Raw genomic sequence first — 461,373 nt, 5'->3', positions numbered from 1 at the left:
TCATCACCAAAAAATTGGTGAATGCGGTTATCGGGTCGGTTAGGCAGAATGTCATATTCCAACAGCTGTAAAACCCATTCAGGACTTTGTCCGCAGGCTTCAGCAAAATGCTTTAAATCAAAGCTATGTTGTTCATCAACAATTTCAGCGTGTCGACATCCGTCTAAAATAATTTCACGATATTGAATAGTCGTCATAATTTTCTCCTTAAGACTGACGCGGCTTAAAGTGAGGGAAGGTTTCAGCAAAGGCTTGGTAGGCTTGCTGTTCTTGCTCACTCTGCGCAGGAGGTTGAACAATGTTTAAAATTAAATATAAATGTCCTGCCGTTTTGGCTGGAATCCCCTGATCTTTTAAACGGAGTTGTTGCCCCGTTTTGGCATTTTTCGGAATTTGAATTTGTAATGTCCGACCATTGGGTAGTGTGGCGGTGATACTTTGCCCCAAAGCGGCTTCCCAAGGACTAATATTCAGTTGGTGATAGACATCAACTCCTTCAACGCGTGTGGTCTCCGTATCTTTGTAATAAATTTCGATATACAGGTCGCCATTTTCACCACCTTGAATACCAGACTGTCCTTGACCACTTAAGCGAATTTGTTGCCCTTCTTTCATGCCTTTGGGAATTTTAACTTCCAGCGTTTTGCGCTGAATCTCCGCTTCACCATAGGCATTTAAAGTGGGAATCTGTAAGGTAATGGTTTGGGTAGTACCGTGGAATCCAACCTCAAGATCGACCTCTAAACGTGCATGCTGGTCCTCGCCTTTATGGCGTGTGCTATTTTGGCGTTGATATTGATAGTTTGATCCTCCAAAACCTGAACCAAAACGGCCAAATAAGTCTTCAAATCCTGAAAAATCATGTATCTGTTGCCCGCCTTGGGTATTCCGAAATACTTCATCAAATCCACCAAAGCCTGCATTGGGGTTGAATTGGTGCGAGCCTTGTGGGTGATTGAGTTCAAAGTCATATTCAGCTTTTTTCGTTTCATCACTTAAGGTGTCATAGGCGACATTCAATTCTTGCATCCGCGCTTCAGCATCAGGCTCCTTACTGACATCGGGATGATACTTTCGTGCCAATTTTCGATAGGCTTTTTTAATTTGTTCGGCTGTCGCATCTCGCGTTAAACCGAGTATTTCATAATGGTTCTTCGGCATAAATAAGATTAAAAAAATTGATTAAGTTTTAATCATTATTCAGCCTTTCTGCAGATTTCAACAGTAAAGATATGTTCCTTATTGTTTCAAAACATGACAAGAAAAAGGCCCCAATGCAAGGGGCCTTGATAGATGAGGAATACTTAATATTTGACCCATGTGATGTTGCGTCCACCGCCATTTTCGATCGACGTTCCTCGAATTCGTAAGTGCTTACCATTGTTGCTGAGTCGTGCATATGCGTCATAACGTAGCCCTGAGAAAGGGTCGAGTAACTGACCATGGCTATAGGTTAAATCTTTGGGATCGTCTAATTGCAAATGGCTGAGCGTTGTCATGCCGATGATGGGCTGATTTTTATTGACACCATCACACTTGTTACAGATTTCTATTTTTACTGCACCTGGAATTTCACGTGTACTTACGATGACTGCTTTATAGCTATTCTTTTTGTCTTTTTCAATCATAACGTCACTGAGAGAGTATCCTGTTTTATCATCGATGGTTTTCCATTTACCGACCAAGGGATCGGTGGCTGCAAAACTGGAGAAGGCACATAAACTGCTGAGTACGAAAAGGCTGCAAGAAAACTTCATGATGATAAAACCCCAATGGAAGAAAAAATAAAGACATAAAAAAATTATGGGTTTATTTATAACGAAATTTAAGCAGTGTGACCAGTGAAATATCTATGAATAAAAGTGATGAATCATTTGAATTATCTTATTTTTATGAGAACGAAGGCGTAAAAAAGAGCAGCTATGCTGCTCTTTTTTATTGCTCATGCTGTGTTTAGCTTAAGTGTTCACCAAACAAACCTAAGGCTTCTTCTGCACTAAAGCTGTATTGCGTGTTACAGAACTGGCAGTCCATGGTAATCGGGTTTTGATGTTCTAGCGTTTCACGAACGGCTTCGGCACCAATTTGTTCAAGCGCTTGAGCACAACGTTCTTTCGAACAAGTACAGCCAAATTTCAGTACTTCAACTTCAGGTAAGCGTACTTCTTCTTCGTTGTATAAACGGTAAAGAATTTCACTCGCTTCTAAGTCGGTTAACTCTTCAGTTTTGAGTGTCTCAGTCAACATAGTCAAACGTGGCCAGAGGTCTTGATCGACACGTTCTTGTTCCTCTTCACTGTTACGTGGTAACAACTGAATGAGTAAACCACCAGCACGTTGGGCTGAGCTGGCCAAAATAATACGCGTTGGAATTTGGGCAGACAGGTCATAGTACTGCATTAAACAACCTGCAAGATTTGGCTTGTCTAAAGCCACAATCCCTTGATAACGCTCACCAAATTCGGGCTCAATATTAATAAATAGTACAGGGCTGATGAGGGTGCTCAATATAGTACTGCTGCTGTCAGCAGCATTAAAGCGTGGATCCGTTTCATAATCCGCCAAGGCACGCACTTCACCAAGGTGATTACATTCAGCCATGGCCCATTTAAAACTACCTGAAGCCTGAATTTGTAAACTAATACGGCCTTTAATTTTTAAAGTACTGGCAAGTAATGCCGTGGCACTGAGCATTTCACCTAACAGTACTTGGACTGCAGGTGCATAATCACGCTGCGCCAAGATGGTTTGTAGGGTTTCTTCTAGATGAACCACTTCACCACGAACAGGACTATCTTCAATATAAAAGCGTTGACGCAAATCAGACATAAATTTCTCCAATATCCTGTCTTAATGGTGACGATATTGTAAAACACAAGTCATTTTACTTCATCCCGTGTGACATCTATTCGGTCATGTTGTAACTCGCGTTGTAGGTCAACGCCGACAGGACTTTGACGGAGCTGCGTATCACTTTCAAATAAGTGTTCTAATTCGGCCAGAGCATTACGATGTGTTTCATATACTTTCTGTTCATCGTTATAAATACTTTGCTGCTGTGCGAGCAGTTTTTCATCATAATCTCGAAATAATTCGATACTCTTATAAGCATCGGCTTCTGCAATTCCGAGATTGCGTAGCGCAAAATAGGCCATCCCTAAAGATGATAAATAGGTTTCACGCCAAATATGTTCTACCCCCAAGTCACGCAGCAAATGTACATGATGTCGATCGCGGGCACGGACCAGCAAGTTTAAATCTGGATAATTGAGCCGAATATGGCGTGCCACATTCATTGAGTCTTCAATATCATCAATGGCTAACACAAAAACTTTGGCATGTTCGATCCCTGCGGCACGCAGGATATCGGGTTGAGTGGCATCACCATAGTAGAGTTTGCCACCATAGTTTCTGACAAAGTCAACCTTGTCGATATTGCTGTCAATTGCCGTGAAGGTTTGGTGCTGTAAGTGAACCAGTCGCGCTACAATTTGTCCGACACGCCCGAAACCCGCAATAATCATTGGGTTGTGTTGATCGGGAATGTCGTCATAGATAGGGGCGGTTTCTTTTTCAAATAGCGGTACCACCCACGAACTCATCAGCCAGTATAGAATAGGCGTTAAAATCATCGACAAGGTCACGATCAAATTGATTGGCTCTAAAATGGCCTGTGTAATTACATGTTCACTCATGGCAACATTGAGCACTACAAAAGCAAATTCACCACCTTGTGCCAAACAGGTTGCCAGCATCAAACTATTGCGCCATGAAAACTCGAAGTAGCGAGCTATGGCCGTTAATGCCAGCAGTTTGACCAACATCAGCAATAACGCACCGCCAATAATCAGACTTGGGGTTTCCCACAGGAGCGAAACTTGGGTACTCATCCCGACAGTCATGAAAAACAGACCGAGAAGTAGACCTTTAAATGGTGCAATACTGGCTTCCAGTTCATGACGGAATTCAGAGTCAGCAAGTAACACGCCAGTTAAAAATGCGCCCAAGGTGGTACTGATACCTAAGATATCCATCAGCACGACCACGCCTAAGACAATAAATAAGCCGACTGCGGTAATCAGTTCATGCGCGCCACTTTTAGCCACAAAGCGAAAAAATGGACGCATGAGATAGCGACTAAATAAGAATAAGCCTGTAAAGGTGGCCACAATTGCTGCAAAGTAGGCCACACCATGATGGGTTGAGCTTGTTCCCGCAAGAAGGGGAATAACTGCAATCAGCGGAATTGCAGCAATATCTTGAAAGAGTAAAATGGAAAAGGACTGTTGACCAAACGTGGTGTTGAGTTGTTGCTTTTCACTGAGCAGTTGCAACACAAATGCCGTAGAGGAGAGAGCAAGGGCAAAACCAATCACGACACTGGCTGCAACCTGTTGTTGCAGGGCAAAAAAGACAATGCACGCCAGTAGCACGCCACAGAGCATCACTTGTAAACTGCCCATCACAAAAATGGATTTACGCATTTCCCATAAACGTTGTGGGCGGAGTTCTAGTCCAATAATGAACATCAAGAAAATCACACCGTATTCAGCGAGTTTATGAATATCCTCAGGGTCATGGACGACATTTAATACACTGGGGCCGAGTAAGATGCCTGTAAATAAATAACCGAGTACCGTGGCAATCCCCAGCCGTTTGGCCAACGGAACGATCATCAGTGCCGCAGCCAAAAAGAGGGTGATTTGAAGCAGTAGAGACATTACCCTGTCCTAAATTTTTTTCTTTATGTTGGAAGTTTAAGGGAGAACGCGACTCAGGTCTAAACCTTATTCACGTCAAGTCTTAACTTAACTCTTGTGGATCAATATCAAGGCTTAATTTCATACCATGCGGTTTGTTATGCCAGACATTTTGCCACCACTGACGAATGTAAAAATGCATCCGTGCACGGTCTTTGGACAGTAGTACCATATGTGCTTGATAGCGACCTGCTTTACGCTCCATCGGCGCCGGAATTGGCCCCCAAATATCAATACTGTTTTCTGAGGCTTGGCGCAGTGCTTGCGCATGCTCTTGTAAAAAGTTTTGGTTCAGTTCTTGATCTTTGGATTCACAACGCAATAAAGCCGCATAGCGATAAGGTGGCATCCATGCAGCTTTACGCTCTTTCAGTGTTTGCTTGGCAAAGCTACGATAGCCCGACTCCAGCAGGGTATTCAGCAAAGGATGGTCTGGACGTAAAGTTTGTAAATAGACTTCGCCTTTTTTCTCACCGCGTCCAGCACGTCCAGCGACTTGGATGATGAGCTGTGCTGTACGTTCTGTGGCACGAAAGTCAACACTGAGTAAGCCTGAGTCAATGTCTAAAATTGCCACTAAAGTCACATAAGGAAAGTGATGTCCTTTGGCCAGCATTTGGGTGCCGAGCAAAATGATGGGTTCACTTTTCTGAATCTTGTTATAGATTTTTTGCCAGCTACCGACCCGACTGGTGGAGTCGCGATCAACCCGAATGACGTCAAAATTTGGGAACAGTGTTTGTAGGTTTTCTTCAACTTTTGCGGTGCCTAAACCAATGGGTTTCAGTTCATTATGTTGACATTGCGGGCAGTGTTCAGGCATACGGTGGATGGTGCCACAGTGGTGACAGTGTAAATGCTGGTAGGGCTGTCGATGTACGGTAAAATTGGCATCGCAATGAGGGCATTTTGATTGCCAGCCACAACTCTCGCAGATTAACACGGGCGCATAGCCTCGACGGTTTAAAAAAACCAAGACCTGTTCTTTTTTGTCTAAGCGCTTCTGTATTTCATGAATCAGCTGTTGGCTGATACCATTTTGTTTTTGTGCCACTTTCAGATCAATCACATGCATTTTCGGCATCACGGCCACACCTGCACGTTGGTCTAACTCCAAACGGGTCATTTTACCTTGTTCAACCAGTGCATAACTGTCGATACTGGGCGTTGCAGAACCAAGGATAATTGGACAGTTTTCTAAGTGTGCACGGTATAAGGCCACATCACGAGCATGGTAGCGGAAGCCCTCTTGTTGCTTAAAAGATAAATCATGCTCTTCATCTAAGACAATCAAACCCAGATGTGGAAGGGGGGTATAGATGGCAGAACGTGTGCCAATCACAATCGAGGCTTTACCTGTTTGCGCACTTTGCCATGCTTGCAGGCGCTTAGAATCATTTAAACCTGAATGTAATAGCGCAATATGACAGTGAAAACGAGATTGAAAACGACTCACTGTTTGAGGAGTGAGGCCAATTTCAGGCACTAATACCAAAACCTGTTTGCCTTGTTTTAAAACCTCTTGCATGACTTGCAAATAGACTTCAGTTTTACCACTACCGGTTAAACCATCGAGTAAAAAAGCATGGTAGCTATCCCGTGCTTTTAAAATACGCTGAATGGCTCTCTTTTGTTCATCATTGGGCGTGAGTGGCATTTGCGCCAGCGTCATGGCTTGCGGTTTAAAGTCTTGGGCTTCGAGTAGGCATTGGGTGATTTGCTTTTTTTCTAAGGCTTTTAAGGTCGCAGTTTCAATACCAGCCAAATTTAAAATGTTTTCGGAAGTTCCTGTAGGATGCAGCTTTAAAATTTTATATGCATCTTGTTGTTTTTCAGAACGCTTTAATTTGTCTTCGGCATGGTCATCAATCAGCTTCCACATCCGTGCCAATAGGTTATAAGGCTTACCTTGGCGTAAAAAGCTAGGTAACGCGGCATGCATCACTTCACCAATCGGAAATTGATAATATTGTGCTGCCCATGTCAATAAACTTAAAACTTTAGTATCTAGAATAGCGCTGTCATCGAGCAACTCAGTTATAGCTTTGAGTTTAAAGCCTAAATCGAGTGGTTTTTCATCAGTGAGTTTCTCAACAATGACACCGACCACATTTTGGCGACCAAATGAGACAGCCACACGTGCACCCACTTCAGCTTGGTGGTATTGTTCAGCCGTTAAACTATAGTCAAAACAGTCATATAGATAAACGGGAACAGCCACACGAATACGGTAGCTCGGTGTGGTGGAAAGTGTGTTCTCTGGCATAAAAAGCTCAAAATGTCCTGATGAAATTGTCGTTGTGCGATGAATGAGTTGTGTTAGAGTGATGACATAATTTATAACTTAGAATATGAATGATTTTGGTGCCGACATGCAACAGCGCCAAATGACTAAATGGACAATTAGAAAGCGTAAACATGCCAGCATATCAATTTACCGCACTCGATGCCGCAGGAAAGCAGCAAAAAGGCGTGCTTGAAGGGGATTCAGCACGTCAAATTCGGCAACAACTTCGTGATAAAGCGCTGATTCCTGTCTCGGTTGATCCTGTTGAACAAAAAGATAAGCACAGCAGTAAAACATGGTTTCAAAAACAAATTACCGCCTATGATTTGGCTTTATTGACACGTCAACTTTCTGTTCTTGTGGCGGCGGCCATTCCTTTGGAAGAAGCCATTCGTGCGGTCGGAAAGCAGTCAGAAAAAGCACATGTACAAAATCTATTGATGTCAGTGCGTTCTAAAGTATTGGAAGGTCACTCTTTGGCGCAAGGCTTACAGCAATCTGGACGCTTTCCAGAGCTGTACATTGCCACGATTGCCGCTGGTGAACGTTCAGGACATTTGGACTTAATTTTAGATCAGCTGGCAGACTACACCGAAAATCGCTTTGCAATGCAAAAGAAAATCCAAGGCGCGATGATTTATCCGATTATTTTAATGCTGATGTCTTTTGCAATCGTGATGGGACTCATGACGTATGTGGTGCCTGACATTGTCAAAACCTTTGACCAAAGTAAAGATGCCTTGCCATGGATTACTGTGGCTTTGATGAAAGCTAGTGATTTTATTCGAGTGACATGGCCATTTTTATTGGTGGGTAGTGTACTCGGCATTGGCTTATTACTGCGATTTTTAAAAACGACAGCAGGGCATTATGCCTTTGATCGTTTAACGCTCAAACTGCCATTATTCGGTAAACTTTCGCGTGGTATAAATGCCGCACGCTTTGCCAGCACCTTGTCGATTTTGACCCAGTCAGGTGTGCCCTTGGTGGATGCGCTAAAAATTGGCGCCGCGGTGAGTAATAACTGGGTGATTCGCGATGCGGTCAATCATGCCGCAGAAAAAGTGACCGAAGGTGGAAACCTGGCGACCCAGTTGGAGCGCAGTGGTTATTTCCCACCGATGATGGTACAAATGATTAAAAGTGGTGAAACGTCGGGTGAATTGGATCGGATGTTAGAGCGCGCATCGACCATGCAAGACCGGGAAGTGACAACGCTCATATCGACCTTGCTGGCTTTACTTGAGCCGCTGATGTTGGTTCTGATGGCAAGCATTGTCTTGGTGATTGTGATCGCCGTGATGCTACCGATCGTCAACATGAATAACATGATTTAATTTTAAAAATATAAGATGGATGAGAAAATTTACATGCAATCAAAAATTTATAGACGCCAAGCTTCAGGCTTTACCTTAATTGAAGTCATGGTGGTGATTGTTATTTTAGGTGTGTTGGCAGCCTTAATTGTTCCCAATGTAATGGGACGCGGTGAAAAAGCAAAAGTGGATACCACTGTTATTACGCTTAAAGGGGTTGCCGCAGCATTGGATCAATATAAATTGGACAATGGTAAATACCCTTCGATGCAAGAGGGTGGACTCGATGCTTTGGTGAATAAGCCTGAGTCTGCAAAAAATTGGTTGCCGGGCGGCTATGTGAAAGGTGGATATCCGAAGGACAGTTGGGATAATGACATTCAATATGTTGCACCTGGGACTGATGGCCGACCATTTGATTTATATTCTTTTGGTGCGGATGGACAGCAAGGTGGTGAAGAAACTGATGCTGATATTCAGTATCAACCTTAATTGAGAATTATTATATATTGGGTTTAATTGAATATATCATTGCAGTACATAGGTTATCTCAATGTGGACTGTAATGATAATACATCTTAATTTAGAATTAATATCTAAAATTATGATTTTAAAGTATTAAATATAATAAACATCTGCTGAGATTTATAATAAGAATTATTTCCATATTTATTGATTACAAATAATGTAAATTATGGATAAAAATAGGCTTTTTATTTATTTAAATCCTTGCATAATGTTCTCAATGGCAACTGATTTGCCTGAGGAGAATAGAATGAAAGCATTAACCTTGTTGGATGAAATGAGCCAATTTCATTGGTCGATGCTCAAATCTGTTCTTTTGATTCTGAGTATGCTTCCTGTTGCTCAAGGTATTTTAAGTGTGTGGCAGTCGACTGAAGGCAGCAGCCAAATTATGGTGGGTTTCTTTGCAATCAGTCTGTTCAGCACATGGGCGGTTTTGAGCTTTTGGTCTGCGTTAAAAGCAACCGTACTCACACTCGATCAAGTACAGATTACAGCATTAGAACAAAAAGTGGTCATGGTTTACCGTTATACGCCAATGCTCTTTTTAGCCGGTATGGTGTCCTATTTGGTCAGTCAGATTTAATTCTGACATGCATCGTTGTAATAAAAAACCGAGCACATACGCTCGGTTTTTTTATTGCGTCATGAAGAATGGCGGAAAGATAAGATCGCTTGTCTGTTTCGTTGTATATGATCCTAGTGTTCGCTCTCTATACTGTAGAAAATATAAATATAGAGCGAAATATGGAACAGATCGATTGGGCAGATTTTTTAAAAGTAGAGCTCCGAGTCGGGCGTATTCTTCAAGCCGAAGTCTTTGAACAAGCACGTAAGCCCGCTTATATTTTACATGTCGACTTTGGCCATGAAATTGGCATTAAGAAATCGAGTGCGCAGATTACGGAGCGTTATCAACCTGAACTGTTGTTGGGTAAATTGGTGGTGGCAGTGGTGAACTTTCCGAAGAAACAAATTGGTCCCATCCAGTCTGAGTGTTTAGTGACAGGCTTTCATGATTCAGACACAGGCGTGGTGCTGTGTGTGCCTGATACAGATGTTCCCGTAGGTACCAAACTACTATAATTGAAAAAGAAAAACCCAAGCACAGCTTGGGTTTTTTTGGAAAAGTCTGATTTAACAATAGCAACTATCGACGTGACTTAAACGATACATCGACTTTACGTGGACGATAGATCCAACCCAAGATCAGTAAAAAGACCGAAAAACCTAAAATTGGCCAGTCACTTAAACGGGTATATAGTGTTTGACCTTGCATAGCAGGTAGTTCGCCGCGAAGCACGGTTGCCACATCTTGCGGGGCACGTTTTACGATATGTCCTTGATGGTCAATAAACGCGGTCACGCCTGTATTGGTGGCACGAATAAACCAGCGTCCATTTTCTTTGGCACGCATTTGAACCATCTGTAAATGCTGTAACGGGCCTGCAGTTCCTGTGAACCATGCATCGTTGGAAACTGTCACCAAGAAATCGCTTTGGCTGGCATTACGACGCGTCAAGTTCGGATAAGCCACTTCATAGCAAATCGCAGCACCTAAATGTTGTTGATGAATAGACAGCGGTTTTTGCTGTTGCTCGCCACGTGAGAAACCACTCATCGACGGATCATTCTGCATGGCTGGCAAGACCCATTTCAGTAAACCAGATAGCGGAATATATTCACCAAAAGGCACCAAACGTTGCTTTTTATAGAGGCCTTCAGCTTCAGCACCATTGGCTATAATGCTGTTGTAGTATAGGGGGCGACCTGCCGCTTCAGAGCCTGAAAAATCCCAATACGGAATACCCGTGACCCACGCCGTGTTGCTTTTTTTGGCTTGTGCAGTCATCGCACCTAAAAAGGGTTCGATATCACTTTGGAACATCGGAATAGAGGATTCAGGCCAAACAATGAGGTCACGTCCCCATTCTGTTTTAGTCAAATCGGCATAGATTTCGAGTGTTTTCAATTGATATTCAGTGAGCCATTTTAAATCTTGCGGGATATTGCCCTGAATTAAAGAAACCGATAGTGGTGGCGTATTTTTTGCGGAGACGAACTCAATTTTTGACGCACCCCATGCACCAAGTACCAATAAGGCAGAAGGAATAGCCCAAAAGATGCGACGGTTTAAAATTTCGACCAGTGCGCAGGCCAAGACTAAAACGACAAACGACACTCCAAAGATACCAAATAATGGTGCATAGCCATCCAGTAAACGTTCGGTAAAGGCATAGCCTGCGAACAGCCATGGGAAGCCTGTGAAGACCCACGTTTTTGCCCATTCAAAAAGTACCCAAAGCGGAGCGAAGGTCAGTGGCGTTTCAGGGAAAATGCGGCGGTAAATAAAGCTTTGCACTGCCGTGAATAAGCCCATGACCAAGGCCATAATCCCGATCATGCCTACACTTAAGGCACTATTGGTATCGCCATAGACATGAATGGAAGTATAGAGCCAAAAAGCGCCCACGAACCATAGGCCAAAACCATAGGCCCAACCAATGCCAAAGGCCTGCTTTGCACTGCGTTTGCGTAAAGTGGCATAGAGCAGTGCAGGGGATAGAATTGCCAACCACCAATAATGATAAGGGGCGAGTGCAAAACTAAAGACAGCCCCTGAAAATAAGGCAATTAAAAGCGGATAAATTAAAGGTAACTGTTTTTGTTGTGAAGTAGGGGTTAACAGTTTGTCAAAGTAAGCTCTCATTTACGAACGGCTCGAATCAGATGAATAGAACGTGCATCTGCTTCTACAATGGTAAATTCCCAATTTCCAAGATCAATCACCTGACCTTGTAAATCACTCACTAAACCAATTTCTTGAAGCAATAAACCGCCCACAGTTTCAACCTCATCATCAGAAAAGTCTGCATCTAAAAGATTGTTAAAGTGTTCGATTGGTGTAAGTGCCTGAACCAGCCACGTATTTGCTGTGGTTGGGTCATTGTCAGGAATAATATATTCCGCTTCTTCATCAATTTTGTCGTGCTCATCTTCAATTTCACCGACAATTTCTTCCAAAATGTCTTCTAGCGTTACCAAACCTGAAGTTGTACCGTATTCGTCAATCACCACTGCAATGTGTGTTTGGGTATTTTTCAACATGCGAAGCACTTGGTCTGAACGTGCACTTTCAGGCACAAATAAAGGCTGGCGCATTAGCGCACGGATATCCACTTTATTGTTTGGTTCAGTCAAGAAAGGCAATAAATCTTTCGCCAACAAAATGCCAACGACATTGTCAGGTTGGTCGGATGAAAAGACAGGAAAACGCGAATGTGCTGACTCAACCAGAGTATGCAAAATGTCGAGTAACTCATCATCTTCTTGTAGGCTGATCATGGATGTACGTGGTGTCATGACCTCACGGACTTTGGTTGCTGGAAGGTCTAATACGCCTTCTAACATCGCAACAGTGTCGGGTTCTAAAAAACGACGTGAATCTTGAACTAACTTTAACAGTTCATCGCGAGTTTCTGGCGCGGTACCTAACCATTTGCGTAAGCCACGCATTCCCCACGACGGGCCTGATTCCTCGTGCATGATCTTTCCTAAAGACGCTTAATATCTAAAAAACTTAATTTTATCATACCGTAGAAAACACAGTTGTCTATTGTAATTAAGCAAGGATTGCATGAATGATTAGATCAATACTTTTAAATACGAGGTTCATCTGCCATCAAGCTATGCAAACAGATATGCGAAATGGACAGTTGTGTTAAAATTGGCAAGTTTTTAAATTTTTGAGTTTGTATATGTCTGATTTGGAAGTGAACCCAAGCATCCAATTAAACACCCGTGGTTTACGCTGTCCTGAGCCTGTGATGATGTTGCATCAAGCCATTCGAAAGTCTAAATCTGGAGATGTAGTTGAGGTGTTTGCAACGGACAATTCAACTTCATGGGATATTCCTAAATTTTGTATGCATCTGGGGCATGAACTTTTGTTGCAAGAAGAGCGCTTAGATGAAAATGGCAACAAAGAATTTCATTATTTAGTTAAAAAGGGTTAGGACATTTGTTTTAGCCTTCTAAAATGAACTTGCCTAGAGAAAAAGAAATAACGTTCATCCAAGGAAATCAGAATGAAAAAAATAAATGTGTTCTTATGGACTCATCTTTTTGCATTATTTTGTTCAATTTCTTGGGCAAAATCTTGTGAAGTTCCTGTAGACACGATGAATGTTGCGGGCTTAAAAATTGGACAGCATATTCGTGAATTTCAACAACATCATCCCACGGCAAAAACGGTAATTTTAGGGAGCGATAATTATCAGTTTGAATTTGCACAAGGTGTAGATACACAAATTAAAAAAGCAGGTGTGAGTTGGGTTCAGCATATTCGTTACGATCCGCATTCTAAAATGATTATTTCATACAGTTTAAGTTTTCTAGATGGGCCACTTGCGACATATGAAACTGATTTAGATGTTTTTAAAAGTCGAGTATTAAAACGCTTTCAGGTGGCGCAAAATGGCTGGAAACAAGCTGAAAATAAATATGTCTATCAGTGCGATGATTATCGGATTGAAATCTATCAAGATCATGGGGTTGGGCATACTGCGATAGGGCCAACAGTGATGGTCTTTAGCAAAAAGTCAGATGCCTATTAATTAAAAAAATCCCTTCAGTAGTGAAGGGATTTTTTTTAATCTTAAAGATCACATGTTCGGAAATGCGCCTCAGCGCAAGCCCATTTTAACATTACATATTCGGGTAATTCGGACCACCACCACCCTCAGGAGTCACCCAAGTAATGTTCTGAGACGGATCTTTAATATCACACGTTTTACAGTGCACACAGTTGGCCGCGTTAATTTGGAAACGCTTCGAACCATCATTCTCTTCCATAATTTCATAAACACCAGCAGGGCAGTAGCGCTGAGCGGGCTCGTCCCATTTTGGTAAGTTTACATTTACAGGAATAGACGCATCAGTTAGTTTCAAGTGTGCTGGCTGATTTTCTTCATGTACGGTATTCGATACAAATACTGAAGATAAACGGTCAAAAGTCAGCTTACCATCTGGTTTTGGATAGTTCGGCTTAAATGTTGCCGCATCTACAGTTTTCAGTGTACTGAAGTCAGGCACTAAGTCATGCAATGTAAACGGGACTTTAAACACATTTTGGTCGATGAAGTTAAATGCACCACCACCGAACGTGCCAAATTTGTGCATTGCTGGGCCAAAGTTACGAGAACGATATAACTCTTCTTTTAACCAGCTGTTGTTGAACTTGTCTGTATAAGCGGTTAACTCTTTTGCAAAGAAGTCTTCACCTTCAAGCACGCGTGCAATGGCAAGATCACCACCTTTTTCAACGCCTGCTTGAATCGCTTCGAATACTGCTTCGCCACACAACATGCCCGATTTCATAGCCGTGTGAGAGCCTTTAATTTTAGCGAAGTTTAGGAAGCCTGCATCATCGCCAATTAAAGAACCACCTGGGAAGGTAAACTTCGGCAGTGAGTTGAAACCGCCTTTCACTACAGCACGTGCGCCATAAGAAATACGCTTACCACCTTCAAGATATTGCTTAATCAGTGGATGCGTTTTCCAACGTTGCATTTCTGCAAAAGGATACATGTGTGGGTTTTCGTAAGATAAATCCACGATCATACCCAAAGTGACTTGGTTATTTTCAGCGTGATATAACCACCAACCACCAGAAGAACCGGTTTCAGCTAGAGGCCAACCTGCTCCGTGCATTACCAAACCTGGTTTGTGTTTTGCAGGATCAATTTCCCATAGTTCTTTGATGCCGATACCATAGTGTTGAGGATCTGCATCTTTATCAAGATCGAACTTGGCAATCAGGCGTTTACCTAAATGACCACGACAGCCTTCTGCAAAAATTGTGTATTTGGCATGTAGTTCATAGCCTGGAGTAAAGTTATGTGTTGGTTCACCATCTTTACCAATTCCCATATCACCGGTTTGGATACCTTTAACCGTACCATCAGCATGATAAAGAATTTCAGATGCAGCAAAACCTGGGAAAATAGAAACTTCTAATTCTTCAGCTTTTTGGCCTAACCAACGCACTACGTTACCAAGTGAAATCACATAGTTGCCATCATTGTGCATGGTTTTAGGAACCATCCAGTGTGGCGCTTCTTGTGACTTTTCAGCAGACATTAAGAAGTACGTTTTATCTTCAGTTACTGGAACATTTAAAGGCGCGCCTTCTTCTTTCCAGTTTGGGAACAACTCATTGATCGCACGCGGTTCGAGCACAGCACCTGAAAGGATATGCGCACCAACTTCAGAGCCTTTTTCTACGACACAAACGGACAGATCATTAAGGTTGTTTTCAATTGCAAGTTGACGAATTTTAATCGCAGCAGAAAGGCCAGCAGGGCCTGCGCCAACGATGACTACGTCAAACTCCATCGATTCACGTTCGATGTGTTCCATGTAGGACTCCTCATATGGTTAAAGGTGGCAACCGTTTTGACTCAGAGAACGGTGCTGCCATGAGTGTTCTTAGTTCCCAGACACAAAATTTATCATCGTGTCTTTTATATTGTGAGCTAGTATAGGTTTAAACCGAGTTCTAGCCAATTGGCTGAATCATATTATTTTTCCGTCAGACAGGCATGAATTTTATGGATAAGCAGCACAACTCAGAAAATCCGACGAAAAAAGTAGCTATTGCTGATAATAAAAACTTAACCGATATTGCACAATACATAAAAGATGGACAGTCCGGTCACAAAAGGTCAATCCCCCCTTTAGATCAATGGCATCCAAAGCATTGTGGCACAATGGATTTGAAGGTTTTGGCCAATGGAGAATGGTGGCACGAAGGTCAATTGATCAAACGCCAAGCCATGATTGAGCTGTTTGCAACGGTACTTTGGAAAGAAGCAGATAAGTTTTATCTCAAAACCCCTGTCGAGCAGATTGAAATCGAGGTTGAGGATGAGCCTTTATTTGTCAATCAGGTCGATCAAGTCGAAATTGCAGGAAAAATCTACCTACAACTGACCACGACCACGCATGATGTGGTGATTGTTGATGAAGACCATCCCATTTTTATGCGTGCCTTCCAAGGGGAGCTACGTCCTTATGTGCATGTTCGCTTTGGGATTAATGCACTGATTCAGCGTGCTGCTTTCTTTCATTTGGTGGAAATGGGTAAGTTAAGCGACGATGCGGAGGGTCAGGTCAAACTGTGCTTACAAAGTGGTGATTTGCTATTGCAATTAGGCACCTGAGGTTTAAGCTTGATTGATCTTTTAACTTTATACTGCAACGAGTCCTCATGAGTGCCATTCAGCCCTTATTTCCTCTGATCAACCCCATGCCAAAAGCGACAGCCGATGCGCCAATCGGGATATTTGATTCGGGAATAGGTGGCTTATCCATCGCTCAAGAAATTGCCAAGCATTTACCGCATGAACGATTTATTTATTTTGCCGATACCGCACATGTGCCTTACGGGCCGCGCGATGATCAGAATATTCGAGAATTAACTGCACAAGCGATTGAGTGGCTTTACCGCAAAGGCTGTAAAGTTGCAGTTGTGGCGTGTAATACCGCTTCTGCATTTAGTTTGGATTATTTACGCGAGCACTATGGTGACAATTTCCCGATTATCGGCCTTGTTCCTGCACTAAAACCTGCGGTATTGCAAAGTAAATCCAAAACGGTCGCTGTTTTAGCGACGCCTGCGACCTTTCGCGGGCAGCTGATTAAAGACGTGGTTGAAAAGTTTGCACAGCCTTCTGGAGTCACGGTGATCCCAGTGACTTGCTTAGATTTAGTGCCTTTTGTTGAGAGCGGTGCACAGATGAGTGCGGCATGTTTAGCCACTTTAAAAGATATTTTACAACCTGTTGTCGATCAGGGTGCAGATTATTTAGTTTTAGGCTGTACCCATTACCCTTTTTTGAAAATAGCGATACAATCTATTTTTGGTCAGAAACTGACATTAATTGACTCTGGACTGGCAGTTGCACGACAAACAGCCCGTATTTTAATCAAAAATGAGTTATTATTTGAACAAAATCATAATAGTGATGTTCGAATTGAATGTTATGTCAGTGGAAATAATGCAGAAAGTTTGAGACCTATCTTACAACTTTTGCTTGAACCAGAACTAAATTGGACTATTTCAAATATATCTGATTAATTTTTAAACGAATAAGTCGAGTATTTTGATATATAGTCAAAATTGAAACCTAATATGCTTGAGTTAGTCGCAGTGTCTATCTAATGAATTTGGGGGATGGGATACTGCGAAGAATAATGAGGATAACCGATGCTCGATAAGCGTTATCAAGTGTTTATAACCACCTCTGGAAGCGAGATGCAACCAGAGCGGATCATTTTGGCCCAAACTTTAGTGGGCATGGGATTTTTTTCTTGGGGATTAGAACAACGGACACCACTTTCAACGGCTTTTGCACGTCGTCAGATTGATGACTGTGACTATGTCATATTGTTGCTGGGCAGCAAATATGGCGAACAGTCTGTGTCGGGGGTCGGGTATATGCACCTTGAATACATTTATGCGGTTACCAAGCAAAAACCGATTATTGTATTTATGCATGATGATCCCGATACACGTGAGTTATGTTTACATGACGACAAACCTGAGTTACGTGAAAAATTCAAAGATTTTAGAAAACTACTGCAACAGGAAGTTGATCAGGTTTTTACTTATCGAACCATGCGTGACTTGGAAATGGCTGTTCGTTTGAATATGACGCAAATGCTAGAGCGCTACCCTGTCTCGGGTTGGGTACGTCCGCAGAACACCCAAGTGTTGCATGACGAAATTGATAAACTTAAAGCCAAACTGGTACAACTGGAAACTGAAGCGGGTAAACGTGAAGTCGATCCATTTTTGTCTTTACCCAAAGTGGCTATGCATGAATTTTTTGCTTTTGATTATCGGATGCATGCCTATCAAGATGGCAATTTTAAAGAGCTGAAAATTCAAAAGCAGATGACTTGGGCACAATTACTGTCAGTTTTGGGGACAACCTTTATTCACCCCACTCCTGAAGAATATTTTTCTAAACGCATAAATGAGTATTTAAACGAAACTGGTTTAAATGATGCACGTCTAGAAATGCCTCGTGCTCATGCTGTTGCGCGCTCGCAAATTAATATTCGTGCTTTACACAGTATCAAAATGCAAATGCGTCAAAATGATTGGATTGTTCAGTCGGGTCGAGATGATCGTCAGCGCATGCTCTGGCAGTTGACTCCGAAGGCGACGAAACTTTTAGAGAGTAATTTATTGGAAAAAGATCGGCCTTTTCAATTTCAATCTTCGTAGTTATCCATTTAGAGAATGAACTGAAAACTGTTACAGTAAGACATTCGAAAACGAGCCACGAGGGCTGAATGTCTACTGCAACAAAAGCAAAAGTTACTGTTATTTTGGCAAATTTGGGAACGCCTGATGCACCGACAGCTTCAGCAGTGCGTTGCTTTTTGGATCAGTTTTTGTCAGATCAGCGAGTGATTGAAATTCCAAAACCGTTTTGGCAGATTATTCTCCGTTTATTTATTTTGCCATTTCGCCCGAAACGTGTCGCCCATGCTTATGAAATGGTGTGGGGTAATGACTCGCCAATGCGAGAGATTTTGTTAACCCAAGTTACTGCATTAGAACAGCAACTTCTTGTGGATAATCCTGAATTTGAATTGAATATCGTCCCTGCAATGACCTATGGCAATCCAGGCATTCAGTCTTTGCTTGCTGAGTTGAGTCAAAACCCGCAAGATCATATTGTCCTTTTTCCTTTGTTTCCGCAGTATTCAGCAACATCTAGCGCGCCTTTATATGATGCTTTCGCGAAGTGGATTCCCAAGCAGCGCAATTTGCCGGGGCTGAGCATTATTCGCGATTATTATCAGCACCCTTTATACATTCAGGCTTTGGCGCAAAGTGTGTGCGATTTCCGTGCTGAACATGGAGTGACTGAAAAGCTGTTAATGTCTTTTCATGGTATTCCACAGCCTTATGCTGATAAAGGTGATCCCTATGCCGACCGTTGCCGTATCACGGGGCAGTTGGTGGCGGCAGAGTTAGGCCTAGCGGAAGATGAATGGGCCATCAGTTTCCAATCCCGCTTTGGTAAGCAAGAATGGGTGAAACCATATACCGATGCCTTATTGACCGAATGGGCAGAGCAAGGAGTGAAGTCGGTGCAAATTATGAGCCCTGCGTTTTCAGCGGATTGCTTAGAAACTTTAGAGGAACTGGCGATTCAGAATGCGGAATTGTTTTTGTCTCAAGGTGGTGAGCGGTATCAATATATTCCAGCCTTGAACAGCCGCGGAGATCATTTGCAATTGCTCAATACACTGGTTCAGGCTAATCTTGATGCCTTAAAACAGACTTTAGCCAGCAAAAAGAATTGAGGTTGACACGCTATGTTGCAAGTTAAAATTGTGCCTGTAACGGCATTTCAGCAGAACTGTTCTATTGTTTGGGACAGTGACAGTAAAGAAGCAATTTTAATTGATGCAGGTGGAGAGCCTGAGAAACTTAAAGCTGAAATTGAAGCATTGGGTTTGACGGTAAAAGCCTTGTGGTTGACGCACGGGCATTTAGATCATGCGGGAGCCGTGGGAGCATTAAAAAAACTGTGGGATGTCCCTGTGATTGGCCCGCATAAAGAAGATGCTTTTTGGTTGGATATGATCCAAGAAGTTTCGCAACGTTATGGTTTTCCTATTCCAGAAAAGGTAGATGTCACGACATGGCTTGAAGGCGGAGAAGTTCTTAAACTGGGAAATGAAGCGTTTGAAGTGCGTTTTGCCCCTGGGCATACCCCGGGTCATGTGATGTTTTATAACAAAAACTATGGATTACTGTGGACAGGCGATGTGTTGTTTAAAGGCTCAATAGGTCGTACCGACTTTCCGCGTGGCAATCATCAGCAGTTGATTGATTCTATTCAACGTGAATGCTTTAGCTTACCTGATGAGACGCAGTTTATTTCAGGACATGGCCCAATCAGTACCATCGGCTTTGAAAAACAACATAACCCTTTTGTGGCAGGAAAAGCAGGCTAAGTGTTTCGCTGTCTAGTTGAAAATAAAAAAGTCAGCTGGTGCTGACTTTTTTATTTTCAAAATGGATTATTCAAAATGTGTTGAGTTTCGAGAGCAAACACGATGGAGAATAAGGCGAATAAGAGCCCAACCGAAAGGATCAACAGATCTTGTATATAGATGCCAAACATCAAGCTACTGACTGAAAGTAAAGACGCAATAATCACAATAATTTTACTGAGTAGATTCATCTTTTCCTCCCTCCTATAAGGTTTATTTTTATGATTTATTCAAATGTGAGTGAGTAAAAACCTAAGGAGGATTATAGATGAAGAATACTATTTTTGAATAAATATCGATCAATTACAAATGAACAATTCTCATCAAAATATGAAAAATATCATGAAATAAGTCCGATTATTCTTCAGAATTATCGGCCTGTGGAGCATCTTGCGTTGGGAGGCGATATTCATCATTGGCCCATGCACCTAAGTCGATCAGTTTGCAGCGTTCAGAGCAGAATGGGCGAAAGGCGTTGTCTTCCCATTGGCTCATTTCACCACAGCGTGGGCAAGGAAACGTATGTGGCATGATGTGCTCCAGATAAAATTTTCGGATTGAAATAGGCAAAAACGCCGGCAGTTGTTAGACTGATGCGGTTTTTTCTTAGTTTGATCTGATTATGCCGATTCGTCAATTTCAAGCCCAGCGTATGCATGCGCCTCGTGATTTTCAAATGATCAGTCCTGATCCACTATGTGTGGAAATTGGGGCGGGCAAGGGTAAACATGCCTTATTGTTTACGGCCAATCACCCTGAGAAAAAGCTGATTGCGGTTGAGCGAACCCGTGAAAAGTTTGTGGCGATGCAGAAACAACATGGCTTGGAAGGTCAGCAGAATTTACAACTGGTACATGCCGATGCTCTGCCGTGGGTGGTGCATGCTTTGCAGCCACAGCAAGTTGAGCAGTTCTTTATTCTTTATCCGAATCCTGAACCGCATAATCCTGCGCAGCGCTGGCTGAATATGCCATTTTTTGAATTTCTGATTTCACGTTTACAAGTGGGTGGACAAATCACTCTAGCCAGCAATATTCCAGAATATATCGAAGAAGCACAGCAACAGTTGATTGAGGTATGGAAATTACCGTTTGTGAAAGAGCGCATTGCGGATCATTCTGCACGTACGCATTTTGAAATTAAATATTTAGAACGGGGCGAGCTCTGCCAACAGTTGATCATCACCAAACCTGAAGGTTATTGCACACGTTTTGATGCGTTTCAGGCTTTGCAAGGTCAGAACCCACAGGTGCAATCTTCAGATCAAGCTGAGTAAACCATGCCAAAGCGTATTGCAATTATTGGGGCGGGCCCAGCAGGTTTGATGGCGGCAGAAGTCTTGAGCCAATATGAGGTTCAGGTCGATGTATTTGAACAAAAACCATCAGCCGCACGTAAGTTCCTGATGGCGGGTAAAACAGGACTGAATATCTCTCATGCAGAACATGTGGAGCAGTTTATCGGTCGTTATGATCAAGCCGAATGGTTGGCACCTTGGATTCGTGAGTGGGATGCCGCATGGATTCAAGCATGGATGAAAGGTTTAGGCATTGAATCCTATGTCGGAACGTCTGGGCGTATTTTCCCGATTGAAATGAAAGCCGCGCCTTTATTACGTGCATGGTTGAAACGCTTGGTTGGATCAGGCGTCAAGTTTTATTATCGTCATCAATGTCTCAGCCTCAAAGAGCATACGCTTGAGATCAAATCTTTGGTCAGTGATCAAGAACACAGCCAAAGCTATGATGCCATTGTCTTGGCCTGTGGAGCAGTGTCATGGTCTCAGCTCGGTAGTGATGGTGCATGGCAAGGTTGGTTGGAAGGCGATGAAATTGAACCTTTTCAAGCCAGTAATGCTGGGGTAGAACATGAATGGTCAAGCTACATGCAACCCGTCTTTGGTCAACCCCTGAAACGTATCGTAGCATGGGTGGGTGATACAGAAAAAAGTATGGGCGATATCGTGATCACCCATTATGGTCTAGAAAGTGGTTTGGTTTATAAGCAAGGACGAGCGCTTCGCGCACAGCAGAAGCAACAACAGTCTTTAATTTTGAAGCTCGATTTACTGCCTGATGTCACGGTTCACGAATTGGCTGTACGGTTGAAACCCACGAAAAAACAGTCGTTAAGTAATGTTTGGCGTAAAGCTGGTTTAGATGCAGCCAAGGCAAATTTAGTACGAGAGTTGGTTGCAAAAGAACACTGGAATCACCCTGAACAACTGGCTCAGCAGATTAAGCAACTCCAGATTCCTTTAACTGGTTTTCGTCCGATTGAAGAAGCGATTAGTTGTGCAGGTGGTGTGCGCCGTGAAGTGCTGAGTTCGCAGTTGCAATTAAAATCTAATCCCGCCGTTTTTTTATGTGGGGAAATGTTGGACTGGGATGCGCCGACAGGAGGCTACTTACTCACTGCATGTTTTGCGACTGGACGTGCCGCAGGTGAGGGTGTTATGCAGTATTTGAATGTGGCAAAAAATTTGCCATAAGCGATGCAACTGAAAATCAGCTGTGCTAATTTGAATAAAAAATTCAAGGAGCATCATGATGTCGGATCTTCAGCAGTATGTGGGTAGCTGCCTATGTGGGGCAGTGACTTATCAAATTGATGGGCCAATTGGCGATATTGTTCAATGCCATTGTCAAAAATGTCGCAAAGCCAATGGAACAGCCTATGCAACCAATGCACCGATTGCTAAGGCGGATTTCAAACTGACATCTGGTCAGGATGTTGTAAAAAAATATGCATCAAGTGCAGGCACAGAACGTTGTTTCTGTGGCAACTGTGGTTCACCGCTGATTAGCATTAAAGCTGAAACACCTGAGTTTTACCGTTTGCGTATTGGAACTTTAGATACTCCATTACAGCAAAAACCGACGCAGCATATTTTTGTGGCATCTCAAGCCGAGTGGGACAATATTTGTGATGCATTACCACAGTATGCTGAACGCCCATAATTAGAATCGATTTAAGTGAAAGGGATCATCTGATCCCTTTTCTTTGTCACCCAGTGAATTAGTAGCCTGTAGCTGTTGTATCTTTTTGCTTAGAGTATTGCGACTGCCAGTGTTCAAGCTGTTCTTGAGCATGAATGAGCTCACCGAGACCTTTCACGTTCTGCTCTGGCGCAGCATTTTTATTCTGGATAATTTTGGCTTGGTTGTCCCAATATTGGTACATCAAAGTTTGAATGTAGCGTCCTTGTTCTGTTTTCAAATCCAGCTCTTTCAGCATATTCAGCGCAGACTGAATGTTGTCTTGTTTACGTGTTTTTGCAAACTCATCTGTCAGGGTTCCTGCCTCACGCATTTTGATGAGCTCATCTTCCATTTCGTCACTCATGCTGCTAAAGCGTTGATCATAGTCGACCAAGAGCGTAATATCGTGTGGATCATCTGCTGTTTGAGCAAAGTTTTTAACGGGTTCGGTGCTGAGCTCTTGTAGAATCTTATCATCGCTCGAAAGGGTGTCTTGTTCAGCACGTTCATCGGCTTTGTTACAGCCTGTCAGGATTAAACTGCCACCTAAAACAAGCGGCAGTAGAACCTGTTTCAATGCAAGAGTATGTGGGTTCATGTCGGTGTCCTATTATTCTGCTATTTTTTGAAAGTGATAGGCATAAGTGATGTAAGGAAAACTTATTTCGTCCTGTGGCTGTTTGCCCGTGTACTGCAGCACAATTTGTTCAAACTGATGTTTTAAATCCTGTTGTTGCTCCGTAGGCATGGCGGCAATAAAACTGGTCGAAAGGAGACGTTTTGACACGACTTGCTCCACTGTACCTATTTGCTGCTGTGCAAACTGATGCAAGCTTTTAAGCTGAAATAAGGGTTGATGTTCAAAAACTTTTTGCCATAGCCTGCTATGATAACGTGGAGTATTTCCTTCTAAAGGAGCGAGCCGTTCTGCCAGAGCATTGACCCAGTCGACTTGAGTATCGCGTTGGTTCCAGACCAAACCCAAATGCCCTTGCGGTTTTAGGACACGATGGATTTCGTTTAAACTGTCCATGTTGGCAAACCAGTGGAAGGCCTGCGCAGATAAAACTGCATTAATGCTTAGCGAAGGCAGGGGAATATGGTCACTAAAAGCTTGTAAAGTCTCTACCTGTGGATAAGCCAGTTTGAGCTGAGCTAACATTTCGGCGACAGGTTCGATGGCAGTGAGTTGTCCACTATGTGGAATCAGATAAGGCAGAAACTTACCTGTACCCGATGCAAGATCAATCACATGTGAATCTGTGTTTAAATGCAGTTGCTCGGTGAGCCACGCATGGATCTCTTGTGGATAACTTGGACGCACTTGTTGATAAAGTTCAGCAGCTGCGCTAAACCCGTGTTGTGCCGCAGGATGGAGTAATTGTGTCATATTTTGCGCTTTTTTATCTGCTCTGCATCTATAAAATAACACATTTGGTTCGATGAAATCGCTTATGCTGTATGGAACGAACATGACCTCACTTTATAGGAATGAAATCTCTCAGCATGGACATGGCGAAACAAATTATTTTTGAAGACGAACAGATTCGTGTCATTTTTTTACAGGGTTCATCGGACGAACTTATTTTCTCTTTTGGCGACCTGATTACCCGTGCCAAGGGAACGTCGATCAATGCAGAAAAGTCATTGGCGAAGTTTGGCTTTAATGTGGTTGGCATTATGCCGAAACAAAAGTCATGGTTTCCAGAGTCTTCGATGTTGGCCATGTTGGACGCGATTCGCGCTTGGATTGCACCCTTTCAAACCCGTATTGCCTATGCAGGGTCAATGGGGGGCTATGCCGCGATTAAATACTCAAAGCTACTTGGATTTAAGCGCGTGGTGGCCTTGGTGCCACAGTATTCGATCGACCCTGAACAGGTGACGGATAACCGCTATAACATGTTCTATCAGCTTGAGCTGAACCATGACATGCAGGTACAGCCGAAGGATGTCTCGGCAGAGTGTGAATACATCGTTATTTATGACCCTTACTGCCCTGACGACCGTGCGCACTATGAAAAATTACAAACGGTCGTGCCGAACCTGAAAACCCTGAACTTACCTTTTACAGGGCATGATGCGATTGCCGTTTTAGCCAGTTCAGATTTGCTACATGACTTTCTACGTCATGAGTTTGATGCGCCGTATTTTTATAAAAAAATTCGTGCAGTGAAAAAGAACAGTAAGTTTTACTATCGTAAAGTGATCGAAAACTTGTTACCGCGTCATCGCTTTTCTTTGGGACGAATTCTGAAAAATAATGACCTTGAGTTAGATGGTCAATTTTTTGATGCCAAGCTAAAACAAAGCATTATCCGTGAATTACTCAGCAATCGACAAGTGAGCCAGACCGATCTGCTGAAACTGGGTATTCAGGTCAACTTACCGCAAGAAAACAGCTGTCAGTTGATGGATAGTTTTGGACATGGTTTGGTGTTTAATATGATCAGTCAGAAGATTGAAAGCTATGCACCAGACGCGATTGCACTGAATCATAAGTTTCTGCTGCCGATTTTTGCCAAGGGAAATGGACTAGTACATATTTACTATAACGATATGCGCTATACCATCGTCATGAATGATAGACAGATCATGAAGTTGGTGCATGAACAAGCCGAATTGGGCGCTGGAATGCATCCATTGTTAATGAAAAAATACAGTGATTATTATCTAATTAGCTATAAGCAGTTTAACTTTAGCTGTGATGAATATGGCGGCTTTGATTTGGTCGAAGATATTCCAGAAACAGCGCAGTTTTTGGTGTCAAGCGATGCTGAGTCAGATGTGTTCATGTGATTTATTCATATAGGGTTTTGGTCTAAAGTCAAGCTCTTGTTTTCCGTCCTATTTGGTTTAATATGAAAGTGTTGTTTATATTTTAAACAATACGAATGAAGATCAAATAGGGTAGAAGCAATGCAAAGACATTGGTCGGCTGTATTTATAACGTTACTGTTTATTTCAACATCGCAAAGCGTACTGGCGCAAAGTTTAGACCCCGCCTATCTCACATTTGGTGGAGGTCTGATTCTCCTGCTGATCCTGACGTTTTATGTGATTAAACAGATCAGTATTTCTATTCGTATTCATCGTAATAAGCCCGTTAAATAGCGGGCTTTTTTCTGTGTATGGTGGCTGTTTTCAGGTGGTTAGGACAGCGTTTAAATTGAAAAGTGGGGCCGAGTTGGTTTAAATAAGCGTTCTATCATTATGCAGAACAACAGGACGTGAGCAATGAAAGCCGTATTTTTAGATTATGCATCCTTAGATAAAAATGATTTGGACTTTCAAGCACTGCATGCTGTTTTTGATGAACTGATCCTCTACCCAAGTACCGATGGTGAGACGCTTGTTGCGCGTGTGCAAGATGCAGATGTGATTATTAGCAATAAAGTAATGGTGGATGCCGATACCCTAAAACAATGTCTTCAGTTAAAGTTGATTTTAATCTCTGCCACTGGCACCAATAACATCGATTTGCAGCAAGCCAAAGCACAAGGTGTTGTGGTGTGTAATTGTCAGGGTTATGGTACGGCAGCGGTGGCACAGCACACTTTAATGTTGATGCTCAACCTTGCAACCTCATGCTTGCAATACGACCGCGCGGTGCAACAGGGCGCATGGAATAAAGCTTCGCAGTTTTGCCTACTGGACTATCCAATTATCGAGCTTTCGGGTAAGACTTTGGGCATTTTAGGGTATGGGGAATTGGGGCAGGCGGTGGCTAAACTTGCTGAAGCCTTTGGCATGCGGGTTTTGGTGGGCAATTTGCCAAACCGTCCACATGCTGACTCAACACGAGTGGGCTTTGATGACTTGTTAGCGCAATCGGATTTTGTCAGTCTGCATTGTCCATTAACCGATGACACGCGTGACCTGATCGATGCTCAAGCTTTCGCAAAAATGAAAAAAAGTGCCTTTTTAATTAATTGTGCACGTGGCGGAATTGTCAATGAAGCAGCCTTGGCAGACGCGTTAAAACAGGGTGAAATTGCAGGTGCTGCAACTGATGTATTGACCGTTGAGCCACCGAAAGAGGGCAATGTTTTATTGGATGCTCGTTTGCCGAATTTAATCATTACGCCACACAGTGCGTGGGGCAGTGTTGATGCGCGCCAGCGCATGGTGCAGCAGTTGGTGGAAAATGCTCAAGCTTTTCAAGCCGGACAGCCAATCCGTCGGGTGAATTAAAGTAAATGATGACAATGAAGAAGCCTGCCGAATGATGGGCTTCTTCGTTGTAGTTCTTTTTAAGTTTAGCTTTAATCCTATTTTTTAAATATTAGAAATTTAACAATTTTTAATAAATTTAGGATCAAAATATTGTTGCAGGCGAGTCAAAGTACGCTGTGTATCGCTATTTTCAGGATTCATGAGCATAAAATAACTTTGTTGGCGTGCAAACGCTTGAGCCTTTCCCTCTTCAGCATAAAATCCCCCATTGGGATAGGTCCAATGTGTTTCAAATGCTCGTAGAATTTTATTTTGATGAAAGTAAAAACTGCGTTGGCTTTGGAATGATTCACCATAAATTTCGAGTGTCAGCTTACACTGATCTTTAAGTTGATACAGTGAGGCTTCATTCCCTTCAGTTGATTTATATTCTTCATCCTCAATCATTTCAATAGATTGAAGCTTACGTCCCTCAGCCTCATGACTGTACTGTGGCAATATTAGATGCTGTTGTAAAAGATTCAACGTTGCAGCGTGTTGTGGCGTAGGAATTTTAGAATAAGTAAATAACGCTATAAGTACTAAAAATATTCCAATAATGATGCCAATGATTATTTTCATGAAAATTTTTATGATTATGTGGCTTTTATAGGTCGATGCTAGAGCCTAAGCTCAATAACTTCAAAAGTTTTTTTGTTTTTTTAGTCAAAAGCCCATCAACTGATGGGCTTTTTTTTCATTAAAGCTTAGTCACTTTAATTTCTTCTTCTGCTTGAGCAGGTGTAAAGGAAGATGGTGCTTGGGTAATCGTAGGTTCATTCATTGTTTGAGGTGCGACAGGCTGTGGAGATGAGACTGAAGGCGCTTGAACCGCAGAAGCATCTACGGGTGCAGATGAGGGTTGACTCAAGCTACCTTGGTAAATGGGAGCGGGTTGATCCGTTTGACCAGTAATCACTTGCTTGGTTTCATGCAACTTTTTATTCACATTTTGGGTGACTTGCTGTCCTGTTTCTTTGGCTTGTTCTGCGGTGTTGTTGGTGATGGTTTTTGCGCTGTCTAAGGCTTCGTGTGCAGAAGGGCGAATTTTTTGGATGCCTTTTTCTGTTGCAGTCCCGACTTTTTCTGCCGTGTTAATCACGCCTTCTTGAGTTTTATAAGCCCAAACGTGAAAGATGTTGGGATTTTTACCATAAGGCGTAATAGGCTTTTGCACTTGCTGAGTAGTGGTTTCTGTTTGTGCCCATACACCTGCTGTTGTCATTAAAAGAGTGCAGAAGAGTGTTGTTTTCATCATGTTCATAGAGCAGTGTACCTCTTGGGCTATCGTGCATAAATCAGCGTTTTAGCATAAAGCCTCTTTGTGTGAATTTCATGTGCTTGGTTGTAAATAAGCGTAGTGTGCAAACGTATATAGCTAAAAAAAGAGCCCAGCATGTGGGCTCTCTCAACTCTGGAGGAGTTTAACTTTTACTGCGCGCCAACGGCAGCATCCGCAGATGAACCGACTTTGGCTTTAGCAACAGGTGTATCTAATTCCACTTGAGCTTGCCCATTTAAGTCAGCACGTTTGGGTTGACCACTGACAGCCTGCTTGGTTTCCTGCCATTTTTGTTTGGTCGCTTGTTGGCCTTGTTTCGCTTTATCCGCTATATAGTGACCACTTTTTTTGGTGTTATGCACAACAGAGTGTTTAACGTCACCGGCCTTATCTTTTACGACAGCAGATTTTTCAGCTGAAAAGTCTTTGGTGTCTTGCCATTTTTCTTTACTAAATGCTTTGGTTTTGTCGACACCATGCTCAACCGTTTCACCTGTCGCATGCGCGGCATGTTTGACATCATGTTTTAAGTTTTGCAATACGCTTGGCTGTGTGGTTTGAACTTGAACATTGGCCGATGTATTGGCTGTGGTATTTGCAAATAGGGAAGTGGAGGCTAAAAGTGCGGTGGTTAAAGCCGAAGCGGTGAGTGTTTTTGTTAAAACTTTCATCTTTGATTTTCTACCTCTTATGACAGAACCCGATGAGGAGTTCAGAACAGCAGTCATCATAGATAGAAATGAGCTCAAAAATAGCGTTTGATATGAAAGTCGCACAATGTGGCAACAGCGCATGAACAATAGGCTGGAAATTGTGTCGTTCAGTTAATTCATTAAAATTATGTAAGTTTATGCGTGGTCGTTGTTTTAAATGTAAAGAGTATAGAGACTGGTATTGAAGTAAATGACACGAAGCAAAAGGTATTTGAGAGAAAGTCATCACTGATATTGCACCAGTGATGACGATTTGCTTAGTTACATTGCGCTAAGGCTTCTTTTGCAAAGTGATTACGTAGTGCGAGGAAGTTTTTCTGTACTTCTGCATCGTGTAATTCAAATTTGGTTGCTGTGCTGGTGCCATCGAGTGCAAAGGTTGCTGAGCCACCTGTGATGAGCGTGTAGTCACGGAACGCCCACTGTTCTACGACTTTGCCTGCTTTGAGGTTGCCAGTAAATTCGATGACGCATTTGTCTTCAAATTTGGTCAGTTTTGCTTTGTTATTGGTTGTGTCTGGATAGACTTCAATGTTTTGGACTTCTTGCAATACACCCGCTGTCAACTGTGGAATCGTTGGTTGAGATGTACATGCTGTAATAGAAAGGGCAGCAAAAGTAGCGAAAAGTACAGTTTTTAATTTCATAAGGTTCGTTCTTGTTGCGAGTTGTTAGCTTGAGTATAGGGAATTGATGTTATGTTGCAAATACTCATCTCAAAGTATCGTGAAATTAATGCTACATAATAAGTAATAATTTAAAGAAAGAGTTTTTAGGTGTTTTAATTTTTAATAGGTAGAGTTTAGGATGGGTTGTAGTTTAAGTGAAAATTAGACTTAATTTTATATGGGTTAATAATGAAGACAATTTACCTAGAAACGAATTACTTAACACTTTCTAAGTTAAATGAATTTAATAATATTCTTAATACAAATTTGTATGAAGAAAAAATATGTATTGATTTAAATGGTATCGGCTTTTGTGATCCACAGACCATTTTGTGCTTAGCTGTAATGTTGCGTGATTTTGATATGAAACGAGGTCAGCTATACACAGATATTTCGATTCGACCAAATAATAATGTTATCGGCTATTTAGCGCATATCGGGTTCTTTGATTTTATTGGTGCAAATTTTGGAAATAAAATTGGAGAAGTTTCTGTGGGTGAGAGCTATATTCCGATCAGAGCAATTAATAAAACTGAATTATTACGTGAAAGTTATGAAACAGGAAAATCTTTACAAGATTTAGTTCAAGAGGAAGCTTCTTATTTAGCAAGAGTTCTAGTTGGAAGCAATTGGAATGAGCAGATATATCTTACGATTGCATATTCTGTCCGAGAAGCAATTAGAAATGCTTTAGAGCATTCAGAAGAGGATATTTGCTTTGTATGTGGTCAGAGGTGGACGAACAATCGTGCTCAAATAGCTGTGATTGATGAAGGTATTGGCATATACCAATCATTGGTAAATGCAGAAATAAATGTATCAGATGAAAATTTTTTACAAGTCGCCCTTCAAGCAGGGTTATCCAGAACTCTTAATATAGAAGAAAGCTTAAATATTCATGGTAATTCAGGCTTTGGATTATATGTTTTATATCATTTAGCTAAAAACTATGGAAGGATGACTATTTCAAGTTCGGGAAAAACACTGATTGCAAAAAGAGCAAAAAATGGCATTGAAGAAAGAGATTCAAGCTTCATTGGGACTTGTATTTCCATAGAGTTCTCAATGTATCCTAATGATGTAGCAGATGTCATTAGCATGATTGCAGATTCTGGAGAAGAAGAAGCAAAAGAAGCAGGCAGGCAAGTTAAGGCATCTAGTCGTAGTCGTTCAGTAAAGATATAAAAAAACCCGCTTTAAAGCGGGTTTTTTATTTCAACTATTCAGCTTAATGCTGCAACACTGAAATATCCGCAACACTGGTAAACAAGCCACGTAACTGCGCCAGTAAACGTAAACGGTTTGCTTTCAATTCAGCATCATCCGCCATCACCATTACGCCATCAAAGAAAGCATCAATTGGTGCACGAAGGGCAGCGAGTTTAGAAAGTGCTTCAGTGTAGTCTTTTGCAGCCAATAATGGCTCAACCACTGGGCTAATGGCTTGAAGTTCTGCGAATAATGCTTTTTCAGCATCTTCAACCAATTTCGCTTCAACTACCGCACCTTCTGGTGTCGCTTCTTTGGCAAGAATGTTAGCAACACGTTTGTTTGCCGCAGCTAAAGCAGCCGCTTCAGCCAAGTTACGGAAGTGATTTACCGCATTGACACGCTTGTCAAAATCAAGCGGTGATTTTGGTGATAAGGCTTGAACTGCTTGAATGACATCAACCGCAACACCTTGGTCTTCGTATTTCGCACGGTAACGACCTTCCAAGAATGCTACTGCATCTGTCAAAGTCTTGTCGTGATCTTTTACCACATCGCCATACGCTGCTAAAGCCAACTTAATCAATTCTTCAATGGAAACATCTAAGTTGTTTTCAGTCACTAAACGCAAAATACCAATTGCAGAACGACGTAAAGCAAATGGGTCTTTCGAACCCGTCGGTGCTTGACCAATACCAAAAATACCTGTGAGCGTGTCTAAACGGTCTGCAAGGGCAATGGTTGTACCTGTCTTGGTTTGCGGTAATACATCACCCGCAAATTTAGGAAGATACTGCTCGCCTAAGGCTTCAGCCACTTCGTTATTTTCGCCTTCAAGACGTGCGTAGTAAGTGCCCGCAATACCTTGAAGTTCTGGGAATTCACCCACAAGCTCAGACGTTAAGTCGCATTTAGCAAGCAGTGCTGCTTTTTCAGCATCAGCCACATTGGCACCTGTAATTGGTGCAAGGGCAACAGCCAATTTGGCAATACGGGTTGATTTGTCCCAAAGCGTACCCAACTGTGCTTGGAACACCATGTTCGCCAGTTTTTCTTTACGCGATGCAAGCGGTTGCTTTTGGTCTTGCAAGAAGAAGAATTCAGCATCTGACAAACGTGGACGAACTACTTTCTCGTTCCCTTCAATAATTTGCGTTGGATCTTTCGACTCAATATTGGAAACGGTAATGAAGTAAGGCTGTAATTTATTATCCGCATTCACCAAACAGAAATACTTTTGGTTGTCCTGCATGGTGGTAATTAACGCTTCTTGAGGAACCGCAAGGAAGCGTTCTTCAAAGTTCGCACGTAATGCTACAGGCCATTCCACCAAAGCAGTTACTTCATCACGAAGATCCGCAGGCACAATTGCAATCGCATTGACTTCATCTGCCAAAGCTTTAACTTGCTGGTCGATGATGGCTTGACGCTCTTCAAAATTCGCCACAACTTTCGCTGCACGAAGCGCATCTAAATAAGCATCTGCATTAGCTAAAGTAATTGCTTCAGGCGCATGGAAACGGTGACCATACGTCACGTTACTCGCTTTGTGATCTTGAATTGTTGCATCAACTACATCGTTGTCTTTCAACAACACAACCCATTTAACTGGACGTACGAATTCGGTACGGCTTGCCGCAGAACGCATACGTTTTGCAATTGGTAAGTTGTCCAACGCTGTTTGTAAAATTTGTGGCAAGAGTGCGTCAAGGCTTTGACCTTTTACATCTTTCAAGAAGCAGACTTTTTCAACTTTACCCGCTTGGAAAGTTGATACTTGATCTGCAGTGATGCCTTGACCACGCATAAAGCCTTCTAAGGCTTTAGTCGGTTTGCCTTCAGCATCATAAGCTGCTTGAACAGCAGGACCATCAAAACGTTTTTGTGTGTCCGCTTGTGCAGCATCAACATTCACAATTTTGAGGGCCAAACGACGTGGTGCTGCATAGGCTTCAATGGCATCGAACGCCAAGCCTGCATCTTTTAAGCCTTTTTCAGTTTCAGCTTTTAAAGCATCACGTAAAGTTTTTAGGCTTTTTGGTGGAAGTTCTTCACAGCCAAGTTCAAATAAAACAGTATGTTTAGACATTATTTGTTCTCCGCTGCTTTTTCTGCTTGAGCAGCTTCTGCTTCAACCTGAGCTTTTAATTGCGCTAAAACTTCATCACGTAAGTGTGGCTCTGCCATTGGGAAGCCCAATTCCGCACGCGCCTGTACATAGCTTTGTGCAATCGCACGTGCCAGCGTACGCACACGTAAAATATAACGTTGACGCTCAGTTACAGAAATCGCGCCACGTGCATCGAGTAAGTTAAAGGTATGTGATGCTTTAACCACTTGCTCATATGCAGGAAGAGATAATTTCGCTTCGATTAAACGGTTGGCTTCGCCTTCGTAGAAATCGAACAATTCAAACAGTTTGTCGACAGGAGCGTATTCAAAGTTATAAGTCGATTGTTCAACTTCATTTTGATGGAACACATCGCCATAAGTTACTGTACCGAATTGACCTTTGGTCCAAACCAAGTCGTAAACCGAGTCCACACCTTGTAGGTACATGGCTAAACGCTCAAGACCGTAAGTGATTTCACCCGTTACTGGGTAGCATTCAACACCACCCACTTGCTGGAAGTAAGTGAACTGAGTCACTTCCATACCGTTTAACCAAACTTCCCAACCCAAGCCCCAAGCACCCAGTGTTGGAGATTCCCAGTTGTCTTCTACAAAACGAATGTCGTGAACCAGTGGGTCAATGCCAATCGCTTTTAACGAGTCGAGATAAAGCTGTTGGATGTTGTCTGGGTTTGGCTTTAGCACCACTTGGAATTGGTAGTAGTGCTGTAAACGGTTTGGGTTTTCGCCATAACGCCCATCTTTAGGGCGGCGTGAGGGTTGAACGTATGCTGCGTTCCACGTTTCAGGCCCAAGTGCGCGTAAGAATGTTGCAGTGTGGAATGTCCCTGCACCCATTTCCATATCGTAAGGTTGTAAAATCACACAACCTTGTTCAGCCCAGTAGTTTTGTAAGGCAAGAATTAAGCCTTGGAATGTATCAATATGCGATATGGCGCGACTCATGGTGCATCCATTAAAAATTAGAGAAAAAATTGGTTCTAAGTATAAGGATTTTAGGTGGGAGTGGCAAAGTTTCTGTGCAAAATACAGAATAGTAATTTTAGTGATTACCTTTAGGTTTGTGGCGGAGCTTACTTTTTTCCTCCATGATTTGTTTATGGCTTTTTAAGCTGAGGAAAACAAAAAAACAGCTGTGGGTAAAATGAAAAATAAGACTAACACTGTTAGGGTAAATACATCTAAAAAATGATGGGGATAAGAAATGTAATAAAAGCTGAGGAAGCCGAATAGCGTTGCCAACCCTATATTGAAGAGATTGAATTTATGAAAATGCTGTAATACTAAAAAGAGCAGAAGATAGGGGATATAGAAAAAACACAAATAGAATAAAAAAGCAGGAAGAATCATCATAAACAGATACAGCAAAATCTTGGCGTTGGTCACCTGACCACTCATGATTGCGATAATCAAGGTAGCCATACAAGTAGCTGGTAGTCCACCAATGGGGGCGAGGAATAAATTTGCTGTTATTCCCTTTTTCGTTTGTTGTAGTGGTTGAAAGAGCTTCTTAGTAATGGCTTTCATGTTGGCCTGATATGATTTTATAGTTAGATTGGCACTTAAAGTAGCAAACTATTACGTTATGAAATAGCGCATGAGGGTGTGTTATTGCAATGCTTGATAGTAGTCTAAATAAGGCATCAATATACAAAAAGAGAAACAATGAGAATATACATGATATTGAGGACAAAGCTGACTTTCATTATTTCAATCTAATGGTATTTATCGGTGTTGTTATAATGAAGTGATGCTGATCAGGTTGTTCAATTACAGCAATACGTTCACTAAAGAATTCAGTAGAATGACTCATAAAAATAAGATGTAAAATAGATGCATCTTATTGCTGAGACCACGTATAATTTTGCACTGGTAAAGTGCGAAAAAGTAGAAGGGCGGCTGTGTTTCATATGCAACTTGAATGGTTAAATACCTTAAAACCAAATTTTAAAGTGTTACCGCTAAAGGAAAGAATGCTCTGTGGTTTGGGGGCATTATTGGGATTAGCACTGTCTTCACTCATCAGTTGGTGGCTTTTGGGTGGGATCAATGCATGGTATATCGCCCCGATGGGGGCATCCTCGGTATTGCTTTTTGCCGTACCAGCCAGTCCTTTGGCTCAACCATGGAATATTGTGATTGGGAATACCATTGCAGCCGTAATTGGGGTGACCTGCGCACTCTATATTTCCAACTTAACAGAAGCATTTAGTGTTGCTGTGGCTTTGTCGATTATTTTGATGATGACGACAGACTCTTTGCATCCACCGAGTGGTGCTGTGGCAATTACAGCGGTGCTGGGAGGAGATACGGTACGCGAGCTAGGGTATCAGTTTGTGTTTTATCCTGTTCTACTCAACTCGATCTTACTCCTTCTGATTGCGATTGTGTTCAACCGATTGCTCGGGAAGCAATACCCAACTGTGGCACAAGTCAATACGCGTAGCACCGACCCGACCCCCACCCAGAAGGTCACGATTCAACCTGAAGATATTCATCAAGTTTTAGCCCAAGAAACACAGTTGCTCGACATCAGTGAATATGATTTACAAAAATTGATTTTAAAAGCTCAAGCACAGGCCGATACTCGCTTTCATATAGACTTACGTTGTCAGGACATTATGAGTAAAGATGTCCTTTGTTTATATGAAGATGAAGACATTCAAGTCGCTGTGGAAAAATTTAAACAGGTCAATTTGATGAGTTTACCTGTGTTAAATCGAGCTGAACAAGTATGCGGCACCTTGGCTTTATATGAGGTGGTGGAGTGGTTCCAAAAGGCGACGGATTTACGTACTTCTTGGCAAGATCAAGTTAAGCACATTATGAAGCGTCAGGTGGTCACGGTACAGCCAGATCAAGAGCTGCAAGATTTGATCCCGTACTTTGTTGAACGTTCTTTTAACTATATCCCTGTGGTTGAAGACAAGGCTTTGGTCGGTATCATTAGCCGTGCCGATATGATTGCAGCGCTGTATCGCTTGTTACAACATCGCTAAGTTATGTGAGTATCGTAGGCAAAAAAAACTACGACACTTTGGGGGAAGTTGTCGTAGCATAAAAAGAAACTTTTTTGAGACGAAAGATGTGCGCTTATGGGTTGCGATGATCTGGATTAACGGTACGCATCGTGTTGTTATAACCAGATCGGGCTTGTGGAGAATGCTCGATTTGATCTTTTTGTTTAGGCATTACCAGCCACAGAATCAGATAAACCAAAATTCCAGGGAATGCTGCACTTAACAGTGAAATGGTGATGAAAACAATACGAAGTAAATTTGCGTTCCAACCAAAACGTTCAGCAATACCACCCATTACACCAGCAATCATGTTTGAGCGGTTTGAGCGATATAAACCAACATTGGCCATCTAGGTCTCCTTAAAATGAAAATCTGAGTGGCTTTATGCACTCATAATTTAAAAATGGAGATGGAATTAAGTTTTTAAAGGTGATGGAGTCAATTAAAAAGTAAAGTTATGTAAAGAGATAAAGCTGTGGTTTTGATCGGGATTAAAATGTGCTCTATTTGATATTGAGCCAGTTGCTTAAAATCAGAAGTCATTTGAATCTGAAAAAACACAAAAGGTCAGGATGGAAATTCGTGATGGTTATGGACATTAATCACGTGCAGGAAGTGAGTGTGGAATGAAGTTGAAACGAAAGCATCAGGGTTTGATTGGCGCATTACTGCAAGGGGCAGTGTGGCTAATTGGTGTATCGTTAGCTGGCTGTGATGGTGGGCTTTCGGAGGCATCACAACAACATGAAAATAGCACGGTAGAGGACGCGGATGTTTCGTCTGAGTCGGGGAAGAAACTGACTGAGGTGGCAGGGCGGGCAACCATGCAAGATGATTCAGAGTATGCACCTCGTACGCTGGATATTCGTGAACAGCAGTTCATCGGGCGCTATCGTACACAAATTCAATGTGATGGTTATTTTTTCCCTTGTGATACAGGGAAAGCTGATTTTATTCTCAATTTTTTACCCGATGGTACGGTGCATCGCAGCATTGTGCGCTTAGGTAAGGTATTTTCGGAAAAACAGCGTCCTGGACTGTCAAACTTAAGTTATCGCCGAGATACATGGACCATGAATAAAGAGCGAACAGAACTGATCGTACATCGTAAAGAGGGGATTAATTTTTATTATCGCGTAGTAGATTCGCAAACGCTGCAAATGGATTTGGATAAAAGTAATAATCTAGATGTCACAAACCAAAAATTGTATGCGCGAGGTTTTCCGAAATTAGAGCGTGCATATACCTTAAAGCGTGAGCCTAATTCGTAGTTTATATGGAACTAGACAAAGCCACAGAATAAGACTAAAGAATAAAAATAGTGAAGAAATGAACAGCGTGCGAATTTCATGACTTAAAGAGCGTGTTGCTAAATAAATGTCATATCAATGCAATTAAAGAGGATTTAAATAAATGGTGGGTCGTCCGCGATTCGAACGCGGGACCAACGGATTAAAAGTCCGCTGCTCTACCAGCTGAGCTAACGACCCTGAGCGAGGTGTGTGAAAGAGTATTCACTGAAAGTTTAAAAAAGAATTTTTTAAAGCATTCGAACCTGAACAGGTTTGTAAAATTGGATTTTACAAGAAAGATGGTGGGTCGTCCGCGATTCGAACGCGGGACCAACGGATTAAAAGTCCGCTGCTCTACCAGCTGAGCTAACGACCCATCAAGGGCATCAAAGGAATGGTGGGTCGTCCGCGATTCGAACGCGGGACCAACGGATTAAAAGTCCGCTGCTCTACCAGCTGAGCTAACGACCCATATCATTTGATGGAGCGTATTGTAGCAAGATATGCATCGAGCGCAAGTAAAAAATCGCAAACTTGTTAATGTTTGATTATAAATACAACAAATTTGCGATTGGGTAGCTAAAAAACAAGCAATTCGAGTTTAGAAGCGATATTGATAGGCTTGAATGTTATCAAAGACTTGTTGCGTTAAATCTACATAGGCACTGCTGTTGGGTAACAGAACCAGCAAACGTTCATCCGTTTTTCTCGGGTCAAAGGCTTGTTCTTTGAGCTTATTCTTTTGGTATTTAAACGTTCCTGTAGTTTCAACTTGCTTTTGTACGCGTAAGAAGACGGGTACTGCATAGGCAGGCAGGCATTTTTTAAAGCTCACGAGCATTTGGGCTAAATCCTGTTCATTCAGTTCAGCACCGTCTGCCAGTGTAATCGCAGCCATCCCCGCACGACCGTTGGTGTTCGGTATTTCAACACCATATACCACAGCTTCGGTGATTTTTTCATATTCACTGACCATATTTTCAACTTCAGTCGTGGATACATTTTCGCCTTTCCAGCGGAAGGTATCGCCTAAGCGATCGACGAATTGGGCATGACGGAAACCAATATCGCGGACTAAGTCGCCTGTGTTGAAGTAAGCATCACCAGATTTGAATACATCTTTAAGAATCACCGATTTATTTTTTTCAGGGTCTGTATAGCCATCAAAAGGGGAACGACGAGTAATTTTACCAATCAATAAACCAACTTCGCCCTTTTTGACCTTTATGCAGCCACCTTTGGCATCATAAACAGGCGCATTTTTTTCTTTATCAAACTGGATAATGGCATAAGGTGTAGGTGAAAAGCCGACGGTATTGTCAAAGTTGAATACATTGCTAAAACCGACATTGCCCTCACTCGACGCATAAAGCTCTAAAATTTCTTCAATAGCGAACCGCTGTTTGAATTTGTCCCAAATATTTGGACGCATGCCATTGCCGATCATTTTGGTGACACGGTGACCTTTTTCTAACGCTGAAGGTGGTGCATCCATAAGGTAGCGACATAACTCACCAACATAGCCAATGGCAGAGGCATCAAACTTTTGTACATCTTTCCAAAAAGCAGAAGTGGAGTATTTACGGCGCAAAGCCAAAGTACCTGCACCTGCAATCACACCACACCAACACACTACAATGCCTGTTGCATGGTACAGCGGTAGGGTGACATACATCACATCATCTTTGCCGAGGTTGAGCACGTGCCCGTAGGTTCCATAAGCCAAGGTCCAACGGCTATGTGTGAAAATAACAGCTTTGGGTAGACCCGTTGTGCCTGAGGTATAAATATAAAACAAGCCATCTTTACCAAGCACACTGTGTGTGGTTGGGGTATTAAACTTGGCAAAGGCATCAATTTTTTCAGCAAGATTACTGAAACCTTTTGGCGCAAGGCCTACATCTTTTTGGGTTTCTTGGTCGGCAAACCAATAGAAACGATCCGTAGAGAGATTTAAATCATGACGGATTTCATCAACTGCGGCACGGCATTCTTCACCCACGATTACTGCAATGGGTTTGACCAGATTAATACTATGTGCTAGCACTTTACCGACTTGAGAGGTGTTGACTAAAGCCGCAGTAACGCCAATTTTGGCAAGTGCAATCACGGTTGCAACCAATTCAGGACGGTTTTCAATCATCACGGTGATGACATCACCCTTTTTTGCCCCGATGGATAACAAATAGTGCCCGATTTGGTTTGCCCATTCATTGAGGGCTTGGTAGCTAAATTTTTGATCTTCAAATAGCAGGGCCATACCATGAGGGTTGCGCTTCACTGCTTTTTCAAAAGCAATCCCGAGACCTGCGGGGGTATTTGGTGTACGTAAATATGCTTGTTTTAATCCACTGAGTAAGTTGGGTACTTTACTGATGAATTGAGGAAGTTTTGCTGCAACGTCGGTAATACCAATGAGGTCATGTGATGGGTGTTGGCTCATATGAATCCTAATTATTTTATGCAATCCAATGCGTTTGAATAGTGCTCAGTTTCTACACTTGTTCTTTTAATCGTTTCGGTCTAGTGCAATCAACCTAATCTGACGAAAATAACAAAAAAACCTAGCCACCGAAATGACTAGGTTTTTAAAATTTACAACTCTAGGGCGAATTACGACTCAGTCGGGCTCGCTTTTTTCGGTGGACGACCACGTGGGCGACGTGGGCGAACGGGCTTGTCCGAGTCTGATTTATCTGACTCGTCCGTAGCTGTTTCTGCTACAGTTTCAGTCGCTTCTGCTTTTTCAGTTTGCTTTGACGCTCTAGGCGCTTTGGCTTGAACTGGTGCAACGACGACTTCCTTTTCTTCAACCGCAGCTACATCTGTCGAGCTTTTCACTTCACTGCTTTCAACTGCAACAGGTGCTTCGCTTTCTGTTTCAACAACAGGTTTGCTTTCCTGTGAAGTTACAGCAGGTGTTACTTCAGCAGCAGGCGTTTCTGCAACAACCGCTGTTTCAGGCGCTGATGATTCAGCAACAGGTGCTGTTTCACGTGCTTGTTTGGCTTGTTCAGCAGCAAGTTTAGCTAGACGACGACGCTCACGCGGGTCATTTGCAACACGTTGTTCAGACACAGGTGCAGGCGGTGTCAGGTCCAATACTGGAACTGGCTCTGCTTCAGGCTGTGCTTTTGTGATTGCAACATCACGGGTGACAGGTTTTTTCTCTACCTCAACAGCAGGCGTTGTCACAGTTTTGCTTAACGTTGCCGCATACTCTTCAGTAAATTTCTGAAGGGCACGGTTGAAGGTTGGAATTAAACCAAACTGCTCAATTAGTACGGAACAGTCTTCACCATAGACATGGCGAATCAAGCTACTGATGGTGTACTGACCTAAAGTTGGCACCTGTGAAGGTGTGAGTTTAGGTGTTTCAGTTTGCTGTGTGTGCGCAGCGCGTTGTTGGCGACGGCGTTGACGTGGGTCATTGCTGGCACGTTTTACGCTTTCACGTGGTTTTTGCTCTGTGTGTTGTTCAGTAGGTGCTGCTACAACTTCGGTTGCTTTCTGCTGTACCACTTTCTCAGCTTTTACTTCAACTTCTGCTTTCGCAATAGCCGCTTGCTGAGGCTTGGTTTCGGTTGCAGCGTGTGCAGGTGGAGTTAATGCCACGATTTCACTTTGCGCTTGATCGACATTGACTACATGAGCCGTTGTGATCATTTCTTGACGCGGTGCTTCAATCAGCTCAACTTTAACTTGAGGTTCTTGAACCACAGCTGGCGCTGCTTCAGTCGTTTGCTCATTTAGTACACTTGGGTCGCGGTGGCGATTAGGGCGTTCTGGACGAGGCTGGTTACGGCGGTCACGACGTGGCATTGCATTTTGTTGTTCGTTTTGAACATCATTGTTTTGTTGCTGCTCGCCGTGTTGGCGACGTGATGAACGCTTGTTTTCACGCGGTTCTTGACGTTGCTGCTCATTACGCTCTGGACGTTGTTGTTCACTACGCTCAGAACGTTGTTCATGACGGTCTTGGCGTTGTTGTTCATTCCGTTCAGAACGTTGTTCATAACGGTCTTGGCGCTGTTGATCTTGACGAGAGACCTGCACAATTTCTTCATGAACTTGGTTGTCATGTTGCGCATTTTGCTCACGCGACTCTTTGTGCTTATTAGGGCGCTTTTTGTTGTGACGTGTGCCACGTTCTTCTTTCTCTACATGCTTATCTTCACGGTGTTCAGATTTTGCATGAATAGGTGCAGAGCTCATGTAGACATTGTTACTTGGCGCAACAGATGCCGCAACAGGTGTGCTAACTTGACCAAACTGACCACGGCTCACTGCACCACCATTCACCATTTGCTCAATGGCAGCAGCAGCATTATTTGCAGAACGTGATTGATCAACAGTCGCAGCTTGTTTTTGCACAAACAAGTTCTCTAACCATGCACATGGGCTGCTTGAAGGTGCAGCCTGAGCAGGGGTTTGTTGAGCGACTTGTTGTTGTGGTGCGTTGTTACGTGGTTTTTTATTGCCTTTTTCTTGTTGTGTTGGCGCAGGAGTGGCATGTTGATGCACATGATCTGCACCATCTAAATGCCATTCTGATGACTCGTAACCCAACTCTTTTTCGCTTGAACGTGTTGCTTCTGTGCGTTCATAGCTGGTTGGTGCAAAGCCTTCAGGGTTATACGAAATTTCGTAATGCGGGGTTTCTAAGTGTGGGTGTGGAAGCACAGTCACACGAACACCTGAGGTTTGTTCGAGGTAAACCAACGTGTGACGCTTTTCATTCAATAAGAATGCTGCAATTTCAACAGGAACCTGTACTTGAACTTCACCATGACGTTCACGCAGCGCAATTTCTTCGACTTTACGCATAATTGAAAGCGATAAAGAGCGTAAGTCACGAACCATACCTGTGCCATGACAGCGTGGGCAGACATAACCTGTTGCTTCTTCAAGCGAAGGGCGTAGACGTTGACGGCTCATTTCCATCAAGCCAAAACGAGACAATTGACCGAATTGGATACGGGCACGGTCGCTTTGTGTTGCTTCGCGGAGTTTCGCCTCAACCATACGTTGGTTGCGGTCTTTGGTCATGTCGATAAAATCGATCACGACCAAACCACCAATGTCACGTAAACGCAGTTGACGTGCAATTTCTTCTGCTGCTTCAAGGTTGGTGTTGAGCGCTGTATCTTCAACGTCACTACCACGAGTTGATTTTGCAGAGTTAATGTCGATAGACACTAAGGCTTCGGTTTGATCAATAACGATTGAACCGCCTGAAGGTAATTTCACTTCACGTTCATAAGCTGTTTGAATTTGGCTTTCGATCCCAAAATGAGCAAATAATGGTTCATTTAGCGTATAGGTTTTTAGCTTATCGATTTGACGAGGCATGACTGCTTTTACGAAGTTATAGGCTTCGTTATAGGCTTGCTCTGAATCAATTAAGATTTCAGCAACATCATCACGTAAATAATCACGAATCGCACGCGTCACCACGCCTGCTTCTTGGTGAACCAACATGGGTGATGGACCAGAACTTGCTGTGTTTTGGATTTGAGCCCAAAGATCAAGTAAGTGCTGTAGGTCCAGTTGTAATTCTTCTTGAGAACGGCCAATACCCGCAGTACGTACAATCACGCTCATGCCACGAGGTACATTTAACGACGCCAACATTTCTTTCAATTCTTCACGCACAGAACCTGAAATTTGACGGCTAATACCACCACCTTTCGGGTTATTTGGCATAAGTACCAAATAGCGACCAGCTAAAGAAATGAAGGTAGAAAGAGCAGCGCCTTTGTTACCACGTTCTTCTTTTTCAACTTGCACCAAAAGCTCTGTGCCTTCAGTAATCAATTCGCGAATGTTTGAAGTTTGGCGTGGGTCTGCTTGGTAATATGAATTTGCGATTTCGCGCATAGACAAGAAGCCTTGACGTCCCGCACCATATTCAACAAAGACGGCTTCTAAAGAAGGCTCAACGCGAGTCACGTGACCTTTATAGATATTGGATTTTTTTTGTTCACGGGTACGATTCTCTAAGTCAAAATCGTAAAGACGCTGCCCAGTGACAAGTGCAACGCGAATCTCTTCTGCATGTGTTGCATTAATCAACATACGTTTCATGGGTGTAACACCTAATAGTGATACACAGCAAACTATCGCTAAACACGTAGCGAACATCAAACATCACGGACCAATTTTGCTCAGATCTCAAATAAACCGATTGTGGTCTGAGTTTTATTACCTGCCTTTTTGATCGGCTTCGGTTTTGATTCACATATTGATGATGGCAATACGGCTTCAATCTTTAAACGATTAAAGTCTCCTGCGCGTTTCACTGGCGGACAAGCGGTGCATTGGATGTAAGTAACTTTCACTGTCACATTTGCTCGAAGAGCAACCCTTCTTTTTGGATAGGGTGTCTTGATACGGAATTATCATCGTACCTTTACAACTGAACAGATCCATATGCATCAACGCTGTGGCCTGAATACGACATCAGGGAGCGACTAATCTGATGTATATCAGTTTACGTTTAAAAACCAACCTTCGTTGGTCACATATTTTTTTGGGGCAAACTGATTTATGTGCAGATGCACAATTAAACCTAACAGTTTGCTGTTTTGCCGATATAATAAGCCTTCGGCGTCGGCATAATTCTTTTGGGACCGTTCCAAGCTGAGTTGAGTTATTTTCTTAACTATTCAATTTAAAATTGAAATGATTAAGCTTTTGACTCACTTATGGTGGTATCCGTGCGCTGACTATATCAAACCTTGTACCATCTGCCTATGGGCTAAGCTAGTCTTTCTTGTGTAAAGCATAGCCTAAATGGTCATTTTTTATTCAAATTCCGTATTTTTTAGGTCGCAGTAACTGTATGAATTCTACCCAACAATGGCAAAACGTGACGTGGTTTGAAGTGGACGAGCATCAAGCAGGGCAACGGATTGATAACTTTTTATTTAGCCGTTTAAAAGGTGTGCCTAAAAGTCGTATTTATCGCCTGATTCGTGAAGGTCAGGTTCGCGTGAATAAAAAGCGTATAAAAGCAGAAACTAAGCTGTCTATTGGTGACCAGATTCGTGTGGCCCCGATTCGCTATGAACAAAAAGATGAAAATGCGGCACCTGTTTCTGACAAAGTCGCACAGGGTTTACTCAGCCGTGTGGTGTATGAAGATGAGGGCTTGATGGTCGTCAACAAGCCATCAGGCATTGCTGTACATGGTGGCAGTGGTGTGGCTTATGGTCTGATTGAAGGCTTACGTGCGGCAACAGGTAAAAAATATTTAGAACTGATTCATCGTATTGACCGTGATACCTCCGGTTTGGTGATGATTTCTAAAAAGCGTAGTGTATTAAAAAGCTTACAGGACATGCTACGTGAACACAAAATTAAGAAAACTTACGCCGCTGTCGTCAAAGGTGTGGTGAGTTTAGACAAGCAGTTAATTGATGCGCCTTTGCACCGTTATGAACTGGCCAATGGTGAGCGTCGTGTGCGTGTGTCGAGTGAAGGTAAAGAGTCTAAAACGCAGTGGAATGTGGCTGAGCGCTTTATGCATGCAACCTTAGTCTATGCATCGCCACTTTCAGGGCGTACCCATCAAATTCGTGTGCATGGTTTAAGCATCGGTCATCCATTGGTTGGGGATGATAAGTATGGTCATGAAACAGAATATAAGGGACCGAAGCCGCGTCGTTTATGTCTGCATGCAATGCGTTTAGACATCCCTGGTTACGCGCCGATTGAAGCACCTTTGCCTGAAGATATGCAGAGTATTGTGGCGCAGTTAAGAGCGCAGAAGAAGGATTAAACCTCTTCCCATTCATTTTAGGGGCGGTGATGAATACATGGCTTTTGCTGGTTGTGATTAATTTAAAATGATGTTGTATTGGTCATCGTTACTTTTCAAAAATGAAGGGTAGCGAAAATCTTTTGTTGAGCTGATGGAACAGCCTGAACGTAGTTGAAGCATTGCTTTAAAGCGAAGTGAAAGTCAGCTCAACGGCGACATCCTTGCCGCCATCGTGTCGCAAATGCATTGTGTAAATTGTTTGTATAAAAGTAAATATTGGAACCCCAGCATGAACAAACCTGTAGAACTGATTATCTTTGATTGGGATGGGACTTTATTTGATTCAGTGGGGCAAATTGTGGCGAGTTTACTGTTTGCCGCGCAGCAATTTGCACAACCTTTAACTGCTGATGCAGCAAAAAGTATTATTGGTTTAGGTTTGCCAGAAGTCGCGCAGCGATTATTTCCTCAAGTGCCTGAGCTACATACTGAGATTTTGCAATGCTATGCCGAGCATTATGTGGCGAACTCGAAAGGTGATGTCTGGTTCGACGGCGTGGCCGATATGTTGAATGAATTACGTGAAGCGGGTTTGCAGTTGGCTGTGGCGACAGGTAAAAGTCGTAAAGGGTTAGATCGAGTATTAGCACAAACACAGAGCCAAGCACTATTTGTGACAACGCGTGCTGCCAGTGAAACTAAATCTAAACCGCATCCTTTGATGTTGGAAGAAATTTTAGCTGAAACGGGTGTGTCTGCGGAACGCGCGATTATGGTCGGTGATACCAGTTATGACCTAGAAATGGCACGTAATATTGCCATGCCAAGAATCGGGGTAAGTTATGGGGTGCATACTCCTGAAACGCTCAGACAATATCAACCTTTAGCCATCGCGGATGATGTGCCGAGCTTGCAGCAGCAGTTATTGCAATATGTTGACCTTAAACAAGTGATTTAACTTGAGTCGTCTAAATATATAGCCTGTGGAAGGTGGCTAGAGTGAGCCTGACTGTTGTGGGCGATCATCTTCAACGCTTTTGTCTTCAGTATGTTTTAAGGCTGATGAACGGTTGATTTAATTGTTGGGTTTATGATTTGGAAAAGCTCTTTCATTGGGAGCTTTTTTTGTCGAAAGGACTTCAGTCATCGTTTTTATATTGAATGGTTGTCATTTGAGAGGATGACCAAGAAATGAAAAAAATAAGACGTTTAAAGCGTGATAAAACCCGCCGCGACATTGATGCTAATGGCGAGAATAGAGGTGTTAAAACCATAAGCTAAAATAATGTGCAGAATATTGAGAATACGCATCGAACGCGAGGTAATGGAAACATCCGCGGTTTGTGCGGAAGTGCCAATCACATAACTAAAATATAAAAAGTCGGGATAGGTTGGTTGAGCCGTTTTGGGAAAGTCTAAGCCTGCATCTTGTTGGTCTGCGAGGGCCAGATAATAATCATGCGCATAATGAATGGCAAACACGGTATGCATAAAGAACCATGCACTAATAATGGTGAGTAAGGACAGAGCCAAATGCCCATATTTGATGGTTGGGTCATCTGGGAGGTGAGTCAATTCCAATACAATCGCAATTAAGCACATGAGCAAAGTCAGGATGACCAACAGTAGAATGATCCATTTACTGGCATCTTGCTGTTGTGCATGTTGCAGAATGTGCTGATGGTCAACAGACCACAGGGTGGTCATGGTTTTAACTAAATAACTTGAGACAGCAATGTTCCAACTGATCAATAAATTAGTCGACCAAGACCAGTCGGTAAATGTATTCAGCAGCGTATAAAAAACAGCAGTCAGCAAAAAACTAATGAAAAAGAAGGGGCGAAATTTCATTGCTGTTTTTAAACGCTGCAAAGTGGGTATCGGCATAATTTTCTCCTTCTCTATTTTATTATTTTTTCGTGCAGCTAAAGTCACAAGATCTACTTCAGTACCAGTCTGTGTTCTGACTTCAGTTGTGGGGAACCTGACAAGAGCTAGTTTTTATTAGCCTATCCTAGCTTAAACAGAATGCAAAATGAAAAAGCGAGATGTCATCGACATCGCTAAAAAAAGGGTGGAAATCTACTTTTTATGCAGAGGAATGGTTTATGATCAAGGCGCGTGGCTATTTATTCAGAAAATAGTAGCGCGCCGAATGGGATACATCATTGGGACTCACTGCGGATTTATTCGCGGTTAATATCCAAATAAAATACCCGAGTCAGTAATTCTAAAAATCTAGTCACAGCCAGTGAACTGTTATTTTTACGGTAGTTCGCATATAGATCCAAATACGGCAGCTCAACCTCAAGTGGACGAATTACCGTGTTATTCATGCTAAGTGGTGCAATGTAACTAGGTAAAATTGTACAGCCAAGCCCCAAGCCAATCGAGTTGATATTGAATAGGATGTTGTCTGCTTTTTGCACAATGTTAAGTTCAATATTGTGAGCTTTGGCAAATTCCAAAATGGTCTGGTGCAAAGTCTGTGACTGCTCAGTTGCGGGAATAATAAAATCAATGCCATTTAACGCTTTAACAGGAATTCGCTCATATTTGGCCAAAGGATGATCTTGTGGCAACAGGAAAATGAGTGGTTCACGCAGTACAAACTGGCTTTCGATTTCATCACTATGGACATTATTTCGTGTAAAGCTAATGTCCAATTCACCTTTTTTCAGCAAACGCAGTTGCTCAGTATTGTTCATACTGAACAACTCAATTTTTAACTCTGGGTTTTGTACTCTTAAATTGGGCAGCACATAAGGAAAGATTTTCATTTCCGCAACAGGAACAAAACCAATGCGGAGCATCTGCTGTTTGGCTTGTGACACTTGGCGTGCCATAGCGACTGCTTTGTCTGCCTGAGCTAGAGTGAGACGTGCTTGTTCAAGGAAAACAGCGCCTTCTTCCGTGAGTTCAACTTTTCGCTTGGTTCGATACAATAACTGCACACCGACATCCTCTTCAAGGTCTTTGATTTGCTGACTTAATGAGGGTTGAGCGGTATAAAGTTTCAGTGCTGCTTTACTAAAGTTCAGTTCTTCAGCAACAGTAATGAAATAGCGAAGGTGTCTAAGTTCCATATAAATAACCCACTGACTAATCCAAAAAATGTCTTACCATGACTGCCATAAAGTATAATCGATAAACAATGATACCGTGAAGATGATTCAATTATTTAGAAAATAAATGATCTTGGATTGAGTCTTAAGGCTTTTTTAATACGAAATAGCTTTTTTAATAATTGCTAAAAGGTATTAATTTAATACTAAAAATAGTTCATACCAATCCCCTGAAAATCAGGGGAGATGCACTACATAAAAATACAATTGCGTTTTGCTAAAATTGGATATGATAAAAACATAAATATAATTTAATTGAACATATGGGCTAAAAATCGATATGGCAGATCCAAATAAACTGGTGGTCTATGCCGCGCTGTTGGGTAATTTAGCCATTGCGCTGGTAAAGTTTATTGCGGCTTATCTGACCAACAGCTCTGCCATGTTGAGTGAGGCGATTCACTCTGTTGTGGATACCTTAAACGAAATTCTACTGTTATATGGACTGAAGAAGTCAAATAAACCTGCCAACTTTAACCATCCTTTTGGCTACGGGCGAGAACTGTATTTTTGGGCCTTCATTGTATCTCTCATGGTTTTTGCTTTAGGGGCATTGGTGTCTATGTACAATGGGATCATGCACATTTTGCATCCTGAACCTATTCTAAACCCGACCATCAATTATGTTGTGCTCGGCTTTGCATTTGTAAGTGAAGGTATTTCATGGTGTGTTGCTCTGAAAGTGTTTCGTAAGGCGAAAGGTCAGCAAGGTTATTTTGAGGCCTTTCGTCGCAGTAAAGACCCCACCACGTTTACCGTTCTGTTTGAAGACTCTGCTGCATTGATTGGTCTGCTGATTGCCTTTTTGGGTATTTATTTGGCACATCGTTTAAATATGCCTGCACTGGATGGCGTGGCGTCTATTCTGATTGGGCTGGTTCTGGCGGTGTCCGCTTTTCTGCTGGCACGAGAAACCAAAGGTTTGCTGCTCGGTGAGACCGCAGACTTGCATGTACGGCAAAATATTTTAAAAATTGCCCAAGACGATGAAGGCGTACTATCGGCCAATGGCTTACTGACTGAGCAAATGGGTGCCAAACAGGTTTTGGCTTCATTGAGCGTGGAGTTTGAAGATCACCTCACTACCGATGAGATAGAAGCCTGTGTCAATCGAATTGAAGCAAAAATTAAACAAAATCATCCTGAAATTGTGGCACTCTTTGTTAAGCCACAATCAAAAAAAGTGTGGTTAGAGCGAATGCAAGGACGCTTGGAATAGGTTAAGGTAGAGGTCAGTTTTCAAAACTGGTCCTGTTACTGGTGTATTGCAATAAAGATAACGACGTTAAATGAAGCCAAAATCAACTGAACTCCATTACCAAATTCCGACTGAAAATACCATGTCCCATACATGGCGACAGCCCGAATTTCAGTTCCTACACTCCGACCATTATAACGGGACTCGCTTTGTCAATTTGGTTCGTCGACCTGAGGGCCGTAGCCGAGGCGACTTACTGAAATGGTTGATTAAGCGTAAATCATCGACATGGAATGTGGACTTAGAACAAGAATATGCACACTTTCATGCCGATAAAAAAAGCTTGCCGCAAGATCGGCCCCATGCCGATTTAAAGGATTGGCAGGTGTGGTTTGTGGGGCATGCCACAGTATTACTTCAAATTGGGCCCTATAATTTATTGACCGATCCTGTGTGGGCTGAACATGTCAGTCCGAAGCAAGGGCGGGGACCTCGCCGTGTTATGCCTGCTGGCATTGCCTTGGAAGATTTACCGACCATCCATGCGGTGCTGCTGAGCCACAACCACTATGACCATATGGATATTGCCAGTCTGAACTGGTTGTATGAACGTTTCGCCATGCCCATTTATACGGGTTTGGGCAATGGATGGTATTTACCCAAGCATTTACAAGTGTTGGAAATGGATTGGTGGCAGTCAGCACGCTTGCATGATTTGAAACTGGTCTATACCCCAGCACAGCATGGTTCTGGACGTGGACTACGCGACCAAAACCGTGCGTTATGGGGCGGGTTTAGTATTCACTGTGGTGCTGACTATGCTTATTTTGCTGGGGATACGGGTTATTCACCGCACTTTAAAGAGCTGCATCAACGTTTTGGCGCACCGCGAATTGCGTTACTGCCGATAGGGGCGTATGAACCGCGTGAGCTCATGCGCTATATGCATATGAATCCGCAAGATGCCTTTCAAGCACATAAAGACCTGCATGCCAAATGCTCGATGGCCATTCACTATCGCACCTTTCAGCTGACTGATGAAAGCCGTGAGCAACCTGAGATGGATTTGAAAGTGGCGATGAAAAATAGTTCGAAGCTGATGAATCCGTTTGTCTGCTTAAGAGAAGGTCGACGTTTAAGCGTGTAATGGGCGCTTTATGTGTAAGATCAGGTGATGGCTGGGGCAAAAACAGTCATCACCGAGATCATAATGACATTACTAAAATATCTTTCAAAAAAAATCTAAAAACCGAAAGTATGCCTTTTTTCTTGTTTGATTTTCACTCAATCTGAGCCACACTGATTGCTGGTAGGAATCGTCTAAGTTTTAAACGATAAACTCAATTGAAAATGTCCATTAACCTCGCATAAAAAGCTTTTCCTGCTATTGTTTTTTCGTCGGATCTTATCTTGTTGAAAAGCTAAAATTCTTTCTTTCTTAAATGTTTAAATAGAGGAATCCGATTGTTTTTATTCGTAAAACTCGCTTTAGATTGTCATCAAAAGGGGCTATGTTAGAACAGTAATAATTACTTTAAACGGTTCATGATAATCATAATTTGATGATCAAATTTGGAGCTCGATATGACACAGAATATGCAAGCATCAGGTTGTCCATTTCACCAGAAAGACGGTGGACAAACGAGTTTAGCCAGCACCAATAATTCTGATTGGTGGCCCAATGCGCTCAATCTAGACATCCTGTCGCAACACGATAAAAAAACCAACCCGATGGATCCTGATTTTGACTATGCAGCTGCATTCAAATCATTAGATCTAGAAGCGGTGAAACAAGACCTACGTGAACTCATCAACAGCAGCCAAGAATGGTGGCCATCTGACTATGGTAGCTACATTGGGATGTTTGTACGTACCGCATGGCACTTGGCGGGTTCTTACCGTAAACAAGATGGACGTGGCGGTGCCAACACTGGTAACCAACGTTTTGCCCCCCTCAACAGTTGGCCTGATAACGTCAACACCGATAAAGGCCGTCGCTTACTCTGGCCAGTCAAACGTAAATATGGCAATAAAATTTCATGGGGCGATTTAATCGTTCTCGCAGGGACCGTAGCTTATGAAGAGGCAGGTCTAAAAACCTTTGGTTTTGGTGGTGGTCGTCTAGATATTTGGGCACCCGAAAAAGACATTTACTGGGGTGAAGAGCGCCAATGGCTGGCACCAACAGCAAATCGTTATGCCAATGACCAAGACCGTAAATCGCTTGAAAATCCATTAGCTGCGGTACAAATGGGCTTAATCTACGTCAATCCAGAAGGGGTTGATGGTGTTCAAGATCCATTACGGACTGCACAAGACATGCGTGTCACTTTTGACCGTATGGGAATGGATGATGAAGAAACCGTGGCATTGACTGCGGGTGGTCATACCGTAGGGAAAGCCCACGGGAATGGTAAAGCTGAAAACTTAGGGGCAGATGTCGAAAGCGCTGACGTGGAGTTTCAAGGTCTTGGTTGGCATAACTCCGAAGGCACAGGCAATGGTGCGAACACCATGGTCAGTGGTTTAGAAGGGGCTTGGACGACTCACCCAACCAAATGGGATAACGAATTTTTCTATCTGCTGTTTACGTATGAATGGGAAAAAACCACCAGTCCTGCGGGTGCGAAACAATGGGAGCCGATTAACATCAAAGAAGAAGACAAACCTGTTGATGCGCATAACCCAAATGTACGCCGTAACCCAATGATGACTGATGCTGATATGGCATTAAAAATAGACCCTGAATACCGCAAAATCTCAGAGCGGTTCTATAAAGACCCAGCTTATTTGGCAGAAGTGTTTGCGCGTGCTTGGTATAAGCTGACGCACCGTGATATGGGACCAAAATCCCGCTACTTAGGTGCAGATGTTCCGAGTGAAGACCTGATTTGGCAAGACCCAATTCCATCGGTCGATTATGTTTTGTCTGAAGCTGAAATAGAAGAGTCAAAAGCGAAACTGCTGAATAGTGGTTTAACTTCGGTTGAATTGATCAATACTGCTTGGGACAGTGCGCGTACTTTCCGTGGTTCAGACTACCGTGGTGGCGCCAATGGGGCGCGTATCCGTCTTGCGCCACAAAAAGACTGGGTGGGTAATGAGCCAGAGCGTTTAGCCAAAGTTTTGGCGAAACTTGAAGAAATTCAGGCAGGTCTTGCGAAAAAAGTCAGTATTGCGGACTTGATTGTACTAGGTGGAACGGCAGCTGTTGAAAAAGCGGCGCATGCTGCGGGTGTGAATATCAAAGTTCCGTTCCTCGCAGGACGAGGCGATGCGACTCAAGAGCAAACAGATGTGTATTCTTTTGAAGACTTATTGCCTAAGCATGATGGTTTCCGTAACTGGGTCAAAGAAGATTACAGCGTACAACCTGAAGAAATGTTGTTAGACCGTGCACAATTACTCGGTTTGACTGCGCCAGAAATGACGGTTCTAGTCGGTGGTATGCGTGTACTCGGCACAAACTATGCAGGTACACCAGAAGGTGTGTTGACAGATCGCGTAGGGGTACTGAGTAATGATTTCTTTGTGAACTTAACCGACATGAAATACAACTGGAAACCTGTGGATAAAAACCGTTATGAAATCGTGGAGCGTGCGACAGGGGCAACCAAATGGACGGCAACACGTGTAGACTTGGTCTTTGGTTCGAACTCGATTTTACGTTCATATGCGGAAGTTTATGCGCAAGATGATAATAAAGAGAAGTTTGTAAAAGACTTTGTTGCCGCTTGGGTGAAAGTAATGAATGCAGACCGTTTTGATGTGAAGTAGGTTGATTGAAATAAAAAACTGCCCATAAGGGCGGTTTTTTATTATACTAAAAGTGTTAATTAAAAATTTTATTGAAAATCATGTGTATAATTTTTCTATTAACGCTTTTAGTTAAGGTTTTGGAATGTATGTATTAAGATGAAGACTTATTTTAGGCTCTATAATTCGGAGGATAAAACTAAAATAGAATCATCATTGTTTGATCTAATTTCTGGTGATAAAGAAACTAAACAAACAAAAGGTTTGGCATATGTACTAGCAAAAAATCAATATTTTTTAAATAAACTTACTCTGTACACGACAAATTTCACAGAACCCTTATCCTATCAGGATTCTGCTTTCTTAAAATTGCCAAAATTTCCTTAAACTCTTCTTTTTTCCCAAAACCAATTAAACGCTGAATCGCCATTTGAACATAGTCTAAACCATAGCGAAATAAACTCATTGAGAGTCGTCCATGCTTCTTTATTTTTATCGCTTTTTTTTGATTATGTTGCCATTCACCCGTTAAGTAACACCAACAGAAGCTTATAGCTAACACCGCAATCAATTTTTTCACTCGTCTAGGGTCTGTCAAGCGCGTATTTTCAAGATTAAACCCGCGTCCTTTGAGACAACTGAATAAGGTTTCAATTTCCCAGCGTAATGCATAATCCTGAATAGCATTGGCATTAAACTGAGGAGAAACGACGAGTAAAAGCTCTCCATTTTCTAACTGTAGTGCACTTATATATAGTTTCACCCGACCAACCAAAATCCGTCGTTTACGACATTCAATTTGACCAACTTTAAGATGGCGAAATAAATCACTAATTTTATGATTCTTTCCTAAATGATTGGTGACAATGAAGTTTTTTTAACACGAATGCAGAAGTTGATGTCTTGTTCAATTAACCATGTAAACCACTGCTCACCGATAAACTCTCTGTCTGCGAACACATTCACAATACGGTCTTTACCAAAAATGGCTATAAAGCGTTGAATCAAAGCAATACGCTCTTTCGTATCTGAATTTCCACGTTTATTAAGCAATGTCCAAAGGATAGGTATCGCTATTCCACGATAAACGATTGCGAGCATCAGGATATTAATATTTCGTTTTCCCCATTTCCAATTGGTTCTATCTAAAGTCAGTTGCACTTGGTCGAATGAAAACATATTGAAAATCAACTGAGAAATTTGACGATAATCAAAATACTGACCTGCAAAGAAGCGCTGCATACGTCGATAAAATGATTGTGGTAAACACTTGATGGGCAAGGCTTTAGATGCAGAAGAAAGATTACATGTTTGCTTTAAAATAATCACAAGCATGATGAGCGCAAAGCACTTTAAATGTGACTTGTTCCATTTTAGAGATTTGTTTAAGATAAGATATAACTCATTGAGATGTGTCATAGTATTCGTCGTTAGAAAACAATTATTGTGACATTATTTCAATGAGTTATCTATTTTTGTCGTGTACAGAGATAAACTTATTAAGTATGTTGTGAAAAGAAGTGTGCCAGAATTGATTTCCAAAATAAATAAAGCCTCATCTATTATAGTAGAAGCAGAAAGAATTTTAACAGATGGTAAAAGAGCAGATGTATTAATTCGGATTAAGGTTGAAGATAAACCATTTCTTGCTATTTTAATAGAAGCTAAAAGTATTTCAGCTAACCATAATGCAAGGGCTATAGATGCTCAGATTATTCACTATTTGAAGAATGAAAAAGATAATATTTTAAAAGGTTATCAATGTGTAGGTGTTTTACTTACAAAATATATAAAATTAAGTCGTGATAAAAATATTTTAAATATCTCATGGAACCAAATAATTAACTTGTGTTTAGAAGATAAAAAACTATTTAATAAAGATATAGTTTTAAAACAATATATAGATTTTTTAATAAACGGGGAGAAAAGTATGAAATTTTATGAAGAGGAAGTATTATCAATTCCCGCAGGAAAAACTATAGATTTAATAAAAAAACATCATATTTATGTATGCCCTAATAGTAATGACTATTCTTATAAAGATGCATTATTTATGGCATTCCGTGCATCTGGTGGTGGTCAGATGGAGAAATTATATAAAGTTGATGAAACCATAATCCTAAATCTTAGTGATACATTGCAAGAATTAGAAAATTTTGATTTAGATGTAGCTATTATTGAGCGTATTCGTTGCTATGTTAATGATCATTTTGTCATACATGAAAAAGATGGACGCATAAAAGTAGATGAGATGCGAGTATATATTCTGTCTCAACATGAAACTATTGATTTACCATTAAATCCACGTCCTGAAAAATCCAATTCTAAGCATACTTACTATACCCTCAAAGAAATGCTTACAATGGAAATTTTGCCCGCAAAAAGTCTATTGAAAAAGAAAGTATAGATAAAAAATTTTAAAGTAATATGGAATTAAAATAAAATTAGCTTGGAGTTAGCTCATTAAGAAAAAAATAATCTCTTTATTTAAATCCTCCCACTCCCCAAATTCAGGCTCGACCAGTAAAGTCTGCGACACAAAGCCATAACATATCCGCTGTACATTTAAACTCAATTGCTGGAGTTGCTTTGCATCATCAACATAAGGCTCAAGGATACTGCGCCACATTTGCACCATCATTTCATAACTCTTTCGATAGCTTTCAATATTCGACACCTGTCGTTCCAGCAAAAAAGTCTGCGCCCAGAGAAACTGTCGAGTCTGAATCTGTTTGAGCTGAAAGTGAATAATTTGTTGTAAATAGTCTTCAAAAGTTAATTTTGTGGATAACTTCATCAGGCTTTGTGCATAACTTTTTAGTTGCTCTGCATTAGTTTTCACATGCTGGTGAATGGTCAATGCAACCAAATCTTCCTTCTTGGAAAAGTACTCATAAAAGGTACCTAAACCAACACCGGCCACGTCGGTAATTTCCCGAATGGTGATTTCGTGCGCATGACGCTCATGCAAAAGCCGAACAAAACTTTCTTGCAAAGCTTCTTGGGTGAGTTTAGCTCGCGACTGGCGCGGTCTACGACGGACTTGGATCTCAGGATTCTTCATAGCACAAAGCTGAACATGTCAGACTCAATTTTTCTCTATACTGAAATGAAAAGCACAGCATAACAAGAGCAAAGTGATATGAATACGGCATGGATGACCCATCAAATCAGCAATCAGTTTGATGAACTGGAAAATTACAATCTGTTTGAAACTGATATCGTTTTAAAAGAAATTCTCACTCGTTATGGCAGTCAGGATCAGGCAAAACTTACAGAGTTGGGCAAAGTCGTTGGTTCAGCAGAATATTATAACTATGCCGATCTGGCCAATAGGCATACACCTATTTTACACGCCTTCGATGCTCGGGGACGCCGTAAAGACTGTATCGAGTTTCACCCTGCATGGCATAAATGGATGGGGTTAAATCGTCAGTTCGATACCCATGCGCATCCGTTTAATCACCCCAATTCATCCTCAAAATGGATCGAGTGGGCCGCGCGTTTTTATTTGGCAGGGCAGGTGGAATGCGGAAACTTGTGCCCAAACTCGATGACCTTAGGCAGTATTCCACTGATTCAACGTGAGCCTGAACTGTGGGCCAAAATCGGCGATAAGTTACTTTCGACCGAATACGATGAACGTGATATACCCATCAGCCAAAAAAAATCAATTTGGTTGGGCATGGGCATGACAGAGAAACAAGGCGGTTCGGATGTACGTGCCAATGAAACCATTGCAGTACCTGTCGCAGAGTCGGGGCGCGGTCAAGCCTACTTGCTCACAGGGCATAAATGGTTTTTTTCTGCACCGATGTGTGATGCGCATTTGGTGGTGGCAAAGACGGAACAAGATGGTTTGGCCTGTTTCTTTGTGCCACGTTGGCTAGAGGATGGCAGCAAGAATCCAATTCATGTGCAACGCTTAAAAGACAAAGTGGGCAACCGTAGCAACTCCAGTTCCGAAGTTGAATTTAAAGATGCGTGGGGCATTATGATTGGGGAAGCGGGACGTGGTATTCCCACCATTATTGAAATGGCGAATTACACCCGTCTGACCTGTTCTGTGGGCAGTACTGCCATGCTTAGGCAAGCCTTGGTGCAATGTATTGCTTATACCCGTCAGCGCAAAGCTTTTGGCAAACACTTAGCACAGCAGCCTTTGATGCAAGCCGTATTGGTAGATTTAGCTTTAGAAACGGAAGCGGCGATGCAACTCAGTTTCCATCTTGCACATTGCTATGAAACGGATGATGCACTGTCTGTGGCATGGAAACGCATTATGACCCCAGCGTCGAAGTTCTGGATATGTAAACGTGCGGTTGAGCTGACAGGGGAAATGATGGAGGTTTTTGGCGGCAATGGCTATGTCGACAACGGCATCATGGCACGTATTTTTAAAGAAGCGCCAGTCAATACCATTTGGGAAGGTTCAGGTAATGTCATGTGCTTGGATGTATTACGGGCCATCAGCCGTGATGTAGAGTCAATTGAAATCCTGTTTCAAGATTTGGCTGCCACGGCTATGCAAGATGAACATTTAAAGCAAGAGCTACAAAATCTACTTCACTTGTTTCAGCAGACACCAGAAGAGCTGCAATTTATGGGGCGCAGTTTGGTCAGCCGTTTAGTGATTTTGGCTCAAGCAGTCCTACTGAAACGACATGCACCAGACTATGTGGCTGATGGCTTTATTCAAAGCCGTTATAGTCCATTTCATGGTCGGGTTGTTGGTATGCTTGAGATGAAACAACCCGACGTAGAACGACTACTGCATAGAGCATTTGCGGTTTAAGGCCTGTTATTGTACTGAAAGCTTTTGCGCCTCACCTTGTTCGAGTTTGACATTGGGGCTGTCTTCAGCCTGAATAATATCAATGGGAATAAAGCGGACTTGGACGATACTTGGGTTATCGTTCATGTCTGGTAACAGCTTCTGATTGAGTGCTGCAATTTGTATTGGGCTAGGCGGGATATCGCCACGAAGCGAGACGCGAATGAGTGTAAAGCTTTCTCGCGGGTCAAACTGAACAGTATCAATAATATTATTGTTATGGTTAAACTCCTCTGCAATTTTCGCTTCAGTACTGCTTTGGTATAGACGCGAATTCAGCATGCCATAGAAGTTAAATGATAAATAAATTCCCAAAAGAGCAAGTACAATTAAACTGACAAAGTTTCTTTTAAGAAATTCTTTGACATTACTTTGAACTTCTTGCGTTGATCCTCGTCTAAAACCTGCAATCCAAAGCACTAAAGATGAACTGATTTGGATGGCGATAATATTGGTTAGGGCAAGTAAAAAAGCATTGGCTGAATTTTTCCACTCCATATGGGCAAATAAAATACCACTTGCAACCAATGGCGGAACCAAGGCAGTCGCAACGGCCACACCCACTACTGCTACGGAAAGTCTAGGAGATACAGAGGCAAATGCACCTGCTGCACCACCAGCTAAAGCAATCATCAAATCTAAAATGGTTGGTTTGGTTCGAGCTAAGATTTCATTGGTCATCGGTAAGTCATAGTTGAGTAAGCCTAAAATGACCCCGATGCTATAAATCATAATTACGCCAAGCACTAAAGTGGATAGTGCTGTTTTAAACAATAACCAACGATTGTCAATTAAAGCGAGGGCAATACCTGCAATGGGTCCGAGCATCATTGCAACTAGCATGGCGCCAATCACCACTGCAGCGGAGTTGGAGAGTAAGCCATAGCCTGCAATAACGGCAGCCAGTGCATTCATAATAAAAAAGGTTTTACTTGGCAGAGCGTCGGCTTGGATATTCAGTCGAACTTTTTGATGGTCAATTTTTTTTGAGTTCTCTCGCATGGCCTGTTTGTAGCGAATTTTTTCTTTTAGAAACTCATACTTTTCTTGATCTGGTGTATCTTTGACCACAATGGTTGCGTCTTTGTCTTTTTCTAGTGGCATGGTGATGCTCTTATTTTGTATGTGATTAAGACTTAATTTAGCGCTTTTATAGGGGGAAGCAAACAAATAAATGGTGAGAAATAATATGATTTACATTTAAATTCAAAACAGGTTCTAGTCACGTTCTTTTTATTGAGACGCTGCTTATCGATCTTACAGAACATTATGGAGTAACAAAGATTTTTAGTTCACCGCAGTACAGATCTGCTTGAAATTTCGCTGTCATCTATAAAAAGACAGATCGATTGCAGATGTTTAGCTAATTTTAGAGCGTGTTGTTTTAGAACAAGACGCTACGATTGGAAATAATGTTTTTCATTACCATGGTAGAGATGAGGCGCTGTACATTCGGCAGTGCTGACAAGTGCTCATCATAGAGTTTTTGATAACTTTCCAAGTCATAGGTCACGACATGTAGCAAGTAGTCAGGGTCACCAAAAAGTCGCTGCGCTTTCACAATTTGAGGCACCTTAAGAATCGCTTCTTCAAGACTCTGCACCGAATCTTTATCGCCATTTTTGAGCGTCACAAAAACAATGGTGGAGAAATTCAAGCCGAGCTGGGAAATATCTAACTGTGCGCGATAGCCTTTGATAATACCTGCATCTTCTAAAGCTTTAACTCTGCGATGACAAGGGGAAAGGCTAAGTCCCACCTTATGGGCCAGTTCTGTAACAGATAAACGACCATCGGCTTGCAGTTCAGCAAGAATCTTCTTATCAATTTTATCCATGTGGAAGAATCTCCCCTTTTTAGGCGTTATTAAACAAATATTTGAAAGCACATTTTAGAGCCTAAAGGATATCCTTTCGAAATTATTTAATACAGATCATTTCTTGATTGGGTTAAACCTCAAAAACGAGGATAGATAAGAGAGGAAAGGGATGTCGCTGAATATTTTGATTGCATTTTGGGGTGTTTCGATCCTGTTTGTGATGACCCCAGGCATAGATTGGGCCTATGCTATTTCATCGGGGATACAGGGTAAAAGAGTCTTGCCAGCAGTAACTGGTTTATTAACTGGGCATTTGATGGCGGCATTGATTGTTGCGGCAGGTGTAGGCACATTGGTGACCAGTCAGCCCGTATTGCTTCAAGTGCTTACGGGTGTTGGGGCTGTTTATTTACTGTGGATGGGGTTGAACCTTTCGATGCATCCTGCGCGTATTAGCAGTGATCAGGTTACTATTACATCTTCAAAGTCATGGTACATTCGAGGGGTTTACTTGAGTGGCTTAAACCCGAAAGTCTTGCTGTTATTTTTGGCTTTATTGCCGCCCTTTATCGACCCGCAAGCGACTTTGTCTCCCACGTCTCAAATTGTTTTATTGGCGGGGATTCACCTTATGAGTTGTGCGGCTGTTTATTTTTTGGTGGGATTTAGTGCGCAAAAAGTTTTGGGCACACGTCCGCAGGCAGCTAGGGTGGTCAGTCGAGTGTCAGGGATATTGATGATATTGATTGCGATGATTTTATTGTTAGAACAGTTTTATGTCTAAACGATATTTTAAGTATATGGAGCGAAGTTAATACAAAATAGAGCATGCTTTGACCTGTAATTGAATTGAAAAATAGCAAATGGGCTGGGTACACGCCTAGCTAAAACCGCTTGTAATCTGATCTAAAAGGCGTAAAATTTCTACCACATCATCAGCGAGATGATCGAATCCACAAGGTGAAAAAATGGCAAAGAAGAAAGCTGAGCCAAAAGTTGTGATTCACAACTTCGTGGCTAAACACATGCATGAAGTCAACCAAAGTCAAGTCTTTGTAGACCGAAAGAAAAATGCAAAACGAGGCTATGATAAGCATAAAAAAGGGAGATATTCAGATGATTATCTCCCTTTTTTAATGCGCCTTCTTTGGGTTTAAAGGCCTCTAAGCTGTCACGATACGTGTTGCTGATTTGACCATGTCGGCCAAACCATGGGTTTTAAAATAATATTCCATCTGACTTTTCACAATGAGTGGGTTGCTCATTTTTAAGGCACGCTCTAACAATTCGACCGCATCTGGCATTGGGACATGACAAATGGCTTTGCGTACACGCAGAATGTTGCTTGAACTCATTGATAGGGTATTGAAGCCCATTGCCATCAATAAGATCGCAGACAAAGGATCGCCCGCCATTTCCCCACAAATACTGACTGGTTTGTTGTACTTATGACATTCTTTGACTAAGCGGGTGAGCGCACGTAAAACCGCGGGGTGAAAATGTGAATAGACATTGGCAACACGTGGATTATTACGGTCAACGGCCAGTAAGTATTGTGTCAAGTCGTTTGAGCCCACCGAGAAAAAGTCAACCAACTCTGCAAACTCTTCAATCTGTAATAAGACACTTGGTACTTCGACCATGATCCCGATTTTTGGTTTGGTGATTTTGACCTGTTCTTCTTCTTGTACTGCGACCCAATCACGCTCCAGTAAGTACAGCGCTTCTTCTACTTCACTGACACTAGTCACCATCGGTAGTAAAATGTGTAGGTTGTTGAGACCAATACTGGCTTTGAGCATGGCACGAATTTGTGAAGAAAAAATTTCAGGGTGGTCGAGCGTAAAGCGAATGCCGCGCCAGCCCAGTGCGGAGTTTTCTTCCTCAATGGAGAAATAAGGTAAGTCTTTATCGGCGCCAATATCGAGTGTACGCATCACCACGGGTTTGTTGGCGAAGTGGCTCAACTGCTGACGATAGATCGCACGCTGTTCTTCTTCACCTGGGAAGCGGTCACGGAGCATAAATGGAATTTCGGAGCGATATAGACCAACACCTTTGGCTCCGCGTTGTACACCACGCACCACATCAATCATTAGACCAGTATTGACAAACAGTTTGACTGCGACACCATCAGGAGTGATGGCGTCTTTGGTTTCATACTGTTTTAAATCTTTGGCTATTTGTTCTTCTTCTTTTTGAATTTCTTTATAGCGACTACGTAAACGACGAGGTGGATTAATAAACACACGTCCTTGGTGCGCATCGACGATCATTTCCACATCATCAAGGGTATTAATCGGTAGTTCGGTCACACCGACCACGGTTGGAATACCGAGTGCGCGCGCCACAATCACCATATGTGAGTTCATGGCGCCTTCGGTGGTTACGATGGCTGCAATTTTGTCGACTGGCAGTTCAACCAAAGCTGCGGTTGAAATTTCTTCCCCAATCAGAATACTTTCATCGGTAAGTTCACGGTGACTCGAATCCGCTTCTTGCAAATAGGCCAAAATACGTCGACCTAAATCTTTTAAATCTGCCGCACGTTCACGTAAGTAGTCATCTTCCATTTGTTCAAACAGATCAATATGGTTATCAATGACGATACGTACTGCACCTTGTGCCCAGTTACCTTCGCGAATTTGCTCTTTAATTTCCGCTGGTAGTGCATTTTCATCCAACATGCGTAAGAACACGCTAAACAGGGCACGTTCTTCAGCCATAAGGGCGTCTTGCATCTTGTCATCAAGTGATTTGATTTCATCACGCACTGAGGTCAGGGCACGATCCAGTAGGGCTAATTCTTCACTGATATCATCGGCTTCACGGTCAGGGACAGCGGCCAAATCTGCAGGGGGATAGAGAATAACGGCACGACCCAATGCAATCCCGCCTGAACCAGGGACCCCTTGGAAGGTTTTGTAGGCAGGTAAATTGCTGGGTTTACGAAATACATCGATATTGCCCACCGCATGCGCATGTGCAATGACCCCAGAAAGCTGAGCACAGAGCGTGACGAGGAAGGATTCCGCAGCTTCACTAAAGTCTTGCGACTCTTTGTTTTGTACCACGAGCACGCCCATGACTTTCCGACGGTACATAACAGGTACACCAAGGAACGAGTTATAAATTTCCTCACCGGTTTCAGGTAAGTACATAAAACGTTCATGTTTCGGTGCATTGTCAAGGTTGACGATTTCTTCACGTTGCCCCACCAGTCCGACCAAGCCTTCACTGGTATGCAGTGAAACATGGCCGACTGAATCAGGATTCAAACCTTTCGATGCCATCAACAAATAGCGTTGATTGCGTTCGTCGAGTAAATAGATGGAGCACACGTCAACATGCATGGCTTCTGCCACATGGTTGACCATAATGTCGAGCGATTCATGCAAACTGGTAGACGCATTGATTTCTTGTACAATACGTCGAAGGGTATCCAGTTGCATATTCGACATCGCGTCTACTCCAAAAATAATGTGCGTCCAACTTATTTATAACAAGAGATCCTTAAAAAATCTGTAGGACGTCTAGATTTTTTAAGGCTTTTTTTGAGGGAGCTGATTGCACAGCTCCACCATCGCTTTGCGGTATACATCGCGTTTAAAATTTACAACTTGCCCCAGCGGGTACCAATAACTGACCCACTGCCATTGGTCAAACTCAGGCGGATCAGACAAATTCAAACGAATGTTCTGAGCGGGAGCAGTGAGTTTGAGTAAAAACCACTTTTGTTTTTGTCCAATACATACGGGATCAGAATCTGTACGAATGTATCGGTGCGGCAAACGATAACGCAGCCAACCTTTAGTTTGCGCTACAATTTGGACGTGTTCGGGCAGTAAGCCAACTTCTTCTCTCAGCTCACGATAAAGTGCCTGTTCAGGGGTTTCTCCATATTGGATACCTCCTTGTGGAAATTGCCAAGCATTGTGTCCAATGCGTTTTGCCCATAAAACTTGTCCAAACTCGTTTGCCAAAATGATCCCGACATTGGGTCGGAAACCTTCCGAATCGATCATTTGGCTACCTAAATATTGTGTAATTTATGACTTTGCGATCGGGGATTTTTATTTCTATATCCAACTCGAAAAAAGCAAAGTTTAAAAATGTTAAAATTGCTATGATCTTAACGAATTTCTATCGACTAGCGGAGATAGATTTACAATTTTTTTCTTAAATTTCAGTTTTTACGAGTATTTTCATGAAATTGGCGCTATTTGATCTCGATCACACCTTGTTAAACACCGATTCAGATCATTCTTGGGGAGAGTTTTTGGTGAATGAAGGCTTGGTCGACCCAGTTCGCCATCGCGCCATGAACGATAAATTTTATGAAGACTACAAAGCAGGGCAGCTCGACCCGATTGCCTATAATGAATTTGTGTTTGAATTTTTAACTCAACATGACAATGCTTATCTCACTGAACTACATGAACTGTTCATGCACAAAGTGATTCGCCCGCAAATGCGCCCCGAAGGTTTTGCAGCCATTGAAAAGCACCGCGATGCTGGACATGCCTTGGTCGGCATTACAGCGACTTCGGATTTTATTACGGCTCCGATTTTTCGTGAATTTGGGATTACGGAAATTATTGCCACCAATGCAGAAGTGGTCGATGGTAAATACACGGGTAAAGTGATCAACATTCCATGCTATCAAAAAGGCAAATTGGCGCGTTTAGACTTATGGTTGGATGGACGTGATGTCAGCGAGTCTTGGGCGTATTCAGATTCCATCAATGATCGCTTTTTACTTGAATATGCTGACCATGCCATTGCAGTCAATCCAGATGATCGCTTGGAAGTCTTAGCAAAAGAACAGGGTTGGGATATTCAAGACTGGTCCATTTAATTATTTATCTTTTGATATTGAAAAGGCTACTTTCGGGTAGTCTTTTTTATTGCAAAGACATTGAGTCGGTCAATTTTTTTGAAAGTAAACCTATTGATAAAATATTGCGGTAATGGGACGACAAATCATAGAAAACTAACTAAATATGCTATGTTAGAACTTGGCTAAAGCTATTTTGACTATGTAAAAAATTAGAACAGTATCGTGGAGAATAACATGAGTGTACGACCAAGAATGACCCATTTGTTTGAGCAACTCGGTTTAGATGCGAGTGAAGAGGCCATCGCTTTATTCATTGTAACGCATCAGCTCAACGCACAAACCACGATTGTTGACGCAGAGTATTGGACTGAAGCGCAACGTCAGTTTTTGGCAGAAAAAATTAAATCGGATGGTGAGTGGGCCATTATTGTAGATCAGTTGAACGAATCCCTGCATGAAGATTCACTGATTCAAAAATAAACTGAGTTTAAAGAGGCTGAGTGTCGAAGCTTTGCCTCTCTTTATAAAAATAAGATAAAAGTAGAAGTTTATGTCTCTCGATCATCAAGCTTTTCCTGACTCTATGTATTTAGACTCTGTGGCTTCAGTTAATCAACTAGAACAAGATCGTACCCTGTTTGTCGGTGCGAAATATGAGTCTTATTATCAAGCTCAATTTGAAAAAATCATACCCAAGAAACAATATGCAGGCTTGAATATTGCCACCTTTTTCTTAGGTGTGGTCTGGTTGTTTTTTCGAAAAATGTACAGTTATGGCTTTATGGTCATTGGGTTGATTGTGGCGATAGGGGTGGTTGAAATACTTTTAGGGATTGAAAGTTCTAGTTCAAATATCGGTTTGGCCGTAGCCTTTGGAATGTTTGGGAATACCTTGTACAAGCATCATGTTGATAAGCAGATTGCTCAAATTCGCCAATTGGGAAATAGCAACGTCAATACGGAATTAGAAAATCGCGGTGGTACAAATCGCATAGCAGGTTTGATCTTCTTGGTGATTTGGCTTGGGCTGATTGCACTGGCTATTAGTGCTTCTTAATTCGTTCGTGCAAAATTAAAAAACCATCCTTGTGGATGGTTTTTTAAGGCTTGTAAAGCTTAATTCATCATTGCAATCAGCTCTTGTACCGCACGAGATTGGGTTCTGCCTGGATGCCAAACCATACCGAGTTGACGGTTCATTTCGAACTTCACATTCAATTGCTGTAGGTCTTGGTTAATCATCGTTTTTGGAAGTACTGACCAGCCCAGTCCAATCGATGCTAGCATACGAATTGATTCGAGGGGATTATTGCTCATGGTGATTTTTGGTTTGAGGTTTTGTTTCTCAAACTCTGCCAGTGTGATTTGACTGGTATAGGTTTGCGATGCAGGTAATAAACTTGGGTATTGAATCAGGTCTTCGAGTTGTAGGTTTTGCATTTGTGCCAGCGGATGAAACGGTGCTGCTACAAAAACTAAAGGATCTTCCCAAATGGTCACGTACTGCAAACGTTCATCGAGTTTGGGTGGTAGGGTTAAAAATGCCAGCTCCAAATCACCCGCCAGTACTTTTTCATGTGCTTGCTCAGAATCGACAAAGTGCACATCTAAAGTGACATTTGGAAAGCTTTGCACATAGCTACGCAAATGGCTCGGTAAGTGATGCAAACCAATGTGGTGACTGGTGCCAATTTTGAGTTTGCCTTGGACTATGCCTTGTTCATGACTCAAGGTATGGTGAATGTCACCCAGTTCATTAAGCCAGTTTTTGACTTTAGGCAGCAGTGAATGCGCGGCATGTGTGGCTTGTACACCACGACCAGCAGACTCAAACAGTTTCACACCAAAATATTCTTCTAAACTATGAATACGTTTGGTTACAGCAGGTTGCGTAATGAAGAGTTGATCTGCGGCTAAAGAAATAGAGCCGGTTTCCATGACTTTTACAAAAGCTTCGAAGGCTGCAAGATTCATAAGGATAATCTAGTTATGAAAGTATAATTTAATTATAAAATAATTTTATATGAATTGCGATCTTTAAAATGAAGGGGAGCTTATTGGATCTGGACTGAAATAAAAAAAGATCACTTGATGTGATCTTTTGGGGGAGTTGAGAGGGTGCTTGATATAAAGGTTTAAGCAGGAATATTTTCTTCGGATGTACGGCTCTTTTTCTCCCAAATACGTTCATGGAAAAAGAAGGCGAAGGCTTGCACGGTTGGTTCTAATAAGCTAAGGGTGATCGCCATCCATAAGTTACCTGTAACAAAGTAAGCCACAATCATGGCCACAGTAATGTGCATGATGTAATAGCTTAGGGTTTTTTTAAATATGCGCTGATTGTTCGCGACAAATTTCTGAATGTTCGCCATGATAAATACCCTCTCAATAATGCTTTTCATTTGTAAATAGTAATTATTATCATTAATAAAGTCAAAATGAAATTTTAATTGCTCGTGATTGGGTTTTTGAATGCAAGGTGACGTAGTCGATTACTTGAGAAAACAAGCTTCTGTAGATTTCACTGTTTAGTCTATGCATAGGTCGCTGTCTTTCTATTCACATCAACGAAGCTAGCCTTAAAAGTATTGGCCTAAATAGGGGAGATAAACCTTGCATCGCTGAGCAAGGAAATATACTGCGAGGCCTACAACAGGTTGATAAATAGGCGTATAGGGCTTGAATTAAAACCAGCGGTGAGGGCTTGTAATCTAAGGGATTGAAACGAAGAGGTATAAATTTAAAATAATTCCAAAAAGTTTTTAAATTAATAAAAATGATAAATTAGATTTATGTGAAATCGTCGTTATAATCGATTCTAATGAAAGAATTACCCAGTCCAGTGGAGTCAATCGACATGGCAGGCGAAAACCAACAAGCAAAAACATTGTATGACAAATTGTGGGATGATCACTTAGTAAAACAACGCGACGATGGCTCGGCTTTACTCTATATTGACCGTCATTTATTACATGAAGTAACTTCTCCGCAAGCCTTTGAAGGTTTACAACTTGCGGGTCGTAAACCATGGCGTTTAAGTGCGAACGTGGCAACCCCCGATCATAACGTTCCAACATCGACCAAAGAGCGTTCAGAGGGAATTGCAGGTATTGAAGATGATACGTCACGTATTCAAGTTCAAACCTTAGATGACAATTGTAAAACCTTTAATGTGGTACAGTTTGACATTAATGATGTCCGTCAAGGCATTGCACACGTGGTCGGGCCTGAACAAGGTTTGACTTTACCGGGTATGACGGTGGTCTGTGGAGACTCTCATACAGCAACACATGGCGCATTTGGCTGTTTGGCGCACGGAATTGGTACATCTGAAGTGGAGCATGTATTGGCGACCCAATGCTTGGTTCAAAAGAAGATGAAAAACATGTTGGTACGTGTTGATGGTCAATTGGGTCAGGGCGTAACACCGAAAGACGTAGTTTTAGCCATCATTGGTAAAATTGGTACTGCAGGCGGGACAGGTCACGCCATCGAGTTTGGTGGTCAAGTTTTCCGTGATATGTCGATCGAAGGTCGTATGACGGTGTGTAATATGGCGATTGAAGGCGGTGCACGTGTGGGTATGGTGGCTGTTGATGACAAAACTATCGCCTATGTTAAAGACCGTCCATATGCACCACAAGGCGCACAGTGGGATGCAGCGGTTGCGTATTGGAATACCTTACATTCGGATGCAGATGCGCATTTTGACACAGTGGTTGTATTGCAAGGTGAAGAGATTGAGCCACAAGTGTCTTGGGGCACATCGCCTGAAATGGTGATTCCAGTGACTCAAGCTGTACCAACTTTAGAACAAGCCAAAGATGAAGTGCAACGCAATGATTGGACGCGTGCTTATAACTATATGGGTTTAACCGCAGGTCAGGCGTTGGCAGATATTCAGTTAGACCGAGTCTTTATTGGTTCATGTACCAACTCTCGCATTGAAGATATTCGTGCAGCAGCGGAAGTGGCCAAAGGCAAAAAAGTGGCAAGTACCATTAAACAGGCGATGGTGGTTCCAGGTTCTGGTTTAGTGAAAGCTCAAGCTGAAGCGGAAGGCTTAGATAAAGTTTTGATTGAAGCAGGTTTTGAATGGCGTGAGCCAGGTTGTTCAATGTGTTTAGCAATGAATGCAGACAAATTACAACCTGGTGAGCACTGCGCATCGACCTCCAACCGTAACTTCGAAGGTCGTCAGGGCAATGGTGGTCGTACGCATTTGGTGAGTCCAGCAATGGCAGCAGCAGCAGCGATTGCGGGTCACTTTGTCGATGTGCGCCGTTTCTAAAATCCCCCTCAGCCCCCTTTTGTAAAAGGGGGGAAGGGGAGATTTAAAGTAATGAAATTCTTTAGGGAAAAACATGAAAAAATATACCGTTGAACAGGGTATCGTTGCACCTTTAGACCGTGCCAATGTAGATACAGACTTGATCATTCCAAAACAGTTTTTGAAATCCATTAAGCGCACGGGTTTTGGTGAAAACTTATTTGATGAGTTGCGTTATTTAGATGAAGGTTTTTTGGGACAAGACAATTCTAAGCGTCCTAAAAACCCTGATTTTGCATTGAATCAGCCACGTTACCAAGGTGCAAGCATCTTAATTTCTCGTGCGAACTTTGGTTGTGGTTCAAGCCGTGAACATGCGCCGTGGGCATTGGAAGAATATGGTTTCCGTACTGTGATTGCACCTAGCTATGCAGACATTTTCTTTAATAACAGTTTTAAAAATGGCATGTTGCCTGTGATTTTATCTGAAGAGATTGTTGATCAACTTTTCAAAGAATGTGCAGCGACAGAAGGTTACCAACTGACGATTGATTTGGATGCGCAAGAAGTGCGTACACCATCGGGTGAAGCCTTCACATTTGAAGTTGATCCGTTTCGTAAGCACTGTTTGTTAAATGGTTTGGATGATATTGGTTTAACCTTACAAGCAGCCGATGAAATTCGTGCTTATGAAGAAAAGACCAAAGCATCACGTCCGTGGGTGTTTGCTGAAATTCATGCTTAATTGAAAATTCGATTCATCTAGTGCTTGGGGCCATCTCTTGTTAATATCGAGCAAAAGAATTTTAAACGTTTTGCTACTGGTAAAGGTTGGGCTTGAACAATGGTGACGAGTTACAGTCGTATCGCTCTACTGGCATTGGTGGGAACATTAACTGCCTGCCAAAGTATGAATACGGCAAGCATAAAGCGTATTCAGGATACCCCAGCGAGTAAAAATAATGCGCAGCTTTACTGTGCTGGTACAGTGAACTGCGAGTTTGAACGATGGAATCAGATCAAAATTGTGAATGCAGACAATCATCGTGTCAGCCGTGAGGCCATTCGAGAGAAGGTCGTGCGTCTAAAACGAGATGATTTGAATGAAGCGAATGCCTTGTTTCTGTCTGTGCCAGCGGGGCAACATGAATTGGTGATTCGCTTCTATCCTGTTTCTGTCGATCGCGCTGAAACGTTGCATGTGATTCATCGTTTTAAGCCTGCGGAACGCTACACCTTTAGAATGTTCCGTGCGCGCAGTCGACATCAGGGAAGCTTGTTGAATATGTCTGCACCTGATCCTTTGTGTGTCGATTTAAAGCAAAGCCAAAGAACAATTCGTCGTTTTTGCAAACCTTACAATGTCTTAAATGGCTTGGGCGAGTTTGTAGAACAAAAACTTTAATCGTGTGAGTCAGAACTCACCAATAATGGAATATTTCATGTCTAAACATATTTTGATTTTGGCTGGTGACGGCATTGGTCCTGAAATTGTAAAAGCTGCAGAGCAGGTACTTACACGAGTCAATGATCAATTCAATTTAGGTTTAACGTGGGAACAGGGTCTACTCGGTGGGGCTGCCATTGATGCACACGGTTCGCCTTATCCAGATGTAACCGCAGCACAAGCCAAAAATGCAGATGCGATTTTACTCGGTGCGGTGGGTGGTCCTAAGTGGGACAACATTGAGCGTTCGATTCGTCCAGAGCGTGGTTTGTTAAAAATCCGTAGTGAACTCAATTTGTTCGCGAACTTACGTCCAGCGATTTTGTATCCGCAATTGGCAGACGCATCAAGCTTAAAGCCTGAAATTGTAGCGGGTCTTGATATTCTCATCGTTCGTGAATTAACGGGCGGGATTTACTTCGGTCAGCCGCGGGGGATTCGTGAACTTGAGAATGGTGAAAAACAAGGTTTTAACACCGACGTTTATGCTGAGTCTGAAATTAAGCGTATTGCGAAAGTGGCTTTTGAAATGGCGGGTTTACGTGGTGGCAAAGTCTGTTCTGTTGATAAAGCCAATGTCCTTGAAGTGACTGAGCTTTGGAAGCAAACCGTAACAGCCATGAAAGAAGCTGACTATCCAAATATTAACTTGTCGCATATGTATGTCGACAATGCTGCAATGCAATTGGTACGTGCACCTAAACAGTTTGACGTGATTGTGACAGGTAACTTATTTGGTGACATCTTGTCTGATGAAGCCGCAATGTTGACAGGCTCAATTGGGATGTTGCCATCAGCATCCTTAGATGAAAATGCGAAAGGAATGTATGAGCCATGTCATGGTTCGGCACCTGATATCGCAGGGCAGAATATTGCCAATCCATTAGCCACTATTCTTTCGGTGGCGATGATGTTGCGTTATACCTTCCGTGAAGAAGCTGCTGCTCAAGCGATTGAAGATGCAGTAGGCAATGTCCTAGATCAAGGTTTGCGTACCGCTGATATCATGTCTGAAGGTATGAGCAAAGTGGGTACTGCGGAAATGGGGCAGGCAGTTGTGGCTGCACTGAACTAAGCCAAAATAATTTGAAAACGCAGCCATCCGCTGCGTTTTTTTATGCCCAAGATTTAATAACCTTTGCAGGCTTTACCTCGATATTGAATTGATTGCGCAATATTATCTTTTAATAAGAAATGGACTTGGCACTCTAACTGCACATCATAAAAAGGTGTATGTGTGGGAATAGGAATCGCTCCGATACTGCTGTCGCTACGCATAGAGGGCATAGGGGTTGGAATTTGAATCCGTCGGACAATGGTGTAACTCAGTTGGTTTGGTGTTTGAATTGGTGCACCTAAGGTTTCATAACCGAGTTGATGTAAGTTGAGCTGACGCCGAATGCTCGATACATCTTGGCCGATATATTGTTCTAAATAGTCGGGGAGTGCAATTTTAACGGGTGAAACGACGGTCTGGTGTTTCGCAGGAGAGCTGCTACAAGCTTGAAGGAGTAGAAAGCAGATGGAACTAAAGAAACTGATAAGAAAGGGCTTCATGATCATCCCCTAAGCAGAGAGAGACCCTTTTAGTATTGTATATCTGAACGTTCGTTTGAGTATGTTTCGAGTAATTTGAGATAAACGGTATGTAGGCGACTCAACATAACGCAGCCGTTAACACGCTTGGTTGACGTAGTGAATAGATTCCACAAGATCATCATGCAGCCTGAACCCACTTTTACATTTCATTTCAATATTCAAGCTACCGCTGGAAGGCATCGGAATGGGCGCGCCCATACTGACACTGGTTCCAAGATTGGGGGGCCATCGGAATAGGCATATTAGTTAATAGAGTGTAGGTCAGTTCCTCAGGAGGTATGTACAGGAGCACCGAGTACTTTATAGCCCAGGCTATTGAGGTTGAGTTGACTTTGAACTTGATCTGACGATTGTTCGATATGGTTTAGTTGAACTGAGTTTGGCTTGTTGTGGCACAAGCAACACATAGCATTGGGAACAGTGAAATAGCGAGCTTCATTGAAGTCGTCATTATTATTGTTTTGGTACCTTCAGTTTTTTTGTTTTTAGTTATAGTTTTATTTTACTTGAAATGTAGTTGATTCATAATGTTTTAGTCTAAGCACAGACATTAAAAAAGCCACTTAAAAAAAGTGGCTTTTTCGCTTCGCTAAAACTTAGCGCGCACGATAAGTGATACGACCCTTAGATAAATCATAAGGTGTCATTTCTACTTTAACACTGTCCCCAGTCAAAATACGAATATAGTGTTTACGCATTTTACCAGAGATGTGTGCAATCACTTCATGACCGTTTTCTAAACGTACACGAAACATAGTATTAGGAAGCGTCTCGGTGACAACGCCTTCGAACTCGATGAGTTCCTCTTTATTGGCCATAGCCTACCTGAATGAATAAATTGGAAAGGCGCAAATTATAGTCAATTTTTTTGCATAAAACAAGGCGGAATGGGCGGTTGCCTGATCATCTGTCAGTAAAATAAGCGAACGAGAGGAATAAATATTTTCAACAAAAAAACTATATAAGTTGTTGTCAGTTCGGTCAATCGCAGTTAATCTAATTTTAATGTTTTATGTATAAATGAAGAACATACAAGGAAGGTTCTAGCGTGGGTCAGCTAACGGATGCATCGGTTGTATTGCGATTAGGCTACCAAGCGATTCGTCGTTCAGGGTTGCCAACAGAAGAAATTTTAACAAAGGCTGGTGTTGCACTAAATCAGATGGAAACCAATGAGCGTACGCCTTTGAGCGCACAATACGCTTTTTGGGTGGCGGCAGAAGAGGTCAGTCGCGATCCAGACATCGGTCTACATTTGGGTGAAAATTTGCCTTTATACCGTGGTCAAGTAATTGAGCATTTGTTTATTTCATCTGAAAACTTTGGTGAGGGTTTGAAGCGTGCTTTGGCGTATCAGCGATTGATCAGTGATGCCTTTCATGCCAAGTTGGTGGTTGAAGATGATCGTTGTTATTTGACCAATGGGGAACAACCTTGGGCTGAAAATTTGGTCAATCGACATTTTTCTGAATGTGCGATGTCCGGTATTTTACGGTTCTTTAAATTTATTACTGAAGGGCGCTTTGAACCGATCTATATTGATTTTAACTTCAGTAAAGGCGCGTTTGATGATGAGTATTTCCGCGTATATGAATGCCCTGTCAGTCTAGGGCAAAAAGAAACCCGCTTATATTTTGACCCAAGTATTTTGGCTTATCCGTTATGGCAGGCAGAACCTGAGTTATTGCAATTGCATGAGCAGTTAGCGATTGAAAAACTTCAAGAATTAGCCCGTTATGATTTGGTGGGTGAAGTGCGTCGTGCCATTGGCTCTACCTTAGAAAGTGGTGAAACCACACTTGAAACGGTGGCTTCACAGCTCAGTATTACCCCAAGGCGTTTACGTACACAGCTGAGTGAGGCGAATACTAGCTTCCAGCAAATTTTGTCTGATTATCGCTGCCGTTTGGCGAAAAAACTTTTGGCCAATACGGCTGAAAGTGTAGAGCGTATCGTGTATTTGACTGGCTTTTCTGAGCCAAGTACTTTTTATCGTGCGTTTAAACGCTGGACCAATGAAACCCCTGTGGAATATCGAAAGCGTAAGCAGCGTTAAGAAATCCTTCCTAAGCCCCTTTAAAAAAGTAGGCTAGGGAGAGGATTCAAAAAGAAATTATTCAGGCATATTTAGCCAGTGTGGCCCAAGCGGCTGCTTAGGTAGCTTAAACTGCGCTGGATAGTCGACATGAATGAAATACAGCCCATCAGGAGGGGCTGTAATACCTGCGGCTTTGCGGTCTTCTGCTGCGAAAATCGCCTCAATATGTTCGACTTCATACATACCTTGACCAATTTCCAGTAAGCAACCCATGATATTGCGGACCATATGGTGCAAGAAGCCATCGGCCTGAATGTCGAGTACCAAATAAGGACCATGTTGAATCAAGCGACAATGGCTGACATGGCGCACAGGTTGATTGGATTGACATGCGGCTGCACGGAAGCTTTCAAAGTTATGAGTGCCTTCAAACTTTTGCGCGGCTTGCATCATCTTTGCCACATCTAGCGCATAATAGGCATGTGTGACTTGTTTATGCATAAGAGCAGGGCGTTGCGGGTGGTTATAAACAACATAACGATAACGACGTGCCTGCGCTTTGAAGCGTGCATGAAAGTCTTGATCCATTGCTTTGATCCACTGGATCGAGATATCTTTTGGCAGTTGGCTGTTACTCCCCATTAACCAACCGCGCTCTGAACGAAGTGCCGAGCTATCAAAGTGTGCCACCATATTGGTGGCATGGACGCCCGCATCGGTACGGCCTGCACCATGTAAGCTAATCGGTTCATTGGCAATTTTAGAGAGTACTTTTTCAATCGTCTCTTGTACGCTGATCACACCTGTTTGTTGGGTTTGCCAACCACGATAGTGTGTTCCACAAAACTCAATGCCGATCGCAAAACGTTGCATATGTACCTCAAATTAACCCAAATCATGCCAATGGCTGAAGCGTGCTTCCGCGCTGGGGTATTGTAAATACATTTTGAGGGCTTTGGCATACAGATCTGCATGCCCGAGGCAATCACTGACAATTATTTTGGCTTGGGTTGTCCAAGCGGCGACTGCATAGCGCTGATCAATATGCCCGAAAGGGACTTGGGTGCTTAAGATAACAACACAGCCTTGTGTGTAAAATTCATCGAAAAGTGCTATCAACTCAGCATTCACAGCTAAATTACCCGTTCCAAAACCTTGCAAAATGAGGAAATGTGGTGGCGCAGAGAGCAAATTTCGCAAGTTTTGAACTTGTTGCACTAAAGCAACGGGTTGCATCATCAGATTGAGGCAATTGAACTGTTGGGATTGTTCTACATCATCTGTTTGTACAATATGTGTTTTTAAGCCTTGTGGAATCGGCTGTTCAGCCATGATGCCTGTAAAAGCATCTAGTTCTGTGGTATGGCGTTTTAACGCGGTTTGCGCATGTAATATCTGTTGATGAAAAGCCAGATACACTCCGACAGGATGTTTCATCACCGCATCTAAGGCAAAATTCAAATTACTAATCGCATCGCTAAATTCACGGGTGTCAGTTCCGTGTACATTGAGTAATGGATATTGGCTACCTGTGAAAACCACACGTGCAGAGTCTGCAATAAAGTGTGCAGCGACGGCACTGGCATAGCTTAAGGTATCGGTGCCATGAATCACGACAAAATGCTGGAATTGTTGCAGTTGTAAGTGTTGAATCTGCTGAGTTAGCAATAACCAGTCTTCAGCCGTACAGGCGCTACTGTCTTTAATAACAGGTGCAATGAAACATTCAATGTCGAGATGAATTGGCAAGACATGTGTGAGCTTGGGAATAAACTCTTCGGCAGGCATTGGTTGTAAGGGTTCGCTAATACAGCCAAAGGTTCCACCCATATAGATAAGCGCAATTTTTTTCATTATAAAAAAGCAGTCGGTGATGACTGCTTTAGTTTAAAACGAAATGGCTTAGGATGCTATGCGACTCAGTAACTGTTCGACTTGCTGACGTTGTTCCGTAGAGTAATTTGGTTCTTGTTCAACCAAAATTTCACGTGCAGCTTCGAAAGCGCCGAGTTGAATGTATTGCTCAGCCAATTCAAGGTTTAAGAGTATTTCATTGACTTCGCTCAATTGAGGGAAAGACTGCACCAGAGGATCGCTTTGGTCCACTGTATAGGTAGGTGCAGTAGACTCTAGGCTCAAGTTGAGGCTTGGCGTAACAACGGCTGGTGTTTCTTCTGCTATCGTTTCACCTGAACTAATCGTATCGAAAGAAAAAGCAGGGATGTCTTTTGCAGCTTCCGTCTTGGATTTGCTTGAAAAATCAAATGTAAATTCAGGACGGTCATCTGCAGGATGCAGTGAAGTTTCTGCATCTGGCGTTGTTGTCGGCGCTGTGTCGAGATTGAACGAAAAATCTAAAGGTTGGATGTCAGCTGCAGCGGTTTCTGCTGGTTGTGCAGGCTTGCTTTCTAAAGAGAGTGAACCGAAATCGAGCGGTTTAAGTTCTTCAGCAGGTTTGGCTGGTTCTGCTGTTGGTGTATTTAAACTAGAGATATCAAAATCTAAGTCTTGAACTTCGATGCTCGGTTCAGGTTGAGCTGTTGTTGCGGTGGTAAATGCTGAGGTATCAAAATCAAGCGGTTTAATGTCTTGAATAGGTTCAACAACAGGAGCCTGCACAGCATTATTTGATGACATCAGGGCATCAAAGTCAGCGGTATTGGTTGCTTCTACAGGTTTTGGTGTAGATGGTGCAATTTCAGTTGGTTTAAACTCAATCGTGTCACGGCTATTTTGATGTAATTGATCGTAATCCGATTTTTTGGCTTCTGCTTGCACCAAAATATCATCCAGTTCTAAAGAACGTAAATGATTCAGTAGTTGGCTGATAGCAAACTCATCTTTTTGGAGCAAGTGAATATCGAGCAGCAGTAAATATAATTCGTGTTGTGAGTTGTCTTTATTTAGGGCTTGGTTGATTTGCGCTTCAGCTGAGAAGAAATTGCGGTCGCGAATTTGACCTTCAATTTTATTACGTAGATCTGTAGCGAGTGGTGTCGTAGCTTTTTTAGCGACAACATCTTCAACGACTTGAGTTTGTTGCGGGGATTTTTTAGACGAACTGGTTTTTTTGGCTTTGTTTTTTGCAGCAACCGCTTTTTGAGTTTTTGGTTCTGCTTCTTTGCTCGCCTCACGCTTTTTTAAGACTATGGCAACAACCAATAGTAAGATAAATGGAATCACATAAATAAGCATGTTTTACCCCTTTTGAACTTGTCTTTGTGCAAGTTCATCCAAAATCAAATAATCAAAATAACACTTTAGTGTGTTGGCTTTTTCTCAGTTTGTTGTGCTTTCAATTGTTGTTGCAATTGTGCAAGACGAGCGTTTAGTAATTGAATTCTCTGATCTTTCTGATTAAGTGCCACTTCTAATTGTGTTACGTTTCTCTGTAATTTAACGGTTTTTTCACGGGATGTCATAACTTTTAATGACAACTCGTTTGATGTTTGATTCTTTTCTGTCGACTTCTTGGCAGAACCGTGGCTTGAATCTTGCTCTTTCTCTGCAACCAAACTCATCTCGGCTTGATTGAGGCGGTATTTCGCCTTGCCAGATTGCTGTGAGCTTTGTTTTGGAAGGGATGAAACGGAGACTTTTTGTTCTGATTTTGCTGTTTGTAGGCCCGTTAAATTAAGGTTGGCACCACGTCGTAAGCGGTTTACGTCCCCTTGAATAAAGGCATGTTCATTCTTGGCTTTAATTTGTTGCATGACTTCACCGACAGGACGGTTTTCTTCAGCAGCAATACGTGATGCAATGCCCCAGAGAGATTCATTCGACTGGACAACATGGGCACTTTGCGGTGTGGCTTGGCGTGCAGTAGTTGTAGGGGCAGCAGGTGTTTTTTTTGCTGTCGATGGACTAATTTGTGGGCTGGCCTGTGCTGAAATTGGTGCATCTGATTTTTGAACTGAATCTGCATATTTTTGCACCAATGGATCTGCCGATTTTTTCGCTTGTGTAATAGGTTCAACACGTGGAGCTGATGTTTGAGCAGTTGCTGCAATTTGCGTAGAGGCTACTGAAATAACTTGCGTTGGCACTGCAATAGCGGTCGCACTCATGCTCGGTGGAGTATGGTTATTGAGTTTGAGGGGTGTCGTGTTTGTCGTTGGCGTAGCTGTTGTTTTTAAGCTATTGAATTGTGTGCTGACAGGTAAGTTCAGTGCAATATCTTTTTCGTTGACAATCACCACTGGCTTTAAGGCTTTTTCATTATTATTCGCGCGTGCTTGAAGTGCTGCCGATCGTTTATTGGCTGTTTTAATATGTTGTAGCCTTGCCGCATTGCCTTCTTTGATTTTGACGACAATGTTGAGTTCCGCTTCAGTTAAAGGACGTGAAGAGGTAATCGTAATCACACCTGTACTGGCGCTGGTACGACGGGTAAAAAAGTTCAGATTACTGGGCGGCTGATGCATGACGCCTAGAGACATCAAATCTTCTGCGCTGGCTAGACTGGCTTGAATGGGAGCATTCGGATCGGCATCGTGAAAGTTCAATTCTGCATACAACAGTTCCCCTGGTGCAGATTGAATTTGAATAGGATCAACAGTGATCGCATTCACATTTTGCGAAGCAATAATGGCTAAAATGGCTATCTTTAATTTGTTATTTACGGTCATCTTAATCTTTAGCTCGGTCACAGATCGCAAAGCGAAAATTATAGATTAGCGAGTTGTGTGTTATTTGTAAAACGTTAACATCAGGGTTACAAAAAAAAGCCGATCAAGTGTGATCGGCTTAATACTTTAGCGGGTAAATGCTTAAGTATTTTTGTAGTCAATCAGGATACGGAGCATGCGACGTAAGGGTTCTGCAGCACCCCAAAGCAATTGATCACCGACAGTGAAAGCACCTAAGTACTCTTTGCCCATATTCAATTTACGTAAACGACCAACAGGGACTGTTAATGTGCCTGTTACAGCTACAGGTGTTAAATCCGTCATAGACGCTTCACGGGTATTTGGAACCACTTTTGCCCATTGGTTCGCGCTACGTAACATATCTTCGATTTCATCGAGTGGCACGTCTTTCTTCAGCTTCAAAGTTAAAGCTTGAGAGTGACAACGCATTGCACCAATACGCACACAATGACCGTCAATCGGAACGATTTGCTGGTTGCCCAAGATCTTGTTGGTTTCAACTTGACCTTTCCACTCTTCTTTCGATTGACCGCTTTCTAATTGCTTGTCAATGTACGGAATGAGCGAGCCTGCTAAAGGCACACCAAAGTTTGCAGAAGGGAAGCCCTCACCACGTTGTAACGCTGCAATTTTACTATCGATGTCTAAAATTGCTGATTTCGGGTCATCTAGTAAATCTTTAGTGTTGTTGTACAAATAACCCATACCCGTGATGAGTTCACGCATATTTTGCGCACCAGCACCAGAAGCTGCTTGATACGTCATTGACGTTGCCCATTCCACCAAATTGTTTTGGAATAGACCGCCTAAGCCCATTAACATTAGTGAAACAGTACAGTTACCGCCCACGAATGTTTTGGTGCCTTTCACTAAGCCATCTTTAATGACATTCATGTTGACAGGGTCAAGTACGATGATCGCTTCATCATCCATACGTAAGGTAGAAGCAGCATCAATCCAATAGCCTGTCCAGTTTTCCGCTTTAAGCTTCGGGAAAACTTCTGAGGTATAGTCGCCACCTTGACAGGTAATAATGACATCCATTTGCTTCAGACTCTTAATGTCTGATGCATCCATAAGTGCTGGGGCAGTCTTACCACCAAATGCAGGGGCTTCACCACCTGCATTACTGGTAGAAAAATAGAATGGCTCAAAGTGAGCAAAGTCATTCTCTTCAACCATACGTTGCATAAGGACGGAACCAACCATCCCGCGCCAACCGACCAGACCTACTTTCATGTCATTTTGCCTCGGTGCGTTAAAAAATTAAAAGGGGTTTGAGTGTATCAAAAGCGACCACAACTGCAAGCACTACACAATGAAAACAGCAATTATATTGTGCAATATATCTTGTTTATGTTACATGCAAAATTGATATTAATTTATGAATCTACAAAAAATTAAGAATATAAGAGTTATTGCTTATGATCTGGGTTGAGTTGCTGGCATGTATTGTGATTTGGTTAAGCTTTTGGTCACTGATTCCACGTGATGAATGGTGGTTTCGTGGTGCAGATTTTCCACGGCTCCAGATTTTGGCATTGGGGCTGATTGCATTTATCTTGATGTTGTTTTGGGATGCACCTTGGGATTGGGTACGTGAAGTCATTTTGCTGGGATTAATTGCGGCAGTGGCGTATCAACTCAAAATGGTGTTGCCTTATACCTTTGTATGGAAAAAGCAGGTCAAAACGGTTGCCAAAACAGAGTTACAGCCAGAACGTCAGATTTCTTTAATTGTATCGAATGTACTGACGCCCAATACTCAATACCATTTATTACTGCAGCAGATTCATCAGCATCAACCTGACTTGATTTTGACTTTAGAGTCAGATGGACATTGGGAACAAGCCTTGGGTGAACTTGCAGATGACTATCCCTATCGGGTTGCAGTACCTTTGGATAATCTGTATGGCATGCATTTGTACAGTCGTTTAGCGCTTAAAAATACTGAAGTTAAGTTTATATTGAGCGATGAAATTCCTTCAATTCATGCCACAGTCATCCTAAGGTCAGGACAACCAGTGCAACTGTACTGCTTACACCCGAAACCACCAAGTCCGACCGAAGCCAAAGACTCTACTTTACGTGATGCTGAACTATTGATAGTCGGGGATCAGATCAAAGATTTGGATGAGAGTTGTATTGTGATGGGGGATTTAAATGACGTGGCGTGGTCGCGCACGACACGACTTTTTCAACGGATTAGCGGGTTGCTAGACCCCCGAGTTGGACGACATTTTGTTAACACTTTTCATGCCGACTATCCCTTACTGCGCTGGTCACTGGATCATGTCTTTCACAGTACGGATTTTGCCTTAGTGCAGATGCAGCGTTTACCTCATATTGGTTCAGATCATTTCCCAGTATATGTGGTGCTACAAACAGGTCGGGTGTTTAAGCAGATACAAGAAGAGCTAGAACAAACCGAAGCCGATGAGCAAGAGGCGCAGGAGGCAATTGAAGATGGAATTGAGAAAGCGGAACGAGAAGGTAAGCAGGTTACAGATAAAATTGCCAAAGATTACCAGTAAATATACGGGTGCTCGGATTTCATCAGTGTAGGATATGGCTTACAGGGATTTGGGAATCTGACGAATGGTTAGTCATTTGGTATCCCCGTATTCTAGTCTCATCAGCAGATGGAGCGGGAATGGATTATCCCAGTATGGAAGTTGAAGCTGATGGAAATCATCATGGATATGATGCAGGTATGGAATGCCACCAAATAAAACAAGAATAACGTTGAAAGCACAACCTCATGTACCCGAGTTCTGCAGGACGCAGAACTCGGGTTCTACTTTATTAATCAGACTTTTTTATTAAGAGTAAATCTTGTTATAGCCTGCAGGGCGAGTTTTAAAGCGACGGTGGAACCACATATATTGAGTCGGAGCAATACGGAGTTGATTTTCAATAATTTGATTCACTCGTGTCGCATCATCGACTTCATCTTCGCTAGGTAAGTTTTCCACTGCAGGTTCAATCAACACTTTGTATTGTGGGTTTTTAATATCCCCATCACGATAAAAATACAGAGGAATGGCTGCAGCCTTGGTCATTTTCAATAAGCGACGGTGTGCTGTAACTGTCGCTGCAGGGACGCCAAAAAATGGTGCCATCACGCCTTGTTTTAAGCCAAAGTCTTGATCTGGACTATACCAAATGGCATGGCCATTTTTTAAGTTACGGACCAAACCACGCATGTCGTCATGATCGATTTGATGTGCATAAATGGTGGCGCGACAACGGTAGATAAGCATATCCAACAGTGGATTATTTTGTGGGCGATACACCACATCTGGTTCAAAATACTGTGCGCATAGATAACCACCCGCATCGAGCAAAGTTGAGTGGGTTCCTAAAAGCAGTGCACCTTTACCTTCTGCTTGTGCTTTTTGAATATGTTCTAAACCTTCAATACTGACTCGGCCGGTAAACCACTTTGGGCTGTACCATGCATTCAGTGTTTCAAAGACCCCCAACATTTGATCGACAAAAACCAGGCGCGCATTTTCAATAACTTCTTGGGTCGACCACTCTGGGAAACACACTTCCAGATTACGAACGGTGGTTTTACGTCGCGACTTCAAATATTTAAAGCAAAGGTTACCTAAGAGGGTTGCCAGTCGGTGTTGAATTGCCCATGGGAGAATCGCCAATATCATGAGAAAGATGATACCAATCCAAACACCCCAATATTTGGGATGGAGAAAAGACCACTGAAATTCACCGGGTTGATAGTCTGGCTTTGAACTCATAAATTGCGATAAAGACTGGAAAAAGAATATTTCGAGTTTAGCATGAAGCAAGAATGAAGATGCAATCTTCACCATCAACCTGTTGTACAGGACCTTTTAATCTCAAGTTGTGATGGTTTTTATGAGGTGGGTGAAATTGTATTCATGCTCAGTGGAGAACATGGTCTAAACATCTCGCAACATTTGTTTTGTTTTAATTTGGGTGAAATTCACAATACTAAGAAGAAAGATAAGAATAGGGAGATAAAAATGCTAAAAAACATTATCAGTTGCGGTGTGCTATTCATTGCTTTAACGGGCTGTGTCTATAGTCCATACGATGATTATAATCATTATTATCATGGGTTTGGTTGGACAGGGTATGAACCATTTCCACTAGAAGACCATCGGCCGCCGCCACCTAATGGTCATGGCGGTGGGCATCCAGGGGGACAACATCCTGATCATATCCATCCAGGAGGAGGGCAGCCTGGTGGAGGTGGGTTGCATCCAGGAGGTAGTCATTCAGGTGGTGGTGGGATTCATCCTGGCGGACATCCAGGTGGCGGTGCTGGTATACATCCTGGCGGTGGGCATCGTCAGCCACGTTAAATAAAAAACTCCGCATTGTGCGGAGTTTTTTTATGGAGCTTACGAAAAATTATTTAGTTAAATTTTCCAGTTCTTCCCAACGTTCTAGTTTTTCCAGCAATAGCTCATCAATTTCAGTCAAACGATTCGACAACGTCATCGCCTTGTCTGCATCTGAAATAAAGAGTGAACCATCTGCAAGTGATGCATTGATTTCCGCTTGCTCTTTTTCCAGTGCTTCCATTTCGGCAGGCAGTTGCTCAAGCGCACGTTGATCTTTATAGCTGAGTTTGACTTTTTTAGTAGGTACTGCGTTCGCTTCAGCTTTCGCCGCTGCTTTTTTCACAGCACTTTTTTGATCAACCGCAGTTTGGTCTGGTCGCTGTTGTAAGTAATCTTGGTAACCACCGATGTATTCATCGATATTGCCTTTACCATCGAACACCCAAGTTGAGGTGACCACGTTATCCATAAAGGCACGATCATGCGAAATAAGCAATAAGGTACCTTTGTAGTCGGACAACATTTCTTCTAGTAGCTCTAATGTCACCATATCCAAGTCATTGGTGGGTTCGTCCATCACGATTAAGTTGGAAGGCTTAAGTAGTAACTTGGCTAAAAGAATACGGTTACGCTCACCACCTGAAAGGGCTTTGACTGGTGTACGCGCACGTTCTGGTGAGAACAGGAAATCTTGCAAATAGCTATAAATGTGACGACGGTTACCATTCACATCTACATGGTCAGAACCTTCTGACACGTTATCTTTGACTGATTTTTCAAGGTCGAGAGCATTACGTAATTGGTCGAAGTAAGCCACTTCCAATTGCGTACCAGTTTTCACCGTACCCGTATGTTCTTGTTCGCCTAAAATGGCTTTAATGAGGGTAGTTTTACCCACACCGTTGTCACCGACAAGACCAATACGGTCACCACGTAGCACCAATGCTGAGAAGTCTTTGATGATAGGCGCAGCCTGACCAAAGCGAACACTTAAGTTTTCAATTTCAAAGACCACTTTTCCTGAACGGCTAGCATCTTGCGTCGCCATGCTGACTTTGCCTTGCTGAGAACGGCGCGCTTTTGATTGTTCACGTAATTCTTTTAATGCACGTACACGACCTTCGTTACGTGTACGACGGGCTTTAATGCCTTGGCGAATCCACACTTCTTCTTCAGCTAAGCGCTTGTCAAACAGTGCATTCTGCTTTTCTTCTGCTTCCATTTGCTGTGCTTTCAGCTCAAGGTAACGTGAGTAGTTGCCTTCATAGCTACGCAGGGTGCCGCGGTCGAGTTCAACAATTCGAGTTGCAATACTGTCCACAAATGAACGGTCATGCGAGATGAACAATAAAGTTAAATTATTTTGATCAAGTAAAAACTTTTCCAGCCATTCAATACTTTCAACGTCCAAATGGTTGGTTGGTTCGTCTAGTAATAGTACATCGGGTTGGGTAAGGAGCGCGCGAGCAAGCAGCACACGACGCTTACGGCCACCTGATAAATCGGCCAAATCGGCGTCTGGGTCTAGGCCCATTTTACTTAAAATAGAATTGACTTTGGTTTCTAAAGCCCAGCCATCCAACTGATCTAGTTTGTGTTGTAGGTTACCCATGCGATCACACGCTTCCATGTCCCCGAGCACACAAGCATCACTGGCTTCATGATAGGCTCTGAGCACATCTGCGGCTTCACCTGCGCCATCTGCCACGATATCTGCCACTTTACCTGAGTCCATTGGTACATCTTGAGCCAACATGGAAATGGTGATGCCGTTTTGTAGAGAAACTTCACCAGAATCGGGCAATAAACTTCCCTCGATCAGTTTAAGTAAAGTAGACTTACCTTCACCATTACGACCAATTAAACACACTCGTTCACCGCGCTCTAATGAAAAGTTCGCGCCGTCGAGCAAGGCAGGTCCACCAAACGCAAGTTGGACATCCCTTAAAGTAATATAGGCCATAATGTTTCCTGAAAAATCTCAAATGAGGACTTGAAGTGTCTAAACAACAAAATATTGATAATCAAGCGCCATTGTCCGCACCCATTGAAGATTTGCAAGTCCGAATTGCATTTTTAGATGATTTAGTTGAACAACTGAATGAACAATTGGTGATTCAAGGGCTGGAAATTGCTGATTTAAAAAAACAAATGCAAATTTTGTATCAACGTGTTGAATCTTCAGATTTGTCCGATGGAATTGCGACATTTGACCCGATGGCCGATCGTCCACCACATTATTAAGTTTATTTGCTGTCTTGGGCTAAAAAATGCTGTGAAGTGGGTTGTGGATATTGCTGAGCCTTGTCTCTTTTTTTTGTTTTACTCAACTCAAAGCTCGATTTGACTGACGAAATCATTTGACCTTTGATGCAGTTCCTACTCTAATACCCGCTTTCTGGTGCATCCCATAAAAACTGTCCTATGACTCAAAAAGTTGTTCTTCTTGACCTTGAAAATAATGTTCCGACTGCCAAATTGTTGCGTGAGATTGTGGAGCATTATCCAACTTTGTATTTGTTTCATTGCCAAGGTCAATTTGAGTACGCATTGCAAGATTTAACGGAACTGGCTGCTTGGATCAGTAGTGGTCAAGTGGTGATTTTAGACACCCCCAAAGTCGAGCAAAAAGAATTCGAATATGCCGTGGTGGTGGGGCAGTTAATGGCTTTACTTGAGCCAGAGACGCAAGTTGAAATTATCTCTGCGGTCAATACCGCAGAAATACTCTTGGACTTAATGCAATCTTCGCATATTCAGAGCAATTTGATCCTCATTCAGTCTGAAGCGTTACCGATTCAACGTCATCTTCCCAGTTTAGACAGCATCAAAAATCAGCCTTATTTAAAAATGGTCAAAAAATATTGTGATGCTTTGGGGAAAATGTCAGGTAAGCCGAACACATTGGACGGTCTAAAAAATTCAATAAGTAATATTTTGCAACTCGTACCTGAAAAGACGCAGCGGCTAGTGGGGATGTTGATTAATCTCAAAATCATCAAACGCTATGATGAGCAGATTCGCTTTCGTAAAAAAGTGTTGAAGCAGTGGTTGGCACTGAATTTAGATGAACAAGACCCAATTACACAGCCGCAGAGCATGCAACAAGCGCTACAGCAACTGCAAAAAGACAGGGTTGTGGATAAGCTTGAACCAACTGCAGATATGCAGTCCGCACAACAAGAGTTGTTTAAAAACTTTGCAAAGATTGACCCTGTACAGCTTGAGGTTGCACGAAAACTGCGCGAGTTAAAAACCAATAAACCCAAAGATATCTATGCACTCCGTGATTTGCTTGAGCAAATGTTTCCGAAGTCAGATGTGCGTATGTTACTGAAAGAGTTACTCGATAAAGGCTATATTTACTGGAATGGACATGAAGTTCTATATAGTCATGAAATGTTCTTAAATTAATTTTATCGTTCAAACTTGCGTTTTATATTGTGCTTATGCAACTCTAATAAAGGAATAAAAAGGTTGTGCTATGGAAAATACTGGAATTTGGGTTGTTGGATTTATCATCTTATTCATCCTCGGCTCGATTTTTGGACTACGTGTCAGTCCAAGAGAGAAAGCTTTAGGTGAAATGCGTGATAAAGCGCGTAAGATGGGTTTACACCCGCGTTTAGTTGCAGCACCTGACTGGACAAAAATACCAATGGCTTCGGAAAATCGTGCCAGTATGGTGGCGTACTATAGTGTCCTGATTCCAGAAGCACGCCTACCTTTAATGCGCGCTCGCGTTGTTGATCAACAGCTTGAGCTCATTACAGGTGATGACAAGTTTAAACATTTACCCATTGAATTAAAGGGTATTTATGCTATTGATATGCAAGCAAACTGCGTGGGACTCTATTGGGATGAGCATTCTGACTTAAGAGCAACCCAGTTAGATGCCATGAAAGCATATTTACAGTCTTTGGCTGAACTTTAATTTTACAGACCCATTGAAACAGGATTAACGGTTAATATGGCGAAAGCTCCTCGGTCCACATCCAAAAGTACTACAGCAGATTCTCCTGAGGCTGGGAAAAAGCGTGCTTTAGTGATTGTGGAGTCGCCTGCAAAAGCGAAAACAATCAATAAATATTTAGGCTCGAATTACATTGTGAAGTCGTCTGTGGGTCACGTGCGTGATTTACCTACAGGTGGTTCCAGTAAGACTGCAGAAAAGAAGCCAGCAACACGAACCAAACTAACCGATGCTCAGAAAGCTGAAAAAGCACAAAATGCATTGGTCAATCGTATGGGGGTTGATCCTGAGCATGACTGGAAAGCACATTATGAAGTGCTTCCAGGTAAAGAGCATGTAGTTGCTGAACTGAAAAAGCTTGCTTCGCAAGTTGACGAGGTCTATCTCGCAACGGACTTGGACCGTGAAGGAGAAGCAATTGCTTGGCATTTAAAAGAAGTGATTGGTGGCGATGACTCACGTTATCAACGTGTGGTGTTCAACGAAATTACCAAAAATGCCATCCAAGATGCATTTAAGCATCCAGCACGCCTTGATATCGATAAAGTGAATGCGCAACAAGCACGCCGCTTTTTAGACCGTGTTGTTGGTTTTATGATTTCGCCCTTACTTTGGGAAAAAATTGCTCGTGGTTTATCGGCAGGCCGTGTTCAGTCTGTCGCAGTTAAACTGGTGGTTGAGCGTGAACGTGAAATTCGTGCGTTTATTCCCGAAGAATACTGGCAAGTTTTTGCAGACACCAAGTCACAGACCGATGACATCCGTTTAGAAGCTGTCAAACAAGCAGGTAAAGCTTTAAAGCTACGTAATAAAGCTGATACCGATGCTTTACTTAAGCTCATTAAAGATGCAGATTACAAAGTTTCAGCACGTGAAGATAAACCGACCAAGGTGAATCCGAGCGCGCCGTATATCACCTCGACTTTACAACAAGCTGCGAGTACACGTCTGGGCTTCTCTGTGAAGAAAACCATGATGTTGGCGCAGCGTTTGTATGAAGCGGGTTTTATTACTTATATGCGTACCGACTCAACCTTCTTGAGTGACGATGCGGTGAATATGGTACGTCATCATATTGAGACCGAGTTTGGTACGAAATATCTGCCTGCTAAGCCGAACCGCTATGGTAACAAAGCGGGTGCACAGGAAGCCCACGAAGCGATTCGTCCATCGAATGTAGCCTTAAAAGGCGACAGCTTGGTTGGTGTGGAACGCGATGCACAACGTTTGTATGACCTGATCTGGCGTCAATTCGTCGCGTGTCAAATGACACCTGCTGAATACTTGTCATCGACTATTTTAGTGGATGCCAACGGTGTTGAACTTAAAGCCAAAGGCCGTACCTTAGTCTTTGATGGTTTCACTAAAGTCCGTGGTCAAAATAAGTCTGACGATGATGTGTTATTGCCTGCGGTGAAAGTCGGTGAAATCCTGAAGCTTGAAAAATTAGATCCATCGCAACACTTTACTAAGCCCCCTGCACGTTTTACTGAAGCATCATTGGTGAAAGAGCTTGAGAAAAAGGGCATTGGTCGACCATCGACCTATGCGGCGATTATCTCGACCATTCAAGACCGTGGTTATGTCAAACTGGAAAACCGTCGTCTATTTGCAGAAAAAATGGGTGAAATTGTTACTGATCGTTTAGATGAAAGTTTCAATAACCTGATGAACTATGACTTTACTGCGGACTTAGAAGGTCAGCTCGATAAAGTGGCCGATGGTGAACGTAATTGGAAAGAGTTACTCGACAGTTTCTATGGCGACTTTAAAAAGCGCCTGACCAATGCGCAAGGTGAGGGCGGTATGCGCCGCAATCAACCAGTAGAGGTCGAAGCGGTTCACTGTAAAGAATGTGACCGACCAATGCAGATTCGTACGGGAACCACAGGTGTCTTCTTAGGGTGTTCGGGCTATAACTTACCGCCGAAAGAGCGTTGTAAAGGTACGTTGAACTTAACGCCAGTTGAATCACTTGCTGCACTTTCTGATGATGATGCAGCAGAAACAGCAGATTTGATGTCGAAAAAACGCTGTCCAATCTGTGAAACTGCTATGGACAGTTATGTGATCGATGGTGGTCGTAAGCTACATGTCTGTGGTAACAACCCAGACTGTGCTGGTTTTGAACTTGAAGAAGGTGAGTTCAAAATCAAAGGTTATGATGGCCCAACCATTCCATGTGATAAGTGTGATGGGGAAATGCAGCTGAAGACGGGTCGTTTTGGCCCTTATTTTGCTTGTAACAGCTGTGATAACACGCGTAAAGTACTGAAAAGTGGTCAACCTGCACCTCCACGTGTCGACCCAATTAAAATGGAACACTTGCGTTCGAACAAGCATGATGATTTCTTTGTCTTGCGTGATGGTGCAGCAGGGTTATTCTTGGCTGCAAGTAAATTCCCGAAAATTCGTGAAACACGTGCGCCAAAAGTATCTGAATTACGTTCTGTTGCTGAACAGCTTGATCCAAAATATCAATTCATTTTGCAAGCACCAGATGTCGACCCAGAAGGAAACCCAACGTTGGTGAAATTCAGCCGTAAAAACCAAGCACAATATATTGGCTCTGAAACGCCTGAAGGTAAGCAAACCAAGTGGTCATTGGTGTTCAATGATGGAAAATGGGTTGAAGCCTAAGTTTTAATTGCTTAGAAATAATCAAGAAATGCTCACTTTGGTGGGCATTTTTTATATGATGCACATCTATAAATAAAAAAAGATTTTGGTTAATGTATGATTCCTATTCGCTCTGTTGTTGTATCCGCTGTTTTACTGTCAAAAATTGAGGGCGAAATTAAACTGTTATTGATGAAGCGAGTTAAAGGTGATTATTGGTGCCATGTCGCAGGAAAGGTTGAAGAAAATGAGACCGCCAGCCAAGCGATACTTCGAGAAATCAAAGAAGAAACCGCCATTCAGCCACAACATTTATTTAGTGCAGATTACATCGAGCAGTTTTATGAGCCAAGCTTGAATGTGATTGAAATGATTCCCGCATTTGTTGGCTTGTGTGCTAAAAACCAATCTGTTCTGTTGAACTATGAGCATACTGAATATCGATGGTGTAGCTTAGCGAAAGCTAAAACTTTAGCTGTATTTTCAAATCAAAGAAAATTATACGACTTTATTTGGGAAAACTTTGTATTACAACAACCTCTATAATACATTTAGAAATTACGTAATGTATTGATCATTGTGATAAAAAAAATTTAAAAATTGGGGGGCAAAGATGTGGAAAAAACTTCGTATTTTAATCTTGCTACTGATTTTATTGGTGGTTGCTGTGAATGCTTATCGGGATCAGAACCAAGATTGGAGCAAGCCCATTATTGTATTACTCCATCCAGTGAATGCAGATGGACAGGCTACTACTCAGCAATATATTCAGCAACTGAACCTTGGAAACTTACAAGGAGTACAAGGCTATTTAGAGCAGATGTCGGCGACATATCGCGGTCAACCGATTGCGATTTATTTTCAACTTGGGCGTGAACTCAAGCAGCTACCACCGAAAGTGCCTGAGCAGGCAAGTTTATTGGATACTGTAATGTGGAGCTTAAAGTTCCGTTATTATGCATGGAAAAACCATCAGGGTTCAGATGGTGCACCAGCCGTTACTTTGTATTTGAACTATTATGATCCTGCACTAACTAAAGAGCTGAAACACTCTACAGCCTTGCAAAAAGGTCGCATCGGTTCGGTGAATTTATTTGCATCGACCAAGCAAACTGAGCAAAACAAAGTCGTTCTTGTACATGAGCTTTTACATGCCTTTGGTGCCAGTGATAAATATGACATAGCTACTGGGCAACCGATGTATCCCGTAGGTTATGCATATCCAAATCAGCAGCCCTTGTTCCCACAAGCTAAAGCTGAGCTTATGGCTGGACACATACCAACTTCGGAAACACAAAGTAAAATGCCAGAGTCGATTGATGATACCTTGGTGAATGAGATCACCGCGATAGAAATTGGCTGGAAAAAGTAACTGTGGATAATGTCGAATTTATCCACAATCCAGTGTGCTTATGTGGATAAATTCATGCCTACAAGTTAGCTGCAAAACATGTTAAAACTAAGTGAACGAAAATCAAACTTGAGAAGAAGATGAAAACAGTAGGTAATGATTTAGTTCGCCATCAACTCCATGAAAATCGTAAATGGTATTTGGGTTTAGGGATCTTATTGGTGTTGTTTGGTTTTGTCCTTTTGGCCGCTTTGCCTTTTGCAACCTTATCAGTGGTGTTTATCTTTGGCGTGTTGATGATGATAGGTGGTGTTTTACACTTCATCGCAGCTTTTAAGATTTTTGAGGGTAGCTTTCGCTGGCTATGGGCATTGTTTGGTGTGTTGTATTTGGTCGCAGGCTATTATGCATTTAGCACCCCTGTGAAAACAGCCATTGTTTTGACCAGTGTTTTAGCTGTTTTCCTGATTATTGCTGGGGTCATTCGTATCTTTAATGCAATCTTATTTCGAGCATTCCAAGGTTGGGGCTGGACACTTTTTTCTGGTGTTTTAACCCTGCTGGCGGGCATTATGATTTTAACCACACCAGATGCTCCATTTTGGGTGCTGGGTTTATTCCTTGCTTTTGATATTTTATTCCAAGGGATTAATTATCTTTCTTTAGCTTCTTATATCAAAAGAGAAGTCCCGAAAAGTTCAGCAGATGCCTAAATGATCAATCTGAACAAAAAAAAGAGTGCTTTAGCACTCTTTTTATATTTCAACACCCTTGTCATTTAAGTTTGAGAGCTGGCAAATATAATTTATGGAATATTTCGCACGATGAAAACTTTTGTACTAGCGCCCGATTCATTTAAAGAAAGTATGACTGCAGAGCGGGCCTGTGTGGCGATGCAACGTGGGATTCAAAACCTAATCCCTAATGCAGTATGTATACATGTACCCATGGCAGATGGTGGGGAAGGTACAGTCGATGCTTTATTAGCATCTTTAGCTGGCCAAAAAGTCGAATGTGAAGTAACAGGGCCATTGCCATCGCAACGAATTAAAACGTATTGGGGCTTATTTGATGGTGGGCAAACGGCTGTTATTGAAATGGCCAAAGCCAATGGGATTCATCTGCTTGAATCTGCGCAGCGGAATCCACTGCTAACCACAACTTTGGGAACGGGGCAAATGATTCGGCATGCCTTGGACGTAGGTGTGTCAAAAATTATTTTGGCACTCGGAGGCAGTGTCACCAATGATGCAGGCAGTGGCATGGCTCAAGCGCTTGGAATCAGGTTTTTAGATGTACAAGGGGTTGAACTGGCCGTTGGTGGTGGTCATTTACAAGAGATTGAACGGATTGATATGCAGGCTTTAGACCCACGCTTGCACGGGGTTCAAGTTTTGATTGCCTCTGATGTGACCAATCCACTATGTGGCATGCAAGGCGCCTCGTATGTGTTTGGTCCGCAAAAAGGGGCGAGCACAGAGATGGTTGAGCAGTTAGATCAAAACTTGAGTCACTTTGCGGATGTGGTCGAAACACAGCTTAATCTACAGATACGGAATGTTGCAGGGGCGGGTGCCGCAGGTGGGCTAGGCTTTGGCTTAATGGCATTCACAGGTGCTCAGCTTCAGTCAGGTGCGACGTGGGTGATTGAACAAACCCAACTGGCTGAGAAAATAAAGCAAGCTGATTATGTCTTCACTGGTGAGGGCAGTATCGACTTCCAAACCAAATTTGGCAAAACGCCGTGGGCGGTGGCTCAGTTAGCCAAACAGTTGAATAAACCAGTGATTGCCTTTGCTGGACGTGTTGGAGAGGATATTGAGTCATTATTGGATGAAGGGTTTAGTCAAATTGTTTCGATCAATGAGTCCGACTGTGATTTAGCCACAGCATTGAAAGATGCAGAACAGCATTTGCAAAACAGCTGTGAGCACATCACTCGACTTTTGCTTTTAAATCATGTTGAGCAAGCTTGATTTTAAATATTTGAGTCGGTAATTGATTCGAGCATAAGGCCTTGGCCTAAATTTGAAGATGTATTCCAGACAGAAATGGATAATCGTTGTTGTAGGCTCATATTGACGTCATAGATTTGTTAAACTAGTAGCATCCACGAATTGATGAGTGATTATGAGTTTAGCCAGCCTAATTGATGAATTAAACCCGCAACAAAAACAAGCTGCCACGACTGAGTTACAACACAGTCTGGTGCTTGCAGGGGCTGGCTGTGGCAAGACCAAAACCATTGTAGCGCGAGCGGCATACCTGATAGATCAAGGGATTCCAGCCAACCAAATCCAGATTTTAACCTTTACCCGTCGTTCAGCCAGCGAGATTGTGGCGCGAGTGGAGTTGGCTTTAGGTGAGCAGGCAAAAGGTCTGCGCGCTTCTACTTTTCATACTTTTTGTATGTATCTGCTACGCCGTGTGCCGAAAGCCTTTGGTTTAGAACAGTTTTCAATTATTGATCGTGATGATCAGTTGATGATGTTCCGCCTGATTCGTGGAAAAGATGATAAAAAAAATCCCAATCAGTTGCCTAAACCGCAAGAACTGTGTGATCTGTATTCTTTTGCACGCAATACGCGGCAGAAACTGAGTGATGCCTTAGAAAAACAGCATCCTGAGCATTTGGCTTTTAAAGATCAAATTGCGGAAATCATGAAAGAATATGAAACGAGAAAACGTGCTCGTAGTTTTTTAGATTATGACGATATTTTGGCAATCGTGGCCTCAGCACTCGATCAGTCAGACGGTTTAGCCGACTATGTGGCATCACTCTGTAAACACATGTTGGTCGATGAAATGCAGGATACCAATCCTTTGCAGTGGGCCTTGCTTGAACCGCTCAAAGATAAAGTGAGCCTGTTTTGTGTGGGGGATGATGCACAGTCAATTTATGGTTTCCGTGGGGCAGATTTTGAAAATATTCACCACTTTAAAGACCGTGTGCCGAATGCTCAGGTGTTTAAATTGGAGCAAAACTATCGCTCTACCCAAGAAATTTTAGACCTTTCTAATTGGTTGCTCGATCAATCTGAGATTCAATACAACAAACGTTTAGATGCACATCGCGGTGAAGGTGTGAAGCCCCGCATGCACATTTTCCCAAATGAATTTGATGAAGCAAAATGGATTGCGATCGACATTAAAGAGCGACATTATTTACAAGGAAGTAAATGGTCAGATCATATGGTTTTGGTCCGTTCTAGCTTTGCAGCACGGCATATTGAGGCCGCATGTATTGCAGCCAATGTCCCCTATCGATTTATTGGGGGTATGAAACTGCTTGAAACCGCGCATGTGAAAGATTTACTGAGCTTGCTGCGCGTGATTGCTAATCCTCTAGATGATATTGCATGGATGCGTTTTCTCACTCTGTGGAATGGGGTGGGAGATGTGGGTGCAAGCCGTCTTGCTCAGCAACTTCTACTGGAGCCTGAGTTTGATTTGATTTTTGATAAATTAGAAAAATTTGGACGGATTCCTGCTGAAACCTTGTTGATCATGAAGCAAATGACGGTGCTGAAACAGGAAGTACAGGCTTGCGTCAGTTTGGGTATTCAAGCGATTGAAGCACAATTGGCTGAAAATTATAAAAAAGACTGGAACCGCCGCCAAGGTGACTTTGAACTGGTCAAACAATTGGCGTCTAAACATAACCAGTTAAGTGAGTTCCTAGAGGAGTATGTGCTTGATCCTGTGTCAATTTCTGAAATCGAACGCCAGTCCGATAGTGATGTCGTCACCCTGATTACCATTCACTCGGCCAAAGGTACAGAGCAAAAGGTTTGTTATGTGGCGAATGTCACTCCGGGGCAGTATCCGCATGCCCGTGCTCAAGGCGATTTTAATGAGGTTGAAGAAGAGCGTCGGGTCTTGTATGTGGCGCTGACACGGGCTCAGAATGAGCTGATTTTAACTAAGCAAAATTTAAGTCTATGGGCACGAGATGTGATTGATGAGCAAGGGCGGAAAGTTGAAAGCTACTTTTTAAATGATCTGACGCGAAATTTGTGTAGCATGGAAACGCACCATAAGCCTCGCCAACAAACGGTAAAGAGTGCTTTAATTGAGCGCCAATCGATTAATTTAGATTTTGGGATTAATCTCGATTAAACTAAACTAATTACATTGTGGTATTTGTTGTGCAATGTTCAGAAAGTAGCGTAGGCGATTGCTTTTTGATGATTTTGCCTATTTTTGAAGGTTGTAAGATGAAAATTTTAGTTCGTAATTTAGAGCGTACAGTGGCTGAAGCTGAACTGCTTGAATTATTTAAGCAATATGGCACAGTTGCATCATGTAATTTAATCCTTGATGCAGCAACAGGTAAATCGAAAGGTTTTGCTTTTGTTGAAATGCCGCATGCACGTGAGGCGATTAAAGCCATTAAAGGGCTAAATACACTACGTTTACATGGCACGGGTATTCGTGTCAAACAGGCGGAAGATAAACCTGAGAAGCCAGAAGCATAAGCAAAAAGGAGCAATAGATGCTCCTTTTTTATGGGATAAAATGAAAAAAATTTATCCAGCTTTATCGATTGTTGCTCCGATGGGTCGACACATTGCACAAGGAAAAAAGACTTTAGAAATACGTTCTTGGCGCCCTACACATTTGCCGTTGAAAAATTTATTGATTGTTGAAAATCAGCATTATTTGACACAAGAGGGTGATGAAGAGTTGGGGTATGCTGTTGCTATGGTTGATGTTGAGTCGATTCACTCATGGAGAGAAGATGAGTTTGATTCGGCTATGGCATCGTATTGGGAAGAGGGATATTGGGCTTGGGTACTGACAAATGTGCGTCCAATCCATATTTCGATGCCTGTCATAGCAAAAAGAAAGATTTATTTTATTGAAATAGATCATGCATAATTTTTATTATGCACTGCTGTATAGAAAGATTACTCTTAGAATTGTTATAAATGCCAAAATTTAGGAACACCCTTCATGACTCGTGTTGCCCGTTACCATGCTGATCGCACTAACCAAAAACTCTACTTTGCTCGACTTTCATGTCAACAAGCAGAGCAAATTGATCATGTGCAACAAGTTCAGGCTTACCGTGAGGCTGCTGTGTTTCACTTGCATGGCGCGGTGCTTGCGTTTCTACAAGAGCTGGTCCGTTACTACCGCTTAAATGACTTAAACCCAACGCTGAAGTCCATAGAAGAGCATATGGCAGCTAAAGGACAAGTCTCGCCTGAAGTGACTGTGATGCAACAACTGTCGAAAGAAGGTTTCATTGCTGAGTTAAAACGTGCTTATCGCTTGTGTCAGTATGCACCAGAGCCAAGTACGCCTGAACCGGAGTCAGAAACTTCATCCAATCTGATCATTAAAGTGACTCAAACTCCTCAAGCATGGTTACCCGATACCAAAATTTTACGTGAGTGGCATCGAGACTTAACAGCGTTGATTGATGGCTTTCGGAATGAGATGGTTGAATTCTAAAAGCGATGACCAACGCTTGAAGTTTGAAAATTTGTCCTTATATCAATAAGTCTAAGCGAAGCAAAGTGCAACTGCCTTTGCCACCATGTTGAACATGGAGGAAATATGTCTATAGAACAATTGAAAGAATTATTTGGAAATCAAGAAGCCATTTTAGAATTGGTTCAACTTGAAGGTGGTGAGCTCGCACTACGTAACGCAGGTTCGGAGAGTGCGCCTTTAGTCACGATCCAGTTTAATGAAGAGCTCAAAGCATTATTGGGTGACCAGACAACAGTCGTTGCTCAGCAGATGGTGCAAGCGGCTTTATACGGCTTACTTGAAAAACAAGTGGGTGAGTGGCAAGCTGAAGTAGTGGATGAAAAGCCACAGTTCTTCAGCTAAGCCGAATAAGAAAAACGCACTGAACAGTGCGTTTTTTTGTATTTGTGTTTGTTTATTAGTGGGTGGGTGCTTGATGATGTGCAATCTGAATTTGATTTAAAATATGATTGGTCATATTTTTAGCCATTTCCTCTTTTGCAAAATAAACTTCACCAATTTGATCGCGGCGAATCACTTCAGCTTCTTCTTTACTTTCCGCACACACCAAGACTTGAATTTCAGGATTGAGGGTTTTGGCGATATCCACGATTTTATGAATATCTAAAATATCCATCGGGGAAAGTACCAGCAGGCGCGCATGTTGAATATGGGCTTGAATTAGTACGCCAGGGTCTGTCGCCATCCCAGAAACAGCCGCAATGCCTTTTTCACGCAGATTTTCTACAATTTCACGGTTTTCTTCCGCAATTACGACTTTAATGTCTTCGGCCATCAATTGTTTGGTAATTCGACGCCCCACTTCACCATGTCCAACAATCACCACTTGATCACGTAAGTAGTCTTGTGAAACTTCATCAGGCAGCATTGCCAATGGGTCTCCACTACGTTCCAGTAAGCGTGCTAGATGTGAGCGCTCACGAATCCAGCGTTGTACAGGCTCAATTGCCGAGAACACAAAACTGTTTAAGGTAATGGAGATCAAAGCGCCTGCCAATATCAGGTTTTGTCCTTCTAAGGACAAGAGTTTAAGTGAAACCCCGAGTGTCGCTAAGATGAAGGAAAACTCACCAATTTGTGCCAGTGAAGCCCCTACAGTGAGAGCTGTATTGATGGGGTAGCGGAAAAAGAGCACCAACGCCATAGCCGCGATGGTTTTGCCGATCATGATAATGGCAACGACTGCAAGCACATGCACAGGTTGTTCCACTAATATACGTGGGTCAAATAACATGCCCACGGCAACAAAGAACAAAATGGCAAAAATTTCACGTAGAGGGAGAGTTTCTTCTTCGGCACGATGGCTAAAGTCAGACTCTTTAACGACCATCCCCGCAAAGAAAGCGCCCAGTGCCATGGAAACACCAAAAATTTTATAAGCACCGAAAGCAATGGATACCGCAGCAGCCACGACGGTTAAGGTAAACAGTTCACGCGAACCAAGGCGAGCGACAAATTGCATGATCATTGGAACAAGACGTTTCCCAATGATCAGCATAAAAGCAATGAAGCCTACCACTTTGAGCAGGGTGATGCCTAAGGTAAGCCAAATGTTGTCGTTACCACTGCCTGCAAAGGCTTCTCCGCCGAGTAGTGCTGCTGTAGCAGGTAAGAGTACCAATACCAATACCATGACCAGATCTTCAACCAAGAGCCAACCTACGGCAATTTTACCGTTGACCGAATTGAGTAGACCACGGTCTCCCAGTGCTTTGAGTAATACCACTGTGCTGGCACAAGACAGGCTTAAGCCGAAGACTAAGGCAGAGCCAAAACTCCACCCCCAGATCATACTGACGCCTATTCCGAGAAGGGTCGCGACAGCAATTTGTAAAATAGCACCTGGCAGTGCAATGCGTCGGACTTGTAATAAGTCATTGAGGGAAAAATGCATACCCACACCAAACATGAGGAACATAACCCCAAGTTCAGCCAATTGGTTCGCCAGATGAATGTCTGCGACAATACCGGGGGTATTGGGGCTAATAATGATACCGGCGATCAGGTAACCAATGAGCGGGGGAAGGCGTAAGCGTACTGCAAGATAGCCGAAAATGAGCGCAAGTCCAAAACCGACAGCAAGTAATATAATGAGATCTACGTCATGAGGCACTAAAAACTCCTTAAGCGAAAGTTAAGGGTGAAAAAGAAGCAAAGCACAAAAGGTGCCAAAAGAGATTAAAAGTTTAACAAGTCGAACGAAAAAAAAGCAAAAAAAAACGACCTAAAGCAGGTCGTTTTTTTCAAAAAACTAAAATTATTTAATTTTAGCTTCTTTGAAGATTACGTGTTGACGGATTTTTGGATCAAATTTTTTGATTTCCATTTTTTCCGGCATAGTACGTTTGTTCTTAGTTGTGGTATAGAAATAACCTGTACCAGCAGTAGAAACTAGGCGAATTTTATCACGCATGGTTCAGACTCCTTAGATCTTTTGACCTTGAGCACGTAGGTCAGCAACAACCTTCTCGATACCCAATTTGTCGATAATACGCATACCTTTTGTAGTTAGACGAAGACGTACGAAACGTTTTTCGCTTTCTAACCAGAAACGGTGGTGATGCAGGTTCGGCTCGAACCGGCGTTTGGTTTTGTTATTGGCGTGCGAGACGTTGTTGCCAACGACTGGACGCTTGCCGGTAACTTGGCAAACCTTAGACATGGTGAACTCCATTGCTAGACAGCACCGATTGTGCGCTAGTTATTAAGTAAACGGATGAAATCATTCAAGGGGCGTTTTATACCAAAAATGCGCTTAAAAGACAAGCGATTTTCATTAAAACTAGGCATGAACCAGTGCGATAGGTCATGCCTTGATCATTTAGCGAAGAAGGGTCTTTGAAATCAACTTGTGAATTGGTTTGTTAAACGGTGGGAGAATGAATTTCAAGCTATATAACTTGGGATTCGACATCACTGACCGTTCATGCGACAAACTGAAGAAACCTTCTGGACCATGATATTTCCCCATACCTGATGCACCAACGCCACCAAATGGTAAATCGTCTTGTGCGACATGGGTCAAAACCGTGTTTTGTCCGAAATGCCCTGAATGAGTACGCTGTGCAACATAATCTGCACGCGCCTGATCAAAGTCGAAGTAGTATAATGCAAGTGGGCGCGGACGGCTATTAATAAACTCGATCACATCGTCTATTTGATCATATTCCATGATCGGCAGCAGTGGCCCAAAGATTTCCTCTTGCATAATACGCATGTCAGGCGTGACCCCAGTTAACAGTGTAGGGGGCACTTTACGTGTATCGGCAAAAGTTTCATGGGCTGGGTTGATTTCAACTACCTGTGCACCATGCTCCCGTGCATTTTCAAGATAACCTTGTAAGCGGTTGTATTGGCGGTCATTAATAATCGATGTGTAGTCTGGATTATGCAGAATTTCGGGATACATCTCTTCCACACATTCACGGAAATGCTCAATGAACTCGGCGGTTTTACCTTTAGGTAAGAACATATAGTCAGGTGCGACACAGGTTTGACCTGCATTCCAGAGTTTTCCTGCGGCAATACGCTGTGCAACATCCCGTAAATGAATAGAAGGATGTACCAACACTGGTGATTTTCCACCAAGTTCTAGGATTAGTGGAACGAGGTTCTCTGCCGCAGCAGCCATGACGGTTTTACCAACATTGGTTGAACCTGTGAAAATGAGCTTATCAAAAGCCAGACGACAAAAGGCATCCGAGATCGCACCACCGCCATTGGTCACGGAAACTAACTCTTGAGGAAAGGCTTCAGAGAGTGCTTTTTCAAGGATGCGACCAAAGTTGCCAGATGAACTAGAAATTTTAATCATGGCGTGGTTGCCTGCCGCCAAAGCACAAATCAAGGGGCCAATCGAGAGTAATAAAGGATAGTTCCATGGGGTAATAATACCAATCACACCTAAAGGTTGATATTGCACCCATGCTTTAGCTGGCTGATGAATGATTGAAACGTGACGTTTCGAGGGTTTCATCCAGGTGGTTAAATGCTTGCTATAATATTTAATGTGTTCAAGACAGGTGAGTAATTCGCCAATTTTGGTTTCACTGGTGGAACGGTTGCCGTAGTCTTGATTAATTGCCTCTGCAAATTGATCTTGATACTTAACTAAGATACGCTTAAGTCGTGCCAAACGGTCAATACGCTCTTTTGCTGTTGGCAATGGATAGCGTAAATAAGCGTGCTTTTGTTGTTCAAGCACATCATGTAGGTGCTGAATATCATAAGAATGTGGTGTCAATGAAGTTGTTTTTGTTTGACTGTTCATGTTGCACTACCATTTCAAATTTCAATTTATGTTTAATTTTTAGAGTAATTGCTCTAATTAGTCAAGTTACTTTATGTGTTAGTCTTCTAATGCACTGAATGAATGGTTATTTTAGGATGTCTCAAACTAAAACGTTGAAAACCAAAGAACGTATTTTGCAACTCAGTTTGCAGCTTTTTAACGAGCGTGGAGAACGTTCTGTCACGACCAATCATATTGCCGCTGAATTGAATATGAGTCCGGGCAATTTGTATTATCACTTCCGTAATAAGAGCGAAATTATTAAGGAGTTGATGGAGCAGTATCAGAAAGAAACACTGGACATGCTGGCACTGCCAGATGATCGTGTTTTGGATGTGAATGATAAAATTAGTTATTTCCAAGTGTTAAGCAACCAATTGTGGGCCTATCGATTTTTACATCGTGATGTTTATCATTTAGTTGAAAATAACGAAGATTTTAGAAAAATGTATCCACGTTTTGCTGGACAGGTTATGCAACAAGGGCAAAAAATTTATCAGGCCTTTGTTGATGCTGGTTTAATGCAAATGACACCTTCTGAAATAGAAGCATTGGTGATTAATTTGTGGATTGTCCTCACCAACTGGACCAACTTCTTGTATATGTCTGGGCATATCAGTGATTCAAATCATCTTGAAGAGAAATGGGTTTGGCAAGCGTTGCGCCAAATGGTGTTCTTAGAAGGAGCGTATTTGCGCGGTGAAAGCCGTGAAACGTATGAGCGATTATTGGAAAGTTTTGGCCCGTCAGAACTTTTCGCGAGTCTTTCACATATGAAAAATAATTGAAGCCGAAAAACAAGCTATTTAGAAAGCGCGTGAAACACGGTAGAATACTCGGCTTATTTTGATTAGGTGTAACAAGAACCAACATGAACATGACAACTGCTAACACAGCACGTTTACTGATTACTTGTGAAGATAAACCAGGGATCGTGCAAGCTGTATCGAGCTTTTTGTATCATCAAGGCGCAAATATTACTGCGCTTGATCAATACGCGACTGAAGCTCAGGGCGGACGTTACTTTATGCGTGTTGAGTTTGAACTAGACAATTTACAGTCTCGTAAAGAAAGCATTACTCAAACTTTTGCTGTAAATGTAGCAGAGCGTTATGAAATGCAATGGCGCTTGGCGCTGGTCAGCGATGTGAAAAAAGTCGGGATTTTGGTGTCTAAAGTAGATCATGCCTTACTTGAGCTGTTATGGCGTCATGCGCGTGGCGGTTTACCGTGCGAAATTACTAAAGTGATTTCTAACCACGAAACTTTACGTGAAGCGGTTGAGAACTTTGGCATTCCGTTTGAAGTTGTCCCTGTGACTAAGGACAACAAACGTGAAGCTTATGCTGAAATTGATGAATTAATGCAAGGCAATGATTTATTGGTACTTGCGCGTTATATGCAAATTCTAGATGAAGCATTTGTTGAAAAGTGGGAAATGAAAGTGATCAACATTCACCATTCATTCCTACCTGCTTTTGTTGGTGCAAACCCATATAAGCAAGCGCATGAAAAAGGTGTAAAACTCATTGGTGCAACCGCACACTATGTCACTGCAGATCTGGATCAAGGTCCAATCATTGAGCAAGATGTAGAGCGTGTGAACCATGACTTTACGGTTGATCAATTACGTGAATTGGGTCAGGATGTTGAACGTAATGTCTTGGCACGCGCAGTGAAGTGGCACTTAGAAGACCGTATTATTGTTGATGGTAACAAAACAGTCGTTTTCCAATAAAAAATGGTTGCAAGCAATATTAAAAAAAAAGGCATACATTAAGTATGCCTTTTTTGTTTGGGTATGATTAGAAAAAACCATAAAAAGTGACAAATTAATAGTTGCAAATGAAAACACTTCTCATTTATCATTGCGCTACTTTATTGTACTAACCGATAAGCGTTATAGTGGAAACCGACACAGTAGCCACTCCGCTTAAATTAGGTCACCGATTTTAATGAGTTCAACAGTTATTTCTCCTATGCAGACTCCCAACCCGATGAAAAAGAAAGTTCTTGCTGCCTTGATCGCGGTTGTCGTGGGCCATATGGGCGTATTGTGGGCAGTGAACCACATGAAAGCTCCTGAACTCAAACCGATTGAAAAAGAACCTATGAAGGTTCGCTTCGTTAAAATTCAAGAACCACCAAAACCGCTACCACCTAAGCCGAAGGAAGAACCGAAAAAGGAACCGACGAAGCCGAAGGAAGTGAAGATTGTGGAAAAACCACAACCGACTCCACCGAAAAAGGTAGAAAAGGTTCAACAAGTTAAAAAAGCAGAAGTGGTTAAACCCGTTGTTAAACCAACCGAAACCCCAGTAAAACCGACAGTCACCACGACGACTACAGAGAAAAAAGTCGAAAAACCTGTCGAGAAACAAGAGCAAGCGAAACCTGTCACTCAAGCTGAACCTGCTGATACTTCACCTAAGTCGGTGTCGATTGGTGGTTCAGGTGTGCAATGGAGTCGCTCTCCAAAACCAGTTTATAGTAATCAAGATTTACAAGGTGAGAACCGTCGAGTCGTGGTGCTGATTGAGGCGAATGAAAAAGGGTCGATTGTAAATGCCCGTATTACGCGCTCAAGTGGTGTACCTGCTTTAGATGAAAAGATTTTAAGAGCTGTCAAAGGCGCTAAATTTAAACCTTATAAAGAAAATGGTGTGGCTTATCCAATTCGGGCTGAGCAACCATTTGATTTAGAATTGAATACAAAACGCTAACTTTATCAGGAGTTCGAGTATGAACTTTTCAGTTTATTGGCAACATGCTGATGCAGTCAGTAAAACACTGTATTTCATCTTGTTGGCAATGTCGATTGCAACGTGGACCATCTTTGTTTTACGTATCATGGGTACACGTCAATTGAAACAACAAGCTTATGCTCAACTTTCGCAAGCTTTAGCTAAGTTAAAATCGAAGTTTGCTGTGCTGAACTTTGAACAACGTAAAGCAGTTGCAGAGCAAGCACTTCTTCGTCAAATTTCTGCTGAAAAAGCAAATGCTGAGAAAGGTGTTTCAGTTCTAGGCACGATTGCATCGCTTGCACCGTTCGTGGGTTTGTTCGGTACAGTATGGGGGATTTTCCATGCCCTAGTTGCTGTTGGCAAAAGTGGTCAAGCGGGCTTAGCCCAAGTTGCAACTCCTGTGGGGGAAGCATTAATCATGACGGGTTTAGGTTTAGCTGTCGCGATTCCTGCTGTGTTAGCGTATAACATCTGTGCACGTGTGAACCGTACTTTAGCACATGAGCTTCAAGACCAAGCACACGGCTTGTTAATTGATACCATGTTGCAACAAGACTCAGCACCTGCGACAGTAGAAAGTAAAGCGACTCAACAAGGTTTAGTTGGAGGTCAAGCTTAATGGCTTTTCAATTGGGTGACGATAACGATGCTGGCATGAATGAGATGAACCTCATTCCGCTGATCGATATTATGCTGGTTTTGATGATCATCTTCTTGGTGACAGCGACCGTTGCCAACCCATCAATTCCATTAACTTTACCAAAAACGACGGCTGATATTGTGGATCCTCCACCTAAAGCTATTACAGTGAGCATTAATGCAAACGGCGAAGTGGCTTGGGATAATCAAGTGATTAGTTTGGAAGAACTACAAACGCGTTTTAATGAAGCGGGTGAGTTGGAAACCAAGCCAACGGTTCAACTTCGTGCAGATAAAGAATCTCGTTACGATATGGTGGCACAAGTCATGTCTCGTGCGAGTGAAGCTGGACTGGCAGATATTGCTTTCGTCAGTGATAACTAAGCTGATATAAAAAAAGCGACTCTTGAAGTCGCTTTTTTTTGGTGAGTTATTTGCTGTCTTTCAATAAAGCCTGAAACTTAGAGCGTAGCTTCATCAGTTTTGGTGGAATGGCAAAGTTACAATAACCTTGGGATGGATTCCGTGCATAAAAATTCTGATGATAATCCTCTGCGGCATAGAAGGTTGGTGCTGGGCTGAGTTCGGTCACAATATCGAGACCTTCAGCTTTTAAGTTAGCAATCGCCTGTTCCGCTACAGCACGCTGTGCATCATTAAAATAGTAAATGACTGAACGATACTGGGTTCCGACATCATTGCCTTGACGGTTGAGTGTTGTAGGATCATGAGTGGCAAAAAATACATCGAGCAGCTGAGCATAGCTGATTTGAGCTTCATCAAAATCAATTAAAATAACTTCGGCATGGTTGGTATCGCCATGACAAATGTCTTCATACGTTGGGTTGTCGGTATCTCCACCTGCATAACCACTGGTCACTTTATGTATGCCCTGAAGCTCTAAATAAACCGCTTCTACACACCAAAAACATCCACCACCAAAGAGTGCTTGTTGCATTTTAAAATCCTAATAGTGTTTATATCTGTTTATATAAGGGCTGATTGGTACAGTACAATGTTATTTGCTACAGATTAAAAAAGCCTGTGATTACAGGCTTTTTATAGAAACAATTTAACGTGGTTGAATGGCAGAGCCAAACTGTAGCAGCAAGTTACCATGTCGATCGAGTAGTTTTAGCGTTTTACCAAACACTTGGTAATGTGTCACTTTTGCCAGCGCTTCTTGGAACTGTTGCGGTACAGCACTGTTATTGATACAGGCCATTCGGGTGGTTGCGAGCTGGCTCAAGGTAAGCGTATCGCGTCCAACGGTATAGCTACCCATGATGCGGTTACAGCCATCTGCACCACTGATGCGATTATCGGTTGAAAACTGAAGGCTTGGAATATTACGTTCATTGGGTGCTGTTTTAATTTCGGTATTGCCCATTTGCGTCAAAATCCAAGTCCGTTGCTGAAGCTGTTGAATGTTGGTCATTTCAATGGTGTCGGATGGCGGTGGTGTCGTTTGGCAACCAGTCATGATTAAGCTACTCGCTAAAAGACTGCTTGCAATCAGTTTTTTTAACATGGGATCAGACTCTTATTGTGATGTATTGTCTGAACTATCAAAGCAAATTTTGCCCTTGATTGCCAGTTTTAACTTGCAGATTTTCGTTGCAGACCTTAGCGAGTTTGGTCAACAGGTAAACCCTGGCGAATAAGCTGTGAATACTCACGACTGGTTAACTCTGTTTCTTTGCTTACGCGTGGGTTGATATGGGCTTTTTGATACCACGTTTTGATATCCCACTGCGGACTAATCGCACCTAAGTCATACAGATAGTCCGGTAAATAGCCTGAAGCTAAAATACGATAGTCCGTTGGTAAAGCGTCATGTGAAACGGCTTGAACCATGTCAAATACCAAAGTGGTGCAATTACTGGTGAGGGTGTTATACCACTTAGGATATTTGGCGAGCTCGTCGGCCTTATGTAAATACTCTACAAATAGTGCTTTACTTTCAGCCTGTCCGAGGAGGACAGGAAAGAAATAGACTTGTTCATGACGAATATTACTGCGGGTATACACAATATCATGTTCGTCTGAGGCTACTAAACTTAGCTCATATTTTCTAAAAAAACCGCCAATCGCTGAAAATTCTTCATTTTTCTCTTTGCGAATTTCAATGGAAAAGGTCAGCGGTGCAGTATTGGCAAAATCAAAACTGACCAAGGTATGTGCGATTTGCGGCCCCATCCAGTATGAGGTAATGATATTGACTCCAGTGATTTGATTTAGATCGAAAGAGCGGGTATCCCAATGCTCAGTATAAGAGCCGTCAGGGTGCCATGTGAAATTACGGACATTATGAAGGGTGACATGGTCACCTTGTTTTTCATAATGCAAGATTTTTGCTACTTCAGGTTGCCAGTCGCGGTCTTGGCGAGCATCTAAACTAAAATACCAAGACAACGCCAGTAAAAAGCCAAGGAGATAAAGGATGATATCGAGGCGACGACCAAAAAAGCTTTGGGTGATATAGATGCCTAAAATGCTGAGCGCAAAAGCAATCCAGATCCCAATAAAAATACGGCTAATCAACCAGCCCAAAGGCTCTTGAATCCACAATGCAAAACACAGCCAAATTGAACTGAACAAGACAAAAATACTAAACAGGGTGTGGAGTAATCCAAAGCCCAGTGTCCGCCAAAATTCTATTTTGATCATGATATGCATCGTGCTTTTAGCAAAAAGAATATGCTTTATTTTTGATAGCTTGCGAACTCAAAAGCAACTCCAGTTTTGTCATCAATATGTTGTTCTGACGCCACTTTTTTGAATGCTGCTGGAATGGCAGGGTAATGCGCATCACCTTGCACATCGAGTTCAACATGCGTGAGCTCTAAACGGTCTGCAATGTCGATGGTCTGTTTGAAAATTTCACCGCCACCAATGATAAAAATACTTTCTGGTTTTTCTGAAGCTTGAACATCGGCAACAGCTTGCGTTAAAGCCTCTTCGATGCTGTAAGCCACCTTTGTGCCTTCAAAAGCCCAAGAAGTGTCGCGAGTAATGACCCAATTGACACGCTTGGGTAATGTACGGCCCATCGATTCCAGCGTTTTACGCCCCATGATGACTACACCACCTTGGGTGATGGCTTTGAAATGTTTTAGATCGGCTGAAATATGCCAAGGTAGGTCATTGCCTTTACCAATACAGCGTTGCTGATCCATTGCGACTACATGTACAACTTCTAAGTTTTGAAAGGTCATTACGCGCTCAAATGTTGGGTCATATTTCTTATTCTTCCTTAAGGAGAGGAAGAACATCTATGGATAAACCTCAATCCCGCTGATGCAAGGCGAGATTGAATTGGGCTTTATCAGCTTTAAACAGCGACAGGTGCTTTAATCCCTGGATGTGATTCATAACCCACAATTTCAATATCTTCAAATTTAAAGTCGAAAATATCTTTAACCGCAGGATTGAGTTTCAGTTGGCACAGTCCTAAAGGTTCACGGCTTAACTGAAGCTTCGCTTGCTCAAAATGGTTGGCATATAAATGCGTATCTCCACCCGTCCAAACAAAGTCCCCAACACCTAAACCGCAGACTTGCGCGATCATATGGGTGAGTAGCGCATAACTGGCAATATTAAAAGGCACACCTAAAAATACATCGGCACTGCGCTGATAGAGTTGACAAGACAGTTTGCCGTTATGGACAAAGAATTGGAAAAGAGTGTGGCATGGAGGAAGAGCAACTTGCGCAGCTTCTTGTGGATTCCAACCCGATACAATTAGACGGCGTGAGTTTGGATTGGTTTTAATTTCATTGACTAACCACGCAATTTGGTCAAAACCATCTTGTTCATATAAACCATCTGCTTTTTGGGTTGCACCAAAATTACGCCATTGATGGCCATATACAGGCCCTAGTTCACCTTCAGGGCGACCAAAACGCGCAGTTTGTTCTGCGGTTGACCATTCGTCCCAAATACTGACTTTGTTGTCCTGTAAATATTGCACATTGGTATCGCCTTTTAAGAACCACAAAAGCTCAATCACGATCGAACGAAAGTGCACTTTTTTAGTGGTTAATAAAGGGAAGCCTTGAGAAAGATCAAAGCGCATTTGATGACCAAATACCGAGCGCGTACCTGTACCAGTACGGTCGCCTTTATCACCACCGTGATCGAGGATGTGTTGTAACAGGTCTAAATACGTTTTCATAAAACTCTCAAATAAACAATTTGGGAGAGCAGACTTCTTATATAGAAGTGCCTGTTCTATCCAATCTAAATTATAAAATCTGCGGATGATTATACTGAATTGTGCAGTATAGCGCACCAAGATTGGTGGTTCAGGCGGCATGATTGATTATATAAAAGTTATGGGAAATCTGTTGTAGTTAGTCAAATTAAAGGCGTTTGCATGAGAGCAGTAAATTACAACAGTAGTTGTTTTTTATACTTCAGTTTTCTGCTGTTGAGACTGCTTTTTACTGGATCTAAATAGGTAGCCATTTAGATGGGCAATCCATTCCATATCTAAGGACTTCGTTGGACGATGGTGAAACATTTGCGCTTAAGATGAAAAAGGACTTGGTTAAGGATTAAATTTTTTAGTTAATTTATGTTTTAAAAAGTACGGAGAAAAGAAAACCTTAGAAAGGTTGTGTTGCATTTTGAAAAAAAATATTACATTTACGACATGAAAGTTCAATGCTGAGCGGTTAGTATTTCGAACTCGAAAAGATGTAAGACCCTGATGATTGGGAGGAGTGTTGGTTTTAGTATGCCTTATGATCAAAACGTGAATATGAACGAAGTCTATGCGCCTGCGCAAACCAATATCATAATACGTTCCCAGTCAGAGAGAAACGTTACCGCTGCTGAAATCCTGACCTCGAAGAAGGCAAGAGAAAGAGCAATCAATAGTAATCAACGCGTAGATATTGAAAAATTTACGGGGTTTCTAAAAAATATTACTCGTCAAACCAGTACTCAGAAATGTGCGAAAAGCATTCGCTTAGGTCTAGAGTCTGCGGGTGCACGCTTTAAAAGCCATCCTGTGGCGGCGGCGGATTGGGGTAAGACATTAACCAGCATTGGTTATCGTAAAATCAATTTATCTTTTGATCAGCCTAAAAAAGGCGATATTTATATTATCGACCGTACTGCAAAAAACCGTTATGGACATATTGCCGCTTATTCAGGCAATGGTTGGGTTTCTGATTTTAAACAAAGTGGTTATGCGGTTTACCGTAACCAAAATGTGAACTACAGCTATTATCGAATGGATTAAGATGTTGACGGGATGTAGCGCAATTCCACATCCCGATTAAACTCTTTTTTCACGCTGTGCGTGAATCGATACTAAAAATAAACCAATTCCACTAAAGCCAATACACTGAAGCGCAAGCGCAATTTTATCTTCCGCGGGTAGATAGCCCAACAAACAAATCAGGGCAATCAGTGGTAGAAAAATCACCAAACGAGAAAAACCTTCTCGATACGGATTGTCTTGAGCAATCTTCAAGTGCGCACCGCGCAGCAGATGCGTTGCAATGCCAATCACTAGACTCAAACCAATAAAGATCACGCCAAGCTGCTGAACTTGTGCTGCCATAAAAATCATCACGCAAGTGGCAACACAAATGATGAGTTTAATTTGACGGCTACAGCGTTCAGAATACCAAAAGTTCAACATGATTTATTTGGACTCAGGCTGAGTATTGCTATGCAAAAGAGACAGGGGGGAAAATAGGCAAATCCCCAACGCCATAAAACCAATCCCTTGCGCACCTGGAATCAGCAGCTCACCATCTTTAATATTCATAAAAATCAGTGCTAAGAGTAGGGCAATCGGAATCCAAGTCAGTAGGCGGTATAGAAAACCTGTAGGGTTTTTGGCCGCAAAATGAATTTTGCAGTAACGACAAATCAGAAAAACAATCCCAGTACCCAAGAACATTAAAATGGCATAGAGACTCAGGGGGTCCATCCAATACAACACACCTGTTACAACAGAAATCACAATAAAAATAAGTAATTTTTTAAGAATGGAAATAGAGGGATTAAACCAAAATTCGAGCATGGGCGTGATGTATTTTAAAAACCAAACATACGTCACTTTAGCATAGTTTGGCCCTAAAAAAGGGGGCAACAATGCCCCCAATATTTTATCCACTCATCGGATTAGCCATTCTTCTTTTGTGGCCCCCAATCATAGATGTTCTTGTGATAGGCGTACCACATCATCCACGCGCCGACCAAAATCATTGGTAGACTAAGGAATTGGCCTTTACTCATCCATGCAATAAACAACTGTCCATTGTCAGGCTCACGGAAGAACTCTACGATGAAGCGGGCCATACCATAACCAATCAGGAAGAGGGCAGACACAGCCATACGTGGACGTGGTTTTGAGCTGAACCACCACAAGACGATGAACAGCAGTAAGCCTTCAAAAAAGGCTTGATAGAGTTGAGAGGGGTGACGAACCAGTTGTAATGGGTCGGTTGGAAAGATCATACCGAGCGCAAAGTTCGGGTCGCTTACAGGGCGTCCATAGAGTTCCCCACCAATAAAGTTACCAAAGCGTCCAAACATAAGACCTGTAGGTACACAGGGAGCAATGAAGTCTAGGGTTTGGAACCATGTCATGGCGTACTTCTTACACCAGAACAGCATGGCAAGCATTACACCCAAGAAACCGCCGTGGAAACTCATACCACCTGTCCAGACTTGGAATAGCCAAACAGGGTTGGCAAGGAATTGCTCAAAGCCATAAAAGAAGACGTAACCGACACGACCACCAATTACCACACCTAGAGCACCATAGAAGATCAGATCGGAAACCATGTCAGGTGTCCAACCACGTTCTTTCGCGCGGTAGCTTGCAAGTCCCCAAGCAAATAAAAAGGCCAATAAATACATCAGTCCGTACCAATGCACCTGTAAAGGGCCAAGTGCGATTGCGACGGGATCAATATTTGGATAGGTCAGCATGCATATTCCTAGTCATTATGTTTTGAACAGATTTTAGCTGAAAGAGATGAAAAATGTTGTACATTCAATGTGTAAAGATGATGAGTATCGTTTATGTGTATTGTGGCAATAGCATGGCAAGTCTTGGACGATTTGCCATTGTGTTTGATTTCAAATCGAGATGAGTTCTATCAGCGTCCTTCGAGTCATTTAAAGCAATGGGAAAATAGTCCGATTATTGCAGGGCAAGATTTGCAGTCTGGTGGTACATGGATGGGTATAACGCCCACAGGACGTTGGGCAGTTTTGACCAATTTTCGTGATGGACGGGATCAAACTAGCTATCCAACGTCTCGTGGACATTTGATTCAATCTTTTTTAGAGTCTGAACAAACGCCCATTCGTTTTGCACAAGACTTAGAGAAAAAACAATGTGACTATGCGGGTTTTAATCTTTTTATGGGGGATCGGCATCAGGCGGTTTATATGAGCAATCGTGGTGAAGCACCACAGGTTCTTCCGAAAGGCGTATATGTGGTGTCTAATGGTTTGATGACTGAACATTGGGAAAAAACCAAACATTTACGTCAACGCTTTACCCAAGAGTTTTTACCGATGTTGCAACAAGCGAACAGCTTACAAAGTGAGTTAGGGACGGCAGCTTGGGATATTTTGGAGGATGAGCGTAAGATTATTTCAGGCTTGTTACCGCAAACTGGTATTAGTCAGGAGATGGAAGAATTATTGTCTTCGACCTTTATTCAAAGTCCTATTTATGGGACACGTTGTTCTAACTTCCTACGCATGACCCATGAACATTGGTCTTGGCTTGAAAAGCAGCAGCAAGGCGAGTTTAAAGGAAAAATTACGGAACAAATTGTGCCATTTGAGCTATAAAAAATGCCGACATGAAGTCGGCATTTTTACAAGTGCGTTATTTAACCTGCAATTAGACCACCATCATTTCGTGTAATAACCACTGTGGCTGAACGAGGACGAGCTGTATTATTTGCACGATCTGTTTGGCTTGCAGGCCAGTGGCTGGTTGGTGCATCAAAGCTCTTAGAGTCTTCACCTGGGTGCTGTACATTAATGAAAATGGCTTTGTGATCTGGTGTCATCGTTACCCCTGTAATTTCACATTCTGCAGGACCTGTTAAGAAGCGACGTAAGTTTTCATCCGTGACTTTAGCTCCCATAAGAGTGGTCTGGTTATTAGAGGTTGTTGCAACGCCACCATCACCAACTTGACCTGGTAAAGCTGCAAGCATCATACAGTTAGTGACATCCGTATATGCACCATCATCTGTTTGAATCCAAAGCACACCACGAGGGTCAAACCACATACCATCAGGTGAAGATAAGTCGTTGCGGTCATTCAACCCTGAAAGGTTGATGTTTGAATCCATGGATGCTTCCGCACCAAACAAGTAAATATCCCACTCAAAAGTTTCAGCAGCTGAATTTTCTTCTTTGAAACGAATGATATGGCCATTTACATTCCCTTTACCACCTTCAGGATCGGTATAGTTTCGAGGATTTGCTGCATCTGTTGTATAGCTTGTTCCTCGGTTCGAGTTGTTGGTGAGTGTGACATAGACTTCGCCATTTTCTGGATTCACAGCGACCCATTCAGGACGATCCATTTTCGTTGCACCGACGGTATCACCTGCTAAACGAGCAAATGTAAGCACTTCAGCTTGAGAATTAAATGGATAAATGACGTTTTGTTCATTTAGCCCATTTTTCCCATACGTTAATTCAACCCATTGTCCTGTACCATCGGCATTAAACTTGGCAACATAGAACTTACCATTGTTCATGTATTTGTCGCCTGCACGATAACCAGTGTTGATATCTTTAGGATCCCATTTTGCATCAGAGACAAATTTATAGATGTATTCACCACGCGAGTCATCTCCCATGTAGAAGGCAAATGGTTGACCTTCAATCGCACGGCTTGCTCGACAGTCTTCATGTGCAAAACGACCGAGTGCAGTACGTTTCACAGGATTTTGACGACCATCAAATGGGTCAATTTCAACAATCCAACCAAATGTATTTGGACCATTACGGAAATCTTGTGCAGTTGTTACACCTTTCATGGAAGCATCCCAACGATCATATAAATCTTGAGATTCAATTGAGCCAACGGCTGTTTCCCAAGCATAGCGTGAGTTTGTATCCAAATAGGCAGTACGGTTTTGTGCATCTTTATTCGGAATTTTTTTACCTGAACCATCAAGAATATAAATAATTTGCCCTTTCTCATCTTTTTTAGGGGTGCCATCTGCATTTTTTTCGTATAGATAATCGATGCTTAAACCTAAGCCGTAACGTTTGAGTGCAATTTTTTCTTTGTCTGAGCGTCCTGCATATTCATCTGCACCTGAACGTTTGAAATATCCAATAAAGTTCTCTTCTGTAGTTAAATATGTACCCCAAGGTGTGTAGCCATTACCACAGTTGTTGTGCGTGCCACGAGTTTTGAGCCCCACAGGTGAATATTGTGTTGCAAGTAAAGAGTTACCAGCAACTGGACCATTAAAGTCCATGATTGTTGAGCCTGTAATACGACGATTGAAAATAGAATTTTGTACAATTTCAACTTTCTGATTTGTCTTGTCTTTCTTGATGTGAACTACGGAGACACCATGTGCATTGACTTCACGAATTACTTCGTCTTCAGGACGTCGGCCATTGGGTTTAGTTGGCCCTTGAGGATGTAGGAATGTTGGGTTGATGTATTCATGATTCATCACCAAAAGACCTTGTTCTGACGCAGACGAATCATAACGGCCAGTTGTGTTATTTAAACCAAAAAAACTCATACCATCATGGCAATCACCTGAACGGAATTGAAAACTCGGACCAGATGGAATATTTTGGTCATCCCAAGCTGCATAGGCTGGGTTAATAGAATCGCCCATTGCATAGAGTACAGTTGCTGTATAGCCTTCAGGCACTGTAACCCAGTCATTTAAGTTTTTATCAACTGGGGTAAATGTCAATTTCTGTGGTCGTACGTTTGGATCGGTTGGAGGAGTTGTTTCATTGTTTGTAGAATTATCATCATCTCCACACGCTGTTAAGCTTGATGCTAATGCTAACGCAGCCGCGCCACTTGCAGTTTTCTTAATTAAGCTACGGCGTGAAATGTGTTTTTCTAAAATATCGCGAAAATGCGTATTGCTTGAGTTATTGTTATCGAGTTCTTGGTCTTCGTGATACGGGGCTTGATATGTCATGTCTTTTCCTAGCGTCTTTGCTTGGTCGTTTTTAGAAAGTTACAAACAAGGTAAAGCGCCAATATGACAAGGTGGTGAAGTTTATATGTCAAAAACATGAAATGATCGTTAGTTCGTTTTGCCATAAAAAAGCAGGCAATTTTGCCCGCTCATTGTTTTCAATCGAAGAAGCTTAAGCTTCAGACGCTCGTTTTTTTTCAATCAATTTTCCAAAAAAAAGACCAATCTCAAATAAAAGCCACATTGGTATCGCGAGCATAATCATTGAAAGGGCATCTGGCGGGGTCACAAACATAGCAACAAAAAAACAGCCGACAATAATGAACTTTCGTTTTTCAACCAATTGTTGGGTACTTACCACACCAATCAAGATGAGTATCAACGTAACAATAGGAATTTCAAATGTTAAGCCAAAAACCAAAAACAGTTTTAGACAGAAGCTGAGATAGCTGTTGATGTCTGTCATTGGAGCCACGGTGTCAGGGGAAACACTGATAAAAAAGTGCAAAATGGATGGCAGTGCAATCAAATAAGCGAAAGCTACACCAGCATAAAACAAAGCAATACTACCAACCAAAAGAGGCATTGCGAGTGATTTTTCTTTTTCGTATAGCGCAGGTTTTACAAAAGCCCAAAGCTGATAAATGATAAAAGGCATGGCCAGCATGAGGGCTACAAAAAAGTTCAGTTTAAATGGTGCCATAAAGGTAGCAGTAACATCTGTTGCAATCATAGACGAGCTAACTGGAAGTTGTGCTCGTAAGGGTTCAGATAGCATTTGGTAGCTTTGATTGGCAAAGGGCAATAAACAGAAAAACAAAATCAGAATTAAACCGACGATTTTAAATAAATGACCTCTTAAGATAATCAAGTGTTTCGTAATCGGCATTTCTTCAAGCAACAGTTGATCTGAGTCTTGAGTCACTGTGGGGCTTAAGTTATTAGATTTCATACAGCCTCCCGCATCGGTTCAAAGCGATTTTGAACACAGCCCAAATAAGTCACTGAATCTATAGATGACTTTGGTTTTATAGGTTGAAGTGTAAGTAATACGGGTGTCTTTTGATTCACATACTGATAAGTATGGGAGATATTTTTATTATCGAGTGTGGCAGTTTCTTGGTACTTTTCATTTGCCAAAATATTTTGTTGTTGTATGTGTTGCATCTGAGCTTGCATTTTTTGTTCAAGCTCCTGAATTCGCTTCATTTCATTTTGCATTTGCTCACGTAATTCGGACATGCGCAGCTCACGGTCAATGTCATTTTGCACATTACTGACCATACGTTTGACTTTGCCATACCACTTTCCTGCAAAGCGCGCTGCTTCAGGTAACTTCTCTGGTCCAAGAACCAATAGTGTAATAATGCCGAACACCAAAAGCTCTGTCATGCCGATATTGAGCATCGCAAAACTCCAATGACTTAATGTTTGACGGTTGAGTTGGTTGGGTTGCTATTCTGATGTTCTAAGGTGCGGGGTTCATTTAGCTGAGCTGCTTCAGCATCCTCATCACGGATTGATTTCTTAAAGTCTTTCACTGCACCACCGACATCTTTGCCTAAGTTCTTAAGCTTGGCTGTGCCAAAAAGAAGAATAACCACAATTGCAAAAATTAGTACGTGCCAAATTGATAGTCCCGCCATGGGTAGATCCTCATCATTTTTTCGTTTTCCCTATATCAACAGTCTTGTGTGACATTGCGGTGACGATGATGTTTCAATTTCAAGACAAGATGATTGCTTCGCACAGATTTTGAGAAAAAGCGGTGTTATGATGATTAGGTGAAATTTCAAGGATGTTGAAGTGACGTTGCTGCTGCCTCTGTTGGCCTTTCTTAGTGGTTTATTCCTTGCATCCACCCCGTTGGCAACACGGTTGAAAACAGGCTTTTCAAGTCTTTTAGCACGTTGTTTTATTCCGATTGTGATTGTCTACAACATGGTGTTTTATCAGGCTGGTAGCTTCAGTCTGATGCTATTCAGTTTTGTCGTGGCAGTGCTCTTATTTTACTTTTTCCACTATTTTTCAAAGAATAAATTAAGTGCCTTATGTTTTAGTTATGTCAATATGGCATGGCTAGGCTTTCCTTTTGCGATTGCATTGTTTGGCACAAAAATTAGTCCAGCGATGGTGGCTTTATATATCGGCGGCTCTATTTTTGGCAATCTTTGGGCTGTGACGGCCGTGAGCCAAACACCGTTACCTTTTTCATTAATTTTAAAAAAAGTACTCTGTGCTCCACCCATGATTGCTTTGATTCTGGCCCTTATTTTTCGTTCTGTTGGGGTGCAACATTGGTCACAGCATGATCTGATTGATGTGGTTTATAGTTTAGCCAAATTTGGTATGAGCTTCTCTGGTATGTGTGTATTGGGCATGTGGTTGAGGCACACCAAAGTTGAGAAAGCGGACTTGTGGCAAAGTAGTCGGACGGCTTTGTTAAAATTAGCATGTGGCGCGGTGCTGTGTGGGCTGAGTTATCGTTACGTCGCTATTCCTAATATTGAACAATATATTGGGGTGATGTTCTTATTGTTTTGTTTACCGCCAGCCGCCAATATTGTGGCTTTGGAAACGCATTATCAGGGTACAGGCACGTCGGCAAAATACATTGCTTCAGGTACAATCATCAGCTGTGTCGTGGTGAGTATTTATGGCCTATTGCTGCATGTATTTGCTGTGATCTAAGCACTCACTTCTAGCTAGAAATGCATCGTACTGCTGCGCAAGGGTGATAGATGGAATATAGAAAACCTCTTGCCACCATCCTCCCAAAAGGGAGAAGGGGCAACATTGAGCAGCTTATTTTTTATTGTTCTAAACTGGCTTTAAACAGTTGCATCGCCTGACCACGATGGCTGATTTTATTTTTTTCTTCTTTGCTCATTTCTGCACTTGAGAGTCCTAAGTTCGGTAACCAAAACAGTGGGTCATAACCAAAACCATTTTCACCGCGAGCAGCCTCGAGTACTTCACCTTTCCAAATACCTTGGAAAATTTGTGGAAGAGGATCATCGGCATGTTGTACTAAGGCTAAAACGCATACAAACATGCCTTCAATCGTCTCACCTTCTTTACGCAGTGGCTTGAGTTCAGCTAATAGCTTTTGGTTATTGGCCGCATCATCGCCGTGTTCACCTGCATAACGCGCAGAGTAAATCCCTGGTGCACCACCTAAAACTGGAACACAAATCCCTGAGTCATCTGCAATGGCTGGTTTTCCTGAAATTCTAGAAGCATGGCGCGCTTTAATAATTGCATTTTCGACAAAGCTCAAACCATCTTCAATGGCATCTTCAATATTCAATTTACCTTGAGCAATCACTTCGACAGGTAAGTTGAGTTCTGCAAATAATTTTTCAAATTCAGCAATTTTACCTTTGTTATTGCTTGCGAGGACTAACGTGCCTTGAGATAACCAATCAGTTGATGCCATGTGAAAGATCCGTGCTTTAAAAACTATGCGGTTATTTTAACAAGTCCGACTCATGGATAGGCAATAAAAAAGCACCCGAAGGTGCTGAATATGGAAATAAAAGCTTATTGGGCTTGAATCCACTTGTCTGCACGGTCACGTGCTTGACGAATTTGATCTTGGGTTAAGTTTGCCGCCAAGGCTGTTTTCTTGCCTTCAGAAAGCGTGATTACTTTATTGTCGAGCATGCCATCACGGGTTGAAAGCTCATACCATTGGTAAGCACCCATGTAGTTTTTCTTTTGCTCTTCCATCATGGCTAAGTTAAAGCTCGCGCGGTTATCACCACGGCTGGCTGCTTTTTCAAAGTATTGACGTGCTAAAGATTCATCTTTCTTGGTGCCTAGACCATCTGCAAGCATACGTCCCACATTCAGCTGAGCCGCCGAAAGACCTTGATCAGCAGCAGCTTTATACCAAGCAAAAGCCTGTCGTTCATCTGCAGCAATGTCTTTGCCTTGTTGGTACTTGGTTGCAAGATAGAACTGTGCAGCAGGCTGACCTGCTTTTGCCGCTTTAATTAAGCTATTGATATCCATAACAGAATATTGTGCAGCTTGACTCGCAACAGACGTGGTTGGGGAAACATAATCTGCATGAGCTTGAATGCTCAAAAGTCCAACCAGTAGTGTCGTGCTTAAGAATAGTTTTTTCATAGAGCGCTCACTCGATAAATTGCGACTTCACCAAACAAATTCGGGAGACGTTTACTGAGTAAACTATCTTGTTGATCCCCATTTACAGCGAGTCGATTAATAATTCTGATGTTATTTTCCGCACAAAGTGCTTCAAAGTCACGGAAAGTACATAAGTGGATATTGGGTGTGTTATACCACATGTACGGCAAAGCTTCAGAAACGGGCATCATTCCTTTCAGTGCCAAGAAAGAACGGGTCTTCCAGTGGGCAAAGTTAGGAAATGTAATAATTGCCTGTTTCCCTACGCGCACCATATCACGTAATAAAACATCTGGTGCATCTACTGCTTGCAAGGCTTGTGCCATAACGACATAGTCAAAAGACTGGTCTGCAAAGCGGCTTAAACCCAAATTTAAGTCTTGTTGAATAATATTTAACCCGCGACTGACCGCAATTGCAATCTTTTCTTGATCAATTTCCAGTCCATATGCGCGAATATTGTGCTTTTTGCTCATATGAGCCAGTAATTCACCGTCGCCACAGCCTAAATCGAGTACGCTGGAATCAGGTTTGATCCATTTTTCTGCCAGTTGATGATCAATACGCATTACACAGCCTCCTGAGATGTTGCTTGAAGGTGTTCAGAACCGCCCAAAAATGCACGTAATGCTTTTACATACAAAGGAATCGGGAACAAGAACGAGTCATGACCTTGTTCAGCATCGATATCTAAATAGCTCACCGGTTTATGGTTGGTAATCAGCGCATCCACAATTTCTTGTGAACGTTGCGGGGTAAAACGCCAGTCAGTGGTAAAAGACACCACTAGGAACTGACACTTGGTCTGTGACATGGCTTTAACTAAAGACTGTTCATACTCACGAGAAGGATCAAAATAATCCAAAGCTTTGGTCATAATCAGGTAAGTGTTGGCGTCGAAATTCCGGCTGAACTGCTCACCTTGATAGCGCAAATAGCTTTCGACTTGGAACTCGACATCAAAACCATACATAAATTTGCCAGACTTTAAGTCGCGGCCAAATTTTTGCTTCATGGCTTCTTCAGATAGATAGGTAATATGACCGACCATGCGTGCCAAAATTAGGCCACGTTTGGGATAGCTATCATTTTCAAGGTAGCGACCATCATGGAAGTCTGGATCAGACAAAATTGACTGGCGTGCGACTTCGTTAAAGGCAATGTTCTGAGCAGACAGTTTCGGCGCACTGGCAATAATCACGCATTTTTGCAAACGATCAGGATAATCAACCGACCATTGCAAGGCTTGCATACCGCCCAGTGAACCGCCAATCACTGCGCTCCAGACTTGAATACCGAGATGATCGGATAAAATGGCTTGGGTTTTAACCCAGTCACGGACGGTGACTAAAGGAAAGTCAGGACCATAAGGACGGTTATCATTTTCAGGGTTTGGCGAAGTTGGCCCTGTTGAACCGCTACAGCCCCCAATATTGTTCAGTGCAACCACGAAAAATTTTGACGTATCAATCGCTTTGCCTGGGCCAATACAAGCATCCCACCACCCTGGTTTTTTATCGTCAGCATGGTGGTAACCTGCAGCATGATGATGGCCTGATAACGCATGGCAAATTAAAATCGCATTGGATTTATCTGCATTAAGCTCACCATAGGTTTCAACCATCAGTTCGTAACGAGGGAGAATACGACCGCATTCGAGCTCTAAAGGCTCTTCAAAAGTAAACTTTTGTGGACTAACGATACCCACGGAGTCAGCAGGAAAAGACACAGGAATAATTCGCCTTAAATCTTTGGGGTTAATAAACAAAAGGATACCACTTGAGGGTATCCTTCTAAAGTCATTTTAGTGCTAATTATTATTGCTAATACTTATACCGCAGCAGCAATCACTTGATCTGTGCTTAACACACCTTGATCAATTAAGCGGTTGGTACACGCAATGATCGCTTCGATAGATGAGGTCACAATGTTGTCATGGATACCCGCACCGAACGCAGATTTGCCTGTGCCTTTGACTTGTAATTCAACCAAAGCCAGTGCTTTTGCATTGGCACCCGAACTAATACCACGCTCTTCATAGCTCAAGACATCAATTGGTAACTGTAAAGCATCTAACATTGCAGAAATCGGGCCGTTGCCTTCACCACGTAATTGCTGCGTTTCACCATTCACTTCAACCTCAAGCTCAACCACTTGTTTGCCGTTGTTGTCATATAAACGGTAGTTTTTGGTCGAGTAATGCGTGTCTTTGGTGTTCACATACGTTTCTTTGAACAATTTCCAAATTTCTTGTGCGGTAATTTCAGTGCCTTCTTCATCGGTACGTTTTTGTACGGTTTGAGAGAATTCAATTTGGATACGGCGTGGCAAGACCACGTTGTAATTTGCTTCTAACAAGTAAGCAATACCGCCTTTACCTGACTGCGAGTTGACGCGGATTACAGCATCATAGTCGCGGCCCAAGTCTTTCGGGTCGATTGGTAAGTACGGCATATCCCAAATTTCTTCGTTCTTTTGGAACTCAAAGCCTTTTTTGATGGCATCTTGGTGTGAACCCGAGAATGCTGTGAAGACCAAGTCACCTGCATAAGGGTGGCGAGGGTGAACAGGCAAGCCTGTACATTCTTCTACCGTTGCAATAATTTCATTAATATTTGAGAAATCTAAGTTTGGTGCAACGCCTTGGGTATACATGTTCAAGGCAATTGCAGCAACATCGACATTACCTGTGCGTTCGCCATTACCAAACACACAACCTTCGACACGATCTGCACCCGCCATAATGGCCAACTCTGAGGCAGCAATCCCACAGCCACGGTCGTTGTGACAGTGCACAGAGATAATCACGCCATCACGACGTGCGATGTTACGGTGCATCCATTCAACTTGGTCTGCATAAACATTCGGTGTCGAAACTTCAACCGTAGCAGGTAAGTTTAAAATCACTTTGTTGCTTGGTGAAGCTTCCCAAATTTCAGTGACCGCATCACACACGTCTTTTGCAACGTCTAATTCGGTTGCAGAGAAACACTCAGGGCTGTATTGGAACACCCATTCGGTTTCAGGATATTGTGCTGCATATTCTTTCACTTTGCTTGCTGCATTGACTGCTAATTGCTTCGCACCAGCAACATCGACATTTAAGACTTTTTGACGGAAGGTTGGGGCATTTGAATTATAAATATGCACAATCGCACGTTTTGCACCGACTAAAGATTCAAAAGTACGTTGGATCAAATGATCACGTGCTTGAACCAAAACTTCAATGTATACGTCATCTGGAATATGACCTTCTTCGATCAATTTGCGGGTAAAGTCAAAGTCAATTTGAGATGCTGAAGGGAAACCGATTTCAATATTCTTGAATCCAATTTTCACCAACATTTGGAACATTTTAAATTTTTGTTCCATGTCCATCGGTTCAAAAATCGCTTGGTTACCATCACGTAGGTCAGTACTCATCCAAATAGGCGCTTTTGTAATTTCGTTGTTTGGCCATTGACGGTCTGGCAAGTCAACACGTTGGTACATGCGACGATATTTTTTACTTGGATCAGCCAACATCATGAGGTAACTCCTTACATAGTATGGGTTGCATTTGAGTGGGTAAGAAAAAGCAACCTACTATTGATATAGATTGTGTCTATGGTCTCTATTTACAAGGGAGTCTTCAGGGTGTTTGTAAACGTAAATAATTGATACGACTTAGATTTACCGTGAGTAACCTTGTAAGCTTATATTTAAGAGTTTAATCCAGTTCGACCGAAAAGATTTTTCTTTTTTTATGGCTTTTAGTCGTATCTGAAAAAATATTTCCCTTTAATTTGATATATAGGGGAAATATTTCCGTTTATTTTTGAGATGTGTTTAATCTTTTTCTTTATTTCACGAATTTAGTTTATTTCATTCGAATTTTTGAGGAGGTTATGAGAACTCTATGACCATATCTGTTTGGATAGACCAAAGAACTTACACCCAATTCAAAGTAAAATTTACAGTTCAGACCACATCCGTATGAGGTTGTGATAGATATTGGTGAGCTTCATAACTTCAGGATAAGTATCCCCATGATCTACTCGAAGTTGACGAATACTTTCATCTAAATTGAATAACATATGTCTTTTTTGATCTTCACGAATCAAGCTTTGTACCCAAAAGAAAGAAGCGAAACGTGTACCGCGAGTTATGCTACTAACTTCATGCAAGCTAGTAGAAGGGTAGAGTACAACATCACCTGCGGGTAATTTAACTTCATGGTAGCCATAGGTGTCTTCTATGACCAAATCGCCACCGTCATATTCTTCAGGTTCGCTCAAGAATAGTGTGCAAGAAAGATCAGTTCGGAGTTGTTGAGCTGTACCACGGATTAGGCGAATGGAGTTGTCGACATGAAAACCAAAGCTTTCATGTTCATCATAACGGTTAAAAAGTGGTGGAATAATTTGGTGTGGGAGAGCGGCAGCTTGAAAAACGGGATGTTTCCAAATGGCTTGAATGACTAAATCGCTTAAATGATGGGTTAACGGATCTTGTTCGGAGAGTTGTTGATTTTGTTTGACCGAGGCAGATAGAGTTCCTGCAGTCACTTTTCCTCCAACCCAGTCTGCTGTTTCCATCAATTGACGAAATTCAGCTACTTGCTCTTTTGATAATACATTTGGAATGTGATGAATCACAGAGAACATCCTTGATGTGGTTGTTATAAAAATAGCCTCTCGATGAGGCTATTTTAGTTTAAGTTAGATTATTTCCCTAAAGTTTTTGGAGATCAAACTTAGTATTTGAAGTTGATTGCCAATACCGCATTGCGACCATTACCTTCAAATGCATAGTGTGCTGCATGTGCACTGGTAAAGTATTGTTTGTCAGAAATGTTATTCACATTTAATTGAACGTTTACATTACGGTTTATATCATATTTCGCCATTGCATTGTAAATGGTATAAGTCGGTAGAAACTTAGGTGCAGTTGTATTTACATAAACTTGGTCACGGTATTCAGCACCAGCGCCCAATGTTAACTTTGGTAACACTCGGTATGTTGACCATAAAGTTGCGCTGTTTTTCGCCACAAATGGAAGTGGTTTACCTTCTTGAGCAATTGCATTGTAAGCAGCTTTGGTGATTTCGCTATCTAGATAGCTATACCCTGTAGCTACTTCCCACTTGTCGGTAATTTTACCGTTTAAGCTTACTTCAAATCCATCAACTTTACTTTCCCCCGCATTTGCAGTCGTCGTCGAGTCAATTTGGATACGTGTATTCTGCTTTTCGGTACGGAAAATAGCAGCAGTCAAGTTGGCACGATTATTAAATAAGTCCCATTTGGTTCCAATTTCAAAAGTACGTGCTTCTTCAGGTTTAAGGCTGTTAATAATATCAGTTGTGCCTAAGGCATTGTCACTGCTGTCACCTTCTGCTAATACCCCTACTGGGTTCGCAGAAGTTGCAAAACTGGTGTAAATACTACCATTTTCAGTTGGTTTGTAGACTAAGCCTGCTTGATAGGTGAAAAAGTCTGAGTCACTTTCGTATTTTGTACCTTTAGGAATGCTAATTGTTGAGTTGTAAGCACCAGCAGTTGTTCCGTAGACATCTTTATTATATTTTTTCTCAGTTTCAAATTTGTCCCAACGGACACCTAAGCTTAAGAGCCATTGTGGATTAAATTCAATACTGTCTAAAGCATATACAGACATCGTTTCACTACGCGTAGTGGACTGTCCTTTAATGCTGCCCATAGTATCGGTAAAGAGACCATTGTTTGGGTTGTTTAGACTAGTACACCAACCATTAAGAGCTGCAGCAGTTGAATTACATGAGTTGATATTAGACGTTAAAATAGTAGAGGTTGTTTGTCCTGCTGCATTGGTAAATGTATGCATTCCTTGATCGGTTTCTTGTAAGCTCCATTCGGTTCCTACATTAAACGAGTGTTGCAAAGCACCAGTATTGAATTTACCGCGCAATGATAATTGGTCGCTATACGCATCAGTATCCAAAATACGGGTTAGAGCACGACGCGCAACAGTTCCTCTGTAGATATTCCCTTTTGAGTCATCGGCATTGGTATAAACATAATCAGATTTAGATTTGTTATAGGTAGCAATATTAGACAACGTCAAATCTTCATTCAGATCATGTTCTAACTTCAATGTTGCAATTTGATTTTCGCGCTTATCAAAATCACGAGCTTTCCAGCCGTAGTAGGTACCCGCTTTAACGCTAACTGGTTTACCATCGCCTGGTGTTACTGTTACGCCAGCTGGCGGGGTGCTTGGGTTTGCATTATTAAATGGAATACCCGCATCTGGTTCATCATTGCTACGTAAATAGTAATAACCAACAGAGCCACGTGTATCAGAACCAAGACCAAAAGCTAGATTTGTTGCAATACCTGCACGAGCATATTCAGCACCGTCATGTTGTCCTGCTTTTTCATTTTCATGACCCATGACTACAATGCGACCAGCCATTCCGTTGCCGAAATCTTTATTCGCATCGAGTTGAATGTGGCGATAGTTATCGGTGCCACCTTGTACGCTACCTTGGTAAGCATCGCCTTCATGTGCAACTTTAGGAATGAGATTGATACTGCCGCCGACACTACCACCACCGCCAAGAGCAGAAGAAGAGCCTTTAATAACTTCAACTTGTTCGATTGCGAACATATCTCGACTTTGTGATGTCGTATTGCGGACTCCATCGACATAAATAGATGATTGACCACTATATCCACGAATGTAAGGCATATCCGTAAATGGTGTACCACCTTCACCAGCACCTAAAGTGATACCAGGCTCATAACGTAATGCTTCTAATAGCGTATTTGAATTGGTTTCTTTGAGTAATTTTTGAGAAAGAACAGAAACAGATTTTGGTGTGTCGAGTAGGGGAGCAACGAACTTGCTGTTTGCAGATTTGTCTACTTTCAAACTTTGTTCTGCTGCCGCTTCCGTGTGAATTGTTTCTAATTGCGCGATTTGATCTTGCGCAACAGCATTGACTGCAACTACAGAGAGAGTTGAAGCGATTGCTGAAGAAACCAGCTTTTTACGTGTTTTGATGAAGGCCATAACGAATCTAGTTCTAGCGTTGTAAATTAGTATGCGAATAATAATGATTCTTATTTTTTGTAGCATAACTATTACATTGGAATTGTCGATGCTTAGATATATTTGCGTAGAAAAAATAAATGTAATAATATAATAAAATCAACATATTTAATTGATTTTTATATCTATTGGAAAAGTAGATTGTATTTTTGTAATATTATTGAAATTTAGAATCTATATTTTTATCAGTCATATTTTTGAAAATGTCTGATGAATATGAAGGAATTGTATTGGATCTATATGCTCCATGTAGCTTCTCAAAAAACCTGCCGAAGCAGGTTTTTTACATGATGCTAAGTATCATTAGAAATCATAAGAAATGGATAGCCAGTAGTTACGACCAGGTAAATAGGTTCCTTCTGAGCTTCTGCCAATAGATAAATATTTATAGGCTTGCTGAACATTGCCGTTGGTATCGACATAATCCATATACTCGGTAAAGTCTTTATCTAATAGATTATTTACAGCGGCATTGATGCGGACATGATGATTTAATTGATAGCTTGTCCCTAAATTGAATAGGTTGTAAGCAGAAAATTTATTGTCTGTATGTCGTTCAATACTAATTTCTCCGCCAGTTGGTGTTGCTAGATAGCGAGGACGGCCTGACTGATATTCGTGTTGTAACCAGACATCAAGGCGATCATTAATATGCCAAGTCGATGTTAGGTTAAATAAGTGTTTCGCCGTTGACTCAAGCGCATAACCTTTATTTGCACCTTTAGTGATTTCAGATTCGGTAAAAGTATAGGCCGCTTTGACATCCCACTCGGGAATGATTTGATATTTAAGCGATGTTTCTAAGCCATAAATTTCTGCTTCATCGGCATTGAAACTTTTGCTATAAGAAGTCACATTGCTATTGAAGTTTGAGCAATCATTGGTTGCACATGAAAAATTCCTAGACACAATCTTGTCTTCGACGACATTAAAAAATGCAGTAGCATTAAAGTCTAAAGTATCTGTAGGTTGATAGTTTAAACCGAGTTCGTAGTTAACAGATGTCTCTGGTTTTAAGTCCGGATTACCAAGGCTTGGTGTTGTACCTTGACCGCTATAGCCAATAATACCGTTGTATAAGTCCTTGGCTGATGGTGTTTTATAACCTGTACTTACACCACCTTTAAGCGTTAAAGCATCCGTTGTATTCCATACTAGGTATGCACGTGGACTAAAGTGACCACCAAATCCTGAATGATCTTCATAACGACCACCGAAAGTGAAATGTAAGTTATCTAATAAACTCCATTCATCTTCTGCATAGACTGACCATGTATCTTGGGTAAATTCTTTGCCCATACCTGCAATATCGTCAGCAATAGTGACATCTTTATATTCTGTACCCACAGTGAGTTTATGGTTCGCAATTGGAGCAACCAAATGTGAATCAAAAACTAAATCTGTATTTTCTAAGGTGCGTGGTAGGCCTGCTAAAGTAGGGAAGGCATCAGTTGGAATAGTACGACCTTTGGTCTCAGTTTTATTTTGACTAATGTACGTTTTCCATTGACCAAAATCGTAATTACCATCGTGTCCTGCTGAGATTTGCACACGATTGAACTCTAACTCATCTTCATAGCCTGCAATGCCACCACGGCTAAAAAAGTTACCTAATCGCTGGTCAGAGTTGTCATAGGTTTGGTTTGAAGTAAAACCATCAACCCAGAAAGAGTTTTTATCATCTAATGTAAATTGTAATTTTCCACCGATATCATAGTTTTCAGCTTTGCTTGGGCGTGGGTCGCGAGAGGTTGAGCCCGCCACAATGCGTTCTGAACGTTGACGGTCCAAATAACTCCCGCGGAGTTGTAAGCCTAAACGATCATGCATGATTGGGCCATTCAAGACAAAACTGGTTTTCCATGAGTCAGCTTCAGCATTACTTTCCATGACATTGCCACTGACAGTGACGTTACCATTCCATTCATTACTTATTTTTTTGGTAATGATGTTAATCACACCACCCATCGCTTCGGAACCATAGCGTGTTGCCATTGGTCCGCGGATGACTTCAATACGTTCAATAGAGGCTAAAGGTGGTAAAAAACCATTTGATGTTTCGCCAAAGCCGTTTGGAGTGACATCTGATGAGGTGGTTTGGCGGCGACCATCAATTAAAATCAGGCTATAGTCATTGCCTAGGCCACGCATTTTGATATTCAATCCTGATGTTTTTCCCACACCAGAACGAACGTCAATACCCGGCACATCAGCCAATAGGTCGGCAATGCTGGTCGCATTTTTCTTTTCTATATCTTCTTTAGTCACGACACTAATAGATGCAGGTGCATTTTTAATATCTTGTTCAAAACCCGCAGCTGAAACCACAATGGTGGAAAGCTGATGTGGCGATGAGTCTTCAGTTGTTGTTTCTGCGAAAACAGGAGTGGTGATTGCCCCAAGCAATGCCAATGAAAGAGGGTGTAGATTAAACTTACTCATAACTAGAGTTCCAATGATGGACGAGAAAAAAATTGAAAAAAGCGATCAAAGTTGATGCAAATATTAATGGTAATATTTATCATTTGCAACAAAAAGCCATAAAAAATATAATACTTTGCGCTTAATCAGTAGCGATTTAAAAATATTCAAAATAAAAAATGATAAATGAAGAAAAAAATATGTGGTTTCAATCGGGTGTTTTGTATATCGTTCAATGTTGTCATATAATGTGGCACTTTTTAAAATTGTTCTTACCAAAAGATTGAGGAAGCCATGCAAGTAACTTCTGAAGCGGTTTCGGGTGTTACCCGTCGTTTAAATGTATCTGTACCGACGAGCCGTGTTAACGAGCAGTTCGAAGCTCGCTTAAAACGCACTGCTAAAACTGTGAAGATCAACGGCTTCCGTCCAGGTAAAGTGCCAGTAAATGTTGTTCGTCGTGAATATGGCGCGGGTATCTATCAAGAAGTCGTAAGCGACATTATTCGTGACACAGTATTTGAAGCGATCCAACAAGAAAAAATCAATGCTGTTGGCATGCCAAACATTGAAAAATCTGAATTAAAAGACGACGCGCTTGTATACGAAGCGACTGTTGAAGTTTATCCAGAAGTTAACGTGAAATTTGATGGTTTAGAAGTTGAACGTAAAGCATCTGAAGTAAACGACAAAGACGTTGACCAGATGATTGAAAACCTTCAAAAGCAACGTGCTTCTTGGACTGAAACAAAAGGCATGGCTAAAAAAGACATGCAAGTCACTTTTGACTTTGAAGGTTCTGTAGATGGTGAGAAGTTTGAAGGCGGTTCTGCTGAAGACTTTAAACTTGTTTTAGGTTCAGGTCGTATGATTCCTGGCTTCGAAGACGGCATCGTCGGCATGAAGAAAGGCGAAGAGAAAGTGATTGATGTTACTTTCCCTGAAGACTACCAAGCTGAAAACCTTGCAGGCAAAGCTGCACAATTCAAAATCACTGTGAAGCTTGTTGAAAAGCAAAAACTTCCTGAAGTTGATGCTGAATTCCTTCAAATTTTTGGTCTAACTGAAGAAGAAGGCGTTGAAAAATTAAAAGCTGACGTTCGTAAAAACATGGAACGTGAAGTGAAAAATGGTCTACGTAACCAAGTGAAGGGTGCTACTTTTGATGCGCTTGTTGCTGCAAACGAAGTTGAACTTCCTGCATCTATGGTTGCTCAAGAAGTTGACCGTCAACGTCAACAAATGATTCAACAGTTCACACAGCAGTTTGGTGCTCAAGGTGCGAAAGCATTTGACTCAAGCATGCTTCCAGATGAATTATTCAAAGAACAAGCTGAAAAATCTGTAAAATTAGGCGTATTGGTAAGCAAAGTTTTAGCTGATGCTAAAATCGAAGTAGATCAAGCACGTGTTGATGCTTACATCGAAGATATGGCTTCTTCTTATGAAGATCCAGCTGAAGTGATTGAATACTTCAAAAATGACAAACAACAACGTTCCCAAATCGAAGCTGTTGTGTTAGAAGACCAGGTGGTTGATCACATTTTAGCGTCTGCTAAAGTAACAGATACTGCTGTAAGCTACGAAGACTTATTGAAAGAGCAACAAGCTCGTCAACAAGGCTAAGTTTAGCTAAAGTAAAAAAGGCGCATTGAGCGCCTTTTTTATTGTGATCTAGGTTTGTAAAAGGCCTTGCGTTCACAAAGCTTATGCAAAAAATATCTGTTATTTACTTGGGAATATTTTGCATTTTCAGCAATTATCCCTCATATTGTGACTATGAGTTGAGTAACAAAAAATTTAGGAATAAGTAAACGTATGTATATTCCAACTATCGATAATGCCTTAGTTCCAATGGTTGTAGAACAGTCATCTCGCGGTGAACGTTCATTTGACATTTATTCACGTCTTTTGCGTGAACGCGTCATTTTTATGACTGGTGAAGTTGAAGATAACATGGCGAATTTGATTGTCGCACAAATGTTGTTTTTAGAAGCGGAAAATCCAGATAAAGATATTCATCTTTATATTAACTCACCAGGTGGTTCAGTGACTGCTGGTATGGCGATTTACGATACCATGCAATTTATTAAACCCGATGTTGTGACCTACTGTATGGGTCAAGCAGCATCAATGGGGGCTTTCTTGTTGAATGCAGGTGCGAAAGGTAAACGTTATTGCCTTGAAAATGCACGTGTCATGATCCATCAACCGTTAGGCGGTTTCCGTGGTCAGGCATCTGATATTGAAATTCATGCACGTGAAATTCTGTTCATTAAAGAACGTTTAAACCGTTTAATGGCAGAGCACAGTGGTCAAGACTATGAAACTGTGGCACGTGATACTGACCGTGATAACTTTATGACAGCGCAAGCTGCAAAAGAGTATGGTCTCGTGGACGAAGTGTTATCTAAACGTCCATAAGTTTTAAAAGTTTAAAATTGGAGTGAATATGTCCGAACATCCTCAAGGACAAAAGCATTGTTCATTTTGCGGTAAAACGCAGTCTGAGGTCGGGAAACTGATTGCAGGCGAGGACGCGTACATCTGTAATGAATGTGTGGACGTATGCTTAGACTTGGTGCAAACCAGTCAACAAGTTGAGTCGGGTGACTGGGCTGCAAAACCATTGCCTAAACCTCAAGAAATTCGTGCGGCACTAGATCAATATGTCATTGGTCAAGATGTGGCAAAGAAAACCTTGTCAGTTGCTGTCTATAACCACTATAAACGTCTTAAAGCGACACATGGTGGCCATAAACATGACGATGCTGTTGAAATTGCAAAAAGTAATATCTTATTGGTAGGGCCAACAGGTTCAGGTAAAACCTTGCTTGCGCAAACCATGGCACGTCTCCTCGATGTTCCTTTTGCTATGGCTGATGCAACGACACTTACCGAAGCAGGCTATGTCGGTGAAGATGTTGAAAACATTGTACAAAAGCTTCTACAAAAAGCAGATTACGATGTAGAGAAAGCGCAAAAAGGTATTATCTATATCGACGAAATCGACAAGATTACCCGTAAGTCTGAAAATCCGTCGATCACGCGTGATGTGTCGGGTGAAGGCGTACAACAAGCTTTACTGAAAATGATCGAAGGTACGGTTGCCTCTATTCCACCTCAAGGGGGGCGTAAGCATCCGCAGCAAGAATTTATTCAAATTGATACTTCAAATATCTTGTTCATCTGTGGTGGAGCATTCTCGGGTCTTGAGAAAATCGTACAACAGCGTCAAGAAAAAGGCGGCATCGGCTTCACTGCTGAAGTGAAAAAGAAAGATGAAGGCAAGAAATTGTCTGATTTGTTCCGTCAAGTTGAGGCGACAGATTTGGTGAAATTTGGTCTGATTCCAGAATTTATTGGTCGTTTACCTGTAATTGCGACTTTGGAAGAGTTGGATGAAGAAGCTTTGATGCAAATTCTGACTGAGCCGAAGAATGCATTGACACGTCAATACCAACATTTGTTTGATATGGAAAATGTTGATTTGGTTTTTGAAGACTCAGCACTACGCGCTGTGGCGAAAAAAGCGCTAGATCGCAATACGGGTGCACGTGGCTTACGTTCTATTTTGGAAAATACGCTGCTTGAAACCATGTATGATTTGCCAAGTCGTACCGATGTTGGTACGGTTGTGGTGAATGAAGACGTGATTAACGGCACGGCTGCGCCATTATTTAAGCCGGAGCGTTTGCCAAGAATTGAACAGAAAGATACAGCTAAAGTTGATTTAAAAGTGATTAATTCAAAGTCCGCTTAAGTTGTTATTCATCTGAAACGTGTGAAAATCGAGTGTTTTCACACGTTTTTTTATATTCAAAAAAAAGAGGGAGTGCTACTCTGCATCAATAGGCTGGGATGCCTAGATTAAAACTAAAAATTCAGTATCAAAATAAAAAATACGCCGTGAGGAACAGTCATGCGTGCAATGATGATTACGCTTTTAAGCAGTTTAATTTTATTGGGTTGTCATGGAAAAGCGACAGTTGAACAACCTGAACTAACATCAACCCTCAACCATGAGGTTGATTTTGATCACGACCCTGGCATGATTGAGCAGTATCGTATTGGGGTGTTTAGCGTAGGTGGTTGGGTCAATCAAAAATTAGGACAGCGTTTTCAGCGTGTTCAACCTCAACATGAACAAGCAGCGATCGTCTATCTATACCGTCCAGATTCAAAATGGAACCGTCAAGAAATTGTGGCTTCGAGCTTATTTATCAATAAAGAACGTATTCCAAGCCTGCTGAACAATCATTACTATTGGGTCGAATTGCCCGCGGGGACTTATCGTTTATCGAGTAGTCGGCCTTTGGGCATTAATCATTTCCAAAAGCCAAAATATCTCGATTTTAGCGTAGAAGCGGGGCAGTCTTATTTCATCAAGTATGATGAAGAGAACTTGGCTACCAGACGAGAGGTTGCAGGGCCTTTGGCGATCATACCTGAAAAAATTGCGATTCAGGAAATTGCATTTACCCAGTTAAAGTCCAACAGTTATAACTTTGTAGCTGAAGATCAACACACGGGTGAGTTACGAAAGAAAGCGCAAAAACTTAAGCCTACAAAATATGACCCAGATGAAGATGTTCAACTGATGAAGCCGTTTAAGCTGTGGAATCCTTTAACCTGGTAAGTGAGCTATTGTGCTTTTTTGGCTTGTTCAAATAATGGGGTCAGGGTCTTTTCAATTTGACGATTCATTTCTAGCTGAATAGCTGGATCTTGCATCATTTCAGCAGACATGGCGATGCTATTACGCATGATTTCACTCATCATTTTGCTGCTTTTTTTATTGATAGACTGGCCTAGAGGTGTTTCGAGGAACTGAATGTTGGCTAACACTTCCTCTTCGGTAAAGGTCTGCATATAGACATTTTTAAGCATTTGCATAAATTTTGGATCAGAAATCAATTTGCTGCTAAATGATGCTGTGATTTCAGCGATTTGCTTGGCTGCTTTTTGTTGTTCAGCATTGAGTGTGGAGGTTTTAAAAATATTCTTAATAATTTCTTCGGCTTGTTGGTCATAGACAGGGCGCATCTCTTGCTGAGACTGCGCTAAAGTGCCTTTAATATCGCCGAGTTTGAGCGCCTTTTCTACCGATGCTTCGGTTGCGGGTTTTGCAAAAGAAGCTGTGCTGAGGACACATAAGGCGATGCCGTAAAGCATGTGATTTAATTTTTTCATTGTTGGTCTATATCTTTTGATTAAGTCTATAAAAATAGGTAAAAAAATACCCTTAACATGACCTTAGCATGTTAAGGGTATTCAAAAAAGTAAAACTTAAGTTTTAGCCAGCTGCAGCATCAACTACTGGAATTTTACCAATTTTGGCTTGCCAAATTTTTGGTGCTGTTGCGTGAATAGAGGTACCATTCACATCAACTGCGACTGATACAGGCATGTCTTTCACTACAAACTTGTAAATTGCTTCCATACCCAAGTCAGCAAAAGCAACCACTTCAGCTTCACGAATCGCTTTAGACACAAGGTAAGCTGCGCCGCCCACAGCCATTAAGTAAGTCGCTTTGTTGTCTTTGATTGCTTCAACAGCAGCAGGACCACGGTCTGCTTTACCGATCATGCCGAACATACCGGTTGCTTCAAGTACTTGACGTGTGAACTTGTCCATACGTGTTGCTGTTGTTGGGCCAGCAGGACCAACCACTTCATCACCGACTGGATCTACAGGGCCAACGTAGTAAATGAATTTACCTTTTAAGTCGACAGGAAGCTCTTCACCATTGTTCAACATGTCGACCATGCGTTTGTGTGCAGCATCACGACCCGTATAAATGGTACCGTTTAGAAGTAAGGTGTCGCCTGGTTGCCAAGCGTTCATTTCTTCTTGGGTAATGGTGTCGAGGTCAACGCGTTTAGAGGTTGATGAATCCCAAGTGACAGATGGATAGTCTTCCAGTTTTGGTGCTTGAATGTGTGCAACACCTGTACCATCAAGTTGGAAGTGCGCGTGACGAGTCGCTGCACAGTTTGGAATCATACCGACTGGTTTGCCCGCAGCGTGACATGGGTAATCTTTAATTTTAATGTCTAGAACTGTGGTTAAGCCACCTAGACCTTGCGCGCCAATGCCGAGTGCGTTTACTTTTTCGAAGATTTCCATACGAAGTTCTTCGATTTTATTTTCAGGTCCACGACGAAGTAATTCGTCCATGTTGATTTCTTCCATGAGCGATTCTTTTGCAAGCATCATGGCTTTTTCAGCAGTACCACCAATACCAATACCCAACATTCCTGGTGGACACCAACCTGCACCCATGGTTGGAACAGTTTTGAGTACCCAATCCACGATTGAGTCGGATGGGTTAAGCATCGCCAGTTTAGATTTGTTTTCTGAACCACCACCTTTTGCTGCAACAGTAATATCCACTTTGTTGCCTGGAACAAGTTTGTGATAGATCACAGCAGGGGTGTTGTCTTTGGTATTTTTACGACCAAAAGCTGGGTCAGCCAATACAGAAGCACGCAGTACGTTGGAGTTTTCTAAGTAACCTTGACGTACACCTTCGTTGATTGCATCGTCTAAGCTCATGGTTAAATCAAATTTAACATCCATGCCCACTTCAACGAATACGTTGACGATACCTGTATCTTGACAGATCGGGCGGTGGCCCTCTGCGCACATACGCGAGTTAATTAAGATTTGCGCGATCGCATCCTTCGCAGCTTTGTTCTCTTCACGATCATACGCACGGCTCATCGCTTGGATAAAGTCTTGTGGGTGATAGTAAGAAATGAACTGAAGCGCGTCTTTGACCGATGTGATCAAATCATCTTGCTTGATAATAGTGGTCATACAAATATCTCTTGAGCGGGCTGATAGCTAGCGGGCTAAATTATAAGACAAAATGCCGATGTTGTGGATGTTTTACGCAGCCTTTGGGCGAAAGTTTAATAGTTGAACAAAATTGACCAGAAAATGAGGTTATAAACGATTGTAAATATGACAAAAATGCCTAAGTTGAAAGAAATATTTCACATTTAAATTCGGATTATGAATATGATTTTATTCTTAAGATATTGAATATAATGGAAAAATAATAATATTTGAAATATGACAGCATTGTCATAAAGTTGTCATAAAACTTTCGCATAATGCATTCATCAAAGAATAGGACATCGAACATGTTGACAGGTTTAGTGATGGCTGCGGGCTTTTGTGTATATATAGCAGCGACTTGGATGTACGGTCAAAAAGAAGATCAGGCTTAAGCTTTATCTTCTTTTTTTGTTTTAAGCTCTCTTCAAATCTTCAAATCTTCAAATCTTCAAATCTTCAAATCTTCAAATCTTCAAATCTTCAAATCTTCAAATCTTCAAATCTTCAAACAAATACAATGAAATATTATTCCTCGACTTCAGCCTTGCTATTTATCGGATGCTTTTTCTTGTGGTCTATTTTCCTGTTTTATTTAATGGCTCAAAAACATGCAGGCAATGTCATTGTCGAAGATATATTTAAATTTAATTTTTACTGCATGATACTTGCAATGTTGCCTTTGCTTTTGAAAAAAGCTCCGCCTAAAAACGATGTCGAGATGACGATTTTTGAAGAAAAGCAACATATGGAAATGCGCCATCAAGTCCTGAGCCAATCTGCTCAAGAGCGTCGGAAAGCTTATGTGATGAGTGCATTTTTCGGTTTTTTAATGTCAAGTCTAATGATGAGCTTTATTTTGATGTTAGATAAATAAGCTGAATGTGAGTTTATCCGATCTAATTTTTCTCACTTTTCCGCATTTGGGATGGAGAGTAGCCAAAGTGCTTTTTAAAGCGATGACTAAAATGGCTGCTGGAGCTAAATCCATACTGTTCTGAAATCTCCGTCATATTGGCAGTCGTCTGCTGTAGAGCTTGGTGTGCCAGTTCAAGTCGACGTTGCATCACATATTGGTGTGGCGGCATTTGCATGGATTGCTTAAACATATGGGCAAAATGGTACTCACTGAGCTGCGTTTGCTCGGCCAAATCTGACAAGGTCAAGCTTTGCTGAATATGTTGATCAATCCATTCTAATAACTGTTTCAGGCTATATGGAGACAGCCCGCCTTTGACTTCAGGGGCTTGCCACTCGGTATGGCTATAATTTTTAATCAAATGATTGAGCAGAAGTGTCGTGGCAGTACTCATCTGCAAATGATTTTCACGGTTCTGCCAAGCCCCATTGAGTAAAAAGTGTCGGTAGATCATCGAAATCTGTGGGTCGGCCACGAAACTTTGTGGATTTAAAATAATTTGGCTCGGCTCACGATCCCACACCTGTTCGGCGACGCGTTGTAGGTGTTGTTCAGTATAGTACAGATGCACAAAAGTCAGTGGATCACGAAGATCCCATGTTGACTCAAAGTCCTGTGGCATCAAACACATATGATCTGGCCCACCGCCATTATGCCAGCCTTGAGCTGTCTTTTGATAACTATGATATCCACCTTGAATATACATACTGAGTGTATGGTGGTTACTGCAAACACTGACGCGGTCTTGGTTGTTTTGCCACATGGCCAACTGCATGCCCGAACCCAGTTCGACCGAGTTGAGGAGTTGAGCTTTATGCTGTTGTAATTGATCTAGAATCTGATATTTCATCATCTATACGCAGTGCCGAATGGAAGAATGAGTGTAGGGCTTTGATGTCATTTTGTCATCTATATCCGAAAACCAGTAAAAAAACCACAAGTTCATGATAGTGACCACAAGAAGGTGCAAGTAATGGGACAGCTAAACCAAGCACAATAGCGTGAGTGGTTTGAGTTGGATTGAAAGAGTATGAATGCGCTGTTATATGCTTTGGTGGTCGTGATTTGGGGAACGACATGGATTGCGATAAGTCTGCAACAACAAAGTGGAATATCGACCAATGTGGCAGTGTTTTGGCGTTTCTTTATTTCAGCTATGGTGTTGTTTGCTTTTGTTGTGTTGTGCCGAAAATTGCAAAAATTGGCTGTAAAAGATCATCTGTTTTGTATGTTACAAGCGTGCTGTATTTTTGGTTTTAACTTTGTCTGTTTTTACTATGCGGTGCAATATATTAGCAGTGGTTTAGAGGCTGTTATTTTTTCAATGGCGGTCATTTTTAATACCCTCAATGCCAAACTGTTCTTTGAACAACAGGTTTCTACACGTTTTTACCCTGCGGCTTTGCTAGGTGGATTGGGGATTATTGCTTTGTTTTGGCATGATGTGGTGGGAAGTACCTTAAACAACCATACGCTGATAGGGATTGGTCTTTGTGTGTTGGGCACTTATGGTTTTTCACTGGGCAATATGATCAGTGCGCGTCATCAAAAACACGGTCTGGATATTTTCACGACCAATGCTTATGGCATGCTATATGGTTCACTTCTGATGGCATTGATTGCTGGATTTAAACACGACGAGTTTTTCCCCGCTATGGAATTTAGTGCAGTGAGTGCTTTATTGTATTTGGCTGTTTTTGGTTCAGTGATTGGCTTTACCGCCTACTTTTATTTGGTTGGAAGGATTGGGGCAGGCAAGGCAGCTTATAGTACCTTGTTATTTCCGTTGGTGGCTTTGGTGATTTCGACCCTTTGGGAAGGGTATCAATGGCATATAAATGCGGTGATTGGGGTGGTTTTGATTTTATGTGGTAATGCAATTTTCTTTATCAAGGCACCCAAGTTGAGGCTGAGTCAAATGTTGAAGCGAAGCTGAGTGTGTACAAGAAAATTAAAAGATATTCTGCACTATAAATGAAAGGCTTAGGTGTTTTTCATCCTGTGTATTATGCTCATTTTAGAGAACTGCATGTATGGCTTTATAAATGGATTTAAAAACGTTTGAATTATTCGCTCGTTACAACGTATGGTCTACTCAAAAATTAAACCAAGCTTTAAAAAATGTCTCTGATGAAGATTTTAATGCTGAATGCGGACTGTTCTTCAAAACTATTTCTGGAACGTTGAATCATTTGCTTGTGGGGGAGCATTATCTATGGTTTCCTCGGTTTTCATCGAAACCATCGCCTCTACTGAAGTTAAATACCATCGTAGAGAGGGATAAAAATAAACTCATGTTTGAGTTAGAAAGCAGGGCTCACCATTGGATAGATTTTTTAAAACATGTTGATGTGGAAAAGTTTGGACATGATTTACACTACAAAACATCGGCTGGACAAGAAATGAGCCTGCCCTATGCTGCTACATTATTGCATGTGTTTAACCATGCAACGCATCATCGGGGACAAGTCACAGCAGCTTTAACTTCAATGGGCTATCCATGTCCAGAGATTGATATGGTGTATATGTTGATCGAAGACCGTCAGTAAATTAAAAAGAATAGTGACTACCATTAAAAAATAGACATAAAATCTTTGTTAATACACATTATTTTAGTTCTAACGAATATAAAATCTTTTCCAAGTTAGGGTTCAATTTTTGATTTAATAAACGTTAGTAATTCTTGGAATAATGGATGCCATTCAGCGCTTGGTGACTCAAACAGAGGGTGCCAAAAGAAATTAAATTCTAATCCACCGTCATCATTGCAAAAATGTGTCCAATGCTCTTTTAAAGCTTCTGTGCTATGGCAGATAAATACATGCCAGTTCGGGCCTTGCTCAGATGGATGATGTAAACCTAAATATGAGTGAATATGTGCAGATAAAATGGTAGTGTTCAAAAAACTGTGTCATTTCCTTAAACTGTTAAAAACAGGAATGATGCACTATGGCAACTACATTTGATTTTGAAACAGCCTTAAAACAACTCCAGTCAGGACAAGCACTGACTGGAGAAAATGGCATACTCACCCCTTTAATTAAACAGCTGACCGAAGCTGCTCTTGAAGCAGAAATCGAGAATTACATTGAAGCGAATCCGAAACAAGGTAATCGCCGCAATGGCTATACTCGCAAGACAGTAAAATCTACATCAGGTTCATTTGAGCTTGAAACCCCTAGAGATCGAAATGGTGAATTTGAGCCACAGTTAGTTAAAAAGAACCAGACCAAATTATCAGAAGAAATTGACAATAAAATCATATCACTCTATGCACTTGGTATGAGCTATCGTGATATTCAAAAGCATGTTGCTGATATGTATGGATTGGAGATTTCAGATGGTGCTATCACCAATATTACAGATAAGCTCCTCCCTCAGTTACAAGCATGGAAACAACGCCCACTCGATACAATTTATCCCTTTGTTTGGTTAGATGCCATACATTACAAAGTGAAGGATAAAGGTGTTTATGTGAGCAAAGCGATCTATACCATTTTAGCTTTAAATGTTGAAGGTAAGAAGGAACTACTCGGCTTGCATTTGTCGGAAAGCGAAGGGGCGAACCATTGGCTTAGTGTACTGACAGACCTACAAAATCGTGGTGTTCAGGATATTCTGATTGCCTGTGTAGATGGACTAAAAGGTTTCCCCGAAGCCATAGCAGCGATTTACCCTCAAACAGAAATACAACTGTGTATCGTTCATCAAATCCGTAATTCTTTACGCTATGTTGCCAGTAAAGATCAGAAGGCATTTATGGCTGATTTAAAGCCAATTTACCGTGCTGATACCAAAGGGGCGGCAGAAGTAGCACTGGATGAGCTAGAAGAAAAATGGGGCGAAAAATATGGTGTGGTCATTCAGTCATGGCGTACCAAATGGCATCTACTATCCGCCTATTTCAAATACCCTAAAGCGATTAGGAAGCCGATTTACACCACCAATGCCGTTGAAGCCGTACATCGTCAATTCCGCAAACTAACCAAAACCAAAGGAGCTTTCCCCAATGAGGATAGTCTGATGAAATTACTGTATATTGGTATTCAACAGGCATCAGAAAAATGGACAATGCCTATTCAGGAATGGGGACAAACCATTACTCAATTATCCATTTACTTTGAAGGTCGATTAGATGATATAATTAAAATCTAGTCAAATTTACTGACACAGAACTTTGAACGCCCTCGATAAAATACCAGACTCTTCATAAAGCTCCCGCAGAGCCGCTGTTTCCAACTCTTCATTCACCTCAACTGTACCCTTTACGATTTGAATACCCGCAATTGGATGCTTAAACACTAATATTTCTGTTGTTTGATTGATATTTCGAAATATAACTGGGACGACTTTTTCGATTAATGTCATTTTTGAATTTTACCCAAGAGGCAAGTCGGTACACTACTTAAAAGGTAGATAGGGTCATGGATATGGTCGCGGGCTATATTGGAGCATCTAGTTATCAAAAGCTATTAGGGCGTTTTTCGACTAAAAATAGCATTCACCAAATATACATGAATGCATCATGACGCTGTATTGGCTTTAAGCCGAAGTGCTTCCATCTCAATCTCAACCATTTTTTGAGAATTGTCATGTTTATTACTCAACTCAGCAAACCTCTGTCGATCTGGTGAGTCAGATAGGATGATATTACCCATTTCAATTTGAAGATTATTTTCTTCTTTCAATTTTTCACGAGCTACTGTGGCTTCTGAACTTTTGAGTGTCACAGCATCGTACTTTTGATTCAGATCATGAATTCGCGTAGTGGTTTGTTTAACAGCCTTCATAAGCGCATTTCTATTACCGCTGTCTATCGCATTTTGCATGTCTATAAAAGAATCTTGAGCCTTTTGTTTGGCTGCTTGAGATACTGCTCTAAGAGCAATGAGGTCATGTTTAATGTCTGCGGCATTATCTTGACTCAGATGTGAGGTGCTATGGGGTGGAGTATGAGCCGTAACATTGAGCTCAGGGTCTGATTTTACCTGTTGTCGAGTGTTGTTTAATGCCCCTGAATTCAGTTGAGGGTAAATCATGTGTTGTAAGGCTCTCATTTCACTGACAGAACTTTGTTGTATCACGCTGATTTGCGCTTCTAATCCAGTGATGCGATCCATCTGTGGTGGATTTTTAGTATTTTCTTGTGCCAGTTCAACGCCAAGTAAATGGACTTGCTTAAACTTTTCACTTAACGCTGCACCTTCTTGGCTTTTGAAGTTTGCAGCGTCTAATGCAGCATTAAACGCAAGCGAATGGATTTTTAGTTGTTCTAGCAAGGCAGGGATCGTATTGACTTCTTTATTTTGACGAGCTGCTTTAAGTGCGTCCTGTGCATTCAAAATGGCTTGAGAGTTTTTATTCGCAACCTGATCCAAGGTATCAAGATCAGTTTTAATATCCGTTGGATTGGCTGTACTTAAGTTTTTATGTGTTGGTGTTGAGTCTGATGATATTTGTTGCTGTTGATTAGACTCACTGCATGCTGTCAGACAAAATGTTGCTGTCAGTAGAATTGGAAGCCATTTTTTATTCATTATGAGACCAATGATTTAGAATTTAATTATATGGCTTGAGTATATTGTTTAAGTATCTGAAAAGTAAAGTCTTACCATTTTTCTGTGTTCTGATTATGCCCATAAATATAAAGCAGTTAAGCTTTGGCTTCATATTGTTATGCGCTATAAAATAAAAAAAACCACCCAACTGTTTAGCTGGATGGTTTGGATCATATCAACTCGATTTAAGCAGTTGCTTGCTGTTCCGCTTGAATTGCAGTCAGTGCAATCGTAAACACAATGTCATCCACCAAAGCGCCACGAGACAAATCATTTACAGGTTTATTCAAACCTTGCAACATTGGGCCCACACTCACAACATTTGCAGAGCGTTGTACGGCTTTATAGGTTGTATTTCCTGTGTTTAAGTCAGGGAAAATAAATACATTTGCACGACCTGCAACTTTAGAATCAGGCGCTTTCGAACGTCCAACACTTTCCACCGATGCTGCATCGTACTGAAGCGGTCCATCAATCAACAAATCAGGACGACGTTCTTTCGCTATGCGTGTTGCCTCAGCGACTTTTTCAACTTCAGCACCAGCACCAGAGGTACCCGTTGAGTATGAGATCATTGCAATACGTGGGTCTAAACCAAAAGCTTTTGCTGAGTCAGCCGATTGAATCGCGATTTCAGCGAGTTGTTCTGCGTTTGGATCTGGGTTAATCGCACAGTCGCCATAAACATAGACTTCATCAGGTAACAACATAAAGAATACGGAAGAGACCAGTGAGTACTCAGGCGCTGTTTTAATCAGTTGAAATGCTGGGCGTACAGTATTGGCTGTGGTATGGATTGCACCTGAAACCAAACCATCGACTTGATCGAGCGCCAACATCATGGTGCCCATAACGACAGTGTCTTGCAGTTGTTCACGCGCTTGCAGCTCGTTCAGTTTGCCTTTACGCAGTTCCACCATTTTTTCGACATAGTTTTCACGAATTAAATCTGGATCGATAATTTCTAAGTCATGTGGAAGCTCAATACCACGTGCTTTTGCCACTTCTACTACAGCTTCTGGTTTCGCCAATAAGATACAGTGTGCAATACCACGAGATTGGCAAATGGCCGCAGCTTGAACTGTACGTGGCTCATCGCCTTCAGGTAGGACGATGCGTTTCTTCGCCGCAATCGACTTTTGTACCAATTCATGGCGGAAGGCCGAAGGTGAGAGGCGAGGTTGGTACGAGCCATTCAACATTGCCGTTAACCATTCTTCATTGATATGGCTCGACACAAAACGAGTGACTTGTTCAGCACGTTCAGTATCATCGACCGGAATTTCATTGCTGAGATTGGCTAAGCTCTGTGCCGTATCGAACGTACTGAGCGGGGTATGTAAAATTGGTAAGCCTTGCTTAATCGCTGCTTGGCAGAACGCAAGCACTTGCTCGTTAGGCGTATGGTGTTCAGTCAGTACCAAACCTGCCAGTGGAATACCGTTACTGCTAGCTAAGCTGGATGCTAATAGCACATCAATACGATCTGATGCACTAATAATGAGTTCACCTGCGACAAACTTATGAAGTTCGTGCTCAATATTCGATGCAATTAAACTGCTATGTAATACACGACGTTGTGTTGCATCGCCTTGATTGATCCATTCTGCCTGAATATGCGCAGCTAAGTCCGACATACGCGGTACGCTAAGCGTATTACTAAACGGAACTAAACCAATTACTGGCAGTTTGTCTGAACCGAGTTTTGGATGGGTCTTTTGGAGTTCAATAATGAACTTATTGGTATCGCTAACTAAACGGAGACTTGGGTCAATCGTCACAGGAATATGTGCCGAGTCATCTGGCAAACCCTTGGTACGCATCAATAACACGCCCGCGGTTCGCTCTGAACTGGCACCGCCAAAGTAGCGCAGTTGGCTATCAATTTTCTCAGCCGTCGCACTTGGTTTATTAATATCTGCATTGCTGACGATGATCACTTTAGCATCGAGCGCTTGGGCAAGTTGCGCGTTTAGTTCAGACGCAAAAGAATCACGGTTGTTCGGGACTAAACCTTCAACGATAATCAGGTCATGCTTACGTGCAATGGTGCGGTGTAGGCGAACTGCATCTTCAAGTAACTCATCATTTTCACCTGTGCTAAGTTGCTGCAAAATAGTGTGATAATTAATGGGTTCAACAGTTTCGTTTTTAGACACATGGTGGTAGAGCGCCGTTGTACGGTCTGCGCCCGCCGTGAGTTCTTGAGAGAATGGTTTTAAAAAGCCAGCTTTAACACCTTGGCATTCCAGTGCATAAACCAAACCTAGGCATGCTGATGTTAAGCCTACACCTTCCCCAGTCGGCACAAGTAAAATTGTTTTCATATATTTATTCGTCATACAAGAATTTAAAACAGACTTGAGTGAATGTAACGACCGCTTAAGCGATCGCTACATTGTCTTCAGACTTTTTTGCAGCAGTTTGAATCACCTCATTGGCTACGGATGCAGTTTCTTTGGCAATACGGCCTTCTTCATCCGTCGGCACAACCCAAATTTGTGGACCTGTACCTGTATCAATACGACCTTCAGTACCACGCTTTAAACTGTCATTGGCTTCTTTACTCAAGTTAAAACCAAAGTGTGGTAGGAAAGCGACTGTTTTTTCACGAATATATGCCGAGTTCTCACCAATACCACCCGTGAAGAATAAGCCATCAAGACGTGGTAGACCACAGCTCAGCGCAGCCAATGACTTTGCGAGGCGGTAGCAAAACACTTCAATGGCTAAAGTCGCATCTTCATTGCCTTGTTCCGAAGCTTCAATCAAAGTACGCATATCATTCGAAAGGTCAGACAGGCCGAGTAAGCCCGATTGGCTATTCAACATTTTATCAATTTTATAAATGTCCCAGCCTAGGTTATTGGCAAGGAAACTATGTAAGCTTGGATCGACATCACCACTGCGTGTGCCCATCACGACACCTTCAAGTGGAGTTAAACCCATTGAGGTATCTACACTTTGCCCATTCCAAATCGCACAAGTAGAGCTACCATTGCCCAAGTGTGCAGTTAACCACCCCCCTTGCTTAAAGCTACCTGCCAGTTCTGAACCGCGTTCAGACACATAAGCATGGCTCGTACCATGGAAGCCATAGCGACGGACATTGTGCTCAGTATATAAGAACTTTGGCACAGCATAGCGGTAAGCATGTGCAGGCATAGTCTGGTGGAATGCTGTATCAAATACAGCCACTTGCGGTAGCTCTGGGAATAAACGCATCGTGGCGTCAATCCCAACCAAGTGTGCAGGGTTGTGTAGTGGTGCAAGTGGTGTTGCAGCACGAATACGTTCTACAATTTCTTCTGTTAAAAGCTCAGCTTTGGTCAATGTACCGCCATGTACCACGCGGTGACCAATGGCTTGAGGGTTATAATGTGAAAGGCGTTCTAAGATGGTTTCCAATGCTTTTTCATGATCGGCATGTGGAATAGACAATTCAAGGGGTTGCCCGCCCGCTGTAATGCCTTTGATACGAGCGTCAGCAGAACCTAAGTTCTCAGCTAAACCGAAAATACGATCTTCACGACGTTCAGAAACGAGCGCATATTTGATTGATGAAGATCCGCAGTTAATTACTAATACTGATGTAGACACGTTTTAATACCTGATTCTAATTGAATTATCCGTCCTAGAACTGATCTTCATGCAGTACGTTCTTATGCAATCTTGATCATTTTTTATGTTGTATCATGTGTATATTTTTAGTCCAAGATAGACTTTAGGTGATTAGACTTAAGCACTATCGACCGTCTGATGAATAATAATTAAAATTTATCGGTTCATGATTTTCATTTATTCATGAAATGATGCTGAATTATTCAGCAGCTCCAACGCTATAAAAATAACACGCTATTTGCTGAAAGCAGTTGAATATATTGTGGCGTTCCTGTTTATTTTTGATATTTCATTTTTAGATCCACACATAATCACATAGACCATCAGTGCGACCATCAAAAAAATCATGATTTCCTTTAAGTTTAAGGCTTCGCAGAGGTAGAGAGTGTTCATATATAAAAAATGCTCAGCCCTCCTTGGAGAGCTGAACATTTTACCTAAATATCAGTCGGAGTGATTATTGGCGAATTTGACCATCACCAAATACAATCCATTTTTGTGAAGTCAGGCCTTCTAATCCAACTGGTCCACGTGCATGGATTTTATCAGTTGAAATGCCAATTTCTGCACCTAAGCCATATTCAAAACCATCGGCAAAACGGGTCGAGGCATTGATCATGACAGAGCTTGAATCAACAGCAGCCAAGAACTCACGAGCTAGAGAGTAGTTTTCTGTAATGATCGAATCGGTATGATGTGAGCCGTATTTATTGATATGCTCAATTGCTTCTTCCATACCCGATACCACTTTCACGGCCAAGATTGGACCAAGATATTCGGTGTACCAATCTTCTTCTGTCGCTGTTTTGACGTCTGAACCTAAAATGCGCTGAGTTTCAGCACAGCCACGCAATTCCACTTGTTTTTCAGTGTAGAGCTCAGCGACACGTGGTAAAAACTCATCTGCGACTTTTTCATCGACCAGCAAAGTTTCCATTGCATTACATACACCATAACGGTGAGTTTTTGCATTGAGCGCAATCGGTAGGGCTTTTTGTAGGTCAGCTTGTGCTTCGACATAAACGTGACAGTTCCCATCCAAGTGCTTAATCACAGGGACACGGGCTTCATTGCTGATACGTTCAATCAGGCTTTTGCCTCCACGTGGAACAATCACATCAACAAATTCAGTGAGTGTAATCAGTTGCCCCACGGCTGCGCGGTCTGCGGTATTAATGACTTGAACCGCATGTTCAGGTAAACCTGCCAGTTTTAAACCACGTTGAATGGCTTCAGCAATGGCTTTATTAGATTCGAGGGCTTCAGAACCACCACGTAAAATAATGGCATTGCCAGACTTCAGTGCTAAAGACGCGGCTTCTAAGGTCACGTTTGGGCGAGACTCATAAATCATGCCAACCACACCTAAAGGAACGCGCATTTTACCGAGCTGGATTCCTGACGGACGATAGGCCATATCGGTGATTTCACCGACAGGATCTTTCAGGCTAATGACATCTTTTAAGCCCTGCAACATGCCTTTAAAGCGTGCGGGAGACAGTTCTAAGCGATCAAGTAAAGCACTGTCTAAGTTGTTGCTGTGCGCTTTGTTCATATCTGCTTGGTTCGCAGCTAAAATAGCGGGTTCACTATTGACTAAAGCAGTATAAATAGCTGACAACGCATTGTTTTTAGTTTCGGTAGAGGCACGCGCCAAAATACGAGAAGCTTGACGTGCTTGCTGTCCTACCGTTTGCATATATTGTTCAATCGACTCTTGCATAGCGGTTTGATCACTTAGAAATTTCACAGAAGATAGTAACAGCCTAACACTCGACCGCATAGTCTCTACATGAAAAATCCAGCATATAGGCGGACTTATACATATTTTGAAATTGTTTTTTATCTAAAACATGATGAGCGGTCACACAATCTGTTGCGTGCAAAACAGTGCTCTGTATAGAATGAATTTTAGGACATGAAGTCCTTGCATAATTATTACAACACTGAACACCCTGTTGCCACTAACAGACGTGATCGTGCATTTCTTGCAAAACAAAAAGTACAGGCAAGAGTAGAGGGAAGGAACATGAATTCTATGATTCAAATGGATGCGGAGCTAGATGACGCGACTTTACGCTTAGGTTTTTTTGATGTTTACCATCGTAACAGCTTTAAAGAACCTGCACGAACCACATGGATTGAGGGCTGGAAAGTCGAATACATGGCGATTGCTCAACCAGAGTCATTCCATCGTACGCCTATCGTGATTATTGGCGGGGCATTTCAAAACTTTAACTCCTATAAATACTGCGTTGAACAACTGCTCGATGCTGGTCCGATTATCCTGATTGATCTGCCTTCAATGGGCGCCAATCAACAAATTCGTAATATCGATACAGGCTTGTCTGCGGGCACTTTAGAACTGGGTGATCTCGCGAAAATGCTTGGCGTTTGGTTAGACATTGAAGGATTAGAAAAAGTTTCAGTGATGGGGATGTCACTGGGTTCAGTGGTGGCATCTTGTCTGGCCGATCAACGACCAGAGCTGATTGACCGTATGATTTTAATGGGTGTGATGCAAAAGACCCGTAAAAGCTGGCGGATGTTACTGGAGGAATCGTTACATCTAATGCGTGAACAACGCATGGATGAGTTTGGTCAGGCCGTGATTTTGTATCTGGTCAATCATGCCAAAATGGATAAAACCAAAATGTCGCCTACAGCTAAGCGTTTGTTCTTCAGACAGATGGCAGAGTTTACCGCAACAGAACAAGAGCGTTATGAAATCAACTGTAATCGTTTGCTTCGCCTCACCGATGTGCCGATTCCGCAGTGCAAAGTCTTGGTGGCCTGTGGCCAATATGATAGTTTTACCTTGCCACATGAAAATGCCAATTTTGCGCTGCAATGTCCTGACATGGAATATGCGCAAATTGCCAATGCAGACCATGTGCCACAGCTACAACGCCGTAAAGAAACTATGCACTTGTTTGCAACATTTCTGAAGGACGAGCCCATTCAGCATCTAGAAGGGATTATTCCATTTAGTCGAGCACAAATGCTAGATATGGAGCGCCGGGGAGAAGAGCGGGTTCAGATTCAACACCCTGAAACTTTTTTAAGCTATCGCCATTCGGATTTGGTGATTGCGACAGAAGTGGTGGATTTGAACTACTTTGGAGTGCTTTTACGTTTTGAGTCAGACTGGGTTTCTGTCGCGGCTGAATATCCACGTGATTTGGCTTTACACTTGAGTGATGAAGAAGGCGCATTTCAGATTGAATGTTTAATTTTTGCCGAAGATGGGCTGCATATTCGTGCTTTGTTTAAACATGGTAGTTTTGAACTCGCGGAGCGACTGCTTCGCTTTGTTAAGCGTCAAAAACAAGAACAGACGTTGCTTGAAGCTGTAAGTTAATTGAATTTAAAAACAAAAAAAAACAGCGTGTTATCGCTGTTTTTTTATGGTTTGGACTTAAGGTTGTTACTTTGTTTGATTGGCTGTTTGCCATTGGCTATGTACCAACCAGACTAAGTCGCCTAAGTGATCCTGCTGATCTAAATTTGAAGTGTCGGACTGAGTTCTGTTAAAAGCTAAAGTGGGTTGGTGAACAGTCACAGTATGAAAGCCTGCTTGTTTGAAAAATTGAGCTGCTTCGGATGGACTGACAAAGTGAAAGCCAAATGCGCTTCGGGACATCCATTTTAAAAGTCTGCTACTGCTCCAGATAAAGTTAGCGAGCTTATTTTTTACAGGTTCTGGGTAGAGGTCAGTTAGATAATATAACTGATTAAACTGCTGTCCGTATTGGACAATGCCTTGCAGCAGTTGAGCGAGCATGTCTTTACTAAAGTAGTTGATCAAACCTTCACTCACCACCACCAGTGGAAGGTTAGGGTCAAACACCTCAAAAGCACGGGCAAAATCTGCGCTAAATAAGTCGGCAGACAGCACTGCTGGACTGGTCTGATCGATCTGTTGTAAGGCCTGAGTTTTGATTTGCGCCATGTCAGGTAAGTCGAGTTCACGATAGTCAATTTCAGGATACTGCTGGCGAAAGCTCCAGCCGCGTGGGGATAGACCACTGGCAATTTCTAAAACTTGTAAGTTTGGATACTGTTGTATCAGCATGCTGAGGTGGTCATCAATCATTTGATGACGCTGTTTTAAGGTGGTGCGCATGCTGCCACCGACATGTTTCTCGGCCCAACTTTCGAGTGGATGTACCAGTTTGGCCAAAAACTTCCCTTTGCGGGTGGCAAATACAGGATGTGAGATGCCCATGCTATACCAAATATAGCCTGTATAGTGAGCCGTAAAAGAGATATGGCGATGAGCCGATAAAGCATCTGTCATGGTATCCGTACCTGATATTTTGTTGTTTTAGCGTTGTTGTTTGGGCAAGGTCGAGCAAGCCTGTTGATTTATTTTGAGTTTATCATAATGAAAAAAGGACATCTTGTGATGTCCCTTTGTCCGAAATATTGTGGTTGAAATGGTCAAAGATGAAGTGCTTAACTTAATCTAAACACTTCCACGCGGTCACGTATTTTAGCCCAGTCTTCACCTAAATGCAGCTTCGACTGAACGCTAATATTTGGAATCTGACCACGCATGCGTTCTAAGCGAGCTTGGTTTGGTAGCGCCAGTTGACTAATTCCATCCAAAGCCACGCATGCGGCTGCTCGGTCATTACACACAAGTCCCATGTCACAGCCTGCATGGAGTGCAGCTTGAATGCGTGCATCGGCTCCACCCGCAACACATGCGGCTTGCATGCTTAAATCATCTGAGAATAAGACACCATCAAAGCCCAGTTGCTGACGTAGCACAGTTTGAATCCAGTACGGTGAAAAACCTGCTGGGTTTGGATCGACTTGGTTATAAATCACATGTGCAGGCATGAGTGCGTCTAACTGTGGCATCAGTTTGATAAAAGTCTGCATATCTTTGGCATAAATTTCATCATACGTGCGTGAGTCGATGGCTGCTGCAACATGCGAGTCTGCTTTGACAGAACCATGACCAGGGAAATGTTTGCCTGTCGATGCCATGCCCGCGGCTTTCATCCCTTTTAGGAACGCACTGGCCAGCGGTACGATGTCTTGAATATTTTTGGCAAAGCCACGGTCACCAATCACATCACTGATGTCATTTAAATCGAGTACAGGGGCAAAGCTAAAGTCGATACCGACGGCAAGAACTTCTGTCGCCATCAACCAACCAGATTGTTCAGCCAAGTTTAAAGCTTTTTCAGGTTCGCTTAAGAATAGCTCGCCAAACTTGCCCATAGCAGGGAGTAGGCTAAAACCCTGTTTTAAGCGTTGCACACGTCCACCTTCTTGATCGACAGCAATCAAAATATCAGGACGAATTCTGCGCATGTGGTCAGTGAGGGCGCGAACTTGGGCAGGAGATTCAATATTTCGTCCAAATAAAATCATGCCACCGACTTGCGGTGCTTGTAATAGTGCAATATCTTCTTGAGTAAGTTCTGTGCCTGCGATGTCGAGCATCAATGCGCCAATCATATTGGGTGTCCGTATTTGATTTTTTGGTCAGTGACTGTTTTAGCTCTTAAATGAGAGCGAACAGGTCGTCGAAAACAATACCCGAATTTTGCAATGATTTGCTACATTTTGTCAGCACAGATTATGATAAAACTACACGACATAAACAGATTAAGTTGTTTAAGATTTTGAATATTCTCAATTCATTTCGAATAATGACATTGTAATTTTGGTCAAAAACCAAGGAACTAAGAATTATTTATGAAACTTCAAACCATTGCTTGTGCGGTTGCAATTGCAACGGGTGGATTCTTTTTCACCCATGCCATTAATGAAGCCATTGCAGCGACTGAGTCAACCGCTGTAACCAAACAAGCTATTGTTCCATCGCAGGAGCAGGCTTTGGTGTCTCGTCAGCTGGCGACCTTGGTTGACCGTCAACATTATCTCAATCAACGTTTAGATGCGAAAACATCGGCGCGTATTCTCGATTTCTATCTGGACAGTTTAGATCCAGACCATTCGTTGTTTCTTGCCTCTGAAGTCGAGGGTTATAAACGTAAATATGGCTCAAATTTAGGTGCGGCTTTAAAAGCAGGGGACTTAAGTGGACCGTATGCGATTCATGCACAGTATCGAGATCGTTTGACCCAGTTTTATACCTATATGCTGGATGAGCTGAAAAAGCCACAGAATTTAAAACAAGCCAATGTTTATATCGAAACGGATCGTGAAAAGGCACCGTATTTTGCCAATGAAGCTGCGCAGCGTCAGCATTGGAACAAAATGTTGGTTTCGCAGCTGATTAACTTAACCATTAGCAAAGAAGAAGAGTTGGCGAAGCAAAAAGCGCTTAAAGCCAACCCAGAACTGGCCAATGGACAAGACCTTACTAGTTCAGAAGATTTAACTCCAGTACAGACCTTAACCAAGCGTTATACACGCCAGTTAGAACGTATTTCACGGGTGAAAAGTGATGATGTGTTAGATAAAACACTCAATGCAATGACCCTTACCTATGATCCGCACAGTAACTATTTCCCACCTGTCGATGCAATGGAATTGAACCGTCAGACGACTTTGCAACTTGAAGGGATTGGGGTGTCGATTCGACCTGAACGGGGCAATGAAGACTACACCAAAATCGAAACCATTGTGGAAGGCGGTCCTGCGAGCAAGTCTGGACAGGTCAAGTCGGGTGACCGCATTATTGGTGTGGCACAAGATGGCGAAAAAATGGTGGATGTCATCGGTTGGCCGAGCAATGAAATTGTGGGCTTAATCCGTGGTAAACGTGGTACCAAAGTCACCATACGGTTACTCGGCTCGGGTGCGTCGATGAGCCAAGCGCGCAATGTGACTATTACTCGTGACGTCATTCAAGAAGAAGATGCTGGGGTACGTTCACGTACCGTGAATGTGACTCGCGATGGTCAGCAGTACACCTTTGGTGTGATTGAAATTCCGTCTTTCTATTTAAACTATCGTGCACGCCGTGCGGGTACAGAATATCGTTCTGTATCTGAGGATACCAACAATGCGCTGAAAACTTTGGCGGCCAAGAATGTATCAGGGATTATTATCGACTTACGTAATAACCCAGGGGGGTCACTTGAAGAAGTAGCGCGTATGCTTGGCCAGGTGATTAAGTCAGGTCCTGTGGTGCAAATTCGAGATGGTAATGGCAATGTGAGTGTTTTCGAGGACGATGACAATGGTGCGCAAACCTATGCGGGCCCATTGGCAGTGATGGTGAATTTAGCATCTGCGTCTGCAAGCGAAATTTACTCTGCTGCGATTCAAGACTATGAACGTGGCATCGTGATTGGTAGTACCACGACAGGAAAAGGAACCGCACAAGTTCAGCTCGACAACTTAGCGCATGGTCAAGCGACACTAACGCAACGTAAGTTTTACCGTGTCACGGGTGGAAGTACGCAAAACAAAGGCGTGATTCCTGACGTGAAATTGGTGGACATTTATAATGAAGAGTTTGGTGAGCGCAAAGCGAAAAATGCGCTTGAGTGGGACACCATTCCAACTGCACCGTTTAAACGTGAAGGCAGTATTGCACCGTATGTGAAACGTTTAGGTGAGTTGTCGCAAGCACGCGTTAAAGTCGATCCGCAGTTTAACTATCTTGAACAGCGTAAAGACATCTCGAAAAAGACCGAAGATCAAAAACGTGTCGTTTTAGACATTGATCAACGTAAAGCCGAATTGTTAGCACTGGAAAAACAGACTTTAGATTCGGAAAACAAGCGCCGTCAGATTGCAGGACAAAAGCCTTATGCAAATTGGGAAAGCTATCAAGCGTCTATGGAAGCATTGGTTGAAGCCCGTGCTAAAATGAAAGCGAATCAGCGTCCTGCATTGCCAGAAGAGGAAGCATTTGTGATTGAATCTGCAAATGTCTTATTAGATTATGCCAAGTTGCAAAAAGGCACTGCAAAATAGTTTAATTCTTGAATATGTATATTAAAAAGCCAGTTTCGACTGGCTTTTTATTTAAATTGTGATTCAAAACACAAATGCAGGCATGGCTGGTTATCAAACCGATCTTCAAGGTAAAATAAATCTATAAATTCTAATGAGATTTCTGTGTTTTTTTCTTGACCTGAACCTGTTTGTATAAGATTCTTAATCGGGTAGTAATGCTTTTCGCCTTTGATAAAAAGGATATATAAATGAAGAAAAAGAGCAATTAATACGGACACTTTATATGATGCATGTGCATTACGATTTTAGTTTGGTGTTAGGTTCAATTGTTGTGGCATTGTTGGCGTGTTTTTTTGCAGTGTCGACCGAACGCTTATTATTTCGTGCTTGGCGTAAAAAATTTCAAACAGGGTTAATTTTACTCAGTAGTTTTTTCTTAGCCTGTGCCATTTGGGCCATGCATTTTGTGGGCATGCTGGCTTGTAATTTGCCGACACATAGTTATTTTGACCCTGTACTGACCATTCTTTCTTTTTTTATTGCCTTTATTGCATCTGTTTTTTCAATTTGGTTGACCACGCGTCATACCTTACCTTTTCTAAGATTAGTCTTAGGCGCTATTCTGATGGGATTGGGTATCTCTGGCATGCACTATACTGGCATGATGGGGTTGATCATTGAGGGCTATCAGAGTGTCTACGATCCTTTACTGACAGTTTTCTCCATTCTGCTTGCCATCAGTGGCTCGGGTTTAACCTTTTGGCTGATCTTTAAATATAAGAGTGCAGTTAGTAAGAAACTGTTGTACCAATGGTGTGTCGCATCAATGATGGCCTTGACCATCGTGAGTATGCATTATACAGGTATGCTTGCAGTCTCGTTCTATCCAACCCATAGTGACAAGTTGGTCATGACTCTTGAAGCGGGGCAAAGCATCGTTTTATTTGTCGTTATATTCATTACCAGTTTGATTCTGGTGGCAGCTTTTGTTGTTGCGGTGCTGGAGCAACGTTTAGAAGAACGTAATATTCAACTTTCTCTTGCCAATAAAGAGTTGGCAAATCAGGCGGTACAGGACAATCTGACCAAGCTGCCAAATCGTTTGTATTTGGCGGAATACGCCCATTTTCTGTTTACAGATCACCGCTTCCGTAATGAAAGCATTGCTTTTCTATATATTGATTTAGATCGCTTTAAAGCTGTAAATGATGTATTTGGACATCATGTTGGGGATCAATTATTGGTTCAACTGACCACTCGGATTCATCGCAACTTAAGTAAAGATGAAAAAATTCTCAGAATTGGTGGGGACGAATTCCTGATGGTGCTTGAGCAGGCGACTCCTAAGCAAACGTGCCAAATGGCGGAGCACGTACTTGAGTTGATTCAAGATAGTTTTTTGATCGCGGGCAAAGAAATCAATGTGTCGGCCAGTATTGGTATTGCGATGTATCCTGAGCATGGTAGTAATTTGCAGGATTTACTGATTAATGCCGATGCAGCGATGCTGACCTCAAAATATCAGGGACGAAATACCTATTCTATTTTTAATTACAGTTTTGACCAACAAGAAGCGAAAAGCCAAACTAAGCTGATTAATGATTTGTATAAAGCTGTAGAAGAACAACAGTTTGTTTTGTATTATCAGCCTAAATTTACCATCCAAGATCAACGGATATGTGGAGTCGAGGCGTTGATTCGCTGGAAGCATCCGACTTTGGGTTTGCTGACCCCTAATATGTTTATTAAAGGTGCGGAGAAAACAGGGTTGATTATCCAAATGGGGTATTGGGCTTTGGAGCAAGCATGTAAACAACTGCAAATCTGGGAGAGAGAGAAAATAGAGCTGTATCCGATCGCTGTGAATTTATCGGCGGTGCAGTTCGAGCATAAGCATTTATTTAATAATCTTGAGCATCTTTTTGATAAATATAAAGTCAACCCTAATCATTTAATTATTGAAATCACTGAAAGTACGGCGATGCACCATATCGAAGGCAGCATTCGTACCTTACAGCGGTTACGTGAAATGGGGATTCGTTTGGCAATTGATGACTTTGGGACAGGCCATTCCAGCTTTTTATATTTAAAAAATCTTCCTGTGGATGAGTTGAAGATTGATCGTGGCTTTATTCATGAGCTGACTGTTGGCTCAAAAGATGAAATGATCTTAGAAAGTATTATTCATCTGGCGATTCGCTTGGGCTTGGTTGTGACAGCAGAAGGTGTCGAAAGTCCCCTGCAAATGGAAATCTTGTCACGGTTAGGCTGTCAGCAATTACAAGGCTATTTGTTGGGTATGCCTATGGATGTTAAGCGCTTGGAAGAGTTTGAGTACACCTCGTCAACTTATTTCAATTAAGTGATATCTACAATTTGTACCGATGGCTGATCGTTTTTATGGTGATTTACTTCAGTTGAGAGTCTAATAAAACATAAGCAGTTTTCGTAAAAGCCTCTACCTAGTGAGATCGGCTTTTTATGTATTCTTTAGAATCTATTCGTTTTAGTGTCCTGCTGTCCCGTATACCAAACTGTTCAATAAAATCAATTCAATCAGTTCAAAGCATTGGGAGCAATTTGGAATTAAATAATTATGGCTAGAGTCGTTACTAAGGTTGGTGATGTTTTTTCTGTAAAGTTGGATAATGAGGGGAAAAATATTTCCAGCTTATTGCTTTTGATTTAACACAATTAAATAGTGATGTGATCAGAGCATTTAAAAAAGTGTACCCTATCCATGCAATTCCTACGTTATTGGATATTGTTAATGATGATATCGATTTTTATGTGCATTGTGTCACTAAGTTTGGCATAAAAATGAATCTTTGGGAGAAAGTTGGAAACATATCTGATGTGGGTGGAACTTCTAAAATATTATTCAGAGACACAGATGATTATGGTGTTATGGTAGGGGACGAACCAATAAAAATTTCTCACAATTGGTTTGTATGGCACATTAATGATGACAAATTTACTTATGTTGGAAACCTAGAGGGAGAAAACCGTAAAGCAGAAATAGGTGTGGTTGTGAACCCTTTGGCTATAATAGAACGTATAAAAACAGGGAAATATAGTTTCGTATATCCAGAGTTTGAATGAAGTTTATAAAATGACCTCAGATTAGGCTTAAACAAGATAAAATAATGCTTGATGTATGAGGGACAACGGAGTTTTACTCCGAGTTGTCATTGGGTACAGCGTGATTAAGCGTATATTCAGATCTGATCAAACAATGTTTTTGTACATCTAAGTTGTAGCTGATAGCGCTATAGTGTTTCTATTCTTATCCACTACCAGAGCGGGAAAGCATCCGAATTGTCGACGAATGCGCTGTACTAAGCTGATGGGTTAAGGGAAAATTATCAATAAAATCTCATTTATAAATCTGCTACAATTACGCCAATTTTAAGTTATCACTTTACGGGTTAGATACACATTTATAAGTGTGTACAAAACCGTGTAGCTATTGAAGATTTTCCTTATGTTTAAAAATGAATTAGCTGCGCAAGTTGCGCAGCGTCGCACCTTTGCGATTATTTCCCACCCCGATGCGGGTAAAACCACCATGACAGAAAAACTGCTGTTGTGGGGGCAGGCCATTCAGATTGCTGGTATGGTGAAAAGCCGTAAATCGGACCGTGCTGCCACTTCAGACTGGATGGAAATGGAAAAAGAGCGTGGGATCTCGATTACCACCTCTGTAATGCAGTTTCCATTTAAAGACAAGATGATCAATCTACTGGATACACCAGGGCACGAAGACTTCTCAGAAGATACGTATCGTACCTTAACGGCGGTCGATTCGGCTTTAATGGTGATTGACGGTGCAAAAGGGGTCGAAGACCGTACCATCAAATTGATGGAAGTGTGTCGTATGCGTGACACCCCAATTATTTCATTCGTCAACAAAATGGACCGTGAAATCCGTGAGCCTTTAGAGCTGTTGGATGAAATTGAAAACGTTCTCAAAATCAAATGTGTACCGATTACTTGGCCACTTGGTACGGGTCGTGACTTCGCTGGGGTATTTAACCTAATCGAAGAAAAGTTCTATGTTTATAAAGCTGGTTTTGGTTCAACCATTACCGATATTGAAGTTCGTGATGGTTATGACTATGCTGACTTACGTGAAAAAGTCGGTGAACTAGCTTGGGCTGCATTTGAAGAGTCTTTAGAACTGGTGCAAATGGCCAATGAGCCACTTGACCGAGAGTTATTCTTACAAGGCAAACAAACCCCAGTTTTATTTGGTACAGCCTTAGGTAACTTTGGTGTAGACCATGTGTTAGATGCTTTTAGTAATTATGCACCTGAACCTAAAGCACACCCAACAGAAAATCGTTTGGTTGAAGCCACAGAAGAAGGTTTTACGGGCTTTGTCTTTAAAATTCAAGCCAATATGGATCCGAAACACCGTGACCGTATTGCCTTTATGCGTATTTGTTCAGGCAAATATGAAAAAGGTTTGAAAATGAAGCATGTGCGTCTAGATAAAGATGTACGTATTAGTGATGCTTTGACTTTCTTAGCAGGTGATCGTCAGCACCTAGAAGAAGCATGGCCGGGTGATATTATTGGTTTACATAACCACGGCACGATTCAAATTGGGGATACTTTTACTTCAGGTGAAAAACTGCAATTCACAGGTATTCCGCACTTCGCCCCTGAAATGTTCCGCCGTGTACGGTTGAAAGATCCATTGAAGTCGAAGCAGTTACAAAAAGGCTTAAAAGAACTTTCAGAAGAAGGTGCAACACAGGTCTTCATGCCGCAAAATAGCAATGACTTGATTGTAGGCGCGGTAGGCGTGCTTCAGTTTGAAGTGGTGGCATACCGTTTGAAAGAAGAATACAAAGTCGATTGCGTCTACGAACCAGTGAGCATTAACACTGTGCGTTGGGTGTCTTGTGATGATGACAAAAAATTCAATGAATTTAAGAAAAAAGCACATGACCAGTTGTCGGTTGATGGTGGTGGTCACTTGACCTATTTAGCACCGAGTCGTGTGAACTTACAGTTGATGCAAGAGCGTTATCCAGACATCGTGTTCCGCAATACTCGCGAACACTAATTGGAATTAAAAAAATAAAACAGCTTCTTCGTGAAGCTGTTTTATTAGGTAAGACACTTTATTTTAATCATGAAATTCATGGAAAGCGCATGTTGCACAAACAGGCTATTTATACAATATTGGTGAGTTTGACTGTCTTACTGACAGCATGTGACTCCTCTAAACAATCTGAAACAGATACAGATGCCAAAAGCTCGGTCTTTAAAACAGAGCAGGCTGAAGTCTTGCCGTATTTAAATATTCAACAACAAGCAGCGGATATCGCACAGCCCTTTTGTGAGACTAAGAACTGTATCGAATTAGACATTCAGACTTTAAAAACAGAAGACGCTTGGTTAAACCAATGGATTGCCAAAAGTCAGGCTCGAGTGGTTCAAGATCAAATTGGCTTAAAACAAGACATGAGTTTACAACAAGCCATTAATGCATATGTGAAAAAGTCGGATGCATGGCAAGCTGAGTTCAAGGGCAATAAGGCTTATAGTTTGGCGATGTATACGCGTATACCGTATCAGCGCAATCAGTTTGTATTGATGCAAATTGGGGTGGATACCAATCAAGAGAATGTAAGTGTTAAGGAGCGTTATTATTTCTTTGTTGCGGATCGTAAAAACCAAAAAGCGGTGGCATTATTAGATTTAATTCGCCCGAAACAGCAACTGGCGATGAATGCGTTGGTGCAAAAAGCATATCAAGACTGGTTAAAGAAACAAGAACCTGAAGTGAGTAAATCTGCACCAGCGAAGTTGTACTGGGGGCAGGCAGATTGGTTCTTTGACCAAGAGGGCATCGGTTTACACTATCGGACTCATGAGATTGTAAAAGATGGGACTCAGCTTGATATTTACTTGACGAAAGCACAAACTCAACAGGTATTAAAAGCGGATATCTATACTCAATTGTTTTAGTGCATAGTCCAAAGCAAGAGCAGGCTTCACAAGGTAATAGGTTATTTATGTTAAAAAGCAAAACAATATTGACAATCAGCGTACTTGCAGCTGCAATCAGTTTGACAGCCTGCCAACCAAAAGATAAAGAGCCTCAAAGCCCTGCAACTCAAGCCACAGCAGCTTCAGAGGCAGAAACAGCCTTAAAGTTGGTCGGTGACACAGAAAAATTACAATTCGAATTACCTGAATGTGATGGTAATGCTTGCCCAGAATTAAACATTGATCGTTTACAAAGTAATCAAGCGTTTATTGATGAATTTATTGATCAACAAATTGTGAAAGATCTCTCGCAGATTATTGATATTTCACCGATGCATAGTAGTTCTGATACCGTGGCATCAAGTGCAGTGGCGGCAAGTTCTGAGCCTGCGGTAGTAGGCCAAGTCCTCACGCCTAAACTGAAACTAGAGAAACAAGTTCAACCTTATTTGGCCGCCTTTCTTGCTTTAGATCAGGAACTCAAAGATTTAAGTTCTAACCATCAAATCAGTTTGATGATTAAACCGAAAATCTTAAATGCCAAAGACCCTTTGGCGACGGTGGTGTTGAATACCAGTAGCTACTTAGGTGGTGCACATGGTTCATCGTCACAGCATTATTATAATTTTGACTTGAAGCAGCAAAAGCTGGTGAGTTTGGATGATCTATTGTTGCCCAATCAGAAGGCGGCGTTAAATAGAGTAGCGCATGAAGCATTTCGTGCTTGGGTCGTCGACTCTAAGTTAGCGACCAATGTCGACGAGTATGAGCAAGCGTGGAAGTTTAGCTTAAGTAACAATTATTACTTGGGTACTGAAGGGCTGATTTTACAATATGGTGAGTATGAAATTGGCCCTTATGTGGTGGGTTTACCGCGCTTAACCATTGGCTATGAGCAACTCCAGAAAATATTAAAGCCTGAGTATTTACCCAAAGCCAAACGGAGTGCACAGGCTGCTTCAGAAGCCAAGAGTTAATCAAGCATGAGCTTGCCTCTGTTCGACACCCATACTCATTTTGATGTTGCCGATTTTGATGCTGATCGGCGACATTTGGCTGAGCAAGCAAAATGTGTTGGGGTAGAAGCATTGGTCCTTATAGGTTTTCTTGAATCACGATTTGATGTGCTGATTCAGACCCATCAGCAATTAAAAAGCTGGAAGAATGTTCCGTGCTCTTATCTTGCTCCAGGTTTACATCCGTTTTATATCGAACAGCATCAGACTGAACACTTACAGCGTTTAGAGCAGGTTTTGCAACAGCAGGACTGTGTGGCGGTGGGTGAAATTGGTTTAGATACGTTTTTAAAACAACATAAACAACCCGAACTTTTCGCCAAACAGCAGTATTATTTTATTGAGCAGCTTGAACTCGCCAAGCAGCATCAAAAACCTGTGTTATTGCATATTCGCAAAGCACATGCGGAAACTATTGCCATTTTAAAAGCACAAAAGTTTAAATTGGGTGGTATTGCCCATGCTTTTAGCGGTGGGGTAGAAGAAGCCAAAGTATTGGTTAAACTGGGTTTTAAAATCGGGGTCACAGGACAAATTACCAATCCGAATGCCAAAAAATTGCATCAAGTGGTTCAGGTGATTGGTGCTGAACATTTGGTGATTGAAACAGACTGCCCAGATATGACCCCGTTGTGTTGCCAAACGTCAACGGAGCATCGAACCCGTAATACCCCTGTCAATTTGCCTTATGTGTTGGAGGCGCTGGCACAGACACTAGGTCAATCTACACAGTCGCTTGCAACTCAACTTTGGCAAAACTCATTGGTTGCTCTGCATTTAAAATTTTAGAAGAATAAGACCGTAATCTCGATAAAAATAAGATAACCAAAAGGGAACACATTCTTTTCTAAACAGGCTTACATTAAAGGAAGAACATCATAATAAATAAATTCGCCAATACTGGGAGGGCAACCGAATGGCCAGATATAGCAAAATCAATAGTTTCAATGCATTACAAATACTTAAGGTCGGTGAAAAATCCTATCAAATTTTTAACCTCCCTCAAGCGGCCCAAACATTGGGTAATATTGATCAATTACCCAAGTCTTTAAAGGTCTTACTCGAAAATTTACTCCGTTTTGAAGATCAAAAAAGTGTAAAAGTAGAGCATATTAAAGCGCTAGTCGATTGGCAAAAAACCAGAAGCTCTGATCAAGAAATTCAATATCGGCCTGCACGTGTGCTGATGCAGGATTTCACTGGGGTCCCTGCTGTCGTTGACTTGGCTGCCATGCGTGCCGCAATGGCACAGGCTGGTGGCGATCCGAATTTGATTAATCCCTTGTCCCCTGTCGATTTGGTGATTGACCACTCCGTAATGGTTGATCATTTTGCGGATAAAGATGCCTTTACTGAAAATGTCGAAATTGAAATGCAACGCAATGGTGAGCGTTATCAATTCCTACGTTGGGGGCAATCGGCCTTTAATAACTTTAGCGTTGTTCCGCCCGGTACAGGAATTTGCCACCAAGTTAATTTAGAGTATCTGGCTCAAGCGGTATGGCTAGGGGAGGATGAAGGACAAACTTTTGCATTCCCTGATACCTTGGTGGGAACAGATTCACATACCACCATGATTAATGGTTTGGGTGTTTTAGGCTGGGGTGTTGGCGGGATCGAAGCTGAAGCGGCGATGCTCGGGCAGCCAGTGTCGATGTTGATTCCTGAAGTGGTTGGTTTCAAATTGACGGGTAAACTGCATGAAGGGATTACTGCAACAGATCTAGTATTAACCATTACTCAGATGTTACGTCAAAAAGGTGTGGTGGGTAAATTTGTTGAATTCTATGGCGATGGATTGGCTGATTTACCTTTAGCGGATCGTGCCACGATTGCCAATATGGCTCCTGAATATGGTGCAACTTGTGGTTTCTTCCCGATTGATGATGTGACCTTGGCTTATTTAGCATTGACAGGTCGTGAGCAACAACGGATTGATTTGGTTGAAGCTTATAGTAAAGCGCAGGGTTTGTGGCGCAATGCAGGTGATGAACCCGTTTTTACAGATACGTTGAGCTTGGACATGAGCACCGTGCAGGCCAGTTTGGCAGGTCCTAAACGTCCGCAAGACCGTGTTTTACTGTCAGATGTACCTAAAACTTTTCATGACTTAATGGAGTTGAATCTCAAGCCAGCCAAAGAAGCCAAAGAGCGTTTAGAAAATGAAGGGGGTGGCACAGCTGTTGAAGCTAAAAAAGCCAATTTACCGCATGATGCGCCATCTTGCATCATTGATGGAAAATCTTACCCCTTGAACCATGGTGATGTGGTCATTTCAGCGATCACATCATGTACCAATACTTCTAATCCGAGTGTAATGTTGGCTGCAGGACTTCTTGCCAAGAAAGCGGTTGAAAAAGGCCTACAGCGTAAACCGTGGGTGAAAAGTTCGCTTGCACCCGGTTCTAAAGTGGTGACTGATTATTTGGCGGCGGCAGGTTTAACGCCGTATTTGGATGAGTTGGGTTATAACTTAGTTGGCTATGGCTGTACTACCTGTATTGGTAACTCCGGACCGCTACCTGAACCGATTGAAGAAGCCATTCAGTGCCATGATCTCAATGTAGCGTCAGTGTTGTCAGGCAACCGTAACTTTGAAGGGCGTGTGCATCCTTTAGTGAAAACCAACTGGTTGGCTTCGCCACCTTTGGTGGTGGCTTATGGTTTGACGGGCAATATCCGTACAGATTTGGCCACACAACCCATTGGCCACGGCAAAGATGGGCATGCGGTCTATTTGAAAGATATTTGGCCAAGTCAGGCGGAAATTGATGAGGTATTGCAGAAAGTCAACACAGACATGTTCCATAAAGAATATGCTGCAGTCTTTGAGGGGGATGCCAAGTGGAAAGCCATTCAAATTCCACAAAGTCAGACGTATACGTGGGATGAACAATCTACGTATATTCGTCATCCCCCCTTTTTCTCAGAGATTGGGCAACCGCCCAAATCGCTCCATAATATTGAGCATGCGCGGATTCTTGCCGTCTTGGGCGATTCCGTGACCACCGATCATATTTCTCCTGCTGGAAATATTAAAAAGGACAGTCCCGCAGGGCGTTATTTACAAGAGCATAGTGTCGAGCCGAAAGATTTTAACTCTTATGGTTCGCGTCGTGGCAACCATGAAGTGATGATGCGAGGCACTTTTGCCAATATTCGGATTAAAAACGAAATGTTGGGTGGTGAAGAAGGTGGTAATACCTTGCATATTCCAAGTGGTGAAAAACTGGCAATTTATGATGCCGCGATGCTGTACCAACAAGAGGGCACGCCTCTGGTGATTATTGCAGGCAAAGAATATGGCACAGGCTCTTCTCGTGACTGGGCAGCAAAAGGGACCAATCTACTTGGGGTCAAAGCCGTCATTGCGGAAAGTTTTGAGCGGATTCACCGTTCAAATCTGGTGGGAATGGGCGTGCTGCCATTGCAATTTATGGCGGGTCAGACGCGTCAAAGTTTAAATCTGACTGGGCATGAGTGTATTTCGATTCTCGGATTGTCAGATGATTTGGCGCCGCATCAAACCTTTGAAGTGGAAGTCACACGAACCGATGGCTCACGTGATTCTTTCCCTGTGCTATGCCGTATTGATACTCTGAACGAAGTCGAGTATTTCAAAGCGGGTGGTATTCTGCATTATGTCTTGCGACATTTGATCGCGAGTTAGCCTGAGTAGCGATTCAAGCATCAAGTACCAGAGTCATTGCCTTTAAGGCTCTGGTATGCTTCATTTAGAAAACAAAAAAATTAAGATCCTTTTCTATGTTGAAATTTTTATTGGCGGGTTGTGTACTGGTTTTTCCAGCTTGGTGCTATGCAAAACCTCAAACTTTAATCTTACAAAAGCAAAAAATCACGCTGGCGCAACGTGACAGTCTCTGTACTCAGCTCAAGATTTCCTGCCAAGCTGATGCGACATGGCAACTCTATCAAGCCCCGAATCAAAGCAAGCATCATTATGTGATCGCCCAATTGCAACTGTTTGAATTGGAGCGCAGCACTCAGGGTTTTCAATTGCGTAAGCTCTGGGACTTTTCAGGTTATCCACCACTCAGCCAAACACCCCATTGGACGGTAGAGGGTCCTTCAGAAAAAGAGGATTTACTGGATGAACACGGCAATTTTGTCCGTGCCGATGCTTTGCACCTCTATCCTGTTTTATTCCCCATTAATGACACAGATTACAGCATAGCCTTAATTCAACGTTGGGATGAAATGTATTCGGGTGGGGGAATGACGGAAGAAGTCGCAGACTTTTTACAGCTCAAGCCAGAAGGAAAATATCAACAGGTTTTCCAGAATATTCCATTTTCTGTTTCAAGGATGATTCGCGCCTGTTTCTCGGAGCAAGATTATGCTCAGTCGAATGAGCAATGCCATGACCTCGAAAAATTGGTGTTGAATATTGAATATCTACAAGCGAATACGTGGCGCATGAAATATCACTATATGCGTACCTTGTCGCCCGCCTCAGATCAGCAGCCAATCAATCAACGCCAGAATTATCTCTTGAATACAAATACAGCCGATGCAATCCAGTTGCCACGTGCATGGACTACATATTAATCCGCAAATTTAAATTGAATTTGATAAAATATCCGCGATACTTTTTTCTGATTTGATCTCCCTATGACTGATTTACTCCAAGATGATGAATATGAACGCCGTTTTGCTGGCGTAGCTAAAATTTATGGAGAACCAGCATTTCAAGGGTATGAAAAAAGCCATGTTATGGTCATCGGTATTGGTGGGGTTGGTTCATGGGCTGTAGAAGCCTTGGCACGTACTGGCGTAGGCGAATTGACCTTGGTGGATATGGATGTGGTTGCCGCATCGAACATTAACCGCCAATTGCCTGCGATGACCTCCACTTTGGGCTGTGAAAAAATTGAAGTGATGGCAGAACGATGTCGTTCCATCAATCCTAAAATTAAAATTAACCTGATTGATGACTATTTAACCCCAGACAATGTGCCAGAGTTGCTGTCAAATACGCCTGATTTAATTTTGGACTGCATAGATGATGTTAAAGCCAAATTGGCACTCATGCTTCATTGCCGTTTTAATAAAATTCCGCTGATTGTTTCGGGCGGTGCAGGCGGGAAACTTGATCCACTGAAAATCCGCGTGGCAGATTTGTCTAAAACTGAACAAGACCCCATGTTGGCCAAACTACGTGCCCAACTGCGTTCTAAAGGCATTTGTAAAAAGCCAAAAGAAAAATTTGGCATTACGTGCGTGTATTCGATTGATAATCCGTTTTCCAGTGCTGATGTTTGTCCAAGTGCTGGTTTACGCTGTGGCGGTTATGGTTCGGCAGTGGTGGTGACTTCTAGTTTTGCCATGATTGCAGTGGCCGAAGTCTTAAAAAAATTAGAAGCAATTCAAGCAAAACGCTAATTTTTATTGCCTTTGCTTACTTGAAAATTTACATAAAAATAAGTGCTGTTCAACGGGGGATATCTCGCTTATCCCTCGAATTATGTTATGTTGATTAAAAATTGATTCTAATTCGAATCTGCACGTTAAAAACTATAAAGAATGATACAAATAACAGAGAAAAGAGGTGGATATGACAATCATCAGACCCATGGGCTTTATGCTTTTGGCACTGGCAACAGCTGTAACGCATGCTGATACCAGCAGCTATGAAAAAGAATTACGATCCAAACATCAGGGTTATTTAACCGAGTCGACAGTTGATAGTGCACTGATTTTACCGCCACCTCCTGCTGAAGGTTCAGCCACCAAAGCCAATGATGAGTATGTCAATAAAAATGCGTTGATGCTGTATGGTTCAGACCGTTGGGTGCAAGCTGGCTATGACAGTAATTTATATTTTCCAAGTGCAGCCAAGGCTTTTTCATGTGCAGCCAATGTGGACATTAGTAAAGAAAAGACCCCGACCATTTATAAAATGTTAGAGCTTTCGCTGGTGGATTTAGGTCTATCTTCCTATGCCGCAAAAAATAAATATCAACGTGCACGCCCGTTCATGAGCAATGGTCAGGGCATTTGTGAAATTTCTGCCGCAGACCGTGAAAAGTACGGCATTACCTATGAAGAGAATAAAGAAAAATTATCTACTGATGGTTCTTACCCATCTGGGCATTCAACCATAGGTTGGGGGTGGGCACTCATTATGAGTGAAATTGCACCTCAACGAGCCAATCATATTTTCTTACGCGGACGTGCTTTTGCCGAAAGTCGTTTGGTGTGTAATGTACACTGGCAAAGTGACATCATCGAAGGTAAAAATATGGCAGCGATGACCGTAGCGCAGTTGCACACCCAAAAACAATTCTTAAAAGATTTAGAAAAAGCGCAAAAGGAATATCAGGCTGCACAGCGTAAAGGTGATGTGCCAGATCCAGCTTCTTGTGAATTTGAAAATAAAGCGTTATCGACCACCATTGGTTCAGTCATGTAACTTGAAAACACACAACCTAGACAATAAAAAAGCTCAATCTTGGATTGAGCTTTTTTATTGAAGGGGAGCAATTAAGGTTGAATTTGATGTTCAATTAAATAATCTTCAGTGCGTTTCATGGCATCTTTAATGTTTTGAATCGCATTTTCAACGTCAGCAAAAGTTTTGGCATTACCGCCACTTAAAGCCTGACGCCATTTTCTTGCACCAGGCAAGTTTTGAAATAGACCGAGAATATGACGGGTTAAAATCGACAATGGTGCACCTTCTGCCATGCGCTGTGAAATATACGGCAGCATTTGTTCAATAATCTCAAAACGATCTGGCGCATCTAACTGCCAAAGTTGCCCGAGTTCTGCTAATAGGTAGGGGTTGTGATAGGCTTCACGTCCAATCATCACGCCATCGACATGCTGTAAATGCTGCTCGGTTTCTGCAAAGGTTTTAATGCCCCCGTTGATTTCAATCAGCAGGTTTGGACGTTCTTGTTTTAAGCGATAGACATCTTCATATCGTAGAGGAGGCACTTCACGGTTTTCTTTCGGTGATAAGCCCTGAAGCAAGGCAATACGGGCATGTACAATAAAGTTATTACAGCCAGTTTTCGCCACAGTATCAACAAAATGCAGCATTTCTTCATAAGAATGCATGTCGTCAATGCCAATACGGTGTTTTACCGTCACGGGAATGTCGACTGCATTACGCATTGCGGCAATACATTCTGCGACCAAGTCAGGCTCTGCCATTAAACAGGCGCCAATTTTATTGTTCTGTACGCGGTCGCTTGGGCAGCCAACATTCAGGTTGATTTCATCATAGCCCCAGTCTTGTGCCATTTTGCTACAGGTCGCCAGATCTTTTGGGTTTGATCCACCCAGTTGCAGCACAATTGGGTGTTCTTCATTGTTAAAGTCGAGATGACGTTTCGCATCGCCAAATAAAATGGCGCCTGTGGTCACCATCTCGGTATATAAAATGACATTCGGGTTAAACAAGCGCGCAAAAAAACGATAGTCCTTGGTGGTCCAATCCATCATGGGTGCAACACTGATGCGAGGTTCTTTGGTGTTATCAATGGTTTTTTCAGTAATCATATTAAAAAACATACCTTTACAGTGTTGCTGATTTTGATTTATTTCGATTTTTTACGCCTCATTTAGCACTATTATTTTTGATATTTACGCCAAATTGCGCCATTATAGCCTTAAGAAAATAATAAGGCGTAAATCATGGGGACAATTTCACAGCGTAAATTAGCCGATGGAACCATACGCTTTCGGGCTGAAATTAGAATAAGCCGTAAAGGGTTTGCAAATTTCAAGGAAAGTAAGACGTTTAGTTCTATGCGACTCGCTCAAAAATGGCTTGCAATGCGTGAAGAGGAAATCGAAGAAAATCCAGATATTTTATTAGGTAGATCGGATGTGACGAATATCACTTTAGCCAATGCCATAGACAAATATCTTGATGAAGTTGGCAGTGAATATGGTCGTACTAAAACCTATTGTCTTCGCCTAATTCAGAAATTTCCAATAGCGCAATATATTATCACAAAAATTAAGCCAGCCGATATTTCAGAACATGTCGCTTTGCGTAAGGCTGGATATGCTAAATTAGATTTAAAGCCGATAGCGACAAGTACGTTGCAACATGAGTTATTGCATATTCGTGGCGTATTGTCTCATGCTTCAGTCATGTGGGATGTAAATGTTGATTTGGCAGGATTTGATAAAGCAACAGCACAATTACGAAAGACTCGACAAATATCTTCTAGTGGTAAACGTGATCGCTTGCCGACAACGGCAGAGTTAAAAAAACTGACAGAATACTTTTATCGAAAATGGCAAAAGCCTGTTTACAGCTATCCCATGCATTTGATTATGTGGTTTGCAATATTTTCATGTCGTCGTGAGTCAGAAATTACTGAAATGTTATTGGCTGATTATGACGAGGATAATGAAGTATGGAAAGTACGGGATTTAAAAAATCCGAATGGCTCAAAGGGTAATCATAAAGAATTTAATGTATTAGAACCTTGCCGAAAAATGATTGAACTTTTACAGGTGAAGAGTACGCGAAAACGTATGTTGAATCGAGGATATGACAAGGATTTGCTCATTCCTCTAAGTCCTAAAACGATTGGTGGTGAATTTAGAAATGCTTGTAAAATCTTGGGAATTGAAGATTTACGTTTTCATGATTTAAGGCATGAGGGTTGTACCCGTCTTGCTGAACAAGGCTTTACAATTCCTCAAATTCAGCAAGTGAGTCTACATGATTCATGGGGGAGTCTGGAAAGATATGTATCAGTGAAAAAAAGGAAAAAGACAATAGAATTAGATGAAGTGTTCCCCCTCATTGGTGAAGAGTAACATGGTCTTGATTGGCATATTTATATTGTAGATCTAGGACATGAGCTAGATCTTTGATATGGACAAAGTACGGAGCTTTTTGGCTTTTATCTAATTTAAAGCAAGAAAATGGAAAATCTTGATTTCTTGCTTTTTCTAACATTTTTACCTTACTGAGATGAGGGTAGTAATCCTTGACTACGTCCTCTAGTTTAACTGTTGTGCTGCGGTAGCGCATAAATAAGTAATCAGATGTGGAGAGTTGCAGAGCAGCGCCATTCATGATTTTATTCCTATCATTTCGGTTGATGTGCTCACTGTAAATTTAATGGAATTTAAAAAGTAGAGTGGTGCGTAATTAGTAAATAACTAGCGTATCATGCTATTTAATATATTGTTATTTAATGGGATTTAAAATAGTGAATTTAGACATCATTTCTGATTTGAATGATTTAGAACAAGAAATGCTTTTCACATTTAAGTATTGGTATGACTGTGATTTTGAGGCTGATATTACGCATCCTTCATATGCAGCAGCTAGAGATAAAATCATACTGAGAATGCAACAAAATGATTTCTTAAAGAACCCACTTAGAGTGACAGTACTTCCACAGTTTTCAAATGATCCTAGTTTTAAGCCTAATCAAATATATGATTTTTTTATAAAAATCGATTTACTAAAAAGTGAAAGAAGTAATTTATCTTCAAGAACTTGTAAACAACGGTACTCCGAAATTTTAATGGCATATGTAGATACAATGGGGACTTACTATTATTGTTCTAACATTGGATTAGCAAGAAAAGTGAGTGCAATTCGTGCAGTTAGGGCGCGCTATGATAAAAAATTATTACCTAGGCGTGAAATTTTATACAGTGTTTTACGTGAGCAATGTGCTTTAAATGGGTGTAAGTGGAAGAGCTTGAATCAGGCTGTAACTTCAATAATTCCGACATTGATAAAAGAATTTGAAAAATTTGATGTTGATTGGTTGAAAGTCTTAATTAAGGAAAAAGAAGAAGAGTTGAGAGAGGTCATAAGCGATGGGTATAAGCGTCGTAAAGTATTATCCGATAAAAAGGCTAGGCAAGTAAAAGAATTACAAGAAGAAATTGAAAATCTAACAAGCATTCTAAATTCGAAAAACCCCTCCGTTGCATTAAAGCATTTTGGCTACAATATGCCATATAACAATACTGACTACATGGAGGAAACAATTATCCACGAGTTAAGAAAAAATCACGATTTATTGAAAGAAATTATAATTCCAAAAAATGAAAGTTAAATAAGAGGGAATCACATTTTTACTGTTACACCCGAGGGCGTTCAAAGTTCTGTGTCAGTAAATTTGACTAGATTTTAATTATATCATCTAATCGACCTTCAAAGTAAATGGATAATTGAGTAATGGTTTGTCCCCATTCCTGAATAGGCATTGTCCATTTTTCTGATGCCTGTTGAATACCAATATACAGTAATTTCATCAGACTATCCTCATTGGGGAAAGCTCCTTTGGTTTTGGTTAGTTTGCGGAATTGACGATGTACGGCTTCAACGGCATTGGTGGTGTAAATCGGCTTCCTAATCGCTTTAGGGTATTTGAAATAGGCGGATAGTAGATGCCATTTGGTACGCCATGACTGAATGACCACACCATATTTTTCGCCCCATTTTTCTTCTAGCTCATCCAGTGCTACTTCTGCCGCCCCTTTGGTATCAGCACGGTAAATTGGCTTTAAATCAGCCATAAATGCCTTCTGATCTTTACTGGCAACATAGCGTAAAGAATTACGGATTTGATGAACGATACACAGTTGTATTTCTGTTTGAGGGTAAATCGCTGCTATGGCTTCGGGGAAACCTTTTAGTCCATCTACACAGGCAATCAGAATATCCTGAACACCACGATTTTGTAGGTCTGTCAGTACACTAAGCCAATGGTTCGCCCCTTCGCTTTCCGACAAATGCAAGCCGAGTAGTTCCTTCTTACCTTCAACATTTAAAGCTAAAATGGTATAGATCGCTTTGCTCACATAAACACCTTTATCCTTCACTTTGTAATGTATGGCATCTAACCAAACAAAGGGATAAATTGTATCGAGTGGGCGTTGTTTCCATGCTTGTAACTGAGGGAGGAGCTTATCTGTAATATTGGTGATAGCACCATCTGAAATCTCCAATCCATACATATCAGCAACATGCTTTTGAATATCACGATAGCTCATACCAAGTGCATAGAGTGATATGATTTTATTGTCAATTTCTTCTGATAATTTGGTCTGGTTCTTTTTAACTAACTGTGGCTCAAATTCACCATTTCGATCTCTAGGGGTTTCAAGCTCAAATGAACCTGATGTAGATTTTACTGTCTTGCGAGTATAGCCATTGCGGCGATTACCTTGTTTCGGATTCGCTTCAATGTAATTCTCGATTTCTGCTTCAAGAGCAGCTTCGGTCAGCTGTTTAATTAAAGGGGTGAGTATGCCATTTTCTCCAGTCAGTGCTTGTCCTGACTGGAGTTGTTTTAAGGCTGTTTCAAAATCAAATGTAGTTGCCATAGTGCATCATTCCTGTTTTTAACAGTTTAAGGAAATGACACAGTTTTTTGAACACTACCTTACACCCAATTATCCCCCATATAGATTAGGGCGGAGTGATGCTTATTACTGCACTGTCTTTATTGGATCATTATCAGATTCTACAACTCTAACTTCCCCGCATAAAGTTCACTGAGCTCACCTTGTGTTTTTGAAAGTATTGCCAGCAAAAGTAGCCTATTTTGACCTAACAGAGCTAAGAGGATTTTTGCCCTAAAAAAATTCAATCGACATTTAAAAATTGAACAGTTGTGTTTGATTTTTGGGGCTAATGGCCTCTCTGATTTTTTGAATAATAGCTATAAATAGTTTGATTTTTGATTTTTAAAATATGATTATTATGATAAAAAGTGCTGAATAACATTTCAATTAAAATTTTATAAGTACTGTATATAGAGGGTTTTAATGAGGATAACTCCAAATTTATCTAAAATTTCAAAAGAACAAATGTATGATTTACTTAGAGCTCGATATAGAAAGACTTATGATGAAGCCAAGCAAGAGGGGGTGGATCAGAATATTCTCATTTTTAGGGAATCAATTGATGTCATTCAGCTCTATGATTGGTGGCTGTTAAATATCAAGAATGATGAGGTGATGAGTAAAAGAAGATTTGAAAAAATGGACTTTAGTCGTAAAGAACAGTTCTTAAAAAATGTTGGTTCTTTGCAATATGCATCTGGATTATTGCCTGAATGGCATGGATTGGAGATACCAGCATTTAGAAAATTTGTACAATATTTGATGGAACCAGAAGTGCAAGGTGGGTGGGGAAATCAGACAAATATTGTCAGGTGGTTTAATCAGTTTTTTCAACAAAATAAATTTTGTATGAGCAGCCCCCAGGATTTTAGTTCAATTCCTTATGAGTTCTTGGCACAGGTTTATTATGAAATATCTGAGAATTTAAAACCAAAAATAAGAACTGATGAAACGATTAAAGAAACCTTTGCCTTGTCAGATGAAGAAGAAAATTATTTTCAGTATTTTAAAAATACATTGGATAGGTTGGGGCAGGTATTCATCATGTGTTTGGACATTAATCTGTACGCACCTTCCGATGATTGTTCAGACAGTTACACCAGCTTATTCAAAGTACTAAAAGGTAAAATTGATGCTGTACGCCAGTTGATTGCTCAAACTGGGAATTTACAAAGTTATTTATTAAAATTAGAGCCGATGCAGGAAGCTGGTCTAAATTTGCATTGTATATTGATGTTTAATTGTAAACATTCGAATTTCTCAGAAGATGGGATTATTGCTCAATTAGATAAGAAAATGAAACAGGAGGCTGGTCTGTCTGCTGAAAGTTACACCCTAAGAAATTGGAATAAGCATCTCCGCACTTATCATCAAAATGCCGTGGGTTTAATAAAAAAGGGTAAGGGCAATGAGCTTTCACTTTTTTATTGTTGGTACTGGGTTTACAGCTATTTTTTTTCTGTAGACCAAGTCATAAGCCTGAACATAGACGGCTATAATAGTAACGATGATATTTTTAAGGCTCACTCAAATCAGTCTTTAATGCCTCAAGGGGTATTACTGCAAAAGGATATAAGAAAACAGATCACATTTGATGAGCTTTTAACACTTTCTAAGTGCAATAAAAGCTACGATTGCCAGCACCTCCCTCAAATAGCTCAAAATTATCTCGATAAAGTTGCATTGATGGATTTACGTTCTGTTTTACCTCCTCCTATCAGTCACAAGAATAAGATTCCACGCAGTAGCTTACTTTATTTGATTGAGCTTTTTTGTGAGACGTTGAAAACGGTTCCAGCAAAACTATTCAACATCGTAATAACGCCAGCCACTTCTAATAAGAATCGTTCTCCTAAATTTTATAGCGATAGCCTGACGCGTTTAGGGCATATTTGGTTTGGTCTTTTCAAACACTTAAAAGGTGTGGATTATCCTTTTACTCAAATAGAAATACTTGTTTTCGAATCACAAAATGTAATCGATTTTAGGAGCTTCTTTTATTCCAAGGCGGGTGAGTTATTGGATTTATGTAATCACACAATAGGCTCTGAAACAATTCAAAAGTATGAAGAGATATTAAGAGGTTTTAAAGCAAGTCTGAATGTGAATACTTACAACAAGCAGATTAAAGAATTAGATAAATCATTTGAAAAGTTGTCAAAATATGCTGAATACCTTTTAGAAAAGGATGTACTTGTTTATCGATTGCATCTGAAGTTTGGTCGTCTACATGGTGGTAATTTTAGCAAAAAAGAGCAATCGGCAATTTTGACAGAGTTCCTTCGGGTAGGGCGCTCAACTCAACCTTTACGTTGGTTAAGAGGGTATATACTGCGTTGGGATGAAAAAGGATTTGTAGTTGGGCAAGACAAAACGTTGTATGCAGACCTAACCTTGATTTTTAATTATGACTCAGAGTTACAGTCTATTGATATATATCAAAGTTTGGATTCATTTTTGAAAAGGTTTATTGACCAGCGTAATGAAAATTATCGAAATTCAGAGGATTTATCTCATGGTGGTTCTCTTGCTTTTATAAAAGCAGAGTTTACTTACCTTCTAGATCCCCAGGTTATTTGGGATGGGGTGATCGAACTTTCGTCAAAATCCTTAAAAATTGAGACTATAGACAAAGTGACTAGGGGAGCTTTTAAAGACAAGTATTTGCCATATATTTGTTACAAGAGTTTATTTAGCCCAATTCAAGGTTGGGTGCCTAAAGAAAAAAGGCTAACACTAGGGCATAAACCTAAAGCAGAGCAAGAGCTATCCTAGGCTTATGGTATTGAACCATTCTTACACTTTTCTTAAAGAAAAATTGGTTTTAGCAAGGGGTGACTTTAGCTTGGTCGATTTATGACATATTTCTAGTATTTACAGGCTATTGTTATACCATTAAGCAGGATTCATCGGCAATTCTTACTGTGTTGTACAGCCTGCTTAGTTGGTCTCTTATATTATTAATACATCCTCGTCTATTGATCCATAAGATATTGACTATAAAAGAATTCAATTAAATACTGCTACCTTCTTTCATGATGTTACTTCTCATATGCCTTTTACAGATCATTCTGTACAGGATGGTATGAGAGTACTCAGGAAAGATTCCAAGCCTCTTAAAAAAATACTGAAATGACTCATGACATGGTTATAAACACTTTAGAGGACTAACCATGACAATCACTAATCTGAATAGCAAATCTTACTCTGAAACTGAGATCTTATTTGCAGTTGAAAACTTTGTTATTAACATTCATCTGGCTGGTTTCAATCACGCTCAAAAACCAGAGTTTAAAGAGTTACTTGAATTATTTGATACCATTTACGATATAGATTACTGTTACAATGACTATATCTCAGCCTTCGTAATATTGAAATCGGATATTGACCAAATCCGTTTTGATCCACTTGTAATACAAATTGATAGTTATGATTTTGTTTTAGAATTCAATGATGAACAATTGGCATTTTATGAAAAGATGCTCAAGATGTTGAAAGGGGAAATTGAACGAGACCTACATCAGTTTAGGCTACAAGAAAAGGACAATACAGATAGCTTGAAGGAATATGTTGAACAAATATTCAATCACCATACGAAGGTGCTTATAGTTCGTGTTGACTTGGGATATTTAAACGATTCAAAAGAGCAAATCACGGTAGAGCAATTCTATCGTCATTTTGAAGTCATGCGTAATCGCCTTTCCAACCAAGATACCTTCTTTAGCAATCTTCATGGATATTCATGGGCAATTGAACAAGGGAGGGAACGGGGTTATCACGTACACCTATTACTTATGTATGATGGAACCAAAGTACAGAATGGATCTTATTATGCGCAGCGTGTCGGGGAGAAATGGCAACAGATTACTCAAGGGTATGGTAGCTATTTTAACCTTCATAGCAAGGACTACATTAATAAGCTACGCATGGCAGGCTGTGATATCGGTATCGGGATGGTATCGAGAAACAACGAAGATGACTGGGAAAGAGTGGTTACTGTAGTTGAATATCTGACAGATCCCGCTAAGGACGAACAGCGTCTCAGAGTAAAATGCTTTAGGAACATGCAAACTTTTGGGAAAGGGCAGTTTGAGAATAGTAAGCGTAGAGGGATCAAGAAGTAACTCAAGTTAAAATTCTTGACTTATACATTATTAGTTAAAAAAGCCGATTTGATGATTAAAGATATGAGGTATTCGTGCCTTATATCCTTAGAGGAGATAACAGAGAGTCTGTAAATTATTTACAGACTCTTCATAAAAAGTTTTGATAGTTATATGAAATATATGACTACCATCTAGTGTCTAAAATATCATCAATTAGAAAATTAGACTCATTTATCATTTTATTCACGAAGTTTGTAAAACCAGGATCCATTGTTGGAATGAATTCATCTAAAAAGTTGAAATGCTTCTCCAAGACTTCATTATAATTTGGAAGCAAGCTACCATTAAGATTGCTGCCTATGAGCCGCAAAATGATATTAAGGAATATCTCATTAGTACTATCATCAGATAAATAAGAATCAATAATTCTTATCAATGCTGCGCTGGTAGGATCTCTTTGAGCACTTGACTTAATGTTAAATGTAGCCCTTATTCCTTCAAATAGAATGTTTTTAGCAATATCTTCATTCAATCCGCGTTCTAGCATTTGGATGAATACGAAAGCCATAACTGCGCCGCTTACTTCCATTGTGGCTATATCATTCTTAAATTGAAAAAAACCTTCTTTTTCAACAATTTCTTTTCTGAAAGATGTTGTTGTCCGTGCAATATAACTTTGGAATTTTTTCTTTATTTTTGAATTTGGATTATTGGAGTCTGATAAAAGTGATCCTATGAAGTCACCGACATTATCTACTGAATTAATTTGAATGATAAAATCAAAGAGATGATCGTTACTATGGTGGCGTAGTGGGATAGACGAGTTCCTATGTCGATCAAAATTCTGTTGTTCTATGCTATTTGTAAACTTGGATATATTTTCTCTATTATCAACAGAAGAAAAAGAGTCGTGCTGTAAAGATATTATGTTGGTTTCTTTCTGACTTAAATTTTCATAGATAATGCGACTTGTCGGTTCATGACCATTTAGAATGCTTATCAGACCAGAAAATAACTCAAACGCATATGGGCGAATAAATGTATTTTGTATTGAGACGATAATTCCATCATTATTGGATAAACGAATACCTACATATCTACTTTCTTTATATTCTTCAAGGGCACTTAAGCTTCGTAAATCATCGTGAGACAAAAAAGTTGCTGGTTGACCTGATAGTACTGAGTGAACTCCACAATTGGTTACACAGAAAAAACTATCCTTATTATCGTGGGAGTCTAACCATGACGCACAAAGTAGTTCTTCATTAGATGCAAAATTTCCTTTAAATCGTATAAATTTAAGTTGCTCTTCATTTATGTTGGCAGCAAGAACATAACCAATAGTAGTAGCTCCAGGTTTTCGACGGTCAATAGGAGTTGATTCAAAATAAAGTGGTTCAGTAAGGCGTGTTAGGAAGATGCTAAGTTGACTTGTTGTAGAAACATCAAGAGCATTTTTTTTTAATTTATTGGTAGTATTCTTTGTGGCTGTGATGAACTCATTTAGTTTTGAGCCAAATGCGGTGAGGGGTAGAACTTCTGGATTGTTAAATTTAGTAAGTGGTATATCATTTATAATCAGGTTCTTATCTTTAATATGAATTTGATTTACTGAGCTAAGAGGAATAATCCGACCACCTAGTTTTTTACTTAGAATAATATCTTCGTCTGTGATGATCATTCCTTCTTTGCCACTGCCCCAAAATGTTTCATCAATAAGTGCTATTACAGTGCTCATTCCAATGTTGGGTGCATATTCTTTAATCGCATTAACCAGTTTGTCTTGTGGAATGTTGGGTTTAAAGTATAGAGAGGTTACCTGCATTTCAGGCAATACCGAATTTTTTAAAAAGTTTTCAAGATTCATAAATAAATTACCCTAGTTCAAAGTTGATAAGTATTGAATTACTAATTTGTTATTTCATTTTTACGTATGAAGTTGTCTAAATGATATTTATTTCTCCAAGCTTTCCATAAACCTAAATAGGGCGCAAAAAAAACAAATGCAATCAAAAATGCAGGATGAATAAGATCTTCTTGAAAGGCGTTGGATGTCAGTATTTTAAAAATATTTTTTCCGACCAAAAGCCCAATTAACGTTAAAGCAAAAAATAATGATCTATAGGGAGAAAAGAAGTATGCGGTGAAACCAACTAGCCATAGGAATATAAGTAAAATGCTAATACCCAATAAGTTATTATATTGCATTGCAAAATTGGATGCTCCTACGAATGTTAAATTAAACAACGTAGGAATAATTAAAAAGCGTAACCAGACAATCATGCAATCTCTTATAAAAATTATATTAATTTAGTTAATTATATGAAAAGGAATCATAATTTCCAATGCTTATCTATAAATTATGAGCCTTTAAAGGAGCTGAGTCAGGAGGGGATTTATACTCCTATGGGTATCCTCAGTGATTGTTACCACCTTATATGAGTTGTAGTAGAATTAAATTTTAAAAATTGAGTTACATTGTCTTGTAAGTAACCAATAAATATATAGAAATACAAAACAAGCAATTTTCATGTGTCCGAATTGACTTAAACCCACCTCACCATTATTCTTAGCATGCTGACCTACATTGTCAGTTGGTTTTGACAGACCAAGCGTATAGCGTATCAGGTACTTATATTCTTCCTGAGTATAAGTCTTGTGCGAAACCTTCTCGTCCCCCTTTGCGGTAGAACGGGAGGGGGACGCGTTCGCGCGTGCTGGTTCTATATGCCCAGTCTGTCAACCCCTTTTCGTTCTGCCACCATAATCAATTGACAGTGATTCGGTAGAACTTCTTATGCATATAGGAGTCCGTCATGGTCATTCAAAACATCCCCTTACTGTACTGAATGCTATTTCAAACAACTGACTTTTCACTAAGCAGTTGATGGGATTTATTCGTCTCATTTTATTCATATTCGCACATCTTCCTGACTAGGGAGGATGCGTCGTTGTGTCTTAAATTTTGATTTCAATACAGAACAATACCAGAGGGGCTTTATGAAAATTCAAACATTCAGCATGCTTGCTGTATTCCTTTTACCTATTTTATCTGCCTGTTCATCTACGGATGCCAAAGACCGTAAAGCCTATATCGAACAATGCATGTATCCAAATGCTGCCATTAAAACCGTAGTGGAAAGTGAAGCAACTTGTAGCTGTCGCTATGACAGCATTCGTGAACAATACGGCAAGCCATTCTTTACTGTACCGATCACCAATGATGAAGACAGACGTCGTCTGGACTTTGCCAGAGGTTATACCGTAGGCAAATGCAGAGGGTAGGAACATGCAAAACAAAAAATTACTTTTCATCATTGCTGTGGCTTTGCTTACAGGCTGTAGCTCCAAACAAGAGAAAGTCTGTCAAGAAGAAGCCAATGTGGCTGAAACTGTGATGCAGGCACGCTTGACCTACGGTGGTTTTGCCGAAGCGACTTATATGCTCGCAGGCGATAACGATGAGCTGAGAGAGCAACTCAGACCGATGATTCATGATGCCTTCGAATATAGTCGAGGTGGGACAGCAACTTTCGAAAAAACCAAACAAGTCTTCAAAGATAAATATTACCAACAATGCATGGACAGACCAGCACCTTGATGTGAATGCCTAAGCATATGGGGAATAGGGGTAAGAGATAAAATGAAAAAGATCATGATGTTGGCAACCATAGCCATGTTGACGGTCGGTTGTGATAAGCAACCAGAAGTAGCACAAGCGCAGAATAATGCAGTGAAAACCGAAGCAGTCAAAGCAAAGGCTCAAACAGATAAACTGACCGAGAAAGAATTACAGGACTTGGAGTCCTTGGAAAAATCGCCTAGTGAAGAAACGGCAGCTACCGCAGGCTATTATCTCAGTAATTTGGAAGTGACACCCGTTACGGAAATAAGAGAATTTATTGCCAAAGGCTGGGGTGAATGGGAAACACTGAATAGACAGGAAGCGGAGAAGGATGAACAACAAGCGCCATCTGACCAAGGCGATGCTTCAATGCAATATCGTATTGAAATCAAGAATCAGGTCTTTGGTGGAAAGCATGAGGTTGAAACTGCCTATCTACATTTAATTTCATTGTCCGACAGCATTACACTGGATCGAGTGGTGGTGAATCGGGGTAACTGTAAAGCGGATTACCGTGATGGTGCCAATCCTATTCTGTACGGTAAAACCATGCGCTTCTTCTTGAATTGTGATCCACGGAATGTCAGAGAAGTGGTTGCAGTACTCAAGGATGGACGTGAAATTGTGATGTCACCACAATAAACTGAAGGCTGTGTTTATTCCACATACACACCACGCATTATAATGTTGAGTTGTTGAAGTTTTTGAGCGGATTGAAAGAAATTTCACTTATATAACATAAAGATGAATCAATAGACTGAATGTGTTCATTGAGCCTATTACACAGGATTTAATAAGCACATTCACAAGACCAATCTGAATCAGGTTGCTGGACTTCATTCCAATTAAGGGATGGGGCCCAGCAACCTTTTTGTTTATAAGGACAAAACTCATGGCACATCAACTTGAACAAATGGCGTATGTAGGCGAAACCCCTTGGCATGGACTAGGCAACCCACTCACGCAAAACCAACCGATTGAAGTCTGGGCACAGCAGGCAGGCATGGACTGGCGCATTGAATCTTCCAATGTCAGTTATATGGCACAAAATGAACGAGGGCAAAGTATCATCATGCCCTATGAAGAACAGCGAGTGCTTTATCGTTCAGATACCCATGCACCTTTATCTGTAGTCAGCCAACGCTTTCAGGAAGTTCAGCCTCGTGAAATTTTAGAATTCTATCGAGACTTAACTGAGCAATCAGGTTTTGAACTGGAAACCGCAGGCGTACTTAAAGGCGGTAAGAAATTCTGGGCATTGGCACGTACAGGACAAACCTCTACCTTAAAGGGTAAAGATGTCAGCAATGGTTATATTCTCTTAGCAACCGCTTGTGATGGCACTCTTGCCACGACGGCACAATTCACCTCGATCCGTGTGGTGTGTAACAACACTTTGGCGATAGTCCTAAAAGGACAAAACAGCAGTGCAGGCGTGGTTAAAGTGCCACATAGTACCAAGTTCGATGCAGAGAAGATTAAACAGCAATTGGGTATTTCAGTGCGTGCATGGGAAGAGCACATGTATGAAATGAAACAATTGAGTCAACGTAAAGTCACTCAACAAGAAGCAGCAGCCTACTTTGATTCCGTGTTTAACAATACCAGCCTCAGCCCAATGGAACAGGATGAAGGCATTATTGAGTTTTATCGTAATGTCGCCACACAAGCCAACTCACCCACCAAAGCAGAAAACAAGACTGAACCGAATGGCCGTGCCATGTCAAAAGTCATGAGCATGTTTAATGGGCAGGGGCGTGGAGCAGAACTCAGTTCAGCCAAAGACACGGCTTATGGCTTACTGTGCTCGATCACAGAGTTTGCTGATCACGAACGTCGTGCCATGAGTCAGGATCATCGACTTGATTCTGCTTGGTTCGGTGCAGGTGCAGGCTTAAAGCAACGTGGCCTAGAACAAGCTTTACGCATGATTGCCTGAGCCTCATCAACGAGCAGACTCACTTACCAACCTAACGCTCAAATACACCTATAGCCACGTCTTCGGATGTGGCTTTTTTATGCCCGAAATTTACAAAATAGGAAATCATCATGAATACAGCACTAAACACGCCTCTGAATGTAACACCGAATCCAATGGTTAATATCCATGCCAATCGTCCCAAACTGTTTACTGCCAAACGCTTTGTGGATACCAAAAAACTTAGCCAAGCCGAGTGGTTAGAAGTACGTCGGCAAGGCATCGGTAGTAGTGACTGTGCCGCAGCCTGTGGACTCAATCCCTATATGTCGATGCTCGAACTGTGGATGATTAAAACAGGGCGGATTCAACAAAACATCGAAGATGAAAGCGAGGGACATGCACCCTTGTACTGGGGTAAACAGCTTGAACCTTTAGTGGCTGAATACTACAGCATGCATACTAACTATAAAGTCCGTCGGATCAATGCTGTGTTACAACATCCCGATCCAGACAAACATTTCATGTTAGCCAACTTAGATTATTCTGTGGTGGGTGTTGCCGATGTGCAGATATTGGAATGTAAAACCGCAGGGGAATATGGCGCAAAACTTTGGCGAGATGGGGTGCCTTTATACGTGTTGTGTCAGGTACAACATCAATTGGCGGTGACAGGCAAGCAAGCTGCACATATCTGTGTCTTAATCTGTGGGCATGAAACCCGAATCTTTAAAGTGACACGTTCAGAATCGGTGATTCAACATATTATCAATGCAGAGCGTTACTTCTGGGAATGTGTGGAAAAGGATACGCCACCTGAAGCGGATGCCAGTGAATCGGCAGCAAAAGCCTTACAGCTCCTCTATCCTGAACATGTGCCTCTCAGTACCACGGATCTTTCAGAGGATGAACAAGCCAATCAACAGTTTGAACAACTGCTTCAAGCTCGAAGCCAAATTGAAAAGCATCAAGAGCAGTTCGATCTGCTGAAGCATCAGCTACAAGCCAAGATGCAAAATGCCGAACGGGCCGTGTTTACGACAGGTTCAGTGACATGGAAAAAGGCTAAAGACTCGATCAGTTTAGACAGTAAAGCCTTACTCAAATCACACCCCGAATACCTCAACCAGTTCCCACAAACTAAACAAGGTTCACGACGTTTCAATATCTACAGCAAGGATGATTGAAGCTGCTTTAGCCTAAGTGTAATTCACAAGCGGAACATCAAACTCCACTCAACAATCCCATGCCTCAGTGCATGGGATTTTTTTATAGCAATTTCATTTTAAGCAGATACAGAAACCCATTTAAACAGAAGAGGAAAACACCATGATCAAAGGTCTAGCCATCACACCGCCTATTCTAGGGCGAATCAGTATTGGTAAGGTGGTCGAAAAGAACGGTAAACGACTCCCTGAAAAAGATGATCAATTCACCATTACCAGTCAAATTCAAAGTAAGGAGGGATGGGTTAAACATCCGCTTGACGAACAACTCCGAGCCCAAATATCTAATCAAAAACTCAGAAGTATTCCAGTACGGATGATCTTCAATGATCCTGATTTAAATCTCAGAGCGGAATACACCTTATTTGACCGTCAGACAGGGCGACCTGTCTGTGTCGGCAATGGTCAAACTTGCCAACGTCTGACCAATCAAGGGGTAGAACAACATCCATGCCCATCACCTGATTTATGTCCATTGGCACAAGGGGGGCACTGTAAGCCTTTCGGCAGACTTCATGTGAACTTAGATGAATCGGATGAACTCGGTACATTTATCTTTAGAACCACAGGCTTTAACAGCATCCGTACTTTGGCAGCACGACTGAGTTATTACCATGCTGCATCGAATGGTTTGTTGTCATGTCTACCGTTACAACTGACCTTAAGAGGCAAGTCCACCACACAAAGTTATCGTACACCTGTGTATTACGTGGATTTAACGCTTAGGGATGGTGTTAATCTGCAACAGGCAATTCAGATGGCGCAAGACATTGATCAACAAAGTAAAGCATCAGGCTTTAATCAAAATGCCTTAGATGTAACAGCACGATTAGGTTTCGCCAATGCACAGTTTGAGGTGAATGTGGAGGAGGGATTGGATTTGGTGGAGGAGTTTTATAATGAGGAAAATCAAGAGGTAAAAGCTGAACAAGCACAGGCTGAAATTGCAACGAGAACCAAAGTAAAGCTTAAGCCGAATCAATGTGAGGGTTTTGTGCAGGATATGCAGAAAGGGTTAGAGGGGAGTGTGAGGGCGGTGAATTAATATTAAATTAAATATCAGTGATATAGAGGTTGTGGTTTTATCTCACTGATATTTTTTTTGCTTTGAAATAATAAACTTTAATGATTTATGTAGATTGATAAAGATAGTCTATTATTCAAGCGGATGATATATAGAAAATATCATTGACTTTCTTGAGATGATTAGTCTGGAATTCTAACATCATGCATTTTATAAATTTAGGTGAAAGTTGTCAGATTAAATAGCTAAAATTTAAAAAGGCTTGCGAAAAAAATATAAATAATTTAAATATTATAATTATTTACTTTAAAAAAAATATTCATGTATCTTAAAAATTTAATTATTCAAAATTTTAGAAATTTTGAATCTATTGATATTCCATTGAGTAGTAATCTCGTGTTACTTGGTGAAAACCGTGTAGGTAAAAGTAATTTATTATTTGCGATGCGCTTGGTAATAGATCAAACACTTCCAGATTCAGCGAGACAATTAAGAATTTCAGATTTTTGGGATGGATGTGATCTATCAAAAAAACCTCAAATTGAAATTCATTTAGATTTTACCGATTTTGAAGATGATCCTTATTTAACTGCTTTACTAACAGATTATAGACTTGCTCATGATCATAAAACTATTCGATTAAGTTACGTTTTTAGATGTAAAGCTGAGATTACTGGTTTACCAACAAGTAGTGAAGACTTTGAATTCATTGTTTATGGCGGAGGAGTTGAAACAAGACCAATTCATAATCAAGTGAGAAGACGAATTTCTTTAGATTTTCTTGATGCATTACGTGATGCAGAAAACCAATTAGGCTCTTGGAGAAATTCACCTTTAAGACCACTCATAGAAAATACTATGGGATCAATCGGCTCAGCTGAGTTAGCCAAAGTATCAATTGACTTAGAAGCCGCAAATACGAAAATAGTTGAACAACCAGCAATCAAGGAATTGAATGATTCATTAGGTAAAAAAATCCTAAGTCTTTCAGGTAAAGGACATGATTTAAAAACATCTCTACGCTTTTCTAATGCCGATCCGTTACGACTATTTCGCTCATTAGGTATGTATATAGATGACGGCAAACGTAGTATTACTGAGGCAAGTTTAGGGTCAGCGAATGTTATGCTGATGGCTTTAAAACTAGAGGAGTTCTCATGGCGAAAAGAAAAAAATGAAAGGAATTATTCTCTATTATGCATAGAAGAACCTGAAGCGCATTTGCATCCTCAACTTCAACGTACTGTTTTTAAAAATATCTTTAAAGAAAAAAATTCTTCTCAGGCTCTCATTATTACTAGCCATTCTCCAACATTAGCATCGATTGTACCTTTACGTTCTATTATTAATTTAAGGCTCGTGAAAAATAGTACAAAAGCATTTTCATTAGCTAATTTGCCAATTAATGAAGATGAAAAAGATGATATAGAAAGATATTTGATCGCAACTCGTTCTGAAATTCTGTTTGCTAAAGGCATTATTTTTGTTGAAGGTGATGCTGAAGAGGCTTTAGTTCCTAGCTTTGCTGAGTTATTAGAACAAGACTTAGATGGACTCGGTATTACTGTATGTAATGTAGCTGGAACGAACTTTAATCCATACGTAAAATTAGCGGAGGGATTAGGTATACCATTTACAGTGATTACAGATTGGGATCCGTTAGATGGAACAAAACCAGCGTTAGGAAGAGCAAGATGTGTTGGGATTTGGGATTCTCTTTGTGAAGTTAATACCGAATTAGACATACTAACTGAAAAAAATAGAAAATGGGCTGAAACTGCTAGTTTTGAAGAGTTTAGTAGTTCATTTAGTAACGTTGGGATATTTTTAAATAATGAAACATTTGAAGTTGCTATAGTACAAACACCTAATTTAAGTTCAGTATTATTAGAGATTTTAGATGAACAAGGTTTTGGATCAACACGTACAAAGCGTATTAATGAATGGAAAACTGATTACAGTAAAATAGATAGTACACAGTTACTTGCTATGGTAAAGGATATTGGTAAAGGGCGCTTAAGCGGAAAATTAAAAAAGAAAATATCTGGAGGGGAACTTATACAAGTTCCTAAATATATTCAGGACGCAATTGAGTATATGGTGAAAAATGTTTAATTACATCACTTTACAAAAAGCATTAGCAGAATTAGAAAAAAACAAAGAGCAATTTGAGGCAGTGCATTGTAAGACTCATTGTGTTGTTTTAGCTGGTCCAGGTAGTGGAAAAACAAAAACTCTCACGACAGCTATTGCTCGTACTCTTAATGAAGAAGTTATTGCTCCAAGAGCAATTGCATGTATAACTTATAATAATGAATGTGCGATTGAACTTGAAACTCGATTATCAAAACTTGGTGTTGAAACTACTGGTACAAATTTTATTGGTACAGTACATAGCTTTGCATTAACACAAATAATAATGCCTTATTATCGTTGTGTAGAATGTAATATCCCTCAAGACTTTAAAGTAGCGGGTTCAAAAGAATGCCGTATAGCGATAGAAGATGCCTATAAAAAAATATACCAAGATTCTGGAGACCCTCATAAACAATGGGAATTTGCTAAAGAAAAACGAAATCGTGAACTAGATCGGACACTCCAAAGCTGGAAAGGTCATAATAAAGAACTAGCTGAATTTATTGAGGAATATGAACAGGAACTAAGAAAAAAAGAACTTATTGATTTTGATGATATGCCTCTTATAGCATTCAGAATGATCAAAGAAAATCCATGGATTCGTAAAGCTTTAGAAGCTCGTTTTCCGATTTTATTTGTAGACGAATATCAAGATCTCGGTCATGGGCTTCATGAATTAGTTCAGCTACTTTGTTTTGATGGGAATGTTCGGTTATTTGCTGTTGGAGATGCGGATCAATCTATCTATGGATTTACTGGTGCAAATCCAGAATTACTGCAAAGTTTAACTCAACGACAAGATGTCCAAACGTTTCAATTAAGATTTAATTATCGTTCAGGAACAAAAATTGTCAAAGCATCTTCAGCAGCACTTAACGAAAATAGACTCTATGAAAGTCCTGAAGGTGCCCCTGAAGGAGAAATAATATTTAATTCTGTAAATGGGGGGATAGAAGAACAAGCGTATTTCATTGTAAATACACTACTGTCACAACTAAACACACAGGGTTTTAAAAATGAAAATATTGCAATTCTATATAGGGCCGCTTGGCTAGGAGACAAACTTGTAGAAGCTTTGGAAGCTAATCAATTACCATACCATAGAACTGATGGTAATTCTTTAATCAAAAGAAGTTCAAAGTTTTCCCGTTTTATTGAAGATTGTGCAAAATGGGTAACTGGGGGATGGAAAGATGCTGAACCACCATTTAGGGAGTTATACAAAAAAGCTTTAATTATAGTCTATGGTCATCACTACAATCAAAATGAAGAACAACAATTAGGACTTCAGCTTATTAATTTTCTTCAAAATAGTAAGTCTATAACAGAAACTGCAAATGAATGGTTATTGCGCTTTAACCAAGAACTAGTAAAACCTTGGAAAACAGTTTGTCGTAATAACTTGCAAGAATGGGAAATATGCTCAGAATTATTAGAAAAAACCTCACCTGAATCCAATAAAGACATGTCTCTTGATCTATTTTCTGGAAAAACTGAAGGAACAGGTAGATTAGCACTCACTACTTTTCATAGCTCTAAAGGTCGTGAATTTGATGCTGTTATCCTATTTGGAGTTAATAATGATGTAATACCTAATTGGAGAGATAGACAAACCTCTAAAGCATCAAAAGAAGCAAGAAGACTTTTTTATGTGGCAGTTACACGCCCTAAAAGCATATTACACTTAGTCTTTCAAAAAAATAATCATTCTGATTTCTTAGTTGATTTCTATAGAAGAACTAAACAAGAATAATAGTATAAGGCAAATTATAATCGTGAAAAATTGCATGAAGTAAACAAAGGAAAGTCAACTCTAATGGCTATTTATTTTTTAACTTTTATTTTTAAGGGACTATTACCTTAAAAGGAGTGAATATTGTCAATTGTCTTAAATGCATTTCCGTTGAAAGTCCCTGAATTAGAAGTTACAGTTTGCGAAACACCTTATAGTAAGGAAATATTGGATGAGTATCGTATCAGCCACAGGAAAACTCATTCATTCCAACGTCAAGGTAATAACATCCTTATTTTTTCAATAGATGGCACGTTTCCTAATATCGGTGCTCGAAAGACGATAAGGTTAGAAGATAATTTAGGTATTTTCTGTTCGTTAGTTAAAGTGGGGTTGATTAGACATCTCACTGGATTAGGGCGTAATCCTTCTGGATTTAATCCGATCGAATTGACAAGTATTAAGCAGAAAGATAACCTTTTGGCTCCAATTTTGGGTGAAACTTATCCATTTAAAATTTTCACTAAATACTCTATCGATACACGTATTATTAGAGGTCAACCATGCCTTGTTATTGATTGCACAACTCGTACAGTTATTGAGAAAAACTGTTTGTATTTTTTAAATAGTGCGTTCGATTTGATTGGACGGTATGCCGTTTCTGAACAGCAAGATGGATACAAGAAATTTTTAGGAACTATTAGTGGTGTAACTGGACAGATAATTTCTGTAACTCGACCCGATGGACAGATTGTACAAATCAATGCAAGTGATATTTTCCTAGAGGCTAATCGAACGAACTTTGACGATTTCATTTTTCACACGCATGGAGCAAAAAAAGATGCCGTTGTAGAGAATATTAGACGATCCATTTCTCTTTTTAATGGCGGTGATAATAAGAAAAATCACATTAATAGGCTTAAGGAATATATTCAGTCAAATATTATCCAATTGATTAATGAAGTAAATTTAGAAATTGAAGATCCACCTGATATTCAGAAAGATTGTGGACAAATGCAAAAGCCTGTATTTGTTTTTAACGATAGTAGTCAAGCTGATTGGGTCGAAAAAGGATTAACACAGCATGGTCCATATACGAAGCGTACTTTTGATAGGCATGATCCTTCAATTTGTGTAATCTGTTCAGAACATGATAAAGGGCGTGTGGAACAGTTTGTTCGTAAGTTCTTGAAAGGTATTCCAAACAGTAAATACTTCAAAAATGGGCTTGAGGGGAAATTTACGCTTGGTACTAGCCGTGTTGAAGTATTTACAACAGCTTCGGACAATCTTGGTGGGTTTAAAAGAGCAATCGAAGCTGCTATTAAGAAGAAAGCAGAGGATGGTAGTCGTTGGGATCTTGCTATCGTACAGGTACGACAGTCTTTTAAGAAACTAAAAGTTGAAGAAAATCCATACTATTTAGGCAAAAGTCTTTTTTTCATGCATCAAGTACCAGTACAAGACTTCACAATAGAGCTTTTATCACAGTCGGATTACAACCTCAGTTTTTCGCTTAACAATATGGCTTTAGCCTGTTATGCAAAAATGGGTGGTGTTCCATGGCTACTGAAGTCCTCTCCAACACTTTCCCATGAGTTAGTAATTGGCATAGGTAGTGCAAATATTGGACAGGAGCGTGGTATTAATGGACAGAGAGTTATGGGGATTACTACTGTTTTTTCTGGAGATGGTAGTTACATCGTTTCGAACACATCAAAAGCTGTTGTTCCAAAAGCCTATTGTGAAGCTTTAACGTCGGTTCTTGATGAAACTATTGAAAAAATCCAAATGCGCATGAATTGGCAGAAAGGTGATACGATTCGCTTGATTTTCCATACTCAAGTGAAGAAATTCAACAAAGAAGAGATTGAAGCTGTTCGTGCTGTTATTGATAAATATCATGATTATCAGATTGAGTATACGTTCCTTAAAATTTCTGAAGACCATGGGCTTCATATGTTTGATTCTGCTACTGCTGATGCTCAGAAAGGACGATTAGCTCCACCACGTGGAAAAATATTTCAACTTTCCAAACATGAAATGCTTATTTATTTGATTGGTCAACGAGAGTTGCGACAAGATACAGATGGGCACCCAAGAGGTGTGATTCTTAGTATACATAAAGATTCGACCTTCAAAGATATCAGGTATTTAAGTGCACAAGTTCACTCTTTTGCATCTCATTCATGGCGGAGTTATTTTCCAAATCCCTTGCCAGTGACAATTAGCTATTCAGACATAATCGCTCGAAATTTAGGATGGCTTAATCAGCTTCCTGATTGGAGTGACTCAGTCATGATTGGAAAAATAGGGCAGTCGCAATGGTTTCTGTAGAAATAGATAATGTTTATCAATTGCGAGAGTATCTGTATCTAAAAGCGTGTAAGGATGCACTCGCAGATCCGTTTAAATCTAGCTTCTTATATTTTCTGAAATTATTAGAAAACCTTCCAATTTTTGATTTCACTTCTTTACCTTTATATCAGCGTTGTGCGATCTCTGGGCTTCAAATCAAATCTGAAATAATATCAAGTAAAGATATCTCACGGTTACTTGGACAGGCTCCTAAGATTGACTCTACTCCCCGTCCTTGGGTATCAGATATTTTTGGAGTTTTGGCTATAAAATGGCTAGTTGAAAAAAATTGCGATGCGAATATCGATAATGAGTTCAGCAACTGGATTTCAGGATTTTTAGAGCAGCAAATAGAAGGTAATCATTTTAATCACTTTGAAAAAGATATTGCGTTGTTCGTCCGTCATGATAAATATGCTTCATTTTCCAGTGCATGTGTGCCACTGTTTCTTCATTACCTGAAGATATTACGTATCGAAGATCACCAAAGCCGTCTTTCCCTTATTAGCCGTTTCCAGAATGAATTTCGCGCGCTAGCAAAAGGAGAGACTTCAACTGCACTTCTGAGCTTGATCATTTATGTTTTTGACCAAATCAATCAGGATGTAGCTATAGTAGCGCCCAATGGATGGAGCTTTGATGATCTAGTTAAGTTTCTTGAAAATATTCCAGTTGGTCTCAAGCGCTGGACATGGGAGGAAACAGGTCGTACCAAAGGTGCTGAGCCAGTCAAGTGGTTGGTAGAAAATGAGTATCAGGTTCAAAACCTACTCTATGTTTTGCTCGCGCCGATATTTAATGACATCGCAGACGAAGTAACCCTTCAACCTGTAGGGCAAAAGAATCCACGTATTGATCTTTATTTACCTGCCTTACATACGATTATTGAGGTAAAGTTCCGTAAAGACATCAAAAAGTCCTTTCAAATGCTTATAGGAGAGATTGCTGAAGATGCATCACTTTACCATGTCGATACAAAATATAACGATGCACGCATTATCTGTTTTTTATGGGATAGAACGCGTGCAACGCAAGAGCATTCTAAATTCAAGGAAGGTATTTTAAAGATTAAAGGAATTAATGGCTGTGTTGTAATTAGTGCCCCCTCGACAATGGGCTAAAATGGAAGAAAGTTTTGATTTAGTTAAGCATTTGTGTACTCAGTGTGACTAACAAGACTGTGTTAAGCTTGTTTAGAATATGGTGTGGTTATGGTATTTGGTTGACTGAAGATGAGCATAAGCATTTGACTAACCATATCAATTCCAAAAACCTTGAGCGTAAAGAATTTCAGGACTTATGGAAAAAATTAACCGTAAAGCAATTTATCAAATCTAGATCGATTCTCAGAAACTGATTATTGACAGTATTAGTTGTGTTGAACGTATCGCAATTGAACGTGGGAATAAGTAAGTTTGTTGAAACACTTAGCACCATTTATAGAATTTATTTTGCAGATGATTTGAGATGCAATCCTTAGTTCAAATGAAACAGCTCAAGGTGGCGATCATGCTACCACTCAAGCTGACGTACATCCTCTCCTGCTGAAACAGGTTTGATTGAACGTACCATTCCAGATAAGCCGAAAAGTCCGAAGCAAAAGTATCGTCTTAAACCATGATTTAATTAAAAAAATATTTTGTTACACCTTTGCTTAAATAGTTAGACATGAATGAGAATTAAAAAGCGTAAAGTAAGTTTTTAAATTAAATAATTTATTATTAATCAATTGCTTAGATTGGATTTTTCTTGATTGTGTTATCGAGTTTTGGTAAAAAGAAAATTACTACCAAGTGTGAGATCGATGTGATGAGTACTTTTGAAATGCAAGCTCTGACATGGAAGGCAAGGTCAAAGTATCAACAAGATGCTATTTTGATTGAAAATAAAGTTATTCAACATGATGGACTCATCACTAAACTATATAGCCATTCTGAAAAAGAAAAGTGGTGTGTTGCTGTAGCGGATGGGATTAGCAATAGTCCAGTAGCTGAGCAAGCAGCCTATACAGTTTTAAATGCTTTAACGCAAAATAAAAAGATAGAAACTTGTCAAGCATTTACCATTCAGCAGTATCTTGTTGATCAATTAGCACATCAAAAAAATAGTTTTGGAGCCAGTTCAACACTTGCACTCATTCAAAATAATGGCGAACAAGGTTTTGTGACAATTCAACATATTGGTGATAGCCGAGCTTATTTGTTTAGTCAGCATGATCAAGAGTGGCACTGCTTGACGAGAGATCACAATTATCTTGAGCAGTTAAGAGAAAGCGGCGAAGTAAAAGCTGGAGAAAACTATGCCAGTATTTATGATGCATTATTACAATACTTTTGTGCTGATCCCTTGCATGAAGTGATGGATTTTACAACAACAGCAGAATACTTAACTGAAAATGATGTCTTGTTGGTCTGTACGGATGGTGTACATGATGTGATGGAGTGTAGGGAATGGCCTGCTTTAAAAGTAAATATGGAGCTTCGAGTGTGGTTGCTCAATATGAAAGCATCATTAGATTCAAAGCAGGCGTATGACAATGTCAGCATGGTCTTAGTACGAGCAAAAATTTAATTCATTGAGAATGGGGAAATTATGCAATCAGATGATCTTTTTGAACGTGCCAAATTATTCACAAAGGAAGTGGGTGTTGTTTCTGTATCGAGTTTACAACGCCATTTTTTAATTGGGTATTCTCATGCAGAACAACTACTTAATCAGTTAATTGAAGTAAGTGTTTGTGAATCTACAAAAACTTTTGTTCTAGATTATGGGTATGGCTATAAATTGCATCAAGGTATGAAATAACAACTTTAACAATTAAAAATTTTATTTTTAGGATAATTTTTTATGGCTCAGCATCAAGTTGATCAATTTAAGACAGGGATTTGGTCAGTAAAAGAATTACTCTTAATTTTAGATCAACTCAGAATTCCTGATTATCAGCGTCCTTACAAATGGACAGAAAAAAATTTAAATGCCCTCGTCAATGATATACAGGAACATAAAGATAAATCTGCATATCGATTGGGTACTATCGTATTACACCGTGATAAAAATAATACGAGCCTTAAAAATATAAATATTGTGGATGGTCAACAACGAACTTTAACTTTAATACTCCTTGTTTGGGCGGTTATTCAGAAGCAAGAATTAGATTTAGAACGAGAGGATCTGAAAACAGTTTTGAATGAAATATCGAATCAAATTAATGTCTTTATGGATGTGCAAGAATTTAATAGTGATATTAGCCATTACAATATTTATCAGAACTTTAATGCCGCTAAACGGATCGTTTCGGTAAACTTTTCGGAACAAGATATTGATTTTTTACTCAATAATTGTCAGGTTGCGGTTTTTATTTTAGATGATATTTCAGAGGCATTTCAGTTTTTTGATTCACAAAATGCACGTGGCCGTGATTTAGAACCGCATGATCTTTTAAAAGCTTATCATCTACGAGAATTTTTTGCACAGGAGCAACATTTAAAAGCCCAAACTGTTGCTCATTGGGAAAGTTTAGACTCGGCTCATTTGGCAAAGTTATTTTCGAACTATCTATTCCGTATTCGTCTTTGGTCAAGAGGAAAGTCCGCAAGATTTTTCAATAAAGATCATGTGCATGTTTTTAAAGGTATTCATCTTGGGCAATCAGACCATCATCCATATTTAGAACCATTACGCATAGCGCATTATTTTATTGATGACTATAACGCACAATATCAACGGCAAATAGATCGACAAGAAATGAGTTTCCCATTTCAGCTTGATCAAATGATCATTAATGGTCGTCGATTTTTTGAAATGGTTGAGCACTATGAAAAACAGATTAGTAAAGTGGTGGATCATCAAGAACAGTCTGAGAAGGTCTATATATTTGGTGCGGCACTACAGGATCGAGCAAATAGAATTATCAAAATATTGAATTCATATGATGCAAGAAATAGGGATGGGGATCGTTATGTGCGAACCTTGTTTGATTCTGCATTGATTTTTTATATCGATAAATTTGCTACAGATCGGTTATCAGAAGCGATTGAAAAGATTTTTATTTGGGCATATCGCTGTCGTATTAGTCAATATTCGGTGCAATTAGCAACGATAGATAATTATGTCTTAGAAAAGAACATATTCAGTTTACTGAAATATGCTCAATCACCAAGTGAACTAATCGGATGGTCACTCCCGATAGTCGATAAACAGGAAGGCACTAAAGTTGAGCCTTTGATCACTTTATTTAAAGAACTAAATTATCTCTAACAGGAACATCAGAATGAAAGCAGAGTCAATCCAAGCGCTTAAGGTTCAAGCCCTGTTCGAGAATAAACAGACTTATATTATCCCGATGTATCAGCGTAATTATGCTTGGGGTGAGAAAGAAATTGATCAGTTAATTTTGGATATTCAAGATTATCAAAAGCAACCTGATCAGTTAAATCAAGGACAGACTCAAGGAAGTAAAAAATATTATATTGGAACGTTGGTTGTTTTTGAGCGTAGCGATGGCACTTATGAAATTATCGATGGTCAGCAACGATTTACCACTTTAACCTTGTTAGCGATTTGCCTGAAACGATTATCCAAAGAAGAAAAAATTGTTCTTGATATGTCTTGGTTTAATCAATTCAATCTTGACTTTGAAAGTCGTCCAAAGTCTTCTTTAACCTTTCAGGCTTTACTTAGAGGCGATCATCTACAACATTTAAAATCATCCGAATATAACGCCGATTTAGTTCAGGGGTTTGAGTTGCTGCAACGAGCAATCGAAAAAATGATCAATCAAGGCGGTTTGAGTGGTTTTTGCAAATATTTATTTGAAAATGTAGTCATCGCACAAGTTTTAGTTCCGAAAGATACTGATCTCAATCATTATTTTGAGGTTATGAATAACCGTGGTGAACAATTAGAAAAGCATGAAATTTTAAAAGCGAAATTGATGAGCGTATTGAATCAAATCAAAGATGAAGCAGATAAAACATCAAGCATGACACTATTTATGAGTATTTGGAACGCGACTGCCAATATGGAGCGTTACGTTCAATATGGTTTTTCAACAACACAGCGTGATGTGATTTTTGGAAAGGATTGGGGTGATTTTGTTCCTGAAAATGCTTCTAGTTTACTTAAAATTTTTAGCAGAAATATAGAATCACAAGAACAAACAAATTCGAAAAGCAATTTTCAATCTATTTCTGAAATGTTAAAAAAAGTGCCTGAGCGTATTAAAAATAAAGATACAAAAGAAGAAAAGCCTGAACGATTCAACAGTATTATCAATTTTCCGAATTTCTTATTACAGGTTTTACAAATTTGGCTAAGTCAAACGAACCGTAATGAAAAAGTGGCATTGGATGATAAGCAACTGATTGATCAATTTGAAAAACATATTCTTTTAAAAGGGCAGGGAAACCCAGAGCATGAAAGGGTTATTGAGAATGTAAAAGGTTTTATGTTTACCTTGCTGAAGTGCAAATTTATATTTGATCAATACATTGTTAAACGGGATTATTCTACGGATCATGATGATTGGAGCATAAAAAACTTAAACGATATGAAAATACAGGTTCTTATGTGAATACTTTTGAGGTAAATAATACTGATATTGCTCAAAGAGTTCTCTTATTGATGACAGCATTTCATGTATCCACGCCCACCTTGTCTTATAAATATTGGTTAAATGGTGCACTGTATTGGCTTTATCAAAATAAAGATAAATCTGTGTCTGACTATTTTAATGCATTACAACATTTAGCGAGAAAATTTATTTTTCAGCGGTATCTAAATGAAAAACAGATTGATTATTTTGATTTGATTTATGGCAATCAGACAATTGATGATTTTAAAATTGATCAATCCAAACTAAGCTTTGGCAATATTGAAAATAATTTTGTCTTTAACTATTTGGATTTCTTGATTTATTGTGATGCAGAAAATAGCAATGATAAGGTAATCAAAAACTTTAAATTTACGCAACGGAGTTCGGTTGAGCATTTTTATGCACAACAGATAGAGGGAGAGCGTGATAAATTAGATCATGAAAATTTACATCGCTTTGGGAACTTGTGTCTCATTAGTTCAAGTAAAAATTCAAGCATAGGGAATCGCTTGCCAAGTGCTAAACGTGATTATTTTATGCCTGAGATAAGGAAGGGTAAAATTGATACCCTTAAATTGTATTTGATGATTCAAACGCTTGAAGAAGAAAAAGTTTGGAAAAAAGAACAAATCCTAGATCACGAGAAAAAGATGCTTGATTTGTTTGAGTTAGATTACCAAGACTTTGTGAAATGAGTGTCGGTTAGTCTATTCAATGTTAAAATGAACGTATATAGAAACACCTGATAGGAAGAGAACTATGACTAAACGTTTAAGTGATTTTAAAATTGAAAATAGAAAGCCACGTTCAGCAATGGCTGGTCAACTATTATCAATTCCGTTTGATGACAACGAGGCAACAAAGCGTGTTGTAATGCATAGCGCAAAACGTGTCATTCAACAACATAAGAAAGAAATTCAAGAGTTAGCTTATAAATGAGTACTATCAATTCGACATTTGTAATCGCTGTTCATGATGAAATTTTGAGGCAAACAGGAGTTGGTCGAGAGGGGTGTCATCTTGATAAATTAGAAAGCGTGTTAAGCAGAATTGATCAACAAATGTATTACAATCAGGTTGATGATCTTTATGAAATAGCAGCTTGGTACGGTATTGCAATATCAAAAGGACATGCATTTGTTGATGGGAATAAACGCACAGGCCTTGCTGTAATGCTTACTTTTCTTGAAATTCAAGGCGTAAGTATTCAAGATAATACAGGGCTTGATGATTTAATGGTGGATATTGTTGAAAGTCAGGATGATCATGAAATTCTTGCACAAAAAGTTTCAGATTTCTTGTATGAGCTCTCAGAAATATAGTGAATTGAAGCTTTTTAGGTTAAATAACAATCAAACAAAATTAAAATAATAGAACAGCAAAATTGGACAAAATGTGGACGTTATTTGCGCCTATTTTACGCCTAAAATTTAAAATTTTTTTAATAAGTTTTTGATTTAAAGTATAAATAAAATTTCACTCGTCCAATCCATCATCGGGGCTACACTGATTCGCGGAGATTGAGTGTTTTCAATGTTTTTGATAATAGTCATTAAAAATCATGCCTTTAATCTGTGCTATGTAATCTGTCAAAGATTACGTAAACCCATTTGGACGAGTTAAGAGCTGTCCTAACCATTCTGAAACTACATAAGTGGCTTGTGGGAGCTAAAAATTGAATTAGAAAAGTGCAATCAACATACAGGAAATCAGATAGTTCGTTGGAGAAAGAGCAGGAGCTTGAGCTGACTTTAACGAGTTGCTATTGATCAATATCTGAATCAAATTCGATGTGAATATGGGAGAGTACGCTGCTACTTTAAGCTTAATTCAATTTTGGCCAATCGCGCGCAATACTACCATAAAAATAAATTCAGTACATTTTGCTGAACACTAGAGCAAGTAAAGGGAACTTTTGATCTGGAATTAAAGCTTATAACGAGACGGTCTTCGGTTACATGAACTACTGGGAATATAGCGGCAGTTTTCAGTTGTCGTTACAAGATTGAATGGAAGGTGGGTGACATACGATTTACCTATAAATATCAAGGCACTGAGGGAAATTTTGGATATTTTTTATTTACTTCTAATAATGAAGATGAGTAATATTTGCAGTGACTAGAAGACATGGATATGTCACAACTATTCACTTGTGGAAAATAGTCTCATCGCAACTTTGGTTTTCTAAAGAGGAGTCTTTATGCGTCTAAGCGGTTCGCTTAGTGAGCAAAATAACAATCACAATGGACTACAATTCAAATAATTGAGCACGGTAGTTGCTGTGATTAACAATGAAAATTTAGAACGATGTATAAAATTTTTTATTACATTATTTTGGCAGCACAATGCTGAAGCACCTGCTGGTGCGCCAAATTTAGTGATGATTTTGCTCGATGATGTCGGATTTGGTTAAACTTCTACTTTTGGTGGTCTAGTACCAACTCCAAATCTCGATAAGCTTGCTGCTCAATGTTTAAAATATAACGAGTTTCATACCACTGCTATTTCTGAATTGTTCTCGCGCAGCACTGCTCACTGGACGAAATCATCACGATACCAGAAATGCTTTCTTAATGGAGTGGGCGACGGGACTTCCAAACTACAATACAATGATGCAATGTGATACAGCAACCATTGGACGAGTCTTACAAGGCAATGGTTATATACGTGCTGGTTTGGTAAAAACCATATTACGCCAGATTTGGAAACTTCGGCTGCGGGTCCCTTATAATATCTGAATAAGGGGAATTATCATGTGAAAATTCTAATGGTTTGGTCGCTTTCCTAATGAGGCCCATCATGCTCAAGAGCAACTGAATATTTACAATAAGTTATTCGAAGCTGAGCTAGCTAAAATTCAAGCTGATCATTGGCCCATTTCAAGACTTCTGCTACAGGCTGAAATATGAATAAACTCAGGATACTTCAGAATTGAGGGTAAAAATTCAACGAGAGAAAGCCTTGCTCTAAATTTAGTTAAGATAAAGCCAGAAAATAAGGATGTTTTGATTCGGTATTCATGCTAAAGATATTTCTGTCTATTTTTATTTAATGTTGTGTGCCTAGCACCACAGCCTTCAAATAATAAATTTTCATGCGCATTTGAGAAGGTAAATATATGGTCGGTACTTGACCAAATTAAAGAGCATGCAGGGCATGTGTGGGTCTCGAATCGACAGTTTGCACATCGGATTTTGATGGATGTATTCATACTGTTTCAATCCATCTCCTATGCTTTGCTCTCGTTTCAATATAAAAGCAATAGAACTGACAGCTTTTGATTATTTAAACAGGCGTAATTAACAGGAATACTCATGCGAAATATCGTAAAGCTCTGAATTGCTTATGAAGATGTCTTTTTTAATGGGGCTACGTCTGAGTCAATGACTAGAAGATGAGCAGAAAAAGGCCTTATCTTGAAAAGTATATAAAAGATTGATCCGAAGAAAACGATAAATTTCAACATTAGTAGCTAAGCGTTATAAAAGCAAAGGGCTTATGATTTAAGCCCTTATCAGCCTTTGCAATAAAGTATTAGTTAATTGAATAGGCACCATCAACTTTCACTATCGCACCATTTACAAAGCTTGCTGCATCAGACGCGAGGAAGACTACCACGTTAGCAATTTCTTCAGGCTTACCTAAACGCTGCATTGGAGAACGTTGCATAATGCCATTGAATACTTCAGGCATATCTTTCAATGGTTGGATAAGCGGCGTATCGATCCAACCCGGAGCAACAGCATTTACTCGAATTTTGGCTTGAGCCATGCTCAGTGCATGTGAGAAGGTAAGTTGATCAATAGCACCTTTAGAACAAGAGTAAGCTGGTGCAATACCTGAACCAAATTGCGCGTACAGTGAAGACACGTTAATGATCGATGGATTGTCCGATTTAGCTAAGGCTTTAGCAGCGACTTCACTGATATAAAAAACAGAGGTGAGGTTAACTTCTAGCACTTTTTTATAGGTATCTAATTCGTGCTCTGAGACAGAACCCATACCTGCGCCGTTGAATAAAGTATCAATGTGATCTACTTTTGCGAAAAAAGCATCAACAGCGGTTTTATCGGTGACATCCATTTCGACAGCTTCAATATCTAAACCAGCTGGGAAAACTGCCTTTGTTGCTTGTAAGCCAAGCGCCCATACTTTTGCACCACGTTCAGCAAATGCGACTGCAACGGCTTGACCAATACCAGATGTGCCACCTGTCACGACGGCGATTTTATTTTCAAACATCTTTGAGTTAAATGTTTCCATGATCTTTTTATCCTAGTATAAGTGGCATCAATTCTTCCTGATTGATGCCATTTAACTTAGCGCTATATATTGCTGTAGAAAAGAATGGAAATAAAAACAACGGGATTTCCATTCTTTGGAATGGCTGTATTAAATGCTTACCTGAATCGTTGGATGAGTGATCTCTAGGGCGACCAAAGCATGGAAAAAATTGAATAGCTCTATTTTTCAAAAGAACATTCATACTGAGCTTGTGGGATTTATCAATCACTATGTCCTAGCAGGATTCAATTGAATTTAGCTTAATCATTCAGTATGTTGAATACATAGAAAAATAAAGTATAGGAAAAGCCGATGTTGCTTTTAGAAGAAATTTTTAAAACTAAAAAAATACAACAGAGTGATGTGTTTAATCTGAGAATACATCGCGGGCTGAGTTGGTTGAAGCAGGCATTCCTGCTCGATCATGATCCCGATTTACAATTTATCAGCCTCTGGATTTCTTTCAATGCGATATATGCGCAAGACTTGGGGCAAAGTCAGGACAAACAGAGTTTACACCAGTTCTTATATTTAATTTGCCAGAATGATGTCGATCATAGAATTTATAGCATTTTATGGGACAAGTTTAGTCAGCCTATTCGTAGTCTTTTAGACAACCAATATACCTATCAAGGGTATTGGGACTATCAAAATAAGAAAATTGCTTTAGAGGTCTGTAAGGCTCAACTTGAACAAGAAAAGAAGAAAGTAGCGAAAGCGCTACAACAGAAACATTCGGTCGATATTTTATTGGTACTGTTTAACCGTTTATATACCTTGAGAAATCAACTGATGCATGGCGGTGCAACTTATAAGAGTTCATTGAACCGCAAGCTGCTAAACGATGGCTGTCAAATTTTATCGGCTTTGCTGCCTGCATTTTTGTATATTGCTTTGGAAAATGCCGATAGCCTCGATTTGGGGAAACCTTTTTATCCAGTGGCTCAGGTCAGTTAGTGCTAAAAAAAGTGCCTAAAGAAAAAGGCAGTTTACTCAGTCAACTGCCTTTTTGATAATTAAGCAATACCATGCCTTTTACTATACAGAGTATCCAACAGAGCAAAGACACCCGCCATCATTACCAGTGTAATACCGACTAAACACGTACTAGTCCAGCCACCGTGATGCCATGCATAGACACCTAGTGCTGAGCCACATGCACCGCCAATAAAATATAAGGTCATATAAATGGAGTTCACTCGCGACTTCGCATCGGGACGTAAACGGAAAATCACGTTTTGGTTACAACTGTGTGTGGTTGCAAGCCCTAAGTTAATTAGTGCATAACCGAAGATGTAGCTGATGAGTGAACTTCCGCCTAAGTATAGAAACATCCAACTGAGGGCTAAAGTTCCGCAACCGACCCAAGTCAAAAGCAGGGTATAGCCACGATCGGCCCATTTACCAATCCACTGGGTGGAGAGTGCACCAAATACGCCAACCAAAGTCACCACTCCGACTAAGACATCGGAAAGTTGAAATGGCTCAGAGGTTAAAAGTAGAGCAATAGTTGAAAACAGCATGCTCATGGCAGCAAAAGCAAATCCACCTGTGATTGAACGAAATACCAAACGAGGCTCTTGTTGAAGGAGATTCCCCATGGACTTAAAAATGTCGAAATAGGTAATTTTGAGTTTTGGTAATTGAGGTAGTTTTCCTTTCATCAGAAGAGCCAAAGCAAACATGGCGATGCCACTCAACACATAAATCATTTTCCAGTGCCATAAGTCTGAGAGTAATCCAGCGACACTGGTCGACATTAAAATTCCCACCAATAAACCACTCATGAGGAAACCCACCACTTCCCCCGTTTTTTCAGGTTTGACTGCCACCGTGGCCAGGGGAATCAATACTTGTGCTGCAACAGAAAAGAGTCCAGTAATAATAGTGCCCAGCCAAAGCATCGATAAGTTGGTGGATATCGCGCAGATAAACAGTCCAGCAGATGCCCCAAACATCAGGAGTGGAATCAGTTTGGCTTTGTTCAGCATGTCGCCTAAAGGCACAATAAACAATAAACCCAAAGCATAGGAAACTTGCGCAAAGGTTACGGTCAAAGCCACTTGTTCTTCTGGAGCTTGGAAGCTTTGCTGAATAGAGGAAATCAAAGGCTGGCAATAATAGTTTGCCCCTGCACATAAGCCACAGACAATTGCCATCAGCCAAAGCAGAGATTTGTCTCGACTGATGTCGAAAGAAGTATTCATAATGAGCCTTTGAAGAGGGAGTATTTTTTAGAATGAGGTTTACATCGTGCTTGAGTTAAAAGGATGCACCGCTTCAGAAATTGTATACGAAGCTGGGGCAAAAGCCTAAAAACAGGCTAGAAAAGTATGCATAAAAAATGGGTCGAAGATAAAGACATAGAAAATAGCATGACTTATTTTCATATGAGCATTTTCGTTCGATACAATCAAAAGATGATGATATTTCGAATTTCCTGTCAAAAAATAATAAAAATCTTTAAAAAATTCTGAACATGGTCGTCTATTTTGTATGAAATTGTTGCATTCGATCATTTTTACTCATCTTGTACATCAAAGATTTGGGATAAATTACTGAAATATTCATCTATTTAGAGTATTTTTGCTCGATTGTGGTGCATTTTTGCTTGGGGTTTGTATGCCAATGCGCGCCATTATCATCCGATAAAATATGAAAAAAACATTTTTGTTGGTTTTTTCTCTTTTTAGATCTAGTTAAACGTGATCAACCCCTCCTTATATTTTTAGATGATCCATTTCAAATACGCGTTAGAGTTGAGCTAAATTTTGAGCATTGGCATTTTTGATCGATGAAAAATAGGAACAGGCCAATTCGAAGCTTTTATAAATGGGGAAAAACTGTCATTTAAGTCAATGTCTGCAAAGTTTGCGTGACAGGAGATGTGAAAGCTCGATGCATGATGGGTTAGGGTTAATGTGAATGTGGTGGTTCATATTCTAGGATTAGTCAAAAAGATCAATACTGAGGAATTATAGAACTTGGTTTTGTACAAAAAAAGTGCAAATTTTGGTGTATAAGGATCTGTCGTTCAGAATTTGAATAGAAATAAATCACTTTTTAAGCGGATTCAAAGCAAATAAACGCAATATCACGCAATATTTTTTATGAATCACCAGTTCAGTATATGGGTATTTATTAAATAAATAGTGGGTGGTATTTTAAAAAAGTTTCATTAGAATCCAAAAATTCATAAGAACATCCTGTGAGAAAACATTACCTAATGGGTGATGTTTACTTTAAGAAAAACTAGCTTGAGGGACGCTCATGCAGATCGGAATTCCAGCCGAAACTGTCGTCGGTGAAAATCGTGTAGCCGCAACGCCAGAAACGGTAAAAAAGTTGATCAGTGCTGGTCATAGTGTAGTGATTGAACGTAGAGCAGGTGTCAAAGCTGCTTATATCGACAGTGCTTATGAGCAAGTCGGTGCTACGTTGGCTGATGATGCCTATACCGGTAGCCAAATGATTTTAAAAGTACGTGCCCCTCAGGGTGCTGAAATTCAAAAGCTTGCGCCAAATACATCGGTTATTGCCATGTTTGACCCGTACCGTAATACGGAGCTTGATCAATTTGCATCACAACAAGTGTCTGCATTTGCTTTGGAGCTGCTGCCACGTACCTTGTCTCGTGCTCAAAACATGGATGTGTTGTCTTCTCAAGCCAACCTTGCAGGTTATAAATCTGTACTTTTGGCTGCGGCTGAGTACCAGCGCATGTTCCCAATGTTAATGACGGCTGCGGGTACTGTAAAACCTGCACGTGTCGTGATCATGGGTGTAGGTGTTGCAGGTCTACAAGCGATTGCGACAGCAAAACGTTTGGGGGCTGTGGTTGAAGCAACGGATTTACGTCCGACGGCGAAAGATCAGGTGGAGTCTTTGGGTGGCAAATGGTTAGACGTACCTATGTCAGCGGAAGAACAGCAAAAAGCAGCCGATGCTGCGAAAAATGGTTATGGCTGGATGCCAGGCGAAGACTATATCCGCGATCAAGCCATTATTGTGGATAAAGCTGTATCGAATGCTGACATCGTGATTACCACTGCGCTTTTACCAGGTCGCAATGCGCCACGTCTGATTAAAGCGGAAACGGTTGCCAAAATGAAACCTGGTTCAATCATCCTTGATATGGCGGTTGAAACAGGCGGTAACGTTGAAGGTTCTAAGAATGGTGAAAATGTTGTGACTGACAACGGTGTGACCATTTTAGGGATTCCAAACATTCCGTCTACAGTTTCAACTGAAGCTTCTGCTTTGTATGCACGAAATGTTTTGAACTTCTTAGATACATTATTTGATGCAGAAAAAAACTTTGCCATCAATCCTGAAGAAGAAATTCAAAAAGCCCTTCTAGTAACTCATGGCGGTCAAGTACTGCTGAAGCGTGGTTAAGGAGATAGATCATGGTTGAAACAATTACAATTTTCGTCCTTGCCATCTTTGTAGGTTACTACGTCGTGTGGGGCGTTACGCCAGCACTACATACACCGCTTATGGCAGTAACCAATGCGCTGTCATCGATCATCGTGGTGGGGGCAATGATTCAAACTGTAGGAATTCCTGCAATTGGTGTTGATGCGAATGTTGCATTCCAAAGTGTGAATGTGGTGAGCATCTTAGGTGCAATTGCGGTGTTCTTGGCAAGTATCAATATTTTCGGTGGCTTCGCAGTAACAGCGCGTATGCTTGAAATGTTCAAGCCAAAGCAAAAGAAAAAAGAGGGCTAATATATGGAATTCATTCGAGACTATGCGGATTGGTTCTACCTGATTGGTGCTGTCCTCTTTATCTTAACTTTACGTGGTTTATCTGGTCCGAAGACGGCAATTCAAGGTAACCGTTACGGTATGATCGCGATGGCGATTGCTGTAGTGACCACCTTCTTCGTGGCAGATCATCCTGTGATTTGGATGATTGGCGGTGCGATGGTGCTGGGTGCAATAGTAGGTATTGCCCGTGCTCGTACTGTTCCAATGACACAGATGCCTGAAACGGTCGCATTGATGCACTCTTTGGTGGGTCTCGCTGCGGTATTAATTGCAATTGCTGCAATTCTACATAATAACCAATTGACTGCGTTATTTGCACAAAATGAAGCTGCATTAGCTGCTGCGGGTGTGCAACATGCACACATGAGCAAGGTTCATTTATTTGAATTGTTCGTGGGCTGTTTCGTCGGTGCGATTACCTTTACAGCGTCTGTATTCGCTTATGGTAAATTGGCTGCGAAAAAATGGGCAAAAACCATTTCTGGTACATGGGTTAAACCTGTACAAGCGCTGATTTTCATTGCAATGTTGGCATGTGGTGTGTACTTCTTCACAACAGGCAACATGAATGCATTCTGGGCTATGACTGCACTTGCGCTTGCATTCGGTTGGGTATGGATTGCACCAGTCGGTGGTGGTGATATGCCAGTCGTGGTATCACTTTTGAACTCTTTCTCTGGTTGGGCAGCAGCAGGTATTGGTTTCACACTTGAAAACAATATGTTGATCGTTGCGGGTTCACTGGTCGGTTCTTCAGGTGCGATTCTGTCTTACATCATGTGTAAAGCCATGAACCGTTCAATCATCAACGTTTTGTTTGGTGGTGCAATGGGTGGAACAGCGGTAGCTTCTGCGGACAAAGGCGAACAAGCACAGCGTAACCATCGTTCTGGTTCAGCAGATGACGCTGGTTTCTTGATGTCAAATGCAGACAGCGTTGTGATCGTACCGGGTTATGGTATGGCGCAAGGTCGTGCACAAAATGCGGTGAAAGAACTGTGTGAAATCTTGAAAGAACAAGGTGTAAAAGTACGCTTTGCCATTCACCCAGTTGCAGGTCGTATGCCGGGTCACATGAACGTACTTTTGGCTGAAGCAGATGTTGCATATGAAGATATCTTAGAAATGGATGAAATTAACTCAGACTTCCCTGCAACAGATGTGGTACTGGTGATTGGTGCGAACGACGTGGTAAACCCTGCGGCGAAAGATGATCCAACATCTCCAATCTATGGCATGCCAATTCTTGAAGCACATAAAGCACGTACTATTATGGTCATCAAACGCTCTATGGCGACAGGTTATGCAGGTCTAGACAACGACTTGTTCTATAACGAAAAAACTATGATGATCTTTGGTGATGCGAAGAAAGTGGTTGAAGATATGACCAAAGCAATCAATGGTGGTGGACACTAATCCTCCTCCTGGATTGTATAAAGACCACCTTCGGGTGGTTTTTTTATGTTTACAGCTTTTGCTAAGATGATGTGTATCTCTTCCATAAGAAAACAAGATGAACATAAATCAGATCTGGTTTCATTTTTAAATATCTTTAGGGAGTTGAAACACTGGCATTGATTTTGCAATTGTGATGAATAATCTTTGGGGGATTATTCATGAAAAAAATAAAATACTTACTCTTCTTTGTGTGCTGTATTGCTTTACCCAGTTTTGCTGCGGAGTCCATGCCAACACAGGCTCAAAATATTCAAGAAATTCGTCTCTCGCTCGACAGTGTTTGGGTGGTGCTCGGTGGCATTTTGGTGTTTTTCATGCAAGCAGGTTTTGCTTTGATTGAAAGTGGTTCGGTACGTTCTAAAAACACCATTAATGTACTCATGAAAAACTATATGGATGCCTGTTTAGGGGGCTTGGTGTTTTGGTTGGTTGGCTTTGGTTTGATGTTTGGTGTCAATTCGAGTGGTTGGATAGGAACCTCGCATTTTGCACCCAACTCCATGGATGACTGGCACTGGAACCTCTTGTTTTTTCAAATGATGTTTGCGGCGACCGCCACGACAATTGCCAGTGGGGCGATGGCTGAGCGGATTCACTTTGTGGCATATATCGTGAGTGCTGCGGTGGTCAGTGGCATGATCTACCCGATTTTTGGTGCATGGGCTTGGGGGAGCTTATTTGATGGCGAAGGTTGGCTAAAAGCCATGGGCTTCATTGACTTTGCAGGTTCAACGGTGGTGCATTCGATTGGTGGATGGGTAGCCTTAGCTGGAATTATTGTGCTGGGACCCCGTTTAGGGCGTTTTGGACGTAATGGGCAAGTCCATTACTTGGCAGGACATAATGTACCGTTGGTGGCGCTAGGTGGTTTTGTTCTATGGTTGGCATGGTTTGGTTTTAATGCGGCCTCTACTGTGAAGGCAGATGTGAGTATTGGGCGGATTGCCTTGAATACGCATTTAGCAGCGTGTGCTTCGGCAGTTGCCTATATGGTGTATACCCTAATACGTGGCAAAGCAATTTTAATGCGCGGCACCATTAATGCCTCCTTGGGTGGGCTGGTTGCAATTACGGCGGGCTGTGCAACCATGAGTCCATTGTATGCCATTATCAGTGGTGCGGTTGCAGGTGTGTTGGTCAGTATTTTACCAGTGGTGATGGAAAAACTCCGCTTGGATGATGTAGTCGATGCAGTGACTGTACATGGTTTTTGTGGAGCATGGGGCACATTGGCTGCGGGGTTATTTTTTGAAAACCAAATGTTTAATGCGGGGATTATTGCGGTACAAGGCTTGGGTATTTTGACAGCCTTTGCGTGGGGTTTTGGTGTGGCGTTGATCGTTTTTAAAGTCTTAGACCTCGTTCTTGGTGGTTTGCGAGTGAGTAAACAACATGAACAACGTGGCTTGGACTATACCGAACATGCAGAACTGTCTTATCCTGAGTTTCAGCGTGATGTGACGTTTGAAACTGATGATATGACCAAACGTCATTAATGAAAGAGGATAGCTTATGTCGACCGAAACATTAACTATTTTACAAAAACGCCAAGCGATCGAACGTGGACTGAGTCAATACTTACAAGGAACACTTTTAGAGCAAGTATTGAATCACTGGGAAGTGAAATATGGTGATCAACCGTCCTTTGTCCTGAACCGTTTTTTGAGTGAAATCTGTACCACTGAGGAATTACGTTATTTCCGAAAAGACATGCTCAAAAATGTCTTGGCAGAGATGGCACATGTTGAAAAACAAGTGTTGTTGAACCCATCTACAAAAGTATCGAAAAGTGAACAAGGGGGAGCAGCATTGCTCGATGCGTTGACCTTTTTTATGCAAAATGTCTATCAAGCAGTCAAAGTCGTTGATGTGCAGGAGTTTGAAAGTGAAGTGAAAATGCAGCTAGAGCCTTTATCAATTGTGATTGATAAACATCAGGCTTTGAATGATCGAGTTGTACTCGAAGCTTTGCCCATAACTCAATATGCACAGGTCTTGACGGTCTGTTATGAAAATTATTGTGAGTTTTATGGTCCAGCAAAAGCAGATCAGCTTTATGCCCATGTGAAGCGCCAAGTGAAAGAGCGCTACCCAATGGTCGACATGCATCGCTTAATTTAAATAAAATTAGATATAAAAAAAGCGACCTACAGGTCGCTTTTTTTATATTAGGCTACAGTCTCTTCTGGGGCTGCACGCCAAAGGCTTTCTAGGTCGTAGAAACGACGTGCTGTTGGCAACATCACGTGCACAACAACAAAGCCCAGATCAATCAAGATCCATTCTGCATCACGTTCGCCTTCGACACCGAGAGGGCGGAAGCCTGCTTTACGTGCTTCTTCAGCTACGTTATCAGCAAGTGCTTTAATGTGACGCGTTGATGTTCCGCTTGCAATCACAATTGCATCAGCGACGTTGCTGATTAGGCTGACATCAATCGCTAAAATATCTTTTGCTTTTACATCTTCAAGGGCTTCATGTACAACTTTTAAGCAAGCTTGTACGTCGGCAGCTTGGGTATTCATTGCGAAATCGTGAGAATTAGAAGCGCTGGGCGATGGTTCTAAATTCATAAAGGGAATTTTTCCGGACAATAACTCATCTTGTAATATAGCGTTTTTAGGCGAAAATTTCAAATCCGTAACAGTTCAACTTTGAGGGTGTGCAGTAAAGTATTTTGCCTTCCATGCAAAGGATTGAGTTGAAACAGTTTTTGGTCGATATTCAGCCGCAATATAACCGTCATAACAGCTGTGTTGTAGCCATTCAAAAATATTTGCATACATAATTTGTGCAGTATCTGGTTCATGCCGTCCTGGACAGTCTGCAAATTGGATGTGACCAATATCTTGAATATTCTCTTGTAGCCCTTGCAGCACATCTTCACCCATCATGGCCATGTGATAGCAGTCATATTGCATTTTAAGTGCAGGGTGTTGTACGGCTTCTAACATTTCCTGTGCTTGGGCAATATTTTGTACTAAAAAGCGTGGCATATCTGTACCGTTGATCATTTCAAAAACAGGGCGAATGTTATGTTCACTAAACATATGGCAGGCCAGTTTCAGGTTTTTGGATAAGGTATTTAGACAAGGTAGGAGGTCGGCATCTAGGGGTTGTTTACCAGCAAGGATATTCACACTTGGCACTTTGAGTGCGTTGGCATATTGCACTGCCAACTGGAGTGCGTGATGAAACTCTAGCTCTTTACCAGGGACACCTGCAAGACCATCTCCACCAGTCATTAGGTCACCCGCGGGAACGTTAATGAGGCAAAGGCTTAAGTCATGTAGTGTAAGTTGGGTTTGAATTTGTTCAATGCTGAGCTCGTAAGGAAATTGGATTTCCACATGTTTAAAGCCAGCGGCTTGAGCTAAAGTAAAACGCTCAATCAACGGCACTTCGGTAAAAATCATGGATAAATTTACAGCAAGTTTGGTCATGATTTTCTCCTGATTTTATTTGGCTTTTTGTTCTACTTGTAATATGACTGAGGCAAGATCAGCTTCAGCATAGCCTTGTTGTTGGTGTGCTTGCAATTGCTGAAGTGCTCGCACTGCAACAGGAATATCGAGTTGCTGTTGTGCGGCAAGCTGCACGGCATTGTTCAAGTCTTTGGATAGGGTTTGAACTTTCCACTGTACGGGCTCAAACAGGTGCATCGCCATACGTGGACTTAAAATTTGGAAGGGTTTCGAATCGGCAAAACCGCCTGCAAGCGCAGGTGCGAGTAAGCGAGTATCTACGCCAGCTTTAGCAGCTAAAGCTACCGCTTCAGCAATCAAGGTGCTATTGGCAGCCACAATCAGTTGATTACAAATTTTTGTGGCTTGTCCTGTTCCAGTGCTGCCCATACAGGTGACACGTTGCGACAAGATATTATAAATCAAAGACAAGTCTTGAATCATCTGTGCATCGCCACCAGCAAAGATGACCAGTGTCCCTTGTTCTGCACCGACAGTCCCTCCCGAAACAGGTGAGTCGATCCATTGCACCTGTTTTTGTTCGGCACGTGTTGCAAGACTCAGGGTTTGCTCCACCGAAAGACTGGAAAAGTCGATGATCACTTGCTTCGCCGTCAAAAATGGTTCGATTTGATCATAAACGCTGAGTGCAGCTTTGTCGTCAGCTAAACAGGTCAGAACTACTGGATATTCGGCAATATTTTGGAGTGCTAAGGCTGTCGCCCCCAAATCAAGGAGTGCATCGCAGGCACTACTGGTACGGTTCCATACAGCAACCTCGAAACCTGCTTGAAGTAAGCGGGTGGCCATACGGCTTCCCATGAGTCCCATGCCGAGAAATGCAATTTTAGTGTGTCGATCGAAATTCATGGAACCCTCTTTGATTGTCAGTGGTTAAATACTGTTATTTGTATTGGCGTGGTAGATACTGCACTTCGGGTTGTTTATCTTTCTTACGGGCGATTTGGCTATTTTTCCCTAATAGTAATTTGAGCTGCCAAATTTTTTCCAAACGTAAGGATTTTTTAGGCTCATGCTGCATGGCATCCAGCACATATTTTGAGGCCATGAGCGCATCTGGTGAGCGTTGTAACATTTCTTCTGCAATGGCTTGGGCTTGAGCAAGCGGTGAGTCATCAAGATGGGTGACTAAGCCAATTTCTTTGGCATAAGTTGCATCGAAAATACGTGCTGTAAGCGTGAGTTCTTTAGCAAGATCGAGACCGATTAAACCTTTCAAAGAACGCGTCAGCCCCATATCTGGAACGAGTCCCCAGCGGCTTTCCATAATCGACATTTTGGTTGTAGGGTGTGCCACACGAATATCCGCCGCTAAAGCCAATTGCATACCAGCACCAAAGCAAAATCCTTCAATCGCGGCAATCACGGGAACAGGCAGTTCTTGCCAAATCAGGAAGGCTTTTTGAAATAGACTTTGTCCGGGTTTGATCAGTTCCCATGCAGCATAGGCGCGATTCTTCGGGTTGTTCAAATCGGCAAGATCAATGCCTGCACTAAAGACTTGCGCTTCACCAGTAAGGATGACACAGCGAATGCTGCGGTCTTTTTTAATTTTTTCAGCAGTTTTAACCAATTCACGCAACAGGTCGAAACTCATCGCATTGCGTTTGTCTGGACGGTTAAGTGAAACAGTGGCAATGCCATTTTTCTTTTCAATGCGAAGTAAAGCCATGATGGGAACTCTTATTTTTTGCTCGCACGGAGCATAGCATAGCTCTTGTGCGGATAAATGACACCAAGAGTCACGTCGAAACTTGTCTTTGGTGTCATGCTCTTTTGCATGTTTTATGGGCTATGTTTGATTAAAATTTGCTGTGCCGCATGTTGTACTTGTTCAATCACGACTTTGAGCTCATTGAAACGTTTTATGGTTTCTTGAATAAACTGTTCATCAGCTTTACGACGTTCTTTACGTAAGGTTGAAACAAACTGTTCAAAAGTTCCTGTTGCTTCTTGTAAGTTGGGTACACCGACATAGCGTGTTGCGCCATACATACGGTGTAGCACATGCTCCAACTGTGGGAAATCTTCCATTTCAATCAACTGTTTCATTTCATGCAGCTCAGTATCAAAACTATCCATTAACATACGTAGCAAGTCGACTGCTAAGTCTTCTTTATTGGCGGCTAACTGTAAGCTTTGCTGCCAGTCGAGAACCTTAGGGTCGAGTGCTTCAATCACGATTGCTTTTTCAATAGGTGAGCCTTTGTTGAAACGATCAGTGGTCCAATGGGTCAGGATTTGAATAATCTGATCAATTTGAATTGGTTTGGTAACATAGTCATCCATACCGACTTGCAATAGTTTTTGTTTTTCATCAGCCAATGCATGTGCGGTCAGGGCAATAATGGGCAAACGCTTATGGTTTTCGATGGTTGACTCTAGCGCCCGAATGGCACGTGTGGTGTCGACACCCGACATGACAGGCATTTGAATATCCATAAACACCAAATCAAAAGTTTTACTGTCGTGTTCAGCGCGCTCTTGTAGAATCTCTAAAGCTTGTTGACCGCTTAAAGCTTTTGTTGTCTTGACATTCAACTCGCCTAGTAGGGCTTCAAGGACAATCAGGTTAGGGAGATGGTCATCTACCGCTAAAATATGTAAGCCTTGGCCATTGAAGGACTCCATTTCGTCTTCTTCAAATAGCGGTTGGTTGCTGAGTAATTGAATCAAAGCACTCCGACTGAGCGGTTGGTATAATGGTCGTGCGCGATACTCATTCAGTGTGGTCAAATCAAGTGACATCTGGTAACCATAAACCGCAAGGTTACCGCTATAACGCTGACGAATTTCTTTTAATAAAGCTTCGGTATCACCACTATGGTCAACAATCAACCATGTGTTTTCCACATCTTGAGGCAGTCTGTTGAGATGACTGAACAAGTCTAGAATTGAACTCGATTCGATGTGTTGCACAGTATAGTCTTCAAGATAATGACGCAGAATATTGGCCGTTGCTGGATGCGCCAAATACGAAACCACTTGCATATCGCTAAACTGAGGATGCTCGACGTATTCATCTTCTTCATTGACCATAAACATGGCTGTAAACCAGAAGGTGGAACCTTTTTCGGTGGGTGCACGTTCTTGGTTGTCCTCAAATCCAATTTGCCCCTGCATCAAATGCACCAGTTGTTTGGAAATCGCTAAGCCCAGACCTGTACCGCCAAATTGACGCGTGACTGAAGCATCGCCTTGCGAAAAAGACTCAAACAATTTTTTACGGTCGGTTCCACTGAGTCCGATGCCGCTGTCCTGTACACTAAAGTGCAATAGGCACTGTCCAATATCATCTTGCTCCATTCTTGCACGGACGATGATCTCGCCATCAGGAGTAAACTTAATGGCATTGGAAATCAGATTGGTTAAAATTTGTTTAAAGCGGAGGGCATCTCCAACCACATGCTTGGGTACATTGTCGGCATAATAAAAGGCCATATCAATATGCTTTTGTGCGGCGAGAGGAGACAGCATATCCATAACATCAAAAATTGCCTCTTCTAAATCAAAAGTGGCAGTATCGAGTTCGAGCTTACCAGCATCAATTTTTGAAAAATCTAAAACATCATTAATCAGTGCCAGTAAGTGTGCAGATGATTTGCGGATGGTTTGTAAATACAGATTTTGATCATTGTTGAGGTTGTCTTGACGCAGTAATAGGTGAATAAAACCATCAATACTGTTCAGTGGCGTGCGCAGTTCATGGCTGATATTGGCCAAGAATACAGACTTGGACTGACTTGCTGAAATGGCTTGGTCACGCGCTTGACGATAGGTGATGTTTTGTACTTCTAAAGTGTCAAGGGTTCGACGCAAATCGTCTTCCGTCTGCTCAGTATGTTCTTTCAATTCTAAAAAACTAAAATGCAGGCGTTTCACCACATTGGCAATATCACGCTGTAGCAAACGTAATTCACCGGTACTGTTAATCAGCATATGTTGATCGAGGGTGTCGGCATTTAAACGTTGCAGTTGCATGCGAATTTCATACATCGGCGCAATCCAACGACGCGAGTAGAAATTTAAACAGAGTAAAAGCAATAAGAGTGTCAACAGACCTGTCGCAATCAACACAATCAACACGCGATAACGGGCAATTTGTAAGGGCTGGTTATCTAATTCAACCACCAACTGCGCAGGCGTACCTGTAAATTGGTTGATGGGCAAACCATATACTGTATTGCCTTTAAAATTCATTGGGCCAAAAAAATCAGTATTTTTTTTCAGCGCGGGCCACGGCGCTTGGTCTTGGTAGCCAATGCTAAGTTTGTTGTTGCCTTTGTCATCAATAATTGCAGCACGAATCAGATGTTTTTCATCTAACATTTTTTGCATCAAATAACGTGCATTTTCATATTGCCAAGGGGAAGCATTCACTAAATTGATCGCTGCTTCTGCATCCAACTGGTAGCGCGTTAAAATCGCAATCGCCATTTGTCGCTGCTGGGCTTTGGCGGCATTCGATGTTTCGGTAATGACCAGTAATGCACCTACACAAGCCAAGATCATAATCGGCACGAAAATAAGTGCAATGAGCTGTCCATAAGCATGGTTTAAGTGCAGACGATTAAATAACTTTTTATTGATATTTGACATGGTGCAAGTGATTTATTCCCTATGCTTTGAAGTGTAGCATGCTTTATAAAAAATCGATGGTGCTTTAATCACTTTCACGAAAAAGCACGCTAAATGAGTGCAGGGACAGGCATTTTTCCATACAATAGGCGCACCTCGATCAAGGTGCAAAGAATGAGTACTACATCCACTGATTTTCAAGCAGACGAATTTTTGTTAGATCACTATGTTGGAAAAACTCCACTGGTGCGTTTACAGCGTCTGGCTAGTCACACTCAAGCAACAGTATTGGCAAAGTTAGAAGGCAACAACCCCGCAGGTTCTGTCAAAGACCGTCCCGCGTATAACATGATTATGCAAGCGGAAAAGCGAGGGCAAATCCAGCCAGGCGATACCTTGATTGAAGCGACCAGTGGAAATACCGGCATTGCATTGGCGATGGTTGCCGCGATGCGTGGCTATCAGATGAAACTGATTATGCCCAACAACATGAGCCAAGAGCGTAAAGATGCAATGCGTGCTTATGGCGCGGAACTGATTGAAGTGACCAAAGAACAGGGCATGGAAGGTGCACGTGATTTGGCTTTGCAAATGCAAGAAGAAGGCAAAGGGCATGTACTCAACCAGTTTGGTAATCCTGATAATGTTGAAGCGCATTATTTAACGACAGGGCCTGAACTTTGGCAGCAAACGGGTGGCAAAATCACTCACTTTGTGAGCTCAATGGGCACTACAGGCACCATTATGGGGGTCTCTAAATATCTCAAAGAGATGAACCCCGACGTTCAAATTATTGGCTTACAGCCATCAGATGGTTCAAGTATTGCGGGGATTCGTCGTTGGCCTGAAGAATATTTACCAACGATTTTTGACCGCAGCCGGATTGATCAGATTATTGATATTCCACAAATTGAAGCGGAAAAAACCATGCGTAAATTGGCGCAAAAAGAAGGGATTAGTGCAGGAACTTCTTCAGGTGGTGCGGTGTGGGCATCCATTAAAATTGCTGAAGAAAACCCTGGTGCTATCATTGCGTGCATTATTTGTGACCGTGGTGACCGTTATTTATCGACGGGACTTTTCTCTGTGGTTGATCCTGAATAAAACAAAAAGAGAGTCCTGCTATGCGCTTACCTGTTCTCACCTTTGATATTGAAACCATGACTGATTTGAGATCGGGGGCGCATTTATATGGTTTAGATTTGCCTGAAGCAGATTTGGAGGCGGCCCTGACTAAATTGCGTCGTCAAGAGTCAGGCATGGATTTTCAGCGTTTGGCTTTGCATGAAATTGTGTGTATTTCTGGCTTGTGGCTAGATGACCAAGGCCAGATGAAACTGTTTTCTTTTAGTCGTGAACAATACTCTGAAGCAGAAATCCTCAGTAAGTTTTTATCTATATTTGATAAGCGCTTACCAACTTTAGTGAGCTGGAATGGCGCTCAGTTTGACTTACCTGTAATCATGCTTCGCGCTATGTATCATGGTTTAACTGCACCTGCGTTGTTCGATCAGGGCGAAATTGACACACAAAAGCGCTATAATAACTATCAGAACCGTTATCATCAGCGTCACATCGACCTGATGGATGTGATGGCAATGTTTAATGGACGTCATTTCCAAAAACTAGATGATGTAGCCCATTTATTGGGGTATCCCGGTAAAAGAGGCGATGGGGCGTATCATGTACCTGAATATGTTCGGGCACAGGAGTGGCTCAAACTCACCAGTTATTGTGAAGGTGATGTACTTAATACATGGCTGGTATATTTGCGTTGGCTTTTGCTCAAAGGGCAATTGTTAGCTCAAGACCACCGTCATTTTATCAATCAAACTATCCAGTTTTTACAGGCTCAACCGCAGCATCAAGACTTTTTGTCGGTGTGGCGTGAGACCTCACAGCAGACAGCCTTTACTGTTGCTGATTTTTCCCCTTCCCATCTTTAGGTACACATGAAACATAGAGCCAAACCTCGTCCCACTCAACAGCCCAGTTATATCTTTCAGGTTGAGTCACTTTCGCATGAAGGACGCGGCATAGCGCACTATGGTTCGCATCCAGATCATCCTGCGGACAAGCAGGGTAAAAAAGTCTTTATTAGCTATGCGTTGCCGGGTGAAACGGTCAAAGCGCAGATTACCCATGCAGTAAAGCGTTTAGAGGAAGCCGATGCTATTCAACTCCTCAGTGAAGCCTCTACTTTTCGTGTTGAGCCAAAGTGCCCGCATTTTAAAAGCTGTGGTGGCTGTAATATGCAGCACATTCATCCCGATGAACAAATTCGTTTAAAGCAAGATGTGCTTAAATCACATTTGCAGCATTTTGCGGGGATTCAACCTGAAGAATGGTTGCCGCCTTTACGCTCTTTACGTGAAGATTACCGCCGTAAAGCACGCATTGGGGTGCGTTATTTGCCTCATAAAGACCAATTGGTCGTGGGTTTTCGAGAGCGTCAAACCAATAAACTAACTTCAATTGATCGCTGTTTGGTCTTAGATCAAGAGTTTGGTTCGATCACACGCTTAAAGCAGTTACTCCAAAGTCTAACAGCCAAAGCGGCCATTGGTCATATAGAATTGGCCATGGGGGATTGTGATATTGCCCTTACGGTACGACATACTGAAAAATTAAACACAGAGGATGTCAACCGATTAAAACAATTTGCGTTAGACAGAGGGTGGCAATTGTATTTACAAGATGCAGGCCCAGACAGTCTAAAGCGTATGGATGATGAAAATGCAGAGATGCGTTTACATTATCGTTTAAATGATTTTGATGTGGCATTTGGATTTAACCCACACGACTTTACGCAGGTAAACTCAACCATTAACCCGCAAATGGTGAAATTGGCATGTGACTTGCTAGATTTAAAACAAGGAGAACGTGTTCTCGATTTGTTCTGTGGTCTAGGAAATTTCTCTTTGCCTTTGGCTCGATGCGTGGGCGCAACAGGACAAGTGGTTGGTGTTGAAGGCAGTGAAGACATGGTTCAACGTGGTGCAGAAAATGCGGAACGTAATGATCTTGGCCAGCTGAAGTTCTTTTCACAAGATTTAACAAAAGATTTCTCGCATCATTCTTGGGCAAATCAAGGATTTGATGCATTATTGATAGATCCTCCACGTGCAGGCGCAGAGGAAATAATGCATTATATGCCTAACTTTGGTGCAAAAAGAATCGTTTACGTGTCGTGTAATCCAGCGACACTCGCAAGGGATGCGGGGCTGTTGGTACAGCAGGGTTATCGATTAATCAAAGCCGGTGTGATGGACATGTTTACCCACACGGGTCACGTTGAGTCGATAGCATTGTTTGAAAAAGATAATGAGATAAACGATTAAAGAATATGAAGCGTAAAAGTGTAGGAGAAGGGTATGGTCACAGTACGTGAGCAACTACCTGGACGACTCAATGAGTTGTCTCAGGAGGCGACTGTAGAGCATGCCGAACAAGCTCAACATGATTTGGCTGAATGGTTAGATCGTGTTCGAAGCATATTAGATGATGCGAAGCTTGAGCAACTCGAAGAAGTTGCCAATTTGACTTTACAAAAAGAGTTAGAAACCACGGTTAATCATCGTTCCAATATCTTTTATACCGGTATTGAAATGGCGGATATTCTGGCCCATTTGCATGTCGATGAAGATACCTTAGCTGCTGCGATGCTCTATCGGGGGGTGCGTGAAGGCGTGATTCCTCTGGCAGAAGTACAAGAGCATTTTGGCGAACAGGTGCACGCACTGGTCAAAGGTACTTTGGCTATGGGTAAGTTGTCCGACCTTATTGAGCAGAATAAACGCCTCGAAGATCACTTTAATAACAATCAGCGCGAGCACTTAAACGGCATTTATAAAATGTTGATTTCGGTGACGGAAGACGTGCGTGTTGTACTGATCAAATTGGCCGAGCGAACTTATGCACTGCGTGAATTGGCGACTTCGTCTAAAGAACGTCAAGAGCGTGTAGCAAGAGAAATCTTAACCATTTACTCACCTTTGGCACACCGTTTAGGAATTGCGCAGTTAAAGTGGGAGCTGGAAGATTTAGCCTTTCGCTATTTAGCGCCTGATCGCTATAAAGAAATTGCGACGCTGCTGAATGAAAAGCGACTGGAGCGTGAACAATATATTCAGTTCGTGATTGATACACTGCGTGCATCTTTGAATGAGCATGGTATTGAAGCTGAAATTAGTGGTAGGGTAAAACACATTTATTCGATTTATCGAAAAATGAAAAGTAAGAACCTGAGTTTCGATCAGCTCTATGATATTCGCGCCGTTCGGGTTTTGGTTAAAACCGTACCTGAGTGCTATCACTCGTTGGGGATCGTGCATCAAATTTGGCGGCATATTCCGCATCAGTTTGATGACTATATTACCAATCCGAAAGCCAATGGTTACCGCTCACTGCATACGGCTGTGATTGCTGAAAATAAGTCACTTGAAGTTCAAATTCGTACCAAGAGCATGCATGAAGAAGCAGAGCTTGGGGTGTGTTCGCACTTTAACTATAAAGAGGGCGGTAAGAATACCGATCGCTCTTTCAACCATCGTTTACATTCATTGCGTGCAGTACTTGAACATTACCAAGAGCGCAATGATGCGAATGTACATAAGTCGGATGAGGACTCTGAAAATTTTGAGCAAATTCAAGATTTTGAAGATTTTGAGAAGATTTATGTATTTAGCCGAGATGGCGATATTAAAGAACTACCACGTGGTTCGACGGTACTCGATTTCGCCTATCATGTGCATACTCAAGTCGGTAACAAGTGTTATGCCGCGCGGGTGAATCAGCGTTATGTTCCGCTGACTTATACCTTAAAAACGGGTGAGCAAGTTGAGATTTTAACCAAAAAAGACCGTGAGCCGAACCGTGATTGGTTAGTGAACTCTTTAGGTTATATCAAGACAGCACGTGCACGTGACAAGCTGCGTCACTGGTTTAGACAACAAGATCGTAGCAAAAACTTGGAAGTGGGCCGCGAACTGCTCAACAAAGAACTTTCACGTTTAGCGATTCACCCAAAAAGTATTGATTTGAATGATTACTGTAATCATTTCAATGTCAAAGCGGGTGAAGACATTCTGATTGCACTGGTCAATGGTGACATTAGTCTGCATGCCTTGATCAATCAGGTGAACCGTCATATGCATTTGGATCAGGACGAACCTGAACTGGTGCTGAAGCCGACGTTGAATCCACGCGCTAGTCATACCTTGTCAGCGCATGGCATTCTGATTGATGGTTTAGATAATGTTGAATTACATGTAGCGCAGTGTTGTCAACCTGTGCATGGCGAGTCAATCGCGGGTTATATCACCTTGAACCGTGGGGTGAGCATCCATAAAGTGGCATGTCCTGACTACTTACGCATGATTCAAAATGAACCTGAGCGTGCGGTAGAAGCTGATTGGGAAATGCAGCCAACACGTGGTCAGAGTGTGCAAATTGTGGTGGAAGCTTATGATCGCCGTGGTTTGCTCAAAGATTTGACCCAAGTGATTTTCTCCGATCAAATCAATATTCGTCAGGTCAATACCATTTCTGAAGCAGACGGTATTGCCAATATGAAATTGTTGATTGAAGTTAAAGGCTTATCGCAACTGTCGAAACTGTTAGCACGATTGGAGCAACAACCGGGCATTATTAGTGCGCGTCGTCTTGTGCAAGGTAACTAAGCGAATTGAAAAGAAAGAGCCTGCAATTGCAGGCTCTTTTTTATTTAGAAAGATATAAGTTGGTCAGGCGATTCAGACATTGGGGACTGATTTTACTCAGTTGAAATAAAAGCTTGGCTTTAGCGCCCACGGCTTGATGGGTTGGAGTGAGTACCGTATCTTTTGCAACAGCGCGTTGAAAAACATGTTGTGCTACATCTTCCGCAGTTAAGTGTACTCCCATGTTTTGAATACTCTTCGCTTGCATATCCTGTACCATGGCAGTTTGTACAAATAGTGGCATGACATCGAGCACGCGAATGCCATATTTTTGCCATTCGGTATCTAAGCCTTCGGTGATACCGCGTACTGCAAACTTACTGGCAGAGTACGAGACCAAATCAGCTTGACCATAGATGGCTGAAGCCGATGAAAGGTTGATGACACGAGCAAAATTTGCTTGTTTGAGATAGGGCAATGCAGCGTGGCAGCCATTCAGTACACCATTGATATTAATCGACATGGTTTTGTGATGTGCGCTGATCTCTGTGTGTTCAAAAGGCCCTGAGAATAGAATCCCTGCATTATTGACCAAAACATTGAGCTCGCCCGCCCATGCAACAAACTCGGCTAAAGCGGTTTGCCAGTCTTGATAGTTAGAAACATCGAGTTGACCTGCTTTGGCGTTGGATCCAAGGCTGTCAGCAAGCTGTTGGGCTTGAGCGATATTGATGTCATAAATCCCTACTTTATAGTGATGTGCATAAAATAAGCGTGCGATGGCTGCACCAATCCCTTGAGCTGCACCACTAATCAAAATACTGCGCATCGAAACTGCTCCTTGTTGCTATTTTTCTTAATGTTATTGTTGTGATTGGATTGAGCATAACAAATGTATGCCGTCATAATGTAATTATTATCAATATGATTTTTGAAGAGAGATAAACATGGAACAATTGCTGAACGTGATGCGTGAGTTACGTGAAAAATGTCCATGGGATCAACAGCAAACCCCAGAAAGTTTAACCCGCTATGCCATTGAAGAGGCTTATGAAGTTGAAGCCGCTGTGCGTTCAGGTAAAGCTGATGAGGTGCGTGATGAGTTGGGGGATTTGCTGCTACAGGTGGTGTTCCAGTCACAGATGTATGCTGAGCAAGGGGCTTTTAATTTTCAAGATGTGGTAAATGCTATCACAGAAAAACTAATTCGTCGTCATCCCCATGTCTTTCAAGCACAGCAGTTTTCGGCGTTGTCGGCCGAAGATGTGGGCGAGCTTTGGAAGCAAATTAAACAGCAGGAAAAGCAAGGTAAGGCACAGTCTAGACTTGACAGTATCAAACACGGGCCTGCCTTACAGCAGGCGGAACAGATTCAAAAAAATGTAGCACAGATCGGTTTTGACTTTCCTGATGTGGCAGGTGCTTGTGCCAAGCTTGAAGAAGAATTAGCTGAATTGAAACATGCGGTTCAGCAGCAAAATTCCGATGAAATAGCAGATGAATTTGGCGATTGTTTATTTTCAATGATCAATGTTGGACGTAAACTGGGCGTCTCAAGCGAAATATCGCTTTTGAGTACGATTCATAAATTTCGCACTCGTTTTGCTTTCATTGAAGATCAAGCTTTGCAACAAAACAAAAATATTGAGCAAATGTCTTTAGAAGAAATGGATCAACTGTGGGAGCAAGCCAAATTACAACTGAAATAATAAAAATGGTGGCTTAAATTGATAAAAATAAAAGTAAGTTTGTTGATCATTGCGTTGTTATTACTGAGTTTACTGGCTTGGATGCCCAGCAGTTATGCACAATCTTTTGATCAGAATTACCTGAACTGGAAAGCAGAGCAGCAGACGTGGGATGATCGTATTCAAGCGTCCAAGAGCGTGAAACGTGCTGTGTTTCCTGTTCAGGCCCAACCTGTGTTGAGCACAAATAAAGTTAGTTTAAATCAGGCCAGTGTTGATCAATTACAGCAACTTCAGGGTGTGGGCCTAAAAAAGGCGCAGGCAATTGTGGCTTATCGCCAGAAACAAGGGCCATTTAAGACTATAGATGAGTTACAGCAGGTGCGCGGGATTGGACCGGCAATTTTTGCAAAAAATAAAGCCCGTTTAAGCTTGTGAAAAAAGCAGTGTCATTTATTCGTGAATTGAGCAGAATCCTGCTTTGCTTTCGATAATCAAATTGCCCTTTGATTGTGTTAGATATATGATTAGCGTCATCTTAGAATTTTACGTTTAGGCGTAGGAGACAGCGGCTTTTGCAAACTTTGCGCGCGTCAAAATGTGGTTTATCAACCGCTCAATTACCTTCTTACATTTTAGATGTGATCGATGCATTAACTAAGGCAGGCTATGAAGCATATATCGTCGGTGGCGGTGTCCGTGACATGATGCTTGGCCTAAATCCCAAAGATTTTGATGCAGTGACCAATGCAACACCGTCACAGGTAAAAGAAGTTTTCGGAAGACGTTGCCGTATTATCGGGCGCCGTTTTGAGCTGGCTCATGTCTATTCAGGTCGTGAGTTGGTTGAAGTTGCAACTTTCCGTGCACCGCCGAAGAAAGAAGTCACCTCTGCGCAAGGTATGATTTTGCGTGATAATAATTGGGGTACGATTGAGCAAGACTTTGCCCGCCGCGATTTTTCAATCAATGCAATGTACTATCAGCCACGTAAGGGTGTAGTCTTAGATTTCTGTCATGCTGTGGATGACATTAAACATAAAACCTTACGTCTACTGGGCGATGCGCAAACGCGTTTTGAAGAAGACCCAGTGCGCATGTTGCGGACTTTACGTTTTGCTGCAAAATTAGGTTTCTCAATCGATCAGCAAATTCTCGACGTTTTCACCTTGGAAATGACGCAGTTGCTGCGTGATGTTTCGCCGCACCGTTTATATGATGAATCTCAGAAACTGTTCACGATGGGACATTTAAATCGTGTGTTGCCAATGCTGATCGATTTCGGTATTTGGAAGCAGTTATTTGCAGATATCCAACCGAATATCACCCCATTTATTGAACGTGCTGCTAAAAATACCGATCAGCGTATTCAAGTGGGCAAGACCATCAACCCTGCATTTTTCTATGCTGTATTGTTGTGGCAACCATTCTTAGAGCGTTGTGAGTTTTATAGCAATAAAGGTGTGGTTGCGGCTGAAGCTCGTGCACAAGCAGGACTTGATGTATTGAAACGCCAAGCCACACGGACCATTATTCCGCGCTTTGCCGAAACCTTCATTCGCGAAGTGTGGGAAATGCAAACGCGTTTACTCAATCCGAAAGCACAGCAAATTCAAGCCTTATCTAGCCATGCACGTTTCCGTGCAGGCTTTGACTTCTTGTTGCTTCGCGAAAAAGCCGGTGATGAGGGTACGCTTGGTATGGGCCAGTGGTGGGATGCATATCAGTTGATGAGCACCGATGAAAAAGAACGTGCTATCAGCCAATATAATCGCCAACGCGCAAAATCACGTCGCAGTGGTAAAGTAAGTGCCGAAGAAGCGGTGACTGCCAAAACGGTAAGTCATGAAATTGAGCCTTTGGTACAAGAGCAAGAATCACGCAGTCGTCGTGCACGTAAACCGAAGCAACACGCTGAAGCTCGTACTCAGACTGGTAAGGGAGCAGGTCATAGCTCAACCGAGATTGGCGAAGATCACCCAATTTTAAAACGTAAACGTGTTCAGCGTGATTTAAGTAGCGTGATTTTTGGACCGACACAATGAGCATCGTTACGTACATTGGTCTAGGTAGCAACTTAGGCGACTCGAAAGTGATTTTGACTGAAGCGGTGCACAAGTTGGCCAGTCTTGGAGATGTGAAGACCTCCAAGCTGTATCAAAGCCCACCAATGGGACCGCAAGACCAACCCAATTATTTAAATGCCGTGGTGCAACTCAGCACAAACTTGGCGCCGTTGGCTTTGCTGGATGAATTGCAACGTTTTGAACAAGAGTCGGGACGTGTACGTTTACGCCATTGGGGTGAGCGCACTTTAGATTTAGATTTACTGATCTATGCAGAAGAGAAAATTCAGCATGAACGCTTAACCGTGCCACATATCGGTGTGATGGAGCGTGATTTTGTGTTGATTCCATTGTTGGATTTAGACCCAGATTTACACATTGATGGTATTGCGTTGAAACAGTTGCCTGTTGTACAACAACCCACGTTGAGCGTGCTGGATGCAGGCAATTGGGCAGAGATTTAATTTAGCCGAGCTAAAGATGTTGAAAGGAATAGTTTGATGATTAGTTTAAATGACTTAAGAAAATTTAAAGCAGAAGGTCGCAAATTTTCCTGCCTGACTTGCTATGATGCAAGTATGGCAAAGGCAATGGAACTTGCTGAAATTGATACCATTTTAATTGGCGATTCGCTAGGTATGGCGATTCAAGGTCGTGATTCCACTTTACCTGTTACAGTTGAAGATATGGCTTACCACACCGCAGCTGTACGCCGAGGTAACCAGCATGCCTTGATCATGACCGATTTACCGTTTATGAGCTATGCCACTTTAAATGATGCTTTGCAAAGCTCAAAAGTGGTGATGCAAGCGGGCGCGCAAATGGTCAAAGTCGAAGGTGGTGCATGGCTGGCTGAAACAGTTCAGGTTTTGACGCGCAACGGTATTCCTGTATGTGTACACTTAGGTTTAACTCCACAGTCTGTACATGTGTTTGGTGGCTATAAATTACAAGCACGCACACGTGAAGCGGCAGACCAACTGATTGCGGACTGCCAAGCGGTAGTTGATGCGGGCGCTGCGCTATTGTTATTAGAGTGTGTGCCTGCGCAGCTCGGTAAAGAAATTAGTGAATTGTTCCCACATGTACCTGTCATTGGCATTGGCGCAGGTGTGGATACCGATGGTCAAGTCTTAGTAGTACAAGACATGCTTGGACTGACTTTTGGTCGTGTTGCAAAATTTGTACGTAACTTTATGAAAGAACAAGCAGGGGAAACTGCGATTTTGGATGCGTTCAAGGCATACCATGCAGCAGTGCTAGATAGCTCATTCCCTGCGAAAGAACAAACATTCCAAGTCGAGCTGTAAAACATGAAAACTGAAACCACGATCCAAGGCCTATCAGCATCATTGAACCCTGCGCGAACGGCTCGAAAAAGTATTGGTTTCGTCCCGACCATGGGGAACTTGCATCAGGGGCATTTGAACCTTGTACGCGAAGCGAAAAAGCTCTGTGATGTGGTTGTAGTCAGCATTTTTGTGAACCCTATTCAATTTGGACCCAATGAAGATTTTGACAGTTACCCACGCACCTTGGAGCAAGATCAGCGCTTGTTGGCCGAGGTTGGTTGTGACATTGTGTTTGCACCATCGGTTGAGCAAATGTATGGCAGCAGCCCACGTTTGACAAATATTACCGTTTCAGATATCACCAATGATTTGTGTGGTCTACAACGTCCAGGGCATTTTGATGGTGTCGCGGTTGTGGTGACGAAACTATTCAATATTGTGCAACCTAATTTTGCTTTCTTTGGTGAAAAAGACTATCAACAGTTGGCTGTGATTCGTCAATTTGTTCGTGATTTGAATATGCCGCTTGAAGTAATGGGTGTAGCAATTGCCCGTGCTGAAGATGGTTTGGCTTTAAGTTCTCGTAATGGTTATTTAAGCGAAGAAAACCGTCAAAAGGCACCGACCATTTATCAAAGCTTAAAAGCAGCAGAACAGTCGTTACAAGCCGGTACAGCTTTAGCGGATGTGTTAGCAAATATAAAGGCGACATTGACACAGGCTGGTTTTGTTGTGGATTATGTGGAAGCACGTACACCTGCATTGCAGAAATTGGATGCGTTTGACCAAGATGTGGTGCTTTTTGTTGCGGCAAAACTCGGGGCAACTCGTTTAATTGATAACTTGAAAGTGAAACATATTTAGGCAAGCTCACCTCTCAAAGGATTAAGATGAAGCGCATTTTAATTGTTACAGGACAGTCTGGTTCGGGTAAATCCTCTGCATTGCAAGTGTTGGAAGACCTCGGTTATTACTGTATTGATAATTTGCCTTTGGCCTTACTCCCAGAGATTGTTGCTAAGCTGGATCGGGAAAACAACCTTGAGCAGTTGGCGCTTGGTGTGGATGTGCGCAGTACACGTGCAGATTTGCAAGAGTTCGACTTGGTGTTTGAACAATTGCAAAGGCATGGTACGGTCGATATTATTTATTTGACCACACGTGACCAAGAGCTGATTGCGCGCTTTAGTGCTTCACGTCGTCCGCATCCGTTGGCGACACGCTTTCAAAGTTTGAACCAGTGTATTCAAGAAGAGAAAACCCTTTTATTGCCGATTAATTTGCGCTCAACTGTGCATATTGATACCACAGATAAAAGTGTGCACGATTTAAAGCATACCTTGCTGTCAAAATTGGGGCAGTCAGATAAGCTGATTTTGATTTTGCAGTCTTTTGGTTTTAAACATGGTATTCCGTTGGATGCTGACTATGTGTTTGATGTCCGACATTTACCTAATCCGCATTGGGATTTAGAGCTACGGAAGTATTCTGGACTAGATGCTCCTGTGCAAAAATTTTTGGAACAAAGTGAGCAAACCCACGAAATGTTCCAAGATATTTATAAATTTTTAGATAAATGGTTACCAGCTTTTGCTGAAGGGCATCGTCACTATATGACCGTGTCAATTGGTTGTACGGGTGGGCAGCATCGCTCTGTATATATTGTGGATAGACTCAAAAAAGCCCTTGAGGCAAAATGGTCTATTCAGGTCCTCCATCGAGAAATGAAGCACTGGGCATGATTGACACAACTGTTGACGTAATTAATAAACTAGGGTTACATGCGCGTGCATCTGGCAAGCTCATTGAAGTGACCACCAAATTCCGTTCTTCAATCCAAATTGGAAAAGGAGATAAATTGGTGGATGCCAAAAATATTATGTCCCTCCTGATGCTAGGCGCAGGAAAGGGAACCACTTTACGCTTGGTGCTTGAAGGTGCAGATGAAGAACAAGCTTTATCTGAGATTCAGGCACTATTTGCAGCAAAATTTTACGAGGCAGATTAATCGTGGCACGTCGACCGCATAGTTTTACTGAAGAAGACTTTGAATCTTTAGAAGGACGTGCAAGTAAAACCGAACAGAAAAAAGCCGTACAACGTATGGCGTCTTTGGGTGCACAACTGGCAGAGTTGAATACTAAACAAATTCAAAACTTACCTGTTGAAGAGCGTTTGATTGAAGCCCTTTTGGATGTGAAACTGATTACATCAAATGAAGCTCGTCGTCGCCAATTTTTACGCATTGGTAAGTTGCTGCGTAATGAAGATGAAACAGTGATTTTGTCTTATTTGACACCGCAACAAGGCGCGAAAAAAACCGCTCAATTGCTACGTTGGGTTGATCGTATGATCAAAGATGGTGACCCTGTGATTAATGAGTTTTCCAAAACCTATAATGCAGCTGAGCGTCATACCATTCGCCAACATGTTTTGCGGATTCACCGTGATATGAAACAGCAGGCGGATGAAGAACAACTTAAAGCGTCACGTTTGAAGTTGTTTAATTACATCCAGCAAGTGGCTTTAATTTCAGATAATTAAGCCATTTAGAAATAGAAAAAAGCGACCTTTAAGGTCGCTTTTTTTTTATGAGAATATTTGCTTGTATAGACTGCTGAATATTTAGCTAAATTCGCCAGTTGCACGCTCTTTGGCCCAATCGCGTAGAACAAATTTTTGTAACTTGCCTGTCGACGTTTTTGGGATTTCTGTAATCACTACATCTTTGGGAACTTTAAAACGTGCCAGATGTTGCTTACAGAATTCAATAATTTCTTCAGGTGTGGTTTCTTTACCTGCTTTGAGTTCAATAAATGCACATGGCACTTCTTGCCAGCGAGGATCGGGTTTCGCGACCACCGCAGCCGTTAAAATAGCAGGGTGTTGATAGAGAATTTCTTCCACTTCGAGTGATGAAATATTCTCGCCTCCAGAAATGATCACATCTTTAGAGCGGTCAGTAATTTTGGCATAGCCATCGGGTTGGCAGACTGCAAGATCGCCTGTATGAAACCAACCACCTGCAAAGGCTTCTGCGGTCGCTTCAGGGTTTTTGAGATAGCCTTTCATTACAATGTTGCCACGGAACATAATTTCACCCATGGTTTGGCCATCATGCGGTACAGGTTGCATGGTGTCTGGATCCAGCACTTTCATTCCATCTTGCAGTGGGTATGGCACCCCCTGGCGTGAGTGCAGTTGCGCTTGTTCTTGAATCGATAAGTCAGACCAACCTGCTTGAGAGGCACAAAGCGCAGAAGGGCCATAGGTTTCAGTCAGTCCATAGACATGGGTGACATTGATGCCAATATGGCGCATGCCTTCAATGATTGCAGCGGGAGGTGCAGCACCTGCCACCATTACTTCAACGCGGTGTTCAAAGTGAACTCGTTGCTCTTCAGGGGTATTGATCAGCATTGATAACACAATTGGTGCACCGCAGAAATAATCGACTTTGTGCTCAGCAATGAGTTTGAAAATGAGTTCAGGGTCAATTTTACGTAAACAGATGTTGGTGCCACCATTGGCGGCCATAGTCCATGCAAAGCACCAACCGTTGCAGTGAAACAGGGGTAGGGTCCACAAGTAGGTCGCACGAGGTGTCATGCCACAAGCAATGATGTTACTGGCTGCATTGATATAAGCGCCGCGGTGATGATAGACCACCCCTTTCGGGTTGCCTGTCGTTCCCGAGGTGTAATTTAGGCTAATGGCATCCCATTCATCTTGAGGTAAATGCCACTCAAAGTTTTCATCACCTTCGGTTAACCAGTCTTCATATTCAATCTGACCAATCGGAGCTGCAAAACAGTTCTCGTACTCAGCATCATCTACATCAATCACAAAAATGTCGCGCTTGACCAAAGCCAAAGCTTCTTGTGCAACCGATGCAAACTCAGGATCGACCAAAAGGACTTTGGTTTCGGCATGCTCTAACATGAATGCAATGGTTTTGGCATCTAAGCGCGTGTTCAACGTGTTGAGCACAGCACCTGTCATAGGTACTGCAAAATGTGCTTCGATCATTGCAGGGATGTTGGGTAATAGTACCGAGACAGTATCATTTTTGGTAATCCCCAGTTTTTGCAGCTGAGAAGCAAATTGACGACAACGTTGATAAGTTTCACGCCATGAAATATGACGGTGTCCATGTATGATGGCGTCTTGATGGGGATAAATATAGGCAGCTCGTTCTAAATAACGCAGCGGTGACAAAGCCACAAAGTTTGCGGGGGTTCTTGGTAGTTCGTCATAAGCACTGACCATGTTTATCACTCCAAATTCAGTATTATTTTTTCATTGCTTAAAAGATATGCATTTTTCAGAAATCTTGCATTTATGCTTTAGTCGAGTTGCGCTTTTTAGATGAATTTATTGAACTTTTTTGTTTAGTTTATCTAAACTGAATCTATGAATTCTGTACGATATAAGCGCTTTTTGGTCGATTTTAGCTTGCTTTTTAAACAAAATGTGTGTGCTTGTGTTACTGCATTGTTCAATAAAAAGTGACCAGTAAAGTCATTCTAAAATGTAGTTATCAGGATTGCGGCGTATCAATTCCCTCATTCTTGGGTGGCTGATGGATTGGCAAATGAATTCAAAATGCGCTGAAACATGAATTTTCTAGGGGAAAAGGTTTAATCCTGTGGATAACACGTGTAAAATTCGACTGATTTTATTTATCCACCGTTTTTATCTTTTGAGGTTTTGCCTCGATCATAATCTCGCGGTGACATGCTCCATGGTACGGGGCATCACTCCTTAAGGATTTTTTATGCCAATTATCACTTTGCCAAATGGCGATCAAAAACAATTTGATCAAGCTGTATCTGTGATGGACGTTGCACTGAGCATCGGTCCGGGTCTTGCGAAAAATACAGTTGCAGGAAAAGTCGATGGTCGTTTAGTTGATGCATCTGACTTGATTACCACGGATGCCAGCCTTCAAATTATTACGCCTAAAGACGAAGAAGGGGTCGAAATCATTCGTCACTCTTGCGCGCACTTGGTGGGACATGCAGTGAAGCAATTGTTCCCCGAAGCGAAAATGGTGATTGGTCCTGTCATTGAAGATGGCTTCTATTACGATATTTTTAGCGCAAAGCCATTTACACCAGAAGATATGCTAGCCATTGAAGAGCGTATGAAAAAGCTCATCGATCAAGACTATGATGTCATCAAAAAAATGACACCACGTGATGAGGTGATAGCGGAGTTCACAGCGCGTGGTGAAGATTATAAATTACGCTTGATTGCAGACATGCCTGAAGAAACAGAAATGGGCTTGTACTACCATCAAGATTATTTGGATATGTGCCGTGGTCCGCACGTGCCAAATACTAAATTTTTAAAAGCATTCAAGCTCACTAAAATGTCAGGCGCTTACTGGCGCGGCGATGCGAAGAATGAACAGTTACAACGTATTTATGGTACAGCGTGGGCAGATAAAAAACAGCTTGCGGCTTATATCAAACGTATTGAAGAAGCTGAAAAGCGTGACCACCGTAAAATTGGTAAAGCTTTAGACCTGTTCCATATGCAAGAAGAAGCACCAGGTATGGTGTTCTGGCATCCAAACGGTTGGACCATTTATCAAGTACTTGAACAATACATGCGCAAAGTACAACAAGATAATGGCTATCTCGAAATTCGTACACCGCAAGTGGTTGATTTCACCCTTTGGGAAAAATCAGGCCATGCTGCAAACTATGCAGATGGTATGTTCACGACGCATTCAGAAAGCCGTAACTATGCTATTAAACCGATGAACTGTCCTTGTCACGTACAAGTGTTCAATCAAGGTCTAAAGTCATACCGTGATTTGCCAATTCGTTTAGCTGAATTTGGTTCGTGTCACCGTAACGAACCATCGGGTTCATTGCACGGTATTATGCGTGTGCGTGGCTTTACTCAAGATGATGCACACATTTTCTGTACCAAAGAGCAGATTGGTCAAGAAGTGGCTGACTTTATTCAACTGACTTTAGATGTATATAAAGACTTCGGTTTCGAAGATGTACAAATGAAGTTATCTACACGTCCAGAGAAACGTGTGGGTGATGATGCACTTTGGGATATGGCTGAAAAATCTTTAGCAGATGCTTTAGATGCTGCTGGTTTAGAGTGGGAGCTTCAGCCAGGTGAAGGTGCATTCTATGGTCCGAAAATTGAATTCTCACTGAAAGACTGCTTAGGCCGTGTATGGCAATGTGGTACAATCCAATGTGACTTCAATTTACCAGAACGTTTAGAAGCATCATATGTCACTGAAGACAATGATCGTGATCAGCCTGTAATGTTGCACCGTGCAATACTTGGCAGTTTTGAACGTTTTATTGGTATACTAATCGAACACTATGCGGGCTTTATGCCACCTTGGTTAACACCAATCCAAGCGTGTGTGATGAATATTACCGATTCACAAGCGGAAGCATGTGAGTCAGTCGTCGCTAAACTTAAAGAAAACGGCCTCCGAGCGATTTCAGACTTGAGAAATGAGAAAATCGGCTTTAAGATTCGTGAACGTACATTAGAGCGTATTCCTTACTTACTGGTACTTGGGGATCGTGAGGTAGAGGAAGGTACAGTAAACGTGCGTACCCGCTCTGGAACAAATTTGGGTACTATGTCAATCGACGCTTTCGTTGACCTAGTAAAAGCAGCCGTTGCCGAACGCGGCCGGTACATTGTGGAGTAACAGCGATTAAACAGCCTGACCGTAATCAACAGGGCGGTAACAAATCAAACCGTCCTGCTTTGAATGATGAAATTCGTGCGAAAGAAGTCCGTCTTGTAGACGAAAATGGTGAGCAAAAAGGTATTGTTAGCTTGGCAGAAGCATTGCGCGCTGCTGAAAGTGTTGAGCTTGATCTTGTTGAGATCGTAGCAAATGCTGAACCGCCTGTTTGTAAAATCATGGACTTCAACAAGCATTTGTTTGATCTAAAGCAAAAGCAGAAAGAAGCGAAGAAAAAACAGCATCAAGTACAGGTGAAAGAAATCAAACTCCGCCCGGGTACTGATGTTGGTGATTACAACGTGAAACTACGTGCAATCACTAAGTTCCTTGAAGAAGGTAACAAAGTAAAAATTACCCTTCGTTTCCGTGGTCGTGAAATGGCGCACCAACAGCTTGGTTTGGCTCAACTTCAAAAAGTTGAAGCCGATGTGGCTGAAATTGGTGTTGTTGAGCAATCACCAAAAATGGAAGGTCGTCAAATGGGTATGTTGCTTGGTCCTAAAAAGAAAAAGTAATGATTCATTGATCTTAAAAAAAGCACTGCCTATGCAGTGCTTTTTTTATTGCAACATGAAGAGAAGTTTACTAACCAATTTAATTATGACTTGATAACGTTGCTTGCAGAGTGCATAAGCCTTCTATCTCAAGTCCAATCTGAATATTCCTAAAGTTAGCGTTACTTAAGCTTTGCATGTGTTCATCTTTGGTCATATACAGTTCGAGATTCTTCATATTTCCATCAGGTTGAGCTAAGTGATCAGTGATGAAGTAGTAGCCATCGAGTTGGACGACTTGTTGTGCAATACTTTTATGAAATTCATAAGCATATGCTTTATGGCGAAGTTCATGTAAAGCTTGATGAATCACGATATAGTCAAAGCGTTGACCATTCAGAACTGTATACCAATCGTGTTGTTTAAAATCAGCTAGGAAGAAATCTACGAATGTATGGGGAATAGTGGCTAAACGTTGTTTGGCTAAGTTATGCATAGCTGCTGAAAAATCGACGGCGGTATAATTAATATTAGGTTGTCTACTTAAGAGTTCATATGCAAAGAAACCAGGGCCCGAGCCTAATTCTAAAATACGAAAATCAGGCTTTGGGTGACTTAGAATTTGTGAAATATAGTGTTTGAAGAACTCCAACCGGTAAGGACGTTTAATATTCGCTTCTTTTGCCCATTGAGTCGCTTCAAGCGGGTCTTTTAAATTGATCGGGCTTGGAATATCAATGATTTTATTCATTTTGTTGGGTGGTTTTTATTCAAATATGTGCTAAATAATATATAAAATTACATAAAAATAATCACGTTTAATTATGATATCGTGTATCTAAAATAAGCGAATAAACTTAGGAAATAAGAATGATTGATTTGTACTATTGGGGAACACCCAACGGACATAAAATTAGCATTGCATTAGAAGAAATGGGTTTGGAGTATCAAGTCTTTCCCATTAATATTTTAGAAAATGACCAATTTCAACCTGATTTTCTTCGTATTTCACCTAACAATAAAATTCCTGCGATTGTGGATCAAGATGGCCCCAAAGGTGAAGCTATTTCGGTGTTTGAGTCAGGGGCAATTCTGCAGTATTTAGGGCGTAAAACAGGGCAGTTTTATCCAAGCGATGAACAGTCTCGAGTTGAGGTTGAGCAGTGGTTAATGTGGCAAATGGGTGGCTTCGGTCCAATGCTTGGACAGAACCATCATTTTAGTAAATTTGCCCCTGAACGTATTGCCTATGCAACTGAACGCTATGTTAATGAAACCAAACGTCTATATGCTGTATTAGACAAGCAACTTTTTGGTCAAAACTATGTAGCTGGAGAGTATTCAATTGCAGACATGGCAATTTTCCCATGGATTTTGCGTTATGAATGGCAACAAATTGATTTAAATGATTATCCTAATGTCAAAGCTTATATGGAGCGTATTCAAGCACGCCCTGCAGTACAACGAGCACTGGCGATTCGAGTTAATTAGGTACAAAAGTAATGACTTGAATTGTGTTAAGCTTAGTGCCTTCAAGGTATAAGCCATTCTTTAAAGCCACCGATGGGTGGCTTTTTTGTTGAAGGTTGTTTGGACATCAGCGTAATGAAAAAAGAGTTTTTCCTCAATTTAACCCGTATTATTGAAGCGAATCCTAAAATCTACCTCAGTATTATTGTAGGGATCGCAGGGTGTTTGGTGCTATTTGTAGCTGAAGCGGTACATATTCAAAAAATAATTGAACTGCTCAATACCAAAGATCAGGCGGTACTCCGTGCTGCAATTGAACCGATTGCCGATAAGTATTCATGGTCACGTTGGGCTTTGTTGATTTTGGCATTGATCTGGTCAAGTTTTGCCTATAGCTCAACCAAGAAAAAGCTGGGTTTAAAATCATAAAATGATGTGGGCCTTAGGACTGCTTTTCCTTTCTGCTTTTGGGGCAGCGACATTGCTACCTTTGCAGTCAGAGGCTGTCTTGGTGGGATTGTTGGCTCAGACGCAATACTCAGTGTGGTTATTGATAGCTGTTGCCAGTCTTGGCAATATTTTAGGTAGCTGTGTGAATTGGTGGCTCGGCTTGAAAGTTGAGCAATACAAAAACAAAAAATGGTTTCCAGTCTCAGAGGAAAAGATGTTGCGGGCACAGGGCATTTATCAGAAATATGGTTTTTGGTCTTTATTGCTCAGTTGGGTGCCCATCATTGGTGATCCGATTACCCTCATTGCAGGATTGCTCAAAGAAAATTTTGTTCGTTTTGTCGTGATGGTGAGTATTGCGAAAATAGGACGCTATCTTTTTGTGTATTGGATGTTTAGTCAATTCTAATTGGTCTTCAAATGCTGTTATTGGCCAACAGATTTTTAATGGTTTTTAGGTTTGTAAGAAGTCAGGACACGAGCTATCGAAAACTCGTGTCCTTTTAGATTTTAGTGACAAGACTCAAGGTCAAATTCAATCACATCTTTAAATTTAGATTTTTTATAGAGCCACAGTGTGCTTGCCGTGCGTTTAACACTGACTTTACTGTTGGCAACGGCGTGTAAAACCTGCTGATCAAGCTCATAAATGCCAGAGCCTTTAGTAATCTTGGGCTTTTTCACGTTGCCTTGTTTATCTGTTTTGAAGCTAAATTTAACTTGACGGTCATGACCATTTAACTGTGTTGAATCTAATCCAAGCGTAGGTTGAACCAGATATTGAAAAGGCACTTTTTGTTGCTGTTGTTGCGCAAGCCAGTTCTTAGAGTCAAAGGTGTAGTTACATGCTTCGGCGTCATCTGGCGTTAAGTTTAAATTAAAAACTTGATAACCAATGACGGCAGAAGCAGTATCATCTTCAACAAAAGGTTTTACTTTGGCTTGAAGCACAGCATTCACCAACTTTTCATCCAAAGCTTTGAGCCCAGTACTTTCCTGTACGGTGGCTTTGGTCACATCGCCTGTTTCATCTGCATAGATACGAATAATCGCTGCACGGTTTTGCTGATTTAAATCGCTATTTTTATATTGGGGTTTGGGAAAATCGACCCATTGAATACGCGTGGTCAAATGTGCTGATTGAGCTGAACTTTTTTGAATGGTGAGTTCTAATGGTGGCTGAGCTGCATGGCTTAAATGAACGGGCAATGTTGATAATGCAAGCAATAAGAGTGGTTTCATATGATCAATTTCTTTTATAACGCATCCAGTGCGTATGACTTAAATGATGGTTGCGAGTATTTCCTGAATTGAAAAGACTCGCAAGTTATATTGTTAAATTAAAAACTATTTCTGCTCGGCTTGAGTAATGTCGACGCCAAATAAGTCTTTGGTTTTAGCAATAAAGCGAAAGTCTTCACCTAAACTTTGTAGTACACGTTTCGTTTCAATTTTAGGAAACGTGCGTTTACTTAAAAGATTGACGAGTAAGAAACATAGGCTGAGCAGTACTGCTACACTGATGAAACTGGTTTCACGACCTAAAAAAGCCAACATCAACCCACCCAGCATCGGGCCAATAATCCCCCCACTTTACCAACCAATGGTGGTCCATGTGGCGCCGTTGGCATAAATGTCTCGTGGAATTAAAAAGGGTTTGAGAGACGTTGCGGATGGATTATACAAACCTCGAATTGTTCCTAAGCCAAAGAACAAGGCATAAACACTCCATGACAGGGTGGAGAGCTCGATGTGCTTTAAGCCATAGCATGAAATAATCCCCATAGCACCAAGGGCAGTGGAATGGCAAAGAATAAGCAGATTTTCATGATACTTTGTTTATTAAAACGATCCGCAAAATAACCACCCCATAAGGAAAGTGCAATAAAGGGGATTGCTTCTGCTAAACCAATTAAACCTAGAGTCAGTGGATCTTTAGTGAGGGTGTACAAGGAGTACGCCACAATAATTTCCTGAATTAAAATGGCAAGCGTCAGGCAAAATTGATTCAGTGTAACAATAGAGAGGTCTCTGTAGCGGAGTGCAGTAAACGCATCCTGTGTAGCGTTCACAAGGGGTCAGCATGGAATGGATGAGGCATTATACGACTTGGACTAAACCTCGGTTATAAATTCATCGCTTAAAGCTTGTCGGGAAATAAACTAAGCTTGCTTTTATTGTTGATTATTTGCTTTTGTTTTAGACAAAGTTCGATTAGAATATTCGCTCCCTTACCTGCAGGTCGTTTTGCAATGGTGCAAACGTTCCGAACAGGTGTTCAAAAGAGGTTGTTATGCCTAAGATGAAAACTCGCCGTGGTGCAGCTAAGCGTTTTAAAGCTACTGCTAACGGTTTCAAGCGTAAACAAGCGTTCAAACGCCACATTTTGACCAAAAAATCTGCTAAGCGTATTCGTCAATTACGCGGCTGTGTAATGGTTCACGTGAGTGACGTTGCTTCAGTTCGTCGTATGTGCCCATACATCTAAGGAGATTATAAATGGCTCGTGTAAAACGTGGTGTACAGGCTCATCGCCGTCATAAAAAAATTCTTGCTCGTGCTAAAGGTTACTACGGCGCTCGTTCACGCGTATATCGCGTAGCGTTCCAAGCAGTAATCAAAGCGGGTCAATACGCTTACCGTGACCGTCGTCAGAAAAAACGTCAATTCCGTGCTCTATGGATTGCGCGTATTAATGCTGGTGCTCGTCTAAATGGTTTATCGTACAGCCGTATGATCGCTGGCTTGAAAAAAGCTCAAGTGATTATCGACCGTCGCGTACTTGCTGACATTGCTATGCATGACGCAGTTGCATTTGCTGCTTTAGCTTCTAAAGCTAAAGATGCATTAGCTGCATAAGTCTTTAAGGCTTAAAAAAAGACCGCTTTTTAGCGGTCTTTTTTATGGCCTATTATTTTTTGAATCAAATTTTTTATGGGTCAAAGGCGAGACTGTGATACAACCATAATTACATATGATAAGAAAGACCGCATCAGCGTTAGGCCAGTACAATGAAAAGAATCAATGTTGTAGGAACTTCTGCTACAGGAAAATCTACATTTTCCAGAGCGTTGGCCGAAAAATTAGATTTGCACTATATCGAGTTGGATAATTTGTTTTGGTTAGACGACTGGCAAGAATGTCCTGATGAGTTGTTCTTTGCCAAGATTGAGTCAGAAGTACAAAAGGCGACACAGGGCTATGTGATCGATGGTAACTATACCCGAGCCATTCCTGTGAAATGGGCGGAAATTGACACGGTTATTTGGTTGGACTTGCCGTTTCCGGTCAATCTGTATCGTTCTGTGAAACGTGCTGTTCAACGTGTATGGGCGCAACAAGATTTATGGGCAAACTCCAATAATCGTGAAAGCCTCTTGCGTATGTTTGGTCGGGATTCAATCATTTGGTGGATGGTAAAAACCCATGCTAAAAATAGAAAAAAATATTTAAACATGATGCAGATGCCCGAATATCAGCATATAAAGTGGATTCATCTAAAGACACCTAAACAGGTGAAAAACTTTTTAGATCAATTGGTGATTGAGTAGAGTACAGCTTAAATTTATGAAACATGAAAAAATGAAGTCTTATATGTAAAACCATAGCTGAACTTTGGTTACATAAATCTGCTTTAATCTGAAATGTGATAGATGCCTAATAAATAAAAAGATTAAAAAGAAAAGGAGTAGGATATGCTTGCAGAAATTACTGGGATGGGACAGGGAAGTATCACAGTGGAATTACAAATGATTCCCAGAAAAGGTGAGTCAGTCAAAATTATGTATGGCCCTGATGCGAAGCTGGAAGGTGAGGTTGTTTCAGTTAATCATTATATTAATCAACATGCCAATCAGCATAAGGTGCAAATCAAAATCCGACCTTTCAATCTTCTAATTACTGCCTGAAAAAGTTGAGCCCGTAAAAAAAAAGCGCTCGTTGATAGGAGCGCTTTGATATATTTCTAATAGCTTATAAGCCAAAATAATAGCCAACTACACAAATTAAAATCGTAATCAGGATTAAAGCAAATACCCCAGTTTTTCCAGATTTATGCTGTGTTTCATGAGGCTTGGCCTCTATCGCACTTAATTTAGGTGATGAATGATGACGTGCATCAAGTGGTGTAGTTGTATTTTTGGGGCTTAGCTGTGCGGTTTGATAGTGATTGGCCACTTTCACAATGAACTTGGTCTTTAAATCATCAATCTTTTGTTCAAAATGACGTAGATTTAATTGCTCATCTGGCGTGAGCACTTGGCCTTCTGCATTGTAAGGATGTTGAATCTTAGTCTGGATCAATGCTGATAGTGCATCTAAACGATACAGCGTTTGGTGTGCATAATCAGCGGCGTAGTCTGTCGGTAAAAGAGAGAGATGGTGGGCTTCATCTGTGGCATCTTGTTGTCCATAGTAAGGTAAGGTTACCACCTCAGGCTCTACTAAACCTTGTGCAAATGACGCACTAAAAAGTTCTTGTTCGGTAAAGTTTTCGATTTCATCCCATTTCGGCGTTTGTAAATCCGCTTCAATGCGTTTGCTGAGTTTATGATTCAGTTCAAAACGCCATAAATTTTCACTACGGATTGAGCTTTGTTGTGCTTTTGGAATTATAAAATCGTGTTCAGCGCTGTACCACTCAGCCAGTTCTTTACCGAAAATCCAAGCTGTTTTTTGCTGTGCTTGGTGGCTAACAATAATATGTGGGGTGGCAAGGAGTTCAATATTTGGGTTTGGGTTCTTTTCATCTGCTAGCAATGTTGAGCTATGCAGACTGAGCTGTTTGACCCCTTGCTTTTTTAAGGCTTCAAGCCATACCTGAAAATGCTGAGCCAGTAAATGTTGGCTATTCAGATCACGAAACTGAAAGCAATGTCGGTCAAAAATGGCATGTTCTAACCAACGTTGGAAACTTAGGTTGTGACGCAAATATTCATTGCCATAAGTCACTAGAGTAAGTTGTTGTTGCCAAATAGGATCAAGCGACATCGTTTATTGTTCTCTTCTATGATGGCCCTATCTTAACCTGATTATAAAACCATGTACTAAATAAATTTTCCTGATCGTAGAGCTTCATCAACACGCTTAAAAACTGATAGAATATGGGGTTTTATTAATTTTATAAATTGTTGCTTTGAGAGTTACTATGTCACTGGAAGCCCTGACCACTGAAGCGCTCGCTGCGATTGCAGCAGCAGAGGACCTTGCTACACTCGATCAAGTGCGAGTGCAGTTTACGGGTAAGAAAAGCCAGCTCGCTGAGCAATCGAAAGCTTTAGGTAAAATGGACCCTGAAGAGCGTAAAGTTTTTGGTGCGCAAATTCATGCAGTCCGTGAAGCGATTACCGGTGCTTTAACTGAACGCCAAACACAATTACAACAAGCAGCATTAGCACAAAAACTCGCAAGTGAAACGGTTGATATTACTCTACCTGGTCGTGGTCAAACGATTGGGAGTATTCATCCCGTTACTCAAGTGCAAGAGCGTATTTGTCAGTTCTTTACCAAAGCGGGTTTTGTGATTGAAACTGGACCAGAAGTTGAAGATGACTATCACAACTTTGAAGCTTTAAATATTCCAGGGCATCACCCTGCGCGTGCAATGCACGATACATTCTATTTCGATGCGACACATTTGCTACGTACCCATACTTCGGGTGTGCAGATTCGTACTATGGAAACCCAGCAACCTCCGATTCGTATTGTGTGCCCGGGTCGTGTATATCGCTGTGACTCTGACCAAACGCATTCGCCAATGTTTCATCAAATTGAAGGTTTGTATGTCACTGAAAATACTAGCTTTGCAGAACTGAAAGGTTTGTTGGTCAATCTGTTAAACGAATTCTTTGAAAAAGACTTAAAAGTGCGTTTCCGTCCGTCTTATTTCCCATTCACAGAGCCAAGTGCTGAAGTGGATATTATGGATGAGCGTGGTAAATGGTTGGAAGTACTCGGTTGTGGCATGGTACATCCGAATGTATTACAAGCTGCGGGTATTGATCCTGAGAAATACAAAGGCTTTGCTTTTGGTCTAGGTGTGGAACGTTTTGCGATGCTTCGTTATGGCATCAATGATTTACGTATGTTCTACCAAAACGATGTGCGTTTCTTACGCCAATTTGCTTAATGGTTTAAATACAAATTTAACAATTTAAAGGTTTATAGAAATCCCCCTAAATCCCCCTTTAAGAAAGGGGGACTTTCACAGTCAAAAATAGAGTACGTGGCTTTCACCTCTTTTATACAGAAGGGGTTAGGGGGAGATTAAGGAAATTGAATTTATGAAAATTAGCGAAAATTGGTTGCGTACATGGGTGAACCCAGCCGTTGATAGCAATACGTTATCTGACCAACTAACCATGTTGGGCTTGGAAGTCGATGATTTATCACCAGCGGCAAAACCGTTCACTGGCGTGGTGGTTGGTGAAGTGTTGACCGTAGAACAACATCCTGATGCAGACCGTTTACGTGTGACAACTGTCAATATTGGTTCAGGTGAACCATTACAAATTGTGTGTGGTGCGCCAAACGTACGTGTCGGTATGAAAGCCCCTGTGGCAACCATTGGTGCGGTACTTCCAGGTGATTTCAAAATCAAAAAAGGCAAACTTCGTGGCATTGAATCACAAGGCATGTTGTGTGGTGCATCTGAAATTGATTTAGAAGATAAAATTGATGGTCTTTTAGAATTGCCTACAGATGCACCTATCGGTGTGGATGTTCGTGAGTATTTACAGCTTGATGATCATGTGATTGATATCAGCATCACGCCAAACCGTGGTGACTGTTTCAGTATTCGTGGTATTGCCCGTGAAATTGGGGTGATTAATCAACTGACCGTGACTGCACCTGAAATTAATGCCGTTGCTGCGACCATTGCCGATGAGAAAAAAGTCGTAGTGAGCACGGAAGGCTGCCCGCGCTATTTAGGTCGTGTGATTAAAAATGTGAATACCAAAGCAGCAACCCCAGAGTGGATGGAACGTGCCTTGGTTCGCTCAGGGATTCGTCAGCACAGTATTTTGGTTGATATTACCAACTATGTACTGATGGAGTTAGGTCAACCGTTACATGCTTTTGATGCGGCAAAAATTCAAGGTTCGGTTCAAGTTCGTCAAGCGAATGCAACTGAAAAATTGGTTCTACTGAATGAACAAGAAGTTGAGCTCAATGAAAAAGTCATGGTGATTGCGGATGATGAAAAAGCATTGGCGATTGCAGGCATCATGGGTGGCTTGTCTTCATCTGTTAGTGATGAAACCCAAGACATTTTCTTAGAGTCTGCGTTCTTTGCTCCATTAGCTATTGCGGGCCGTGCGCGTAGTTTTGGTTTACATACGGATGCGTCGCAGCGTTATGAACGTGGTGTCGATTTTGAACTACCAATGCTAGCGATGCATCGTGCATCACAATTGATTGCAGAATTGGCGGGTGGTGAGTTCGGTCCGATTACGACTGTAGAACAAACGGCAGTTTTACCGAAGCGTGAAGCGATTGAGCTGGAACAAGCGCAAGTGGATCAATTGCTTGGTTATCGCGTAGATGCTGAATTTATTGCGGATGCATTGACCCGTTTAGGTTGTGCTGTGACGGTTAAAGCAGAAGGTCAGTGGTCAGTGGTTCCGCCTTCACACCGTTATGATATGGCGATCTACCAAGACCTGATTGAAGAAGTTGCGCGTATTCATGGTTATGACAATATTCAAATCAGTTTGCCAAAAATTGAAGCGCAATTGGCTCAATATCAAGACCAATTTGAAGTGGCTCAGCTTCGTCAAACCCTCGTGACTTTGGGTTATCAAGAAGCAATTAGCTTTAGCTTTGCAGACTTAAAGCTTGAGAAGCAACTCAATGCGGCTGTGAATCCTTTGGCTTTGGCTAACCCGATTTCCAGTGATTTAGCAGTAATGCGTTCAACACTGCTTTCTAGTTTGATTCCGTGTGTGCAATATAACGTAAACCGCCAACAAAGTCGTGTGCGTTTCTTTGAACTCGGCTTACGTTTCGACTATCAAGATGCTGAATCTATTCATGATTTGAAACAAATTCCTACCCTTGCAGTGATTGCAACAGGTGCAAAAACGTCAGAAACTTGGCATGCTAAACCTCAAGCTATGGATTTCTTTGATTTCAAAGGCGAAATTGAAGAAGTATTGGCAGCAGGTCGTGTGCAGGTTGAATATGTTCGCTCTGAACGTAGTTGGTTGCATCCGGGTCAGTCTGCTGAGGTTTTAGTCCATGGTCAATCTATTGGTTACTTTGGTCGATTACATCCATCTTTAGAAGATGCACTGGATTTGAGCACAACTTGGGTGGCTGAACTTGATCAATCGGCTGTTTTGCAAACTTATGTATCTAATTTTACAGAATTATCACGTTTTCCGTCGGTTAGACGTGATATTGCGCTTTTAATTAGTGATAAGATAAATGTAAGTGAAATTCAGCAACTTATCGAAAAAACAGGTGGTGAGCTTTTAGACTCGACTTGGTTGTTCGATGTGTACACTGGGCAAGGCGTTGAAGAGGGTAAGCGCTCATTGGCATTTGCGCTTCTTTGGCAACACCCATCACGTACGCTTGAGGATGCTGAAATTAAATCCGGTATGGATCATATTTTACATGTGTTGGAAAACACTTATCAGGCGACATTGAGGGCTTCATGACAGCATTAACAAAAGCGGAAATGGCTGACCATCTAAGTGAGCTCACGAGTTTAAACCGTCGTGAAGCTAAACAAATGGTCGAGTTGTTTTTTGATGAGATTAGCCAAGCGCTAATCTCTGGTGAACAAGTTAAACTTTCGGGTTTTGGTAACTTTGAGTTGCGTGATAAACGCCAACGCCCAGGCCGTAACCCGAAAACGGGTGAAGAAATTCCGATTTCTGCACGCCGTGTAGTGACCTTCCGCGCAGGGCAGAAATTCCGCCAGCGTGTGGGAAATGAGCAGATCGATTGATCTGCTTTTTTTTTTATCAATTGCATGATTAGCAGTAGTTGATAGGCGTTGTGATGATTTTTATTCGATAAATTTTGAGCATAAAAAAAGAGAGCCAGAGGCTCTCTTTTTGACTAATCTCTAAAAGATTAGTGAGCTTTAGCTTCAGAAGCAGCAGCTACAGTAGCTTCAGAAGCAGCAGCAGTAGCTTCAGAAGCAGCAACAGTAGCTTCAGAAGCAGCAGCAGCAGCATCTACAGCAACTTCAGAAGCAGCTTGAACAGCTTCAGAAGCAGCAGCAACTTCAGAAGCAGCAGCAGCAGCAGGAGCTTCTTCTTTCTTAGCACAGCCAACGAAAGCTAAAGTAGTAGCAACTGCAGCAGCAATAGCGATTTTTTTGAATAACATGGCATCACTCTCTAAAATATGAGATTAAAAAAAACCGACGTTAGTCTGTTGTGTGCTTTTATTGTTCCTAATTTTGCTAGGGACTAACAATGCAGGAGCAGCCTAACTGGTCTGCAAATATGCTATCACTGCGCATTTTGAATTGCTACTAGCTAGGATGAAAAAAGTGATAAAAAAGGTCTAAAAGCAGGTCTTTTTTAACAGAAAATAACAATTAATGATGAGGTTTGTATTGGAGAAGTACTGAATAAACATTTAAAAAGATGAAGGTTTTTAATTTCAAATTTTTATTTATCAAAAACTTGTAAATAAGTTTACAGAGAATCGGATGAAATGTTGCTTTGTGTAAGTTAAGTCAACCAAATAAAAAGGCTGTCGTTAAGACAGCCTTTTTTTAGATGAAGCAGGTCGAATTAGCTGGTTGCTTTACGTTTCATTTGATCAAAGAAATCATCGTTGGTTTTGGTTTCTTTCATGCGATCAAGTAAAAATTCCATGGCTGCAAGTTCATCTTGGGTATGAAGTAACTTACGTAAAATCCAAACCTTACGTAGATTATCCTCAGACATTAGACGCTCTTCGCGACGGGTGCCAGACTTTTTGATGTTCATCGCAGGGAAGACACGCTTTTCCGCAATACGGCGATCCAGTGTAATTTCTTGGTTACCTGTACCTTTAAATTCTTCATAGATCACTTCATCCATTTTACTGCCTGTTTCAATCAGAGCTGTAGAAATGATGGTTAGTGAGCCACCTTCTTCAATATTACGTGCTGCACCGAAGAAACGCTTAGGGCGTTCAAGCGCATGTGCATCCACACCACCAGTTAAAACCTTACCAGATGAAGGAACAACCGTATTGTAAGCACGTGCTAAACGGGTAATGGAGTCGAGCAGAATCACAACATCTTTCTTGTGCTCAACCAAACGTTTTGCTTTTTCAATCACCATTTCAGCCACTTGAACGTGACGAGCAGGAGATTCATCAAACGTTGACGCAATGACTTCACCACGAACAGTACGCTCCATTTCTGTCACTTCTTCAGGGCGTTCGTCAATCAGAAGAACGATCAGGAAGCATTCAGGGTTGTTACGCACAATCGACTGAGCGATGTTTTGTAACAACATTGTTTTACCCGCTTTTGGCGGCGCTACGATAATTGAACGCTGGCCCTTACCGATAGGTGCAACCAAGTCAACCACACGTGCAGTTAAATCTTCTGTCGTCCCGTTACCAAGCTCCATTACCAATTGCTCGGTCGGGAAAAGTGGTGTTAAGTTTTCAAACAAGATTTTGTTACGTGAGTTTTCTGGCGTGTCGTAGTTAATTTGGTTCACTTTTAACAGTGCAAAATAACGTTCGCCTTCTTTGGGTGGGCGAATGGTTCCCGTAATGGTGTCACCAGTACGTAGATTGAAACGACGAATTTGAGATGGGCTAACATAAATGTCATCTGGGCCTGCAAGGTAAGAACCTGCTGCAGAGCGTAAGAAGCCGAAGCCATCTGACAGAATTTCCAAAACGCCATCACCAAAGATCTCTTCACCATTCATTGCATGGCGCTTTAAGATGGCAAAAATAATGTCTTGCTTACGGTTACGAGCCATTCCTTCGAGGCCCATAAATTCAGCAATTTTGATGAGTTCGCCAATCGGTTTTTTCTTGAGTTCGGTTAAATTCATAGGAGGTCAGATAAGAATCAAAAATTCTAAATTACAGGATGAAAAGGAAGCAACATTTAGCCGCAGACATGCAATGAAGTAACGCAATTGTATTTGAACTATAACAATTCAGAGGACTGATTCATTGTTTGAAGAGAAACGTGTCAAAACAATTTGTATTGCCGAGCGGCGATCTTATGTGTTGTGTCTTTTAAGAAAATGACAGGATTGAATAATCCTTTATCTCTTGATCATGCAATATAAGAGAGAAAGGCAGACTTGTCAATTTATAGCCGAAAAAAATACGCTGTTGTTTAGACAGCGTATTTCATTTTCAATCTAAATGGATGCTTAAATGTTTTCTTCAATAAAAGCAGTCAATTTCGATTTTGGTGCAGCGCCCACTTGTTGGGCAACAACTTCACCATTTTTGAACATGAGTAATGCAGGGATGTTACGGATGTTATAGTTCACAGCCGTTGCTTCGCAAGAAGTCACGTCAACTTTAACAATCTTCACTTTACCTTCGTATTCGTTCGCCAATACTTCTAATACAGGTGCAATTGCTTTACATGGCGCGCACCAGCCTGCCCAGAAGTCAACAAGCACAGGAACGTCTGATTGAAGTACATCAGCGTCGAAGTTTGTATCAGTTGTATTTACGATATTGCCAGACATGGATAGCTCCAGTTTCAATTTTTGGATAGTTTTATGGCTAATAGTATGTCATAGCCTGCTATCACTGAGTAGATGGATTACTAAATTTTCAACCTTTAGTTTGAATTTGTCTAATTGAAGCTCACGATGTTACTGATCGTGTAACACAATTGTCATAAATGCCGAAATTTTAAAAGCTCGTCAATTTCTGACCATAAATGGCTTTTAAATTGCATGGAGGTGAATTAATCTAAGCACAATTCTGTATAGGTTTATATTAAATCATGTCTGATTTTTTGATTGATGAAGAGTTACTTGCTGCCATCGATATGGGGTCGAACAGCTTCCACTTGGCGATTGCGCGAGTGGATCATGGCGAAGTGAAAAAAGTTGCGTCAATGTCAGAAAAAGTACAGTTAGCAGCGGGTTTAGATGAAAATAAAAACTTAACAGAAGCCGCACAGCAGCGCGGTTTGGCCTGTTTATCTCGCTTTGTTGGGCGCTTAGGTTCGGTTCAGCCAAATCGTTTAAGAATTGTGGCGACCAATGCGCTACGCCAAGCCAAAAATGGACATGAATTTATTCAGAAAGCTGCAGAAATTTTGCCGAAGCACATCGAAATTATTGCAGGTCGTGAAGAGGCTCGTCTGATTTATTTGGGCGTATCTCATACCATGGTAAACAGTGGACGCCGTCTTGTGATTGATATCGGTGGAGGTTCAACAGAACTGATTATTGGTGAAGAATTTGAACCTATTCATACCGAATCTTTACAAATGGGCTGTGTAGCATTTACCAAAGCCTTCTTTGTTGATGGTGAGATTAACCAAAAAAGTTTTGATAAAGCTGTGGTTGCAGCACGTAAGGAGCTGTCTGGTATTGCCAATACCTATAAAGAAGCGGGTTGGGATACGGTGGTCGGTTCGAGTGGAACCATTAAAGCGTGTCGTCAGATTACCGTGAATATGGGCTGGAGTAATGAAAAAGAAGAACTCACCCGTGACGGTTTAGATAAGCTCAAAGAAAAATTACTCAAATATAAACACGTCGCTGAGATGGAATTTGACGGCTTAAAAGAAGACCGTCGAGCAGTTTTGCCAGCCGGAATCGCTATTTTGTATGCCATTTTTGATGTACTCGAACTGGATAAATTGGTGTATTCAGATGGTGCCCTGCGCGAAGGGGTGATGTATGACTTACTTGGACGTTTTCAACATGAAGATATTCGAGATCGTTCTGTACAAGCGTTAATGGGCCGTTATAACGCCGATCCAAAACAAGCTGAACGGGTCGTGAACATGGCTCAACATTTGTTTGATGGTGTGGCGGATTCATTGAAATTAACCACAGAAGACAGTGATTTACTGCGTCGTGCGGCTTATCTGCATGAAATTGGTTTAGCGATTAGCCATGCAGGCTACCATCGTCATGGTGCATATTTATTGCAACATTCTGACATTGCGGGCTTCTCGCAAATTGATCAGAACCATCTGTCACATTTGGTAGCGCATCATCGCCGTAAGCTACGCAGTGACGCCCGTGTTGACGTGATGAAGGTCGGCGGTAACAAATTAGTCTATCTGTGTTTGCTACTTCGTCTTGCTGTTTTACTCAATCATAGTCGTAGCGATCAGATGCTTCCTGCCATTGAATTAACAGTAGGCAATGCGCAACAATGGCAGTTGAGTGTTTCTGGTAATGCCGCGCAATGGCCTTTGCTGGTTGCAGACTTGCATGATGAGCAGGCGCAATTTAAGCATTGGGATGTTGAGTTGGATATCCAATCAGAACAATTTGTCGATGAATAAATTGGTCAATTAGGGATTTATGGTTGAGCTATGAAGAATAAAGCTGCGCAATCCAAAGCATGGACGACGGTTCAAATTGCACGTCATCCTGAGCGTCCGCAATTTTTAGATTATGTGAGTGAAATTTTTACCGAATTTGATGCTTTGCATGGTGATCGCTTATTTGGTGATGATGGTGCAATGATTGGTGGATTAGCTCGCTTTGATGGTCAGCCAGTCATGATTGTGGGTCAACACCGTGGTCGTAGTACGCGTGAAAAGTTACAACATAACTTTGGTATGAGTAACCCAGAAGGTTACCGTAAATCACAACGTTTACTTGATATGGCTGAACGTTTTAATCTACCCGTCTTTACCTTTATTGACACCATGGGTGCATATCCAGGTGTGGGTGCAGAAGAACGTGGTCAGGCTGAAGCAATTGCAACGTCTTTGGCACAACTTTCAAGCTTGAAAGTGCCTGTGATTGCAACCGTACTTGGTGAAGGTGGTTCAGGTGGTGCACTGGGCATTGGTGTGGCTGACCGTGTGGTAATGTTATCCCATAGTATTTATTCAGTCATTTCACCTGAAGGTTGTGCATCTATTTTATGGAAAACAGCTGAAAAAGCAGAGCAGGCCAGCGAAGCTTTGGCATTGACTGCTGAAAAATTACAGAAAATGGGTGTTGTTGAATACGTGGTCGATGAAGGTGAAGGTGCTCACCTCCACCCAGAACAGGTCATGCATGCTTTAAAAACTGTTTTAAAAGATGCTTTGGCTGAGTTGCAACCGATGGATGCGAATGAACGATGCGAAGCACGTTACCAACGTTTAATGAAGTTTGGCAGCGACAATTTAGGACTAGCGTCTTAACCGAGTTTCAGGATACACCTGAACAGCCTCATTTTTTAATCGGATGTAGTGGTGGCATGGATTCCATGTTACTACTCCATTTGATGTCTCATTTATTTCCCAAGCGTATTCGCGCCATTTATATTGATCATCAATTGCAGGATGTCAGTCCACAGTGGGGTAGCTTTGTTCAAGAACAGTGCTATGTCTTGGATGTTCCATGTGTGATTCAAGCGGTCGATGTTGATACAGGCAATGTAGAAAGCCAAGCCCGCAGTGCACGTTATGCGGCCTTTCAGAAGCATCTTCTTGCCAATGAAATTTTGGTTCTCGCGCATCATCAACAAGATCAGGCTGAAACCGTCTTACTCCGATTATTCTCTGGTGCGGGAATTCATGGACTTGCCGCCATGCAGAGCCTCGACAGACGAGAGCAATTTACAATTTGGCGCCCGCTATTGGCTTTGTCCAGACAGCAAATTGAGCTGTGGGCTACTGATATGCAACTGAGAAATATTCAAGACCAAACCAATTTTGATACTAGTTATGATCGGGCATGGTGTCGAGCCGAATTATGGCCGATCTTAGAACAACGCTTTCCGAAAATGCAGCAAGCTTTGGCACGTACCAGTTATTTGATGCAAGATGCTGAGTCCATTTTGACCGATGTGTTGGCTCAAGACTGGGCCAGTTGTGGAGATGCTTCGGTTTTAAATTTAACTTCATTTCGTCAGTTAACTGCACCGAGACAGCGACAGCTGTTGTCTGCTTGGATGAAAGGTGAGGACTTATATCGTCCTGCTTTTGATATGGTACAACGCCTATTTGATGAGGTGATTGAATCTAAAGTCGATGCTCAGGCCGCTTTGCATTGGAATCAATACTATTATGTGCGTTATCAACAGCAACTATTTCGTGTTTGTAAAGCAGAGTATTTGGCGGAACAATTTCAGACGGTTGAGTCAATTCAGCAGCGTTTTAGTTTAGATCAAGCTTATGCATTGGCTTCGGGGCAATATCGCATTGAAACACAAAAATATGGACTGTCTGCTAAATTGTTAGAGCAGACTTTACAGATAAAACCGCGTGTAGGTGGGGAGAAGCTGCATTTGTATGGGCGGGTTGGGGCTTGGCCGTTGAAAAAAGCCATTCAGAGCGCACAAATTTTTCCGTGGCAACGTCATACAATACAAATATTAAGCATAGATAATGTTATGCTTGGTGTTTTTACGCCTAAAGGATTTTGGTTGGTCGAGTCGGCTTATTGTGAAGCGGGTGGATGGCAACCAAATTTAATTGCTTAGTTAAAAAATTCAGGATACAGAAATAATCATGAGCGCAGTGTTGAATCGTAATATTTGTTTTATCGGCGGTGGTAACATGGCTCAAGCCCTCATCGGTGGTTTGATTTCACGTGGTTTACCTTCAACTCGCATTACGGTTTCTGATCCTGTTGAACAAGTTCGTCATTTATTGGCTGAAAAAGACTTGGTGGTGACTGAGGATAACGCATCTGCTATTCGTGAAGCCGATGTCGTGGTCTTAGCGGTTAAACCTCAAGTTTTAGCCCATGTTTTAAAACCATTAAACGGTTTATTTGACGGTAAGTTGATTATTTCAATTGTTGCGGGTGCTGAAATTGCTACGATTGCTGCACTCGCTGGCAGTGATCGTATTGTGCGTGTAATGCCAAATACGCCTGCTTTAGTACAAACAGGTGCGCATGGTTTATATGCCACTGAGGCTGTAGATAAAGAAGACCGTGATTTGGCGAGCCAAGTACTTGCTGCGACTGGCTTGACTTTATGGGTAGGCGAAGAAGCGCAAATTGATGCTGTGACTGCAGTGTCTGGTTCAGGTCCTGCGTATTTTTTCTATATGATGGAAAGCATGATCCGTGCAGGTAAAAACCTTGGTCTAGATGAAAAAGTAGCAACGGCGTTGACGTTGCAAACTGCACTGGGTGCGGCACAAATGGCAATCACGAGCTCAAATACACCTGCTGAATTGCGTAAAAATGTCACTTCGCCGAATGGTACAACCCAAGCGGCACTTGAAGTGTTTGATCGTGCACAAATTTCACAAAATATCCAAGCTGCATTGGCTGCTGCTCAAAAGCGCAGTCAGGAACTTGCTCAAGAGCTGAGTGAAAGTAGCAAATAATCGTTTTATTTAGGAAAGTTCAAGTATGGGTGCAAACTCTGCGCTAATTTTTGGCATCATTATTAACGTTGCAATTTTACTGGTGTTCTTCCGCTTTCTCATGCAGTTGGCAGCGGTTAACTTTTATAACCCAGTGGTGATGTCGACCGTAAAAGCCACAAAAATTGTGGATATGTTTGGTCGTATTTTTCCAAATGTAGCAAAAGGTCGTGTGAACTTAGCGGCTTTAGTACTTTTGGTTTTATTGTATTTACTGAAAATTTTTGGCGTCATGTATCTCTCTGGAGCGATGCCAAATAGTCCTGTGCATTTGGTTATTTTAACTTTTGTGACCATGATTCAAGACTTGATTCGTTTCTGTCGTTACTTGATTTTTGCAACGATTATTTTAAGTTGGGTGGTGATGTTTACGCAGTCACGCTCGCCTTATATTGAGGTGATTCAAGAGCTTGCGGAACCTTTACTGGCGCCGTTTCGCCGTTTATTGCCGAATATGGGCATGATTGACCTTTCTCCAATTGTAGCGTTCTTGGCGCTGTATATTGCTGAAATGATTATGAATGAAGTGGCGATTGTTCTGCTCACTGGTTTATAAGATTGTAGCGAATAAAAAAGGACTCGATTGCGAGTCCTTTTTTTACGGCTGAAATTTTTTAGATGAAGACGTTGATCTTACTTTTAGGAGACAAATAGCTTCCATCCCAGCCTTCCTCCTTGGAGGAGGAAGGCGCAAATGCTTTAGTGGGCTTCATCCCAGTTTCGACCTTTGCCAACTTCAACTACAAGAGGGACTGAAATATTCAAGACCGATTGCATCACTTTAGCAAGCTGTGGTGCCAATTCATCTGCAATAGCTTCATCGACTTCAAAAACCAATTCATCGTGTACTTGTAGTAGCATTTTGGCCTGATCTTTCGGTAGCATTTGATCAACTGCAACCATCGCCATTTTAATAATATCCGCAGCAGAACCTTGTAGTGGTGCATTAATTGCAGCACGTTCGGCCGCTTGTTTGATCATTTTATTGCTTGCCATGATATCTGGCGTGTACAAGCGACGACCCAAAATGGTTTCGACAAAACCTTGTTCGCGTGCAATTTGGCGGGTGCGTTCCATATAGTCGAGCACGCCCGGATAACGTTGGAAGTATTTCGCAATATAGCCACGCGATTCTTCGCGGCTAAAACCGAGTTGACGGGTTAAGCCAAATTCAGACATGCCGTAGAGTAGACCGAAGTTGACTGCTTTGGCCTGACGACGTTGGTCTGACGTGACATCTTCGAGGGCGATACCTAAGACTTCAGCCGCAGTACGACGGTGTACATCTTGCCCATGATTAAAGGCATCAACCAAGGCTTCATCTTGTGAGAAATGCGCCATTAAACGCAGTTCGATTTGTGAATAATCGGCTGCCAATAACACGCGACCTTGCGGTGCAATAAAGGCTTTACGAATTTGACGTCCAATTTCCTCACGCACAGGAATGTTCTGTAGGTTTGGATCGGTCGAAGATAAACGGCCTGTTGCGGTCAGTGCTTGGTGGTAGCTGGTATGCACACGATGGGTATCGTTATTGGCTTGTTTTAATAAGCCATCGGTATAGGTGCTTTTGAGTTTAGATAAACCGCGATAGTCTAAAATGAGCTCGGTAATCGGGTGGTCAATTTTTTCTAAAACGCTTTCAGAGGTACTGTACTGACCGGTTGCGGTTTTTTTGCCACCCTTGAGTCCGAGTTTATCAAACAAAATCTCACCGACTTGCTTCGGCGAGCTAACATTGAAACTTTGTCCTGCCAGTTCTGTGATTTGGTTTTCAAGATTGGCCATGGTATTGGCAAACTCAACACCGAGTTGGTCGAGGAAGTCTAAGTCGAGCTCAATGCCGTTTTCTTCCATGATGGTCAGGACACGGGCCACTGGCATTTCGACATTGTGTAAAATATTGACCAGTTCGGGATGCTTTTGCAATTTGGCATCAAGCACTTCAAACAGGCGATAGGTCACATGGGCATCTTCGGCAGCATAGTGTGCAGCGGCTTCGATCTCAATTTGGTTAAAGGTTTTCTGTTTTGCGCCTTTACCTGCTACTTGTTCAAACGTGGTGGTTAAGTGGCTGAGGTAGAGACGTGACACGTCATCCATCCCGTGACGCGTTGCTACAGCATTGAGGACATAAGATGCCAACATGGTATCGAAATACCAACCTTTGAGTTCAATGCCATGATTTTCCAAGACATGTGCATCATATTTCAAATGATGACCAATTTTTTGAACCGACTCATCTTCTAAAATCGGTTTGATTTGTGCCAAGATCTGTTCACGCTCTAGTTGCACAGGTGCATTTTCATAATCATGCGCAAGTGGAACGTAATATGCATCTTGAGCATCAAACGCGACCGAAAAACCAACAATTTGCGCTAAGCGATAGTCTAAACTGGTGGTTTCAGTATCAAAGGCAAAACGTTTTTCTGTACTTAAACGTTTGAATAATGATGCCCACTGTTCTGCACTGAGCACAGTATGGTAGTTCGCTTGACCCAGTTGGTCATCGACACTACTTTGGACGGCTTGATCTTCCGTATTGATAACGGTTTCAGATTGTGCTGATTTAACAATTTCTTGCGTTGCTTGTTTGTAGGTTGCACTATTAGGATTGTTTGGATGATCCAATGATTGCAACTGCTGGCGAAATTCCAGCTCAGTATACAGTGAACGCAAGGCTTCGGTATTCGGATCTTGCAGTTTGAGATCGTCAAAGGTCAGCCCAGTCTCTAAGTCACAGACAATACTTGCCAGTTGGTGATCTAGAGCAATTCCATCGGCATGTTCTTTGATGTTTTGACCGACTTTGCCTTTAATTTTATCGACATTTTCTAAAATGCCACCAATTGAGCCGTATTCTGTTAACAGTTTTGCTGCGGTTTTGGCACCGACACCTGGAACACCCATAATGCCGTCAGAGGCATCGCCCATTAGGGTCAGATAGTCAATAATTTGGTTGGGCCACACCCCAAACTTTTCAAACACGCCATTTATATCCATCGGCTTGTCTTTAAAGCTGTCTTCTAAGGTGACTTTATCGGTCACCAGTTGAGCCATGTCTTTATCGCCTGTGGAAATCAGCACTTGCTGTCCCGCGGCTTCTGCACGTTTGGCTAAAGTCCCGATGATGTCATCTGCCTCTGCACCTGGGAGCATGTATAAAGGGATACCCAAGGCACGAATTAAGGCATGCAAGTATGGAATTTGTTCCGATAATTCATCAGGCATACTTGGGCGGTCACCTTTATAAATGGGCGACAGCACATGACGGAAAGTCGGTTCAGGGGTATCGAAAATGACCGCCATATGCGTTGGTTGAGTACGACGCATCAGTTTCTGGATGGCAGAAATTGCCCCACGAATTGCATTGGTATGTAAGCCAGTTGACGTGGTGAGCGGTGGCAAAGCATGAAAAGCACGAAATAAAAAGTATGAGCCATCGACCAAGACAAATGGTGGCATTGCAAGATTCCTTATCCAAATAACCTGTTCATTGTACGTGATTTTGCCACAGAACAAAGTGTATTGATGTACCGATTGGCATAGATGGTTACCGTTCAGCGCTTAAATAGTGACGCCAAGCTGATGTATTATTTGAAGATGAGAAAAAGAGATTGAGAACGGATGCAAACTGGACAGCGTGAAATTCGCATGATGTGGTTGATGGGGCTGACCATTGTTGCAATTGCAGCATGGTTTTTGGCCGTGCCACTGTTAAGTGCATTGTGTGGAATCGCTTGGGTCATGAGTGTCATGCACTATGTTGATAGTATTGAAAAGCCCAGTACGACGTTGGCGGAACAACGGGGCATTGCTTTTCAGCCAACGTCAAAAGTGCCGCTTTACCTTGCGTCTTTCATTATTTTAATCGGGATGGTGGGGCAATGGGGCGGACTCATTGGGTTGGGGATCAGTGGTTGGTTGTTCTTTTTCTTTCGCTGGTTGCGTCGCCTAGAATATCTATTGTTATCTGTGCAAGTACAGCCACATCAGGGTATATTCGACCGTTTCCCAGAATTTGAAAACTCTCTCCCTTTACCCACGAAGTCCACCATTCTAAATAACACAGATGATTTAAGCCTCAGTGAGCAAGTGAAACACTGGCTGTGGCAGGGTAATCCAGTCTTAAAAGTTGCAATCGTGGTGCTGTTGATTGGGCTTATTTTATTATTGCGTTTTGCCACCGAGCATTGGCAGTTGAGTCTCGCGGTTAAGCTGGGTCTTGTTGCAGTGGTGAGTGTGTCTGTTGTGGTCTTGGGTTATGTGCTTCAACACAAAAACCGCAGTTTTGCTTTGGCTTTGGAAGCACTTGGACTGTCAGGTTTATTTTTGACCTTATTTTTTGCTTACTACAACGGTGTGATTGCAAGTTTAGCAATTGCAAGCCTGTGCTTTGTGGTGGTGATGGCAGTGACACTTTGGCTTAGTTTAAGACAGCAGTCGATTGAGCTAGCGTTAATGGCGATGGTCATTGCTTATTTAGCACCTTTTACCTTGCCAGTACGAAATGCGACTGCGATTGAGCTGGTGGTCTATTACTTGGTGATTAATATTGCAGTTGCGGTTTTAAGCACGTTTAGGCCGTGGAAAGTTCTCAATCAAATTGCTTTTTTAATGACGGTGGTCGTAGGCGGAGCGTATGCTTTTTATCAAGGTAAAGCGCCTGAGCGAGACATGCTTACCTTGTTGGTTTTAGCACATAGTGCCGTCTTTATTTGGCTGAGTTTTCGTTATAGTCAACTGTTGGCACGTGAGGATTTAACTCAGTTTAAGTTGAAACCGATCTTGGATATGGCTTTGATTTTTGCTGCCCCCATTGTTGCATTTGCTTTTTTGTATATGATGTATTTTGAGGAGATGATTTGGCAGGCTGGTTTTAGTCTAGGCTTTGCAGCGCTCTATGCCATGCTTTATCAACTGCTAAAAAAAGCCCACAGTGTTGAGTTGATTGCGCAAAGTTATCTCAGTTTGACTTTGGTCTTTTTGGCACTGATTCCCCCTATTTTACTGCCTGATCAATGGGGTGTGGTGGGTTGGAGTGTCGAGGGTGCACTTATCTTTATCTACGCTTTGTATCGTACCTCGAGCTTGAGTCGTTATTTGGCAATGGGCTTATTGGCGGTAGCAGGACTGTCGAGTCTGTACTATGTGGTCGAGCTCAATCGTTTTCCAACGGAAGTTTATTGGGCGTTGTGTCTGAGTTATTTTGCTGTGGTTGCCGTTGCCAACAGTGTAGAGCGCTTTAGACAACAGTTGTCTTTTGCCACGATTGCCTTTTTTTGCTTACAACTGCTTTCAGCAACCAGCATGTTGTTTATTTTGCTTTTAGATGAAATCGACAGTAAAAGTCAGGTAACAATAGCGTTGATGATCATTGTCCTTTTATATACAGTGCTAAATGAATGGCTGCTCTACCGCAAAGCCAGTTGGTCATGGCTATTACCCAAATGGATTGGCCTAATTCCGCTCTATGCCATTGTCTTTATTTTCTTGGTTGACCTGAGCCATGATGGCATCATTATGTGGCATTCTGGATTAGACCGTCTATTGTTTGCTTTAACGAGTGGATTACTCACCTTGCTGTGGTTACGCCCACTACAGGGTGTGGAGGATGAGCTGGAATGGGTGAGTTTGGGTGCTTTACTGAGTTTGGCGCTGACCAGTTTAACTCTCATCCCAAGTATGCCATATCTGAGCATCGTTATTTTACCGCTCGCCTTTGCCGTATGGTGTTATGCGCAGCCCACTCCAAACTTGTGGCGAAAGTTTTGGCAGGCACGTAATACCTTAGTGCTTATGCTGTTTTGGATCGTCTGTTCTCAGATTTTTAGCCTGCAAGCTTTTCAGCTATATTGGTTGCCGATATTCAACCCATTCGACTTGATCAGTATTGCGATGCTGATCGGGTTCATTTGGATGCTGAATTTACAGATGAAAGCAGGCTTGGAAAAAAGTCTGGGTGCCATTTTGATGATGTCGAGTCTACTTTGGCTCAGTAGTTATGTGGTGCTACGTGCGCTGCATGTCTACTTCCTAACACCCTATAATGACTGGGAAATGTGGGAAAACGCTTTAGTGCAGCTGAGTTTTACTTTGCTTTGGGTTAGTTTGGCTTTCATTTGCATGCTGACGGCAACCAAACGCAACTTGCGTTCATTGTGGATTTTTGGTGGTTGTATTTTGGTTTTGGTGACGCTCAAGCTGGTTTTATTTGACTTGTCTCATATTGGCACCTTGACCCGTGTGATTTCATTTTTGGGTGCTGGCCTAGTGATGTTGGTGATCGCGTATATTGCGCCGATGCCTGAACTTGAAGAAAAGACCCATTAAATTAGCTCAACTCCTTATGTCTGGATGGATCATAAGGAGCTGCATTGATCTATTTGATATTCGGTTCTCGTTTCAAGGCTTGTGCATTGGCATATTGATCGATTTCTTGATTGGATAATGGCCTTGAAAGCGGATGATCGACAAAGCCCATTTTTGGCACAGGAATTTCGATTTGATTATCTAAGAAACCATTGCGAATACGTTCCTGCATTTCATCGCGCACTTGTAAAAAGTGTTCTTGCTGACACCACACGGCAAACAGTAGTTCAATCGAAGACTCACGAAAAGCGGTGACGGTGACGGCAGGTTTAGGGTCAGCAAGAACCAAAGGATATTTATTAGCCACATCAACCAGCACTTCACGTACTTTGATGATGTTCTCATGGAAGTTAATGGCTAAGGTGATGGGAATGCGCCGTATTGGAAACTTAGAGAGGTTATGAACTGGGGCTCGAATCAGTTGTTCATTCGGCAGTCGTACATAAATGTTGTCTTGAGTGAGTAACTTAACCGAAAGAAGGTCAATTGAAATGACTTCACCTTCAATAGTATTGCCACGAATAAGGGTGATTGAAATAGTGTCGCCAATTTCAAAGGAACCCTCACCAATCAGGAACAATCCACTGATTAAGTTGGATGCAGAGGTTTGGGAGGCAAAACCTAAAGCAACCGTCAAAATACCTGCTGCGCCTAAAAACACACTCAGTTTAAAACCAGCTTCTTTGAGGCTGGCCATCACAAAAATTAGGAAAATAAAGTAAAAAATACCACGTCGCCAGACCAGTCGTTGGTGCGCGTTAAACTTAGTGCCAATGGTTCGGATAAAGGTATTTGAAACCAGACGTGCCAAGAGAAAACCAACAAAACACAGCACTAAGGCAATTAAGATTTCCGTTAATCGTTCTGTATTGATGTTTGTGAAAATGCCCTTTAGGCTACTGGTAATTTCTTGGGGAATATTTGAGTTTGGCATCTGTCCCCCTTAGAAGAATGAATCAAACATATTAAATAATGCACTCGCCGAAGAGCGCGGTGGATGCACATAAATCACTTTGCCTGCATGCGGAGGCGTACGGTTTTCGATACGGATTCGTGGTGGCCGATCGGCACCTTCATGCAAGACTTTAATTTGCGATGTCCAAAGTCGATCCGTACTTTCACTATAAAATAAAGGCAGGGCTGAAACAGGTACGTTCATTCGGTCGAAGCGCAGTTGTAAATGGCTGGTGTTGTGGAACTCAATGGGCGTCACTGCACGAAATGCACGTGGTTTGAGTTGATGTAATTCAGTTCGACCATCGACAGCCGTAGCATAGGCAATTTCACCTGTACGGTGGTTTGGCCCAAACCACGTTTCTTTGGGTAAAATCACAGGAATATCAAATAAGGGGTCGCGCTGACCTTCAATAAAACCCGAAATCCATAACGGGGTGCTGATATACAGCGTCCCGCGCTGACCAGCTGGAATATAAATCGGATCGACAGGTTTAATCACCACTGAACGATCGGCCAAACGTGGCATCAGTTGAATCGTATGGTGAGTTTTTTTAAACATGTAACGTTTAATTTCAACGGGTTGTGGAAAGGCGAAATGTGGGTCTTCTATCGCATGCCATTTTTGCTCATAGTCATACTGAACTTGAGGCCGATGGAACTCTAAACGCCACTCTTGTAGGCCACGGGTGAGGCGAAAAAGTAATGAGCCGAACTGCCACGCACGGGCTTGATTCAACTCAAAATTGTATTCCCCCCACCATTTTAAATTGGGGCTATCCGATTCAAACAGTTCATTCATATTAGGCAACAGCACATTTCCTTATATTGCAAATCAGTGAAAAACAGACTTCACGCTGTCATATGCTTAGAGTACACTCAAAATAATATTTTTCATCATTATTATAATTTTAAGATGCAAGTGCTTAAACAATTACAAATTCCCTATAGTTTTGCGAAGCGTCATGGTGTGCTGTTGCGTTACGAAGGCGATCAAGCCTTTATTGTGCGCCGTGAAAGTACCCCGTTGTTGGCTGTGCAAGAGGCACGTCGGTTTTTAGGTGTGGTAGCACAACATCAGCTGTGTAGTGATGAAGAGTTCCATCAGCTTTTAAGCAGTAGCTATGCAGGGGACAGTGGCGAATCGCAACAAGTGGCCGCAGGTTTAGAAGATCATCCTGATTTACTTAGTTTAGCTGACCAAGTGCCTGAAGCTGAAGACCTGATGGATCAGGAAGATGATGCTCCAATTGTTCGTTTAATTAATGCCTTATTGTCTGAAGCGATTCGTGTTGGCGCATCTGATATTCATATTGAAGCCTTTGAAAAGAAATTATCGGTGCGTTTACGTGTCGATGGGCAATTGCGTGAAATTGTCCAACCACGCCGTGAGTTGGCACCGCTCTTGGTATCACGTATTAAGGTCATGGCTAAATTGGATATTGCGGAAAAACGGATTCCACAAGATGGACGTATTTCACTGCGTTTAGCTGGGCGTGAAGTCGATGTGCGTGTTTCGACTTTGCCATCATCACATGGCGAACGAGTGGTGATGCGTTTATTGGATAAACAAGCGGGTCGTTTGAATATGACCCATTTGGGCTTATTGAAGCCTGATTATGAGCGTTTGACTCAATTGGTGCATCGACCACACGGCATTATTTTGGTCACAGGGCCGACAGGTTCGGGTAAAACCACGACACTTTATGCAGCACTTTCAGACCTCAATGACGGCTCTAAAAATATTTTGACCGCCGAAGACCCGATTGAATATCAACTGGAAGGGATTGGACAGACCCAAGTCAACACCAAAGTTGATATGACTTTTGCGAGAGCCTTAAAGGCCATGCTGCGTCAAGATCCTGATGTAGTGATGGTGGGGGAAATTCGTGACTTGGAAACGGCTGAAATTGCGGTACAAGCATCGCTCACAGGGCATTTGGTTTTATCTACACTGCATACCAATACAGCCATTGGTGCGGTCACTCGTTTAAAAGATATGGGCATTGAGCCGTTTTTGCTGTCGAGTTCTTTGATTGGTGTTATCGCACAGCGCTTAGTACGTACGTTATGTAGTCACTGTGTGACATGGCATGAAGCCGATACTTTTGAAACACAACTGTTTCAGCATTTGAATCCAAAAGCAGAACTTCAGTTACCTCAACCGAACGGCTGTGAACGTTGTTCACATACGGGTTTTACAGGACGGACGGCAATTTATGAAATTGTTCCTGTGGATGATCAAATGCGTCGTTTAGTTCATGGTAATGCTGCTGAATTTGAGCTAGAAGCTTATGCACGACAACATTCAGGCTCTATTCGCGATGATGGTTTGCGCAAAGTATTGTCAGGTAAGACTACACTGGAAGAAGTATTACGTGTGACCAATGAAGCAGCTGAATAATCTAAGTCAAATACCAAGCCGTGGATACGAGGTGTGCGTGTAGTTGTATTATCCTGAAATTATGTGACGCGGTTGTATGACAGTGTCCATTTTACTTTTAGAATGAAAATAAAGAACTTTATAATGATGAATAAATCCTTAGCCTTGTTTGGTGTGTTGAGTGGTATGGTATTTCTTACTCCACTCAGTTTTGCAAAAGATGAAACTTTGAATGTTTATAAACAATGCCATGATGAAATGGAATGGTCTTGTGATGTCATTAGAAACACTAATGACAAGAAAGAAAAAGTTTTTCGTGGTATGAAATCACCAAACATTGAGCGTTTAAATAAAAATTATTATCATGTTCAAATGTCATGTGGTAGTCCATGCCAAATCCATAGTTTTCTATCAAGAAATAAACGAGAAGATGATGCAACTCAAGAATTTATCGCTATTGATAAGAAGAATAATTGTTTAATTGAAACTGATTCTGAACACAATAAGATCACAGCTCGCCAATTAAATTCAAAAAAAAGACATACCTTGATCAGCACTCAGCACCCTATTTTTCAAAATGTCCCAATTTTTGATATTGCCCAATATACTGTGTTTCAAGGCACTTCCTATTTTGATCAAAAAGGAAATTTGATTTTGCTGGCAGATGAAATCGATGATCAAAAGAAATTTAAAAAGATATTTCCAAACCCTTGTAAGTTATAAAATCTCTATCCCAAAGCCATGACTTCGGGATAGAAGAGATGACTTAAACAATCACATTCAATGTCACATCAATATTGCCACGCGTTGCATTTGAGTAAGGGCAAACGATATGTGCTGCATCCACCAATTTTTGCGCTTCTGCTTGCTCTAAACCTTCTAAATGAATATTTAAAGTCACTTGAATACCAAAGCCTGTTGGAATCGGACCAATCCCAACATCACCTTCGATATATACGTCAGGTGTAATTTTTAAATGGTCACGGTTTGCGACAAACTTCATCGCACCTAGAAAACATGCAGAATAACCTGCGGCAAAAAGCTGTTCAGGGTTAGTTCCACCACCTGCGCCGCCCATTTCTTTAGGAACGGTGAGTTTTACATCTAAAACTCCATCAGAAGAGGTTGCGCGACCATCACGGCCACCTGTCGCTTTAGCATGTGCCGTATAAAATACTTTCTCTAAAGACATTGTGATTCCCTGAATATTGTATTTGAGTTCTTATCCTGTCCTAAATTGCAGAAAGAATAAGCAGTTTTTTTGTAAATTTATACAGAGAGTGCTTGTGATTAAGTTGAGGGTTTAGTTAATTAAAAATCAATGATATGGATGTCTATTATTGTTTTTTTTAACCGCCTCAATCGGGGTTTGTTAATGTGAATAAAAACTGAATGTAATCGGAAATCTTATCAATCTGAAAAAGGGATTATAGACTTATACATTTAGTGCGCTAAAGCTACTCAATGAAAGAGCAATAGTGAACAAATATGAAGTTTTTGTGCGAAGAATGACGTTGTGCTAAATGATCACAGCTTGATTAAAACTGCACTAATTTCCGATGTTGCATCAAAGGCATACTTTCACGGATATGAGCTTGTTCAGCCAAGTCAAAAGGTACAGTAATCAACTGTGCGCCCGGGTTAAGAATCAAATCCAAAACTTGACCACGGCTATTGGTTGCAGCTGCATGTCCCCAAGTTTGTCTCTTTTCACCATGCCAGCCTTGTTGTGCGGCGCCTAAAACCTGACATTGACTGTCCATCGCACGGGCTTGTAATAATAACTGCCAGTGCATTTGACCTGTGGTGTAAGTAAATGCAGCAGGTGCCGTCAAAATATTTGCACCACGCGTGCGTAAAGTTAAAGCCAATTCAGGAAAGCGTAAGTCATAGCAAACCATCAAGCCAATATTACCAAAGGGTGTTTTTGCCACAATTACATCTGTACCAGGTTCAAAGAACTTAGATTCTTGGTAACCACCTACAGCGTCGCCAACTTGAACGTCAAACAAATGAATTTTGTCATAACGTGCTTCAGTCCGATCAGGGCTAATGCAAAGACTGGCTGTACGAACACGGCCATCTTCAATCACAGAACCATCTGGACGGAACGGGCATGGGAGAGTACCCGCGACGATCCAGATCTGATATTGATGAGCAAGATTTTCTAAACGCTTTTGAATATCTTCGAACTGGGCCGCAGTCTCACGTTGTTTGCCTGCAGCAAAACAAACGAAGTTTTCGGGGAACACAATAAGTTCAGCACCATTTGCTTTACTTTGTTGAATCAGAGACTCAATGACAATGAAATTTGCTTCAATATCATTTTGAGAATTCATCTGTACAACAGAAAGTAAAGTCATAAATGGGCCTATAAAATTTGTTGTTATGCGTTTTGTTGCTGTGACACTTGATCGAGGCTATCTTGTTCTTTTTGCAACTGTTTGACCAGAGGTTCAAACATATTTTGATTACTTTGATTCAGCTCCATCAGAGTTTTATGTGCATCTAGTACGGTGTTTAACATATTACGATGTGTAATGTGCTCTTCCATCAGCTCGAGGGTACAAACGTTTGGATCGCCACAGTAGTTTAAAATCACAAAAACCTGCCCTAGCCCCATACTGTTGGCTAAGGTAGTAATATCAGAGTTGGTGGACAACATAACAGCCTGGATATTATGGATCTGTTTAAGCTTTAAGCCTAACTTTGCCAAAATGCCTAACACAGTGCTGTCAATGAAAGTAGTTTGAGTTAAATCTACGATTGCACCAACAACATTTGACTGTTGTTCAATACGGTTTAAAAGTTTGTCTAGACTGATACAAGATTGGGCACGCACTTCGCCAATAAGCTTAAAAATATGCGTTCCATTCAAGCTTGCATATTCAACATGACCTGTTGACATATAAATGCCATTTGCAGAGAAGGATAGGAAATTATCCCATAGGGTAAATACTTACTCAAGTATCTAACAGTCTTAGAAACTAGGATATTGTAATAAGTTATTGATAATTTGATTAATTCATTCGACGTAAACTTAAAATGGCAATATCGTCTGCAACATGCTCTGGTGCTTCAAAGGATTGATTTTGCAAATGATAGACCAATTGTGTGAACTGATCATTCAGTCCGCCATTGAAGGGTTCGAGTGCGCCATCGGAACAAATAATGAAGCGGGCATGACGGTTGAGTACACATTCATGCTCTTCAACTTCCAGTTCTTCAGTAAGGCCCAAAGGAAAACTACTGGTATGTAATATTTTAGGAGCTTGATTTGGCTCGAAGATAATAGCAGGGGGATAATGTCCTGCACTTGACCAACGAAGTTGATGTGTTTCGAGGTTTAAGATCCCTGCAATCATGGTGATGTGCTTTTCAATATTCTCTTGAACTAACATGCCATTGAGCTTCTTAATGAGTCCACGTGGTGTTTTGGCACGACCATGAAAAGCCGCCATCCAAGAGGTTAATAAACTACTGGTGACCCCATGACCGGATACATCAGCCAAATAAAACATCAGTTCTTTATCGCTGATTTTCCAATAATCAAACCAGTCTCCAGACAAATAAGCAGAAGGTTGAAAAAACGTTTCAACGGTGTAGTTTTGAAGTTCTATAGGGTTTGGTAAAAGTCGCTTTTGTAACTCTGCTGCGGAAGGCAGATCGCGACTGTCTTGATTTCGCTTATATTGTGCATCAATTTTGAGTAAGGACTGTTGAGGATTGCTGGGGAGTTTGTTCCACATCCAGCCTGCTAAAGCACCGAGTTCCCACGCTTGGGCTAAAGCACGACCTTCATTTTCAAAGGCAAGGACAATGGTGGGCAGTGTCCATTTATAATCTAAATAATCTTGGATATCGGCAATAGCAATAATAGTCGGGTCATAAAGATCAATGTCTTCTATGCGAATCATTTGCACACTTGGTAGTGTGTCTAGCACCTGTTCTAAATATGGAATATGGCGAGAGGGTTGAATGAAATACATAAAAAAAATGGCTTATCCTTAGCATTAAGCTATTGCTTTACTATAACAAGCAAATTACGGCCAGAGAAAAAAAATTCAACACTAGCCGCAATACATTGTTATTCCGTATCTAACATTTGATGCGATTCATTGCTCGATGGAGAGTTAGATGAATCATCATCACCGACATCATCAATGAACATCCCTTCGGCTTCTTGGCCTTTCTTCTCAGCAATAATGAAGTTTTTACGTTGTAAATAAATATCACGAATTGAAGAATATTTATCACCTTGAATCGCACCTTCAATATCAATCAGTTGTGATCGCACATCAATACCACGTAAAGCCTGTTCCGCCCAATATAGGCCTTCTTCATCTTCTAATATGTATCTTTGGGGGCGTGCATAGCCATCAACAACCAAACCAAACCCATCACGGAAAGTACTTGGTCCAAAAATTGGAAGTACTAGATATGGGCCAGATGGAACACCCCAGTAGCCCAGAGTCGTACCAAAATTTTCATCTTCAGTTTCTAAGCCCAAGCGCGAAGCAGGATCTGCAAAACCTAAAGTAGTTACCGTATTAATGGTAAATCGACCAAAGGTTTTTGCAGCGCGGCCGGGTCGGCCTTGTATAAGCTGGTTTACAGCATTCCAAGGTTCGCCGAGGTTTTTACGGAAGCCACTATAAGAGTCACGAATCGGAGAGGGGATCTTTTCTTTATATTCCACTGCAATTGGACGAACGATTGCACGGTCTAAAGCATCATTGACAGCAAAAATCTGTCTATTTAAGGGTTGAAGTGGATCTTTTACATTATCAGGTTGTGCGGCATTGGCATCTACTTTTAAATCTTTTGCTTTAATATTCTTTAATTCTTTAAGCGAAGAAGATTGAGTCGTTTGCGGATCAGCACTGGTATCTATTTCGCTGGCAGCCGCAGGCGCTACATCTTCAGCAAATGCAAATGTTGTAAAGCCTACAAAAAGTAGACCAGCACATAAGTGGCGAATGTGTTGCATATAAAAGAGTTCCGAAACTTTACAATCAGCAGGTGAAATAAAAAATAATATTTTAACTATCTTAACAGCTCTTTATTGCTCATTGTTAAATCAAATTTTAAGAAATGTTAGTAAAAAAGCGCCATTTTGCTGAATAAGTAAACAGTTGAGGAATTTTTTATAAATAATTGAGGAAAAGGGGTTGTGTTGGTTTGGAAATACTGTAGAATGCACATCCATCGGCGGTGATGAAGATTAAAACTTCTGATAAAACAGTAGCTTAGTTAGAATTGATTGAGTTGGGTTTTAGAAAGAGAGTTTAAAATAATTTGAATTACCAGTTGACTTCTTCTTGAAAGAGAGTAGTATAGCCGACCTAGCTTGCTGATGACGAATCAGTAAGAAGATCATTAAGAGATTATGAAGAACAACTTGTGTGGATTTTTACTGATTGATCGATCGAAGATATTTCATTGATTGAATGGTAGAAATTACTCGAAGTTTATTTGAGAAATTAATGTCAGAAAATTGATGAGCCAAGATTTGTAGCCATAAGCTACTAATGATTTTAACTGAAGAGTTTGATCATGGCTCAGATTGAACGCTGGCGGCAGGCTTAACACATGCAAGTCGAGCGGGGGATGTTGCTTCGGTAACTGACCTAGCGGCGGACGGGTGAGTAATGCTTAGGAATCTGCCTATTAGTGGGGGACAACATTCCGAAAGGAATGCTAATACCGCATACGCCCTACGGGGGAAAGCAGGGGATCTTCGGACCTTGCGCTAATAGATGAGCCTAAGTCAGATTAGCTAGTTGGTGGGGTAAAGGCCTACCAAGGCGACGATCTGTAGCGGGTCTGAGAGGATGATCCGCCACACTGGGACTGAGACACGGCCCAGACTCCTACGGGAGGCAGCAGTGGGGAATATTGGACAATGGGCGGAAGCCTGATCCAGCCATGCCGCGTGTGTGAAGAAGGCCTTTTGGTTGTAAAGCACTTTAAGCGAGGAGGAGGCTACTGAGACTAATACTCTTGGATAGTGGACGTTACTCGCAGAATAAGCACCGGCTAACTCTGTGCCAGCAGCCGCGGTAATACAGAGGGTGCGAGCGTTAATCGGATTTACTGGGCGTAAAGCGTGCGTAGGCGGCTTTTTAAGTCGGATGTGAAATCCCTGAGCTTAACTTAGGAATTGCATTCGATACTGGGAAGCTAGAGTATGGGAGAGGATGGTAGAATTCCAGGTGTAGCGGTGAAATGCGTAGAGATCTGGAGGAATACCGATGGCGAAGGCAGCCATCTGGCCTAATACTGACGCTGAGGTACGAAAGCATGGGGAGCAAACAGGATTAGATACCCTGGTAGTCCATGCCGTAAACGATGTCTACTAGCCGTTGGGGCCTTTGAGGCTTTAGTGGCGCAGCTAACGCGATAAGTAGACCGCCTGGGGAGTACGGTCGCAAGACTAAAACTCAAATGAATTGACGGGGGCCCGCACAAGCGGTGGAGCATGTGGTTTAATTCGATGCAACGCGAAGAACCTTACCTGGTCTTGACATAGTAAGAACTTTCCAGAGATGGATTGGTGCCTTCGGGAACTTACATACAGGTGCTGCATGGCTGTCGTCAGCTCGTGTCGTGAGATGTTGGGTTAAGTCCCGCAACGAGCGCAACCCTTTTCCTTATTTGCCATCGGGTTAAGCCGGGAACTTTAAGGATACTGCCAGTGACAAACTGGAGGAAGGCGGGGACGACGTCAAGTCATCATGGCCCTTACGACCAGGGCTACACACGTGCTACAATGGTCGGTACAAAGGGTTGCTACCTAGCGATAGGATGCTAATCTCAAAAAGCCGATCGTAGTCCGGATTGGAGTCTGCAACTCGACTCCATGAAGTCGGAATCGCTAGTAATCGCGGATCAGAATGCCGCGGTGAATACGTTCCCGGGCCTTGTACACACCGCCCGTCACACCATGGGAATTTGTTGCACCAGAAGTAGGTAGTCTAACCGCAAGGAGGACGCTTACCACGGTGTGGCCGATGACTGGGGTGAAGTCGTAACAAGGTAGCCGTAGGGGAACCTGCGGCTGGATCACCTCCTTAACGAAAGATTGACGATTGGTAAGAATCCACAACAAGTTGTTCTTCATGACGATGTATCTGAGGGTCTGTAGCTCAGTTGGTTAGAGCACACGCTTGATAAGCGTGGGGTCACAAGTTCAAGTCTTGTCAGACCCACCAAATCTGACTAACCGGTATTATTAAATGCTGAATACAGAAAAACAGAAACATTGACTTATTGATAAGCTGGGGACTTAGCTTAGTTGGTAGAGCGCCTGCTTTGCACGCAGGAGGTCAGGAGTTCGACTCTCCTAGTCTCCACCATAGATTATAGAATTTAGTAAGTTAAAGCTTATTAACTTCTGTGATTTATCACAGTTTCCTGACCTGACGAAGGCTGGAAAAATCATTAACAGAATATATTTGAGTTGAAATAATTTGTTCATACTCGTTTTAAAGATCGACATTAACAGTGATTTATTACTGATTGATGAAGGTTGGAGAAATGAGTTACTAGCGAAATTAACTGAATCAAGCGTTTTGGTATGTGAATTGAATTGAAGCTGTACAGTGTTTAAGTACACAGAGCAACAAACTGTAAGGAAGTGATGAGGAATCATCATAGACTGTCTTAATCCTACTTGTAGGGATTAACGACTGTTTGGGGTTGTATAGTCAAGTAATTAAGTGCATGTGGTGGATGCCTTGGCAGTCAGAGGCGATGAAAGACGTAATAGCCTGCGATAAGCTCCGGGGAGGCGGCAAATATCCTGTGATCCGGAGATTTCTGAATGGGGAAACCCACCTGTCATAAGGCAGGTATCGTATGATGAATACATAGTCATACGAGGCGAACGAGGGGAAGTGAAACATCTCAGTACCCTTAGGAAAAGAAATCAATTGAGATTCCCTCAGTAGCGGCGAGCGAACGGGGAAAAGCCCATTAAGTCATATAAGTTCTAGTGGAATGCTCTGGGAAGTGCAACCATAGTGGGTGATAGTCCTGTACACGAAAGGGCTTATATGATGATGTCGAGTAGGGCGGGGCACGTGAAACCTTGTCTGAATATGGGGGGACCATCCTCCAAGGCTAAATACTCCTGACTGACCGATAGTGAACCAGTACCGTGAGGGAAAGGCGAAAAGAACCCCTGTGAGGGGAGTGAAATAGATCCTGAAACCGCATGCATACAAGCAGTGGGAGCCGACTTGTTCGGTGACTGCGTACCTTTTGTATAATGGGTCAGCGACTTACATTCAGTAGCAAGGTTAACCGTATAGGGGAGCCGTAGAGAAATCGAGTCTTAATAGGGCGTTTAGTTGCTGGGTGTAGACCCGAAACCGGGTGATCTATCCATGAGCAGGTTGAAGGTTGGGTAACACTAACTGGAGGACCGAACCCACTGTCGTTGAAAAGCCAGGGGATGACTTGTGGATAGGGGTGAAAGGCTAATCAAACTCGGTGATAGCTGGTTCTCCCCGAAAGCTATTTAGGTAGCGCCTCGGACGAATACCATTGGGGGTAGAGCACTGTTTCGGCTAGGGGGTCATCCCGACTTACCAAACCGATGCAAACTCCGAATACCAATGAGTACTATCCGGGAGACAGACTGCGGGTGCTAACGTCCGTAGTCAAGAGGAAAACAATCCAGACCGCCAGCTAAGGCCCCAAAATTATAGTTAAGTGGGAAACGATGTGGGAAGGCATAGACAGCTAGGAGGTTGGCTTAGAAGCAGCCACCCTTTAAAGAAAGCGTAATAGCTCACTAGTCGAGTCGGCCTGCGCGGAAGATGTAACGGGGCTAAAACTATATGCCGAAGCTGCGGATTTGCAATTTATTGCAAGTGGTAGGGGAGCGTTCTGTAAGCCGATGAAGGTGTATTGAGAAGTATGCTGGAGGTATCAGAAGTGCGAATGCTGACGTGAGTAACGACAATGCGAGTGAAAAACTCGCACGCTGAAAGACCAAGGGTTCCAGTCCAACGTTAATCGGGGCTGGGTGAGTCGACCCCTAAGGCGAGGCCGAGAGGCGTAGTCGATGGGAAATTGGTTAATATTCCAATACTTCTATGTAATGCGATGAGAGGACGGAGAAGGTTAAGTCAGCCTGGCGTTGGTTGTCCAGGTGGAAGGTTGTAGGCATGTATCTTAGGCAAATCCGGGGTACTCTATGCTGAGAACTGATAGCAAGCTGTACTTGTACAGTGAAGTGGCTGATACCATGCTTCCAGGAAAAGTCTCTAAGCTTCAGTTACATAGGAATCGTACCCGAAACCGACACAGGTGGTCAGGTCGAGTAGACCAAAGCGCTTGAGAGAACTCTGCTGAAGGAACTAGGCAAAATGGTACCGTAACTTCGGGAGAAGGTACGCTGCCGACGGTGATAGGATTTACTCCTTGAGCTATTGGCAGCCACAGAAACCAGGCCCCTGCAACTGTTTATTAAAAACATAGCACTCTGCAAACACGAAAGTGGACGTATAGGGTGTGATGCCTGCCCGGTGCTGGAAGGTTAATTGATGGGGTTAGCGTAAGCGAAGCTCTTGATCGAAGCCCCAGTAAACGGCGGCCGTAACTATAACGGTCCTAAGGTAGCGAAATTCCTTGTCGGGTAAGTTCCGACCTGCACGAATGGCATAATGATGGGGGCGCTGTCTCCAGCAGAGACTCAGTGAAATCGAATTCGCCGTGAAGATGCGGTGTACCCGCGGCTAGACGGAAAGACCCCGTGAACCTTTACTGCAGCTTGACATTGAACTTTGATCTTACTTGTGTAGGATAGGTGGGAGGCTTTGAAACCGAGACGCTAGTTTCGGTGGAGCCAATCTTGAAATACCACCCTGGTAATATTGAGGTTCTAACTCTGTCCCGTTATCCGGGACGAGGACCATGTCTGGTGGGTAGTTTGACTGGGGCGGTCTCCTCCTAAAGAGTAACGGAGGAGTACGAAGGTGCGCTCAGCGTGGTCGGAAATCACGCGTAGAGTATAAAGGCAAAAGCGCGCTTAACTGCGAGACCCACAAGTCGAGCAGGTACGAAAGTAGGTCTTAGTGATCCGGTGGTTCTGTATGGAAGGGCCATCGCTCAACGGATAAAAGGTACTCTGGGGATAACAGGCTGATACCGCCCAAGAGTTCATATCGACGGCGGTGTTTGGCACCTCGATGTCGGCTCATCTCATCCTGGGGCTGAAGCAGGTCCCAAGGGTATGGCTGTTCGCCATTTAAAGAGGTACGCGAGCTGGGTTTAGAACGTCGTGAGACAGTTCGGTCCCTATCTACCGTGGGCGTTGGAAATTTGAGAGGATCTGCTCCTAGTACGAGAGGACCAGAGTGGACGAACCTCTGGTGTACCGGTTGTGACGCCAGTCGCATCGCCGGGTAGCTATGTTCGGAAGGGATAACCGCTGAAAGCATCTAAGCGGGAAGCCTACCTCAAGATAAGATTTCCCTAGGACTTTATGTCCTCTAAAGAGCCGTTGAAGACTACGACGTTGATAGGTTGGATGTGGAAGCATAGTGATATGTGAAGCTGACCAATACTAATTGCTCGTGAGGCTTGACTATACAACACCCAAACAGTTGGTGTTGTGGTTCAAATCACTGCAAACAACTTGATTTAGTTATAAAGCTAAGTAGAATGTGCAAATTAAATTAACTCAGATGTTCTGTTATGAACGATGTTCAAAGCACTGCTTTGAACGAGTGCAAGATTTGGTAGAAAGCGAGGCAATCATAAGACCTAGCGAGTATCCATAAACAGTTGTGCTGGCGACAATAGCAAGAGTGAACCACCTGATCCCTTCCCGAACTCAGAAGTGAAACCTCTTAGCGCTGATGGTAGTGTGGAGTTATCCATGTGAGAGTAAGTCATCGCCAGCTCATTAATTCAAAAACCCCCTCCGCTTAATGCAGAGGGGGTTTTTTTATTATAAAATGATTAGAATAAACGAATTAATCGGCTAATGGATATATACAATAATAAAAAAAACTAAATAGTCGTAATTATTATTTTAATGAACCTTTCGTTACTTATTTTCTTTTTTTTACTATGAGTTAATTTTTACTATCAACAAAATATTATATTTATATCTAATTTAAGTTAGGCCTTAATTGTTAATTGTTATTTAATTTCATATCAAAAAGCCAAATGTTAATGGTTGGTTTTATTTATTTTTGATGCGAATGAAATCACTAATTTAGACTAATGTTGAATTTTTATATCACTATAAATTGTGTGAATATAACACCAAATTACTTTGGTGAATGACCTCTGTTTGGGCTGAATTAGCACATTATAAAACTGAAGGGCGCTAGTTAAAGTGCAATGAAACAATAGCTCATAGGAGGTGAATAATGTCAGTTAAAGCAGTTAATGTGAATGATATTATTGATCGTGCAAAATTTTCGGGTTTCCATTTTCAAGTTGTTGCTTGGTGTTTACTAATTATTTTATTTGATGGTTATGACTTGGCAATTAATGGTGTGGTATTGCCATTATTAATGGAAGACTGGGGCTTAAGTGCTGTGCAGGCGGGTATGCTAGCTAGTACTGCCCTAGCAGGCATGATGTTTGGTGCAATGATATTTGGCTCTTTGGCGGATAAAATTGGTCGTAAAAAAGTCATTATGATTTGTATTGTGCTTTTTAGTGGGCTTACCTGTGCAGGTGGTTTTGCATCAAATCCAACAGAATTTGCGATTTTACGTTTCCTTGCGGGACTTGGAATTGGTGGAGTAATGCCAAATCTGGTTGCACTGACATCTGAATATGCGCCACAAAAAATGCGTAGTACCTTAGTAACCACAATGTTTAGTGGTTATGCTGTGGGTGGTGTAATGGCTGCATTGTTAGGTGCGTGGTTTACTCCAAGTTTTGGCTGGCAAATTATGTTTTTTATTGCGGGTATTCCTTTGTTGTTATTACCTGTTATTTGGAAGTTTTTACCTGAGTCTTTGACTTTTATTGTGCAACAAAACCGTCAGGCGGAAGCACGTAAAATTGTTCGTCGTTTAGCACCAACAGTAACTGTAAAAGAAGATACAACTTTTGAGTTGCATCATGTTGATGTGCCAGAATCTGCGAATGTTGTGAGCTTATTTAAACGTGGGCGTGCGGTAAATACCTTATTGTTTTGGGTGGCGTTCTTCACCTGCTTACTGACTATGTATGCTTTAAGTAGTTGGTTGCCGAAGTTAATGATGGCAGCAGGCTACTCAATGGATAATAGCTTGATGTTTATGATGGTGATGAATATTGGTGCTGTAATTGGTATTGTCGGTGGAGGAATCTTGGCCGATCGTTTCCACTTGAAACCTGTACTCATGTGTTTGGGTATGATGGGTGCAGTGGTGATGAGCTTGATGGGCTTCCAATCGAATCAATTCCTTTTATATATTTTAGTATTCTTGGCGGGTGCTGCATCAATCGGTTCACAAATGCTGCTTTATAGCTATGTCGCTCAGTACTATCCGCTTGCTGTTCGTTCAACTGGTATTGGTTGGTCGTCTGCGATTGGTCGTATGGGTGCAATCATTGGACCTATTTTAATTGGTAGTTTGTTGGGTATGAATTTACCTGCACACTTTAACTTTATTGCAGTGGGTTTACCTGTATTGATTACTGCTATTGCTGTTGCACTGATTATGAATGAAGATGAATCTGAAAAGATTGGTGCAAGTCAGCCTGTGGTTTCTAAAGGTTAAAATATAAAATTAAAAGTAGCCTCCGTAAGGGGGCTTTTTAATTCAAAGCTGTTTTAATAATGCAATATTTATATTTTTTTTGATGGTAAAATTTTAAAAAAATAAGTGTATGGGTTGAAAATTAAGTTTGGTAAATTTTTAGAGATTATAGGAAGTCAACTAAGTTTAGTTGTTGGGTCAGTCACAGTTTATGTGGGAATTTTAGCAATACTGCCTATTTTATTAGAAGATCATTCTAAAAAGAAGAATTGATAGAAAAGCCATTTAATGAAAAATTAGTTTTGGACAGGGATCAGTTAGAAATACTTTTGAAAAACTATAATTTGACTTCTCAAGATTTACATATCTTATTAGGACGGTTATTTGCTTCAGCTGTTAAAAATAATAATCCAGAATTTTTATCCTATATTAAAAGCCTTTATGAGGATACAAAGAAACAAGCGCCATTTGAAGGATTACCATCGGATGTAAAGTTGCATTTAGAAAGAATAAAAGAAGCTCTTGGTGATCAAAATAGAAATCTTATGAAGCCATTGGCTACTCAATTACAAGATATCAATATAGGTAACAAACGAAAAAATAAAACAATGTGGGTTCTTATGATAGGAAGTTTTATAGTAGGTTTAGTTGGTGTAATTATGGCATTCATTCCTTATATGAGCTCAGAAGTAGAACAAAAAATAAAAAAGTTAATGCTGAGCAACTCTCCTTAAGTGAAGGTAAAACTCTAGAAATGGCTAGATATTATCATGGAGTGGATCTATCAAAAGATTGAAATATGATATTTAATAATATTTAGAATATTTGATGAAGTATAAATTATGAAATTTAATTATCTCCCTGAAATTCCTGAAAACGATGATGAGCTACATTTACCTGAACTGGTGTATTGGGCATCTTTAGGTGAACTTGCTGAAGTAGAAAAAAGTCTCGCCAATGGTGTAGATGTGAACTCGACCGATGATGAAGGCTATAGCGCACTTCAAGCAGCGGCTGAAAATGGCTATCTAGATGTGGTGAAACTGCTGGTTGAAAAAGGTGCGAATGTCCAATACAAAGGTGAATACACTGCGCTTCAACTGGCTGAAATGGCGGAACAAGTCGAAATTATTGAATACTTAAAAAGCCTGTAACTTTTAAAAATGAATAAAAGAGCCTGCTTAATATCAGGCTCTTTTTATTTTATGGCATCTTAAATGGATGAGTTGGATTCAAGTTCTTTTAATATCGCTTGATTAAAAGCGGGAAGATCCTCTGGACTACGTGAGCTGATGAGCGTCCAACCGTCTGCATGACATGAGTGGACGGCTTCATCGACCCATATAGCACCTGCATTTTCCAGATCGAGCCGTATATTTTTATGCGAAGTCAGTTGTTTAGCTTGAATACGTTCAGTGTTAATCAAAACCCACGGCGCATGACAAATCACAGCAATCGGTTTGGCTTGGTTGCTAAAACTTTGGATAATTTCGAGAGCTTTGGGATGATGGCGTAATCGACCAGCATTAACTGCACCGCCAGGAATAATCAGCAAATCGTAGTCGTCATAATGAACATGATCTAAATCGACATCTGGAGGATAGCTTGCCGCTGAATCTGCATCTATTTTGACAGTTCGAACATCGCAAGCTTCAATGGCAGCATGAATACATTCTATGCCCTTGGACTGTAAAAATGGAGAGGCTGAATGAGTTCATCATGCTCTACGCCTGTATTTGAGGTTATGAACAATACTTTTTGAGTCATGTAAATCCCCTAAAAAATGTCTATGCTTTAGCCTAACAAAGCAGAATGATGCAGATGTTTTGATTTAGCGGACTCTTGTAAGTAAGTGCAAGTGACTCACTAAATGTTTCGTATAATTTCTAAATGTGCGACGGGAGGAATCCTTTAGAGCACTGCTGTACATGAAGTCATCCATAAAGTTCGAAACTGGATAGGAAATGAAAAACAATCTGCTCAAAAAATGTAGGTTTTTTGAATTTTCTATGCTATAAAAAATAAAACGGCACAAAAATTGCTTGTAAAGCGTGCTTTAAAAATAGTTGTATTGGTGAGTAGTGTTTTATGAAGTTATCGGTTGGATTGAAAGTTGCGAACTCTTTGTCGCTAACCCCCCAATTACAACAAGCTATTCGATTGCTTCAGTTATCGAGCCTTGAGCTTGAACAAGAAATACAAATTCAACTCGACAGCAACCCGCTCTTAGAAAAAGTAGAAGAACAGTCATCTATCGAAAGCTTATCCAGTATGCAAGAGCAAGAACAGGATAAGAAAGATTTGACCAACGAACTCAACGCAGACCATTTACCCGATGATTTACCGGTCGATACCGACTGGGATGATGTTTATACGCATCAACCGACCAGTTTGGGGGCGGCAGAATTTGAAGAGCGAGAAGATAATCGCCAAGGTCATTTGGGCTTAAAAGAGCATATGCTGGAGCAAATTAATCTATTGCATTTTTCGCAAGTAGATCAGTTGATTGCATATTGCATTATTGATTCTTTGGACGATAAAGGCTTTTTAGACTGTGAGATTTCAGAAATAACGACTTCAGTTCAACATCTTTTAACAAGCATGGACTATGAAGACGAAGTTGAAGATGATGAAGTGGTTGTGGTGCTCAAACATATTCAGCGTTTAGACCCACTTGGCGTTGGGGCACGAAATCTTGCAGAGTGTTTAATGGTGCAGTTAGAAGCCTTGCCAATGCACACGGCTTGTCGAAATGATGCCATGAATTTACTGAAAAATTATGAACTATTGATCAGCAATGAGCTAGTGAAATTAATTAAACAAACGGGTTTAAATCAAGAACAGCTCAAATGTGCGGTTGATTTATTAAAAACGCTAAAAGCACATCCTGGGCTTGAGTTTGAGGATAAAGACTCGGATTATCAAATTCCCGATGTTGTAGTCATGAAGAAAAACGAACAATGGCAAGTGGCTTTAAATCCTGATGTGATGCCGAAACTTCGTGTGAACTCGTTTTATGCCAATATGATTAAACGTGCTGATCAAAGTGAAGATAACCAGTACTTACGCAATCAAATGTTGGATGCGAAAAACTTTATTAAAAGTGTCGATGAACGCCATAAAACTTTACTGAAAGTGGCAACGTGTATCATTGAACATCAACGCGCATTTTTAGAAATTGGTGCTGAGGGGATGAAGCCTTTAGTGCTTCGAGATATTGCAGAAGAAGTAGAATTGCATGAGTCGACCGTTTCTCGGGTGACCACCAATAAATATATGCTGACGCCCCGCGGTTTGTTCGAGTTGAAATATTTCTTTTCAAGCCATGTGGGTACGACCTCAGGTGGTGAAGCATCTTCAACTGCAATTCGTGCCAAAATTAAAAAATTGATTGCTGAAGAGAATGCACGTAAGCCTTTGTCAGATAACGCAATTGCTAATCTCTTAAAAGACGATGGCATTGATGTGGCGCGTCGGACAGTGGCAAAGTATCGTGAATCGTTACATATTCCGTCATCTTCTGAACGAAAAGTCTTGATCTAAAATTTAAAATCTGACTATTCTAGAGGTTCATTATGACAAGATAATGAACCTCTTTTTTCTTTAAGGAATGGCTAAAATGATTTGATGTTTCTATGCGCGCTGGTTGTTTTGCAGTCATTAAATCGTCTTGGCTTTTCCTCATTAATCCTAATGAAGGTGAGGGATAGATATATGCAAATAACAATTCGTGGACATCATTTGAGCATTACCCCAGCTATTGAAGATACCATTCGCTGCAAATTTGCAGAAATGACCAAGCATATTGATCAAGTGAACAGTATGCAGGTGAAATTAACCAAGGATCATCAGGTCGATAAACATACTAAAAAAGGCAGTAGCAATCATATTGCAGAAGCAATTATCCGTTTGCCGGGCATTGAATTTTTTGCTCAGGCTTCAGCAGATGATATGTATACGTCGATTAAAAAATTATCAGAAAAACTAAAAAGACAGCTCGATAAACACCGAAAAATGCAACAGGTTTACCAACCTATTGCCATTTAGTTTGATTTTTATGCAAAAAGAGGTTTTTTTAAACCTCTTTTTTTATATATAAAGTGTGCGGGTTTATGATTTATTTTTCAGATTTATAGTAAAATGGCAGGTTTTTACACCGTTGGTCCTATAAGAGGTCTTTGTGATGAATAGTGAACAGCTCACTGAAATTTTAAAAGCTGCTTTTCCTGAAGCTGAAGTTGCAGTTAGTGGGCAAGGCGGAAAGTTTGACTTACGTATTGTCGACGATCAATTCGAAGGCAAACGTCCTGTTGCACGTCAGCAAGCTGTTTATGCACCATTAAATTCTTATATCGCAAGTGGCGAAGTACATGCGGTGACTATTCGTGCAATGACTAAAGAAGAATGGCGTAAAGCAAGCTTATTCGGAGCTTAAAATTAGATGGATAAATTTTTAATTCAAGGTGGCACTAAGCTCGAAGGCGAAGTTCGTATTTCGGGTGCAAAAAATGCTGCCTTGCCGTTGCTTGCAGCAATGATTTTGCCTGAAACTCCAGTCAAGCTCACCAACGTGCCGCATTTAAAAGATGTCAATACTTTGGTGCAGTTGATTGGTGGCCTAGGCATTACCATGACTTACGAAGGTGACACGGTTACAGCAGATACCTCAACACTGGACAATCAGTTTGCACCGTATGAGCTGGTGAAAACCATGCGTGCATCTATTTTAGTGCTCGGCCCATTGGTGGCGCGCTATGGTAGTGCAAAAGTATCTTTGCCGGGTGGATGTGCGATCGGCTCACGCCCAGTCGATCAACACTTAAAAGCTTTAGAAGCTTTAGGTGCAGAGATTGAAGTTGAAGCGGGTTATGTACACGCTAAAGTTGATGGCCGTCTGAAAGGTGGTGAAGTCGTTTTTGATATGGTGACCGTGGGTGGTACCGAAAATATCTTAATGGCTGCAGCATTGGCAGAAGGCGTGACGACGATTCGTAATGCAGCACGTGAACCTGAAATTACAGACCTTGCGAAAATGCTGATCGCGATGGGGGCAAAAATTGAAGGTTTAGACACTGATACCTTAGTGGTAACAGGCGTTGAAAAACTACATGGCTGTGAATATGCTGTGGTTGCTGACCGGATTGAAACAGGTTCGTATTTAGCTGCTGCAGCTATTACGGGCGGTCGTGTAAAAACCACACATACTGATCCGACGTTGATGGAGTCGGTTTTGGAAAAGTTTGAAGAAATGGGCGCGGAAGTGACCCGTGGTGATGATTGGATCGAACTGGATATGATGGGTAAGCGCCCGAAAGCAGTCAGCTTCCAAACGCTACCACATCCTGACTTCCCAACCGATATGCAAGCACAGATTATGGCGGTCAATGCCATTGGTCGTGGTTTTGCTACTATTTCTGAAACGATTTTTGAAAACCGTTTTATGCACGTACCTGAATTGTCACGTATGGGTGCCAATATTCAGGTTGAAGGTAATGATGCTGTTGTGACCGGTGTAGAGAAACTTTCTGCTGCACCTGTGATGGCGACAGATTTACGTGCTTCTTTCTCACTGGTGTTAGCTGCACTTGCTGCTGATGGTGAGACGCTGATTGATCGTATCTATCATATTGACCGCGGTTATGAAGATGTCGAAGCGAAATTACAAGGTATAGGCGCCCAAATTAAGCGAGTAAGTTCATGAGCGATATGAGAAACGATGATCCAAATTTTGACGTAATGGGCAATTTTGATCATGGTTTAACATTGGCATTGAGTAAAGGTCGTATTTTAAAAGAAACCCTGCCTTTACTTGAAACGGCTGGAATTAATTTACTGGAAGATCCCGATAAATCACGTAAGTTAATTTTTCCAACCACCCATAAACAAGTCCGTATTTTAATTTTACGTGCTTCTGACGTACCTACCTATGTGGAAAATGGTGCGGCTGATATTGGTGTTGCGGGTAAAGACGTGCTTATGGAGCATGGCGCGCAAAACGTTTATGAACCACTCGATCTAAAAATTGCAGTATGTAAACTGATGACCGCAGGTAAAGTTGGTATGGAGCGTCCCAAAGGGCGTTTAAAAATTGCCACCAAATACGTCAATTTAACCCGTCAGTACTATGCAAGCTTAGGTGAGCAAGTCGATGTGATTAAGTTGTACGGTTCAATGGAACTTGCGCCATTGGTGGGTTTGGGCGATTACATTGTTGATGTGGTCGATACCGGGAATACTTTACGTGCCAATGGTTTAGAACCTTTGGAAGAAATTTGTAAAGTGTCTTCACGTTTGATCGTGAACAAGGCAAGTTTCAAGCGTAAGCAAGCATTGTTAAACCCAATTCTTGCACAGTTAGAAACAGCAGTCGCTGAACGTGAAGCGTTAAAAAACAAATAAGTTGATCTTTTTTGTTTAAAGAAACCGCTATCGATGATGGCGGTTTTTTTGTGCTCATTCATTTTTAATATTTTCATAGGATTGAAATACAATAGGATTGAATTTGAGCCAGTTGATTCGAATTGTTAAAAGTATAGACATCACAAGCAGAAATTCGGGATGTCTGCTTGACATCATGGAATTGCGCTTCACCTTGAACAATCACATGAAGGCTTGCTTGATGAATTGCTTGAATATAGAACTCATGCGCGACCGTTGTAAAATAATGTTCGATAGACTGGCAATGTTTTAGAGCTTGGTCGATGCCTGAGAGCTGTCGCTCGCCGATGATTTCCCATACAATATTTTGTGAAAAATACGGCTGAACTTGGTTGAATTGCCCGATGGAAAAGCTTTGGGCTATATCTGTAATCGTCATTAACGTTGCCCTATTCTTTTAATTCTTAAAATCATTCTAGTTCAAAAATAAGATTTCTACTTATTTGCCGATGCGCTTAAAAGTAATTTTTCATTAAACTCTATCTTAAGCTGCAGGATTGTTGCCCACAAAATACAGGAAACAAGGTAAACTAAAGCTTCCGTTTATTTTCATTGTGGATAAATTGATGCGACGTTTATCGACTCAAGATCAGAACTTTAAACAAGTCTTTGCTGATTTGTTGGCTTTTGAAACCGTGAGTGACCCAGAACTTTTAAAAACCGTAGATCAAATCATCGCTGATGTTCGTCAGCATGGTAATGCTCATGTTCTTAAACTCACCCAACAGTTCGATCGACATCCCGCGCATCAATTCTCAGATTTAGAACTGACCCAAGAACAATTAAAAACCGCATTTGATGGTTTGAGTACCGAAGTTCGCGAAGCTTTAGAACTTGCGGCAAACCGTATTCGTGAGTTTCACCAAGCACAAAAACAAGAAGGCTGGACTTATGTGGATGCCTTGGGTAATACGCTCGGACAAAAGGTCACACCACTCGACCGTGTCGGGATTTATGTACCAGGCGGTTTGGCATCTTATCCGTCATCAGTATTGATGAACGCTGTGCCTGCTCATGTAGCAGGTGTGCCTGAAATTATTATGGTGGTGCCTGCACCGAATGGTGAGTTGAATCCGTTGGTATTAGCAGCAGCTTATTTGGCTGGTGTCAGCCGTGTCTTTACCATTGGTGGGGCACAAGCAGTTGCGGCTTTAGCCTATGGCACAGAAACGATTCCAGCTGTGGATAAAATTACGGGGCCGGGCAACCGTTTTGTGGCGGCTGCGAAACGTGCAGTATTCGGTCAAGTCGGTATCGACATGATTGCAGGGCCGTCTGAAATTTTAGTCTATGCTGAAGGTGTGAATAACGCAGAATGGTTGGCGATGGATTTATTGTCCCAAGCTGAACACGATACTGTGGCGCAAGCTGTATTTATCACGCCAGATGCACAGTTGTTAAATGACGTAGAACAAGCGATTGAAGCACATTTACAAGCTTTACCTAAAGCGGAGATTGCACGTACTTCGATCGCTAACCGTGGTGCATTGGTGCTTGTGAAAGACCGTGCTGAAGCAGTTGAGCTGATTAATCAAGTGGCGCCTGAGCATTTAGAGCTTTGCTTAGATGACGCACAGGAAATGGCCGAAGAAATTCGTCATGCTGGTGCAATCTTCATGGGACGCTATACTCCAGAAGCGATCGGTGACTATTGTGCAGGGCCTAACCATGTTTTGCCAACTTCAGGTACGGCACGCTTTTCCTCGCCGTTAGGTGTATATGATTTCCAAAAACGTTCAAGTTTGATCATGTGCTCTGAGCAGGGTGTGAAAACATTAGCGAAAACCGCAGATATCTTAGCGCAGCAAGAAAACTTAGATGCGCATGCACGTTCAGCACGTTATCGTTATCAATAATATAAATTTAGATCCCTCATGTGTTCAGTAATGAATGTTCCTCTCTCTATGGGAGAGGTTAGGAGAGGGGAAAATATTTAATTCAGTTTGGGACATCTTAAACCTTTCCCAAACTCTCTCCTAGAAGGAGAGGGCTTACATAAAAGTAAGTTGAGTACATAAATGAGATAGACAATGTCTAACATTACTACAGAACAAATGCGTTTTTGGAGTCCTGAAGTACGCGAATTAGAACCGTATGTGCCAGGCGAACAACCAAAAATTCAAAATTTATTGAAGCTCAATACCAATGAAAATCCATATCCACCCTCACCAAAAGTGGTGGAGGCTGTTCAAGCGGTCTTGGCAAACTCTGCAGATGTACTGCGTTTATATCCAGATCCAGATGCTTCTGCGTTAAAGCAGGCGATTGCGAAACAACAACATGTTGCAGTTGAAAATGTCTTTGTTGGCAATGGTTCAGATGAGGTCTTAGCGCATATTTTTAAAGCTTTTTTTGTGCAAGAGCTGCCTTTACTTTACCCCGATATTACCTATAGCTTCTATCCTGTTTATAGCCAATTCTTTGGGGTCAAAACCAAAATTTTGCCACTTAATGATGACTTTGAAATTGTGGTGGATGACTATAAGCAAGCCAATGGTGGCATTATTATCACCAATCCAAATGCACCAACCAGTATTGATATCGGTTTGGCAGCTATTGAGGAAGTACTTCAAGCCAACCCAAATTCAGTCGTGGTGATTGATGAAGCATATGTGGACTTTGGTGCTGAATCGGCAGTCGGTTTGGTGGAAAAATATGAGAACTTGGTGGTATGTCAAACCACATCTAAGTCTCGTTCACTGGCAGGTTTACGTGTTGGTTTTGCGATTGCTCAGCCACATTTAATTGCGGCGCTTGAAGCGGTGAAGAACAGTTTTAACTCTTATCCGATGGACCGTTTTGCGATTGCTGCTGCGGTTGCTTCATTTGAAGATCAAGCTTATTTCGAAGCACAAAATCAAAAAGTGATTCAGAGCCGTGAACATTTGGTTGAACAATTGACAGCACTGGGCTTTAATGTTTTGCCATCGAGTGCCAACTTTATCTTTGCATCATTGCCTAGCAAAGATGCAGGTGAATTAGCGGCTGAATTACGTGAACAAGGCATTATTGTGCGTTATTTCAATAAACCGCGTATTAACCAGTTTTTACGTATCACGGTTGGAACTGATGAACAAAATCAACGCTTAGTCGATACATTGAAAAATGATATTTTAAAATAAACGTCAAAGACTTTAATTGTTAAAAAAGTGAACGTTCATTGATGTGAAGGTTCACTTTTTTTATTTTTGTGGCTATTTCGTGTCCGTTTGCACAAAGGTATTGAGTAAATTAAGCAGTGCTGAGACTTTGTCAAAGCATTCTTGATATTCAGCCTCATACTCTGATGCAATAGTGATTCCACCACCCGCCCAAAGCGAAAGCTCATCTTGAAATTTTTGAATAGAACGAATCAGAATGTTCCAAGACCCCGTCCCATCGAAATTAAAATAGCCCATTGAGCCACAGTACGCTCCACGTGGTGCACCTTCGAGTTCTTCAATAATTTGCATCGCTCGAATTTTAGGTGCTCCTGTAATAGACCCACCAGGGAGTGCCGAGAGTAGCACGTCAAAGGGATGAACTTTTGTCTTCAGTGTTGCTTCGACTTCGCTGACCATATGATGGACTTGATTAAAGCTTTCAATATTAAATAGCTTAGGTGTTTTAACTGAACCTGTTTCCGCATAAACACTTAAGTCATTACGCAGTAGATCGACTATCATCACATTTTCAGCTTGGTCTTTTTCCGAAGCCCTCAAGCGTTGTTTAGATTGTTCATCCAAGACTGGATCTGCAAAGCGTGGCATAGTGCCTTTAATTGGCTTAGTGATGATTTTTCGATGAGCTTGAAAATCAATAAACAACTCAGGTGAACAACTTAAGAGTTCAAAATCATCGATACGGAGATAGCCAGAGTAAGGTGCATCGGTTAATTGCCAAAATGCTTCGACCACACTTAGGAGTTGACCGTGTGCCTTGGTAGTGAACTCTTGTGTGAGATTGATTTGATAACAATCCCCAGCTTTGATGTATTCCTGTACTTGCTGAAAGGCTTGTTTGTATTGGGTTTCAGTCCAACGTGCTTGGCAGATCGACTCGAGTTGGAGTGGATGGATTAAGGCAGCAGGCTGTAATAAATACGATTCAATTTTGCGATAAATTTGTTCGGCTTGTGAGTCACTACTGCAAAATAGCCAGCCTGCATCAGTCCATTGTAAATAACTGCTGTATAACCCTAAGAATAGACTGGGCTGAGACTTAATTTGAACCTGAACATGCTGCTGGGCGGCATAGTCATAACTGACGAATCCAATGAGTCCACCACTAAAAGAGGCTTCTTTTTGTGCTGAGCTTGGCTGAATATTGCTGGAAATATCTATTTCTTGGTCATCAGGGATGTAACAAAAATCCTGTGTGCGTTGAAAGAAAAAGTGCTGGTTTTTTTGAAAAACTTGATAACGCTCGGGTAAAAAAGCAATGACAGGTGCATCGACATTTTGTAAATAGACTAACTGTGTGAGCTCATTCAACGCCTGTAGTATATGAGATACAGAGCGGGTTGAATCACAAATTATCTTTTTAAATGATTGGCTTAGAGTCATGCTAACGCAAATAGGATTAAAAAATTCAGGCTATTTTACCGCATTGTACGTGTACGCATAGTGGAAATACCGTTTATCGGTAAGCGATAGATTGCGACCAACAGCAGTTGATCAAAAAATCACTCGCATATAACGTAGTTCAGGCAATGAAGTCACTCAAGGATAGATGTTAATACTGGGTCAAAATAAAAAAAGCAGTAGTTAATATCGAGTGATTGGTATCACAAAAATAAAGCTCTTAGGAGAGGAACAAGATGAAAATTATTACTAAACTTGCTTTAGTTTCTTCAATGGCAATCAGTGCAAATGCAATGGCAATGCAAGCAATGGATGACGCTTCGCTCAGTGCCGCTACAGGTCAAGATGGTTTGAATATCGGTATTGGTATTTCTAAAATCGAAATCGGTAAAGTCTTCGTTCACGATAATGATGGTCTAGCTGTTGCAAATGGCGGTACTGCCACGGCTGGTGCTATTGTGATTCAAGGTAATGGTAAAACTGGTGATCCGTTAGAAAATCACGGTATTGTGATTGGTGCAAACTATGACAATTCTGGGGCATATTTACTTCCTTCTCGTAACTTAGCTGACTTGAAAATTGACACAGATGCAAACGGTGGCAATGCATTTATTAACATTGCAGCTCAAGTTTCAGGTTTAGATATTAAAATTGGTCAAATTGGTGTAGTTGCTTCGGCTGATGTTCCTGCAACAGGTGCAACTTCTATCCGCCGTGGTGGTACAGGCACGGTGAATCCGATTCTAAGTGGTCTATCACTGAAAACAGGACCAATGTCTGCAAACATTCAATTGGGTGCTGCACCGCAAGGCGCAATGATTCAACTAAGCGCAACCATGGTTGGTGGTTTAGAAATTAAAGATCTAGGTATTTTAGATAACTCAACCAAAACAGCAACACGTGCTGCAGGTGAAATCTTTGTTGAAAGCATTAAAGTTGCAGATGCAAATTCTCTCGATTTAACACTGAATCAAAAAATTAGTGTGATTGGTGAAGAGGGTGCAAGTAAAGGTTATATTCGTATGATTAGCACAAGTGGCGCACACGATACCTATGTGAAAGGTGTGCATTTGGGTAGTCGTGATGCTGCATCTATTGGTGATGTAGAAGTTCAAGGCATGCAAACTTACTTTAGCCCTGCTGCTGGTGTATATATGCCAGGTGCTGTGATTACTATTTCAGGTCACTAAAATTAGGCTTCAAGAAAGCGCGTGAATTCACGCGCTTTTTTTCAAAAAATATATTCATAAAAAATGCAAAAAAGACTATTTTTTTTAGATAAAACACAGTATCTTCTTGAATGTATGGATATAGAGTATTAACTCTAAAAACAAAAATGGGCGGGATGCCTATATTATTAAAAAAAGTAAAAAGCTATGTTAGAGATCGCATTGGGCTCAGCAATGATGTATTACTTTGCCACCGAAGCCTTTGATATTAAGAAAAAACCTGCGGAAGCAGTTTACTATACTGAAGTTCTAGACTCTCGGAATGCATCTTTTACCAGAATGCATCATGAACCTGTCCTAATTAATCCTGCTGTAGAAGATCAATTTCGAGGCATTGTCCGTCAAGCTTATGACTATAGTTGTGGCTCAGCAGCACTGACCACCTTAATCAATGGTTATGTCGGTGCACAACTTACCGAACAACAAACCATGGATGGCTTGCTTCGCTATGGCGAATATGAGCGAATTATTGAGCGCCGGAGTTTTTCTTTATTGGACATGAAACGCTTTGTGACTGCACTTGGTTTAGAAAGTGGAGGTTACAAGGGGGAATTTGAGGATTTGGTCAAGCAAGGTCAACCTGCCATTGTTCCAATTTCTTATGCTGGTTTTAAGCATTTTGTGGTCTATAAGGGCTATAAAGATGGTCGAGTCTATGTTGCCGATCCTGCTTTGGGAAATATTAGTTTTGATGAGCAACGTTTTAAGGATGTTTGGGAAAATAACACGTTGTTTTTAATTAATGTTCCGCTAGAGCAGCGAAAAAATATGCTGGCTTTACAGGAAGCTGATCTGCGACATGTCGATGATGCTACGGTCAACCGCTATGCACTTGTCGATATTCAATATCCACAACATTATATGGAAAAAATAGCCGATCGTGCATCCACAATTCGCCTAGAGCGTAATAAAAATAAAGAGTCGGAATACTATGGACAACCGACGTACAATTTTCTCAGGCTTTATTATAAGAACAAATAAAGTGTGAAAAAAATAAAACAAGAACAAAGGTGTAGCTAAGGGACAATGATGAAGACATGGATGAATAAAACACTGCTCGCAATGAGTGTGCAGATGATTCTTGGGGTGGCCTATGCTGCGGAAGAACCGAGCTTAGGAGGATATGAAACTGTTGAGGTAGAACAAGCTACTGAGCAAGTACAAGATCAAGTGGGATCGGATCAAACCACTGTGCCTGCACAGCCAGAAAAGCCAGCATCTGTAAACACTGGAAGTGTTGAGCAAGCAGCGTCTTCTGCGTTGCAACAGCAAGAGGGTGATGCAACTAAAGAGACCAACTTGGAAGAAGTTTTTACCTCAAATGAACGTCAGTATTCATTAATTAAAGAAGGTGAGATTTCATCTTATTATGACATTGATTATACCTATTACCGAGATACTCAACTTGATTTAGAGATGGCACAAGGTCAGCTCTATCAACTGCGGGTACAAGAAAATGCAACACACAGTCTAACCAATACTTTTACGGCACAATATGGTTTAAAAGATAACTTAACGTTAACAGCATCATTGCCTTTGGTTGCCAAAACTGACTTATTAAAAGATACCTCTACAGCGGGTCTTGGGGACATTTCCTTTGGTGCACGTTGGGAACCGTTTCCACTCAAGGCTGGTCGTTTGCCTTTGATTTTGTTTGGTAACGTTTCCACCAAAACAGGGGATAGTCCTTATGAAATTAATGCTACTTCAGACTTAGCAACAGGCAAGGGATATTATTCAGCAGGTGTTGGGGCAAGTACGCGAAAATATATTGATCCCGTGGTGCTGTTTGCATCGGTGTCTGCAAACTATGGTTTCAAAGAATCGGGCTTAGATCAGCGCCGTGGAAGCCGTGTGATTGAAGCGTTTGAACCTGGGATTAGTGGTGGTTTTGCTTTCGGTTTTGCTTATTCCTTTAACTATGATGTCTCGATGACGATGTCATACCAACAGAGTTTCAATACTGGGGCTGAATTTACCTATAGCTCGGGGGAAAGTTACTCTCCAGCAGATCAAACCAGTTCAACTTTTGCGATTTCTTTAGGTGTACGTGTTTCACCTGAAACGATTGTGAATGGGACGGTTGGCCTTGGTTTAACAGAAGATGCACCTGATGTGTCATTAGGGTTGTCTTTCCCGTTAGATATTCTTGGTTTTGGAAAAAAGCTTAAATAATAGGGGAGTCGTATGAAAAATATCCGACTGAGCCCTTTGGTGTCTGCCATATTATTAACGGGCTATTCTAGTGTTACCTTTGCTGCTTTAGGACAAAACTTATCAGTTGATATTCGCTCGTTGGCTATGGGGAATGCGGTCACTGCAGATCCACCTGGGATCAGTGCGATTCATTTTAACCCAGCGGCATTGACCAAAATTGAAGGTTTGCAAACGGATGTGCAGGGTATTCTCGCTGATTTTAATATCGAGCGTGAGTTCTCTGTTCCAGCAGGTTATAACGTTTTTGGTTATTCAGATGATCCGATTGTTTGTAATGATGGGCCTGAAGTTGATGCTGATATTTGTACCGACTTTAAAGGCCCCGTCCGTGGTGATGTCGAATACCCGAGCTTATATGTACCCGGTTTGAAGAAAATGGTGGACTTGGGTAAAGGTATGCCTGTGGCTGCCCCGACTGCGGGTATAGCATATAATCCACCGGGTTCTAAAATGACATTTGCAACGGCCATGTATGCGCCATTAATTGCAGGATTTGGGGCGGAAGATGGTAATCCTGGTAACTTTATGGGACAACAAGTTGCGCTAGAACGGATCACCTATTTATCTCCATCTATGGCCTACCAAATTAATGATCAGCTTTCCATTGGTGGTTCAATTGGCATGTCTTATCAAGCTTTGGCATTAAAAAATGATCTACGGTTTCCCAATGAGTTAATTGGGATGCTGCGTATGATTGATGATGTAGTCTGTACTCCGTTTAAAGAAAACTCTGATGTGATTACGGACATACTCTTGTTAGGGATGTGTAATGCTGAAGAGGGGATGAATCCTTTTGGACGCTTTGGTCAACTCGAACTTTCAGCAGAACAATCACTGAGTCCAAGCTATAACTTGGGTGTGCTGTGGGAGCCAACAGAAGATTTTAGTTTTGGGGTAGTTTACCAAAGTGCAGCCAAAATGCGGATGAAAGGTAAATATTACATAGACAATTCTAAAGCACCACAAGAACTCATTAAGGGATTGATGTCCTCTCCAACAGGGCAGATTCTGGCTGCTGTTTTAGGTTTTCCAAGTTCTGTACCAGCCAGTGAGTCGGGCTTGGTATCGATGGATTTAGAGTATCCAGCACATTTCCAAGCGGGGATTAAGTATAAACTTTTACCTGATTTACAAGTCAATGTTGATGTGGGTTGGACCGACTATAAAGCATGGGACAAATTTAAATTTGAATTTGACCGTCAAGTTTCGGCGCTCAAAATTGCGAAATTGCTCTCAGCTAATATTTCAGACAGTAGTTTGGCCCTACCTTTGGCTTTTGAGTCACCGTGGAACTACGGTATTGGGATTGAATATTCAGCAACAGATCGTTTAAAACTCCGTGCAGGCTATGAACCACGCACCAGTGCGATTCCTGATGATAAACGTAATACGATGGTACCAATTAACAATGCGCGCTTGTTTGGTTTGGGTGTTGGTTATCGTTTTGATGCAGATACTGATTTAGATTTATCCATTGGCTTTTTGCAAAGCCGAGATAAAATTCCTGCAAATTCTAGTAGCTTAGCGAACCAAACTGGGGTAAATAATATTCTATTAAACCCATATGCTGGCTTAAATGTAAAAACAGATACAACCATTACGATTTTAGGGTTGAACTATAGAACACGGTGGTAAGCACATTGAATACAATAAAAAGGATTTTATTGCCCTCATCACTATGCTTATTGGGTTGGATTTCGAGTGCAAGTTTTGCGGGAGAGTTCTTTACGATTATTGGTCCAGATGGTAGACCGATGGTGGTACAACGCAAAGCCAGTGAGTCTCCAGTAAAGCAAGTGAAACAGGACCATAAGCAGCAAGAAAAGGGAGCGCGTGAAGTCTCTGAGCTTAAAGTACCAATACCGATACCCGCTAAGGAATCTGTAATGCAAAAGAAGCCTGTAACCGAAATGCAGGCTCATTTACCAGATACAAAGCCTATGCCCGAAGAGACACTTTCTGCTGAGAAGAAAGTCACTTCTTCTACAGTGATGCAGCCTGAGCGTCCATTAAACAAAACTGAAACCAAGGTGCTGGTTCAACAAAAAGTGATTGAAACCACTCAGCAGATCCCGCAAGCCCCAGTGAGTAGTATTCAAACCATTAAGTCTACATCAATGCCTCAAAGCATAACTCATACGAACCCACTAAGTGCAGAAAAACCAACGGCATCTTCAAGTATGTTTAGTCAAATGGATGGAACTGATTACGTTCGTAATGAATATTTAGAAGACCGTGAATTTAACTTAGAAGGCAAACGCCGTTTTTATACGATGCCTGAAGGAGTGATTGATCATAAAACTGGAGCGACTCGTTTTCAGGTCATTGAGCGAGAAAAAGGAGTCAGTAAATCTGTCCTTAACGCTATGTTTAAACCAAAGCAAAAAGAAAATTTAGCCCCGATTGCCTTAGCATCGACCTATTACCGAATGTCACAACAAGACACGATCGCTAGCTTAGGACAAAGCTGTTTTAAGGATAAAAAGCTGAAAAAAGCAAAAAGCTTACAAGTCAATCACGATATTAATGTTTGGCCGAAAAAGCCGATAAAAGAAAATTTTGAATTTGAAATCATAAAAGTGGACAGCAATATTCAAAATATTCAATTAAATTCGTATGCATCCACACAAAATGATCCTACATTTTATTGGCCTTTTGCTGTGTTCTTAGACCAAAATGCCTGTGTCCTTGAAGGGGCAGGTGGATTTAAAAATGATGAAAACTTACCTTCTATGCTATCTCATGAAATGATTGCAGGTATTTTACATGTACCTGAACAAAGTCATTATTTATTGTTGACACCACTCTCTTCTGCTGTAGATGTCGAACATAAAGTTCTAACCAATCACGGTCAGTTGAAATTAATCGCAATTCGCTAAAAATAAATAGAGTATGAAAATGAAAAAACAAATTTTATGGCCATTTACCTTGTCGACATTGGTTGTTGCCTTAGCAGGTTGTGGTGGTGAAAGTGCCAATGTGAATCCTGAACCGAATCAAGTGAACTCTGTTAACGGAAGCTGTTTACTGAAAGATAAAAACTGTGTTGAGTTTGCCTTGGATTATCCAGTTGATGGGATTAACTTTGTCTGTAGTAGTGATCCTGATAATACGTATATAACCTTGATGGAGCCGAAAACAAATGCGGCAACAGGCCGCTGCTCTGAAGGGGACAAAATCCACTTCTTGTTGACTGGAAGTTCGGATAAACAAGTCGAACTCGGTACAGTTCCTTTATCTGAAATTGGTAATATAAGTACAGTTTCAGCTTCACTACCACGCCTTAGTATTTTAGACATGGCAAAAGGGTTAAATGGTGGAACGGCTGCAACCAGTTTGAGTCCAAACGACAAGACTGTAAAAATTGCGATGGCTTTGGCGAAAATTTTTCAAGCTTTAGGTCTAGAGCGCGGTGCAGGGGTCGTTGGGGATGTACAACCTTTTGGTATTTTAGCTTCTAAGAAAGCAGACTTATCTCTTCTCTTGACATCGATTAGTGCTGAAGATTATGCATCAGGAGCATACGTAGAGAAAATCAAACCTTGGATCGATGTCAGCCAAATTAGCAATGATGATGCTTTTAACGTGGTCCAAACATTGGTGCTCATGAATAACTCTGCCACTTATCAAGCGGACTTCCCGATTTTTGCAAATGCACTATCGGAAAATACAGGAATTGGTTTACCACAAGGCTTATATGGTTGTAATGCTACAGACTGTAAGACCAGTCCTGCTAACCTTCGTCACTTAATTGGAAGCTTTATTATTCTTACGGATCGACAAGGTTATACCTTTGGTTCAGGTGTACAGTGGCGTGGACCATTAAAAGAACAATTAGGCAGTGATTTGGCAACCAGTGTGACGGTCGATTTACTGAAAAATATTGAACCTGCCAAAATGAATGCGTTAGCACAAACGTCTTGGATTAATCCCTTAACCAAAAGTATTCAGCAACCGTTTAAGTTTAATTTGACAGATCCAAATTCGGATGATTTCACCATTACCCAAGGCAAGCTGTTTAATGATTATCTAATTGCAGGGACGGAAAAATTTTATAAACAATTAACTAAAGATCCAAATGCTAGCCCGTCATCCTATGGTTTATGGCAGCAAAACTATGGCACGGATACCTTCAAAGGCTCATTTGACGCCTTTAAAATTTTTCCAATTGGTTATTTAGATAATGATGTATTTAAGTCTAAGAGCAATGTCCCGTCTGGGCAGAAGTATATTTTCCCACTGTATGCTAACTTAACTTTTAAGGCAAAAAACTCTAGCGATACTGTAACTCTAGGGATTGCAATTGATGAGTCGGGAGATATTCGTACGGATATGCAGTCTGCGAGTAATAAAATGACGGCATGTACACCGCTAGTAACAAAGGGTGCAACTTTAACGACAGCTAACAACCAAACACAGTATCGAATTGGGACTCTGGGTGCGACAGATACTTCAAATAAAGCTGTGACTTTCCGTATCCTCTTAGCAAATCCTATCTTTGATAAAATTGATGGCGTAGTTATTGGTGCAAATACCAATATTGTGAGTGATGTGAATAGTGAAGGGCAACAAACCTCTACAGTGATTGGTGGGGCGCGCATTAATCTCGGTAATTTATTGTCCGCTAATGTAAATGAAAGTGCTTATATTTCCCTCAGTGACTTTTCTGGTGCAGGGGTAAAGTGGACCAATATCTATAAGGCATATTTAAGTAACTATTATGAAAAAAATAGCATTGCCAATCAAGCAGCCGCGGACTTCCGTGAGGGTGATGTTTCAATTGACATTGCTGATTGCTATAAAGTATTAGCAAAATAATATCGCTATAAACACAAAAAAAGCCCATCATCGATGGGCTTTTTTTGATATTAGGCAACATTAACCTGTGTGGTCTAAGCGTGTACCTAGGGTTTCGAGATGAAGATTAAACTGATTACTTTTACGGTCGGCAAAATAGTGACGTAAGGTATGTTCGACACTTGGGAAAGCCAGTTCTGACCAAGGAATTTCATCTTCTTCAAATAAACGACATTCAATGCTTTCTTCACCAGCACCGAATTTTCCATCCACTAAGTTCGCTTTAAAGAGCACATAAATTTGTCCGATTCGCGGAATATTGTACATGCAATACAGCTGTTCAATTTCAACTTCCGCCTCAGCTTCTTCACGGGTTTCTCGTGCAGCGCCTTGTTCCATGGTTTCAAACAACTCCATGTAACCTGCTGGTAAGGTCCATAGCCCATAACGCGGTTCAATGGCACGGCGGCATAATAATACTTTATTTTCCCAAAGTGCGAGTGCGCCACAAATCACTTTAGGGTTCACATAATGAATAGAACTACAAGAGGTGCAAACACGACGCAATTGATGGTCGCCAAGAGGGATTTGTTCTGTTGTTTTTTGTCCGCAATTGCTGCAAAAGTCCATATTCATCATCAATGATAAAGTTCAGACTCAGCATAACTTAAAAATTAAATTTTGGCATCATTTCTCTTTTTTCAGTATCAAATTCAGCTATGATGAAAAAAAGAATGATGGGGACGACGTTCAATGGATGAACATTCATTAACACGCATACTGCAACAACAGTTACGGTTTTCAAGCAAAATTAAATCGGCAGATGCAGCTGTGTTAATCGCAATCACCAATGAAGAGGATCCCAAAGTTTTACTGACCCGCCGCTCTGTTTATCTATCTAATCATGCTGGCGAAGTGTCTTTTCCTGGCGGAAAAAGAGATCCACAAGATACCAGTAATATCGTGGTTGCCTTACGTGAAGCCTATGAAGAAACCGCGCTGAATCCTTTTGATGTGCAGTTGCTCGGTGATTTACCGATGCAAAAGGCCCGTAATGGCATGCTGGTCAAACCTGTGGTCGGGCTAATCCCACCTGAAGTTGAACTGGTTGCTCAGCCGGCAGAAATTGATCGCATTTTCTTTGCATCACTCAAACAGCTGATGGAAGTACCTGCTGTGCCTTATGAAGTTCGTTTTGCCCATCAATCCCTCTATTTTCCCAGTATGCGGGTGGAAAATGAAATTGTTTGGGGGCTGACAGCACGGATGTTGGTTGCACTATTTCAATATGGTTTGAGCTACCATAAAGAGTGGCCATTTTTAGTCAATTCACCGACTTTTCGGTTCCCTAAGTAAGCTGAGTATTTTAAGGAAAAAATATGTTGTACAAATTTAAAAGTCATGCCCCAAAAGCAATGCATCAACCATGGAATGGTTGGATTGCGGAAAATGCCACAGTGATCGGTCAAGTCGAATTGGGGCAGCAAGTCAGTATTTGGTTTGGAGCAGTCGTACGTGCAGACAATTGCAAAATTCGTTTAGGTGACTTCACCAATATTCAGGAAAATGCGGTTTTACATACTGATGCTGGGATTGAAATGAACATTGGCAATTATGTCACCATTGGGCATCAAGCCATGTTACATGGTTGCACTGTGGGCGATAATAGTCTGATTGGGATTAATGCCGTAGTTTTAAACAATGCAGTGATTGGGAAAAATTGCATTATTGGTGCGAATGCGCTGATTCCTGAAGGTAAAGTCATTCCAGATAACTCCCTCGTCATGGGCTCACCGGGTAAAGTCGTCAAAACTTTGGATGAAACGGCCGAGGCTCGTTTGAAAATGAGTGCAATGCATTATGCAGAACACTTTAAACAATTTATCGATTTAGAGCCGGCGCATTTATAAGTTTATTTTTTTCCCATTCAGCCTAGATTTTTCTAGGCTTTTTTAGCTCTGCTCTGAGAACATCTCGCCTAGTGCTTTTGAGTGGAGTATCATAGCCACGTTTTTATAGATTAAATCATTAAGGTTGTGCATGAAAGTGCTGGCATTGGAATCTGCAAATGAGCAGTGTTCCGTCTCTATTGTAGATGAAAATCAAGAACTTTTTTTTCAATTGGATACGCGCGCAAAAGCACAAACGCAAACGATTCTCCCAATGATTGAACACGGTTTTCTACAGTTGGGGATAAAGACCGAAGATCTGTCTTGTATCGCTTTTAGTCGTGGTCCTGGTTCTTTCAGTGGCGTTCGTATTAATGCCGCCGTGACTCAAGCGTTGGCGTGGTCGAATGATTTACCTGTGGTTCCTGTCTCAACCTTACAAGCGCTCGCACAAGCTGCACATCGTGTGCATGGTCTAACCACAGTCACAGCAGTTTTAGACGCTCGCATGAGTGAAGTATATATTGCAAGTTTTCAATTAGATGCAGATGGCATCATGCAAGCCGTCGATGAAGAACAGCTTTTAAGCTATGCAGCGGCTACAGAATGTACACCGTTTATTTTAGTTGGTTCAGGCGCAACCTTAATTGACCCATCACAAATACAATACAAAGATTTAAGTGCAACTGCGCAAGATATTGCCACAATTGCGCGCAAGAATGCACAGCAACAACACTGGGTGAGTGCTGAACTTGCACTTCCAGTCTATTTACGTGATAACGCTTGGAAAAAAATCCCAGAACAGGGCAAAGCATAATTAGGGTTTTTTATGGATCTTTTACTGCTGCTCAAAGCGGCAATTATGGGTATTGTTGAAGGTATTACTGAATTTCTACCCATTTCGAGTACTGGACATTTAATTTTAGCTTCAGAACTCATGAATTTCTGGACCAAAGAAAAAAGTGATGTCTTTGTGATCGCCATTCAAATGGGGGCAATTGCAGCCGTCATTTATGAATATTGGGCACGTTTGTGGGGTGCGGCAACAGGAATTTTCAGTGGCGAACCCCAAGGTCGCCGTCTCGGGATTGGACTCATTTTAGCGTCGATTCCTATTGTGCTGATTGGTCTAACATTTGGTCAAACGGTGAAAGAGCTTTTATTTAATGATATTGCCATTGCGATCGGTTTGATTGTGGGTGGCTTGATTATTATTTGGATTGAAAAGCATCCACCACATGAGCGCGTCCATGAAGTTGAAGATCTGAGTGTGAAAGATGCGATTTGGATTGGTCTGATTCAAGTGCTGTCTTTAATTCCAGGGACATCACGTTCGGGGGCAACTATTATTGGTGCGATGTTCCTAGGTGTATCACGCAAAGCAGCCACTGAGTTTTCATTCTTCTTGGGTATTCCAGTAATTATTGGTGCGGGTCTGTTAGATTTGTACCAAAGTGCACATGTGTTTGAAGGACCACAAGATTGGATCGTATTGGCAACAGGCATTATTGTTTCTTTTGTTTCGGCTTTACTGTTGATTCGTGCTTTAGTTGCTTATGTGGCGAAGCGTGATTTCATGATTTTTGCATGGTACCGCATTGCTTCAGGCTTAGTAATTCTATTGTTTGCCTTTACGGGTTGGAAGTTATGGTAAGCCCAATGCGCTTATATGTGGAACAAGAGCATTTAGAAAAAGCACAGTACTATGTTGCTGTGCTTTTTTCTCGTGGTGTCGAGGTCAGCATCGAAGTCGCCGAAAAGTTAAATGCACGTTTTTTCCGTTTTCATCCTGAACTGGGTTTATGTGCCGATGCTGAAGGGCTTTGGCTTTGTGCCAATGGCATGAAAATGCAGCCAGATTGGAAAGCAGAAATTCCACGTTTAAAGCGTGCGTCGTTAAAGTCTGAAATGATTGCGCGTGCTTGCCACTTGACTGAAAAACCTAAGCTCATTGATGCAACGGCAGGGCTTGGGCATGACTCACTGCTCATGGCATATTTGGGAGCCAATGTCACGTTGGTAGAACGCCATCCCATTTTATTTACCTTGTTAGAGTCAAGTAAGGAACAGGCTTTACAGGATGCATTCTTAAACCCTGTGGTGACTCGAATTGGCTTGGTTTTTTCAGACTCCGCAGAGTATTTGCAACAACAAGCAGAGCAGGGCAATACGGTCGATGTGGTTTATCTGGACCCGATGTTTCCACAACGTGATCAAAATCAGCAAGCAGTGAAAAAACAGGCGCAAGTGAAAAAGCAAATGCAGCTTTTACATATGTTATTGCCTGAAGATGGCGAAATGGATTTGGGTGATCATCTACTTGGTTTGGCACAAAAAGTAGCCAAACGGGTGGTGGTCAAACGTCCTCGCTTGGCCGTGTTTTTGGCAAATCAAGAAACCACTCATCAGTGGTTGGGGGATGCATGCCGTTTTGATGCCTATTTTCAGCATGAACACTTAGACTGAAGTGGAAGATTGCTTCAAAAGTATGCAAAGATTTGTTATACAGTTAAAAACATCATTGATAAAATGCTGATCAAGCATAAACTTAGTGTGTCCCTACGCAAGTCACAATTTAATTAGAATCTTATGATCGACTTCAAACCCTCCATCAACTTTTGGCATGATTTTAAAAGCAACCAAACTGCGGGGATGTGGTTGTTTCTAGGTTCACGACGCTCTTTGCAAATTGTCCATCCTTCGATTATGCAACTTATTTTTTGGGGGATTTTAGGCGGCTCAGCCAATACTTTATTTAGCTGGTTGAGTGCAGGAGAGATCGGCGACTTTAACCCGCAAGGTTTGGTCAGTTATGCGCTTTGGCCTTTTATTGCCCTCATTGTCGGGATTTTTCTGTCTCAACGGGTGAATAATCCGCGTTTGATGTTGGTGCCTGCACTCCTTTGGTTAGTGTTGGATACGCATATCGCGTTATTACAAAGTTTTATCCAATATTTAGGCATGATTGATGTCCTGCCGTATTTCTTCTACGACTACTTGCCGAATGTGTTCATGGTACTGTTTGTTTGGCAGAGTTTGGCGGTGGTGTGGGTGTTTTCACGTGAGCTGAAATGGCCTTGGTGGGAGCGTGCACTGATTGTCTTGGCCACGCTGTTTACCCTTGTGGTTTGGCAAATGTCAGTGACCAGTCAGCCGATTTGGAAGGTAGAAGAAACACCACCGACCTTTGCAGAAGATGCTTTCTATGCACAAAGTCGCTTACTCAATAAAGCACTCGAGTCTGTACAATACGGCGAATTTGCACAATCACATTGGTACTTCCTTGGTGTGGCAGGAGCGAGTTATCAAGATGTATTTCGTTCGGAGGTTGAGCGAATCAAAGAACAGTTCGACACGCGTTTTGGTACGTTGGGCCGTTCGATGATGTTGGTGAATAACCCTGCAACACGGACAGAAATTCCGATTGCCTCTAAACACAGTATTGAAATGGCACTGCGTCGTATGGGACAGCAAATGAACCGTGAAAGCGATGTGTTATTTTTATATATGACTTCGCATGGTTTACCGAACCAATTCGAAATGGAAAATGCACCTTTAGACTTAACTCAGGTCGACCCGAAATGGTTACGTGAAGCCTTAGATGCCTCGGGTATTCGCTGGCGTGTGATTGTGATTTCATCGTGCTTCTCGGGAAGCTTTGTACCAGCACTGCAAAATGACAATACCTTGATCATTACTGCTTCGGCGGCAGATCGTCAGTCTTTTGGGTGTACCAATGAAGCCGATTATACTTATTTTGGACGTGCGTTCTTTGATCAGGCGATGCGTGAGCAAAACAGCATAGAAACGGCGTTTAGCCAAGCACAAAAAACTGTGAGCCAATGGGAAACAGCACAAGGTTTTGAACCGTCAGAACCGCAGTGGTCGATGGGTAAAAATATGGAGCTGATGCTTCCTCAACTTGAACAGCGCTTGTTTCCACCTAAAGCTGTTGCAAACCCTTAATTCAGATTTAAAAAGGAACTCTGATGGAATTAGTACAATCTAACCGTAGTTTTGATGGTGAACAGCGTATTTACCGATTTAATTCCATCAGCCTTAAAGGCGAGAGCAAGTTTGGTATTTATTTACCCGCTCAAGCGCTAGCAGGGCAAGCATGTCCAGCCTTATTTTACTTAGCGGGTTTAACCTGTACCGAAGAAACCTTTGCCATTAAAGCGCACGCACAGCGTTTAGCAGCTCAGTTAGGTCTGATTTTGGTAACGCCTGATACTTCTCCTCGTGGTGAACAAGTTGCGCAAGGTGATCATTGGGATATTGGGCAAGGAGCAGGTTTTTATATTAATGCCACCCAAGTGCCGTGGGCTGAGCATTTCCAGATGGAAAGCTATGTCGCTGAAGAGCTGTATGATCTCGTGATTCAGCAGTTTGCCGTACAAGCTGAGCGTATCGGTATTTTCGGACACAGCATGGGCGGTCATGGCGCCTTAACTTTGGCCTTTAAATATCCTGAGAAATTTAAGTCGGTGTCTGCTTTTGCTCCAATTTGCGCACCAAGCCAATGTGCTTGGGGCGAAAAAGCATTTTCAAACTATTTAGGTTCAGACCAAGCTGAATGGCTAAAGCATGATGCAACTGCTTTAGTACAAACAAAAACTGCTCAATTTGCCGATATTTTAATTGATCAGGGTTTGAGTGATCAATTTTACAGTCAGCTTAATCCTGCATTATTTCAGCAAGCCTGTCAGGCTGTGGGTCAGCCACTAACCCTTCGTGAACATGCAGGCTATGACCATGGTTATTACTTTATTCAAAGTTTTATTGATGACCATTTGCAGTTTCACGCGGTACAGCTTGAATCTTAACTATTGATTTGTCATCTTTATTCTTAATTTTTGACTAGAAATCATCCAGTACTGGCATTAACATGGTTGGGTGATTGATTTTTTGTTCTTAAAAAATAAAACAGTAAAATAATAGATAGGGTATACATGCAAAACTCTGAGGCATCATTGCCACCTGTAGAGGCTTCTTTTGAAGCAAGTTGGCCACCTCCACCAGCCGTTCCCACGGATGAGCCAAACGCCTATTTGGGACAGACTTTTCGTTTCCAATTCCGTGGTAATGCCCGAGAATACTTTGGCATTTGGATTGTAAATATCTTATTGACCATTGTGACGCTGACTTTATATGCTCCTTGGGCGAAGGTTAGACGCTTACGCTATTTTTATGGCAACACAGTGTTTTATCGCCGCAAGTTTGATTTTACGGGTGTACCTACACGTATCCTGATTGGTCGAATTATTGCTTTGGGCGTGTACTTTGGCGCTTCAGCTTTGGCTCAAGTATCTTGGCAAGCTTCTTTAATTGGTTTCCTCATCATATTTCTACTTGTACCATGGTTGGTACGTTCTACTATTCGCTTTCGTGCCAGAAACAGTAAATTTGGTAATAGCCGCTTTTATTTTACAGGCACGACCAAAGAAGCCTATATCTTGGCGCTGAAAGGCATTTTGATTTACATCTTTACCCTCGGGATTTTTTTCCCAGTGCTGTTTTGGTATTTTAAAAAATACACGCTGGATAATTTACAACTCGGGCAGTTACGTTTTGAGCTACATGCCGATTGGCCGGACTATATGCGTGCCATGTATGTGCCCGTATTTTTGTTTATTGGAATCGTGTTTGTTTTAGGGTTATTTGTTGCCTTTACTCTTCAAGTGGGGAGTAATTCTCCAACCCAGTTTGGGATCATCGTGGCAGTGATTTATATGATTGCTGCTTTTATGATTTGGCCGCTGATGATGGCGCGTATTTTTATTACCACATGGAATAAGGCTACTTTGGGGCGTAGTCCTTTCCAAACGGACTGTGGTCAGATGCATTATGCATGGATTGTGATGACCAACTGGATTTTAAAAATCCTCTCGCTTGGTTTGTTATCGGCATGGGCTGCGGTACGTTTATATCAGTATCAAATTGAGTCATTAACTTTAACTCTAAAAAATGATCCAGATCGTATGTACAATTTGGCTCAAGATGACCCGAATGCTATTGCTGAAGAGCTGAGTGATATTTTTGACATCGATATTTCGCTGTAACGAGGCTTAAATGCAGGAACAAAACATCACCTTTTATGATGGGCAGATTTCTAAGCCTTATCCAGCCACGATTGCACCGATAGATAGCGAAACGGTCTTGATCTGTTATAACCAGCAGCAACGTCGTTATTACTATGCCGATATGCAGTTGATTGGGGCATTGGGGCAGATTCAACCTGTGATTGAATTGAAAGATGATGCACGGATTGAATTTCCACAAGCATTGCCTGACTGGTTTGAGTTAAACAAAAAGCATGTACAGCATTCGATTTGGAAATTAGAGCGCTCCCCTAGCCTGATTCTATTTAGTGTGGTGTTTGTTGTGACTTTCATCTTCGCCATTTTAAGGTGGGGTATTCCCAGTGCGGCGCATTATGTCGCGATGAAACTGCCTGAGGATACTATTCATCAACTGGGAGATGAAGCACAAGAACAAGTGTTCAATATGACGGCACCTTCGACTGTACCCGTATTACGTCAAAAACAAATCATAAAAAGCTATCAAGACCTTGTTGCCAATGGTCGGCCTGCCAAAGTCTTATTTCGTTCAGGTGGACAAATTGGAGCCAATGCTTTAGCTATCCCAAACAATACGATTATTTTGACCGATGAGTTGGTCAATCTTGCCAAAGATGATCATGAAATTATTGGGGTTTTAGCGCATGAGCAAGGGCATTTGGTTGAGCGACATAGTCTACAACAAGCGTTATCTAGTTTAGGTTTTAGTGTGCTGTTGATTGCAGTGACAGGAGACAGTTCGTCCTTATTTACTTCGGTACCAGTCGCTATAGTCGGTGCGAGTTATTCACGCAATTTTGAAAGTGATGCGGACTTGTATGCCATGCAAGTGCTGGATAAAAACCATATCTCCAGCTTACATTTGGCAAACTTTTTAGCGCGTATGGAAGCCGAAGCACGTGGCGAAGAAGAAAAACAGCCACAAGAGAAGTCTGAGAAGGGGGAGGACGGTGGTATTGGTTCAATTTTCCGAAGCCACCCTGCGACCCAAGAGCGTATTGCGGCTATTCGCCAATTTAACCAACAGCAACGGTTATCAAACTAATTCAATTCAGCCGCTGACTTAAACTTGTGTCCACGTGGCTGTAAGTGGTTGTTGCCCCATACGAATCAGATGATCTAAGACGACGTGTTCTAAGTGACTCAGTTTATCTTCACTGGCCTCAATGCTGACATGTAAATGCTCGGCTTGAGGGCTTAATAACACGCGTGCTTCAGGCATGATAATACCAAATGTCGTTGCTTCTTGTTCAATATCAAATTTGTGTTTCCAGTGATTCACCAGTCGTTTTGCAATTCGAGCTGCATCTGTCGTGACAATATCTGCTGTACTTTTCATATTTACCTCGTTGATTGATCTATCAACATAGCAGTTTCATCGCAAATGGAAAGTTGAATGTTGCAACGCTACGTTGCAAATTTAGAAAGCTTAACGCTTTCTTATTTCACAAGTCCCAGTTCAAAAGCTGAATTTGCTATAATGGCTTTATTCCCTTTTGTATAAGCCAGGTACACGCATGTCCAAGCCTTATTTAATTGCACCATCTATTCTCTCTGCTGACTTTGCCCGTTTAGGTGAAGATGTTGAACATGTGCTTGCAGCAGGTGCAGACGTGGTTCACTTTGATGTGATGGATAACCACTATGTGCCAAACCTGACTTTTGGTGCGGGTATTTGTAAGGCACTCAAGAACTATGGCATCAAAGCCCCGATTGATGTGCATTTGATGGTAAAACCTGTCGATCGCATGATTGGTGACTTCCTAGAAGCAGGCGCGGATATTATTACCTTTCATCCAGAAGCCTCTGACCATATTGACCGTTCTTTACAATTGATTAAATCAGGCGGTGCAAAAGCTGGTTTGGTCTTTAACCCAGCAACACCGCTCCATTATTTAGATTATGTACTGGATAAAGTCGATCAAATTTTGTTGATGAGTGTGAACCCAGGTTTCGGCGGTCAAAAATTTATTCCGATGACTTTAGACAAACTCCGTGAAGCACGTAAAATTATTGATGCTTCAGGGCGTGATATTCGTTTAGAAGTTGATGGTGGTGTGTCACCTGCAAATATTCGCGAGATTGCGGAAGCGGGTGCAGATATGTTTGTTGCGGGTTCAGCTATCTTTGGAAAACCAGATTATAAAGCTGTGATTGATGATATGCGTGCAGAGCTTGCAAAAGTCGGTGCGGTAAAGGTTTAAGCTCAAAGGTATAAATACATAATGGGTTGTGGATAACTTTGTGGGTAAGATGGTGGATATCTATGTTGATAACGATATGGATAACTTGATTAATATTCAAACGTTTACACAGCAATGGTTTAGTATTTAGACATTAAATGTATAAAAAGGACTCATTTGAGTCCTTTTTTATGTCTTGAATAGTTGATTTTCATTGGTGCTTTATTCAACTTTGCTTAAAAATGGCACTGTTTAAAAAATAACTTTCTTGTTTAAATCTATTGGAGGACTAAACCCTCACAGTCATTGAATTTAAATTTATAATCTTGTGTATAAACCATTCTTTGCTTATCCTGTAGATTGGGATCAGCAACAAAAGGTGAGGCATTTACATGCAAAGAGCGTTTTGTTGCGTTGAAATATCATTCTTCACTGACTAAATAGGATTGATTGTGCGCTCATTGCTCAAGACACATTCTTGGTTTGTCTTACTCATTACCTTGGTAATGGGGTGGAGTGGTATTGCCCAAGCTTCGGTAGCGCCGATGCATCAAATGATGCAGCTGAGTATGCAGGCTGCAACCAGTGAGCAAAGTTCAGCGCATGCAACAGGCATACAAACCATGCCAGACTGCCATCAAGCGAAATCATCGAGTCCAGTCTCTGGATATCAAATGCATATGGCTCAAGCCGACATGGCAGCAAAGAGTAACTGTCATGTGTCGGATGTTATGCAAAGCAAGCAAGTTCAGTGTCAGGAGTGTGCACAGTATCACTGCCAAACGACGCTGACGCTTTTAGATGTTGAACCCCTCGTATTGGTTCAGCTTGAAGCTGCTGTAGCACAATCAACCCCTCATTTCCGCTATCACGCTCAACATTTAGTGGGCTATTGGCAAGAAATTCTACGTCCTCCTAAAGCCTAATCCTGATTTTTAAAACTCTATTTTAAAATTATTAGGATTTAGTCATGTCTATTCAATTTAAACAAAGCCTCATCCTTGGGGTGTGTCTGATGTCATCTTCTTGGAGCTTTGCCGCAGTCAAAGAATACCAATTGGTGATTGATGAAAGCCCAGTTAACTTAACGGGAAAGTCGCTCAAGCGGATTAGTGTCAATGGGCAGTTTCCAGCGCCTTTGCTTGAGTTTGAGGAGGGTGATGATGCAGTCATTCGCGTTAAAAATAACCTAAAAAATCAAGACTCATCAATCCATTGGCATGGTTTGCTTTTGCCTGGGTTGATGGATGGTGTCCCGGGTTTTAATGGGTTTAATGGCATTCAGCCGAAAAGCGAATTTGTCTATAAGTTCAAAGTTCGCCAGAGTGGAACTTATTGGTACCACGCACACTCGAAGGGACAAGAACAGGACGGGCTGTATGGCGCATTGGTCATTTATCCTAAAGATAAAAAGCCTTTAGCTCAGTATGAAAAAACCGAGCGTGACTATGTGGTGATGCTATCAGACTTCCATGAACAGAGCAGTGAACAAATTCAGAAGAATTTGAAGATTTCTGCCGAGTATTATCAAAATCAACGCGAAACCTTAGGTGATACTTGGAAGCAAGTGCAACGTGATGGTTTAAAAGCTGCGTGGAAAGACCGTTCGATGTGGAATCAAATGCGTATGTTGAAAACGGATTTGTCCGATGTCACGGGCTATACCTTCCTTATCAATGGTAAAACGCCTGAGCAGAATTGGACAGGTATGTTTAAGCCAAATGAAAAGGTTCGGTTGCGTTTTATCAATGCCTCCGCCATGTCTTTTTTTGATATCCGTATTCCTCATTTAAAAATGACCGTGGTCAGTGCAGATGGTCAACCCGTCAAACCCGTTCCAGTGGATGAGTTTAGGATTGGAACGGCCGAAACTTATGATGTGATTGTGGAACCGAAAGCAGGGCATTACCAAATTGAAGCAGAGTCGATTGACCGTTCAGGCTACGCGATTGGAACTTTACACAATGAGTTGATGCCAATGGCACAGAGCATACATATGCCCGCGCCGCGTCCACGCTCACTGTTGACTATGGAAGATATGGGACACGGCTCAGAACATACAGGTATGGATCATTCAAAGATGAATCATGAAGCGATGGCTGAAATGGATCACTCGAAAATGAACCCTGAAGCGATGCCTGAAATGGATCATTCGAAAATGAATCATGAGGCGATGTCTAAAATGGGTCATTCGAAGATGAATCCTGAAGCGATGTCTGAAATGGATCATTCGAAAATGAATCATGAAGTAATGCCTGAAATGGATCATGCGAAGATGAATCATGATGCAATGGCGAATATGGATCACGCTCAACACAACACGAAAACAAGTTTGGTACAAGAAGCTGTTACACCAGTTTATGGTTGGGCGAATGCTTCTACGCCTAAAGGCGATAAGGCATTGCAATATAGTGATCTCAAATCCTTAGAACCCCAAAAAGATACCCGTGAGGCAACGAGCGAGTTGGTGATTCGTTTGGGCGGAACTATGGAGCGCTACCTGTGGACCATCAACGGAAAAAAATTTAGCGATGCTGAACCGTTAAAAGTGAAGTATGGCGAGCGTATTCGGATCAAATTTATCAATGACAGTATGATGGCGCATCCGATGCATTTGCACGGGATGTTTATGCAACTTGAAAATGGGCAAGCTGCCGTTGATATGCCGAATAAGCACACGTTGATTGTACCACCAGGTAAAACAGTGACCGCTTTATTGACCGCAGATGAGTTAGGCGAATGGGCCATTCACTGTCATCTGCTTTACCACATGAGCTCAGGCATGATGAATAAACTGATTGTGGCCAATGTCAGTGACGCTCAAGTGTCCACCACCCCAATTCAAGGGCAAAAAGCAGCAGTTCAAGCTGAGCCAAAAGGAGATGAACATGCGCATCACTAATCTTTTTTCAGGCTTTACTTTAGCTGTTACTGTCTTATTTTGTTCGTTTGCTATGGCTGCTGAAACTCATGCACAGCACGAAAAACAAAAAGCCAAATCAACAAGCCAAGCTCAGTCCAAAGAAATGGCGCATGAGCATCATCAGCATCGTGCCGATGAGCATGCTCAGATGCTGAAACAGAAAAATGCGGTGGGTCAGCCTTCATCGGAGAAACACGCTCAAACTCAACCAAGTAAGCAGCCGAATGCTCAGAAAGGAGATCATCATGCGCACCATTAATCTTTTTTCAAAAAGCATATTGAGCAGTTCTTTAGTGTTGATGAGTGCTGTAGCTATGGCGCATGAAGGGCATGATATGCCTGCTGAAGCAAATGAAAATATGTCCATGACCACTGAGCCTGTGATGTCACAACATGCGCAGCATCAGGCGATGACCATTCCAACTCAAGTTGCTCCGCAGTCTAGTGCACAACATGGGCAGCAGATGAATCATGATTCAACAGCACATACACACGATCACCGTAAAGAGCATGGTGCACAAATTTATGCAGTCACCACCGTTGATAACAAGTGGTTGTTGAATGAAGACGGCGATGGTGGTTTAAAGTCTGAGTTTGAAACCCGTATCGGGACAGATGAAAATAAGCTGTTTATCAAAGTGCATGCAGAAAAGCAGGAATCGCATAAGGCTGAGTATGATGCCAAACTATTGTATAGCCGTATGATTTCAGACTTTTGGGATGTACAGGCGGGTGCACGTTACCGAGTTGAAAAAGTGCAGCGTGAACAGCATGACTGGGATACGGAAGAAAAAGTGGATGGGGTACTTGGCTTACATGGTTTGGCGCCGTATTTCTTTGAAACCGATGCCTATGTGTATGCTGGTGCAGACAACTATGCCGCATTTAGTTTGGAAACTGAGCGGGACTTGTTATTGACTCAAAAGCTGATCTTTAAACCTTATTTAGATCTGAATCTTATTTTTAGTGATGACTCTAAATATGCCAAAAAATCAGGTCTTAGTAGCGCAGTCGTCGGTCTTGAGACGCGTTATGAAATCAGCAAAAAAGTCATGCCTTACGTGGACATTGCCTATGAATATGGCAAAGGTAATGAAGCGACGGCTTGGCAAGCTGAAAGCGATGAAGAGAAAGGTTGGCAGTATGGAATGGGTATTCGCTTTAAGTTTTGAGTTGAATGTTTAGGTTTAAAGTGAATACCTGAGATTGCACTAGATTTGTGCTGAAAGAGGGGTGATCTGCTGGTTTAGATCACTCCTTTTTCAATTTAATGATTTTTAAGTGTAAAAATAACTCATTTTGGTGCGTATTTTGCTATAATTTAAGGCATATTCAGGAGGAACGACCTCCCTCATATTGAGAAAATTCGTCAGGACGACCTGACTCTAGTGAAGTGGAGTTGGTAGTATGGCTTGGGTTTTTCTTATCTTTGCGGGTCTGTTTGAAATCGTTTGGGCATATTCAATGAAGCTGTCTGAAGGGTTTAGCAAACTTACACCCAGCGTTATCACCATTGTGTTCATGATTTTAAGTTTTGGTTTACTGGCCTATGCAATGCGAACATTGCCGCTAGGGACTGCGTATACCATTTGGACTGGAATTGGTGCGATAGGGTCTTTCTTGGTGGGGATTTTTATTCTAGGTGAACCCGCAACGGCTATGCGGATGTTTGCTGCGGTGCTGATTGTATCAGGTCTGATTTTGATGAAACTTTCATCAAGCTAAACTCATTTAAAAATGTCGAGCTTCAAGCGAACCTTCGTTTGGAGCTTTGTTGTTTCTGTATTCGATAGAAGGTGGGTTAAGTATGGCATGGGTGATTTTAATTGTTGCGGGTTTGCTCGAAGTGGTTTGGGCCTATGCGATGAAAGTATCGGATGGTTTTACTAAACTGACGCCGAGTATTTTAACCCTCGTGTTTATGGTAGCCAGTTTTGCGCTGCTGTCTTATGCCATGAAGACCTTACCTTTGGGCACGGCCTATACGGTTTGGACAGGGATTGGTGCGATTGGTTCATTTTTGGTTGGAATTTTGATTTTAGGTGAACCTGCTAATGCCATGCGGATGCTCGCAGCGGTTTTAATCATTTCTGGGCTTGTACTGATGAAACTTTCATCGTCATAATGTTGCTACATAGACAATTTTTGTGGTGAAGCATGCGCTTATTTTTTAAATATATGCCATCTCCTGTCGGGGTACTGAGACTGGTGGCACATGATCAAGCCTTGGTTGCCGTATTATGGGAAAATGAAAACCCAAAACGGGTACGTTTAGCTGAGTTGGTCGAACAGAATCAGCATCCAATTTTGCTGGAAACGGAACGGCAGTTGAGCGAATATTTTACGGCAAAGCGTCAGAGTTTTGATTTGCCTTTGGATTTTGCGGGGACAGATTTTCAGAAGCAAGTTTGGCAGGCTTTATTACAAATTCCGTTTGGTGAAACCCGAAGCTATAAAGAGATTGCACTACAGATTGGCAATGTCAAAGCTGTTCGTGCAGTGGGTGCAGCCAATGGCAAAAATCCGATTTCAATTATTGCGCCGTGTCATCGGGTGGTGGGGGCGAATGGAAAGTTGGTTGGTTTCGCAGGTGGTCTGGACAATAAAGATATATTATTAAAGCTTGAGAAAATTTCGAATTAAGCTTGTTTTCAGAGTTTTTACGCTCGTTTTTTAGTTTAATAATTTAAAAATCATAATCTTATGTTTTAATCTATCTTCTTTTGAAGAATGGTGTCTCTAACTCAAACAACGATGAATAATATGATGAGTCAAATTGTGGGGAATGTATTTTCAGAGCTATGGTGGATGCTGCTGATCTTGTTTGGGATTGGCCTTTTAAAAGCGTTTAAGCCTTATCTGAAAGGAAAGTTTGGGGAGTTTGCGGTTCAAGCGCATGTAAAACTATATTTGGATGAGCGTTATAGTCTAATCAACGATGTGACTTTGCCTGATGAGCAGGGTGGAACGACGCAAATTGACCATATTGTATTAAGTCCCTTTGGTGTTTTTGTAATTGAAACCAAAAACTACAAGGGTTGGATTTTTGGTGGTGAACGTCAAAAGATGTGGACGCAGAAAATTTATAAAAAGAGCTTTAAATTTCAAAATCCGCTACATCAAAACTATAAACACGTCAAAGTCCTGCAAAGTGTGTTGCAAGATATTGTTGATGTAAACTATATCCATTCTGCTGTGGTGTTCATGCCTGAATGTGAGTTCAAAACTGCGATGCCCAGTACGGTATTTAGAGGTAAAGCATGGGTCGACTATATAAAGACCTTTAATACAGAGGTGATTCCAGCAATGAAACTGAAACGGATTCAGCTTCGGATTGAAAAAGAAGTGCTAGAAAAGTCATGGAAAACCAACCGTGAGCATGTGGCACATTTAAAACAACGTCATCAAGACAGTTAAACAAAACCCTGCATATGCAGGGTTTTCTACTTAAAAACGCTTTGGAATTTTCTGACCGCCTTCAACAGGTGTTTCTGCCTGTTTTAATACGCCAAAGAGCCATGTTTCGGCATGATGTACTGCGACTTTAACACTGTCACCTTGTGCCAAACGACCGGCAATAAAACTCGCCAGCGAACAACCTGAACCGTGATATTCACCGGCTAAACGTGGGCAGCGAGTTTCAGAAATGAGCTCGCCATTCACAAACAGAGCATTGCGAATATAGTCTGGTGTGTCTTCATGACCACCTTTCACTAGTACCGCTTTGGCACCCATTTCAAACAGTTTTTGTGTTGCAGCAGCTAAATCATCGAGACCTGTTAACGCCCGTAGCTCAACTGTATTTGGGGTAATAATGTCTGCTAATGGGATCAGTTCAACAAAAGCTTTGACCAAGGTTGCTTGATCGCCCAGTGAACCTCCACTGTTCGCCACTAAAACAGGGTCGAGCACATACTTGTACTCAGGATGTTCACGTAGAAACTCAGCCAGTGCTGCAATATTATCTGTGGTGCCTAACATGCCAGACTTTACGGCTTTAATTGGTAAATCACCGACCACAGCGTTTGCCTGAGCGAGCAGCAATTCTTTTGACGTTGCTTCAAAGCCAAACACTTGTTGCGAGTTTTGAACAGTGAGTGCTGTACACGCAATGGCTGCATGCGCACCACTTTGACCAATCGCTTCGATATCGGCCTGTAAACCAGCACCACCTGAAGGGTCTAAACCAGAAAAGCACAGTACGGTTGCGCGCACAGAAATATCCTTGTTGCGAAAATTTGCGATAGTATAGGCAACTTTGGCAGAACTCTCGATAGTATTTTATTTAAAGCCCAAGAAGGATCAGCTGTGATTAAACATATTTTGCTAGATTTAGATGGAACCTTAACAGATCCGAAAGTTGGCATTACCACCAGTGCGCGTTATGGTTTAAACAAAGTCGGACATCCTATTGCTGAAGATTTAAATATTGACTGGATTATTGGACCACCCCTAAAAGCGTCTTTGGCAAAACTCTTAAATGTTGCAGTGGACGATGTTTTGGCGGAGCAAGCTCTACTGGGCTATCGTGAGCGTTTTGCGGTGAAAGGTTTATATGAAAACCATTTATTTGCCGATGTTGAACCGACCTTAAAAAAACTAACCGAGCAGGGTTATCACTTGTATTTGGCGACAGCAAAACCAGAAGTCTATGCCCGTCAAATCTTAGAGCATTTCAATTTACTACAATACTTTGTACACCCCTATGGCAGTGAACTGAACGGTGAGCGCACCAATAAGGGAGAGTTGATTGCTTATATTTTAGAAAAAGAGCAGTTAAAAGCAGAAGAATGTCTGATGGTTGGCGATCGTGAGCATGACATTTTGGGAGCACGTCGTAACGGTATTGACACCATTGCGGTGGAATACGGTTATGGTTCTGATCAAGAGTTGACGGAAGCCGCACCAAAAGCACGAATTAAAACCTTTGCCGATGTCTTGGACTTTATTTAATTCAGATAGGATTTAATGCGGACAGGATTTAAATAATGCCTTTTTAGACTGCGCACTACTGTCTACATTTAAACAGTTGTGCGCAGTGATTAAAAAAATTAAAGTCCCAACATACGTCTAATTTCATTCGCTAACAGTGCAGGATTGGCCTGATGATGTGGAATGGTAAGGCTGTTGAAGCCATCACCACGAAATTTACGATCCACTTCCAAAAGCACATGGGTTTGATGTTGCTCTGCCACAAAGGACACTTCAACTTCATTGATACTATTGAACAATTGCATAGGTCTAAATTCAAGTTCTTGATAACAACCAATACTGGAGTAGAAGCCGTTGCCACGCAATTGGCCTTTTTCAACATCGACGGTCATCAACTGAAAACCGCATTGCTGCATGGCTTGAATAAATGCCTGCATGGTCGGTGTCGGTAAGATCTGTAAATAGTCTTTGTCAGTTGCATCGAGTCCCCAGTCCACATCTAAATGCGTATGTAACCACACTCGGGTTTTATTGATGCGACAAGGCACATCTGTAATTGGCGTTTCAAAGGGCAGTTGAATCGAAAAAGGAAATGCATGTGACTGATGGGCTTGTAACTCAAAAGACCCGCTAATGTGCCATTCGGCAATACTTAACGCGCTATTGTATTCAGCATCATCTGACTCAACCTCGGCTGTGGTCATGAGCTTTAAATAAATACCGTTGATAATTTTATTAGATGCTACACCTTTAAAAATAACCTCACCCTGAATGGCTTGACCCGCTTGTGGCGCGGTGGTGTGTAGACGAGTATCGACTTGAATGCCTTGTAAGCCAAGACTAGACATAAGTTTGTTAAACATGATGCAGAATTTCCAATAGGGAATCGATAGATTTTAAACATTTAAAGTGAATGCATTTTTAAAATGCATATTTTTAATAAGCTTTAGCGAATGTCCAAATAAAAACTTTCTTTGACTTCTTCCATCACAATATAACTGTGCGATGACGCTGAAGAGGGCAGTTTTTTTAGTAAATCACCCAATAGGCGTCGGTAGGCACTCATTTCTTTTAAACGGGCTTTGACCAAATAATCGAATTCACCTGAAATCAGATGGCATTCTAAAACCTCAGGAATTTCGACCAAGTCACGCGCCACTTGATCAAACACATCGCCAGACTTAGCTGACAGCTTAATTTCTAAAAATACCAATAAGTTTCGATCGACCAGTTGCGGATTGAGGCGTGCGTAGTAACCCATGATAATACCATCACGCTCTAAGCGTTTGACGCGTTCCGAACATGGCGTGGTTGAAAGGTTAACGCGAGAAGCCAATTCACTAATCGCAATTCGTCCATCGCGCTGCAAAATGTCTAAAATTTGCTGATCAATCCGATCTAATTTACGCATTATAAATTTCCTATGTTTAGAATTTTAGCGCGACAAAAATGGCGATTTACCTAGATTATAATGATAAAAACAGTGAAAAAAACTATTAACCTAAAAATATACTAGTGAAATAAACTAGTGTGTGTAAGGGATCAGTCATGCGTGTAATTGTCTTAGGTAGTGGTGTCATCGGTGTTGCAAGTGCATATTACCTTGCACAACAAGGCGCAAGTGTTACGGTTTTAGACCGTCAAGCTGGTCCTGCTGAAGAAACTAGCTTTGGGAACGCAGGGCAAATCTCTCCGGGTTATTCTACACCGTGGGCTGCACCTGGTATTCCGTTTAAAGCCGTAAAGTGGATGTTCCAACATCATGCACCCTTAGCCATTAACATTGATGGTAGCATGTGGCAGTTAAACTGGATGGCGCAGATGTTAAAAAACTGCAATCCACAAAGTTATGCCATTAACAAAGAACGTATGACGCGTGTTGCTGAATACAGCCGTGACTGCTTACGTGAACTACGTAAAGAAACTGGCATTCACTATGAAAACCGCGCGAAAGGAACTTTACAGGTTTTCCGTAATGAAGCTCAATTGGATGCCGTACAACGTGACATCCAAGTGTTAAAAGAATGTGGCGTCGACTACGAACTATTATTAAAAGATGACTTAGCCAAAGTTGAGCCAGCTTTAGAATATGCCAAAGACAAACTGGTCGGTGGTTTGCATTTACCGAATGATGAAACAGGTGACTGTTACCTATTTACCAATGCTTTGGCAAACCTTGCAAAAGACATGGGTGTAGAATTTAAATTTAACCAAAATGTTGAAAAACTAGTGGTTGAAGGGGATGAAATCAAAGGCGTGGTGGTGGATGGTCAAGTGCTTACAGCAGACCGTTATGTGCTTGCTTTTGGTAGTTATTCACGTGATTTCTTGAAGCCATTGAATTTGAATTTGCCTGTATACCCTGTCAAAGGCTACTCACTAACCATTCCAATTGTAGATCCTGCATTTGCGCCACAGTCTACGGTTCTTGATGAAACTTATAAAATTGCCATCACGCGTTTTGACCAACGTATCCGTGTGGGGGGGATGGCAGAACTGAGTGGTTTCAACCACGGTTTAAACCAAGATCGCCGTGCAACTTTGGAGATGGTGACTCAAGACTTATTCCCAGGCGGAAACTTAGCTGAAGCCAGTTTCTGGACAGGTTTACGTCCAATGACACCAGACTCAACGCCAATCATTGGTGCGACTCGTTTTAAAAACCTATTCTTAAATACAGGACACGGCACCTTGGGTTGGACCATGGCATGTGGTTCAGGCAAGCTTATTAGTGACTTGGTGATGAATCATCAACCAGACATCAGTACTGAAGGTCTCTCTATTCAACGTTATCCTTCAGCAGCCTAATTCGTTTTAGGCCATATTGATTCAAGGAAGAAAACAATGCCACGTCCAATTACTGCAGTGATTCATAGCCAATCACTGCAGCATAATTTAAATGTTGCTCGCACTAAAATGCCGAATAGCCAAGTCTATGCGGTGGTCAAAGCCAATGCTTATGGTCACGGTATTGAACGCGTCTATCAAGCGTTCAAATCTGCCGATGGTTTTGCGCTACTCGATTTGGCAGAGGCAAAACGCATTCGTGCTTTGGGTTGGACAGGCCCAATTTTGTTACTTGAAGGTATTTTCTCAGAGCAAGATCTATTTGACTGCCATGAGCTAGGTTTAAGCTTCAGTATTCATAGTGAATATCAACTTGAATGGTTAGCGCGTTTTCCTTTAGAGGCAGAGTTCGATGTTTATTTAAAAATGAACAGCGGCATGAACCGTTTAGGTTTCCGTCCTGAACAGTACCGTCAAGTGTGGCAGCAGCTTTCAAACTTGCCTCAAGTTCAACGTTTGACCCATATGATGCATTTTTCGGATGCCGATGGTGAGCGTTTCGGACGTGACGGCATTGCACATCAATGTCAGTTATTTGATGCCATTACCCATGATCTACCAGGTGCACGTTCAGTCAGTAACAGTGCAGCCATCTTACGTCATGAACAGTTGCAGTCGGATGTGATCCGCAGCGGCATCATGCTCTATGGTAGCTCACCAGATTATCCAACCCATTCGATTCAAGACTGGGATTTGCAACCCGCCATGAGTTTGCGTAGCGAGTTGATTGCCATTCAGCAGTTAAAAGCAGGCGATAGTGTCGGTTATGGCTCAAAGTTCATTGCTGAAAGCGACATGCGTGTGGGTATTGTGGCTTGTGGTTATGCCGATGGTTATCAACGGATTACCGCAACAGGTACGCCTATTTTAGTCGATGGACAACGCAGTAGCTTGGTCGGACGGGTGAGCATGGACATGTTAGCGGTCGATTTATCTCACCTCCCAAATGCCCAAGTTGGCAGCGAAGTGGTGCTGTGGGGTACTTCGAAACAGGGCACTGTGCTTAGCATTGATGAAGTCGCAGCAGGTTCAGGCACGATTGGCTATGAGCTGATGTGTGCTGTTACTGCACGTGTCAATTTTATCCAAGATTAAATTTTATTTTTATACAGTTTCATACAAGGAAAGACCTATGTCACATTCAGACATTCAAAAATTCAACACCAACGAAGTCATGAGTGCAGTCACTGTGTTTAATCAAGTGGTGTATTTGTCAGGGCAAGTGCCAAAAAATACCGACAATGATGTCGCAGGTCAGACCCGTGAAATTTTAGCAACAATTGATGAGCTTTTAGCTTTGGCAAATACAGATAAATCACGTTTGTTATCTGCTCAGCTTTACATCAAAAATCTCTCTGATTTTTCTACAGTCAATGCGATTTGGATTGATTGGATGAACGGTTGTGTAGCACCTTCACGTGCCACGATTCAGGCTGATTTGGTGAATCCAAACTGGTTGATCGAAATTGCAGTAACGGCCGCACAAAACTAATTTTTTAAACTCTCCCCGTGTGTATCAGCCCTTTGGCCCAGGCTGAATGGCTGATCAGCGTATAAATACCGCCCGTTAGGAAAACGAGCACTGTATGAACTTGGTTTATACGCAAAAAAGGACTTTAACAGGATGTTAAATTATGACGACTACCCCACAAGCTGACGGTGCAAATGCATCATCGCATGAATTACAACGGAAATTATCCAACCGCCACCTGCAATTGATTGCCATTGGTGGTGCGATTGGTACGGGCCTGTTCATGGGTTCGGGCAAAACCATCTCTCTTGCTGGTCCTTCGATTCTGATCATTTATATGATTATCGGGACCATGTTCTTCTTCCTCATGCGTGCATTGGGCGAAATTTTATTGTCCAATTTACACTATAAGTCGTTTATCGACATGGCTCATGATTTGATTGGGCCAGGTGCGGGTTACTATATCGGTTGGTCCTATTGGCTCGGTTGGGTCTTGGTCGGTATTGCGGACTTGGCAGCCATTATTAACTATCTCGGCTTTTGGCTCCCGCCAGATATGACCTTTACGCCTATGGGACAGGCTTTAATCAGTGTCGGCTGTGTGCTGTTTGTCCTTGGGCTAAATTTGCTGACTGTGAAACTCTTTGGTGAAATTGAATTTTGGTTTGCTTTAATCAAAATTTTAGCCATTTTAGGGTTGATCGTGATTGGTGGCTTTATGGTGTTTAGCCATTTCCAAGTACCAGGTGGTTCAGTTGCAAGCTTCAGTCATGTTTGGTCGCATGGCGGGATGTTCCCTCAAGGCGGCAGTGGCTTTTTAGCAGGCTTCCAAATTGCACTCTTTGCCTTTGTCGGTGTAGAGTTGATTGGAACCATGGCTGCTGAAACCAAAGACCCTGAAAAGAACTTACCGAAAGCAGTGAATGCGATTCCAACCCGTATTATTTTATTCTATGTGTTGTCGCTATTTGTCGTGATGTCGGTGACGCCGTGGAATCAAATTCCTGCGGATCAAAGCCCGTTCGTTTCACTATTTTTACATGCGGGTATCCCAACTTCAGCCATCATTATGAACTTGGTGGTACTGTCTTCAGTGATGTCTTCCATGAATAGTGGTGTGTTCTCTACATCACGGATGCTGTTTGGTTTGGCAAGAGAAGGGCAAGCACCACAGAGCCTAGCTCGTCTGTCAAAACGTGCGGTACCAGCAAAAGGCCTATTCTTCTCATGTGCCTTTATCATGGCAGGTGCGGCGCTACAGTACTTTGTGCCGAACACGGTTGAAGCCTTTACATTAGCCAGCTCATTGTGTGTGATTCTGTTTATCAGTATCTGGAGCATTATTATGGTGTGCTATATCCGCTACCGTAAATTGCGTCCTGAGCTACATGCAAAATCGACCTTTAAAATGCCGGGTGGTGTTTGGATGTCTTATGTGGTCTTAATCTTCTTATTCTTCACGTTGGTTATTTTGAGTTTAGAGGCGGATACCCTTCGCGCATTGATGATCAGTCCGTTATGGGTGATTATTTTAGCCGTGACCTATCAACTGCTGTACAAACCGCGTATGAAAAAACGTCTGTTAGAACAGCAACTGGATAACTAAGTAAATTCATTCTGTATTTGTGATATTTGAAAGAAAGTCCTGCATAAGCAGGGCTTTCTTTTTGCTTGAGCTGAATCAATGGATTCTAGTTCAGTGTTAGATCATTGTATGATTTTATATATAAAAGCTGTTTAAATCAGGCGGTTTCACTTTTAATGAAGCACTTTAAAATTTTAATAATGATTTATGCGTAATTATAAAATTGACATCCTGCGTGGCGTGTCCATCCTTTTGGTGCTGATTCACCATTTCAATATCCCTTATAAACTGCATGATACCTTTCTCGGCATCCCCATTGGCGGCGAAAGCTTAAGTAACTTGATTGCAAGAAATGGTAACTATGGTGTGACCATGTTTTTTGTCATTTCTGGTTTTTTGATCACCCAACATACTTTGCAGCGCAACGGTTCTTTGGCGCAGATTCAGTTGAAAGATTTTTATGTTCGCAGGATTGCCCGGATTATGCCGTGTCTGGTGTTATTGATCGCAATGGTTAGCGTGCTTGGGAGTTTAGGGTTGAACCCATTTATCAATCAGGCGCCCAATGGCGTAGAGGTGTCCTATGCTGTGACTGTTCTTTCAGCTTTGAGTTTCTGGATGAATCTACTGATTATTGAATATGGTTGGGTGAACTATGCTTTGGGCGTATTGTGGTCTTTATCGGTTGAAGAAGTCTTCTATTTAGCCTTTCCTGTCCTGTGTTTAGCACTGGGTCGGGGCAAAGGCTTTATTGTTTTTCTGCTCGCCGTCATCGCGTATGCACCGTATTTTCGTGCCCTCCATTTTGGTGAGGAAAGTGGGGCTTATCTGTATCACTATTTTTCTAGCTTTGATGGAATTGCGATTGGCTGCCTCACCGCAATGTATGCGCAGCATTTCAAAGGAACTATTTATAATCAAAAAATGATTGTTGCAGTAACCGCGTTTCTAATGACCGCTTTATATGTTTATGCACCCATCAAAGAGGTGAGTACTTGGGGCATCAGCGTATTTGCGTTACTGACGGCATTACTCATATTTTGCTTTTCTCAAGAGCCGAAAGCTAAACCTGTTTCACACATGGCACGGAGTTTGGTCTGGATTGGGCAGCGCAGCTATGAAATGTATCTGTTTCATTTGATTATTCTTGGCTTAATGAAAGTGGTGTATTTCCCAAAAGCCACTTTAGCGGCTGAAAAGTTGATGTTGTTGCCTGTTTATTTTATCGCGGTGTTTATTTTGAGTTGGGCGATTGAGAAATATTATTCGACCCCGCTCAATTTAAAAATTCGTCAATTGGGGATGCGGTCATAGCGTGGATCTTGAGTTGTACTGTTGATTTTTTACAGACATTAAAAAGCCCCGAATCAATCGGGGCTTTTTAAGTGTGGGATTTTAAAATGTCGGTTTAACCACGACTAAAATCACCACAGCAAATAAAATGAGGGTCGGCATTTCGTTAAAGAAGCGCCAAAATTTGTGTGACTTGTAGTGCGCATGACCAATCAATTTCTTACGGTAATAACCGCAAACAAAGTGGTAGATCACCAATAGTCCTACTAAACCAACTTTAAGATAAAACCACAAGGCATCATGGTAGTGACGGGTTGCATCGCCCCAATCGACCAAAAAGTGTGCCGTAATGAGTGTGGCAATCATGGCAGGCCACATTATGCCACGGTACAACTTGCGCTCCATCACTTCAAAGCGCTGATGACTGACGGCATCTTCACTCATGGCGTGATAGACATATAAACGAGGGAGGTAGAAGAGCGCAGCGAACCAACAAACGACTGCAATGATATGTAATGCTTTTACCCAGAGGAAAGCATCAGAAGGAGCATCCATCAATTCACCCTATTAAAGGGCAGTGTGGAAAGTTGATCATTCACTGCATCGGCAATGAATGATCAAGATTTCTTAAATTAGCCTTCCCATTTTTTAAAAATGAGACAAGCATTTACACCGCCAAAACCGAAACTGTTACTCATCACAGTATTCAATTTTGCATCACGTTTTTCAAGTACGATGTCAAAAGGTTTTGCGCCTTCATCAAGTTCAGTCACGTTGATGTTTGGTGCAATAAAGTCATTTTGCATCATTAATACAGAGTAAATCGCTTCTTGTACACCTGCAGCACCCAAGCTGTGACCTGTCATTGACTTAGTCGAGCTGAGTGGAGGAACTTTACCTTCACCAAAGGCACGTTCCATTGCCAATAATTCTGTAATATCACCTGCTGGTGTAGACGTACCGTGTGTATTGACATAGTCAATGCTGTCTACACCGTGTTGTTTCGCTTCTTCAAGTGCCATAAGTACACAACGTGTTGCACCTTCACCAGATGGTGCAACCATGTCTGCACCGTCACTGTTCGCAGCGTAAGCAACAACTTCAGCCAAAATGTTAGCACCACGTGCTTGAGCGTGTTCAAGTGACTCAAGTACCACGAAACCGCCACCACCAGCAATAACGAAACCGTCACGGTCTGCTGAATATGGACGAGATGCAGTTTCAGGTGTGTCATTGTACTTCGAGCAAAGTGCACCCATCGCATCAAACAATAAGCTTTGTGACCAGTGATCTTCTTCACCGCCACCTGCAAGCATTAAGTCTTGTTTGCCGAGTTGAATCAAGTTGTAGGCATAACCAATGGCATCAGCAGACGTTGCACATGCGCTGGTAATGGTGTGTGCAACACCTTGCATTTTAAAAGCAACGCCAACGTTTGCTGTAATCGTATTCGACATATTACGTGGTACGAAGAACGGACCAACTTTACGTGCGCCTTTGGTGTCTAATAATTCTTTCATTTCAACTACAGATGCAGTTGAACCACCACCTGAACCACCCGCGATACCATAGCGTGGGTTGCCACCAATTTGCTCTGCTGTTAAGCCTGCGTTTTCAACCGCAGCAACCGCAGCATTGTATGCATACATGGCACAAACACCCATAAAGCGTTTTAGCTTACGGTCGATACCATCAAAGTCTTGTTCAGCAGCAGCACTGATATGACTTTTAAAATTGAGTTCAGCATAGGTTGGGTTAAAACGTGTCCCAGAAATCCCGTTTTGTAATGCATGAGTAACTTCTTCCAAAGTATTACCGATACATGAGTTGATACCCATGCCAGTGATTACTACACGTTTCATTTAAAGATCCCTTATATGGTGGTTTTGCAGAGCTACGCTTAAAGATGAATCAACAATTTATTTCTAAGCCAATTGCAACTCTTATGTTTTTAATGCAGATCATAATAGCAGAAAGAATTTTTAATTCTTATGGCAAATCCTATGCCAATTTGACTTGTCTTAAAATTGGGAGCAGAGCATTTCAACTTTACTAAAAGACACATATTGTTATTGAGATAAATGCGTACTACACCTAGTATTTAGCTAGAAATGAAAGATTATAAAGTACGGGGTACGGAATGGCGGATTCAAACAATAAACAGCGCAGTGGTTTCTTTTCAAATGCCTTCGGAGTGGCTAAAAAGCTCAGCCATACAGGTCTAGACATATTAAACCAAGTAAGCCAAGATACGACTTCAGCACTGACCAATGCTACAACTGGTGATCGTGCGGGTACAAAAACAAAATCGAAAAATAAGCGTTATGAACACCCGCAGCAAGTCTTGAGAGACCACCTGCCGACAGTATCACGTCATTTATTGGGACGTCATTATGTCAACGCAAATCGAGTCGCGCATTTTGTGTCACCACAACTTTCAGATAAGGCCGCAGATTATTTTTTTAGTCAGCTTAATCAGTTTAGCTCGAATATGAGCTCGGTCGATGCCGTTTTAGATGAAGCGGGCGTGCGTGATTTAGAAATGCTGACCCAAGATGTCGACCGTTCAAAAAGGATTAGTCAGGCACTGTCCGAACAAAATAAAATTATTGCTATCTTGCAAGGCGCACTGACTGGAGCAACAGGTTTTGTGGGTTCAACCGTAGATGTACCCGCTTCCTTAGTGATGTCGTTACGTATGATTTACCAAGTGGGGCGTTCTTATGGTTTTGACTTAACTAAAGAATCTGATCAAGACATCGTCCAGTTTATTTTTAAACAGATTGATCTTGGGCTGATTGCGGAAAAACAAACCTTGTTGATAGCGATAAAAGCGATTTCAAGTACCTTGCAAACACATGATGTCTCTCAGCTACAACAGCTTTTAGGTTCAAGCAATGACATTGAGGCCTTAAAGAAATGGTTGACCAATGCCGATGGTCAGCTGAAATGGGGACAGTCGATTGCTAACCTATCGCTACTGAATAAGCTGGCAAAACTCACACCAATTGCCAGTGCAGGGGTGAGTGCAGCTTATAGTTGGCGCCTTGTTGATGATGTACACCAAAAAGCACAACTGGTTTTTTCACAAGCCCGTCAATATATCATTCAACAAAAAGATACCAGTCTGAGTGCTTTAACTGCATATGAACGCTCACTTGAGCTTTTGGTGAAAGCCTCGCCACGACTGCTGTCACAGCGCAGTACATCAGAGACCGATAGTCTAGATTTAAAGCTTGGGACTGAAGTGGAGTTAAATGGTCATCAAAGTATTGCTAAGGTTAAAATCCAGAAAAAATCCGACAAAGTCACAGAGCCTGTCGCAACTGAAGAGCAAGTTCAACAAGGTCTGGAACAGCTCGCAGATCAAATGGTTGAGCCTCATGATGCTGTCGCACCCCAGCAACCAGCCTTACACATGGAGGAGGATCTTGCAGACTTATATTCAGTGGATGAGGTTGAAGAGACCACACAGAACAATAATGAGTCTTTTACGGAAAATGAACCTGACACAGCTTCAAAAATTACAGCGCAACCTGCTGTAGAGCTGACTGAAAAAAAGGTTACAAAAAGACGAAATGTTCCAAGTAAAAAATAAACCCTTTAAAATAGATAGAAATTTGTAAAAGCCCTGATTTGGTCAACATTACATATGGTTTGAAATGTTGACCATTTTTACGTCTTAGCTTACAATTGCATGCCCTCAAAAAGTCGTCTTTTTTTGGGTTTTTTATTAACGGGAGAATTGCCAAATGGCAACAACAAATCAGTTGATCCGTAAGGGTCGTACGACTTTAGTTGAAAAATCTAAAGTTCCTGCGTTGAAGGCTTGTCCACAACGTCGTGGTGTTTGTACACGTGTTTACACAACTACACCTAAAAAACCTAACTCAGCAATGCGTAAAGTTTGCCGTGTGCGTTTAACTTCTGGTTTTGAAGTTTCTAGCTACATCGGTGGTGAAGGCCATAACCTACAAGAGCACAGTGTTGTTCTTATTCGTGGTGGTCGTGTTAAAGACTTACCAGGTGTACGTTACCATACCGTTCGTGGTTCTTTAGACTGTGCTGGTGTTAAAGATCGTAACCAGTCTCGTTCTAAATACGGTACTAAACGTCCTAAGAAATAATCTTTCGAGATTAACTTCTTAGTTCGCTAGAACTGCAATCCTTTATCGTCTCGCTTGTCTGATTTCTGCATTAATTTTGTGAAATTCAAGCGACGTGTAGTAAGGCCAGCGAAAGCACATGACACTTTGTGCTACGGCTGGATTAACCTGAAGTGTCATATATATAGGTAGTTTAAAATGCCAAGACGTCGCGTAGTTGCTGCTCGTGAAATCCTTCCGGATCCTAAGTTCAGCAGCCAAACAATCGCTAAATTCATGAACCACGTAATGCAAGATGGTAAAAAATCTATTGCTGAAAGTATCGTTTACGGTGCTTTAGACCGCGTTCAAGAAAAAAACAAAGTAGACCCAGTTGAATTTTTCGAGACTACTCTTGAAAAAGTTCGTCCTATGGTTGAAGTAAAAGCACGCCGTGTTGGTGGTGCTACTTATCAAGTACCTATGGAAGTACGCCCATCCCGTCGTACTGCTCTAGCTATGCGTTGGTTAGTAGATGCTGCTGCTAAGCGTTCTGAAAAAACTATGGCTTTACGTCTTGCTGGTGAGTTGCTTGATGCAGCTGAAGGTAAAGGCGCAGCGGTTAAAAAACGTGATGACGTGCATCGTATGGCTGAAGCCAACAAAGCATTCTCTCACTACCGCTTCTAAGCGACTAAAACAGCCCCTATTCAGGAGGGTGATAGCTTGGCTACGTCAAACTGTCATCGAATCGCTTTAAGCTGTTCGTCAGCTTAAAGCGCCTGTTTTAAACAACAAAATTTAGGAATGCAAGAAATCATGGCTCGTCAAACCCCAATTTCTCGTTATCGTAACATTGGTATTTCTGCGCACATTGATGCTGGTAAAACCACGACTACAGAACGTATTTTGTTCTACACAGGTGTATCTCACAAAATTGGTGAAGTACACGATGGTGCAGCAACAATGGACTGGATGGAGCAAGAGCAAGAACGTGGTATTACCATTACTTCTGCTGCTACGACTACATTCTGGTCAGGTATGTCTAAACAGTTCCCTGAACACCGTATCAACGTAATTGATACACCGGGACACGTTGACTTCACAATTGAAGTTGAACGTTCTATGCGTGTTCTTGATGGTGCGTGTATGGTTTACTGTGCTGTAGGTGGTGTACAACCTCAGTCTGAAACTGTATGGCGTCAAGCGAACAAATACCAAGTGCCTCGTTTAGCATTCGTGAACAAGATGGACCGTACTGGTGCCAACTTCTTCCGTGTTGTTGAACAAATGAAGACACGTTTAGGTGCATCTCCAGTACCTGTAGTAATCCCTGTTGGCGCTGAAGAAAACTTCCAAGGCGTAATCGACTTGATCGAAATGAAAGCGATCATTTGGGACGAAGCTTCACAAGGTATGAAGTTTGAGTACGGTGAAATCCCGGCTGAACTTCAAGCTACTGCTGAAGAATGGCGTGTAAACATGGTTGAAGCTGCTGCTGAAGCTTCTGAAGAGCTAATGGACAAATACCTAGAAGAAGGCGATCTTTCTAAAGAAGACATCGTTAATGGTCTACGTGTTCAAACTTTGGCTTGTCAAATTCAACCAATGCTTTGTGGTACAGCGTTCAAAAACAAAGGTGTTCAACGTATGTTGGACGCAGTAATTGAATTCTTACCGTCGCCTACAGAAGTTAAAGCGATTGAAGGTATTCTTGACGATAAAGCTGAAACTAAAGCGATTCGTGAAGCATCTGACGAAGCTCCGTTCTCTGCACTTGCGTTCAAAATCATGAACGACAAATTCGTAGGTAACTTAACTTTCGTACGTGTTTACTCTGGTGTTCTTAAACAAGGTGATTCTGTTTATAACCCAGTTAAAGCTAAACGTGAGCGTATCGGCCGTATCGTGCAAATGCACGCGAACGATCGTCAAGACGTTGAAGAAATTCGTGCGGGTGATATCGCTGCGTGTGTAGGTCTTAAAGACGTAACTACAGGTGATACACTTTGTGATGAGAAAAATGTCATTACACTTGAGCGTATGGAATTCCCAGAGCCAGTAATTGCATTGGCTGTTGAACCAAAAACTAAAGCTGACCAAGAAAAAATGTCAATTGCTTTAGGTCGTTTGGCTAAGGAAGATCCATCATTCCGCGTTCGTACTGATGAAGAGTCAGGTCAAACAATTATTGCTGGTATGGGTGAACTTCACCTTGACATTATTGTTGACCGTATGAAGCGTGAATTCGGTGTTGAAGCAAACATTGGTAAACCAATGGTTTCTTACCGTGAAACGATCAAAAAGTCAGTTGAACAAGAAGGTAAATTCGTTCGTCAAACTGGTGGTAAAGGTAAATTTGGTCACGTATACGTACGTTTAGAGCCAATGGATCCTGATGCTGGTAAAGACTACGAGTTCGCTGAAGAAGTTGTTGGTGGTGTAGTTCCTAAAGAATTCTTTGGTGCTGTGGATAAAGGTATCCAAGAGCGTATGAAGAATGGTGTCCTTGCTGGTTACCCAGTTGTTGGCATTAAAGCTACATTATTTGACGGTTCTTACCACGATGTCGATTCGGACGAATTATCGTTCAAAATGGCAGGTTCTTACGCATTCCGTGACGGTTTCATGAAAGCAGATCCTATCTTGCTTGAGCCGATCATGAAAGTTGAAGTAGAAACTCCAGAAGACTACATGGGCGATATCATGGGTGACTTAAACCGTCGTCGTGGTATGGTTCAAGGTATGGATGACTTGCCTGGCGGTACTAAAGCAATTAAAGCTGAAGTTCCACTTGCAGAGATGTTTGGTTACGCGACTCAAATGCGTTCTATGTCTCAAGGCCGTGCAACATACTCTATGGAATTTGCTAAATATGCTGAAACTCCACGTAACGTGGCTGAAGGCATCATTTCTAAATTCCAGTCTGGCGGTAAAAAAGGTGACGACGAGTAATCTTTCGATTACTATAAGCCCAAACTAATTCATAGTTAAAAACCAAGTGCTCATGCAGTGATCCTGCATGAGTAGTTTAAAAAGGAAGATCTCATGGCTAAGGCTAAGTTTGAACGTAATAAGCCACACGTTAACGTGGGCACAATCGGTCACGTTGACCATGGTAAAACAACTTTAACAGCTGCAATTGCAACTGTATGTGCGAAGAAATTCGGTGGTGAAGCGAAAGACTACGCTGCAATTGACTCTGCACCAGAAGAAAAAGCACGTGGTATTACAATTAATACTTCACACGTAGAATACGATTCTCCAACTCGTCACTACGCACACGTAGACTGCCCGGGCCACGCCGATTATGTTAAAAACATGATTACTGGTGCTGCTCAGATGGACGGCGCGATCCTTGTATGTGCTGCGACTGATGGTCCAATGCCACAGACTCGTGAACACATCCTTCTTTCTCGTCAGGTGGGTGTACCTTACATTCTTGTATTCCTTAACAAGTGTGACCTTGTTGATGATGAAGAACTTCTTGAATTGGTAGAAATGGAAGTTCGTGAACTTCTTTCTACTTATGACTTCCCAGGTGATGACACTCCAGTTATCCGTGGTTCAGCTCTTCTTGCACTTAACGGTGACGCTGGTCAGTATGGCGAAGAAGCAGTTGTTGCTCTTGTTGACGCGCTTGACACTTACATTCCAGAGCCAGTACGTGCAATCGACCAAGCATTCTTAATGCCAATCGAAGACGTATTCTCTATTTCTGGTCGTGGTACAGTAGTAACTGGCCGTGTAGAAACTGGTATCGTGAAAGTAGGCGAAGAAGTTGAAATCGTTGGTATTAAAGATACAGTTAAAACAACTGTAACTGGCGTAGAAATGTTCCGTAAACTTCTAGACGAAGGTCGTGCGGGCGAGAACTGTGGTGTTCTTCTACGTGGTACTAAACGTGAAGACGTACAACGTGGTCAAGTACTTGCTAAACCAGGTGCAATCAAGCCACACACTAAATTCGATGCAGAAGTATACGTACTTTCTAAAGAAGAAGGTGGTCGTCACACTCCATTCCTTAACGGTTACCGTCCACAGTTCTACTTCCGTACAACTGACGTAACTGGCGCGATCAAATTACAAGATGGCGTTGAAATGGTTATGCCTGGTGACAACGTAGAAATGTCAGTAGAATTAATCCACCCAATCGCAATGGACCCAGGTCTACGTTTTGCGATCCGTGAAGGTGGTCGTACAGTTGGTGCTGGTGTAGTTGCTAAAGTAACTGCATAATCATCTGATTGTGTGAAAAAAAGCGCTCCTTTGGGGCGCTTTTTTTATAATTGTATTTAATTCATTTGTTTAACTTGTTAGAGATAAGGGGCTTGAGTTTTCCTTTTTGCTGACGCAATTGTTTCGGCGGAAGTCCAAACCAGCGTTTAGTGGCTCGGCTCAAGGTTGATTGCTCAGAAAATCCTAAAATATCGGTCAGCTGACTCATTGAGATATCAGTTTGCCAAAGATACTGCAAAGAGAGCTCTTTACGAATATCATCTTTGATGGCATCAAATGAAGAACCTTCCTGCGCTAATTTCCGCTGTAAGGTACGCGGGTGTAATGCGAGCATGTTGGCTACATGTATTTTATTTGCACGTGGTGTAGATAAATGAAGGCGGAGGGCTTTTCGTACATTTACGCCGACTTTTTCGGCAGGATTTCGAAAGTAGCAATGAATATAATCTTCTGCAATTTCCCGCAAGGCAGGGTTTGTACTATGCGGTTGGCTGTCTAATGTGTGTCTACTTAGGTGCAAAGCAGCGCGTTCTTGATTGATTAAAATGGGTGCACCAAAGAAACGTTGATATTCGTTGATTGAAGCTAAAGGCATATGCGGAAGTGATACAGCCTTCAGTTCATAATTTTCTGCTGCCAACCATTTGAGAATTCGATGCGTGGTCCCTAAACAATTATCAATAGTTTGTCGTTGAGGTGCATAGCTATTAATGCGAATTTCAAAGATGACTTCTGCACTATTTTCAAAGATGGGACTTTGCTCATTGAGTGAGATGGCTAAACCAGGTCCATGCAAAAATAAAAAATCAGAGGTATAGTCAAGTACCCCACGCATTGACGATGCACTTTGCATAATCAGACCTAAAACACCTAAGATGCTGATATCTTGATGTTTTGAAATACGCAATCCTAGATCCGAGCATTGAGTTAGAGCTGCTGTACGCTCGTACAAGTCTATAACGCTTTTTTGGTCGAGCCAAGCATCGTCTTGTCTGATTTGTTCAAGTGTGATCTCGTGTTGAGCAAGCAGAGGTTTAGGGTCAAAGTTAAGGTCTTGCATCACCTCAAGGTAACCCCGAATTCCACTTGCATGAACCATTATTGTCATGTCTTCTAGAGTTAAATATATGTCTCCTCAAGTCAAGTTAAAATTTAATCAATTGCTAGTATAAATACGGAATAATAAAAACCGCGACATGGAGCCGCAAAATACAAATGGAATATGATGTTGTAATCATTGGAGCAGGTTTGTCTGGAATTGGCATGGCTTGCCAACTTGTTCAGCAAAACTCGAATAAAACCTACACAATTCTAGAACGTCGACAAGACTTAGGTGGCACTTGGGATTTATTCCGCTATCCTGGTATTCGTTCTGACTCAGATGTGATTAGCTTCGGTTATAAATATAATCCATGGAAAACAGACACTGTTCTTGCAACAGCAGACAAGATCAAAGCGTATTTACGTGAAACAGCACAAAAGTTTGGTGTTGATCAAAAAATTCGTTATGGCGTTAAAATTGTTTCAGCAAATTTTTCAACTCAAACCAACAAATGGACGGTAGAAACTGTTAATGAGTTGAATGGTGAAACTCAAAAATTTACCTGTAATTTTCTGGTTTCTGCAACGGGTTACTATAATCATGATCAGGGTTATACGCCAAAGTTTGAGGGTCTAGAAAACTTTAAAGGTCAATTTGTGCATCCACAAAAATGGCCTGAAGACTTAGATCATCGTAATAAGCGTGTAGTGGTGATTGGCAGCGGTGCAACAGCAGTGACCTTAATTCCAGCGATGGCTAATGAAACTGCACATATCACCATGCTACAACGTTCCCCAAGTTACGTAATTAACGTACCAAATACTGATAAGCTATTTGATGCTGCACGAAAAGTGTTCTCTGAAGAATTGGTTTATAAATTTTTCCGTAAGCGTAATATTTTAATGCAACGCGGTATTTATAAGATTTCACGTCGCTTCCCGAAACAAATGCGTTCATTCTTACTTTCTAATGCACAGAAAGAATTAGGTGAACAATACGATATGACCCATTTTACTCCGAAATATATGCCATGGGATGAGCGCTTATGTGCAATTCCTGACAATGACTTATTTGAAGTGATTCGTGAGGGTAAAGCTTCTATCGTAACTGATCATATTGAACGCATTACAGAAACGGGAATTTTGCTTAAATCAGGAAAAATGCTCGATGCTGATATTATTGTTTCCGCAACAGGTCTAGAGTTGAAGATGCTGGGAGGAGTTGATCTTTCAGTTGATCAAGAGCAAATACGTCCAAGTGATAAATTAAGCTATCGTGGTGTCTTGCTGGAAGATGTACCCAACTTTGCTTATTTATTTGGTTACACTAATGCACCTTGGACCTTAAAAATTGATTTAGCCAATGATTATATTTGCCGATTAATTAATGAGTTAGATATTCGTCAAATGGCTGCAGTGAAGCCTGTAGCCCCTGTTGGTGAAAATACTGGCGAAAGTATTATTTCAAGTTTACAAGCAGGCTATGTACAGCGTGGTTGTCACGAATTGCCTCGCCAAGGAAAGTCTAAAGATTGGTTTGTTAGTCATAACTATGAAGTGGATTCTGAAATGTTTGCGCAATCTTTAGAAAGCCCAGGTCTGGTTTGGTCTACCGAAACCAAGCAAACAAAGGTTAAAGGTAAAGTCAAAGCCGCATAGGAATTGCGCACGATTTTGCTCATATGGCATTTGCTATATGAGTGCAAATATAAGACATAATGGAATAAGTATAATGAACACATCACAACTCAACTTTATTAGTCAAGGCACGCGTTGCGCTGGCACCTTGCAGTTACCCCCCCAAAATCGTAAAGCTCCAGTCATTATTATGGCACAAGGCTTTGGTATGATTAAGGATGCAGGCTTACCCAAATTTGCAGAACGCTTCGTAGCACAAGGCTATGCTGTGTTTTCTTTTGATTATCGTGGCTTTGGTGAAAGCAGTGGACAACCACGTCATTGGGTCAGTCCTAAACGCCATTTAGAAGACTGGAAAGCTGCGCTCGACTTCGTGAGAACACTCGATTCAGTCGATACCCAACAAATTATCTTATGGGGTTATTCATTCTCTGGTGGACATGCTATTCAAACTGCGGCGCGTGATGGGCAAATTAAAGCCATTGTCTTACAAGCACCTCACGTCGATGGTAAGTCGAGCCTAAAAGGGGTTCCTCTGACTAAATTGGCAAAATTGAGTGCTGCTGGCTTTATGGACTTGTTGGGCGGTTGGGTCAACAAACCTGTTTATCGTCCAATTATTGGTCGAGGGCATGAAGTTGCAGCAATGACCACACCTGATGCTTGGGATGGGTATTTATCTCAATTACCTGAAAATGCTAAATGGGAAAATAAAACTCGTGCACGTATCTTTTTAGAAATAGCCAACTATAACCCTGTACGTTTTGCACATCAGTTATCTATGCCTGCAGTGGTCATTTCAGGTCAACGGGATACCATTATTCCCGAACAATGCATTCGTGCTGCAGCACAGAAAATGCCAAATGCTGAATACTATATGCTGAACAGTAATCACTTTGAGCTATGTGATGGGGAGCTATTTGAGCAAAATATTACTTTGCAAATTAATTTTCTCAAGAAGCATTGTCCAGCACATGCTGAGCTTATTGTCGCGGCATAATTAAAAAGAGGCTTTTAGCCTCTTTTTTTATATTCACATGATTTTATATTTTAATTGTTAGACAATCCGCCCTCAAAACTGTCCTAAACTGATATTTTGCTGACCCTAACTGCACTTATGGGTGAAGTCCAATCGCGTAAGATAAAAAGACGAAACAATTATAAGTAGTGGATGTCTTCAGGATATTCATAGGAGCAGAAAGATGAATGCGAAGGTAAAAATCACCAACCGTGCGGGTGCGAGTTTTCCTGTACGTCGGATGAACTTTGAGTTTGAAAGCGTACCTGAATATTGGATGAATGGTTCAGCTGGGCTGACCCATTTTATGACCGCTCTCTCGGCACTCTTCCCAGCAGGTGAAATGTTTTTTATCGACAGTGTTCGTGCGGTTAGACAGCATCCCTCGATCAAAGACAATGCTGAATTACAAAAAGAGATTTCGGCCTTTATAGGTCAAGAAGCCATGCACACGCAAGAGCATGAAGGTTTTAATGCCTCTGCGCAAAAGTATGGGCACGATGTTGCAACACTTGACCGCTATACCAACCGTGCAATTCAAACTACGCGTAAAGTGTTTGCTTTTCTAGGCAAGCCTGTGGGTATTACTCAAGAGATGGTGGATTTAACGGCAACCACCGCGTTGGAACATTTTACTGCAACCATTGCTTCTCAGTTGTTGGTTAATAATCACATTCAAGAGCTGATGAGCGATGAAACCATGAAAACCATGTGGTTATGGCATGCCATTGAAGAAAATGAGCACAAAGCTGTGGCTTATGATGTGTTTGAAGGTGTTTTTGGAAAGGGAATCAAATCCTATCTACTACGAACGGGATCGTTGGTTGCAGCCATGGGCATTTTATTTTGTGTGCAGTCGTATTTTGTACTTCGTTTATTACAACAAGACAAACAACTGAATGTAGCGGCATTAAAAGATATTTATACCTATGGTTATAGCCCATCAAAAGGCATTATAACGGGGATGGGACGTGAGATGATCATGTACTTTAAACCAGGTTTCCATCCTAATCATCATAACACCGACGCTTTACTTGAGAAGTGGAAAGCAAAATTAGGTTTTTAAGTAGTTTTGGCTCTTTGAGCGATGTAAATCGCTCTTTTTTTTGTTCGGTTTTGAGCACAAAAATTTTATACTGTGACCTCCACATTTTAGAAAGATAAACGAAGATGATTCGTTTAATGCAAGCTGCGGACTTAAACCAAGTTGCGCAGATTGAAAATTTAGTTCAAACCCACCCTTGGAGCCTACAACAGTTCCAAGAGTCTATACGGTCTTATCAAAGTACTGTGATTGAACACGCGGGGCAGGTCGTAGGCTTTTGTATCCTCCAGCCTGTTCTTGATGAAGCTAATTTATTGTTGATGGCCATTCATCCAAGCCAGCAAGGCAAAGGGTTGGGTTATCAGCTATTAGATGCGTCACTGACACAACTTAAAAACAGCCCGATACAAGTCTTTTTAGAAGTCCGTGAGAGCAATCAGGCGGCCATTGCCTTGTATGAAAAATCAGGTTTTCATCAAATTGATTTGCGTAAGAACTATTATCCTAAACCAGAGGGTGGCCGTGAGCATGCCATTATCATGGTGAAATCGTGTAGTGATGACTTTTCCGAGTTATTTAAATAAGAGAGCTGTCCAGTTTGTATAGTGCCATTATTTAATAATGGCGTTATTCCACCCCGAAGGTAGGGTGGTCATTAAGGAGTTTCCCAGTTGCTGCACTTCCTCACTACTCAGGCTATGATTGAGTCTGCGCCACTGACCATCAATCAACAATTCTAGCGGTAAATACTGCGATTTATAATTCATTTTTTCTGAGTGTGGCACCCAGTACCCTAAATACACAAACTGCAAAGCACGTGCTTTGGCGAGCTCGATTTGTTTTAAAATGGCGAACGTCCCTAATGAGCGTTTGTTTTCATCGGGATCAAAAAATGTATAAACCGCAGATAGACCATCATCTAAAGGATCACAGGTTGAAACACAGATGAGTTGGTCTTCTTTCCACAGCTCTAAGAAAAAGCTCTCGGTACAACTATGTACGAGGAATTTATCAAACTGATCACGACTGGGTGGGAACATGTCTCCATCAGCATGGCGTTTAAAGATATAACGCTCATATAAGTCATAATGTTTTTTGGTGGCATCCGCAGTGCGAGTAATTTTTAAAGTGAGGTCTTGATTGCGTTTCCATGCTTTTTTTTGACTGCTGTTCATTTTAAATTCGCGCACAGGTACGCGGCTAGAGAGGCACTGTCGACACAGATGACACTCTGGGCGGTAAACAAAATCACCACTCCTGCGAAAACCCACCCGAGAAAGTTCGGACAGCGTGACCACATCAATACGATGTGTTGGATCGAGAAAGACCATCCTGGCTGACTTTTTTTCTAGATAGCTACAGTCATGCGGTGGCGTGATGTAATACTGTAAATCATTCAGTAGGGACTTCGGGTGATACGAATTCATGATAAATCCCTCTATTATTCTTTATTCAGTCAGTCGCGCATTTTGCGCTATTGTTTTACTTGAAAATACACCCTCCTGATACATTTTCCAATCGATAGCAGGTTGATTTACAACATCTTGTAACGATTTTAGGTAGGTTTGCCGAGAAAGTGTGCAAGCACCAAGGCTTAAAAGGTGATCATTGACCAATTGGCAGTCGATCCAAGGTAGTTTATTTTCACGTCCAATCAACATCAGTGTATAAAATGCCATTTTTGAGACATCCGTTTCCGTACTGAACATGGACTCTCCAAAACAGCCGTGTCCAATGCTAATACCGTATAGTCCACCGACCAAGTGCGTTTGATCCCAGACTTCAACACTATAGCCATAACCCGCATCAAACATTGCACAGTAGCCCTCAATAATATCTTCGCTGATCCACGTGTCATCAGCGTAACTACGTGGTAGTGAGCAGGCACGGATCACTCGTTCAAAAGCCTGATTGATAGTGATGCGATAATCTTGCTTTTTCATGCTACGAATGAGAGTTTTACTGGGTTGATAATCCTGCGGACGGATGATACAACGTGGCTCGGGGCACCACCAGCAAATGGGCTCACCTGTTGAGAACCATGGAAATAAACCATGGGTGTAGGCTTCAAACAGGGTAGAAGGGGAGAGGTCTGCACCGATACAAATTAAGCCTTCACCCTCGGGGTCAACTTCAAGCGGATCGGGAAAGATATACTCAGAAGGCGGTAGCTGCTGCATAGTGGTGTGTATATGATAAAAAATGACTTTAAGATCATACATAAAAAAACCGCCTATGGAAGGCGGTCTTTTTTAAGGCTCGGATTATTCGCCTAGGGCATCCAAATATTTTTCCGCATCTAGCGCAGCCATACAGCCAGAACCCGCAGAAGTGATTGCTTGACGATAAACACTGTCTGCAATGTCACCTGCCGCGAATACACCTGCAACAGAAGCTGCCGTGGCATTACCAGATGTACCGCTTTGAACTTGGATATAGCCATCACGTAAGTTCAATTGACCATCAAACATTGCGCTGTTTGGTTTGTGGCCAATGGCAACAAATAAACCTTGGACATCAATATCTTGGGTCGATTCGTCTTGAGTTGACTTTAAGCGAACTGCGGTTACACCTGTATTGTCACCTAAAACCTCATCCACTTGGTGATTCCAAATGATGCTAATTTTGCCTTCTTTTTCCTTTTCAAATAAATGATCTTGAAGGATTTTTTCAGAACGCAATGAGTCACGACGGTGAACCAAAGTCACATGCGATGCAATGTTAGACAAATATAGTGCTTCTTCAACGGCAGTATTACCGCCACCCACAACCATGACTTTTTGGTTTTTATAGAAGAAACCATCACAGGTTGCACATGCGCTTACGCCTTGGCCCATAAAAGCTGCTTCAGATTCAAGACCTAAGTACTGAGCAGTTGCACCTGTGGCAATAATCAGTGCATCACAAGTGAATTCATCCATGTCACCTTTGAGTACGAATGGACGTACTGAAAGATCGACTTCATTGATATGATCGTAGATGATTTCAGTACCAAAGCGTTCTGCATGTGCTTGCATGCGTTCCATCAGTGCAGGACCTGTTAAGCCTTCAGGGTCACCCGGCCAGTTATCCACTTCAGTCGTTGTCGTTAGCTGACCACCGAGTTGGATACCTGCAATCAATGTAGGCTTTAAGTTGGCACGCGCAGCATATACCGCAGCGCTGTAACCCGCAGGGCCTGAACCGAGAATAATCAAACGTGAGTGACGAGCGCTCATACGTAGAATCCTTTTTTTATTTAGAAATTTGTGGAATTATACGTGAAACTCTATAACAGTTGTGTGAGTTCAATGTCGATATTATTGATCAATCAAATCGATTTGAGCTATATAGAAGAAATATGCGGCGTAGAGCGGGAAAAAGTGGAAAAATCATCTGCTCGCTATACACAAAGCATTTAAGAATAGTGCATCTTTTTATAGAGAAGAGGTGCATAATATGACGTTTATTGTGAAACTTTTGCTTTAGGTTTCGAACAAAAACATTAATGAAGAATTTGTTACAGGACAGTATATGACTGAGGTGTCGGGTGCTTATGCACAGCGCTTATTAATGACATTATTTTTAGTCTCGTTTGGCATTTATTTGTTCCTTGCTACCGTGACCTATACCCCATTTGATCCGGGCTGGATGCATATATCAAGTGATACTTTGCAAGTCTCGAATGCCAGTGGCGTTGCAGGGGCATGGATTGCTGACTTACTGTTTGGTTTTTTAGGCTGGGCAAGTTTGCTTATTCCGGTGTTTTTGTTCATTGAAGCCATTCAAGTGTGGTGGCCACATAGCTTTTTAAACCGCCCATTTCGTTATGCTGCACAGTTTTTTATTTTGCTTGCAACCGCCAGCTTACTGTTCTTGTTTTGGCAAGTTCCAGCGGATACTTTAGATAATGCATCGGGCGGAATTATTGGCTACGAACTTGGAAAAAGTCTGTCTCAGATTTTAACCATTTATGGTGCAACCTTATTTTTGGTCGTTTTTACCGTAGTCTTAGTGACCTTGGCTTTCGGTATTAAATGGAACCGTACTTTCGCGACGATTAAAGCAACGCCTGCGTATTTACAAGATTTATTTTACCGTAACGTGCCTGAAAGTGAGTCTGCCTTTGATCGTACGACACCAAGCGTGAAAAAAGAAGTAATTGCAACAGCACCGAAAAAGAGTGTTGAGGCAACGGAATTGGTCGAGGTGCCTGTCGTGCAAGAGGCATCGGTGAAAGTACCCCAGCGTGACTATTCTGCAGAGCATTTGTTTAATGACATGGTGGCCAAAGAGCAACGTGTTCAAGAACAACAGGTGGACGTGGATGATGAAGCAGATCTTGAGCGGACTATAGAAAAAGCGCATCAACTAGAACAAGATAGCCAACGTGTTGTGGCGACAGGTGAGGTTTGGCGTGCATTAAACTCAGGTGAGGATCAACGTCATAAAAATGATATTGATGCTTTACTTCGTGCCGCTGAAGAAGATCGCCCATTTAGTCCAGAACAACACTTTCAAGCAGTGGTACAAGATCATACAGCACCCATTGCTGATCCAAATTACTTCCAAAACGATGCTCCTTTGCAGAAGAAAAATGTCGATTGGGATGATGATGAAATCTTTGACGAGCTGCTTGCTGCCGTACCCAATGGCAAAACTGCAACAGACGTTCACAGCCCATTCAATACGCCTGAATCAGTGTCTCATTTACATGTGGTTGAAGATCCAATTGCGGTGGCTGAAGTTGCAACCTTGAGTGATGCCACGAGTCCCGTTGCATTACAAGCAGCGCCGAGTGCAGTTGCAAAATCACAGCTTGACGAGTTGGATGATTTAGATGAATTCCTTGCTGAGGATTGGTCGGAGCAGGAAGTAGTTGTTTCAGATGTAAGAACCAGCAGCAGCTATGCGCAGTCATCAGCTTTTGTACAAGCACCTATTCAACATCATAATACAGCGAGTACAAGTGCTACAGCAGCTGTAGCCAAAGAAGTTTTGTCCAAAGAAGCATTTATTGAAGCATGGCAAGATACTGCAGGCAAACCGCAGGATGAAGATGAGTTTGATTTTGATGCGCCACTGACGGATGCCTCTGGTCGTCCGATGTCTTTGTCTATGCAAGTAGCAGAACGTCGTCGTGATTTATCCCCACTGCCAGGACTGGATTTACTGGACGAAGTTGACCTCAATAAAAAAGTCAATTTTACCGCTGAACAGTTGGCACGTTTATCTGAATTGCTTGAAATTAAACTACAAGAGTTCAATGTTAAAGCCAAAGTGGTCGAAGCGCAGCCAGGGCCTGTAGTAACTCGTTTTGAGTTGGATTTGGCTCCAGGTGTGAAAGCCTCTAAAGTCACCAATATCTCGCGAGATTTGGCACGTTCAATGTCGATGGCATCTGTACGTGTGGTTGAAGTCATTCCGGGTAAACCATATATTGGGATTGAAGTGCCGAATAGCACACGTGAAATGGTGCGTTTAATCGAGTTGTTGACCATTCCTGCTTTTACCGATCCAAATAGCATTCTTTCGATGGCAATGGGGAAAGATATTTCGGGTAACCCAGTCATTGCTGACTTAGGTAAAGCACCACATATGTTGGTTGCAGGCACCACGGGTTCAGGTAAATCAGTAGCAGTGAATTCAATGATTTTATCGATGTTGTTGAAATATACACCGAATGAGCTGCGTTTAATTTTGATTGACCCGAAACAGTTAGAACTTGCTAACTATAACGATATTCCACATTTGCTCACACCAGTGGTCACGGACATGAAAGATGCGGTCAGTGCCTTGAATTGGTGTGTAAATGAAATGGAACGTCGCTATAAACTGATGTCTTTCCTAAAAATTCGTAAGCTTGCAGACTATAACCGTAAAGTGGAAGAAGCGATTGCCAATGGTGAAGAGCTGATTGATCCGACTTGGAAAGCCAGTGATTCGGTTGCTGGTGAGCGTGCACCACGTTTAACCCCTTTACCATCGATTGTGATTGTGGCGGATGAGTTTGCCGATATGATTATGCAGGTCGGTAAGAAAGCTGAAGAAATGATTACGCGGTTGGCACAAAAGTCACGTGCCGCAGGCATTCACTTATTACTTGCGACGCAGCGCCCATCGGTCGATGTGATTACAGGTTTAATTAAAGCTAATATTCCAACACGTGTGGCTTTGCGTGTGAACTCAAAAATTGACTCACGTACGATTTTGGATGCGGGTGGTGCAGAAGACTTACTCGGTCATGGTGATATGTTGTTTTTAGGGCCAGGTAAAATTGAGCCTGAACGTGTACATGGTGCCTTTATTGCCGATGACGAAGTGAACCGCATTTGTGATGCGTGGCGCGAACGTGGCTCACCAGACTATGTCGATGAAATTTTGACGCCATTTGATGAAGAGCCAAGTTCTCGTGGCTTTGAAGATGGTGATGGTGATCCAAACCGTGATGCGCTGTATGATCAGTGTGTTTCATTTGTATTAGAAACACGCAAGGTTTCGGTGTCCTCGCTACAACGTAAGTTTAGTTTGGGCTATAACCGTGCTGCACGGATTGTCGACCAAATGGAAGAAAATGGGATCGTGAGTGCGCAAGGTGCGAACGGTAAGCGAGAAATTTTAGTTTAGAAAAGTAAGCCTGCGGATAGCAGGCTTTTTTCTTATTCATTCAGTTTAGGCATAGTCATGCAAATTATTGATGCATTAATTCCGTTGGTAGCACTGATCGCAATGGGGTATGTATTAAAGCGTTATCGCTTTTTAACGGTGGAATTTTGGCAAGGTGCTGAAAAACTGAATTATTGGATTTTATTTCCTGTCTTGCTGTTTAGTAGTTTAGCCACTGTTCATTTTAATGTCGGACAAGTTCTGCCAGCGCTTGCTGTGGTTTTTGCAGTGACTTTGCTGATGAGTATGGTGCTATGGGTATTAAAAGCGCTATATGGTACGCCAGTGGCTCAATTTGGCGTCTATTTGCAGAGTCACATTCGATTCAATACTTATATTGGTTTGACCAGTATGGCGCTGATTTTTGGTGCTGCAGGGATGCAAGTCTTTGCCATGATTATTGCCTTTGTCATTCCTTTGGTGAATGTACTGTCCGTACTTGGTTTTTCTCAAGGGCAGGGGCTGTCTTATAAAAACATTGCGTGGTCGGTTGCGAAAAATCCACTAATTTTGGCGTGTATTGTGGGGATTATGTTTAACTTTTCAGGTATGCACTTAGCTGAAAGCATTAGTCAATCCTTAAAACTGGTGGCAGGGATGAGCCTTCCACTTGGTTTGTTGTGTGTTGGCGCAGCACTCCAGTTTAATGCGCTCAAATATGCTGGTCGAGCGCTAATCTTAAACACTTTTGGGCGTTTAATCTTGGTGCCGATTCTGGCTTATACTGGCTGCCGTCTAATGGGTTTAGCCTCATTTGAAACCATGATTGTAGTGGTTTTCTTCTCGCTCCCAACGGCATCGGCAGCCTATGTACTGACCAAATATTTCCAAGGGGACAGTCAGCTCATGGCAGCGATTATTAGTTTGCAAACCTTGTGTTTTGGCCTGACTTTTCCACTGTGGATGTGGTTTTTGCATGTATAAAAAAATGCCAGTTCCATTGTGTTGAACTGGCATTTTAAAATGGCTGTTTATGAAGAGTTAGGCAAATTTAGCCAAGACCTCTAAAAATGGAGCTGCTTGACGAGGGTAAGCGGCAATTACGTCATGAATGCGCTGACCTTCTGGATTAGTTGCGTTAATATCGCGGCCATCGGCTTTAAATTGGGTGAGCAGACGCTCATAATCACTTGGGCGCATGTGTTTAAATGCATGGTACAACACATGAAAGTCGCCATTCACACCTTCAGGAGGAAGCTGAGTTAAGTAGGCAAATACACGCTCATCTGACCATTCTTCATTGAACGTTGCTGGCTGAGATAATGCCATAGCAATCTCCTTGCTGGTTTAATCATTAAAAAAGGCAAAATATGGGAGACAAAGAAAATGCTTTCTTGTATCTGCGCATATTCTGCCTTGATTCAATTTGCTTGACTAATCAAAAATCAGATTAACGTTCTTCAGGCAAATTGATATTCATTTCAAGCATTTCAATATTCGCTTCAGAACGTACAGCCATTTGAATGTGCTGTTCATCTACACCACGAACATAGCGATTCACCACTTGCATGATTTCTTTCTTCATTTGGTCGATTTTGTCTTGGCTAAGACGTTTACCTAAACCACTTTCAGACGCTACGATGACTTTCAAACGGTCTTTCGCTGTTTGAGCGCTAGACGGTTTATCATCATTACTAAAAAGCTTACTCCAAAATCCTGCCATGTCTACGCTCCAAATAATCGTGCTAACCAGCCTTTAGGCTTCACCGTAATGTGACGGTAAGGACGTTCTTCACCTAAGAAACGTGCCACAAGGTCATCATAGGCTTGGCCTGCTGATTCTTCAGTAAAGAGAATCACTGGTTTACCTTCGTTCGATGCTTGTAAAACACTCTTACATTCAGGAATCACGCCTAAAGTTGGCACACGTAAAATATCTTTAGAAATGTCGTCAATGGTTAACATTTCCTGTTTATCGGCACGTTCAGGGTTAAAGCGTGTGATACACAAGTGTTTACGAATACGACCTTCATTCATTTCAACTTTCTTGGTTTTGCTGTCGAGCATCCCAATAATACGGTCAGAGTCACGTACAGATGAAATTTCAGGGTTGGTGACAATAATCGCTTCATCGGCATGGTACATTGCTAAAATTGCACCGCGTTCGATCCCTGCGGGGGAGTCACAAATAATGTAGTCAAACTCTTGTGACAACTCATCCATGACACGTGCTACGCCTTCATCAGTTAAGGCATCTTTATCACGGGTTTGCGACGCAGGTAAAATATATAAATTCTCGATATCTTTATCGCGGATAAGCGCTTGTTGTAATCGAGCTTCGTTATTTAAGACATTGACAAAATCATACACAACGCGGCGTTCACAACCCATGATTAAATCAAGGTTACGTAAACCTACGTCAAAATCGATCACAACAGTTTTGTGACCACGTAGGGCTAAACCTGTTGCAAAAGATGCGCTTGTCGTAGTTTTGCCTACGCCACCTTTGCCTGATGTTACGACAACAATTTTCGCCACCGAATCCACTCCTGTTATGGTTTAAATCCCCTTATTTATCATTTGGGGCTTTTGGTGTTTATTTATACATTAAAATTCAAGCGCTTCAAATACAAGCTCTTGTTGATCATTTAAGTAAATATGTGTTGGGCGTTTTAAATGCTGCGCTGGAATATCATCTGCAACACAATAGGTCCCTGCAATTGAAACTAATTCAGCTTCTAAGGCATGACAGAAGATGCGTGCAGCACTGTTTCCGCCCGCGCCGGCAATGACTCTACCACGAGCACTACCATAAATATGTATATTTCCTGAAGCAATCACTTCCGAACCACTGTTAATACCTGCGGTAATAATGATATCACCTTGATTTTGAACCAAGCACTGACCTGTACGTAAAATTTCGTCATGGTATGAAGTCGCATGGCGAATGACAGGTGCTGCCGCAACTGGCTCATTGGTAGAAGCTGTCGCAGTAGGAACTGGGGCTTCAACCACTTGCTCTTTGGTTGCTTTGACTTCTTGAAGTTGTGAGTGAATACCATGACCTTGCGTTGGAATCACAGGAAACTGAATGGCACGGGCTTGTTCCGCCAAAATTCCGTCTTGTACGGCCATTGGTTGTACATCTAGATCCAGTAATAATTGAATCAAAGAAATTAATTCTTGCTCAACGCTACTTTCAAGAACAACTAACGCCCCAGCAGTCGATGCATTTTGTAATGTTTTACTTAATTGCTGTCGGATTGCATCATGATCATTGGTGTCAAGGCTAATGCGAATCGCATTGACCATTCTGCCAGTTATCCGGATATCAGCCATAATTTTTCCTTAAGACTTCTCAGATTTATTTTTACTAAAGAAGTGATGTTGTAAATAGAGCAAATCCTAGAACAAAATGAAGGATTGCACTAGCTACGTTTGTAATATTTTTACTTTAATGCTTATTCTTTGGCTTGATCATCTTTTTCTAGCTCTTCTAGCCATTGTTTCACTTTAACTTGCTTGCGAATGGCATCCAAACTTTCATAGACCACAGACTCAACCAACTGTTCCAATGACTGATTATCGATTTTTAAATCACTAACTTTTTCTGCTATCAAGCGATAGGTGGCATTCGGCTGTGCTGGATTTCCTGCCACCATTGGTTCCAATAAACCTTGTGTGATATTTTCACCGAGTCTTTGTCCGATACTTTGAATTTGTTGCTCAATTCTTCCACCCACAATTGGAATTAAACGCAGTAATTGGGTGAGTTCGGGGGTATCTTCAATCGCACGGTTCACAATCAGACCGACATTTTGTGCAATAAAATACTGGCGCTGTTTCAGCTCAGTAGCCAGAGATTCTTGTAAAATTTCGGCCAATGCTTGTGCAAATAAAGCCCGATGATGATCGACGAGGTCATGGATAATTTTCTTATGGGTCGAACTGGTATTTAATTCGTGCTTAACTCCATCTAATACAGTAATCACGACACGGTCAGAGAGTTCTTCCATCACCACTCGGTAGTAAAATTTGGCCTTGGTTTGTACCGTCTCAGGAATCACGTTATAGCCTAATTCATGCAGGCGAAAAGCAATCACCCCTGCACGGAATAACCTTAAAAAGCGTAAATGAGGAATAATGGCTAAAATTTCGTACCAATGGATGAAAGGGAAGAAAAACCAGCGACGATGGTGCCTATAAATAATAGCAATGCCCCAACGTACCAGTAATTCAGCAATCAAGAACAGAATAAACCAAGCCTCGGTGGTGATGACCCACGGATGCAAATGCTCACGATAGAAGCTTAAGACACTTTCTAGATGAATGGCATGGAAAAACCATCCACCAATATTGCTCATGATAAAAAAATTAGCACACAAACAAAACAAGTTAAAAATGATGAGAAACACCATAAAAATGTCATAGATCAAAAACAGTTTGAAATACAAACTTTGTGGATCAACCTGATGATATTTAGACTTCTTGACTTGGTTATTCTGCATCATGCATAGACCCTTACTGGGTTAAATTGGACATTGAGTATTTGGCTTTCATTTGTTCAATCAACTGGTCTTTTTCAGTCCAAAGTTGATCGACCCACTGTTGGAATTGTTCACGAAAGTCTGCATCGTCTTCATAGTTCCCAGCAAGCACCCATGCAGGAATATTAATTTTACGCAAATTAACTGCAATCCTTGGGACTTCCCCGAGCCAAAATTCGCTATAGCCAGGTGCACCGTCGGGATAGACGATGGTCATATCTACCAAGGCATCAATTTCATTACCTAAAATACCTAATGCTAAGGCTAAGCCACCCGCTTTCGGTTTTAGTAAATTTTGGTAAGGCGATTGCTGCTGTACATGTTTTTCTGGAGTAAAACGCGTGCCTTCCAAATAGTTTAACAGGGTGAATGGTTGGCTAAGCAGTTGTTCACAAGACTTGCGTGCCTCTTCCATATCGCGTTTTTTTAACGCAGGGTTTTTCGCAATTTGCTCTTTACTATGCCGCTTCATCATCGGGAAGCCTAGAATTTTAAAAGCTTGGCCGACAAATGGAATAAAAATAAGTTCCCACTTGGTAAAAAAGCGGGTGAGGGGCATACGAGTTAAACCAAAATATTGGTTAACTGTGGTGTCGACCCAACTTTGATGGTTGCAAGTCATGAGGTAACGCCCCTGCATACTTAGCTCAAGATCATCGTCGACAGAAATATCCCATTTCGTGTTGGGCAAGACATGATCGATTAAATAGTTGTTTACAGAGAGCCAGCTGTTGGTGATTTGAATATTGGTCTCATCCACTTTTTTAGATTTTTTAAACAGTTTGGTCAGGCCAAGCGCAAGCACTGGCGGGCCATGAAAAAAAGTACTGCCTGTAATGACTGAACCAACAGTTAAACCACGTGTGATTTTTTTTAGTAAAGGTTGTTTTTGGTTTGGCGATGACATAAAAATAAACCCTGAAATATAATGCGTTTCGCAACTCGTTCTATTTTCTAAAGGTCAATATAGTACGGGATGATCAAATAGAAAAGCACCAAACATTAACTGTGTAGAAATTGTGACGAAGAAAGCCTTGAAAAGGAAATTTTTTATTACATATTGTAAATAAAGGCTTTATTATTAACAAAAAATCAATGGTCTAGATGACCGTTTTGCGACAATATTCGTTTTATAAACAAAACACACGAAAGAAGGAGGCATGCGATGCGTGCACTAGCAATTTCTGCAGTCGTTGGGGCAATGGTTCTTACAGGTTGTCAAAGTACTGGTAATAACATTGGTGGTGTGGAATACGATAAAGCTGCGCTAGGGACTTTAATTGGTGCTGCTGCTGGTTATGGTATTTCTAAAGGTAATGCGAATACTAGCCGTCAAAATAACCGTGCCGCAGCGATTGGTGCAGTTGTCGGTGGTGCAACTGGTGTTTACCTTGATAACAAAGAGAAGAAACTTCGCCAACAAATGGCAGGTACTGGTGTAGAAGTTAACCGTAATCCAGATGGTTCTGTAGGTTTGGTTATGCCGGGTAACATTACCTTTGATACCAACAAATCGAACATCAAGCCGAACTTCTATTCAACGTTGAACAAAGTTGCGCAAACTTTAACTGAAGATAATAAGAGCGGTATTCTTGTAACAGGTTATACAGACAGCACAGGTAATGACTCAATCAACATTCCGCTGTCTCAAGCACGTGCACAATCTGTAGCAAGCTACTTGGCATCTCAAGGTGTTTCTACCACACGTATTAATGCACAAGGTCAAGGTTCAGCAAACCCAATCGCGTCTAACGCAACTGCTGAAGGCCGTGAGCAAAACCGTCGTGTAGAAATCAGCATCTACGCAATTCAATAATTTTTATTGAAGACTAAAAACCACCTTCGGGTGGTTTTTTTATGACTGTTAAAATATGAATTTGCATTATGCATCTGTAGCGGAGATGACTATAATCGAGCTCGGAATGAAATAGAGGAAAGACTATGTCACTGGCAAGTCAGTTAAACGACAAGCAACTTGAAGCCATGAAATATACTCAAGGACCCTTGTTAGTACTTGCAGGGGCTGGTTCGGGTAAAACTTCGGTGATTACCCGTAAGATTGCATACTTGGTGAAACACTGCGGCATTCCTGCTTATCGTATTACTGCGATGACGTTTACCAACAAAGCAGCACGCGAAATGAAAGAACGTGTCACTAAATTACTTTCACGCGAAGAGGCGAAAGGTCTTTCAGTTTCGACGTTCCATACCTTTGGTCTAAACATGTTACGTTTAGAGTTGAAACACACGCCATTAAAAAATAATTTTTCTATTTTAGATGCAGACGACTGTAAGCGTATTTTGATGGACTTAATGCATCGTGACAATTTATCTGGTGCGGAAAGTAAAGAGCTGATTGCTAAAGCCATGAAGATGATTTCAGATTGGAAAAATGATCTGATTCCGCCTGAGCAAGCACACACCACTTGTGAAACTGCTGAAGATGTCCAGTTTGCACACTTGTATCAACTGTATGAGCGTAATCTACGTGCTTATAATGCGGTCGATTTTGACGACTTGATTGTGATGCCGACGCGTCTTTTACAGGAAAATGCAGAAGTTCGTGAGCGCTGGCAAAATCGTATTCGCTATTTATTGGTCGATGAGTATCAAGACACCAACACTGCACAGTATATTTTGGTGAAATTATTGGTGGGGGTGATGGGGCAGTTCACCGCAGTGGGCGATGATGACCAATCCATCTATGCATGGCGTGGGGCTAAGCCTGAAAACATGGCTTTGCTCAAAGAAGACTTTCACAATTTAAAAGTGATTAAGCTCGAACAGAACTATCGTTCGACCAGTCGCATTTTAAAAGCGGCCAATACTGTGATTGGTAATAATCCACATATTTTTGATAAAAAACTGTGGTCAGACAAAGGCCATGGTGAAGTCATTCGCGTGATTACTTGCCGCAATGATGACGATGAATCAGAACGTGTAGTGAAAGACTTAATCACCCATAAACTGATGAATGGCAAAAATTGGAAAGATTATGCGATCTTATACCGCGGTAATTTCCAAGCACGTGCACTGGAAACACAGCTCCGTCAGATGCAAATTCCATATAAGTTATCAGGTGGTCAGTCGTTCTTTGCGCGCGCTGAAATCAAAGACGTGATGAGTTATTTGCGTGTCATTATTAATCCTGAAGATGACAGTGCATTTTTACGGATCATCAATACACCTAAACGTGCTATTGGGCCTGTGACTTTAGAAAAGCTAGGGTTGTTTGCACAAGAAAATCATTTGTCTTTGCTTTCAGCAGCAGGTGATCAGCGACTCACTATGGTGATTCCTAAGAAAGCCACCACGCAGTTGGCTGAGTTTGCAGACTTCATTAGCACCTTCACTCGTGAGTTGCTTGAAGATGATGAACCTGTGCCCATTATTCGCAAGATGATGGTTGAAGCGGGTTATATTGATTATGTCAAAGAGTCTGCGGCAACGCCTGCACAGGAAAAAACCAAGCTAGATAATATTGAAGTACTGTATAGCAGTATTCAAAGTTTGATTAACCGTGCTGAAGATGTGGATGAGAAAAACATTGAAAGTGTGATTCGTAAAATGGTGTTGCTGGATATGTTAGAGCAGCAACAAGAAGAAGAAGACACTGACAAAGTAAACTTGTTGACACTGCATGCATCCAAAGGTCTTGAGTTTCCATATGTTTATCTGATTGGTCTTGAGGAAGAATTGCTGCCGCATAAAAACTCGATTGCTGCAGATACAGTTGAGGAAGAGCGTCGCCTGATGTACGTGGGTATTACCCGTGCGCGTCAGGGTTTAACCATTACGCTTGCAGAACAACGTAAGGCGGGCGGTCAAATGAAACAAATGACGCCAAGTCGCTTCTTGGATGAGTTACCGCAAGATGAGTTGGAATGGTTAGGGCGTAAAAAGAAACTGGCGGGTAATGTCGATCCGAAATTACAAGCGCAGCATTATTTAGATAATTTACGTGCGTTGATTAAGCGCTAAATATTTTTTGTTTTAGAAATTTATTGTACTAGGAAAAAGAGAATGAAAGTTCAGGTTAAAGTGTTGGATTCACGTTTAGGCAATGAATGGCCGATGCCAACCTATGCAACTTCGGGTTCAGCAGGCTTAGACCTTCGTGCATGTGTCGATGCTGCGACCGTCATTGAACCAGGACAAACAGTTTTGGTCAAAACGGGTTTATCTATTTATATTGAAGATCCGCATTTTGCAGGTTTAATTTTACCGCGTTCAGGTTTAGGTCATAAGCATGGTATTGTTTTAGGTAACTTGGTGGGTTTAATTGATTCGGACTATCAAGGTGAATTGATGGTTTCAGTTTGGAACCGTAGTCAAACAGCTTTCAGTTTAGAACCGGGTGAACGTCTTGCACAGTACGTACTCGTACCTGTGATTCAAGCACAGTTTGATATTGTGAATGAGTTTGAAGCGACAGAACGTGGTGCAGGTGGTTTCGGACATACAGGTCAAAACTAATTTCTCAGTGATAAAGTGAAACAACAAAGCCTCTCCTTGAAAGAGGCTTTGTTGTTTTAAAGCTGAATGATTATTTTTAGTTCATAAAAAGTTACAACTCTTTTTTGAATCCTGAGTAAAATTAAATACAGTGTTAAGCATAACAACAAGGACAACTGAAAGAGTTGTTGATCTGAATAAATTAGAAGTTAGACCTATGGATTTTCAGCCAAAATTTCCTGCACATATTTTTCGTGCCTATGACATTCGTGGCAAATTGGATGTTATGAGTGCTGAGCTGATTCGTGCCATTGCACAGGCGCTCTCAACGCAATATTTAAAGACTGGGCAGACACGTTTAGCCATTGGTTATGATGCCAGACAAAGCAGTCCTGCTTTTGCAGACATTATTTATAAGGAATGTCTTAAACAGGGCTTAGATGTGCAAATCATTGGTTGTTGTGCTAGCCCTGTGTTGTATTACACGGCACGCCAGTTTGATGGCAATGGCATTATGGTGACAGCCAGCCACAACCCAAAGTCGGATAATGGAATCAAATGGATTATACAAGGTGAGCCCCCTTTACCTGAGGCAATCCAACAGGTGGCACGCGAGGCAAATGAATGCTTTGACAGCCATGATGAAATGATTTGGCAAACGTTGCCCCATCAGATCGTACCTGAGTATTGTCTGGCTTATCAGGCAGCCTTGCTCAATGATATACAGCTTATGCCTCAACCTCGACTCTATAAAGTCGTGGTGGATGGTTTATACGGTTCAGCGGGGCGTTGTGCCGTTTTAGTCTTAAAGAAACTTGGCTGTGAGGTGCATGCTTTACGCTGTGAGGCCAATGGTGAGTTTCCTGAACATGCCCCCGACCCATCTCAAGCCAAACATTTAGATCTGCTACGAAACGCCGTGCAACAGCAGCATGCTGATATCGGTATTGCCTTTGATGGTGATGGTGATCGTGTTGTATTGATTGATGAAAAGGGCGTAATCATTTCAGCAGACCGTTTATTGTCCTTGTTTGCGCACATGTGTTTGGTCGATCATCCAGCACATGAAGTGGTTTTTGATGTGAAATGTTCCACGATGGTTCGCAATACAGTATTGGCCCATCAAGGTATTCCGAAAATGATTCGCACAGGCAGTTCTTTTCTACGTAAATATTTGGCGCAATCTGAAGGGCATGCGGTTTTTGGCGGTGAATATGCAGGGCATTATGTGTTTAATGATGGTCGTGGCTTTGGTTATGACGATGGTTTGTATGCCGCACTACGTGTGTTGGAATACTTAAACTTGAAGCAATGCACGTTGTCAGAAGCACTGGCAGACTACCCAGAGCGTGCCAGTACTGAAGATATTTATATCAGCACCCATCAGATTTCGCCTGCGCTGGTTTTAGCGAATGTGGAAAAACAAAGTCAGCACTTTCAAGCGGAAATGAGTAAAATTGATGGCGTAAGACTTGATTTTGAGGATGGATTTGGCATTATTCGAGCATCGAATACGGGCGAGTATTTTACCGTGCGTTTCGACGCGGACAGTGATCAGCGGCTCCATCAAATTCGCCATAACTTTGTGCACATGCTGACGGCAGATTATCCGCAGATTGCACAAGACCTATTAGACGCCCATTAAGGAGAGGCACATGCCACATCAACATACTGGCCTCGACAAAGCACAAGTCTTGACTGAAGCTTTGCCGTATATTCAACGTTTTGCTGGAAAAACGCTAGTAGTGAAATATGGTGGCAATGCAATGACCGATCCTGAGCTTGAAAGCTCATTTGCACGTGACATCGTTTTGTTAAAAACCGTCGGTTTAAACCCGATTGTGGTGCATGGCGGTGGTCCACAAGTGGACTCGTTTTTAAAGCAGTTGGGGCGTGAGTCTGACCGTATTGATGGTATGCGTGTAACCGATCCTGCGACCATGGAAGTGGTTGAAATGGTGTTGGGGGGGAGTGTGAATAAATCCATCGTAAACTTGATTAATCAACATGGCGGTCGTGCCATTGGTTTAACGGGTAAAGATGGTAACTTACTGCGTGCACAAAAGTTATTGATGGAAAAAACTGCGGAAGATGGCACGGTACAAAAAATTGATCTTGGCCTAGTGGGCGAAGTGACCAGTGTTAAAACTGATGTATTGGAAATGTTTAGCAGTGGTGATTTTATTCCTGTGATTGCACCTCTAGGCGTGGATGAAGAGGGTAATACCTACAACATCAACGCGGATTTGGTGGCTGGAAAAGTGGCTGAAGCCCTCGGTGCTGAAAAGCTGATTTTATTGACTAATATTTCAGGCGTTTTAGATGAAAATAAAAATCTGCTGACAGGACTTACCACTCAAGAAGTTGACCGTCTTATTGAAACGGGCGTGATCTACGGCGGGATGATTCCGAAAGTGGGTTGTGCTCTAGATGCGGTGAAAGGCGGTGTGGTTAGCGCGCATATTGTGGATGGTCGTGTGCCACATGCAACACTGTTGGAGATTTTTACTGATCATGGTGTTGGTACATTGATTACCAACCGCAGTAAACACTAAGTATTTTGAAAGCCTCCTTGGAGGCTTTTTTTAGGGCTATACGTTTTATAAAAATGGTTTTATGCCCGAATGTGTTCGGGTTATGACGCATTGTGAATTGCAAGCCAGTCAGGACTCATGCACAATAAAACCATCATAAATAAATATGTTTAAATAAGATCAATATTATGTGCCAACTGCTCGGAATGAACTGTGCAACACCGACTGATATTACCTTTTCATTTCGAGGCTTTTCACAGCGCGCGGGGATTACTTCAGATCATTGTGACGGTTTTGGGATTGCTTTTTTTGAGGATAAAGCCTGTCGTTTATTTGTCGACAATCAATCTGCAGTTGAGTCACCGATTGCTGAATTAATTCGGAACTATCCAATTAAATCACGCAATGTAATTGCACATATCCGCAAAGCGACACAAGGAAAAATCAACTTAGAGAACTCACATCCATTTAGCCGTGAGTTATGGGGACGACAGTGGATTTTTGCACATAATGGCGATTTGCATGACTTTGATCCTGTACTCTCAGGACGCTTTACCCCAGTGGGTAATACCGACAGTGAGCGTGCATTTTGCTATTTACTTGATCAGCTAGTGAATAAATTTGGCTATACCGAGCCAAGTCTAGATCAGATTTTTGATTTATTCACTGATATTTCTCCACGAATTGCGGAGCATGGCACCTTCAATTTCTGTTTATCGAATGGGCAGGCACTGTTTAGTTATGCCATTACCAAACTACATTGGTTGGTGCGTGAGTACCCATTTAAACCTGCACAGCTGATTGATATTGATGTTGAGGTTGATTTTAGCCAAGTCACTACTGCAGACGATCGTGTGGCCGTGATTACTACCGAACCGTTGACTCAAAATGAAGCGTGGACAGCCTTTGCACCCGGTGAAATGATTTTATTTCAATATGGCAAAGCGATCCGCCACCAAATGACCCATGTGGAACGTTTAATCCGAGAGGCCAAAGATCCATCTTTAAAACGTGTCACTAAAGCAGATCAATATTAATTTGTTTCAAAATAATTAGAATATAAAAGCATGTTGATAATAATATTAAGCATGCTTTTATTTTGATATGCATTTATAAAATAATAAAATTGGTTAAATAATAATTGATTCTTTTGGTCGGGTTTAAATTTATTTGCTTATTTAAAATAAATACTTAAGTTTAATTTAATGGAAATAGAATAAAACCAACCAATTTGATTCACTTTTATTTTTAATTCTAATCGATATGATTAATTCATGTAATTAATCTATTAATTTATATTGGGTGGTCGGAATGATAATGAAGTGGGTTCCAGAATATAATACTGGTATCGATGTGATTGACGATCAACACCGTCGTATTCTCGACTATATCAATGAAATTGATGCAATCGATGTCAATGCTGACCGTGAACGCGTGAAACAAATTTTAGAAAATATTATTGATTACACACAGTCTCACTTTACTTTTGAAGAGTCTCTTCAAGAAGAGGCCGGTTATAAGTATCGTGTACCACACAAACGTGTACATGATTTATTTATTAAAAAAATTGAATCTTATCGTGACCGTTTTGAGCTGGGGCATTCAATTGAAGCTGAACTACACGAAGTGTTGTCAAAATGGTTGATTAATCATATTCAACACGATGATGCCGATTATGTCGGTGCTGTAAAAGAAAATATGATGGGTATTATCAAAGAAAAAGAAAAGAAAAAAGGGAAAAACTGGTTTGCTCGTTTCTTTTCATAAGTGAGCCAAACGAGGGATAAAAACAATAAATTTTAATAATATTTAGCGCAGCAAATCATCAGTTTTGATGGTTTGCTTTTTGTTTTTGATTTTCAGAAGAGAGCAAGGCAAAATAGCGCAAGACTTATTGAAGGAACGCATCATGCAAGACAATGCTATGTCTCGATGGTTATCGCCGCTGATGGCATTTTGTTTATCATTTATTATCATTGCCACACTTGCACCCTTGGTGGGAATTCAGGTTGAACGTCAGCTCGATTTTTGGTTACTTTGGTTAGTGACCATGGTGATCTTGGCTTTACCTGTGTGTTACTTAGAAATTGCCTTAGCCAAGCGTTCAAAAACCACGGCATTGAATGCTTTGTCGAGTTTGACGCGTGATGCTGATGCTTCTCAGACGTGGCGTCTTGTGGGATGGCTTGCTGTCGTCTTTATTCCTTTTTTAGCGGGCGGTATGTTGTCTAATGCTGCACAATTGTTAAATCAATATGCACTGGCCGATATGACATCGTCCGTGATCTTTATTGCTTTGGCTGTGGTTGCTATCGCGTTGTCTTTTGCCCCACGTCTGTTGACCTTAGCGTTAACGGCGGTTGGTGTGCTGATTTCCTTAATGTTTGCAAACCTTTCTGGTACAGGAACTGCTGAATGGCAAGTAACGCCTGTTGAGTTTTCAGAATGGGGTAGTGCAACGGTATTGGCTTTGGTGGCAAGTGGTTTAGGACTTGGCATGTACTGGCAGAACAGTTTGGCACAAGTTCAACAGCAAGATGAAGCAACCAAGACTGTTTTACCGATTTGGATTGCACAAATTTTAGCGGTAGTTGCTTTTGCATTTTTTGCAGTCCAAGCGGCATTACCTGCGTATGCAATTGCTTTTACTGCAGTTGCAGCGTCGGCCGTGTTGTTACAGATGGCACGTGAACAGTTGGCACAGCGTCAACTGAATGTGGTCATTCAATGGTTGATAGTTCTGGCTGCGACATTGGTTTGGTTGATTCCAGCGATTGGTCCGATTTTTAACATCTTACTGATGCTTTGGGGCTTAGTGATTTGTTTGATTTATGCCATTTTTGCTGGTTGGATTATGAAAATTAGCCATTTACGTAAGTCGATGAACTTTAGTAATGAAGCTTTTTATAATATTTGGCGCATCGCAGTGCGTGTGGTATTACCTGTTTCTATCGTATTGGCCATTGTAGCGGTACTTGGAAAACTGATCTAATGAACACGCTTCCACAAGTCTGGGTTGCTTATGCAACAGCAGACCAGCAGTTTCATATTAGTGTGCCGTTTTCTGAGGGAATGACAGTACAGGATGCAATTCAACTGAGTGGCATAGGTTCGCAGGTTGAATTGCCTGAGCCTTTGCAATTGGGCATCTTTGGTACCCGCATCAAAGACCATAGACAGGTTTTGCAGGTAGGGGATCGTGTTGAAATTTATCGTCCTTTGAGCATTAACCCTAAAGATATTCGAAGGATACGTGCACAAAATAACCCCGTGGGGCGCTTTGCTAAAGGCAATCGCTTAAAACAATCGAAATGATATGAAAAACCCCTCAGTCGAGGGGTTTCTTTTTTAGAATAAGGCTTTATAGTGGGGGCGCGTTTAGAATCGCTTCTTTCGATGCTGGTAAGCCCGGTTGAGATGCAGGAATGGTTTCTAAGCCTTCAATTTTTTGGACAATACCATTTGAGTCGAAATAGACTTTCAAGTGTTGACCTTGTGCAGCAGGAATCTTGGCTTTTTTAGCATACGTTCCTGGGGTATAATTGTAGATGTAGTCCCAACGTAGCGGATTCATTGGATCTGAAACTGTCGGGCTACCAAGCAAAAAGCGAACTTGTTGATGGCTCATGCCAACTTGTATTTTTGACGCTTGTGCTTGAGTTAATGGCGTACCTTGAGGAATATCAACTTTATAAACGCCCAAGGTCGAACAGCCTGCGAGCAGTGAAGTGACGAATAACGCCAACATGATTTTTTGCATTTTGCTACACTATCCCAAATTAATTATGATGCAATTGAGCCACGGATAGATCATACTGCATCTACACTTTGTTGCATATTCTAACTTTAAATTTGTTGAGAGACCTTTTTACATGCCAATTTCAAATCAAGATCTACGCAAAGCTGGACTTAAAGTTACACTTCCACGAATTAAAATATTAGAACTACTAGAAAATTCAAAGCAACACCATTTAAGTGCGGAAGATATTTATAAGACTTTACTTGAACAAGGTGAAGATGTCGGTTTAGCAACTGTTTACCGCGTGTTAACGCAGTTTGAAGCAGCGGGCATTATTCAGCGCCATCACTTTGAAAATAACCATTCTGTTTTCGAAATCATGCAAGACGATCATCATGATCATATCGTTTGTCAAAACTGCAATAAAGTGGTTGAGTTTAGCAACGAAGTGATTGAGCATGAGCAGCACGAAGTTGCTGAAAAGCATGGCTTCACTTTAACAGGTCACTCACTCAACCTATACGGTTACTGTGATGCTGCTGAGTGCCAAGAAGCACTGCGTAAAAAGTAATTACTTAGATCTAAAAAAGGGCTTCATGAGAAGCCCTTTTTTATTGTTTAAAGAAATGCTTAAGCTTGTCCGTCAAATGTGATGTTTGCACTAGCATGCAATAGACGATCACCGCCTTCTTCAGACAACTTGATTTGTAATCGTAAGTCATTTGGAGAGTCGGCGTGTTTCAGCGCATCTTTATAGGTAATCTGCTTAGCTTTGTACAAATCGAATAAGGCTTGGTCAAAAGTTTGCATACCGAGTTCACGAGAACGCTTCATCAGGTCTTTAATTTCGTGGATTTCACCTTTACGGATCAAATCGGAAATTAACGGTGAGTTAATCAAAATCTCAATTGCAGCACGACGAGAATTACCGTCTGGTGTTGGAATCAACTGCTGAGCAACCATCGCTTTAAGGTTTAAAGACAAGTCCATAAACAATTGGCTATGACGGTCTGTTTCAAAAAAGTGAATAATACGCTCGATGGCTTGGTTAGCATTGTTGGCATGCAGCGTTGCAAATACCAAGTGACCTGTTTCAGCAAAGGCAATCGCATAATCCATGGTTTCTCGGGAACGAATCTCACCGATCAAGATCACATCAGGTGCTTGACGCAAGGTGTTTTTCAAAGCCACTTCAAAGGAGTCAGTGTCAATGCCTACTTCACGCTGGGTAATAATACAGCCCGCATGCTCATGAATAAATTCAATCGGGTCTTCAATGGTAATGATATGACCTTTCGAGTTTTGGTTACGGTAACCAATGATCGAAGCCAAAGAGGTCGATTTACCTGTACCTGTTGCACCCACAAAGATGATGATGCCACGTTTGGTCATGGCTAACTCTTTGAGCACAGGCGGGAGCTTTAACTCGTCCATGGTTGGAATTTGCGTCTCAATCCTACGCAAAACCATACCTGGCATGTCACGCTGTTGAAAGGCACTGACACGAAAGCGTGCAGTTTTATCCCGATTCATAATCGCGAAGTTACACTCACGTGTATCTGCAAATTCTTTGCGCTGTTTCTCACTCATGATCGAGTGGAGCAGTTGCCCCGCAACATCACCCGTCAGCTTGCCCTTAGCCACAGGCACAATTTGACCGTTAATTTTCATGGAGGGTTCAACATCAGCGGTGATAAATAAATCCGACGCTTTTTGTTGAATCATATAATTGAGTAAGTCGTTAAAATCCATATTTATACCCCAAATCCATTATTTTCTTATAAGAAGGTTTCAGGTTGCTTGGCAGCTGTACGCGCAGTCTGTGGACTAATCACCCCTTTGGTGACCAAGTTTTTCAAACTTTGATCCAGTGTGGTCATACCGTAGTTTGCACCAGTCTGAATAGCAGAATACATCTGTGCCACTTTGTTTTCACGAATTAAGTTACGAATGGCAGGAATACCAATCATGATCTCATGCGCGGCAACACGGCCACCGCCATTTTTCTTGAGTAAGGTTTGAGAAATCACAGCTTGTAGCGATTCAGATAACATGGCACGAACCATATCTTTTTCTTCCGCAGGGAATACGTCAATCACACGGTCAATGGTTTTTGCCGCAGAGGTGGTATGTAGTGTACCGAAGACCAAGTGCCCCGTTTCAGCTGCTGTGAGTGCCAAACGAATGGTTTCAAGGTCACGCATTTCACCCACGAGGATAATATCGGGGTCTTCACGTAGTGCAGAACGCAGCGCTTCGTTAAAGCCATGCGTATCACGGTGCACTTCACGTTGGTTGATCAAACATTTTTTTGACTGGTGTACAAATTCGATTGGGTCTTCAACTGTTAAGATGTGGTCATAGCGGTTATCGTTAATATAATCGATCATTGCTGCTAACGTGGTAGATTTACCAGAACCGGTAGGCCCTGTCACTAAAACCAAACCACGTGGTAATTCACACAACTCTTTAAAGGTTTGTCCTAAACCTAAGTCTTCCATAGTCAGGACTTTAGACGGAATGGTACGGAATACTGCACCTGCACCACGGTTTTGGTTGAATGCGTTCACACGAAAGCGAGCAATGCTTGGGACTTCAAAGGAAAAGTCCGTTTCTAATTTTTCTTCGAAATCACGACGTTGTTTGTCATTCATGATGTCATAGACCAGTTTATGCACTTCTTTGTGTTCTAAAGCTGGTAAATTGATACGACGAACTTCACCATCGACACGAATCATTGGTGGCATACCTGCAGATAAGTGTAAATCTGATGCCCCGTTCTTAGCTGAAAAGGCTAGTAATTCTGTGATATCCATTATTTCCCCGAGTTCATTTAAATGCTAATTATTTTGATAGAATAATAAGGCTTTCAATCAACTTAACCAACAGTTTGTTGAATGGCAAAGCAAAAAAGATGACTGAAATGAGACCCTCGTCAATGAATATCTTGCAAAACTCACGTCAACACGTGTTATCCCAAATTCAGCAGGCATGTGAAATGTCAGGTCGTGATGTGGAGTCTGTAGAGCTTTTGGCGGTTTCTAAAACACATCCGTGTGAAGTGTTACGAGACATGTATGCTTGTGGTCAACGTGCCTTTGGTGAGAACTACCTACAAGAGGCTTTGCAGAAAATAGAGGCGCTACAGGATTTAGAGATTGAATGGCATTTTATTGGGCATGTACAACGCAATAAAACTAAACATTTGGCTGAAAAGTTTGCATGGGTGCATGGCGTTGATCGTTTAATTATTGCAGAACGTTTATCGGCACAGCGTCTGACAACACAACCACTATTAAATCTTTGTCTACAGGTCAATATCGATGCTCAAGACAGCAAAGATGGTTGTCAGCCTAATGAGGTTGCTGAGTTGGTCAAAAGTATTAGTCAGTTACCTCACATCAAACTGCGTGGTTTAATGGTGATTCCTGCACCAAACAATACTCAAGCCTTTAAGGCGGCAAAAGTATTATTTGACCAAGTTAAAGAGCTGCATGTACATCCTGAAGATTGGGATACCTTAAGCATGGGCATGTCAGGCGATATGGTCGATGCGATTGCAGCTGGGTCAACTATGGTTCGCGTTGGAACCGCCTTGTTCGGAGCGAGAGATTATTCACAGCATTAAGTCAAAACAGGGTTTCTTGAGCTTAAAGGTAGTGAGAAGCACTTAACTTACAATTATATAAAACTAATAGGCTGCTGAAAAAATAGGCTTAATTTAAACTCATGGGGTGAATCGTCTACAGAATAGACAGATGAACCATGAAAAATGATTGCCTGACAACGATAAAAATTGCATTTAGGATGAAGCCAAAATGAAAAAACTTTATTTATTTATCTCCCTGCTTTTGAGTTTATTTGTAGCAGCTTGTAGTAGCACAAATACCAAAATGAGTGAGATGAGTGCGCAATCTACGGTTCAGAATGCTCAGGTCGCTAAAAGTGAAAAATTAGGCACCAAGTGGGGCGATGAGATCAGTTCAAACGTCACGGAAGTCAATTTAAAACGTTTATCCAATAGCCCAATTGCTGAATCACAAGTTCGCTATGCCAGTAAAAAATACGTGGGGAAAGCCGTGAACAGCCTGTCATTGGCCGCTGGAAAAATCAGTTTTTCCATTGTAGATGATGCACAGCGTCCACTGCCTTTATTTCGAGATGGTCAGCAGTATTATTTAACTGGTAAAGATGGACAAAGTTATCAACTCAAATACCAAAACCACAGCAATAGCACGTTTGAAGTGGTTGCCAGTGTGGATGGTTTAGATGTTATCGATGGACGTGTAGCATCACGTAGCAATTCAGGTTATGTGCTTCGTCCACAGGGTGAGTTGATTGTTGAAGGCTTCCGTAAGAGTGACTCTGCGGTGGCATCTTTTACTTTTAGTCGACCAGAAGATGCCTATGCTGCAAACTCAGATCATGGTTCCATCCAAAATACAGGTGTGATTGGTACCGTGATCTATCCGCTACAGTCTATGGTGGCTACAGACAAAACCGCAGATGCATCTAAATATGCACCTCCACCAAAAGCATTCCCAGCTGATTAACGCATTCATTTGAATCTCACAGGGAGCACTTAGATTAACTAAGATGCTCTCTTTATTTTTATCCGAGAGATGGTGCCTTAAAACAGATCAAACGTTAATTTCAAAAAATTGAAATTATCCCACCACCTCAATGGTACTGGCACCTGCGCCCAAAGCTTTAACTTGGATTTGTACAGGAATACGTTCATGCATTTCTTGGATGTGTGAAATCAGTACCACTTTACGTCCTTGGTTTTGCAACTGATCGAGAGCATTCATGACCATGTGCAGGGACGATGCATCTAAAGTCCCAAAGCCTTCATCAATAAACAGGGATTCGATTTTCATTGAGCCTGAGGCCATATTGGCGATGGCAAGAGATAGGGCAAGGGCGGTCAGGAAAGACTCGCCACCAGAAAGTGATGCAACGGAGCGGGTTTCTCCATCCATGTCATGATCAATAATAGCCAGACTGAGCGAGTGATCCAAACGCTTTAAGGTATAACGCTGTGAGAGTTGGTTGAGCTGTTGGTTGGCATGTTCCAGTAAAATATCGAGATTATATTGCTGCGCATAATCACGGAATTTCTTGCCGGTGGCATCCCCCATTAAACCTGAAATTTTCCCCCAACGGTGTTCTTCCTGTTGTATGGCTTGAATTTGATCTGCAAATTGCTTTTGTTTTGCGACATTTTGCTGATGTAACTCAAGTTTGAGTTTGAGCTGATCACGTATTTCAAGTTGTGTTTGCAATGCTGTTTGATGTTCCTGCATTTGCTGTTGTAACTGCGCTGGGTCAATCTCAGGTTGATGGCTAAGATGTTCACTCAACTGCTCTTGCATAGTTTTTAATGCAGCATGTGCTTCATTTACTAGGCGTTCTGCATGCTGTAATTTCTGCCGAATGTGTTGCTCCTGAGCCGAACTAATTTGAGCCAGCATATCCAAATCTGATTTGTGGAAATCAGGATGTGCATTGAGCCAGTGTTGAAGGGTATTTTCTACTTGGCTGGCACTGGTCTGATTCTGCTGTAACTGGGCTTTGAGCTGTTCTAGATGATTTTTTTCCTGTTCGAATTGATGGCGCAATTGATCAAAATGCTGTTTCAACTGTTGATAATGGCTTTGCGTCTGCTGGCGATGTTGATCGTGTTGGATGAGCCACTCATTGGCTTTGATGTCAGTTAAGCCGGTCATTTGTTGGATCAATTGATTGGCTATTTCTGTATTTTGCTGTCCTTTTTGTTTGATCTCATTGAGCTGCTCGTGGGTTTCAGCGATGTGCCTACTGGTATTTTCGATATTCAGTTGATTGGTCTTGAACTGTTGAGTGGTTTGTTCGTGTTGCTGATGCCACTGTTCCAGTTGTTGCAGTTGTTGCAAACGGGTATTTAGGCGTACCAAAATTTGTTGAGCAGTTTGGGTGGTCTGCTGTTGCCAAGCTACTTTTTCAGTCTCAGAGAAGCACTGCACGATATGCTGAACTTGGTTGTGTAAACCGTTCGCTGTTTGTAGTAAATGCTCCATCTGTTGAAGATTTTGGATGTACTTTTGCTGGGTTTTAATATTATGTTGGAACTGCTCAGACTGTTGTTTGAGTTGTTGCAAATCCGAGTGATATTGCTCAGCCATTTGTATGAACTGAGTTTTCAATTCTGAAGCCGTTCGGGTGAAGTTGAGCACCATATTTGCCGTTTGACTGTGCTCGATTAGCACCTGTTGCAAAGTACTCATTTTTTCAGAAAGTTGCTGAATTAGAGTTTGGCGTTGTTCTATTTCAGTATTCAGTTTAGTCAGCTGTTGCTGCGCGTATTGCCAGTCGTCAAAGCAATTCTGTTCTCTTAGCGTTGCCTGTTGTTCCTGCTGTTGTTGAAGTTCAAACAGGGCTTTAGAGAGCGTAGTATCTTCCTCTTTAAAAGGATGTGAGATACTTCCACAGACTAAACAAGGTTTGCCCTCTTGGAGTGCCCTACGTAAATCTTCAATATTTTCAGCATGTAAAAGTCGTTGTTGTTGCAAAACCCCTTGCAGTTGGATGCGTTCACTTTTGGCAGCCTGAAAGGCTTGTTCTGCTTGTCGGCTATTGCGTTGCACGGCTTGAAGCTGTGTTTTGGCATTATCGAGTTGTACTTGCTGTCCTGTAGATTCAGCTTGTAGGTCAAAAAACTGCTGAATTTTTTGCTGAATTAGCTCTAATTGACTGAGCTGGTTGATTTTCAACTCACGTTGTTGCTGTGTCTGCACAACTTTGATTTCAAGCTGTTCGATCGTCCCGAACTGTTGAATTGACTGCTGTAATTGTTCTTTTTCTAATCCTAGTCGATGTTCCGCTTGAGCACTTGCCCCGAGTTGATGTTCAATTTTTTGATATTGATGAATGAACTGTTCTAGCTGTTGAGTATGGGCGATGAGGCCTTTGTCTAAGTTTACAAACTGTTGTGAGCTTTCCAGTTGCTGCTTACACTCGATTTGCTGTCGATCAATGTGTTGAATCTGCTGTTCAAGCTTTTGTTGGTGCTGAGTTAGGGGCAGTTTAGACTGTTCTAAAGCTTGTAATTTTTCCTGAGTCTTCTTAAACTCAGTCCCAATAAAGTCACGTTCTTGAATACATTTACGAACTTCATTCAATGCATCATGATGGGTAATTTCAAACTGTTGTAGTCCATTCACTGCCATTTCAGCTTGAATGAATTGGGCTTTTTCACTTTCAAATTTAAGCTGTAAATGATCGAACAGTTGTTGCTGTTGTTGAATATGGGGCATCAGTTGTTGCATCGTTTGATGCAACTGTTGTTGTTGGAATACTACAGCACGAACTTCTGAAAAGATCTCCAAACGAGCCAAGTGTTCACGCTCATGAGCTAAATCTTGTTGTAACTTGTTTTGCGTATTGAATAGTTGTTGTTTGCTGATGATTTCACTGTCGAGCTTATGTTTGCGCTCAAACCATTGTTGTTGTTTTTCTAGTAGCGACTTTTGAGCTTCAAGCTGTTTATAATCTCTGTCGCACTGTTGGAACTGTGTCGATAATGCTGTAACTTGTTCATCGGTTAACAGTTCAATATGACCCAGTACATTTTCCAATTCTTTACGCTGAGTGGCGACAGATTTGGTTTTTTCATATGCCAGTTGACCAATTTTCCCAAAAATAGCGGAATTGGTCAGATATTCCAGCAACTCGCCGCGTTCATTATCCCGTGCTTTTAAAAAAACAGTGACCTCAGATTGAGCCAATAAAACGGCACGAGTAAATTGTTCAAAACTGAGCTGAGTGATGCGTTTAATATTCTCATCGACGGCTTTGGCTTTATCCGCAACCACAACACCATCGGTGACACATTTTAAAGAACGTTGCACACTTTGCAGTTTGCCATCGGCTTTTTCCCGCGAGCGTTTTAATTCCCAACGTGCGATATAGCGTTTTTGGTCTTGAGCAATAAAGCAAAGCTCGGCATAACCATGTGCAGTGCCACGTCGCAGTACAGTCAATGGAGAGTTGGTGAGCAGCTCTGAGCCATCGACATCTTGAAGTTTCCCATCACTGTCTTTTAGGCGCGGAATACGGTTAAACAGAGCCAAACACATGGCATCTAAAATGGTGGATTTTCCTGCGCCTGTTTTCCCCACAATGGCAATCAGACCTGCACTGGCGAGGGGATCACTTTCAAAATCAATCAGATGTTCCCCAGAAAGTGAAGCAAGGTTTTTAATTCGAATCGATAAAATATTCATAGTAAACCTTTAAGCCTCGTGCTCATCTGCAAGGGATTGTTCTGCTTCACGCATTAAGCTCATAAAATCGTTCAATACTTCTGCATCATTGTGATAACCCTGTTTTTCCCAAATTTGCTGGAACAATTTTTCTGGTGTTGGCGGTTCTAAACTCACTTTAGTGGGTGCATTGGGGTCTTGCTCGGTCGCTAAATATTGACGTGAAATACGGACTAAACGATAACGGTCTTTGGGTAGAGCCTCTTCAAATTGTTGTCTTAAATTGGGCTGCGGTGGGACAGCAGTATGGTATTCAATATCGACATATTCACGTTGATCAATCTCTAGGATGGCACCTTGAGGCAATGCTTGCAGCTTTTTCAGTACTTCATTAAGTTCACCGCGTATCTTATGCAGTTGAATGCTTCGTGGTATCGCTAAAACATTCAATTGAAAACGGGAGGTATCATTTCGTGTGGGATCAAGTGTCACGTCAACAACTTGATGTTTGTAGTTAATTTCACTAAAGGACAGTGGAATGGGGGAGCCACTATAGCGGATATGCTCTTCACCGACTTTCTGCGGTTTATGCAAATGCCCGAGCGCTACATAGTCAATGATTTCATCAAATAATGCTGTTGAGAGAGCTTCTTCATTCCCAATCACAATAGGGCGCTCAGAGTCTGAGGTTTCTCCGCCTTGCATATGTGCATGAGACATTAAAATCAGGGCTTGATCCGCTGTTTTACGAGCTTTGGCCTCGGCAATCAGTTGTTGATGCAAATAGGTAATCGCGCTTTGACTATTGGTAGTATGTTCATTAAAGCCTGTAATTTCAGCAGGACGTAAAAAAGGTAGGCTCAGACACCATGCCACAATATTTTGTTGCTCATCTAAAATCGGCACCAATAAGTGCTCAAGATCGATCTGCTGTTGGCTGTTTTTATGAATGACACCCACAGCTTTGGCATTGTATTTGGCTAATAACGGTTCAACTTGTTCAATGCGATAGCCTGAGTCATGGTTACCTGCAATCATTAGGGTTTGCATATGCGGTGCACGTGCATGCGCATCTGCTAAAAACTGATAGAGTTGCTTTTGAGCGCTAGACGCTGGGTTGATGACATCGAAAATGTCCCCCGCAATCAAAAGCGCATGTGGCTGTCTTTCACTGATTTGCTCCAGTAGCCATGCTAAAAACTGTTCATGTTCATACTGACGGGAATGATTATAAAAAAACTGTCCCAAATGCCAATCAGATGTATGAAAAAAACGAACAGCCATAGATCCCCCAAGCTTAAAGCGCAATAGAGCTATAAGCTAACATAAATCAAAATCATTCGATGGATAATTGTCGCTACAACGACAATCTTTGACTTGACAGTTGAGTTGCTATTTTTAAGTTAAATTGCACAAAAAAACATTGAGCGATTATGTGAAAAAGAAAACAATAGATTTATTTGATTAACACTATAGTAAAAAGATAAATTATGATTAAAAAATGTTCTTTTAATAGGGTATTATGTAATTCTGTGAAATTGTATATCGTGTCGTAGTCGTAAAAGAAATGTGAAGATCGATCACAGATTCAATTTTGAGACTTTATAAAAATGATTTATGAAGAATGTCTAAAAAATAAGTCATGTATTGAGTAGGACAAGGTATAAGGAGAACATAACTATGTCTGATTCTATTTTCAATTCGCCCCGTATTGTTAATGATATGGTGTATAAGACGCTAATTGAATCAACACTTGCTATTCCTTGGAGTATTGATTGGGACACTAAAACGTTTAGTTATATAGGTCCACAAATTGAAAAAGTGCTGGGTTGGAAGCAGGATTCATGGAGAACAGTCGAAGATTGGGCGATGCGAATGCATGAAAGTGATCGTGCATGGGTGGTTGATTTTTGTGTAGCCCAGTCAATTTCTGGGGTCGATCATGAGGCTGATTATCGTGCACTGACTATTAATGGAGAATATATTTGGATTCGCGACGTGGTGCATGTGGTGCGAAAACCAGATGGGGAAGTTGATAGCTTGGTTGGATTCATGTTCGATATTTCGGAGCGTAAAAAACAGGAACAAGAGTTAGAAACACTGAAAAAGCAACTGGAAGAATATTCGTATCAAGATGGTCTAACAGGGATTGCCAACCGCCGCTTCTTTGAAGATAGCTACCAACGCGAGTGGCTCAATGCACAGCGTGAACAGAAACCGCTGACTCTCATGTTACTAGACATCGATTATTTTAAACAATATAACGATTATAATGGTCATATTCTCGGGGATGCTTGTCTCAAACAAATTGCACAAATACTGAAAAAAAGTGTCTCACGACCACGTGATTTGGTCGCGCGTTTTGGCGGGGAAGAGTTTGTTTTGATATTACCTGATACATCACAAGCATCTGCAATTGAAGTAGTGGAGCGTATTTTACAGAGTATTCGAACCGCTGATATTTGCCATAGTTTATCGCCATTGGATCAGCGTTTATCGGTCAGTTTAGGGGTGAAAACCATTATCCCAACGCAGAAGAATGACAAAATGGCCTTTTTAAAAGAGGTTGATCAGAATCTGTATTTGGCCAAAGAGCAAGGACGTAATGGTTATGTCATCCAGGATGCAGCAGATGTCCAGCACTTAAATCCATATTAAATTTTAGGGGCTTCTTCATCTATTGAGGTGAGAGTCTGCTGAAAAAGCAGAACTCAAAAAAATAAAGACCGACGATTCGAGTGATGATGAAATCGTCGGTCAAAGAAAACTGCTTCACGCTTAAATGTCGGCTGCTGACAACATTTAAATTTGGAGCCAATCTTATTGCTCTAGGAAAGGTCACCGTACGTATTGTGGATGCCAGTACAATGTTGACGGTTGCTGCGACCTTGTACCCTATTTAACGCACATCAACTTCGATTGGTTGACATGAAAATGAAAAAAAATTGATTTTTTTTTATAATGATTTTTTGGTTGGGTTTAAAGTAGCGCTATGATTTCGCTAACACGATATTTTCTCTGGTTTTTTTTCATATGTTTTATCTTTAGCTGTGTTTGTGGTGTACTCGCTGCACTACTTCCGACAGGGATGGGAGCAGTATTAACAGCTGTACCCTATTTGGTGGCCATGATTTGGGTTTTACATAAATTTATTAAGCAGCAACGCCGTGCGCCAACCCAAGCAGAACGTCAAAAACTCACTTTAGGTTTTAGTCTGATTTTTTGGAGCTATAACTTCGCCTTCCTCATGTTGGGCTTATTTATATTTGCGCAAGGTGATGCTGAAGTTTGGCAAAACTTTATCCTTTATGCCCAACAACCGCAATTTATCAGTGTGGTGGTGATTCTGATTTTATTACTTGCAATTCCGCTGTATGTGCTGACTTACTGGTTTTATGGTAAACAAGCAGAGCGTATGGCAGCAAAAATGATCGATCAATCGTAAAGCTTTATTCTAAATGTTATAGTTTGATCAAAAGCATCATTTGAGATCACGCTATGCAAAAAGAACGTGTATTGGTGACAGGAGCAAGTGGCTTTATTGGTTCAAACTTGCTCGATTATTTATTAGAAAAAGATTATGAAGTGATCGGTTTAAGCCGGCAGAAAAATCCTTCTAAAATTCATCCACATTTAACTTGGATTCAAGCTTTGGAAGAACTTAAGCATGATCGAATTGATTATGTGGTGAATTTGGCTGGGGAAAGTATTGCTCAGGGGCGTTGGACAGATGTTCGCAAACAAAAGCTGATCGCCAGTCGTGTTGATATGACAACGATGCTGTATCAATATCTTGCCAAAAGAAAGATTCAACCGAAATGCATTATTTCAGGTTCAGCGGTGGGCTATTATGGTATTGACCCGACTGAACAATGGACAGAACGTTGTACAGAACAGTCTCCACCGCAGTCAATTTTTATGTCGGAGTTATGTCAAAAGTGGGAGCAATCTGCGCGGCAAGACACAATGCAAAATACCAAAATCATCCGCTTGGGGGTGGTCTTTGGACGCGGGGCGGGCATTCTGTCGCAAATGTTGTTTCCGATTAAAATGAATCTGTGTGCTCGAATTGGTTCAGGACGACAACCTGTGGTGTGGGTGCATATTCAAGACGTGTTGCGAGCGATCGAGTTTTTGATGCTACATGAAACGACTGAGAAGGTCTTTAATGTCGTCAGTCCAGAAAAAGTCACCCAGTCGGCGTTTGCACAAACCGCAGCTCAAATTCTAAAACGTAAACCTTTACTTTCTTTGCCTGCTTTTGTGTTGAAATTGCTCTTAGGCGAGCAGTCTCAACTGGTGTTGAATGGTCAATTTGTTCGCCCTGAAGCATTGAAAGCACAGGGGTTCGACTTCAAATATCCCACTTTAAAAGAAGCTTTGATCCAGATTATCCAACCACAAAATTTATCTACATAGCATTAGATCAAACAAAACTGACTAAACGCTCAGGGCTATAGGCACTGGCGTCAACCGTTAAGCTTTGACTCAACATTAACTCGCGTAGTAGTCGAGCAGATGCGGGCCCCATACATAGACCATTTCTATAGTGACCAAAATTTGTCCAAAGATGGGCTATTTCAGGGAAGGGGCCAATATAAGGGACGCCAGTGGGTGAACTTGGGCGTAGACCCGCCCAATGTTTCACAATTGGAAAATTGGCCAGTTCAGGCACCATGTCCAAACAGGCTTTATAAATATTTTGTTGAGTTTGTAGGGAGGGGCGTTGGTCAAAACCGACATCCGCCATGCTTGAACCACAAACGATATGACCATCCAAACGTGGAATCAGATACATAACCTGATTCATACACATGGTTGGTAGCCAGTTTTCAGGGGTTTTAAACAGCAGCATTTGCCCTTGTACGGGATTCACTGGAATGCTGCATTGGAGTTGTTCAGACCAGTGCTGTGACCATGCACCTGTTGCTATCACCACATGATCGGCATGGTAACTTTGACCATCAGCTGTTTTGACCCCTTGAACTTGCTGATTGACTATGTCAAACCTATGCACCCATACTTGCTCATGAAAGGTGACTTGTGGCTGCCGTTTGAGATATTCCACAATCGACTTGAGCAGTCGAGGATTACGGACATTGGCCAACTGCGGAAAATGGATGGCTTGTTGAAAGTGCGTCGAAATGTGGGAATTGACCTGTTCCAGTTGCTCACGTTGCAAAAGTTCACAATGCTGCATCGGTTCTTGATGTTGGTCTTTATAATTTAGGCCAATGTCAAAATCAGCTTCATCAAAAATCAGCATACCTGTTTCATGGATTTCAAAATCTATCCCTGAAACGGGGCTGATTTTTTCATTCCATGCTTGATACATGCTTTTGCCATATTTGGCGAGGTCATTGACACTTTGTGGATAGCGCCACGGGTACATCGGGGAAAGAATCCCTCCACCTGCCCATGAAGCCGCTTGTCCCGCTTGCTGTTGGTCAAAAATCTCAACCGAACAACCATGTTCAATCAGCTCAAGCGCTGTCAGTAAGCCACTGATTCCTGCGCCAATGATGGCAATATGCATTGCAACTCAATCCTTTTATACGGGCTGTTATTTCATGTCTTTTAGTTTTAGTGCAGCTTCTTCTGCAAAATAGGTCCAGATGCCATCTGCACCTGCGCGGCGGCAGCTCATCAGTGATTCAATAATCACGTTGTCCGATAACCAGCCGTTTTGGATGGCCGCTGCGAGCATGGCATATTCGCCACTGACTTGGTAAACGAAAGTCGGCACGCCGAAGTTGTCTTTGACTTCACGAACAATGTCCAAATACGGCATACCTGGTTTCACAATCACCATGTCAGCCCCTTCTTGAATATCAAGGGCAATTTCATGTAAAGCTTCTGCGCGGTTGCCGACATCCATTTGATAGTTATATTTGTTGCCACCTTTAAGATTGCTGGATGAACCGACTGCATCACGGAAAGGGCCATAGAAGCTCGACGCGTATTTTGCTGAATAAGCCATGATTGAAGTGTAGATATGACCATTGGCTTCAAAGGCCTGGCGAATCGCACCGATACGACCATCCATCATGTCACTTGGTGCAAAAATATCTGCTCCAGCTTCAGCGTGGCTTAAACCCTGTTTGATGAGTGCTTCAACGGTTTCATCATTGAGTACATAACCCGTGTCATCAATAATGCCGTCTTGTCCATGCGTGGTATACGGGTCAAGTGCGCCATCGGTAATCAGCACCATTTCGGGTAATTCTTTTTTGAGCAGACGTAGTGTGTTTTGGACCACACCATCTTCACGCCATGCTGCTTCTGCACTTAAGCTTTTATCTTCTTGGGGAGTAACTGGAAATAGCGCCAGTTTGGATACGCCAAGTTCAAGTAAACGTTCCGCTTTTTTTAAGAGTAAGTCCGCAGATAGGCGCTGAACATTCGGCATACTGGGAACGTCTTGTATTTGATTTTGTCCAGGTAACACAAATACGGGATAGATAAGATGATCTGTCGTTAAATGGGTCTCGCGAACCATAGAGCGCAGATGTTCATTTTTACGAATACGGCGCATGCGAGTAGCGGGGAAGGCGGGACGATTGAACGTATAGGTCATACAAATCTCGATAATCGGTATTAAACTAGGTCAGTATTGTAGACCTATCTTATGGCTTTGGGCACATATTGACGGGTTTTTATTGTTTTAAGAGTGAAGCAGATTGTTATGAGTAGTGGTGAAAAAAGCTGGACGGGCAGCATACACTTAGGAGCAAAAGTGGATATTGAGGTGGTTTTTGAGCAGTTGGTTAAGGCTTTTAATGCGTCGCCATTTTTTAAGCACAACACCATGACTATGCGAGTCGTTGATGGGCAAATTGAAGCCTATATCGATATGCAAGATTACTTAATTGGCAATGTTGCATTCCAAATTTTACACGGGGGCGTGGCTGCAACGGTTTTAGACAGTATTGGTGGTATTGTAGCGATGGGGGAACTGTACAAAAAAGCGGAACCTGACACGATTGCGGACACCATTAAAAAAGTATCTCGTTTAGCTACAGTGGATATGAGAGTTGATTATCTCGCGCCGGGACGTGGAAAATACTTTATTGCCCGTGCTGAAACCTTAAGATTGGGGCGTAAAGGCTGCACGATGCGCATGACCATGGTCAATGATGAAGGCAAATCGATTGCAACAGCGATTGCTTCCTATGCTTATTAGTTTTAAATTAATTAAGTAATTAATATTCAAGTGAAATTTACAGTATCTAATAGGAAGTTAGATGCTGAAAACTAAAATAGACTGAGCAGTTACAATTTATTTTCTCAAAATGTGATTATTTGCTCTTAGAATGCATCAAATTTTATTGTGACTTTCTCATCGACACCAATGCAGACAATACTTGTCTGATGTCCCTTTCGTAGGGATGATGCCGGCTGACCAAGTCTGTTAGATTTAGGAAAAATCAATGACAGATGCCTCAAATACACTGCCAGATACTGATCCAGCCGATCAAATCAATGATCAAGCACTGAAAGCCAAACGTAAGAAAAGCTTAGGTTTTGTGGCTGTGATTCTGATCATTGCTGCCATTATATTCTTGATCTGGAAACTGTTCTTTAACCATTCTGTTTCAACTGATAATGCGTATGTGGGGGCGGAAACGGCCTCGATTACCTCTATGGTGACAGGCCAAGTTGAAAAAGTTTTGGTCAGTGACACGCAAACTGTAAAGAAAGGCGATGTGCTGGTTTTGGTCGATCATCGTGATGCTGAAATTGCTGTAGCGCAAGCTCAGGCCGAATTACTTAAAGCACAGCGCCAATATAAGCAAAGTGCGGCCAACAGCAGCTCTTTAAACTCGCAAGTCTTTGTGAGTGATGACGCCATTCACAGTGCTGAAGCACAAGTGGCTAAAGCGAAAGCAGAGTTGGATAAAGCGCAAGATGACTTGAATCGTCGTCAGCAGTTGAGTGCCACGGGTGCGATTTCTAAAGAAGAATTAAGCACGGCACAAGCTGCTTTAAATAATGCGCAAGCAGGTTATAACTTGGCACAGGCTGGTTTAGCTCAAGCAAAGTCGAGCCAAAAAGCGGCACAAAGCAATTTGGCTGCCAATGAAGCTTTAATTCAGGGTAGCAATGAAAACTCGATGCCTGATGTTTTAGTGGCACAAGCAAAATTAAAACAAGCTTTGTTAGACCTAGAACGTACAGAAATAAAAGCGCCTTTTGATGGTGTGGTGACAAGCCGGAAAATCCAAGTTGGACAACGTGTGGCACCGGGTTCAGTGCTCATGATGTTGGTTCCTATTTCACAGTTATATGTCGATGCGAATTTTAAAGAAAGTCAGCTTGAAAATGTACGCCCAGGTCAAAAAGCAGTTTTAACCTCAGACCTTTATGGTGACTCGGTTGAGTTTCATGGCACGGTTTTGGGCTTCTCTGGTGGAACAGGTTCTGCCTTCGCGTTGATTCCTGCACAAAATGCTACAGGCAACTGGATTAAAGTGGTACAGCGTTTGCCTGTACGTATTCAGCTCGACCCAAAAGAGTTGGCTGAACATCCTTTACGTGTTGGCTTGTCGATGGAAGCTCAAATCGATTTGAAATCGAAGTAGTTGCTCATGAATAGCTATGTTCCCTATGGTGACCTAAAGGGTGGTCGCCTGATGTTGGCGGCTTTCGTCCTTGCATTGGCCAACTTTATGGTCGTGCTAGACATGACCATTGCCAATGTCTCTGTGCCTCATATTACGGGAAGTCTTGCTGTATCGAGTTCGCAAGGGACATGGGTGATTACCTCTTATGCCGTGGCTGAAGCGATTTGTGTTCCCTTAACAGGCTGGCTTGCAGGTCGTTTTGGAGGGGTAAGGGTTTTTACCTTAAGTCTGATTGGCTTCACTATATTTTCGGTACTGTGTGGTTTATCGACCAGTTTAGAAATGCTGGTTTTCTGCCGAATTGGTCAAGGTTTATTTGGTGGCCCGATCATGCCGCTCAGTCAGATGTTACTGATGCGGATTTTCCCTCCAGAAAAGCAATCCCAAGCGATGGGCATGTGGGCAATGACGACGGTGGTTGGCCCGATTCTTGGTCCTATTTTAGGAGGAACAATCAGTGACAACATGTCTTGGCATTGGATTTTCTTTATTAATATTCCTGTTGGGATTGCGTGTGCATTTGCTGCGATGCGTCTGCTTAAACCTGCGGAAACTGCAACGGCTAAACTCAAAATTGATCGCGGTGGATTGATCCTCCTGATTTTATGGATTGGGGCATTACAGCTCATGCTCGATTTGGGGCATGAACGTGACTGGTTTAATAGCCCTGTGATCGTGGTACTGGCTTTAACGGCTGTGATTGGCTTAGTGATTTTTACCATTTGGGAGCTGACCGAAAGGCATCCAGTGGTGAATATCCAAATCTTTAGATACCGTAGTTTCACGATTTCTGTCTTGGCACTGGCCTTTGGTTTTGGCGCATTTTTTGGCAGTATCGTGCTGATTCCGCAGTGGTTACAGATCAATTTGGGATATACCGCAACTTGGGCCGGCTATTTAACGGCAACCATGGGTTTTGGTAGTTTAGCCATGTCACCCATTGTGGCGAAATTGGCAACTAAATATGACCAACGTGCACTGGCCAGTTTTGGTTTGAGCATCTTGGGCGGGGTGACCTTGATGCGCTCGTTCTGGACCACAGATGCGGACTTTTTTGCGTTGGCACTGCCACAAATCTTGCAAGGTTTTGCTGTACCATTTTTCTTTATCCCATTATCAAACATGGCACTGTCATCAGTATTGCCACAGGAAATGGCATCTGCTGCAGGTTTAATGAACTTCTTAAGAACTATGGCAGGGGCGATAGGTGCATCTATTGCTGTCACCATTTGGGATGATCATACTAAAGTTGCACGAAGCGAAATGGTCGGCAGTTTGCATACAGATCAAACCCAGTTGGTGTTGATGCAGCAGGGAATGAGTGCAGAAAGTGCATTAGGCTATATTTCTAGTTTGGTGGATAAAGAAGCGTTGACCTTGTCAGCAAACTATATTTTTCTGATCTTGGCTTTGGTGTTTCTATTTGCAGCATCTATTATTTGGCTGTGTCCTAAACCTAAAATTGGGACAGGCGGTGGCGGGCATGCACATTAGGATAATAAAAAACCGCTTTTAGAAGCGGTTTTTTTATTTTGCATGTTATGCAGTTTTATGATGTTTTGATTATGTCAAAAACAGTAGGGACCTTTTTTAATTCAAAGGTCTGACTTTGCACGCTTTAAGGCGGATTGCCATTGTTGCAAATGAAACTCACGTTGATCTGGACTCATTTGGGGTTCAAAAGCACGTTCAAGCTGCCAAGACTGTGCAATCTCGTCCAAATTTGAAAATACGCCACATCTTAAGCCTGCCATGGCTGCCGCGCCCCATGCAGTCGACTCCTGCATCTTAGGGCGTAGCACGGGCACATTCAAAATATCGGCTTGAAACTGCATAAGCATATCATTCTGACTAGCACCACCATCGACACGGAGCTCTTTCAGCGGCTGCTGAATATCGGCTTGCATAGCGGTCAGCACATCCGAGACTTGAAAGGCAATGGACTCTAAGGCTGCACGGGCGATATGGGCCTTATTGGTTCCTCGCGACATTCCACATAATAGGGCACGTGCTTCGCTGTCCCAATGTGGCGCACCGAGCCCAGTAAAGGCAGGAACCAGCATGACGCCATCGGTATCTTTAACTGTACAAGCTAACTTTTCAACATCGCTACTTTTTTGAATAATGCCTAAATTATCCCTAAGCCACTGAACAATCGCACCTGCCATAAATACACTGCCTTCTAGAGCATAGGTGGTTTGATGTTGCGTTTTCCAGCCTAGCGTCGAAAGCAGTTTATTTTTACTGTATTGAACGGTCTCGCCTGTATTGAACAGCATAAAACAACCTGTGCCATAGGTGTTTTTGGCAGTCCCAGTCTCAAAACAGGACTGTCCAAATAGTGCAGATTGTTGGTCGCCTAGTATGCCTGTAATTGGAATATTGGCACCGAGTAAGCCTGCCGCGGTATCAGCGACATAGGTGTCTGAGTTGATGATTTTTGGAAGTAATGCAGGTGGAATATTAAATAGATCTAATAGCTCTTCATCCCACTGTTGCGTACTTAAGTTCATTAGCATGGTACGAGACGCATTGCTGACTTCGATGACATGTTGAGCACCGTGGGTCAGATTCCAAATCAGCCAACTATCAATCGTGCCAAAAGCCACATGACCCTGTTCAGCCAATGCGCGTAGACCGTTGACATGCTCAAGTAACCAGACCAATTTTCCTGCACTAAAATAAGGGTCGATTCGTAGTCCAGTTTTGGATTGAATCTTATCTTTTAGGTTTTGCTGTAGGAGCTGATTGCACCATTCAAATGCACGACGGTCTTGCCAGATAATCGCTGGTGCAAGCGGCTGTCCTGTGCGCTTATCCCAAACCACAGTTGTTTCTCTTTGATTGGTAAGACCAATAGCTTTGATATCTTTGGCTAAAATACGAGCAGAGGCTAGAGCCTGCTGCACAACGGCAATTTGTGAGCTCCAAATCTCTTGGGCATCTTGTTCTACCCAGCCTGATTGAGGGGTATGTATACGTGTTTCGCGTTGCGCCGTTGCCTGAACTTGACCTTGTTCATTGAAAATAATGGCACGACTCGAAGTGGTTCCTTGGTCGAGTGCAAGTAAGTAGCTCATAAATTATTTTATTGTTGGACTTGAAAAGCAAAATATTAACGCAATTATGTAATTAAGCGCATCAATATGTGTGTTTGTTTAGAAAATAGATCGTATTTTCTGGCAACTATGCTATGATTGGCGCTACTTTGGGGGTGTTTCTGGCTTCGACGCTGGTGATGAAACTCATAGATGCATGTCGAGAGCGCATTTTCTCTCGTAAATCAAATTTGCATTTTTTAGTCGCAAACGACGAATCATACGCTCTAGCTGCCTAAGGGCAGCTTGTCCGCCTCTCTGAATACTTGTGGTTAGAGAGTCCGACTGAAGCGCACGCACACAAGTCCGTATAAAACCAAGCCTCGGGGTTTTGTACTAAATTAAGAGGATCGCGATTTGTACCCTGTTCGTCGGGTCACAAAGAGTTAAAACAGTAGACGATATCTAAGCATGTAGTATTCTCGAGCGTAGTGCTGGCGGACGCGGGTTCAACTCCCGCCACCTCCACCAAATACTTAAATTTGTATAACGCAATATGATGTTATATAAGTAAATAAAGCTTAAATCTTAATGGTTTAGGCTTTTTTTATGCCTGTTTATGCCGTTATATGAAGTTTCTTATAGCTTGTTGCTGTGTATGGTAGTGTGTATAGTGTGAGTTAGTGAAAAGCCACCATACAAGACATGCGATGAAAAAATCAGATGTAAAGTCTTATCCGATGCGAGATACCGTATTAGGTTCATTGGAAGCAGAAGAAAAAGAGTACCGCATTAATGACGGAAATAACTTACATTTTGTAGTTCACCCTAAAGGCAATAAGCGATGGGAGCTAAGGTATAAAAAGCCTAGCACTGGTAAGTGGTCATGGGTTGGTTTAGGTACATATCCTGAAGTTGGTGGAAGCTTTGCAAGAAAGAGAGCTGATGAGGCTCGTAAGTTAATTGCTCAAGGTGTTGATCCAGTTGTACAGAAAGCGGAAGTTAGACTAGCGACATTGGAGCAAGGGGCTTTTACTTTTCAACAACTCGCTGAAGAGTTTTATCTTACAAAAACATGGACACCAGATACTAAGGCTAGGAATTTAGGTGCATTAAATAACCATGTCATGCCTGCAATGGGTAAGAAAGATTACCGAAATATCACTAAGCAAGAATGGCATGCTCTCTTTCAAGAGATACAAAACAAGCTGAATCCTCGTACAGGTAAACCGATTATTGAAACAGGGCAGCGCGTTACAGCATTGGTGCGTGAAATTTATGATTATGCTGAGGTAACAGGGAAAGCAACTTACAATCCTATTACTAATTTGCATAAGTATCTGAAAAAGCACGAAAGTAATGGGATGAAGCATGTAGGTGATGAGGAGCTACCAGCATTATTACGAGCTATAGATAAGTATCCAGCATTGGATACACGTATTGGTCTTAAATTGCTTTCAATACTCTTTAACAGACCATCGGAGTTGCGAGAGGCGGTATGGGAAGAGTTTGATTTGGAAAAGGGTATATGGTTAATTCCAGCATCAAGAATGAAGATGGGAAAAGAGCATAAAATCCCATTGGCAAAGCAAGCTTTGGAGTTACTTCAAGAGTTAAAACAATTAACAGGTCATTCACCTTATTTATTTCCCAGCAGAAGCAGTAAAAATAAACCTAAGTCGGATACGGTCTTTATCGAAGCTTTAAAGAGAATGGGCTATGGTGGAAAGCAAAACCCTCATGGATTTCGTCATATTGCCAGTACAATTTTAAATAACCAGTTTAGTGATAAGCCTCAAGTGGTGGAAGCTTGTTTAGCACATACTAAAAATGGTGTTAAAGGCACATACGATAAAGCGACTCATTTTGATGAGCGAAAAGTCATGATGCAATGGTATGCCGATTATTTGGAAAAGCTAGCTGATGAAAATGTTATTCAATTTAAGAAGGCTTGATATTTTAAAATCATGCCTAAAACGCCGTTGGGTGTAGTTCAGATTGTTAAACCCTGTGTATACAAATTGTCGATACGTTCCTAATGTCAGGCATGCTGGTTCCCCACGCTCACTGTTAATTATTTAAAATTAGGGATAGGTTTTTAGGGATGGAAAGGGTTTAACAATGAGCTTAAGTGATTAAAAAACAATCGAATAACAGTTGAAATATTTTTATGAATGGATTATATTGGGAAGTCTTATGTTATATGTTAATGCAACATAACGGAATAATTGTGCAATTGCATAGTTAATTTCTGAGTTACCTAGAATCAAGGTAAGACAATCTAAAACTTAACTGCTCTACATCTAGTTCAAAAAGAACTATCGAGGTGTGGGGTTTTCTGCATTCTAAATTTTATTAAAGGAGAAATACCATCCAAAACCTAAACCTTAACTTAGCAACTAACGAGGAAAAGCCTAAGCTAAATTTATACGCAATTGATTACTTAAAAGTAGAATTACAACTAACCAATAATCCAAGTGAATTATCTGAAAAAGTAGTAGTACCTTTTATTAAGTTCGATGGTGAGTATCAGCAACAACAAGAATCATATGGTCAGAAATGGATAATTGGTTCTCATGGTAATCAGCTAAAGATTAAATCCAAGAATGAAAATACAGTATTTATAGAAGGTAACTTCTTTAAATGGTTGTATGGACATAATGTTACGGGTAGTACTGATTTAATAAAATTGGTTACTGATACTGTCAATGAATTATTAGTAGGGAACTTGAAAGGATTGCAACCAACTGCTGAAGAGTTGGAGAACCTCAAACAGGGTTATTTTAAGATCTATCGTATTGACTTGAATAAAGCGATTCTATTTGACGATAAAAAGCAAGCTCAATTGTATTTGGCAAAGATAAAAGAGCATGGTACTTATCCACGGCGTAAGAAAGAAACGCACGGTAATGGTACTTACTTTGGTTTGAAGAGTACACGTACAACTCTGCTTTATTACCATAAAGGCACTGAGGTTAGTACGCACAAAAAGCAGCACAAACGAATCACAGCAGAATTGCAAGCCTATGCAGATTGTATGGTTCGATGTGAGGTACGTTTATATAGTCAGCATTTGCGTGATAACAATTTAAATTATGGTCATGTTTGGGATGATGATTTGGTTGTGAAAACAGTTGATGAGCAGCATGCACTTTTGCATTTACCACCTCAGATAGCTGAAAAGGACTTGCCTCCGAAGTATGTAAGATTCTTGGCAACCTATAAGCAGGGAGCATTGCCAATAGCCTATACAGCATCTACTACAGTGCGATTTAAGCGCGATTTAGCTAATAAGTATGGAATATTGGTATGAATGGAAAACGAGGCTATAACACGCAATATAACGGTTTTAAGGGGATATAAATAGGATGCAAAAACTAAGATTAACAATGAACGAAACTTGCCATTTTTTATCTGTACAACGCGATAAGTTGAATAAAATGGTTAAGGATGATGCGAGTTTTCCTCGACCAATTAAAGAGGGTACAAGCAGGCAAGCTGCTGTGTACTTTGATCGTGTAGAGATCGAGGGATGGTGGGAAGAGAAAAAGCAGGCTCGTTATAGCTGATCTTTGAAAAATGCCAAGGTTACTTATTTGGGTTGGTACCTTGGCTTTATATTTGTTTTATTTTAAATTGTTTTTACTAAAAAATTAATTTCATTCTTAATAATATCTAAAGGAGCTTTAAAGTGAGTAATAAGCCAATTGTTTTCGTAAGTCATGCAGCTGTAGATTCTGAAATAGCTACTTTATTTAAAAGTGATGTGGAAAAAAGCTTTTTAGGTTTATGCCAACTGTTTGTGTCTTCAAATTTAGATAGCATTCAAGGGGGTAAAGAATGGATGCAAGAAATAAAAACAAATTTATCAGAAGCAGCTGTTTTAATTAGTTTAATATCGCCTGTATCGATTACTAGACCTTGGATTTATGCTGAATTTGGTGCTGGATGGATACGAGGTATTCCTACAATCTCTGTATGTCATTCAGGGCTTAGAAAAGATCAATTACCTGTACCATTGTCGCATTTTCAGGCTTTAGACTTGTTAGATGAAATGCACCTTGAGCATTTATATGGGCAAATTAGTTTAGCTATTGGTTGTCATAAGCCAGAAAAAGATTATTCTAAACTTACTGAAAAATATAGAGAAATAACAGAAACAAATCGGAAAAAAAGATCTATAAAGCAATGGCATGCTAATATTCAGCAATGGAATCCTGAGTTCACAAAAGTGTTTCGTGGTGAATCTGTTGAAATTCTTATTCCTGCTGAAGTTGATTTTGCTTTTAGAGAGTTTAAAAATGAAATTGAATTGCAAAAGATCCTTGTTTTAGAACCTAAAGGTATGTCTATGGGGACAAGAGTTGGAATGCAAGCGACAAATTGGTTGGTGTCGCAGGGGGAGAATTTTAAAGATTTTCAAAAAATAGTTACTGAATAAGTTGGAAGAACTTACGATTTAATCTAGATAAAATTCTGTTAACTCAACTTAATGAAATGTATGGTATTTTGTATGGTTGGTATTTTTTATTAATTTATTTATATAAATTACAATTAGTTATATTTTAAATTTAATTGACGCCACCCCACCAAAATTCAATTCAGAGCTGTTCGACTGAATGTAAAAAAGCCTTTAAACTCAATGTTTAAAGGCTTTTTTATTGCTTTGTTTGTCCGATTCTATCCAAAGCTGTTTGACCCTATTTTTGCTTTTTGGGGGTCAAAATTGGGACAATTTGACCCAGAAATTAACACTTAATATTCTGGTTAAAGTTATGGCACTCACAGATACTGAATGTAAAAAGTCTCAACCAAGAGATAAACAATATCGTCTTTCAGATAGCAATGGTCTTTCTTTAAGAATTGACCCTAATGGGAACAAATATTGGAATGTACGAATTTCAGTCCAAGGGCAGCGTAAATCTGAATCTCTAGGAAAGTACCCTGAAGTAAGTCTAAAGAAAGCTCGTGAGTTAGCTTATGAACTTAAATATAAATATTCTAAAGCTGAAAAATTAGATGAGCTTAAACCATTATTTCGTGAAGTAGGTGAAGATTGGTTTGATAACCAAAAAGATACGTGGTCGCATAAACATATTTTGAATGTTCGAGCATCTCTGGATGAGCTTTATGTATGCTTAGGAGATAAGAGAATCAATCAAATTACAGCCCCTGAAATATTACAAATTATCAAAAAAATTGAAGCACGTGGTTCTCTAGAGATAGCGAAACGAACATTGTCACGTTGTGGTATGGTGATGAAGTACGCTATTGCACACGGCTATCGCTACGATAATCCTGCAGGCGATTTGGTCTATGCACGGCTTTGTTGCACAAAGCTGTTCTTAAGGGCTTCTTCAGCAATATAATTTCCAAATGAAGAAGCCTACACACAAAATCTACCGCACAACCAATTGGCCCGCATATAACCGAGCTCTCATTAATCGTGGGAATATTGCCATTTGGTTCGATCCAAAAACACAATGGTATGCAGAACCTCAAGGCAAACAAGGTCGAAGTCAAACCTACTCCGACATAGCGATTCAATGCTGTTTGATGATCAAATCTCTATTTAGACTTACTTTACGCATGGTCACTGGCTTTGTTCAAAGCTTAATTAAACTTTGTGGATTAGATTGGACAGCACCAGATTACAGTACGCTTTGTAGAAGACAAAAGCATATTGATATTGCAATTAGTTATCAGAAAAACAGTGATGGGCTTCATCTACTCGTAGACTCTACTGGCTTAAAGTTTTTGGGCGAAGGTGAATGGAAACGTAAAAAGCATCAGTCTGAATATCGTCGCCAATGGTGTAAACTTCATATTGGTATAGATGCTAGAACCCTGCAAATACGAGCCGTTCAGCTCACGACCAACAATGTAAGTGATTCACAGGTGCTTGGGGATTTACTCAATCAGATTCCATTGGATGAGCAGATTGACTCCGTATATACCGATGGCGCTTATGACACCAAGCAATGCCGACAGGTCATTGCAGATCGGCAAGCACATGCAGTGATTCCACCTAGAAAAAATGCCAAGCCTTGGAAAGATAAAAAAGTTCATTCGCTAGAGCGAAATGAATTACTTCGCACTGTTAAACGTTTAGGCAGGACACTATGGAAAAAATGGTCGGGCTACCATCAGCGAAGTCTGGTTGAAACCAAGATGCACTGCATCAAATTATTAGGCGATAAACTCAGTGCTAGGAACTTTCAAAGCCAAGTCAACGAGGTACATGCTCGTATAGCCATTTTAAATAGATTTACAGAATTAGGCCGACCTCATACCCAAGTTGTCACTTAAATTTGAGCAACTTAGGAAAGCTCTATCTTTAAGGGCTTTATGCAACAAAGCCGTCTGGATGCAGAAACAAAATAAAACACAATGCTTGCATTACAAAGAGTACTTAGAAAGGCGTGAAAATGGGAGTGCAAGGGAGTTTTTTGGAACTACAAGTAAAGCTTATGAATTTTTATACAAAGTAGCACCTACCAAACGTGTAGACGGGGCTTGGCTTTATAGCTTTATGCAGTACTGGAATGATCCAGCTTTTAGAGACTTTATACAGATATATGTTGAGGAGTTGGGGCTAGGTTCTAGTCAAAGTAACCATGTAAAACTTTTGAGGGCGTTCAAAGTTCTGTGTCAGTAAATTTGACTAGATTTTAATTATATCATCTAATCGACCTTCAAAGTAAATGGATAATTGAGTAATGGTTTGTCCCCATTCCTGAATAGGCATTGTCCATTTTTCTGATGCCTGTTGAATACCAATATACAGTAATTTCATCAGACTATCCTCATTGGGGAAAGCTCCTTTGGTTTTGGTTAGTTTGCGGAATTGACGATGTACGGCTTCAACGGCATTGGTGGTGTAAATCGGCTTCCTAATCGCTTTAGGGTATTTGAAATAGGCGGATAGTAGATGCCATTTGGTACGCCATGACTGAATGACCACACCATATTTTTCGCCCCATTTTTCTTCTAGCTCATCCAGTGCTACTTCTGCCGCCCCTTTGGTATCAGCACGGTAAATTGGCTTTAAATCAGCCATAAATGCCTTCTGATCTTTACTGGCAACATAGCGTAAAGAATTACGGATTTGATGAACGATACACAGTTGTATTTCTGTTTGAGGGTAAATCGCTGCTATGGCTTCGGGGAAACCTTTTAGTCCATCTACACAGGCAATCAGAATATCCTGAACACCACGATTTTGTAGGTCTGTCAGTACACTAAGCCAATGGTTCGCCCCTTCGCTTTCCGACAAATGCAAGCCGAGTAGTTCCTTCTTACCTTCAACATTTAAAGCTAAAATGGTATAGATCGCTTTGCTCACATAAACACCTTTATCCTTCACTTTGTAATGTATGGCATCTAACCAAACAAAGGGATAAATTGTATCGAGTGGGCGTTGTTTCCATGCTTGTAACTGAGGGAGGAGCTTATCTGTAATATTGGTGATAGCACCATCTGAAATCTCCAATCCATACATATCAGCAACATGCTTTTGAATATCACGATAGCTCATACCAAGTGCATAGAGTGATATGATTTTATTGTCAATTTCTTCTGATAATTTGGTCTGGTTCTTTTTAACTAACTGTGGCTCAAATTCACCATTTCGATCTCTAGGGGTTTCAAGCTCAAATGAACCTGATGTAGATTTTACTGTCTTGCGAGTATAGCCATTGCGGCGATTACCTTGTTTCGGATTCGCTTCAATGTAATTCTCGATTTCTGCTTCAAGAGCAGCTTCGGTCAGCTGTTTAATTAAAGGGGTGAGTATGCCATTTTCTCCAGTCAGTGCTTGTCCTGACTGGAGTTGTTTTAAGGCTGTTTCAAAATCAAATGTAGTTGCCATAGTGCATCATTCCTGTTTTTAACAGTTTAAGGAAATGACACAGTTTTTTGAACACTACCAAACTTTTCAATAAATTACTTCTATCACTTGGGCTTAATCAATTTTCAATGAATTTACCTGATGAATATTATCACCAGTCAGCAATACAATTAGCTTTAGCTTATGCTCCATCAGATTTTATACCCGAGGTTGCAGGTTTTAATTTCGGATACGAACAACTACCACTTCATTTACTGATTACAAATTATGAACTTAAAGAGTTAGGTATTGATTCCAAATATTTTAACCTACACATTACAATGGCTTTGTTGCACAAAGCTATTCTTAAAGGCTTCTTCATCAATATAATTTCCAAATGAAGAAGCCTGCATCTAAAATTTATCGCACAACGAATTGGTCCTCTTATAACCAAGCTCTAATCAAGCGAGGAAATATTTCAATTTGGTTTGATCCTCAGACTCAATGGTATGCTCAGCCACAAGCTAAGCATGGAAGAAATCAAACTTATTCTGATACAGCAATTCAGTGCTGTTTGATGATCAAATCTATCTTTCGACTTTCTTTGCGTATGGTCACAGGCTTTGTACAAAGCCTAATTCAACTCAGTGGGTTAAGTTGGACAGCACCGAATATCAGTGATATTCGTATTCCACACTTTGCCGACGACAAAAGCAGATTGATATTGCGATCAGCTATCAAAAAAGTCATGAAGGATTACATCTATTGATAGACTCAACTGGCCTTAAGTTTTTAGGCGAAGGAGAATGGAAACGCAAGAAACATCAGCCTGAATATCGTCGGCAATGGCGTAAACTGCATATTGGTATAGATGCTAAAACCTTGCAAATACGAGCTGTACAGCTCACAACAAATCATGTCAGTGATTCACAAGTCTTGGATGTTCTGCTGAATCAAATCCCATCTGATGAACGTATTGATTCTGTCTATACGGATGGAGCATATGACACGAAATTGTGCAGACAAGTGATTTCAGATCGTCATGCACATGCCATAATTCCTCCAAGAAAAAATGCAAGGCCATGGAAAGATAAGAAATTGGGATCTTTAGAGAGAAATGAATTATTGAAAACAGTCAAACGTCTAGGAAGAACGCTTTGGAAAAAGTGGTCTGGTTATCATCGGCGTAGTTTGGTCGAAACCAAGATGCATTGCATCAAATTACTGGGCGATAGACTACATTCAAGAAACTTTCAAAGCCAAGTGAATGAGATCCATGCACGTATAGCCGTGTTAAATAAATTTACAGAATTAGGCCGACCTCATACCCAAGTTGTCACTTAAATATGAGCAACTTAGGAAAGCTCTATCTTTAAAATCTTTATGCAACAAAGCCGTTTTAAAGTAACATTATTTGTAGATTTTAACTTTTAGCAAAATCTACAATTTAACATTCTTCTAGTGAGTAATATTTAAAAATTAGGTTATTCAGTTCAACTGGCTTCGTGTAAAAATATCCTTGCAAAAGATCACAATTTTGATAATGAAGTATTTTTGCTTGTTCTAGTGTTTCTACTCCTTCTGCAACAACCTCAAGATTAAGCTGATGAGCTAAATGAATTATAGATTGAACTATAGATGCATCTTGAGAATTATTTGTCAAATTATCTATAAACTCACGATCTAATTTAATTTGATTAATTGGTAATCGACGTAAATAGCTAAGACTTGAATAACCTGTTCCAAAATCATCAATTGAAACTTTTACTCCTAGCTCACGAACTGACTTTAATATCTCAATTGCTCTATCTGTACCATTAATAATCACGCCTTCTGTAATTTCGATTTTAAGAAGATTAGCTGGAAGTTGACTTTTAATCAGTACACTTTCCAAGCAACTAAGGAAATTGCTGCGACCGAACTGTAGGGGAGAAATATTGACAGAGACCGAAATTGTAGAGCTATTTTTTCCATTTATACGGGCAATATCAAAACACGCTTGTTCAAGAACCCACTGACCAATTGCGACAATTTGACCAGTTCTTTCGGCTAATGGAATGAAAGTATCAGGAAAAATAAAGCCTTTTTGAGGATGATGCCAGCGAATCAGTGCTTCTACACTGTGAACTTTTCCTGTTCGTGGATCCACCAAAGGTTGATAAAATAATCTAAATTGTTTTTCCTTTAGTGCAGTCATAAGTTCTAATCGCAAAAGAGCATAATCTTTCTCTGGGAAAAATTTGTTTGGATCTCTTTTATATAAATACCACGTGTTTCTTCCTTGTTTTTTTGCTTCTTTCAGGGCATTCATGGATTGATATAACAGCTCTGAAGCATATCGAGTATTAGAGTTTCTTACGGCAATTCCAATACTAGCTGTTAAATGTAGAGTTTTATTTTCAATCTGAAAGTTTTGAGAAATAAGGTCAAGTATACTTTCTGCCAAAGTAAATAACTGGTTATGATTTTTAGAATTTTTTACTAATAAAATAAACTTATCTTCAATATATCGACTCAGTAAACCATCTTTTTTTAATAAGTCCTGTAAACGTGAGCCGATATCTCTAATTATTTTATCACCGATCAAATAGCCTAGACTTTCATTCATAGATCTAAAATCATCAAGATCAATGTAAAATAATGCCAGACTAGCTGGGGATTGATTTTTTTGTTCAAATTCTTTTTCTAAAAATTTATTAAATGTTCTCTGATTTGGCAAACCAGTGATTGAGTCACGGGTATGTTGATACTTAATATAACTTCTGTTCTTTTCATCCTCAGTTATATCTTCAATATTACCTAAGAAGTGAGTACAAATATTATTTTGATCGAATACAGGCCCAAACGTTAAACGACACCAAAACCAAGTTCCATTTCTACGGTACTTTTTTAATTTCACTGTTGCTTCTTTTAGTTCCTTTATTCCTGTTTTGATCTTTTCTACCTGAATTAAATCAGTTTCAGGTCCTGACAAGAAGTTATAACTTTTGCCTAAAATTTCTTCTGGGCTATATCCAGTTATAGATGTAAATGAGGGGTTAACAAAAACTATTTCTAATTTATCAGAGATGTCAGTTATGAAGATCCCATTTGGACTCGCATCTACCCCGCGCTTTAATAAGCGCAGGCTTTCTTCATTTTTTAATCGTGTAGAAATATCACGTGCGATGGCAAATACACCAGTGACTTTTTGATTTTGAATAATGGGTAAATTTGTAAGATCAAGCCAAATGAGTTTGCCAGAAGCATGATATGCAGGAATTTTATAATGTTTAGCAATACCTTTTAATGCATCTTTAAATGCTAGGTTAATAATTTTATGATATTTAGTTGGTATAAAAGTCCAAAAATGTTTTCCTAATATCTGTTTTTCTGAGAATCCAAGAATTTTATTACAAGTAATATTTGAATTTAAAATATAACCATTAAGGTCAATTTCAATAATTAAATCAGGATGATGTGTATAAAAAGAGCTATATTTTTCATTAATAGCTAGTCTCTGTTTATATTCATTTTCTCTTTCAATTGCTAACGCAATTAATGATACCGCTTGATTTATAAATTCAAAGTGCTCTGATCTGGGCATCTTCTCTTTACGATAGTAGGTGCCAAAAGTTCCATATAAGATACCTTTAGCACCTATAATAGGCACAGACCAACAACTAATAATATTTTCTTCTCTAACAAACTCTAAATAATTTTTCCAATTAGGATCAAGTATCAAATTACGACTAATAATAGTTTTTCTAGAAAAAGCAGCTGTACCACAAGATCCATTCTTATCCTTAACTTTTAAAGGACTGATTGAACGACAATATTTAGAAGAAAAGTGATGTTCCCCATTTACAAGTGTTAATGTTTGCTCCACTTCTGAATAAAGCATAATTGTGACTAACGCATCTGTAATATTTGATTCAAGCCAAGAACATATCGAGTTAAGTATAAGTTGAAGATCTGTACTTTTATCAATAGAATTTAAAACGTACTCAATATTTAGCTTTCTAAGATCACTCTTCACTTTTCAGACCCTCCTTGGCTCCAATACATTTTATGCGAAATAAAAGTAATTTTTTATTTAATTTAAGTATCAATAGTCTATATTGAAAAACATTGGAAAGTAAAAACAACTTTATGAAAAATATGTTTTTTTTGTGCATATTAATTTAACTGCTTTTATATATTTTTTAATTTTGATATAAGAATGTATGTTTAGGATCAAAAGTTTCACCGAGAGATGGCTAGTATACAACCAAGGACTACTTTAATGAATAAACAAAAGTTTAAAAATTTTGAAGATGCAGGAAGAGAAATTTTAAATTTTTTACATCAGAGGTTTGGATTTGACTTATGTATGATTACACGGGTAGAAGGTGATGATTGGATAGTATTGCAAACAGAAGACCATGGATACCATATTAAACCAGGTCAAGTTTTTAAATGGGCTGATTCATTTTGTTGCCATATGGTTAAAGGAAATGGTCCAAAAATTGCTCCTGCCTCAGAAAAAATTGAATTATATGCAAGTGCACCAATTAATAATCAGGTAAGTATTAAATCATATATTGGCCAACCTATAACTAATGAGGATGGTAGCTTATTTGGAACATTATGTGCTATTCATCCTCAAACAAAATCTGAAAATATAAGTCAAGATATAGCCATAATAGAATTATTAGGAGATTTACTTAGTAGAATACTTCAAGCTGAATTACGTCAATTCAAGCATATTAATGAGTTTAAAAGTTTAAGAAAAAAAGTATTTAAAGATGATTTGACTGGTTTATACAATAGAAGAGCTTGGGAAGAATTCTTAGAAAAGGAAGAAGAGCGATGTAAACGGTATGGTCATCCAGCAGCAATTTTTTTTATTGATATAAACGATTTGAAACAAGTTAATGATAGTTTGGGGCATTCGGCTGGCGATCATTTAATACAGTGTGCTGCAAATGTACTTGTTAATACAGTGCGCAGTAATGATATTATTGCTAGATTAGGTGGAGATGAATTTGTAATATTAAGTATGGAAAACAACTCAGTAGGGGCTGAAATGCTTTTAAAAAGAATTTTAGATGCTTTTTGTGAGGCTGATATTAGTATAGCTATTGGTTTTTCAATGAGAGTTCCACATAAAGGTTTACTATTTGCAGCAGAACAAGCTGATAAAAAAATGTATATGCATAAGAAAAAATTAAAGTCTAAATTAATTTTTTAGTATAACGTAAATATTTACTTTACTGATGTCGTAATACATACATTTAAATTTTAGACTATTTTGGGAAACACAATTCAAAGCATATACCTTCTGCGCTATTGACTGCCTGATACATTCCCTGATGAAGCGTTAAAATGGATGCCACAATTGATAGGCCTAAACCACCCGTTTGATGAGGGGGCAGAGTAAAACTTGAAGTGCGACATAAACCACCTAATTAATTTAAAGGGTTTATGGAGTATATAAAATTGTCATACCATCATCTTAACTTTGAAGATCGTACTGCATTAATGCTTGAGTCAAGAAAAGAAGGCTTTTCAGCCAGAAAATTTGCTGAACTCATTAAAAGACATCCTAGTACGATCTATCGTGAGCTTAAAAGAAATAGCATCAATGACGTTTATCAAGCTCGATATGCTTCTGATAACACCTTCGCTAGACGTAGACGTGGTCACAGAAAACTCAAAATCGATTCAATCCTCTGGAAATTTATTGTTGAAGCGATCCGTTGTTTATGGTCTCCTCAGCAAATAGCAAAGCGTTTAAAGACATTTCCTGATTTGGATCAAACAATGAATGTAAGCCATACAACGATTTATTCAACGATACGAGCATTACCCAAGGGTGAGTTGAAAAAAGACTTATTATCCTGTCTACGTCATGAAAATAAAAAGCGAAAAGCTAACGGTGAACCTAAAAAAGATTCTATATTACAGGATATTAAAACTATTCATGAGCGCCCAGCCGAAGTTCAAGAAAGAAAAATACCGGGTCATTGGGAAGCTGATTTAATTAAAGGTAAAGACAATAAAAGTTCGATAGCAACACTTATTGAACGAAATACACGGCTCTGTATCTTGGCAACATTACCTGATGCAAAGGCAGAATCAGTGCGCAAGGCTTTAACTGAAGCTCTGAAATATTTACCTGCAGAACTGCGTAAAACGTTGACCTATGACCGTGGACGTGAGATGTCAGAACATAAAATACTCGAAGAAGATTTAGGCATAGATGTATATTTCTGTGACCCACATTCACCCTGGCAAAAAGGCACATGCGAAAATATGAATGGTTTAATTAGGCAATATTTACCTAAAGGGATTGATTTAAATCAGGCAGATCAGCATTATTTAAATCAAGTTGCCATGTCACTGAATACTCGTCCTAGAAAGGCGTTAGATTGGCTTACACCATTAGAGAAATTTGCTCAGCTTGTTGATTATCATATGGCTTTTGAAACTGTCGCACCTCATGTTTGAATTCGCCGGGCTTTGTCTGCTGGAACTGCACTGATAAAAACGCTCAAAGAGATGAGGCAAATGCTCAGGGGCAACTTCCAAACCACTGGTGATTACAGATAATGTAATCATCTGCATATTATTAATGATCTTTTTATGGCTAAGCACATAAATAGTTCGGTGATTGCCGCCATGAACGAGCGCATTTGATATCAGATTAGACAGCGCTTGTTGTAACAGTTCAGGATCTGCCGATAGCTCATTCGCTTCGAGACTTAAAACAAAATTGCAGTGTTGTTCTTCAGCTTGATACTCGAAAATACTGAATATATCTTCTATAAATGATTGAAGTTGAATCTTCTGTTTGTTTAAGCAAACTTTGTGCGCATCTGCGCGTGCTAGAAATAACATGCTGTCAATCATTCGTTTTAAACGTTGATAGTCCTCCAAGTTGGAAATCAAGAGTTCCTGATACTGTGCGGGACTACGTTTACTCATGAGTAAAATTTCAGTTTGACCGATTAAATTATTCAAAGGTGTTCTGAATTCATGAGCAATGTCTTCGGAAAAACGATTCAGTTGGCTATATCCTAGTTCGATACGGTCAAGCATGGCGTTAATATCGGAGGCTAGTTGTTCGATCTCTTGAGGAGGATGATTCAGATTAAGTCTCTGTTCAAGTTTGTGAATACTAATAGCATGAGTTTGTTTGCGTAGTGTTCTTAATGCGTTCAATCCGAAACGGCTGGCAATCGCGCAAAGTATGAAAATGGCTAGAATGCCACTAAACACATAGATAAAAAGACGTTTTTTAAAAGGCGAGATAATCGCTAAACGTTCCGACCACTGCTTGCCTGCAATTAATAGATAGGGTTGTCGATTAATTTGAATAGTTTTCCATGCAATACGGGTGGGATAAGCAGAAGCCGATAAATCACGGAATTGAATTTGGGGCTGATGGGTAAATTCAGGTAGCGGAATGCCAAGTGGATTGATATTAATCAGAATCTGGTCGTCCTGAATCAATAAAAACAAATTATCTTGATTACCCAACATATTTTGATACAGCTTCGGGCGAGCAATAATCTGTTCGATATTGCGACTGTCTTGCAGCAATATTTCCAGTCGCTCAATGCGTTCAACCAAAGCCCGATCTTGCTGGGCAATTAAAATCTGATTGATGCCCAGATAGGTCATAAAAGCCACAGCACACAACACCATGGCAGCACACCATGTGACCAATAGTGTTAATCGGAGTTCTAAAGAGCGAAGGCGCTTGAACATTAGGCTTCAACCGAAATTTTATAGCCCAGGCCACGAACAGTATGAATGAGTTTTATCTCATGCCCCTCATCAATTTTACTGCGTAAGCGGCGTACCGCGACATCAATAAAATTCGTATCGGTATCAAAATTGATATGCCAAACTTCGGAAGCAATTTGCCTGCGCGTAATAATTTCATTTGGGTGCTCTAGCATAAAGCACAATAGACTAAATTCCTTTTTACTGAGTTCAATTAACTGCTCATTCCGCCACACTTTATGATGGATTAAGTCCATTTTTAAGTTGCCGATCCATAGCTCGTTTTCCTGAACATGCTGTTGCCGTCTCAGTAAGCTTTTAATGCGTGCGAGTAATTCAATATATGAAAAAGGTTTAGACAGGTAATCATCAGCGCCCAGTTCTAGACCTTTGACCCGATCGATCACCTGATCTTTTGCGGTAAGAAAAATCACAGGGATTTGGGAAAATTGACGCAATACTTTTAACACTGCCCAGCCATCAATATCGGGCAGCATCACATCGAGTATGACCAAGGTATAAAAATTGCATTTTTAGTTTTTCCAAGCCTTCGAGCCCTGAATGAACACATTCAGCGGCATAGCCAGATTCATTTAAGCCCTTCACCAGATACGAGGCGATCTTCACTTCATCTTCGATAATTAGAATACACATTTTGCTCGGACTCATTTTGAAGATGACAACTTTGTAATGTGATTGTCATGCTTCAAATCATTCAGGTTGTATAAGATTTTGTAAAACTTAATTCGGGGGCAATCATGATGAACAATCTCAAAGGGCTTGTTTTAACAGTAATGCTGATGAGTAGCAGTACTTTTGCACAAACCGTTCAATTGAATCAAGTTTATTCACTCGATTCTAACGCTGCCCACATCCTTGTTGATGCCGCAGTAGCTGCTTGTCAAAAAATACAGCACAACATTGCTGTGGTCGTGGTTGATCGGGGAGGAAATACCTTGATGGCAAGTAGGCATGAAAATGTCGGCCCCCATAACTTGGGCGCAGCCGAAAAGAAAGCCTATACCGCTTTATCGACCAAAACAGCGACCTTGCTGTTAAGTCAAAATGCCCATGAAAACAGTGATGCAAGAAATTTAACCACTTTATCTAATTTGCTGTTGTTAGGTGGCGGCATACCTGTGCGTAATGCAAGTCAAGTAGTTGGCGCCATTGGCGTTGCCGGAGCAGGGGGGGCAAAAAATGACCATTACTGCGCTGAAAAAGCTGTTAAGTCTACTTTCAATCCTTAAGGAATCCATCATGTTTAAAAAATTATTGCCACTCTCAACACTATTGTTGACCTCAATGACTTTTGCACAAACTAACCCCTTAAGTGTGCATGTGTTGAATTTGGAAAATGGTCTGCCTTCCGCTCAAGTCGAGGTGGTACTCGAAAAAAGTACTGGGAATGAATGGGTGAAGTTAAATCAGCAATATACTGGCCCTAATGGCCGTATTACTGCATTGTTTCCTAAAAATCAGAAGCTTGAAGCCGGTATTTATAAAGTTACCTTTAAAACCGAGGACTGGTTTAAAAAAAATAAGCAAGATACTTTCTTTCCTGAAGTTCCTGTAATTTTTAAGGTAGATGGAAGTGTCAGCCATTATCATATTCCTCTACTGTTAAGCCCTTATGGATATTCAACTTATAGAGGTAACTAAGATTTAAAAGGGCTAGTTTAACTAGCCCTTTTATTTGTGCTGAGTCCGTAAACTAGAGAAAAATCACAAAAAATTCATGATCGTATTATTATGCTTTTAGTTGAATTAAAGTTGACTCAAGTTATGTAAATGAGTTGATAGAGCTTATTGAAGCTTCATAGTAATTAAAAATGAGAATGGCATGAATCAATTTTCTGAAGAAGACTTATCCAGAATTATCGAAATGGCCTGGGAGGATCGAACCCCATTTGAAGCCATCCAATGTGAGTTTGGTTTGAATGAAGCGGCGGTGATCCGCTTGATGCGGCAAAATATGAAACCCAGTAGCTTTAAAATGTGGCGTGCACGCGTGACTAGCCGAAAAACCAAACATCTGCAACTGCGTTCACCTGATGTGATACGGGCCTATTGTTCGCGGCAATACAAGCGTTTCTAAGTGTTTGGTTTTGATAACCGTCTGGACTCACGTTTACATCGTTCAGAACAATATCGTACTTCCTCCCAGCAGCGGTGCCATTTTTTGCGCCAAGTAAAAGGGCGTAAACAGTGGATACAGATTTTTTCAGGGAGATGCTGTTTTTTCATCGTTTATAACTCATTGATCTGGCTAAGAAGTTGCTGGGCATGGCTGATAATTTGATGCCGATCTTTAAGTTTATCTAGCTGTCGATAGATCATGCCCATACGTGGATGAGTACGAAATTTCGCCTCATTCTGGATCATGAAATACCAGTACAGGCTATTGAACGGACAGCTATCTAGCTCGGTGCGAGTTTTGACATTGTAGCTACAGTGCTTACAGTAATCGGACATTTTATGGATATAATTGCCCGAGGCCGCATAGGGTTTGCTGGCCATCAAGCCACTATCGGCATGCATCACCATACCCAGCGTATTCGGTAGTTCTACCCATTCATAGGCATCGGCATAGACTGCCAGATACCACTCGCTGATCTGCTGCGGGTCTACACCAGTTAATAAGGCAAAATTTCCAGTCACCATCAAACGCTGGATATGATGTGCATAGGCATGCTGAAAAGTATTACGGAAACACTCAGCCATACAGTTCATCCGAGTACGGCCAGTCCAGTAAAATTGTGGTAATGGTGCTGAGTGCTGCAGTACATTGCGACTGGCATATTCTGGCATGTACAGCCAGTAAATTCCGCGAACATATTCGCGCCAGCCTAGAATCTGTCGGATAAAACCTTCCACGGCATTCAGTGGTGCATGACCGGCATGGTATGCAGCTTCTGCCGCATCACAGACTTCTTTAGGTAGTAGCAGACCACAGTTCAGATAAGGTGAGAGCAGGCTGTGAAACAGCATGTCTGAGTCTTGAACCATGGCATCTTGATAATCGCCAAAATGTGGCAAACTGTGGGTAATGAAATGCTCCAGTGCATGCAGAGCATTGCTACGTGTGGTGCCCCAGCGGAAGTTGTCAAGGCTGCCTGAGTGGCGGGAAAATTCACGTTCAACCAATTCAAGCACATCCAGATCAATCTGATCGTGTTCAAAGTGAAGTGGTGCAGGCAAAGGGGGATTGCCAGCCCAGGCCTTACGATTGGCGCTGTCATAGTTCCACTGTTCTCCAAACGGCTGCTGTCCTTGCATCAAGTAACCGGTCTGCTTGCGCATTTCCCGGTAAAAATATTCCATACGCAGTGTCTGGTAGCGACTGGCCCAGTGCCGGAACTGCTCCGGACTACAGAAAAAACGTTCATCATTCAGGCATTGTACTGGCAATTGCAGCTGCTGGCTCCAATACTGTTCAATCTGCTGCTGTAAACGATATTCCCCGCAGTGCGTAATGACCAGTTCTGTGACTGGTAAGAGTTGCTGCTGTGACTCTACGAAATCCAGCAGGCTACGAATCGGACTATCAGATTTAAAAGCATGGTAACGTACACGCCAGCCTTCTGCTTTGAGTTCTTTGGCAAAATGACGCATGGCGCTAAAAATCAGGGCAATTTTCTGCGGATGATGGGCGACATAAGTGGCTTCCTCAACAACTTCGGCCATCAGGATCACATCCCTGATACGATCCAGCGCTTTGAGCGTAGCAAGCTGATGATGAAGCTGGTCACCCAGAATTAAACCGAAACGCATAGCCATTCCAGACCCTATGAAAGATAGCGCAGTGTAAGTCAAGACAGTTCAATTTTTTTGTGAAAATAAAGATCATCCTGCATGTTGAATCAATCCAACTCGACCAGATGGCCCGCAGACATCGCACAGAAATGATGAGTACTGCTATAACAAAATATTCATCCCTACAATGCTAAAGCCAGTTGATGAAACTCGCTTTACATGATTTCTTAATACATGAGTAGTGTGAAAATTATGTGATTTTAATCAAAAAGATACAAATTATTATGGTTGTAATTCAAGTAGCTCACGCCTAGTATCTGGCTTGAAGTTACTCCATGTGAGCTTCCTTAGTTTTGTCCCATACACCCCTCTGTATGGGATTTTTTTAATCAGGGAATTGTCATGAGCATGCATTCAAAAGCGTATATTTTTAGACAGCAGCAATTACTAGTGGATGAGCATTTTCAGTTGCCGCAGGTAGAAAGACTGCAGCACGACCTAAACCTGTCGGAAAATTGCGAGATCATTGCTCGTGACCTGAAAGAAGACGAACCGGTGCCGGAAGGTTATCAGCTGGTTCCAATCCGGCAACTGGTGCAAGTCTGGAGCAGACCGCAGTTTGAACAGGCCAGCCGTGCGGTACAGTTACTGGAATGGCGCCGTAACCACCGCTTTTGCAGTAATTGCGGTCACGCCACCCAGCAGCATGTCAGCCAGTATGCCATGATCTGTCCATCCTGTGGCTATAACCAGTATCCGCGGGTGAATCCCTGTGTGATTACCATCATTACCCGAGGTACAGATGAAATTCTGTTGGCAAAAAATGCTCGCAACAAAACCCAGATGTACAGCCTGATTGCAGGCTTTGTTGAAGTTGGAGAAACCCTAGAAGAGGCAGTAAGCCGTGAAACGCTGGAAGAAGTGGGGCTACAAATCAAAAATATTCAATATCTAGCCAGTCAGCCGTGGCCGTTTCCCAGCAATCTGATGATGGCCTTCAAGGCAGAATATCAGGGAGGGGAAATTCAGATTCAAGAAAATGAACTCAGCGATGCGCAATTTTTTAAATTTGATCAGTTACCCGAGATTCCGTTCAAGGGCAGTATCGCCTATGCCATGATTCAGCATGTGATATATGGAACGCCTGTTGCAGATGACAGTAAAGAATGGCTTTGAAAAAGTAATTCTGTTTGGGTCTCTCAAATATACTGCAATAACGCCCTAGGTAGTGAATATTCAGATGGTATTTCCTGATCTGGAGAAACTGAATAGTATCATTTGATCTTCACGCTTTGTTCACATCTAACTGGGTTATCTTAATCCTGAGACCCAACAAGGCTAAAAAATGAAGATGCGATTTAAGTCTGCTTTTGCAGCGATAGCACTGTCTATCATCAGCTTAAGTACAACGACTCAAGCAGAAACTGCTGCGCCTCAGGCAGTTGATCGGGTAGATATCCAGAAGTATGCCGGTAAATGGTATGAAATTGCGCATTTACCGATGTATTTTCAGCGTAAATGTATAGCTAATATCACGGCACAATATAGCGTCAATGCCGATCAAACTATCGGGGTATTGAATAGCTGCCGAATTGCCAATGGCGAAATAATTAGCTCTGAAGGTGTTGCGTATTCGCAAAATCAGGTGAACAGCAAACTGAAGGTCAGCTTTTTGCCTACAGGTTTAAGATGGATACCATTTAGCAAAGGTGATTACTGGGTATTGCGAGTAGATCCAGAATATAAAGTGGCGCTTGTGGGGGGACCAAGTAATAAATATCTATGGATTTTGTCACGTGAACCGCAACTAGATGAAGCAACTTATCAGTCATATATAGACACTGCGAAAGATTATGGCTATGACGTGACAAAACTTATCAAATTGCCTCATTAATCTGCTAACCTTTTACCGAACTGATAAATCTCTCTACAGTTCGGTTTTTTTTTCCTTACTTCACATAAAATTCATACCTGACTGATTACACTCATCAAATAGAATAAATACAAACGCTCGAAAGTAGGATGAGTCCATGTTGAAAAGTCTGATGCGATGGATAGACAGCTGGTCTACAGCCACAGCACCCGAAACACTGACGGCTGAAAACAGCAAGATTCAGTGGCAGCGGATTTTACCCTTTATTCTTTTGCATCTGGCTTGTCTAGCCGTGTTCTGGGTGGGAGTGTCGTGGTTTGCACTTGGCTTTATGCTGCTGTTCTACCTGATTCGGATGTTTTCTATTACGGCTTTTTTTCATCGCTATTTATCGCATAAAACCTTTCAGACCTCGCGTCCAGTGCAGTTCCTATTTGTATTACTAGGCACCATGAGTGCACAGCGTGGCCCCTTGTGGTGGGCAGCCCATCATCGTTATCACCACCGCTATACAGATTCGTCGCAAGATCCGCATTCATCTACCCACGGTTTTTGGTATAGCCATGTGGGTTGGTTTCTGAATGAATATAACTTTGCCACGCGTAAAGAAGTCATCAAAGACTGGCTGAAATATCCGGAATTAATCTGGCTAGACCGGTTTAGTCTAATTGTGGTGCTGTTGACCGCGGGTGGAATTTATGTGCTAGGAGAATGGCTGGCAATAGCTTGGCCGCAACTGGGGACTTCCGGCTTGCAATTACTAGTCTGGGGATTTGTGGTGTCCACCGTGTTGCTGATCCATGCGACCTTATGTATCAATTCACTGGCGCATCATTACGGTAGCCGTGATTTTGACACTGATGATCAAAGCCGCAACAATTTATTCTTGTCTATCATTACTTTGGGCGAAGGCTGGCACAACAATCACCATTATTATGCAGGCAGTACCCGACAGGGCTTTTACTGGTGGCAGATTGATGTGACCTATTACCTCCTAAAAATTATGTCTTGGCTCGGGATAGTCTGGGGTTTAAAGCCAATTCCAGCGAGGGTCTATGACGTCAGTAAAATTGCACAGGCTCGAAAACAGAGAAAAGTAGCCAAAGCAGGCGCTCCTACTATTCATTCTAAGGAATCACTATGAAAATTGCGATTATTGGTTCAGGTATTTCTGGTTTGTATGCGGCCTGGAAATTAAGCAAAGCACATGAGGTCACGGTCTTTGAAAAAAATAATTACTTTGGCGGCCATACCGATACCCATCACTTGAATATAGATGGCGAACAGGTCGCGGTGGACAGTGGCTTTATTGTATTTAATGAGCATAACTATCCACTGTTCTGTGCAATGCTCAAAGAACTCGGGATTCAATCACAAAGCAGTGACATGGGCTTTTCGGTGAACAATCAGGTCACTGGCTTGCAGTACAATCCTTCAAAAAAATTCTCGCTCTTGTTTAGACCACAAAATTTCTTTAACGCTGATTTTCGCATGATGTTGTCGGATCTGTTTCGTTTCTATGCGGCGAATAAAGATATTGATGTTGAAGAGGTCGATGCACAGCTCAGTATTGATACATATCTCAATCAACATGACTTTTCCGAAGCCTTTCGTCAGGAACATCTCTATCCGATGTGCGGGGCGCTATGGTCCTGTCCAGTAGAGCAAGCCGGACAGATTCCGTATAAATTTGTAGTGAGCTTTTTTCAGCACCATCGTATGTTGCAGCTCAAAGATCGCCCTTCGTGGCTTACCGTTAAAGGTGGATCAGCTCAATACGTGCATGCCATTCAGTCCCAAGCGAATGTTACTTTCCGCAAGGTGGCCGTTGTCCAAGTCTCGCGTAATGCAAACGAAGTAGTAATTGAAACTGAACAGGGCAGTGAACGTTTTGACTGGGTCATTTTTGCCAGCCATGCTGATGATAGCTTGAATTTACTCAGAGACCCGTCAGCGCAAGAGTTGGACGTACTTAGTAAGTTTAGTTATCAAGATAACCGTATGGTGGTGCATTCCGATACTCATATCATGCCTAAATCCAGACGCCAGTGGGCCAGTTGGCATGTGCATGTAACACCCAGTCCTGCGTCTGAATTAACGCCATTCCATCATAGTGGCATGCATTATAGCTTCAGTTACTGGATGAACCAGTTACAAAATTTGAGCTGTAAAACTCAAATATTTGCCACACTCAATCCTAACTTTAACCTCGATCCGAAAAAAGTCTGGGTGGAACGATATTACCGTCATCCAGTGTTTGATGCCCCTGCAATTGAAGCACAACAACGTTGGGCTGAGGTTAATGGTCAGAACCGGACGTCATACTGTGGTGCCTACTGGGGCTGGGGCTTTCATGAAGATGGAGCGCGTAGTGCTTCATGGGTTGTAAATCAGTTGCTGCAACATACTGAGCAAGCGGCTTAGGAGTACAGAATGCAAATGTATCCACTGGCTATCGCTTCTACCGAAATTCGTCATCGTCGCTATTTGCCCAAATCGCATGCTTTTGAGTTGAAGCTTAGCTATTTATGCTTTGATCCGGATCAACTGGCAACGTTTACCCAAAAATCTTGGTTCTGGTCCTCTAGCCGCTGGAATTTCCTGACCTTGGATGAGCGGGATTTTCTGAACATGGAATATGGCTCGATTCGGCAGAAAGTTGCACGGTTACTGATCAAGCACGAAAACTATTATTTACCACATGCTGCATCTATTCGTGTACTGGCTTTACCACGCACACTGGGTTTTCGTTTTAATTCTGTGGTGTTTTATTTGATCTTTGATACGACCGATCAACTGATTTTTATACTGAGTGAAATCACCAATACACCGTGGAATGAACGTCAGGTGTACATTCACGATTGTCGGCACAATGTAACTGAACATGCGCCTTACCAGAGCCACCAGTTTGACTTTAAAAAGGCCTTTCATGTGTCACCATTCATGCCGATGTCACTGGATTACCGTTGGCGTTTTAGCTTTTCAGAACAGCAAAATGTGATTCATATGCAGTTGTTTGAACAAGAAATATTGCAATTTGATGCCACCATGAAATTTAAGCTGCAAGCCATCACACTTCCTTCACAGCAACATCGATATGCTGTATTAAAAGTTCTTGAGCCCTTTAGGATGGTGAGCGGGATTTATCTACATGCTTTGCGCTTATGGAAAAAGAAAATTCCGTTTTATCGGCATCCTAAAAAAGAAAAAGGAAAGACATGACTATGAAAACATTGTTAATGGGAGAGCATACCGAACTGCCGATAGTCCTACGCCATATGCTGAAATTGCGTCATGGTCAGTTGATATTTAAAGGTATCTGGAACGGTCTGGTTGGGGAAAACTATAGTGATTTGCATGCAGTAATTCAAGTTCACGACGAACGCCTTATCGATTTGCTGTTCCGTAATGGTGTACTGGGGGCAGCAGAAGGCTTTATTCGTGGTTACTGGAGCAGTGAAGATCTGGTCAACGTAATTCGTATTCTAGCACGTAATCGAGATGTGCTTGATCGGATGAATCAAAATGTAGTGGCAAAAGCTAGCCAGTTGGTACTCAAGGCTTGGTATAAATCCCGCAAGAATTCGATTGATGGTAGTCGTCAGAATATTGCTGAGCATTATGACTTGAGCAATGATTTTTTTAAATTGTTCTTAGATTCCAGCATGATGTATTCCAGTGCGGTGTTTAAAGAACCCTGTATGAGCTTGGAACAAGCTTCAGATTATAAAAAAGAACTGATCTGCCAAAAACTTCAATTGCAACCGATGGACCATTTGGTTGAAATTGGCAGCGGCTGGGGAGGCTTTGCCATTTATGCGGCTCAGCATTATGGCTGTAAGGTGACCACCATTACCATTTCCAAAGCTCAGTACGATGAAGCACTCGCCCGAGTTGCTGAAGCAGGGCTGTGTCATCGGGTGTCTGTACAGCTTCAGGACTACCGTTTACTCGAGGGTAAATACGACAAATTGGTGTCTATTGAAATGATTGAAGCAGTCGGTGAGCAATATTTACCAACTTATTTCCGAAAATGCCGCGAACTCCTCAAGCCGAATGGTCTAGCCTTGATACAGGCGATTACGATTGAAGATGCACGCTATGTTAAAGCTTTAAATACGGTAGATTACATTAAGCGTTATATTTTCCCCGGTAGTTTTATTCCATGTATCAGTGTGATGACGCAAACGGCTTCTGAGCAAAAACTTCGTCTCAAACATCTGGAAGATATTGGTCAAAGCTATGCACAAACCCTGAAGTGTTGGCGCCAGCGTTTTCTGGAGCAGCGTGATCAAGTACTGCAACTTGGTTTTGATGAGCGCTTTATCCGCATGTGGGATTTTTATCTGTGTTATTGCGAAGGTGGTTTTAGGGAAGGTGTGATCAGTGATGTTCATTTGCTGTTTGAAGCCAGTGCTTACTAAGCAGACATAAAACAGGAGGGCGACATGCTGCTAGATTTATTTTTGCTCAATGTCTTCATCATGCTCTGTGGCTGGGTGTTGGTGACCTATAACCGCAGAGCAGGGCTGGTCGATGTGGCTTGGAGTTTCAGTATTGCCCTCAATGTGATTATTGCAGCTTGGGCGATTGACAGTGCGCCGCTGTTGGTTCGGTTATTTCTGGGACTGGCGAGTGGAATCTGGTTTTCCCGGCTGACTTGGCATCTGTTACGGCGCTATGCCAACGAAACTCAAGAAGACACGCGTTATGCCAACATGCGCCGAGCGATGGGAGGTTATCAGCATTTCGGTTTTCTGGTGTTTTTTATATTTCAGGCAGGTTTGGCTCTACTGTTTTCTTACCCAATGCTGAAGTTGTTAAGTATCTCGACCGAGCAATGGAATGACTGGACTTTGGTCACTGTTATTGTGGGGGGTATGATCATGCTCTCGGCTTTGATAGGTGAAAGCACTGCAGATCAGCAACTTTACCATTTTAAGCTAGATCCACAGAATCAAGGTAAAACCCTGGATCAGGGCTTGTGGAAATATTCGCGCCATCCGAATTATTTTTTTGAATGGCTACATTGGTTTGCCTATCCAGTGCTCGGTCTGGCCGTAGGATGCTATGAATTATGGATTTATCCACTGCTGATGTGGCTATTCCTGTACTACTTTACAGGTATTCCATTTAGTGAAATACAAGCGCTCGCCCACCGTGGTGACAACTATAAAGACTATCAACGACGAACTTCAATGTTTATTCCGTGGCCACCCAAAGAGTAGGTAAATACATGGACTTTATGATTCAAAAAACCTTAGAACTGATCGAAAATGGCAAGGTGCCAGACCCAGTGATTCGTGCTGGTATTAAAATCTTGAGCAAAAAACGTTTGGCACAAGAAGGTCGGTTTGACCCTGCATTGGCAGCGCAGCGCTATATGGATGTGCTGACCATGCTGAAAAACAGCGAAATTGCCATTGAGACAGACAAAGCCAATGAGCAGCATTATGAACTGCCGACCGCATTTTTTCAGGCAGTACTCGGTAAGCATTTGAAATATAGTGCGAGTCTCTTTGAACATGCCGATACGACGCTAGATCAAGCCGAAGAAGCTGCCCTTGCATGCTATTGCCAGCGAGCACAACTGAAAGACGGGCAGGATATTTTGGAAATTGGCTGCGGTTGGGGTTCTTTAAGTCTATATATGGCCGAGCATTATCCAACGGCCCGTATTACAGTCGTGTCAAATTCTTCAACACAGCGCGAGTATATCCAGGAACAAGCCCATTTAAAAAAACTGGACAACCTTAATGTGATCACTTGTGATGTCAATGTGTTGCAACTTGAACCTGCGTCATTCGCTCGTGTGGTTTCGGTGGAGATGTTTGAGCATGTACGCAACTACCAGAAACTGTTTGAAAATATCAGTATTTGGCTCAAACCAGATGGCTTATTGTGGTGTCATATTTTCTGTCATCGTTTCTTGCATTACCCGTTTGAAGTCAAAAATGAGTTTGATTGGATGTCGCAATATTTCTTCAGTGGTGGTTTGATGCCAGCAGCCTCAACTTTCCTACATTTTCAGCAGCATTTGCAATTAGAACAGCATTGGCAATGGGCGGGTACGCAATATGAACGTACGGCAAACGCTTGGCTAGAAAATATGGATGGTAAACAGTCCGAGCTAAAGCCCTTATTTGAAAAAACTTATGGCGCGGATGCCGCAATCTGGTGGCAGCGCTGGCGGATTTTCTTTATGGCTTGTGCCGAGCTATTTGGTTATGACCATGGACGCGAGTGGGTCATTGGCCACTTTCTGTTAAAGAAGAAAGCCGTATAATTGAACAGTGGGATGGGCTAGCGGGGAATGCATCAATGTTAAAGCTGTTTAGGGACAAACGTGATCATCCTTTGGGTGAGGTGTTTAACCGCTACTACTGGCTGCAAATCGGATTCATTGCCCTGTCTGTGGTAATTGGTATTGGCTTCAGTGCTTGGGTGATTAAAGGTTCTTTGCTCAGAACGGCGCTAGAACAGGAAATGTCACACTACTGGCTGCGATTAGAACGTAATCCTGCCGCAGAATTGCCTGATACCAAAAACCTGTATGGTTACCGCTGGAACACTGTGCCACCCTCCCAATTTAAGAATATGTCACTTGAGCAAGGGGTGAATCGGCATTTTGTCGATGGTAAGGAACGCATGACCGTTTATGGCGAAAAATATGGGCAGCATGTCCTGTTGGTCTTTGGCGAAAGCAATGTCAATAAACTGGTCTGGCTGTTTGGTCTGGCACCACTGATGGTCAGCTTGTTTGTACTTTATAGTATGTTATGGTGGTGGAACCGTCGTGCCCGGCGCTATTTTTCTCCCATTACCAGGCTTGCCAATGCACTGGAACATATTGATTGGGAAGATTATAAAAATCAGGCTTCACCGTTTCATGACATCAGGACTGATTCAAATCTGGAAGCGGAATATCTGAAGCAGGCATTAGAAAAATATCATCAGGTATTAAGCGAGTTTATTCAGCGTGAACGTGAATTTACTGGTGATGTCAGTCATGAGCTTCGCACACCACTTACCATATTAAAAGGCAATGTGCAGTTGTGTCAGGCACGCTATGGGGACAATAAATCATTTACTCGCTTGAACAACACCATTGAAGACATGCAACTATTAGTGGACACACTACTGGCTATCGCCCGCAATGCCACCAATACTTTAACCGATGAATCGACTATTCTTTCAAAATGTCTGGAAAATCTAGTTCAGGATCTGGATAGTGTTAGCTATAACAAAGGCATGCGGATAAATTTTCAAAAAGATCTAAACGAACAGCCACGTAAACTTTACCCGTCGATGACCAAAATGGTATTTGGCAATATTTTGCGGAATGCACTGAATTATTCACAAGGCACAGAAATTGATGTGATTCTGCAAAAAAATACAGTATTGATTGCAGATAATGGTGTCGGCATTCCTTTACCGAATAACTCAAAGGTGCAAGAACTGTCGGGGCAGCAATTGAAATTAGAAATCAAAGGTCATGGCATTGGACTGCAATTGGTACAGAAGTTGTGCAAGCAGCTTGGCTGGCGGGTGGAATTGTTTGATCGGCAGTATTATCTCAATACCCATCAGGATGTTGATCTGGCAATGACGACTGGACTGATTGTCGTCGTGTATTTAAATTAAGATTGGGATTCGAAAGCTTCAGCTTCTAAAGTGATCTTTAACCCTACACCAGATATGGTATGAATTAGCTTTTTCTCAAAAGGCTTATCGACCATTTTACGCAAATTATAAATATGACTACGTAGGGCATCGCTTTCAGGCTCTTCATCCCCCCAAAGCTCTATCATAATTTCCTGTTTAGTTAGAACTTTAGGCGAATGACGCATCAGTAGTTTGAGCAGTTTGAACTGAATGGGAGGTAGATCAATGGGTTGTCCTGCACGAGTCAGTTGCTGTGTTGCCGGATCCAGAATCAGATCATGAATTTGAAGACGGCCAGAGGAGACTTCACCCAGTGAGCGCTTGATCAAAGCTTTGACTCGAACCACCAGCTCATTAAAGTCAAAGGGCTTGACTAGATAATCATCCGTGCCTGAATTGAAACCTTTGAGTTTGTCATTCAACGTATCGCGTGCGGTGAGCATCAGAACAGGGAGGTCCATACCTTCTTTATTTCGTAGCCATTCGCATAGTTCATAACCCGAACCATCAGGTAAGTTAATATCTAAAAGTAAAATATGATAGCGTTGCTGCTTGAGCAATTGGCGCGCAGCATTTAAGTTTCGAGCATGATCGACCACAAAACCATGCTCTTCTAGAAACTCGCCTAAGGTAGATGCCAGTTCATAATGATCTTCAACCATCAAAATAAAATGTTTAGACATAACTGTAGAGACTACTTTATTAATTGCTGTTTTAATTTAGCACTAAATGGCTGAGGACCTAGCCATATATTAAAATATTGCTGGGCTAATGGGTTCTGGAGTTGTCCCTGCATTTTCTGGTTTAAGTATAGGCTTAATGTGTGTGTGGCGTGAATATACTTTAGTTGGTATAGATCTCCGGAGTTCACTGGACGATACAGATCGGTGATTGGATTGAAAACCGCCTGAATCTTTTGATCTTTGATATTACGTTGAAGTAGATGTGTGGCTGCGCGTTTGAATGCCCATTCTGGAATATTCTGCGTATAGGTAAAATCCATCTGCATGTTTTGGCCTTGCCAAGGCTGATTACAGTTTTGCGCAAAGTAACTGGCCACACCGACCTGTTTTTGTCCCACCATTAGTGGGCCATTACCACATTTATTTAAGGTCTGTGCATTCGCCCACGAATCGAAACTCCCAAGCATCAGTACAGTGGTTATGGCTACTTTTTGAAAGGCAGTACCCATGAATAGATTCCTCCTACATAAGGCAAAGAACGATACAAACCATTGGCCGGATCCCAGAAGTCTTGTTGGAAAATAATCTGATGGTTTGGGTTGACTTTTATTTCACTGATTCCAAAAGAATCCATTGTTCGTGTCTTCCCGAACATTTTAAAATCATAAACCATATGCCAATGTACATAGGCTGAGTCTTGATAATATGAAGTATTTAATAGACTGACAGTTACATTACTCACCCGCTGGTTCATACCCTGAAAATGTTCAAGCAGTTTTTTACGCGATGAAAATTGCGACAGAGTATCGTTAATAAAAAGCTGATCTGCATAAAGTGCTCCAGCATTTTCAACGAATTTAGGTGTGCCCAAGGTATTAAATGCCGAAGTGAAGCGGGTCCCGATTTCTAGTGCTTTTGCATCATCTAAGGGTATTCCCTGAATACTCGCTCTGGCATTTGCGTAATCAGAGGAATAACGAGGAACACTTGTACATCCTGATAGGAAAAGCACTGGTAAGGATAAGGCAATTGCCATTAACGTTTTGACTTGATTCATGTTCACTGTCCATCTTCACAGTTTATCCTCTCACTTTAGATAAGCTGAAGTGAATAGAATGTGAAGATAGATGCTAAAGACAGTACATTGAATCGAATTTTTAAAACAAAAAATAATTTTTAACCTTTTTCTCCAGCCATTAACCAATGAATGATATTCATGACATCACGATTTTCATTATTTTTTCTGACCATTGCATAAAAATTATAGTCACAATAGATAAAACCAAAAGGTGCAATCACTCTTCCATTTAATATTTCTTTTTCTATTAGAATTTGAGGGGCTATGGCAATTCCTAACCCAGATACAGCCGCTTCTATCATTAAATTGAGTCTATCAAAATAACGATCATTCGCTTTTGGGGAAAAATTAATTTTGGACTGATTAAACCATGTATGCCATGCACTTTTATTTGAGTGGGTATGAAGTAATGGATAGTTTAAAAGATCATTTACGGAATGAGGAAGATTTATTTCACGATTACAAATAGGACCCATGTTATCGGGAAATAACAGATATTTATTCAAAAAGTTGGGAAGTAGATGATGCTCACTGATGCTATTGATAAATATGTCAACTTTCTCTTTTTCTAACAATTTTAAGTCATTACATGTCATTAATTTGATATGGATATTGGGATAAATGACTTCGAGCTTTTCTAATCGAGGAATCAGCCAATTTGCCATAAAACTATGAGAAGCACCTATTACCACCTCTACCTCTGACGTTTTATTTGTTAACTCAAAGACACATTGTTCTAAACGATTAAAAAGATGCGTACAAACTAGAGATAATTCTTCTGCATCCTTTGTCAGAGAGATGGTAGAGGAATGTCGAATAAACAATTTTTTATCCAACCATTCTTCTAACTGCTTTATTTGGTGGCTAATCGCGCTATGGGTGACACACAATTCTTCCGCAGCTAAGCTGAAACTTTTATTTCTGGCGACTGCCTCGAATGCTTTTAAAGCATTAAGGGGAGGTAATGTTCTGTGTTTCATGTTGTAAAATTTTCTAACACCATAAGCCCAAAATATATCAATTATCAGAAAAATGAAAATATTTTAAGATCAAACAAGTTTTGATAGTAAAAGAGATATGAGATGACAACCCCTTATACAGGTAATGGTCCTGATGACTTGGGATTTTTTGGCAAATTTGGCGGATCTTACATGCCAGAGAGCTTAATGCCAGCACTTCGAGAATTAGAGCAAGCCTTTAATACTGTTCGGCACAAACCTGAATTTTGGGCTGAATATCAGCAGATTTTAACGGACTTTGTTGGTCGTCCTAGTCCTCTTTTTTATGCAAAAAACCTAACAGCTTATGCGGGAGGGGCTCGAATATATCTCAAGCGAGAAGATTTGAACCATACGGGTGCGCATAAAATCAATAATTGTGTTGGGCAAATCTTATTAGCCAAATTTATGGGGAAAACTAGAGTCATTGCAGAAACTGGTGCTGGACAACATGGTGTTGCAACAGCAACTGTTTGTGCACTGTTTAAGATGAAATGTACCATTTTTATGGGAGAAACAGACATTCAGCGCCAACAAGTGAATGTTGAACGCATGAAATTACTCGGTGCTGAAGTCAGAAGTGTTCAAAAAGGTCGTAGGACTTTAAAAGATGCGATGAACGAAGCATTACGTGACTGGATTAGTCATATTGATACAACCTATTATCTGTTGGGTACTGGTGCAGGTCCTCATCCATATCCCATCATGGTCAGAGAATTTCAAAAAATTATTGGTCTAGAAGCCAGAAACCAAATACTCCTCAAAGAAAATAAACTGCCTGATGCTTTAGTTGCTTGCGTTGGTGGTGGATCAAACGCATTAGGGGTGATGCATCCTTTTCTAGAAGACCTGAATGTCAAAATGTTTGGCGTTGAGGCAGGTGGAAAAGGAACCAATAGCGGTGAACATGCGGCCTCTATTTGCAAAGGTCAAGTCGGTGTGCTACATGGTAATTTAACCTATTTATTACAAGATTTAGATGGACAGATTTTAGAGGGGCACTCTATATCAGCTGGCTTAGATTATCCTGGTGTCGGCCCTGAACATGGCCTTCTGTTTGAAACAGGACGTGTGACATATACGGCTATAACCGATCAAGACGCTGTAAATGCATTTCAGCTTTTAAGCCAACAGGAGGGCATTATTCCTGCTCTTGAGAGTTCTCATGCGCTTGCGTATGCGATTCAACTTGCTCAAGAAATGCTGCCAGAACAGAGCATTATTGTCAATTTAAGCGGCAGAGGTGACAAAGACTTAAACACGGTCAAAAAATATCTTGCAGGAGCTACAGCATGAACCGTCTAGATCAAAAATTAGAGCAATTGAAACTGGAAAATCGAAGTGGTCTGGTCTGTTATTTTACTGCTGGGGATCCTAATTTTGCAGAAAGTTGTCGTTTGTTAAGTCAATTGGGGCAAGCTGGAGCTGACATTATTGAAGTCGGCATTCCATTTTCAGATCCAGTGGCAGATGGAGAGATCATTCAGGCAGCACATCTTAGAGCACTAAGTTCCGGCCAAACGGTAAAACAGACCATTGAGTTGGTAAAAGCAATCAGGCTACATGATGATCAGACACCAATAATTTTTATGACTTATTTAAATCCGATTATGCAATATGGTTTCGGGACACTTGTCGCCGAAACAGAAAATCTTATAGATGGAATATTGATTTTAGATGCTCCATATGGATATCGAGAAAAATTCGAAGTGCAGTTAAATGAAAAAAATATGCATTTAATTGCAATGACCGCGCCGACGACCCCAGTTGAAAAGTTAGAGCAAATCTCAGCGCGCGCGACAGGTTTTTTATATCATGTTGCAGAAAATGGTTTAACAGGAGGAGACTTCAATCTGTCTAATCTTGAGAAAAAGATTGCTGAAATTAAGCCTATTTTTAATATTCCTGTTGCAATTGGCTTTGGGATCAAAAATGAAAACAACGTTAAAGCATTAGCCAATAAAGTAGATCTTATTATCATTGGCTCAGCGCTTGTCAATAATTTTTTTAATAAGGGAATGAATGCGACTTTAGAAAAAGTGACGGTTTTTGCACAGATACTGAGACAAAATAAAGAATAGTCAGGCACCTTTCATAAATCTTCTTTTAAAACCATAATTGAATATAAAACAATTTTTTATCTTGGCCTTCTCCCGTGGGGGAGATGGAACTTTTTATGTGGATTTTTACTGAAAGTGATCACTTTTTAAAAATCACTATTATCATACAGATGTGACATACGTTTTTGCTTTGTCTCTAGATAAGCTTTGTTAAAGCTATTTAAGCCAACTTTTAAAGAAATACGTTCAACAACATTAATTCCTAAATCGGTCAAGGATTTGATTTTAAATGGATTGTTTGTAATGAGTTTTACATTCTTTATTTTTAAATAATCGAGCATAATGGTACACATATCATACTTGCGAGCATCTGCTGGCAGATTTAATAATAAATTAGCATCAAGGGTATCATGTCCTTGGTCTTGAAGTGCATAGGCTCGAATTTTATTGGTTAGTCCTATGCCACGGCCTTCTTGGCGTAAGTATAAAATGACTCCTTGACCTGCGTCATTAATCATTTTCATGGTTGAGTGTAATTGTGGACCACAATCACATTTGAGTGATCCAAAAGCATCTCCTGTTAAGCATTCTGAATGAATTCTAAGGAGTATGGGTTGATTAGAAATAGTATTCATCCCTTTAGCAAGAGCGATATGTTCTTCTCCACTACGTTTATCTTGAAATGCTATAATTTCAAAATCGCCAAACGCAGTAGGTAATTTTGATTTGGAAACAAATTCTATAGCCACGGAAGAATACACCTATATAAATTTATATTTGATACAATTTACTTAACCTATCTTAAAAGCATCGGCTGAATTTTTTGCAGTTATAAATTTCAGCGTTCTACTTCCAATTAAAGAGTATGTATCTGATAGTGAATTTTATGTGAAATGTTATTTAGAATATTTTTATTAGCGTTCTGCTTTGTTGCAAAAAATACTCAAAAGCTGAGGCTTGCCTAAACCATCAATATTTAAGATAAGTTGGGTTTTTTGTATAGTTCATTGAATTTATTGAATTTATTGAATTTATTGAATTTATTGAATTTATTGAATTTATTGAATTTATTGAATAAGTTAATAAAGGTAGGGTTGTGGTAAGGTCAATTCTTTGTATGATCGGTTCTATGTGTAGGCTTCTTCATTCTGAAATTATATTGCTGAACAATTTTTTGAGAACATCTTTAGGCAACAAGGCTCTAATAAACTAAAATGTCCTTAGCAGCAGTACAAATAAAGAAACATGTAAATTGGAGTAACTCTAAATTCCTAAAACCATTTGATATGGCTTAAACCCATCCAATACAGCATCAGCTACCAATTGAATAAAAGGCTCAGTCTTTCCATAAGCCATCCATTTATCCAATGCTTCATAGTAAGCCAAACGATTCTCTACAGTAATCACGCATGGTGGATAACCAGCTTTCATTAGTTCTAAGTTCATTAGTAGACGTGATGTACGGCCATTACCATCAATAAAGGGATGAATACCAACGAAATCAGCATGTACTTTGGCTGCACGTTCAATTGGGTGTAATGTATGGCTTTCGCTATTATACCAATCAACTAGCTGAGCCATTTTGTCATTTAGAAATGTATAGTCAGGAGGGGTGGTTGTAGCACCAGAAATCAATACATTTTGTTGGCGATATCGCCCTGCATTGTCATCATCAATATTTTTTAAAATAAGTTGATGGATATTACGAATTTGCCATTCAGAAAATGGTTCTTCTTTTCTAATAATGTCCTTAACGTAATAAATGGCATTTCTATGGTTAATTGCCTCGAAGTGCTCTCTTAATGCCTTTCCTCCGACAGTTATACCTTCTAGCACAACTTTGGTTTCTAATAGAGTAAGTGTATTCCCTTCAATAGCATTGGAATGATACGTCCATCGTACAATAAGGTCTTCTTGTAAATTTTTTACCATTGTAGGTGATAGGGGGCGATGCTGATCTAACTTATTTTTTAAATCATCAATAATTTCAAACATTACCTTATCCCTGAATGTGTCTAAAAGAATGATACATCAAAAAAGAATATCCAAGAAGTGATATGTTATATTGTAATATTTTGTGGTGCTCTTAATGCTGTTAGGCTTTGTTGCACAAAGCTGTTCTTAAGGGCTTCTTCAGCAATATAATTTCCAAATGAAGAAGCCTACACACAAAATCTACCGCACAACCAATTGGCCCGCATATAACCGAGCTCTCATTAATCGTGGGAATATTGCCATTTGGTTCGATCCAAAAACACAATGGTATGCAGAACCTCAAGGCAAACAAGGTCGAAGTCAAACCTACTCCGACATAGCGATTCAATGCTGTTTGATGATCAAATCTCTATTTAGACTTACTTTACGCATGGTCACTGGCTTTGTTCAAAGCTTAATTAAACTTTGTGGATTAGATTGGACAGCACCAGATTACAGTACGCTTTGTAGAAGACAAAAGCATATTGATATTGCAATTAGTTATCAGAAAAACAGTGATGGGCTTCATCTACTCGTAGACTCTACTGGCTTAAAGTTTTTGGGCGAAGGTGAATGGAAACGTAAAAAGCATCAGTCTGAATATCGTCGCCAATGGTGTAAACTTCATATTGGTATAGATGCTAGAACCCTGCAAATACGAGCCGTTCAGCTCACGACCAACAATGTAAGTGATTCACAGGTGCTTGGGGATTTACTCAATCAGATTCCATTGGATGAGCAGATTGACTCCGTATATACCGATGGCGCTTATGACACCAAGCAATGCCGACAGGTCATTGCAGATCGGCAAGCACATGCAGTGATTCCACCTAGAAAAAATGCCAAGCCTTGGAAAGATAAAAAAGTTCATTCGCTAGAGCGAAATGAATTACTTCGCACTGTTAAACGTTTAGGCAGGACACTATGGAAAAAATGGTCGGGCTACCATCAGCGAAGTCTGGTTGAAACCAAGATGCACTGCATCAAATTATTAGGCGATAAACTCAGTGCTAGGAACTTTCAAAGCCAAGTCAACGAGGTACATGCTCGTATAGCCATTTTAAATAGATTTACAGAATTAGGCCGACCTCATACCCAAGTTGTCACTTAAATTTGAGCAACTTAGGAAAGCTCTATCTTTAAGGGCTTTATGCAACAAAGCCAATCCAGTGGCTGACTTAGTCAGTGTACCTTTCCAATTTAACTATGATCAAAATATTGGTGCAGATGAAGAAACTGAACGTTATCAACTAAATATCCAACCCGTAATTCCAATTAAATTAAATGAAGATTGGAACTTAATCTCTAGAACAATTGTACCCGTGAATTATCAGATCTATGGTGAATCAAACCGAGATGATGATTGGGGAGTCGGAGATATCACACAAAGTTTATTCTTCTCTCCTTCCCAATCGACTGGTTTAACTTGGGGAATCGGTCCAGTACTTTTATTCCCAACTGCTTCCGAGAAATCTCTCGGGGCAGATCAATATGGTGCAGGTCCAACATTTGTTGTATTAAAGCAAATGCATGGTTGGACATTTGGGGCTTTAGCCAATCATATCTGGGGCGTAGAGAATAAGGGTCATGTAGAAGATGCCAATAGTACCTATGTACAACCATTTTTAAGCTACACCTATCCAAGCAGTCTAACAGTAGGGTTAAACTCAGAATCAACCTACGATTGGAATACAGAAGATGCTACTGTCCCAGTCAATTTAACGCTAACGAAAATGATCAATCTTAATGGTCAAATAATCAGTGTTGGTGGTAGTGCTAGATATTGGATTGAAGATACTGACTCAAGCCCTAAAGGGTGGGGAGCACGTTTAATCGCATCTTTTGTTTTTCCTAAATAGATAAGTATTCAAGTTGCTTTAAACTAATTACGATAAAAAGCCTGAAATTAAGTCAGGCTTTTTGTTTTCGCTAAATATTTTTCGATACTCCCATCAGCCTAAGATTAAACATAAAATCTCTTATTTAATATTTAAAAACGGCTTTGTTGCATAAAGTCATTAAAGTTAAAGTTTTCCTAAGTTGCTAAGATTTAAGTTATAACTTAGGTGTGAGGTCGGCCTAATGGCGTAAATCTGTTGAGGACTGCTACACGTGTATGAATTTCATTGACTTGGCTCCCAAAGTTTCTTGAGCAGAGTTTATCGCTCAATAATTTAATGCAATGCATCTTGGTTTCGACCAAAATTCGGCGATGATAGCCAGACCATTTTTTCCAATTCGTTCTCCCTAAACGTTTGACCGTTTTTAGTAATTCATTTCTATAGATCTCGCTTGCTTGTCTTTCCGAGGCTTTGCATTTTTTCTAGGTGGAATCACTGCATGTGCTTGCAGATATGCAATGACCTGACGGCATTGTTTTGATGTCATAGCCCCGTCTGTATAAGCTGAATCAATCTGTTCATCCAACGGGATTTGATCAAGTAAATCAACAGGGTCTGGCGAATCACTCACATGATTCGTTCTGAGCTGAACAACTCGTATTTCTAGAGTTCTAGCATCTATACCAATATGTATTTACGCCATTGCCAACGATATTCAGGATGTCGTTTCTTACGTTTCCATTCACCTTCACCTAAAAAGCTTCAAACCAGTCGAGTCCTCTAATAGGTGAAGCCCATCACTACTTTTTTGATAGCTGATCGCAATATCAATCTGCTTTTGTCTTCTGCAAAGCATCGAGAACGAATATCACTGATATTCGGGGCCATTCAGTCTAATCCGCAAAGTTTAATCAGACTTTGGACAAAGCCTGTAACCATCCTTAGAGAGAGTCGAAAGAGAGATTTAATCATTAAGCAACATTGAATTGCTGTATCGGAGTAGATTTGATTTCAACTTGGTTTGCCTTGTGATTGTGCATACCATCGAGTCTTTGGATCAAACCAAATCGATATATTTCCTCGATTTATTAATCTTGCGCAGTATACTGCTATATCAGAAGACCAATTCGTTATCTGGTAGATTTTAGGTGTAGATTTATTCGTTTGGGAATTATATTGCTGTATAAACCTGTAATGATAAGTTTGTGCAACAAAGCTATTTAAAATTAATTTTAATTTAATCATTAGGATGGGTAAATAAAAGTATAATTGAACTTCTAATCTATATGTAATACAGGGTTAATATAATTTAAAAATAGAATAAAATATTTTTTATTTAATAATGGTAGATATTTTTTAATTTCTTTGTATCATTTAAAGATAATATGTGAATGATGGTTGTTTGTTTAGTTGAAATTTTATGATTTTTGAAGTTCTTTTTTATAAAGAATATATGTAGTTTGGTAACCAATATTAACTATCTCGAACTTAAAAAAAAATTGCTGATATATTACTCTAAAGACTGCTAATTTACTATTTAGAATGAAGAATTTACATATAGTTTCAAGTGCTTGTGTGTTGGTTGTGAGTGCCTCTCTACATGCTCAAGTAGAAGTTATGCCTGAAGTATATGCTTTATGGAGTGAATATTATCTAATAGAAAATAATGACTTAGAACAAGCGAATGAGATTTTACAAAAATTAAGCATGAAAACCCCTCAAGATCCGAAAGTTTGGAAAACATGGGCATATTTAGAATTGCGAAAAAAAAATAATATCCAAGCTTTAACTTACATAGATCGTGCTTTGGCGCTTAACCCAGAAGATGAAGAATTATTACTACAAAAAGCTTATTTGTTAAATGCTGCACAGCGTAATCCAGAAGCTTTAGAAATATTTAAAAGGTTACAACAGTCTTCAAATCCAGAAACTGTTGAGAAAGCTCAGCAAGCAGTAAAGAATTTGAGTGGAACTGAAAGCAGTTCACCTAAAACAAGTTTCTCAGATATTTACTTTTCGCCTTCTTTTGAAGGTCGTTACGACACCGCTATCTTGCCTCTAAAACTACGGTATGGGCGCTATTGGGGAGAAGAAAACCGTGGGCAGGTTTATGGTTTTGCTAATGTCAACCGTGATACACGTTCAACAGGTGGAGCCCGTCCTGAAATCATTGATCAGAATGCCGCGATTTTAGGTGTTGGAGCGAATTATCGTCCTTGGGAATGGCCAATTTATTTATATTTGGAAGTAGGGGGAAGTTATGACCTGATTGATTTAAATCGGGATAAATTCAGAGAAAGCATTAACTTTGGTCTAGCGGGCTATCAGGAATGGTATTGGCACAATACGGAAACCACGCACACACCAAAGCAGAATCAAAATCAATATTTTGCTGAACTATATGGTAATGCTGCGAGCTATTCCCGTGAAGATTACAACGTAATTGGTGATTTTCGCTTACGCACAGGTTGGAATATGAATCGTGATCATTTCGGTAATGTGCAGGCCTATTTAAAATTTCACACTATTAATGACTCTAATAATGAGTTTTATAACAATTTGGCCGAGCTTGGGCCAGGAATTGCATGGCAACCTGAAAATTTTCCTATCAAATTACGTGTCGAGCAGATGTATGGCAAATATATCAATGGGGCACCTGTGTCAGGGAAAAGAACTTTTGATAACACACGAGTTGAACTGACCTATTACTGGAGCTTTTAACGATGCCGATTTATCTTTCTTTTATTTTTGGTACACGCCCTGAGCTGATTAAGTTGGCTCCTGTAATTTTAAAAGCTAGGCAAGATTCACGTTTTGAGGTAAATGTTGTATTCACAGGCCAGCATTTGGAGTTGGTACAAGATGCAATTGAGTTTTTTCAGATTGAAATTGATCATCATTTGCAAATTATGCAACCTGGAAAAAGTTTAAATATTTTATTAAGTAAGGCGCTGAACGAGCTCGATCAGGTCTTTAGTGAAATGCCGAAATGTGATGTGATTGTGGTTCAAGGCGATACGACAACCGTATTGGCTGGTGCTCTGGTGGCTTTTAATCTAAATATTCATTTGGCACATGTTGAAGCGGGATTGCGTTCTTTTGACTTGATGCATCCTTTTCCAGAAGAAGGGAATCGGCAGTTGGTTTCACGTTTGGCGCGCTGGCATTTTGCACCAACTCAACTTTCTGCAGAAAATTTATACCAAGAGAATATTTCCAAACAGCACATTTTTATTACAGGAAATACGGTCGTTGATGCGATTTATGATGCGCGTGACTTGATAGAGTCTTCTTCACAGCAGTCCCAACAAAGATTAGAAAGATTAGGGCTGAATTTGAGAGGACAGCATCAATTGGTTTTGTTGACAGCACATCGGCGAGAGAACTTTGGTGAGGGGATTCAGAATATCTGTGCAGTGATTAATGAATTATGTCAACGCTACCCAGAGCTACATTTCGCTTGGCCTGTGCATCTTAATCCTCAGGTTTATGACATTGCCTACAAAGAGTTTGCGAAGCACCCGCAAGTCCATTTATTAAAACCTTTGGACTATCCAGACTTACTAGCAATATTGCAGGCAGCTCATTTTATTATGACGGATTCGGGCGGCATCCAAGAAGAAAGTCCAACTTATCAGAAGCCTGTACTTATTCTACGGGACGTAACTGAACGGCCTGAAGTTGTTGAAGCTGGTTGTGGGATACTGGTCGGTACAGATAAAGCCAAAATTATCAAAGCATTTTCTCAATTGATGGATGACTCTGCCTATTACCAACAACATGCAGAAGTAGAAAATCCTTTTGGTGATGGGCACGCTTCAGAACGTATCCTTGAGCAAATAGTACAAGACTTAAAAGTAACTGAATAAATTAGTAGTTGATCTTCATCCATAGATAAAGCCAGAATACACTGGCTTTATCTAAATAATGAGGTCCATCAAAAATATATATTCGTTGTCCTGCATAAGCTTGCAGTTGCTTTGCAATTTCCCAAGGATAAGCTGCACGAAAACTCCCATCGGGGTTAGGTCGAAAAGCCTCTAAAATAATTACTACGCGGTTTTCACCAAACTCATTTTTAAGGTTTTTATAAATGAGAGCCGCCTCTTCAGGACTGCGCGTTCCTACTCCTACACCATCTTGAAAGAAAACCTGAGCATTGTCTGGTAGCCAGCTTTCTAACCAATAATGTAAAAATGGTGATTTACGATCAGCACTATAAATACTAATCCAGACTGGGCGTTTAAGCGCAGAAATGTGATGTGCTAGATTGGTAACCCCATGCCAGCTTGGATCTGCTTCTACTGGGAAATAATAACCAGCAGGTTGTACAGGCAGCTTAGTATGGATTATTTGCTGGGATTGTAAAAAAAGCTGGTCTATATGTTCACGAGCTACTGGTTCCTGATAATTCCCAGCTAAACCTAAAATAACCTTATCTGCCCAAGGTTGTTCAGCAATTGAGCTCCATTTAGGTTGATGCTCCCATTGTTGTGTGGGAATTTCTTTAAAAAATGAACGTCCATCAACAATACTCCATTGAGTCACCAATGTGTCGATACCCAAGAGATGCCAGTTTCCAGATGGGTGACTGATTTGATCGACTTGCCAGAATATACCTTCAATTTTAGGAGGAATAGATTGTGCATCTGCTCGAGTCATGAAGAATAATGAGCCAGTCAGAGCTAAAGCTGGAATAGCTAAGACCACACACAAACCTAAAAGGAGGTATTTTTTCATCTTTATTCTTCTTTAGACTTCTGCGCTTTACGGTTTCTGCGCCAGATGAGTAGGCTGATAATTAAAACAATCAGAACACCTAAGATAATAGCAATAGTCTGTAAAGAAATCTGCTCAATAATCGGCGGTTTGGCTTTTTCAACTATGTTTTGATTCAAAACAGTGATTTGCCCTTGTGCAGAAATAAATAATGCCGTGGTATTGTTGGGTATTTTCTGCTGAATTTCGGGCCAGAATCGTGCAAAATTTTCTGCTCCCAAGTTATTATCACTATAGATCCAGAAGTTTCCATTTTTGACTGTAATCAGGCCACCATTTTCTGTGGTTGGTAAATAGAGCGTTTGGCCATATTTTTGCAATTCGGATTGATAACGTTGAGCATCAAGCTGGATATTAATGGCTTTCGGTGCATTTAAACTGAGTGGCGTGATATTTAAACCGATGGGGTCATTACTCAGTAGCATTTTCTTGGCAACTTGCGCCAAGCTAATAGCGATTGGAGTTGCTGCTGGAGTATTGACCGCAATTTCAGGGGTACTGCTAAACGTGCTAGAAAGCGTGATTACACCTTTTTTCATCTGATGCGGGAGATTCAGCTTTGATTTTTTCGTATCTATCCATAAGGCATTTCCTGCATTTGGTAGGCAGTAATTGTTATTTAACTGGGTATTGCTAACCATCATGTTGAAGCTGTTGGTGTAAGGATAGTCAGCACTTATAAAGTCAAACTGACGTTCTACTGGACTTGAATCTAGCTTAGCTAGGCTGGTACTCCCCGCTAAGCTATCATTTAGCCAGACTTGTAAAGTAGATCCTTGTAATAGTCCACTTTGAGAACGAAAGCTAAGTTGCCCATTTAAAATATCTGTTGCTTCCCAAACAGCTGGAAAGATTACTGAAAAATTTTTAGGAGAATTATCGAGCTTAAAATCTGAAATACCTAAATCAGCTAAGCTTTCGAATTTACGTAAACTGGCCCATGTAGGTCTTGCAACGGGGCCATTTAATGATGCTGTTGGGGTATTGAGCTGTTCTAGATATTGGCGGTTGAGCAGAGCATTGATAGCCATCAGCAACTGTGGTTCTGTCTCATATTCAATATTTAAAGTGGGTGTTTGGCTTGCCTGACTCAAACTAATTTGTGCATTCTGTAGGGATTTGGTTGAACGCTGAATGCTGATAATGAAGTCGGGTTCGGCTTCTGTATTTTCAGTCAGTTTCCATTGTATGGGTGTAGCAAAGTTCCAAGCCGTGGTGAGTCGGCCAATCATGCTAGCTTCCATGAAATTTGTAGTATCAAAGCGCAGTAATGCCTGTATAGGTTCTGCGCGGTTGAGCTGGCTATTAAACAATGCATCTGGTAGTTGATTGAGCTGTAGGGTTTCACGTTGTGGTTGATAGCTCAGACTTGCCTGGGTGAGTGCTGTATAGAGATTACTAGATTCTAAGCACATATTTTCAGTGCTTTGTCCTTCAGTAGAGGGCTTTTGTAAAATACTAATATCGAGCCGATGGAAGCCACTTTGGGAGGGTTGAAGATTGAAACTTAATGTACCTTTACCACTTAAGTTCTGCTGATGGATGAGCTGATTGTCATAGCGCACAATCACTGTACTGTTACCCTGTACATTAAACTGGCTATTGAACAGGACATTTTGCCAGCTTTCCCCTTTGGCTACATAAAAGAAATAAGGGGTACTTTGCTCAATATTCTGTGAGATTAAATCATCTAGCTTCCATGTATCTGCATGGACATGTGTGCTACATGCAAGAAATAGGAGTGATGACATTAATGTAAAAGGAGCTGTTTTTATCTGCAAGGTCATTTTTTTTCCTTCTTCCGTTCTGTCTTGTACCAAGTAATTCCTTCACCTTTAATTTTTCCTTTCAGCATATCCCAAGCGGCTTTGAAAACAATCAGCAGAAAGACTTGTGAATAAGTGAAATAGGCAATAAAAGCATAGAAATAAAATCTTTTCGGTACTTCTTTTTCAAGGCTAAGTGTGAACCAAATTTGTATTAAATAAAGGATAAAGGCCAGAATGAACAGTAGGGTGAATGGGCCTGGAATGGTAGTACCATCAATACCCAATAAGCCAATGATCATGGTTAAGTGACTTAAGAACAGGGCTGGAACAAACATGATGTAGCACATAATATTATTCCCGATTTCCATCCCAATTGGAAAAGGGTGTCGAATAGCTGTTCTTAAATATTTCCGTGTTACATAGAAGTTACCTTGAGTCCATCTAGAGCGTTGTTTGATGAAAATACCTAGGTCCCCAGGATCTTGCTGCCAACCCACGGCATAAGGTACCCATTTAATTCGCTTGTGACCTAAAAAAATTCGGTAACTCATTTCTGTATCATCAACTAGAGATTTCTCATCAAAGCCACCTAAAATATCCAATGCGTCTCGCCAGATGACATAATTGGTACCCATTAAAGTAGATAGTCGGAAGCGTAACCAGCGTCCGCCCTGAAAAATCCATTGAAAATAAATAAATTCAATTGCAATAAAGGTGCTGAGAGGACTGTCTTTCCAGTTACGAGTGCGTACTTTTCCATTCACAGCGACAAGGCTGGCATCTGCCAATAGGGTTTGCGCAATCAAACGCACACAATCGGGCTCAGGTGTACTATCTGCATCATAAACAGCAATCAGCTCGCCTTGAGCATACTTGAGGCCGTTATTTAATGTTCTAGATTTTCCCTTACCACCTTGGCCTTTAGGGACATTAACTACACGAATGACAGGAAACTCGGCAGCCATGCGATCCGCAATTTCCTGTGTATCATCTTTGGATGCATCATTAATTAGGAGTACCTCATAGCTTTCAGCAGGATAGTCCTGTGTGGCTAATGCACGTAAGGTATCCTCAATAACCAGTCCCTCATTATAAGCAGGAATCAAAACGCTCAGCATAGGCCAGCGCGGAGGTACTGGGAGGTTGGCCAGTTCTTTGCTGGCTCGAATAGAGTAGCGCCAAGCAGAAAAGCTAAGCCAAGCCCAAAAAGCTTGAGGAATCCAGATCCCAATAAATCCGATAATAAAAAGAATATCGATAGTGCTCATGATTTTTTAAACCTCCTCCATAGCATAGTAGAGAGAAGAATGAGCATTAAAATAATGATTATAAATACAGATACCCAAGAGGTAGACGTACCCCAAAAACTTAGTAATCCTGGGTAATGAGTAGAGAGCACAAGATGAAAAGGTAAAATCACTAAACCAGCTGAAAGTAATACATATCCAATTCGACTGGTGTGGATCTGGTCTTGCTGGCTACTAAAATGCAAATTTAAAAAATCCCAAGAAATTCCCAAGTCAGGATATGCAATATCACTTTCTGCAAGGCTGAGCTGCGGGTTTAAAACAATTCCAGTCCCATTAAAAGGTGAGTGAGCGTAAGCGGTATAAAATAGCTGTTGACCTGATTGGATACGCCGTGCAGGTAAGGGGAGTTGATCAGGATTCGCCTGAACAACATATAAACCACGCGGTAAGACTTTCAAGTTCGGGTTCCAGCCTTCTTGAATATAGGCCCCCATAGGACGCAAGCCTGCACTGGTTGCCAATGTTGCTAGACCTGGGAAGTGCTGCGGTTCAATATTACTCAGATCGAGTAGAGGGATTGCTCCTTCAGAAACCTCCTGTTTGACCTGAAAATAAATGGCGGGTCTCATAAAATCTTGAGGAATAAGTAAACCAGATTTAATTCCTTGGCTCTTCATGTTTTTATAGCTTTCAGAATTAAGCTGATCAACTGTAAAAACAGGCCATAATTTTTTAGTGGCTGAAAAATGTTCAGGAATTTGATGATAATCAGAGATTGCCTTTTGCTGGGTTGAAGAGACCTTTTCCAAACGGCAGTGGTAATACTTCTGATAAAAAGAAGAAAGGATTAGATCGGGCTGCGTATGGACTGAAATCAATAATCCGCAGGCGAAAATCATACTACTCATAGGCTTTCCTCTGAAAAAGAAGTTTGCCCTTTGAGATGTGAATGATGGGTGATTTTCGTTTTGATGAGTTCAATCTGCTTGATTCTTTCAATCAACTGCTTAGATGTCACAGAGTTTTGATCGGCAATCATAATGACATGGAGAATTGAAAGTCGCGTATCTGTAAAAGAAAAATGTGGAGCTTCAAAATTACTCTCTAACACATTGATAATTTTCTGCTGTAGGTGTTTCAGCTCATCAACCTGCAACATATCTCTTAATAGATTATGGTTTGTAATTTCTATATGAATTTCATTGTAATGAGGAATAAGACCTTGATTTAACATGAGCTGCACTTGATCATGCGTATATTGATAGGTACTAATAGGAAGGGTTCTATATGTTAAATTCTTACGGTACGTATCAAGTAAGTTATTGGTCTGTCGATTGGTCGACATCATTTCATAATAAATACTCAATAGCATAGGTGCTACAGGGAAAACGAAAAGCTGCAATAACTTTGTATTGGTGTCGATGGTATTGACTTGAATATCAAACAAAATATAAATAAAGAAGACTATAAAAATAAAAACACTCAGAATCATTGCTTGAATTAAATTCAAAAATCGACCCAGTAAAATAAAAGCAATCAAAAGTACCCAGCTCCCTACAAGCTCAGTACGTAACCATTCATATCCAACGATTCCTATAAAAAGGGCAATCAGCATAGGAATGAAGGTGATGGTTTGATTTGTTCTTACGAGCCAATTCTTTTGCATTAAAATTACTTTTAAGAAGTGTAATGATGTAAATAACTGTTAATTTTCATTTAAATTATTACATAAAGCATTGTAAATAAATTGTGTAAAAAGGATGTAAAATTATTATATTAGTTTGAAAGGGCTTTGTTGCATAAAGCCCTTAAAGATAGAGCTTTCCTAAGTTGCTCAAATTTAAGTGACAACTTGGGTATGAGGTCGGCCTAATTCTGTAAATCTATTTAAAATGGCTATACGAGCATGTACCTCGTTGACTTGGCTTTGAAAGTTCCTAGCACTGAGTTTATCGCCTAATAATTTGATGCAGTGCATCTTGGTTTCAACCAGACTTCGCTGATGGTAGCCCGACCATTTTTTCCATAGTGTCCTGCCTAAACGTTTAACAGTGCGAAGTAATTCATTTCGCTCTAGCGAATGAACTTTTTTATCTTTCCAAGGCTTGGCATTTTTTCTAGGTGGAATCACTGCATGTGCTTGCCGATCTGCAATGACCTGTCGGCATTGCTTGGTGTCATAAGCGCCATCGGTATATACGGAGTCAATCTGCTCATCCAATGGAATCTGATTGAGTAAATCCCCAAGCACCTGTGAATCACTTACATTGTTGGTCGTGAGCTGAACGGCTCGTATTTGCAGGGTTCTAGCATCTATACCAATATGAAGTTTACACCATTGGCGACGATATTCAGACTGATGCTTTTTACGTTTCCATTCACCTTCGCCCAAAAACTTTAAGCCAGTAGAGTCTACGAGTAGATGAAGCCCATCACTGTTTTTCTGATAACTAATTGCAATATCAATATGCTTTTGTCTTCTACAAAGCGTACTGTAATCTGGTGCTGTCCAATCTAATCCACAAAGTTTAATTAAGCTTTGAACAAAGCCAGTGACCATGCGTAAAGTAAGTCTAAATAGAGATTTGATCATCAAACAGCATTGAATCGCTATGTCGGAGTAGGTTTGACTTCGACCTTGTTTGCCTTGAGGTTCTGCATACCATTGTGTTTTTGGATCGAACCAAATGGCAATATTCCCACGATTAATGAGAGCTCGGTTATATGCGGGCCAATTGGTTGTGCGGTAGATTTTGTGTGTAGGCTTCTTCATTTGGAAATTATATTGCTGAAGAAGCCCTTAAGAACAGCTTTGTGCAACAAAGCCGTTTGAAAGCTATTGACTTTTATTTATAAAATAAAAATTAATTGAATTTTAAGCAATTTATTAAGTCTCCTTCTAGTGATGTATGCTGGGTATTGATTTAACTGGAATTTTAATCGCTACAAATTGGTTTTTAATTCAGTCTAAGATACTTAATAGATAAATGTATTGAATAAGGCGGGAGATAAATAGCATCAGTAAATATCTGCTCCAAAATCCTAATAATTATAGAAACAGTGATGATGGAGGATGTTATATTAAAAATTATAATATAGTGCCTATCATAGTTTGAAGTAAAAAATCTTAAAAGACTAAGAAAATGACTTCTAACTATGACGCTATTTTGAACATTTCAATTATAAAAATACAATTAATAAAATCACACCTAAAACGACGCGATACCAAGCAAACACTCTTAACGTGTGTTTTTCTACAAATTTAACTAAAGATTTTACAACGAGCAACGCCGCAATAAAGGCTGCGATAAAGCCAACAGAAATATTCAGTAAATTATCGGAGGTCAGAACACTCGCATTACGAATGAGGTCATAGGTTGCTGCACCGAGCATAGTCGGCATGGCTAAAAAGAAAGAAAACTCCGTGGCTGCTTTACGAGAAAGCCCTGATAACATACCACCAATGATGGTTGCACCTGAACGCGAAGTGCCAGGAATCATTGCGACGCATTGTGCAAAGCCAACGATAATGGCCTGTTTGATGGTAATATCCGTTGCTTCGATGGTTTTAGGTTCAATTTTTCGAGCTTCTACTGCAAAAATAATTAGTCCTCCGATAATCAGCGCACATGCGACTACAATGGGGCTAAATAGCACTTGTTTAATAAAATCAACCGCTAGAACACCAATGACCACTGCAGGAATGAAGGCCAAGATGACATTGATGGCAAAACGTCGCGCGTGTTGGTCACCAGAAAAAAAGCCTCGAACCAGTTCAATAATTTTGTGTCGATACAGCCAGCAAACAGCTAAAATCGCACCAAGCTGAATTACGACTTCAAATGCACGTCCCGCATCGGATTGGAAATCAATGAGATGACCAAAAAGTATCAAATGCCCAGTACTGGAAATCGGTAGAAATTCTGTTAATCCTTCGATCAGCCCTAAGAATAAGGCTTTAATTAATTCCAAGTTGTGCATAAATAAAAAAGTTAATAATTAAAAATTGAAATCTGTTTTAAGGCATTTCGTGCAACTTTGAAATGGGGAGGAGTAAGTTATTTAGTTTTTTTATGTCATCGCTCTTGGGATGGATAGAGTATTCATGTGTTGTATGCGTATTTACGGTCGTGGCGGATGTTTTCTGAATGAAGAAAATGATGAAGACCGTTGAATGATATGTCCAAAGACAAATATCCTAAAATTATAGCTTCGCTTGTGGCTGAGTTGTCATCGAAACTAAAGACGTTGAAAGAATGATAAGAAAAAGATGCTCATTAAATTTGAAATAAAATAATTTACGCAAAATTTACGCCATCCGCATTTTTGAATATAGAGAATTTACGCCTTCAATTTCCATACTAATGCTGACCTATTTTAAATGGCTTTTGCTATGTGGGAATTTATTACTATATTTGTCTTTTCATTGCTGTTGGCTTATCCGCTAGGTACTTATCTTGCGGATGTGATGCAAGCCAAACCAATGAAGAGTGACCGCTTTTTTAAGTGGATTGAACAACCCATCTACGTTGTGCTCGGTGTCAAGCGCAGTGGGATGAACTGGCGGCAATATCTAGGTGCTTTTGTACTCAGTAATATCTTGTTGTTAGTAGCGAGTGTCACTATTTTAATGACACAGGCATGGCTACCATTGAATCCTGATCATATTCCAAATATGAATTGGGATTTGGCTTTACATACCACTATTTCATTTCTGACCAATACCAATCAACAGCATTATTCAGGGCAAGCGCAACTGTCTTATCTATCGCAAATGACGGTGATCGTTGGCTTGCAATATTTGTCGCCAATTATGGGACTTGCTTTATTAGTCGCCATGTTAAGGGCTTTATTCCTGCAATCACGTCAAGCGGAAGATTCAGATCAAAAGAATTGGAACCATATTAATCTAGGTAATTACTGGATGGATATCATCCGACCCTTATTTAGATTCTTTATTCCACTTGGTTTACTTTTTTCTTTACTGCTCACTTTTCAAGGTGTTCCTGCAACATTATCAGCCGGTCCAACAGCGCAAGTTTTAGAGCAAAGCACAGAAGTCAAAACTCAACATATTCCACTGGGTCCAGTTGCACCGATGGTGGCAATTAAACAACTGGGGAGTAATGGTGGTGGTTGGTATGGCCCAAACAGTACTGTGCCCTTAGAGAATCCAACACCATTGTCGAATGTGATTGAGATGATTGCGATTTTACTGATTCCACTTTCTGCGGTGTTCATGGTTGGACGCTTTATCCAACGCAAAAAACTGATGTGGATGATTTTTGGCAGTATGTTGTTGATGTCATTGATTTCCACCTCTTTGGCTTTCTGGGCTGAAAAATCATCTTTGGTTCCTAATATCGCTTTGATGGAAGGCAAAGAAGTACGTTTTGGTGCGGATACATCGACACTTTGGGCAAGTCTCACCACACAAGTGAACAATGGTTCAGTCAACATGATGCATGACTCAGCTTCACCACTAACGGGATTGGTTGAACTGTGCAATATGCTGATTAATGCCATTTGGGGCGGCATAGGCTGTGGGCTATTACAGTTTTTTATTTATCTATTTTTAGCAGTATTTATCGCAGGTTTGATGACAGGGCGTACCCCTGAATTATTTGGGCGAAAAGTTGAAGTGACTGAAATTAAGTTATTGGCCTTCGTGATTTTATTACAACCCGTGGTAATTCTTGGTCTGACGGCGATTGCCATAGCATTTCCATCCATTACAGGGAATTCCAATCCAGCGTTTCATGGTATTAGCCAAGTGTTTTATGAGTATGTCTCTGCCTACGCCAATAATGGCTCTGGTTTTGAAGGCTTAGGCGATAACACTTTATGGTGGAATCTGAGTGCCAGTATGGCTTTATTGGCAGGGCGTTATAGCGTGTTGATTATTCCAGTTTTGATCGCAGTGAGTTTAGCAACCAAACCCCAAGCAGCCGAAAGCAAAGGTTCTTTACAGATCGAATCTCTAACCTTTGCCCTGACTTTAATCGGGATTGTACTGATTCTGACCTTGTTGCAATTCATGCCAGTGTTGGTGATTGGGCCAATTGCTGACTATTTGTCGATAAAAGTTTAAGCGTGGAGCAAGCACAATGAAACATTCAAATGCGACACAACAGATGGATATCTTGAATAAAGAAATTATTCAGCAAACTTTCCATAAATTGCTCCCTCAACACGCGTTTAAAAATCCAGTGATGGCATGTGTCTGGGTGGGAACCGTTTTAACCCTTGTTGCCACTTTAATGGGAAATGCGAGTTTAGGTTTTGGTTTAGTCCTGAGCTTGATTTTATTGGTCACGGTCTTATTTGCCAATTATGCTGAGGCGGTTGCAGAAGCCAAAGGACGTGGACAAGCAGCATCATTACGTCAGGCACGTGAAAATTTAACCGCAAATCGGATTCTCGATTTAAATGCTGTACCGAATACGATTTCTGCAAATCTACTTAAAAAGGATGATCTCATCATCGTAAAAGCAGGTGAAATTGTTCCTGCGGATGGCGAGATTATTCAGGGTTTTGCAACCATCAATGAATCAGCTGTTACAGGTGAGTCTGCACCCGTACTACGTGAAGCCAATACTGACCGTTCAGGTGTGATTGGTGGTACTAAGGTCTTGTCAGATGAAATTATTATTCGGGTCAGTAATGAGGCAGGGCATAGCTTTTTAGATCGTATGATTGCCTTGGTGGAAGGTGCTAACCGTCAAAAGACACCGAATGAGATCGCATTGAGTATTCTACTCAATATTATGACTATCACTTTTATTGTGGTTGTGCTGACCTTACCTGTTATTGGTTCAATGGTCGGGATCAAAGTCACTATGGTCTTATTGATTGCACTGTTGGTGTGTTTGATTCCAACCACAATTGGGGGCTTGCTGCCTGCCATTGGGATTGCAGGGATGAACCGTGCTTTAAAAGCCAATGTCTTAGCCAAATCAGGTAAAGCCGTTGAAGTTGCAGGTGATATTGATGTATTGCTGTTGGACAAAACTGGCACGATCACCTATGGAGACCGCCAAGCCACCGCTTTTTATCCATTGGCAGGTGTAACCCCAACCGAATTACGTCAAGCAGCAATGCTCACTTCTTTTGCTGATCCAACCCCTGAAGGTAAGTCGGTCATCAGCCTTGGGAAAGAATTAGGTGAAAGTATCCAAGAGCCGAAAGATGCTGAGTTCATTCAATTTAGTGCCTCAACTCGTCTTTCAGGAGTAAATCTAGCAACTGGACAAACGATTCGTAAAGGTGCTGTGGACGCGATTCTTAACTTTACCCATCAAGAAATCAAAGACAACATTGAACTTAAAACTCGTGTAGAGCAAGTCGCTTCTAAAGGTGCGACACCGCTTGTGGTGGCTTCGAATCATAATATTTTAGGCGTGATTGAACTCTCGGATGTAATTAAACAAGGGATTAAAGAACGCTTTGCACTATTACGTGAGATGGGCATTAAAACCATTATGGTCACGGGAGACAATCCATTGACTGCGGCTGCAATTGCGGCTGAAGCAGGGGTGGATGATTATATTGCAGAAGCCAAACCTGAGGACAAATTAGCTTGTATTCGTAACGAGCAGGCAGCAGGAAAATTAGTCGCAATGGTGGGTGATGGCACTAACGATGCACCAGCCTTAGCGCAGGCGGATATTGGTTTAGCCATGAATTCGGGCACGCAAGCTGCCAAAGAAGCTGGCAATATGGTGGATTTGGATTCTGATCCAACCAAATTGCTAGATGTGGTTGAAATTGGTAAGCAGCAATTGATTACTCGTGGAGCATTAACTACTTTTTCGTTGGCAAATGACGTATCTAAGTATTTTGTGATTTTACCTGCCTTGTTTGCCGTGGCGATTCCACAACTTGGGGTACTGAATATTTTACAGCTTAGTAGTTCAAGCAGTGCCGTGATTTCCGCTTTGATCTTTAATGCTTTGATTATTCCAATGTTGATTCCATTGGCACTCAAAGGCGTTCAATTCAAACCTGCCAGTGCGCTGCAATTGTTACGCCGTAATATGCTGATTTACGGTGTAGGTGGTGTGATCTTTCCGTTTATTGTGATCAAGCTGATTGACCTTGTTGTGTCAATATGGATTTAGGAGTGAGAAATGAATACTTTATTGAATCATGAGCAATTGAATCAACAGGACTTGGCATTATCTAATCAAGGACATTCAGTCCTACGTCCGAGTTTTGGTTTGATCGTGGTTGGTTTTTTCATTGCAGGCATGTTGTACGCTACAGCAAGTGTCTCGATTGCACAGTTGATCTTTCCCAAACAAGCCAATGGTAGTGTCATTGAACTGAATGGTAAAATTATTGGTTCAAGTTTGGTAGGACAAAACTTTGTTAGTGAACAATATTTCCATGGACGACCGAGTGCGGTAAGTTACAGTGTAGATGGCATGGCGGGCAGTAATTTGGCGGTTTCCAATCCTGATTTACAAAAACAAATTAAGGAAAGAACAGTGCAATTCGCCCAGAATAATCAGATTTCAGAGCAACAAGTGCCAAATGAGATGGTGACGGCTTCAGGAAGCGGGATTGACCCAGATATTTCACCTGAAAGTGCTTTATTACAGGTGAAACGTGTAGCACAGCAACATCATTTGCCTGAGCAGCAAGTTCGTGATTTGGTACAACAACAAATTCAGCCTGCACAATTCGGTATCTATGGGCAAGCGCGAGTGAATGTGTTGCAGTTAAATTTAGCCTTAGATCAATTGTCATCGACTACACGTTGATAGAGCAGACCTTATGCAGATCGACCGTAATAACAAAGCAGATGCATGGTTGGCACATAGTCAACGTGAACAATCTGGACGTTTGACCATTTTCTTGGGTGCAGCACCTGGAGTCGGGAAAACCTATGCCATGCTGACCCGAGCGCATGAACTGATGCAACAAGGGCAGTATGTGGTGGTCGGTGTGGTGGAAACTCACGGTCGATCTGACACCGAAGCTTTGATTCAAGGGCTCAATGTTATTCCAAGAAAGTCTGTGGAATATCAGGGCCGAATGTTGGACGAGATGGATCTCGACCAAATTCTTAAATTAAAGCCTCAAATTGTGCTTGTTGATGAACTTGCCCATCGGAATGTACCCAATAGTCGGCATGAATATCGTTGGCAAGATGTCAATGAGTTGTTGGATGCAGGCATTGATGTCTATAGCACCTTAAATATTCAGCATTTGGAAAGTTTGAATGATGTGGTTTTTCAAATTACGGGGATTCGGGTAACTGAAACTGTCCCCGATGCATTACTGAAACGTTTGAAAGATATTCGATTGGTTGATTTACCTGTTCCTGAATTATTAGAACGGATGAATCATGGCAAGATTTATTTCGCCGATGTTGCCCCCCATGCATTGCAAGGTTTTTTTAAAGCTGCAAATTTGACAGCGTTACGCGATTTGGCAATTCAAACTGTTGCAGGGCGGGTCGATATTGATTATCGAGAAAAATTTGTTGCGCAAGGGCAGATTATTCCGATTCAAAATCATGTCATGTTGGCCATAGATGGTTCTGAATTCTCTGAAGATTTGGTACGCCGTGCCCATCGGATTGCTGAAAGGCGCAATGCAACGTGGAGCGTCATTTCGATTCAAAAAAGTAAGGTTGAAACGACTCAAGCCTTTGCAGTGACGAAGGCTTTTAATCTAGCACGTAAGCTCGGTGCAGACACTTATTTACTCTATAGCAATCATATTGCATCGACCATTTTACAGGCAGCTTATGATTATGGTGCATCGAATATTTTGCTTGGCAAGAGCCCTCAAAAATCGCTATGGCAGCGTCTATTTTCAGATCATATTGCCGATCAACTGTTAGAGAAACAGCATCCTTTTGAAATCACCTTTGTTCAGCCTTTAAAAGCCCAAAATAATGAAAAGCGTTTGCAGAAAGATGTGGCTCATTCATCTTGGCTGGAACAAGGTTTGGCGTTTAATCAACGTGAAGTAGTCGAAAGTATTATCATTGTATTACTGGGACTGATTGTGGCAGTAATCAGTGATCATTTTATTGGATATAGTGATTTAGCCTTAATTTTTATTGTGACCGTATTACTGGTTGCGATACGCGCCCGCATGTTGATCACGATTATCAGCGTATTCATCTGTTTTTTACTCTACAACTATTTTTTTATCGAACCTCGATTTACCTTTATGATTAGTGCTGAACGAGGCGTGATTACAATTATCACATTTATCGTTTCAGCCTTACTGGTCGGGCGTTTAGCCAACCAATTACGTGCGCAGGTCTTGAGTTTACGTGCTGCAAATTCAGTCTCGTTACAGTTGCAAGAATTGGAAAGAAAACTATCGACCTGTGTGGATATTGAACAGGTGTTAAATGTCGCCAAACAACATTTAGAAGCCTCATTAAATGCCACGGTTTGGTTAAAAGTTGAAAATCAGTCTTTAGGTGATGTTTCTGCTTTAAATGAAAAAGATCAAATTGCCGCAGATTGGACACAAAAGAATGCGAAACCTTGTGGACGCTTTACCAATACACTGACCAATTCTGAATGGTGGTTTATTCCACTGAATTTAGTGAAAGAATATGGGGTGATTGCGATTCGCTTTCATCAAAATGCTCAGACCATCAGTTTTGAATTGCAACGTTTAACTGAGTTGATGATTGAAGATATTGCACAAACTGTTGCTCGGGTACAACTGTCTTTACAGTTAGAGAATTCTAGAGTAGTGGCTGAAACGGAAAAGCTACGTTCAGCTTTGCTTTCTTCGGTATCGCATGATTTACGGTCACCCTTAGCTGCGATGATTGGTTCAGCAGATACGCTCAAATACTATGGCGAACAGATGCCTGAAAGCGATCGGCATGAATTATTAGACACTATTCACATTGAAGGCGAACGACTGGATCGTTATATTCAAAACCTGTTGGACATGACGCGACTAGGTCATCAGGGTTTGACTTTAAGTCGTGCTTGGATTGGTGCAGATGAGCTGATTGGCTCTGCAACTCAACGGCTTAAACGCTATCAGCCTGAGGTGAAAATCGAAGTTGCTTTGGCGGAAGAACTTCCGCAATTGTATGTGCATCCTGCTTTGATTGAACAAGCCATTTTTAATGTCTTGGAAAATGCTGCCAAATTCTCACCAGAGAATGTTCCAATTGAAATAAAGATTCAGCAACAAGAAGAATTTCTGCAAATTGACATTATCGATCAGGGAATTGGCATTCCCGAAGATGAACGCGAGCAAATCTTTGATATGTTCTACACCATGCAGCGTGGTGATCGTGGTAAAACGGGAACAGGTTTAGGACTGGCTATTGTCAAAGCCATTATTGGTGCACATATGGGCAGTATTGAAGCTTTTACTGGAACAGATGGTCAAGGTACCTTAATTCGCATACGATTACCGTTACATCAGGATTAAAATTATTATTTATGCCGCAAACAACTCATCCGAATGCATCAATTTTAATTATTGATGATGAACCTCAAATTCGAAAATTTTTAGACATTGCTTTACGTGCGCAAGGTTATCAGGTGCATGTTGCTGAAAATGGCATGAAAGGCTTAGAAATTTTGGCAACACGAGGTGCGGATTTACTGATTTTAGATTTGGGTTTGCCTGATATAGAAGGGCAGCAGGTGTTGACCGAGATGAGGCAATGGTCAGATATTCCTGTGATTGTGCTATCTGCCCGTCCTGATGAAAATCAAAAAATTAAATTGCTTGATGCAGGTGCAAACGACTATGTCACCAAACCGTTTAGCATTCAGGAATTATGTGCCCGTATTCGCGTGATGTTTCGCAATAAACCACAACAGTCTGAACAGAATATTGTATTTGATGATGGTCAATTATCTGTGGATGTGGCTGAACATGTAGTGACGTTCGCGAATGAACAAATTGTTCTCACAAAAAAGGAATTTCAACTGTTAGCACTATTGATTCGCCATCAGGGGAAGATTGTTACGCAAAAGCAAATTATGACCGAGTTATGGGGCATTAGTCATGAAGAAGATACCCATTATCTTCGAATCTTGGTGAAAAAACTACGTACTAAAATTGGAGATTCTGCGGTCACTCCAAAATATATTTTTACCATTGCGGGGGTAGGTTTGCGTTTTGACACAGCATACTGCACTTAGGGAAAAGCTAAACTTTTTAATAAATGATTTTGACTAACTTAGAGTTTGAAAAGATGCCTAATTTTATTCGTAATCATAGGATTACAAGCCAAAATTGCGATTAAGATAATAGAGATACCGAGGATACTGAACATATCGGGAATTTCATGCCAGAAAATGAAGCCCCAGATTCCTGCAAATACGATGGCAATATAATTCATTGGTCCAATTTGTCCTGCGGGAGCGAGACTGTAGGCATAGGACATAAACAGCTGGCTGATGTTGGCGAGCAGACCCGCAGTAATGAGTAATGCTAACTCTTTCAAACTAAAAATACGCCAGTGCCAATACATGGGAATTGAGGAAATGAGTGTGCCGAAAATACAGAAGTAAAATACAATGCGTTCTGGTGGTTCAGTATTGGTCAATGCACGTACAGTGACAAACGCCATTGCAGATAAAAAACATGCGCCTAAACCAATAAAAGATAAGCTATTCAATAACCCTTGATCGGGTTTAGCCACCAACAACACACCAATTAAACCAACAAAAGCTGCAATAATCATGCCTCGACTAATTTTTTCCTTGAGAAAGAAATAAGCAATCAGTGGAATGAAGATTGGAGAAGAGTAGCTAAACACCATGGCATTGGACAACTTAAGATGCGCAATGGCGTAGAAAAATCCATACATGGCTGCTAAGCCGACGATGCTCCGCCAAGTATGCATCCACAATTTTTCAGTTTTAATAAAACTAAACCCATGCTTTAACAGCATGGGTATAAAGATAATTAGACCAACTGCATTTCTAAAGAAAACCACGGTTGGATTATCTACGGTTTCTGAAGCAAAACGAATGCAAACGCCCATAATGGAAAACAGAAAAGCAGATGTCATAAGACAGAGCAATGCTTTACCCACGTTATTTGAGGGTGCGAGCGTGTTTTGCGACATAAAAAGGTTGATCCTATTACTGAGTTGAATGGGTTAAAGGTAGTAACGCTGATCCCTTTAACCCAGCAAAATTTAGGTCACAGGTGCAGGGTTGAAAACAGCAAGGGAGTTATGAATTCCCCAGTGGTCTGACCAAGTTTTCTTTTCGCCACTGGCAACTTGAAGGATGAGTTCAAATAGTTCCCAACCGACTTGCTCAATACTACGCTTACCAATCGCAATATCACCAGCACTAATATCAATTAAGTCATACCAACGGTTGGCAATAGTATTACGGCTTGCCATTTTAATGACTGGAACAGCGGCTAAACCATACGGTGTACCACGACCTGTTGTAAAGACTTGTACGGTAATACCTGAAGCCATTTGCTGGGTACCGCAGATAAAGTCACTTGATGGTGTCGCCGCAAAAATCAGCCCTTTTTTGGTCGGCTTTTGCCCTGGTGCTAACACTTCGACAATAGAAGAACTACCAGATTTGGCAATTGACCCCATGGCTTTTTCAACAATGTTGTTCAAGCCACCTTTTTTGTTGCCCGGAGTGGTGTTGGCACTACGGTCAACTTTACCTGCTGCAAGGTAGTCATCATACCATTGCATTTCACGAATGAGGTCTTTTGCGACTTGTTCGTCTGCTGCACGAGGGGTGAGTAAATGAATCCCATCACGGACTTCAGTCACTTCAGAGAACATCACTGTTCCGCCACAACGAACAATTAGGTCAGATGCGAAACCAACAGCTGGGTTAGAGGTTACCCCCGAAAATGCATCACTGCCACCACACTGCATACCCACGACGAGATTTGAGGCACAGACATCTTCACGTTGGCGTTGATTTAACTTTTTTAAATGATGTTCAGCTACTGCCAAAATATGGTCAATCATGCTTTGGAAGCCATTATGACGTTCATCTTGCAATTGAATAATGTCTTGATCTTCAACTGGAATACGTTTGTTTTCTGCTGGAATGTTAAGTAGGCGCTCTGGTTGCATTTTTTCACAACCTAAGCTGACCACCATGACTTCACCACCAAAATTTGGATTTAATGCCAAATTGTGAATAGTACGAATAGGTACAATTGCAGCAGGGGCATCAATTGCCACACCACAGCCGTAAAGATGGTTTAAGCCGACAATGCCATCTACATTTGGATATTTATGCAGAAGTTCACGTTCAACAACTTTTACGACGTGATCTACAATTCCTTCAACGCAGTTCACACTGGTGGTAATGGCTAAAAGGTTTTTCGTACCAACAGAGCCATCTTTGTTTTTATAGCCTTTAAAAGTATATCCAGTGAGTGGTTCCAACGTTGGGGCAGGGCGTGTTGCCATGTCTAATGAATCTAGAGTCGGTGCTTCAGGCATGCGCGTTACAGCTTCATTCACCCATGAACCTGCATTTAAATCTTTATTGGCATAGCCAATAATTTCGCCGTAGCGAACAATTGGGTCATGTTCTTTTAATTCTGTTAATAAAACTTTGTGTCCTTGAGGAACGGCTTCAGTCAGCGTAATGTCTTGAGCTTCCACATACGTACCTTGCGCAAGACCACCATCGTTCACCACGATAGCGACGTTGTCGAGCGGATTAATTTTGATGAGTAGTGGTCTTTGTTGCATGATCGTTCCTTGTAAATTTGGAGATTAGAGCCAGCAAGAGAAATGAACCAGCTCTAAGTTGTTAAATGTGGGGATTAGTTTGTAGTGGTTTTCAATTGGAAACGTTCGATCTTGCCTACCATCAGTAAGTAGCAAAGTAGTGCAATCACAGCGTGAATACCCACGAATACCAAGGCATTGTTGAATGATCCTGTTGAACTAATGATGTAACCAATCACGATTGGAATTACGATACCCGCAGTGTTACCAAAGGTATTGAATAAACCACCAGATAAACCAATCATTTCCTTAGGTGCAACGTCAGACATGACCGCCCAACCAAGTGAACCAAATCCTTTACCAAAGAAGGCTAAAGACATGAAGAAAATAATGGCTGTGTGTGATTCAACATAGTTACAAATTACGATGCTGGTAGATAAGAATAGACCCAGAATAATTGGTAATTTACGAGCGAAAGTTACAGAACGATTCATTTTGATTAATTTGTCTGAAACTAAACCACCCAAAATACCGCCGATAAAACCACAGAGTGCTGGTGCAACAGCTGCAAAACCTGCTTGTAAGATCGTCATATGACGTTCTTTAACGAGGTACACAGGGAACCAAGTTAAGAAGAAGTAGGTCAAACAGTTAATACAATATTGAGCGATAAAAATACCCAATAACATACGCGAAGAAACCAATTGCTTAATATCGGCAAAAGAGGTCTTTTTCTTTTCGCTATTTTGCTTATCTTCACCCATGTTCACTAAACCACCACCTTGTTTGATGTAATCAAATTCAGCAGGATTTAAGCTCGGATGGTTGACTGGGCTATAAATCACTTTTAGCCAAATAAACGATACAACAATACCAAGGCCACCCATAATCCAGAAAATGGATTGCCAATGAACTTGAGCAACTAACCAGCCCATAAATGGAGCAAAGATCACGGTTGCAAAATACTGTGCAGAGTTAAAGATGGCGGCTGCTGTACCGCGTTCTTTGGTGGGGAACCATGCTGCCACAATCTGGCTATTGCCTGGAAAAGCAGGGCTTTCAGATAAGCCAACAAGGAAGCGTAATAAAAACAGGACACTAATAACAGCGCCAGTACTGCCGAAAATATCCGAAAAACCAATTAAAACTGTGAAGAATGACCATAAAAAAATACTGGCAAAATAAACTTTTCGCGCACCGTATTTATCGAGTAGCCAACCTCCAGGAATCTGACCAATCACATAGGCCCATGCGAATGCAGAAAAAATATAGCCCATGGTCACAGAGTCAATTCCCAACTCTTGTGTCATTGGTGAAGCAGCCATAGAAAGGGTGGCACGATCACCATAATTGAGTGAGGTGACAATAAAGATCATCGCTAAAATGAAGTAGCGGGTCTTGGTATGTTTGGCCGTTGCAACTGTAGCGGCGCTTTGCGTTTGTAAGTTTTCCATACACAAACTCTTCTATCCGTAACCTAATTTGTGCGCATTCAAATTAGAGTGACTTCATGTCTATTTAACGAAATAGGTACTCTAGCATCATGAGCAAATACACTATTTCTTCCCAAATGCTCTAAGCAATTCTTTAAAGATGTATGACATCTTATGATTATTTTTGAATTGTTTGCAATTTGTTTTTTTGGGATTTTAATGTGATTTTTATTAAACCATTGAATACTAACAAATTAAAAAACATGAGAGATATGATGACTTTTTTATTTGCCTAAGAGACGCTTATTTATAGGTATAAAAGATCATATTTTATTCTTTTTAAAAGAGGAACTAAATCAGCAATTAGTTGAAAAAGTATAAGATTTTTTGCCTATTATTTAACTATCGAGCAATTTTTTGGGATTTTTGAGAAAAAAGATTGGATATTCAAAATTTATGTTGTAGGATGTCAGACAACTTATAGATGACTATGGAGAGTTACAATGGAAGCAATTGAGTTAAAGAGTATTATTTCTGACGGTTTACTTTCTTTCCCAGTAACTGACTTTGACAAAAATGGTGATTTCAACAAAGCAACCTATGCAAAGCGTTTAGAGTGGTTAGCACCTTACGGTGCAAGTGCACTTTTTGCTGCGGGTGGTACAGGCGAGTTTTTCTCATTAACTGGCAATGAATATTCAGAAGTCATCAAGACTGCGGTGGATACTTGTAAGGGCAGTGTGCCAATTATTGCAGGTGCGGGTGGTCCAACTCGTCAAGCGATTGCACAAGCACAAGAAGCTGAACGTTTAGGTGCGCAAGGTATTCTTTTAATGCCGCACTACTTAACAGAAGCAAGCCAAGAAGGTTTGATCGAACACGTTAAACAAGTGTGTAACTCTGTAGACTTCGGTGTCATTTTCTATAACCGTAGCGTATCTCTTTTAAATCTTGATTCATTACAACAATTAACAGAAGCATGTCCTAACCTGATTGGTTTCAAAGACAGTTCTGGTCAAATCGATATGATGACCGGTATTACCCAAACTGTAGGTGACCGTTTGTCTTATTTAGGTGGTTTACCAACAGCGGAAGTATTTGCTGCACCGTATAAAGCATTAGGTTGCCCAGTATATTCATCGGCAGTATTTAACTTTATTCCAAAAACTGCAATGGAGTTCTATAACGCAATTCGTGCGAATGACACTGCAACGACTGACCGCTTAATTAAAGATTTCTTCCTTCCTTTAATTCAAATCCGTGATCGTAAAGCAGGTTATGGCGTAAGTATGATTAAAGCAGGCGCGAAAATTAGTGGTTATGATGCTGGTCCTGTACGTCCACCATTAAGTGATTTAACTCCGAAAGACTACGAAGATTTAGCTGCATTAATTGCAACTTTAGGTCCGCAATAAGTTTATAGATACAGGCATTGGAGTTCATTCATGGCAATTAATAATGGTAAACAATTTATCAATGGTCAGCGTGTTGCTACGCATGCACCTGCAATTGAAAGTATTAACGCAACAGACTACCAGTTAACGGGCTATGTCTACAGCCAAGCAACACTTGAAGAAGTGGATGCTGCTGCTAAAGCTGCAGATGCTGCATTTGCTGTGTACAGCCAAACGACTCAAGGTCAACGTGCTGAGTTTTTAGAAGAAATTGCAGTACAAATTGAAGCTTTGGGTCCAAAGCTACAAGAAGTGGCTTCTTTAGAAACAGGTTTACCTTTGGCTCGTTTGCAAGGTGAAACGGGTCGTGTAACGGGTCAATTGCGTTTATTTGCTCAATTGTTACGTCGCGGTGATTTTTATGCTGCGCGTATTGATCCAGCTTTGCCTGAACGTAAACCAATGCCTCGCGTTGATATTCGTCAATACAAAGTGGCTTTAGGTCCAGTCGCTGTGTTTGGTGCAAGTAACTTCCCATTGGCATTTTCGACTGCGGGTGGTGACATAGTTGCTGCATTAGCTGCGGGATGTCCTGTGGTATTTAAGGCACATTCGGGTCATATGGCAACTGCTGAACTGGTGGGTGAAGCCATCGAAAAAGCCGTTGTAAATTGCAGAATGCCTGCTGGTACCTTCAACATGATTTTTGGTGGACGTATCGGTGCAGACTTGGTGGCACATCCCCTAATTCAAGCGGTTGGTTTTACAGGTTCGTTGGAAGGTGGTATGGCGCTGTATAACATTGCGCAAAACCGCCCACAGCCAATTCCTGTATTTGCTGAAATGTCGAGTGTGAACCCAGTGGTTGTAATGCCACAAGCCTTGGCAGCTCGTGGTGTACAAATTGCGCAAGAAACTGTGGCTTCATTTAACATGGGGTGTGGTCAATTCTGTACCAAACCGGGTCTTATTCTAGGGGTGAAAAGCCCTGAGTTTGACCAGTTTGTTGCAGGTTTGATTGCACATACTCAGCAAGCAGTTCCGCAAGTGATGTTGAATCCGGGAACTTTAAAAAGCTACCAACAAGGCGTGGCTGAATTAAAGACCGAAGCAGGTTTTGAATTGATTGCGCAAGGGCAGGAAGCAACCCTAATTTCACAAGCATCAGCGAATTTGTTCCAAGCCGATCAAAGTGTGTTGTTGTCGGGCAATGCTAAATTACAACATGAAGTGTTTGGCCCAATGTCGATTGTGATTGCTGTAGATGATGAAGCAACACTTTTACAAGGTCTGGAACAATTGGCAGGTCAATTGACTGCAACCATTATTGGTGAAGATGCTGAACTTGCAACAGCGCATCAATTATTGGCATTGTTTACTCGTAAAGCAGGTCGTGTGTTGTTTAACGGCTTCCCGACAGGGGTAGAAGTGTGTGATGCCATGGTACATGGCGGTCCATTCCCTGCAACCAGCGATGCGCGTGGCACATCGGTCGGTACAGGAGCAATTGAACGCTTCATGCGTCCAGTATGCTACCAAAATACCCCGCAGGTGTTATTACCAGATGCGTTAAAAGATGAAAATCCTTTACAGATTAATCGCTTGATTAATGGTGCACTAACCAAAGCAGCAGTGTAATTGACTTAAGAGCACAAGAGCCACGCTATGATGAATCATGGCGTGGCTTTTTTAGGAAAGAATTCTATGGAAAGTTTTAACTGTAGTAATGCCAAAGCGCTGTTGTCTATGATTATGGATAAAGCAGTTGCGGGTGATCCTGTCGAAATTACCCGTAAAGGCCGAGAGTCTGCGGTCATCATTAGCAAAGCGTCTTATGAAGCCTATAAAAAAGCAGAGTTAGAGGCGAAATTTCCAAAACAGTCCGAATCTTACTGAAGGCTTTGGGCTTCAAAATATAGTGCCCGAGCATGTCAGGCTTGTATTTCCTTTTTTGAATAAACAGTGTTAGTTTGAATGAAACGATCAGACTGATATGATGTATCCCTACTCCCGATAACAACTGAAGTCCAAACAACTTACTATAGGACTATTGGGGCGGGTTATAGTAAACTAAGTCTCTAATTTTCCAATATTTGGTGAGTCTCTTTCATTATGTCTAGTGCGATTAAATCTAGATCAACAAAAAAATTAAGCCAAATCATCGTCGCGCAATTGATTGAAAAAATTCAATCAGGAGACTTTACGGTTGGAGAGAAAATTCCGACAGAACTTGAACTGATTGAACAGTTTGAAGTGAGTCGTTCGGTTATTCGAGAGGCTATTACCGAATTACGCTCTTTGGGTTATGTCGAAACCCGTCATGGCATTGGTACTTTTGTCAAAGAGCAAACCACAGAGCAAAATTTTTTACTTTCAAATGCCAGCCTAGAAACCATCAATGACATTGTGGCCTTACTGGAATTGCGGATAAGTTTAGAGTCAGAGGCAGTATTTCTTGCTTCAGAACGTCGTAAACAAGTGCATATTGATAAAATGAAAGTAGCATTGGATGACTTTGAAAAGCATATTTCGTCTGATGTGAATGACGGTACAGTGAAAGCGGATTATGACTTTCATATTGCAATTGCCGAGGCATCTGAAAATCAATATTTTGTTGATTTTCTGAAATACTTAGGTGAAAAAATTATTCCGCGCGCGCGAGTAAAATCCATTGAACACAGCCCTGTGAATCGTGAAGATTATTTAAAAAACGTACATCATGACCATGTCAATATTTTCAATGCGATTGTAGATCAAGATGGACTTTTGGCACGTCAAATGATGCGCGCGCATCTCTCCAAAAGCATTAAAAAGTTTAAGCAATAGTTTTAGGACTAACGACGATTAAAGTTCTGATATAAAAAAGCAGCATGACTTAATTCGAGTCAGCTGCTTTTTTTATTGATACAGAGTCTATTGAAGCATGATGTATTTAAACAAGATTTTGCTCTATACCTTGCATATTTTGATTGATATTACTTTGTAAAATGTCAAATAAACGTTGCTGTGCTTCGTCTGTCCCCCAAGCAATATGACCAGTAATTAGCACATTGTCATGTTGATGTTGCAATTGCAGTAAAGAGTGATTCTCGGCAGGAGGTTCTTGATCTAAAACATCCGCACCAAAGCCCGCAATTTTTTTGCTTTCAATGGCTGCAATCAAGTCGGCATCATGCACTAAGCCTCCACGTCCAACATTAATCAGAATACTCTTATCTTTCATAAGCTTGAATACAGAAGCATCAATCATATGTTGAGTGTCTGTATTGAGTTCGCAATGTAAAGACAAAATATCAGCCTGTTGTACAGCTTGCTCAAATGGCACATAGCCATCACGGCATTGCTCAGCATTTTTACGTTCACTGTAAATTACCTTCATGCCAAATGCTTCAGCTTTTTGCGCTAGCGATAAGCCAATTTCACCTTTACCCATGATGGTTAGGGTCTTGTTTTTAAGTTCACCCATTGGGGCTGCAAGATAAAATGAACTGTTACCAGTTGACCAAAGCCCTTGTTTCACGCCATCAACTTGTTGGTTAAAGTTTTTAATGAGGTTAATCATTAGAGTAAATGCATGTTCTGCAACAGCATCACCTGCATAACCTCGGATATTGCAGACTTGTACACCATGTTGTTTAAGCAACGTCAAGTTCACGTGGTTAAACCCCGTAGAGCAGAGGGCTAACAGTTTAAGGCTTGGATTATTAGCGAGAACTTGTTCATTCACATTTAAGTCACTAATAATAATGATATCTTGGTTGTGAACTTGTGTTTCAAACTGTGCTTGATCAAGCTGTTGGAACTCAGTGTATTGCACTGGAAAGTCAAATTGAAACTGCTGATCAATCAAAACATATTTTTCAGCACAGGTTACTTTGAGAGTCGACATAAGAAAGTATTCAACATAAAACTAGATATAAGACATCATATGTCATGTGAGTGCTGATTTCTATATCGCATCATCATACGTAGAGCAGTTGTGCATCGTTCACGTCACTTCTTGATTTCAATCCGGTGGGTTTATAGGTAGAAAAGCCACATGATATCGCTCTAATCAAGGTGCTCATCAAGAAAAAAATACCAAGAAATCGATACGTATTTCTTGGTATTTATCTTCGCTACATGAATGGTCTTAAACATGAAGCTAAACATCAAAAACATGAACAACTCAGCTCAAACAAGTTCAGTTTCTAGTTAAGCATTTAAATGTTCTAACGTTGAAATAAAGTCGGTAAATTTCTGTCCTTGAATTACAACATGGGCTTTCAGTAGAGCTTCGGCTTGCTGTTCATTCCCCGCAAAAATTGCTTCCAGAATTTCATTATGTTCAGAGAATGAATTGTTCATACGGTTATTCACACGGAGTTGCAAACGACGATAGGGATGCAAACGTTTATGCAGAGTACAGGCTTGCTCAATTAAAAAAGCATTATGACTGGCCTGATAAATGGCAAAGTGAAATAGACGGTTGGCCTCATAATAATTTTCTGAGTCGTTCTGATTTAAATAATCCTGACATAACTGATGTAAGCGCTGTAATTCTTGCTTTTCTTCAGGTTGAATGCGCCGTGCGGCTAAACGTCCACACATGGCTTCTAACTCAGCCATCACCTCAAACATTTCACATAGAGTAAGTGAATTAATGGCTGGAATAATTGCGCCACGACGTGGGCGAATTTCAACCAATCCTTCAGCAGCCAATAGTTTTAATGCCTCACGAATTGGGGTACGTGAAGCACCATAGCGTTCGCAAAGTTCTTGTTCATCTAGCTTAGTCCCAGGCAGGAAAAAGCCATAAATAATATCGTCCTCTAATTTTTTACTAATTTGAATAGAAAGAGGGAGTTCCGCAATTGAAGTCATACATCACCAAAAAATTGTATACAATTTATGTTTATTTGAGTACAAAACATTGTACACTGGATACAGATAAGCTATAACTATAGCAAATTATAAGTCAGATTATTAGAAGCGCTGCATGATCCAGGGAGGATTCAGCAATGATTATTTACGGAACAGCCATATTGGCAGTCTGCCATTTACTTGGTGTTTATCTAGGTAATGCCCTCGGGATTGCACTGGGTGTGCAAGCCAATGTAGGTGGTGTGGCCATCGCCATGATTTTATTAATTCTATCGAAGGAACTGTTAGCTAAACGTGGGCACTTACCTCAAGTGACTCAATTTGGTGTGTTGTACTGGTCAGGTATGTACATTCCAATCGTGGTTGCCATGTCGGCAGGCCAAAACGTTGTTGCTGCTATGTCGGGCGGGATGTTGGGTCTAATTGTTTCGCTTGCTTCTTTGATTGGTACTGTCTTGGTGATTCGTTGGTTGAATAAATCCAGTGGCGACTATGACAGCTATGAATGGGCTGTAGAGCCAACTGAAAAAGCCGTTTAAGGACAAGGGTGTTGTCATAACACGAAATAACAATCAGTTGTACGGTTACAAGGAAGAAACGCAATGGAAGAAATAATTACGGTTTTTACCAAAAATGCCCTCGTCGCGGCGCTCGCAGTGACTGGGTTGATGATGTATGTGTCGCATCTTTTGTCGAAATATCTCACCAAAGGGAAGTTACAAAGCTCAGCTATCGCCATCACTATGGGGCTGGTCTTAGCTTATTTTGCAGGAATTTATACTCAAGGTGAAAAGGGCATTTCAGATATCGCCATTTTCTCAGGTTTCGCTTTACTCGGTGGTGCCATGATTCGTGACTTGGCCATTGCATCAACGGCGTTTGAAGTCGACGTCAAAGAAGTGAAAAAAGCAGGAAAGGTGGGTCTGATCGCACTTGCACTTGGCTGCGTGATTCCATTTTTGATCGGTGCCATGGTGGCGTGGTTGATGGGCTATAAAGATCCCGTTTCGATGACCACGATTGGCGCAGGTGCGATGACCTATATCGTTGGCCCAGTAACGGGTTCAGCCATCGGTGCAAGCTCAGAAGTGATTGCATTATCAATTGCAATTGGTCTGATTAAAGCGGTGTTTTTCATGGTTGGTACACCGTTATTCGCAAAATTTATGTATCTCAAAAGTCCACGTTCTGCAATGGTTTTTGGTGGAATGGCAGGAACGACCAGTGGCACAGCAGCAGGTTTGGCGGGTACAGATGTACGCCTAGTGCCTTATGGTGCCTTAGTTGCAACATTCTATACAGGTTTGGGTTGTTTACTTGGACCATCGGTGTTTTTCCTTACGATCAATGTCATTTTCGGTTAATCAAAGCATAAAGGTGTCAACATGAACCAAATGGTTAAGAAGCGCTTATGGGATAAGCAGCGCACACGCAGACAAGCAAAGCTAGATCTTGCACAACAAAAAGGTTTTAGCAAACAAGTTGAACATGCGCGTGTCATTGAACTTTTAGAAACTGTTATTGCCAGTGGTGACCGAGTTTGTTTAGAAGGGAATAACCAGAAACAAGCGGATTTCCTTTCAAAATGCTTAAGTCAATGTAATCCAGACGTGGTTCATGACTTACACATCGTGCAATCGGTTTTGGCTTTGCCGAGTCATATTGATGTGTTTGAAAAGGGCATTGCCTCTAAAGTCGATTTTTCATTTGCAGGCCCACAAAGTTTGCGCTTAGCACAGTTGGTTCAGCAGCAAAAAATCAGTATTGGTTCAATTCATACCTATTTAGAGTTGTATGGTCGTTACTTTATCGACCTGACACCAAATGTATGCTTGATTACTGCACATGCAGCAGACCGTGAAGGCAACTTATATACAGGTGCAAATACGGAAGATACCCCTGCAATTGTTGAAGCGACTGCGTTCAAGAGCGGGATTGTCATTGCACAGGTCAATGAAATTGTTGATAAGTTACCACGTGTCGATGTGCCTGCGGATTGGGTAGACTTCTATATCGAAAGTCCCAAGCATAACTATATAGAACCACTTTTTACCCGTGACCCTGCACAAATTACTGAAGTGCAAATTTTAATGGCGATGATGGTCATTAAAGGGATCTATGCGCCGTATCAAATTAAGCGTTTGAATCACGGGATTGGTTTTGATACCGCAGCCATTGAATTGTTATTACCAACCTATGGCGAATCTTTAGGGCTAAAGGGGCAGATTTGTACCAACTGGGCATTGAATCCGCATCCGACCCTGATTCCAGCAATTGAAAGTGGCTTTGTCGATTCTGTCCATAGCTTCGGCTCAGAAGTCGGTATGGAAGACTACATTAAAGAACGTCCAGATGTGTTCTTTACAGGCAGTGATGGCAGCATGCGTTCCAACCGAGCCTTTAGCCAAACTGCGGGTCTATATGCCTGTGACTTGTTCATTGGTTCGACGTTGCAGATTGATTTACAAGGCAACAGTTCTACAGCTACGGTCGATCGTATCTCTGGTTTTGGTGGTGCACCAAATATGGGTTCCGATCCGCATGGTCGTCGTCATGCCAGTTATGCTTATACCAAGGCAGGTCGTGAAGCGACCGATGGCAAGCTGATTAAAGGACGTAAGTTGGTGGTGCAAACCGTCGAAACATACCGTGAACATATGCATCCTGTATTTGTTGAAGAGCTAGATGCATGGCAACTTCAAGACAAAATGGAAAGTGAGCTTCCACCCATCATGATCTATGGTGAAGATGTCACTCATATTGTCACAGAAGAAGGTATTGCCAATTTACTGCTTTGCCGGACAGCAGAAGAACGCGAACAAGCCATTCGTGGTGTAGCAGGTTATACCCCAGTGGGTATGAAGCGTGATGCTGCCAAGGTTGAAGAATTACGCCAACGCGGCATTATTCAACGTCCTGAAGATTTAGGCATTGACCCGACACAGGTCAGCCGTGATTTGCTTGCAGCCAAATCAGTCAAAGATTTAGTTAAATGGTCGGGCGGTTTATACAGTCCTCCAAGTCGCTTCAGAAATTGGTGATTTACATGGAAAAGTTAAAATTTGAAATACAGTCTGCACCATTGACTGTAGAAAAAGCCCCAGTCATTTGTGGTGTGGTCGGTTCTGGAAATTTAGAAGTGCTGGTGTCTCAGCATGATCAAGCCAATGTATGCCAAGTAGAAGTCACGACTTCAGCAGTGGGTTTCCAACATGTTTGGCAATCGGTCTTGAATGAATTTGCACAGCGTCATGCTGTGGCAGGGTTAAAATTCCAATTGAATGATATGGGGGCGACTCCAGCAGTGGTGAATTTGCGCCTGAGCCAAGCCATTTCTATGTTTAAGGGAGAATAAAACATGGATTTAGTGATGTTAAAAAACAGTTTTTATGAAAAAACTGCACGTGCACGTATTCAGGCCGTAGTAGACGACAACAGCTTTCAAGAAATATTAAAGCCAGCAGAAATTGAAGCCAGTCCACATTTAGCCGCTTTGGATATTCCGGGCAGTTTTGATGACGGTGTGATCATTGGTACAGCATCTATCGGTCAAACGCCAATTCATATCATTGCCCAAGAAGGACAATTCATGGGTGGTGCAGTAGGTGAAATCCACGGAGCAAAGATTGTCGGTCTATTGCAGAAAGCCATTCAGGATCAATCACAAGCAGTGGTATTTTTTGTGGATTCTGGCGGTGTACGCTTGCATGAAGCCAATGCAGGTCTCATTGCCATTTCGGAAATTATGCGTGCCATGTTGCAAGTCCGAAATGCGGGTATTCCAATTATTACCATCATTGGCGGAACCTGTGGTGCGTTTGGTGGTATGGGTATTAGTGCTTGCTTAAGCAGCACCATCATTATGACGGAAGAAGGTCGTTTAGCTTTGTCAGGTCCTGAAGTTATTGAAACAGTGAAAGGTGTGGAAGAGTTTGACTCTAAAGATCGTGCTTTAGTCTGGCGCGTGACTGGCGGTAAGCATCGTTATTTACTCAACCATGTGCAAGTCTTGGTTGAGGATGACGTGACTGATATTCGTGATGCAATTTCAGCACAATTGAATCAAGCTGCTGCCAGTTTGGATTTGGAACAGTTACTGCAACAGCAACAACAACTTGAGCAGCAAAAGCAGCGCTGGTTTGGCAAAAATGATGGATTGCAGATCTGGCATGAAATGGGTATTGCACAGCCAGAACAAATCCCAATGCTCTCTGCACATGAAGTCACGTTGTTAAAGCAAGGATAAGCAGATGAATACAGAATTACTTTTAAAACAATTATTTCCCAAGCAATTGGACTACCAAATTAATGGTTATGTGATTAAAGGCAATGCTGAAACTGAAGCAGGTCCAGTGCGCATATTGGGTACGGTCAATGCAGCCCCTATCAATCAGGAAATTGCGATTGAACTTGCAGGCGAAATTCTGAAATTGATTCAGCAACAGCAGAAAACCCCTGTGGTGTTTATTGTTGATACCCAAGGACAAGACCTTTCACGTGCAGATGAACTGTTGTGTTTAAACCGTACTTTTGCGCATTTGGCCTCTTGTGTCGATTTGCTGCGCCGTAGTGGTCATGCCAATTTAGCTATTATTTTTGGCCAAGCGGTGAGTGGTGGGTTCTTGTCTTATGGACTGATGGCCAATGAAGTTTACGCACTCAGTGATTCACAAGTGAAAGTGATGGACTTAAATGCCATGGCACGTGTGACCAAAATCCCTGTAGAGAAATTGAAAGACCTGTCGCAAAGTTCAGCTATCTTTGCTCCGGGTGTAGAAAATTTCTACAAAATGGGTGCCATCAATGCTATTTGGCCAGATTTAGAGTCTGACTGGATTAGCCAAGCCCTTTTAAATCAGCAACAGCATCTCGAAAGTTACATTACAGATCAGCGCCGTGTTGTTGGCCAGCAACGCCAAGGTCGTCAGTTATGTAACCAAGTAATCGAGAAAGTTGCACACAGTTAAGGAGATTGCACATGGATCGTCATGACTTAGCGTATTTGCATCCCGCAGCAGAACTACATTTTTTGGATAGTACCTTACCTGAACCTGCTAAACAGAAAGTGTATCAGTTGTTGCAACAGTCAGTGCCGATGACCATTTGTCGGCAGGACAGTATAGATGCAAGTCAAGTTAAGCTGGCGATCAATTGCTTGGTCGAGGGTATTAAATATCGTGTGGCGTGCTTGGTGGATGCTGATGAAATTCAATTAACCACGCGACCACTGTCTTTACATACCTTGTTAAAAGAATCTGGGCAAACCCATCAAGAACCTTCGCTTAGCAGTTTTGCGGAAGCTTTATTAGCACTGAACTGTGAAGTGTATGTCTACGGCTCTTATGCCTATCAATATCTGACCAAAGAAGCTTATATTCGTGCGAGTTCTGATCTGGATTTGGTTTTATATCCACAGGATAATTCAAGACTTGCCGACATTTTACAACTTATACAGAAGACGCGGCTTTTGAGCCAAATTCCTCTAGATGGAGAAATTCAAATCCATCCTGAATGGCATGTGTCATTTAATGAATTGCTGATGATTTACCCTGATGTTCAGCAGAGCATTATTGCTAAGGGAATTCAGCGTGTGGATATGCTGAAATTAGAACAACTCTTAGAATGGAATCTAGAAGATGCAAACTGTACAGAAGCATGACCATTTATTATTAGATATTTCGCAACATGCGATGCGCTTAGATTTACTTGCACGGACTGCACTGTATGAAGAAGTCAGTTTGGCTCATAAACCTGGCTTAGTTTGTCCAACTTCACAGGGTAGCCATCAAGATATGGATTTTAGCTTGTTTGAGCGCAGCATCCAGTCACTCACTCATTATTTTCAAGAACAATGTTTAAATGGTTACCATGAAGTCAGTTTTGAAGGCATTCGACAATGCGGTATTCAAGCTGAACAAGACATGATGATTGCGACAAATCAGATTAATACCCATAAAGGCGCAATTTTCAATTTGGGTTTTGCTAGTGCCGCAGTGGGTAAATGTTTAGCCGCAGATGAACCTATACATGCTGATGCTGTTAGTAGAATGTTAAAGCGCACTTGGCAGGATGATTTGCTGCACCATTTAGAACGTAATCCAAATAGTCATGGTCAGCGTATGCGGAGTCAATATGGCATTACGGGGGCAATCGAAGAGGTGGCTTCTGGGTTTAGAACGGTCATGGATATTGCACTTCCGTATTATTTAAGCATTTATGAAAAAACAGCCGATCAGAGTCAAGCCACGATTCAAACCTTGTTTGCTTTAATGGCTCATTTGCAAGATACCAATATTGTTTGGCGTGGTGGTTTATCCGCTTTATATATTGTGCAGGATATGGCTAAGCAATTCCTGGCACGTGGTGGCGTATTGCAATCAAACTGGGTTGAAGATGTACAGAAAATCGATGATTATTTTATCCAACACCGACTTAGTCCAGGTGGTAGTGCAGACTTACTCGGCGTGACCTTGTTTTTGTTAAAGGTGGAACATGAATTTCGCAATCGTATTTAGTGGACAGGGCTTACAGAATTTATCCCATGTTCAGCAATTAAAAGACTTGGCTATCGAATTAAATGTCCGTGATCACCTGCAACAACATTTACCCAAATTATTTGATCCCAATCTTGCTGAGGCAGATTTATATCCAAATGCCTTTGCTCAGCCTTTTATTTTTGCGCTGCAATGGTGTCGATGGCAAAAGTTAAAACACAAGCTGGATGAAGTTATCAGTTTTTCGGGTTATTCGCTTGGTGAGCTCAGTGCATTAATTTGTTCTAGTGAAACTAGTTTTGAGCAGGGCTTATATTTGGCACAGCAGCGTGCCCTGTTGATGTCAGGTGCTACACAAGTCCCAAGCGGGTTAGTGGCAGTTCAGGGAATCAATTGGAAAACACTTGAACCTGTTCTAAATTCAACGGCTACCTCACTTTCAATCAAAATTAATGACAGTAGTTTTATTGTTGGCGGTGATGATGAAAATTTGCAACAACTCGCATTACAACTTGAACAGTTGGGCGTACGTTCAGCCAAACGACTCAATGTCACCATTCCATCACACACATGCTTAATGAATAACGCTGTAGCACCGTATCAGCAAGTATTACATCAACAGACCTTCAATCGTTTACGTATTCCAATCATTAGCGGCTCTGGTGGACATAAATATTATCAATCCAGCGAAGCGGTTGAAGCACTGATTGAACAAATGAATCATGCCATAGATTGGGATTCCTGCTTAACTGCCATTCAAGAAAATCAACCGGATCTGGTTTTAGAAATTGGTCCAGGTACTGCATTAAGCAAAATGTTATTGGAACGACATCCACGTTGTACGGTCAGAGCAGTAGATGATTTTAAAACTTGGTCTGGGTTACAGGCATGGTTAGAAAAACAAAGTATTGGATCATCCTGAAACGAATACGATATGAGATGAAATTTATTCAGTGCTTTTTCGTTTTAAATCACATTCAGTCGTACTGAAGATCGCTCAATGTCCACATCACTTCTTCAGTATGTAGATAAACGGAATGACACATGAAGAGCCGTGTTCCCTTATCCGCTTTTTATCCTGATTAAATTAGCTTGAATCTACGACGAATGGTTGGTTTAGAGGGGCAATCGATCATTGATAGCAATCATGTTTATCGAGTTTTAAAACCCAGTATGTTGCTGACTTTTTTATTCGACATATCATCATTTATTTTTAATTTTTAAGCGATTACCTCACTCGTTTATGGAATTTTAGAACAAAATTGTGCTTCAAAATCTATAATCTTCTACTATGCTTATTGTTTCACTATTATATAAATAAAAAAAGATGAAAATAACAAAAAATGCCAAAAAATAAATAAAATTATTGAAAATTTTAAAAAATGCGATATATTTCACACTTACTTTTTATATGTGTGAACCTCTATATAAAAAAGTATCTATAAAAAGCAATGTTATTCATGGCGATTGCTTTTTGATTATCTAATTTAATAGTTTTAGGTCGTTATATGAAAAATTTTCTTACTACTGCATTATTGGCTTCCGCTGGTTTAATTTTAGCTGGACAGGCAAATGCGGCTACCACATCAAAAACGGCAACTGCTGACTTTAAAGTGAAAATTGAAGTGCTTTCTACTTGTGCAATCAATGCCACTGATATTGATTTTGGTAGTGTAAACAGTGCTGTGGCTGCAAATGATAAAACAGGTACATTAAATGTTACTTGTACAAGCCAAACACCATACAAAGTGGGTTTAGCAGGCAGTGGGAAAATGACACATGAGACAGATACTTCATCTAGCATCGCATATCAGTTATTCCAAAATGCGAGTGACAAAAGCCAGTGGGATAATAATAGTAATCTATACTCTGGTGTAGGTTCAGGTAGCGTACAGGCTATTCCTGTTGTTGCAAAAGTATCTGGTTCAACAAATGTTCGAGCAGGTAAATATATCGACACGGTAACCGCTACAGTAACGTATTAATTTTTGCTATCGTAAGGATATTCTTCACGAATAAGGGTATCGGCATGAAAAATACGTCGCGTTGGTCAAATGTACTGCGTAAGTGTAGCTTAGGTATATTGGCAACGAGTATTTTTATGACACAGGCGCATGCTGCCAGTTTGCAGGTTGCGCCTATTTTATTGGAATTTTCGCCTCAAGAAAAAGTCAAAGAACTTTGGTTAACCAATACTGGGGATGAAGCCATCCAAGGTCAAGTTCGGGTAAATGCTTGGACGCAAACCAATAATCAAGATATTTTAACCCCGTCTAAAGATCTGATCGCAAGCCCAATGGTATTGACGATTCCCGCAGGCCAAAGACAGTTGGTTCGTCTTATTCGTAGTACTGCAAGCAATAACTCATCTGAGCAAGCTTATCGTTTGATTGTTGATGAGCTACCGAACCCTCAAGCAGAAAAGCAAAGTGGTCTTCAGTTGTTGCTGAAATATTCAATTCCTGTATTTTTTAAGGCCTCAAGCGCTGATGTCATTCAACAAGGTGTAACCTCGCTCAATGGCATGACATTTAAATACAATGCGAACAAATTAACGGTTACTAATCTGTCTCCGCACTATAAACGTTTTAGCCAGTTTGCCTATGTTGATGCGCAGGGGCAAAAAACACCCATCCAAAAAGGACTCATGGGTTATGTGCTGAGTGGTCAAAGTATGCAATGGCCTATTCCTGCTACGATAAATGTCAAACCTAATGGAAAATTTGTAGCAGTTGTAAATATGGATGTTCGGGAACAAGAACTTCCTATATCTCCTTGATATTGTATGTCTTTAGGAGTTTCTTCATTTAACGTTCGAGTCGGTCGTTTACTCTGTGCAGGGCTAATTATTGTTATTGCTCCTCACGTTTTTGCAGAGTCGGACTCCCCAGAGCAAGCAAGTGAAATCCAGCAAGACTTATACTTGGATGTCGAACTTAATCAGTCTGTTCAGCCACAAATTGGTCATTTCCTGCAACGAGGTCAACAGCTTTATATAGACCGTGCATCTTTAGATAGTTTTGCCATTCATGCGGATGCTCCGCAAATGCTCATTGATCAAGCGACTTATATTGCACTTGATCAAATTAATGGGTTGAGCTATCAGTATGATGATTTGAATCAGAAAATATCAATACAAGTACCCGTTGAGTTGTTAAGCGGACAAAACCAATATGGTTATCAAGCTTTACCTGCCGCCAGTATTAACCCATTACAAGAAAAAAAGGGGTTGTTACTTAACTACACGGCCTTTGCCCAACAAAATGATGATGTTTTTTCATTTAATGGTTGGAATGAGCTACGCTATTTTGGCTTATTTAATGGCGTTTTAAGTCTGTCAGGAAATTATCAGTATCGAGATCATGTCGCGACTGATGGTCAAATACTTGATACGTATTGGGAAAAAGATTTTCCAAATCAATTACTTCGATTGCGTTTAGGTGATGCTCAAAGTGATGCGCTTACATGGACACGTTCAACGCGTTTGAGCGGTTTGAGCATATCTAAAAACTTTGCATTACAGCCTTATACGGTAACCACGCCCTTAATGAGTTTTAAGGGGCAGGTGACTTTGCCCTCTCAAATTGATCTGATTATTAATGGGATCAAGCAATCTTCACAAAATGTGGTACCGGGGCAATTTGATATCCAAACCATCCCGAGTATTACGGGGGCTGGAAATGCCCAGATGGTCATTACCGACATCAATGGTCAGCAACAAGTTCAAAGTTTTTCTTTGTATCGTGCCAATCATTTATTGGCACAGGGACTAAATGATTGGTCTTTGAACTTGGGTTATCCTAAGCTTAATTATGGTCTATCTTCTTTTGATTATGCGAATGATCCCGCTTTTAGTGGAAATTATCGTTATGGGCTAAGCAATACTTTCACAGTTGAAACGCATGCCGAGCTTACAGAACAATTGCAACAAGCAGGTTTAGGAACAGTTTATCAATTAGGCAAGCGCGCAGGGCAAATCAATGTTTCCTATGCTTATAGCCATACATCCGAGCAACAAGGTCAATTGTTGGGTTTTGGCTATAGCTGGAACTCCGCATTGCTCAGTCTAAACTATAATGGCCTACGTCAGTTCGGACAGTTTAATGATATTGCAAGCTTAAACGATGCAACATTTGCAAGCCAGTCCGATCAATTTTATATGGGACTAAATACTAAATTTGGACAATTTGGCGGTAGCTATATTCAGCAGGAATACATAGATCAAGCGAGTAATCGTTTTGTCTTGCTCAACTGGTCTTATATTTTACCGCGACGAATGAACTTGAGTTTGAGTTATAGCCGTGACTTGTTAAATAAAGAGAATAGTTATTATCTATCTTTAAATTTACCATGGGCAAAGCGTAATTCTGCGACACTTACCGCTCAGCGTAGCAATGACCAAAACCAAATGAGTCTGAATGTTTTACATTCTGTGGATCAAGACCAAGGTGGTTTAGGTTGGCAAGCTTTAGCCAACCATACTGAGCAATATTCACAATTTCAGGGGCAGTTGGATTATTTAGGACGTTATGGTTTGGCACAATTTAATGTGCAACATACCGAATCTGATCAACAAAATAATACCAGTGCTTATGCTTCTGTGAGTGGTGGGTTGGTGATTTTAAAAGATACAGTATTAGCTAAACGTCTGGGCAATGGTTCATTTGCAGTTGTTTCAACAGATCAAGTTGCAGATGTACCTGTACGTTTAGAAAATCGTTTAATTGGTAAAACAAATCGGAAAGGTTATTTACTGCTTGATTATTTAAATCCATATCAGCATAACAGTGTGGCTGTAGATACTTTGGATTTACCGATCAATTTAAAAATTGAAACGACCCAGCAAGATGCAGTTCCTCGGCAGTCGAGTGGGGTATTTATTCGGTTCCCGATGTATCAGGTCAAATCAGTACAACTTCAAGTGGTCGATTTGCAAGGAAATAACCTTTCGGTAGGAACTTCTGTCTGGCAAGAAAAACCAAATGAGCAACTTCAACCGACGACTATTGTGGCGCATGATGGTATGGTGTATTTGGATAATGTAAAAAATAATACCCTATATATAGGTGATCAGCTCAAGCAGTGCAGAGTAAAGTTGCCAGATCTTGAAACTTTAAATGGTTATAGTGATTTGGGGCAAATCGTATGTCAGTAAACTACAGTCACTGGTTTAAAATGAACTATTCTAGCCAGTATTTGGCTTGTATTGGCTTGTTGCTCCTTAGTTGTGGGTTGATCTATTCGCCTGCGCATGCAGAAAGCTGCTGGATTGGGGGGGCAACTCTCAGTTTAGGTACTACAAATGCTCAAGGTTCTTCTACTGCTTCAACGGACGTCACGGTTAGCTGTAACTCTAATTGGAGTCAGCCGGTCACATATAAAATGTGTTTAGCAATTGATAGTACATCTCCTTCGGGGAATGATCCTCGTAGTATGATTAGCTATAATCCTGAAACACTGCTCAATTATCATTTGTACTATGATGCTGCGCGAACGTACAAAATTCCAGGTTCAGACCGTAAAAGTCAGGCGCAGTGCCAGACTTTTCAAGTCGAGGCTGGGCAGGCGAATGCAAGTACTCAAATTAAAATATATGGACAAGTGCTCGCTGGGCAAGTGGTTCCTGCGAGAAGTTACACCACAAATAGTGTAAATCTGAAACTTTATTCTGCTTTTCGTTATGGTTCTGCAATACCCAGCAATGAAGAGGTTTTTGCAAATTCAAATACAGGAAATAATAACCTCATCGTTAACTCCAATTATGAAAATAGTTGTTTAATCCAATCGGCTACGGATATTGACTTTGGAGCTGTTGAGCAATTAAACACCCCATTATTTGGTTCAGGACTTATCCGTTTGGCTTGTCCAACAGGAACCAGTATGCAAGTTAGTTTGGATAATGGCGTAAATGCGCAAGGAAGCCAAAGACGAATGAGAAATGCAGTGGGAAGTTATATTCAGTACAATTTATATAAAGATGTTAGTCGTTCACAAATATGGCAGGCGAATGTTTTTTATCCTGTAGATAACCAGAGTGTTCCTGTGTATGCAGCTGTTCCAGCTCAAACGATCACAAGTGTTGGACAATACTCCGACACAATCACAGTCACTTTAACTTACTAAGTTGCTCATTATTCCTTTTAAGCTTAATAGGTAATGGTTGCGGTCACTTTGTCACTATATTGTCCTGCAGGGACATTAGCATTGGGAACTTTTCCCCAAATGATAATATTTTGCGTTTGCCCAGTACCTTGTTGAGACAAACGATTGTCTGCAATGTTGCCCCATTCTTTACTCATGGCAGCATCTTGGTATAGCTGATAAGGAATTTGTATAGAAATATCATTACTATGCGTTAAACTGCCATTGCTGTTTAACGCAATGTTATAGGGTGTTCCATTGGTACAATAAACATTTAAACTTCCTGTCGCTTGCACATTCTGTGCATTACGAGTCACTGTTCCAAAATCAATATCCGAAGTACTGCCTGTTCCAATATCGCAAATTTCTGTAACTTGCATTTTAACTTGAAATTGTGAGGATTGACGATCACTCATGGTATACGCTGAAACAGAAATGACGGCGAGAATTGCGAAAGAATATTTGAAAAGTTTCATGGTGTACTGTCTCCACGAGACTACAATGATTATCAATAGTTATGTGACTAATATAGGGAAATATAGCGTTGATTACTATAATTTATATTACATAATAATGCAGAAACTGAATTACATTTAATCGTTTGGTAAAACCATGTTGGTATAAGTGATAGAAAAATTGTTTAAATATCATAACAATGTAAATAATATTAAGAATATTTCACCAGTGTCACGAATTTTAAACGGTGCCCTTGCATGATGGTTGTTTAATAAATAAGCATTGGGGACAACCGTGATTCTTCGAAATAGAGCCATTAAGCTGTTAAGTTTGAGTGGTGGTTTTTTATTGTGTAGCAGCGTACTTGTTGGATGTAATGACGACGATAATAAAAACAATACTGCACCTGACGTGCAGAATAAAGCACTCGAAGTCAATCTTCTCCACATTAATGATAGCCACTCACACTTAGATGAGGAGACGGTAAAATTAATGTTAGAAACTTCGGCAGGAAAGCGAGAGGAAATCCAAGTCTCGAATGGTGGTTTTGCACGAGTCACAGCATTGATGAATGATTTGGCGAGTCGTGAGAAAAATGCAATCAAAATTCACGCAGGAGATGCCATAACGGGGGATCTGTATTTTACCTTGAAAGAAGGTGAGGCAGAGGCAGACCTTATGAATACGGTATGTTTCGATACGATGACCTTGGGCAACCATGAATTTGATAATACAGATGCTGGTCTACAAAAGTTTATGGGTTTTTTAAACGATAAAGGCAGTTGTAAGACTAAAACTCAGATACTCAGTGCCAATGTCGAGTTTGGGCCAAGTTCACCGTTGTATCGAACAGATTTGGTGAAGCCGTATACCATTATAGAAAAAGAAGGGCAAAAAATTGCATTGATTGGCCTTACCATTGCCAATAAGACCAAAAATGCATCACGCCCAAATACAGATACAGTATTTAAAGATGAAGTGACTACTGCACAGAAATATATTGATGAACTAAAACAGCAAGGCATCAATAAAATTATTGTACAGTCGCATTTGGGTTATGGGGCGGAAAAAGAACTGGCTACACAGTTATCTGGAGTTGATGTGATTGTGGGCGGAGATTCGCATACTTTATTGGCCGATGCAAAATTGAAGAACTATGGCATCACCCCTGAGGGTGATTATCCAACTTTATTGAAAAATAAAGAGGGTGATCAAGTTTGCGTAGTACAAGCATGGCAATATGCGTATGTGGTGGGGCAGTTAAAAGTCAACTTTGACGCCAATGGTAAAGTTGATGCTTGTACAGGTAAGGCGAATGTATTGATTGGTGATGACTTTAAACGTACTGCAAAAGATGCAGTCCTACTGAATACAACTGAAATCGCGCATATTAGGCAAGATGTTGAAAATAGCAATGCTTTACAAATTGTACAGCCTGATGCGACGGCTTTAAGTATTTTAGAACCGTATAAAGTGGCTAAAAATTTATTAGGCAAAGAAATTGTAGCAAGAGCTGAAAGCAATCTTTGCTTACGTCGTGTTCCAGGCACCACTAGAGATGCCTCACGTTCAAGTCTAGGAGATATTTGCAATAAAGCTGATTTCACCAATCAACATGGTGGAGATGTGCAACAATTGGTGGCAGAAGCCTTTTTACAACAAGGCAAAAAGTATTTTAATGCGGATATTTCGATTCAAAACGGTGGCGGGGTCAGAGTCGATGTACCACAAGGCGATATCACGGTTGAGAAAATTTATACGGTCTTGCCTTTTAAAAATACATTGGTGCAATTACAAGCCACAGGGCAGGAAATTAAATCAACTTTAGAAGACGCGATTGATGCCGTGGTTTTGAACAACACTGGCAGTTATCCTTATACAGGGGGCTTAACGTGGGATGTCGATTTAACCCAAACCAAAGGCCAACGGGTATCGAATTTACAAGTGCGAAATGCTGATGGGCAGTATTTGCCTTTAAATGTAAACCAAACCTATCAAGTGATTACCATTAATTTCCTTGCCGATGGTCAAGACTTTTATACCAGTTTAAAAGGTATTACGGGTGATCGTCGGATTGATGTGGGTTTAGATTATGCTGAAGCTTTCTTACAGTATGTCGAAAACATGCCAGGTACGAAAGGACAAAAGGTGTTAACACGTTTACCTGTTGAGCACTACAGTACACAATATTATAAAGAGTAAAACTGGTTTAATGTCTCAAAGTCAGTCAGTATGTAACTGACTTTGAGACCATTCAAACATCAGCTTAAATGAGCAATCATCCATATTCGATTTCATTTAATTTTTGAGACTTCGCTACATAAAAATACGACTTATACGTGCTGATTTAGTGCATAGACATAGGCCTGTTGTATTTGCCCATTCTCTAAAGTGACCTCAGTTAAAACACGCTGATATTCACTGCCTTCGAACTCATCCAAGCTGTTCCACAGGCTATCTAATTGTTCTGAACTAAAAATATATCCATCAATAGTTTGCCCATCTGGACTCAGTGTCAGGCCAGGAAAGCCAAGTTCTGCACCCCAACCAGCTTCTTTAAGCCATCCTTTCACAGCGCCTTTGCTCCATGTACCGCCAATCGCTTCTAAAATATGGGCATTGGGTTTATTGGGCGCTAGGGTACCGTAGACAAATAAGTGTTGTTGCATGAGGTCGAAATTCCTAAGGTGTTGGGGTGGATGAATGGAGTGGTTTTATTGAAAAAATAACGATGAGTGCAATTAGGATCAGAAAAATATTTAAGATAACGATGCCATTCCAGCCATGGCTTTGCCAAATATTTCCGCCATAGGCACCTATAATGCTTGAACCTAAGTAATAAAAAAGCAGATACAAGGAGGTGGCGTGGCCTTTATTGGATGTTGCGAGTTCGCCTACGCGACTGCTGGCAATGGCATGGGCAATGAAAAAGCCAGTGGTCACACAGCCAATACCAAGAATAATCAGAAATAAAGATGCAGAAAGGGTGAGTAGCACACCTAAAAGCATGCATGAAAAGCCCAAAATCATCACCTGCTTTTTGCCTACTCGGTCTGCGATATTGCCTGCGATAGATGAGGAAATAATACCCAAACTATAAGATAAAAAGATGAGGCTGATCTGCGTTTGGCTTAAATGATAGGGTGCTGCAAACAGTCTAAAGGTCACATAATTAAACAAAGTGACAAAGATACTGGTGAGCAAAAAACCGATGACATAAATTTTTAACAGCCGTGTATGACTTAAGTGTGCATACCATGCATGTAGATGGAATTTAAAAGAGAGACCTTGCTGGGCAGTGAAATTTCGCGAATTAGGTAAGAGTTTCAAAAAACCTAATGCACAGAACAGACAGATGCCGCCGAGAATCGCCATGGAGATACGCCATGAGAAAAACTCGGTCAAAATACCCATGCCAACACGTCCCATCATGCCGCCAAATGCTGTGCCTGCAATATATAGCCCCATGGTTTTAGCTAAATCTTTTGGGCTAATTTCTTCTGCAATCCAAGCCATAGCAACAGCAGGAACTCCACCCAAAACAAAACCTTCTAAGCTTCTTGAAAGCATGAGTACATGCCAACTCGGTGAAACTGCGCACACGACATTCAGTATTGAAGCCAAAAGCATCGAGAAAAACATCAGCCCTTTTCTGCCCAATGTTTGCGAAAAAGCACTGGATAGTACGATCGACATGGCTAAAAAGCCCGTGGTTAAAGACAATGCAAGCGCACTTGCACTGGGCGCAATATGGAAACTTTGACTTAAATTGGGTAGCAAGGGCTGTACGCAATAGATTAGTGAAAAGCTAGCAAAGCCTAATAGAAACAATGCTATACCCGCTTTTTTATATTCCCGTGTACCTATGCTAATGGTCTGCGGAATCTGCTGAAGAGGGGTAGACCAATCTGCTTCTAGTGAAGAGCTCAGTTTCATGACTTAACTGACTTAATATGGAGAAGAGCTTTTATTTTAAGAAGTGCATGTGTATATGTATAATATATATAACTCAATAATGGTATAGCTTTTATATATGGAGCTGCGCAATATTCAGTACTTCATTGCTATCGCAGAAGAGCAAAGTTTCTCTAAAGCAGCCTTGCGTCTTGGTATAAGTCAGCCACCGTTGAGTATGCAGATTAAAAAGTTGGAAAATGAAATCGGCGTTGAACTTTTTTATCGCTACTCTCATGGTGTTGCATTGACACCAGCAGGGGAAACTTTTCTTAAAATGGTCTTGCCCGTTCAGAACCAGCTAAAAAATGCAGTCAAATTGACCCAAAGTACGGCAAATGGTGAATGGGGAGAACTAAGGCTCGGCTTTACAGGCACTTCAATTTTAAATTCTTTAATTCCGACCGCCATCCAAGCATTTCAGCAGCAATATCCGCAGGTGAATTTGGTGTTAAAAGAAGCCAATTCTTTGATTTTAATTGAAAGTTTACTGAATAATGAATTAGATATTGCGATTGTTCGGCCACCTGCACAGTACCCGAAAGCTATTACGATTCGTAACTTGATTGATGAAAAGTTGATTGCTGCTTTGCCTTTACATTATCCCGCAGATGAGGAGATGGTGGATTTTGCAGAATTTGCACATGAAAGTTTTATTGTTTCTCCTCCTGAGGTGAGTGCTGGGCTGTATGCTGCGATTTTAAATACTTGCCAACAGCATGGTTTTACCCCAAAAGTTGGACAGCAAGCGCCTCAGATTGTTTCAATTTTATCGTTGGTTGCGGCGAACTTAGGCATTTCTTTGGTGCCTGAGTCCACCCAACAGCTCAAAATTGAAGGGATTAAATATAAATATCTAAAAAATAAAACTGCAACCATTGGACTCGGTATTGCGTTTAAAGCAGATCTACATAGCCAACCTGCAGTCAACTTTTCCAGCTTATTGAATAGTATTGTGAGACAACATCACCATTTAAATGCTTCACTTTGATTTCATGTATCTCGCTTGAGTCTGAGTTGTCAGTACATCATCCATCGAGTTAAAAGTATTTTATATAAAGGTGATCAGTTCAATTTAGTTGTAGTCCCATTGTCCTCTAAACAGCTAAATTAAAGCCGTTTAGGACAACAATGGAATAAATGATTTAGGCCATTAACTTACGGTTTCGTTTTAACTGCTGTAACCCTTCTAACATAAGCACACATACTGCGAGCCAAATGGCGATATAGGTTGGCCATTCTGCCAAAGTAATGCTTTCTCCTAAGGCGATTGAAACGGCCACTAACAATACGGGTTCGACATAAACCAACAGTCCAAACAGACTTAAGTTTAAATGCGGGGCAGACAAGGACTGAAATGCCAAAGCCAGTGCACTGATTAATCCAAGTCCTGAAATGAGCCACAGTGTGTGCGAACTTTCAGATAGGCTTTCTGTGACGATAGAACCGTGCATAATAAAGTATAGACAGACAGGAACGCTCAGCATCATGTCAAACCAAAGTCCGCCTATATTATTCGTCTCCGTTTTTTGTCTGAGCCAAAAATAGATCGGATAACCCAAGCAAATCAGCAGAGTGGGCCAAGTCAGGGTTTGAGAAATGGCTAAGAGGTTCAATATCCCCAGCACTGCAAAAACACAGGACAGTTGTTGAAAACGAGACATTCGTTCTTTAAACGCAATCCGACCCACAATCACCATGCTAATTGGCATCATAAAATAACCGAGTGAAACATCTAGTCCATAGCCATGACTGGGTGCCCACATAAACAGCCACAACTGAATCCCAATTAAAAACGAAGATAACACGCGCGTTAAAAAGAAAAAGCGCTCTTGGTAGAAACGGCGATAAATCACAATCACCTGAGACCAATTGCCTTTCAGCCATATAAAAAGTGTCAGGCAGGGAATGCTCAATACAATGCGCCAGCCGTAAATTTCTGTGCCTGACAAAGAGCCCAATAGTGAAGTATAGGCAAACATTAATGCAAATAGCACGGAGGCCGTGACATTTAAACTAATACCAAGTGTTGTATTGGGATACTGAGGCATAAAAGGGTCTTAAAACGCATGAATAAGTGATATTTTATTGCAGTCTTATTGATAAATTGGCTTATATTATTTAGCCTAAATGAGAAATTTTCTCGTGGAATGCGCTTGATGCAATTGGATAAATTTGACTTCGCTTTATTACAGCATCTGCAAAAAGATTGCCTCACGCCACTACGAGAATTGGCAGACTTAGTGCATTTATCAACAGCCTCAGTACAGCGTCGCATTCAAAAATTAAGAGACAGTGGTTATATTATTGGTAACAATGCAGTACTGGATCCAGATAAATTAGGGCAAGTGATCACGATTTTTGTCGAGGTTCGTGTCAACCAAACCCACGTGACAGACCTTGATGAGTTGAAAACGAATTTTTCAATTCCAGAAGTACAGCAGTGTTATTACGTAACAGGCGAGGCAGATTTTATGCTGGTACTCTTGGTGCCAAGTATGAGCCGGTTTCAAGCCTTATGTGATCAGCTTTTTCATCATAATGCGAATGTGCAATGGTTTAAAACCACCGTTGTGTTAGAACGCATCAAAACAACTTTAGAGGTGTCTTGTCAGCCATAACTTTTATTCTCCTTTCTACATGCCACCTTATATTAAATGGCTAAAAGGTTTGCTTGAAATAGAAAAAGAGAAGAGCTATTTCTGAATTTTATGTGCTCAAAATAACACCATGATGGAATTAGCTTCTATTAATATAGCGAATTTATTTTTCCGATTTTGATGATTTTTTTACCCATAAAACTTGAGAAGGTGGCACGCTGTTATAGTTTTTTTCAAGCCTTACTGTAGCTACTTACTTCCATCAAATTGGATGAAAATTTGTTTCAAGAAAGAATCACAATCTTGATGGTGGCCTAATGTTTGTAACACAGCAACTGAATACAATGTCTGAACTGATTGAAGGACAGGGATTTTCAGAGAAACTACAGCATGTGCTGGCTCAGCAATATCTAAACTTAGAAGCAACATTGCTACGTGCCAAAGTTTTACGTGATTTTGCAAGTTCAAAAGTTCAGTATATTGTGCAGTCCGCTATTCAAGCAGAACAAGCTAGCGCGGCGTTTTTGTTTGCACCTTTTATCTTGGCGAATCTAAATCACCCTGTGATTTATAACAGCCCAGCCACACCATCTGTTCTTAATATCCTCAACCGTTACTATCAAGCTGAGCAAAGACAAAACTTAAAAATAGATGATGTGCTTGAGGCACTGAGTCTTTATTTAGATTTAAGTGATACCAGTTTAGACGATGTCGATTTTTTCTATAGTTCATTGATCAAAGCACTCTGTCGAACCGATGTTTCACAGATTTTCTTGGTGACTGCACTGGCACTCAATACGCAAAAAATAGCGGAACTTGAGCAGTTTTTTAAAGTAAAAATTTACGATATTCGCATCCATCCACAAGATAGCATTATCGACAGTCGTGACTGGAATATGCGTAAATTATTCTTTAAAAACAAAGATGAACAGTATATTGCTTTATGTGAAAAATTTGCCACGCTGAATGCAGAATTATTGTTGAGTTACGGCAGTTATAGCCTACAGCAAGCGACTCAATTGATCGAAGATATGTTCTACGCCGAGCATATTTATGAAAAGTTATCGGTCTATGCCGAGTATATGCAGACCTGTCTGCAACATGGCGTGTCACGCAATCAGGCAACTTTTTTAGCTTAATTGATAGTTTTGATACGCCCTCGAACACTGCTCCTTTTCATCTTTATGCATAGACATAGGTCACTCAGATGTTTTTATATACAGACTTTGATCAAAATTTATTAAATGAACGTGTCGCGCAATTTCGTGATCAAACCCAGCGTTATTTAGCGGGGAAACTGACCGAAGAAGAATACCGCCCATTACGTTTACAAAATGGTTTATATGTTCAGCGTTATGCCCCCATGCTACGTTTGGCAGTGCCTTATGGCTTAATGAACTCCGCACAACTGCGGAAGGTGGCCGAGGTTGCACAGAAGTATGATCGTGGCTATGCACATATTTCAACGCGTCAAAATATTCAACTGAATTGGCCGCAGCTTGAAGATGTGCCTGATATTTTGCAGGAACTTGCTACGGTACACATGCATTCTATTCAGACCAGTGGCAACTGTATTCGAAATACCACCACAGACCAATATGCAGGTGTCGTTGAAGGGGAGCTCACAGATCCGCGCCCGACCTGCGAATTGATTCGCCAATGGAGTACCTTCCATCCTGAGTTTTCATTCCTTCCGCGCAAATTTAAAATTGCGGTTTGTGCACACCCTGAGCAAGACCGTGCTGCTACGACCTTTCATGATGTGGGCGTCTATGTGGTTGAAAATGAAGCAGGGGAGTTGGGCTATCAAATTAAAGTCGGTGGTGGGCTTGGACGTACACCTTTAGCGGGACATGTGATTAAGCCATTTTTAGCCCGTGAAGATTTAATTGCTTATTTAGATGCCATCATGCGTGTCTATAACCTGCATGGCCGCCGTGATAATAAATACAAAGCACGTATTAAAATTTTAGTGAAAGCCCTGACCCCAGCAGGTTTTGCTGAAAAAGTTGAAGCCGAGTTTGCACATACTCAAACACTACTCAAGGTTCAGCCCAGTGTCTTGGCGAAAATGGATGCGGTGTTTCAGCCATTTACCTATGAAGCTTTAGAACAATACGATTTTGAGGCTTTGTTCCAGCAGTATCCGAAGTTTAAACACTGGTTCAATATCAATACCCATGCACATAAAGTCGCGGGCTACCGCATTGTTACGATCAGCTTGAAACGGGCAGGTGTGGCGCCGGGGGATATGACTTCTGATGAAATGCGTTTAATTGCAGATTTGGCTGACCAATATACCTTTGGTGAACTCCGAACCACGCATGAGCAAAATATTGCCTTAACGGATG

The 461,373-nt window shown here is 41.3% G+C and carries 417 protein-coding genes, 5 tRNA genes, 3 rRNA genes, 1 other RNA gene and 13 pseudogenes (2 of these 439 cut by a window edge); 273 read left to right on the top strand and 166 right to left on the bottom strand.

What is annotated here, in order from left to right; all coding sequences use genetic code 11:
- From CDG62_RS17505 to CDG62_RS17480, 6 genes are all read right to left on the bottom strand, one after another.
- A protein-coding gene (locus CDG62_RS17505; RefSeq protein WP_004978810.1) for a chaperone modulator CbpM crosses the window boundary here: on the bottom strand, nucleotides 1-197 show its 5' portion. 160 nt of this gene lie to the left of the window's left edge; 197 of the gene's 357 nt are visible here — the first part of the coding sequence; it begins with the start codon at nucleotides 195-197; the stop codon falls past the left edge of the window.
- A 10-nt stretch (nucleotides 198-207) separates the two neighbouring features.
- Nucleotides 208-1,161 (bottom strand): DnaJ C-terminal domain-containing protein, encoded by a 954-nt coding sequence (locus CDG62_RS17500; protein ID WP_087527029.1) that lies wholly within the window; start codon nucleotides 1,159-1,161, stop codon nucleotides 208-210.
- Between the two features lie 143 nt (nucleotides 1,162-1,304).
- On the bottom strand, nucleotides 1,305-1,757 hold the full coding sequence (locus CDG62_RS17495) for a DUF2147 domain-containing protein (protein WP_087527028.1): 453 nt from the start codon (nucleotides 1,755-1,757) through the stop codon (nucleotides 1,305-1,307).
- Nucleotides 1,758-1,953: 196 nt separating this feature from the next.
- A complete protein-coding gene (locus CDG62_RS17490; RefSeq protein ID WP_087527027.1) occupies nucleotides 1,954-2,829 on the bottom strand; it encodes an Hsp33 family molecular chaperone HslO in 876 nt (291 codons plus the stop codon).
- A gap of 50 nt (nucleotides 2,830-2,879) precedes the next feature.
- Nucleotides 2,880-4,721, bottom strand: coding sequence for a monovalent cation:proton antiporter-2 (CPA2) family protein (locus CDG62_RS17485; RefSeq protein ID WP_087527026.1), 1,842 nt, complete (start codon nucleotides 4,719-4,721; stop codon nucleotides 2,880-2,882).
- Nucleotides 4,722-4,803: 82 nt separating this feature from the next.
- On the bottom strand, nucleotides 4,804-7,026 hold the full coding sequence (locus CDG62_RS17480) for a primosomal protein N' (RefSeq protein WP_087527025.1): 2,223 nt from the start codon (nucleotides 7,024-7,026) through the stop codon (nucleotides 4,804-4,806).
- Between the two features lie 152 nt (nucleotides 7,027-7,178).
- On the opposite strand from CDG62_RS17480, the gene gspF reads away from it, so the two are divergent.
- The 4 genes from gspF (at nucleotide 7,179) to CDG62_RS17460 (ending at nucleotide 9,974) form a co-directional block, all read left to right on the top strand.
- The gene (gene gspF, locus CDG62_RS17475) at nucleotides 7,179-8,384 is read left to right on the top strand and encodes a type II secretion system inner membrane protein GspF (protein ID WP_087527024.1); all 1,206 of its coding nucleotides are present in this window, start codon (nucleotides 7,179-7,181) and stop codon (nucleotides 8,382-8,384) included.
- A gap of 33 nt (nucleotides 8,385-8,417) precedes the next feature.
- The gene (gene gspG / locus CDG62_RS17470; RefSeq protein ID WP_010325797.1) at nucleotides 8,418-8,855 is read left to right on the top strand and encodes a type II secretion system major pseudopilin GspG; all 438 of its coding nucleotides are present in this window, start codon (nucleotides 8,418-8,420) and stop codon (nucleotides 8,853-8,855) included.
- 283 nt (nucleotides 8,856-9,138) lie between these two features.
- Nucleotides 9,139-9,474: a hypothetical protein gene (locus CDG62_RS17465; RefSeq protein ID WP_087527023.1), complete on the top strand. Its 336-nt coding sequence runs from the start codon at nucleotides 9,139-9,141 to the stop codon at nucleotides 9,472-9,474.
- Nucleotides 9,475-9,635: 161 nt separating this feature from the next.
- On the top strand, nucleotides 9,636-9,974 hold the full coding sequence (locus CDG62_RS17460; RefSeq protein WP_087527022.1) for a tRNA-binding protein: 339 nt from the start codon (nucleotides 9,636-9,638) through the stop codon (nucleotides 9,972-9,974).
- Between the two features lie 64 nt (nucleotides 9,975-10,038).
- Here the strand turns inward: CDG62_RS17460 and lnt are convergent, their stop codons facing one another.
- The gene (lnt, locus tag CDG62_RS17455; protein WP_087527021.1) at nucleotides 10,039-11,598 is read right to left on the bottom strand and encodes an apolipoprotein N-acyltransferase; all 1,560 of its coding nucleotides are present in this window, start codon (nucleotides 11,596-11,598) and stop codon (nucleotides 10,039-10,041) included.
- Entirely contained in the window at nucleotides 11,595-12,434 is an 840-nt protein-coding gene (locus CDG62_RS17450) for an HlyC/CorC family transporter (RefSeq protein ID WP_086209658.1), read from the bottom strand. The genes lnt and CDG62_RS17450 overlap by 4 nt, the downstream gene beginning before the upstream one ends.
- Before the next feature lie 212 nt (nucleotides 12,435-12,646).
- Here CDG62_RS17450 and tusA point away from each other — a divergent pair, with 212 nt between their 5' ends.
- Nucleotides 12,647-12,904 (top strand): sulfurtransferase TusA, encoded by a 258-nt coding sequence (gene tusA, locus CDG62_RS17445; protein WP_087527020.1) that lies wholly within the window; start codon nucleotides 12,647-12,649, stop codon nucleotides 12,902-12,904.
- A gap of 72 nt (nucleotides 12,905-12,976) precedes the next feature.
- Nucleotides 12,977-13,504, top strand: coding sequence for a hypothetical protein (locus tag CDG62_RS17440; RefSeq protein ID WP_087527019.1), 528 nt, complete (start codon nucleotides 12,977-12,979; stop codon nucleotides 13,502-13,504).
- A 91-nt stretch (nucleotides 13,505-13,595) separates the two neighbouring features.
- Here the strand turns inward: CDG62_RS17440 and CDG62_RS17435 are convergent, their stop codons facing one another.
- A complete protein-coding gene (locus tag CDG62_RS17435) occupies nucleotides 13,596-15,308 on the bottom strand; it encodes an electron transfer flavoprotein-ubiquinone oxidoreductase (RefSeq protein WP_087527018.1) in 1,713 nt (570 codons plus the stop codon).
- Between the two features lie 191 nt (nucleotides 15,309-15,499).
- Between CDG62_RS17435 and CDG62_RS17430 the strand changes: the two genes are divergently transcribed.
- The 5 genes from CDG62_RS17430 (at nucleotide 15,500) to CDG62_RS17410 (ending at nucleotide 19,931) form a co-directional block, all read left to right on the top strand.
- Nucleotides 15,500-16,111, top strand: coding sequence for a DUF1285 domain-containing protein (locus tag CDG62_RS17430; RefSeq protein ID WP_087527017.1), 612 nt, complete (start codon nucleotides 15,500-15,502; stop codon nucleotides 16,109-16,111).
- Nucleotides 16,112-16,158: 47 nt separating this feature from the next.
- On the top strand, nucleotides 16,159-17,028 hold the full coding sequence (gene murI / locus CDG62_RS17425) for a glutamate racemase (RefSeq protein ID WP_087527016.1): 870 nt from the start codon (nucleotides 16,159-16,161) through the stop codon (nucleotides 17,026-17,028).
- A 129-nt stretch (nucleotides 17,029-17,157) separates the two neighbouring features.
- Nucleotides 17,158-18,183, top strand: a complete 1,026-nt coding sequence (locus tag CDG62_RS17420) for a DUF4062 domain-containing protein (protein ID WP_087527015.1) — start codon at nucleotides 17,158-17,160, stop codon at nucleotides 18,181-18,183.
- Between the two features lie 68 nt (nucleotides 18,184-18,251).
- A complete protein-coding gene (gene hemH / locus CDG62_RS17415; RefSeq protein ID WP_087527014.1) occupies nucleotides 18,252-19,274 on the top strand; it encodes a ferrochelatase in 1,023 nt (340 codons plus the stop codon).
- Between the two features lie 12 nt (nucleotides 19,275-19,286).
- Entirely contained in the window at nucleotides 19,287-19,931 is a 645-nt protein-coding gene (locus tag CDG62_RS17410) for an MBL fold metallo-hydrolase (RefSeq protein ID WP_004978841.1), read from the top strand.
- A gap of 56 nt (nucleotides 19,932-19,987) precedes the next feature.
- Here CDG62_RS17410 and CDG62_RS19395 read toward each other — a convergent pair whose 3' ends face one another.
- Both CDG62_RS19395 and CDG62_RS17405 read right to left on the bottom strand, forming a co-directional pair.
- Nucleotides 19,988-20,161, bottom strand: coding sequence for a hypothetical protein (locus tag CDG62_RS19395; RefSeq protein ID WP_162904046.1), 174 nt, complete (start codon nucleotides 20,159-20,161; stop codon nucleotides 19,988-19,990).
- 166 nt (nucleotides 20,162-20,327) lie between these two features.
- Nucleotides 20,328-20,501: a DNA gyrase inhibitor YacG gene (locus tag CDG62_RS17405; protein WP_086209648.1), complete on the bottom strand. Its 174-nt coding sequence runs from the start codon at nucleotides 20,499-20,501 to the stop codon at nucleotides 20,328-20,330.
- Between the two features lie 85 nt (nucleotides 20,502-20,586).
- On the opposite strand from CDG62_RS17405, the gene CDG62_RS17400 reads away from it, so the two are divergent.
- Genes CDG62_RS17400 through CDG62_RS17390 form a run of 3 tightly spaced genes read left to right on the top strand, consistent with a single transcriptional unit; the run spans nucleotide 20,587 to nucleotide 22,930 of the window.
- On the top strand, nucleotides 20,587-21,246 hold the full coding sequence (locus tag CDG62_RS17400; protein WP_171405762.1) for an SAM-dependent methyltransferase: 660 nt from the start codon (nucleotides 20,587-20,589) through the stop codon (nucleotides 21,244-21,246).
- 3 nt (nucleotides 21,247-21,249) lie between these two features.
- Nucleotides 21,250-22,461 (top strand): TIGR03862 family flavoprotein, encoded by a 1,212-nt coding sequence (locus CDG62_RS17395; protein WP_087527012.1) that lies wholly within the window; start codon nucleotides 21,250-21,252, stop codon nucleotides 22,459-22,461.
- A gap of 58 nt (nucleotides 22,462-22,519) precedes the next feature.
- Entirely contained in the window at nucleotides 22,520-22,930 is a 411-nt protein-coding gene (locus CDG62_RS17390) for a GFA family protein (RefSeq protein WP_087527011.1), read from the top strand.
- Nucleotides 22,931-22,988: 58 nt separating this feature from the next.
- Here CDG62_RS17390 and CDG62_RS17385 read toward each other — a convergent pair whose 3' ends face one another.
- Complete coding sequence (locus CDG62_RS17385; RefSeq protein ID WP_087527010.1) at nucleotides 22,989-23,549, bottom strand: hypothetical protein; 561 nt, start codon at nucleotides 23,547-23,549, stop codon at nucleotides 22,989-22,991.
- A gap of 12 nt (nucleotides 23,550-23,561) precedes the next feature.
- The gene (locus tag CDG62_RS17380) at nucleotides 23,562-24,341 is read right to left on the bottom strand and encodes a class I SAM-dependent methyltransferase (RefSeq protein WP_087527009.1); all 780 of its coding nucleotides are present in this window, start codon (nucleotides 24,339-24,341) and stop codon (nucleotides 23,562-23,564) included.
- Nucleotides 24,342-24,463: 122 nt separating this feature from the next.
- Between CDG62_RS17380 and CDG62_RS17375 the strand changes: the two genes are divergently transcribed.
- The 3 genes from CDG62_RS17375 (at nucleotide 24,464) to CDG62_RS17365 (ending at nucleotide 27,145) form a co-directional block, all read left to right on the top strand.
- Nucleotides 24,464-25,750, top strand: coding sequence for a hypothetical protein (locus CDG62_RS17375; protein WP_162904045.1), 1,287 nt, complete (start codon nucleotides 24,464-24,466; stop codon nucleotides 25,748-25,750).
- 120 nt (nucleotides 25,751-25,870) lie between these two features.
- Nucleotides 25,871-26,065, top strand: a complete 195-nt coding sequence (locus CDG62_RS17370; RefSeq protein ID WP_004692607.1) for a hypothetical protein — start codon at nucleotides 25,871-25,873, stop codon at nucleotides 26,063-26,065.
- A gap of 123 nt (nucleotides 26,066-26,188) precedes the next feature.
- The gene (locus tag CDG62_RS17365) at nucleotides 26,189-27,145 is read left to right on the top strand and encodes a 2-hydroxyacid dehydrogenase (protein WP_087527007.1); all 957 of its coding nucleotides are present in this window, start codon (nucleotides 26,189-26,191) and stop codon (nucleotides 27,143-27,145) included.
- 99 nt (nucleotides 27,146-27,244) lie between these two features.
- Here the strand turns inward: CDG62_RS17365 and CDG62_RS17360 are convergent, their stop codons facing one another.
- The 4 genes from CDG62_RS17360 to CDG62_RS17345 form a co-directional block, all read right to left on the bottom strand.
- Complete coding sequence (locus CDG62_RS17360; RefSeq protein ID WP_087527006.1) at nucleotides 27,245-27,748, bottom strand: hypothetical protein; 504 nt, start codon at nucleotides 27,746-27,748, stop codon at nucleotides 27,245-27,247.
- A gap of 118 nt (nucleotides 27,749-27,866) precedes the next feature.
- A complete protein-coding gene (locus CDG62_RS17355) occupies nucleotides 27,867-28,430 on the bottom strand; it encodes a hypothetical protein (RefSeq protein WP_087527005.1) in 564 nt (187 codons plus the stop codon).
- Between the two features lie 167 nt (nucleotides 28,431-28,597).
- A complete protein-coding gene (locus CDG62_RS17350; RefSeq protein ID WP_087527004.1) occupies nucleotides 28,598-29,119 on the bottom strand; it encodes a hypothetical protein in 522 nt (173 codons plus the stop codon).
- A 299-nt stretch (nucleotides 29,120-29,418) separates the two neighbouring features.
- The gene (locus CDG62_RS17345; protein WP_062035090.1) at nucleotides 29,419-29,808 is read right to left on the bottom strand and encodes a hypothetical protein; all 390 of its coding nucleotides are present in this window, start codon (nucleotides 29,806-29,808) and stop codon (nucleotides 29,419-29,421) included.
- A gap of 210 nt (nucleotides 29,809-30,018) precedes the next feature.
- On the opposite strand from CDG62_RS17345, the gene CDG62_RS17340 reads away from it, so the two are divergent.
- A complete protein-coding gene (locus CDG62_RS17340; RefSeq protein ID WP_087527003.1) occupies nucleotides 30,019-31,014 on the top strand; it encodes an ATP-binding protein in 996 nt (331 codons plus the stop codon).
- Between the two features lie 43 nt (nucleotides 31,015-31,057).
- Here the strand turns inward: CDG62_RS17340 and glyS are convergent, their stop codons facing one another.
- The 3 genes from glyS to CDG62_RS17320 all read right to left on the bottom strand — a co-directional run bounded on the left by glyS (nucleotide 31,058) and on the right by CDG62_RS17320 (nucleotide 34,698).
- Nucleotides 31,058-33,127, bottom strand: a complete 2,070-nt coding sequence (glyS, locus tag CDG62_RS17335) for a glycine--tRNA ligase subunit beta (RefSeq protein WP_087527002.1) — start codon at nucleotides 33,125-33,127, stop codon at nucleotides 31,058-31,060.
- Nucleotides 33,127-34,116 carry a glycine--tRNA ligase subunit alpha gene (gene glyQ / locus CDG62_RS17330; protein ID WP_087527001.1) on the bottom strand — a complete coding sequence of 330 codons (990 nt, stop codon included), beginning with the start codon at nucleotides 34,114-34,116 and terminating at the stop codon, nucleotides 33,127-33,129. The genes glyS and glyQ overlap by 1 nt, the downstream gene beginning before the upstream one ends.
- Before the next feature lie 162 nt (nucleotides 34,117-34,278).
- Entirely contained in the window at nucleotides 34,279-34,698 is a 420-nt protein-coding gene (locus tag CDG62_RS17320; protein ID WP_087527000.1) for a hypothetical protein, read from the bottom strand.
- A 374-nt stretch (nucleotides 34,699-35,072) separates the two neighbouring features.
- Between CDG62_RS17320 and CDG62_RS17315 the strand changes: the two genes are divergently transcribed.
- Nucleotides 35,073-36,170: an HPP family protein gene (locus CDG62_RS17315; RefSeq protein WP_087526999.1), complete on the top strand. Its 1,098-nt coding sequence runs from the start codon at nucleotides 35,073-35,075 to the stop codon at nucleotides 36,168-36,170.
- 94 nt (nucleotides 36,171-36,264) lie between these two features.
- Here CDG62_RS17315 and CDG62_RS17310 read toward each other — a convergent pair whose 3' ends face one another.
- Nucleotides 36,265-36,540 (bottom strand): PspC domain-containing protein, encoded by a 276-nt coding sequence (locus tag CDG62_RS17310; RefSeq protein ID WP_087526998.1) that lies wholly within the window; start codon nucleotides 36,538-36,540, stop codon nucleotides 36,265-36,267.
- Nucleotides 36,541-36,817: 277 nt separating this feature from the next.
- Between CDG62_RS17310 and CDG62_RS17305 the strand changes: the two genes are divergently transcribed.
- Complete coding sequence (locus tag CDG62_RS17305; RefSeq protein WP_087526997.1) at nucleotides 36,818-37,462, top strand: hypothetical protein; 645 nt, start codon at nucleotides 36,818-36,820, stop codon at nucleotides 37,460-37,462.
- A 143-nt stretch (nucleotides 37,463-37,605) separates the two neighbouring features.
- On the opposite strand, the gene CDG62_RS17300 is transcribed toward CDG62_RS17305, so the two are convergent.
- The 5 genes from CDG62_RS17300 to CDG62_RS17280 form a co-directional block, all read right to left on the bottom strand.
- Nucleotides 37,606-37,681, bottom strand: a tRNA-Lys gene (locus tag CDG62_RS17300).
- A 102-nt stretch (nucleotides 37,682-37,783) separates the two neighbouring features.
- Nucleotides 37,784-37,859: transfer RNA gene (locus tag CDG62_RS17295), tRNA-Lys, on the bottom strand.
- Between the two features lie 19 nt (nucleotides 37,860-37,878).
- A tRNA-Lys gene (locus CDG62_RS17290) sits at nucleotides 37,879-37,954 on the bottom strand.
- A gap of 130 nt (nucleotides 37,955-38,084) precedes the next feature.
- Complete coding sequence (locus CDG62_RS17285; protein ID WP_087526996.1) at nucleotides 38,085-39,926, bottom strand: long-chain-acyl-CoA synthetase; 1,842 nt, start codon at nucleotides 39,924-39,926, stop codon at nucleotides 38,085-38,087.
- 170 nt (nucleotides 39,927-40,096) lie between these two features.
- Nucleotides 40,097-43,570: an Rne/Rng family ribonuclease gene (locus CDG62_RS17280; RefSeq protein WP_087526995.1), complete on the bottom strand. Its 3,474-nt coding sequence runs from the start codon at nucleotides 43,568-43,570 to the stop codon at nucleotides 40,097-40,099.
- A 757-nt stretch (nucleotides 43,571-44,327) separates the two neighbouring features.
- On the opposite strand from CDG62_RS17280, the gene CDG62_RS17270 reads away from it, so the two are divergent.
- Together CDG62_RS17270 and CDG62_RS17265 are read left to right on the top strand one after the other, a co-directional pair.
- Nucleotides 44,328-45,266, top strand: a complete 939-nt coding sequence (locus tag CDG62_RS17270; protein ID WP_087526994.1) for an RluA family pseudouridine synthase — start codon at nucleotides 44,328-44,330, stop codon at nucleotides 45,264-45,266.
- Nucleotides 45,267-45,537: 271 nt separating this feature from the next.
- Nucleotides 45,538-46,206 (top strand): HAD-IIIA family hydrolase, encoded by a 669-nt coding sequence (locus tag CDG62_RS17265; RefSeq protein WP_087526993.1) that lies wholly within the window; start codon nucleotides 45,538-45,540, stop codon nucleotides 46,204-46,206.
- 251 nt (nucleotides 46,207-46,457) lie between these two features.
- On the opposite strand, the gene CDG62_RS17260 is transcribed toward CDG62_RS17265, so the two are convergent.
- Nucleotides 46,458-47,135: a DUF1345 domain-containing protein gene (locus CDG62_RS17260; RefSeq protein ID WP_087526992.1), complete on the bottom strand. Its 678-nt coding sequence runs from the start codon at nucleotides 47,133-47,135 to the stop codon at nucleotides 46,458-46,460.
- Between the two features lie 299 nt (nucleotides 47,136-47,434).
- Nucleotides 47,435-48,334: a DNA-binding transcriptional regulator HcaR gene (gene hcaR, locus CDG62_RS17255; protein WP_087526991.1), complete on the bottom strand. Its 900-nt coding sequence runs from the start codon at nucleotides 48,332-48,334 to the stop codon at nucleotides 47,435-47,437.
- 319 nt (nucleotides 48,335-48,653) lie between these two features.
- Here hcaR and CDG62_RS17250 point away from each other — a divergent pair, with 319 nt between their 5' ends.
- The 3 genes from CDG62_RS17250 to katG all read left to right on the top strand — a co-directional run bounded on the left by CDG62_RS17250 (nucleotide 48,654) and on the right by katG (nucleotide 53,348).
- Nucleotides 48,654-49,592 carry a cation diffusion facilitator family transporter gene (locus tag CDG62_RS17250; protein ID WP_087526990.1) on the top strand — a complete coding sequence of 313 codons (939 nt, stop codon included), beginning with the start codon at nucleotides 48,654-48,656 and terminating at the stop codon, nucleotides 49,590-49,592.
- 70 nt (nucleotides 49,593-49,662) lie between these two features.
- On the top strand, nucleotides 49,663-50,718 hold the full coding sequence (locus tag CDG62_RS17245; protein WP_087526989.1) for an MBL fold metallo-hydrolase: 1,056 nt from the start codon (nucleotides 49,663-49,665) through the stop codon (nucleotides 50,716-50,718).
- A 437-nt stretch (nucleotides 50,719-51,155) separates the two neighbouring features.
- The gene (katG, locus tag CDG62_RS17240) at nucleotides 51,156-53,348 is read left to right on the top strand and encodes a catalase/peroxidase HPI (protein ID WP_087526988.1); all 2,193 of its coding nucleotides are present in this window, start codon (nucleotides 51,156-51,158) and stop codon (nucleotides 53,346-53,348) included.
- Nucleotides 53,349-53,655: 307 nt separating this feature from the next.
- Here katG and CDG62_RS17235 read toward each other — a convergent pair.
- Nucleotides 53,656-54,746, bottom strand: a protein-coding gene (locus CDG62_RS17235; RefSeq protein WP_085940648.1) for an IS4-like element ISAba1 family transposase whose coding sequence is annotated in 2 segments (ribosomal slippage) — nucleotides 53,656-54,206 and nucleotides 54,206-54,746 — 1,092 coding nt in all. Because the reading frame shifts where the segments join, the coding sequence is not laid out codon by codon here.
- Between the two features lie 103 nt (nucleotides 54,747-54,849).
- On the opposite strand from CDG62_RS17235, the gene CDG62_RS17230 reads away from it, so the two are divergent.
- Nucleotides 54,850-55,734, top strand: coding sequence for a hypothetical protein (locus CDG62_RS17230; RefSeq protein ID WP_162904044.1), 885 nt, complete (start codon nucleotides 54,850-54,852; stop codon nucleotides 55,732-55,734).
- A gap of 48 nt (nucleotides 55,735-55,782) precedes the next feature.
- On the opposite strand, the gene CDG62_RS17225 is transcribed toward CDG62_RS17230, so the two are convergent.
- The gene (locus tag CDG62_RS17225; RefSeq protein WP_087527692.1) at nucleotides 55,783-56,391 is read right to left on the bottom strand and encodes a TetR/AcrR family transcriptional regulator; all 609 of its coding nucleotides are present in this window, start codon (nucleotides 56,389-56,391) and stop codon (nucleotides 55,783-55,785) included.
- A gap of 78 nt (nucleotides 56,392-56,469) precedes the next feature.
- Between CDG62_RS17225 and CDG62_RS17220 the strand changes: the two genes are divergently transcribed.
- Complete coding sequence (locus CDG62_RS17220) at nucleotides 56,470-58,122, top strand: acyl-CoA dehydrogenase family protein (protein WP_087527691.1); 1,653 nt, start codon at nucleotides 56,470-56,472, stop codon at nucleotides 58,120-58,122.
- Between the two features lie 6 nt (nucleotides 58,123-58,128).
- Here CDG62_RS17220 and CDG62_RS17215 read toward each other — a convergent pair whose 3' ends face one another.
- Nucleotides 58,129-59,265, bottom strand: a complete 1,137-nt coding sequence (locus CDG62_RS17215; RefSeq protein WP_087527690.1) for a DUF389 domain-containing protein — start codon at nucleotides 59,263-59,265, stop codon at nucleotides 58,129-58,131.
- 280 nt (nucleotides 59,266-59,545) lie between these two features.
- Entirely contained in the window at nucleotides 59,546-59,998 is a 453-nt protein-coding gene (locus CDG62_RS17210; RefSeq protein WP_010325833.1) for an Lrp/AsnC family transcriptional regulator, read from the bottom strand.
- A 151-nt stretch (nucleotides 59,999-60,149) separates the two neighbouring features.
- Between CDG62_RS17210 and CDG62_RS17205 the strand changes: the two genes are divergently transcribed.
- Both CDG62_RS17205 and CDG62_RS17200 read left to right on the top strand, forming a co-directional pair.
- The gene (locus CDG62_RS17205) at nucleotides 60,150-60,764 is read left to right on the top strand and encodes a LysE family translocator (RefSeq protein ID WP_087527689.1); all 615 of its coding nucleotides are present in this window, start codon (nucleotides 60,150-60,152) and stop codon (nucleotides 60,762-60,764) included.
- 184 nt (nucleotides 60,765-60,948) lie between these two features.
- Nucleotides 60,949-61,137, top strand: a complete 189-nt coding sequence (locus tag CDG62_RS17200) for a hypothetical protein (protein ID WP_087527688.1) — start codon at nucleotides 60,949-60,951, stop codon at nucleotides 61,135-61,137.
- Nucleotides 61,138-61,143: 6 nt separating this feature from the next.
- Here the strand turns inward: CDG62_RS17200 and ptsP are convergent, their stop codons facing one another.
- Nucleotides 61,144-63,441 carry a phosphoenolpyruvate--protein phosphotransferase gene (gene ptsP, locus CDG62_RS17195; RefSeq protein WP_087527687.1) on the bottom strand — a complete coding sequence of 766 codons (2,298 nt, stop codon included), beginning with the start codon at nucleotides 63,439-63,441 and terminating at the stop codon, nucleotides 61,144-61,146.
- Nucleotides 63,442-63,522: 81 nt separating this feature from the next.
- A complete protein-coding gene (locus CDG62_RS17190; protein WP_004692547.1) occupies nucleotides 63,523-64,005 on the bottom strand; it encodes an RNA pyrophosphohydrolase in 483 nt (160 codons plus the stop codon).
- Nucleotides 64,006-64,187: 182 nt separating this feature from the next.
- On the opposite strand from CDG62_RS17190, the gene CDG62_RS17185 reads away from it, so the two are divergent.
- The 3 genes from CDG62_RS17185 (at nucleotide 64,188) to CDG62_RS17175 (ending at nucleotide 65,877) form a co-directional block, all read left to right on the top strand.
- Nucleotides 64,188-64,838, top strand: a complete 651-nt coding sequence (locus CDG62_RS17185; RefSeq protein WP_087527686.1) for an HAD family hydrolase — start codon at nucleotides 64,188-64,190, stop codon at nucleotides 64,836-64,838.
- Nucleotides 64,839-65,054: 216 nt separating this feature from the next.
- Nucleotides 65,055-65,300 carry a DUF2789 family protein gene (locus CDG62_RS17180; protein ID WP_004978928.1) on the top strand — a complete coding sequence of 82 codons (246 nt, stop codon included), beginning with the start codon at nucleotides 65,055-65,057 and terminating at the stop codon, nucleotides 65,298-65,300.
- 70 nt (nucleotides 65,301-65,370) lie between these two features.
- The gene (locus CDG62_RS17175) at nucleotides 65,371-65,877 is read left to right on the top strand and encodes a DUF2628 domain-containing protein (RefSeq protein WP_087527685.1); all 507 of its coding nucleotides are present in this window, start codon (nucleotides 65,371-65,373) and stop codon (nucleotides 65,875-65,877) included.
- 59 nt (nucleotides 65,878-65,936) lie between these two features.
- Here the strand turns inward: CDG62_RS17175 and CDG62_RS17170 are convergent, their stop codons facing one another.
- Together CDG62_RS17170 and CDG62_RS17165 are read right to left on the bottom strand one after the other, a co-directional pair.
- The gene (locus CDG62_RS17170) at nucleotides 65,937-66,794 is read right to left on the bottom strand and encodes a LysR family transcriptional regulator (protein WP_087527684.1); all 858 of its coding nucleotides are present in this window, start codon (nucleotides 66,792-66,794) and stop codon (nucleotides 65,937-65,939) included.
- A 161-nt stretch (nucleotides 66,795-66,955) separates the two neighbouring features.
- Entirely contained in the window at nucleotides 66,956-67,192 is a 237-nt protein-coding gene (locus CDG62_RS17165) for a DUF2061 domain-containing protein (protein WP_087527683.1), read from the bottom strand.
- A gap of 485 nt (nucleotides 67,193-67,677) precedes the next feature.
- Between CDG62_RS17165 and leuC the strand changes: the two genes are divergently transcribed.
- The 4 genes from leuC to leuB all read left to right on the top strand — a co-directional run bounded on the left by leuC (nucleotide 67,678) and on the right by leuB (nucleotide 71,612).
- Entirely contained in the window at nucleotides 67,678-69,111 is a 1,434-nt protein-coding gene (gene leuC, locus CDG62_RS17160; protein WP_087527682.1) for a 3-isopropylmalate dehydratase large subunit, read from the top strand.
- Nucleotides 69,112-69,184: 73 nt separating this feature from the next.
- On the top strand, nucleotides 69,185-69,835 hold the full coding sequence (leuD, locus tag CDG62_RS17155; protein WP_087527681.1) for a 3-isopropylmalate dehydratase small subunit: 651 nt from the start codon (nucleotides 69,185-69,187) through the stop codon (nucleotides 69,833-69,835).
- A gap of 99 nt (nucleotides 69,836-69,934) precedes the next feature.
- Entirely contained in the window at nucleotides 69,935-70,495 is a 561-nt protein-coding gene (locus CDG62_RS17150) for a hypothetical protein (RefSeq protein ID WP_087527680.1), read from the top strand.
- A 37-nt stretch (nucleotides 70,496-70,532) separates the two neighbouring features.
- Nucleotides 70,533-71,612 carry a 3-isopropylmalate dehydrogenase gene (gene leuB, locus CDG62_RS17145; RefSeq protein WP_010325845.1) on the top strand — a complete coding sequence of 360 codons (1,080 nt, stop codon included), beginning with the start codon at nucleotides 70,533-70,535 and terminating at the stop codon, nucleotides 71,610-71,612.
- Between the two features lie 53 nt (nucleotides 71,613-71,665).
- Here the strand turns inward: leuB and CDG62_RS17140 are convergent, their stop codons facing one another.
- Complete coding sequence (locus CDG62_RS17140; RefSeq protein ID WP_087527679.1) at nucleotides 71,666-72,094, bottom strand: hypothetical protein; 429 nt, start codon at nucleotides 72,092-72,094, stop codon at nucleotides 71,666-71,668.
- 638 nt (nucleotides 72,095-72,732) lie between these two features.
- Nucleotides 72,733-72,954: a translation initiation factor IF-1 gene (infA, locus tag CDG62_RS17130; RefSeq protein WP_004692529.1), complete on the bottom strand. Its 222-nt coding sequence runs from the start codon at nucleotides 72,952-72,954 to the stop codon at nucleotides 72,733-72,735.
- Between the two features lie 230 nt (nucleotides 72,955-73,184).
- Here infA and CDG62_RS17125 point away from each other — a divergent pair, with 230 nt between their 5' ends.
- Nucleotides 73,185-74,192, top strand: coding sequence for an AraC family transcriptional regulator (locus tag CDG62_RS17125; protein WP_004692528.1), 1,008 nt, complete (start codon nucleotides 73,185-73,187; stop codon nucleotides 74,190-74,192).
- Between the two features lie 57 nt (nucleotides 74,193-74,249).
- On the opposite strand, the gene truA is transcribed toward CDG62_RS17125, so the two are convergent.
- The 5 genes from truA to asd all read right to left on the bottom strand — a co-directional run bounded on the left by truA (nucleotide 74,250) and on the right by asd (nucleotide 80,062).
- Nucleotides 74,250-75,047, bottom strand: coding sequence for a tRNA pseudouridine(38-40) synthase TruA (gene truA / locus CDG62_RS17120; RefSeq protein ID WP_087527678.1), 798 nt, complete (start codon nucleotides 75,045-75,047; stop codon nucleotides 74,250-74,252).
- Between the two features lie 12 nt (nucleotides 75,048-75,059).
- A complete protein-coding gene (locus tag CDG62_RS17115; RefSeq protein WP_087527677.1) occupies nucleotides 75,060-76,028 on the bottom strand; it encodes an asparaginase in 969 nt (322 codons plus the stop codon).
- 48 nt (nucleotides 76,029-76,076) lie between these two features.
- Complete coding sequence (locus CDG62_RS17110) at nucleotides 76,077-77,369, bottom strand: hypothetical protein (protein ID WP_087527676.1); 1,293 nt, start codon at nucleotides 77,367-77,369, stop codon at nucleotides 76,077-76,079.
- A 65-nt stretch (nucleotides 77,370-77,434) separates the two neighbouring features.
- On the bottom strand, nucleotides 77,435-78,802 hold the full coding sequence (locus tag CDG62_RS17105; protein ID WP_087527675.1) for a FimV family protein: 1,368 nt from the start codon (nucleotides 78,800-78,802) through the stop codon (nucleotides 77,435-77,437).
- Nucleotides 78,803-78,943: 141 nt separating this feature from the next.
- Complete coding sequence (gene asd, locus CDG62_RS17100; protein WP_087527674.1) at nucleotides 78,944-80,062, bottom strand: aspartate-semialdehyde dehydrogenase; 1,119 nt, start codon at nucleotides 80,060-80,062, stop codon at nucleotides 78,944-78,946.
- Nucleotides 80,063-80,247: 185 nt separating this feature from the next.
- On the opposite strand from asd, the gene CDG62_RS17095 reads away from it, so the two are divergent.
- Nucleotides 80,248-81,357 carry an endonuclease/exonuclease/phosphatase family protein gene (locus CDG62_RS17095; RefSeq protein WP_087527673.1) on the top strand — a complete coding sequence of 370 codons (1,110 nt, stop codon included), beginning with the start codon at nucleotides 80,248-80,250 and terminating at the stop codon, nucleotides 81,355-81,357.
- Between the two features lie 288 nt (nucleotides 81,358-81,645).
- Here CDG62_RS17095 and CDG62_RS17085 read toward each other — a convergent pair whose 3' ends face one another.
- Nucleotides 81,646-82,584, bottom strand: coding sequence for a lauroyl acyltransferase (locus CDG62_RS17085; RefSeq protein WP_087527697.1), 939 nt, complete (start codon nucleotides 82,582-82,584; stop codon nucleotides 81,646-81,648).
- A gap of 249 nt (nucleotides 82,585-82,833) precedes the next feature.
- Between CDG62_RS17085 and CDG62_RS17080 the strand changes: the two genes are divergently transcribed.
- A complete protein-coding gene (locus CDG62_RS17080) occupies nucleotides 82,834-83,175 on the top strand; it encodes a hypothetical protein (RefSeq protein ID WP_087527672.1) in 342 nt (113 codons plus the stop codon).
- A 49-nt stretch (nucleotides 83,176-83,224) separates the two neighbouring features.
- Here CDG62_RS17080 and CDG62_RS17075 read toward each other — a convergent pair whose 3' ends face one another.
- The gene (locus CDG62_RS17075) at nucleotides 83,225-85,120 is read right to left on the bottom strand and encodes an ATP-binding cassette domain-containing protein (RefSeq protein WP_087527671.1); all 1,896 of its coding nucleotides are present in this window, start codon (nucleotides 85,118-85,120) and stop codon (nucleotides 83,225-83,227) included.
- A 35-nt stretch (nucleotides 85,121-85,155) separates the two neighbouring features.
- On the opposite strand from CDG62_RS17075, the gene CDG62_RS17070 reads away from it, so the two are divergent.
- The 13 genes and pseudogenes from CDG62_RS17070 to CDG62_RS17010 all read left to right on the top strand — a co-directional run bounded on the left by CDG62_RS17070 (nucleotide 85,156) and on the right by CDG62_RS17010 (nucleotide 96,944).
- A complete protein-coding gene (locus CDG62_RS17070; protein WP_004692513.1) occupies nucleotides 85,156-85,401 on the top strand; it encodes a SlyX family protein in 246 nt (81 codons plus the stop codon).
- Between the two features lie 180 nt (nucleotides 85,402-85,581).
- Entirely contained in the window at nucleotides 85,582-86,571 is a 990-nt protein-coding gene (locus tag CDG62_RS17065; RefSeq protein WP_087527670.1) for a hypothetical protein, read from the top strand.
- Between the two features lie 70 nt (nucleotides 86,572-86,641).
- Nucleotides 86,642-87,091, top strand: coding sequence for an ammonium transporter (locus CDG62_RS17060; protein WP_004692510.1), 450 nt, complete (start codon nucleotides 86,642-86,644; stop codon nucleotides 87,089-87,091).
- A 36-nt stretch (nucleotides 87,092-87,127) separates the two neighbouring features.
- A complete protein-coding gene (topA, locus tag CDG62_RS17055; protein WP_087527669.1) occupies nucleotides 87,128-89,770 on the top strand; it encodes a type I DNA topoisomerase in 2,643 nt (880 codons plus the stop codon).
- 96 nt (nucleotides 89,771-89,866) lie between these two features.
- A pseudogene (locus tag CDG62_RS17050) lies at nucleotides 89,867-90,315 on the top strand (NUDIX hydrolase).
- A gap of 47 nt (nucleotides 90,316-90,362) precedes the next feature.
- Nucleotides 90,363-91,121, top strand: coding sequence for a hypothetical protein (locus tag CDG62_RS17045; RefSeq protein WP_087527667.1), 759 nt, complete (start codon nucleotides 90,363-90,365; stop codon nucleotides 91,119-91,121).
- A gap of 119 nt (nucleotides 91,122-91,240) precedes the next feature.
- The gene (locus CDG62_RS17040) at nucleotides 91,241-91,813 is read left to right on the top strand and encodes an HdeD family acid-resistance protein (RefSeq protein ID WP_087527666.1); all 573 of its coding nucleotides are present in this window, start codon (nucleotides 91,241-91,243) and stop codon (nucleotides 91,811-91,813) included.
- A gap of 111 nt (nucleotides 91,814-91,924) precedes the next feature.
- Nucleotides 91,925-93,076, top strand: a complete 1,152-nt coding sequence (locus CDG62_RS17035; RefSeq protein WP_087527665.1) for a glycerate kinase — start codon at nucleotides 91,925-91,927, stop codon at nucleotides 93,074-93,076.
- 154 nt (nucleotides 93,077-93,230) lie between these two features.
- Nucleotides 93,231-95,219, top strand: a complete 1,989-nt coding sequence (locus CDG62_RS17030; protein WP_087527664.1) for an ATP-dependent helicase — start codon at nucleotides 93,231-93,233, stop codon at nucleotides 95,217-95,219.
- Nucleotides 95,220-95,317: 98 nt separating this feature from the next.
- Entirely contained in the window at nucleotides 95,318-95,578 is a 261-nt protein-coding gene (locus CDG62_RS17025; RefSeq protein WP_004692489.1) for an RNA recognition motif domain-containing protein, read from the top strand.
- 40 nt (nucleotides 95,579-95,618) lie between these two features.
- Nucleotides 95,619-95,981 carry an ASCH domain-containing protein gene (locus CDG62_RS17020; RefSeq protein ID WP_171405723.1) on the top strand — a complete coding sequence of 121 codons (363 nt, stop codon included), beginning with the start codon at nucleotides 95,619-95,621 and terminating at the stop codon, nucleotides 95,979-95,981.
- 75 nt (nucleotides 95,982-96,056) lie between these two features.
- A complete protein-coding gene (locus tag CDG62_RS17015) occupies nucleotides 96,057-96,560 on the top strand; it encodes a DUF6586 family protein (protein ID WP_087527663.1) in 504 nt (167 codons plus the stop codon).
- A gap of 105 nt (nucleotides 96,561-96,665) precedes the next feature.
- Nucleotides 96,666-96,944 (top strand): hypothetical protein, encoded by a 279-nt coding sequence (locus CDG62_RS17010; RefSeq protein ID WP_004692486.1) that lies wholly within the window; start codon nucleotides 96,666-96,668, stop codon nucleotides 96,942-96,944.
- A gap of 55 nt (nucleotides 96,945-96,999) precedes the next feature.
- On the opposite strand, the gene CDG62_RS17005 is transcribed toward CDG62_RS17010, so the two are convergent.
- From CDG62_RS17005 to CDG62_RS16990, 4 genes are all read right to left on the bottom strand, one after another.
- Nucleotides 97,000-98,715: a cation:proton antiporter gene (locus CDG62_RS17005; protein ID WP_087527662.1), complete on the bottom strand. Its 1,716-nt coding sequence runs from the start codon at nucleotides 98,713-98,715 to the stop codon at nucleotides 97,000-97,002.
- A gap of 144 nt (nucleotides 98,716-98,859) precedes the next feature.
- The gene (gene rpmG, locus CDG62_RS17000; protein WP_003654787.1) at nucleotides 98,860-99,015 is read right to left on the bottom strand and encodes a 50S ribosomal protein L33; all 156 of its coding nucleotides are present in this window, start codon (nucleotides 99,013-99,015) and stop codon (nucleotides 98,860-98,862) included.
- 12 nt (nucleotides 99,016-99,027) lie between these two features.
- On the bottom strand, nucleotides 99,028-99,264 hold the full coding sequence (gene rpmB, locus CDG62_RS16995) for a 50S ribosomal protein L28 (protein ID WP_000048256.1): 237 nt from the start codon (nucleotides 99,262-99,264) through the stop codon (nucleotides 99,028-99,030).
- Nucleotides 99,265-99,423: 159 nt separating this feature from the next.
- Complete coding sequence (locus CDG62_RS16990) at nucleotides 99,424-100,872, bottom strand: coniferyl aldehyde dehydrogenase (protein ID WP_087527661.1); 1,449 nt, start codon at nucleotides 100,870-100,872, stop codon at nucleotides 99,424-99,426.
- A gap of 116 nt (nucleotides 100,873-100,988) precedes the next feature.
- Between CDG62_RS16990 and CDG62_RS16985 the strand changes: the two genes are divergently transcribed.
- From CDG62_RS16985 to CDG62_RS16965, 5 genes are all read left to right on the top strand, one after another.
- Nucleotides 100,989-101,681: a TetR/AcrR family transcriptional regulator gene (locus tag CDG62_RS16985; protein WP_087527660.1), complete on the top strand. Its 693-nt coding sequence runs from the start codon at nucleotides 100,989-100,991 to the stop codon at nucleotides 101,679-101,681.
- 83 nt (nucleotides 101,682-101,764) lie between these two features.
- Nucleotides 101,765-102,631, top strand: a complete 867-nt coding sequence (gene purU, locus CDG62_RS16980; RefSeq protein WP_087527659.1) for a formyltetrahydrofolate deformylase — start codon at nucleotides 101,765-101,767, stop codon at nucleotides 102,629-102,631.
- 217 nt (nucleotides 102,632-102,848) lie between these two features.
- The gene (locus CDG62_RS16975) at nucleotides 102,849-103,616 is read left to right on the top strand and encodes an energy transducer TonB (RefSeq protein WP_087527658.1); all 768 of its coding nucleotides are present in this window, start codon (nucleotides 102,849-102,851) and stop codon (nucleotides 103,614-103,616) included.
- A 19-nt stretch (nucleotides 103,617-103,635) separates the two neighbouring features.
- Nucleotides 103,636-104,259 (top strand): MotA/TolQ/ExbB proton channel family protein, encoded by a 624-nt coding sequence (locus CDG62_RS16970; protein ID WP_087527657.1) that lies wholly within the window; start codon nucleotides 103,636-103,638, stop codon nucleotides 104,257-104,259.
- Entirely contained in the window at nucleotides 104,259-104,663 is a 405-nt protein-coding gene (locus tag CDG62_RS16965) for an ExbD/TolR family protein (protein ID WP_058868889.1), read from the top strand. The genes CDG62_RS16970 and CDG62_RS16965 overlap by 1 nt, the downstream gene beginning before the upstream one ends.
- A 46-nt stretch (nucleotides 104,664-104,709) precedes the next feature.
- Here CDG62_RS16965 and msrA read toward each other — a convergent pair whose 3' ends face one another.
- The 5 genes from msrA to thyA all read right to left on the bottom strand — a co-directional run bounded on the left by msrA (nucleotide 104,710) and on the right by thyA (nucleotide 108,456).
- On the bottom strand, nucleotides 104,710-105,237 hold the full coding sequence (gene msrA / locus CDG62_RS16960) for a peptide-methionine (S)-S-oxide reductase MsrA (protein ID WP_087527656.1): 528 nt from the start codon (nucleotides 105,235-105,237) through the stop codon (nucleotides 104,710-104,712).
- A 114-nt stretch (nucleotides 105,238-105,351) separates the two neighbouring features.
- Nucleotides 105,352-105,810, bottom strand: coding sequence for an META domain-containing protein (locus CDG62_RS16955; protein WP_087527655.1), 459 nt, complete (start codon nucleotides 105,808-105,810; stop codon nucleotides 105,352-105,354).
- A gap of 95 nt (nucleotides 105,811-105,905) precedes the next feature.
- Nucleotides 105,906-106,958, bottom strand: a complete 1,053-nt coding sequence (locus CDG62_RS16950) for a DUF4105 domain-containing protein (protein WP_087527654.1) — start codon at nucleotides 106,956-106,958, stop codon at nucleotides 105,906-105,908.
- Between the two features lie 26 nt (nucleotides 106,959-106,984).
- On the bottom strand, nucleotides 106,985-107,497 hold the full coding sequence (locus tag CDG62_RS16945) for a dihydrofolate reductase (RefSeq protein WP_087527653.1): 513 nt from the start codon (nucleotides 107,495-107,497) through the stop codon (nucleotides 106,985-106,987).
- A 116-nt stretch (nucleotides 107,498-107,613) separates the two neighbouring features.
- The gene (gene thyA / locus CDG62_RS16940; protein ID WP_087527652.1) at nucleotides 107,614-108,456 is read right to left on the bottom strand and encodes a thymidylate synthase; all 843 of its coding nucleotides are present in this window, start codon (nucleotides 108,454-108,456) and stop codon (nucleotides 107,614-107,616) included.
- Nucleotides 108,457-109,020: 564 nt separating this feature from the next.
- Here thyA and CDG62_RS16935 point away from each other — a divergent pair.
- Nucleotides 109,021-109,530: a CHAP domain-containing protein gene (locus CDG62_RS16935; protein WP_087527651.1), complete on the top strand. Its 510-nt coding sequence runs from the start codon at nucleotides 109,021-109,023 to the stop codon at nucleotides 109,528-109,530.
- 36 nt (nucleotides 109,531-109,566) lie between these two features.
- Here CDG62_RS16935 and CDG62_RS16930 read toward each other — a convergent pair whose 3' ends face one another.
- From CDG62_RS16930 to lgt, 3 genes are all read right to left on the bottom strand, one after another.
- Nucleotides 109,567-109,935 (bottom strand): hypothetical protein, encoded by a 369-nt coding sequence (locus CDG62_RS16930; protein ID WP_087527650.1) that lies wholly within the window; start codon nucleotides 109,933-109,935, stop codon nucleotides 109,567-109,569.
- Nucleotides 109,936-109,938: 3 nt separating this feature from the next.
- Nucleotides 109,939-110,322 carry an AzlD domain-containing protein gene (locus CDG62_RS16925; protein WP_087527695.1) on the bottom strand — a complete coding sequence of 128 codons (384 nt, stop codon included), beginning with the start codon at nucleotides 110,320-110,322 and terminating at the stop codon, nucleotides 109,939-109,941.
- 101 nt (nucleotides 110,323-110,423) lie between these two features.
- Nucleotides 110,424-111,236: a prolipoprotein diacylglyceryl transferase gene (gene lgt / locus CDG62_RS16920; RefSeq protein ID WP_087527649.1), complete on the bottom strand. Its 813-nt coding sequence runs from the start codon at nucleotides 111,234-111,236 to the stop codon at nucleotides 110,424-110,426.
- A 93-nt stretch (nucleotides 111,237-111,329) separates the two neighbouring features.
- On the opposite strand from lgt, the gene CDG62_RS16915 reads away from it, so the two are divergent.
- Nucleotides 111,330-112,112: an NRDE family protein gene (locus CDG62_RS16915; RefSeq protein WP_087527648.1), complete on the top strand. Its 783-nt coding sequence runs from the start codon at nucleotides 111,330-111,332 to the stop codon at nucleotides 112,110-112,112.
- 41 nt (nucleotides 112,113-112,153) lie between these two features.
- Here CDG62_RS16915 and CDG62_RS16910 read toward each other — a convergent pair whose 3' ends face one another.
- The 4 genes from CDG62_RS16910 to CDG62_RS16895 all read right to left on the bottom strand — a co-directional run bounded on the left by CDG62_RS16910 (nucleotide 112,154) and on the right by CDG62_RS16895 (nucleotide 116,109).
- Nucleotides 112,154-114,463, bottom strand: a complete 2,310-nt coding sequence (locus tag CDG62_RS16910; protein ID WP_087527647.1) for a PhoX family protein — start codon at nucleotides 114,461-114,463, stop codon at nucleotides 112,154-112,156.
- 172 nt (nucleotides 114,464-114,635) lie between these two features.
- The gene (gene tatC, locus CDG62_RS16905) at nucleotides 114,636-115,415 is read right to left on the bottom strand and encodes a twin-arginine translocase subunit TatC (RefSeq protein ID WP_087527646.1); all 780 of its coding nucleotides are present in this window, start codon (nucleotides 115,413-115,415) and stop codon (nucleotides 114,636-114,638) included.
- Entirely contained in the window at nucleotides 115,412-115,870 is a 459-nt protein-coding gene (gene tatB / locus CDG62_RS16900) for a Sec-independent protein translocase protein TatB (RefSeq protein WP_087527645.1), read from the bottom strand. Before tatB ends, tatC begins: the two co-directional genes overlap by 4 nt.
- Before the next feature lie 17 nt (nucleotides 115,871-115,887).
- The gene (locus CDG62_RS16895) at nucleotides 115,888-116,109 is read right to left on the bottom strand and encodes a Sec-independent protein translocase subunit TatA (RefSeq protein ID WP_087527644.1); all 222 of its coding nucleotides are present in this window, start codon (nucleotides 116,107-116,109) and stop codon (nucleotides 115,888-115,890) included.
- 160 nt (nucleotides 116,110-116,269) lie between these two features.
- Between CDG62_RS16895 and CDG62_RS16890 the strand changes: the two genes are divergently transcribed.
- Nucleotides 116,270-117,154: a permease gene (locus tag CDG62_RS16890; protein ID WP_087527643.1), complete on the top strand. Its 885-nt coding sequence runs from the start codon at nucleotides 116,270-116,272 to the stop codon at nucleotides 117,152-117,154.
- Nucleotides 117,155-117,275: 121 nt separating this feature from the next.
- Here CDG62_RS16890 and rdgB read toward each other — a convergent pair whose 3' ends face one another.
- From rdgB to CDG62_RS16850, 8 genes are all read right to left on the bottom strand, one after another.
- Nucleotides 117,276-117,902: an RdgB/HAM1 family non-canonical purine NTP pyrophosphatase gene (gene rdgB, locus CDG62_RS16885; protein ID WP_087527642.1), complete on the bottom strand. Its 627-nt coding sequence runs from the start codon at nucleotides 117,900-117,902 to the stop codon at nucleotides 117,276-117,278.
- A 104-nt stretch (nucleotides 117,903-118,006) separates the two neighbouring features.
- Nucleotides 118,007-118,597 (bottom strand): tetratricopeptide repeat protein, encoded by a 591-nt coding sequence (locus CDG62_RS16880; protein WP_086209946.1) that lies wholly within the window; start codon nucleotides 118,595-118,597, stop codon nucleotides 118,007-118,009.
- On the bottom strand, nucleotides 118,594-119,187 hold the full coding sequence (gene metW, locus CDG62_RS16875; protein WP_087527641.1) for a methionine biosynthesis protein MetW: 594 nt from the start codon (nucleotides 119,185-119,187) through the stop codon (nucleotides 118,594-118,596). The genes CDG62_RS16880 and metW overlap by 4 nt, the downstream gene beginning before the upstream one ends.
- Nucleotides 119,187-120,347 carry a homoserine O-succinyltransferase MetX gene (gene metX / locus CDG62_RS16870; protein WP_058868904.1) on the bottom strand — a complete coding sequence of 387 codons (1,161 nt, stop codon included), beginning with the start codon at nucleotides 120,345-120,347 and terminating at the stop codon, nucleotides 119,187-119,189. Before metX ends, metW begins: the two co-directional genes overlap by 1 nt.
- A 101-nt stretch (nucleotides 120,348-120,448) precedes the next feature.
- On the bottom strand, nucleotides 120,449-122,146 hold the full coding sequence (gene leuA, locus CDG62_RS16865; protein WP_087527640.1) for a 2-isopropylmalate synthase: 1,698 nt from the start codon (nucleotides 122,144-122,146) through the stop codon (nucleotides 120,449-120,451).
- Nucleotides 122,147-122,571: 425 nt separating this feature from the next.
- On the bottom strand, nucleotides 122,572-123,255 hold the full coding sequence (locus CDG62_RS16860; RefSeq protein WP_213070683.1) for a Fe2+-dependent dioxygenase: 684 nt from the start codon (nucleotides 123,253-123,255) through the stop codon (nucleotides 122,572-122,574).
- A gap of 98 nt (nucleotides 123,256-123,353) precedes the next feature.
- Nucleotides 123,354-125,654, bottom strand: coding sequence for a TonB-dependent receptor (locus tag CDG62_RS16855; protein WP_087527638.1), 2,301 nt, complete (start codon nucleotides 125,652-125,654; stop codon nucleotides 123,354-123,356).
- A 342-nt stretch (nucleotides 125,655-125,996) separates the two neighbouring features.
- Entirely contained in the window at nucleotides 125,997-128,135 is a 2,139-nt protein-coding gene (locus CDG62_RS16850) for a TonB-dependent receptor domain-containing protein (RefSeq protein ID WP_087527637.1), read from the bottom strand.
- A gap of 273 nt (nucleotides 128,136-128,408) precedes the next feature.
- Between CDG62_RS16850 and tig the strand changes: the two genes are divergently transcribed.
- From tig to CDG62_RS16830, 4 genes are all read left to right on the top strand, one after another.
- The gene (tig, locus tag CDG62_RS16845; RefSeq protein ID WP_087527636.1) at nucleotides 128,409-129,740 is read left to right on the top strand and encodes a trigger factor; all 1,332 of its coding nucleotides are present in this window, start codon (nucleotides 128,409-128,411) and stop codon (nucleotides 129,738-129,740) included.
- Nucleotides 129,741-129,932: 192 nt separating this feature from the next.
- The gene (clpP, locus tag CDG62_RS16840) at nucleotides 129,933-130,538 is read left to right on the top strand and encodes an ATP-dependent Clp endopeptidase proteolytic subunit ClpP (protein WP_004692427.1); all 606 of its coding nucleotides are present in this window, start codon (nucleotides 129,933-129,935) and stop codon (nucleotides 130,536-130,538) included.
- Between the two features lie 28 nt (nucleotides 130,539-130,566).
- A complete protein-coding gene (clpX, locus tag CDG62_RS16835) occupies nucleotides 130,567-131,877 on the top strand; it encodes an ATP-dependent protease ATP-binding subunit ClpX (protein WP_087527635.1) in 1,311 nt (436 codons plus the stop codon).
- 159 nt (nucleotides 131,878-132,036) lie between these two features.
- Nucleotides 132,037-132,753 (top strand): DUF2846 domain-containing protein, encoded by a 717-nt coding sequence (locus CDG62_RS16830; protein WP_087527634.1) that lies wholly within the window; start codon nucleotides 132,037-132,039, stop codon nucleotides 132,751-132,753.
- Between the two features lie 5 nt (nucleotides 132,754-132,758).
- Here CDG62_RS16830 and CDG62_RS16825 read toward each other — a convergent pair whose 3' ends face one another.
- Together CDG62_RS16825 and CDG62_RS16820 are read right to left on the bottom strand one after the other, a co-directional pair.
- Complete coding sequence (locus CDG62_RS16825; protein ID WP_087527633.1) at nucleotides 132,759-133,307, bottom strand: DUF2059 domain-containing protein; 549 nt, start codon at nucleotides 133,305-133,307, stop codon at nucleotides 132,759-132,761.
- 103 nt (nucleotides 133,308-133,410) lie between these two features.
- Nucleotides 133,411-134,937, bottom strand: coding sequence for a fumarate hydratase (locus CDG62_RS16820; protein WP_004692421.1), 1,527 nt, complete (start codon nucleotides 134,935-134,937; stop codon nucleotides 133,411-133,413).
- A 382-nt stretch (nucleotides 134,938-135,319) separates the two neighbouring features.
- On the opposite strand from CDG62_RS16820, the gene CDG62_RS19710 reads away from it, so the two are divergent.
- On the top strand, nucleotides 135,320-135,835 hold the full coding sequence (locus tag CDG62_RS19710; RefSeq protein WP_228254410.1) for a hypothetical protein: 516 nt from the start codon (nucleotides 135,320-135,322) through the stop codon (nucleotides 135,833-135,835).
- Nucleotides 135,836-135,857: 22 nt separating this feature from the next.
- On the opposite strand, the gene CDG62_RS16810 is transcribed toward CDG62_RS19710, so the two are convergent.
- Nucleotides 135,858-136,727 carry an AraC family transcriptional regulator gene (locus CDG62_RS16810; protein ID WP_087527694.1) on the bottom strand — a complete coding sequence of 290 codons (870 nt, stop codon included), beginning with the start codon at nucleotides 136,725-136,727 and terminating at the stop codon, nucleotides 135,858-135,860.
- Nucleotides 136,728-136,907: 180 nt separating this feature from the next.
- Here CDG62_RS16810 and CDG62_RS16805 point away from each other — a divergent pair, with 180 nt between their 5' ends.
- Nucleotides 136,908-137,813 (top strand): DMT family transporter, encoded by a 906-nt coding sequence (locus CDG62_RS16805; RefSeq protein ID WP_087527631.1) that lies wholly within the window; start codon nucleotides 136,908-136,910, stop codon nucleotides 137,811-137,813.
- A 109-nt stretch (nucleotides 137,814-137,922) separates the two neighbouring features.
- The gene (locus tag CDG62_RS16800) at nucleotides 137,923-138,426 is read left to right on the top strand and encodes a DinB family protein (RefSeq protein WP_087527630.1); all 504 of its coding nucleotides are present in this window, start codon (nucleotides 137,923-137,925) and stop codon (nucleotides 138,424-138,426) included.
- Nucleotides 138,427-138,521: 95 nt separating this feature from the next.
- Here CDG62_RS16800 and CDG62_RS16795 read toward each other — a convergent pair.
- Nucleotides 138,522-138,767, bottom strand: a pseudogene (locus CDG62_RS16795) (DNA mismatch repair protein MutT); the annotation flags it as partial.
- Between the two features lie 59 nt (nucleotides 138,768-138,826).
- Between CDG62_RS16795 and CDG62_RS16790 the strand changes: the two are divergent.
- Nucleotides 138,827-140,032: an IS256 family transposase gene (locus CDG62_RS16790; RefSeq protein WP_004973108.1), complete on the top strand. Its 1,206-nt coding sequence runs from the start codon at nucleotides 138,827-138,829 to the stop codon at nucleotides 140,030-140,032.
- A 33-nt stretch (nucleotides 140,033-140,065) separates the two neighbouring features.
- On the opposite strand, the pseudogene CDG62_RS16785 reads toward CDG62_RS16790, so the two are convergent.
- The 5 genes and pseudogenes from CDG62_RS16785 to CDG62_RS16765 all read right to left on the bottom strand — a co-directional run.
- Nucleotides 140,066-140,245: pseudogene (locus CDG62_RS16785) on the bottom strand (NUDIX domain-containing protein); the annotation flags it as partial.
- A 155-nt stretch (nucleotides 140,246-140,400) separates the two neighbouring features.
- Entirely contained in the window at nucleotides 140,401-141,414 is a 1,014-nt protein-coding gene (locus CDG62_RS16780) for a hypothetical protein (RefSeq protein ID WP_087528596.1), read from the bottom strand.
- A gap of 206 nt (nucleotides 141,415-141,620) precedes the next feature.
- Nucleotides 141,621-143,762, bottom strand: a complete 2,142-nt coding sequence (gene pta / locus CDG62_RS16775; protein WP_087528597.1) for a phosphate acetyltransferase — start codon at nucleotides 143,760-143,762, stop codon at nucleotides 141,621-141,623.
- Between the two features lie 55 nt (nucleotides 143,763-143,817).
- Complete coding sequence (locus CDG62_RS16770) at nucleotides 143,818-145,035, bottom strand: acetate/propionate family kinase (RefSeq protein WP_078389364.1); 1,218 nt, start codon at nucleotides 145,033-145,035, stop codon at nucleotides 143,818-143,820.
- Between the two features lie 478 nt (nucleotides 145,036-145,513).
- Nucleotides 145,514-146,779 (bottom strand): glutamate-5-semialdehyde dehydrogenase, encoded by a 1,266-nt coding sequence (locus CDG62_RS16765; protein ID WP_087528598.1) that lies wholly within the window; start codon nucleotides 146,777-146,779, stop codon nucleotides 145,514-145,516.
- A gap of 306 nt (nucleotides 146,780-147,085) precedes the next feature.
- On the opposite strand from CDG62_RS16765, the gene CDG62_RS16760 reads away from it, so the two are divergent.
- A complete protein-coding gene (locus CDG62_RS16760; protein WP_087528599.1) occupies nucleotides 147,086-148,417 on the top strand; it encodes an alpha/beta fold hydrolase in 1,332 nt (443 codons plus the stop codon).
- Nucleotides 148,418-148,483: 66 nt separating this feature from the next.
- Here CDG62_RS16760 and CDG62_RS16755 read toward each other — a convergent pair whose 3' ends face one another.
- Both CDG62_RS16755 and nagZ read right to left on the bottom strand, forming a co-directional pair.
- Complete coding sequence (locus tag CDG62_RS16755; RefSeq protein WP_087528600.1) at nucleotides 148,484-149,356, bottom strand: class I SAM-dependent methyltransferase; 873 nt, start codon at nucleotides 149,354-149,356, stop codon at nucleotides 148,484-148,486.
- 158 nt (nucleotides 149,357-149,514) lie between these two features.
- On the bottom strand, nucleotides 149,515-150,531 hold the full coding sequence (gene nagZ, locus CDG62_RS16750) for a beta-N-acetylhexosaminidase (RefSeq protein ID WP_087528601.1): 1,017 nt from the start codon (nucleotides 150,529-150,531) through the stop codon (nucleotides 149,515-149,517).
- Nucleotides 150,532-150,771: 240 nt separating this feature from the next.
- Between nagZ and CDG62_RS16745 the strand changes: the two genes are divergently transcribed.
- The 11 genes and pseudogenes from CDG62_RS16745 to CDG62_RS16695 all read left to right on the top strand — a co-directional run bounded on the left by CDG62_RS16745 (nucleotide 150,772) and on the right by CDG62_RS16695 (nucleotide 166,401).
- Complete coding sequence (locus CDG62_RS16745) at nucleotides 150,772-152,967, top strand: carboxy terminal-processing peptidase (RefSeq protein ID WP_087528602.1); 2,196 nt, start codon at nucleotides 150,772-150,774, stop codon at nucleotides 152,965-152,967.
- 265 nt (nucleotides 152,968-153,232) lie between these two features.
- On the top strand, nucleotides 153,233-155,311 hold the full coding sequence (locus CDG62_RS16740; RefSeq protein WP_087528603.1) for an EAL domain-containing protein: 2,079 nt from the start codon (nucleotides 153,233-153,235) through the stop codon (nucleotides 155,309-155,311).
- A 234-nt stretch (nucleotides 155,312-155,545) separates the two neighbouring features.
- A pseudogene (locus CDG62_RS16735) lies at nucleotides 155,546-156,051 on the top strand (hypothetical protein).
- Between the two features lie 382 nt (nucleotides 156,052-156,433).
- Nucleotides 156,434-158,023 carry a peptide chain release factor 3 gene (locus CDG62_RS16730; RefSeq protein ID WP_087528604.1) on the top strand — a complete coding sequence of 530 codons (1,590 nt, stop codon included), beginning with the start codon at nucleotides 156,434-156,436 and terminating at the stop codon, nucleotides 158,021-158,023.
- A gap of 89 nt (nucleotides 158,024-158,112) precedes the next feature.
- A complete protein-coding gene (locus tag CDG62_RS16725) occupies nucleotides 158,113-158,931 on the top strand; it encodes a hypothetical protein (RefSeq protein WP_087528605.1) in 819 nt (272 codons plus the stop codon).
- A gap of 47 nt (nucleotides 158,932-158,978) precedes the next feature.
- Entirely contained in the window at nucleotides 158,979-159,929 is a 951-nt protein-coding gene (locus CDG62_RS16720) for an RsiV family protein (RefSeq protein ID WP_087528606.1), read from the top strand.
- 12 nt (nucleotides 159,930-159,941) lie between these two features.
- Nucleotides 159,942-160,757, top strand: a complete 816-nt coding sequence (locus tag CDG62_RS16715) for a TatD family hydrolase (RefSeq protein ID WP_162904078.1) — start codon at nucleotides 159,942-159,944, stop codon at nucleotides 160,755-160,757.
- A gap of 127 nt (nucleotides 160,758-160,884) precedes the next feature.
- Nucleotides 160,885-163,638: an aconitate hydratase AcnA gene (gene acnA / locus CDG62_RS16710; RefSeq protein WP_087528608.1), complete on the top strand. Its 2,754-nt coding sequence runs from the start codon at nucleotides 160,885-160,887 to the stop codon at nucleotides 163,636-163,638.
- Nucleotides 163,639-163,733: 95 nt separating this feature from the next.
- Nucleotides 163,734-164,537 (top strand): hypothetical protein, encoded by an 804-nt coding sequence (locus tag CDG62_RS16705; RefSeq protein WP_087528609.1) that lies wholly within the window; start codon nucleotides 163,734-163,736, stop codon nucleotides 164,535-164,537.
- A gap of 63 nt (nucleotides 164,538-164,600) precedes the next feature.
- Nucleotides 164,601-165,371 carry a ThiF family adenylyltransferase gene (locus CDG62_RS16700; protein WP_087528610.1) on the top strand — a complete coding sequence of 257 codons (771 nt, stop codon included), beginning with the start codon at nucleotides 164,601-164,603 and terminating at the stop codon, nucleotides 165,369-165,371.
- Between the two features lie 172 nt (nucleotides 165,372-165,543).
- On the top strand, nucleotides 165,544-166,401 hold the full coding sequence (locus tag CDG62_RS16695; protein WP_087528611.1) for an acid phosphatase: 858 nt from the start codon (nucleotides 165,544-165,546) through the stop codon (nucleotides 166,399-166,401).
- A gap of 71 nt (nucleotides 166,402-166,472) precedes the next feature.
- Here CDG62_RS16695 and dusA read toward each other — a convergent pair whose 3' ends face one another.
- Nucleotides 166,473-167,495 carry a tRNA dihydrouridine(20/20a) synthase DusA gene (dusA, locus tag CDG62_RS16690; protein ID WP_087528612.1) on the bottom strand — a complete coding sequence of 341 codons (1,023 nt, stop codon included), beginning with the start codon at nucleotides 167,493-167,495 and terminating at the stop codon, nucleotides 166,473-166,475.
- A gap of 135 nt (nucleotides 167,496-167,630) precedes the next feature.
- Here dusA and CDG62_RS16685 point away from each other — a divergent pair, with 135 nt between their 5' ends.
- Entirely contained in the window at nucleotides 167,631-168,773 is a 1,143-nt protein-coding gene (locus CDG62_RS16685; protein ID WP_058868933.1) for a site-specific integrase, read from the top strand.
- Here the strand turns inward: CDG62_RS16685 and CDG62_RS16680 are convergent.
- On the bottom strand, nucleotides 168,757-169,035 hold the full coding sequence (locus CDG62_RS16680; RefSeq protein ID WP_058868934.1) for a pyocin activator PrtN family protein: 279 nt from the start codon (nucleotides 169,033-169,035) through the stop codon (nucleotides 168,757-168,759). The genes CDG62_RS16685 and CDG62_RS16680 overlap by 17 nt on opposite strands.
- Nucleotides 169,036-169,171: 136 nt before the next feature.
- Here CDG62_RS16680 and CDG62_RS16675 point away from each other — a divergent pair, with 136 nt between their 5' ends.
- Nucleotides 169,172-170,035: a hypothetical protein gene (locus tag CDG62_RS16675; protein ID WP_058868938.1), complete on the top strand. Its 864-nt coding sequence runs from the start codon at nucleotides 169,172-169,174 to the stop codon at nucleotides 170,033-170,035.
- A 67-nt stretch (nucleotides 170,036-170,102) separates the two neighbouring features.
- On the opposite strand, the gene CDG62_RS16670 is transcribed toward CDG62_RS16675, so the two are convergent.
- A complete protein-coding gene (locus CDG62_RS16670) occupies nucleotides 170,103-171,308 on the bottom strand; it encodes an IS256 family transposase (protein WP_004973108.1) in 1,206 nt (401 codons plus the stop codon).
- Nucleotides 171,309-171,752: 444 nt separating this feature from the next.
- Between CDG62_RS16670 and CDG62_RS16665 the strand changes: the two genes are divergently transcribed.
- Nucleotides 171,753-174,104: a hypothetical protein gene (locus CDG62_RS16665; protein WP_087527557.1), complete on the top strand. Its 2,352-nt coding sequence runs from the start codon at nucleotides 171,753-171,755 to the stop codon at nucleotides 174,102-174,104.
- 398 nt (nucleotides 174,105-174,502) lie between these two features.
- On the top strand, nucleotides 174,503-175,453 hold the full coding sequence (locus CDG62_RS16660; protein WP_087527556.1) for a YagK/YfjJ domain-containing protein: 951 nt from the start codon (nucleotides 174,503-174,505) through the stop codon (nucleotides 175,451-175,453).
- A gap of 166 nt (nucleotides 175,454-175,619) precedes the next feature.
- Here CDG62_RS16660 and CDG62_RS16655 read toward each other — a convergent pair whose 3' ends face one another.
- A complete protein-coding gene (locus CDG62_RS16655; protein WP_087527555.1) occupies nucleotides 175,620-177,302 on the bottom strand; it encodes a hypothetical protein in 1,683 nt (560 codons plus the stop codon).
- Nucleotides 177,303-177,343: 41 nt separating this feature from the next.
- Nucleotides 177,344-177,718, bottom strand: a complete 375-nt coding sequence (locus CDG62_RS16650; RefSeq protein WP_087527554.1) for a hypothetical protein — start codon at nucleotides 177,716-177,718, stop codon at nucleotides 177,344-177,346.
- A 717-nt stretch (nucleotides 177,719-178,435) separates the two neighbouring features.
- Between CDG62_RS16650 and CDG62_RS16645 the strand changes: the two genes are divergently transcribed.
- The 18 genes and pseudogenes from CDG62_RS16645 to CDG62_RS19755 all read left to right on the top strand — a co-directional run bounded on the left by CDG62_RS16645 (nucleotide 178,436) and on the right by CDG62_RS19755 (nucleotide 197,460).
- Nucleotides 178,436-178,720 carry a hypothetical protein gene (locus CDG62_RS16645; protein WP_087527553.1) on the top strand — a complete coding sequence of 95 codons (285 nt, stop codon included), beginning with the start codon at nucleotides 178,436-178,438 and terminating at the stop codon, nucleotides 178,718-178,720.
- A gap of 4 nt (nucleotides 178,721-178,724) precedes the next feature.
- On the top strand, nucleotides 178,725-179,036 hold the full coding sequence (locus CDG62_RS16640; RefSeq protein ID WP_087527552.1) for a hypothetical protein: 312 nt from the start codon (nucleotides 178,725-178,727) through the stop codon (nucleotides 179,034-179,036).
- Between the two features lie 42 nt (nucleotides 179,037-179,078).
- Nucleotides 179,079-179,702, top strand: a complete 624-nt coding sequence (locus tag CDG62_RS16635) for a hypothetical protein (RefSeq protein WP_087527551.1) — start codon at nucleotides 179,079-179,081, stop codon at nucleotides 179,700-179,702.
- Between the two features lie 250 nt (nucleotides 179,703-179,952).
- The gene (locus CDG62_RS16630; RefSeq protein ID WP_087527550.1) at nucleotides 179,953-180,999 is read left to right on the top strand and encodes a DUF932 domain-containing protein; all 1,047 of its coding nucleotides are present in this window, start codon (nucleotides 179,953-179,955) and stop codon (nucleotides 180,997-180,999) included.
- A 110-nt stretch (nucleotides 181,000-181,109) separates the two neighbouring features.
- The gene (locus CDG62_RS16625; RefSeq protein WP_087527549.1) at nucleotides 181,110-182,165 is read left to right on the top strand and encodes a YqaJ viral recombinase family protein; all 1,056 of its coding nucleotides are present in this window, start codon (nucleotides 181,110-181,112) and stop codon (nucleotides 182,163-182,165) included.
- A gap of 142 nt (nucleotides 182,166-182,307) precedes the next feature.
- The gene (locus CDG62_RS16620) at nucleotides 182,308-183,249 is read left to right on the top strand and encodes a hypothetical protein (protein ID WP_058870471.1); all 942 of its coding nucleotides are present in this window, start codon (nucleotides 182,308-182,310) and stop codon (nucleotides 183,247-183,249) included.
- 300 nt (nucleotides 183,250-183,549) lie between these two features.
- Nucleotides 183,550-185,343, top strand: a complete 1,794-nt coding sequence (locus CDG62_RS16615) for an ATP-dependent nuclease (RefSeq protein ID WP_087527548.1) — start codon at nucleotides 183,550-183,552, stop codon at nucleotides 185,341-185,343.
- On the top strand, nucleotides 185,336-187,117 hold the full coding sequence (locus CDG62_RS16610) for an ATP-dependent helicase (RefSeq protein WP_058870689.1): 1,782 nt from the start codon (nucleotides 185,336-185,338) through the stop codon (nucleotides 187,115-187,117). The genes CDG62_RS16615 and CDG62_RS16610 overlap by 8 nt, the downstream gene beginning before the upstream one ends.
- A gap of 123 nt (nucleotides 187,118-187,240) precedes the next feature.
- Nucleotides 187,241-189,433: a stem cell self-renewal protein Piwi domain-containing protein gene (locus CDG62_RS16605; RefSeq protein WP_087527547.1), complete on the top strand. Its 2,193-nt coding sequence runs from the start codon at nucleotides 187,241-187,243 to the stop codon at nucleotides 189,431-189,433.
- The gene (locus tag CDG62_RS16600) at nucleotides 189,421-190,575 is read left to right on the top strand and encodes a hypothetical protein (protein WP_058870691.1); all 1,155 of its coding nucleotides are present in this window, start codon (nucleotides 189,421-189,423) and stop codon (nucleotides 190,573-190,575) included. The genes CDG62_RS16605 and CDG62_RS16600 overlap by 13 nt, the downstream gene beginning before the upstream one ends.
- Before the next feature lie 309 nt (nucleotides 190,576-190,884).
- A pseudogene (locus tag CDG62_RS19700) lies at nucleotides 190,885-191,075 on the top strand (Fic family protein); the annotation flags it as partial.
- Between the two features lie 188 nt (nucleotides 191,076-191,263).
- Nucleotides 191,264-192,025, top strand: a complete 762-nt coding sequence (locus CDG62_RS16590; protein WP_087527559.1) for a PP2C family protein-serine/threonine phosphatase — start codon at nucleotides 191,264-191,266, stop codon at nucleotides 192,023-192,025.
- Between the two features lie 21 nt (nucleotides 192,026-192,046).
- The gene (locus tag CDG62_RS16585) at nucleotides 192,047-192,259 is read left to right on the top strand and encodes a DNA translocase FtsK (protein WP_058868940.1); all 213 of its coding nucleotides are present in this window, start codon (nucleotides 192,047-192,049) and stop codon (nucleotides 192,257-192,259) included.
- 42 nt (nucleotides 192,260-192,301) lie between these two features.
- Complete coding sequence (locus CDG62_RS16580) at nucleotides 192,302-193,711, top strand: DUF262 domain-containing protein (RefSeq protein WP_058868941.1); 1,410 nt, start codon at nucleotides 192,302-192,304, stop codon at nucleotides 193,709-193,711.
- 13 nt (nucleotides 193,712-193,724) lie between these two features.
- Nucleotides 193,725-195,742: pseudogene (locus CDG62_RS19800) on the top strand (GmrSD restriction endonuclease domain-containing protein).
- Between the two features lie 64 nt (nucleotides 195,743-195,806).
- Complete coding sequence (locus CDG62_RS16570; RefSeq protein ID WP_005218293.1) at nucleotides 195,807-195,986, top strand: hypothetical protein; 180 nt, start codon at nucleotides 195,807-195,809, stop codon at nucleotides 195,984-195,986.
- Complete coding sequence (locus CDG62_RS16565; protein WP_005218292.1) at nucleotides 195,983-196,369, top strand: type II toxin-antitoxin system death-on-curing family toxin; 387 nt, start codon at nucleotides 195,983-195,985, stop codon at nucleotides 196,367-196,369. The genes CDG62_RS16570 and CDG62_RS16565 overlap by 4 nt, the downstream gene beginning before the upstream one ends.
- A gap of 959 nt (nucleotides 196,370-197,328) precedes the next feature.
- Nucleotides 197,329-197,460 carry a hypothetical protein gene (locus tag CDG62_RS19755; protein WP_265936525.1) on the top strand — a complete coding sequence of 44 codons (132 nt, stop codon included), beginning with the start codon at nucleotides 197,329-197,331 and terminating at the stop codon, nucleotides 197,458-197,460.
- A 1,121-nt stretch (nucleotides 197,461-198,581) separates the two neighbouring features.
- Here the strand turns inward: CDG62_RS19755 and CDG62_RS16555 are convergent.
- The gene (locus tag CDG62_RS16555; RefSeq protein WP_087527546.1) at nucleotides 198,582-199,310 is read right to left on the bottom strand and encodes an SDR family NAD(P)-dependent oxidoreductase; all 729 of its coding nucleotides are present in this window, start codon (nucleotides 199,308-199,310) and stop codon (nucleotides 198,582-198,584) included.
- A gap of 333 nt (nucleotides 199,311-199,643) precedes the next feature.
- Between CDG62_RS16555 and CDG62_RS16550 the strand changes: the two genes are divergently transcribed.
- Nucleotides 199,644-200,288 carry a HEPN domain-containing protein gene (locus CDG62_RS16550; RefSeq protein ID WP_087527545.1) on the top strand — a complete coding sequence of 215 codons (645 nt, stop codon included), beginning with the start codon at nucleotides 199,644-199,646 and terminating at the stop codon, nucleotides 200,286-200,288.
- A gap of 59 nt (nucleotides 200,289-200,347) precedes the next feature.
- On the opposite strand, the gene CDG62_RS16545 is transcribed toward CDG62_RS16550, so the two are convergent.
- Nucleotides 200,348-201,538 (bottom strand): MFS transporter, encoded by a 1,191-nt coding sequence (locus CDG62_RS16545; RefSeq protein WP_087527544.1) that lies wholly within the window; start codon nucleotides 201,536-201,538, stop codon nucleotides 200,348-200,350.
- 1,063 nt (nucleotides 201,539-202,601) lie between these two features.
- Here CDG62_RS16545 and CDG62_RS16540 point away from each other — a divergent pair.
- From CDG62_RS16540 to CDG62_RS16520, 5 genes are all read left to right on the top strand, one after another.
- Complete coding sequence (locus CDG62_RS16540) at nucleotides 202,602-203,729, top strand: NAD(P) transhydrogenase subunit alpha (protein WP_087527543.1); 1,128 nt, start codon at nucleotides 202,602-202,604, stop codon at nucleotides 203,727-203,729.
- Nucleotides 203,730-203,740: 11 nt separating this feature from the next.
- Nucleotides 203,741-204,064: a proton-translocating transhydrogenase family protein gene (locus tag CDG62_RS16535; protein WP_004692331.1), complete on the top strand. Its 324-nt coding sequence runs from the start codon at nucleotides 203,741-203,743 to the stop codon at nucleotides 204,062-204,064.
- 3 nt (nucleotides 204,065-204,067) lie between these two features.
- On the top strand, nucleotides 204,068-205,522 hold the full coding sequence (locus CDG62_RS16530) for an NAD(P)(+) transhydrogenase (Re/Si-specific) subunit beta (RefSeq protein WP_087527542.1): 1,455 nt from the start codon (nucleotides 204,068-204,070) through the stop codon (nucleotides 205,520-205,522).
- Between the two features lie 200 nt (nucleotides 205,523-205,722).
- Nucleotides 205,723-207,060, top strand: a complete 1,338-nt coding sequence (locus tag CDG62_RS16525; RefSeq protein WP_087527541.1) for an ammonium transporter — start codon at nucleotides 205,723-205,725, stop codon at nucleotides 207,058-207,060.
- 16 nt (nucleotides 207,061-207,076) lie between these two features.
- A complete protein-coding gene (locus CDG62_RS16520) occupies nucleotides 207,077-207,685 on the top strand; it encodes a hypothetical protein (RefSeq protein ID WP_087527540.1) in 609 nt (202 codons plus the stop codon).
- Between the two features lie 47 nt (nucleotides 207,686-207,732).
- Here the strand turns inward: CDG62_RS16520 and rsfS are convergent, their stop codons facing one another.
- From rsfS to CDG62_RS16495, 5 genes are all read right to left on the bottom strand, one after another.
- Nucleotides 207,733-208,137 carry a ribosome silencing factor gene (gene rsfS, locus CDG62_RS16515; protein ID WP_004692321.1) on the bottom strand — a complete coding sequence of 135 codons (405 nt, stop codon included), beginning with the start codon at nucleotides 208,135-208,137 and terminating at the stop codon, nucleotides 207,733-207,735.
- Between the two features lie 75 nt (nucleotides 208,138-208,212).
- Nucleotides 208,213-209,007, bottom strand: a complete 795-nt coding sequence (locus CDG62_RS16510) for a hydroxypyruvate isomerase family protein (protein ID WP_087527539.1) — start codon at nucleotides 209,005-209,007, stop codon at nucleotides 208,213-208,215.
- 15 nt (nucleotides 209,008-209,022) lie between these two features.
- Nucleotides 209,023-209,898 (bottom strand): NAD(P)-dependent oxidoreductase, encoded by an 876-nt coding sequence (locus CDG62_RS16505; protein WP_087527538.1) that lies wholly within the window; start codon nucleotides 209,896-209,898, stop codon nucleotides 209,023-209,025.
- Between the two features lie 34 nt (nucleotides 209,899-209,932).
- Entirely contained in the window at nucleotides 209,933-210,721 is a 789-nt protein-coding gene (locus tag CDG62_RS16500) for a crotonase/enoyl-CoA hydratase family protein (RefSeq protein ID WP_087527537.1), read from the bottom strand.
- A gap of 113 nt (nucleotides 210,722-210,834) precedes the next feature.
- A complete protein-coding gene (locus CDG62_RS16495; RefSeq protein WP_087527536.1) occupies nucleotides 210,835-213,648 on the bottom strand; it encodes an ATP-binding protein in 2,814 nt (937 codons plus the stop codon).
- A 153-nt stretch (nucleotides 213,649-213,801) separates the two neighbouring features.
- On the opposite strand from CDG62_RS16495, the gene cysM reads away from it, so the two are divergent.
- Genes cysM through CDG62_RS16475 form a run of 4 tightly spaced genes read left to right on the top strand, consistent with a single transcriptional unit; the run spans nucleotide 213,802 to nucleotide 219,308 of the window.
- Nucleotides 213,802-214,731: a cysteine synthase CysM gene (cysM, locus tag CDG62_RS16490; RefSeq protein ID WP_087527535.1), complete on the top strand. Its 930-nt coding sequence runs from the start codon at nucleotides 213,802-213,804 to the stop codon at nucleotides 214,729-214,731.
- Between the two features lie 20 nt (nucleotides 214,732-214,751).
- Nucleotides 214,752-215,573 carry a 3'-5' exonuclease gene (locus CDG62_RS16485; RefSeq protein WP_087527534.1) on the top strand — a complete coding sequence of 274 codons (822 nt, stop codon included), beginning with the start codon at nucleotides 214,752-214,754 and terminating at the stop codon, nucleotides 215,571-215,573.
- A gap of 6 nt (nucleotides 215,574-215,579) precedes the next feature.
- Complete coding sequence (gene rlmD, locus CDG62_RS16480; RefSeq protein ID WP_087527533.1) at nucleotides 215,580-216,968, top strand: 23S rRNA (uracil(1939)-C(5))-methyltransferase RlmD; 1,389 nt, start codon at nucleotides 215,580-215,582, stop codon at nucleotides 216,966-216,968.
- Nucleotides 216,969-217,001: 33 nt separating this feature from the next.
- Nucleotides 217,002-219,308 (top strand): RelA/SpoT family protein, encoded by a 2,307-nt coding sequence (locus tag CDG62_RS16475; protein ID WP_087527532.1) that lies wholly within the window; start codon nucleotides 217,002-217,004, stop codon nucleotides 219,306-219,308.
- A 40-nt stretch (nucleotides 219,309-219,348) separates the two neighbouring features.
- Here CDG62_RS16475 and CDG62_RS16470 read toward each other — a convergent pair whose 3' ends face one another.
- Nucleotides 219,349-220,116, bottom strand: coding sequence for an SDR family oxidoreductase (locus CDG62_RS16470; protein WP_087527531.1), 768 nt, complete (start codon nucleotides 220,114-220,116; stop codon nucleotides 219,349-219,351).
- A 118-nt stretch (nucleotides 220,117-220,234) separates the two neighbouring features.
- Here CDG62_RS16470 and mazG point away from each other — a divergent pair, with 118 nt between their 5' ends.
- The 9 genes from mazG (at nucleotide 220,235) to yjgA (ending at nucleotide 226,877) form a co-directional block, all read left to right on the top strand.
- Nucleotides 220,235-220,996, top strand: coding sequence for a nucleoside triphosphate pyrophosphohydrolase (mazG, locus tag CDG62_RS16465; protein WP_087527530.1), 762 nt, complete (start codon nucleotides 220,235-220,237; stop codon nucleotides 220,994-220,996).
- An 18-nt stretch (nucleotides 220,997-221,014) separates the two neighbouring features.
- A complete protein-coding gene (locus tag CDG62_RS16460; RefSeq protein ID WP_228254407.1) occupies nucleotides 221,015-221,413 on the top strand; it encodes a ComEA family DNA-binding protein in 399 nt (132 codons plus the stop codon).
- A gap of 137 nt (nucleotides 221,414-221,550) precedes the next feature.
- Entirely contained in the window at nucleotides 221,551-223,020 is a 1,470-nt protein-coding gene (pcnB, locus tag CDG62_RS16455) for a polynucleotide adenylyltransferase PcnB (RefSeq protein ID WP_087527528.1), read from the top strand.
- Nucleotides 223,017-223,505: a 2-amino-4-hydroxy-6-hydroxymethyldihydropteridine diphosphokinase gene (gene folK, locus CDG62_RS16450; RefSeq protein ID WP_087527527.1), complete on the top strand. Its 489-nt coding sequence runs from the start codon at nucleotides 223,017-223,019 to the stop codon at nucleotides 223,503-223,505. The genes pcnB and folK overlap by 4 nt, the downstream gene beginning before the upstream one ends.
- A 36-nt stretch (nucleotides 223,506-223,541) precedes the next feature.
- Complete coding sequence (gene panB / locus CDG62_RS16445) at nucleotides 223,542-224,351, top strand: 3-methyl-2-oxobutanoate hydroxymethyltransferase (RefSeq protein WP_087527526.1); 810 nt, start codon at nucleotides 223,542-223,544, stop codon at nucleotides 224,349-224,351.
- Between the two features lie 3 nt (nucleotides 224,352-224,354).
- Nucleotides 224,355-225,197: a pantoate--beta-alanine ligase gene (panC, locus tag CDG62_RS16440; protein ID WP_087527525.1), complete on the top strand. Its 843-nt coding sequence runs from the start codon at nucleotides 224,355-224,357 to the stop codon at nucleotides 225,195-225,197.
- Between the two features lie 26 nt (nucleotides 225,198-225,223).
- The gene (gene rapZ / locus CDG62_RS16435) at nucleotides 225,224-226,075 is read left to right on the top strand and encodes an RNase adapter RapZ (RefSeq protein WP_087527524.1); all 852 of its coding nucleotides are present in this window, start codon (nucleotides 225,224-225,226) and stop codon (nucleotides 226,073-226,075) included.
- Nucleotides 226,072-226,341, top strand: a complete 270-nt coding sequence (locus CDG62_RS16430) for an HPr family phosphocarrier protein (RefSeq protein ID WP_010325935.1) — start codon at nucleotides 226,072-226,074, stop codon at nucleotides 226,339-226,341. Before rapZ ends, CDG62_RS16430 begins: the two co-directional genes overlap by 4 nt.
- Before the next feature lie 2 nt (nucleotides 226,342-226,343).
- The gene (gene yjgA / locus CDG62_RS16425) at nucleotides 226,344-226,877 is read left to right on the top strand and encodes a ribosome biogenesis factor YjgA (protein ID WP_086209847.1); all 534 of its coding nucleotides are present in this window, start codon (nucleotides 226,344-226,346) and stop codon (nucleotides 226,875-226,877) included.
- 81 nt (nucleotides 226,878-226,958) lie between these two features.
- On the opposite strand, the gene CDG62_RS16420 is transcribed toward yjgA, so the two are convergent.
- Nucleotides 226,959-228,602 carry an acyl-CoA synthetase gene (locus tag CDG62_RS16420; RefSeq protein ID WP_087527523.1) on the bottom strand — a complete coding sequence of 548 codons (1,644 nt, stop codon included), beginning with the start codon at nucleotides 228,600-228,602 and terminating at the stop codon, nucleotides 226,959-226,961.
- 508 nt (nucleotides 228,603-229,110) lie between these two features.
- Between CDG62_RS16420 and thrS the strand changes: the two genes are divergently transcribed.
- Nucleotides 229,111-231,033 carry a threonine--tRNA ligase gene (gene thrS / locus CDG62_RS16415; RefSeq protein ID WP_087527522.1) on the top strand — a complete coding sequence of 641 codons (1,923 nt, stop codon included), beginning with the start codon at nucleotides 229,111-229,113 and terminating at the stop codon, nucleotides 231,031-231,033.
- A gap of 59 nt (nucleotides 231,034-231,092) precedes the next feature.
- The gene (infC, locus tag CDG62_RS16410) at nucleotides 231,093-231,590 is read left to right on the top strand and encodes a translation initiation factor IF-3 (protein ID WP_010325938.1); all 498 of its coding nucleotides are present in this window, start codon (nucleotides 231,093-231,095) and stop codon (nucleotides 231,588-231,590) included.
- Between the two features lie 79 nt (nucleotides 231,591-231,669).
- Here the strand turns inward: infC and CDG62_RS16405 are convergent, their stop codons facing one another.
- The gene (locus CDG62_RS16405) at nucleotides 231,670-232,320 is read right to left on the bottom strand and encodes a class I SAM-dependent methyltransferase (RefSeq protein ID WP_087527521.1); all 651 of its coding nucleotides are present in this window, start codon (nucleotides 232,318-232,320) and stop codon (nucleotides 231,670-231,672) included.
- A gap of 119 nt (nucleotides 232,321-232,439) precedes the next feature.
- Here CDG62_RS16405 and CDG62_RS16400 point away from each other — a divergent pair, with 119 nt between their 5' ends.
- From CDG62_RS16400 to CDG62_RS16390, 3 genes are all read left to right on the top strand, one after another.
- Nucleotides 232,440-233,060 (top strand): glutathione binding-like protein, encoded by a 621-nt coding sequence (locus tag CDG62_RS16400; RefSeq protein ID WP_087527520.1) that lies wholly within the window; start codon nucleotides 232,440-232,442, stop codon nucleotides 233,058-233,060.
- Between the two features lie 114 nt (nucleotides 233,061-233,174).
- Nucleotides 233,175-233,468 carry a hypothetical protein gene (locus tag CDG62_RS16395; RefSeq protein WP_087527558.1) on the top strand — a complete coding sequence of 98 codons (294 nt, stop codon included), beginning with the start codon at nucleotides 233,175-233,177 and terminating at the stop codon, nucleotides 233,466-233,468.
- A gap of 1 nt (nucleotide 233,469) precedes the next feature.
- Entirely contained in the window at nucleotides 233,470-233,898 is a 429-nt protein-coding gene (locus CDG62_RS16390) for a YqaA family protein (RefSeq protein ID WP_087527519.1), read from the top strand.
- Between the two features lie 101 nt (nucleotides 233,899-233,999).
- On the opposite strand, the gene CDG62_RS16385 is transcribed toward CDG62_RS16390, so the two are convergent.
- Entirely contained in the window at nucleotides 234,000-234,731 is a 732-nt protein-coding gene (locus CDG62_RS16385; RefSeq protein WP_087527518.1) for a TonB family protein, read from the bottom strand.
- Between the two features lie 147 nt (nucleotides 234,732-234,878).
- Nucleotides 234,879-235,561, bottom strand: a pseudogene (locus CDG62_RS16380) (MFS transporter); the annotation flags it as partial.
- 221 nt (nucleotides 235,562-235,782) lie between these two features.
- On the opposite strand from CDG62_RS16380, the gene rpmI reads away from it, so the two are divergent.
- From rpmI to CDG62_RS16360, 4 genes are all read left to right on the top strand, one after another.
- Nucleotides 235,783-235,977: a 50S ribosomal protein L35 gene (gene rpmI, locus CDG62_RS16375; protein ID WP_004278281.1), complete on the top strand. Its 195-nt coding sequence runs from the start codon at nucleotides 235,783-235,785 to the stop codon at nucleotides 235,975-235,977.
- Between the two features lie 11 nt (nucleotides 235,978-235,988).
- Nucleotides 235,989-236,348, top strand: coding sequence for a 50S ribosomal protein L20 (gene rplT, locus CDG62_RS16370; RefSeq protein WP_004692276.1), 360 nt, complete (start codon nucleotides 235,989-235,991; stop codon nucleotides 236,346-236,348).
- 152 nt (nucleotides 236,349-236,500) lie between these two features.
- A complete protein-coding gene (locus tag CDG62_RS16365; RefSeq protein WP_087527517.1) occupies nucleotides 236,501-237,040 on the top strand; it encodes an adenylate kinase in 540 nt (179 codons plus the stop codon).
- 144 nt (nucleotides 237,041-237,184) lie between these two features.
- Complete coding sequence (locus tag CDG62_RS16360) at nucleotides 237,185-237,397, top strand: hypothetical protein (RefSeq protein WP_087527516.1); 213 nt, start codon at nucleotides 237,185-237,187, stop codon at nucleotides 237,395-237,397.
- Between the two features lie 64 nt (nucleotides 237,398-237,461).
- On the opposite strand, the gene CDG62_RS16355 is transcribed toward CDG62_RS16360, so the two are convergent.
- Entirely contained in the window at nucleotides 237,462-238,478 is a 1,017-nt protein-coding gene (locus CDG62_RS16355) for a hypothetical protein (RefSeq protein WP_087527515.1), read from the bottom strand.
- 157 nt (nucleotides 238,479-238,635) lie between these two features.
- On the opposite strand from CDG62_RS16355, the gene pheS reads away from it, so the two are divergent.
- From pheS to CDG62_RS16340, 3 genes are all read left to right on the top strand, one after another.
- A complete protein-coding gene (gene pheS / locus CDG62_RS16350) occupies nucleotides 238,636-239,616 on the top strand; it encodes a phenylalanine--tRNA ligase subunit alpha (RefSeq protein ID WP_087527514.1) in 981 nt (326 codons plus the stop codon).
- A gap of 154 nt (nucleotides 239,617-239,770) precedes the next feature.
- Nucleotides 239,771-242,152, top strand: a complete 2,382-nt coding sequence (gene pheT / locus CDG62_RS16345; protein ID WP_087527513.1) for a phenylalanine--tRNA ligase subunit beta — start codon at nucleotides 239,771-239,773, stop codon at nucleotides 242,150-242,152.
- Nucleotides 242,149-242,445 carry an integration host factor subunit alpha gene (locus tag CDG62_RS16340; RefSeq protein WP_004649746.1) on the top strand — a complete coding sequence of 99 codons (297 nt, stop codon included), beginning with the start codon at nucleotides 242,149-242,151 and terminating at the stop codon, nucleotides 242,443-242,445. The genes pheT and CDG62_RS16340 overlap by 4 nt, the downstream gene beginning before the upstream one ends.
- Nucleotides 242,446-242,573: 128 nt before the next feature.
- Here the strand turns inward: CDG62_RS16340 and CDG62_RS16335 are convergent, their stop codons facing one another.
- The 3 genes from CDG62_RS16335 to trxA all read right to left on the bottom strand — a co-directional run bounded on the left by CDG62_RS16335 (nucleotide 242,574) and on the right by trxA (nucleotide 245,170).
- On the bottom strand, nucleotides 242,574-242,831 hold the full coding sequence (locus CDG62_RS16335; RefSeq protein WP_004979199.1) for a hypothetical protein: 258 nt from the start codon (nucleotides 242,829-242,831) through the stop codon (nucleotides 242,574-242,576).
- A gap of 413 nt (nucleotides 242,832-243,244) precedes the next feature.
- Nucleotides 243,245-244,513 carry a transcription termination factor Rho gene (gene rho, locus CDG62_RS16330; RefSeq protein WP_004692266.1) on the bottom strand — a complete coding sequence of 423 codons (1,269 nt, stop codon included), beginning with the start codon at nucleotides 244,511-244,513 and terminating at the stop codon, nucleotides 243,245-243,247.
- Between the two features lie 330 nt (nucleotides 244,514-244,843).
- A complete protein-coding gene (gene trxA, locus CDG62_RS16325; protein ID WP_004692264.1) occupies nucleotides 244,844-245,170 on the bottom strand; it encodes a thioredoxin in 327 nt (108 codons plus the stop codon).
- 263 nt (nucleotides 245,171-245,433) lie between these two features.
- On the opposite strand from trxA, the gene ppx reads away from it, so the two are divergent.
- From ppx to CDG62_RS16300, 5 genes are read left to right on the top strand one after another with little or no spacing between them, the layout of a single operon-like run.
- Nucleotides 245,434-246,957 (top strand): exopolyphosphatase, encoded by a 1,524-nt coding sequence (ppx, locus tag CDG62_RS16320; RefSeq protein ID WP_004692262.1) that lies wholly within the window; start codon nucleotides 245,434-245,436, stop codon nucleotides 246,955-246,957.
- 30 nt (nucleotides 246,958-246,987) lie between these two features.
- Nucleotides 246,988-247,812, top strand: coding sequence for an acetyl-CoA carboxylase carboxyltransferase subunit alpha (locus CDG62_RS16315; RefSeq protein WP_086209830.1), 825 nt, complete (start codon nucleotides 246,988-246,990; stop codon nucleotides 247,810-247,812).
- Nucleotides 247,749-249,095: a tRNA lysidine(34) synthetase TilS gene (tilS, locus tag CDG62_RS16310; RefSeq protein ID WP_087527512.1), complete on the top strand. Its 1,347-nt coding sequence runs from the start codon at nucleotides 247,749-247,751 to the stop codon at nucleotides 249,093-249,095. Before CDG62_RS16315 ends, tilS begins: the two co-directional genes overlap by 64 nt.
- A 28-nt stretch (nucleotides 249,096-249,123) precedes the next feature.
- Nucleotides 249,124-249,954 carry a pyrroline-5-carboxylate reductase gene (gene proC / locus CDG62_RS16305; RefSeq protein ID WP_087527511.1) on the top strand — a complete coding sequence of 277 codons (831 nt, stop codon included), beginning with the start codon at nucleotides 249,124-249,126 and terminating at the stop codon, nucleotides 249,952-249,954.
- A gap of 25 nt (nucleotides 249,955-249,979) precedes the next feature.
- Nucleotides 249,980-250,549, top strand: coding sequence for a YggT family protein (locus CDG62_RS16300; RefSeq protein ID WP_004979206.1), 570 nt, complete (start codon nucleotides 249,980-249,982; stop codon nucleotides 250,547-250,549).
- A gap of 143 nt (nucleotides 250,550-250,692) precedes the next feature.
- On the opposite strand, the gene polA is transcribed toward CDG62_RS16300, so the two are convergent.
- Nucleotides 250,693-253,458, bottom strand: a complete 2,766-nt coding sequence (gene polA / locus CDG62_RS16295) for a DNA polymerase I (RefSeq protein ID WP_087527510.1) — start codon at nucleotides 253,456-253,458, stop codon at nucleotides 250,693-250,695.
- A 162-nt stretch (nucleotides 253,459-253,620) separates the two neighbouring features.
- Here polA and CDG62_RS16290 point away from each other — a divergent pair, with 162 nt between their 5' ends.
- Entirely contained in the window at nucleotides 253,621-256,326 is a 2,706-nt protein-coding gene (locus CDG62_RS16290; RefSeq protein WP_087527509.1) for a DUF2339 domain-containing protein, read from the top strand.
- A gap of 49 nt (nucleotides 256,327-256,375) precedes the next feature.
- On the opposite strand, the gene CDG62_RS16285 is transcribed toward CDG62_RS16290, so the two are convergent.
- Both CDG62_RS16285 and CDG62_RS16280 read right to left on the bottom strand, forming a co-directional pair.
- Nucleotides 256,376-257,299 (bottom strand): mechanosensitive ion channel family protein, encoded by a 924-nt coding sequence (locus CDG62_RS16285; RefSeq protein WP_087527508.1) that lies wholly within the window; start codon nucleotides 257,297-257,299, stop codon nucleotides 256,376-256,378.
- 9 nt (nucleotides 257,300-257,308) lie between these two features.
- Nucleotides 257,309-258,121 carry a hypothetical protein gene (locus tag CDG62_RS16280; protein WP_087527507.1) on the bottom strand — a complete coding sequence of 271 codons (813 nt, stop codon included), beginning with the start codon at nucleotides 258,119-258,121 and terminating at the stop codon, nucleotides 257,309-257,311.
- A gap of 114 nt (nucleotides 258,122-258,235) precedes the next feature.
- On the opposite strand from CDG62_RS16280, the gene gspE reads away from it, so the two are divergent.
- Both gspE and CDG62_RS16270 read left to right on the top strand, forming a co-directional pair.
- Entirely contained in the window at nucleotides 258,236-259,723 is a 1,488-nt protein-coding gene (gene gspE / locus CDG62_RS16275; protein WP_087527506.1) for a type II secretion system ATPase GspE, read from the top strand.
- Between the two features lie 123 nt (nucleotides 259,724-259,846).
- Nucleotides 259,847-260,425, top strand: a complete 579-nt coding sequence (locus CDG62_RS16270; protein WP_087527505.1) for a hypothetical protein — start codon at nucleotides 259,847-259,849, stop codon at nucleotides 260,423-260,425.
- A 43-nt stretch (nucleotides 260,426-260,468) separates the two neighbouring features.
- Here CDG62_RS16270 and CDG62_RS16265 read toward each other — a convergent pair whose 3' ends face one another.
- From CDG62_RS16265 to CDG62_RS16245, 5 genes are all read right to left on the bottom strand, one after another.
- Complete coding sequence (locus CDG62_RS16265; protein WP_087527504.1) at nucleotides 260,469-260,894, bottom strand: organic hydroperoxide resistance protein; 426 nt, start codon at nucleotides 260,892-260,894, stop codon at nucleotides 260,469-260,471.
- Nucleotides 260,895-261,240: 346 nt separating this feature from the next.
- On the bottom strand, nucleotides 261,241-262,065 hold the full coding sequence (locus CDG62_RS16260) for a carbon-nitrogen hydrolase family protein (protein ID WP_087527503.1): 825 nt from the start codon (nucleotides 262,063-262,065) through the stop codon (nucleotides 261,241-261,243).
- A 23-nt stretch (nucleotides 262,066-262,088) separates the two neighbouring features.
- A complete protein-coding gene (gene gigB, locus CDG62_RS16255; RefSeq protein ID WP_004692241.1) occupies nucleotides 262,089-262,610 on the bottom strand; it encodes an anti-anti-sigma factor GigB in 522 nt (173 codons plus the stop codon).
- 112 nt (nucleotides 262,611-262,722) lie between these two features.
- A complete protein-coding gene (gene gigA, locus CDG62_RS16250; protein WP_087527502.1) occupies nucleotides 262,723-263,691 on the bottom strand; it encodes an RsbU family protein phosphatase GigA in 969 nt (322 codons plus the stop codon).
- A gap of 98 nt (nucleotides 263,692-263,789) precedes the next feature.
- Nucleotides 263,790-264,692, bottom strand: coding sequence for a VacJ family lipoprotein (locus CDG62_RS16245; protein WP_087527501.1), 903 nt, complete (start codon nucleotides 264,690-264,692; stop codon nucleotides 263,790-263,792).
- 548 nt (nucleotides 264,693-265,240) lie between these two features.
- Between CDG62_RS16245 and CDG62_RS16235 the strand changes: the two genes are divergently transcribed.
- From CDG62_RS16235 to CDG62_RS16200, 8 genes are all read left to right on the top strand, one after another.
- Nucleotides 265,241-266,778: ribosomal RNA gene (locus CDG62_RS16235) — 16S ribosomal RNA — on the top strand.
- A 61-nt stretch (nucleotides 266,779-266,839) separates the two neighbouring features.
- Nucleotides 266,840-266,916, top strand: a tRNA-Ile gene (locus CDG62_RS16230).
- Between the two features lie 68 nt (nucleotides 266,917-266,984).
- A tRNA-Ala gene (locus tag CDG62_RS16225) sits at nucleotides 266,985-267,060 on the top strand.
- Nucleotides 267,061-267,409: 349 nt separating this feature from the next.
- Nucleotides 267,410-270,303, top strand: a 23S ribosomal RNA gene (locus CDG62_RS16220).
- 200 nt (nucleotides 270,304-270,503) lie between these two features.
- Nucleotides 270,504-270,618 (top strand): 5S ribosomal RNA (rrf, locus tag CDG62_RS16215).
- Together the 16S, 23S and 5S rRNA genes with 2 tRNA genes alongside form the textbook arrangement of a ribosomal RNA operon.
- A gap of 474 nt (nucleotides 270,619-271,092) precedes the next feature.
- Nucleotides 271,093-272,442: an aromatic acid/H+ symport family MFS transporter gene (locus CDG62_RS16210; RefSeq protein WP_087528199.1), complete on the top strand. Its 1,350-nt coding sequence runs from the start codon at nucleotides 271,093-271,095 to the stop codon at nucleotides 272,440-272,442.
- A gap of 248 nt (nucleotides 272,443-272,690) precedes the next feature.
- A complete protein-coding gene (locus CDG62_RS16205; protein WP_087528200.1) occupies nucleotides 272,691-273,155 on the top strand; it encodes a hypothetical protein in 465 nt (154 codons plus the stop codon).
- Between the two features lie 108 nt (nucleotides 273,156-273,263).
- A complete protein-coding gene (locus CDG62_RS16200; protein ID WP_087528201.1) occupies nucleotides 273,264-273,575 on the top strand; it encodes an ankyrin repeat domain-containing protein in 312 nt (103 codons plus the stop codon).
- 59 nt (nucleotides 273,576-273,634) lie between these two features.
- Here CDG62_RS16200 and CDG62_RS16195 read toward each other — a convergent pair.
- Nucleotides 273,635-274,188 (bottom strand): annotated as a pseudogene (locus CDG62_RS16195) (DJ-1/PfpI family protein).
- 321 nt (nucleotides 274,189-274,509) lie between these two features.
- Between CDG62_RS16195 and CDG62_RS16190 the strand changes: the two are divergent.
- The 5 genes from CDG62_RS16190 (at nucleotide 274,510) to hisG (ending at nucleotide 278,820) form a co-directional block, all read left to right on the top strand.
- Entirely contained in the window at nucleotides 274,510-275,964 is a 1,455-nt protein-coding gene (locus CDG62_RS16190) for an RNA polymerase factor sigma-54 (RefSeq protein WP_087528202.1), read from the top strand.
- Nucleotides 275,965-276,135: 171 nt separating this feature from the next.
- Nucleotides 276,136-276,468, top strand: coding sequence for a ribosome hibernation-promoting factor, HPF/YfiA family (gene hpf / locus CDG62_RS16185; RefSeq protein WP_004695021.1), 333 nt, complete (start codon nucleotides 276,136-276,138; stop codon nucleotides 276,466-276,468).
- A 136-nt stretch (nucleotides 276,469-276,604) separates the two neighbouring features.
- Nucleotides 276,605-276,856, top strand: a complete 252-nt coding sequence (ibaG, locus tag CDG62_RS16180; protein ID WP_004695019.1) for a BolA family iron metabolism protein IbaG — start codon at nucleotides 276,605-276,607, stop codon at nucleotides 276,854-276,856.
- A gap of 6 nt (nucleotides 276,857-276,862) precedes the next feature.
- Nucleotides 276,863-278,122, top strand: a complete 1,260-nt coding sequence (murA, locus tag CDG62_RS16175) for a UDP-N-acetylglucosamine 1-carboxyvinyltransferase (protein WP_087528203.1) — start codon at nucleotides 276,863-276,865, stop codon at nucleotides 278,120-278,122.
- Nucleotides 278,119-278,820, top strand: a complete 702-nt coding sequence (gene hisG / locus CDG62_RS16170) for an ATP phosphoribosyltransferase (protein ID WP_004984172.1) — start codon at nucleotides 278,119-278,121, stop codon at nucleotides 278,818-278,820. The genes murA and hisG overlap by 4 nt, the downstream gene beginning before the upstream one ends.
- Before the next feature lie 73 nt (nucleotides 278,821-278,893).
- On the opposite strand, the gene CDG62_RS16165 is transcribed toward hisG, so the two are convergent.
- Nucleotides 278,894-279,238 carry a hypothetical protein gene (locus tag CDG62_RS16165; RefSeq protein WP_087528204.1) on the bottom strand — a complete coding sequence of 115 codons (345 nt, stop codon included), beginning with the start codon at nucleotides 279,236-279,238 and terminating at the stop codon, nucleotides 278,894-278,896.
- Between the two features lie 175 nt (nucleotides 279,239-279,413).
- On the opposite strand from CDG62_RS16165, the gene hisD reads away from it, so the two are divergent.
- Together hisD and hisC are read left to right on the top strand one after the other, a co-directional pair.
- Nucleotides 279,414-280,715 (top strand): histidinol dehydrogenase, encoded by a 1,302-nt coding sequence (gene hisD, locus CDG62_RS16160; protein ID WP_162904042.1) that lies wholly within the window; start codon nucleotides 279,414-279,416, stop codon nucleotides 280,713-280,715.
- Between the two features lie 174 nt (nucleotides 280,716-280,889).
- A complete protein-coding gene (gene hisC, locus CDG62_RS16155; protein ID WP_087528206.1) occupies nucleotides 280,890-281,981 on the top strand; it encodes a histidinol-phosphate transaminase in 1,092 nt (363 codons plus the stop codon).
- Nucleotides 281,982-282,053: 72 nt separating this feature from the next.
- Here hisC and CDG62_RS16150 read toward each other — a convergent pair whose 3' ends face one another.
- On the bottom strand, nucleotides 282,054-283,403 hold the full coding sequence (locus CDG62_RS16150) for an anthranilate synthase component I family protein (RefSeq protein ID WP_087528207.1): 1,350 nt from the start codon (nucleotides 283,401-283,403) through the stop codon (nucleotides 282,054-282,056).
- A gap of 254 nt (nucleotides 283,404-283,657) precedes the next feature.
- Here CDG62_RS16150 and CDG62_RS16145 point away from each other — a divergent pair, with 254 nt between their 5' ends.
- From CDG62_RS16145 to CDG62_RS16120, 6 genes are all read left to right on the top strand, one after another.
- The gene (locus tag CDG62_RS16145) at nucleotides 283,658-284,611 is read left to right on the top strand and encodes a DUF6160 family protein (protein ID WP_087528208.1); all 954 of its coding nucleotides are present in this window, start codon (nucleotides 283,658-283,660) and stop codon (nucleotides 284,609-284,611) included.
- A 186-nt stretch (nucleotides 284,612-284,797) separates the two neighbouring features.
- Nucleotides 284,798-285,631, top strand: a complete 834-nt coding sequence (locus CDG62_RS16140; RefSeq protein ID WP_087528209.1) for a C39 family peptidase — start codon at nucleotides 284,798-284,800, stop codon at nucleotides 285,629-285,631.
- 60 nt (nucleotides 285,632-285,691) lie between these two features.
- Complete coding sequence (locus CDG62_RS16135; protein WP_087528240.1) at nucleotides 285,692-286,825, top strand: hypothetical protein; 1,134 nt, start codon at nucleotides 285,692-285,694, stop codon at nucleotides 286,823-286,825.
- 12 nt (nucleotides 286,826-286,837) lie between these two features.
- On the top strand, nucleotides 286,838-288,502 hold the full coding sequence (locus CDG62_RS16130) for an OmpP1/FadL family transporter (RefSeq protein WP_087528210.1): 1,665 nt from the start codon (nucleotides 286,838-286,840) through the stop codon (nucleotides 288,500-288,502).
- Nucleotides 288,503-288,531: 29 nt separating this feature from the next.
- Nucleotides 288,532-289,746, top strand: coding sequence for a putative pilus assembly protein FilE (filE, locus tag CDG62_RS16125; protein WP_087528211.1), 1,215 nt, complete (start codon nucleotides 288,532-288,534; stop codon nucleotides 289,744-289,746).
- Between the two features lie 19 nt (nucleotides 289,747-289,765).
- Entirely contained in the window at nucleotides 289,766-291,685 is a 1,920-nt protein-coding gene (locus CDG62_RS16120) for a flagellar protein FilF (RefSeq protein WP_087528212.1), read from the top strand.
- Between the two features lie 60 nt (nucleotides 291,686-291,745).
- Here CDG62_RS16120 and CDG62_RS16115 read toward each other — a convergent pair whose 3' ends face one another.
- A complete protein-coding gene (locus tag CDG62_RS16115) occupies nucleotides 291,746-292,294 on the bottom strand; it encodes an NUDIX hydrolase (RefSeq protein ID WP_010325974.1) in 549 nt (182 codons plus the stop codon).
- 123 nt (nucleotides 292,295-292,417) lie between these two features.
- On the opposite strand from CDG62_RS16115, the gene CDG62_RS16110 reads away from it, so the two are divergent.
- The 9 genes from CDG62_RS16110 (at nucleotide 292,418) to CDG62_RS16070 (ending at nucleotide 300,678) form a co-directional block, all read left to right on the top strand.
- Entirely contained in the window at nucleotides 292,418-293,020 is a 603-nt protein-coding gene (locus tag CDG62_RS16110; RefSeq protein WP_087528213.1) for an NUDIX hydrolase, read from the top strand.
- Between the two features lie 23 nt (nucleotides 293,021-293,043).
- Nucleotides 293,044-293,574: a gamma carbonic anhydrase family protein gene (locus CDG62_RS16105; protein WP_087528214.1), complete on the top strand. Its 531-nt coding sequence runs from the start codon at nucleotides 293,044-293,046 to the stop codon at nucleotides 293,572-293,574.
- A gap of 130 nt (nucleotides 293,575-293,704) precedes the next feature.
- Nucleotides 293,705-294,370 carry a tRNA (adenosine(37)-N6)-threonylcarbamoyltransferase complex dimerization subunit type 1 TsaB gene (gene tsaB / locus CDG62_RS16100; RefSeq protein WP_087528215.1) on the top strand — a complete coding sequence of 222 codons (666 nt, stop codon included), beginning with the start codon at nucleotides 293,705-293,707 and terminating at the stop codon, nucleotides 294,368-294,370.
- 12 nt (nucleotides 294,371-294,382) lie between these two features.
- Nucleotides 294,383-295,207: an undecaprenyl-diphosphate phosphatase gene (locus CDG62_RS16095; RefSeq protein ID WP_087528216.1), complete on the top strand. Its 825-nt coding sequence runs from the start codon at nucleotides 294,383-294,385 to the stop codon at nucleotides 295,205-295,207.
- Nucleotides 295,201-296,019, top strand: coding sequence for a class I SAM-dependent methyltransferase (locus tag CDG62_RS16090; protein WP_087528217.1), 819 nt, complete (start codon nucleotides 295,201-295,203; stop codon nucleotides 296,017-296,019). Before CDG62_RS16095 ends, CDG62_RS16090 begins: the two co-directional genes overlap by 7 nt.
- A 123-nt stretch (nucleotides 296,020-296,142) precedes the next feature.
- A complete protein-coding gene (locus tag CDG62_RS16085; protein ID WP_087528218.1) occupies nucleotides 296,143-297,519 on the top strand; it encodes a C13 family peptidase in 1,377 nt (458 codons plus the stop codon).
- A gap of 23 nt (nucleotides 297,520-297,542) precedes the next feature.
- The gene (gene fghA, locus CDG62_RS16080; RefSeq protein WP_087528219.1) at nucleotides 297,543-298,379 is read left to right on the top strand and encodes an S-formylglutathione hydrolase; all 837 of its coding nucleotides are present in this window, start codon (nucleotides 297,543-297,545) and stop codon (nucleotides 298,377-298,379) included.
- 126 nt (nucleotides 298,380-298,505) lie between these two features.
- Nucleotides 298,506-299,615: a YjgN family protein gene (locus CDG62_RS16075; protein WP_087528220.1), complete on the top strand. Its 1,110-nt coding sequence runs from the start codon at nucleotides 298,506-298,508 to the stop codon at nucleotides 299,613-299,615.
- Nucleotides 299,616-299,625: 10 nt separating this feature from the next.
- A complete protein-coding gene (locus CDG62_RS16070; protein WP_087528221.1) occupies nucleotides 299,626-300,678 on the top strand; it encodes a M48 family metallopeptidase in 1,053 nt (350 codons plus the stop codon).
- Between the two features lie 18 nt (nucleotides 300,679-300,696).
- Here CDG62_RS16070 and CDG62_RS16065 read toward each other — a convergent pair whose 3' ends face one another.
- Nucleotides 300,697-300,972, bottom strand: coding sequence for a DUF2218 domain-containing protein (locus CDG62_RS16065; RefSeq protein WP_087528222.1), 276 nt, complete (start codon nucleotides 300,970-300,972; stop codon nucleotides 300,697-300,699).
- Nucleotides 300,973-301,150: 178 nt separating this feature from the next.
- On the opposite strand from CDG62_RS16065, the gene rpe reads away from it, so the two are divergent.
- The 9 genes from rpe to CDG62_RS16020 all read left to right on the top strand — a co-directional run bounded on the left by rpe (nucleotide 301,151) and on the right by CDG62_RS16020 (nucleotide 308,156).
- Nucleotides 301,151-301,837 carry a ribulose-phosphate 3-epimerase gene (gene rpe, locus CDG62_RS16060; RefSeq protein WP_004694978.1) on the top strand — a complete coding sequence of 229 codons (687 nt, stop codon included), beginning with the start codon at nucleotides 301,151-301,153 and terminating at the stop codon, nucleotides 301,835-301,837.
- A gap of 431 nt (nucleotides 301,838-302,268) precedes the next feature.
- Nucleotides 302,269-302,742: a hypothetical protein gene (locus CDG62_RS16055; protein ID WP_087528223.1), complete on the top strand. Its 474-nt coding sequence runs from the start codon at nucleotides 302,269-302,271 to the stop codon at nucleotides 302,740-302,742.
- A 44-nt stretch (nucleotides 302,743-302,786) separates the two neighbouring features.
- Nucleotides 302,787-304,718, top strand: coding sequence for a copper resistance system multicopper oxidase (locus tag CDG62_RS16050; protein WP_087528224.1), 1,932 nt, complete (start codon nucleotides 302,787-302,789; stop codon nucleotides 304,716-304,718).
- The gene (locus CDG62_RS16045; RefSeq protein WP_087528225.1) at nucleotides 304,705-304,998 is read left to right on the top strand and encodes a hypothetical protein; all 294 of its coding nucleotides are present in this window, start codon (nucleotides 304,705-304,707) and stop codon (nucleotides 304,996-304,998) included. The genes CDG62_RS16050 and CDG62_RS16045 overlap by 14 nt, the downstream gene beginning before the upstream one ends.
- Entirely contained in the window at nucleotides 304,985-305,911 is a 927-nt protein-coding gene (locus CDG62_RS16040; RefSeq protein WP_087528226.1) for a copper resistance protein B, read from the top strand. The genes CDG62_RS16045 and CDG62_RS16040 overlap by 14 nt, the downstream gene beginning before the upstream one ends.
- A gap of 235 nt (nucleotides 305,912-306,146) precedes the next feature.
- Nucleotides 306,147-306,464, top strand: a complete 318-nt coding sequence (sugE, locus tag CDG62_RS16035) for a quaternary ammonium compound efflux SMR transporter SugE (RefSeq protein WP_087528227.1) — start codon at nucleotides 306,147-306,149, stop codon at nucleotides 306,462-306,464.
- An 82-nt stretch (nucleotides 306,465-306,546) separates the two neighbouring features.
- Nucleotides 306,547-306,864 (top strand): quaternary ammonium compound efflux SMR transporter SugE, encoded by a 318-nt coding sequence (gene sugE, locus CDG62_RS16030; protein WP_010325989.1) that lies wholly within the window; start codon nucleotides 306,547-306,549, stop codon nucleotides 306,862-306,864.
- 32 nt (nucleotides 306,865-306,896) lie between these two features.
- Nucleotides 306,897-307,382: a methylated-DNA--[protein]-cysteine S-methyltransferase gene (locus CDG62_RS16025; RefSeq protein WP_087528228.1), complete on the top strand. Its 486-nt coding sequence runs from the start codon at nucleotides 306,897-306,899 to the stop codon at nucleotides 307,380-307,382.
- A 120-nt stretch (nucleotides 307,383-307,502) separates the two neighbouring features.
- A complete protein-coding gene (locus tag CDG62_RS16020; RefSeq protein WP_416232132.1) occupies nucleotides 307,503-308,156 on the top strand; it encodes a nuclease-related domain-containing protein in 654 nt (217 codons plus the stop codon).
- Between the two features lie 30 nt (nucleotides 308,157-308,186).
- On the opposite strand, the gene CDG62_RS16015 is transcribed toward CDG62_RS16020, so the two are convergent.
- Nucleotides 308,187-308,954 carry a hydroxymethylpyrimidine/phosphomethylpyrimidine kinase gene (locus tag CDG62_RS16015; RefSeq protein ID WP_087528230.1) on the bottom strand — a complete coding sequence of 256 codons (768 nt, stop codon included), beginning with the start codon at nucleotides 308,952-308,954 and terminating at the stop codon, nucleotides 308,187-308,189.
- A gap of 93 nt (nucleotides 308,955-309,047) precedes the next feature.
- Here CDG62_RS16015 and CDG62_RS16010 point away from each other — a divergent pair, with 93 nt between their 5' ends.
- On the top strand, nucleotides 309,048-309,692 hold the full coding sequence (locus CDG62_RS16010) for an HAD-IA family hydrolase (protein WP_087528231.1): 645 nt from the start codon (nucleotides 309,048-309,050) through the stop codon (nucleotides 309,690-309,692).
- Nucleotides 309,693-309,790: 98 nt separating this feature from the next.
- On the opposite strand, the gene CDG62_RS16005 is transcribed toward CDG62_RS16010, so the two are convergent.
- Both CDG62_RS16005 and CDG62_RS16000 read right to left on the bottom strand, forming a co-directional pair.
- Nucleotides 309,791-310,534 (bottom strand): sporulation protein, encoded by a 744-nt coding sequence (locus CDG62_RS16005; protein WP_087528232.1) that lies wholly within the window; start codon nucleotides 310,532-310,534, stop codon nucleotides 309,791-309,793.
- A gap of 83 nt (nucleotides 310,535-310,617) precedes the next feature.
- Complete coding sequence (locus CDG62_RS16000; protein ID WP_004694947.1) at nucleotides 310,618-311,082, bottom strand: Lrp/AsnC ligand binding domain-containing protein; 465 nt, start codon at nucleotides 311,080-311,082, stop codon at nucleotides 310,618-310,620.
- Between the two features lie 137 nt (nucleotides 311,083-311,219).
- Here CDG62_RS16000 and CDG62_RS15995 point away from each other — a divergent pair, with 137 nt between their 5' ends.
- From CDG62_RS15995 to CDG62_RS15975, 5 genes are all read left to right on the top strand, one after another.
- Nucleotides 311,220-312,479, top strand: a complete 1,260-nt coding sequence (locus CDG62_RS15995; RefSeq protein WP_086210758.1) for a D-amino acid dehydrogenase — start codon at nucleotides 311,220-311,222, stop codon at nucleotides 312,477-312,479.
- 36 nt (nucleotides 312,480-312,515) lie between these two features.
- Nucleotides 312,516-313,613, top strand: a complete 1,098-nt coding sequence (gene alr, locus CDG62_RS15990) for an alanine racemase (protein ID WP_087528233.1) — start codon at nucleotides 312,516-312,518, stop codon at nucleotides 313,611-313,613.
- Nucleotides 313,614-313,650: 37 nt separating this feature from the next.
- The gene (locus CDG62_RS15985; RefSeq protein WP_004694941.1) at nucleotides 313,651-314,010 is read left to right on the top strand and encodes a RidA family protein; all 360 of its coding nucleotides are present in this window, start codon (nucleotides 313,651-313,653) and stop codon (nucleotides 314,008-314,010) included.
- 142 nt (nucleotides 314,011-314,152) lie between these two features.
- Nucleotides 314,153-315,595: an amino acid permease gene (locus tag CDG62_RS15980; RefSeq protein WP_087528234.1), complete on the top strand. Its 1,443-nt coding sequence runs from the start codon at nucleotides 314,153-314,155 to the stop codon at nucleotides 315,593-315,595.
- Between the two features lie 186 nt (nucleotides 315,596-315,781).
- On the top strand, nucleotides 315,782-316,888 hold the full coding sequence (locus CDG62_RS15975; protein WP_087528235.1) for an acyltransferase family protein: 1,107 nt from the start codon (nucleotides 315,782-315,784) through the stop codon (nucleotides 316,886-316,888).
- An 81-nt stretch (nucleotides 316,889-316,969) separates the two neighbouring features.
- Here the strand turns inward: CDG62_RS15975 and hemJ are convergent, their stop codons facing one another.
- Both hemJ and CDG62_RS15965 read right to left on the bottom strand, forming a co-directional pair.
- A complete protein-coding gene (gene hemJ, locus CDG62_RS15970) occupies nucleotides 316,970-317,422 on the bottom strand; it encodes a protoporphyrinogen oxidase HemJ (RefSeq protein ID WP_087528236.1) in 453 nt (150 codons plus the stop codon).
- Nucleotides 317,423-317,499: 77 nt separating this feature from the next.
- Nucleotides 317,500-318,729, bottom strand: coding sequence for a beta-ketoacyl synthase N-terminal-like domain-containing protein (locus tag CDG62_RS15965; protein WP_087528237.1), 1,230 nt, complete (start codon nucleotides 318,727-318,729; stop codon nucleotides 317,500-317,502).
- Between the two features lie 278 nt (nucleotides 318,730-319,007).
- Here CDG62_RS15965 and CDG62_RS15960 point away from each other — a divergent pair, with 278 nt between their 5' ends.
- The 5 genes from CDG62_RS15960 to tuf all read left to right on the top strand — a co-directional run bounded on the left by CDG62_RS15960 (nucleotide 319,008) and on the right by tuf (nucleotide 325,191).
- Nucleotides 319,008-320,465, top strand: a complete 1,458-nt coding sequence (locus CDG62_RS15960) for an EcsC family protein (RefSeq protein ID WP_087528238.1) — start codon at nucleotides 319,008-319,010, stop codon at nucleotides 320,463-320,465.
- Between the two features lie 154 nt (nucleotides 320,466-320,619).
- Entirely contained in the window at nucleotides 320,620-320,994 is a 375-nt protein-coding gene (gene rpsL, locus CDG62_RS15955) for a 30S ribosomal protein S12 (protein WP_002050319.1), read from the top strand.
- A 177-nt stretch (nucleotides 320,995-321,171) separates the two neighbouring features.
- Nucleotides 321,172-321,642, top strand: a complete 471-nt coding sequence (gene rpsG, locus CDG62_RS15950) for a 30S ribosomal protein S7 (RefSeq protein ID WP_004694929.1) — start codon at nucleotides 321,172-321,174, stop codon at nucleotides 321,640-321,642.
- Nucleotides 321,643-321,771: 129 nt separating this feature from the next.
- Nucleotides 321,772-323,907: an elongation factor G gene (gene fusA / locus CDG62_RS15945; protein ID WP_087528239.1), complete on the top strand. Its 2,136-nt coding sequence runs from the start codon at nucleotides 321,772-321,774 to the stop codon at nucleotides 323,905-323,907.
- Between the two features lie 93 nt (nucleotides 323,908-324,000).
- On the top strand, nucleotides 324,001-325,191 hold the full coding sequence (gene tuf / locus CDG62_RS15940; RefSeq protein WP_010325730.1) for an elongation factor Tu: 1,191 nt from the start codon (nucleotides 324,001-324,003) through the stop codon (nucleotides 325,189-325,191).
- Between the two features lie 61 nt (nucleotides 325,192-325,252).
- Here tuf and CDG62_RS15935 read toward each other — a convergent pair whose 3' ends face one another.
- Nucleotides 325,253-326,299: an AraC family transcriptional regulator gene (locus CDG62_RS15935; RefSeq protein ID WP_087528319.1), complete on the bottom strand. Its 1,047-nt coding sequence runs from the start codon at nucleotides 326,297-326,299 to the stop codon at nucleotides 325,253-325,255.
- 107 nt (nucleotides 326,300-326,406) lie between these two features.
- Between CDG62_RS15935 and CDG62_RS15930 the strand changes: the two genes are divergently transcribed.
- From CDG62_RS15930 to rimI, 4 genes are all read left to right on the top strand, one after another.
- Nucleotides 326,407-327,891, top strand: coding sequence for a flavin-containing monooxygenase (locus tag CDG62_RS15930; protein ID WP_228254406.1), 1,485 nt, complete (start codon nucleotides 326,407-326,409; stop codon nucleotides 327,889-327,891).
- 73 nt (nucleotides 327,892-327,964) lie between these two features.
- Complete coding sequence (locus CDG62_RS15925; protein WP_087528317.1) at nucleotides 327,965-328,870, top strand: alpha/beta hydrolase; 906 nt, start codon at nucleotides 327,965-327,967, stop codon at nucleotides 328,868-328,870.
- Between the two features lie 202 nt (nucleotides 328,871-329,072).
- Nucleotides 329,073-329,954, top strand: a complete 882-nt coding sequence (locus CDG62_RS15920) for a metal-dependent hydrolase (protein WP_087528316.1) — start codon at nucleotides 329,073-329,075, stop codon at nucleotides 329,952-329,954.
- Between the two features lie 104 nt (nucleotides 329,955-330,058).
- Entirely contained in the window at nucleotides 330,059-330,517 is a 459-nt protein-coding gene (gene rimI, locus CDG62_RS15915; RefSeq protein ID WP_087528315.1) for a ribosomal protein S18-alanine N-acetyltransferase, read from the top strand.
- A gap of 27 nt (nucleotides 330,518-330,544) precedes the next feature.
- Here rimI and CDG62_RS15910 read toward each other — a convergent pair whose 3' ends face one another.
- From CDG62_RS15910 to trxB, 3 genes are all read right to left on the bottom strand, one after another.
- Nucleotides 330,545-331,360 (bottom strand): arginyltransferase, encoded by an 816-nt coding sequence (locus CDG62_RS15910; protein WP_087528314.1) that lies wholly within the window; start codon nucleotides 331,358-331,360, stop codon nucleotides 330,545-330,547.
- A gap of 21 nt (nucleotides 331,361-331,381) precedes the next feature.
- The gene (aat, locus tag CDG62_RS15905) at nucleotides 331,382-332,113 is read right to left on the bottom strand and encodes a leucyl/phenylalanyl-tRNA--protein transferase (RefSeq protein ID WP_087528321.1); all 732 of its coding nucleotides are present in this window, start codon (nucleotides 332,111-332,113) and stop codon (nucleotides 331,382-331,384) included.
- Nucleotides 332,114-332,197: 84 nt separating this feature from the next.
- Nucleotides 332,198-333,151: a thioredoxin-disulfide reductase gene (trxB, locus tag CDG62_RS15900; protein WP_004694912.1), complete on the bottom strand. Its 954-nt coding sequence runs from the start codon at nucleotides 333,149-333,151 to the stop codon at nucleotides 332,198-332,200.
- A 42-nt stretch (nucleotides 333,152-333,193) separates the two neighbouring features.
- Here trxB and CDG62_RS19390 point away from each other — a divergent pair, with 42 nt between their 5' ends.
- The 3 genes from CDG62_RS19390 to CDG62_RS15890 all read left to right on the top strand — a co-directional run bounded on the left by CDG62_RS19390 (nucleotide 333,194) and on the right by CDG62_RS15890 (nucleotide 337,502).
- A complete protein-coding gene (locus CDG62_RS19390; protein WP_162904041.1) occupies nucleotides 333,194-333,334 on the top strand; it encodes a hypothetical protein in 141 nt (46 codons plus the stop codon).
- Between the two features lie 112 nt (nucleotides 333,335-333,446).
- Nucleotides 333,447-336,539: a DNA translocase FtsK gene (locus CDG62_RS15895; RefSeq protein ID WP_087528313.1), complete on the top strand. Its 3,093-nt coding sequence runs from the start codon at nucleotides 333,447-333,449 to the stop codon at nucleotides 336,537-336,539.
- Nucleotides 336,540-336,596: 57 nt separating this feature from the next.
- Complete coding sequence (locus CDG62_RS15890; RefSeq protein ID WP_087528312.1) at nucleotides 336,597-337,502, top strand: AEC family transporter; 906 nt, start codon at nucleotides 336,597-336,599, stop codon at nucleotides 337,500-337,502.
- Nucleotides 337,503-337,559: 57 nt separating this feature from the next.
- Here the strand turns inward: CDG62_RS15890 and CDG62_RS15885 are convergent, their stop codons facing one another.
- From CDG62_RS15885 to CDG62_RS15860, 6 genes are all read right to left on the bottom strand, one after another.
- Nucleotides 337,560-337,847 (bottom strand): PA4642 family protein, encoded by a 288-nt coding sequence (locus CDG62_RS15885; RefSeq protein WP_087528311.1) that lies wholly within the window; start codon nucleotides 337,845-337,847, stop codon nucleotides 337,560-337,562.
- 121 nt (nucleotides 337,848-337,968) lie between these two features.
- Nucleotides 337,969-338,241, bottom strand: coding sequence for a cell division topological specificity factor MinE (gene minE / locus CDG62_RS15880; RefSeq protein ID WP_087528310.1), 273 nt, complete (start codon nucleotides 338,239-338,241; stop codon nucleotides 337,969-337,971).
- A 2-nt stretch (nucleotides 338,242-338,243) separates the two neighbouring features.
- The gene (gene minD / locus CDG62_RS15875; RefSeq protein ID WP_004694902.1) at nucleotides 338,244-339,056 is read right to left on the bottom strand and encodes a septum site-determining protein MinD; all 813 of its coding nucleotides are present in this window, start codon (nucleotides 339,054-339,056) and stop codon (nucleotides 338,244-338,246) included.
- Nucleotides 339,057-339,125: 69 nt separating this feature from the next.
- Nucleotides 339,126-339,857: a septum site-determining protein MinC gene (gene minC, locus CDG62_RS15870; protein WP_087528309.1), complete on the bottom strand. Its 732-nt coding sequence runs from the start codon at nucleotides 339,855-339,857 to the stop codon at nucleotides 339,126-339,128.
- Nucleotides 339,858-339,979: 122 nt separating this feature from the next.
- Entirely contained in the window at nucleotides 339,980-341,029 is a 1,050-nt protein-coding gene (locus CDG62_RS15865) for a preprotein translocase subunit SecA (protein ID WP_416232131.1), read from the bottom strand.
- A 10-nt stretch (nucleotides 341,030-341,039) separates the two neighbouring features.
- Nucleotides 341,040-341,972: an acyltransferase gene (locus CDG62_RS15860; protein WP_087528308.1), complete on the bottom strand. Its 933-nt coding sequence runs from the start codon at nucleotides 341,970-341,972 to the stop codon at nucleotides 341,040-341,042.
- 258 nt (nucleotides 341,973-342,230) lie between these two features.
- On the opposite strand from CDG62_RS15860, the gene CDG62_RS15855 reads away from it, so the two are divergent.
- The 9 genes from CDG62_RS15855 to CDG62_RS15815 all read left to right on the top strand — a co-directional run bounded on the left by CDG62_RS15855 (nucleotide 342,231) and on the right by CDG62_RS15815 (nucleotide 351,369).
- Nucleotides 342,231-342,881, top strand: coding sequence for an OmpA family protein (locus tag CDG62_RS15855; protein WP_062034242.1), 651 nt, complete (start codon nucleotides 342,231-342,233; stop codon nucleotides 342,879-342,881).
- 125 nt (nucleotides 342,882-343,006) lie between these two features.
- The gene (locus tag CDG62_RS15850) at nucleotides 343,007-345,046 is read left to right on the top strand and encodes a UvrD-helicase domain-containing protein (protein WP_087528307.1); all 2,040 of its coding nucleotides are present in this window, start codon (nucleotides 343,007-343,009) and stop codon (nucleotides 345,044-345,046) included.
- A gap of 42 nt (nucleotides 345,047-345,088) precedes the next feature.
- Entirely contained in the window at nucleotides 345,089-345,541 is a 453-nt protein-coding gene (gene dut, locus CDG62_RS15845) for a dUTP diphosphatase (RefSeq protein ID WP_087528306.1), read from the top strand.
- A 196-nt stretch (nucleotides 345,542-345,737) separates the two neighbouring features.
- Nucleotides 345,738-347,165: a phosphomannomutase/phosphoglucomutase gene (locus tag CDG62_RS15840; RefSeq protein WP_087528305.1), complete on the top strand. Its 1,428-nt coding sequence runs from the start codon at nucleotides 345,738-345,740 to the stop codon at nucleotides 347,163-347,165.
- Nucleotides 347,166-347,175: 10 nt separating this feature from the next.
- Entirely contained in the window at nucleotides 347,176-348,075 is a 900-nt protein-coding gene (gene argB, locus CDG62_RS15835; RefSeq protein ID WP_086208205.1) for an acetylglutamate kinase, read from the top strand.
- A 167-nt stretch (nucleotides 348,076-348,242) separates the two neighbouring features.
- On the top strand, nucleotides 348,243-349,091 hold the full coding sequence (locus CDG62_RS15830) for a class II glutamine amidotransferase (RefSeq protein WP_087528304.1): 849 nt from the start codon (nucleotides 348,243-348,245) through the stop codon (nucleotides 349,089-349,091).
- A 274-nt stretch (nucleotides 349,092-349,365) separates the two neighbouring features.
- Nucleotides 349,366-349,821, top strand: coding sequence for a bacteriohemerythrin (locus CDG62_RS15825; protein WP_087528303.1), 456 nt, complete (start codon nucleotides 349,366-349,368; stop codon nucleotides 349,819-349,821).
- A 142-nt stretch (nucleotides 349,822-349,963) separates the two neighbouring features.
- The gene (locus CDG62_RS15820; protein ID WP_087528302.1) at nucleotides 349,964-351,046 is read left to right on the top strand and encodes a hypothetical protein; all 1,083 of its coding nucleotides are present in this window, start codon (nucleotides 349,964-349,966) and stop codon (nucleotides 351,044-351,046) included.
- A complete protein-coding gene (locus CDG62_RS15815) occupies nucleotides 351,046-351,369 on the top strand; it encodes an RnfH family protein (RefSeq protein ID WP_087528301.1) in 324 nt (107 codons plus the stop codon). Before CDG62_RS15820 ends, CDG62_RS15815 begins: the two co-directional genes overlap by 1 nt.
- A 46-nt stretch (nucleotides 351,370-351,415) precedes the next feature.
- Here CDG62_RS15815 and CDG62_RS15810 read toward each other — a convergent pair whose 3' ends face one another.
- Nucleotides 351,416-351,814 (bottom strand): outer membrane protein assembly factor BamE, encoded by a 399-nt coding sequence (locus CDG62_RS15810; RefSeq protein ID WP_087528300.1) that lies wholly within the window; start codon nucleotides 351,812-351,814, stop codon nucleotides 351,416-351,418.
- Between the two features lie 112 nt (nucleotides 351,815-351,926).
- On the opposite strand from CDG62_RS15810, the gene fur reads away from it, so the two are divergent.
- A complete protein-coding gene (gene fur, locus CDG62_RS15805) occupies nucleotides 351,927-352,364 on the top strand; it encodes a ferric iron uptake transcriptional regulator (RefSeq protein ID WP_004694866.1) in 438 nt (145 codons plus the stop codon).
- 59 nt (nucleotides 352,365-352,423) lie between these two features.
- Here fur and CDG62_RS15800 read toward each other — a convergent pair whose 3' ends face one another.
- Both CDG62_RS15800 and CDG62_RS15795 read right to left on the bottom strand, forming a co-directional pair.
- Nucleotides 352,424-353,545: a PilT/PilU family type 4a pilus ATPase gene (locus tag CDG62_RS15800; protein ID WP_087528299.1), complete on the bottom strand. Its 1,122-nt coding sequence runs from the start codon at nucleotides 353,543-353,545 to the stop codon at nucleotides 352,424-352,426.
- A 26-nt stretch (nucleotides 353,546-353,571) separates the two neighbouring features.
- Nucleotides 353,572-354,609: a type IV pilus twitching motility protein PilT gene (locus CDG62_RS15795; protein ID WP_004694862.1), complete on the bottom strand. Its 1,038-nt coding sequence runs from the start codon at nucleotides 354,607-354,609 to the stop codon at nucleotides 353,572-353,574.
- 122 nt (nucleotides 354,610-354,731) lie between these two features.
- Between CDG62_RS15795 and CDG62_RS15790 the strand changes: the two genes are divergently transcribed.
- Both CDG62_RS15790 and CDG62_RS15785 read left to right on the top strand, forming a co-directional pair.
- Nucleotides 354,732-355,421: a YggS family pyridoxal phosphate-dependent enzyme gene (locus tag CDG62_RS15790; protein WP_087528298.1), complete on the top strand. Its 690-nt coding sequence runs from the start codon at nucleotides 354,732-354,734 to the stop codon at nucleotides 355,419-355,421.
- A 190-nt stretch (nucleotides 355,422-355,611) separates the two neighbouring features.
- Nucleotides 355,612-356,346 carry a hypothetical protein gene (locus CDG62_RS15785; protein ID WP_087528297.1) on the top strand — a complete coding sequence of 245 codons (735 nt, stop codon included), beginning with the start codon at nucleotides 355,612-355,614 and terminating at the stop codon, nucleotides 356,344-356,346.
- 114 nt (nucleotides 356,347-356,460) lie between these two features.
- Here the strand turns inward: CDG62_RS15785 and CDG62_RS15780 are convergent, their stop codons facing one another.
- Entirely contained in the window at nucleotides 356,461-360,057 is a 3,597-nt protein-coding gene (locus CDG62_RS15780) for an AAA family ATPase (protein WP_087528296.1), read from the bottom strand.
- Nucleotides 360,058-360,066: 9 nt separating this feature from the next.
- Nucleotides 360,067-361,320, bottom strand: coding sequence for an exonuclease SbcCD subunit D (locus tag CDG62_RS15775; protein WP_087528295.1), 1,254 nt, complete (start codon nucleotides 361,318-361,320; stop codon nucleotides 360,067-360,069).
- A 396-nt stretch (nucleotides 361,321-361,716) separates the two neighbouring features.
- Between CDG62_RS15775 and CDG62_RS15770 the strand changes: the two genes are divergently transcribed.
- The 3 genes from CDG62_RS15770 (at nucleotide 361,717) to CDG62_RS15760 (ending at nucleotide 364,455) form a co-directional block, all read left to right on the top strand.
- On the top strand, nucleotides 361,717-362,694 hold the full coding sequence (locus CDG62_RS15770) for a GGDEF domain-containing protein (protein WP_087528294.1): 978 nt from the start codon (nucleotides 361,717-361,719) through the stop codon (nucleotides 362,692-362,694).
- 334 nt (nucleotides 362,695-363,028) lie between these two features.
- A complete protein-coding gene (locus tag CDG62_RS15765) occupies nucleotides 363,029-363,481 on the top strand; it encodes an ABZJ_00895 family protein (protein WP_087528293.1) in 453 nt (150 codons plus the stop codon).
- A gap of 53 nt (nucleotides 363,482-363,534) precedes the next feature.
- On the top strand, nucleotides 363,535-364,455 hold the full coding sequence (locus tag CDG62_RS15760; RefSeq protein ID WP_087528292.1) for a TIGR01777 family oxidoreductase: 921 nt from the start codon (nucleotides 363,535-363,537) through the stop codon (nucleotides 364,453-364,455).
- 7 nt (nucleotides 364,456-364,462) lie between these two features.
- Here CDG62_RS15760 and thiO read toward each other — a convergent pair whose 3' ends face one another.
- Nucleotides 364,463-365,572: a glycine oxidase ThiO gene (thiO, locus tag CDG62_RS15755; RefSeq protein ID WP_087528291.1), complete on the bottom strand. Its 1,110-nt coding sequence runs from the start codon at nucleotides 365,570-365,572 to the stop codon at nucleotides 364,463-364,465.
- Between the two features lie 27 nt (nucleotides 365,573-365,599).
- Nucleotides 365,600-366,613, bottom strand: coding sequence for a porphobilinogen synthase (gene hemB, locus CDG62_RS15750; RefSeq protein ID WP_087528290.1), 1,014 nt, complete (start codon nucleotides 366,611-366,613; stop codon nucleotides 365,600-365,602).
- A gap of 108 nt (nucleotides 366,614-366,721) precedes the next feature.
- Here hemB and CDG62_RS15745 point away from each other — a divergent pair, with 108 nt between their 5' ends.
- From CDG62_RS15745 to CDG62_RS15735, 3 genes are all read left to right on the top strand, one after another.
- The gene (locus CDG62_RS15745) at nucleotides 366,722-367,219 is read left to right on the top strand and encodes a thioesterase family protein (RefSeq protein WP_087528289.1); all 498 of its coding nucleotides are present in this window, start codon (nucleotides 366,722-366,724) and stop codon (nucleotides 367,217-367,219) included.
- Nucleotides 367,220-367,466: 247 nt separating this feature from the next.
- Entirely contained in the window at nucleotides 367,467-368,618 is a 1,152-nt protein-coding gene (locus CDG62_RS15740; RefSeq protein ID WP_087528288.1) for an efflux RND transporter periplasmic adaptor subunit, read from the top strand.
- Between the two features lie 6 nt (nucleotides 368,619-368,624).
- The gene (locus CDG62_RS15735; protein WP_087528287.1) at nucleotides 368,625-370,154 is read left to right on the top strand and encodes a DHA2 family efflux MFS transporter permease subunit; all 1,530 of its coding nucleotides are present in this window, start codon (nucleotides 368,625-368,627) and stop codon (nucleotides 370,152-370,154) included.
- Nucleotides 370,155-370,255: 101 nt separating this feature from the next.
- Here CDG62_RS15735 and glpK read toward each other — a convergent pair whose 3' ends face one another.
- Nucleotides 370,256-371,740 (bottom strand): glycerol kinase GlpK, encoded by a 1,485-nt coding sequence (glpK, locus tag CDG62_RS15730; RefSeq protein WP_087528286.1) that lies wholly within the window; start codon nucleotides 371,738-371,740, stop codon nucleotides 370,256-370,258.
- A 130-nt stretch (nucleotides 371,741-371,870) separates the two neighbouring features.
- Here glpK and ssrA point away from each other — a divergent pair.
- From ssrA to CDG62_RS15690, 8 genes and pseudogenes are all read left to right on the top strand, one after another.
- Nucleotides 371,871-372,229, top strand: a transfer-messenger RNA (tmRNA) gene (gene ssrA, locus CDG62_RS15725).
- A 179-nt stretch (nucleotides 372,230-372,408) separates the two neighbouring features.
- Entirely contained in the window at nucleotides 372,409-373,653 is a 1,245-nt protein-coding gene (locus CDG62_RS15720; RefSeq protein WP_016654328.1) for a tyrosine-type recombinase/integrase, read from the top strand.
- Between the two features lie 416 nt (nucleotides 373,654-374,069).
- Nucleotides 374,070-375,011 carry a phage/plasmid replication protein, II/X family gene (locus CDG62_RS15715; RefSeq protein ID WP_322900182.1) on the top strand — a complete coding sequence of 314 codons (942 nt, stop codon included), beginning with the start codon at nucleotides 374,070-374,072 and terminating at the stop codon, nucleotides 375,009-375,011.
- A 76-nt stretch (nucleotides 375,012-375,087) separates the two neighbouring features.
- Nucleotides 375,088-375,267 carry a hypothetical protein gene (locus CDG62_RS15710; protein WP_322852864.1) on the top strand — a complete coding sequence of 60 codons (180 nt, stop codon included), beginning with the start codon at nucleotides 375,088-375,090 and terminating at the stop codon, nucleotides 375,265-375,267.
- Nucleotides 375,268-375,389: 122 nt separating this feature from the next.
- Entirely contained in the window at nucleotides 375,390-376,139 is a 750-nt protein-coding gene (locus tag CDG62_RS15705) for a toll/interleukin-1 receptor domain-containing protein (RefSeq protein WP_016654325.1), read from the top strand.
- Nucleotides 376,140-376,473: 334 nt separating this feature from the next.
- Nucleotides 376,474-377,019: pseudogene (locus CDG62_RS15700) on the top strand (tyrosine-type recombinase/integrase); the annotation flags it as partial.
- A gap of 55 nt (nucleotides 377,020-377,074) precedes the next feature.
- Nucleotides 377,075-378,007 carry an IS5 family transposase gene (locus CDG62_RS15695; RefSeq protein WP_087528927.1) on the top strand — a complete coding sequence of 311 codons (933 nt, stop codon included), beginning with the start codon at nucleotides 377,075-377,077 and terminating at the stop codon, nucleotides 378,005-378,007.
- Nucleotides 378,008-378,065: 58 nt separating this feature from the next.
- Nucleotides 378,066-378,356, top strand: coding sequence for an iron-containing redox enzyme family protein (locus CDG62_RS15690; RefSeq protein ID WP_228254405.1), 291 nt, complete (start codon nucleotides 378,066-378,068; stop codon nucleotides 378,354-378,356).
- Between the two features lie 6 nt (nucleotides 378,357-378,362).
- Here the strand turns inward: CDG62_RS15690 and CDG62_RS15685 are convergent, their stop codons facing one another.
- Nucleotides 378,363-379,568, bottom strand: a complete 1,206-nt coding sequence (locus CDG62_RS15685) for an IS256 family transposase (protein ID WP_004973108.1) — start codon at nucleotides 379,566-379,568, stop codon at nucleotides 378,363-378,365.
- Nucleotides 379,569-379,642: 74 nt separating this feature from the next.
- Here CDG62_RS15685 and CDG62_RS15680 point away from each other — a divergent pair.
- Both CDG62_RS15680 and CDG62_RS15675 read left to right on the top strand, forming a co-directional pair.
- A pseudogene (locus CDG62_RS15680) lies at nucleotides 379,643-379,870 on the top strand (iron-containing redox enzyme family protein); the annotation flags it as partial.
- A gap of 53 nt (nucleotides 379,871-379,923) precedes the next feature.
- Nucleotides 379,924-380,870 (top strand): annotated as a pseudogene (locus CDG62_RS15675) (IS5 family transposase).
- Between the two features lie 103 nt (nucleotides 380,871-380,973).
- Here the strand turns inward: CDG62_RS15675 and CDG62_RS15670 are convergent.
- A complete protein-coding gene (locus CDG62_RS15670; protein ID WP_087528907.1) occupies nucleotides 380,974-383,544 on the bottom strand; it encodes an EAL domain-containing protein in 2,571 nt (856 codons plus the stop codon).
- A 246-nt stretch (nucleotides 383,545-383,790) separates the two neighbouring features.
- Here CDG62_RS15670 and CDG62_RS15665 point away from each other — a divergent pair, with 246 nt between their 5' ends.
- Both CDG62_RS15665 and CDG62_RS15655 read left to right on the top strand, forming a co-directional pair.
- Complete coding sequence (locus CDG62_RS15665) at nucleotides 383,791-384,738, top strand: sensor domain-containing diguanylate cyclase (RefSeq protein WP_087528906.1); 948 nt, start codon at nucleotides 383,791-383,793, stop codon at nucleotides 384,736-384,738.
- A gap of 290 nt (nucleotides 384,739-385,028) precedes the next feature.
- Entirely contained in the window at nucleotides 385,029-385,997 is a 969-nt protein-coding gene (locus tag CDG62_RS15655; RefSeq protein ID WP_005804963.1) for an IS30 family transposase, read from the top strand.
- Here CDG62_RS15655 and CDG62_RS15650 read toward each other — a convergent pair.
- Both CDG62_RS15650 and CDG62_RS15645 read right to left on the bottom strand, forming a co-directional pair.
- On the bottom strand, nucleotides 385,932-387,260 hold the full coding sequence (locus CDG62_RS15650) for a heavy metal sensor histidine kinase (RefSeq protein WP_228254404.1): 1,329 nt from the start codon (nucleotides 387,258-387,260) through the stop codon (nucleotides 385,932-385,934). The genes CDG62_RS15655 and CDG62_RS15650 overlap by 66 nt on opposite strands.
- Nucleotides 387,260-387,932: pseudogene (locus CDG62_RS15645) on the bottom strand (heavy metal response regulator transcription factor). Before CDG62_RS15645 ends, CDG62_RS15650 begins: the two are co-directional and overlap by 1 nt.
- Nucleotides 387,933-388,039: 107 nt before the next feature.
- Here CDG62_RS15645 and CDG62_RS15640 point away from each other — a divergent pair.
- From CDG62_RS15640 to CDG62_RS15630, 3 genes are all read left to right on the top strand, one after another.
- Nucleotides 388,040-388,528, top strand: coding sequence for a GlcG/HbpS family heme-binding protein (locus CDG62_RS15640; RefSeq protein ID WP_171405760.1), 489 nt, complete (start codon nucleotides 388,040-388,042; stop codon nucleotides 388,526-388,528).
- A gap of 10 nt (nucleotides 388,529-388,538) precedes the next feature.
- Nucleotides 388,539-388,940: a hydroxyisourate hydrolase gene (gene uraH, locus CDG62_RS15635; protein WP_087528772.1), complete on the top strand. Its 402-nt coding sequence runs from the start codon at nucleotides 388,539-388,541 to the stop codon at nucleotides 388,938-388,940.
- 181 nt (nucleotides 388,941-389,121) lie between these two features.
- Nucleotides 389,122-389,376 carry a TIGR03643 family protein gene (locus CDG62_RS15630; protein ID WP_087528773.1) on the top strand — a complete coding sequence of 85 codons (255 nt, stop codon included), beginning with the start codon at nucleotides 389,122-389,124 and terminating at the stop codon, nucleotides 389,374-389,376.
- Here the strand turns inward: CDG62_RS15630 and CDG62_RS15625 are convergent.
- Nucleotides 389,373-389,525, bottom strand: a complete 153-nt coding sequence (locus CDG62_RS15625) for a DUF2256 domain-containing protein (protein WP_087528774.1) — start codon at nucleotides 389,523-389,525, stop codon at nucleotides 389,373-389,375. The two genes, CDG62_RS15630 and CDG62_RS15625, sit on opposite strands and share 4 nt — an antisense overlap.
- Nucleotides 389,526-389,528: 3 nt before the next feature.
- Nucleotides 389,529-391,052: a cryptochrome/photolyase family protein gene (locus CDG62_RS15620; RefSeq protein ID WP_087528792.1), complete on the bottom strand. Its 1,524-nt coding sequence runs from the start codon at nucleotides 391,050-391,052 to the stop codon at nucleotides 389,529-389,531.
- Nucleotides 391,053-391,436: 384 nt separating this feature from the next.
- On the opposite strand from CDG62_RS15620, the gene nudC reads away from it, so the two are divergent.
- The 9 genes from nudC (at nucleotide 391,437) to CDG62_RS15575 (ending at nucleotide 400,551) form a co-directional block, all read left to right on the top strand.
- Complete coding sequence (gene nudC / locus CDG62_RS15615) at nucleotides 391,437-392,210, top strand: NAD(+) diphosphatase (RefSeq protein WP_087528775.1); 774 nt, start codon at nucleotides 391,437-391,439, stop codon at nucleotides 392,208-392,210.
- Between the two features lie 169 nt (nucleotides 392,211-392,379).
- Nucleotides 392,380-392,928: a lipocalin family protein gene (locus tag CDG62_RS15610; RefSeq protein WP_087528776.1), complete on the top strand. Its 549-nt coding sequence runs from the start codon at nucleotides 392,380-392,382 to the stop codon at nucleotides 392,926-392,928.
- A 136-nt stretch (nucleotides 392,929-393,064) separates the two neighbouring features.
- Nucleotides 393,065-394,051: an acyl-CoA desaturase gene (locus CDG62_RS15605; RefSeq protein WP_087528777.1), complete on the top strand. Its 987-nt coding sequence runs from the start codon at nucleotides 393,065-393,067 to the stop codon at nucleotides 394,049-394,051.
- Nucleotides 394,048-395,331: an NAD(P)/FAD-dependent oxidoreductase gene (locus tag CDG62_RS15600; protein WP_087528778.1), complete on the top strand. Its 1,284-nt coding sequence runs from the start codon at nucleotides 394,048-394,050 to the stop codon at nucleotides 395,329-395,331. Before CDG62_RS15605 ends, CDG62_RS15600 begins: the two co-directional genes overlap by 4 nt.
- Before the next feature lie 9 nt (nucleotides 395,332-395,340).
- Nucleotides 395,341-396,129, top strand: a complete 789-nt coding sequence (locus CDG62_RS15595) for a DUF1365 domain-containing protein (protein WP_087528779.1) — start codon at nucleotides 395,341-395,343, stop codon at nucleotides 396,127-396,129.
- Complete coding sequence (locus CDG62_RS15590; protein ID WP_087528780.1) at nucleotides 396,126-397,331, top strand: SAM-dependent methyltransferase; 1,206 nt, start codon at nucleotides 396,126-396,128, stop codon at nucleotides 397,329-397,331. The genes CDG62_RS15595 and CDG62_RS15590 overlap by 4 nt, the downstream gene beginning before the upstream one ends.
- Before the next feature lie 24 nt (nucleotides 397,332-397,355).
- Nucleotides 397,356-398,135, top strand: a complete 780-nt coding sequence (locus tag CDG62_RS15585) for a DUF1295 domain-containing protein (RefSeq protein WP_087528781.1) — start codon at nucleotides 397,356-397,358, stop codon at nucleotides 398,133-398,135.
- 8 nt (nucleotides 398,136-398,143) lie between these two features.
- Entirely contained in the window at nucleotides 398,144-399,193 is a 1,050-nt protein-coding gene (locus CDG62_RS15580; RefSeq protein WP_087528782.1) for an SAM-dependent methyltransferase, read from the top strand.
- Between the two features lie 35 nt (nucleotides 399,194-399,228).
- Nucleotides 399,229-400,551, top strand: a complete 1,323-nt coding sequence (locus tag CDG62_RS15575; protein ID WP_087528783.1) for a sensor histidine kinase — start codon at nucleotides 399,229-399,231, stop codon at nucleotides 400,549-400,551.
- Here the strand turns inward: CDG62_RS15575 and CDG62_RS15570 are convergent.
- The 4 genes from CDG62_RS15570 to CDG62_RS15555 form a co-directional block, all read right to left on the bottom strand.
- Nucleotides 400,548-401,255: a response regulator transcription factor gene (locus CDG62_RS15570; protein ID WP_087528784.1), complete on the bottom strand. Its 708-nt coding sequence runs from the start codon at nucleotides 401,253-401,255 to the stop codon at nucleotides 400,548-400,550. The genes CDG62_RS15575 and CDG62_RS15570 overlap by 4 nt on opposite strands.
- Nucleotides 401,256-401,266: 11 nt before the next feature.
- Nucleotides 401,267-401,764 (bottom strand): chalcone isomerase family protein, encoded by a 498-nt coding sequence (locus CDG62_RS15565; RefSeq protein WP_087528785.1) that lies wholly within the window; start codon nucleotides 401,762-401,764, stop codon nucleotides 401,267-401,269.
- The gene (locus CDG62_RS15560; RefSeq protein ID WP_087528786.1) at nucleotides 401,740-402,312 is read right to left on the bottom strand and encodes a nuclear transport factor 2 family protein; all 573 of its coding nucleotides are present in this window, start codon (nucleotides 402,310-402,312) and stop codon (nucleotides 401,740-401,742) included. Before CDG62_RS15560 ends, CDG62_RS15565 begins: the two co-directional genes overlap by 25 nt.
- A gap of 119 nt (nucleotides 402,313-402,431) precedes the next feature.
- Nucleotides 402,432-403,313 carry a LysR family transcriptional regulator gene (locus CDG62_RS15555; RefSeq protein ID WP_087528787.1) on the bottom strand — a complete coding sequence of 294 codons (882 nt, stop codon included), beginning with the start codon at nucleotides 403,311-403,313 and terminating at the stop codon, nucleotides 402,432-402,434.
- A 102-nt stretch (nucleotides 403,314-403,415) separates the two neighbouring features.
- On the opposite strand from CDG62_RS15555, the gene trpB reads away from it, so the two are divergent.
- Together trpB and trpA are read left to right on the top strand one after the other, a co-directional pair.
- A complete protein-coding gene (gene trpB / locus CDG62_RS15550; RefSeq protein WP_087528788.1) occupies nucleotides 403,416-404,627 on the top strand; it encodes a tryptophan synthase subunit beta in 1,212 nt (403 codons plus the stop codon).
- Entirely contained in the window at nucleotides 404,624-405,412 is a 789-nt protein-coding gene (gene trpA, locus CDG62_RS15545; RefSeq protein ID WP_087528789.1) for a tryptophan synthase subunit alpha, read from the top strand. Before trpB ends, trpA begins: the two co-directional genes overlap by 4 nt.
- A 125-nt stretch (nucleotides 405,413-405,537) precedes the next feature.
- Here trpA and ribA read toward each other — a convergent pair whose 3' ends face one another.
- Both ribA and CDG62_RS15535 read right to left on the bottom strand, forming a co-directional pair.
- Nucleotides 405,538-406,140 carry a GTP cyclohydrolase II gene (gene ribA / locus CDG62_RS15540; protein ID WP_087528790.1) on the bottom strand — a complete coding sequence of 201 codons (603 nt, stop codon included), beginning with the start codon at nucleotides 406,138-406,140 and terminating at the stop codon, nucleotides 405,538-405,540.
- 514 nt (nucleotides 406,141-406,654) lie between these two features.
- The gene (locus CDG62_RS15535) at nucleotides 406,655-407,386 is read right to left on the bottom strand and encodes a Fic family protein (RefSeq protein ID WP_087528791.1); all 732 of its coding nucleotides are present in this window, start codon (nucleotides 407,384-407,386) and stop codon (nucleotides 406,655-406,657) included.
- Between the two features lie 157 nt (nucleotides 407,387-407,543).
- On the opposite strand from CDG62_RS15535, the gene CDG62_RS15530 reads away from it, so the two are divergent.
- Both CDG62_RS15530 and CDG62_RS15525 read left to right on the top strand, forming a co-directional pair.
- On the top strand, nucleotides 407,544-408,476 hold the full coding sequence (locus CDG62_RS15530; protein ID WP_087528927.1) for an IS5 family transposase: 933 nt from the start codon (nucleotides 407,544-407,546) through the stop codon (nucleotides 408,474-408,476).
- Between the two features lie 58 nt (nucleotides 408,477-408,534).
- Complete coding sequence (locus tag CDG62_RS15525; protein ID WP_213070681.1) at nucleotides 408,535-409,224, top strand: transporter; 690 nt, start codon at nucleotides 408,535-408,537, stop codon at nucleotides 409,222-409,224.
- Nucleotides 409,225-409,427: 203 nt separating this feature from the next.
- Here the strand turns inward: CDG62_RS15525 and CDG62_RS15520 are convergent.
- Nucleotides 409,428-410,391, bottom strand: a pseudogene (locus CDG62_RS15520) (IS5 family transposase).
- 357 nt (nucleotides 410,392-410,748) lie between these two features.
- Between CDG62_RS15520 and CDG62_RS15515 the strand changes: the two are divergent.
- Nucleotides 410,749-411,927 carry a tetratricopeptide repeat protein gene (locus CDG62_RS15515; RefSeq protein WP_171405720.1) on the top strand — a complete coding sequence of 393 codons (1,179 nt, stop codon included), beginning with the start codon at nucleotides 410,749-410,751 and terminating at the stop codon, nucleotides 411,925-411,927.
- A 2-nt stretch (nucleotides 411,928-411,929) separates the two neighbouring features.
- Nucleotides 411,930-413,075, top strand: a complete 1,146-nt coding sequence (gene wecB / locus CDG62_RS15510) for a non-hydrolyzing UDP-N-acetylglucosamine 2-epimerase (protein WP_087528863.1) — start codon at nucleotides 411,930-411,932, stop codon at nucleotides 413,073-413,075.
- Nucleotide 413,076: 1 nt separating this feature from the next.
- On the opposite strand, the gene CDG62_RS15505 is transcribed toward wecB, so the two are convergent.
- The 7 genes from CDG62_RS15505 to CDG62_RS15475 all read right to left on the bottom strand — a co-directional run bounded on the left by CDG62_RS15505 (nucleotide 413,077) and on the right by CDG62_RS15475 (nucleotide 420,985).
- Entirely contained in the window at nucleotides 413,077-413,946 is an 870-nt protein-coding gene (locus CDG62_RS15505) for a hypothetical protein (protein ID WP_087528862.1), read from the bottom strand.
- A gap of 2 nt (nucleotides 413,947-413,948) precedes the next feature.
- Nucleotides 413,949-415,772: a hypothetical protein gene (locus tag CDG62_RS15500; protein WP_087528861.1), complete on the bottom strand. Its 1,824-nt coding sequence runs from the start codon at nucleotides 415,770-415,772 to the stop codon at nucleotides 413,949-413,951.
- A complete protein-coding gene (locus tag CDG62_RS15495) occupies nucleotides 415,769-417,022 on the bottom strand; it encodes a glycosyltransferase family 2 protein (RefSeq protein ID WP_087528860.1) in 1,254 nt (417 codons plus the stop codon). The genes CDG62_RS15500 and CDG62_RS15495 overlap by 4 nt, the downstream gene beginning before the upstream one ends.
- Nucleotides 417,019-417,912: a hypothetical protein gene (locus CDG62_RS15490; protein WP_087528859.1), complete on the bottom strand. Its 894-nt coding sequence runs from the start codon at nucleotides 417,910-417,912 to the stop codon at nucleotides 417,019-417,021. The genes CDG62_RS15495 and CDG62_RS15490 overlap by 4 nt, the downstream gene beginning before the upstream one ends.
- Nucleotides 417,909-418,670 (bottom strand): hypothetical protein, encoded by a 762-nt coding sequence (locus CDG62_RS15485; RefSeq protein WP_087528858.1) that lies wholly within the window; start codon nucleotides 418,668-418,670, stop codon nucleotides 417,909-417,911. Before CDG62_RS15485 ends, CDG62_RS15490 begins: the two co-directional genes overlap by 4 nt.
- Before the next feature lie 174 nt (nucleotides 418,671-418,844).
- On the bottom strand, nucleotides 418,845-419,777 hold the full coding sequence (locus tag CDG62_RS15480) for an IS5 family transposase (RefSeq protein ID WP_087528927.1): 933 nt from the start codon (nucleotides 419,775-419,777) through the stop codon (nucleotides 418,845-418,847).
- Nucleotides 419,778-420,184: 407 nt separating this feature from the next.
- Entirely contained in the window at nucleotides 420,185-420,985 is an 801-nt protein-coding gene (locus CDG62_RS15475; protein WP_087528195.1) for an undecaprenyl-diphosphate phosphatase, read from the bottom strand.
- Between the two features lie 412 nt (nucleotides 420,986-421,397).
- Between CDG62_RS15475 and kdpA the strand changes: the two genes are divergently transcribed.
- Genes kdpA through CDG62_RS15450 form a run of 5 tightly spaced genes read left to right on the top strand, consistent with a single transcriptional unit; the run spans nucleotide 421,398 to nucleotide 429,153 of the window.
- Complete coding sequence (gene kdpA / locus CDG62_RS15470) at nucleotides 421,398-423,095, top strand: potassium-transporting ATPase subunit KdpA (RefSeq protein WP_087528194.1); 1,698 nt, start codon at nucleotides 421,398-421,400, stop codon at nucleotides 423,093-423,095.
- A gap of 16 nt (nucleotides 423,096-423,111) precedes the next feature.
- Nucleotides 423,112-425,124 (top strand): potassium-transporting ATPase subunit KdpB, encoded by a 2,013-nt coding sequence (gene kdpB / locus CDG62_RS15465; RefSeq protein WP_087528193.1) that lies wholly within the window; start codon nucleotides 423,112-423,114, stop codon nucleotides 425,122-425,124.
- A 9-nt stretch (nucleotides 425,125-425,133) separates the two neighbouring features.
- Nucleotides 425,134-425,769, top strand: coding sequence for a potassium-transporting ATPase subunit KdpC (gene kdpC / locus CDG62_RS15460; RefSeq protein WP_087528192.1), 636 nt, complete (start codon nucleotides 425,134-425,136; stop codon nucleotides 425,767-425,769).
- Between the two features lie 13 nt (nucleotides 425,770-425,782).
- On the top strand, nucleotides 425,783-428,431 hold the full coding sequence (locus CDG62_RS15455; protein ID WP_087528191.1) for a sensor histidine kinase: 2,649 nt from the start codon (nucleotides 425,783-425,785) through the stop codon (nucleotides 428,429-428,431).
- A gap of 11 nt (nucleotides 428,432-428,442) precedes the next feature.
- Nucleotides 428,443-429,153, top strand: coding sequence for a response regulator (locus CDG62_RS15450; protein WP_087528190.1), 711 nt, complete (start codon nucleotides 428,443-428,445; stop codon nucleotides 429,151-429,153).
- A 38-nt stretch (nucleotides 429,154-429,191) separates the two neighbouring features.
- Here CDG62_RS15450 and CDG62_RS15445 read toward each other — a convergent pair whose 3' ends face one another.
- The 3 genes from CDG62_RS15445 to CDG62_RS15435 all read right to left on the bottom strand — a co-directional run bounded on the left by CDG62_RS15445 (nucleotide 429,192) and on the right by CDG62_RS15435 (nucleotide 433,141).
- Nucleotides 429,192-430,085 carry a DMT family transporter gene (locus CDG62_RS15445; protein ID WP_087528189.1) on the bottom strand — a complete coding sequence of 298 codons (894 nt, stop codon included), beginning with the start codon at nucleotides 430,083-430,085 and terminating at the stop codon, nucleotides 429,192-429,194.
- Nucleotides 430,086-430,157: 72 nt separating this feature from the next.
- Complete coding sequence (gene garD / locus CDG62_RS15440) at nucleotides 430,158-431,708, bottom strand: galactarate dehydratase (RefSeq protein WP_087528188.1); 1,551 nt, start codon at nucleotides 431,706-431,708, stop codon at nucleotides 430,158-430,160.
- Between the two features lie 74 nt (nucleotides 431,709-431,782).
- Nucleotides 431,783-433,141, bottom strand: a complete 1,359-nt coding sequence (locus CDG62_RS15435) for an MFS transporter (protein ID WP_087528187.1) — start codon at nucleotides 433,139-433,141, stop codon at nucleotides 431,783-431,785.
- 482 nt (nucleotides 433,142-433,623) lie between these two features.
- Here CDG62_RS15435 and kdgD point away from each other — a divergent pair, with 482 nt between their 5' ends.
- From kdgD to CDG62_RS15415, 4 genes are all read left to right on the top strand, one after another.
- Nucleotides 433,624-434,535, top strand: a complete 912-nt coding sequence (gene kdgD, locus CDG62_RS15430) for a 5-dehydro-4-deoxyglucarate dehydratase (RefSeq protein WP_087528186.1) — start codon at nucleotides 433,624-433,626, stop codon at nucleotides 434,533-434,535.
- 30 nt (nucleotides 434,536-434,565) lie between these two features.
- Complete coding sequence (locus CDG62_RS15425) at nucleotides 434,566-436,152, top strand: aldehyde dehydrogenase (NADP(+)) (protein WP_087528185.1); 1,587 nt, start codon at nucleotides 434,566-434,568, stop codon at nucleotides 436,150-436,152.
- A 66-nt stretch (nucleotides 436,153-436,218) separates the two neighbouring features.
- Complete coding sequence (locus tag CDG62_RS15420; protein ID WP_087528198.1) at nucleotides 436,219-436,410, top strand: type II toxin-antitoxin system Phd/YefM family antitoxin; 192 nt, start codon at nucleotides 436,219-436,221, stop codon at nucleotides 436,408-436,410.
- A 216-nt stretch (nucleotides 436,411-436,626) separates the two neighbouring features.
- On the top strand, nucleotides 436,627-437,340 hold the full coding sequence (locus CDG62_RS15415; protein WP_087528184.1) for a FadR/GntR family transcriptional regulator: 714 nt from the start codon (nucleotides 436,627-436,629) through the stop codon (nucleotides 437,338-437,340).
- Nucleotides 437,341-437,446: 106 nt separating this feature from the next.
- Here CDG62_RS15415 and CDG62_RS15410 read toward each other — a convergent pair whose 3' ends face one another.
- Together CDG62_RS15410 and CDG62_RS15405 are read right to left on the bottom strand one after the other, a co-directional pair.
- A complete protein-coding gene (locus CDG62_RS15410) occupies nucleotides 437,447-438,403 on the bottom strand; it encodes an NAD(P)-dependent oxidoreductase (protein ID WP_087528183.1) in 957 nt (318 codons plus the stop codon).
- 305 nt (nucleotides 438,404-438,708) lie between these two features.
- Nucleotides 438,709-439,377: a GntR family transcriptional regulator gene (locus tag CDG62_RS15405; protein ID WP_087528182.1), complete on the bottom strand. Its 669-nt coding sequence runs from the start codon at nucleotides 439,375-439,377 to the stop codon at nucleotides 438,709-438,711.
- A gap of 137 nt (nucleotides 439,378-439,514) precedes the next feature.
- Here CDG62_RS15405 and madL point away from each other — a divergent pair, with 137 nt between their 5' ends.
- The 13 genes from madL to CDG62_RS15340 all read left to right on the top strand — a co-directional run bounded on the left by madL (nucleotide 439,515) and on the right by CDG62_RS15340 (nucleotide 451,994).
- A complete protein-coding gene (madL, locus tag CDG62_RS15400) occupies nucleotides 439,515-439,916 on the top strand; it encodes a malonate transporter subunit MadL (RefSeq protein WP_087528181.1) in 402 nt (133 codons plus the stop codon).
- A 63-nt stretch (nucleotides 439,917-439,979) separates the two neighbouring features.
- Complete coding sequence (gene madM, locus CDG62_RS15395; RefSeq protein WP_087528180.1) at nucleotides 439,980-440,741, top strand: malonate transporter subunit MadM; 762 nt, start codon at nucleotides 439,980-439,982, stop codon at nucleotides 440,739-440,741.
- A 21-nt stretch (nucleotides 440,742-440,762) separates the two neighbouring features.
- Nucleotides 440,763-442,418, top strand: coding sequence for a malonate decarboxylase subunit alpha (mdcA, locus tag CDG62_RS15390; RefSeq protein ID WP_087528179.1), 1,656 nt, complete (start codon nucleotides 440,763-440,765; stop codon nucleotides 442,416-442,418).
- A 5-nt stretch (nucleotides 442,419-442,423) separates the two neighbouring features.
- On the top strand, nucleotides 442,424-442,732 hold the full coding sequence (gene mdcC, locus CDG62_RS15385; protein WP_087528178.1) for a malonate decarboxylase acyl carrier protein: 309 nt from the start codon (nucleotides 442,424-442,426) through the stop codon (nucleotides 442,730-442,732).
- A 3-nt stretch (nucleotides 442,733-442,735) separates the two neighbouring features.
- Entirely contained in the window at nucleotides 442,736-443,623 is an 888-nt protein-coding gene (locus CDG62_RS15380; protein WP_087528177.1) for a biotin-independent malonate decarboxylase subunit beta, read from the top strand.
- 4 nt (nucleotides 443,624-443,627) lie between these two features.
- Nucleotides 443,628-444,344, top strand: coding sequence for a biotin-independent malonate decarboxylase subunit gamma (gene mdcE, locus CDG62_RS15375; RefSeq protein ID WP_087528176.1), 717 nt, complete (start codon nucleotides 443,628-443,630; stop codon nucleotides 444,342-444,344).
- Nucleotides 444,345-444,355: 11 nt separating this feature from the next.
- Nucleotides 444,356-445,036, top strand: coding sequence for a malonate decarboxylase holo-[acyl-carrier-protein] synthase (mdcG, locus tag CDG62_RS15370; protein WP_087528175.1), 681 nt, complete (start codon nucleotides 444,356-444,358; stop codon nucleotides 445,034-445,036).
- Nucleotides 445,014-445,892 (top strand): triphosphoribosyl-dephospho-CoA synthase MdcB, encoded by an 879-nt coding sequence (gene mdcB, locus CDG62_RS15365; RefSeq protein ID WP_087528174.1) that lies wholly within the window; start codon nucleotides 445,014-445,016, stop codon nucleotides 445,890-445,892. The genes mdcG and mdcB overlap by 23 nt, the downstream gene beginning before the upstream one ends.
- Nucleotides 445,870-446,793: an acyltransferase domain-containing protein gene (locus CDG62_RS15360; protein WP_087528173.1), complete on the top strand. Its 924-nt coding sequence runs from the start codon at nucleotides 445,870-445,872 to the stop codon at nucleotides 446,791-446,793. The genes mdcB and CDG62_RS15360 overlap by 23 nt, the downstream gene beginning before the upstream one ends.
- Nucleotides 446,794-447,379: 586 nt before the next feature.
- The gene (locus tag CDG62_RS15355; protein ID WP_087528172.1) at nucleotides 447,380-447,856 is read left to right on the top strand and encodes a spore coat U domain-containing protein; all 477 of its coding nucleotides are present in this window, start codon (nucleotides 447,380-447,382) and stop codon (nucleotides 447,854-447,856) included.
- A 44-nt stretch (nucleotides 447,857-447,900) separates the two neighbouring features.
- The gene (locus tag CDG62_RS15350; protein WP_087528171.1) at nucleotides 447,901-448,650 is read left to right on the top strand and encodes a molecular chaperone; all 750 of its coding nucleotides are present in this window, start codon (nucleotides 447,901-447,903) and stop codon (nucleotides 448,648-448,650) included.
- 6 nt (nucleotides 448,651-448,656) lie between these two features.
- Entirely contained in the window at nucleotides 448,657-451,026 is a 2,370-nt protein-coding gene (locus CDG62_RS15345; protein ID WP_087528170.1) for a fimbria/pilus outer membrane usher protein, read from the top strand.
- On the top strand, nucleotides 451,017-451,994 hold the full coding sequence (locus CDG62_RS15340) for a spore coat U domain-containing protein (protein WP_087528169.1): 978 nt from the start codon (nucleotides 451,017-451,019) through the stop codon (nucleotides 451,992-451,994). Before CDG62_RS15345 ends, CDG62_RS15340 begins: the two co-directional genes overlap by 10 nt.
- A 23-nt stretch (nucleotides 451,995-452,017) precedes the next feature.
- Here CDG62_RS15340 and CDG62_RS15335 read toward each other — a convergent pair whose 3' ends face one another.
- A complete protein-coding gene (locus CDG62_RS15335) occupies nucleotides 452,018-452,488 on the bottom strand; it encodes a spore coat U domain-containing protein (RefSeq protein WP_087528168.1) in 471 nt (156 codons plus the stop codon).
- Nucleotides 452,489-452,783: 295 nt separating this feature from the next.
- Here CDG62_RS15335 and CDG62_RS15330 point away from each other — a divergent pair, with 295 nt between their 5' ends.
- Nucleotides 452,784-454,670 (top strand): bifunctional metallophosphatase/5'-nucleotidase, encoded by a 1,887-nt coding sequence (locus CDG62_RS15330; protein WP_416232146.1) that lies wholly within the window; start codon nucleotides 452,784-452,786, stop codon nucleotides 454,668-454,670.
- 131 nt (nucleotides 454,671-454,801) lie between these two features.
- Here CDG62_RS15330 and CDG62_RS15325 read toward each other — a convergent pair whose 3' ends face one another.
- Nucleotides 454,802-455,137: a gamma-glutamylcyclotransferase family protein gene (locus tag CDG62_RS15325; protein WP_087528166.1), complete on the bottom strand. Its 336-nt coding sequence runs from the start codon at nucleotides 455,135-455,137 to the stop codon at nucleotides 454,802-454,804.
- A gap of 13 nt (nucleotides 455,138-455,150) precedes the next feature.
- Complete coding sequence (locus tag CDG62_RS15320; protein ID WP_087528165.1) at nucleotides 455,151-456,404, bottom strand: MFS transporter; 1,254 nt, start codon at nucleotides 456,402-456,404, stop codon at nucleotides 455,151-455,153.
- A 97-nt stretch (nucleotides 456,405-456,501) separates the two neighbouring features.
- Here CDG62_RS15320 and CDG62_RS15315 point away from each other — a divergent pair, with 97 nt between their 5' ends.
- Nucleotides 456,502-457,413, top strand: coding sequence for a LysR family transcriptional regulator (locus tag CDG62_RS15315; RefSeq protein ID WP_087528164.1), 912 nt, complete (start codon nucleotides 456,502-456,504; stop codon nucleotides 457,411-457,413).
- Nucleotides 457,414-457,567: 154 nt separating this feature from the next.
- Here the strand turns inward: CDG62_RS15315 and rarD are convergent, their stop codons facing one another.
- Nucleotides 457,568-458,473, bottom strand: a complete 906-nt coding sequence (gene rarD / locus CDG62_RS15310) for an EamA family transporter RarD (protein WP_087528163.1) — start codon at nucleotides 458,471-458,473, stop codon at nucleotides 457,568-457,570.
- Between the two features lie 108 nt (nucleotides 458,474-458,581).
- Between rarD and CDG62_RS15305 the strand changes: the two genes are divergently transcribed.
- From CDG62_RS15305 to CDG62_RS15295, 3 genes are all read left to right on the top strand, one after another.
- Entirely contained in the window at nucleotides 458,582-459,043 is a 462-nt protein-coding gene (locus CDG62_RS15305) for an Lrp/AsnC family transcriptional regulator (RefSeq protein ID WP_087528197.1), read from the top strand.
- Nucleotides 459,044-459,339: 296 nt separating this feature from the next.
- Entirely contained in the window at nucleotides 459,340-460,161 is an 822-nt protein-coding gene (locus CDG62_RS15300; RefSeq protein WP_087528162.1) for a hypothetical protein, read from the top strand.
- A 68-nt stretch (nucleotides 460,162-460,229) separates the two neighbouring features.
- Nucleotides 460,230-461,373 carry the 5' portion of a nitrite/sulfite reductase gene (locus CDG62_RS15295; protein ID WP_087528161.1) on the top strand. The gene runs 509 nt beyond the window's last position, so the window shows 1,144 of its 1,653 coding nt (coding positions 1-1,144); its start codon is at nucleotides 460,230-460,232; its stop codon lies beyond the right edge, outside the window.

It is taken from the genome of Acinetobacter sp. WCHA55 (assembly GCF_002165305.2).
Lineage (GTDB): Bacteria > Pseudomonadota > Gammaproteobacteria > Pseudomonadales > Moraxellaceae > Acinetobacter.
The sequence above is the reverse complement of the archived record's forward strand: the minus strand, read 5'-3'. Positions and strand labels throughout refer to the sequence as shown.

What these genes read in the sequence shown, in the direction of transcription:
- CDG62_RS17285 (WP_087526996.1), bottom strand. Translation starts at nt 39,926, where the DNA reads ATGAGCCAACACCCATCACATGACCTCATTGGTATTACCGACGTTGCA.
- CDG62_RS16360 (WP_087527516.1), top strand. Translation starts at nt 237,185, where the DNA reads ATGCTTGCAGAAATTACTGGGATGGGACAGGGAAGTATCACAGTGGAA.
- CDG62_RS16270 (WP_087527505.1), top strand. Translation starts at nt 259,847, where the DNA reads ATGATGAATAAATCCTTAGCCTTGTTTGGTGTGTTGAGTGGTATGGTA.
- rapZ (WP_087527524.1), top strand. Translation starts at nt 225,224, where the DNA reads ATGAAGCGCATTTTAATTGTTACAGGACAGTCTGGTTCGGGTAAATCC.
- CDG62_RS17080 (WP_087527672.1), top strand. Translation starts at nt 82,834, where the DNA reads ATGCTAAAAAACATTATCAGTTGCGGTGTGCTATTCATTGCTTTAACG.
- CDG62_RS16190 (WP_087528202.1), top strand. Translation starts at nt 274,510, where the DNA reads ATGAAGTTATCGGTTGGATTGAAAGTTGCGAACTCTTTGTCGCTAACC.
- CDG62_RS17405 (WP_086209648.1), bottom strand. Translation starts at nt 20,501, where the DNA reads ATGCCACATACGTTTCCTTGCCCACGCTGTGGTGAAATGAGCCAATGG.
- CDG62_RS16520 (WP_087527540.1), top strand. Translation starts at nt 207,077, where the DNA reads ATGTCGACCGAAACATTAACTATTTTACAAAAACGCCAAGCGATCGAA.
- CDG62_RS15740 (WP_087528288.1), top strand. Translation starts at nt 367,467, where the DNA reads ATGACAGATGCCTCAAATACACTGCCAGATACTGATCCAGCCGATCAA.
- kdpA (WP_087528194.1), top strand. Translation starts at nt 421,398, where the DNA reads ATGTGGGAATTTATTACTATATTTGTCTTTTCATTGCTGTTGGCTTAT.
- asd (WP_087527674.1), bottom strand. Translation starts at nt 80,062, where the DNA reads ATGAAAGTAGGTCTGGTCGGTTGGCGCGGGATGGTTGGTTCCGTCCTT.
- CDG62_RS16025 (WP_087528228.1), top strand. Translation starts at nt 306,897, where the DNA reads ATGCGCTTATTTTTTAAATATATGCCATCTCCTGTCGGGGTACTGAGA.
- CDG62_RS15910 (WP_087528314.1), bottom strand. Translation starts at nt 331,360, where the DNA reads ATGAATTCGTATCACCCGAAGTCCCTACTGAATGATTTACAGTATTAC.
- CDG62_RS16260 (WP_087527503.1), bottom strand. Translation starts at nt 262,065, where the DNA reads ATGACTTTACTTTCTGTTGTACAGATGAATTCTCAAAATGATATTGAA.
- katG (WP_087526988.1), top strand. Translation starts at nt 51,156, where the DNA reads ATGACACAGAATATGCAAGCATCAGGTTGTCCATTTCACCAGAAAGAC.
- rpe (WP_004694978.1), top strand. Translation starts at nt 301,151, where the DNA reads ATGTCCAAGCCTTATTTAATTGCACCATCTATTCTCTCTGCTGACTTT.
- CDG62_RS17485 (WP_087527026.1), bottom strand. Translation starts at nt 4,721, where the DNA reads ATGTCTCTACTGCTTCAAATCACCCTCTTTTTGGCTGCGGCACTGATG.
- CDG62_RS17025 (WP_004692489.1), top strand. Translation starts at nt 95,318, where the DNA reads ATGAAAATTTTAGTTCGTAATTTAGAGCGTACAGTGGCTGAAGCTGAA.
- CDG62_RS17260 (WP_087526992.1), bottom strand. Translation starts at nt 47,135, where the DNA reads ATGCCGATACCCACTTTGCAGCGTTTAAAAACAGCAATGAAATTTCGC.
- rimI (WP_087528315.1), top strand. Translation starts at nt 330,059, where the DNA reads ATGATTCGTTTAATGCAAGCTGCGGACTTAAACCAAGTTGCGCAGATT.
- CDG62_RS16020 (WP_416232132.1), top strand. Translation starts at nt 307,503, where the DNA reads ATGATGAGTCAAATTGTGGGGAATGTATTTTCAGAGCTATGGTGGATG.
- rdgB (WP_087527642.1), bottom strand. Translation starts at nt 117,902, where the DNA reads ATGGCATCAACTGATTGGTTATCTCAAGGCACGTTAGTCCTCGCAAGC.
- CDG62_RS15500 (WP_087528861.1), bottom strand. Translation starts at nt 415,772, where the DNA reads ATGACCTTGCAGATAAAAACAGCTCCTTTTACATTAATGTCATCACTC.
- CDG62_RS17450 (WP_086209658.1), bottom strand. Translation starts at nt 12,434, where the DNA reads ATGCACGAGGAATCAGGCCCGTCGTGGGGAATGCGTGGCTTACGCAAA.
- CDG62_RS15665 (WP_087528906.1), top strand. Translation starts at nt 383,791, where the DNA reads ATGAATAAACAAAAGTTTAAAAATTTTGAAGATGCAGGAAGAGAAATT.
- gigB (WP_004692241.1), bottom strand. Translation starts at nt 262,610, where the DNA reads ATGTCAACAGGTCATGTTGAATATGCAAGCTTGAATGGAACGCATATT.
- CDG62_RS15735 (WP_087528287.1), top strand. Translation starts at nt 368,625, where the DNA reads ATGAATAGCTATGTTCCCTATGGTGACCTAAAGGGTGGTCGCCTGATG.
- CDG62_RS15995 (WP_086210758.1), top strand. Translation starts at nt 311,220, where the DNA reads ATGCGTGTAATTGTCTTAGGTAGTGGTGTCATCGGTGTTGCAAGTGCA.
- CDG62_RS15360 (WP_087528173.1), top strand. Translation starts at nt 445,870, where the DNA reads ATGAATTTCGCAATCGTATTTAGTGGACAGGGCTTACAGAATTTATCC.
- CDG62_RS17435 (WP_087527018.1), bottom strand. Translation starts at nt 15,308, where the DNA reads ATGGAACACATCGAACGTGAATCGATGGAGTTTGACGTAGTCATCGTT.
- CDG62_RS15475 (WP_087528195.1), bottom strand. Translation starts at nt 420,985, where the DNA reads ATGCACAACTTGGAATTAATTAAAGCCTTATTCTTAGGGCTGATCGAA.
- CDG62_RS16200 (WP_087528201.1), top strand. Translation starts at nt 273,264, where the DNA reads ATGAAATTTAATTATCTCCCTGAAATTCCTGAAAACGATGATGAGCTA.
- CDG62_RS17495 (WP_087527028.1), bottom strand. Translation starts at nt 1,757, where the DNA reads ATGAAGTTTTCTTGCAGCCTTTTCGTACTCAGCAGTTTATGTGCCTTC.
- CDG62_RS15610 (WP_087528776.1), top strand. Translation starts at nt 392,380, where the DNA reads ATGAAGATGCGATTTAAGTCTGCTTTTGCAGCGATAGCACTGTCTATC.
- CDG62_RS17305 (WP_087526997.1), top strand. Translation starts at nt 36,818, where the DNA reads ATGAAGTTGAAACGAAAGCATCAGGGTTTGATTGGCGCATTACTGCAA.
- CDG62_RS15655 (WP_005804963.1), top strand. Translation starts at nt 385,029, where the DNA reads ATGCTTGAGTCAAGAAAAGAAGGCTTTTCAGCCAGAAAATTTGCTGAA.
- CDG62_RS16790 (WP_004973108.1), top strand. Translation starts at nt 138,827, where the DNA reads ATGGCAACTACATTTGATTTTGAAACAGCCTTAAAACAACTCCAGTCA.
- CDG62_RS16970 (WP_087527657.1), top strand. Translation starts at nt 103,636, where the DNA reads ATGAACTTTTCAGTTTATTGGCAACATGCTGATGCAGTCAGTAAAACA.
- CDG62_RS16005 (WP_087528232.1), bottom strand. Translation starts at nt 310,534, where the DNA reads ATGTTTAACAAACTTATGTCTAGTCTTGGCTTACAAGGCATTCAAGTC.
- madM (WP_087528180.1), top strand. Translation starts at nt 439,980, where the DNA reads ATGGAAGAAATAATTACGGTTTTTACCAAAAATGCCCTCGTCGCGGCG.
- CDG62_RS17185 (WP_087527686.1), top strand. Translation starts at nt 64,188, where the DNA reads ATGAAATTGGCGCTATTTGATCTCGATCACACCTTGTTAAACACCGAT.
- CDG62_RS16385 (WP_087527518.1), bottom strand. Translation starts at nt 234,731, where the DNA reads ATGAAACCACTCTTATTGCTTGCATTATCAACATTGCCCGTTCATTTA.
- CDG62_RS17430 (WP_087527017.1), top strand. Translation starts at nt 15,500, where the DNA reads ATGGATAAGCAGCACAACTCAGAAAATCCGACGAAAAAAGTAGCTATT.
- trxA (WP_004692264.1), bottom strand. Translation starts at nt 245,170, where the DNA reads ATGTCTGGCAATATCGTAAATACAACTGATACAAACTTCGACGCTGAT.
- CDG62_RS16655 (WP_087527555.1), bottom strand. Translation starts at nt 177,302, where the DNA reads ATGAATCTTGAAAACTTTTTAAAAAATTCGGTATTGCCTGAAATGCAG.
- CDG62_RS16395 (WP_087527558.1), top strand. Translation starts at nt 233,175, where the DNA reads ATGAAAAAAGAGTTTTTCCTCAATTTAACCCGTATTATTGAAGCGAAT.
- CDG62_RS16680 (WP_058868934.1), bottom strand. Translation starts at nt 169,035, where the DNA reads ATGAATGGCGCTGCTCTGCAACTCTCCACATCTGATTACTTATTTATG.
- CDG62_RS16620 (WP_058870471.1), top strand. Translation starts at nt 182,308, where the DNA reads ATGATCAAAGGTCTAGCCATCACACCGCCTATTCTAGGGCGAATCAGT.
- CDG62_RS17245 (WP_087526989.1), top strand. Translation starts at nt 49,663, where the DNA reads ATGAAGCCAAAATCAACTGAACTCCATTACCAAATTCCGACTGAAAAT.
- murI (WP_087527016.1), top strand. Translation starts at nt 16,159, where the DNA reads ATGAGTGCCATTCAGCCCTTATTTCCTCTGATCAACCCCATGCCAAAA.
- CDG62_RS16075 (WP_087528220.1), top strand. Translation starts at nt 298,506, where the DNA reads ATGCAAAACTCTGAGGCATCATTGCCACCTGTAGAGGCTTCTTTTGAA.
- CDG62_RS16495 (WP_087527536.1), bottom strand. Translation starts at nt 213,648, where the DNA reads ATGTCAAATATCAATAAAAAGTTATTTAATCGTCTGCACTTAAACCAT.
- CDG62_RS17225 (WP_087527692.1), bottom strand. Translation starts at nt 56,391, where the DNA reads ATGAAGAATCCTGAGATCCAAGTCCGTCGTAGACCGCGCCAGTCGCGA.
- CDG62_RS17060 (WP_004692510.1), top strand. Translation starts at nt 86,642, where the DNA reads ATGGAAAATACTGGAATTTGGGTTGTTGGATTTATCATCTTATTCATC.
- CDG62_RS15785 (WP_087528297.1), top strand. Translation starts at nt 355,612, where the DNA reads ATGAAAAAACTTTATTTATTTATCTCCCTGCTTTTGAGTTTATTTGTA.
- tig (WP_087527636.1), top strand. Translation starts at nt 128,409, where the DNA reads ATGCAAGTAACTTCTGAAGCGGTTTCGGGTGTTACCCGTCGTTTAAAT.
- CDG62_RS16430 (WP_010325935.1), top strand. Translation starts at nt 226,072, where the DNA reads ATGATTGACACAACTGTTGACGTAATTAATAAACTAGGGTTACATGCG.
- kdgD (WP_087528186.1), top strand. Translation starts at nt 433,624, where the DNA reads ATGGAAGCAATTGAGTTAAAGAGTATTATTTCTGACGGTTTACTTTCT.
- aat (WP_087528321.1), bottom strand. Translation starts at nt 332,113, where the DNA reads ATGCAGCAGCTACCGCCTTCTGAGTATATCTTTCCCGATCCGCTTGAA.
- CDG62_RS16700 (WP_087528610.1), top strand. Translation starts at nt 164,601, where the DNA reads ATGACTGATTTACTCCAAGATGATGAATATGAACGCCGTTTTGCTGGC.
- CDG62_RS16625 (WP_087527549.1), top strand. Translation starts at nt 181,110, where the DNA reads ATGAATACAGCACTAAACACGCCTCTGAATGTAACACCGAATCCAATG.
- CDG62_RS17075 (WP_087527671.1), bottom strand. Translation starts at nt 85,120, where the DNA reads ATGGCCTATATTACTTTAAGGGATGTCCAACTTGCGTTTGGTGGACCT.
- CDG62_RS15450 (WP_087528190.1), top strand. Translation starts at nt 428,443, where the DNA reads ATGCCGCAAACAACTCATCCGAATGCATCAATTTTAATTATTGATGAT.
- CDG62_RS16475 (WP_087527532.1), top strand. Translation starts at nt 217,002, where the DNA reads ATGGTCACAGTACGTGAGCAACTACCTGGACGACTCAATGAGTTGTCT.
- trpA (WP_087528789.1), top strand. Translation starts at nt 404,624, where the DNA reads ATGAACCGTCTAGATCAAAAATTAGAGCAATTGAAACTGGAAAATCGA.
- mazG (WP_087527530.1), top strand. Translation starts at nt 220,235, where the DNA reads ATGGAACAATTGCTGAACGTGATGCGTGAGTTACGTGAAAAATGTCCA.
- mdcE (WP_087528176.1), top strand. Translation starts at nt 443,628, where the DNA reads ATGAATACAGAATTACTTTTAAAACAATTATTTCCCAAGCAATTGGAC.
- CDG62_RS17440 (WP_087527019.1), top strand. Translation starts at nt 12,977, where the DNA reads ATGAAAAAAATAAATGTGTTCTTATGGACTCATCTTTTTGCATTATTT.
- CDG62_RS17140 (WP_087527679.1), bottom strand. Translation starts at nt 72,094, where the DNA reads ATGAAGCCCTTTCTTATCAGTTTCTTTAGTTCCATCTGCTTTCTACTC.
- argB (WP_086208205.1), top strand. Translation starts at nt 347,176, where the DNA reads ATGCCACATCAACATACTGGCCTCGACAAAGCACAAGTCTTGACTGAA.
- CDG62_RS16665 (WP_087527557.1), top strand. Translation starts at nt 171,753, where the DNA reads ATGAGGATAACTCCAAATTTATCTAAAATTTCAAAAGAACAAATGTAT.
- CDG62_RS16355 (WP_087527515.1), bottom strand. Translation starts at nt 238,478, where the DNA reads ATGTCGCTTGATCCTATTTGGCAACAACAACTTACTCTAGTGACTTAT.
- CDG62_RS16290 (WP_087527509.1), top strand. Translation starts at nt 253,621, where the DNA reads ATGCAAACTGGACAGCGTGAAATTCGCATGATGTGGTTGATGGGGCTG.
- CDG62_RS15765 (WP_087528293.1), top strand. Translation starts at nt 363,029, where the DNA reads ATGATTTCGCTAACACGATATTTTCTCTGGTTTTTTTTCATATGTTTT.
- rpsL (WP_002050319.1), top strand. Translation starts at nt 320,620, where the DNA reads ATGGCAACAACAAATCAGTTGATCCGTAAGGGTCGTACGACTTTAGTT.
- CDG62_RS15815 (WP_087528301.1), top strand. Translation starts at nt 351,046, where the DNA reads ATGAACACGCTTCCACAAGTCTGGGTTGCTTATGCAACAGCAGACCAG.
- leuB (WP_010325845.1), top strand. Translation starts at nt 70,533, where the DNA reads ATGTCTAAACATATTTTGATTTTGGCTGGTGACGGCATTGGTCCTGAA.
- CDG62_RS17395 (WP_087527012.1), top strand. Translation starts at nt 21,250, where the DNA reads ATGCCAAAGCGTATTGCAATTATTGGGGCGGGCCCAGCAGGTTTGATG.
- CDG62_RS16745 (WP_087528602.1), top strand. Translation starts at nt 150,772, where the DNA reads ATGAAACTTCAAACCATTGCTTGTGCGGTTGCAATTGCAACGGGTGGA.
- CDG62_RS16040 (WP_087528226.1), top strand. Translation starts at nt 304,985, where the DNA reads ATGCGCACCATTAATCTTTTTTCAAAAAGCATATTGAGCAGTTCTTTA.
- CDG62_RS16810 (WP_087527694.1), bottom strand. Translation starts at nt 136,727, where the DNA reads ATGAAATATCAGATTCTAGATCAATTACAACAGCATAAAGCTCAACTC.
- CDG62_RS16090 (WP_087528217.1), top strand. Translation starts at nt 295,201, where the DNA reads ATGGTAAGCCCAATGCGCTTATATGTGGAACAAGAGCATTTAGAAAAA.
- trxB (WP_004694912.1), bottom strand. Translation starts at nt 333,151, where the DNA reads ATGAGCGCTCGTCACTCACGTTTGATTATTCTCGGTTCAGGCCCTGCG.
- metW (WP_087527641.1), bottom strand. Translation starts at nt 119,187, where the DNA reads ATGCGTATTGATCATCAACTGGCAGAAAAATGGATCAAACCTGATTCC.
- CDG62_RS16765 (WP_087528598.1), bottom strand. Translation starts at nt 146,779, where the DNA reads ATGCAAGAGTCGATTGAACAATATATGCAAACGGTAGGACAGCAAGCA.
- hcaR (WP_087526991.1), bottom strand. Translation starts at nt 48,334, where the DNA reads ATGGAACTTAGACACCTTCGCTATTTCATTACTGTTGCTGAAGAACTG.
- glpK (WP_087528286.1), bottom strand. Translation starts at nt 371,740, where the DNA reads ATGAGCTACTTACTTGCACTCGACCAAGGAACCACTTCGAGTCGTGCC.
- CDG62_RS15335 (WP_087528168.1), bottom strand. Translation starts at nt 452,488, where the DNA reads ATGAAACTTTTCAAATATTCTTTCGCAATTCTCGCCGTCATTTCTGTT.
- CDG62_RS15495 (WP_087528860.1), bottom strand. Translation starts at nt 417,022, where the DNA reads ATGAGCACTATCGATATTCTTTTTATTATCGGATTTATTGGGATCTGG.
- panC (WP_087527525.1), top strand. Translation starts at nt 224,355, where the DNA reads ATGAAAACTGAAACCACGATCCAAGGCCTATCAGCATCATTGAACCCT.
- lgt (WP_087527649.1), bottom strand. Translation starts at nt 111,236, where the DNA reads ATGCTGACCTATCCAAATATTGATCCCGTCGCAATCGCACTTGGCCCT.
- CDG62_RS16095 (WP_087528216.1), top strand. Translation starts at nt 294,383, where the DNA reads ATGGATCTTTTACTGCTGCTCAAAGCGGCAATTATGGGTATTGTTGAA.
- CDG62_RS16910 (WP_087527647.1), bottom strand. Translation starts at nt 114,463, where the DNA reads ATGACATATCAAGCCCCGTATCACGAAGACCAAGAACTCGATAACAAT.
- pta (WP_087528597.1), bottom strand. Translation starts at nt 143,762, where the DNA reads ATGAAAACAATTTTACTTGTGCCGACTGGGGAAGGTGTAGGCTTAACA.
- CDG62_RS17340 (WP_087527003.1), top strand. Translation starts at nt 30,019, where the DNA reads ATGAAGACAATTTACCTAGAAACGAATTACTTAACACTTTCTAAGTTA.
- CDG62_RS16335 (WP_004979199.1), bottom strand. Translation starts at nt 242,831, where the DNA reads ATGTTATTCAAAAAAATCGCTATTGCTGCTGCAGTTGCTACTACTTTA.
- CDG62_RS16720 (WP_087528606.1), top strand. Translation starts at nt 158,979, where the DNA reads ATGTTAAAAAGCAAAACAATATTGACAATCAGCGTACTTGCAGCTGCA.
- CDG62_RS15620 (WP_087528792.1), bottom strand. Translation starts at nt 391,052, where the DNA reads ATGCGTTTCGGTTTAATTCTGGGTGACCAGCTTCATCATCAGCTTGCT.
- kdpC (WP_087528192.1), top strand. Translation starts at nt 425,134, where the DNA reads ATGAATACTTTATTGAATCATGAGCAATTGAATCAACAGGACTTGGCA.
- CDG62_RS16825 (WP_087527633.1), bottom strand. Translation starts at nt 133,307, where the DNA reads ATGAAAAAATTAAATCACATGCTTTACGGCATCGCCTTATGTGTCCTC.
- CDG62_RS17020 (WP_171405723.1), top strand. Translation starts at nt 95,619, where the DNA reads ATGAAAAAAATTTATCCAGCTTTATCGATTGTTGCTCCGATGGGTCGA.
- CDG62_RS15825 (WP_087528303.1), top strand. Translation starts at nt 349,366, where the DNA reads ATGATAATGAAGTGGGTTCCAGAATATAATACTGGTATCGATGTGATT.
- CDG62_RS15560 (WP_087528786.1), bottom strand. Translation starts at nt 402,312, where the DNA reads ATGAATCAAGTCAAAACGTTAATGGCAATTGCCTTATCCTTACCAGTG.
- tatC (WP_087527646.1), bottom strand. Translation starts at nt 115,415, where the DNA reads ATGAAATCTAATAACTTAAGCCCCACAGTGACTCAAGACTCAGATCAA.
- CDG62_RS16085 (WP_087528218.1), top strand. Translation starts at nt 296,143, where the DNA reads ATGATCGACTTCAAACCCTCCATCAACTTTTGGCATGATTTTAAAAGC.
- CDG62_RS15960 (WP_087528238.1), top strand. Translation starts at nt 319,008, where the DNA reads ATGGCGGATTCAAACAATAAACAGCGCAGTGGTTTCTTTTCAAATGCC.
- CDG62_RS15695 (WP_087528927.1), top strand. Translation starts at nt 377,075, where the DNA reads ATGAAGAAGCCTACACACAAAATCTACCGCACAACCAATTGGCCCGCA.
- CDG62_RS17205 (WP_087527689.1), top strand. Translation starts at nt 60,150, where the DNA reads ATGTCGCTGAATATTTTGATTGCATTTTGGGGTGTTTCGATCCTGTTT.
- CDG62_RS15850 (WP_087528307.1), top strand. Translation starts at nt 343,007, where the DNA reads ATGTCACTGGCAAGTCAGTTAAACGACAAGCAACTTGAAGCCATGAAA.
- CDG62_RS17345 (WP_062035090.1), bottom strand. Translation starts at nt 29,808, where the DNA reads ATGAAATTAAAAACTGTACTTTTCGCTACTTTTGCTGCCCTTTCTATT.
- leuC (WP_087527682.1), top strand. Translation starts at nt 67,678, where the DNA reads ATGGCAGGCGAAAACCAACAAGCAAAAACATTGTATGACAAATTGTGG.
- CDG62_RS17480 (WP_087527025.1), bottom strand. Translation starts at nt 7,026, where the DNA reads ATGCCAGAGAACACACTTTCCACCACACCGAGCTACCGTATTCGTGTG.
- hemB (WP_087528290.1), bottom strand. Translation starts at nt 366,613, where the DNA reads ATGACCTATACGTTCAATCGTCCCGCCTTCCCCGCTACTCGCATGCGC.
- CDG62_RS17105 (WP_087527675.1), bottom strand. Translation starts at nt 78,802, where the DNA reads ATGACCGTAAATAACAAATTAAAGATAGCCATTTTAGCCATTATTGCT.
- CDG62_RS15555 (WP_087528787.1), bottom strand. Translation starts at nt 403,313, where the DNA reads ATGAAACACAGAACATTACCTCCCCTTAATGCTTTAAAAGCATTCGAG.
- dut (WP_087528306.1), top strand. Translation starts at nt 345,089, where the DNA reads ATGAAAGTTCAGGTTAAAGTGTTGGATTCACGTTTAGGCAATGAATGG.
- CDG62_RS16950 (WP_087527654.1), bottom strand. Translation starts at nt 106,958, where the DNA reads ATGCATATCATGATCAAAATAGAATTTTGGCGGACACTGGGCTTTGGA.
- CDG62_RS17375 (WP_162904045.1), top strand. Translation starts at nt 24,464, where the DNA reads ATGGCGAAACAAATTATTTTTGAAGACGAACAGATTCGTGTCATTTTT.
- CDG62_RS16685 (WP_058868933.1), top strand. Translation starts at nt 167,631, where the DNA reads ATGGGGACAATTTCACAGCGTAAATTAGCCGATGGAACCATACGCTTT.
- CDG62_RS15305 (WP_087528197.1), top strand. Translation starts at nt 458,582, where the DNA reads ATGCAATTGGATAAATTTGACTTCGCTTTATTACAGCATCTGCAAAAA.
- CDG62_RS16610 (WP_058870689.1), top strand. Translation starts at nt 185,336, where the DNA reads ATGTTTAATTACATCACTTTACAAAAAGCATTAGCAGAATTAGAAAAA.
- CDG62_RS15795 (WP_004694862.1), bottom strand. Translation starts at nt 354,609, where the DNA reads ATGGATATCACAGAATTACTAGCCTTTTCAGCTAAGAACGGGGCATCA.
- CDG62_RS16050 (WP_087528224.1), top strand. Translation starts at nt 302,787, where the DNA reads ATGTCTATTCAATTTAAACAAAGCCTCATCCTTGGGGTGTGTCTGATG.
- proC (WP_087527511.1), top strand. Translation starts at nt 249,124, where the DNA reads ATGAGCGCAGTGTTGAATCGTAATATTTGTTTTATCGGCGGTGGTAAC.
- CDG62_RS15855 (WP_062034242.1), top strand. Translation starts at nt 342,231, where the DNA reads ATGCGTGCACTAGCAATTTCTGCAGTCGTTGGGGCAATGGTTCTTACA.
- CDG62_RS15710 (WP_322852864.1), top strand. Translation starts at nt 375,088, where the DNA reads ATGAACGAAACTTGCCATTTTTTATCTGTACAACGCGATAAGTTGAAT.
- CDG62_RS16070 (WP_087528221.1), top strand. Translation starts at nt 299,626, where the DNA reads ATGCAGGAACAAAACATCACCTTTTATGATGGGCAGATTTCTAAGCCT.
- CDG62_RS17030 (WP_087527664.1), top strand. Translation starts at nt 93,231, where the DNA reads ATGAGTTTAGCCAGCCTAATTGATGAATTAAACCCGCAACAAAAACAA.
- CDG62_RS16340 (WP_004649746.1), top strand. Translation starts at nt 242,149, where the DNA reads ATGACAGCATTAACAAAAGCGGAAATGGCTGACCATCTAAGTGAGCTC.
- CDG62_RS16880 (WP_086209946.1), bottom strand. Translation starts at nt 118,597, where the DNA reads ATGAAAAAACTATTCTTAAGCACGACACTACTGGTTGGACTTTTGAGC.
- CDG62_RS15640 (WP_171405760.1), top strand. Translation starts at nt 388,040, where the DNA reads ATGAACAATCTCAAAGGGCTTGTTTTAACAGTAATGCTGATGAGTAGC.
- CDG62_RS17370 (WP_004692607.1), top strand. Translation starts at nt 25,871, where the DNA reads ATGCAAAGACATTGGTCGGCTGTATTTATAACGTTACTGTTTATTTCA.
- wecB (WP_087528863.1), top strand. Translation starts at nt 411,930, where the DNA reads ATGCCGATTTATCTTTCTTTTATTTTTGGTACACGCCCTGAGCTGATT.
- fghA (WP_087528219.1), top strand. Translation starts at nt 297,543, where the DNA reads ATGGAATTAGTACAATCTAACCGTAGTTTTGATGGTGAACAGCGTATT.
- CDG62_RS16565 (WP_005218292.1), top strand. Translation starts at nt 195,983, where the DNA reads ATGAGTACTATCAATTCGACATTTGTAATCGCTGTTCATGATGAAATT.
- dusA (WP_087528612.1), bottom strand. Translation starts at nt 167,495, where the DNA reads ATGATTACTGAAAAAACCATTGATAACACCAAAGAACCTCGCATCAGT.
- CDG62_RS17065 (WP_087527670.1), top strand. Translation starts at nt 85,582, where the DNA reads ATGACTCAAAAAGTTGTTCTTCTTGACCTTGAAAATAATGTTCCGACT.
- glyQ (WP_087527001.1), bottom strand. Translation starts at nt 34,116, where the DNA reads ATGAGTCGCGCCATATCGCATATTGATACATTCCAAGGCTTAATTCTT.
- CDG62_RS16820 (WP_004692421.1), bottom strand. Translation starts at nt 134,937, where the DNA reads ATGACCACTATTATCAAGCAAGATGATTTGATCACATCGGTCAAAGAC.
- CDG62_RS16805 (WP_087527631.1), top strand. Translation starts at nt 136,908, where the DNA reads ATGAATGCGCTGTTATATGCTTTGGTGGTCGTGATTTGGGGAACGACA.
- polA (WP_087527510.1), bottom strand. Translation starts at nt 253,458, where the DNA reads ATGCCACCATTTGTCTTGGTCGATGGCTCATACTTTTTATTTCGTGCT.
- minE (WP_087528310.1), bottom strand. Translation starts at nt 338,241, where the DNA reads ATGGCAGGATTTTGGAGTAAGCTTTTTAGTAATGATGATAAACCGTCT.
- CDG62_RS16405 (WP_087527521.1), bottom strand. Translation starts at nt 232,320, where the DNA reads ATGAATAAAATCATTGATATTCCAAGCCCGATCAATTTAAAAGACCCG.
- CDG62_RS17115 (WP_087527677.1), bottom strand. Translation starts at nt 76,028, where the DNA reads ATGAAAAAAATTGCGCTTATCTATATGGGTGGAACCTTTGGCTGTATT.
- rpmI (WP_004278281.1), top strand. Translation starts at nt 235,783, where the DNA reads ATGCCTAAGATGAAAACTCGCCGTGGTGCAGCTAAGCGTTTTAAAGCT.
- CDG62_RS15325 (WP_087528166.1), bottom strand. Translation starts at nt 455,137, where the DNA reads ATGCAACAACACTTATTTGTCTACGGTACCCTAGCGCCCAATAAACCC.
- CDG62_RS15340 (WP_087528169.1), top strand. Translation starts at nt 451,017, where the DNA reads ATGTCAGTAAACTACAGTCACTGGTTTAAAATGAACTATTCTAGCCAG.
- CDG62_RS16145 (WP_087528208.1), top strand. Translation starts at nt 283,658, where the DNA reads ATGAAAATTATTACTAAACTTGCTTTAGTTTCTTCAATGGCAATCAGT.
- panB (WP_087527526.1), top strand. Translation starts at nt 223,542, where the DNA reads ATGATTAGTTTAAATGACTTAAGAAAATTTAAAGCAGAAGGTCGCAAA.
- CDG62_RS15650 (WP_228254404.1), bottom strand. Translation starts at nt 387,260, where the DNA reads ATGTTCAAGCGCCTTCGCTCTTTAGAACTCCGATTAACACTATTGGTC.
- CDG62_RS16105 (WP_087528214.1), top strand. Translation starts at nt 293,044, where the DNA reads ATGTTGTACAAATTTAAAAGTCATGCCCCAAAAGCAATGCATCAACCA.
- CDG62_RS16265 (WP_087527504.1), bottom strand. Translation starts at nt 260,894, where the DNA reads ATGTCTTTAGAGAAAGTATTTTATACGGCACATGCTAAAGCGACAGGT.
- hisG (WP_004984172.1), top strand. Translation starts at nt 278,119, where the DNA reads ATGAGCGATATGAGAAACGATGATCCAAATTTTGACGTAATGGGCAAT.
- CDG62_RS17265 (WP_087526993.1), top strand. Translation starts at nt 45,538, where the DNA reads ATGAACAAACCTGTAGAACTGATTATCTTTGATTGGGATGGGACTTTA.
- alr (WP_087528233.1), top strand. Translation starts at nt 312,516, where the DNA reads ATGCCACGTCCAATTACTGCAGTGATTCATAGCCAATCACTGCAGCAT.
- CDG62_RS15800 (WP_087528299.1), bottom strand. Translation starts at nt 353,545, where the DNA reads ATGGATTTTAACGACTTACTCAATTATATGATTCAACAAAAAGCGTCG.
- gigA (WP_087527502.1), bottom strand. Translation starts at nt 263,691, where the DNA reads ATGTATTTCATTCAACCCTCTCGCCATATTCCATATTTAGAACAGGTG.
- CDG62_RS16120 (WP_087528212.1), top strand. Translation starts at nt 289,766, where the DNA reads ATGAAAAAACAAATTTTATGGCCATTTACCTTGTCGACATTGGTTGTT.
- CDG62_RS15885 (WP_087528311.1), bottom strand. Translation starts at nt 337,847, where the DNA reads ATGGCATTATCTCAGCCAGCAACGTTCAATGAAGAATGGTCAGATGAG.
- CDG62_RS17165 (WP_087527683.1), bottom strand. Translation starts at nt 67,192, where the DNA reads ATGGCGAACATTCAGAAATTTGTCGCGAACAATCAGCGCATATTTAAA.
- CDG62_RS16390 (WP_087527519.1), top strand. Translation starts at nt 233,470, where the DNA reads ATGATGTGGGCCTTAGGACTGCTTTTCCTTTCTGCTTTTGGGGCAGCG.
- CDG62_RS16925 (WP_087527695.1), bottom strand. Translation starts at nt 110,322, where the DNA reads ATGCTCGAATTTTGGTTTAATCCCTCTATTTCCATTCTTAAAAAATTA.
- CDG62_RS15530 (WP_087528927.1), top strand. Translation starts at nt 407,544, where the DNA reads ATGAAGAAGCCTACACACAAAATCTACCGCACAACCAATTGGCCCGCA.
- CDG62_RS17220 (WP_087527691.1), top strand. Translation starts at nt 56,470, where the DNA reads ATGAATACGGCATGGATGACCCATCAAATCAGCAATCAGTTTGATGAA.
- CDG62_RS15590 (WP_087528780.1), top strand. Translation starts at nt 396,126, where the DNA reads ATGACTATGAAAACATTGTTAATGGGAGAGCATACCGAACTGCCGATA.
- CDG62_RS16985 (WP_087527660.1), top strand. Translation starts at nt 100,989, where the DNA reads ATGTCTCAAACTAAAACGTTGAAAACCAAAGAACGTATTTTGCAACTC.
- CDG62_RS16585 (WP_058868940.1), top strand. Translation starts at nt 192,047, where the DNA reads ATGCAATCAGATGATCTTTTTGAACGTGCCAAATTATTCACAAAGGAA.
- CDG62_RS16245 (WP_087527501.1), bottom strand. Translation starts at nt 264,692, where the DNA reads ATGCAACACATTCGCCACTTATGTGCTGGTCTACTTTTTGTAGGCTTT.
- CDG62_RS16650 (WP_087527554.1), bottom strand. Translation starts at nt 177,718, where the DNA reads ATGATTGTCTGGTTACGCTTTTTAATTATTCCTACGTTGTTTAATTTA.
- CDG62_RS15780 (WP_087528296.1), bottom strand. Translation starts at nt 360,057, where the DNA reads ATGAATATTTTATCGATTCGAATTAAAAACCTTGCTTCACTTTCTGGG.
- CDG62_RS16830 (WP_087527634.1), top strand. Translation starts at nt 132,037, where the DNA reads ATGCGTGCAATGATGATTACGCTTTTAAGCAGTTTAATTTTATTGGGT.
- CDG62_RS17045 (WP_087527667.1), top strand. Translation starts at nt 90,363, where the DNA reads ATGTGGAAAAAACTTCGTATTTTAATCTTGCTACTGATTTTATTGGTG.
- ppx (WP_004692262.1), top strand. Translation starts at nt 245,434, where the DNA reads ATGTCTGATTTTTTGATTGATGAAGAGTTACTTGCTGCCATCGATATG.
- CDG62_RS15535 (WP_087528791.1), bottom strand. Translation starts at nt 407,386, where the DNA reads ATGTTTGAAATTATTGATGATTTAAAAAATAAGTTAGATCAGCATCGC.
- CDG62_RS16670 (WP_004973108.1), bottom strand. Translation starts at nt 171,308, where the DNA reads ATGGCAACTACATTTGATTTTGAAACAGCCTTAAAACAACTCCAGTCA.
- CDG62_RS15445 (WP_087528189.1), bottom strand. Translation starts at nt 430,085, where the DNA reads ATGTCGCAAAACACGCTCGCACCCTCAAATAACGTGGGTAAAGCATTG.
- topA (WP_087527669.1), top strand. Translation starts at nt 87,128, where the DNA reads ATGGCGAAAGCTCCTCGGTCCACATCCAAAAGTACTACAGCAGATTCT.
- CDG62_RS16420 (WP_087527523.1), bottom strand. Translation starts at nt 228,602, where the DNA reads ATGGTCAGTGCTTATGACGAACTACCAAGAACCCCCGCAAACTTTGTG.
- CDG62_RS15485 (WP_087528858.1), bottom strand. Translation starts at nt 418,670, where the DNA reads ATGCAAAAGAATTGGCTCGTAAGAACAAATCAAACCATCACCTTCATT.
- CDG62_RS16140 (WP_087528209.1), top strand. Translation starts at nt 284,798, where the DNA reads ATGTTAGAGATCGCATTGGGCTCAGCAATGATGTATTACTTTGCCACC.
- ptsP (WP_087527687.1), bottom strand. Translation starts at nt 63,441, where the DNA reads ATGTCGAATATGCAACTGGATACCCTTCGACGTATTGTACAAGAAATC.
- CDG62_RS15600 (WP_087528778.1), top strand. Translation starts at nt 394,048, where the DNA reads ATGAAAATTGCGATTATTGGTTCAGGTATTTCTGGTTTGTATGCGGCC.
- tilS (WP_087527512.1), top strand. Translation starts at nt 247,749, where the DNA reads ATGCGAAGCACGTTACCAACGTTTAATGAAGTTTGGCAGCGACAATTT.
- uraH (WP_087528772.1), top strand. Translation starts at nt 388,539, where the DNA reads ATGTTTAAAAAATTATTGCCACTCTCAACACTATTGTTGACCTCAATG.
- CDG62_RS16945 (WP_087527653.1), bottom strand. Translation starts at nt 107,497, where the DNA reads ATGACCTTTCAAAACTTAGAAGTTGTACATGTAGTCGCAATGGATCAG.
- CDG62_RS16065 (WP_087528222.1), bottom strand. Translation starts at nt 300,972, where the DNA reads ATGAAAAGTACAGCAGATATTGTCACGACAGATGCAGCTCGAATTGCA.
- hemJ (WP_087528236.1), bottom strand. Translation starts at nt 317,422, where the DNA reads ATGGATGCTCCTTCTGATGCTTTCCTCTGGGTAAAAGCATTACATATC.
- CDG62_RS16660 (WP_087527556.1), top strand. Translation starts at nt 174,503, where the DNA reads ATGACAATCACTAATCTGAATAGCAAATCTTACTCTGAAACTGAGATC.
- CDG62_RS17035 (WP_087527665.1), top strand. Translation starts at nt 91,925, where the DNA reads ATGAAAACTTTTGTACTAGCGCCCGATTCATTTAAAGAAAGTATGACT.
- CDG62_RS17350 (WP_087527004.1), bottom strand. Translation starts at nt 29,119, where the DNA reads ATGAAAGTTTTAACAAAAACACTCACCGCTTCGGCTTTAACCACCGCA.
- CDG62_RS17280 (WP_087526995.1), bottom strand. Translation starts at nt 43,570, where the DNA reads ATGAAACGTATGTTGATTAATGCAACACATGCAGAAGAGATTCGCGTT.
- thrS (WP_087527522.1), top strand. Translation starts at nt 229,111, where the DNA reads ATGCCAATTATCACTTTGCCAAATGGCGATCAAAAACAATTTGATCAA.
- CDG62_RS16645 (WP_087527553.1), top strand. Translation starts at nt 178,436, where the DNA reads ATGAAAATTCAAACATTCAGCATGCTTGCTGTATTCCTTTTACCTATT.
- kdpB (WP_087528193.1), top strand. Translation starts at nt 423,112, where the DNA reads ATGAAACATTCAAATGCGACACAACAGATGGATATCTTGAATAAAGAA.
- CDG62_RS16955 (WP_087527655.1), bottom strand. Translation starts at nt 105,810, where the DNA reads ATGTTAAAAAAACTGATTGCAAGCAGTCTTTTAGCGAGTAGCTTAATC.
- CDG62_RS16130 (WP_087528210.1), top strand. Translation starts at nt 286,838, where the DNA reads ATGAAAAATATCCGACTGAGCCCTTTGGTGTCTGCCATATTATTAACG.
- tsaB (WP_087528215.1), top strand. Translation starts at nt 293,705, where the DNA reads ATGAAAGTGCTGGCATTGGAATCTGCAAATGAGCAGTGTTCCGTCTCT.
- CDG62_RS16400 (WP_087527520.1), top strand. Translation starts at nt 232,440, where the DNA reads ATGATTGATTTGTACTATTGGGGAACACCCAACGGACATAAAATTAGC.
- pheS (WP_087527514.1), top strand. Translation starts at nt 238,636, where the DNA reads ATGTCACTGGAAGCCCTGACCACTGAAGCGCTCGCTGCGATTGCAGCA.
- CDG62_RS16510 (WP_087527539.1), bottom strand. Translation starts at nt 209,007, where the DNA reads ATGACCAAACTTGCTGTAAATTTATCCATGATTTTTACCGAAGTGCCG.
- CDG62_RS16365 (WP_087527517.1), top strand. Translation starts at nt 236,501, where the DNA reads ATGAAAAGAATCAATGTTGTAGGAACTTCTGCTACAGGAAAATCTACA.
- purU (WP_087527659.1), top strand. Translation starts at nt 101,765, where the DNA reads ATGAACATGACAACTGCTAACACAGCACGTTTACTGATTACTTGTGAA.
- CDG62_RS16780 (WP_087528596.1), bottom strand. Translation starts at nt 141,414, where the DNA reads ATGAATAAAAAATGGCTTCCAATTCTACTGACAGCAACATTTTGTCTG.
- CDG62_RS15840 (WP_087528305.1), top strand. Translation starts at nt 345,738, where the DNA reads ATGGATTTTCAGCCAAAATTTCCTGCACATATTTTTCGTGCCTATGAC.
- CDG62_RS16975 (WP_087527658.1), top strand. Translation starts at nt 102,849, where the DNA reads ATGAGTTCAACAGTTATTTCTCCTATGCAGACTCCCAACCCGATGAAA.
- CDG62_RS15790 (WP_087528298.1), top strand. Translation starts at nt 354,732, where the DNA reads ATGAATATCTTGCAAAACTCACGTCAACACGTGTTATCCCAAATTCAG.
- CDG62_RS17190 (WP_004692547.1), bottom strand. Translation starts at nt 64,005, where the DNA reads ATGATCGATTCGGAAGGTTTCCGACCCAATGTCGGGATCATTTTGGCA.
- sugE (WP_087528227.1), top strand. Translation starts at nt 306,147, where the DNA reads ATGGCTTGGGTTTTTCTTATCTTTGCGGGTCTGTTTGAAATCGTTTGG.
- CDG62_RS17095 (WP_087527673.1), top strand. Translation starts at nt 80,248, where the DNA reads ATGATCTGGGTTGAGTTGCTGGCATGTATTGTGATTTGGTTAAGCTTT.
- CDG62_RS16640 (WP_087527552.1), top strand. Translation starts at nt 178,725, where the DNA reads ATGCAAAACAAAAAATTACTTTTCATCATTGCTGTGGCTTTGCTTACA.
- rpmG (WP_003654787.1), bottom strand. Translation starts at nt 99,015, where the DNA reads ATGCGTGATAAAATTCGCCTAGTTTCTACTGCTGGTACAGGTTATTTC.
- CDG62_RS15435 (WP_087528187.1), bottom strand. Translation starts at nt 433,141, where the DNA reads ATGGAAAACTTACAAACGCAAAGCGCCGCTACAGTTGCAACGGCCAAA.
- CDG62_RS15895 (WP_087528313.1), top strand. Translation starts at nt 333,447, where the DNA reads ATGACTGAGGTGTCGGGTGCTTATGCACAGCGCTTATTAATGACATTA.
- nudC (WP_087528775.1), top strand. Translation starts at nt 391,437, where the DNA reads ATGAGCATGCATTCAAAAGCGTATATTTTTAGACAGCAGCAATTACTA.
- CDG62_RS15770 (WP_087528294.1), top strand. Translation starts at nt 361,717, where the DNA reads ATGTCTGATTCTATTTTCAATTCGCCCCGTATTGTTAATGATATGGTG.
- CDG62_RS15820 (WP_087528302.1), top strand. Translation starts at nt 349,964, where the DNA reads ATGCAAGACAATGCTATGTCTCGATGGTTATCGCCGCTGATGGCATTT.
- hemH (WP_087527014.1), top strand. Translation starts at nt 18,252, where the DNA reads ATGTCTACTGCAACAAAAGCAAAAGTTACTGTTATTTTGGCAAATTTG.
- CDG62_RS15625 (WP_087528774.1), bottom strand. Translation starts at nt 389,525, where the DNA reads ATGAAAAAACAGCATCTCCCTGAAAAAATCTGTATCCACTGTTTACGC.
- CDG62_RS16740 (WP_087528603.1), top strand. Translation starts at nt 153,233, where the DNA reads ATGATGCATGTGCATTACGATTTTAGTTTGGTGTTAGGTTCAATTGTT.
- CDG62_RS15345 (WP_087528170.1), top strand. Translation starts at nt 448,657, where the DNA reads ATGTCTTTAGGAGTTTCTTCATTTAACGTTCGAGTCGGTCGTTTACTC.
- CDG62_RS17390 (WP_087527011.1), top strand. Translation starts at nt 22,520, where the DNA reads ATGTCGGATCTTCAGCAGTATGTGGGTAGCTGCCTATGTGGGGCAGTG.
- glyS (WP_087527002.1), bottom strand. Translation starts at nt 33,127, where the DNA reads ATGTCTAAACATACTGTTTTATTTGAACTTGGCTGTGAAGAACTTCCA.
- CDG62_RS17380 (WP_087527009.1), bottom strand. Translation starts at nt 24,341, where the DNA reads ATGACACAATTACTCCATCCTGCGGCACAACACGGGTTTAGCGCAGCT.
- CDG62_RS16800 (WP_087527630.1), top strand. Translation starts at nt 137,923, where the DNA reads ATGGATTTAAAAACGTTTGAATTATTCGCTCGTTACAACGTATGGTCT.
- CDG62_RS15890 (WP_087528312.1), top strand. Translation starts at nt 336,597, where the DNA reads ATGCAAATTATTGATGCATTAATTCCGTTGGTAGCACTGATCGCAATG.
- CDG62_RS16315 (WP_086209830.1), top strand. Translation starts at nt 246,988, where the DNA reads ATGAAGAATAAAGCTGCGCAATCCAAAGCATGGACGACGGTTCAAATT.
- CDG62_RS16935 (WP_087527651.1), top strand. Translation starts at nt 109,021, where the DNA reads ATGCCTTATGATCAAAACGTGAATATGAACGAAGTCTATGCGCCTGCG.
- CDG62_RS17200 (WP_087527688.1), top strand. Translation starts at nt 60,949, where the DNA reads ATGGCAAAGAAGAAAGCTGAGCCAAAAGTTGTGATTCACAACTTCGTG.
- CDG62_RS17365 (WP_087527007.1), top strand. Translation starts at nt 26,189, where the DNA reads ATGAAAGCCGTATTTTTAGATTATGCATCCTTAGATAAAAATGATTTG.
- CDG62_RS15830 (WP_087528304.1), top strand. Translation starts at nt 348,243, where the DNA reads ATGTGCCAACTGCTCGGAATGAACTGTGCAACACCGACTGATATTACC.
- CDG62_RS17175 (WP_087527685.1), top strand. Translation starts at nt 65,371, where the DNA reads ATGTCTCTCGATCATCAAGCTTTTCCTGACTCTATGTATTTAGACTCT.
- CDG62_RS15630 (WP_087528773.1), top strand. Translation starts at nt 389,122, where the DNA reads ATGAATCAATTTTCTGAAGAAGACTTATCCAGAATTATCGAAATGGCC.
- clpX (WP_087527635.1), top strand. Translation starts at nt 130,567, where the DNA reads ATGTCCGAACATCCTCAAGGACAAAAGCATTGTTCATTTTGCGGTAAA.
- rsfS (WP_004692321.1), bottom strand. Translation starts at nt 208,137, where the DNA reads ATGAATTTAGAACCATCGCCCAGCGCTTCTAATTCTCACGATTTCGCA.
- CDG62_RS16705 (WP_087528609.1), top strand. Translation starts at nt 163,734, where the DNA reads ATGTTGAAATTTTTATTGGCGGGTTGTGTACTGGTTTTTCCAGCTTGG.
- CDG62_RS15980 (WP_087528234.1), top strand. Translation starts at nt 314,153, where the DNA reads ATGACGACTACCCCACAAGCTGACGGTGCAAATGCATCATCGCATGAA.
- CDG62_RS16150 (WP_087528207.1), bottom strand. Translation starts at nt 283,403, where the DNA reads ATGACTCTAAGCCAATCATTTAAAAAGATAATTTGTGATTCAACCCGC.
- CDG62_RS16485 (WP_087527534.1), top strand. Translation starts at nt 214,752, where the DNA reads ATGCGCTTACCTGTTCTCACCTTTGATATTGAAACCATGACTGATTTG.
- CDG62_RS16280 (WP_087527507.1), bottom strand. Translation starts at nt 258,121, where the DNA reads ATGAATGAACTGTTTGAATCGGATAGCCCCAATTTAAAATGGTGGGGG.
- CDG62_RS16535 (WP_004692331.1), top strand. Translation starts at nt 203,741, where the DNA reads ATGGTTGAAACAATTACAATTTTCGTCCTTGCCATCTTTGTAGGTTAC.
- CDG62_RS16590 (WP_087527559.1), top strand. Translation starts at nt 191,264, where the DNA reads ATGAGTACTTTTGAAATGCAAGCTCTGACATGGAAGGCAAGGTCAAAG.
- CDG62_RS16915 (WP_087527648.1), top strand. Translation starts at nt 111,330, where the DNA reads ATGTGTATTGTGGCAATAGCATGGCAAGTCTTGGACGATTTGCCATTG.
- sugE (WP_010325989.1), top strand. Translation starts at nt 306,547, where the DNA reads ATGGCATGGGTGATTTTAATTGTTGCGGGTTTGCTCGAAGTGGTTTGG.
- CDG62_RS16850 (WP_087527637.1), bottom strand. Translation starts at nt 128,135, where the DNA reads ATGAGTAAGTTTAATCTACACCCTCTTTCATTGGCATTGCTTGGGGCA.
- CDG62_RS15575 (WP_087528783.1), top strand. Translation starts at nt 399,229, where the DNA reads ATGTTAAAGCTGTTTAGGGACAAACGTGATCATCCTTTGGGTGAGGTG.
- CDG62_RS17010 (WP_004692486.1), top strand. Translation starts at nt 96,666, where the DNA reads ATGTCTATAGAACAATTGAAAGAATTATTTGGAAATCAAGAAGCCATT.
- rlmD (WP_087527533.1), top strand. Translation starts at nt 215,580, where the DNA reads ATGAAACATAGAGCCAAACCTCGTCCCACTCAACAGCCCAGTTATATC.
- CDG62_RS15405 (WP_087528182.1), bottom strand. Translation starts at nt 439,377, where the DNA reads ATGACTTCAATTGCGGAACTCCCTCTTTCTATTCAAATTAGTAAAAAA.
- CDG62_RS15410 (WP_087528183.1), bottom strand. Translation starts at nt 438,403, where the DNA reads ATGTCGACTCTCAAAGTAACCTGTGCTGAAAAATATGTTTTGATTGAT.
- CDG62_RS16930 (WP_087527650.1), bottom strand. Translation starts at nt 109,935, where the DNA reads ATGTTGAACTTTTGGTATTCTGAACGCTGTAGCCGTCAAATTAAACTC.
- CDG62_RS15775 (WP_087528295.1), bottom strand. Translation starts at nt 361,320, where the DNA reads ATGGCTGTTCGTTTTTTTCATACATCTGATTGGCATTTGGGACAGTTT.
- fusA (WP_087528239.1), top strand. Translation starts at nt 321,772, where the DNA reads ATGGCTCGTCAAACCCCAATTTCTCGTTATCGTAACATTGGTATTTCT.
- mdcB (WP_087528174.1), top strand. Translation starts at nt 445,014, where the DNA reads ATGCAAACTGTACAGAAGCATGACCATTTATTATTAGATATTTCGCAA.
- CDG62_RS15925 (WP_087528317.1), top strand. Translation starts at nt 327,965, where the DNA reads ATGAACACATCACAACTCAACTTTATTAGTCAAGGCACGCGTTGCGCT.
- gspE (WP_087527506.1), top strand. Translation starts at nt 258,236, where the DNA reads ATGCAAGTGCTTAAACAATTACAAATTCCCTATAGTTTTGCGAAGCGT.
- CDG62_RS16635 (WP_087527551.1), top strand. Translation starts at nt 179,079, where the DNA reads ATGAAAAAGATCATGATGTTGGCAACCATAGCCATGTTGACGGTCGGT.
- CDG62_RS16580 (WP_058868941.1), top strand. Translation starts at nt 192,302, where the DNA reads ATGGCTCAGCATCAAGTTGATCAATTTAAGACAGGGATTTGGTCAGTA.
- CDG62_RS15350 (WP_087528171.1), top strand. Translation starts at nt 447,901, where the DNA reads ATGAAAAATACGTCGCGTTGGTCAAATGTACTGCGTAAGTGTAGCTTA.
- CDG62_RS17150 (WP_087527680.1), top strand. Translation starts at nt 69,935, where the DNA reads ATGGTGACGAGTTACAGTCGTATCGCTCTACTGGCATTGGTGGGAACA.
- CDG62_RS16895 (WP_087527644.1), bottom strand. Translation starts at nt 116,109, where the DNA reads ATGGCGGGACTATCAATTTGGCACGTACTAATTTTTGCAATTGTGGTT.
- CDG62_RS17040 (WP_087527666.1), top strand. Translation starts at nt 91,241, where the DNA reads ATGAAAACAGTAGGTAATGATTTAGTTCGCCATCAACTCCATGAAAAT.
- CDG62_RS16545 (WP_087527544.1), bottom strand. Translation starts at nt 201,538, where the DNA reads ATGAATACTTCTTTCGACATCAGTCGAGACAAATCTCTGCTTTGGCTG.
- CDG62_RS16760 (WP_087528599.1), top strand. Translation starts at nt 147,086, where the DNA reads ATGAATTCTATGATTCAAATGGATGCGGAGCTAGATGACGCGACTTTA.
- cysM (WP_087527535.1), top strand. Translation starts at nt 213,802, where the DNA reads ATGAGTACTACATCCACTGATTTTCAAGCAGACGAATTTTTGTTAGAT.
- CDG62_RS17250 (WP_087526990.1), top strand. Translation starts at nt 48,654, where the DNA reads ATGGCAGATCCAAATAAACTGGTGGTCTATGCCGCGCTGTTGGGTAAT.
- fur (WP_004694866.1), top strand. Translation starts at nt 351,927, where the DNA reads ATGCCAATTTCAAATCAAGATCTACGCAAAGCTGGACTTAAAGTTACA.
- CDG62_RS16550 (WP_087527545.1), top strand. Translation starts at nt 199,644, where the DNA reads ATGTTGCTTTTAGAAGAAATTTTTAAAACTAAAAAAATACAACAGAGT.
- murA (WP_087528203.1), top strand. Translation starts at nt 276,863, where the DNA reads ATGGATAAATTTTTAATTCAAGGTGGCACTAAGCTCGAAGGCGAAGTT.
- leuA (WP_087527640.1), bottom strand. Translation starts at nt 122,146, where the DNA reads ATGATGTTGGCTGATCCAAGTAAAAAATATCGTCGCATGTACCAACGT.
- hpf (WP_004695021.1), top strand. Translation starts at nt 276,136, where the DNA reads ATGCAAATAACAATTCGTGGACATCATTTGAGCATTACCCCAGCTATT.
- CDG62_RS15565 (WP_087528785.1), bottom strand. Translation starts at nt 401,764, where the DNA reads ATGGGTACTGCCTTTCAAAAAGTAGCCATAACCACTGTACTGATGCTT.
- CDG62_RS15920 (WP_087528316.1), top strand. Translation starts at nt 329,073, where the DNA reads ATGAATGCGAAGGTAAAAATCACCAACCGTGCGGGTGCGAGTTTTCCT.
- CDG62_RS16115 (WP_010325974.1), bottom strand. Translation starts at nt 292,294, where the DNA reads ATGGACTTTTGCAGCAATTGCGGACAAAAAACAACAGAACAAATCCCT.
- thiO (WP_087528291.1), bottom strand. Translation starts at nt 365,572, where the DNA reads ATGCATATTGCCATCATTGGCGCAGGAATCAGTGGCTTACTGACAGCG.
- CDG62_RS17490 (WP_087527027.1), bottom strand. Translation starts at nt 2,829, where the DNA reads ATGTCTGATTTGCGTCAACGCTTTTATATTGAAGATAGTCCTGTTCGT.
- CDG62_RS17385 (WP_087527010.1), bottom strand. Translation starts at nt 23,549, where the DNA reads ATGAACCCACATACTCTTGCATTGAAACAGGTTCTACTGCCGCTTGTT.
- CDG62_RS17110 (WP_087527676.1), bottom strand. Translation starts at nt 77,369, where the DNA reads ATGCTTATTTATGTGATTCCATTTATCTTACTATTGGTTGTTGCCATA.
- minC (WP_087528309.1), bottom strand. Translation starts at nt 339,857, where the DNA reads ATGGCTGATATCCGGATAACTGGCAGAATGGTCAATGCGATTCGCATT.
- CDG62_RS15355 (WP_087528172.1), top strand. Translation starts at nt 447,380, where the DNA reads ATGAAAAATTTTCTTACTACTGCATTATTGGCTTCCGCTGGTTTAATT.
- hisC (WP_087528206.1), top strand. Translation starts at nt 280,890, where the DNA reads ATGTCTAACATTACTACAGAACAAATGCGTTTTTGGAGTCCTGAAGTA.
- CDG62_RS15965 (WP_087528237.1), bottom strand. Translation starts at nt 318,729, where the DNA reads ATGAAACGTGTAGTAATCACTGGCATGGGTATCAACTCATGTATCGGT.
- lnt (WP_087527021.1), bottom strand. Translation starts at nt 11,598, where the DNA reads ATGAGAGCTTACTTTGACAAACTGTTAACCCCTACTTCACAACAAAAA.
- gspF (WP_087527024.1), top strand. Translation starts at nt 7,179, where the DNA reads ATGCCAGCATATCAATTTACCGCACTCGATGCCGCAGGAAAGCAGCAA.
- CDG62_RS16965 (WP_058868889.1), top strand. Translation starts at nt 104,259, where the DNA reads ATGGCTTTTCAATTGGGTGACGATAACGATGCTGGCATGAATGAGATG.
- gspG (WP_010325797.1), top strand. Translation starts at nt 8,418, where the DNA reads ATGCAATCAAAAATTTATAGACGCCAAGCTTCAGGCTTTACCTTAATT.
- thyA (WP_087527652.1), bottom strand. Translation starts at nt 108,456, where the DNA reads ATGAAAACGTATTTAGACCTGTTACAACACATCCTCGATCACGGTGGT.
- CDG62_RS15865 (WP_416232131.1), bottom strand. Translation starts at nt 341,029, where the DNA reads ATGATGCAGAATAACCAAGTCAAGAAGTCTAAATATCATCAGGTTGAT.
- trpB (WP_087528788.1), top strand. Translation starts at nt 403,416, where the DNA reads ATGACAACCCCTTATACAGGTAATGGTCCTGATGACTTGGGATTTTTT.
- CDG62_RS15760 (WP_087528292.1), top strand. Translation starts at nt 363,535, where the DNA reads ATGCAAAAAGAACGTGTATTGGTGACAGGAGCAAGTGGCTTTATTGGT.
- tuf (WP_010325730.1), top strand. Translation starts at nt 324,001, where the DNA reads ATGGCTAAGGCTAAGTTTGAACGTAATAAGCCACACGTTAACGTGGGC.
- CDG62_RS15745 (WP_087528289.1), top strand. Translation starts at nt 366,722, where the DNA reads ATGAGTAGTGGTGAAAAAAGCTGGACGGGCAGCATACACTTAGGAGCA.
- CDG62_RS16045 (WP_087528225.1), top strand. Translation starts at nt 304,705, where the DNA reads ATGCGCATCACTAATCTTTTTTCAGGCTTTACTTTAGCTGTTACTGTC.
- CDG62_RS15935 (WP_087528319.1), bottom strand. Translation starts at nt 326,299, where the DNA reads ATGACAATAATGGTTCATGCAAGTGGAATTCGGGGTTACCTTGAGGTG.
- msrA (WP_087527656.1), bottom strand. Translation starts at nt 105,237, where the DNA reads ATGCAACAAGCACTCTTTGGTGGTGGATGTTTTTGGTGTGTAGAAGCG.
- CDG62_RS15580 (WP_087528782.1), top strand. Translation starts at nt 398,144, where the DNA reads ATGGACTTTATGATTCAAAAAACCTTAGAACTGATCGAAAATGGCAAG.
- CDG62_RS17215 (WP_087527690.1), bottom strand. Translation starts at nt 59,265, where the DNA reads ATGCCACTAGAAAAAGACAAAGACGCAACCATTGTGGTCAAAGATACA.
- rho (WP_004692266.1), bottom strand. Translation starts at nt 244,513, where the DNA reads ATGAATTTAACCGAACTCAAGAAAAAACCGATTGGCGAACTCATCAAA.
- CDG62_RS16470 (WP_087527531.1), bottom strand. Translation starts at nt 220,116, where the DNA reads ATGCGCAGTATTTTGATTAGTGGTGCAGCTCAAGGGATTGGTGCAGCC.
- CDG62_RS16500 (WP_087527537.1), bottom strand. Translation starts at nt 210,721, where the DNA reads ATGGCTTTACTTCGCATTGAAAAGAAAAATGGCATTGCCACTGTTTCA.
- CDG62_RS19395 (WP_162904046.1), bottom strand. Translation starts at nt 20,161, where the DNA reads ATGAATCTACTCAGTAAAATTATTGTGATTATTGCGTCTTTACTTTCA.
- CDG62_RS16725 (WP_087528605.1), top strand. Translation starts at nt 158,113, where the DNA reads ATGTTGCACAAACAGGCTATTTATACAATATTGGTGAGTTTGACTGTC.
- rpsG (WP_004694929.1), top strand. Translation starts at nt 321,172, where the DNA reads ATGCCAAGACGTCGCGTAGTTGCTGCTCGTGAAATCCTTCCGGATCCT.
- CDG62_RS15585 (WP_087528781.1), top strand. Translation starts at nt 397,356, where the DNA reads ATGCTGCTAGATTTATTTTTGCTCAATGTCTTCATCATGCTCTGTGGC.
- CDG62_RS17085 (WP_087527697.1), bottom strand. Translation starts at nt 82,584, where the DNA reads ATGAGTTCAAAGCCAGACTATCAACCCGGTGAATTTCAGTGGTCTTTT.
- CDG62_RS15320 (WP_087528165.1), bottom strand. Translation starts at nt 456,404, where the DNA reads ATGAAACTGAGCTCTTCACTAGAAGCAGATTGGTCTACCCCTCTTCAG.
- clpP (WP_004692427.1), top strand. Translation starts at nt 129,933, where the DNA reads ATGTATATTCCAACTATCGATAATGCCTTAGTTCCAATGGTTGTAGAA.
- CDG62_RS15570 (WP_087528784.1), bottom strand. Translation starts at nt 401,255, where the DNA reads ATGTCTAAACATTTTATTTTGATGGTTGAAGATCATTATGAACTGGCA.
- CDG62_RS16135 (WP_087528240.1), top strand. Translation starts at nt 285,692, where the DNA reads ATGAATAAAACACTGCTCGCAATGAGTGTGCAGATGATTCTTGGGGTG.
- CDG62_RS15380 (WP_087528177.1), top strand. Translation starts at nt 442,736, where the DNA reads ATGGATTTAGTGATGTTAAAAAACAGTTTTTATGAAAAAACTGCACGT.
- CDG62_RS17410 (WP_004978841.1), top strand. Translation starts at nt 19,287, where the DNA reads ATGTTGCAAGTTAAAATTGTGCCTGTAACGGCATTTCAGCAGAACTGT.
- mdcA (WP_087528179.1), top strand. Translation starts at nt 440,763, where the DNA reads ATGAACCAAATGGTTAAGAAGCGCTTATGGGATAAGCAGCGCACACGC.
- CDG62_RS16540 (WP_087527543.1), top strand. Translation starts at nt 202,602, where the DNA reads ATGCAGATCGGAATTCCAGCCGAAACTGTCGTCGGTGAAAATCGTGTA.
- CDG62_RS17500 (WP_087527029.1), bottom strand. Translation starts at nt 1,161, where the DNA reads ATGCCGAAGAACCATTATGAAATACTCGGTTTAACGCGAGATGCGACA.
- CDG62_RS15975 (WP_087528235.1), top strand. Translation starts at nt 315,782, where the DNA reads ATGCGTAATTATAAAATTGACATCCTGCGTGGCGTGTCCATCCTTTTG.
- CDG62_RS16300 (WP_004979206.1), top strand. Translation starts at nt 249,980, where the DNA reads ATGGGTGCAAACTCTGCGCTAATTTTTGGCATCATTATTAACGTTGCA.
- tatB (WP_087527645.1), bottom strand. Translation starts at nt 115,870, where the DNA reads ATGCTCAATATCGGCATGACAGAGCTTTTGGTGTTCGGCATTATTACA.
- CDG62_RS16530 (WP_087527542.1), top strand. Translation starts at nt 204,068, where the DNA reads ATGGAATTCATTCGAGACTATGCGGATTGGTTCTACCTGATTGGTGCT.
- rarD (WP_087528163.1), bottom strand. Translation starts at nt 458,473, where the DNA reads ATGCCTCAGTATCCCAATACAACACTTGGTATTAGTTTAAATGTCACG.
- CDG62_RS17320 (WP_087527000.1), bottom strand. Translation starts at nt 34,698, where the DNA reads ATGAAAGCCATTACTAAGAAGCTCTTTCAACCACTACAACAAACGAAA.
- CDG62_RS16615 (WP_087527548.1), top strand. Translation starts at nt 183,550, where the DNA reads ATGTATCTTAAAAATTTAATTATTCAAAATTTTAGAAATTTTGAATCT.
- CDG62_RS16600 (WP_058870691.1), top strand. Translation starts at nt 189,421, where the DNA reads ATGGTTTCTGTAGAAATAGATAATGTTTATCAATTGCGAGAGTATCTG.
- mdcC (WP_087528178.1), top strand. Translation starts at nt 442,424, where the DNA reads ATGGAAAAGTTAAAATTTGAAATACAGTCTGCACCATTGACTGTAGAA.
- CDG62_RS16165 (WP_087528204.1), bottom strand. Translation starts at nt 279,238, where the DNA reads ATGACGATTACAGATATAGCCCAAAGCTTTTCCATCGGGCAATTCAAC.
- CDG62_RS16630 (WP_087527550.1), top strand. Translation starts at nt 179,953, where the DNA reads ATGGCACATCAACTTGAACAAATGGCGTATGTAGGCGAAACCCCTTGG.
- CDG62_RS16730 (WP_087528604.1), top strand. Translation starts at nt 156,434, where the DNA reads ATGTTTAAAAATGAATTAGCTGCGCAAGTTGCGCAGCGTCGCACCTTT.
- CDG62_RS15315 (WP_087528164.1), top strand. Translation starts at nt 456,502, where the DNA reads ATGGAGCTGCGCAATATTCAGTACTTCATTGCTATCGCAGAAGAGCAA.
- CDG62_RS17210 (WP_010325833.1), bottom strand. Translation starts at nt 59,998, where the DNA reads ATGGATAAAATTGATAAGAAGATTCTTGCTGAACTGCAAGCCGATGGT.
- CDG62_RS15810 (WP_087528300.1), bottom strand. Translation starts at nt 351,814, where the DNA reads ATGCAAAAAATCATGTTGGCGTTATTCGTCACTTCACTGCTCGCAGGC.
- acnA (WP_087528608.1), top strand. Translation starts at nt 160,885, where the DNA reads ATGGCCAGATATAGCAAAATCAATAGTTTCAATGCATTACAAATACTT.
- CDG62_RS15300 (WP_087528162.1), top strand. Translation starts at nt 459,340, where the DNA reads ATGTTTGTAACACAGCAACTGAATACAATGTCTGAACTGATTGAAGGA.
- leuD (WP_087527681.1), top strand. Translation starts at nt 69,185, where the DNA reads ATGAAAAAATATACCGTTGAACAGGGTATCGTTGCACCTTTAGACCGT.
- CDG62_RS17420 (WP_087527015.1), top strand. Translation starts at nt 17,158, where the DNA reads ATGCTCGATAAGCGTTATCAAGTGTTTATAACCACCTCTGGAAGCGAG.
- CDG62_RS15425 (WP_087528185.1), top strand. Translation starts at nt 434,566, where the DNA reads ATGGCAATTAATAATGGTAAACAATTTATCAATGGTCAGCGTGTTGCT.
- mdcG (WP_087528175.1), top strand. Translation starts at nt 444,356, where the DNA reads ATGGATCGTCATGACTTAGCGTATTTGCATCCCGCAGCAGAACTACAT.
- CDG62_RS17170 (WP_087527684.1), bottom strand. Translation starts at nt 66,794, where the DNA reads ATGAATCTTGCAGCCTTCGAAGCTTTTGTAAAAGTCATGGAAACCGGC.
- CDG62_RS15720 (WP_016654328.1), top strand. Translation starts at nt 372,409, where the DNA reads ATGAAAAAATCAGATGTAAAGTCTTATCCGATGCGAGATACCGTATTA.
- CDG62_RS15455 (WP_087528191.1), top strand. Translation starts at nt 425,783, where the DNA reads ATGCAGATCGACCGTAATAACAAAGCAGATGCATGGTTGGCACATAGT.
- madL (WP_087528181.1), top strand. Translation starts at nt 439,515, where the DNA reads ATGATTATTTACGGAACAGCCATATTGGCAGTCTGCCATTTACTTGGT.
- pheT (WP_087527513.1), top strand. Translation starts at nt 239,771, where the DNA reads ATGAAAATTAGCGAAAATTGGTTGCGTACATGGGTGAACCCAGCCGTT.
- CDG62_RS17310 (WP_087526998.1), bottom strand. Translation starts at nt 36,540, where the DNA reads ATGGCCAATGTTGGTTTATATCGCTCAAACCGCTCAAACATGATTGCT.
- CDG62_RS15420 (WP_087528198.1), top strand. Translation starts at nt 436,219, where the DNA reads ATGGAAAGTTTTAACTGTAGTAATGCCAAAGCGCTGTTGTCTATGATT.
- CDG62_RS16555 (WP_087527546.1), bottom strand. Translation starts at nt 199,310, where the DNA reads ATGGAAACATTTAACTCAAAGATGTTTGAAAATAAAATCGCCGTCGTG.
- CDG62_RS15685 (WP_004973108.1), bottom strand. Translation starts at nt 379,568, where the DNA reads ATGGCAACTACATTTGATTTTGAAACAGCCTTAAAACAACTCCAGTCA.
- CDG62_RS15605 (WP_087528777.1), top strand. Translation starts at nt 393,065, where the DNA reads ATGTTGAAAAGTCTGATGCGATGGATAGACAGCTGGTCTACAGCCACA.
- CDG62_RS15985 (WP_004694941.1), top strand. Translation starts at nt 313,651, where the DNA reads ATGTCACATTCAGACATTCAAAAATTCAACACCAACGAAGTCATGAGT.
- CDG62_RS17460 (WP_087527022.1), top strand. Translation starts at nt 9,636, where the DNA reads ATGGAACAGATCGATTGGGCAGATTTTTTAAAAGTAGAGCTCCGAGTC.
- CDG62_RS17355 (WP_087527005.1), bottom strand. Translation starts at nt 28,430, where the DNA reads ATGAACATGATGAAAACAACACTCTTCTGCACTCTTTTAATGACAACA.
- infA (WP_004692529.1), bottom strand. Translation starts at nt 72,954, where the DNA reads ATGGCCAATAAAGAGGAACTCATCGAGTTCGAAGGCGTTGTCACCGAG.
- CDG62_RS16525 (WP_087527541.1), top strand. Translation starts at nt 205,723, where the DNA reads ATGAAAAAAATAAAATACTTACTCTTCTTTGTGTGCTGTATTGCTTTA.
- CDG62_RS16755 (WP_087528600.1), bottom strand. Translation starts at nt 149,356, where the DNA reads ATGACAGATGCTTTATCGGCTCATCGCCATATCTCTTTTACGGCTCAC.
- tusA (WP_087527020.1), top strand. Translation starts at nt 12,647, where the DNA reads ATGTCTGATTTGGAAGTGAACCCAAGCATCCAATTAAACACCCGTGGT.
- CDG62_RS16505 (WP_087527538.1), bottom strand. Translation starts at nt 209,898, where the DNA reads ATGAATTTCGATCGACACACTAAAATTGCATTTCTCGGCATGGGACTC.
- CDG62_RS15490 (WP_087528859.1), bottom strand. Translation starts at nt 417,912, where the DNA reads ATGAGTAGTATGATTTTCGCCTGCGGATTATTGATTTCAGTCCATACG.
- CDG62_RS15480 (WP_087528927.1), bottom strand. Translation starts at nt 419,777, where the DNA reads ATGAAGAAGCCTACACACAAAATCTACCGCACAACCAATTGGCCCGCA.
- CDG62_RS17180 (WP_004978928.1), top strand. Translation starts at nt 65,055, where the DNA reads ATGAGTGTACGACCAAGAATGACCCATTTGTTTGAGCAACTCGGTTTA.
- CDG62_RS16570 (WP_005218293.1), top strand. Translation starts at nt 195,807, where the DNA reads ATGACTAAACGTTTAAGTGATTTTAAAATTGAAAATAGAAAGCCACGT.
- CDG62_RS16695 (WP_087528611.1), top strand. Translation starts at nt 165,544, where the DNA reads ATGACAATCATCAGACCCATGGGCTTTATGCTTTTGGCACTGGCAACA.
- CDG62_RS16990 (WP_087527661.1), bottom strand. Translation starts at nt 100,872, where the DNA reads ATGAACAGTCAAACAAAAACAACTTCATTGACACCACATTCTTATGAT.
- truA (WP_087527678.1), bottom strand. Translation starts at nt 75,047, where the DNA reads ATGCAACGTTTTGCGATCGGCATTGAGTTTTGTGGAACACACTATCGT.
- rplT (WP_004692276.1), top strand. Translation starts at nt 235,989, where the DNA reads ATGGCTCGTGTAAAACGTGGTGTACAGGCTCATCGCCGTCATAAAAAA.
- CDG62_RS15505 (WP_087528862.1), bottom strand. Translation starts at nt 413,946, where the DNA reads ATGAAAAAATACCTCCTTTTAGGTTTGTGTGTGGTCTTAGCTATTCCA.
- CDG62_RS15690 (WP_228254405.1), top strand. Translation starts at nt 378,066, where the DNA reads ATGCAGAAACAAAATAAAACACAATGCTTGCATTACAAAGAGTACTTA.
- CDG62_RS15595 (WP_087528779.1), top strand. Translation starts at nt 395,341, where the DNA reads ATGCAAATGTATCCACTGGCTATCGCTTCTACCGAAATTCGTCATCGT.
- CDG62_RS16110 (WP_087528213.1), top strand. Translation starts at nt 292,418, where the DNA reads ATGGATGAACATTCATTAACACGCATACTGCAACAACAGTTACGGTTT.
- CDG62_RS16285 (WP_087527508.1), bottom strand. Translation starts at nt 257,299, where the DNA reads ATGCCAAACTCAAATATTCCCCAAGAAATTACCAGTAGCCTAAAGGGC.
- CDG62_RS15930 (WP_228254406.1), top strand. Translation starts at nt 326,407, where the DNA reads ATGGAATATGATGTTGTAATCATTGGAGCAGGTTTGTCTGGAATTGGC.
- CDG62_RS16000 (WP_004694947.1), bottom strand. Translation starts at nt 311,082, where the DNA reads ATGCGTAAATTAGATCGGATTGATCAGCAAATTTTAGACATTTTGCAG.
- CDG62_RS17270 (WP_087526994.1), top strand. Translation starts at nt 44,328, where the DNA reads ATGAATTCTACCCAACAATGGCAAAACGTGACGTGGTTTGAAGTGGAC.
- CDG62_RS17015 (WP_087527663.1), top strand. Translation starts at nt 96,057, where the DNA reads ATGACTCGTGTTGCCCGTTACCATGCTGATCGCACTAACCAAAAACTC.
- garD (WP_087528188.1), bottom strand. Translation starts at nt 431,708, where the DNA reads ATGCAACAAAGACCACTACTCATCAAAATTAATCCGCTCGACAACGTC.
- CDG62_RS15860 (WP_087528308.1), bottom strand. Translation starts at nt 341,972, where the DNA reads ATGTCATCGCCAAACCAAAAACAACCTTTACTAAAAAAAATCACACGT.
- nagZ (WP_087528601.1), bottom strand. Translation starts at nt 150,531, where the DNA reads ATGATTGGCGCATTGATGCTCGACATCGCAGGCACAGAACTTACTCAA.
- folK (WP_087527527.1), top strand. Translation starts at nt 223,017, where the DNA reads ATGAGCATCGTTACGTACATTGGTCTAGGTAGCAACTTAGGCGACTCG.
- CDG62_RS15415 (WP_087528184.1), top strand. Translation starts at nt 436,627, where the DNA reads ATGTCTAGTGCGATTAAATCTAGATCAACAAAAAAATTAAGCCAAATC.
- CDG62_RS16210 (WP_087528199.1), top strand. Translation starts at nt 271,093, where the DNA reads ATGTCAGTTAAAGCAGTTAATGTGAATGATATTATTGATCGTGCAAAA.
- ibaG (WP_004695019.1), top strand. Translation starts at nt 276,605, where the DNA reads ATGAATAGTGAACAGCTCACTGAAATTTTAAAAGCTGCTTTTCCTGAA.
- CDG62_RS15515 (WP_171405720.1), top strand. Translation starts at nt 410,749, where the DNA reads ATGAAGAATTTACATATAGTTTCAAGTGCTTGTGTGTTGGTTGTGAGT.
- CDG62_RS17465 (WP_087527023.1), top strand. Translation starts at nt 9,139, where the DNA reads ATGAAAGCATTAACCTTGTTGGATGAAATGAGCCAATTTCATTGGTCG.
- CDG62_RS17360 (WP_087527006.1), bottom strand. Translation starts at nt 27,748, where the DNA reads ATGAAAATAATCATTGGCATCATTATTGGAATATTTTTAGTACTTATA.
- CDG62_RS16855 (WP_087527638.1), bottom strand. Translation starts at nt 125,654, where the DNA reads ATGGCCTTCATCAAAACACGTAAAAAGCTGGTTTCTTCAGCAATCGCT.
- rpmB (WP_000048256.1), bottom strand. Translation starts at nt 99,264, where the DNA reads ATGTCTAAGGTTTGCCAAGTTACCGGCAAGCGTCCAGTCGTTGGCAAC.